The sequence below is a fragment of the Psychromonas saccharinae genome (genome assembly GCF_051201515.1).
GTDB lineage: Bacteria > Pseudomonadota > Gammaproteobacteria > Enterobacterales > Psychromonadaceae > Psychromonas.
On sequence record NZ_CP195153.1, the window covers coordinates 576715 to 1038087 of the forward strand.

409 protein-coding genes, 2 tRNA genes, 3 rRNA genes, 8 pseudogenes and 1 riboswitch (2 of these 423 cut by a window edge) are annotated in these 461373 nt (G+C 38.8%); of the genes and pseudogenes, 183 read left to right on the forward strand and 239 right to left on the reverse strand.

All coding sequences use genetic code 11. From position 1 onward, the window contains the following. From ACR30L_RS02565 to ACR30L_RS02580, 4 genes are all read left to right on the forward strand, one after another. A protein-coding gene (locus ACR30L_RS02565) for a PfkB family carbohydrate kinase (protein WP_435236483.1) crosses the window boundary here: on the forward strand, positions 1-403 show its final stretch. It extends 686 nt beyond the left edge of the window; the window shows 403 of its 1089 coding nt (coding positions 687-1089); its start codon lies off the left edge, out of view; its stop codon occupies positions 401-403. A gap of 9 nt (positions 404-412) precedes the next feature. Continuing rightward, entirely contained in the window at positions 413-1327 is a 915-nt protein-coding gene (locus ACR30L_RS02570; protein ID WP_435236484.1) for a pseudouridine-5'-phosphate glycosidase, read from the forward strand. 190 nt (positions 1328-1517) lie between these two features. After that, the gene (locus tag ACR30L_RS02575; RefSeq protein WP_435236485.1) at positions 1518-1841 is read left to right on the forward strand and encodes an ArsR/SmtB family transcription factor; all 324 of its coding nucleotides are present in this window, start codon (positions 1518-1520) and stop codon (positions 1839-1841) included. An 18-nt stretch (positions 1842-1859) separates the two neighbouring features. Next, positions 1860-2606, forward strand: a complete 747-nt coding sequence (locus ACR30L_RS02580; protein WP_435236486.1) for a sulfite exporter TauE/SafE family protein — start codon at positions 1860-1862, stop codon at positions 2604-2606. An 82-nt stretch (positions 2607-2688) separates the two neighbouring features. On the opposite strand, the gene ACR30L_RS02585 is transcribed toward ACR30L_RS02580, so the two are convergent. The 3 genes from ACR30L_RS02585 to ACR30L_RS02595 form a co-directional block, all read right to left on the reverse strand. Then, entirely contained in the window at positions 2689-4602 is a 1914-nt protein-coding gene (locus ACR30L_RS02585; protein ID WP_435236487.1) for an immunoglobulin-like domain-containing protein, read from the reverse strand. A 309-nt stretch (positions 4603-4911) separates the two neighbouring features. Continuing rightward, on the reverse strand, positions 4912-6807 hold the full coding sequence (locus ACR30L_RS02590) for a TRAP transporter permease (protein ID WP_435236488.1): 1896 nt from the start codon (positions 6805-6807) through the stop codon (positions 4912-4914). Between the two features lie 75 nt (positions 6808-6882). Continuing rightward, a complete protein-coding gene (locus tag ACR30L_RS02595; RefSeq protein WP_435236489.1) occupies positions 6883-7806 on the reverse strand; it encodes a TAXI family TRAP transporter solute-binding subunit in 924 nt (307 codons plus the stop codon). A gap of 389 nt (positions 7807-8195) precedes the next feature. Here ACR30L_RS02595 and ACR30L_RS02600 point away from each other — a divergent pair, with 389 nt between their 5' ends. Beyond that, positions 8196-9443, forward strand: a complete 1248-nt coding sequence (locus tag ACR30L_RS02600) for a hypothetical protein (protein WP_435236490.1) — start codon at positions 8196-8198, stop codon at positions 9441-9443. A gap of 55 nt (positions 9444-9498) precedes the next feature. Here ACR30L_RS02600 and ACR30L_RS02605 read toward each other — a convergent pair whose 3' ends face one another. Next, positions 9499-10113: a hypothetical protein gene (locus ACR30L_RS02605; RefSeq protein ID WP_435236491.1), complete on the reverse strand. Its 615-nt coding sequence runs from the start codon at positions 10111-10113 to the stop codon at positions 9499-9501. 538 nt (positions 10114-10651) lie between these two features. On the opposite strand from ACR30L_RS02605, the gene ACR30L_RS02610 reads away from it, so the two are divergent. Further along, positions 10652-10903 (forward strand): hypothetical protein, encoded by a 252-nt coding sequence (locus tag ACR30L_RS02610; RefSeq protein ID WP_435236492.1) that lies wholly within the window; start codon positions 10652-10654, stop codon positions 10901-10903. A 69-nt stretch (positions 10904-10972) separates the two neighbouring features. Here the strand turns inward: ACR30L_RS02610 and ACR30L_RS02615 are convergent, their stop codons facing one another. The 15 genes from ACR30L_RS02615 to ACR30L_RS02685 form a co-directional block, all read right to left on the reverse strand. Continuing rightward, entirely contained in the window at positions 10973-11290 is a 318-nt protein-coding gene (locus ACR30L_RS02615) for a hypothetical protein (RefSeq protein ID WP_435236493.1), read from the reverse strand. Between the two features lie 7 nt (positions 11291-11297). Beyond that, complete coding sequence (locus ACR30L_RS02620) at positions 11298-11837, reverse strand: AAA family ATPase (RefSeq protein ID WP_435236494.1); 540 nt, start codon at positions 11835-11837, stop codon at positions 11298-11300. Between the two features lie 36 nt (positions 11838-11873). Next, on the reverse strand, positions 11874-12224 hold the full coding sequence (locus tag ACR30L_RS02625; protein ID WP_435236495.1) for a DJ-1/PfpI family protein: 351 nt from the start codon (positions 12222-12224) through the stop codon (positions 11874-11876). Between the two features lie 5 nt (positions 12225-12229). Continuing rightward, positions 12230-13033, reverse strand: coding sequence for an ABC transporter permease (locus tag ACR30L_RS02630; protein WP_435236496.1), 804 nt, complete (start codon positions 13031-13033; stop codon positions 12230-12232). A 1-nt stretch (position 13034) separates the two neighbouring features. Continuing rightward, entirely contained in the window at positions 13035-13841 is an 807-nt protein-coding gene (locus tag ACR30L_RS02635; RefSeq protein ID WP_435236497.1) for an ABC transporter permease, read from the reverse strand. Further along, positions 13825-14808: an ABC transporter ATP-binding protein gene (locus ACR30L_RS02640; protein ID WP_435236498.1), complete on the reverse strand. Its 984-nt coding sequence runs from the start codon at positions 14806-14808 to the stop codon at positions 13825-13827. The genes ACR30L_RS02635 and ACR30L_RS02640 overlap by 17 nt, the downstream gene beginning before the upstream one ends. Before the next feature lie 170 nt (positions 14809-14978). Then, on the reverse strand, positions 14979-15524 hold the full coding sequence (locus ACR30L_RS02645; protein ID WP_435236499.1) for an elongation factor P hydroxylase: 546 nt from the start codon (positions 15522-15524) through the stop codon (positions 14979-14981). A 127-nt stretch (positions 15525-15651) separates the two neighbouring features. After that, positions 15652-16299, reverse strand: coding sequence for a glutathione S-transferase family protein (locus ACR30L_RS02650; RefSeq protein WP_435236500.1), 648 nt, complete (start codon positions 16297-16299; stop codon positions 15652-15654). A gap of 92 nt (positions 16300-16391) precedes the next feature. Continuing rightward, entirely contained in the window at positions 16392-16778 is a 387-nt protein-coding gene (locus ACR30L_RS02655; protein ID WP_435236501.1) for a hypothetical protein, read from the reverse strand. 527 nt (positions 16779-17305) lie between these two features. After that, positions 17306-18103 (reverse strand): ABC transporter ATP-binding protein, encoded by a 798-nt coding sequence (locus ACR30L_RS02660; protein WP_435236502.1) that lies wholly within the window; start codon positions 18101-18103, stop codon positions 17306-17308. Further along, positions 18100-18978 (reverse strand): ABC transporter ATP-binding protein, encoded by an 879-nt coding sequence (locus ACR30L_RS02665; RefSeq protein WP_435236503.1) that lies wholly within the window; start codon positions 18976-18978, stop codon positions 18100-18102. Before ACR30L_RS02665 ends, ACR30L_RS02660 begins: the two co-directional genes overlap by 4 nt. Next, positions 18978-19898 (reverse strand): ABC transporter permease, encoded by a 921-nt coding sequence (locus ACR30L_RS02670; protein ID WP_435236504.1) that lies wholly within the window; start codon positions 19896-19898, stop codon positions 18978-18980. The genes ACR30L_RS02665 and ACR30L_RS02670 overlap by 1 nt, the downstream gene beginning before the upstream one ends. 54 nt (positions 19899-19952) lie before the next feature. Further along, a complete protein-coding gene (locus tag ACR30L_RS02675; RefSeq protein WP_435236505.1) occupies positions 19953-21020 on the reverse strand; it encodes an ABC transporter permease in 1068 nt (355 codons plus the stop codon). Beyond that, a complete protein-coding gene (locus ACR30L_RS02680) occupies positions 21020-22624 on the reverse strand; it encodes an ABC transporter substrate-binding protein (protein ID WP_435236506.1) in 1605 nt (534 codons plus the stop codon). Before ACR30L_RS02680 ends, ACR30L_RS02675 begins: the two co-directional genes overlap by 1 nt. A 57-nt stretch (positions 22625-22681) precedes the next feature. Continuing rightward, the gene (locus ACR30L_RS02685) at positions 22682-23656 is read right to left on the reverse strand and encodes a dipeptidase (RefSeq protein ID WP_435236507.1); all 975 of its coding nucleotides are present in this window, start codon (positions 23654-23656) and stop codon (positions 22682-22684) included. 244 nt (positions 23657-23900) lie between these two features. Here ACR30L_RS02685 and ACR30L_RS02690 point away from each other — a divergent pair, with 244 nt between their 5' ends. After that, positions 23901-24530, forward strand: coding sequence for an alpha-ketoglutarate-dependent dioxygenase AlkB family protein (locus tag ACR30L_RS02690; protein ID WP_435236508.1), 630 nt, complete (start codon positions 23901-23903; stop codon positions 24528-24530). Between the two features lie 3 nt (positions 24531-24533). Here the strand turns inward: ACR30L_RS02690 and ykgO are convergent, their stop codons facing one another. The 3 genes from ykgO to ACR30L_RS02705 all read right to left on the reverse strand — a co-directional run bounded on the left by ykgO (position 24534) and on the right by ACR30L_RS02705 (position 26128). Then, complete coding sequence (gene ykgO, locus ACR30L_RS02695; protein ID WP_435236509.1) at positions 24534-24665, reverse strand: type B 50S ribosomal protein L36; 132 nt, start codon at positions 24663-24665, stop codon at positions 24534-24536. 11 nt (positions 24666-24676) lie between these two features. Next, complete coding sequence (locus ACR30L_RS02700) at positions 24677-24925, reverse strand: type B 50S ribosomal protein L31 (RefSeq protein WP_435236510.1); 249 nt, start codon at positions 24923-24925, stop codon at positions 24677-24679. A gap of 144 nt (positions 24926-25069) precedes the next feature. Next, complete coding sequence (locus ACR30L_RS02705; protein ID WP_435236511.1) at positions 25070-26128, reverse strand: sulfite exporter TauE/SafE family protein; 1059 nt, start codon at positions 26126-26128, stop codon at positions 25070-25072. Positions 26129-26286: 158 nt separating this feature from the next. Between ACR30L_RS02705 and ACR30L_RS02710 the strand changes: the two genes are divergently transcribed. Then, positions 26287-27279, forward strand: a complete 993-nt coding sequence (locus ACR30L_RS02710; RefSeq protein WP_435236512.1) for a sigma-54 interaction domain-containing protein — start codon at positions 26287-26289, stop codon at positions 27277-27279. A 456-nt stretch (positions 27280-27735) separates the two neighbouring features. Here the strand turns inward: ACR30L_RS02710 and ACR30L_RS02715 are convergent, their stop codons facing one another. Next, positions 27736-29526, reverse strand: coding sequence for an aminopeptidase P family protein (locus tag ACR30L_RS02715; RefSeq protein ID WP_435236513.1), 1791 nt, complete (start codon positions 29524-29526; stop codon positions 27736-27738). 357 nt (positions 29527-29883) lie between these two features. Here ACR30L_RS02715 and ACR30L_RS02720 point away from each other — a divergent pair, with 357 nt between their 5' ends. Beyond that, complete coding sequence (locus ACR30L_RS02720; protein ID WP_435236514.1) at positions 29884-31515, forward strand: methyl-accepting chemotaxis protein; 1632 nt, start codon at positions 29884-29886, stop codon at positions 31513-31515. 292 nt (positions 31516-31807) lie between these two features. On the opposite strand, the gene ACR30L_RS02725 is transcribed toward ACR30L_RS02720, so the two are convergent. The 6 genes from ACR30L_RS02725 to ACR30L_RS02750 all read right to left on the reverse strand — a co-directional run bounded on the left by ACR30L_RS02725 (position 31808) and on the right by ACR30L_RS02750 (position 35238). After that, positions 31808-32278, reverse strand: a complete 471-nt coding sequence (locus ACR30L_RS02725) for a DoxX family protein (protein WP_435236515.1) — start codon at positions 32276-32278, stop codon at positions 31808-31810. Positions 32279-32330: 52 nt separating this feature from the next. Continuing rightward, the gene (locus ACR30L_RS02730) at positions 32331-33074 is read right to left on the reverse strand and encodes an HvfC/BufC family peptide modification chaperone (protein WP_435236516.1); all 744 of its coding nucleotides are present in this window, start codon (positions 33072-33074) and stop codon (positions 32331-32333) included. Beyond that, entirely contained in the window at positions 33058-33981 is a 924-nt protein-coding gene (bufB, locus tag ACR30L_RS02735) for an MNIO family bufferin maturase (protein ID WP_435236517.1), read from the reverse strand. The genes ACR30L_RS02730 and bufB overlap by 17 nt, the downstream gene beginning before the upstream one ends. A 12-nt stretch (positions 33982-33993) precedes the next feature. Continuing rightward, positions 33994-34272: a BufA1 family periplasmic bufferin-type metallophore gene (locus ACR30L_RS02740; protein ID WP_435236518.1), complete on the reverse strand. Its 279-nt coding sequence runs from the start codon at positions 34270-34272 to the stop codon at positions 33994-33996. Positions 34273-34417: 145 nt separating this feature from the next. Beyond that, the gene (locus ACR30L_RS02745; RefSeq protein ID WP_435236519.1) at positions 34418-34609 is read right to left on the reverse strand and encodes a zf-HC2 domain-containing protein; all 192 of its coding nucleotides are present in this window, start codon (positions 34607-34609) and stop codon (positions 34418-34420) included. Further along, a complete protein-coding gene (locus ACR30L_RS02750) occupies positions 34606-35238 on the reverse strand; it encodes an RNA polymerase factor sigma-70 (protein ID WP_435236520.1) in 633 nt (210 codons plus the stop codon). The genes ACR30L_RS02745 and ACR30L_RS02750 overlap by 4 nt, the downstream gene beginning before the upstream one ends. A gap of 222 nt (positions 35239-35460) precedes the next feature. On the opposite strand from ACR30L_RS02750, the gene ACR30L_RS02755 reads away from it, so the two are divergent. After that, positions 35461-36774, forward strand: coding sequence for a CinA family nicotinamide mononucleotide deamidase-related protein (locus tag ACR30L_RS02755; protein ID WP_435236521.1), 1314 nt, complete (start codon positions 35461-35463; stop codon positions 36772-36774). 77 nt (positions 36775-36851) lie between these two features. Here the strand turns inward: ACR30L_RS02755 and ACR30L_RS02760 are convergent, their stop codons facing one another. After that, positions 36852-38216, reverse strand: a complete 1365-nt coding sequence (locus tag ACR30L_RS02760) for an alanine/glycine:cation symporter family protein (protein ID WP_435236522.1) — start codon at positions 38214-38216, stop codon at positions 36852-36854. A gap of 565 nt (positions 38217-38781) precedes the next feature. Between ACR30L_RS02760 and ACR30L_RS02765 the strand changes: the two genes are divergently transcribed. The 3 genes from ACR30L_RS02765 to ACR30L_RS02775 all read left to right on the forward strand — a co-directional run bounded on the left by ACR30L_RS02765 (position 38782) and on the right by ACR30L_RS02775 (position 41718). Continuing rightward, positions 38782-39903: an SPFH domain-containing protein gene (locus tag ACR30L_RS02765; protein WP_435236523.1), complete on the forward strand. Its 1122-nt coding sequence runs from the start codon at positions 38782-38784 to the stop codon at positions 39901-39903. A 3-nt stretch (positions 39904-39906) separates the two neighbouring features. After that, entirely contained in the window at positions 39907-40995 is a 1089-nt protein-coding gene (locus ACR30L_RS02770; protein ID WP_435236524.1) for a hypothetical protein, read from the forward strand. Between the two features lie 327 nt (positions 40996-41322). After that, positions 41323-41718, forward strand: coding sequence for an NUDIX domain-containing protein (locus tag ACR30L_RS02775; protein WP_435236525.1), 396 nt, complete (start codon positions 41323-41325; stop codon positions 41716-41718). A gap of 84 nt (positions 41719-41802) precedes the next feature. On the opposite strand, the gene ACR30L_RS02780 is transcribed toward ACR30L_RS02775, so the two are convergent. From ACR30L_RS02780 to ACR30L_RS02790, 3 genes are all read right to left on the reverse strand, one after another. After that, complete coding sequence (locus ACR30L_RS02780) at positions 41803-43050, reverse strand: DUF1566 domain-containing protein (RefSeq protein WP_435236526.1); 1248 nt, start codon at positions 43048-43050, stop codon at positions 41803-41805. 191 nt (positions 43051-43241) lie between these two features. After that, positions 43242-44543, reverse strand: coding sequence for a sensor histidine kinase (locus ACR30L_RS02785; protein WP_435236527.1), 1302 nt, complete (start codon positions 44541-44543; stop codon positions 43242-43244). Next, a complete protein-coding gene (locus tag ACR30L_RS02790; protein WP_435236528.1) occupies positions 44544-45215 on the reverse strand; it encodes a response regulator transcription factor in 672 nt (223 codons plus the stop codon). A 125-nt stretch (positions 45216-45340) separates the two neighbouring features. Between ACR30L_RS02790 and ACR30L_RS02795 the strand changes: the two genes are divergently transcribed. The 5 genes from ACR30L_RS02795 to ACR30L_RS02815 all read left to right on the forward strand — a co-directional run bounded on the left by ACR30L_RS02795 (position 45341) and on the right by ACR30L_RS02815 (position 49831). Then, on the forward strand, positions 45341-46360 hold the full coding sequence (locus ACR30L_RS02795; RefSeq protein ID WP_435236529.1) for a glycosyltransferase family 2 protein: 1020 nt from the start codon (positions 45341-45343) through the stop codon (positions 46358-46360). Next, entirely contained in the window at positions 46357-47778 is a 1422-nt protein-coding gene (locus ACR30L_RS02800; protein WP_435236530.1) for an ArnT family glycosyltransferase, read from the forward strand. Before ACR30L_RS02795 ends, ACR30L_RS02800 begins: the two co-directional genes overlap by 4 nt. After that, positions 47766-48209: a GtrA family protein gene (locus ACR30L_RS02805; protein ID WP_435236531.1), complete on the forward strand. Its 444-nt coding sequence runs from the start codon at positions 47766-47768 to the stop codon at positions 48207-48209. Before ACR30L_RS02800 ends, ACR30L_RS02805 begins: the two co-directional genes overlap by 13 nt. A 110-nt stretch (positions 48210-48319) precedes the next feature. Further along, the gene (locus tag ACR30L_RS02810) at positions 48320-49162 is read left to right on the forward strand and encodes an AraC family transcriptional regulator (RefSeq protein WP_435236532.1); all 843 of its coding nucleotides are present in this window, start codon (positions 48320-48322) and stop codon (positions 49160-49162) included. A 42-nt stretch (positions 49163-49204) separates the two neighbouring features. Next, positions 49205-49831, forward strand: a complete 627-nt coding sequence (locus ACR30L_RS02815) for a LysE family translocator (protein WP_435236533.1) — start codon at positions 49205-49207, stop codon at positions 49829-49831. 50 nt (positions 49832-49881) lie between these two features. On the opposite strand, the gene ACR30L_RS02820 is transcribed toward ACR30L_RS02815, so the two are convergent. The 3 genes from ACR30L_RS02820 to ACR30L_RS02830 all read right to left on the reverse strand — a co-directional run bounded on the left by ACR30L_RS02820 (position 49882) and on the right by ACR30L_RS02830 (position 52389). After that, positions 49882-50088: a double zinc ribbon domain-containing protein gene (locus ACR30L_RS02820; protein ID WP_435236534.1), complete on the reverse strand. Its 207-nt coding sequence runs from the start codon at positions 50086-50088 to the stop codon at positions 49882-49884. 125 nt (positions 50089-50213) lie between these two features. Next, complete coding sequence (locus ACR30L_RS02825) at positions 50214-51902, reverse strand: hypothetical protein (protein WP_435236535.1); 1689 nt, start codon at positions 51900-51902, stop codon at positions 50214-50216. Positions 51903-51969: 67 nt separating this feature from the next. Continuing rightward, positions 51970-52389 (reverse strand): methyltransferase family protein, encoded by a 420-nt coding sequence (locus tag ACR30L_RS02830; protein ID WP_435236536.1) that lies wholly within the window; start codon positions 52387-52389, stop codon positions 51970-51972. A 187-nt stretch (positions 52390-52576) separates the two neighbouring features. Between ACR30L_RS02830 and ACR30L_RS02835 the strand changes: the two genes are divergently transcribed. From ACR30L_RS02835 to ACR30L_RS02860, 6 genes are all read left to right on the forward strand, one after another. Continuing rightward, positions 52577-53686 (forward strand): DUF262 domain-containing protein, encoded by a 1110-nt coding sequence (locus ACR30L_RS02835; RefSeq protein WP_435236537.1) that lies wholly within the window; start codon positions 52577-52579, stop codon positions 53684-53686. Next, complete coding sequence (locus ACR30L_RS02840) at positions 53679-54722, forward strand: AAA family ATPase (protein ID WP_435236538.1); 1044 nt, start codon at positions 53679-53681, stop codon at positions 54720-54722. The genes ACR30L_RS02835 and ACR30L_RS02840 overlap by 8 nt, the downstream gene beginning before the upstream one ends. Before the next feature lie 10 nt (positions 54723-54732). Continuing rightward, positions 54733-55491, forward strand: a complete 759-nt coding sequence (locus ACR30L_RS02845) for a hypothetical protein (protein WP_435236539.1) — start codon at positions 54733-54735, stop codon at positions 55489-55491. Positions 55492-55756: 265 nt separating this feature from the next. Then, the gene (locus ACR30L_RS02850; RefSeq protein WP_435236540.1) at positions 55757-56362 is read left to right on the forward strand and encodes a hypothetical protein; all 606 of its coding nucleotides are present in this window, start codon (positions 55757-55759) and stop codon (positions 56360-56362) included. 186 nt (positions 56363-56548) lie between these two features. Continuing rightward, a complete protein-coding gene (locus ACR30L_RS02855; protein ID WP_435236541.1) occupies positions 56549-58318 on the forward strand; it encodes a diguanylate cyclase in 1770 nt (589 codons plus the stop codon). Positions 58319-58430: 112 nt separating this feature from the next. Next, positions 58431-59492, forward strand: a complete 1062-nt coding sequence (locus ACR30L_RS02860) for a 6-phosphofructokinase (protein ID WP_435236542.1) — start codon at positions 58431-58433, stop codon at positions 59490-59492. A 170-nt stretch (positions 59493-59662) separates the two neighbouring features. Here the strand turns inward: ACR30L_RS02860 and ACR30L_RS02865 are convergent, their stop codons facing one another. From ACR30L_RS02865 to rpsU, 13 genes and pseudogenes are all read right to left on the reverse strand, one after another. Continuing rightward, positions 59663-60220: a zf-TFIIB domain-containing protein gene (locus ACR30L_RS02865; protein WP_435236543.1), complete on the reverse strand. Its 558-nt coding sequence runs from the start codon at positions 60218-60220 to the stop codon at positions 59663-59665. Positions 60221-60293: 73 nt separating this feature from the next. Then, positions 60294-60632, reverse strand: coding sequence for a DUF7079 family protein (locus ACR30L_RS02870; RefSeq protein ID WP_435236544.1), 339 nt, complete (start codon positions 60630-60632; stop codon positions 60294-60296). Between the two features lie 522 nt (positions 60633-61154). Continuing rightward, positions 61155-61379, reverse strand: a complete 225-nt coding sequence (locus ACR30L_RS02875) for an Lrp/AsnC ligand binding domain-containing protein (protein ID WP_435236545.1) — start codon at positions 61377-61379, stop codon at positions 61155-61157. Positions 61380-61463: 84 nt separating this feature from the next. Further along, on the reverse strand, positions 61464-61592 hold the full coding sequence (locus ACR30L_RS02880; protein WP_435236546.1) for an AsnC family transcriptional regulator: 129 nt from the start codon (positions 61590-61592) through the stop codon (positions 61464-61466). 49 nt (positions 61593-61641) lie between these two features. Next, positions 61642-62862 (reverse strand): hypothetical protein, encoded by a 1221-nt coding sequence (locus tag ACR30L_RS02885; RefSeq protein WP_435236547.1) that lies wholly within the window; start codon positions 62860-62862, stop codon positions 61642-61644. A gap of 181 nt (positions 62863-63043) precedes the next feature. Beyond that, positions 63044-63175 (reverse strand): annotated as a pseudogene (locus ACR30L_RS02890) (DUF2787 family protein); the annotation flags it as partial. A 69-nt stretch (positions 63176-63244) separates the two neighbouring features. Continuing rightward, positions 63245-63393, reverse strand: a pseudogene (locus tag ACR30L_RS02895) (integrase); the annotation flags it as partial. Beyond that, the gene (locus ACR30L_RS02900; RefSeq protein ID WP_435236548.1) at positions 63348-63509 is read right to left on the reverse strand and encodes an integrase arm-type DNA-binding domain-containing protein; all 162 of its coding nucleotides are present in this window, start codon (positions 63507-63509) and stop codon (positions 63348-63350) included. The pseudogene ACR30L_RS02895 and the gene ACR30L_RS02900, both read right to left, overlap by 46 nt. 152 nt (positions 63510-63661) lie before the next feature. Continuing rightward, positions 63662-63738 (reverse strand) — tRNA-Ile (locus ACR30L_RS02905). 462 nt (positions 63739-64200) lie between these two features. Continuing rightward, the gene (gene rpoD, locus ACR30L_RS02910) at positions 64201-66057 is read right to left on the reverse strand and encodes an RNA polymerase sigma factor RpoD (protein ID WP_435236549.1); all 1857 of its coding nucleotides are present in this window, start codon (positions 66055-66057) and stop codon (positions 64201-64203) included. Between the two features lie 97 nt (positions 66058-66154). Further along, positions 66155-67906, reverse strand: coding sequence for a DNA primase (gene dnaG / locus ACR30L_RS02915; protein ID WP_435237864.1), 1752 nt, complete (start codon positions 67904-67906; stop codon positions 66155-66157). 403 nt (positions 67907-68309) lie between these two features. Next, entirely contained in the window at positions 68310-68753 is a 444-nt protein-coding gene (locus tag ACR30L_RS02920) for a GatB/YqeY domain-containing protein (RefSeq protein ID WP_435236550.1), read from the reverse strand. A 22-nt stretch (positions 68754-68775) separates the two neighbouring features. Next, positions 68776-68991 (reverse strand): 30S ribosomal protein S21, encoded by a 216-nt coding sequence (rpsU, locus tag ACR30L_RS02925; RefSeq protein WP_015464331.1) that lies wholly within the window; start codon positions 68989-68991, stop codon positions 68776-68778. Between the two features lie 268 nt (positions 68992-69259). Between rpsU and tsaD the strand changes: the two genes are divergently transcribed. Next, positions 69260-70285 carry a tRNA (adenosine(37)-N6)-threonylcarbamoyltransferase complex transferase subunit TsaD gene (tsaD, locus tag ACR30L_RS02930; protein WP_435236551.1) on the forward strand — a complete coding sequence of 342 codons (1026 nt, stop codon included), beginning with the start codon at positions 69260-69262 and terminating at the stop codon, positions 70283-70285. A 97-nt stretch (positions 70286-70382) separates the two neighbouring features. Here tsaD and metE read toward each other — a convergent pair whose 3' ends face one another. Then, the gene (gene metE, locus ACR30L_RS02935) at positions 70383-72686 is read right to left on the reverse strand and encodes a 5-methyltetrahydropteroyltriglutamate--homocysteine S-methyltransferase (RefSeq protein ID WP_435236552.1); all 2304 of its coding nucleotides are present in this window, start codon (positions 72684-72686) and stop codon (positions 70383-70385) included. Positions 72687-72789: 103 nt separating this feature from the next. Here metE and ACR30L_RS02940 point away from each other — a divergent pair, with 103 nt between their 5' ends. Continuing rightward, entirely contained in the window at positions 72790-73677 is an 888-nt protein-coding gene (locus tag ACR30L_RS02940) for a LysR substrate-binding domain-containing protein (RefSeq protein ID WP_435236553.1), read from the forward strand. On the opposite strand, the gene ACR30L_RS02945 is transcribed toward ACR30L_RS02940, so the two are convergent. Then, positions 73664-75931 (reverse strand): bifunctional diguanylate cyclase/phosphodiesterase, encoded by a 2268-nt coding sequence (locus ACR30L_RS02945; RefSeq protein WP_435236554.1) that lies wholly within the window; start codon positions 75929-75931, stop codon positions 73664-73666. The two genes, ACR30L_RS02940 and ACR30L_RS02945, sit on opposite strands and share 14 nt — an antisense overlap. Before the next feature lie 609 nt (positions 75932-76540). Here ACR30L_RS02945 and ACR30L_RS02950 point away from each other — a divergent pair. Both ACR30L_RS02950 and fbaA read left to right on the forward strand, forming a co-directional pair. Further along, a complete protein-coding gene (locus ACR30L_RS02950) occupies positions 76541-77713 on the forward strand; it encodes a phosphoglycerate kinase (protein ID WP_435236555.1) in 1173 nt (390 codons plus the stop codon). Between the two features lie 122 nt (positions 77714-77835). After that, a complete protein-coding gene (gene fbaA, locus ACR30L_RS02955) occupies positions 77836-78915 on the forward strand; it encodes a class II fructose-bisphosphate aldolase (RefSeq protein WP_435236556.1) in 1080 nt (359 codons plus the stop codon). Between the two features lie 501 nt (positions 78916-79416). On the opposite strand, the gene ACR30L_RS02960 is transcribed toward fbaA, so the two are convergent. The 7 genes from ACR30L_RS02960 to ACR30L_RS02990 all read right to left on the reverse strand — a co-directional run bounded on the left by ACR30L_RS02960 (position 79417) and on the right by ACR30L_RS02990 (position 86190). Then, the gene (locus ACR30L_RS02960) at positions 79417-80253 is read right to left on the reverse strand and encodes an S-adenosylmethionine decarboxylase (protein ID WP_435236557.1); all 837 of its coding nucleotides are present in this window, start codon (positions 80251-80253) and stop codon (positions 79417-79419) included. 103 nt (positions 80254-80356) lie between these two features. Beyond that, the gene (crp, locus tag ACR30L_RS02965; RefSeq protein WP_435236558.1) at positions 80357-80995 is read right to left on the reverse strand and encodes a cAMP-activated global transcriptional regulator CRP; all 639 of its coding nucleotides are present in this window, start codon (positions 80993-80995) and stop codon (positions 80357-80359) included. A gap of 251 nt (positions 80996-81246) precedes the next feature. Next, positions 81247-81480 carry a YheU family protein gene (locus ACR30L_RS02970; RefSeq protein WP_435236559.1) on the reverse strand — a complete coding sequence of 78 codons (234 nt, stop codon included), beginning with the start codon at positions 81478-81480 and terminating at the stop codon, positions 81247-81249. 80 nt (positions 81481-81560) lie between these two features. Next, the gene (gene menB / locus ACR30L_RS02975) at positions 81561-82403 is read right to left on the reverse strand and encodes a 1,4-dihydroxy-2-naphthoyl-CoA synthase (RefSeq protein ID WP_435236560.1); all 843 of its coding nucleotides are present in this window, start codon (positions 82401-82403) and stop codon (positions 81561-81563) included. 14 nt (positions 82404-82417) lie between these two features. Continuing rightward, positions 82418-83215, reverse strand: coding sequence for a 2-succinyl-6-hydroxy-2,4-cyclohexadiene-1-carboxylate synthase (gene menH, locus ACR30L_RS02980; RefSeq protein WP_435236561.1), 798 nt, complete (start codon positions 83213-83215; stop codon positions 82418-82420). Then, positions 83202-84926 carry a 2-succinyl-5-enolpyruvyl-6-hydroxy-3-cyclohexene-1-carboxylic-acid synthase gene (gene menD / locus ACR30L_RS02985; protein WP_435236562.1) on the reverse strand — a complete coding sequence of 575 codons (1725 nt, stop codon included), beginning with the start codon at positions 84924-84926 and terminating at the stop codon, positions 83202-83204. The genes menH and menD overlap by 14 nt, the downstream gene beginning before the upstream one ends. Then, positions 84919-86190 (reverse strand): isochorismate synthase, encoded by a 1272-nt coding sequence (locus tag ACR30L_RS02990; protein WP_435236563.1) that lies wholly within the window; start codon positions 86188-86190, stop codon positions 84919-84921. Before ACR30L_RS02990 ends, menD begins: the two co-directional genes overlap by 8 nt. Before the next feature lie 115 nt (positions 86191-86305). Here ACR30L_RS02990 and menA point away from each other — a divergent pair, with 115 nt between their 5' ends. The 3 genes from menA (at position 86306) to ACR30L_RS03005 (ending at position 91525) form a co-directional block, all read left to right on the forward strand. Further along, complete coding sequence (menA, locus tag ACR30L_RS02995) at positions 86306-87229, forward strand: 1,4-dihydroxy-2-naphthoate octaprenyltransferase (protein ID WP_435236564.1); 924 nt, start codon at positions 86306-86308, stop codon at positions 87227-87229. Positions 87230-87426: 197 nt separating this feature from the next. Beyond that, entirely contained in the window at positions 87427-89520 is a 2094-nt protein-coding gene (gene fusA / locus ACR30L_RS03000) for an elongation factor G (protein ID WP_435236565.1), read from the forward strand. Between the two features lie 691 nt (positions 89521-90211). Beyond that, the gene (locus ACR30L_RS03005) at positions 90212-91525 is read left to right on the forward strand and encodes an adenylosuccinate synthase (protein ID WP_435236566.1); all 1314 of its coding nucleotides are present in this window, start codon (positions 90212-90214) and stop codon (positions 91523-91525) included. A gap of 78 nt (positions 91526-91603) precedes the next feature. Here the strand turns inward: ACR30L_RS03005 and ACR30L_RS03010 are convergent, their stop codons facing one another. After that, a complete protein-coding gene (locus ACR30L_RS03010) occupies positions 91604-92176 on the reverse strand; it encodes a PEP-CTERM sorting domain-containing protein (RefSeq protein ID WP_435236567.1) in 573 nt (190 codons plus the stop codon). Between the two features lie 581 nt (positions 92177-92757). Here ACR30L_RS03010 and ACR30L_RS03015 point away from each other — a divergent pair. After that, the gene (locus ACR30L_RS03015; RefSeq protein ID WP_435236568.1) at positions 92758-93711 is read left to right on the forward strand and encodes a glucokinase; all 954 of its coding nucleotides are present in this window, start codon (positions 92758-92760) and stop codon (positions 93709-93711) included. A 53-nt stretch (positions 93712-93764) separates the two neighbouring features. Here the strand turns inward: ACR30L_RS03015 and ispB are convergent, their stop codons facing one another. Continuing rightward, positions 93765-94736, reverse strand: a complete 972-nt coding sequence (gene ispB / locus ACR30L_RS03020) for an octaprenyl diphosphate synthase (RefSeq protein ID WP_435236569.1) — start codon at positions 94734-94736, stop codon at positions 93765-93767. Between the two features lie 372 nt (positions 94737-95108). Here ispB and rplU point away from each other — a divergent pair, with 372 nt between their 5' ends. The 3 genes from rplU to cgtA all read left to right on the forward strand — a co-directional run bounded on the left by rplU (position 95109) and on the right by cgtA (position 97344). Then, positions 95109-95420 carry a 50S ribosomal protein L21 gene (gene rplU, locus ACR30L_RS03025; RefSeq protein ID WP_435236570.1) on the forward strand — a complete coding sequence of 104 codons (312 nt, stop codon included), beginning with the start codon at positions 95109-95111 and terminating at the stop codon, positions 95418-95420. A gap of 16 nt (positions 95421-95436) precedes the next feature. Further along, entirely contained in the window at positions 95437-95694 is a 258-nt protein-coding gene (gene rpmA, locus ACR30L_RS03030; protein WP_435236571.1) for a 50S ribosomal protein L27, read from the forward strand. Positions 95695-96171: 477 nt separating this feature from the next. Beyond that, positions 96172-97344 (forward strand): Obg family GTPase CgtA, encoded by a 1173-nt coding sequence (gene cgtA, locus ACR30L_RS03035; RefSeq protein ID WP_435236572.1) that lies wholly within the window; start codon positions 96172-96174, stop codon positions 97342-97344. Positions 97345-97516: 172 nt separating this feature from the next. On the opposite strand, the gene ACR30L_RS03040 is transcribed toward cgtA, so the two are convergent. Further along, positions 97517-97726, reverse strand: coding sequence for a YgaP family membrane protein (locus tag ACR30L_RS03040; protein WP_435236573.1), 210 nt, complete (start codon positions 97724-97726; stop codon positions 97517-97519). 356 nt (positions 97727-98082) lie between these two features. Between ACR30L_RS03040 and ACR30L_RS03045 the strand changes: the two genes are divergently transcribed. After that, positions 98083-99189 carry a mechanosensitive ion channel family protein gene (locus ACR30L_RS03045; protein WP_435236574.1) on the forward strand — a complete coding sequence of 369 codons (1107 nt, stop codon included), beginning with the start codon at positions 98083-98085 and terminating at the stop codon, positions 99187-99189. Between the two features lie 51 nt (positions 99190-99240). Here ACR30L_RS03045 and barA read toward each other — a convergent pair whose 3' ends face one another. Then, a complete protein-coding gene (barA, locus tag ACR30L_RS03050; RefSeq protein WP_435236575.1) occupies positions 99241-102030 on the reverse strand; it encodes a two-component sensor histidine kinase BarA in 2790 nt (929 codons plus the stop codon). Between the two features lie 268 nt (positions 102031-102298). Between barA and rlmD the strand changes: the two genes are divergently transcribed. After that, entirely contained in the window at positions 102299-103633 is a 1335-nt protein-coding gene (gene rlmD / locus ACR30L_RS03055) for a 23S rRNA (uracil(1939)-C(5))-methyltransferase RlmD (protein ID WP_435236576.1), read from the forward strand. An 83-nt stretch (positions 103634-103716) separates the two neighbouring features. Then, a complete protein-coding gene (relA, locus tag ACR30L_RS03060) occupies positions 103717-105933 on the forward strand; it encodes a GTP diphosphokinase (protein ID WP_435236577.1) in 2217 nt (738 codons plus the stop codon). 50 nt (positions 105934-105983) lie between these two features. Here the strand turns inward: relA and ACR30L_RS03065 are convergent, their stop codons facing one another. The 3 genes from ACR30L_RS03065 to ACR30L_RS03075 are packed head-to-tail and all read right to left on the reverse strand — an operon-like array spanning position 105984 to position 107239. After that, positions 105984-106469 (reverse strand): DUF6691 family protein, encoded by a 486-nt coding sequence (locus ACR30L_RS03065; protein WP_435236578.1) that lies wholly within the window; start codon positions 106467-106469, stop codon positions 105984-105986. After that, entirely contained in the window at positions 106470-106892 is a 423-nt protein-coding gene (locus tag ACR30L_RS03070; protein ID WP_435236579.1) for a YeeE/YedE family protein, read from the reverse strand. A 44-nt stretch (positions 106893-106936) separates the two neighbouring features. Continuing rightward, positions 106937-107239, reverse strand: a complete 303-nt coding sequence (locus ACR30L_RS03075) for an ArsR/SmtB family transcription factor (RefSeq protein ID WP_435236580.1) — start codon at positions 107237-107239, stop codon at positions 106937-106939. Positions 107240-107379: 140 nt separating this feature from the next. Here ACR30L_RS03075 and ACR30L_RS03080 point away from each other — a divergent pair, with 140 nt between their 5' ends. The 6 genes from ACR30L_RS03080 (at position 107380) to ACR30L_RS03105 (ending at position 114151) form a co-directional block, all read left to right on the forward strand. Further along, a complete protein-coding gene (locus ACR30L_RS03080) occupies positions 107380-107583 on the forward strand; it encodes a YgaP family membrane protein (RefSeq protein ID WP_435236581.1) in 204 nt (67 codons plus the stop codon). A gap of 119 nt (positions 107584-107702) precedes the next feature. After that, the gene (locus tag ACR30L_RS03085) at positions 107703-109409 is read left to right on the forward strand and encodes an FAD-dependent oxidoreductase (RefSeq protein ID WP_435236582.1); all 1707 of its coding nucleotides are present in this window, start codon (positions 107703-107705) and stop codon (positions 109407-109409) included. 321 nt (positions 109410-109730) lie between these two features. Then, positions 109731-110933 (forward strand): EAL and HDOD domain-containing protein, encoded by a 1203-nt coding sequence (locus ACR30L_RS03090; protein WP_435236583.1) that lies wholly within the window; start codon positions 109731-109733, stop codon positions 110931-110933. A 94-nt stretch (positions 110934-111027) separates the two neighbouring features. Then, positions 111028-111798 (forward strand): DeoR/GlpR family DNA-binding transcription regulator, encoded by a 771-nt coding sequence (locus tag ACR30L_RS03095; RefSeq protein ID WP_435236584.1) that lies wholly within the window; start codon positions 111028-111030, stop codon positions 111796-111798. Positions 111799-111820: 22 nt separating this feature from the next. After that, positions 111821-113653: a glutamine--fructose-6-phosphate transaminase (isomerizing) gene (gene glmS / locus ACR30L_RS03100; protein WP_435236585.1), complete on the forward strand. Its 1833-nt coding sequence runs from the start codon at positions 111821-111823 to the stop codon at positions 113651-113653. 147 nt (positions 113654-113800) lie between these two features. Beyond that, positions 113801-114151 carry a RidA family protein gene (locus ACR30L_RS03105; protein WP_435236586.1) on the forward strand — a complete coding sequence of 117 codons (351 nt, stop codon included), beginning with the start codon at positions 113801-113803 and terminating at the stop codon, positions 114149-114151. Between the two features lie 106 nt (positions 114152-114257). Here ACR30L_RS03105 and ACR30L_RS03110 read toward each other — a convergent pair whose 3' ends face one another. The 3 genes from ACR30L_RS03110 to ACR30L_RS03120 form a co-directional block, all read right to left on the reverse strand. Next, entirely contained in the window at positions 114258-114839 is a 582-nt protein-coding gene (locus ACR30L_RS03110) for an outer membrane beta-barrel protein (RefSeq protein ID WP_435236587.1), read from the reverse strand. A gap of 427 nt (positions 114840-115266) precedes the next feature. Then, a complete protein-coding gene (locus tag ACR30L_RS03115; RefSeq protein ID WP_435236588.1) occupies positions 115267-116511 on the reverse strand; it encodes a DUF1566 domain-containing protein in 1245 nt (414 codons plus the stop codon). A 689-nt stretch (positions 116512-117200) separates the two neighbouring features. Beyond that, positions 117201-119063 carry a PhoX family protein gene (locus tag ACR30L_RS03120; RefSeq protein WP_435236589.1) on the reverse strand — a complete coding sequence of 621 codons (1863 nt, stop codon included), beginning with the start codon at positions 119061-119063 and terminating at the stop codon, positions 117201-117203. Positions 119064-119341: 278 nt separating this feature from the next. Beyond that, a riboswitch (TPP riboswitch) is annotated at positions 119342-119443 on the forward strand. Between the two features lie 83 nt (positions 119444-119526). On the opposite strand from ACR30L_RS03120, the gene ACR30L_RS03125 reads away from it, so the two are divergent. Genes ACR30L_RS03125 through ACR30L_RS03140 form a run of 4 tightly spaced genes read left to right on the forward strand, consistent with a single transcriptional unit; the run spans position 119527 to position 122295 of the window. After that, entirely contained in the window at positions 119527-119823 is a 297-nt protein-coding gene (locus tag ACR30L_RS03125) for a thiamine-binding protein (protein WP_435236590.1), read from the forward strand. 25 nt (positions 119824-119848) lie between these two features. Beyond that, positions 119849-120556, forward strand: a complete 708-nt coding sequence (locus tag ACR30L_RS03130) for an ABC transporter permease (protein ID WP_435236591.1) — start codon at positions 119849-119851, stop codon at positions 120554-120556. A gap of 17 nt (positions 120557-120573) precedes the next feature. Next, positions 120574-121554, forward strand: a complete 981-nt coding sequence (locus ACR30L_RS03135) for an ABC transporter substrate-binding protein (RefSeq protein ID WP_435236592.1) — start codon at positions 120574-120576, stop codon at positions 121552-121554. A 3-nt stretch (positions 121555-121557) separates the two neighbouring features. Next, positions 121558-122295: an ABC transporter ATP-binding protein gene (locus ACR30L_RS03140; RefSeq protein ID WP_435236593.1), complete on the forward strand. Its 738-nt coding sequence runs from the start codon at positions 121558-121560 to the stop codon at positions 122293-122295. A 62-nt stretch (positions 122296-122357) separates the two neighbouring features. Here ACR30L_RS03140 and ACR30L_RS03145 read toward each other — a convergent pair whose 3' ends face one another. Beyond that, positions 122358-123725, reverse strand: coding sequence for a hypothetical protein (locus ACR30L_RS03145; protein WP_435236594.1), 1368 nt, complete (start codon positions 123723-123725; stop codon positions 122358-122360). A 147-nt stretch (positions 123726-123872) separates the two neighbouring features. Between ACR30L_RS03145 and ACR30L_RS03150 the strand changes: the two genes are divergently transcribed. The 4 genes from ACR30L_RS03150 (at position 123873) to ACR30L_RS03165 (ending at position 126667) form a co-directional block, all read left to right on the forward strand. Next, a complete protein-coding gene (locus tag ACR30L_RS03150; RefSeq protein WP_435236595.1) occupies positions 123873-124010 on the forward strand; it encodes a hypothetical protein in 138 nt (45 codons plus the stop codon). Between the two features lie 386 nt (positions 124011-124396). Further along, positions 124397-125320, forward strand: coding sequence for a glutaminase (locus ACR30L_RS03155; protein ID WP_435236596.1), 924 nt, complete (start codon positions 124397-124399; stop codon positions 125318-125320). Between the two features lie 14 nt (positions 125321-125334). Beyond that, a complete protein-coding gene (locus ACR30L_RS03160; protein WP_435236597.1) occupies positions 125335-125916 on the forward strand; it encodes an HD domain-containing protein in 582 nt (193 codons plus the stop codon). A 58-nt stretch (positions 125917-125974) separates the two neighbouring features. Further along, positions 125975-126667 carry an aspartate/glutamate racemase family protein gene (locus tag ACR30L_RS03165; protein ID WP_435236598.1) on the forward strand — a complete coding sequence of 231 codons (693 nt, stop codon included), beginning with the start codon at positions 125975-125977 and terminating at the stop codon, positions 126665-126667. Between the two features lie 55 nt (positions 126668-126722). Here ACR30L_RS03165 and ACR30L_RS03170 read toward each other — a convergent pair whose 3' ends face one another. Continuing rightward, positions 126723-127217, reverse strand: coding sequence for a hypothetical protein (locus ACR30L_RS03170; RefSeq protein ID WP_435236599.1), 495 nt, complete (start codon positions 127215-127217; stop codon positions 126723-126725). Positions 127218-127481: 264 nt separating this feature from the next. Here ACR30L_RS03170 and ACR30L_RS03175 point away from each other — a divergent pair, with 264 nt between their 5' ends. The 4 genes and pseudogenes from ACR30L_RS03175 (at position 127482) to ACR30L_RS03190 (ending at position 131425) form a co-directional block, all read left to right on the forward strand. Next, complete coding sequence (locus ACR30L_RS03175) at positions 127482-128555, forward strand: iron-containing alcohol dehydrogenase family protein (RefSeq protein ID WP_435236600.1); 1074 nt, start codon at positions 127482-127484, stop codon at positions 128553-128555. Between the two features lie 280 nt (positions 128556-128835). Then, positions 128836-129648: a transporter substrate-binding domain-containing protein gene (locus ACR30L_RS03180; RefSeq protein ID WP_435236601.1), complete on the forward strand. Its 813-nt coding sequence runs from the start codon at positions 128836-128838 to the stop codon at positions 129646-129648. Between the two features lie 295 nt (positions 129649-129943). Beyond that, a pseudogene (locus ACR30L_RS03185) lies at positions 129944-130552 on the forward strand (amino acid ABC transporter permease); the annotation flags it as partial. A gap of 84 nt (positions 130553-130636) precedes the next feature. Beyond that, positions 130637-131425 carry an amino acid ABC transporter ATP-binding protein gene (locus ACR30L_RS03190; RefSeq protein ID WP_435237865.1) on the forward strand — a complete coding sequence of 263 codons (789 nt, stop codon included), beginning with the start codon at positions 130637-130639 and terminating at the stop codon, positions 131423-131425. Positions 131426-131510: 85 nt separating this feature from the next. Here ACR30L_RS03190 and ACR30L_RS03195 read toward each other — a convergent pair whose 3' ends face one another. Next, entirely contained in the window at positions 131511-132308 is a 798-nt protein-coding gene (locus tag ACR30L_RS03195; protein WP_435236602.1) for a carbon-nitrogen hydrolase family protein, read from the reverse strand. A 9-nt stretch (positions 132309-132317) separates the two neighbouring features. Continuing rightward, complete coding sequence (locus ACR30L_RS03200; RefSeq protein ID WP_435236603.1) at positions 132318-133481, reverse strand: methionine aminotransferase; 1164 nt, start codon at positions 133479-133481, stop codon at positions 132318-132320. Positions 133482-133600: 119 nt separating this feature from the next. Here ACR30L_RS03200 and ACR30L_RS03205 point away from each other — a divergent pair, with 119 nt between their 5' ends. Then, positions 133601-134473 carry a LysR substrate-binding domain-containing protein gene (locus ACR30L_RS03205; RefSeq protein ID WP_435236604.1) on the forward strand — a complete coding sequence of 291 codons (873 nt, stop codon included), beginning with the start codon at positions 133601-133603 and terminating at the stop codon, positions 134471-134473. A gap of 48 nt (positions 134474-134521) precedes the next feature. Here the strand turns inward: ACR30L_RS03205 and ACR30L_RS03210 are convergent, their stop codons facing one another. Further along, positions 134522-134992: a hypothetical protein gene (locus tag ACR30L_RS03210; RefSeq protein ID WP_435236605.1), complete on the reverse strand. Its 471-nt coding sequence runs from the start codon at positions 134990-134992 to the stop codon at positions 134522-134524. After that, on the reverse strand, positions 134989-136074 hold the full coding sequence (gene kdgT, locus ACR30L_RS03215) for a 2-keto-3-deoxygluconate transporter (protein ID WP_435236606.1): 1086 nt from the start codon (positions 136072-136074) through the stop codon (positions 134989-134991). Before kdgT ends, ACR30L_RS03210 begins: the two co-directional genes overlap by 4 nt. An 863-nt stretch (positions 136075-136937) precedes the next feature. Between kdgT and ACR30L_RS03220 the strand changes: the two genes are divergently transcribed. Beyond that, on the forward strand, positions 136938-137645 hold the full coding sequence (locus ACR30L_RS03220) for a helix-turn-helix domain-containing protein (protein WP_435236607.1): 708 nt from the start codon (positions 136938-136940) through the stop codon (positions 137643-137645). Between the two features lie 100 nt (positions 137646-137745). Further along, complete coding sequence (locus ACR30L_RS03225; RefSeq protein ID WP_435237866.1) at positions 137746-138672, forward strand: DMT family transporter; 927 nt, start codon at positions 137746-137748, stop codon at positions 138670-138672. Between the two features lie 74 nt (positions 138673-138746). Here ACR30L_RS03225 and ACR30L_RS03230 read toward each other — a convergent pair whose 3' ends face one another. The 3 genes and pseudogenes from ACR30L_RS03230 to ACR30L_RS03240 all read right to left on the reverse strand — a co-directional run. Beyond that, positions 138747-139784: an alcohol dehydrogenase family protein gene (locus tag ACR30L_RS03230; protein ID WP_435236608.1), complete on the reverse strand. Its 1038-nt coding sequence runs from the start codon at positions 139782-139784 to the stop codon at positions 138747-138749. Next, positions 139784-140083, reverse strand: a complete 300-nt coding sequence (locus tag ACR30L_RS03235) for a hypothetical protein (protein WP_435236609.1) — start codon at positions 140081-140083, stop codon at positions 139784-139786. Before ACR30L_RS03235 ends, ACR30L_RS03230 begins: the two co-directional genes overlap by 1 nt. Further along, a pseudogene (locus ACR30L_RS03240) lies at positions 140084-140224 on the reverse strand (TetR/AcrR family transcriptional regulator); the annotation flags it as partial. A gap of 526 nt (positions 140225-140750) precedes the next feature. Between ACR30L_RS03240 and cra the strand changes: the two are divergent. Next, on the forward strand, positions 140751-141740 hold the full coding sequence (cra, locus tag ACR30L_RS03245) for a catabolite repressor/activator (RefSeq protein ID WP_435236610.1): 990 nt from the start codon (positions 140751-140753) through the stop codon (positions 141738-141740). A 385-nt stretch (positions 141741-142125) separates the two neighbouring features. Here cra and rpiB read toward each other — a convergent pair whose 3' ends face one another. The 5 genes from rpiB to ACR30L_RS03270 form a co-directional block, all read right to left on the reverse strand. Further along, positions 142126-142677: a ribose 5-phosphate isomerase B gene (rpiB, locus tag ACR30L_RS03250; protein WP_435236611.1), complete on the reverse strand. Its 552-nt coding sequence runs from the start codon at positions 142675-142677 to the stop codon at positions 142126-142128. A gap of 215 nt (positions 142678-142892) precedes the next feature. Then, positions 142893-144641, reverse strand: coding sequence for a PTS fructose transporter subunit IIBC (gene fruA, locus ACR30L_RS03255; protein WP_435236612.1), 1749 nt, complete (start codon positions 144639-144641; stop codon positions 142893-142895). Positions 144642-144653: 12 nt separating this feature from the next. Beyond that, positions 144654-145607, reverse strand: a complete 954-nt coding sequence (gene pfkB, locus ACR30L_RS03260) for a 1-phosphofructokinase (RefSeq protein ID WP_435236613.1) — start codon at positions 145605-145607, stop codon at positions 144654-144656. Further along, entirely contained in the window at positions 145604-146722 is a 1119-nt protein-coding gene (fruB, locus tag ACR30L_RS03265) for a fused PTS fructose transporter subunit IIA/HPr protein (protein WP_435236614.1), read from the reverse strand. The genes pfkB and fruB overlap by 4 nt, the downstream gene beginning before the upstream one ends. 486 nt (positions 146723-147208) lie before the next feature. Beyond that, complete coding sequence (locus tag ACR30L_RS03270; protein WP_435236615.1) at positions 147209-147679, reverse strand: hypothetical protein; 471 nt, start codon at positions 147677-147679, stop codon at positions 147209-147211. A gap of 258 nt (positions 147680-147937) precedes the next feature. Between ACR30L_RS03270 and ACR30L_RS03275 the strand changes: the two genes are divergently transcribed. Then, positions 147938-148420: a peptide-methionine (S)-S-oxide reductase gene (locus tag ACR30L_RS03275; RefSeq protein ID WP_435236616.1), complete on the forward strand. Its 483-nt coding sequence runs from the start codon at positions 147938-147940 to the stop codon at positions 148418-148420. 120 nt (positions 148421-148540) lie between these two features. On the opposite strand, the gene ACR30L_RS03280 is transcribed toward ACR30L_RS03275, so the two are convergent. From ACR30L_RS03280 to ACR30L_RS03290, 3 genes are all read right to left on the reverse strand, one after another. Further along, positions 148541-149776 (reverse strand): L-lactate MFS transporter, encoded by a 1236-nt coding sequence (locus ACR30L_RS03280; protein WP_435236617.1) that lies wholly within the window; start codon positions 149774-149776, stop codon positions 148541-148543. Between the two features lie 152 nt (positions 149777-149928). Beyond that, on the reverse strand, positions 149929-150654 hold the full coding sequence (locus tag ACR30L_RS03285; protein WP_435236618.1) for a LytR/AlgR family response regulator transcription factor: 726 nt from the start codon (positions 150652-150654) through the stop codon (positions 149929-149931). Next, positions 150648-152312 (reverse strand): LytS/YhcK type 5TM receptor domain-containing protein, encoded by a 1665-nt coding sequence (locus ACR30L_RS03290; RefSeq protein WP_435236619.1) that lies wholly within the window; start codon positions 152310-152312, stop codon positions 150648-150650. The genes ACR30L_RS03285 and ACR30L_RS03290 overlap by 7 nt, the downstream gene beginning before the upstream one ends. A 413-nt stretch (positions 152313-152725) precedes the next feature. On the opposite strand from ACR30L_RS03290, the gene ACR30L_RS03295 reads away from it, so the two are divergent. The 4 genes from ACR30L_RS03295 (at position 152726) to cysG (ending at position 158621) form a co-directional block, all read left to right on the forward strand. Then, entirely contained in the window at positions 152726-154543 is a 1818-nt protein-coding gene (locus ACR30L_RS03295) for an assimilatory sulfite reductase (NADPH) flavoprotein subunit (protein WP_435236620.1), read from the forward strand. Further along, on the forward strand, positions 154543-156255 hold the full coding sequence (gene cysI / locus ACR30L_RS03300) for an assimilatory sulfite reductase (NADPH) hemoprotein subunit (RefSeq protein ID WP_435236621.1): 1713 nt from the start codon (positions 154543-154545) through the stop codon (positions 156253-156255). The genes ACR30L_RS03295 and cysI overlap by 1 nt, the downstream gene beginning before the upstream one ends. Further along, entirely contained in the window at positions 156248-157003 is a 756-nt protein-coding gene (locus ACR30L_RS03305; protein ID WP_435236622.1) for a phosphoadenylyl-sulfate reductase, read from the forward strand. Before cysI ends, ACR30L_RS03305 begins: the two co-directional genes overlap by 8 nt. A gap of 235 nt (positions 157004-157238) precedes the next feature. Continuing rightward, positions 157239-158621 (forward strand): siroheme synthase CysG, encoded by a 1383-nt coding sequence (gene cysG, locus ACR30L_RS03310; RefSeq protein WP_435236623.1) that lies wholly within the window; start codon positions 157239-157241, stop codon positions 158619-158621. A 380-nt stretch (positions 158622-159001) separates the two neighbouring features. Here the strand turns inward: cysG and ACR30L_RS03315 are convergent, their stop codons facing one another. The 24 genes and pseudogenes from ACR30L_RS03315 to ACR30L_RS03430 all read right to left on the reverse strand — a co-directional run bounded on the left by ACR30L_RS03315 (position 159002) and on the right by ACR30L_RS03430 (position 195765). Beyond that, positions 159002-160489: an ABC transporter substrate-binding protein gene (locus ACR30L_RS03315; protein WP_435236624.1), complete on the reverse strand. Its 1488-nt coding sequence runs from the start codon at positions 160487-160489 to the stop codon at positions 159002-159004. Between the two features lie 43 nt (positions 160490-160532). Continuing rightward, positions 160533-162584, reverse strand: coding sequence for a methyl-accepting chemotaxis protein (locus ACR30L_RS03320; protein WP_435236625.1), 2052 nt, complete (start codon positions 162582-162584; stop codon positions 160533-160535). Between the two features lie 205 nt (positions 162585-162789). Continuing rightward, the gene (locus ACR30L_RS03325) at positions 162790-163323 is read right to left on the reverse strand and encodes an MltR family transcriptional regulator (protein WP_435236626.1); all 534 of its coding nucleotides are present in this window, start codon (positions 163321-163323) and stop codon (positions 162790-162792) included. A gap of 224 nt (positions 163324-163547) precedes the next feature. Then, positions 163548-164705, reverse strand: coding sequence for a mannitol-1-phosphate 5-dehydrogenase (locus ACR30L_RS03330; RefSeq protein ID WP_435236627.1), 1158 nt, complete (start codon positions 164703-164705; stop codon positions 163548-163550). A gap of 73 nt (positions 164706-164778) precedes the next feature. Further along, on the reverse strand, positions 164779-166680 hold the full coding sequence (locus tag ACR30L_RS03335) for a PTS mannitol transporter subunit IICBA (protein ID WP_435236628.1): 1902 nt from the start codon (positions 166678-166680) through the stop codon (positions 164779-164781). Positions 166681-168011: 1331 nt separating this feature from the next. Then, positions 168012-169418, reverse strand: coding sequence for a PTS mannitol transporter subunit IICBA (locus ACR30L_RS03340; RefSeq protein WP_435236629.1), 1407 nt, complete (start codon positions 169416-169418; stop codon positions 168012-168014). Between the two features lie 694 nt (positions 169419-170112). Next, the gene (locus ACR30L_RS03345) at positions 170113-171510 is read right to left on the reverse strand and encodes a PTS mannitol transporter subunit IICBA (RefSeq protein WP_435236630.1); all 1398 of its coding nucleotides are present in this window, start codon (positions 171508-171510) and stop codon (positions 170113-170115) included. Positions 171511-172188: 678 nt separating this feature from the next. Then, a complete protein-coding gene (priA, locus tag ACR30L_RS03350; RefSeq protein ID WP_435236631.1) occupies positions 172189-174420 on the reverse strand; it encodes a primosomal protein N' in 2232 nt (743 codons plus the stop codon). A gap of 171 nt (positions 174421-174591) precedes the next feature. Continuing rightward, positions 174592-175428 (reverse strand): 5'-nucleotidase, lipoprotein e(P4) family, encoded by an 837-nt coding sequence (locus ACR30L_RS03355; protein ID WP_435236632.1) that lies wholly within the window; start codon positions 175426-175428, stop codon positions 174592-174594. Positions 175429-175632: 204 nt separating this feature from the next. Continuing rightward, positions 175633-176394 carry a uridine phosphorylase gene (gene udp, locus ACR30L_RS03360; RefSeq protein ID WP_435236633.1) on the reverse strand — a complete coding sequence of 254 codons (762 nt, stop codon included), beginning with the start codon at positions 176392-176394 and terminating at the stop codon, positions 175633-175635. A gap of 31 nt (positions 176395-176425) precedes the next feature. After that, positions 176426-176827: a cytidine deaminase gene (gene cdd / locus ACR30L_RS03365; RefSeq protein ID WP_435236634.1), complete on the reverse strand. Its 402-nt coding sequence runs from the start codon at positions 176825-176827 to the stop codon at positions 176426-176428. 1 nt (position 176828) lies between these two features. Next, on the reverse strand, positions 176829-177452 hold the full coding sequence (locus ACR30L_RS03370; protein WP_435236635.1) for a GNAT family N-acetyltransferase: 624 nt from the start codon (positions 177450-177452) through the stop codon (positions 176829-176831). A 297-nt stretch (positions 177453-177749) separates the two neighbouring features. Beyond that, entirely contained in the window at positions 177750-179090 is a 1341-nt protein-coding gene (locus ACR30L_RS03375) for an endonuclease (RefSeq protein WP_435237867.1), read from the reverse strand. A 90-nt stretch (positions 179091-179180) separates the two neighbouring features. Beyond that, positions 179181-179720, reverse strand: a pseudogene (locus tag ACR30L_RS03380) (carbohydrate binding domain-containing protein); the annotation flags it as partial. A 72-nt stretch (positions 179721-179792) separates the two neighbouring features. Beyond that, positions 179793-182948: an ExeM/NucH family extracellular endonuclease gene (locus tag ACR30L_RS03385; RefSeq protein WP_435236636.1), complete on the reverse strand. Its 3156-nt coding sequence runs from the start codon at positions 182946-182948 to the stop codon at positions 179793-179795. Positions 182949-182986: 38 nt separating this feature from the next. Beyond that, the gene (locus ACR30L_RS03390; RefSeq protein ID WP_435236637.1) at positions 182987-184066 is read right to left on the reverse strand and encodes a porin; all 1080 of its coding nucleotides are present in this window, start codon (positions 184064-184066) and stop codon (positions 182987-182989) included. Between the two features lie 125 nt (positions 184067-184191). Then, a complete protein-coding gene (gene ushA, locus ACR30L_RS03395; protein ID WP_435236638.1) occupies positions 184192-185853 on the reverse strand; it encodes a bifunctional UDP-sugar hydrolase/5'-nucleotidase UshA in 1662 nt (553 codons plus the stop codon). A gap of 657 nt (positions 185854-186510) precedes the next feature. After that, positions 186511-187320: an outer membrane protein OmpK gene (locus tag ACR30L_RS03400; RefSeq protein ID WP_435236639.1), complete on the reverse strand. Its 810-nt coding sequence runs from the start codon at positions 187318-187320 to the stop codon at positions 186511-186513. Between the two features lie 372 nt (positions 187321-187692). Next, positions 187693-188403 (reverse strand): purine-nucleoside phosphorylase, encoded by a 711-nt coding sequence (deoD, locus tag ACR30L_RS03405; protein WP_435236640.1) that lies wholly within the window; start codon positions 188401-188403, stop codon positions 187693-187695. 51 nt (positions 188404-188454) lie between these two features. Continuing rightward, positions 188455-189705 (reverse strand): phosphopentomutase, encoded by a 1251-nt coding sequence (locus ACR30L_RS03410; protein WP_435236641.1) that lies wholly within the window; start codon positions 189703-189705, stop codon positions 188455-188457. Continuing rightward, positions 189705-190478, reverse strand: a complete 774-nt coding sequence (gene deoC / locus ACR30L_RS03415; protein ID WP_435236642.1) for a deoxyribose-phosphate aldolase — start codon at positions 190476-190478, stop codon at positions 189705-189707. The genes ACR30L_RS03410 and deoC (ACR30L_RS03415) overlap by 1 nt, the downstream gene beginning before the upstream one ends. Before the next feature lie 128 nt (positions 190479-190606). Continuing rightward, on the reverse strand, positions 190607-191872 hold the full coding sequence (locus tag ACR30L_RS03420) for a NupC/NupG family nucleoside CNT transporter (protein ID WP_435236643.1): 1266 nt from the start codon (positions 191870-191872) through the stop codon (positions 190607-190609). A 248-nt stretch (positions 191873-192120) separates the two neighbouring features. Continuing rightward, complete coding sequence (gene tal / locus ACR30L_RS03425) at positions 192121-193071, reverse strand: transaldolase (protein WP_435236644.1); 951 nt, start codon at positions 193069-193071, stop codon at positions 192121-192123. A 783-nt stretch (positions 193072-193854) separates the two neighbouring features. Further along, the gene (locus ACR30L_RS03430; RefSeq protein ID WP_435236645.1) at positions 193855-195765 is read right to left on the reverse strand and encodes a methyl-accepting chemotaxis protein; all 1911 of its coding nucleotides are present in this window, start codon (positions 195763-195765) and stop codon (positions 193855-193857) included. A 148-nt stretch (positions 195766-195913) separates the two neighbouring features. Here ACR30L_RS03430 and ACR30L_RS03435 point away from each other — a divergent pair, with 148 nt between their 5' ends. The 5 genes from ACR30L_RS03435 (at position 195914) to deoA (ending at position 201474) form a co-directional block, all read left to right on the forward strand. Continuing rightward, complete coding sequence (locus ACR30L_RS03435; protein WP_435236646.1) at positions 195914-197272, forward strand: hypothetical protein; 1359 nt, start codon at positions 195914-195916, stop codon at positions 197270-197272. A gap of 255 nt (positions 197273-197527) precedes the next feature. Further along, positions 197528-197740: a 50S ribosomal protein L31 gene (gene rpmE / locus ACR30L_RS03440; RefSeq protein WP_435236647.1), complete on the forward strand. Its 213-nt coding sequence runs from the start codon at positions 197528-197530 to the stop codon at positions 197738-197740. A 436-nt stretch (positions 197741-198176) separates the two neighbouring features. Next, a complete protein-coding gene (locus ACR30L_RS03445; protein ID WP_435236648.1) occupies positions 198177-199115 on the forward strand; it encodes a LysR family transcriptional regulator in 939 nt (312 codons plus the stop codon). A gap of 230 nt (positions 199116-199345) precedes the next feature. Then, positions 199346-200122, forward strand: a complete 777-nt coding sequence (gene deoC, locus ACR30L_RS03450) for a deoxyribose-phosphate aldolase (RefSeq protein ID WP_435236649.1) — start codon at positions 199346-199348, stop codon at positions 200120-200122. Positions 200123-200142: 20 nt separating this feature from the next. Further along, positions 200143-201474, forward strand: coding sequence for a thymidine phosphorylase (deoA, locus tag ACR30L_RS03455; RefSeq protein WP_435236650.1), 1332 nt, complete (start codon positions 200143-200145; stop codon positions 201472-201474). Between the two features lie 219 nt (positions 201475-201693). Here the strand turns inward: deoA and ACR30L_RS03460 are convergent, their stop codons facing one another. Continuing rightward, on the reverse strand, positions 201694-203439 hold the full coding sequence (locus ACR30L_RS03460; protein ID WP_435236651.1) for a cache domain-containing protein: 1746 nt from the start codon (positions 203437-203439) through the stop codon (positions 201694-201696). Between the two features lie 274 nt (positions 203440-203713). Between ACR30L_RS03460 and ACR30L_RS03465 the strand changes: the two genes are divergently transcribed. Beyond that, positions 203714-204460, forward strand: a complete 747-nt coding sequence (locus ACR30L_RS03465; protein ID WP_435236652.1) for a thermonuclease family protein — start codon at positions 203714-203716, stop codon at positions 204458-204460. A gap of 2 nt (positions 204461-204462) precedes the next feature. Here ACR30L_RS03465 and ACR30L_RS03470 read toward each other — a convergent pair whose 3' ends face one another. Then, positions 204463-204660 (reverse strand): DUF362 domain-containing protein, encoded by a 198-nt coding sequence (locus tag ACR30L_RS03470; RefSeq protein WP_435236653.1) that lies wholly within the window; start codon positions 204658-204660, stop codon positions 204463-204465. A 1-nt stretch (position 204661) separates the two neighbouring features. Continuing rightward, positions 204662-206140, reverse strand: coding sequence for a nitrogenase cofactor biosynthesis protein NifB (nifB, locus tag ACR30L_RS03475; RefSeq protein WP_435236654.1), 1479 nt, complete (start codon positions 206138-206140; stop codon positions 204662-204664). Positions 206141-206545: 405 nt separating this feature from the next. Between nifB and nifU the strand changes: the two genes are divergently transcribed. From nifU to nifM, 5 genes are all read left to right on the forward strand, one after another. Continuing rightward, positions 206546-207433, forward strand: a complete 888-nt coding sequence (nifU, locus tag ACR30L_RS03480; protein WP_435236655.1) for a Fe-S cluster assembly protein NifU — start codon at positions 206546-206548, stop codon at positions 207431-207433. A 40-nt stretch (positions 207434-207473) separates the two neighbouring features. Beyond that, positions 207474-208679, forward strand: a complete 1206-nt coding sequence (nifS, locus tag ACR30L_RS03485; protein WP_435236656.1) for a cysteine desulfurase NifS — start codon at positions 207474-207476, stop codon at positions 208677-208679. 18 nt (positions 208680-208697) lie between these two features. After that, positions 208698-209828 carry a homocitrate synthase gene (gene nifV / locus ACR30L_RS03490; RefSeq protein ID WP_435236657.1) on the forward strand — a complete coding sequence of 377 codons (1131 nt, stop codon included), beginning with the start codon at positions 208698-208700 and terminating at the stop codon, positions 209826-209828. Positions 209829-210019: 191 nt separating this feature from the next. Then, positions 210020-210502: a nitrogen fixation protein NifZ gene (locus tag ACR30L_RS03495; protein ID WP_435236658.1), complete on the forward strand. Its 483-nt coding sequence runs from the start codon at positions 210020-210022 to the stop codon at positions 210500-210502. Next, positions 210499-211368, forward strand: a complete 870-nt coding sequence (gene nifM / locus ACR30L_RS03500) for a nitrogen fixation protein NifM (protein WP_435236659.1) — start codon at positions 210499-210501, stop codon at positions 211366-211368. Before ACR30L_RS03495 ends, nifM begins: the two co-directional genes overlap by 4 nt. On the opposite strand, the gene ACR30L_RS03505 is transcribed toward nifM, so the two are convergent. From ACR30L_RS03505 to ACR30L_RS03535, 7 genes are all read right to left on the reverse strand, one after another. Then, the gene (locus ACR30L_RS03505) at positions 211342-212301 is read right to left on the reverse strand and encodes a glycosyl transferase (RefSeq protein ID WP_435236660.1); all 960 of its coding nucleotides are present in this window, start codon (positions 212299-212301) and stop codon (positions 211342-211344) included. The two genes, nifM and ACR30L_RS03505, sit on opposite strands and share 27 nt — an antisense overlap. 28 nt (positions 212302-212329) lie before the next feature. After that, positions 212330-213133, reverse strand: a complete 804-nt coding sequence (locus ACR30L_RS03510) for a hypothetical protein (protein ID WP_435236661.1) — start codon at positions 213131-213133, stop codon at positions 212330-212332. A 286-nt stretch (positions 213134-213419) separates the two neighbouring features. Beyond that, complete coding sequence (locus tag ACR30L_RS03515; protein ID WP_435236662.1) at positions 213420-214571, reverse strand: GGDEF domain-containing protein; 1152 nt, start codon at positions 214569-214571, stop codon at positions 213420-213422. 60 nt (positions 214572-214631) lie between these two features. Then, complete coding sequence (locus tag ACR30L_RS03520; RefSeq protein ID WP_435236663.1) at positions 214632-215126, reverse strand: GNAT family N-acetyltransferase; 495 nt, start codon at positions 215124-215126, stop codon at positions 214632-214634. A gap of 284 nt (positions 215127-215410) precedes the next feature. Then, a complete protein-coding gene (locus ACR30L_RS03525) occupies positions 215411-216001 on the reverse strand; it encodes a hypothetical protein (RefSeq protein ID WP_435236664.1) in 591 nt (196 codons plus the stop codon). Between the two features lie 295 nt (positions 216002-216296). After that, positions 216297-217727: a pyruvate kinase gene (pyk, locus tag ACR30L_RS03530; RefSeq protein WP_435236665.1), complete on the reverse strand. Its 1431-nt coding sequence runs from the start codon at positions 217725-217727 to the stop codon at positions 216297-216299. Positions 217728-217861: 134 nt separating this feature from the next. Then, positions 217862-218230, reverse strand: a complete 369-nt coding sequence (locus ACR30L_RS03535) for a 2Fe-2S iron-sulfur cluster-binding protein (protein ID WP_435236666.1) — start codon at positions 218228-218230, stop codon at positions 217862-217864. 720 nt (positions 218231-218950) lie between these two features. Between ACR30L_RS03535 and ACR30L_RS03540 the strand changes: the two genes are divergently transcribed. After that, positions 218951-219517, forward strand: a complete 567-nt coding sequence (locus ACR30L_RS03540) for a sigma-70 family RNA polymerase sigma factor (protein ID WP_435236667.1) — start codon at positions 218951-218953, stop codon at positions 219515-219517. After that, complete coding sequence (locus tag ACR30L_RS03545; protein WP_435236668.1) at positions 219510-220223, forward strand: DUF3379 family protein; 714 nt, start codon at positions 219510-219512, stop codon at positions 220221-220223. The genes ACR30L_RS03540 and ACR30L_RS03545 overlap by 8 nt, the downstream gene beginning before the upstream one ends. A gap of 73 nt (positions 220224-220296) precedes the next feature. Here the strand turns inward: ACR30L_RS03545 and ACR30L_RS03550 are convergent, their stop codons facing one another. The 12 genes from ACR30L_RS03550 to rsxA form a co-directional block, all read right to left on the reverse strand. After that, on the reverse strand, positions 220297-220863 hold the full coding sequence (locus tag ACR30L_RS03550) for a hypothetical protein (RefSeq protein WP_435236669.1): 567 nt from the start codon (positions 220861-220863) through the stop codon (positions 220297-220299). A 510-nt stretch (positions 220864-221373) separates the two neighbouring features. Then, positions 221374-221997, reverse strand: a complete 624-nt coding sequence (locus tag ACR30L_RS03555; protein WP_435236670.1) for a nitrogen fixation protein NifQ — start codon at positions 221995-221997, stop codon at positions 221374-221376. A 79-nt stretch (positions 221998-222076) separates the two neighbouring features. Beyond that, complete coding sequence (locus tag ACR30L_RS03560; protein WP_435236671.1) at positions 222077-222613, reverse strand: flavodoxin; 537 nt, start codon at positions 222611-222613, stop codon at positions 222077-222079. Between the two features lie 244 nt (positions 222614-222857). Then, positions 222858-223673 (reverse strand): 4Fe-4S dicluster domain-containing protein, encoded by an 816-nt coding sequence (locus ACR30L_RS03565; RefSeq protein ID WP_435236672.1) that lies wholly within the window; start codon positions 223671-223673, stop codon positions 222858-222860. 60 nt (positions 223674-223733) lie between these two features. Next, complete coding sequence (locus ACR30L_RS03570) at positions 223734-223985, reverse strand: ATP-binding protein (protein ID WP_435236673.1); 252 nt, start codon at positions 223983-223985, stop codon at positions 223734-223736. Positions 223986-223994: 9 nt separating this feature from the next. Continuing rightward, positions 223995-224261, reverse strand: a complete 267-nt coding sequence (locus ACR30L_RS03575) for an RnfH family protein (protein ID WP_435236674.1) — start codon at positions 224259-224261, stop codon at positions 223995-223997. A gap of 35 nt (positions 224262-224296) precedes the next feature. Further along, on the reverse strand, positions 224297-224977 hold the full coding sequence (locus tag ACR30L_RS03580; RefSeq protein WP_435236675.1) for an electron transport complex subunit E: 681 nt from the start codon (positions 224975-224977) through the stop codon (positions 224297-224299). Between the two features lie 8 nt (positions 224978-224985). After that, positions 224986-225612, reverse strand: coding sequence for an electron transport complex subunit RsxG (gene rsxG / locus ACR30L_RS03585; RefSeq protein WP_435236676.1), 627 nt, complete (start codon positions 225610-225612; stop codon positions 224986-224988). Continuing rightward, positions 225609-226586, reverse strand: coding sequence for an RnfABCDGE type electron transport complex subunit D (locus tag ACR30L_RS03590; RefSeq protein ID WP_435236677.1), 978 nt, complete (start codon positions 226584-226586; stop codon positions 225609-225611). Before ACR30L_RS03590 ends, rsxG begins: the two co-directional genes overlap by 4 nt. A 2-nt stretch (positions 226587-226588) precedes the next feature. After that, entirely contained in the window at positions 226589-228085 is a 1497-nt protein-coding gene (rsxC, locus tag ACR30L_RS03595) for an electron transport complex subunit RsxC (protein ID WP_435236678.1), read from the reverse strand. A 14-nt stretch (positions 228086-228099) separates the two neighbouring features. Continuing rightward, positions 228100-228630, reverse strand: coding sequence for an RnfABCDGE type electron transport complex subunit B (locus tag ACR30L_RS03600; protein ID WP_435236679.1), 531 nt, complete (start codon positions 228628-228630; stop codon positions 228100-228102). A 12-nt stretch (positions 228631-228642) separates the two neighbouring features. Next, positions 228643-229218 carry an electron transport complex subunit RsxA gene (rsxA, locus tag ACR30L_RS03605; protein ID WP_435236680.1) on the reverse strand — a complete coding sequence of 192 codons (576 nt, stop codon included), beginning with the start codon at positions 229216-229218 and terminating at the stop codon, positions 228643-228645. Positions 229219-229710: 492 nt separating this feature from the next. On the opposite strand from rsxA, the gene nifA reads away from it, so the two are divergent. Next, entirely contained in the window at positions 229711-231294 is a 1584-nt protein-coding gene (nifA, locus tag ACR30L_RS03610) for a nif-specific transcriptional activator NifA (protein WP_435236681.1), read from the forward strand. Positions 231295-231531: 237 nt separating this feature from the next. After that, positions 231532-232395 carry a hypothetical protein gene (locus ACR30L_RS03615; protein ID WP_435236682.1) on the forward strand — a complete coding sequence of 288 codons (864 nt, stop codon included), beginning with the start codon at positions 231532-231534 and terminating at the stop codon, positions 232393-232395. Positions 232396-232400: 5 nt separating this feature from the next. On the opposite strand, the gene ACR30L_RS03620 is transcribed toward ACR30L_RS03615, so the two are convergent. Genes ACR30L_RS03620 through ACR30L_RS03630 form a run of 3 tightly spaced genes read right to left on the reverse strand, consistent with a single transcriptional unit; the run spans position 232401 to position 233658 of the window. Continuing rightward, positions 232401-232916, reverse strand: coding sequence for an adenylate kinase (locus ACR30L_RS03620; RefSeq protein ID WP_435236683.1), 516 nt, complete (start codon positions 232914-232916; stop codon positions 232401-232403). Next, positions 232913-233311, reverse strand: a complete 399-nt coding sequence (locus ACR30L_RS03625) for a hypothetical protein (RefSeq protein WP_435236684.1) — start codon at positions 233309-233311, stop codon at positions 232913-232915. The genes ACR30L_RS03620 and ACR30L_RS03625 overlap by 4 nt, the downstream gene beginning before the upstream one ends. 17 nt (positions 233312-233328) lie before the next feature. Further along, positions 233329-233658 (reverse strand): hypothetical protein, encoded by a 330-nt coding sequence (locus ACR30L_RS03630; protein WP_435236685.1) that lies wholly within the window; start codon positions 233656-233658, stop codon positions 233329-233331. Positions 233659-234132: 474 nt separating this feature from the next. Here ACR30L_RS03630 and ACR30L_RS03635 point away from each other — a divergent pair, with 474 nt between their 5' ends. Further along, positions 234133-234477 carry a DUF3316 domain-containing protein gene (locus tag ACR30L_RS03635; protein WP_435236686.1) on the forward strand — a complete coding sequence of 115 codons (345 nt, stop codon included), beginning with the start codon at positions 234133-234135 and terminating at the stop codon, positions 234475-234477. Between the two features lie 163 nt (positions 234478-234640). Further along, positions 234641-234991: a DUF3316 domain-containing protein gene (locus tag ACR30L_RS03640; protein WP_435236687.1), complete on the forward strand. Its 351-nt coding sequence runs from the start codon at positions 234641-234643 to the stop codon at positions 234989-234991. A 63-nt stretch (positions 234992-235054) separates the two neighbouring features. Here ACR30L_RS03640 and ACR30L_RS03645 read toward each other — a convergent pair whose 3' ends face one another. From ACR30L_RS03645 to dfrA, 9 genes are all read right to left on the reverse strand, one after another. Next, complete coding sequence (locus tag ACR30L_RS03645; RefSeq protein WP_435236688.1) at positions 235055-235372, reverse strand: antibiotic biosynthesis monooxygenase family protein; 318 nt, start codon at positions 235370-235372, stop codon at positions 235055-235057. Between the two features lie 9 nt (positions 235373-235381). Further along, complete coding sequence (locus ACR30L_RS03650; RefSeq protein ID WP_435236689.1) at positions 235382-235921, reverse strand: RBBP9/YdeN family alpha/beta hydrolase; 540 nt, start codon at positions 235919-235921, stop codon at positions 235382-235384. Positions 235922-236272: 351 nt separating this feature from the next. Beyond that, the gene (locus ACR30L_RS03655; RefSeq protein ID WP_435236690.1) at positions 236273-237019 is read right to left on the reverse strand and encodes a spermidine synthase; all 747 of its coding nucleotides are present in this window, start codon (positions 237017-237019) and stop codon (positions 236273-236275) included. A 125-nt stretch (positions 237020-237144) separates the two neighbouring features. Next, positions 237145-237687 carry a TrmH family RNA methyltransferase gene (locus ACR30L_RS03660; protein WP_435236691.1) on the reverse strand — a complete coding sequence of 181 codons (543 nt, stop codon included), beginning with the start codon at positions 237685-237687 and terminating at the stop codon, positions 237145-237147. Positions 237688-237800: 113 nt separating this feature from the next. Continuing rightward, complete coding sequence (locus tag ACR30L_RS03665) at positions 237801-237998, reverse strand: hypothetical protein (protein WP_435236692.1); 198 nt, start codon at positions 237996-237998, stop codon at positions 237801-237803. A 423-nt stretch (positions 237999-238421) separates the two neighbouring features. After that, positions 238422-238826, reverse strand: a complete 405-nt coding sequence (locus ACR30L_RS03670) for a DNA/RNA non-specific endonuclease (RefSeq protein WP_435236693.1) — start codon at positions 238824-238826, stop codon at positions 238422-238424. 74 nt (positions 238827-238900) lie between these two features. After that, the gene (locus ACR30L_RS03675) at positions 238901-239233 is read right to left on the reverse strand and encodes a cupin domain-containing protein (protein WP_435236694.1); all 333 of its coding nucleotides are present in this window, start codon (positions 239231-239233) and stop codon (positions 238901-238903) included. A 241-nt stretch (positions 239234-239474) separates the two neighbouring features. Beyond that, on the reverse strand, positions 239475-240167 hold the full coding sequence (locus tag ACR30L_RS03680; protein WP_435236695.1) for a class I SAM-dependent methyltransferase: 693 nt from the start codon (positions 240165-240167) through the stop codon (positions 239475-239477). A gap of 206 nt (positions 240168-240373) precedes the next feature. Next, positions 240374-240850, reverse strand: a complete 477-nt coding sequence (gene dfrA / locus ACR30L_RS03685; protein ID WP_435236696.1) for a trimethoprim-resistant dihydrofolate reductase DfrA — start codon at positions 240848-240850, stop codon at positions 240374-240376. A gap of 484 nt (positions 240851-241334) precedes the next feature. On the opposite strand from dfrA, the gene ACR30L_RS03690 reads away from it, so the two are divergent. Both ACR30L_RS03690 and ACR30L_RS03695 read left to right on the forward strand, forming a co-directional pair. Continuing rightward, positions 241335-241556, forward strand: a complete 222-nt coding sequence (locus ACR30L_RS03690) for a hypothetical protein (protein WP_435236697.1) — start codon at positions 241335-241337, stop codon at positions 241554-241556. Positions 241557-241894: 338 nt separating this feature from the next. Continuing rightward, the gene (locus ACR30L_RS03695; protein WP_435236698.1) at positions 241895-242671 is read left to right on the forward strand and encodes a Crp/Fnr family transcriptional regulator; all 777 of its coding nucleotides are present in this window, start codon (positions 241895-241897) and stop codon (positions 242669-242671) included. A 72-nt stretch (positions 242672-242743) separates the two neighbouring features. Here the strand turns inward: ACR30L_RS03695 and znuA are convergent, their stop codons facing one another. Continuing rightward, positions 242744-243742 (reverse strand): zinc ABC transporter substrate-binding protein ZnuA, encoded by a 999-nt coding sequence (gene znuA / locus ACR30L_RS03700; RefSeq protein ID WP_435236699.1) that lies wholly within the window; start codon positions 243740-243742, stop codon positions 242744-242746. Between the two features lie 160 nt (positions 243743-243902). Between znuA and znuC the strand changes: the two genes are divergently transcribed. The 3 genes from znuC to ACR30L_RS03715 all read left to right on the forward strand — a co-directional run bounded on the left by znuC (position 243903) and on the right by ACR30L_RS03715 (position 246281). Next, entirely contained in the window at positions 243903-244658 is a 756-nt protein-coding gene (gene znuC, locus ACR30L_RS03705; RefSeq protein ID WP_435236700.1) for a zinc ABC transporter ATP-binding protein ZnuC, read from the forward strand. Beyond that, complete coding sequence (locus ACR30L_RS03710; protein ID WP_435236701.1) at positions 244651-245433, forward strand: metal ABC transporter permease; 783 nt, start codon at positions 244651-244653, stop codon at positions 245431-245433. Before znuC ends, ACR30L_RS03710 begins: the two co-directional genes overlap by 8 nt. A 95-nt stretch (positions 245434-245528) precedes the next feature. Further along, the gene (locus ACR30L_RS03715; protein ID WP_435236702.1) at positions 245529-246281 is read left to right on the forward strand and encodes an SdiA-regulated domain-containing protein; all 753 of its coding nucleotides are present in this window, start codon (positions 245529-245531) and stop codon (positions 246279-246281) included. Positions 246282-246347: 66 nt separating this feature from the next. Here ACR30L_RS03715 and ACR30L_RS03720 read toward each other — a convergent pair whose 3' ends face one another. Beyond that, positions 246348-246716: a hypothetical protein gene (locus ACR30L_RS03720; RefSeq protein WP_435236703.1), complete on the reverse strand. Its 369-nt coding sequence runs from the start codon at positions 246714-246716 to the stop codon at positions 246348-246350. Between the two features lie 597 nt (positions 246717-247313). Here ACR30L_RS03720 and ACR30L_RS03725 point away from each other — a divergent pair. After that, positions 247314-249206, forward strand: coding sequence for a methyl-accepting chemotaxis protein (locus ACR30L_RS03725; RefSeq protein ID WP_435236704.1), 1893 nt, complete (start codon positions 247314-247316; stop codon positions 249204-249206). Between the two features lie 205 nt (positions 249207-249411). Here ACR30L_RS03725 and ACR30L_RS03730 read toward each other — a convergent pair whose 3' ends face one another. Continuing rightward, complete coding sequence (locus tag ACR30L_RS03730; RefSeq protein WP_435236705.1) at positions 249412-250029, reverse strand: MarC family protein; 618 nt, start codon at positions 250027-250029, stop codon at positions 249412-249414. Between the two features lie 134 nt (positions 250030-250163). Between ACR30L_RS03730 and ACR30L_RS03735 the strand changes: the two genes are divergently transcribed. Together ACR30L_RS03735 and ACR30L_RS03740 are read left to right on the forward strand one after the other, a co-directional pair. Then, complete coding sequence (locus ACR30L_RS03735; protein WP_435236706.1) at positions 250164-250406, forward strand: type II toxin-antitoxin system ParD family antitoxin; 243 nt, start codon at positions 250164-250166, stop codon at positions 250404-250406. Then, complete coding sequence (locus ACR30L_RS03740) at positions 250403-250696, forward strand: type II toxin-antitoxin system RelE/ParE family toxin (protein WP_435236707.1); 294 nt, start codon at positions 250403-250405, stop codon at positions 250694-250696. Before ACR30L_RS03735 ends, ACR30L_RS03740 begins: the two co-directional genes overlap by 4 nt. An 87-nt stretch (positions 250697-250783) precedes the next feature. Here the strand turns inward: ACR30L_RS03740 and ACR30L_RS03745 are convergent, their stop codons facing one another. Together ACR30L_RS03745 and ACR30L_RS03750 are read right to left on the reverse strand one after the other, a co-directional pair. Beyond that, a complete protein-coding gene (locus ACR30L_RS03745) occupies positions 250784-251080 on the reverse strand; it encodes a type II toxin-antitoxin system death-on-curing family toxin (RefSeq protein WP_435236708.1) in 297 nt (98 codons plus the stop codon). Positions 251081-251190: 110 nt separating this feature from the next. Next, a complete protein-coding gene (locus ACR30L_RS03750) occupies positions 251191-251361 on the reverse strand; it encodes an acetyltransferase (RefSeq protein WP_435236709.1) in 171 nt (56 codons plus the stop codon). 310 nt (positions 251362-251671) lie between these two features. Between ACR30L_RS03750 and istA (ACR30L_RS03755) the strand changes: the two genes are divergently transcribed. Then, positions 251672-253216, forward strand: a complete 1545-nt coding sequence (istA, locus tag ACR30L_RS03755; protein ID WP_435236710.1) for an IS21 family transposase — start codon at positions 251672-251674, stop codon at positions 253214-253216. An 11-nt stretch (positions 253217-253227) separates the two neighbouring features. Then, the gene (gene istB / locus ACR30L_RS03760; protein ID WP_435236711.1) at positions 253228-253986 is read left to right on the forward strand and encodes an IS21-like element helper ATPase IstB; all 759 of its coding nucleotides are present in this window, start codon (positions 253228-253230) and stop codon (positions 253984-253986) included. Between the two features lie 559 nt (positions 253987-254545). On the opposite strand, the gene ACR30L_RS03765 is transcribed toward istB (ACR30L_RS03760), so the two are convergent. The 17 genes from ACR30L_RS03765 to nifH form a co-directional block, all read right to left on the reverse strand. Beyond that, positions 254546-255196: a hypothetical protein gene (locus ACR30L_RS03765; protein ID WP_435236712.1), complete on the reverse strand. Its 651-nt coding sequence runs from the start codon at positions 255194-255196 to the stop codon at positions 254546-254548. Between the two features lie 529 nt (positions 255197-255725). Beyond that, positions 255726-257636, reverse strand: a complete 1911-nt coding sequence (locus tag ACR30L_RS03770) for a hypothetical protein (protein ID WP_435236713.1) — start codon at positions 257634-257636, stop codon at positions 255726-255728. Then, a complete protein-coding gene (locus ACR30L_RS03775) occupies positions 257629-258123 on the reverse strand; it encodes an ABC-three component system middle component 5 (RefSeq protein WP_435236714.1) in 495 nt (164 codons plus the stop codon). Before ACR30L_RS03775 ends, ACR30L_RS03770 begins: the two co-directional genes overlap by 8 nt. Beyond that, positions 258123-258707, reverse strand: a complete 585-nt coding sequence (locus tag ACR30L_RS03780) for an ABC-three component system protein (RefSeq protein ID WP_435236715.1) — start codon at positions 258705-258707, stop codon at positions 258123-258125. The genes ACR30L_RS03775 and ACR30L_RS03780 overlap by 1 nt, the downstream gene beginning before the upstream one ends. Further along, entirely contained in the window at positions 258707-259063 is a 357-nt protein-coding gene (locus ACR30L_RS03785; protein ID WP_435236716.1) for a hypothetical protein, read from the reverse strand. The genes ACR30L_RS03780 and ACR30L_RS03785 overlap by 1 nt, the downstream gene beginning before the upstream one ends. A gap of 261 nt (positions 259064-259324) precedes the next feature. Then, a complete protein-coding gene (locus tag ACR30L_RS03790) occupies positions 259325-259780 on the reverse strand; it encodes a hypothetical protein (RefSeq protein ID WP_435236717.1) in 456 nt (151 codons plus the stop codon). Between the two features lie 235 nt (positions 259781-260015). After that, a complete protein-coding gene (locus ACR30L_RS03795; RefSeq protein WP_435236718.1) occupies positions 260016-260222 on the reverse strand; it encodes a CCE_0567 family metalloprotein in 207 nt (68 codons plus the stop codon). A 192-nt stretch (positions 260223-260414) separates the two neighbouring features. Continuing rightward, positions 260415-260702: a ferredoxin III, nif-specific gene (gene fdxB, locus ACR30L_RS03800; protein ID WP_435236719.1), complete on the reverse strand. Its 288-nt coding sequence runs from the start codon at positions 260700-260702 to the stop codon at positions 260415-260417. 239 nt (positions 260703-260941) lie between these two features. Further along, positions 260942-261376: a NifB/NifX family molybdenum-iron cluster-binding protein gene (locus ACR30L_RS03805; RefSeq protein WP_435236720.1), complete on the reverse strand. Its 435-nt coding sequence runs from the start codon at positions 261374-261376 to the stop codon at positions 260942-260944. A gap of 1 nt (position 261377) precedes the next feature. Further along, positions 261378-262769, reverse strand: coding sequence for a nitrogenase iron-molybdenum cofactor biosynthesis protein NifN (gene nifN / locus ACR30L_RS03810; RefSeq protein ID WP_435236721.1), 1392 nt, complete (start codon positions 262767-262769; stop codon positions 261378-261380). A gap of 43 nt (positions 262770-262812) precedes the next feature. Next, a complete protein-coding gene (gene nifE / locus ACR30L_RS03815) occupies positions 262813-264177 on the reverse strand; it encodes a nitrogenase iron-molybdenum cofactor biosynthesis protein NifE (protein ID WP_435236722.1) in 1365 nt (454 codons plus the stop codon). A 282-nt stretch (positions 264178-264459) separates the two neighbouring features. Continuing rightward, positions 264460-264597 (reverse strand): hypothetical protein, encoded by a 138-nt coding sequence (locus ACR30L_RS03820; RefSeq protein WP_435236723.1) that lies wholly within the window; start codon positions 264595-264597, stop codon positions 264460-264462. A gap of 203 nt (positions 264598-264800) precedes the next feature. Beyond that, positions 264801-265220, reverse strand: coding sequence for a NifB/NifX family molybdenum-iron cluster-binding protein (locus tag ACR30L_RS03825; RefSeq protein ID WP_435236724.1), 420 nt, complete (start codon positions 265218-265220; stop codon positions 264801-264803). Between the two features lie 429 nt (positions 265221-265649). Beyond that, positions 265650-265859, reverse strand: a complete 210-nt coding sequence (nifT, locus tag ACR30L_RS03830; RefSeq protein WP_435236725.1) for a putative nitrogen fixation protein NifT — start codon at positions 265857-265859, stop codon at positions 265650-265652. A gap of 97 nt (positions 265860-265956) precedes the next feature. After that, complete coding sequence (nifK, locus tag ACR30L_RS03835; protein WP_435236726.1) at positions 265957-267528, reverse strand: nitrogenase molybdenum-iron protein subunit beta; 1572 nt, start codon at positions 267526-267528, stop codon at positions 265957-265959. Positions 267529-267629: 101 nt separating this feature from the next. Then, positions 267630-269102: a nitrogenase molybdenum-iron protein alpha chain gene (gene nifD, locus ACR30L_RS03840; protein WP_435236727.1), complete on the reverse strand. Its 1473-nt coding sequence runs from the start codon at positions 269100-269102 to the stop codon at positions 267630-267632. A gap of 14 nt (positions 269103-269116) precedes the next feature. Then, a complete protein-coding gene (gene nifH / locus ACR30L_RS03845) occupies positions 269117-270004 on the reverse strand; it encodes a nitrogenase iron protein (RefSeq protein WP_435236728.1) in 888 nt (295 codons plus the stop codon). A gap of 1204 nt (positions 270005-271208) precedes the next feature. Between nifH and ACR30L_RS03850 the strand changes: the two genes are divergently transcribed. Beyond that, entirely contained in the window at positions 271209-275768 is a 4560-nt protein-coding gene (locus ACR30L_RS03850) for a biotin carboxylase N-terminal domain-containing protein (protein ID WP_435236729.1), read from the forward strand. Between the two features lie 70 nt (positions 275769-275838). Next, positions 275839-276600 carry a class I SAM-dependent methyltransferase gene (locus tag ACR30L_RS03855; RefSeq protein WP_435236730.1) on the forward strand — a complete coding sequence of 254 codons (762 nt, stop codon included), beginning with the start codon at positions 275839-275841 and terminating at the stop codon, positions 276598-276600. A 176-nt stretch (positions 276601-276776) separates the two neighbouring features. On the opposite strand, the pseudogene ACR30L_RS03860 reads toward ACR30L_RS03855, so the two are convergent. Next, a pseudogene (locus tag ACR30L_RS03860) lies at positions 276777-277681 on the reverse strand (ISAs1 family transposase); the annotation flags it as partial. A 128-nt stretch (positions 277682-277809) separates the two neighbouring features. On the opposite strand from ACR30L_RS03860, the gene ACR30L_RS03865 reads away from it, so the two are divergent. The 5 genes from ACR30L_RS03865 to ACR30L_RS03885 all read left to right on the forward strand — a co-directional run bounded on the left by ACR30L_RS03865 (position 277810) and on the right by ACR30L_RS03885 (position 285022). Then, positions 277810-278172, forward strand: a complete 363-nt coding sequence (locus ACR30L_RS03865; protein WP_435236731.1) for a hypothetical protein — start codon at positions 277810-277812, stop codon at positions 278170-278172. Between the two features lie 207 nt (positions 278173-278379). Next, the gene (locus tag ACR30L_RS03870; protein WP_435236732.1) at positions 278380-279678 is read left to right on the forward strand and encodes a TolC family protein; all 1299 of its coding nucleotides are present in this window, start codon (positions 278380-278382) and stop codon (positions 279676-279678) included. A 12-nt stretch (positions 279679-279690) separates the two neighbouring features. Next, positions 279691-281133, forward strand: a complete 1443-nt coding sequence (locus tag ACR30L_RS03875) for an efflux RND transporter periplasmic adaptor subunit (protein WP_435236733.1) — start codon at positions 279691-279693, stop codon at positions 281131-281133. Beyond that, positions 281130-284252, forward strand: a complete 3123-nt coding sequence (locus ACR30L_RS03880) for an efflux RND transporter permease subunit (RefSeq protein WP_435236734.1) — start codon at positions 281130-281132, stop codon at positions 284250-284252. Before ACR30L_RS03875 ends, ACR30L_RS03880 begins: the two co-directional genes overlap by 4 nt. A 104-nt stretch (positions 284253-284356) precedes the next feature. Beyond that, positions 284357-285022, forward strand: coding sequence for a hypothetical protein (locus ACR30L_RS03885; protein WP_435236735.1), 666 nt, complete (start codon positions 284357-284359; stop codon positions 285020-285022). Positions 285023-285149: 127 nt separating this feature from the next. Here ACR30L_RS03885 and ACR30L_RS03890 read toward each other — a convergent pair whose 3' ends face one another. The 5 genes from ACR30L_RS03890 to ACR30L_RS03910 all read right to left on the reverse strand — a co-directional run bounded on the left by ACR30L_RS03890 (position 285150) and on the right by ACR30L_RS03910 (position 289153). Continuing rightward, positions 285150-285488: a hypothetical protein gene (locus ACR30L_RS03890; RefSeq protein WP_435236736.1), complete on the reverse strand. Its 339-nt coding sequence runs from the start codon at positions 285486-285488 to the stop codon at positions 285150-285152. A gap of 21 nt (positions 285489-285509) precedes the next feature. Continuing rightward, complete coding sequence (locus tag ACR30L_RS03895; RefSeq protein ID WP_435236737.1) at positions 285510-286238, reverse strand: PD-(D/E)XK nuclease family protein; 729 nt, start codon at positions 286236-286238, stop codon at positions 285510-285512. 157 nt (positions 286239-286395) lie between these two features. Then, complete coding sequence (locus tag ACR30L_RS03900; RefSeq protein WP_435236738.1) at positions 286396-287034, reverse strand: hypothetical protein; 639 nt, start codon at positions 287032-287034, stop codon at positions 286396-286398. A gap of 260 nt (positions 287035-287294) precedes the next feature. Further along, entirely contained in the window at positions 287295-287714 is a 420-nt protein-coding gene (locus ACR30L_RS03905) for an NIF family HAD-type phosphatase (RefSeq protein ID WP_435236739.1), read from the reverse strand. A 278-nt stretch (positions 287715-287992) separates the two neighbouring features. Continuing rightward, a complete protein-coding gene (locus ACR30L_RS03910) occupies positions 287993-289153 on the reverse strand; it encodes a methionine aminotransferase (protein WP_435236740.1) in 1161 nt (386 codons plus the stop codon). Between the two features lie 127 nt (positions 289154-289280). Between ACR30L_RS03910 and ACR30L_RS03915 the strand changes: the two genes are divergently transcribed. From ACR30L_RS03915 to ACR30L_RS03930, 4 genes are all read left to right on the forward strand, one after another. Continuing rightward, complete coding sequence (locus ACR30L_RS03915) at positions 289281-289700, forward strand: LysR family transcriptional regulator (protein WP_435236741.1); 420 nt, start codon at positions 289281-289283, stop codon at positions 289698-289700. Next, positions 289681-290016: a hypothetical protein gene (locus tag ACR30L_RS03920; RefSeq protein WP_435236742.1), complete on the forward strand. Its 336-nt coding sequence runs from the start codon at positions 289681-289683 to the stop codon at positions 290014-290016. The genes ACR30L_RS03915 and ACR30L_RS03920 overlap by 20 nt, the downstream gene beginning before the upstream one ends. 515 nt (positions 290017-290531) lie before the next feature. Next, complete coding sequence (locus tag ACR30L_RS03925) at positions 290532-291509, forward strand: ornithine cyclodeaminase family protein (protein ID WP_435236743.1); 978 nt, start codon at positions 290532-290534, stop codon at positions 291507-291509. Between the two features lie 100 nt (positions 291510-291609). Further along, positions 291610-292728 (forward strand): aminotransferase, encoded by a 1119-nt coding sequence (locus ACR30L_RS03930; RefSeq protein WP_435236744.1) that lies wholly within the window; start codon positions 291610-291612, stop codon positions 292726-292728. Positions 292729-293561: 833 nt separating this feature from the next. Here ACR30L_RS03930 and ACR30L_RS03935 read toward each other — a convergent pair. The 7 genes from ACR30L_RS03935 to ACR30L_RS03965 form a co-directional block, all read right to left on the reverse strand. After that, a complete protein-coding gene (locus ACR30L_RS03935) occupies positions 293562-294488 on the reverse strand; it encodes an ROK family protein (protein ID WP_435236745.1) in 927 nt (308 codons plus the stop codon). A 220-nt stretch (positions 294489-294708) separates the two neighbouring features. Then, complete coding sequence (locus tag ACR30L_RS03940) at positions 294709-295581, reverse strand: SMP-30/gluconolactonase/LRE family protein (RefSeq protein WP_435236746.1); 873 nt, start codon at positions 295579-295581, stop codon at positions 294709-294711. 104 nt (positions 295582-295685) lie between these two features. Beyond that, entirely contained in the window at positions 295686-297188 is a 1503-nt protein-coding gene (gene xylB / locus ACR30L_RS03945; protein ID WP_435236747.1) for a xylulokinase, read from the reverse strand. A gap of 123 nt (positions 297189-297311) precedes the next feature. Beyond that, a complete protein-coding gene (locus ACR30L_RS03950; RefSeq protein WP_435236748.1) occupies positions 297312-298730 on the reverse strand; it encodes a glycoside hydrolase family 1 protein in 1419 nt (472 codons plus the stop codon). A gap of 167 nt (positions 298731-298897) precedes the next feature. Next, positions 298898-299257, reverse strand: a complete 360-nt coding sequence (locus tag ACR30L_RS03955) for a PTS lactose/cellobiose transporter subunit IIA (RefSeq protein ID WP_435236749.1) — start codon at positions 299255-299257, stop codon at positions 298898-298900. Positions 299258-299337: 80 nt separating this feature from the next. After that, positions 299338-300660: a PTS sugar transporter subunit IIC gene (locus tag ACR30L_RS03960; protein ID WP_435236750.1), complete on the reverse strand. Its 1323-nt coding sequence runs from the start codon at positions 300658-300660 to the stop codon at positions 299338-299340. Positions 300661-300675: 15 nt separating this feature from the next. Then, positions 300676-300981, reverse strand: a complete 306-nt coding sequence (locus ACR30L_RS03965; RefSeq protein WP_435236751.1) for a PTS sugar transporter subunit IIB — start codon at positions 300979-300981, stop codon at positions 300676-300678. A 384-nt stretch (positions 300982-301365) separates the two neighbouring features. On the opposite strand from ACR30L_RS03965, the gene istA (ACR30L_RS03970) reads away from it, so the two are divergent. Together istA (ACR30L_RS03970) and istB (ACR30L_RS03975) are read left to right on the forward strand one after the other, a co-directional pair. Continuing rightward, the gene (gene istA, locus ACR30L_RS03970) at positions 301366-302910 is read left to right on the forward strand and encodes an IS21 family transposase (protein ID WP_435234393.1); all 1545 of its coding nucleotides are present in this window, start codon (positions 301366-301368) and stop codon (positions 302908-302910) included. 9 nt (positions 302911-302919) lie between these two features. Further along, positions 302920-303672, forward strand: coding sequence for an IS21-like element helper ATPase IstB (istB, locus tag ACR30L_RS03975; protein WP_435234394.1), 753 nt, complete (start codon positions 302920-302922; stop codon positions 303670-303672). Positions 303673-304045: 373 nt separating this feature from the next. On the opposite strand, the gene ACR30L_RS03980 is transcribed toward istB (ACR30L_RS03975), so the two are convergent. The 3 genes from ACR30L_RS03980 to ACR30L_RS03990 all read right to left on the reverse strand — a co-directional run bounded on the left by ACR30L_RS03980 (position 304046) and on the right by ACR30L_RS03990 (position 306830). After that, positions 304046-305074: a LacI family DNA-binding transcriptional regulator gene (locus tag ACR30L_RS03980; protein WP_435236752.1), complete on the reverse strand. Its 1029-nt coding sequence runs from the start codon at positions 305072-305074 to the stop codon at positions 304046-304048. Between the two features lie 990 nt (positions 305075-306064). Continuing rightward, positions 306065-306511: a hypothetical protein gene (locus tag ACR30L_RS03985; RefSeq protein WP_435236753.1), complete on the reverse strand. Its 447-nt coding sequence runs from the start codon at positions 306509-306511 to the stop codon at positions 306065-306067. After that, on the reverse strand, positions 306498-306830 hold the full coding sequence (locus tag ACR30L_RS03990) for a hypothetical protein (RefSeq protein WP_435236754.1): 333 nt from the start codon (positions 306828-306830) through the stop codon (positions 306498-306500). Before ACR30L_RS03990 ends, ACR30L_RS03985 begins: the two co-directional genes overlap by 14 nt. 1679 nt (positions 306831-308509) lie before the next feature. Between ACR30L_RS03990 and ACR30L_RS03995 the strand changes: the two genes are divergently transcribed. The 7 genes and pseudogenes from ACR30L_RS03995 (at position 308510) to ACR30L_RS04025 (ending at position 322912) form a co-directional block, all read left to right on the forward strand. Beyond that, positions 308510-315964, forward strand: coding sequence for a tandem-95 repeat protein (locus ACR30L_RS03995; protein WP_435236755.1), 7455 nt, complete (start codon positions 308510-308512; stop codon positions 315962-315964). Between the two features lie 801 nt (positions 315965-316765). After that, on the forward strand, positions 316766-317842 hold the full coding sequence (locus ACR30L_RS04000; RefSeq protein WP_435236756.1) for a glycoside hydrolase family 19 protein: 1077 nt from the start codon (positions 316766-316768) through the stop codon (positions 317840-317842). Positions 317843-317899: 57 nt separating this feature from the next. Beyond that, the gene (locus ACR30L_RS04005; RefSeq protein WP_435236757.1) at positions 317900-318607 is read left to right on the forward strand and encodes a hypothetical protein; all 708 of its coding nucleotides are present in this window, start codon (positions 317900-317902) and stop codon (positions 318605-318607) included. An 806-nt stretch (positions 318608-319413) separates the two neighbouring features. Continuing rightward, positions 319414-320385, forward strand: a complete 972-nt coding sequence (locus tag ACR30L_RS04010; RefSeq protein ID WP_435236758.1) for a DUF3187 family protein — start codon at positions 319414-319416, stop codon at positions 320383-320385. A 242-nt stretch (positions 320386-320627) separates the two neighbouring features. Beyond that, a complete protein-coding gene (locus ACR30L_RS04015) occupies positions 320628-321275 on the forward strand; it encodes a peroxiredoxin-like family protein (protein ID WP_435236759.1) in 648 nt (215 codons plus the stop codon). Positions 321276-321298: 23 nt separating this feature from the next. Continuing rightward, a pseudogene (locus tag ACR30L_RS04020) lies at positions 321299-321721 on the forward strand (GNAT family N-acetyltransferase). A gap of 75 nt (positions 321722-321796) precedes the next feature. Then, positions 321797-322912 (forward strand): NAD(P)/FAD-dependent oxidoreductase, encoded by a 1116-nt coding sequence (locus ACR30L_RS04025; protein WP_435236760.1) that lies wholly within the window; start codon positions 321797-321799, stop codon positions 322910-322912. 117 nt (positions 322913-323029) lie between these two features. Here the strand turns inward: ACR30L_RS04025 and ACR30L_RS04030 are convergent, their stop codons facing one another. Further along, a complete protein-coding gene (locus ACR30L_RS04030) occupies positions 323030-323656 on the reverse strand; it encodes a pseudouridine synthase (protein ID WP_435236761.1) in 627 nt (208 codons plus the stop codon). 125 nt (positions 323657-323781) lie between these two features. Between ACR30L_RS04030 and ACR30L_RS04035 the strand changes: the two genes are divergently transcribed. After that, a complete protein-coding gene (locus tag ACR30L_RS04035) occupies positions 323782-324057 on the forward strand; it encodes a hypothetical protein (RefSeq protein ID WP_435236762.1) in 276 nt (91 codons plus the stop codon). Positions 324058-324287: 230 nt separating this feature from the next. Here ACR30L_RS04035 and ACR30L_RS04040 read toward each other — a convergent pair whose 3' ends face one another. Then, the gene (locus ACR30L_RS04040) at positions 324288-325223 is read right to left on the reverse strand and encodes a LysR family transcriptional regulator (protein WP_435236763.1); all 936 of its coding nucleotides are present in this window, start codon (positions 325221-325223) and stop codon (positions 324288-324290) included. 166 nt (positions 325224-325389) lie between these two features. Here ACR30L_RS04040 and ACR30L_RS04045 point away from each other — a divergent pair, with 166 nt between their 5' ends. Next, positions 325390-326859: an NAD-dependent succinate-semialdehyde dehydrogenase gene (locus tag ACR30L_RS04045; RefSeq protein WP_435236764.1), complete on the forward strand. Its 1470-nt coding sequence runs from the start codon at positions 325390-325392 to the stop codon at positions 326857-326859. A 143-nt stretch (positions 326860-327002) separates the two neighbouring features. Beyond that, positions 327003-328283 (forward strand): 4-aminobutyrate--2-oxoglutarate transaminase, encoded by a 1281-nt coding sequence (gene gabT / locus ACR30L_RS04050; RefSeq protein WP_435236765.1) that lies wholly within the window; start codon positions 327003-327005, stop codon positions 328281-328283. A gap of 185 nt (positions 328284-328468) precedes the next feature. Here the strand turns inward: gabT and ACR30L_RS04055 are convergent, their stop codons facing one another. Further along, entirely contained in the window at positions 328469-330091 is a 1623-nt protein-coding gene (locus ACR30L_RS04055) for a methyl-accepting chemotaxis protein (protein WP_435236766.1), read from the reverse strand. A 407-nt stretch (positions 330092-330498) separates the two neighbouring features. Here ACR30L_RS04055 and ACR30L_RS04060 point away from each other — a divergent pair, with 407 nt between their 5' ends. The 3 genes from ACR30L_RS04060 to ACR30L_RS04070 all read left to right on the forward strand — a co-directional run bounded on the left by ACR30L_RS04060 (position 330499) and on the right by ACR30L_RS04070 (position 332762). Next, positions 330499-331257, forward strand: coding sequence for a DUF2971 domain-containing protein (locus ACR30L_RS04060; protein ID WP_435236767.1), 759 nt, complete (start codon positions 330499-330501; stop codon positions 331255-331257). Positions 331258-331390: 133 nt separating this feature from the next. Next, a complete protein-coding gene (locus tag ACR30L_RS04065; protein WP_435236768.1) occupies positions 331391-331777 on the forward strand; it encodes a hypothetical protein in 387 nt (128 codons plus the stop codon). A gap of 247 nt (positions 331778-332024) precedes the next feature. After that, positions 332025-332762, forward strand: coding sequence for a type II toxin-antitoxin system death-on-curing family toxin (locus ACR30L_RS04070; RefSeq protein ID WP_435236769.1), 738 nt, complete (start codon positions 332025-332027; stop codon positions 332760-332762). A gap of 233 nt (positions 332763-332995) precedes the next feature. On the opposite strand, the gene ACR30L_RS04075 is transcribed toward ACR30L_RS04070, so the two are convergent. Next, a protein-coding gene (locus ACR30L_RS04075) for an IS630 family transposase (RefSeq protein WP_435234330.1) occupies positions 332996-334019 on the reverse strand; the annotation gives its coding sequence in 2 pieces (ribosomal slippage) (positions 332996-333566 and positions 333565-334019; 1026 coding nt in all). A 42-nt stretch (positions 334020-334061) separates the two neighbouring features. On the opposite strand from ACR30L_RS04075, the gene ACR30L_RS04080 reads away from it, so the two are divergent. The 3 genes from ACR30L_RS04080 to ACR30L_RS04090 all read left to right on the forward strand — a co-directional run bounded on the left by ACR30L_RS04080 (position 334062) and on the right by ACR30L_RS04090 (position 337105). Beyond that, on the forward strand, positions 334062-334217 hold the full coding sequence (locus ACR30L_RS04080; RefSeq protein ID WP_435236770.1) for a hypothetical protein: 156 nt from the start codon (positions 334062-334064) through the stop codon (positions 334215-334217). Between the two features lie 524 nt (positions 334218-334741). Next, entirely contained in the window at positions 334742-336280 is a 1539-nt protein-coding gene (locus ACR30L_RS04085; protein WP_435236771.1) for a glucan biosynthesis protein, read from the forward strand. Positions 336281-336478: 198 nt separating this feature from the next. Further along, positions 336479-337105, forward strand: a complete 627-nt coding sequence (locus ACR30L_RS04090; protein WP_435236772.1) for a LysE family translocator — start codon at positions 336479-336481, stop codon at positions 337103-337105. Between the two features lie 76 nt (positions 337106-337181). Here ACR30L_RS04090 and ACR30L_RS04095 read toward each other — a convergent pair whose 3' ends face one another. Next, on the reverse strand, positions 337182-338396 hold the full coding sequence (locus tag ACR30L_RS04095; protein WP_435236773.1) for a right-handed parallel beta-helix repeat-containing protein: 1215 nt from the start codon (positions 338394-338396) through the stop codon (positions 337182-337184). Positions 338397-338728: 332 nt separating this feature from the next. On the opposite strand from ACR30L_RS04095, the gene ACR30L_RS04100 reads away from it, so the two are divergent. The 7 genes from ACR30L_RS04100 (at position 338729) to ACR30L_RS04130 (ending at position 345307) form a co-directional block, all read left to right on the forward strand. Then, a complete protein-coding gene (locus ACR30L_RS04100; protein WP_435236774.1) occupies positions 338729-340183 on the forward strand; it encodes a phospholipase D-like domain-containing protein in 1455 nt (484 codons plus the stop codon). Positions 340184-340210: 27 nt separating this feature from the next. Beyond that, positions 340211-340969 (forward strand): endonuclease/exonuclease/phosphatase family protein, encoded by a 759-nt coding sequence (locus ACR30L_RS04105; RefSeq protein ID WP_435236775.1) that lies wholly within the window; start codon positions 340211-340213, stop codon positions 340967-340969. A gap of 347 nt (positions 340970-341316) precedes the next feature. Further along, positions 341317-341670 carry a DUF805 domain-containing protein gene (locus ACR30L_RS04110; protein ID WP_435236776.1) on the forward strand — a complete coding sequence of 118 codons (354 nt, stop codon included), beginning with the start codon at positions 341317-341319 and terminating at the stop codon, positions 341668-341670. Between the two features lie 297 nt (positions 341671-341967). Then, positions 341968-342420 (forward strand): GNAT family N-acetyltransferase, encoded by a 453-nt coding sequence (locus ACR30L_RS04115; protein ID WP_435236777.1) that lies wholly within the window; start codon positions 341968-341970, stop codon positions 342418-342420. Between the two features lie 113 nt (positions 342421-342533). Further along, on the forward strand, positions 342534-343073 hold the full coding sequence (locus ACR30L_RS04120; protein ID WP_435236778.1) for an NUDIX domain-containing protein: 540 nt from the start codon (positions 342534-342536) through the stop codon (positions 343071-343073). 297 nt (positions 343074-343370) lie between these two features. Further along, entirely contained in the window at positions 343371-344258 is an 888-nt protein-coding gene (locus tag ACR30L_RS04125) for a site-specific integrase (protein ID WP_435236779.1), read from the forward strand. Further along, on the forward strand, positions 344255-345307 hold the full coding sequence (locus tag ACR30L_RS04130; protein WP_435236780.1) for an IS91 family transposase: 1053 nt from the start codon (positions 344255-344257) through the stop codon (positions 345305-345307). Before ACR30L_RS04125 ends, ACR30L_RS04130 begins: the two co-directional genes overlap by 4 nt. Before the next feature lie 432 nt (positions 345308-345739). Here the strand turns inward: ACR30L_RS04130 and ACR30L_RS04135 are convergent, their stop codons facing one another. Beyond that, on the reverse strand, positions 345740-348487 hold the full coding sequence (locus ACR30L_RS04135; RefSeq protein WP_435236781.1) for a sulfide/dihydroorotate dehydrogenase-like FAD/NAD-binding protein: 2748 nt from the start codon (positions 348485-348487) through the stop codon (positions 345740-345742). Continuing rightward, a complete protein-coding gene (locus ACR30L_RS04140) occupies positions 348487-353493 on the reverse strand; it encodes a 2-oxoacid:acceptor oxidoreductase family protein (RefSeq protein ID WP_435236782.1) in 5007 nt (1668 codons plus the stop codon). The genes ACR30L_RS04135 and ACR30L_RS04140 overlap by 1 nt, the downstream gene beginning before the upstream one ends. A gap of 524 nt (positions 353494-354017) precedes the next feature. On the opposite strand from ACR30L_RS04140, the gene ACR30L_RS04145 reads away from it, so the two are divergent. The 5 genes from ACR30L_RS04145 to astE are packed head-to-tail and all read left to right on the forward strand — an operon-like array spanning position 354018 to position 360212. Next, positions 354018-355232, forward strand: a complete 1215-nt coding sequence (locus ACR30L_RS04145; protein ID WP_435236783.1) for a bifunctional succinylornithine transaminase/acetylornithine transaminase — start codon at positions 354018-354020, stop codon at positions 355230-355232. A gap of 16 nt (positions 355233-355248) precedes the next feature. Beyond that, on the forward strand, positions 355249-356340 hold the full coding sequence (gene astA / locus ACR30L_RS04150) for an arginine N-succinyltransferase (protein ID WP_435236784.1): 1092 nt from the start codon (positions 355249-355251) through the stop codon (positions 356338-356340). Next, on the forward strand, positions 356327-357796 hold the full coding sequence (astD, locus tag ACR30L_RS04155) for a succinylglutamate-semialdehyde dehydrogenase (RefSeq protein ID WP_435236785.1): 1470 nt from the start codon (positions 356327-356329) through the stop codon (positions 357794-357796). Before astA ends, astD begins: the two co-directional genes overlap by 14 nt. 9 nt (positions 357797-357805) lie before the next feature. Further along, positions 357806-359146 carry an N-succinylarginine dihydrolase gene (gene astB, locus ACR30L_RS04160; protein ID WP_435236786.1) on the forward strand — a complete coding sequence of 447 codons (1341 nt, stop codon included), beginning with the start codon at positions 357806-357808 and terminating at the stop codon, positions 359144-359146. A 16-nt stretch (positions 359147-359162) separates the two neighbouring features. Next, complete coding sequence (gene astE, locus ACR30L_RS04165) at positions 359163-360212, forward strand: succinylglutamate desuccinylase (RefSeq protein WP_435236787.1); 1050 nt, start codon at positions 359163-359165, stop codon at positions 360210-360212. Between the two features lie 295 nt (positions 360213-360507). Here astE and ACR30L_RS04170 read toward each other — a convergent pair whose 3' ends face one another. After that, the gene (locus ACR30L_RS04170) at positions 360508-361710 is read right to left on the reverse strand and encodes a bifunctional alpha/beta hydrolase/OsmC family protein (RefSeq protein WP_435236788.1); all 1203 of its coding nucleotides are present in this window, start codon (positions 361708-361710) and stop codon (positions 360508-360510) included. 126 nt (positions 361711-361836) lie between these two features. Next, positions 361837-362265, reverse strand: a complete 429-nt coding sequence (locus ACR30L_RS04175; protein WP_435236789.1) for a hypothetical protein — start codon at positions 362263-362265, stop codon at positions 361837-361839. Between the two features lie 342 nt (positions 362266-362607). On the opposite strand from ACR30L_RS04175, the gene fepB reads away from it, so the two are divergent. Genes fepB through ACR30L_RS04195 form a run of 4 tightly spaced genes read left to right on the forward strand, consistent with a single transcriptional unit; the run spans position 362608 to position 366377 of the window. Beyond that, a complete protein-coding gene (gene fepB, locus ACR30L_RS04180; RefSeq protein ID WP_435236790.1) occupies positions 362608-363612 on the forward strand; it encodes a Fe2+-enterobactin ABC transporter substrate-binding protein in 1005 nt (334 codons plus the stop codon). Beyond that, positions 363602-364594 carry a Fe(3+)-siderophore ABC transporter permease gene (gene fepD, locus ACR30L_RS04185; RefSeq protein WP_435236791.1) on the forward strand — a complete coding sequence of 331 codons (993 nt, stop codon included), beginning with the start codon at positions 363602-363604 and terminating at the stop codon, positions 364592-364594. The genes fepB and fepD overlap by 11 nt, the downstream gene beginning before the upstream one ends. Beyond that, positions 364591-365592 carry a FecCD family ABC transporter permease gene (locus ACR30L_RS04190; RefSeq protein ID WP_435236792.1) on the forward strand — a complete coding sequence of 334 codons (1002 nt, stop codon included), beginning with the start codon at positions 364591-364593 and terminating at the stop codon, positions 365590-365592. Before fepD ends, ACR30L_RS04190 begins: the two co-directional genes overlap by 4 nt. Continuing rightward, entirely contained in the window at positions 365589-366377 is a 789-nt protein-coding gene (locus ACR30L_RS04195; RefSeq protein ID WP_435236793.1) for an ABC transporter ATP-binding protein, read from the forward strand. The genes ACR30L_RS04190 and ACR30L_RS04195 overlap by 4 nt, the downstream gene beginning before the upstream one ends. On the opposite strand, the gene fes is transcribed toward ACR30L_RS04195, so the two are convergent. Next, positions 366374-367690 carry an enterochelin esterase gene (gene fes, locus ACR30L_RS04200; RefSeq protein WP_435236794.1) on the reverse strand — a complete coding sequence of 439 codons (1317 nt, stop codon included), beginning with the start codon at positions 367688-367690 and terminating at the stop codon, positions 366374-366376. The two genes, ACR30L_RS04195 and fes, sit on opposite strands and share 4 nt — an antisense overlap. Positions 367691-367801: 111 nt before the next feature. On the opposite strand from fes, the gene ACR30L_RS04205 reads away from it, so the two are divergent. Next, positions 367802-369862, forward strand: a complete 2061-nt coding sequence (locus ACR30L_RS04205) for a TonB-dependent receptor (RefSeq protein WP_435236795.1) — start codon at positions 367802-367804, stop codon at positions 369860-369862. 109 nt (positions 369863-369971) lie between these two features. Here ACR30L_RS04205 and ACR30L_RS04210 read toward each other — a convergent pair whose 3' ends face one another. After that, positions 369972-370415, reverse strand: a complete 444-nt coding sequence (locus ACR30L_RS04210; protein WP_435236796.1) for an Lrp/AsnC family transcriptional regulator — start codon at positions 370413-370415, stop codon at positions 369972-369974. A gap of 107 nt (positions 370416-370522) precedes the next feature. Between ACR30L_RS04210 and ACR30L_RS04215 the strand changes: the two genes are divergently transcribed. After that, positions 370523-371116 (forward strand): LysE family translocator, encoded by a 594-nt coding sequence (locus tag ACR30L_RS04215; protein ID WP_435236797.1) that lies wholly within the window; start codon positions 370523-370525, stop codon positions 371114-371116. 90 nt (positions 371117-371206) lie between these two features. On the opposite strand, the gene ACR30L_RS04220 is transcribed toward ACR30L_RS04215, so the two are convergent. From ACR30L_RS04220 to ACR30L_RS04230, 3 genes are all read right to left on the reverse strand, one after another. Further along, the gene (locus ACR30L_RS04220; RefSeq protein WP_435236798.1) at positions 371207-372202 is read right to left on the reverse strand and encodes a branched-chain amino acid aminotransferase; all 996 of its coding nucleotides are present in this window, start codon (positions 372200-372202) and stop codon (positions 371207-371209) included. Positions 372203-372655: 453 nt separating this feature from the next. After that, entirely contained in the window at positions 372656-373312 is a 657-nt protein-coding gene (locus ACR30L_RS04225) for a nitroreductase family protein (RefSeq protein ID WP_435236799.1), read from the reverse strand. Positions 373313-373495: 183 nt separating this feature from the next. Continuing rightward, positions 373496-374221 (reverse strand): siderophore-interacting protein, encoded by a 726-nt coding sequence (locus ACR30L_RS04230; RefSeq protein WP_435236800.1) that lies wholly within the window; start codon positions 374219-374221, stop codon positions 373496-373498. 96 nt (positions 374222-374317) lie between these two features. On the opposite strand from ACR30L_RS04230, the gene ACR30L_RS04235 reads away from it, so the two are divergent. After that, positions 374318-374743 carry a MarR family winged helix-turn-helix transcriptional regulator gene (locus tag ACR30L_RS04235; RefSeq protein WP_435236801.1) on the forward strand — a complete coding sequence of 142 codons (426 nt, stop codon included), beginning with the start codon at positions 374318-374320 and terminating at the stop codon, positions 374741-374743. A gap of 92 nt (positions 374744-374835) precedes the next feature. Here the strand turns inward: ACR30L_RS04235 and ACR30L_RS04240 are convergent, their stop codons facing one another. Both ACR30L_RS04240 and ACR30L_RS04245 read right to left on the reverse strand, forming a co-directional pair. Then, a complete protein-coding gene (locus tag ACR30L_RS04240; protein ID WP_435236802.1) occupies positions 374836-375645 on the reverse strand; it encodes an SDR family NAD(P)-dependent oxidoreductase in 810 nt (269 codons plus the stop codon). Positions 375646-375795: 150 nt separating this feature from the next. Further along, positions 375796-376980, reverse strand: coding sequence for an amino acid aminotransferase (locus tag ACR30L_RS04245; protein WP_435236803.1), 1185 nt, complete (start codon positions 376978-376980; stop codon positions 375796-375798). A gap of 251 nt (positions 376981-377231) precedes the next feature. Between ACR30L_RS04245 and ACR30L_RS04250 the strand changes: the two genes are divergently transcribed. The 10 genes from ACR30L_RS04250 (at position 377232) to ACR30L_RS04295 (ending at position 387750) form a co-directional block, all read left to right on the forward strand. Further along, a complete protein-coding gene (locus tag ACR30L_RS04250; protein ID WP_435236804.1) occupies positions 377232-378149 on the forward strand; it encodes a manganese-dependent inorganic pyrophosphatase in 918 nt (305 codons plus the stop codon). 127 nt (positions 378150-378276) lie between these two features. Next, a complete protein-coding gene (gene mpl / locus ACR30L_RS04255) occupies positions 378277-379629 on the forward strand; it encodes a UDP-N-acetylmuramate:L-alanyl-gamma-D-glutamyl-meso-diaminopimelate ligase (RefSeq protein ID WP_435236805.1) in 1353 nt (450 codons plus the stop codon). A 2-nt stretch (positions 379630-379631) separates the two neighbouring features. Beyond that, positions 379632-380252, forward strand: coding sequence for a flavin prenyltransferase UbiX (locus ACR30L_RS04260; protein ID WP_435236806.1), 621 nt, complete (start codon positions 379632-379634; stop codon positions 380250-380252). 462 nt (positions 380253-380714) lie between these two features. Beyond that, positions 380715-382257, forward strand: a 16S ribosomal RNA gene (locus tag ACR30L_RS04265). Between the two features lie 68 nt (positions 382258-382325). Further along, positions 382326-382401 (forward strand) — tRNA-Glu (locus tag ACR30L_RS04270). Between the two features lie 398 nt (positions 382402-382799). Then, a 23S ribosomal RNA gene (locus ACR30L_RS04275) occupies positions 382800-385687 on the forward strand. 128 nt (positions 385688-385815) lie between these two features. Continuing rightward, positions 385816-385931: ribosomal RNA gene (rrf, locus tag ACR30L_RS04280) — 5S ribosomal RNA — on the forward strand. The 16S, 23S and 5S rRNA genes sit together here with 1 tRNA gene alongside, the layout of an rRNA operon. A gap of 200 nt (positions 385932-386131) precedes the next feature. Further along, positions 386132-386530 (forward strand): DNA polymerase III subunit psi, encoded by a 399-nt coding sequence (locus tag ACR30L_RS04285; protein ID WP_435236807.1) that lies wholly within the window; start codon positions 386132-386134, stop codon positions 386528-386530. Next, positions 386511-386972, forward strand: coding sequence for a ribosomal protein S18-alanine N-acetyltransferase (gene rimI, locus ACR30L_RS04290; protein WP_435236808.1), 462 nt, complete (start codon positions 386511-386513; stop codon positions 386970-386972). Before ACR30L_RS04285 ends, rimI begins: the two co-directional genes overlap by 20 nt. Positions 386973-387006: 34 nt before the next feature. Continuing rightward, positions 387007-387750 (forward strand): TrmH family RNA methyltransferase, encoded by a 744-nt coding sequence (locus tag ACR30L_RS04295; RefSeq protein WP_435236809.1) that lies wholly within the window; start codon positions 387007-387009, stop codon positions 387748-387750. A gap of 8 nt (positions 387751-387758) precedes the next feature. On the opposite strand, the gene ACR30L_RS04300 is transcribed toward ACR30L_RS04295, so the two are convergent. Then, the gene (locus ACR30L_RS04300) at positions 387759-388247 is read right to left on the reverse strand and encodes a SprT family zinc-dependent metalloprotease (RefSeq protein ID WP_435236810.1); all 489 of its coding nucleotides are present in this window, start codon (positions 388245-388247) and stop codon (positions 387759-387761) included. Positions 388248-388251: 4 nt separating this feature from the next. Continuing rightward, a complete protein-coding gene (gene metK / locus ACR30L_RS04305) occupies positions 388252-389400 on the reverse strand; it encodes a methionine adenosyltransferase (protein WP_435236811.1) in 1149 nt (382 codons plus the stop codon). Positions 389401-389549: 149 nt separating this feature from the next. On the opposite strand from metK, the gene mepM reads away from it, so the two are divergent. Then, on the forward strand, positions 389550-390980 hold the full coding sequence (gene mepM / locus ACR30L_RS04310; RefSeq protein WP_435236812.1) for a murein DD-endopeptidase MepM: 1431 nt from the start codon (positions 389550-389552) through the stop codon (positions 390978-390980). Positions 390981-391017: 37 nt separating this feature from the next. After that, on the forward strand, positions 391018-391365 hold the full coding sequence (locus ACR30L_RS04315) for a DUF3802 family protein (RefSeq protein ID WP_435236813.1): 348 nt from the start codon (positions 391018-391020) through the stop codon (positions 391363-391365). A 39-nt stretch (positions 391366-391404) separates the two neighbouring features. On the opposite strand, the gene rsd is transcribed toward ACR30L_RS04315, so the two are convergent. Then, positions 391405-391878: a sigma D regulator gene (rsd, locus tag ACR30L_RS04320; RefSeq protein ID WP_435236814.1), complete on the reverse strand. Its 474-nt coding sequence runs from the start codon at positions 391876-391878 to the stop codon at positions 391405-391407. A 153-nt stretch (positions 391879-392031) separates the two neighbouring features. Between rsd and nudC the strand changes: the two genes are divergently transcribed. The 5 genes from nudC (at position 392032) to ACR30L_RS04345 (ending at position 397857) form a co-directional block, all read left to right on the forward strand. Further along, positions 392032-392871 carry an NAD(+) diphosphatase gene (gene nudC, locus ACR30L_RS04325; protein WP_435236815.1) on the forward strand — a complete coding sequence of 280 codons (840 nt, stop codon included), beginning with the start codon at positions 392032-392034 and terminating at the stop codon, positions 392869-392871. A gap of 7 nt (positions 392872-392878) precedes the next feature. Next, positions 392879-393943: a uroporphyrinogen decarboxylase gene (hemE, locus tag ACR30L_RS04330; protein WP_435236816.1), complete on the forward strand. Its 1065-nt coding sequence runs from the start codon at positions 392879-392881 to the stop codon at positions 393941-393943. A gap of 259 nt (positions 393944-394202) precedes the next feature. Beyond that, positions 394203-395795 carry a bifunctional phosphoribosylaminoimidazolecarboxamide formyltransferase/IMP cyclohydrolase gene (gene purH / locus ACR30L_RS04335; RefSeq protein WP_435236817.1) on the forward strand — a complete coding sequence of 531 codons (1593 nt, stop codon included), beginning with the start codon at positions 394203-394205 and terminating at the stop codon, positions 395793-395795. A 174-nt stretch (positions 395796-395969) separates the two neighbouring features. Next, positions 395970-397259, forward strand: a complete 1290-nt coding sequence (gene purD, locus ACR30L_RS04340) for a phosphoribosylamine--glycine ligase (protein WP_435236818.1) — start codon at positions 395970-395972, stop codon at positions 397257-397259. Positions 397260-397350: 91 nt separating this feature from the next. Beyond that, positions 397351-397857 (forward strand): GNAT family N-acetyltransferase, encoded by a 507-nt coding sequence (locus tag ACR30L_RS04345; protein ID WP_435236819.1) that lies wholly within the window; start codon positions 397351-397353, stop codon positions 397855-397857. A 124-nt stretch (positions 397858-397981) separates the two neighbouring features. On the opposite strand, the gene ACR30L_RS04350 is transcribed toward ACR30L_RS04345, so the two are convergent. The 11 genes from ACR30L_RS04350 to aroQ all read right to left on the reverse strand — a co-directional run bounded on the left by ACR30L_RS04350 (position 397982) and on the right by aroQ (position 411134). Further along, a complete protein-coding gene (locus ACR30L_RS04350; RefSeq protein ID WP_435236820.1) occupies positions 397982-399670 on the reverse strand; it encodes a methyl-accepting chemotaxis protein in 1689 nt (562 codons plus the stop codon). A gap of 416 nt (positions 399671-400086) precedes the next feature. Next, positions 400087-401757 carry a methyl-accepting chemotaxis protein gene (locus ACR30L_RS04355; RefSeq protein ID WP_435236821.1) on the reverse strand — a complete coding sequence of 557 codons (1671 nt, stop codon included), beginning with the start codon at positions 401755-401757 and terminating at the stop codon, positions 400087-400089. A 288-nt stretch (positions 401758-402045) separates the two neighbouring features. Then, positions 402046-403656: an IS1634 family transposase gene (locus ACR30L_RS04360; protein ID WP_435235549.1), complete on the reverse strand. Its 1611-nt coding sequence runs from the start codon at positions 403654-403656 to the stop codon at positions 402046-402048. Positions 403657-403826: 170 nt separating this feature from the next. Next, positions 403827-404846: a 2Fe-2S iron-sulfur cluster-binding protein gene (locus tag ACR30L_RS04365; protein ID WP_435236822.1), complete on the reverse strand. Its 1020-nt coding sequence runs from the start codon at positions 404844-404846 to the stop codon at positions 403827-403829. A gap of 61 nt (positions 404847-404907) precedes the next feature. Continuing rightward, a complete protein-coding gene (gene hcp / locus ACR30L_RS04370; RefSeq protein ID WP_435236823.1) occupies positions 404908-406569 on the reverse strand; it encodes a hydroxylamine reductase in 1662 nt (553 codons plus the stop codon). Between the two features lie 507 nt (positions 406570-407076). Next, on the reverse strand, positions 407077-407352 hold the full coding sequence (locus ACR30L_RS04375) for an HU family DNA-binding protein (RefSeq protein WP_435236824.1): 276 nt from the start codon (positions 407350-407352) through the stop codon (positions 407077-407079). A gap of 128 nt (positions 407353-407480) precedes the next feature. Further along, positions 407481-408065 (reverse strand): YjaG family protein, encoded by a 585-nt coding sequence (locus ACR30L_RS04380; RefSeq protein ID WP_435236825.1) that lies wholly within the window; start codon positions 408063-408065, stop codon positions 407481-407483. Positions 408066-408277: 212 nt separating this feature from the next. Beyond that, positions 408278-408577, reverse strand: a complete 300-nt coding sequence (gene fis, locus ACR30L_RS04385; protein WP_019616283.1) for a DNA-binding transcriptional regulator Fis — start codon at positions 408575-408577, stop codon at positions 408278-408280. A gap of 20 nt (positions 408578-408597) precedes the next feature. Continuing rightward, positions 408598-409557 (reverse strand): tRNA dihydrouridine synthase DusB, encoded by a 960-nt coding sequence (dusB, locus tag ACR30L_RS04390; protein WP_435236826.1) that lies wholly within the window; start codon positions 409555-409557, stop codon positions 408598-408600. A 131-nt stretch (positions 409558-409688) separates the two neighbouring features. Continuing rightward, the gene (gene prmA, locus ACR30L_RS04395; RefSeq protein WP_435236827.1) at positions 409689-410573 is read right to left on the reverse strand and encodes a 50S ribosomal protein L11 methyltransferase; all 885 of its coding nucleotides are present in this window, start codon (positions 410571-410573) and stop codon (positions 409689-409691) included. A 114-nt stretch (positions 410574-410687) separates the two neighbouring features. Continuing rightward, on the reverse strand, positions 410688-411134 hold the full coding sequence (gene aroQ, locus ACR30L_RS04400) for a type II 3-dehydroquinate dehydratase (protein WP_435236828.1): 447 nt from the start codon (positions 411132-411134) through the stop codon (positions 410688-410690). A 298-nt stretch (positions 411135-411432) separates the two neighbouring features. On the opposite strand from aroQ, the gene ACR30L_RS04405 reads away from it, so the two are divergent. Together ACR30L_RS04405 and ACR30L_RS04410 are read left to right on the forward strand one after the other, a co-directional pair. Further along, positions 411433-412785 carry a hypothetical protein gene (locus tag ACR30L_RS04405; RefSeq protein WP_435236829.1) on the forward strand — a complete coding sequence of 451 codons (1353 nt, stop codon included), beginning with the start codon at positions 411433-411435 and terminating at the stop codon, positions 412783-412785. Next, positions 412782-413468: a type IV pilus modification PilV family protein gene (locus ACR30L_RS04410; protein WP_435236830.1), complete on the forward strand. Its 687-nt coding sequence runs from the start codon at positions 412782-412784 to the stop codon at positions 413466-413468. Before ACR30L_RS04405 ends, ACR30L_RS04410 begins: the two co-directional genes overlap by 4 nt. Before the next feature lie 8 nt (positions 413469-413476). Here the strand turns inward: ACR30L_RS04410 and ACR30L_RS04415 are convergent, their stop codons facing one another. Further along, entirely contained in the window at positions 413477-413686 is a 210-nt protein-coding gene (locus tag ACR30L_RS04415; RefSeq protein WP_435236831.1) for a SlyX family protein, read from the reverse strand. Positions 413687-413700: 14 nt separating this feature from the next. Next, on the reverse strand, positions 413701-414690 hold the full coding sequence (locus ACR30L_RS04420; protein WP_435236832.1) for a WD40 repeat domain-containing protein: 990 nt from the start codon (positions 414688-414690) through the stop codon (positions 413701-413703). Between the two features lie 136 nt (positions 414691-414826). Between ACR30L_RS04420 and fkpA the strand changes: the two genes are divergently transcribed. From fkpA to ACR30L_RS04445, 5 genes and pseudogenes are all read left to right on the forward strand, one after another. Continuing rightward, a complete protein-coding gene (fkpA, locus tag ACR30L_RS04425; protein WP_435236833.1) occupies positions 414827-415645 on the forward strand; it encodes an FKBP-type peptidyl-prolyl cis-trans isomerase in 819 nt (272 codons plus the stop codon). A gap of 268 nt (positions 415646-415913) precedes the next feature. Further along, entirely contained in the window at positions 415914-417116 is a 1203-nt protein-coding gene (locus ACR30L_RS04430; protein ID WP_435236834.1) for an NAD(P)/FAD-dependent oxidoreductase, read from the forward strand. 240 nt (positions 417117-417356) lie between these two features. After that, positions 417357-417767, forward strand: a pseudogene (locus ACR30L_RS04435) (transposase); the annotation flags it as partial. Between the two features lie 207 nt (positions 417768-417974). Beyond that, the gene (locus tag ACR30L_RS04440; protein ID WP_435236835.1) at positions 417975-418547 is read left to right on the forward strand and encodes a hypothetical protein; all 573 of its coding nucleotides are present in this window, start codon (positions 417975-417977) and stop codon (positions 418545-418547) included. A gap of 254 nt (positions 418548-418801) precedes the next feature. Then, entirely contained in the window at positions 418802-419224 is a 423-nt protein-coding gene (locus ACR30L_RS04445; RefSeq protein WP_435236836.1) for a GNAT family N-acetyltransferase, read from the forward strand. Positions 419225-419492: 268 nt separating this feature from the next. On the opposite strand, the gene ACR30L_RS04450 is transcribed toward ACR30L_RS04445, so the two are convergent. Further along, positions 419493-420545 carry an IS91 family transposase gene (locus ACR30L_RS04450; RefSeq protein WP_435236837.1) on the reverse strand — a complete coding sequence of 351 codons (1053 nt, stop codon included), beginning with the start codon at positions 420543-420545 and terminating at the stop codon, positions 419493-419495. Further along, positions 420542-421429 carry a site-specific integrase gene (locus ACR30L_RS04455; RefSeq protein ID WP_435236838.1) on the reverse strand — a complete coding sequence of 296 codons (888 nt, stop codon included), beginning with the start codon at positions 421427-421429 and terminating at the stop codon, positions 420542-420544. The genes ACR30L_RS04450 and ACR30L_RS04455 overlap by 4 nt, the downstream gene beginning before the upstream one ends. Positions 421430-421643: 214 nt before the next feature. On the opposite strand from ACR30L_RS04455, the gene ACR30L_RS04460 reads away from it, so the two are divergent. Next, positions 421644-421964: a hypothetical protein gene (locus ACR30L_RS04460; RefSeq protein ID WP_435236839.1), complete on the forward strand. Its 321-nt coding sequence runs from the start codon at positions 421644-421646 to the stop codon at positions 421962-421964. A gap of 392 nt (positions 421965-422356) precedes the next feature. Further along, entirely contained in the window at positions 422357-422761 is a 405-nt protein-coding gene (locus ACR30L_RS04465) for a hypothetical protein (RefSeq protein ID WP_435236840.1), read from the forward strand. Between the two features lie 85 nt (positions 422762-422846). Here the strand turns inward: ACR30L_RS04465 and ACR30L_RS04470 are convergent, their stop codons facing one another. After that, the gene (locus ACR30L_RS04470; RefSeq protein WP_435236841.1) at positions 422847-423155 is read right to left on the reverse strand and encodes a type II toxin-antitoxin system RelE/ParE family toxin; all 309 of its coding nucleotides are present in this window, start codon (positions 423153-423155) and stop codon (positions 422847-422849) included. Next, positions 423148-423369, reverse strand: coding sequence for a TA system antitoxin ParD family protein (locus tag ACR30L_RS04475; RefSeq protein WP_435236842.1), 222 nt, complete (start codon positions 423367-423369; stop codon positions 423148-423150). Before ACR30L_RS04475 ends, ACR30L_RS04470 begins: the two co-directional genes overlap by 8 nt. A 204-nt stretch (positions 423370-423573) precedes the next feature. Here ACR30L_RS04475 and ACR30L_RS04480 point away from each other — a divergent pair, with 204 nt between their 5' ends. Then, positions 423574-424461, forward strand: coding sequence for a DMT family transporter (locus ACR30L_RS04480; protein ID WP_435236843.1), 888 nt, complete (start codon positions 423574-423576; stop codon positions 424459-424461). A 305-nt stretch (positions 424462-424766) separates the two neighbouring features. Here the strand turns inward: ACR30L_RS04480 and ACR30L_RS04485 are convergent, their stop codons facing one another. After that, positions 424767-425360 (reverse strand): hypothetical protein, encoded by a 594-nt coding sequence (locus ACR30L_RS04485; RefSeq protein WP_435236844.1) that lies wholly within the window; start codon positions 425358-425360, stop codon positions 424767-424769. Between the two features lie 109 nt (positions 425361-425469). Then, a complete protein-coding gene (locus ACR30L_RS04490) occupies positions 425470-426357 on the reverse strand; it encodes an EamA family transporter (RefSeq protein ID WP_435236845.1) in 888 nt (295 codons plus the stop codon). Between the two features lie 106 nt (positions 426358-426463). Between ACR30L_RS04490 and ACR30L_RS04495 the strand changes: the two genes are divergently transcribed. After that, entirely contained in the window at positions 426464-427867 is a 1404-nt protein-coding gene (locus tag ACR30L_RS04495; RefSeq protein ID WP_435236846.1) for a PLP-dependent aminotransferase family protein, read from the forward strand. 22 nt (positions 427868-427889) lie between these two features. Here the strand turns inward: ACR30L_RS04495 and ACR30L_RS04500 are convergent, their stop codons facing one another. Beyond that, positions 427890-428054: a hypothetical protein gene (locus ACR30L_RS04500; RefSeq protein WP_435236847.1), complete on the reverse strand. Its 165-nt coding sequence runs from the start codon at positions 428052-428054 to the stop codon at positions 427890-427892. A gap of 170 nt (positions 428055-428224) precedes the next feature. Beyond that, entirely contained in the window at positions 428225-428608 is a 384-nt protein-coding gene (locus ACR30L_RS04505; RefSeq protein WP_435236848.1) for a hypothetical protein, read from the reverse strand. Between the two features lie 476 nt (positions 428609-429084). On the opposite strand from ACR30L_RS04505, the gene ACR30L_RS04510 reads away from it, so the two are divergent. Beyond that, complete coding sequence (locus ACR30L_RS04510) at positions 429085-429984, forward strand: PfkB family carbohydrate kinase (protein WP_435236849.1); 900 nt, start codon at positions 429085-429087, stop codon at positions 429982-429984. Between the two features lie 102 nt (positions 429985-430086). Here the strand turns inward: ACR30L_RS04510 and ACR30L_RS04515 are convergent, their stop codons facing one another. Beyond that, on the reverse strand, positions 430087-431049 hold the full coding sequence (locus ACR30L_RS04515) for a LysR family transcriptional regulator (protein WP_435236850.1): 963 nt from the start codon (positions 431047-431049) through the stop codon (positions 430087-430089). A gap of 167 nt (positions 431050-431216) precedes the next feature. Between ACR30L_RS04515 and ACR30L_RS04520 the strand changes: the two genes are divergently transcribed. The 3 genes from ACR30L_RS04520 (at position 431217) to ACR30L_RS04530 (ending at position 435855) form a co-directional block, all read left to right on the forward strand. Further along, the gene (locus tag ACR30L_RS04520) at positions 431217-432632 is read left to right on the forward strand and encodes an acetyl-CoA carboxylase biotin carboxylase subunit (protein ID WP_435236851.1); all 1416 of its coding nucleotides are present in this window, start codon (positions 431217-431219) and stop codon (positions 432630-432632) included. Between the two features lie 61 nt (positions 432633-432693). Next, on the forward strand, positions 432694-434484 hold the full coding sequence (gene oadA / locus ACR30L_RS04525) for a sodium-extruding oxaloacetate decarboxylase subunit alpha (RefSeq protein ID WP_435236852.1): 1791 nt from the start codon (positions 432694-432696) through the stop codon (positions 434482-434484). Between the two features lie 399 nt (positions 434485-434883). After that, positions 434884-435855, forward strand: coding sequence for an IS30 family transposase (locus ACR30L_RS04530; protein WP_435236853.1), 972 nt, complete (start codon positions 434884-434886; stop codon positions 435853-435855). A gap of 92 nt (positions 435856-435947) precedes the next feature. On the opposite strand, the gene ACR30L_RS04535 is transcribed toward ACR30L_RS04530, so the two are convergent. Both ACR30L_RS04535 and ACR30L_RS04540 read right to left on the reverse strand, forming a co-directional pair. Then, the gene (locus ACR30L_RS04535) at positions 435948-436310 is read right to left on the reverse strand and encodes a hypothetical protein (RefSeq protein ID WP_435236854.1); all 363 of its coding nucleotides are present in this window, start codon (positions 436308-436310) and stop codon (positions 435948-435950) included. 9 nt (positions 436311-436319) lie between these two features. Beyond that, positions 436320-437387, reverse strand: a complete 1068-nt coding sequence (locus ACR30L_RS04540; protein ID WP_435236855.1) for a hypothetical protein — start codon at positions 437385-437387, stop codon at positions 436320-436322. Positions 437388-437590: 203 nt separating this feature from the next. On the opposite strand from ACR30L_RS04540, the gene ACR30L_RS04545 reads away from it, so the two are divergent. From ACR30L_RS04545 to ACR30L_RS04560, 4 genes are all read left to right on the forward strand, one after another. After that, positions 437591-438454: a CPBP family intramembrane glutamic endopeptidase gene (locus ACR30L_RS04545; RefSeq protein WP_435236856.1), complete on the forward strand. Its 864-nt coding sequence runs from the start codon at positions 437591-437593 to the stop codon at positions 438452-438454. Between the two features lie 17 nt (positions 438455-438471). Continuing rightward, complete coding sequence (locus tag ACR30L_RS04550) at positions 438472-438963, forward strand: ATP-binding protein (RefSeq protein WP_435236857.1); 492 nt, start codon at positions 438472-438474, stop codon at positions 438961-438963. Between the two features lie 174 nt (positions 438964-439137). After that, positions 439138-440457 carry a DUF2314 domain-containing protein gene (locus ACR30L_RS04555; protein ID WP_435236858.1) on the forward strand — a complete coding sequence of 440 codons (1320 nt, stop codon included), beginning with the start codon at positions 439138-439140 and terminating at the stop codon, positions 440455-440457. A gap of 138 nt (positions 440458-440595) precedes the next feature. Further along, complete coding sequence (locus ACR30L_RS04560; RefSeq protein ID WP_435236859.1) at positions 440596-440928, forward strand: YnfA family protein; 333 nt, start codon at positions 440596-440598, stop codon at positions 440926-440928. Positions 440929-440940: 12 nt separating this feature from the next. On the opposite strand, the gene ACR30L_RS04565 is transcribed toward ACR30L_RS04560, so the two are convergent. Continuing rightward, the gene (locus tag ACR30L_RS04565; RefSeq protein ID WP_435236860.1) at positions 440941-441948 is read right to left on the reverse strand and encodes a hypothetical protein; all 1008 of its coding nucleotides are present in this window, start codon (positions 441946-441948) and stop codon (positions 440941-440943) included. 277 nt (positions 441949-442225) lie between these two features. Here ACR30L_RS04565 and ACR30L_RS04570 point away from each other — a divergent pair, with 277 nt between their 5' ends. Beyond that, positions 442226-442723, forward strand: coding sequence for a GNAT family N-acetyltransferase (locus ACR30L_RS04570; protein WP_435236861.1), 498 nt, complete (start codon positions 442226-442228; stop codon positions 442721-442723). A 55-nt stretch (positions 442724-442778) separates the two neighbouring features. On the opposite strand, the gene ACR30L_RS04575 is transcribed toward ACR30L_RS04570, so the two are convergent. The 10 genes from ACR30L_RS04575 to ACR30L_RS04620 form a co-directional block, all read right to left on the reverse strand. After that, positions 442779-445031 (reverse strand): heparinase II/III domain-containing protein, encoded by a 2253-nt coding sequence (locus ACR30L_RS04575; RefSeq protein ID WP_435236862.1) that lies wholly within the window; start codon positions 445029-445031, stop codon positions 442779-442781. Continuing rightward, positions 445024-445584 carry an acyltransferase gene (locus ACR30L_RS04580; RefSeq protein WP_435236863.1) on the reverse strand — a complete coding sequence of 187 codons (561 nt, stop codon included), beginning with the start codon at positions 445582-445584 and terminating at the stop codon, positions 445024-445026. The genes ACR30L_RS04575 and ACR30L_RS04580 overlap by 8 nt, the downstream gene beginning before the upstream one ends. 76 nt (positions 445585-445660) lie before the next feature. Beyond that, the gene (locus ACR30L_RS04585) at positions 445661-447523 is read right to left on the reverse strand and encodes an ABC transporter substrate-binding protein (protein ID WP_435236864.1); all 1863 of its coding nucleotides are present in this window, start codon (positions 447521-447523) and stop codon (positions 445661-445663) included. Further along, positions 447520-448563, reverse strand: a complete 1044-nt coding sequence (locus tag ACR30L_RS04590) for an ABC transporter ATP-binding protein (protein ID WP_435236865.1) — start codon at positions 448561-448563, stop codon at positions 447520-447522. The genes ACR30L_RS04585 and ACR30L_RS04590 overlap by 4 nt, the downstream gene beginning before the upstream one ends. A gap of 3 nt (positions 448564-448566) precedes the next feature. Continuing rightward, the gene (locus tag ACR30L_RS04595) at positions 448567-449535 is read right to left on the reverse strand and encodes an ABC transporter ATP-binding protein (protein ID WP_435236866.1); all 969 of its coding nucleotides are present in this window, start codon (positions 449533-449535) and stop codon (positions 448567-448569) included. 164 nt (positions 449536-449699) lie between these two features. Then, on the reverse strand, positions 449700-450257 hold the full coding sequence (locus tag ACR30L_RS04600) for an ABC transporter permease (protein ID WP_435236867.1): 558 nt from the start codon (positions 450255-450257) through the stop codon (positions 449700-449702). Between the two features lie 90 nt (positions 450258-450347). Next, the gene (locus ACR30L_RS04605; RefSeq protein WP_435236868.1) at positions 450348-450689 is read right to left on the reverse strand and encodes a hypothetical protein; all 342 of its coding nucleotides are present in this window, start codon (positions 450687-450689) and stop codon (positions 450348-450350) included. 9 nt (positions 450690-450698) lie between these two features. Next, positions 450699-451046 (reverse strand): ABC transporter permease subunit, encoded by a 348-nt coding sequence (locus tag ACR30L_RS04610; RefSeq protein WP_435236869.1) that lies wholly within the window; start codon positions 451044-451046, stop codon positions 450699-450701. Positions 451047-451055: 9 nt separating this feature from the next. Next, the gene (locus tag ACR30L_RS04615) at positions 451056-451688 is read right to left on the reverse strand and encodes an ABC transporter permease (RefSeq protein WP_435236870.1); all 633 of its coding nucleotides are present in this window, start codon (positions 451686-451688) and stop codon (positions 451056-451058) included. A 590-nt stretch (positions 451689-452278) separates the two neighbouring features. After that, positions 452279-452884, reverse strand: a complete 606-nt coding sequence (locus tag ACR30L_RS04620) for a LysE family translocator (RefSeq protein ID WP_435236871.1) — start codon at positions 452882-452884, stop codon at positions 452279-452281. 102 nt (positions 452885-452986) lie between these two features. On the opposite strand from ACR30L_RS04620, the gene ACR30L_RS04625 reads away from it, so the two are divergent. From ACR30L_RS04625 to ACR30L_RS04635, 3 genes are all read left to right on the forward strand, one after another. Next, positions 452987-454381 (forward strand): PLP-dependent aminotransferase family protein, encoded by a 1395-nt coding sequence (locus ACR30L_RS04625; RefSeq protein WP_435236872.1) that lies wholly within the window; start codon positions 452987-452989, stop codon positions 454379-454381. 80 nt (positions 454382-454461) lie between these two features. Further along, on the forward strand, positions 454462-455100 hold the full coding sequence (locus tag ACR30L_RS04630; protein ID WP_435236873.1) for a LysE family translocator: 639 nt from the start codon (positions 454462-454464) through the stop codon (positions 455098-455100). Positions 455101-455220: 120 nt separating this feature from the next. Beyond that, positions 455221-455706 (forward strand): C-GCAxxG-C-C family protein, encoded by a 486-nt coding sequence (locus ACR30L_RS04635; RefSeq protein WP_435236874.1) that lies wholly within the window; start codon positions 455221-455223, stop codon positions 455704-455706. On the opposite strand, the gene ACR30L_RS04640 is transcribed toward ACR30L_RS04635, so the two are convergent. After that, positions 455699-456535, reverse strand: a complete 837-nt coding sequence (locus tag ACR30L_RS04640) for a DUF5718 family protein (protein WP_435236875.1) — start codon at positions 456533-456535, stop codon at positions 455699-455701. The two genes, ACR30L_RS04635 and ACR30L_RS04640, sit on opposite strands and share 8 nt — an antisense overlap. A 197-nt stretch (positions 456536-456732) precedes the next feature. Beyond that, complete coding sequence (locus ACR30L_RS04645; protein ID WP_435236876.1) at positions 456733-457680, reverse strand: hypothetical protein; 948 nt, start codon at positions 457678-457680, stop codon at positions 456733-456735. Positions 457681-458148: 468 nt separating this feature from the next. Between ACR30L_RS04645 and ACR30L_RS04650 the strand changes: the two genes are divergently transcribed. The 3 genes from ACR30L_RS04650 to ACR30L_RS04660 all read left to right on the forward strand — a co-directional run bounded on the left by ACR30L_RS04650 (position 458149) and on the right by ACR30L_RS04660 (position 460371). Continuing rightward, the gene (locus tag ACR30L_RS04650; protein ID WP_435236877.1) at positions 458149-458499 is read left to right on the forward strand and encodes a hypothetical protein; all 351 of its coding nucleotides are present in this window, start codon (positions 458149-458151) and stop codon (positions 458497-458499) included. 45 nt (positions 458500-458544) lie between these two features. Beyond that, entirely contained in the window at positions 458545-458883 is a 339-nt protein-coding gene (locus ACR30L_RS04655; protein ID WP_435236878.1) for a DUF6677 family protein, read from the forward strand. A gap of 222 nt (positions 458884-459105) precedes the next feature. Next, complete coding sequence (locus ACR30L_RS04660; protein WP_435236879.1) at positions 459106-460371, forward strand: diguanylate cyclase; 1266 nt, start codon at positions 459106-459108, stop codon at positions 460369-460371. A gap of 205 nt (positions 460372-460576) precedes the next feature. On the opposite strand, the gene ACR30L_RS04665 is transcribed toward ACR30L_RS04660, so the two are convergent. Then, a complete protein-coding gene (locus tag ACR30L_RS04665; protein WP_435236880.1) occupies positions 460577-461248 on the reverse strand; it encodes a glutathione S-transferase in 672 nt (223 codons plus the stop codon). 67 nt (positions 461249-461315) lie between these two features. After that, positions 461316-461373, reverse strand: partial view of a methyl-accepting chemotaxis protein gene (locus ACR30L_RS04670; protein ID WP_435236881.1) — the 3' end only. Its footprint extends 1445 nt past the window's final position; the window shows 58 of its 1503 coding nt (coding positions 1446-1503); its start codon lies beyond the right edge, outside the window; the stop codon is at positions 461316-461318.

The following is a 461373-nucleotide window of genomic DNA, read 5'->3' on the forward strand; positions in this document are numbered from 1 at the left end:
TGTTTTAAATAAGTTCTATGCAGCAAAAGTCAATAAAACCGAGGCAGAGGCGTTGACTGGGCTTTCTTTAAATAACCAAGAAATGATTGCGGAAGCGGGACGTCAACTGGTCAATTCAGGCATACAACGTGTTTTTATTACCCTAGGCAGTGGTGGTGTTTATTATCAGGATAATCATCAGGGATTTTTCAGAAAGGCGATTAAAACAAAGGTCATTAATGCAACGGGAGCCGGTGATGCTTTTACCGCTGCAATGATTTATGGATTTTGTGAAAATTTAAATAACGAAGATCTGGTCGATTTTTGTATTGGCGCGAGTACGATTACGCTTGCTGATCAAGAAACAATCGCTTCAGATCTAACAATCGATAACGTTAATACTATTATCAATAACAACCAGTAGAGGATTATTATGTTAAATCAATATGTTGTTCTTAGTGATGAAGTCAAAAATGCTTTGACCAATAACCAACCCGTCGTTGCCCTTGAATCGACTATTATTTCCCATGGCATGCCTTATCCTCAAAATGTTGAGACGGCGCTTAATGTTGAGCAAGTTGTACGAGATAATGGTGCAGTGCCTGCGACGATTGCCATTATCGGTGGCAAATTAAAAGTCGGTTTATCACGAGAAGAAGTTGAATACCTCGGTAAAAAAGGCCTAGATGTTGTTAAATGTAGTCGTCGAGATCTGCCGATTGTTGTTGCTAAAGGTTTAGATGGTGCGACAACCGTAGCGACAACGATGATTATTGCGAATATGGCGGGCGTTAATGTATTTGCTACAGGTGGTATCGGTGGTGTGCATCGCGGTGCCAGTGAAACCTTTGATATCTCTGCTGATTTGACTGAATTGGCTCGAACAGAAGTAACGGTTGTGTGTGCGGGTATTAAGTCTATTTTGGATATTGGTTTGACCCTTGAATACTTAGAAACACAGGGCGTTACGGTACTGGGTTACGGTGCGGATAATTTACCGGCTTTTTATCTTCGCGATAGTGGTTTTGGTGTTGATGCTCGTGTTGATAGTGGTAAAGAAGTTGCTGATATGATGAAGGCAAAATGGAGTATGAATCTAAAAGGTGGCTTTGTTGTAGGTAACCCTGTTCCTATCGAGTATGAAGAAAACAAAGAGCAAATCACCAGTGCGATTGAACAAGCATTACGTGAGCTCAAAGAACAAGGCATCAAAGGCAAAGACTCGACACCTTTCCTATTAGCAAGAGTGAAAGACTTAACGGGTGGAGATAGCCTAGAGACTAATATCCAACTTGTGTATAACAATGCAAAAGTCGCTGCTGGTATTGCTGTCGAATATTGCAAATAAAAAAACGCCTAATCAAGTATGAAAGTCTCGCTTAGTTAGCGTTAGCCTTTCATACTGTTTCCCCTACATTCGAGCCTCCCCCTTAGTGACAATCTGTCTAAAAAATTAAATAGTTATCGCATCTTATTATTTCATTTTATTATTTGGTTAAATTACCATATAACCAAATAATAAAGAAAGAGATATTGAAATGCTAAATGATAAACATAAAGCACTGATCGAAGCTAAAGCGAATATTTTAAAGTCATTGGGTCATCCAACGCGCTTATGGATGGTCGAGCAATTAAGCGAAGGTGAAAAATGCGTGTGTGACCTTGCTGAATTTATTGATGCAGATTTTTCAACGATTTCCAAACATCTTTCGGTGTTAAAGCAGGCGGGAGTGGTGCTTGATGAGAAACGAGGAAAAATGGTGTATTACCGCTTAAGAGTCCCCTGTGTGATGCAGGATCTTTCCTGTGTAGAAAAAATTATCCAAGCCAAGATAGATGATCAGGTTGAGTTGCTAAAATAAACATTAGAGGTAAAAGTTGTGGATATAACATTATTAATTATCTTTGTGGTCGCCTTTGTGCTGAGTTTTATATTTGCACTTGGCGGGATTGGTTCTGCATTAGTACTTATTCCATCTCTGTCTGCGTTGGGTTTACCCTTTTCCGAGGCAAGGGCGGTCGGATTATTTTGTAATGGGATTAGTATGGTTGGCGCTACCTATTCAAATATCCGCAATAAACGATTAGATTTTCGTTTGGGTTTACCTATCATTATTTCTTCTATTCTGCTTGCACCGATTGGCGCATGGACTGGACATTTAATAGCTGCACGTAGCTTATTAATTATATTTATTTTATTCCTTACTTTTTCAGGAATAATGATGTTGTTTTTTAAAAGCTCAAAATATAAGGATCAATATCGTCAAGACCAACCTTTTATCGGTCCATTATTAACCGGTGTTGTTGCTGGTTTTCTTTCCGGTTTATTAGGTGTCGGTGGTGGTGGTGTGATTGCACCATTGATGATTATGCAGGGATTTAATCCTAAAAAAGTAGTGACGATCACCGCATTAGCCGTTCCTTTTTCTTCGTTTTCTGCATTCTTGACCTATGCATTAATGGGCTCTGTACCATGGGGAATGTTATTCGTGGTCGCTGTTGCAGCATGGGCTGGTGGCTATCTTGGTACGATTGTTATGCATAAAAAAATGCATCCTCTGGTGGTTAAAAAATTCTTAGGTGGCGTTATTTTAGTACTTGCAGTGCGATTAATGTTTACGCTTTAAGATGATATAGGTAATTAAAAAGGCCATATACTGATGATATATGGCCTCTGAAAAATATTATTTTATATAAAAACGCTATTATTTATTTTACGTAGTATTTTGATTCAATCATCTCTTTGAGTATTGCTGGATTGTTTTTGATAACAGGTAAGCTTCGAGATCTTGCTTCAATATCTGAACTATAAGCGCCGACTTCATCGCTATATTCAATATCACTTTCTTCATCCCAGTTACCATTACCATGGCAATATGTACTATCTTCCCAGGTACCGACGGTTTCAACGGTAACAGCGCCAGAGTCGTCAACGACGAAGTCAAATACCGCCCAACAGGTTGTTGCGGTTCCTTCCGGTGCTGAGAATACTTGTTTTTCATCATTATAATCTAGCTCGACACGGGCTGGTGATGCTGCGATATCACTTGAACCGTAGAAATGGTTAACCGCGTAGCTGTATCTTCCTGGGTAAGGAAATGAACTAATGGTTGTTATTTCGGGACCATAACTAGTGACGTCATCTACATCTAACCAGATACTGCTATTGTCTATCGTTACTGTTGGGTTAGAGTAGTACATTAAGAAGTTAGTGTCGCCTTCTTCTGAGTTTGGACCAAAAAACTGAGTATCTAAATCGGAAGGGTTTTCTCCCCATGTAAGTGTAACCACGGCAGCACTGGCTTCTAAGGTTATACATTCACTTTGGATCACATCTTCATCGCCAGTTGTAATAGTTGTAGTTCGACTTAAACCTCCTTGATTAGTGGCAGATAAGTAGACCGTTGAGTTAGGTTTTGCTGATACGCTGAAATTCCCTTCAGAATCGGAAGTACTCCAAGCTTGTCCTAAATAATCTACACCTTGCGTGGTTATTTCAGCTAAATAAGCTGGCGTACCATTACTATTCTCAATACAGCCGGTTATTTGGATCGATTCGTAAAGATAATCAGCATTCCAAGTCGAAAAGTGAGATACAGTTCCTTCATAATATGAATTATCGATGAGTGTTGCTGAACCCTCTTCATTCCAATAACCTGTTTCTTCATCAAAGTGATAAAGAGGAATAGTTTCCGGTGCAGAAGTCGTATCTGACGCCAATGGAATTCTAATGGTTGCTGTTTCGCCATCGGCAAGGTTATAACGGTTTCCTTCAGCATCGTCGAAGGTCACATTGATAGCACCAAAACTTTCAATTTGTTCTACTTCACCGGTTGTACTATCGATCGTTTCATAATTACCTGGCATTAAGCTTGGATCAACACCTGGATCAATGATTGTAATTTCAGCCGTTAATGTTTCTGTCGGTGTGTTACCATTTTCATCAACAAGCGCATTAGCCGGTAAACTAACTACATCTATTTCTGAAACAGTAAGTGTAGATTCTTCACTAGGCGTAAATTCAATCTCTCCATTCGCAGGCTGTAAAAACAAATCTACAACTTGATCAACCGTTGTGGTTATTTCACTGTATTCACCATATCCATCGGAATCGCCACTAATAATGATTCTTTCTGCATCATCCGCGACAGGAATTGATACTTCGCCATCAGCATCTGTTACACCTGTGCGTGTCACACTTGTTCCATCTTCAGTTGTTGATACACTGATTGAGCTGCCTTCAATCGCATCACCAGTGAAATAATCATTTGATTGAATATTTAAAATGACACTAGGTAAAACAGTGATGGTTCTTCCGATTGATGTTGAGTTACCAGACGAGTCGGAAGCGCTATATGTTAATGTGTAGGTTCCTGCCGTTGTGGTATCAATGTTGTTTTCTGTTTGAACGACGAGTGTATTATTTGAAGAGTCTACAGCGGTTGCACCCGGATCTGTGAAAGATTCTCCAGCTAATAGTTCAAGCGAAGAACTTCCCGATAGTGTGATGCTTACGGCAGTTGGATCATTGCTTGCTTCATCATCGTTACTATCAAAACATCCTGAAAGTGCAATTGAGCAAGTCATGAAAGTGGCTAGTTTTAAAGAATTGTGTTTCAACATAGAAAGTCCTTTTCTGTTAAATAGTTTAGGTTTGTTATTTTTGATGATTAATTAAATGTAATGTTATTCATTTATATTTCATTTTTATTGCTATTTTTATGCATTATTTATGCTGGATGGTGATTCTATCTTGAAATTAAATTGATTACATTTTTTTTTGATAAAAAATGGCTTTATTTGTTATTTTATCGATGATTTATCGTTATGAAGTTATGTTTTATAGAATAGGGGAAAGGACTCAATACATAGAGGTAATCGGTAAGCATTCAATAATGAATAAATTGAATGCTTACCTCAACACCAAAATAATTATTTACTTCGCATTTGAATTACGAGTAAACCAATCATAACGAAGATACCTACAAAGCCTAAATTTAATGGATTTAGCAATATTAGAGGGACAGTTAAGAAAGCTATTCCACGTTCCATTACATTCATTTTATGAATAAAGTACCCTTCAATTGAAACTGCAATGGCGACAATAACGGCTAAGGTTTGAATAATTGACAACCCTAAACTTAAAAAGCCTGTTTCTGGAGAGACTAAATGAGTATATGCCATCATAATTGGAATAATGAACAATCCACCCGCTAATTTAAAGGCTTCGACCGATGATTTCATGGGGTTAGCATTGGCCACTCCGGCACCAGCAAAAGCAGCTAATGCAATAGGAGGGGTTACATTTGAGGTTTGTGATAACCAAAATATAATTAAATGGGCGGTTAATAGCGGTAGTCCAAAATCACCTAACATGGGTACGGCCATCACGGCTAATACAATATAAGCCGCTGTGACTGGTAGTCCCATGCCAAGCACTAAAGCGACGATACAGATTAATCCTAATGCAATGAGCATATGCCCGCCGGAGAAATCCATCACAAATTGCGTAAACTGCAAACCCACACCGGTCTGGCCAACGACGCCAACTATAATGCCCGCTGCACCACAGGCTGCGGAAATGGGGAGCGCCATCAACGCACCGTTTTTCATGCCTTTTATAAAAAGTGGTAATCCGATGCGGCTGTGTTTACGTAGCGCTGCAGCGACTAAAATTGCCCCACAACCCGCAACACCAACCAATAATGGAGAATAGGCCATCATTAATAATGTGGTGATAAAGATAAGTGGAATTAAATGGTGTGCTCCGTCTTTCATTACTGTAATGACAGCTTCTGTTTTACTGACTGCTTTTAAGTTTAGTTTGCAGGCCATTAAATGGACATAAAAGAGGGTGCAGAAGAAGTATAAAATAGCAGGTGCGATGGACGCTAACATGATTTCGCTATAGGGAACGCCAGTAAATTGGGCCATTACAAATGCGCCAGCCCCCATAATCGGTGGCATAATTTGCCCACCCGTGGATGCGGCTGCTTCAATACCAGCGGCTTGTTCGGGTTTATAGCCTAGCTTTTTCATCATTGGGATGGTAATCGAACCTGTCGTAACGGTATTGGCAATTGCAGAGCCCGAGATGGAGCCTAAACCCGCAGACGCTAATACCGCTGCTTTTGCTGGTCCTCCTCGATATTTACCGGCAATCGAAAAGGCTAAATCAATAAAGAATTTACCCGCGCCCGTGACTTCTAAAAAAGCACCAAATAAAACAAAAATAAATACCGTTGTAGCCGCGATACCGAGTGCGGATCCAAAGACACCATTGGATGAGAATATTTGAAATTGAATAATTTCCTGTAATGAATAAGCTTTAATTGCTAAGTCACTGGGTAACATATCGCCAAAACCACTATAAGCTAAAAATAACATAGCGATAAATACCATCACCCATCCGACGGTGCGGCGGCAGCCTTCCATGAGTAATAATATAATTGATACTCCAGCAATAATATCGGGGAGTTGTAACCCAAATAGCATGTGATTGATATCATTATAATCAAACACAAATAGTCGATATCCGGCAAAGATAATTAATCCACAGAATGAAAGATCAATCACCTTACCAATTAAAAATAATGGATTTTTAGGATTCGATATTAATGGATGATGTAGAAATACAAGAATTAATATCCACGTTAAGTGAATCGGGCGAAAATAGGTGGCTGAAATCGTTGAGCTTATACCTTGCCAAATTTGAAATACAGATAAGCAAACAGCAATAACCAGTGTTAAATAGCCAAAGAAGGTGACCATTTTTTCGTAGACTAATTGATTTTCTGGCCCTTGTTCTTCATTAACTGCTGTATCCATATTAGCCTCCTAAATTTATATTAAAAAACAGATGGAACGAAGGGGAAATAATATTCCCCTATTTAAAATCGAGTGTCACTTGATCGAATCAAGGTATTTTTGTGCGCCAGGATGAATCGGAACACCTTGTAAACGATTTGCATTATCTGGTGTTGTCATCTCTGCCATTTTAACGACTTTGCGAACATCGCTAATATTTTCATAGGCTGCTTTAGTTAGATTGTATGCCATGTCATCACTCATTTTTTCACTGACAACTAACACGTTCCAAACACTAAGGGTTGATACTGCCCCTACATTATTATAGACGCCTGCGGGTAATTCGTAGGTGCTATAAGCAGGATATTTTTTCATAAAGGCCGCGCTGTCTTCCATTGTGATAGGAAGAATTTTAATTTTATGAGTTAATGCAATTTGTGTTACTGCTCCAACACCTTGACCACCGACAATAAAGCCTGCATCAATTTGACCATTTGCTAATGCATTGGTGGTTTCTGAATAGTTTAAGTAAACCGCATCAATATCTTTTTTCACATCAATGCCCATTGATTCCAGTAATGATGCCGAGGTCACCGCTGTACCACTTGCAGGGGCACCGAGAGAAATACGTTTACCTTTTAATTGTGATAACGAGGTAATACCTGAGTTATCGAGTGTTAATGCGTGAATTAAGTTTGGATAGAGAGCGAATAAGGTACGAACGGGCATTTTAGAAGGGAATTTTCCTTCGCCATCATAGGCATCAAGCACTACATTTCCCATTGCAATACCTGCAATCATGTCGCCTCTAACGACTTTAATGGTATTTTCGACGGAGGCTGCTGTCACTTCTGCTGTGACATTAACATCGGGGACATGTTCAGACCAAACTTTGGCTAATGCACCACCAAAGGGATAATAAATACCACTTTGTCCACCGGTACCGATGGAATAATTTGCGGCGCTTACAATGGTTGGGAATATAAAAAATAAAGCCAATATTAAAGTACGTTTAAACATAACAACTCCTTAATTTATTTAGCGTGCTTAGATTTTTATCTGTCATTCTATTGATAAAAATGAATCAACAAGTGCTCACATTACGTACAGTAAAATTAAAGTCAATTAGGAATAAGTGTAAATGTGAGCAGAATGTTAAACAAAATGTGTTTGTTAAATGAATGTGATGGAGAGGAAAAGTGATTCCCTTTTTATTGTTAGTGTATTCAACTTTATGGTTAATATCTAGTCTGTTGATGATTGCAAACGCTAGAATAGGGAGGCTGATTGAACGTTTTTCCATCTGAAATCGAGCTTAACAATATGACATTAATTATCCTATCGAAATATTAATGTCACAATAACCTTATAGAATGCGATTCTTTAAAAAATTACCCTAGGGATGAGCGATGAATAAGTATGTTGTACATAGTGTGTTATTAGCCGCAATAATATCGTTACCGACTTTTGCAATGAATAAAGTTAGTGATGAAGCGAGTTTAAGAAAAGCAATCACGGCGGCAAATTCAGATAAAAATATTAGTCAAATAACCTTTAAAAAAGAGGCAAAAATCCAGCTTACATCTCCTATTATTTATACTGGTCAGCAAGCACTATTAATCGAGGGGAATGATGCTGAAATTAATGGGGAAAAGGCGGGGAAATCAGAAAGCTTTTACGATGATGTAGAAAAAATGACAACGGTTCGCACTCAGGATGGTAGCTTAATGTTTAATACCGCTGCGAACATTAGTCTTCATAATTTATCCGTTGTAAAAAGTCATACTCGTGGCATTGTGGTGACGATTCCCGTTGAAGCAAAGGGCAATGATGCCATGCTTACTTTGAATAATGTCAGTGTATTAGACTCGCGATTATATGGCCTTCATATTGATGATAATAGCAATGAACTCGATGATGGTGACATCGGTGCTGATATTGGTGTTCACTTACAAATTAGTCATTCTAAATTTATTAATAACGGAACTGGGGCAATCGATTTTGATGGTATTCGTGTCGATGAGCGAGGTAATGGTGATATTACCGCCGATATCGTTGATACAGATATTTCACATAATGGTGGTGATGGTATTGAGCTTGATGAAGGCGGTAATGGCGGTGTTCAAGCAAATATGATTAACGTTGTACTCAACGAGAATGGTTTTTATAACGAATCTGATTTAGATGATGCTTTTGATATTGATGAAGCAGGACCTGGAGAAATCGATGTAAAATTGATTAATGTGATGCTGACTAATAATAATGATCAAGGACTTGATTTTGATGAAGAAGGCGCGGGTGATGCGAATGTTTTACTTTATAACGTTGTTGCTACTAATACCTTAAAAGAAGCGATTAAAATAGATGAAGAAGATGCAGGAAACATTAACGCCAATTTATTTAAAGTAAAGGTTACTAAGGGCGCTGATGATGGTATTCAATTAACGGAACTTGGTGCGGGCAAAATAACCGCGCTATTGAATGACGTACAAGCAACCGATAATAAAAAGTATGGAATGAATATTCAGCAATGGATGGTGGAAGATGAAAAATTACAGGTTGAATCTTTAGGCCTAGTGAAATTGCAAAATATTATGCAGAGTGGTAATAAAAAAGATGATCAAATAAAGAGCCATGCTGTTGTTTTTGAACAGTAAATTCAGTCATAAAATATCCACTCCGGAACTAGGAGTGGATAAATTGATGTTTGTATTATGATTTTCTTTGTTTCAGTATACCGAAGGTCAGTAAGGCAAAGAGAAAAAATCCGAAAGTAGCTGGCTCTGGAACGCTAACGGAGCCATTCGATGTGGTTGAGTAAGTAATATTATCGAAAGCTTGGAAATAGCTGAATTGCGTATAATTAATCGATGAAAAAGTTGTTCCATCATCCGTGGCGATACCGAAAAAGGAGCCATTTGGATTAACACCGCTATTTAAACCGTTTAGACCAACCTGTGCTGTCGAAGTATAATAGGGGTTACTATAATCTAAGCCAAAAGCAGTCACAGCGAGGTTAAGGTTAAATTCACCAGAAGAATAGGTCCAAACCCAATCGTTGCCATAGCTTACAAACGGATTGTTTACACCATACCCATTACATCCCCAACTATTAACGCAAGCATAATCAGACATTGTCCAACTATAGTCTGAATTACTTAGATCTGAATAACTATTACCATATGCAGTGTTTAAAGTATCAACCGTATAAGTATTAACATAATTTTCATAAGCCGTTCTGTCATCAAAAGTAATAATACTGGCAAAAGCGCCCATTGAAATAACAGACAATGTAAGCAGTGATAACAATTTAGATGTTATTCCCATATTTTAAAATCCTATTCATGTTAGTGGTTATTTTGACGTTTATAACCCACTTAGCAAGTTATGTTCCAATTATAAGATTAGTAGGCTCTTAGAGGAAAGCAATTGAGCTTCAACGTTAATTGGAATGGAAGGTTATATCGCGAATTAATAAGGGGGACGGATACTAAGAAGTAAAATACATAAATAATCAAAAAATAATAAATTAACGGTTGATTAATACAGTTAACTCGTTAATATACCTATGTACTCAGTTTTGATAATAAACTGACAACGAGTTACACCCCATTTACGTTTTTACTGCTAAGAATCCAAGGAGGCAACATGAACAATTTACATCTGAAAAACATGCTGTGTTCTTATGTTCTGATTTCTTCAACCGCCAATTTAACCGGTCGATTAAACCATCATAAGCAATAAATTCGTATCCTAAGTTTTACTTTTAGGTCACGGATAAAAGTGACTTAACAAGTGAAAATCTATCTTTAAAGCCCTACTTTTATCCAAGACCTTCTTTTTATAATTAAAAAGGAGAGGCGTTATGCGTCAATCAATTTATTTAGTACTTGCAACCACACTTATCAAAGCTGATATTAATAATGAGCTGCGTAAAAAACAGAAAAAATACCGAGCTGAAAAAGTGGCATTTTTATATCTTAGCCAGCATTTAATGCAAGATATTGGTATCCAAAGTGATGGTTTTGTTGTTGGAGAAAGATTTCCTGCTGCAATTCAAGCACAACGTACCGTTCGTTATCTTAGATATTTAGAACTTGCGAAGGTCAAAACGTAATCCCTGCGCGGTGCTTAGATTTGCAGCTAGGTACCGCGCCTGTTTATCCTACCCACTAAAGTCTTGTCATTAGGCCTTTTTGTTTGCAGTGGCCCATTTTCTTTGGTTGTCGGCCTTAAAGAATTTTGCGTCGACCGCACTTTCTAAGTCAACTTCAAATCCAGAAGCGAGTGCAGATAATAAGACAAATGCATCGGCAATCTCATTAGCAATTCGTTCTTTAGAAAAGGGGGGATAGTTATCGGACCATAGACGTTTTAACTCCGCAGATATTTCTCCAACTTCTTCTGTTAGTAATATTTGTAACTTTAATGGATCGGTAACAAAGTCTCTGTCTTTACGCGTATTAACGATTTTTTCTTGTAGATCTCGTAATGCAATCATCATACATTCCTTAATGTGTGTTGTGTCCTTGGCTAATATATTTTTTGGCCATCCTTGGGTTGGTTATCCGCACAAAGTGGATATGTTTATAAGTGGGATCCTTAAGTAACGCTTGGTATCTAATTTTATTTTTTTTGTAGGTTGTTAAGGTCCACCAAATAATCGATTTTTTACTGAAAAAAGATTTTCTAAAGGTTTCGATATTTCCAGTCCCTTCCCAAAATTCTTGTTTGGTTATTGATCGAATTAATGCACGTTTAATGGCTTGAAACACTGTTCTAACAAAGGAGTAATCTATCCAAATGATCGTATCAACATCAGCCCATTTAATAGATGCTGTTTTGTTATAGTTACCATCTAAGACCCAGCTAGGTTGAGAAATTTGATTGGTTAGGGTAGTGAAAAACTCTTGATCAGATGCTTCTACCCAGTTTGGTTTCCAAAACATTTTATCCATTTCTAGATAGGGATAATTTAGCTTTTCAGAGAGTTTACGGCTAAAAGTGCTTTTTCCACTACCACTCGTGCCAATCACATTAATACGTTTCATTGGAGAATATTGCTCTTAATTATCAGTGAAATAATATTAGATATGCTTATCAGAAAAGCCCATCCCTTTCTTAACTTGTTTTAAATTAGCCAACGAAGTTAGTTTTTCTACAAGCATAAAAGCGACATTTAACCCAGCAGAAGGGCTTGTTGATGTGATTACATTATTATCAACAACCACAGGATTATGAATAATATTAACGCCCATTTCTTGCATCTGATACAGCCGTTTATGGTCTAAATGATAAGTTGTGCTTTTACGGTCATTAAGAATGCCAATTTTAGCGATAGATGATGCATCGACACTGGCTTCGTAAGTTACTATACCTTGGCAAAGAAATAGAATAACCTTTGGTCCCTTGCCTTCTGGCATTGATTTAGTACTCATCTGGTTTAATTACCGGTGCTTTTATAAAACTTTAAGCTGTATATCCAGTAACAGTATGCTAATGCATACAAAACAAAGCCGACAAGTGGTGCGATATAGATATACATAATAGGAAAATCAGCTAGATCACTTTTTCTTAATAAATATTGTGCTGGGAAATAATTAACAAATGCAAAGGGGACAATATAAATTAGTAAAAACTTGATTGAACCGTGAAAAATACTGATAGGGTATCCTGCAAACTTTCTCGTATTCCAGTAAAGCATTTGCCTAAGATTAGATATTTTAATCAATGTAAAACTTAAGGATGCTAAAAATAAAAAGAGTGCACCTTGAATTAACACACCGCTAATAATCGCGAAAGTACAGTAGGTAATAGTCAGGTAATTCCATTCTATATTGATATTATTTGCTGAATATATAAATAACATCCATCCTAACGTGCCATGGCCTATTGCTGCAAACCAATCAACTTTGCATGCAATTATTTGAAAAATTAACCCTCGAGGCCTTAATAAAAAACGGTCAAATGTTCCTTTGTTGACTAATCCTTCAAAGTCGCGAAGACCGGTAAAAAATAGGATGAAAAGACCGTAAGTAAAAAAGATAAAACTAAACAGAAAAAGAAGCTCATTAACATTCCAACCATTAATGGTTTCAAATTTAAGTAGCATAAAATAGATAATAATAATGCTTGATGCTTCACGCAGAAATACGGCAAGGGAGCGCAAAATTGCATCGACTTTATATTGGAACCATGACTTCATGGTGATAGCCGAATAATGTAAAAAAAGTGCTAGCGTATTCATATTACCCTCCTTGGATGACTATTTGCTGCTTGCCTTTAGCCCACATGATACTGCTGATCACATACATAATAATGATCCATAGGATCTGTTGTGCGAAATAGGCCCCTGATTCGTCGATACTTATATCACCCAAATAAATCCGAATTGGAATAAAATAAATAGCGCTAAATGGCGTGTAATCAACCCACTTTACAATGGTTTCTGGCATAAACCAAAGTGGTATTACTGCCCCAGATAAGACCCTTATTAGCGCGTTTTTTATCGTCGATAAACTCCAAACACTTAGGATCCAAAAGGAAGAATATTGGACAATGGAGCTGATCATCCAGAGCACCATAAACCCGAGGGTAATACTGCAGAGAAACATGAGGAACGCGATCAGATCCTTGGGGGGTAAAATATCAACGGCGAGGCTGAATATGATTAATGCTGGCAGGAAGTTGGATATAATTCGAAACAGTATTTCTCCCAATGTTTCGGCAAATATTTGTGCACGAAAGCTAATCGGCATGAGTAATGTGTAAGCAATTGATCCGTCCCTTACCTTGGCTGAAACGAGTTGATCATTAATGCTATAGGCATTTGATAAACCTTGGCTAATAATGATGGTGGTGACAACCATTGAAAAGCTAATGCCATCGATGACCTCATTGTTGCCATATAATGTTTTCCAAATAAGGCAGGCGATAAAGAGTTGAATACAGGTATTAAGCATGCCGATTAAATAATCGAAACGATAAACCATTTTGTTTAAAAAAGCCGTTTTTGTGAAAGCAAAGTAAACGCTGAAATCAAACACCTTTTTCATAAATATCCCTTACAATTTCCTCGATATCAGGTTCACTGATGGTTAAATCTTGGACATGATAGTTTTCAAAGATATGTTGAATAAGCGATTTGATCGGGACATCTTTACTTTTAAATAAAAATTCTTTGCTTATCGCATTATTGTGTTTTATTTGAACATTAGGGATTTCTGCTATTTGATGTTCCTCTGAAAACTGAACAATGAGTTTTCTTTCACTACCAAAATGGTTTTTAATTCCATTCACAGTGCCATCGTAGATCTTTTTCCCCTTATCAATAATGATTAATTTATCGCACGTTTTTTCGATATCTTGCATATCATGGGTGGTAAAGATAATTGTCACGCCAAGTTCTTTATTCATATAACGAATAAATGCCCGGATCCGTTCTTTAGCAACTACATCTAAGCCAATGGTGGGTTCGTCGAAGAACACTAATTCCGGTGAATGTAAAAGTGAAGCGGCAATATCTGCGCGCATACGTTGACCTAGAGAGAGTTGTCGTACTGGTTGCTCAATAAAGCTTTGCATATCGAGAATTTTTGTAAATTGAGCAAGATTTTTCTGAAATTTATCCTCTGGGATACGGTATATTTTTTGTAATAAATGAAAGCTGTCAATAATTGGTAAATCCCAAGCTAATTGAGATTTTTGTCCAAATACTGCCCCTATTTGGGCAACATATTGTTTTCTTTGTTTATGAGGACTGACATTAAGCGCAGTAACGCTGCCTTCTGTTGGTGATAGGATTCCGCTCAGTATTTTGATCGTCGTTGATTTACCCGCACCATTTGCGCCAATAAACCCAACGGCATCGCCTTTTTTTATGGTTAGATTGATGTTATCAATAGCATGTTTATAAGTATATTGAGGATAAAATAAGTTGGCGATATGACCGAACAATCCCTTGGCTCTTTTGCTTATTTTGTAAACTTTTTTAATGCCCTTTGCATCGATGACTGTTTCCATTTCCTTCCCAAAAAATACTGAGTGATATTGTAAAAATAAATGAAGGATTACAACAAAATCACTTGTATTTTAAAAGGACATTAAGTGTAAATCTAATGCTGGGTCACTATAATATCAAAAATAAAGCTTATTAAAGGTTAGGGAATCTGTTTTTAGTTGGGTTTTGATGTTTAATCATTATGCTCGGGAAATACGTAATCAAATTGCGCGGCAGTTAATGGCCAAGGTGTTTTATAGAATTCGCTTAATGCCTTCAATAATTTTTCAGTACGTTGATTAACACCCTGCTCAAGATAGGTTAAAACCTGCGCATGTACACGCGCTTGAAAGGCAAATCGATCCGTTTGTTCACCATTCAAATTATCCACGGAAACATTAAATTTAAACCCCGCTGCAACACATAGCATCCATTCTATTGCTTGAGGCTTGATTTCTACCTTTTCAAATTCCATTTGTTTTTGTAGATCGCGCCCATCGGGACAATACCAATAGCCGAAATCTTCTAACTTACGGCGTGCTTCTCCGGCAATTAGCCAGTGAGAGCACTCGTGTAACCCACTAGAAAAATACCCATGTGCAAATATGATTTGATGGAAAGGCGTTTTCGTATCAGCAGGAAGATAGATAGGTTCGTCATCACCTTTGATTAAACGGGTATTATAATCTTGAAAAAATACCCGTTCAAAAATAGCAATAAGGTCGTTTATTTGGTGCATAGTTGTATAAAACTCTTTAAAAAATATAAATTATGGGTTTTAAAAAATGAGCCAAATTGTACGAGTATTTAAGCGTAAAGTAAAAAGCCTTAGTAAGGTTAGGGATTAAGGCTTCGATACCTGTTTATTACACTTCTACACCTGCTTCATCTTCTTGCACAATTGCAGTTTCAGTAAGCGCTTGTGTAATCCACGTTTGTAGTACGGGGCATTTTAAAACATGTTCACAATAGGCTTGAGCTGCTGCAGATAAGTTAATTTGATAGGTTTTGAAGCGTAAGACAATGGGGGCATACATCGCATCGGCAATGCTAAATTCACCAAACAACCAAGCATTGGGAAACTCAGATTGCTGTTGAGAAAATATTTCATCAATACGTGCAATATCTTTTAATGCCGTTGCTGAAAGATCGACATGGCGTGTTGCGCGGATATTCATTGGCATTTCACTGCGCACACCCATAAATCCTGCATGCATTTCGGCACTTAATGCCCGAGCTTTAGCGCGTTGCTTAAGATCTTTGGGTAGTGCTGAGCCTGATAGATAGGCGTCATTAATATACTCATTGATTGCTAATGAATCCCATACTGCCAAATCACCATCGATAATGGCTGGCACCTTTTGGACGCTAAAATGCTTTTCTAATTCATCATAGAAATCGGTGGTGTCGAGAGCCAACAATGTTTCATCAAATTTTACGTCAAATTTACTCATTAAATACCATGCCCGCAGAGACCAGCTCGAATAGTTTTTGTTACCGATAAATAACTGCATTATTACTCCTTTGGATTAGTTTAGAGTCTCAACATAGCTTATTTAATAATCAAACTCTACCTTTGATTTGCACCTTAGGTTAGTGAAGTCGATTAACATTTAATGCGATCAAATCCATGCTGTATAACGACGGCATTAGTAACTTCCGTGAGTCGAGATTTTATGGTGTGTTCTATGTTGTGGGGATTTTTTACTAAATCTGCAATGGTGATATAAGCGTTAGTTGTTAACTTATCACTATTATATAAAAATGCGTACCCGGGACCTATAGTCCAATGGTTGGCTAGTGATACTTGAGGTTTCTCTTCTAGTTGTCTAATTAAGGTAAAGTGAAAGGCTAAAATGGATTCTTCATTTTCATACCAATTAGCTTTTAAAGCTTGAAAATTTAGCCACATTTCAAGTTTATGTAATAACGGCGTTAGTGCATTTGAAAATTGGCCCTCTGAGGTGATGGTAATTGGAAGTTTATCTTGCATATTGACCCTTTGGTGAGCGGTTTGTATTTCAATTGTCATTTATACCGATGTATTTTACCTAGCTAATGTTTTCTTCGCATTAATTTAAGCACACCCGTCATGGATTGCATGATAATTTATATATACCCGTTACCAATCAAGATGCGTTTATCAGTCACTAGCTCGGATACCAAGGCGTAACATGATGACAATGGCTAGTCCTTATCGAATGTTATAACGCAGTATTGGTGTTCGAGCTAGTGACCCGCAGGGCAAGACGAGAGGCAAACATCTTCGTTGTTATAAAGTCTCGATTTAACCCGTTAGATCTTCACCTTTATGCCTAGAATCTGCTCACCTCTCGTCTTGCTGATTTCTGCATCTTGAATGGTAACGGGTATAAATAGAGATAACAGTTCAGTACTGTAGGTTGTCGGAGGGGCAGGTGTCGTTTATGCTCGCTTAATATTACCTGAATTATCGATATAATCAGGTTGTGATTGATTATATCGATGTAAATGAAATAGAAATAATTTACTTATTAATCGTTAGTCATGGTCAATAAATTGTTCAATAACAGCGCGATCGTAACCCTTTGAGGCTAAATTAAGTTGTAAAGTATACGGATCTTTAGCGTCAGTTTTCCCTTGTTGATCGACCTGCAACAGTTCAACTAATTTACCATGTTGCATTACGGCAATTTGCTCACACATATAAGAAACAACCGCTAAATCATGACTGACTAATAGGTAAGTTAACGATAATTCTTTACGTAATTGATTCAATAAATTGAGAATTTCCGCCTGTATGGAAACATCGAGCGCAGAGGTCGGTTCATCCAGTAATAAAATCTTCGGTTCTAAAATTAAGGCCCTGGCAATGGCGACGCGTTGACGTTGCCCACCTGATAATTGATGTGGATAACGAAATCGGAATTTATTCGGTAGGGCAACTTGATCCATGACCTTGGCGATACGTTGTTCGGTATCTTTAAATCCATGAATGGCAAGCGGTTCCGCGAGTATTTTATCGATGGTATGCCGAGGGTGAAGAGATGCATAGGGGTCTTGGAAGACCATCTGTACTTTTTTATAAAAGGCTTTATTACGTTTACTTTGTAATGCTTCACCTTCAAGTAACATTTGCCCATTACAATGCGTATTTAACCCTGCAAGTGCACGTAAAATGGTTGATTTACCCGAGCCAGACTCGCCGACCAAGCCAAAGGATTGTTGAGCTGGTACATCAAAGGAAACATGATTAACGGCTTTGACTAATTCTTCTCCGCTACCAAAGTGAATAGATAAGTCATTGATTGCAATTGCAGGTGTTTGTTGGTCGTTCATAGTAATTTACCCTGTGCATTTAAGGTCCCATTTAGCCAACTATCTTGACGTTGTAATGTTGCTAAGGGTTGTCCTTTAATCGCGTTATTGGGTAAGCAGGAAAGCAACCCTTTGGTATAAGGATGTTGCGCTTGATCTAACTTACTGGCTTCTAGCTCTTCGACAATTCTTCCGGCATACATCACTAAGATGCGATCGCAGAAACTCGCGACTAAGGGCAAATCATGGGAAATTAAAATAAGTCCCATTCCACGCTCTTTGACGAGATCATCCATAATCGCTAGTACTTGTAATTGCACGGTTACATCTAATGCTGAGGTCGGCTCATCGGCAATTAATAGGTCTGGGCTCGACAGTAACATCATTGCAATCATAATGCGTTGTCCCATGCCGCCTGAAACTTCATGGGGATGGGCATTAAAAACCCGTTGCGGATGTCGAATACGAACGGCTTCAAGCATTTCAATACAACGAGATATCGCTTGTTTTTTAGAAACCTTCATTTGAATTTGGCAGGCTTCGATCATTTGTTTACCGATAGTCATAACGGGATTAAGTGAGTATTTAGGATCTTGCATTACCATTGAAATACGTTTTCCACGGATCTCGCGATAATCTCGGGTGGATAATCCTTGCAAATCGACACCATCAAAAATGAGTTTTTCTGCGCTGACATTCCCTGGGCTTAGTCCTAATATCGCGCGACCAGTTTGTGATTTCCCCGAACCTGATTCACCTACAATGGCTATTTTCTCATGACCCATTTTGAAAGAGATATCACGAACGGCATGAACAGCACCATGCACCGACGGAAATTCCACATTGAGATTTTTTACTTCCAGTAAATGATCCTGATTATCATCGATATAAGTCATTAATGCTGGCCTCCTGATTTAGGATCTAATACATCACGCAGACCATCACCAAGGAGGTTAAAGCCAAGTGCGACGGTAAAAATTGCAATACCAGGAAAGGTCGCTAACCACCAGTAACTGAGAATATAGTCGCGTCCTTCTGCAATCATTGCGCCCCATTCTGGTGTTGGAGGCTGTGCCCCTAAACCTAGGAAGCCTAACCCCGCTGCAGTCAAAATAATGCCCGCCATATCTAAGGTCACACGAACAATTAGTGAGGATAAACAAAGTGGCATGATATGGCCTGAAATTAATCGCCAATGACCAGCGCCCTGTAGTTTTGCCGCTGCTAAATAATCGGTATTACGAATGGTTAATGTTTCGGCTCTAGCGAGTCGTGCGTAGGCAGGCCAAGACGTGATTGCAATTGCGAAAATAGCGGATTCTAAGCCACGACCTAATGCCGCAGCTAGTGCTAATGCGAGTACTAATTTAGGAAAAGCGAGAAATACATCGGTAATGCGCATTAACAATATATCGACCCAACCACCAAAGTAACCGGAAACCGTACCGATAATAAAACCTAATACAGGGGCGGTGAAAATAACGATCGCAACAATAAATAAGGTAATACGACTACCGATAATAATGCGACTAAACACATCGTTAGCCTGACCATCGGTTCCAAACCAATGTTCAGCAGAAGGGGGAAGAAAGCGCCCATTTTTAAGGGCGTCACCCGTGAGTCCACTGGTCACATCTTCAGGGGCAATATAAGGGGCAAAGATTGCCATTAATAGCAACGCAAGGACAATCACAAAACCAATCATTGCAAGTGGATTATGATAGAAACGTAGCCAACCTAAGTAGCCACGTCCAAATGCTGCCTGTGTTCTTGAATCTGGGTTTTCGGCTAACAGCCAACCTTTTAACTCAGTCATTTTGAAAAACCTTGTTAGCACTTCTTGATGAGAAATGTTTAATAATATGCATGCTTATTTTGCTCTCGGATCGAAGATTTTATAGAGCAAATCAGAGGTTAAGTTTAAGAGTATAAACACTAAACCGACCACAATCGTGCCGCCAAGTACTGCATTCATGTCTGCTGCAAGTAGGGCATCGGTAATGTAACGACCTAATCCTGGCCAAGAAAATACAATTTCTGTTAACACCGAACCTTCTAAGAGAGAAGCGTAGGTAAGGGCAATAACGGTGATCAAAGGCACCCAAGCATTACCGAGTGCGTGTTTCCAGATAATCGCGGTTTCAGAAACACCCTTTACTCGTGCCGTAATAATATATTCTTGATTGAGTTGATCGAGCATAAATGAACGCGTCATACGACTGAGGTAGGCAATACTGTAATAGGAAAGTAAAGACGCGGGTAAAATAATATGGGCAAAGGCATCTTTAAATGCATCCCAATCTCGCGCTAATAGAGTATCCACCAATACCATATTGGTTACCTTCGGTAGCGTATATTCATACATGACACTGAGTCTTCCTTCTGGAGCAGCGACCCAATCTAAATGTTGATAAAAAATGACAATCGCAATCATCGCTAACCAAAATATTGGTGCGCTATGGCCAATTAGCCCAAAAATTCGAACTATATTATCTTGCCATTTATTCTGATTGACGGCTGCCAATACACCCATCGGAATGCCAATTAACATACCAAAAATAGTTGCAAGGGTGGCGAGTTCTAAGGTGGCAGGAAAATAGTTAAGGATATCATCAGATACTAAATTGGCGGTCCGAACAGAGGTACCTAAATCGCCGTGTAATATCCCATCGAGATAGTAGAAAAACTGGGTAATAATGGGTTTATCTAATCCCATTTCAAGATAGGTTGCTTGATATAGTGCTTCCGTTGCTTTATCGCCAATAACAGCAATAACGGGATCCGTTGGCATCATTCGACCAATGACAAAGGTGAGTAATAGCAAGCCGAAAAAAGTCATCGCCAACATACTGAAAAAGTGTACGAATGGCTTTGCTTTTTTAGCATAAAAAGAAGAAAAGGCGGCTAAAGAACCGCCCTTTGATAATGAACTTCCCATTATTTTTTCACAACATCTTTGTAAGAGTTACTATCGAAGGATGGGCCTAATACAAATCCATCGATATTCTCACGCACGCCAGCCACTTCTTGTTCTTGCATAACAAAGGCGAAAGGTGCGGTTTGTTGATGTTCTTTTTGAATGGCTAAATACATTGCTGCACGTTTATCTGCATCGCGTTCCACTAACGCAGCAAGGGTATCTTTAGTCATTTGCTCTGGTGCGTAAGCGTTACGCCATGCGACGGGTTTAGATTTAGCATCATCACTATTGTCTAAGTTTTTAGCAAAGGTATCTGCATTTGTATGAGGGTCTTGGTAATCAGGCCCCCAAGTACCAAAGAATAATTGGTGTTTACGAGCACGGTATACGGTTAACACTTGCTTGCCATCCATCGGGATTAATTTAACGTTGATGCCGACCTTAGCGAAGGTTGTTTGAATTGATTTTGCCGTATCAACACGAATAGGGCTGTTTCTAACGATTAACTCAACATCGAAACCATCGGGGTAACCCGCTTCAGCTAATAATCCTTTTGCTTTTTCAATATCCAATGAGAAAGGTTGGTCTTCCAATGCACCGAGAAAACCTTTAGGTAGGAATGCCTGTTGTATTTGACCACGACCATCCCAAACTGTATCTGCTAACCCTTTGTAATCGATCAGGTATTTAAGCGCTTGCTGTACTTTAGGCTTAGCTAGGATAGGATCTTTCATATTCATTGAAAGGTAATAAAGTGTACCTTTACCTTTCTTGATTAATTTAATATCTTTGCTTTCTGCGACACTTTTTAATTGTTCCGTTTCGAGATTACGAGCAATATCAATATCACCTTTCTCAAGTAGTAATTGTTGAACAGAAGATTCACCGATATGACGAATAAACACATTTTTCATGGCAGGAACGCCATCCCAATAATTTTGATTGGCACTTAATACAACAATTTCAGAAGGTTTCCACTGTTCTACTTTAAAAGGACCAGAGCCTGCGTAATGAGTACGTAACCAAGCCAGTCCCATATCACCATCGACTTCATGTTTCATTACTTCTTCTTTATCCACAACCGATGCAATGGTTGCCGTTAAACAGTATAAAACAAAAGTTGGAGCGTAAGCTTTATCGGTTTCAAAGACGAGCGTATTCGCATCAATGGCTTTAACTTTGTCTTTTACATTGGTTTCATCAAGACCGAATTGAGTCAATATAAAACCTGGTGCTTTATTTAAGATAACCGCACGCTGTAATGAAAATGCAGCATCTTCAGCTGTCATTTCATTACCCGAAGCGAATTTAATTCCCTTACGAATTTTAAAGGTAAATGTTTTACCATCTTCACTGATTGTCCAACTTTCTGCTGCTTGGCCAAATATTTTTGATACATCATTTGGATCATAACTAATTAAACGGTCGTAAGTATTACCGATAACTTCAGAACCTGAAAATTCAAAAGCCTCCGCACTATCTAAGGTGATAATGTCATCGAATTGCCAACCGACAACTAATGAATCTTTAGGCGTTGCTGCAGATACTGTCCCCGTAGAGAGTGCAAGGGCTAAGCCTGTGACTCCCGCTAGGTGACGTGCTTTTTTAAAAATTGTCTTCATATTGTTATCTCCATATTTCCTGAGCGTAGAGCCAAGGGATTTATTTCCAATGCGTTGTTAACACCAAATTTTTTGCGCTAGGGTGTTCATATTGCTTCCATAGATAGCGGCGATATCCGATTGTTTGTAACCGCGTTTTTCAAGTAGTACTGACATTTCTAAAAAACGTTCTGGTGGGGCGAATAATAGATTTAAAAATCCATCATTTGATTTTCCGTAACCATGTTCGGGGGGCCACCAAAGATTGGTATCTAAACCTTCAGGGCCATCATCTAAATGATTGTCATAGACATAATCTAAACCAACGCCAACATGGGTTGGTCCAATTAATTGAACGAGATAATCAATGGCTTCGACCATGCTTTCTGCGCTGGCTTGTGCGGAGTTTAAGAATCGTGCGACACCATTAATGCACACCACGCCACCGGTTGCAGCACAGGCTTGCAGTTGGTCATCGCGATAATTTCGACCGTGATCCTTTAATGCACGTGGATTACCATGACTAATAATCACCGGTTTATTTGAATATTCGAAAATTTCCATACTGGTGCGATATCCGGTATGGGAAACATCCATGAATAATTTATTGGCATTGATTGCATCAACGATATCTCGGCCTTTCTGTGTCAGGCCAAGGTCTTGATCATGACAACCGCCTGCAAGGGAGTTACTGCGGTTGTAGGCTAAGTGTATTTGTCGTACCCCAAGTTTGGCAAGTAATCCGACCATTGCAGGGCTTTCATGCAAGGGAACGCCGCCTTCTAAATCAAAGGAAATGGCCAATTTACCTTCGCGTTGAGCACGTTCAACATCCGCAAAACTTTCTACTTGGATTAAAAAATCGAGTTCGCTGATACGCTTTCTAAATCCTGCTATGATCTGGATGATATCGCTTAACGGATTAAAATCCATGCCGATATTGATTGATATATAATAGGCACCACAGTCGATATGGCGTTGTAGCGAGGCTAGATCATATTCAGGAAATAAAGGAACACAGGTATGTGCATCCCAAGCGGGTGTTAGTGACAAGGCGTACTCCTTTATAAGCTGTAAAAATCAGGTGATTATAATTTCATCAGGTAAAATGTGTTTTCATCATCAGAGTGCAAGTGCGTCTTATTATTGTGCAAGCAGAACGATGAATACTTAATAAATAGAGATTTATCTCTTAATTTAATCTAACTATGGAATAAACGTGCCAACTTATTGTTATCGTTAAAATTATGATAGTTAAACAGGTGGTTGGAGAGATAAATGACAGAAGGTAATCTAATTGCAAAACAGAGACTTATTCGCTGAGATTGAAGAAACGCCAATTAAAGTGGTTGATTATGATGGTGTGGTTGAATACCACGGTATCTTGATTCCCTTTGAACAGGCGAATCGGTATTTTGATGCGTTATTCAATAAAATAAAATGGCAAAGCGACCAGGCTAATATTTTTGGAAAGCAGATTCTGACTAAGCGAAAAGTAGCTTGGTATGGCGATAAGCCCTTCAGTTATACCTATTCAAATAGTACTAAACATGCTTTGCCTTGGATTGAAGAGCTGGTGGAGCTAAAAAAAATTATTGAAGAAAAAAGTGGGCATTGTTTTAACGCTTGCTTACTCAATTTATATCATACTGGCGATGAAGGAATGGCTTGGCATAGTGATGGCGAGAAAGATCTTCTTAAAAATGGGGCGATAGGATCTTTGAGTTTAGGTGCAGAACGTAAGTTCTCCTTCAAACATAAGGTTAACCAACAAACTTTATCCGTATTTTTACAACATGGCAGTTTATTGGTGATGAAAGGTGAAACCCAGAGTCATTGGTTGCATCGACTTCCTCCCACTAAAAAAGTCGATACGCCTCGAATTAATTTAACCTTTAGGACTATCGATGAACGCTCCAAATACTAGTGTTTATCCTTTGCCCTGCGTCGCTTTAAATCTTGGATTGGATTTACAGATAACAAATAAACGTCCCTTTCTTTTTACGATTTGACAGTCTGGGTGACGTTGCTTTGCCCCTTTTAGCGAATTTAATACTTTCATTAACCTATTCCTTATTTACTGCTTAGTTTGAAACGACGTTTGAATTGCGCAACGCGCCCCTCACCGTCATGGATCCTTTGTTCACCCGTATAGAAAGAATGAGAAGCACTAGATACATCCAAGCTCATATAGGGATATTCGACACCATCGCGGACAACGGTTTTGTTTGTTTCAACCGTTGAGCCGATTAGGAAATACTGATCAACACGTGTGTCATGAAAAGCGACGGTACGATAATTGGGGTGGATATTATCTCGCATTATTTACCTCTGTATTTAAATTATGTTATAACATAGCATTTTATATCGTTTATAAAACAAATTGCAAATAGAATTTATTCTCATTTAGAAAAAATTGGACGCTGTTTTATTGCGAGGTCGAAACTTTTTGTGAATAAGTATTGATTAAAAAAGAGAGGGGATTAATTTCCATAAACAAAGGATTGCAAGTATACAACAGTACAAAGGTACGAGTTTTTTCCACATTTTTTCTGGGAAAACACGGATAGCATAGGGAGCGGCAATAACAGCAAAAATGCTACCTAGGATCATTGAAGGTAATAAAATAAAGTTAATAACAACTCCATGGTTTAGTAAACAGAACCAAGTAATAATTGATGCAATACAAACGGTGCCTTCTGCAAATGCGGTGATAGCCATCATTGTTTTTGCAGGTACGCCAGAGAAAAGTCCGCCAATGGTGACAACAGGGCCATATCCACCGCCGCCTATCCCTTTGTTAAAACCTGCAAGTGCACCAAAGAAAAACATACGTTTGGGATGATAAGTGGGCACTTTTTTCGCATTAATAAGGGAAATAATTCCCATTGCTAATAAAAGAACAACCACATAAAGTTTGATCCATACTTGAGCTACATGCAATAAACCATAAACAGACGTGATTGAAAATACGCCTGCCAATATCCCCATGCTTGCAATAATTAGCCATAATTTAACGGTTTCTGATATAGGGTGAATATGCCATTCAACATTGCCATATTCCTTATGAATATAGGCACTGGTTAACCCTGCACTGGCTTGTTGAATCATGATAGCCGGGATAATTTGTAAAGGTTCGTATCCGAATATCAATAATAGTGGGGTAAAGGCTGTTCCATATCCCATTCCAGCGGCTGAATCTAAGAACTCAAAAATCATAGCAAGCAGTGTGACTGACCAGATAATGTTCCATTGATTGCTTACAATACCCGGTGTGCTATTGAATGGTGTGGTTGCTAACCAACAGCTTAGTCCAAACACAATGGATAAAACGGCAAGTGCCCACAAAGATGCTTTGAGTTCTTTTGCTTTGAAACGCATGCGATGTTTTATCGATTGTTGTTCTTGGTATTGGGCAATTTCCCAGCCCATTTTTTTATTGAATACTTTGTTTTCGGTTATGTTATTGAGATGTTCATGAGAAAGTAATTGTTTCTTAGGAATATATTGATTTGTATTGTGCATTATTTTTCTCCTTATTCTGTAGCGGTTATACCGAGCAGAGAAGAGCATTGTTTATGCCATTTCTTAACTTATTGATTAATAGTTTAATTTTTAATTTAATATTTATTTCCATTTGTTTTGTATGGATATTCCGTTAAATAAAGAGGATTATTAGTTTTATGACACAGACAGCAAATATAATCGGAGAAACGTCGGGACTTGCTAGCGTGATGGCGCGAGTCAATATTGTTGCGCCTAAAGATCTTCCTGTCTTGTTACATGGCGAGACGGGGAGTGGTAAAGAAGTGGTTGCCCAGCTTATCCATGAACGCTCGCCTCGTTATAATCAAGTTTTTAACCGAGTTAACTGTGGGGCGCTTTCTCCTGAGTTGATTGATTCTGAATTATTTGGGCACGAAAAAGGGTCTTTTACTGGGACGACAGGTACCCATCGAGGATGGTTTGAGCGCGCCGATAAAGGTACGCTTTTTCTGGATGAAGTAGGGGAATTATCCCTTGGTGCACAGGTACGGTTATTGCGTGTGTTACAAGATGGAACGTTCACTCGAGTCGGAGGAGAGAAGGTACAACAAACGGATGTACGCATTGTTGCAGCGACTCATAAAGATTTATTAGAGATGATTGCCCATAAGCAATTCAGGGAAGATTTATATTATCGTTTATCAGCTTTTCCTTTAGTGATCCCACCATTGCGCGATAGAAAACAAGATATTGACAGTTTTGCTCGGTATTTTGTGGATCAAGCGACACAACGTTTCGGCATAAGGCCAATGAAAATTGAATTATCAGAGATAGAACAACTGCGGCGTTATTCATGGCCGGGTAATATTCGTGAATTCGCATCAGTTATTAATCGTGCCGTTTTACTAGGGGAGTCGACGGGCGTGTTGCAGATTGAACAAGCGATTGGTCATTATCCATCTTCATCCTCGTTGTCTTGTAATGTTGAAAGTGGTGAAATTAATACACAGCCCGAAAATGAAACACTCGATGCAGTGATTATTGCACATATTAACAAAGTCCTCGTGGCGTGTTACGGGCGTATTGAAGGACCATTTGGTGCGGCGAAAAAACTCGGGCTTAATCCCAGCACATTACGTTCAAAAATGCGTAAATTAAATATTACTGCTCTACCAAAGTCTACTCAATGAGCGCAATTGAATTACGTCGTTTTATACCCGTTACTAATCAAGATGCGTTTATCAGTCACTAGCTCGGATACCAAGGCAAGGCGTAACATGATGACCTTTCGAGCGATTAACTGCGTTAATCCTCTATTGGTAGATGTAAAAACAAGACTTTACATCTTTAATGGCTAGTCCTTATCGAATGTTATAACGCAGTATTGCCATGATTTATAAGAAACGAGCTAGTGACCCGCAGGGCAAGACGAGAGGCAAACATCTTCGTTGTTATAAAGTCTCGATTTAACCCGTTAGATCTTCCCCTTTATGCCTAGAATCTGCTCACCTCTCGTCTTGCTGATTTCTGCATCTTGAATGGTAACGGGTATATATTGAAGATAAATGTTACTTATTAATTGGCTCGGAATGTATTTTTTATGTTATTCCGAGCCAGAATGTTACTTATCGCTTGGGGAAGGATTGTTAGATATGTCGAGTTGCTTGTTCTAACCAAGCTAAATCTGCTCCCGTTAATAGTGGTGATATTTTTTGTTTTACTTCTGCATGATAATTATTGATCCAGTTAACTTCATTTTTAGTTAATAAAGATGTATCGATCAAATTCAAATCAAAGGGTACTAGCGTTAAGGTCTCAAATTGATAGAATTTTTTACCGTCATGCGCGAGCCCTTTATCGGCAACATAAACTAAGTTTTCACAGCGGATTCCATAACCATCTTGTTTGTAGTATCCCGGCTCATTGGAAACAACCATACCTGGTTGTAAGGCAACGCCATTTGAGTTTTTAGCAATGCGATGAGGGCCTTCGTGTACATTCAAGAAACAACCGACCCCATGGCCTGTTCCGTGATCGTAATCATAGCCCTGTTGCCATAGGAATTGACGTGCAAGCACATCGAGTTGGCTACCGTTAGTGCCGACGGGGAATTTTACCTGCGCAAGTGCAATGTGACCCTTTAATACCAGCGTAAACATTTTTTTATGTTCATCGGACGGTGTGCCAATCGCCACAGTACGGGTAATATCCGTTGTACCATCGAGGTATTGCGCACCTGAATCAACCAGATAAATACTATTCATGGGGAGTGTGGCCGGTTTTCCGTTTAAATGGTTGTAGTGGCACATTGCAGCATTTGAACCGGCTGCTGAAATGGTATCAAAACTCAATTCTACGTACAGATCGTTACTGGCTCTAAACGTCGTTAATTTATCAGACAGGAAGCCTTCATCGTATAATTTCCCCTGTGCAACTTCATTTTCTAACCAACATAAAAAACGTACTTCCGAAGCACCATCGCGAATATGAGCCTGTTGCATACCGTTTAATTCTGTGCTGTTTTTACATGCTTTAGGTGTGGCAACGGGATCGAGTCCTGCAATTAATGTTGCACCTGCTTTTTCTGCCGTTAATAGGCTAAATGCATTCGATGTTTCAGGATCGGCTAAGATAGTTAATTTTTGTTGACCGAGTGATTGATACGTTGCCGTCGCTTGTGATTCTGCAAGTACGGTAACACCTTCACCAACATGCTCTGCAAAACCGGCAGGGATCTTGGCAAGATCAGTGAAAAAGGTCATTGAGCCATCTTGCATTAATACGGCACTCCCTAAGATGACACAAAAACAATGGATATCTTTACCGCGAATATTGAGTAACCAGGCAATTGAATCGAGCGCACTGATAAAGCTTGCATTGGCGCCTTGCTTGGCAATTTCAGCCCCAATTTGTTGACGCTTTGCTAAACTTGAAAGGCCGGTATATTTCTGATCTAACAATAACCCCATATGTTGCGTTGGTGTTGGTCTGTCAGTCCAACTAAGATCAATGGGATTTTGTGTAACAGCGACAAGGTTAATCTGTTTTTCTGAAAGCGTGCGAACACTTGTTTTATACCAATTTAAGTTATGCACCTTTGAATCAAAGCCAACCGTTGCACCTGCAGGCAATTGCTCACTTAGCCATCCCACATGTGGGGTGTCGACTAGATGGTAGAACTCGAAAAAGTCGGCATTGACTTGTTGTCTAACTTGGATGGTATAACGGCCATCGGTAAAAATAGCAGCACGATCTTTTAAAATAATGACCGTTCCCGCAGAACCGGTAAAGTCACTACACCAATGTAGTCGTTGGTTATGCTCGGGAACGTATTCCCCTAAATATTCATCTGCACGAGGGACAATGAAGGCGTCTAGGTGTTGGTCAGCCATATGTTGGCGGATAGCACGTAGTTTTTGTTCGATGCTTTGAGTCATAGTTGAGTCCGTAAATAGTATGAAGAGCAAAGAGGCAGGTCATGTAACTTTGTTCTTTTTGAAATAACAATCAGAAACATTACCCTGTTAAGTCTCTAATATGCAAGCACAATAATAACCATCATGTGTTTTTATTTTGATCGCCTATACTTTGTCAATCGCAGTAATTTAAGACTTTTGATTGGAAATATTTTGGATACCAAGGTGATATCAATAGATTGTTATATTTAAATAATCCAAGTGTTTTTTGGTGAAATTAGATTACTGTAATAAGAGCCATATGTTAAACGTCTAATGGAAAAATAAGCGAAGACGCAAATGTAGACGTCATATTTAAAATGATTTAGGGGATAGTTTATGCTGGATTTTGCAACAATTCGAGGTCGTTTAACGGCGAGTTATTTAGTGTTGTTGGTATTTTTACTTGTTGTTATCGGGCTATCTACCACTCGCTTTCAATCGTTATCAGATAACATTCGCGGTATTGTTGATGAAAATGCAGCGTTGGTTGAATTAACCGGAGACCTGAATGTCAATGCTGAAAGTTTGGCTAGCCGTCTTTTATTATTGTTTGTGTTAGAGGAACGAGATGCACGGGTTGCGATTTACAAAGAAATTGATCAACGTAATCGCAATATGGATGAATCGCTTGAAACCATGACTAGTTTAGTGACATCGGAAAAAAATAAAGCAACGGTCGAAGCATTAAAAGTGCAGCGTGGCGTCTATCAAGCAGCCTTACAATCAACCGTCGAAGCATTGGAGTTTGGTGAGTTGCAGGATGCGAAAGCACAAATGGCTGGCCCAACACAAAATGAATTACAAAATTTTTTGAATCAAACTAAAGCATTGGCCGAAAGTGAACGAGGCATGATGCAAGAACGTCAAGAACAAATATTCTCTGAATCTGAAGGTGCTATTTATACCATTATGGGCGTCGGTATTCTTGCGTTAGTGATTGGTACGATAATGGCCTTACTGATTACGCGCAGTATTGTTAACCCGCTTCGCCAAGTTGCTGAGTTATTAGATCGGATGGCAAATGGGGATTTATCGCAAAATGTGGTTATTAAATCAAAAGGTGAAATAGGTCAATTAGTATCGAGCTTGAAAAGTATGCGTATCAGCTTAATTGGTGTGGTTGAAAAAATAGATTTAAGTGCACAAACGGTTGTTGATGCAGTGGGTAATATTCGACACAGTGTTACCGATGTACAAAATGGTTCAGAACAACAGGAGTCAATGGCTAATGATATTCAAGCATCGGTGAAAGAGTTGTCTAGTGGTGTAACTAATATGGCGGAGCATGTTGCAATATCGCGAAATCAAGCTGAAGCTGCTCATGACTTAGCGAAACACGGTAAAGATATTATTCATACTGCAGCCACTGATATTACGGCGATTGCAACCTATGTGGAAGAGACAACCCATTCAGTTGCTAAGTTAAAAGAAAGTGCAACGACGGTATCTGAATTTGTGACTAATATTCGTAATATTGCCGATCAAACTAATTTACTTGCATTAAACGCATCCATCGAAGCGGCTAGAGCTGGTGAAAGTGGCCGAGGATTTGCTGTTGTTGCCGATGAAGTAAGAAATCTCGCAAGTAATACGGCAGTAGTCACTGAATCCATTGATAAAGTCATTACGACGATGACGAACTTATCGGTACAGGTATCAAATGAAATGGAGCAAGGTCAAGAACGGATGCGCCATGGTGTTGTACAAATTGAAAATGTAGTCACGCCATTAACGCAATTAGAAAAAGATTCAGAAGTTTCATTACAAAGCTTAGATGGTCTGTCAGATCTTGCGCAACAGCAGTCATTAGAAGCCAATGATATTGCATTAAGGATTACGCAAATCGTGGACGTAACCGTTAACAATAGCCAAACATCGCTACGCTTAACTTCATTGACCAATGCCTTATCGGGTGCAGCAGAACAAACCAAGCAAGCTACCTCGACATTTACTCTACCGAATAGCTAAGTGTGATCTTGTGGATGATAGTTTAAGTTAATATTTTGTGCTGATGATGTTCAGCTTATCCAGAATTGAGATTATCTAGGTCAATGTATTTTGGGGAGCGTCATCTTCACCAGACTTGTCGTGTATTACATAATGCTTTATACAAATAGGAGTGACTGATAAACGCATCTTGATTGGTAACGGGTATAAATGACTAATTTCGAGGCTAAGGTTTTTAATTGTTTAATCTTCCCTGATACTTCAAAAGATAAGCCTGTTATGTTTTAAAGTATCAGGGAAATAAGGTAATGGGTTAGCGTTTTGCTATCCAGTTATCTAATGAGAAACTACCCGCGCCGCGATACATTAATAACAATGCAATCGCTAACCAACTTGCATGAGTTGGGTAGGCATCCGGATAAACAAAAATCTGTATTGTTAATGCCATCATCGCAATCCCAAACCCTGCTAAACGTGTAAATAAGCCTGTCAGTAATAGAATGGGTAAAACATGTTCAGCGACGGTTGCAAGAATAGCTGCAATGAGTGGTGGAATAAAAGGCAGATTATATTCGTATTCAAATAAAAAAGCAGTCGACTCGGCGAGTCGCGGTAAGCCAAGTTCGGCTTTCATTGCAATAATATCGAGAGAAAATCCCTCTATTTTAGTTTGTCCAGACCGCCAAAAAATAGCTGCAATGGCGAAACGTGCTAAGAATAAAATAGCTGATTCCGGTATTTTACTGAATATTTTTTCGCTCGTGTTATTAATAAAAGACAACATAATAGTCATTTCCTTATTGATTTAGGTATTTTTTATAGAACCGAAGGTTTGATTATTCAATATCGGTGAGTATTTGCCATTCAATTAATTTAGCTAAGGTTTCACTTAAATTGAATGAATCTGAATCTGGTACTGCTTCCTGTAGTGGCTTATGTTGAATGAGGTTTTTAATAAAAATTGCCTCATCTTTTTGCAATATATGCAGTTGAGCATAAAGATGTGATTTAACTAATAATAGATATTCATTTTTACTGAGATCGACATTTTTTAGATGTTCGCTGCCTTCATGGTAATAGACGTTATATAGCGTGCCGATAGCAAAAGGTGCGGCTAAAATTTGTGTTGTGGGCGGTATCGTGAGTATTAAGTTGCTTGGATCGTCAACCGACGCAAAAGCATCGGCTACGGCTTGATGTGTAAGGGTATTGAATTCTTCACTATTGGTCAGTGTTAGCATTGCATGTTCTAATGCGGCTAAGTCGGCTAAAAAAGGAAGACTATTAGCAGGCTCAAAGGTGCGTATAAAATCGGAAAATCCAACACCGTATTCACTGATAATGGGAGATGTTGGTTGCTGCTCTAGTAGATATACACGTGCCATGGCGCGAAAGAATTCTTCACCGACCGCTTCCTGTGTAACAAGAAAAATATCTGCCAACGCATCGATTAAGGACACCACAATATTATTGCGATATACATTTAATCTCGCTGTTTGCTCCTGTGGATTCGATGCTTTGATTTCTTTATAAAAATCGTTATCTTCGGTCAGTAGGGCGGCTTTAAATGATAAGTTCACGACGACTCTCCAATTGGTTAATAGATTGTCGTATACCATTGGCTTTATCGGCTTCTGCTAATAATTCAGCCAAAGGTGGGATATTGCCGTCACGCTCAATTAAGGTTGGGCAATCGCCCGTTAACGTTAATGTATGCTGATAAAGAGACCAAACATCGGCTGAAACAGGTTCGTCGTGACTATCAACTTTTAAAGGCACTACGGCATTATCATCGGTGGTGTGCCCGGCTAAATGTATTTGCCCGACTTGGTTGACAGGGAATGCATTCAAGTAATCGTAAGGATTTTGTTGATGGTTAAAACAAGAGACTTCCACATTATTAACGTCAAGTAATAATCCACACCCCGTGCGTTTACTCATTTCAGTCAGAAAGGTTATTTCACTCATTTCACTACGATTGAATTCAAAATAGGTCGATGGGTTTTCGATCAATATGGTACGTTTAAGACGAGATTGGATCTGATCAATATGTTCACATACGCGTGATAATGTTGTTTGATCATAAGCGACTGGTAATAAGTCATTTAAAAAACTGTTATCGTGAGAAGACCAAGCAAGGTGTTCAGAAAAAACTTGTGGTTGTACTTCGTTAACTAACTGCGCGACGCGTTCAAGATGGTCATTATTGATAGGGGATTCACCACCGATAGATAACCCAACACCATGCACTGTTAACGGATAATGCTGTCGAATTTGTTGTAAATAATAGCGTGCTGGGCCGCCTTTACTTAAATAATTTTCTGCGTGAATTTCGAAGAATCCTAGTTCAGGGCGCTCTAATAAAATATGTTGGTAATAACTGGGTTTGAGACTAATACCTGAAAGGGTGAGAAAACGCGTCGCAAAACGCGAAGAATAGGGAGTATCTTCGGTTTGCGTCGACGTTTGTTTTAAAACAGAAGACATATATGAGTCGTCTTAGAATGCTTTTAGTTGGCCAAAGCCAGTTGGAGATGTTTTAGATACTGTTTCACCACAAGAGCCAGCTGGAACAAGTTTCCATGCGTTTGCTTGATAATCTGTTTTCGAAGTACCAGCGCAAGAAGTACCAGGGCCCGCTGCACAATCATTTTGGCCAGCTAGTGATACGCCGTAACATTTTTCTTTACTTGCAGCTTGAGCTGGCGCAGTAACGGCAGCAGAGATTGCAACGGCAGCACCAAGTGCTAGAGCGATAGATGATTTTGTATTTTTCATGGTAAATCCTTATTTCTGTTAATTAGAGTTATTTACGACTAATGGCACAGATGCCAGTGTTGTGTTGAAAGTGTTAACTTTCCTATTACATGCTTGTTACACATCTTTGACGTAAGTCTAGTTCAATTTCTTACACAAAAATAAATTATTTTTTATTATTCTGGTTTTCTTTCATATAAAGCTTTGAAATGTCTCGTAAATCTTCCATTTGTCCAGAGAACTTTCGGCAACAACCACAAAGTGTTGTATGAAGAAAAAGCGCCATTTTTTCTTTTTTACTTAATTCTCTATCAAGTTTTTCAGACAATAATCGTGTTGCTTGTTTACAATTTATCATTTGTTTTCCTTTGCTTGATACCAGTTGTCTTCTAAACACTCCCGTAAGCGTAAACGAGCGCGATATAAGGTGACATTAAGGTTACTCTCGGTCAGACTTTCATTTTGACAAATTTCTGAAGTCTCCAATTCTAAAAATTCACGCATCATAAATAATCGCCCATATTTGCCCGGTAATGCATTTAAACAAGCATCAAAAACTTGCCAAAAATGCTTATTCTCAACACCATGCTCGGGACGGTCCCATTTTTCTGGTCGCTCATGTTTTTGCCAATGGCCATTTTTTTGAAACAATGTCTCGATTAATGCATCGCCATTTAACTTCGTTCCATCTTCTAATTGACTGGCTGCCGTATGGCGCTTTTCTTTTCGAAGAAGGTCAATAAGTTTATTTTTTAAAATAGAAAACACCCAGGTTTTCAATGCAGACTGACGGCCAAATTTATCAATGTTTTGATATGCTGAGATAATCGCTTCTTGAACCGCATCTTCCGCAAGTTGGTTATCTCTAACCTGTAGTGTTGCAAACTTAAGCATCTGAGTACGCAGATCTTCCATAAAAATGGGATCATGGAATATATCTGTTGCGGCGGTATTTTTGTTATCTTCTGATCGTATTGCATTGCTCATTTAAGCACTAGCCTCATTGTTCATTAAGACGGAATAGAATAAAGAATTATTACACAAGTTTAATAATTTACATCTTAGTCATTGTACAAAGGTTTCATTAATGCATAGTGGGTTGCAGAAAGTTCCGTAAAGTAGGGTGTTAAAGTCCTTTATTAGGTATTAAACTAATTGGCTATTCAAACATCTTTATCCATCTCCTAGAAAATAGATAACGAGACATTAATGAAACTAGAAATGATATGTACAGGCGAAGAAGTACTAGCGGGTCAAATTGTTGATACCAATGCCGCATGGTTAGGCAATCAATTAATGGATAATGGACTAGAAATGCAGCGACGCACCACCGTGGGGGATCGGCTTGAAGATTTAGTCGATGTTTTTGTCGAGCGCAGTACCTATGCTGATATTATTTTGGTGAATGGTGGATTAGGGCCGACAGCCGATGATCTTTCAACCAAAGCGATGGCCGATGCCATGGGCGTTGAATTAGAAGAAAATAGCGAATGGCGAAATACATTAGTTACCTGGGCGAAAGATCGAAATATTGAGTTAAAACCCAGTAATTTAAAACAAGCACTGTTGCCGAAGGGAGCTATTCTGGTGGATAACCCAGTTGGTACGGCCTGTGGATTTAGAGTCAAACTTAATCGCTGCTGGTTTTTCTTCACACCCGGTGTACCCCATGAATATAAAAAAATGGTACTTGAGCAATTTATCCCCTTCGTGAAAGCGCAAATCAGTACTCAAGTTAACGTGGAAGTAACCAAGCTATTGACCCTTGGTATTGGTGAGTCGGACATGGCTGAGAGACTTGAAAAATTAGATTGGCCGGCGGGTATAACGCTTGGGTATCGATCATATATGCCCTATGTCGAGTTAAAACTGATTGCGCGTAATGTTGCTAAAGCGGCGCAAGAGGTTGCCATTGCCCAAGCGATTAAAATATTAGGTGATGGTGTTGTGGCGCGTCATAGGGAAACATTAGCAGCGGAAATTCATGCGCTTTTATCGCAAAGAGACAATACATTGAGTATTGCTGAGTCATTAACCGGTGGCGATCTTTGTAGTCAATTAGTAAATTTTGCTGGCAGTTCTCACTATTTAAAGCAAGGCGTCGTGAGTTATTGCAATGAGGCTAAAATGTCGTTGTTAGATGTGCAGCAACAAACCATTGTAGATCATTCTGAAGTCTCCCTTGAGTGCGTAGGTCAAATGGCGGCGGGTGTTGCGCTTGCGAATACAAAACTAGCGGAATCGGATTATGCTATTGCAACTAGTGGCATTGCCGGACCTAGCGGCGGCACCGATGAAAAACCCGTTGGAACGGTGGTTATCGCGGTAAAAGCAATGGACAAAATAGTATGTCAGCAACTGAGTTTATCGAGTAAACGCAATCGTAATCACATTCGAGATCTGACGGCTGCGGTTGCCTTTGATATGCTACGTCGTGCGATTCTTGGCTTAGCACCTATTGCGGAGTATACCTATATTAAATGTGTTGATTCAGTGGTTTATGATATGGAAATGTATCGATAGTCGTGATTTAGTAAGAGAAAAAAAGCCCATCCTTAATTAATAAGCATGGGCTTTTTTATTGATTAATACGGCGCCAATTAAGCTGCGCTTTCCTCTAATGCCGCATCATCTTCTCTAAAGTAGCTTTTGGTTAATGCGAAAACGACAGGACTTAATACGGCTAATGCAATTAAGTTTGGTATCGCCATCATGGCATTTAGCGTATCGCCAAGTAGCCAAACAAAATTTAAGTCCATCACTGCTCCCACGGGTAATGCAAGAATGAATATTATTCTGAAGGGTAAAACCGCCTTTGCACCGAGTAGGTATTGTGCACAACGTTCACCGTAAACAGACCAACCGACAATAGTAGTAAAGGCGAATACCGCTAGACTAATTGCGACTAAGTAACCGCCCATGCCTGGTAACGCCATATCAAATGCTGAAGAGGTCAGTGCTGCACCTGAGATCCCCTCTGTCCATGCCCCAGAAATAACAATTACTAAACCGGTAATAGTACAGATCACTAACGTATCTAAGAATGTGCCTAGCATTGCGACTAATCCTTGGCAGACTGGATCGTTGGTTTGTGCACTCGCATGCGCAATTGGTGCAGAGCCTAACCCAGCTTCATTTGAAAATACACCACGGGCAACACCAAATCGCATTGCCATCCAAATCGTTGCACCCGCAAATCCACCTTGCGCTGAGGCTGGCGTGAAGGCATGTTCGATAATTGTTGCAAACGCTGGTAAGATTTCATTAGTGTGCATTAATAAAATAGAGACCCCTGCAATAATATAAGCACTCGCCATAATCGGTACCAATGTACCTGCAAATTTCCCCACACGTTTCAAGCCGCCAAGAATAACACCGCCTGCAAGCACCATTACAATTAACCCAACCACAATCGGTGAGTAAGAAAAATTCGATTCAAGTACCTGTGCGATTGAGTTGGATTGCACTGCATTTCCAATTCCAAAACAAGCTACTGCACCAAATCCTGCAAACAAGGTTCCTAACCAAGCCCATTTTTTACCCATCCCATTTTTGATGTAATACATAGGCCCGCCGACATAACTGCCATCGTGACTTTTTTCTCTGTATTTTACGGCAAGCACAGCTTCCGCATATTTTGTTGCCATACCTAGTAAGGCTGTTATCCACATCCAGAAAAGTGCACCTGGACCACCGATAAATACTGCTGTCGCGACACCTGCAATATTACCAGTACCTACCGTTGCAGACATGGCCGTCATTAATGCTTGGAAAGGGGTAATTTCACCCTTGCCACCTGATTCTCGTCCATTCCACATTAATTTAAAGGCGTCGACGATATTTAATATCGGCATAAATTTCAATCCGATGGTTAGGTAAATGCCGACTCCTAAAATAAGTATTAACATTGGCACTCCCCAAACAATGCCATTTATTTGGCCAATAAATTCGGAAATAAATTCCATATTCTGTTTCTCCACTCTGTGTAGTTAAATTGAGTCATATTATGCTTTCAAGCAATATCCGAGCCATTGACTGTGTAATTGCTGCTTTTGAAGTTTTTTAAGCTGGTTATATTGAGTTTTGCAGTTGTATAGGTTGTATATTGCACGGGGCTTGAAGCGATAAACTGTCCTTGTTTTGTAGGTTGTTGATTAGTTTAACTTTTCTTAAGATTGCATTTTTAAATGCAGGTCTACTTTTAGAAAAAACATGTAAATTCGCACCAAGATGAGGCATGTTTAGAGTTGTTTATTTACGCAGAGTGCATTGTTTGTTGCAAAATAGTGCAAAGTTAATATACCCGTTACCATTCAAGATGCAGAAATCAGCAAGACGAGAGGTGAGCAGATTCTAGGCATAAAGGTGAAGATCTAACGGGTTAAATCGAGACTTTATAACAATGGGATTTCAATAACATGGTACTATTTGATATAGTTTTTTAAATGATTTGAAAATCTATTCGACTTGTTTGGTAGGAATGAAAATCGATTGATTCTAGCCTGTTATTAGGTTTAAACGGAGTGATTTATGGCATTTTGGGATAAAATTACCGGCGAGTTTATTGATATCGTCGAATGGATTGATGACAGTAATGACACCTTAGTTTGGCGCTTTGATCGTTATCAAAACGAAATAAAGAATGGTGCTCAATTAGTGGTTCGCCAAAGCCAGGTAGCTATTTTTGTTAATGAAGGTCAAGTTGCTGATATCTTTATGCCGGGAATGCATGAACTTAAAACAGAAAATTTACCGATTTTAAGTACACTTCGTGGTTGGAAATATGGTTTCAATTCTCCTTTCAAAGCTGAAATCTACTTCATTAATTTACGCACTTTTACCGATATAAAATGGGGCACTAAAAATCCAGTACAAATGCGAGATGCCGATCTAGGTGTTGTGCGGATCCGTGCCTATGGTAATTTCAGTATTAAGGTGAACGATGCACCGACATTACTTAAAGAGATTGTTGGTACCGATGGACACTTTACGTTAGATGAGATTCAATCACAGTTAAAAAGCCTGACCGTATCGCGTTTCTCCGATGCGCTAGGTGAAAGTAAAATTCCGGTGTTTGATTTAGCCGCTAACTATGATGAGCTTTCTGCTTTAATGAAAGTGAAAATGAACGAAGACTTTTTGCAATATGGTTTAGACCTGCAAAACTTCCTCGTCGAAAATATTTCGTTACCAGAAGAAGTCGAAGCCGCGATCGACAAACGCTCTTCGATGGGGGTGTTGGGAGACTTAAATCGTTACACGCAATTCCAAGCCGCAAATGCGATGGAAGCCGCAGCTAAAAACCCCGGTGGTGATGCGAGTGCGGGCATTGGTATGGGAATGGGCTTCGCCATGGCAAATCAGATGGGGCAGGTCTTTAATACCAATCAAGGCGGACAACAAACGGCAGCACAAACAACGGGGGCAATGCCTCCGCCTCTTCCTACTGCTAAGCGTTACTTTGTTGCCGTTGATGGGCAACAGACCGGCCCATTTAATATGACCGAATTAAAAACGCAGAGTATGAGTAAACAATTTACCCGTGAAAATTTAGTTTGGGCCGAAGGTATGGCCGGATGGGTTAAAGCAAAAGAAGTTGACGAACTCGCTTCCTTATTTGCATTGGTACCACCACCTTTACCTGGAATGTAAATTGTGTCGCTCAATGTAAAGTGCACCTCCTGTGGTGCAAATGTCGCTTATGAGCCTGGAACGGCTCATTTAACCTGTCAATATTGTCATCACACTATTGATATTCGGTCTGCTAATCTAGCCGAACATGCCAATCAAGAGCTAGATCTTAATCAGTATCTTCACGATGTTGAACATGCTGCGCCTAAAGTAGAACGGAATGTTGTGAGTTGTAGTGGTTGTGGTGCAACAACCGAATTAAAGGCAAATGCCGTTTCTGGGATTTGTCCATTTTGTGAAACGCCGTTGGTTATTGAACAATCAAGTTTGCAATCACTCATTAAACCGGCTGGATTGTTGCCCTTTGCTATTGATAAAAAAGTTGCCACAGACAATTTTAAAACTTGGGTATCATCGCTGTGGTTTGCACCTAATGAATTAAAGAAAAAGTCAGCGTCATTAGACCACTTCAAAGGAATTTACCTGCCTTTTTGGACCTACGACTCTAATACGGATAGTCATTACAATGGTCAGCGGGGCACTTATTACTATGTCGATGTCAGCTATCGAGATAAAGAGGGGAATAGCAAAACGCGCCGAGAAAGACGCACAAGTTGGACTTCCGTTTCTGGATTTGTTTCGCAAAGTTTCGACGACGTATTAATTCCCGCAACAAGTTCAGTACCAGAAGATAAACTGAATGCCTTGCAACCCTGGGATTTAGGTGATCTTGTTGATTATAAAGATGAATATATTAGTGGCTATTTGTGTGAGTCTTACAGTACCGATTTAAAAATGGGCTATCAGCAAGCGAAAGTGATTATGGATGCTCAAATTCGTGATGCAATTCGTTCAGATATTGGTGGTGATGAACAACGCATCTCCTCGGTTTCGACTCAATATCATCAAGTGACCTTTAAACATTTATTATTACCCACTTGGGTTTCAGCCTATCGTTATAAGCGGAAAGTATTTCAAGTATTAGTTAATGCGCGTACCGGTGAAGTACAGGGAGAACGTCCTTGGAGTTGGGTCAAGATCTCTGCGGCGGCATTCAGTGTTGCCTTGGTGGTTGGCGGGCTAGCTTATTGGTACCAAGTTACGCATTATTAATATATTTTCGTCTATTTGTTACAGTAAATTGTTATTTAACGATTCGTATAAAAAGAATTGATTTCGTTATTATTTGAAAGTAGAAAATACGTAGGGCGTCGACTTAGGGTTTACAGGACAGAATATTTTTATTTCAATTGTGCGTTTCTAAAATCGGATCTGCCAATGATACGTTGTGTGAGTATCCAAAAATGGCTACGTCAGATCGGCTAAAGCCGATGCCCCAATTTCAATTAATGTAATTTTCTGATCGCTAAAAGATTTATTAGTAATTGTTTTATCTAATGGGGTAAATGGAAAATTGTTTATGATAGGTAAATAATCATCATGCTTAAAAATGTTGTTCAAATTATTTTCGTTTCAAAGTCTAAGGTATTGCTTGGTTTTCGCCAAAACACTGAGGCTTTAGATCAGTTGTGGGGATTTCCCTCTGGTAGAATTGAAGAAGGGGAGCTGCCTCTGCAAGCGGCTAAGCGCGAAGCGTTAGAAGAGCTGGCCGTTGACGTGAATGATTTAATGTTTTTATGTGAGAGACCGGATCCTAAACTGGATCTTGTGCATTATTTTTATATTTGTGAAAGTTGGTCTGGTGAATTAATTAATGCAGAACCGCATCTATGCCGTGAAATTTGTTGGTTTGATATTGAGTCATTACCTAAAGGTTGTACACCAATAACATATTTGATTTTGCCCAAGGTTAAAAAATACATAAACAGGAACTGAAATTAATATTCAATGGTAGTGAAGAGCCTGCCTCTGAGTTTGAATAGCAGGTTGTATTAAGAACAACCTGCTATATTTATATCGTTAATTGATTGATCTTACGGCTCGTACGTAATTGAAAACACGTTCGGCATCTTCACCTGTCGGGCCATTTTTCGCTTTAGAATCGTATCGAATAGCACCTGCACCATGCGAGTCTTTTCCATCAGGTCCAACGGCATAACCGAAAGCAACGTACCATGCCCAATATTTCATATTTTGAATCTTATTCCCTCGTTTGGAAAAGTAAGCGGATGTGCTTGACCAAAAGTAGGCATCTTTATCTGTTATTTTAAAATAATCCGGATTGATTGCAGGATAAACACCGGAGTAATCGACAATACTTTGTAATTCTTTTACATTCGGTAGTTTCCAATCATTGTGGCCTGCAAATTCAAGATTCTCAGCATAGGATAAAGCATGTTCCCAATCGAGGCCTTTTCCTGAATCGTTTTTAAGCCACATTAACCCCGTGCCTAAATCGGAAATCGTGCCATCACCATTATCAACAAATTGATTTTCGCCATAGGACGGACCGTAAACACAACGCACAAGTTTTAATGCAGGATTCCCCATTGGCGGCTGACCGCCTTCACCACCTGGAGGGGGAGGTGGCATATTACCCATTTTATTATCTTCACCGGGTACGTTTTGTACGCCGACGGGTCTTCCATTTTGTGGCATTGCTCCCATTGGATGCTCGCCATCACCCGTTGGATAACCTTTGATATGACCCGTTCCATAATTTAGGCCAAAGGCTGTTTCAGCACCGTTATGGGTTGTGCCAACATGATAAAAATTACTAGACCAATACTGAAGTTGTTTACCAATTGATTGATTACCAAGGCTGAAAATAGTTTGATCAATATATGGCCACCCATCGGAGAAGTCTTCAATGGATAAGAGCTCTTTTAATGACGGTAAACGCCAATCATCATGTTCAGTTAAGACTAAATTTTCGCAATATTTACCGGCATCTCCCCAAGAGAATTTCTTATCGATCGGCACGCGTTGCCAAGTCACGCCAGTGTTTAAGTCCTTGACCGTTGCTTTATCTGCCGAAATACTAAACGAAAATGGCGTGCCCACATAATCTGCATCTTGCCCAAAAAAGGGCTGTCCTTTTATTGGTTCGATAGCTAAACCATCGCTGCCGTAATCAACACTTTGACCCGTATCGACAACGAGATTATGCGTTTTTGTTTGTGTGTCTGCGGCAGCATAATTGCTAAAAGAAATTAACATGCTTAATAACAGTGTTGAATATGTTGTGGAAGCTGCTTTTTGTCTCATAATATCTCCTTGATAACGCGCTATTGACCCTTAATTAATCCGGTTAGAATAACAGTTTATTTCAAGGGTATTTCACTGCAAATGAGGAACTAAATAGCAACTAAACCTTCACCGTTCATGTTATCTAGAATTAATGATGGTATTTCATCTTAAAATGAAGGATGAAGTTCAGAACGGCTGGGTTAATAAAGCTAAACGTTATCACCATCGGGATTAAAGGTAATTTGCGCTTGGCAACCGATTGTAGGACGGTTAGTTAATTTGAACGACCACTGATAACGTTGGCATAGCTCATCAACAATTAATAAGCCTAGGCCGTGTCCGGAGGATGGGGTCAAAAGTGTTTGGGGAGCGTTGTTTTTATTTTCAAGGCCTTGACCATTATCTAAGATCGTCAGAGAACCTTCGTCCATTAATACCTTAATTTTACCTTGATTGGTTGCGTTAATTGCATTGCGAATCAAATTACCAATAATCATATTCATAATAGCAGGTGTGGCTTGAATAACGACCGCATGCTTCACCTCAACCTCAATAGTAATAGGTTTATTAGCGGTATACTGATGGTTGTTGTTAATTATTTTGTGAAGTTCATGTTCATCGAAGGTTCTTGTGTCAATTTCCTCATGGTTTTTTTCATAACGGACTAAGCTCAGTAGCGCATCGACCATGGATGTCATCTGAAAAGTGGCATCCTCAATACGCTGTAATTGTCGTTGTTGAAACTCTGTTTTATCGCCTCTTTGTAATAGTTTATTCGCACCTTGAACAATGGTTAGTGGTGTTCTGAGCTCATGGCTTGCGTATCGGGCAAAGGCTTGTTCGCGTTTGATTAAGGTATTAATTTCATTGCGGTAGTGGTTAAGGTGATTAGCAAAGGTGTGAAATTCAACTGCTGCATTGGGGGGAATTACAAAAGGTGATTCCGTTTTTCTGGAGTTTTGTTCAAGTTGTTCAGATAAGGCATTCATTGGAGAAATTAGAGTTTGTGATAAACGCGAAAGCACAACCCCAAAAATAACTAAAAGTAGAGTGACGATAGCAACCACAATAGATATGACTACCCAGAATTCTTCCCCACTTAATTCAATTTTATCAATATTACTGAGTAGAATAATGGTTTTCATTTGGCCATTAATTTTATGCTGACCAATATAAACCATGCGCGATTGGTTATTTTCTTCTATTTCCCCTAAAAAGTCAGATCTGCCTCTAACTAATGCTTGTAATTCATGAGGAATAAGCGAGATTTCATCATAGGCAGTGGTTAATTTATTTAATTGAAGGGAGCCCGTTTCACCGTTATTGTAGCGAACAACCGCATCGTCCTTATCAATCGATATTAACCTTTTGCCAACCTTATCTTCGGACCAAGTTAATGAATAGGAAAGGATCCCTGAAGTTACCAAGCCAATGACTAAGGATAAAATAACAAAAAATAATGCGAGGCGTCCGGTTATACTGTGTGCACTCGCAAATTTAGTGTGGTCCATTTACTTCTCCAACCTAAAGCCGACCTTCGGGACAGTAATCAACATAGAAACTGGAAAGGGTTTATCGAGTTGATTGCGTAATTGATAAATATGACTGCGAAGTACATCTTGATTTGGTTCATCTTCTTCCCAAAGCTTATGTGCTATCTCATTTTTACTAACGACCTCGGGTGCATGCTGACAAAGCATTTCTAAAATCGTATAGGTGGTTGGATTCAGGGCAAGTAGATGGTCTTGTCGATAGGCTTTACGGGTTTTTTGGTTTATTGTTAGTTCTCCGAATCTGAGTTCGGAAACAGCAACATCGCCCCGATAGCGTTTTACTAATGCATTGATGCGTGCTTCTAGGATATCAAGATCAAAGGGTTTCGTGAGGTAATCATCGGCGCCATGGGCAAATCCTTTTAACATATCTTCACGGTTATCAAGTGCAGTCAACATTAAAACCGGGGTGTTATTACCACTATCCCTTAATTTATTGCACACGGTTAGACCATCCATACGGGGAAGCATTAAATCCAATAATATAATATCGAATTGACCTTCCATTGCTAGCTGAAAGCCTAATTCTCCATTATCGGCATAGTCGAGTTCCATCGCCAAGCTTTCAAAGTAATCAAATAAAATTCCAGCAATCTCGCGATTGTCTTCAATCAATAATATGCGTTTCATTATCCACTCTTTTGTGTGTTCAACTAGCCATGATCATCCTTAACTAGCGTGAAAAAAATGTGAATAACAAAATTTTCACCCTCTATTCGACATACTACCGAAAACTCACTACGGGCACATGTATTATGTTAGATAAAATAACTCCTAAGCACTCGTTGCAACCAACTGTTTCACCTTCTGTCACTGTTTCGGTGATCGTTCCTGTTTATAACGAACAAGCCGTTTTGCCCAGTTTTCATGGGCGTCTTGTTCAGGTCTTAGATAATTTAAATGAGCGCTGTGAAATTATCTATATTGATGATGGTAGTAGTGATAATAGCCGAAACATTATCACGGCTTTTCCAGTAACAAGTAGTGTCGTCCAATATATTGCTCTGAGTCGTAATTTTGGTAAGGAAGCAGCAATGAGTGCAGGACTTCAGCACGCGAAGGGAATCGCAGTGGTCGTGATTGATGCAGATTTACAAGATCCGCCTGAGCTGATTCCATTAATGGTAAAACGTTGGCGAGCAGGGGCTGATGTGGTCAATATGAAACGTAACTCACGTGCTGGAGAAAGTATGTTGAAACGTTTTTCAGCTGCTTGTTTTTATCGTTTATTAAATTGGATGTCGGATATTAATATTGAAGAGAATGTTGGTGACTTTCGTTTGTTGAGTCGTGAGGTGGTCGATCATATCAACGAGTTGCCAGAGCGTAATCGCTATATGAAAGGCATTTTTGCTTGGCCGGGATACAAGCAAGTGGTTGTTCCTTTTAACCGTGATCCGCGTTTTAGTGGTGAAACAAAATGGAATTACTTCAAATTGATAGGCTTAGCGATGGATGGGATAAGCTCATTTTCGATTAAGCCCTTAAGAATTGCAACCGTGTTAGGTGTGTTGATTGCACTGAGTGCGTTTGGCTATGGCAGTATTGTGATTGCAAAGACATTGCTGTTTGGTGAAGTAGTTCAAGGCTATCCTTCAATTATGGTTGTATTGCTTGGATTAGGTGGTGTGCAACTAATTAGTATTGGGTTATTGGGTGAATATATTGGACGAATTTTTATCGAATCTAAACAACGGCCGTTATATTTAATTCAAGAAGTCGTCGAAAAAAGCGCAATTCAAACTCAAAAAAGTCCATTAGGGGAAGTTGCATGACGCTTTCCTCTCGTTCTTTTTGGTTATTATTGAGTGTTGCAATTCTGATCCGTTTGTTGTCATTGGCAGGCTATCCGTTAATGGATACGACTGAAGCTCGTTATGGTGAAATGGCTCGGTTAATGGTTGAAACTAGTAATTGGTTAACCCCTCAAATTGATTACAATATCCCTTTTTGGGGGAAACCGCCCCTGTTTACATGGGTAAGTGCGCTGGGAATTGAGCTTTTTGGACGCACAGAGTTTGCCGTTCGTTTTCCTCATTGGTTAGCGGGGATAGCGACCTTGGCAGTCATTGGCTATTTTGCAAAGAAAATACAAGTAAATATTTATGCTGCAATATTGGTATTAGCAACCTGCGGTATTTTCGCCATTGCTTCTGGTGCAGTGATGACAGATATGTTGCTTACTTTATCAATTGCTTTGACCATGGCGGCTATTTATTTAAGTTGGCAATGCTATGAGCGAGCACAAGGTGTTACTCGAAAAGGCTATCTTTGGGGCTACTTAGGATTTGTCGGGCTTGGAGTGGGGCTATTGGCAAAGGGGCCTTTAGCGATTGTATTGGTCGGACTGGCTGTTTTCCCTTGGTTGCTAATTCAACATGGCATTAAAGGCGCTTTTGTTGCTCTGTGGCAGCGTTTCCCTATTATCAGTGGTAGCTTTTGGATGTTAGCGATAGCACTTCCTTGGTATCTTGCAGCAGAGCATGCAACGCCTGGTTTTCTAGATTACTTTATTGTTGGTGAGCATTTTAAACGCTTTATTGTAAGTGGATGGGAGGGAGATCTTTATGGTAGTGCACATAATCAGGTACGAGGAACAATTTGGGTATATTGGTTAACATCGTCGGCCCCCTGGTCATTTATTTTTCCCATATTATTATGGAAAAGAAAAACGGATATTAAAACGGTTAATACAAATCACCGAGGATTATTTAGTTTTCTTTTTCTCTGGATGTTGGCGCCGTTGGTTTTGTTTACTTTTGCAGGGAATATTCTGCCGGCTTATGTGTTACCTGGTATTCCTGCATTAGCTTTATTGGTTGCTGTATTACTAAAGGAAGGAGATGAAAAGTGGTTTAAGGGAGTGGCTTTGATTATACCTGTTGTTCTGATTGTTGCGCTTATTTATCTGAATTTAGGTAAGGCAGAGTCACGTAGCGATAAATATTTGCTTAGCGATATGGATATATCACTTTCTATTTTTTACATTGATAAACGGCCTTTTTCTGGGCAGTTTTATAGCAATGGCAGAGCTAAGTTATATCAAGGTAAAGAGTCACTTAAAGGTCTTACAAGTATGTACTTAATCGGTAAAAAAGAGAAAGTTTCAGCTGTTATTGCAGAGGATGGATTGCATTGCGATCTGCAAATAAGTGCTAAATCTAAACGGAATCGATATCTATGTACACGTTAATACACAAAGGTTGGCATGTTAATCTACTTGATAAAATACGTCATTCAACATTGTTACGCTTTGCCTGTGTGGGGGGGAGCGGTTTTGTGGTTGATAGTTGTGTATTTCTTTTTGCATTGTCTCTTTGTTCGATACCGGTTTTTCCAGCCAGAATAATTGCCTTTATTTGTAGTGCAACGACAACCTGGCTAGGCAATAGAAAATTTACTTTTAACCAACAGCAGGGCAGTGTATTTAAGCAGTGGCGAAATTTCTTTATGAGTGCCTGTATCTCTGCAATCCCAAATTTTATAGTCTTTAGTTTGATGCTTTATCTATTTGGAAATGCAGGTTATATGCCTTTTATAGCGCTAGTTTTCGGTGTTTTAGCTGGGATGTTTTCAAATTATTTTCTTTGTACTAAATGGGTGTTTGCTAGCGGGAAGGAGTAACTTATGAGGCAGGTTTTAATGAGCATAAATAATGAACAGGTAAACGATTGTTGCACAATACAATATAATCAAATACGATAAATCAATATGTTATATAGGGAGTTAATGTTTTGTCTAACACTGTGCGTCATATTAACCAACAATTTTGGAGTAGTAAATATATTCCCATGTTGTCGGTTCGTTCAACATATAACAGTGTTCAAAATTATAAAACGCATGAGCATGCAGAGCTTTCAATTGGATTAATTAAAGATGGGGAAACGTGTTTATCTATCAATAATAAACATATTATCCTAAAAAAAGGCGATATTATTTTTATTGAGCCTAATAAATTCCATGCTTGTAATACTATCACTGATGCCCCTCGAAGTTATCATATGCTCTATATCGATAATACATGGGTTTGTGAAATATTATCTACTTTATATAGGCATAAGGTTACCCAAGTGAGTTGTGATAGGGGGCAGTATTCATGTGGGAAAGGAGGGTATTTAATCAGTCTTATTGAAGCGATGATTGACAATGAATCTAGCGAAACTGCTGCCAAAATAGAGGCCGAAATAACACATTTAATAGGGCATCACTGCTTTCCGTCGGCCGCTTTTGACTCTCAAAAGTTGGCAAATAAAGTAAAAAAACGTTTATTAGAGAATACTGTAAATCCCCCATCACTTAATGTTATGTCTCTGGAATTCGGGCGGTCTAAAGAGTCGATAATTCGTAATTTTAAGCGCTGTTTTGGAATAACACCGAAATCATTTTTAAATAATTACCGTGTAGAAAGGGCTAAAATTTTATTAAGGGATGGTATGAATATTATGGATGTGGCGCTTGAAGTTGGTTTTTCTGACCAAAGCCAGTTACATCGATCTTTCGTTAATTACACCGCTTCGACACCACGTCAATATCAACAAATAACGTCAATTTTCGACAATAATTTCGAGTCTGAATAACCTATAGTTTGACAATTATTTAATCATTATAGGTAATTTCAGATGTTGGTTTCTACTTTATTCCCTGTTGCCTTTCCGGCTTTAGTCATTGCTCATTTCGTTGCCTTATTAAGTCCAGGGCAAGATTTTTTCTTAATTATTGGTTATTCAATTCGACATAAATTACCTGGAAGTCGATTTATTTGTCTTGGTGTTGCATTAGGAAATGCCATTTATATTGCTGTTGCTATTATTGGATGGACTCAGATTCGAGATAATCCGATTATTTTTTCTGTTGTTGAAATATTAGGTGCAATTTATTTATTTTGGATTGGCTTAAAGTTACTTAAAACTAAAAAAGTTGCAATCTTGCTTGATACAGAAAAAGACCCGCTTCCTTCCATCATGAAGCAATTGTTACTTGGCTTAAATTCAGCACTACTCAATCCTAAGAATGCGATATTTTATATGAGTTTAATGACAGTCATATTAGGCAGTCAGGTGACATTAGTTCAACAAATTACATGTGGGGTTTGGATGTTTCTTGCTGTTCTGCTTTGGGACTTTTTGGTTGCCGCTGTTATAGGTAAGCCTTATATACAAAAGCATCTAAAAAACTGCGTACATTTAGTCGAAAGAGCAGCAGGCATCGTGCTTATTTGTTTTAGCCTTGTGTTATTTATTAAATAATCTCAATTCTGGGCAATGGGCTCTTTGTATTCAGAGCCCATTATTTATTTTTATTTATGTGTTCCACAACTTGGGCAGAATTTAGAACTTACCTGTGTTTCAAAGCCACAGTTGGCGCAGGGTTCTGTTTCTTGGACTTGTTCTGCACCACAGCTAAAACAGGTTTTAGCAATTTTTGGTAATACCTGTTGGCATTCTGGACAAGTGGTTATTTGATCGTTTGCGCGTGCTTGATGTTGTGTTTGATTCTCTTTCATAACATACCCTTCATATTTGTTATTAGATTGTCGGTACTAATGCCCCGAGAAAGCATCTTGAGATAGCATGATGATATTATAAACATATCTATTTCACGTGTTTATTGATTTTTATGCCTAATTTATTAAATACTTAATGCTAATTTTCCTTCTCGATACAATTTATTACGTATTTGTTTTATTCGTAAATCAATATCGATGGGCAGGATATTAAATCGCTTACCAAAGTGTATTAGCAGTTGGCGTTCTTTTGTCGACACTTGTCCATCAATTAAACACATCTCAATCATTTTAGTTAGCCAGGCTGAAGCATCGAGTATTTCCTCGGGTGCTAACATCGTCAATTCCCCTGATTTTTGTGCAAGCAATATATCGTTTAATATATGTTGGGGAATTCTGCGTTGTTTAATAAAGTCGTTTAGTAGCGCCAGTTCCTTCGGATCGACTTTCCCATCTGCAAATAAAATAAGCACCAGTCCTGATAATAGAGAAATTGGATCGAATATTTTTTCGGTTATTTTTTCTGGCGCGGGCGCAATTTCGAATTGATTGCCCTGAATATTCATAATGTGATTGATACGTGGTGTGAAATCTTTTAATACCCAGTTTAAATCACCGTGATTGAAGGGCGTGAAACAGTATTCACAGCTGGCTTTATCGGAGTCTGATTGAGGGGCACCACAACTGAAGCAATGTAATGAATGTAAACCTTTTTTAATATCGCTAGTAATGCCTGTTTTTCTTATTAGGGTGAGGTAATGAGCATAATAGCCCGTGACGGGTTGTTTATTTTCGCTTAGAAAAATCTTCGTGCCTTTCCATTTTACCAGTATTAGTAGGTGATCAAATTCGTCACCAAATTCAACTTTGTTTACTTCGCATAGTCCTAATTCAATATTATCGAAGTAGTAATGTGATAGTTCTTTTTGAGTAAAGTGATTAATATAGTCTGGGTGTGCAACTGATTGTATTGCATCGGTATTTTGGGCTAGCCATGCTTGTTGCAATCGCCAAAAGATAACGCTAACTCGATCTTCAATAATGGGTAAATTAAACATCGGATCAACAACTTGGTATTCTGCCACCCCTTTAACTTGCCGTTTTGCATTTTGAAAACGCCATTCCTCCTCTTGGGTTATTTTCGCTAATATCCAATCATATTCTCCCGATGTGACTAATGACATGCATTGTTGGCATTGTTCAAATTTATTCAACATTAAGGTTGCCCCGCAATTAGGACAAATACCTTCGATTAATCCTGGCTTTGAACGTGTTTTTACGCCGGGTAAGCGAATATAAGTCCAATACTCCGTTTTGTTGGTAAAAGGGATTAGAGACTGTGCTGGCGTATTGGTTTGCGTATTCTCAATATGATGTTTGGCTCTGCTTGATATTTTGAAGTGCATGGTTTCAAAGTGCTTATCGGCTTCAATCCCAACCAGTTCTGTATGGTGTATTAATAGGTTGTCTAATCGATGGTGTCGTCGCTGGGCATCTTGAATATTAAATTGAATAGCATAACGCTGATAAATACCATCGCTAATAAAGGCGCGTGCAGCGGTCATATCGTGCTCAGACCAACCTTGTTTAATGATATAAAAGGCTTGTTCAATACGTGCAGTGATTGTTGGAATATGAAAATAAGGATCGTGTTTTTTTATCTTATCGTATTGGATGCTTTGTTTATTTTCGTTTTGTTTTTTGATACCACGGACAATCGTGCTCGCCATTTTTCGTCGGACGATGATATTGTTGGTTTGATAGACTCCATATAGAAAAAACAGAAAAGCTATCAGTACTTCTAAATACAGCATAAAATTCTTTTTATGATGAGATTAAATTGCGGGGCAAAGTATAGTACGCTGCTGCTATTGATAGTCGTTACCATACCCATGGAATAAAGGCTTTATTAGTTTTTTGGTAGGAGGCGTATTGATCGTAATGTTCGCATAATGCTTTTTCTTCAAATCGAGCCTTGAGTGCTAGAACAACAATAAGTAGTAACCACGCGATTAATTTCAGCAGACTAAATTGACAAAAAACAATACCTAAACCGCCAAAGAAAAGCGAACTATACATGGGATGACGGATTAATTTATAGGGGCCATGAACAATAAGCGATGCATTAGGTTTAGGGTGAGGGCGAACATTAAAATTACCGGGACGATTAGTGATTAAGGCAGACAAGGCAATGATCCCCGATAATGCGATTAAAAGTAAACCTATTATCGATAGTTGTAAGTTAGCGATGGGCCAAATAATGATAAGAAGCAATATAAATTGTGCAATAACATATCCCATGGAACCCTCCTTTTGTTTTTACTCATATAGCCAATCAAGGTTGTTGTTTTGATAGTATAAAGTAAATTAGGAATAGATTGCGAGATCAATTCAACTATAAAACGCAAGCAAGAGTATGATAAATACCGTAAAATTGTTGATGTATAAAAACTTTTTGTAAAATGTGAGATAGAGTAAGGCTTTACCCATGATCAATACGGATGACGATAAGATGGAAATTGAAGCGCAAGATGAACTTGAGTTAACCGGACCTCCTTACCCTGAAGTGACCGATATGCAAGTTAGGATTGCGAAAGAACAGTCCAGTGTTGATGCGTTTTTGCGTAAAGAGCGCCGTGGAGAGTTGGTACTTGCTCCTGATTTTCAACGCAAAGATGTATGGGATAAAAAGCATCAGTCTGAATTGATTGAATCTATTTTACTGGGAATCCCTATTCCACTTATTTACCTTTTTGAAAACGAGCAAGGTGAGCGACAAATTATCGATGGTAAACAGCGAGTAACGACGCTAAAGCTTTTTATGAACAACGAGTTGACGTTAACTTCATTGTTTATGCTACCGACATTAAAAGGCGCTAGATTCGATGATATACCTCCTTTACTACAGGCCAAACTAGAAGATTACCTGTTACATTATTATGTTATTCAGCCACCGACGCCCGAGCATGTAAAATTCAATATTTTTGAGCGGATTAATCGTGGAGGTGTAAGCCTCAACAAGCAAGAGATGCGTCATGCGCTTTATCAGGGTAAGGCAACCTCTTTGATTCAAGAGCTTGCCGAGAGTGAGGCGTTTAAAAATGCAACGGGCAATGGGGTAAAGGCAAATCGAATGCGTGATCGTTATTTGATTTTACGTTTTATTGCCTTTTCTCTTTATCACACTGAGCAGTTGCCCGGTATTGAATATCACTCCGATGTCGATTCATTTTTAGCGGCAACCATGAAATATATTAATACAGCTTCTTCTGAATTTATTGAGTTAATCAAAGAGCGTTGTCTGTCAGGTCTGACGGTTATTTATAAAACGTTAGGCGCTGAAGCATTCCGGTTTGAAGCCAAAGAAACGAGCCCCAAAAGGCCTATTAATATGGGACTGTTTGAGATGTTGTTATTTGTTTTTAGTCAGCTCGATTCCGATGATATCGATAAGCAGAAAATTCGGCTATGTATTGAACAGTATAAGTCAGCAATCGATGCCGAAGGGATCTTTGCGGGTGGCATTGATAGTACAGCGTCGGTCGAAATACGGTTTAATTGGGCGAATAAAATTATCCAAGGATTGAAGCATGCTTAAACAGTTATGTATTAAAAACTTTAAAAGTATTGATGATGCAACACTAAAGATGACACCGTTAACTATTTTAACCGGTGCTAATTCATCGGGAAAATCTAGCACGATCCAAACGTTGTTGTTATTAATGAAACATAGCGGTTCGACAAATCCCTACAGCATGGATGAATTATTACGTTATTTAGATAGTTTTAGTGCGATTCGAAATAAAAAGAATAATGCAAAAAGAGTTCAGATAAATGCGACGGACAGTGACGATCTGACGCATTGTTTAGCGATTACCTTAGAGGGGAGCGAAGTCGAGTCGAGCCTGCCTTATATTTATGAAGCAAGAGGTGATGAGCCTGAGTTACTTTACCTTAATGCCAATCGGTTGGGAGCACAGGATCTTATTCCACTTTCGCAACGTAAAGTAGGATTTGTTGGTGAGTATCTGTTTTCTTATTTCCATAAAATTAAAAATAATATTTTGGTTGATGAGTTAGTCAAGTTTGATAACTCACCAATGATGGGGTACCAATTAAGTCAATGGTTGACCTTGATCACTGGCACTGCAACGGAATTAGTGACCGAACAAGTTGGTGAGCAGGTAAAAGTGGAATTTAATGTCGGTGATATAGAAGGTAATGTTTCGCCCTTTAATCTTGGTGCTGGGATAAGTTATATCGCTAAGGTGTTAATTATCTGTTTAATGGCGAGAAAAGGTGACATTGTGTTACTTGAAAATCCGGAAGTGCAACTTCATCCCGAATCTCAATCACGATTAGGGGAGTTTCTTGCTTTTGTGGCGAGTAAAGGCATTCAACTTGTAGTTGAAACTCACAGTGAGCATTTAATTAACCGTATTCGCTTAGAAGTTAGTGAAGAGCATATTGATTGTGATGATGTTGTTATTCATTACAAGGGCTCTGCGAGTGATCCATTTCAAACCCTGCTATTGGATATTGATGGGCATTTTGTCGATCAACATGAAAATAGACAAAGCTTTCCAAAGGGATTTTTCGATGCCAGCGTACTTGCGTTATTGAGTTTACGATAGGAATACAAGGATGAACCGAGGTTATAAAGTTGTTCTTTCTGATAAGTTATATAGCATCTATAAACGCGCATCGCTTTCATGCACTTTAAGTGCAAAGGAAAGAAGAGCTTATGAGTTATTAATCGGAAATATCGAATTAAATGTGTTGACCAATGCAGCGCAAGTCCAACGTTGCAAAGAGAGTCATAAGTTACCCGATGTTATTTATGATGACCTTTATCCAGTGTTATTAACCGTTGAAGATCAAAAGGATTTATCCCTAGAAGCATTATCCAAAAAAACGTTATTTAAATTAATTCTTACCCAGTCGCAAGGCGATGTTGCTCCACCTTATTTTAATCTCAAAACACCGAATATAAACCGTAATTATACTATTACACGGATGCACACCGAAAATCGTCAAACCTTAAAAGATTACTTAAAAAATCTGCTGCAAGACGCCAACGATATTCTTATCTACGATAAATATTTTTCTAAAAAAGAAAGTAATAAACAACTTTTCAGTCTATTACCCAATCAGCCGATTACCATTAAATATATTGAAAATGGCGATGGTGATAATGGACGCTTTATTCAACGGGGTTGTCGTGGTAATGCGCAGTGGCAGGCTGAAAAGTGTGATACAAGAAAAGTTGAATTTAATCGATTTGCGCGCTCACACGATCGCTATTTAATTATTAATAATAAAGTGGAAGTGACCATCACTAGTGGTTTTTTATATATTTGGGATAAAGCCAAAGAAATCACCTGTGTTATCCGTGAAATTTAGCATTAAAATATGAGGGGATCTTTATCCTTTGGTCTTCACACGTCCAAAATTTTTTAATTTCTTGTTATTAAAATATGAAGGAGACGGTAAATAAAGGTTAAATATATCTAATTTCATGCCGAAAGAGGAAGTTATAAGCTATCTTCAAGTAACACTAGTTCATGTTACTTCACATTTAGGCGGTATTTAAATAATGCATTTTCGTCGTTATTTCTTAATCCTTTTTTTCATAAACTTATTCAGCATTCCCGTGCATAGTAAGTCTTTGAATATTGGTATCAGAAGTGATGCTTATGATCCGCTTATGTTAAAAGCCGCTGAGTACGTTAAAAAAGCCGCACAAATCATTAATTATGATATTTCCTATATTCATTTACCCGCCAAACGAAGTCTGATGCTTGCTGCAAATGGCATTTTGGACGGTGAATTTTATCGCCATCGTCTTATCGAAGCATTGAACCCTAGCTTAGTAAGAGTCGACGTTCCTCTAGGGCAATTTGATTATTATATTTGGGTACTAGAAGGACAGGAGTGTGTAAGAGATGTGCAGGCTTTAAAGCAGATGAAACCTGTCGGTGTCAGAGGTGTTATTTTTTTTGATACACTGGTTTACCCGTTGTCCGACGTGAGTCATGCAGAAGTAAATACAATGCCACAAGTGTTACAAATTTTAAACCGTAGGCGGGCTGATTATACGGTTCATAACCATATGGTGATGCATCGATATGCTCAGTTATCTGGGATTCATATTAAACGTTGTCTAGATGAGCCATTATTTTCAATGCCGTTTTATTTGTATTTACATGAGTCTAAGCGTGATTTAATTCCTTCTTTAGAACAAGCGATGAGCGCACAAAAGACGCAACCGTAATATTTTATTTGAAAAAAATTGGGCATTAATGCATTCAATGATTATCTTTAATTAGAAGGCTATTATATTGTTGCGCTTAGTGGATTTTTTTAAAGAGATCGATTTCCAAGTTATATTTAATTTTAAAATAATTTCGATGATGTTTTATTGCATTGAAATGACCTAAGTAAAGAGAGAAATATAGAAGTGAAATCTATTCCCCTACGTTGGTTAATTATTACCCCATTCGTGTTGCTTGCATGTATTTCAGGTGTGGTCATGTATTTTGTGTCCACCATAACCATTTCTAATATTTCTAAAGAGGTCGGCGAGCAATATATTAAAGAGGTGGAAAATCGTATAGACGATAGAGTACGAGATATCACTGCCCCCTTAAGCTATATTCTAGAGATTAATCGTGACGCCTTTTCATATAATCCAGATTCTCTTAATAACTTAGTGCCGATTGCTACGCGTTTTTACGAACAAGCAATACCCTATGAGCAAATGACATTTATTTCCATTGCGACAACTGATGGCCGTTATATTGCCTCGTCACGCGATCCGATTGGTAAAGTCAAGCATGAGATAGCTGCAAACTTTGTTAATACACCTTTGACGATGGAAGGATTTAAATACGATCCTACATCTCATATCGGAGCAAAAATAGAATCGGCTCCTACTTTTAGTTATGACCCAAGGGGAAGACCTTTTTACTTAGATGCCAAAAAAGCGGCCACAATAACCTGGAGTGATATTCACCCCTACTATGGTCAGCCAACGCTTGGGGTTGGGCTTTCTGTTCCTATTTATGATAAACAAGGCGTTTTCTTAGGCGTGACAGCGACGAGTGTTGCTTTGATCGAGTTGGATGATTATTTAAAATCCTTAGCACTAGTCGATAACGCCTATGTGTTTTTAGCTGAGCAAAATGGGGCGCTTATTGCAACGTCAGGAGAATATGCACTGTACGATAATAAAGAGGGGGTCTATACCCGAGCTAACCTTCAGAATCATCCTAATGCGTTATTTAAAATGGCGGGGCAGCACTTAAAAGCAGGTTCATATCAACTTAGCATAGAAGGTGAAAATTATTTGTATCATGTGACGTCGGCTAGACTTAAATATGGAAAAACATGGCTAATTGGTATTCTTATTCCCTCTTCTTACCATGAGGGAGTGTTAGCTAAATACACGCAAACAACAATTCTGATTACGTTAGCTTTATTTGCATGTATTGGAATCATAGGTTCAGCCATTGCTTGGTATATTGGCAAACCGATACAACGGCTTAATCAAGCGGCTAATGATAAAAAAATTGAAAGCATTCTTTTATTGCCTCAGCCTATGAGTCGAATCAGTGAAATTAGTTCACTCAGTCAAGGGTTGCATGCGATGGCTGAAAATCTTGTGGATATATTGAAGCATCTTGAGCAAAAAGTATCGGAGAGAACGTCCTATTTGCAGGATGAAAATGAGAGTTTACTGGAGAGTTCACTCACCGATGAGCTGACTCAATTATATAACCGACGTGGCTTTAACTTAGTCTTCGATAAAGCATTCAAGTCAGCTCAAGGCAAAGACCATAAACTGGCATTGGTTATTGCTGATATTGACCACTTTAAACGTATTAACGATAACTTTGGGCATACTGCTGGCGATAATGCATTAGTGTCTGTCGCGGCGAGTCTTCAAAAGCATACCCGTTTAGGGAAGGATATTGTTGCGCGTTATGGCGGTGAAGAATTTGCTTTAGTGTTTATTAATATGGAATCAGAGCAGGTTATCGAACGACTCAATCAAATCCAAAAAGACTTTGTGGCACACCCTGTTTTTGAGCGTCAGCACATTACAATGAGTTTTGGTGTTATTAATGTTGATGAACATCCTTTTACTTCAACCGATGAGATGATTGAGCAGGCAGACAAGCGATTGTATCAAGCGAAAAATAGCGGTAGAAACAAAATTGTTAACTAACGCATAGGTGATCGTTAAAAGTTGGATTATTTATAGACCTATGACGATGCAAAATGTACTTTGTTTGATATTACCGTCATGATTAATGATTACACAAGAAAAGGATCCATATATGGAGTCAGTTACAAAAAGAATTGGAGTCTTAACTGCTGGTGGCGACGCTCCCGGGCTTAATGCGGCTTTACGAGGGCTTGCAAAGGCAGCCCAAGATAATTATGGCATTGAAATAGTCGGTTTTTTTGATGGTTATAAAGGCTTGGTTAATAATAATGCAAGGTTAATGGAGCATGCTGATTTCTCCGGTATTCTTCATGAAGGGGGCTCTTTTTTAAGAAACTCTAGAGAACGGCCCTTTAAAGACGAAGCAAAAGTGCAAAAAATGATAGCCAATTACCACGAATGGAATCTTGATTGTTTAGTTGTCTTAGGTGGTGGTGGCACGAATAAAAGAGGGTTTTGGCTAACCGAGAGAGGATTAAATGTTATTGGTTTACCGAAAACAATTGATAACGACATTTTTGGTACAGATATTACTTTTGGATTTCATTCCGCGTTAGAATTTTGTACAGATGCTGTGGATCGACTTCATACAACAGCAGCGTCACACCAACGTGTTATTTTAGCTGAAATTATGGGGAATAAAGCCGGGTGGCTTGCCTTATATGCTGGGATTGCAGGCGGTGCAGACGCAATTATTCTGCCTGAAATGCCCTATGATATTCAAAAATTAAAAGCACATATCGATAACAGAATGAAAAACTCCCATTCACAATTTTGTGTTATTGTCGTGGCTGAGGGCGCAAAGACACCCGAAGAAGCAGAATTAACCAAAAAAGAACTTAAAAATAAACGCAAAGAAGAGAAAATAAGTGCAGCTTATCGCGTTTCTCGTGAATTAAATGCAATCTCCAATTATGAATCTAGAGTCTCTGTGCTCGGTTATTTACAACGAGGAGGAAGTCCAACGGGGTATGATCGTGTTTTAGCGACACAATTCGGTGCAAAAGCCGCCGAGCTGCTTTATCGTGGAGAGTATAATCAATTAGTTGCGGCAAAGGGATTAGAAGTGACTTCTGTACCTTTAGCTGAGGTTGCAGGGAAAACCAAATTTGTTCCCAAAAATCATATAGCGGTTCAATCAGCAAAACAAACCGGTATTTGTTTTGCTGATTAAAAACCTCAGAGATATGTAGGCTCCTGATTTCTTCAATATTTATATAGGTAGAAAGGCGGAGCTGTTGAGCTCTTTCATTTTCAGCTATTTCAAGCGGTTTTTTAATATCAGGCCAAGTGTATCAATACTTGGCCATTAAAGTCCTTGCTCAACTTTAATCGAAATTGAATTTATCTATCCGCTGAATAGGGATCTTCTGCCAGTATGTAAGCACGTAAATCAGCTTTTTGATCTTGGCTGTTTAACCACTGACGAAACTCCTTTGCCTTCTGGTAATTCTCTTCACCAAACTTTTCTAAATAGATATCAGAAAAATGGCTAGTAGCTGTATTTTGTTTAATCTTCGCTTGCCAAAAATTGGTGAGCATCGCATTTAATGAGCCGGCTAAGCCTTCATTTTTTAATAGTTCCCATTCACCTTTATCAAGCCAAACACCACCTACTTTCGTACTATAATCAATACGATGTTCATTGGTTGCTGAAATTCTAAATTTACGCATTATGATGCCTGAAGATGGGCAGATTAATGCTTTTTTAGTATCGGAAACTTCAAGTTCTTCAAAGCTAATATTTTCAGAAAAAACATAATTAGGATTTCTTTCTTTCCATGCAACATAGTCTTCGATTAAGATCCAGTTTCCGCCACAGGAGGTGCAATAATGTGCTCTAAACTCACCTTCTAAAAATGTTGGCTTTAACTCGCCATTATGACAACTTGTACAATTCATACGCTTCCTTTTTATATAATTAATTTAATCGCTAACCATGTCACTGGGATTAAGCGTATTTTACCATAACATCTTATCTTCTCGATGATAGTTCCGAGATAATTGTCCAATGTTGTTGTATTTGCTTAACAATAATAGGTTTAGCATGGGGAGCATTTGTTTTATCTGAGTTTGATAAATTTTCTAATAACCATGAATCAGGCCATCCATCCCAAACGCCAGTAATACAATTAAGATTGATTTTAAGGACAGGACAAACTTCACGCCAAAGTATTTTTTCTGCTTCGACTAAAGAACAGTTGTTTTCCGATAAAGTTCGAAGGATATAATGATAAGTTACATTATCAATCTCTGTATCTAGAAACAGCTCTGATAATGCTCTCCAGATATTTAATTTTTTTATATCGTCCAATATAGCTCCAGTATTGATTGCATTATATACCCGTTACCATTCAAGATGCAGAAATCAGCAAGACGAGAGGTGAGCAGATTCTAGGCATAAAGGTGAAGATCTAACGGGTTAAATCGAGACTTTATAACAACGAAGATGTTTGCCTCTCGTCTTGCCCTGCGGGTCACTAGCTCGTTTCTTATAAACCATGGCAATACTGCGTTATAACATTCGATAAGGGCTAGCCATTAAAGATGTAAAGTCTTGTTTTTACATCTACCGATAGAGGATTAACGCAGTTAATCGCTCGAAAGGTCATCATGTTACGCCTTGCCTTGGTATCCGAGCTAGTGACTGATAAACGCATCTTGATTGGTAACGGGTATATGTAAGATAATAATTAAAGGAACAGACAATTAATATTAGGGGCTTATATGGCCCCACCGAGTGTTAAAAAGAAATTACAAACAAAGTTAGATGCTTAATGTAAACCCAAGCGGCTCAGGGAATAAAATGTTATATAATCATTTTTATTACCGCTAGTTAAAATGCCAAACCAAGCAGAAGATTTGCCTCTGTCTGAACAATCCCTTCCACCGAGCGAATTTTCCCCAGTAGTGCCCCAAGCAATGATAGGTTTTCCGCCTGTATCTCCGCAATAAGATCCCAATGACCATTGGTATGATAAACCGAGAGTATCTCTGGAAAGGCCTGTAGATCATGCAACACATGTTCTTCATCCTTAGCCTCAACTAATATACTCATCATTACCTTAACAACCTCTTTTTCAGCCTCTTGCTTGAGCTTGAGTGTGTAACCGAGAATTATCCCTTTTCGCTCAAGTTTATTAATTCAGTTTTGTACTGTCGCAGAAGATACCTTTAGTTCTTTTGCCAGGTTGACCACGGGCATGCGTGCATTTTTTCTAAAAAGAGTGAGAAGTTGTCTGTCGGTGTTATCCATCGTGTCTATTGTATGCATTAGATAAAAGTCAATGGCTGTCCAACTCTTTCAATTTTTTTAGAAAGTCTTATGGGGTTTCACCAACCAAGTAAGCGCCTTCAGGTCTTTCATATTCTACATAATCTTCTTTCGGGCTCTGGGTCATTCTATCGTTAATTTCCACCATTATTTCCATTTCATCTGTTGGCATGTAACCCCTTTTTTGAGTTGTAGACCAAGTGATCGCCGCGCCAGCATCAGTAATAGTGCGGGTAAAACGATAGGCTTGCTCTACCTCAAAAACAAGGTCCGCGCTTGAACCGCTCCATGAGTCTCTAATTGGAAACCATGCATGTTTAAGAGCATAGCTACTACTGTCATAAGTATCCCAGGGCGTTGCCACCATATCTGGAATCGTATACTCCTCATAAGCCCAAGAATTAGGTGGGGCGCCCTGACCTAAGGGGGTGACATGACCACTGGTGAAGTCCGTATATTCATTATTTACAGCATGTTTTACTATTTTATAATCAGTTTCATCGTCATCATCTAGCCCATCGGTATCAACATAAAGGTAATTACCATCGTCATCGGTAAAATATGTTTTATTCTTATTAACGGCAATTGCCAGTGTTGAATCGACACTGCGTAGCATGGCAATAAAATCTGATAAATCTCCGGGTAATTTACTGACATTGTCTAACCAATAACCATCGACTAATCCATCAAAACGCTCTGCATAGCCTAATACTAAATTACGCCAAGCAGCTCCTTCGTCACCATCCCATTCTGAGTTATAGTAGGTTTCCCATGCTTCTTGAATCTCTGAGTCACCACGTTCAGAGGCCATTGAAGGGCCTGCTGCATTTAAGTACAGAATGACCTTGATACCGGCCTCTCGGTAGATATCAATAACATCAAAAATTATTTGTTCATTTGCAAGTGTTGGCACCATATCGGGATGAATCGCAGCAACGTCAACATTGTTGTTATCTCGCAAGGTAAACAGGTAAGCATGGGCTGGGTGGGTGAAAGAAGTGATCACATGCCCAACTGAGGGGATGTTTGCAACAATCTCATTTGCACCCGCTACCCAATCGGAATTATCTGCAGAGGCATCTAATTTATAACCGCCATCTACTCTCTGGGTCACACCCCAAGAGCCAGCTAACCAATTGGCGTTATATTGGCTATATGTAGAAGCTTCAGTAGTAGAGGTCGACTCACTCGATTCGCTACCACAGCCCCAAAGACTAGCCGTCGTCATAAATAGCAGTACGGTCAATTTTATTTTATTTTGTATCATCATAGAGTGCTTATTCAGGTATATGTCTGGCCAATCTTTCTCGATAAAATTAATGATAACAATGTTACCTTTAATTTCATAATAGCCGCTGCTATTTAAAAATGTATATTTAACGCTGGACAAATATTGGAGTCACTTCTGGAGCAGATAACGGCTTGTTTACACAACCAATCATGAAAAGCGGCTACAAACTGAAATTTAATCCAGAACTTAATTCCGGATAGAGGGATCCGTAGAAAGCAAAGTCAGTGATATACAACAACTCCCAGTTATCAGTTGACTGTTCTTTCTGCATGGAAATCTCAACGAGGTGATAGCTTCCTTTATTTTTATTTGCTTATCTAACTACTTAAGCAATTTAGTTGAAATTTTTAGCGAGCGATTTGTAAGCTCTTCTAATTTCATTTTTATCAACGTGTGCTAATGCAGTTTTAATAACATCTGTATCAAAGCCTTCTTCATTAATAACGTAGTGCTTGTTAGTGCTCTTAAACCGTATGAAACAAGCTGTCCTTCAAAGCCCATAGTTGAGAGCCATTTGTCCTTACTTGCAGTTGTAATCCGTCACCATCAGATAATGTGTATTCTTTTTCTTTAGGCTTAGCTTGTTTTACTTGAGTATTATTTAAAGGAGTTACTGTTTTTGCCATAATGTACCACCAAAAAATAAGATAATTTGCCGTTGGTACATTAAAACGTGGTTGTTGCAATACTTGCTCGAATTATAGAGACACCGAACTACTGCTTAAGCGTTGATATTACTGGATTGGTGGACTTCTGTGGACGTTACTGGAAGAAAAAGTGGTGGCCCCTCCCAGACTTGAACTGGGGACCTAACGATTATGAGTCGTGTGCTCTAACCAACTGAGCTAAGGGGCCAAATTTTGTATTTCTGCCGAGCTTGCTCTAACCATCTATTATCAGGCTAGGCTAAGGGGCCAAATTTTGTATTTCTTTCGAGCTTACTCTAACCATCTATTATCAGGCTAGGCTAAGGGCCGAATTTGTGGAGCGATTATATAAGCTTCAAATTTCCCTGTCTAGTCAATGTGGTGTGTTTGCCTATTAATTCAGCATTGTTTTGACTGGAATTGCATATATTGATAGTTAGGTATTAATTTTAGGCTTAAAAAATCCCGACGAGGCAGAATTTAGTAGCAAATATTACTTATTTGTCTAGGAAGCTGCGTAGTTGTTTACTGCGATTTGGTTGACGTAATTTATGGTATGCCTTTACTTAATTGTATCGTTACGGCTTTTATGAGTTACAGAGCGAATTGTTTTAGGCATAAAAAATCCCGCCGAAGCAGGATTTAGTTTTTCATTGTTAAGCAATAATACTTATTCGTCTAGGAAGCTACGTAGTTGTTCACTGCGGCTTGGGTGACGTAGTTTACGCAGTGCTTTGGCTTCAATTTGACGAATACGTTCACGCGTTACATCGAATTGTTTGCCCACTTCTTCAAGTGTGTGATCGGTGTTCATATCGATACCGAAACGCATGCGTAGTACTTTCGCTTCACGTGCAGTTAAGCCTTCTAATACATCGTTTGTTGCATTTTTAAGGCTGTCACTTGTCGCACAATCAACGGGTAGTGAAATAGTGGTATCTTCAATGAAATCACCTAGATGTGAATCTTCATCATCACCAATTGGGGTTTCCATTGAAATAGGTTCTTTCGCTATTTTCAATACTTTACGGATTTTATCTTCCGGCATCATCATTCGCTCAGCAAGTTCTTCTGGCTGAGGTTCACGACCCATTTCCTGTAACATTTGACGAGAGATACGGTTAAGTTTATTAATCGTTTCAATCATATGCACTGGAATACGAATTGTACGTGCTTGGTCAGCGATTGAACGTGTGATTGCCTGACGGATCCACCACGTTGCGTAAGTTGAGAATTTGTAACCACGACGATATTCAAATTTATCAACGGCTTTCATTAGACCGATGTTACCTTCTTGAATTAAATCTAAGAATTGTAATCCACGGTTGGTGTATTTTTTAGCAATCGAGATAACTAGACGTAAGTTTGCTTCTACCATTTCTTTTTTCGCGCGACGTGCTTTTGCTTCGCCGATGCTCATATTGCGCGAAATTTCTTTTAGATTTGAAATAGTGAGGGCACTTAGTTCTTCAACGGCTGCCATTTTTCGAATACAACGTTCAAGATCTTCAGTAAACATCTCGATACGTTTTGAGTAGTCGGTATCACTTGCTAGGATGGCATCTAACCATGCTCGGTTAGTTTCATTGCCTTTGAAAAGGGCAATAAATGCTTTCTTAGGCATTTTGTTTTGTTCAACACAGATTTTTAACGCTAAACGCTCTTGAACGCGTACGGCATTCATTGATTCACGTATAGACGTTACCATACGGTCAAATTGTTTAGGGATCAGTTTGAACTGTTGGAAGAATTCAGCTTGTTCTGCAATGGCTTTGCGTGTTTTAGCATGACCACGGCCATTTTTTTCAATTGAATCTTCAACAACTTTATTTAATTTGCGTAATTCGGTAAATTTTTCTTTTGCTTCTTCAGGACAAGGACCTTTTTGTTCTTCGTCTTCATCCTCATCATCGCTTTCATCTTCATCGTCGTCATCTGAACTATCTGCATCTTTTAATTGTGCAGGTGTTAATTCTGAACCGATGTGTGTAGCGCTCACTGCTTGAGTTATTTCATCGTTAGGATCGACAAAGCCACTGATTAAATCAGTAAGTTTCATTTCTTCAGCTTCGTAGCTATCCCAGTTATCAAGTAAGCCAGTAATTGTCGCAGGGTATTCAGAAACTGAGTTCTGAACTTCTTTGATACCTTCTTCGATACGTTTAGCGATAACTATTTCGCCTTCACGTGTTAGCAGTTCAACTGTCCCCATTTCTCGCATGTACATACGAACAGGATCAGTCGTACGACCAATTTCGGATTCAACGGTTGCTAATACCTGTGCTGCGGCTTCAACTGCATCTTCATCCGGGGTTTCATTACCAGCCAATAATAATTCATCAGCGTCTGGCGCAGTTTCTACAACACGGATACCCATGTCGTTAATCATTTGAATGATATCTTCAACTTGCTCTGACTCAACAATATCCTGAGGCAGATGGTCGTTGACTTCTGAGTAGGTTAAAAAGCCTTTTTCTTTACCCTTGATAATGAGCTCTTTGAGCTGTGATTGAGGTGTTTGAGCCATAGATACCGTCCAAAATAGATTGCGAATTATAAATGTTGTTGAAAAAAAAATTCGAGCGCTGGATTATACACTGAAAATGAAAATTTTTCCAGTTACATTAATTTTGTTTTTGTTCAATAAGTAGTGAGATCAGTTGTTTTCTTTCTTCGTTAGTTAATCCTATCCCTGACCGCTCTTTTTGTTTTAACTGTTCAATTTTATTGTTGATATGCATATTTAAGAAACTTTCGAGTGTGTCAAAAAAATAATCTTCATATTTGTTATCAGCAATATTATTTTGCCATATGGCTAATTTATTGAGTTGCTTGTATTCTGGCTTTTCGCGCCAATGCTCAAGTAATTGACCTGTAGTAATAGTGGGGCTTATTCTGCAAATATCAAGTAATGAATTTAATAAACTCAATCCTGGCAATTTCATTTCTTTGAATTCTGGGAATTCTGGAATGCCATAGGCTACGTTAGGATGCTGCAATAGGATTGAAATAGCTAATCGCATAGGTGTTGCTTTTTGCTTTTTCTCGTTATTGTTTGTTTTTTGCGGATCAGGTAATAGTTTTTTTAATCCATCTTCATCCACGCCTAGTAGTACGATAAGTCGTTCTTTCATCATTTGCCTAAAGACGCTTTCAGGCATTTTGCTGATTAATGGAATTGCAAGCTGTGCAAGTTTAGCTTTGCTGTCGCGGTTACCCATATCCACTTGGGTCAATAGGTGTTGAAATAGAAACTCCGAAAGCGGTAGTGCTTGCTCGATCAAGGCTTCAAAGGCTTGTTTGCCTTCTTTTTGTATAAAACTATCGGGATCTTCGCCATCGGCAAGGAACATAAAGCGCAATGTGCGACCGTCTTGTATATAGGGAAGGGCATTTTCTAATGCACGCCAAGCGGCTTCACGACCGGCTTTATCCCCATCGAAACAGCAAACAACTTCGCTGGTCTGACGGAAAAGTATATTAATATGATCCGGAGTTGTGCTGGTACCGAGTGATGCGACGGCGTAATCAATGCCAAATTGCCCTAGTGCAACAACATCCATATAGCCTTCAACAACTAAAATGCGTTGTATATCTTTGTGGGCTTGTTTTACCTGATATAAGCCATAGAGTTCTTTTCCTTTATGGAAAATAGGTGTTTCTGGTGAGTTAAGGTATTTAGGTTCTTCATTATCTAATACGCGGCCACCAAAGCCGATAACACGTCCACGTCGATCATGGATAGGAAACATTAAACGATCACGGAACCGATCGTAGCTACCGCCTTTGTCTTTGGCGATTAACATACCGGCGTCAATCAATTGTTGTTCACGTTCTTTGGAAAGTGCAAAACGTTTACGAACTTCGTCCCAGCCATCGGGGGCATAGCCAATTTTAAAATATTTAGCCGTTTGACCTGATAAACCACGATTTTTAAGGTAGCTAATAACGTCCTGACTTTTAGGATGCTGACGTAACTGTTGCTGATAAAAAACGGTGATATCAGCCATTAATTGATAAAGATCTTTTCGGTCGACGTAGGGTTTAGCTGGTGTGTTTCCGGTGCCGGTTTCTTCGTACTCTATATCAATAGATTGCAGTTCAGCTAATGTTTCAATGGCATCGACAAACTCAACGCCATCGTATTCCATGATAAATGTAACGACATTACCACTGGCCCCACAGTTGAAGCAATGGTAGAACTGATTGTTACCACTAACTGAAAATGATGTTTTGTTATTACCATTATGAAATGGGCAGGAAGCGCGGTAATTAGTGCCTTGTTTTTTGAGTTTTAAACGGCTATCAATAATATCAACAATATCAGTACGTGCGATTAAGTCATCGATAAAGTTTTTTGAAATACGTCCTGCCATTTTCTTAATACCTTGATCTTGTCCACTTTCTGGTGGCAAATTGATACATTATACCAATTGTATTAAATATATGATCTAAATTTTGTTCAGTAAATATGATTTAGTTCGAGGTGAAAGTTGATGTAAATTGTGTCTCATTTACGACGTTTCAACAAAGAAATAAACTACCAGTAAAATAGATCAGTTAATTATTCCGATTGGTATGAATGCTTAAAGCAATACCCATTTAAGTAAATAACTCATTTATCTCAATTTTAAATTAAAGGGAGATCAGTGGTTAATTTTGTGATGATAGATATTTACTTAGATTGATATGACTGTGTTTATTTTAATTAGTTCAGTATACAAAAAAGCCCCAGACTTACGGATAAGTATGGGGCTGTATTGCTTACGAGAGATTGGTTTAAGCTAAAGCGGCTCTTACAAGCGCACTCACTTCTCCCATATCTGCTCGACCTTGAATATCTTTTTTGAGTAATCCCATCACTTTCCCCATATCTTGCATGCTGCTAGCACCCGAAGTGCTGACGGCTTGTTCGATTAAAGTTTTCACTTCATCTGAGGTTAGTGGTTGTGGGAGAAACTCTTGCAATATCGCAAGTTCTGCCTTTTCCGTGTCTGCAAGATCGATTCGATTCGCTTTTTCAAATTGAGAAATAGAATCCTTTCGTTGTTTAACTGCTTTGATAACCACAGCCGTAACTTGGTCATCATTGAGTTCAACGCGATCATCAATTTCAATTTGTTTTATTGCTGCCAACAACATACGGATAGTCCCTAAACGAGATTTATCCTTCGCACGCATTGCGAGTATTTGTTGTTCTTTTAATCTTGCTTTTAATGACATTTCTAAGACCCTTTTCTAGTAATTAGTAAAGGCGAACTCGACGTGCATTTTCACGAGAAAGTTTTTTCAGGTGACGTTTAACTGCTGCTGCTTTAGCACGTTTACGTACTGTAGTTGGTTTCTCAAAGTACTCACGTTTACGAGTTTCTGCTAAGATTCCTGCTTTTTCACAAGAGCGTTTAAAACGACGAAGTGCAACGTCAAATGGTTCGTTTTCACGAAGTTTAATTACTGGCATGTGCCTATTACCTTTATTGGTTACGGTCATCAAGTGACCAGTTCATTTAAAATGGTGCGAGATTTTAATCCTATTTAGGGGGAAAAGTAAAGGATTTGTGTATTAAATATCGTGAAATATATTAAAAGATCTACAAGATCTTTGTTCGAGGGTGTTGTTAGTAAAGGTTTCATAGGATCTTTACGAAAAAATACCCTGTTAATATTCATTTTACGTTAAACTGGCGCCAATTATTTTTATTTACTCTCGATATAGGAACATTTGTCATATGCGTATTTTAGGCATTGAAACTTCATGTGATGAAACTGGCATCGCTATTTACGATGATCAATTAGGGCTGTTATCGCATCAATTATACAGTCAGGTTGCTTTGCATGCCGATTATGGTGGTGTGGTACCTGAACTTGCTTCACGCGATCATGTACGAAAGACAATCCCTTTAATTAAAGAAGCGATGGCTGAAGCAAATTGCAGCAAAGATGATATTGATGGTATTGCATTTACAGCAGGACCGGGATTAGTTGGTGCGTTATTAGTGGGCGCCTGTATTGGTCGCAGCTTAGCATTAGCTTGGGATAAACCTGCAATTGCTGTTCATCATATGGAAGGGCATTTATTGGCTCCGATGCTTGAAGAAAATCAACCTGAGTTTCCTTTTTTAGCCTTATTGGTTTCCGGTGGTCATACCTTGATGGTACAGGTTGATGATATTGGCGAATACAAGGTACTAGGAGAGAGTATTGACGATGCGGCAGGGGAAGCTTTCGATAAGACGGCTAAATTGTTAGGGCTTGATTATCCTGGTGGACCACGTTTATCTAAAATGGCTGAGGATGGTGTCCCCGGGCGTTTTGTGTTCCCAAGACCGATGACTAATAAACCGGGGTTAGACTTTAGCTTCAGTGGGTTAAAAACATCGGCTGCGATTACGATTCAACAGGAAGGGAATGATCCGCAAACCCAAGCAGATATCGCCTTAGCATTTCAAGATGCGGTGATCGATACGGTTGCAATTAAATGTAAACGTGCATTAAAACAAACGGGGATGAAGCGCTTAGTGGTTGCGGGTGGTGTGAGTGCGAATAAATCGTTACGTGAGCAGTTAGCTCGATTGATGAAATCATTGGGTGGTGAAGTGTTTTATCCACGTAATGAGTTTTGTACTGACAATGGCGCGATGATCGCTTATGCGGGAATGCAACGCTTGAAAGCAGGGCATTTTCAAGATTTAAGTATTGGCGCAAAACCACGTTGGCCACTTGAAGAGTTAGTCAGTGTGAAAGCCTCACTCTAGATTGCTTATTTCTGCATCTTGAATGGTAACGGGTATATAAAAAAGGAGCGAGATGATCGCTCCTTTTTGTTTTAAGCTGTTAATACCATTGGCATCATTAACTGGCACGTAATTGTTTTGCCGCTTCTACCATGTTTGTCAAAGCGGGACGGACTTCCTGCCATTGTCTTGTTTTAAGTCCACAATCGGGGTTAACCCACAACTGTTCAGTTGAAATTCGTAGGGCTGCTTTTTCCATTAAGGTGATCATTTCTGTGCTGGTTGGAATATTTGGTGAATGAATATCATAAACTCCTGGTCCAATTGCATTGGGATAATTAAATTCTTCAAACACATCAAGTAGTTCCATATCTGAACGAGAAGTCTCAATGGTAATCACATCGGCATCCATATCTGCGATTGATGCGATGATGTCATTAAATTCCGAGTAGCACATATGAGTGTGGATCTGGGTTTTATCATTCACACCATTGGCGGTAATTCGGAAAGCTTGAATTGCCCAGTCGAGGTACTCTTTCCATTTTGAACGATGCAGCGGTAATTTTTCACGTAGGGCTGCTTCGTCAATTTGGATAATATCAATCCCCGCTTTCTCAAGATCTAAAACTTCATCTCGGATCGCTAGCGCAATTTGATTACAAATGGTTTGAAGGGGTAAATCATCACGTACAAATGACCAATTTAAAATAGTCACCGGACCGGTTAGCATCCCTTTTACTTTTTTGTCCGTTAATGATTGTGCATATTGTGCCCATTCAACGGTCATTGGTTGTGGTCGAGAGACATCCCCAAATAGTACAGGGGGTTTGACACAACGAGAGCCGTAGGACTGCACCCAACCAAATTGAGTGAAGGCAAAGCCATCGAGTAATTCTCCAAAATATTCAACCATGTCATTACGTTCTGCTTCGCCATGAACTAATACATCAAGGCCAATGTTTTTTTGTTCTTCAATACATTGAGCAATCGAATTTTGCATGCTTTCTTTGTATTGTGCCTCGGTGATTTGACCCAAACGTTTTGCTTTGCGTGTTTCACGAATATCGCTAGTTTGTGGAAATGAACCTATCGTGGTGGTTGGGTAACTCGGTAAGTTTAAATATTGGTGCTGAATGGCAGCTCGTTCGCGGTACGGTTTTTTACGTTGGCCTAGACCCGGGGTGATTTGTTCAACGCGGGTTTGAACAGAAGGATTGTTTACGCGAAGACTGTTATGTCGATTTTGAAGCGCAATACGGTTGTCGTTTAATACGTCGCTGATTACCTCAATACCTTGATTTAAAGCGATCCCTAGTAGACTTAATTCTTGTAGTTTTTGAGTTGCGAAAGCGAGCCAAGATTTAATTTCATGATCCAGTTTTTGTTCACTTTCTAAATCAACGGGAACATGTAATAGGGACGATGTGGGGGCAATCCAAAGGCGATTTTGTAATTGTTGATGAATCGGCGTTAACCAAGATAACGTTTCGTTAAGATCTGTTTTCCAGATATTAGTACCGCTAATCACCCCTAATGATAATACTTTATCTTTGTTTAGGAAGTTGATAGCTGGTGCGATTTCATGCTGTGCTTTGATTGCGTCAAGATGTAAACCTGCAACGGGCAATTCACAGGCAAGTTGTAAATTATTTTTTAGCTCACCAAAGTAGGTGGTTAATAATAATTTTATATCAATCGGTTGTAGTGCTTGATAGGCCGTTTGTAACGCTTTTTGCCATGGTTCATCGATTTCTAATACAAGGATAGGTTCATCAATTTGTACCCATTCAATACCTTTTTCTTTGAGTAGGGTAAGCAGTTTTGTATAAACCACAAGTAGAGCGGGTAATAAATCTAATTTATTGCTGTCATCCTTTTCTTTACCGAGCCATAGGTATGTCACTGGGCCAATAATAACCGGTTTAACATTCACGTTGATCGATTGTAATTCTTCAATTTGTTTAATTAAATTTTCAGGGTGCAAGGAAAAAGTCGTGTTGCTATCAAATTCAGGCACGATGTAATGGTAGTTGGTATTGAACCATTTGGTCATTTCACCGGCTTGTGTTTCGCCACTATGGTTATGTACAGCAGAGCAACAACTTTGTACTTGGGAGCGGCCACGTGCAACTCGGAAATAGTTATCTAGGGAATTGTCATCTTCACTTTGTTTTGCACGTTCTGGAATATTGCCGACTAAGAAGCTGGTATCAAGCACTTGATCATACAGAGAAAAGTCACCTGCGGTATGCAAATTCAATGAAAGTTTTTGTTGGTCTAACCAATTATGTCGACGTAATTCACTTGCTGTCGTTTGTAATTGTTGTTCTGTCATTTCACCTGCCCAGAATTTTTCTTGGGCAAATTTTAACTGGCGTTTGTCGCCAATGCGTGGAAATCCTAAGTGGTGTAATTGTGTCATGTGTTGTTTCTCATCTTTGTTATTGAAGTCGATGGACATTGTATTTACAATCTAACATGAAGAATAATGATGAATTTGCGCAAATCTATGAGGATTTTTCATAATGATTGAATCAGCACATCTTAAAATCATGATTGCATTACAGGAAAAGGGAACCTTAACCCAAGCAGCAGATGCGTTGTGCCTTACTCAATCAGCCTTATCTCACCAGATACGTTATCTTGAGAAAAAGTTAAATGTGAAATTATGGCAACGTTGCGGACGACGATTACGATTAACACCCGCAGGCGAATTGTTATTGCAAGCTGCACTCCAAGTGGTGCCTTTGTTAAATCAAACGGAGCAATCCTTAAAAGCGTTCGGAGAAGGATTGCAGGGCGTGTTGCGTATTGGTGTTGAATGTTACCCTTGCCATGAATGGTTAACTCAAGTGGTCGGAGATTTTTTACAACTGGCCCCCAATATTGATATTGATATTATTCGTCAGTTCCAATTTTCAGGACGAGAAGGGCTGTTAAATCATCATGTTGATTTGCTTATTACACCGGATATTAGTGAGCATGGGTTATTACAACATATCTCATTGTTCGACTATGAATTGGTTTTATTGATTTCAGAAAAACATAGCCTGGCAGCACAAGATAAAATAACGGCCAAACAACTTGAAAAAGAAGTGTTGTTTACTTTCCCTGTTGAACAACAACGCCTAGAAGTTTTTAGAAGTTTTTTATGGCCAGAAAAAGCACAACTAAAATCACATAAGCAAATAGAGTCTTTAGCCATTATGTTACAGATGGTAGAGCATCAACGAGGCGTTTGTGTGCTCCCACAGTGGTTAGCGGATAGTTACAGTGAGCAATATAAAGTTAAGCGTTTACGTTTAGGTGAAAAAGGTGTTTTCAGTACGCTTTATGCCTGTATCAAAACAGAAGATAAAGCGGTGCCTTATATTAATGAGTTTATTAAACTTGGGAAGGTTAGTCCGCTTTAGTTGCGTGATGTTTTATGGCAAAGGCGGTGAGATCATCAATCGATAATGGCTTAGCATAATAGTAGCCTTGATACAGGTCGCAATTTGCTTCTTGTAAAATATTAACCTGTTCGATAGTTTCAACTCCTTCGGCTAATACCGACATACCTAAGTTTTTACCCATTGATATGATGCTTTTTAACATCTCTTTTTCTGTTTGTTGTTCGGTAATATGGTCGACGAAACTTTTATCAATTTTTAACTCATCAAAGGGGACTTTTTTAAGCATACTTAAGGATGAATAACCGGTACCAAAATCATCTAAGGATAATTGTATTCCGTGCTCTTTCATTTGATTAAAGATAGGTAGTAATTGAGCGAGGTTTTCAATGAATAAATTTTCGGTGATTTCAATGGTAATCGAATTTTTATCTATTGCGTGGTAAATACAAGCCTGCAGTAATTTTTTCATAAAACTACTTTGCATAAATTGTTTTACGGATACATTAATAGATAGTTTAAAGTCTAACTTTTGTGTTGTTTTTAGCGCTGAAATTTCGAGCATGGCTTTATGCATGATATATAAGCCTAATTCAGGCATTAGTCCTGAATTTTCAGCAATTTTTATAAACCTATCGGGCGGGACAAAGCCAAGTTTTTTATTGTTCCAACGGACTAATGCTTCTACACCAAATAAACGTTGTTGATTGTCTAGTTGAGGTTGATAGACAAGACTAATTTCATTATTTGCAATGGCACTATGTAATTCTTGTTCAATTTCGGTGTTATACATTAATTGATCATGTTTTTCTTTCGAATAAAAATGGTAATTATTTTTACCTTGTTTTGCGATAAACATGCTGTTGTCTGCATAACTTAATAAATTTTCAATATCTTTTGCATCATAGGGAAAACGTGCAATACCAATGGAACAAGTAATTTGAAATATATTGTTTGCGATGTAGTAGGGCAAACTAATTATTTTTAGTAAGTATTGTGAATATTCTTCAATTAAGTCTTTATTATTATTTTGAATTAAGATGATAAATTCATCGCCACTATAACGTGTTGCGATACCAGTACTTATCGCAATATTATTTTTTAAACGCTCTGCTACTTCGATAAGAATTTTATCACCGTAACTATGCCCAAAAGTATCATTAATATTCTTAAAGTTATCTAAATCTATATATAACAAGACCAATGGTGTTTCGGTATTTTTTTGTTGCTCATGAAAATATTTTTTGAGAAGCAGGTGGTTCGGTAATCCCGTTAATGAATCATGTTCAGTTTGATGAGTTAGTGCATTTATTTTCGATTTTTCAACATTATTTATCCACCGGAAAAAGAGGTAAATAGAGATGATGATTAATAAAAAAATCAAGCTTGAATAGATGACATAATTTTTGAATGGCGATAAGGCCGTTGTATAGGGTATTTTTGCTGACACCCAAAGCTGATAATGACTATTGTAACTAATGGTATACAGCCAGGTTGTAGACGATAAGTTACGTGTACCTTGAATAAAAGGCTCCTCATTAAAGGTCTTTTTATTAGCTTCAAGTTGCGCCTTTAACATGGTCATTTCATGTTGGAATAATTTATCTTCAGTAAGTGGTAAATTATAATACGGATTATTTTTTGAAGGTGGCGACTGAGTTTGTAGAATGGGATACAAGCCATTATTAAGTGTGACGTTAATGATATTTTCTGATGTATTAATATCGTTTAATTTTTGATATAAATTGTCAAAATTGATTCCCGTAGAAATGACTGCGACAGTTTCTCCCTGTTGATTAGTAACTTTTTTGCTAATTGGTAAAATCCATTTTTCTAAACTTTTTTGTACGTATGCACGACCGATGACGATGCGATTGGTTGTCATGACTTGTTCAAACCATTGTTTTGTATTTGTATCGGATTTTAAATTTTCAAAGTTGATGTTTGCGAGTGTTGAAAATTCCAACTGTCCCTGCGGGGAAAAGATCCAAATATCAATCAGCATAGGATTGATTTTGAGTACCGTTTTAAAGGTATTTAAATTTAACTTCTTATTTTGTAGGTATTCTTTGCCAATCAGCACATCTAATGTTTCATGTTCATTGAATAATGCATTAAGGGTCTGTTGGTATTGGTTAATCAGATAAATTTGTTCTGTTTTAGTTTCATTTAGTACGGTGGCATATTTTTGATTGAGGGTACTACCAAATACCACGCTTAGTACAAAAACAATAAAATAAAATAAGAGCCAAATATCTTTTTTGAATTTTTTCACAATGCTCTATTACCTTTATTTATTTGTTTTATCTGTATTTTTGCCATGCGAGGTATATGCCCATTAGATTTGCCTCGTCATTACAAGTATTTGGTTGCTTTAATTTGTTGTTTGTTAAATCGTAATCGGTAAATATTATAAAATGTGTGAAATATAATAAATTAAATATAAATGATAGTCGCTATTTTGTCGTACCTTGTCAGTTTATCTGCATTTTCTTCATGCTGAAACACTATTTAGAGTGTCTGTAATTTCTTTTCCTATAGATGTGTGTTATTAATTTCTTATTCTGTGACTGCTGTTGGATTTCTGTATTAACATGAGACAAAACTTTTTTCTTTTATTTTTATTTTTATTGTTTCTTTTTCAATCATTTATAAAAATATAGATAGAAAATGATATAAATCAAGCCTATCCCCCCTTGGAAAAAGGTAAATTACCCACCATTATGATCGAAGTGAGAAACTTTTTCGTCTATAATGCTGCCCATAGAATTAAGTGCAACAGAAAGTGTGTACGTAAATAAGTCAGCGTGATAGTTAAGCTTAAATGCTCAAGTAATAAATTCAAAAATATACAAGTTTTTAAATTAAAATATGAGGACACATCATGTCAGTAAAAAAAATGGTTGATCTAGATTTAGCCGGCAAACGCGTATTTATCCGTCAAGATCTTAACGTTCCTATTAAAGATGGAAAAGTAACTTCAGATGCACGTATCCGTGCTTCTATTCCTACAATCAAACTAGCGTTAGAAAAAGGCGCTAAATTGATGATTACTTCTCACCTAGGTCGTCCAACTGAAGGCGCTTCTGCTGAAGAAAATGCTGCTTTCTCTCTACAACCTGTTGTTGATTACTTAAATGAAGCACTTGATGTACCTGTACGTCTTGCAACTGATTACTTAAATGGCCTTGAAATCAATGAAGGCGAAGTTGTTGTACTTGAAAACGTTCGCTTTAATAAAGGTGAAAAGAAAAACGACGAAACATTATCTAAACAACTTGCTGCATTATGTGATGTTTACGTAATGGACGCATTTGGTACTGCTCACCGTGCACAATCTTCTACAAATGGTGCTGGTGTTTATGCTCCAATCGCATGTGCGGGTCCACTACTAGCTGCTGAACTTGAAGCACTAGGTAAAGCAATGGATAACCCAGCACGCCCATTAGTTGCAATCGTTGGTGGTTCTAAAGTTTCTACTAAATTAACTGTACTTGAGTCTCTTTCTAAAGTGGCAGACCAACTGGTTGTTGGTGGTGGTATTGCTAATACATTTATCGCAGCTGAAGGTCATAATGTTGGTAAATCATTATATGAAGCAGATTTAGTTGAAACGGCTAAAAAATTAATGAATGAATGTGCTATTCCAGTTGCGACTGACGTTGCATGTGCAAAAGCGTTTGATGAAAATGCAGAAGCAGAAATCAAAAATGTTGCAGACGTTCAAGACGATGACATGATCTTCGATCTAGGTCCAGATAGCACAGCGGTACTTGCTGATATCATTAAAAATGCTAAAACAGTACTTTGGAATGGCCCTGTTGGTGTATTCGAATTCAAAAACTTTGAAGCAGGTACTGCGGGTATTTCTAAAGCAATTGCTGAATCTGAAGCCTTCTCTGTTGCAGGTGGCGGTGATACATTAGCGGCAATCGACAAATTCAATATCGCTGCAGATGTTTCTTACATCTCTACTGGTGGCGGTGCATTCCTTGAGTTTGTTGAAGGTAAAAAATTACCTGCTGTTGCAATGTTAGAAGCACGTGCTAACGACTAATTAAATATTGAAAAAGCGAGATATTATCTCGCTTTTTTTTGCGTGTTTTTCATTACTTAATTGTGTAAAATGCGCTACAGAATTTTAACAAATTTAATTTAACTAAAAATAGGAAATACATTATGTCTAAGATTTTTGATTTCGTAAAACCAGGAGTTATCTCTGGTGATGACGTACAAAAAGTATTTGCAGTAGCAAAAGAAAATAGCTTTGCGCTTCCTGCTGTTAACTGTATCGGTAGTGATTCAGTAAATGCAGTATTAGAAGCTGCTGCGAAAGTTAAATCTCCAGTAATCATTCAATTCTCTAACGGCGGCGCTGCTTTTTACGCTGGTAAAGGCGTTAAAGTTGAAGGCGCACAAGGTGCTGCTATTTTAGGTGGTGTTGCAGGCGCTAAACATGTGCACGCTGTAGCTGAAGCTTACGGTGTACCCGTTATTCTTCATACTGACCACGCTGCTAAAAAATTACTTCCTTGGATTGACGGATTACTAGATGCTGGTGAAGCATTCTTCGCAGAAACTGGTAAACCACTATTCTCTTCTCACATGTTAGATCTTTCTGAAGAAACGCTAGAAGAAAATGTTGAAACATGTGCTAAATACCTAGGCCGTATGGCTAAAATGAACATGACAATCGAAATTGAATTAGGTTGTACTGGTGGTGAAGAAGATGGCGTAGATAACTCTGATATGGATGAGTCTGATCTTTACACTTCTCCTGAAGATGTTGCTTACGCATACGAAAAACTATCTGCTGTTAGCCCTCGTTTCACTATTGCTGCTTCTTTCGGTAACGTGCACGGTGTTTACAAACCAGGTAATGTTAAATTGACTCCAACTATCCTACGTGATTCACAAGCTTATTGTTCAGAAAAATTCAACCTACCTACAAATTCAATTAACTTTGTATTCCACGGTGGTTCTGGTTCTACTGAAGCTGAAATTAAAGAATCAATTGGTTACGGTGTTGTTAAAATGAACATCGATACTGATACTCAATGGGCATGTTGGGATGGCGTTCGTACATACGAATCTGCTAACCATGATTTCCTACAAGGTCAAATTGGTAACCCAACGGGTGATGAAGCGCCAAATAAAAAATACTACGATCCTCGTGTATGGTTACGTGCTGGCCAAACATCTATGGTTACTCGTCTTGAAAAAGCGTTTGCTGACCTTAATTCAATCGACGTACTATAATTTAAAATGTGAAGCCTGTAAGGGGCAATACATTTAAAATTAGAGCCAGCTTCATTGCTGGCTTTTTTTCGTTTTAAATTTGAGTTTGCTATTTCGTTATTATATTCAATATGTGAACTGAATTTTGCGTAGGGAAAATGACTTATACCCGTTACCATTCAAGATGCAGAAATCAGCAAGACGAGAGGTGAGCAGATTCTAGGCATAAAGGTGAAGCTCTAACGGGTTAAATCGAGACTTTATAACAACGAAGATGTTTGCCTCTCGTCTTGCCCTGCGGGTCACGAGCTCGTTCCTTATAAACCATGGCAATACTGCGTTATAACATTCGATAAGGACTAGCCATTGTCATCATGTTACGCCTTGCCTTGGTATCCGAGCTAGTGACTGATAAACGCATCTTGATTGGTAACGGGTATAGTGAGAAGAAGTTAATATAAATGGTTGTTGCCTTTATGATTTTCCAATAAATAAGCGATTTTAACCGGTAAAATAGGGCTGCTAATTATTACAACGGGTATTAGTCTTTGTTACTGATATCTCTATGCCTTGATCATGGCTGTTAGAGAAACCCATCAATTGACTTTTAAAAGGAGTAAATAAACGCATTAGATGATTAATAAAAGGTTGAATGCGTTCTAATGAGAAACTGGTTTCTAGACTAAAATAGGAACTTAATTGCTCTGGTGTAATATGAATGGTGAGATAGTCATGCTCGCTAATTGCATTGAGTGAATAGCCCTTCGGTGTAAAGATAAATTGATCAATTAACATTTGCGAGAAAAAGTGTGTAAGCGATAAACTCGATTCAATATCTTCAGTTGATGCTTTTCCTGTATATAATAACTCAGCAAAAGGGCCAGATAATCCATGCATCATGACTATTTGTTTGTTATTTAAATCCTGTTGTTTCAATTTCCCGAAGAAAAATAGATCGCCTTGGTATTCTTCTGTCCAGTGTCTTTGTATCCCCTGTAATGCCAAATTTAATTGTAATGAATCCTGCTTAAAATTGCTTTTTTGTAAGTGAGGTTGAATCGCTTGATGACGTTGAAAGAGCAAAGCTTGGATATTATCTTGAGAATAATGATGTTGAAAAAACAGCGCGGCTTTAACGAGATGAGTATTACCACAGGTAATTAAAATAAACCGGTCTTGCCAAACAAATAAACTCGATTCTGATAATAAATACGCACAGACATGGGAGTTGTTAATTTTCGATAGAATAAAAGCGCCGGCTTGAGCGACGAGCTCATGCCAAAAATTTTCGGGAAAGGAGAGTAGGTTGTTTTGTTTTACGATGATCTCTAACCGTTTTTCACTGCCTTCGTAAAACATTGAGTGCCTGCCATATCAATAGAAAATCCCGCTGTATTCTAGCGTTATTACAGACATAAAAAAACCGCTATAAAGCGGTTTTCTACGGTATTTTATGGTTTATTTAGCGAGTACCAAATACCACAATGGTTTTACCGTGTGCAGAAATTAATCCCTGCTCTTCTAGCATTTTAAGAATACGACCTACCGTTTCGCGTGAACAACCTACGATTTGGCCTATTTCTTGTCGTGTAATCTTAATTTGCATTCCGTCAGGGTGAGTCATTGCATCTGGTTGTTTTGCAAGATCAAGTAACGTATTTGCGATACGACCTGTTACATCTAAAAATGCTAAGTTACCTACTTTTTGGCTTGTAATTTGTAGACGGTTAGCCATTTGACGAGAAAGACGCATTAAAATATCAGGGTTAACCGTAATTAACTGATTGAATTTTTTATAAGATATTTCAGCAACTTCACATGAGGTTTTAGCTTTGATAGAGGCACTACGAATTGGGTTTTCTTCTTTTTCAAATAAGCCTAATTCGCCCATAAAATCGCCTTGATTCAGGTAAGATAAAATCATCTCTTTACCTTCTTCATCTTTAATCACAACTGCAACGGAACCTTTTACGATAAAGTAAAGTGTGTCAGCTTTTTCACCAGCATGAATAAGCATACTTTTTGCTGGGTATTTGTGAGTATGACAGTGTGATAGAAACCATTCTAATGTAGGGTCAGCTTGAGGTTTTGTTATAATCATAAATTTCCCTTAGTTTGATACTGAATAGCTTATTTGCTATCTCTCGTTGTTTTGATCTTTTCAACATGAGTTTTTGTTAGAAGTTCAATTGTATCTCTTTTTTCGTGTGGCTAATAACATTTATAATGTAATGTTTAGAAAGAAAGTAGATCTACGTCATAAAGTATAGTTCTTTTATATTTTTCTGATTTTGAATAGTTATAAATAAACATATTATTTTGACTGCTAGTGATTGTTTGCTTGTTTATTGATCAGTTCGTGTTTAATTGTTGTTCTATTTGGTGCTTGTGGATTAATGTAACACTTTCCGAAAGTTGTGAATATTGGATAACAACACTTCCTTCTTTTAATTGTTGCAGTACATTTTCAGTTTTTTCTGATAAAGAAAATTCCATTTCGCCATAATCGGTTCCCTCTCTTAAAATAAATGACTCGATTAAGTTATTGAGTGTATCGGGTTGTAAATCTTTGTAGGAAATGAGCATATTAAGTCCTATTAAAAATAGCTGTCAGGGGCAGTTTCGAGCTACGAAGTTAATAGCTCGAAACGCGTGACCGAAACAAACTACGGATTTCTGCCAAATTTTGAAAAGTCTGGCTTACGTTTTTCGTTAAATGCGTTGCGACCTTCCTGGCCTTCTTCGCTCATATAAAACAGCATAGTGGCATTGCCGGCAAGTTCCTGTAAACCGGCTTGACCATCACAGTCTGCATTGAGTGCCGCTTTAAGGCAGCGTAATGCCATTGGGCTATTTTGGAGGATTTCACGACACCATTTTACGGTTTCTTTTTCTAGGTCAGTGAGCGGAACGACGGTATTAACTAATCCCATCTCTACCGCTTCTTGCGCATCATACATACGGCATAGGAACCAGATTTCACGGGCTTTTTTCTGGCCAACGATACGGGCCATGTAACTCGCTCCCCAGCCGCCATCAAATGAGCCAACTTTAGGACCGGTTTGCCCAAATTGTGCATTCTCTGCCGCAATGGTGAGGTCACACATCATATGCAACACGTGTCCGCCACCCACTGCATAGCCTGCGACCATTGCAATCACAGGTTTAGGGCAAGTGCGAATTTGGCGTTGAAAGTCTAATACGTTGAGGTGATGTCCGCCGGTTTCATCTTTATAGCCAGAGTCGCCACGGATACTCTGATCGCCGCCAGAACAAAAGGCTAAGTCTCCCGCACCCGTTAGAATAATAACGCCAATTTTATCATCGTAGCGTGCATCATGAAGTGCCTGTAGCATCTCATCGACGGTTTTAGGGCGAAATGCGTTACGTACTTGGGGACGGTTAATGGTTATTTTCGCGATACCTTCGGCTTTATGATAAATAATATCAGTAAAGTGCTGGGAATTATCTTGCCAAGTAATTGGAGCGTAAAAATCTGATTCAGTCATGCGTATCTCTTTTGTTATTTTTTAAAAATCTCTTTTATTATTTGTGCGTATTGTTGTGGTACTTGTTGATGAATATTATGTCCGGAATCTTTGAATTTAATCACTTTGATGCTTGTTTGCGCTGAGAGTGTTTCAGCAAGTTGGCTAAATTTTGTATCTTTTTCACCAAAGCAATAATAAATGGGTAAGGGGTTTTCTAACAGTTTATTTTTTTGTAAATACGGCAAGGCATCGGTTTGTTTAGATAAACTCGTTAGTAATAAAATACTTGCTAAATAAACACCATAATTCTTACTGCGTTTCTCAATCATTCTTTCTTTTTCTTGAACATTTAATGAGCTGAAAACCGGTTGGTCATACCATTCAAATAAAGTATCAATCATGCTCTGCGTTGCAAAGCGTTGTGCCCAACCGAGATCATGTTGATAACGAAGTTCTTTTTCTTTTTCGTTAATTAATCCAGTATGACAAGACTCTAAAATAAGTCGTTTCAGACGCGGATCATCTTGAGTGCGTGCATAATCTAATGCAAGTCGACCACCCAATGAGTAAGCAACAAAAGTAAATTGGGTGATGTTTAACTCATTTAATGCATTACAAATTAAATGATGACAGTATTCAAACCCTTCATCTTGAGAGGGATAGATGCTGACCGAGTGACCATGGCCAGGAAGATCGATGCTGACACAGTAATAATCATCCTTAAGAAAGTTAATGGTTTCGGACCAATCATTAACATTACCTAAAAAGCCATGTAAAAAAACAAGCGTAGGGTGCTTGGGATTACCTTGTACTCGACTAAAAAGTGGCATTTTTAATTTGCTCTATAAGTTGCGCAAGTTGATCTTTAGTTTGATTGGGTTTGGTACAAACTTCAATAAGAGATAATTTTTTTTTAGTCGCTGTTTGGTAATTTGCTTTAAATTCATTGAGTTGATTTGGACAATAATAATCGATATCGAATTGTTTGCAGGTATGCACAAAGTTTAGCCCGTGTGGTAGTTGATAAAATTCACGCTTTTGTTGTTCTGGGACGGGTAATAAATTGAAGATCGATCCTCCGTCGTTATTGATAAGAATGATAATAAAGGCACGATTTAGTTGTTTTAGTAATGTTAAAGAATTTAAGTCGTAAAGAAAGGAAGTATCACCGATGATCAGTGTCATTGGTTCTTGTTTCCCTTTTGATACGCCGATGGCAGTGGCGAGTAATCCATCAATACCACTCGCTCCTCGATTTGTGTAAATAGTTGCATTATTTTTATTGATGAACATATCACAGAGCCGAATTGGCATGCTGTTACCAATAAACAACGCTGTATTTTGGGCGAGCTGAGCCAGACTATTAATTACATTAATTTCTGTTAATAGGTTATTGGCGATAAAGGGGGTAATGAATTTTTGTTCTATAAGTTGATTATAGGTCGTTAGTGACGTTAGCCATGAGCTATCGATTGCGGTTATATGTTGAGTGTTAATCCATTGTGTTGCTTGGCAAATAAAGCGTCGTGTTAAGTTTCTGCTTGGATCAATACATTGTTCGCCCGATTCAACTAACCAATATTCACCATCAAATTGGCCAATAAATTTCGTTAAGCGTTTGGATATTAACTTGTCACCAAATTGAAGAATAACATTAGCCTGTGATAGTGCCGTTTCAAAATGTGGATAAGCTAATAACAAGTCGTAATAATTAAGGTGATTCGCTTTATGGGGAAGCGATGCTTGAATATCGCTAACAACAGGGAAATTATTATCGCGAGCAAATTGTGCAATAGCTTGCACTTCACTGTTTGTTGTTAATCTCCCAATGATAATGATGATCTTTTTACCGATAAGTTGCTGATTGGTCTCACCGCACCATTGCTCCGGAGTACGTTGGTATTGAGTAAAGGGAATATTGCTCGTTAACCATTGTTTTAATGGGCTGAGATATTCTCGGTAATCAATTATGTCATTACCTGGGTATAAGGGCTCTGGGAATGAAATATTAAAATGGATTGGCGCTGGGGTATGTGTTTGTTTATTCAATCCGTGGTTAATCGTTGTTAGAAGGTAATTGGGGGGAACTTGTTTATTGGGGCTCGGTATTTGTTGAAAGAAAATGGGATAGTTAGCAAAAATACCATGCTGATTAATCGCTTGATTCGCGCCGCAATCAATTAACTCTGGTGGGCGATCTGCCGACAGGATAATTAAAGGTATATGGCTTTGCTTTGCTTCTATAATTGCGGGATAAAGGTTTGCAACCGCTGAGCCTGAAGTCGTAATAAGCACAACCGGCTTTTTTTTAGCAAGGGCAATACCGAGTGCTAAAAAGCCAAGTCCCCGTTCATCGAAATGAACATGTGTATGGATATCAGCTCTGCTTGCAACAGTTAGTGTTAATGGTGTTGATCGTGACCCCGGCGCAATACAGAAATCGGTAATGCCATTGCGGACGAGTTCTTCAATAAACAGAGATGACCATAGTAGATTGATATTTGCAGCCGTTTGATTGAAATGGGCGGTTCCATTATCCATGATTTATTACCTCTAAAATCGTTTCTATCTTATTGTCTAACTCTTGCCATTCCTGTGATGCTATTGAACCGGTGACAATACCGGCGCCTGCAAATAATTTGATTTTATTCTCGGATATTAATGCGCTACGAATAGCGACAGTAAAATCACTTTTATTTTTTCTTAAGTAACCTACCGTGCCCGCATACCAACCTCGACGGTACGGTTCATTATCGTTAATAAACTGCAAAGCGGGCTGTTTAGGACTACCACCAACGGCTGGTGTTGGGTGCAAGCGGTACAATAATTGAGAGTCTGTCGTGTTTTCTTTTACGATGGCATTAATGGGGACACATAGATGCTGGACATGCTGTAATTGCATAACGTAAGGCTCTTTATGGGTTACCTGTGCTTTTAACTGTTTAAGATTAGAGATAATAAATTCTTGTACTAAATAATTTTCTCTATCTATTTTCTTATCGGTTAGTAGGCTTTGTAATAAAAGGTGATCTTCTCGTTCATTACGCCCTCGGCTAATTGTGCCGGCTAGGGCTTCCGTTGTGAGCTGTTGTTTTTCTCGTTGAAATAAACGTTCTGGCGAACAGCCAACAAACGCATGTTTTTCAGAGAATTGAAAACTGAAATGAAAGCTGCTTGGATTTGCCTTTTGCCATAGGTTTAGTAAATCAATATGATTTATTTTATGGGTACAGTCGAGTTCGGTTTGACGAGACAACACTACCTTGGGAATAAGTGCTTTATATTCAATGGCCAGTTCCACTAATTCAGCCCATTGTTTTTTAGTTGGGGAATCAGTTCGTGTCATGATTTTGCTTTTAATTTTCGACAGTTCGCTGACATGCTGTAATTGCTCAACATATAAAAGTGTTTTGTCGATTTGATGTTTGCCATTAAAATGGCAGGTGAGGGTCATCGTTTGATTTTCTAATATAAATTCTAAAGCGGGACGAATAAATTTAATCGCTGGGAAATCATCCCATTGTTGACCATGTTGTTGAAAAGCAAGTCCACCAAAATAACTCGCTTGTTGTGTTGGTGAAGGAATATTGTGATGGGATTCTATTTGTCCTAAACAGACGATGGTTTGTTGTTGTTTTTTGTCTTGCCAATATATCGCTGGATAAATAGGACATGGTGCTGCAGTTTGTCCCTTTAAAAAAGAGAGTAAATTAAATGATTGCAGCGGGATAACTAAATTAATAGCGGGTTTATCACCCTGTAGTTTTGCAAATTCTTGCAGTTGTTCGCGAATATAATTAATCATGAGGTGATATCTTGCTTCTATCATCGTTTGCTATTGGTGATTCAGATTTGGTAATGTATCGCGATTAAGGCTTTATTCCTAGTTTGGAAAGGCGCATTTAGGGAAATATATAGAGATGAACAAGTTTTCGGTTTGGATTAGCGAATTAAGGTTAAGGACCTTACCACTTGCTGCTGCTTCTATTATTTTAGCGGCAGGTATTGCGATTCACACTAATGTTTTTAACGGTGTTATTTTTAGTTTATCACTCACCACTGCATTATTATTGCAAATATTATCCAACTTAGCGAATGACTATGGTGATGCTATTTCAGGTGTGGATAATAAAAAGCGGGTCGGACCTAAGCGAGCGATGCAGAGTGGACTAATAACTTCTTCTAGCATGAAAAAAGCCATTATTATTACAACAACACTATGTACTATATCTGGGGTGAGTTTATTAAGTGTTGCCTTAGGTGGTGACCTTTATAGTTGGTTAGTATTTGGTTTACTTGGCTTATTATCTATCGCAGCGGCTATATCTTATACCATGGGTAAACTTTCCTACGGTTACCGTGCCTTGGGAGATATTTCAGTTTTTCTTTTTTTCGGGTTGTTAGGTGTCATTGGGAGTTATTATCTGTACGGGTTAAGCTTTAATGCCTCATTATTTCTCCCCGCTTGCAGCATAGGTTTGTTGTCAGTAGCGGTATTAAATATTAATAATATGCGTGATATGTACACGGATCGAGCTGCTAATAAAACCTCGCTTGTTGTATTAGTTGGGCGCAAGAATGCCTTTATATATCACTTGTTTCTGGTCTTTAGTGCACCTATTCTCGGTGTGTGTTATTTGATGACGCGAGAAAATGCGGAGTCTTGGCAAGCGATTATTTTAATTATTCTGATCCCCCTCATTAAAAGTAGTTTGTTACTGCATAAATTAATTTTAAATGATGAACGTAAAGGTGACCTTTTTAATGAGCAATTAAAAAATATTGCGTTAACGACATTTTCATTTTCTGTTCTTTTTTCTGTGATGTTAATTACGGCCAATTGACCCTATTTAAAAATAACGCCAGAAAATACCGCTATTTTTTGTGATTTTGTACTGTTTTTAAAAAATCAATCAAAATAATGGCGAAAAAAACAACATATTTTCTATTTTTTGTGAATTCTGTATTCTGTTTAAGTGTAAAGCTTGTATAATGCGCCGGGAATATTGATTTCAATTTTTTACATTACAGAGTATAAAAAATGACAGATTTAAGTAAATACAGAAATATTGGTATTTTCGCGCACGTTGATGCGGGGAAAACCACTACTACAGAGCGTATCCTGAAACTTACCGGTCAAATCCACAAAACTGGTGAAGTACATGATGGCGAATCAACAACTGACTTCATGGAACAGGAAGCTGAGCGCGGTATTACTATCCAGTCTGCTGCTGTAACTTGTTTTTGGAAAGATCACCGTTTTAACGTTATCGACACCCCTGGACACGTTGACTTCACTGTTGAAGTTTACCGTTCACTTAAAGTATTAGACGGTGGTATCGGTGTATTCTGTGGTTCTGGTGGTGTTGAACCTCAATCAGAAACTAACTGGCGTTACGCGAATGATTCAGAAGTTGCACGTATTATTTTCGTAAACAAACTAGACCGTATGGGTGCTGACTTCTACCGTGTTGTTAAACAAACTCAAGACGTATTAGCTGCTAACCCACTAGTAATGGTTCTACCTATCGGTATCGAAGATGATTTCGTTGGTGTTGTTGATCTACTTACTCGTAAAGCATACATCTGGGATGAAACTGGTCTTCCAGAAAACTACACTGTTGAAGATGTGCCTGCGGACATGGTTGACAAAGTTGAAGAATACCGTGAAATGCTACTTGATACTGCACTTGAGCAAGATGACGATCTTCTTGAAGCGTACATGGAAGGTGAAGAGCCATCTATGGAAGACATTAAACGTTGTATCCGTGAAGGTACACGTACTATGGCTTTCTTCCCTACATACTGTGGTTCTGCATTCAAAAACAAAGGTATCCAGTTAATTCTTGATGCTGTTGTTGATTACCTACCTTCACCAACTGAAGTTGATCCACAACCTCTTACTGATGAAGAAGGTGAACCAACGGGTCGTGTAGCAACTGTTGATGCAAATGAATCTCTAAAAGCATTAGCATTTAAAATCACTGATGACCGTTTTGGTGCCCTTACTTTCGTTCGTATCTACTCTGGTACGCTTAAGAAAGGTGATACGATCATGAACGCTGCAACAGGTAAAACTGAGCGTATCGGTCGTATGTGTGAAATGCAAGCGGATGATCGTAACGAGTTAACTAGCGCACAAGCCGGTGATATCATCGCGATCGTGGGTATGAAAACTAACGTTCAAACTGGTCACACACTATGTGATCCAAAAGATCCAATCATCCTAGAAGCAATGGTATTCCCAGAACCAGTAATCTCTATCTCTGTTAAACCTAAAGATAAAGGTTCAACTGAGAAAATGGGTATTGCTATCGGTAAAATGGTTGCAGAAGATCCGACTTTCCGTGTTGAAACTGATGAAGATTCAGGTGAAACAATCCTATCTGGTATGGGTGAGCTTCACTTAGATATTAAAGTAGATATCCTAAAACGTACTTACGGTGTTGACCTAGTTGTAGGTGAACCTCAAGTTGCTTACCGTGAAACAATCACACAAGCAGTTGAAGATAGCTACACACATAAGAAACAGTCTGGTGGTTCTGGTCAATTCGGTAAAATTGATTACCGTATCAAGCCTGGTGAACCTGGTTCTGGCTTCGTATTCACTTCAACGGTTGTTGGTGGTAACGTACCGAAAGAATTCTTCCCTGCTATCGAGAAAGGTTTCGAAGGCATGATGGATACTGGTGTACTAGCTGGCTTCCCTGTACTTGACGTTGAAATTGAACTTTACGATGGTGGCTTCCACGCCGTGGATTCATCTGCAGTTGCGTTTGAATTAGCAGCGCGTGGTGCATTCCGTCAGTCTATCCCTAAAGCAGGTGCACAACTTCTTGAGCCTATCATGGCTGTAGACGTGTTCACGCCTGATGATCACGTTGGTGATGTAATCGGTGACCTTAACCGTCGTCGTGGTATGATCGCTGGTCAAGAAGCGGGTGCTACTGGTGTTCGTATTAAAGCTGACGTACCACTTTCAGAAATGTTTGGTTACATTGGTTCTCTACGTACAATGACTTCAGGTCGTGGTCAGTTCTCTATGGAGTTCAAAAACTACATGCCTTGTCCAAACAGCGTATCAGAAGCAGTAATTGAAAAAGTTAAAGCTGAAAAAGAAGCTGCTAAGAAATAATCTTTCTTAATTAGCTTTGAAGTTATAGGCCCTCGTAGCGTAAGTTACGAGGGCTTTTTTGTTTATAGGGTTTAGCTGCGAGCTTTGCGTCGAGAGCTGGGATGTTCGTCATTAGGAGCTGGTGACTAGCTGCTTTTTCTTATATGCGGCTTGTACCTTTTTTGTTTATAAAGTTTAGCTGCGAGCTTCAAGTCGAGAGCTGGGATGTTGGTCGCTAGAAGTTTATGATTTTTTACTTTTTCTTATTATGCGTTTTGTTCTTTTTTGTTTATAGAGTTTAGCTGTGAGCTTCGCGTCGAGAGCTGGGATGTTGGTCGCTAGAAGTTTATGATTTTTTACTTTTTCTTATTATGCGTTTTGTTCTTTTTTGTTTATAGAGTTTAGATGCGAGCTTCGAGTCGAGAGCTGGGATGTTGGTCGCTAGGAGCTCGTGACTCGCTGCTTTTACCTACGCACCTTGCTTCTTTTTCACGCCTTATTTTTGATTTATTAATCAATTAAATTGCATATTTATGCTAGTTGGGCTTGTCCTGCTATTTTATTGAGGAGTTGAAAGGTCGCTTGTTCCTTGATTTTATTAGGAATATATTTTTTACAGCCCACTTTTTTAACTTAACGCATAAAGAGATTGATATGAGCGATTATTATTTGCTAAAATCTTCGTTCAATTCGCTAGAGATATGTGATACTGATGGGAAATAATGTAGTAATTCTTGGCACTCAATGGGGTGACGAAGGTAAAGGTAAAGTAGTAGATCTTTTAACAGATAAAGCACAGTGGGTTGTTCGCTATCAAGGTGGACATAACGCTGGTCATACATTAGTTATTGACGGTGAAAAAACCGTTCTGCATCTAATTCCATCTGGAATTTTGCGTGAAAATGTAAAATGTGTGATTGCTAATGGTGTTGTATTATCACCAGAAGCATTACTAACAGAAATGAAACACCTTGAAGAGCGTGGCGTACCAGTGAAAGAACGCCTTTCTATCAGTGAAGGTTGTCCACTAATTCTTCCTTATCATATTGCACTTGATGTAGCGCGCGAAAAAGCACTTGGTAAAAAAGCGATTGGTACAACTGGTCGTGGTATCGGTCCGGCCTATGAAGATAAAGTAGCACGCCGTGGTTTACGTGTGGATGATCTCTTTAATATGGATACATTTGCAACTAAGCTTAAGGATGTTATTGAATACCATAACTTCCAATTAGTTAACTACTATAAAGTTGAAGCAGTAAATTTTGAAGAAGTATTAAAACAAGTAACGGAAGTTGCTGATCTTCTTAAAAGTATGGTCATTGATGTTACTGATGAGTTAGATAAAGCCCGTATTAGAGGTGAACGTATCTTATTTGAAGGTGCACAAGGTACATTACTTGATATCGACCATGGTACTTACCCATTTGTAACGTCTTCAAATACGACTGCAGGTGGTGTTGCGACGGGAAGTGGTTTTGGTCCAACGCATATTGATTATGTCTTAGGTATCGTTAAAGCTTACACTACACGTGTTGGTTCTGGTCCTTTCCCTACAGAATTATATGATGGTATTGATAAACTCGATCCTGCTGGTAAACACTTAGGTGAAAAAGGCCATGAATTTGGTGCCACAACAGGTCGTTTACGTCGTACTGGTTGGTTCGATGCCGTAGCCATTAAACGTGCAGTACAACTGAATAGTATTACGGGATTCTGCCTAACTAAATTAGATGTTTTAGATGGTTTAAAAGAAATCAAAATTTGTACTGGTTATCAAATGCCAGATGGTAAAGTTGTTGATGTACCACCGATGGCTGCTGATGGTTATTATGCGGCAACACCAATTTATGAAACTGTACCAGGTTGGGATGAAAGCACATTTGGTGCAACCTCATTCGATGCTTTAAATACAAATGCACAGGCATATATAAAACGGTTAGAAGAAATTACAGGTGTACCAATGGATATTATTTCTACTGGTCCTGACCGTAATGAAACAATGATTCAGGTTAATCCTTTTAACTAATCTATTCTAACGGTTCTAAATCTACAGAGGCCCTTATCGTGAATGCGTTAAGGGCTTTTTTGTTTTAGCTTATTTTTGCTAAACTTTGCGGCGACGTGAAAAAGCAAATCCAAATAAAGCTAAGCTTAACAGGGTAAGGCTTGCAGGTGCCGGAACGGAAACATTATCAACGTAAAGGTATGAATTCACAGAATCATCACCAATGTTAGATACACCAAAAGAGATTAAGCCTGAACCTGTTTCAGCAAAAGTATATACATAGGTTTGCCAGTCCGTTGCTCCATAATCTCCTACGGAAGAAACATCTGCTAACGTAATATCATCAATAATATTACCAAGTACATCAGTAATTTTTAAAAAGGAGTAATCATTAAAAGGCATATAATCTGTAGTATTAAAGTTCCAATCGAAAGATAATTGTTCGCCTTCATCCCATATTTGAGAGTTTAAAATTAATCCATCAGAGGTTATTTTTGCGAAATAACTACCGTCGGTTGCAGTATAACCAGCATCCATTGTTGTTACTGTTGCATTACTATTAGCCCAAGTTGCTAAATCACCTGTTTCAAAACTTCCATTTGTAATCGTAAGTGCAGAAGCCGATGTACTTGCTAATAAACCGAGTAGTCCCGCATATATAAATTTTTTCATAAAATATCCCTTAATTTATGGTTAATATTAATTGTGAATCTTTCATATACGTTCATTTAACATTTAGTTATTGTACGCTTATGAGAGCATTTCATCTAATAAGCTTCATTTTTCTTGCTTATTTGTTACATAAAGCATAATTTGAGCCATTTTGTAATATATTGATTTGTATGGGTATTTTTTAAATGTTTTAAGAATGTGTAAATAACCCCTATTTTCATGTGTCTAATGATGTTTTTTTTACTTTATATGTAATGTCGGCATTTAATTTGCTTAATACTTTTTCTAATGGGGTGAGGATATTTCTGTTGAGTGGATAAAATGATTCTTCTCAACATATTGAAATTTAATATAATAACTTCTGTATTTATATGGTCGGCCTGATTTTTTATAGATTTTATTGTCTATAAATTCTCATTATATTGTGGTGTAAACTTTATCGACATTTTATTGTTGGTATGACTTTTTTAAGACTTAAAATCTGCTTTTAGTAAATTATATTTATGTATTACAATTACTTATGAATACGGTTTTCTAATCTGTTGTTTAAAAGTAATAATTAAAATTGTTTGAGGTAAGAAATGTTATCAGTGGTGGTTGATTTAGGTGGGACTAATATTCGTTTAGCGGTGTGTGAACCGATAACAGGTGAATTAACTCAATTAGAAACATTTCTTTGCGCTGATTTTTCATCAATAGACGAGGCATTAATACAATACTTTGAAGGTTTAGAGCATGGCGTTGATCATTTATGTATTGGTATTGCGTCGGCCTTTGATGGTGATTATGTGGCAATGTTGAATCTAAATTGGGCATTTTCAATTCGAGCATTAAAGAAGAAATTACACTTAACTTCACTTTATGTCATTAATGATTACACGGCTACTTCATTGGCGCTTCCTTTTTTATCATCTTCGGAAAAAGTACAAATAGGCAGCGGTGAAGCACAACAAAATGGGGTGACTGCAGTATTGGGCCCTGGGACGGGTCTCGGTGTTTCGCATATTGTTAAGTTTGCTGAACAATGGATCAGTTTAGATGGGGAAGGTGGGCATGTGAGTTTTAGCGCAAATACTCAAGAACAAGCGGAACTTCTGACTTCCTTACAAGCAAAATTTGGACATGTATCGGTTGAGCGAGTTTTATCTGGGCAAGGATTAGTCAACATATATCAAAGTTTATCACTGCGTGCAGGGCTTGAAATAAAGTTTACTTTACCTAAGGATATCTCTCGGGCAGGACTTGATGGCACATGTTGTATCGCACGTAAAAGCTTAGATATATTTTGCCAAGTACTAGGGGGGGTTGCTGGTAATATTGCGTTAAATTTAAATTGTACTGGCGGTGTTTATATTGCAGGTGGCATTGTGCCTCGTTTTATTCCATTTTTAGAACAAAGTGAATTTAGGCATTTTTTTGAAGAAAAAGGGCGAGTAAAAGGAATACTTAATAAAATCCCCACCTTTGTCATTACGAAGGATAATCCAGGATTGTTGGGGGCGAGTGTCTACCTACGTCAGCAATTAAGTAAATAAAACCCCAGCATTGAGCTAGGGCATAATAGGAATAATTTAGTCAGAAAAATGTGTTAAGACTTGCGATCAGCAGCAAGATGAGCAAGGCTTATCAGTGCTTCTTTGTATTTACTTTCATGAATAATATCTAATGCATTAATGGCTTTGTCTGCTTCTGCTGCTGCACGTTGTTTTGTATACTTTAAGGCCTTAGTTTCATGCAGGGCAAGCATTATCTCATCGAAGTGACGCATTCCATCACCTTTAATGATTGCATTTCTAATAAGCGCTATTTGTCTTTCTGAGCCATGCTGCATTGCATAAAGTAAAGGTAACGTTGGCTTTCCTTCAGCAAGGTCATCACCTGTATTTTTTCCCATTTCGCTTGATTTACTATCGTAATCCATTACGTCATCGGTAAGTTGGAATGCCGTCCCTAAATATTTGCCATAATTTAATAGCGCATTTTCAATTTCTTCTGATTGTTCACCTAATATAGCAACAAGCTGGGTCGCAGCTTCAAATAGCTTGGCTGTTTTCGAGTAAATGACATTCATGTAACTCTTTTCAGTTGTATCAGGGTCATTACAATTCATTAATTGTAAGACTTCACCTTCGGCAATGATATTCGTCGCCGAAGATAATACTTCTATTAACCTTAAATTTTGCAACTCTCCCATCATTTGAAAAGATCGTGTGTGCAAAAAGTCACCAACTAATACACTGGCCGCATTGCCAAATAATGCATTTGCCGTTTGTTGGCCTCTGCGCATATCTGACTCATCAACAACATCATCGTGTAATAATGTTGCGGTGTGAATGAATTCAATAATTGTTGCGAGCTTAGTTATTTTAGGGTCATGAACATTCAGTGCCTTTGCAGCCAAAACTGTTATTAATGGGCGAATGCGTTTGCCACCACCATTAATGATATAAAAGCCAAGTTGTTTAATTAGAGCGACATCAGAGGTGAGCTTGGTGGAGATCAATTCATTAACAAGTTGCATTTCAGAAATTGAAAGTTGCTGAATTTCTTTTATATTCATGGCTTATAAAGTTCCGTGGTCTAGCACTGAAAGTTTGAGTTGCTATATATGGGTTCAATACTGAAAGAAAAATTCAGTGACTTGAGTATATATATTAACGTTGTTACAACAAATTTGTACAACTAATTTCCGATTGTTGATGATATTTACACTATTTTGGAAAATATTGCTAAGCTGTTGATGATCTTGCTTGTTTTTGCATCACTTATGAGCTCATTTTCTTCAGCAATAAATTTGCCAAGTTTTTACTAAATATTATTGCCAAGACAATCTATTTGCCGTAGAATCCGCCACCAATATGATTAATTAGTGTGCTCTCTGTGCAAAATTTTATACAAAAATAGCACGAGACGCCTGAACGGAGTAAGAAACATGTACGCTGTTATCCAAAGTGGTGGCAAGCAACACCGTGTTGCTGTTGAACAAACTCTTCGTTTGGAAAAACTTGATGCTGAAGCTGGTGCAACTATTGAATTTGATAAAGTTCTTTTAGTAGCAGACGCTGAAGACGTTAAAGTTGGTGTTCCATACGTTGAAGGAAGTAAAGTAACTGCTGAAGTAGTTACACACGGTCGTGGTAAGAAAGTAACAATTGTTAAGTTCCGCCGTCGTAAACATTCACGTAAGCAAGCTGGCCACCGTCAGTGGTTTACTGAAGTTAAAATTACTGCAATTAACGCTTAATTAGGAGTTATTAAAAATGGCACATAAAAAAGCTGGTGGTAGTACTAATAACGGTCGCGATTCAGAAAGTAAACGCCTAGGTGTTAAACGTTTTGGTGGCGAATCAGTTCTAGCTGGTAATATCCTTGTTCGCCAACGTGGTACTAAATTCCACGCTGGTTCTAATGTTGGTATCGGTAAAGACCATACTCTTTTCGCTAAAGCTACTGGTGTAGTTAAATTCGAACAGAAAGGTAAACAAAACCGTAAATTCATTAGTATCGTAGCTGAATAAATCAGTTTCGATTAAAGAATTCGAAAAAGCCTCGCTGATGCGGGGCTTTTTTTTTATCTACTGATCTCTATTTGTCATTATACCAATTGTATTAAATATGTGATCTAAATTTTGCGCTGGAAAAATGGTTTAGTTTGAGGCGAAAGTTGATGTAAATGGTTGTTCCCTTAACGAAACTTTCAACAAAGAAATAAACTATTTTAACCAGCAAAATAGATCAGCTAATTATTACGATTGGTATTGCTTGTTGGGAAAATAACAAATGATGGTCAATAGAAATAAGTATCAGAATAAAAGCACAAATGGTTTAAGTAGCGTAAAATACGCATTAAACTTACCCCGTATTTCAACTAAAAAACAAACGCGTTGAAATTCTGGGGGATTTTAGAAGGTAGATAGCTTTAACTGTCTGATTCTAATGGTGTTGTTGTTAAGTTTACCTCGTCGAGGTGGGCATGTTTTTTCTTGGAGGTTGTAATGAAGTTTGTTGATGAAGCAAAAATAAAGGTTGATGCTGGTGATGGTGGCAACGGCGTTATTGGCTTCCGTACAGAAAAATATATCCCTCGCGGTGGTCCTAATGGTGGCGACGGTGGTGACGGTGGTGATGTTTATTTACAGGCTGACGAAAACCTTAATACCTTAATTGATTTCCGTTTTGTGCGTTTCTACAATGCTGAACGTGGTGAAAACGGTCAAACACGTGATTGTACCGGTTCTCGTGGTGCAGATAAAATCATAAAAGTCCCTGTTGGTACACGTTGTCGTGATGATGATACCGGTGAGATCCTAGGTGATCTAACCAAAGATGGTCAAAAGTTGATGGTGGCTAAAGGTGGGTTTCATGGGCTAGGTAATGCGCGTTTTAAAACCAGTACGAACCGAGCTCCTCGCCAAAAAACAGATGGCACACCAGGCGAAGTACGTAACCTATTATTAGAGTTATTATTATTGGCCGATGTTGGCATGCTAGGGTTACCTAATGCGGGTAAATCAACCTTTATTCGTAGTGTTTCTGCCGCACGGCCTAAAGTTGCCGACTATCCATTTACGACTTTAATTCCTAACTTAGGAGTGGTCAGCATGGGGGCAGGTCGCAGTTTCGTTATTGCTGATATTCCAGGGCTTATCGAAGGGGCTTCCGATGGTGCAGGTTTAGGTACTCGATTCCTGCGTCATTTAGAACGTTGTCGTGTCTTGCTGCATATGGTTGATCTTTTACCTGCAGATGGTTCGGATCCGGCTGAAAATGCCGTTGTAATTATTGATGAACTAAGAAAGCATAGTCCTAAACTTGCTTCTAAGCAGCGTTGGTTGATTTTTAATAAAACTGACTTGTTACTTGAAGAAGAAGCTGAAGAAGTGATGGCACGTGTTATTGATGCGCTAGAATGGGATGGCCCCGTTTATAAAATTGCTGCTATTTCTAAAACGGGTACGCAGGAAGTTTGTCAAAATGTAGTTGACTACCTTGAAGATTTACCGCCTGAGTTTACTGCTGAAGAGCAACGTGAGCAGGTCGAATTCCAATGGGATGATTACCATGAATCAGCAATGGATGACGTTAATGAAAATTATGATGATTTAGATGACGAAGACGATGATGACGAGTGGGACGATCACCCGAATGTTGTTTACGTAAAAGAATAATTCATACTGTTTTATTGAATCTAATTGTTCAATTGAAGAGGGAGCTTATTATTAAATATCTCCCTCTTTTTATTGGCTAGTTTTGCTATATTATTAATCTGATAGTTATATCAATTTAATATAATAAACCAAGCTGTTGATAATTGTCTGTTCTGTTTCTTTATCTTGTTAATTAGTGATGATGAAGTTGATGCTCCGTATGGGTATGGCGCGTTGATATGCCAAAAGGTAAATAAAGTGGACACCAACTTAGCAGGCCTGTAAATAGTATTACTAACCCTACAATTCCCCACCAGCTCAAAAACACTGCGCCGATAACAACAAGTACTACGCCGACAATAATACGTAAAGTACGATCAAGACCACCTACATTTTGTTTCATCATAGACTCCTATTTGTCTGTGTTACTATCAAATACACTATAGATCTGACTGTTTCGTTTTTCAGGAAAAATTATTAAAAACATCAAATATTAATTAAAAATATGATCTGTGTTTCATAATTTCAATGTTTAAATACAGCTTTATATACTGAATTAATAACCACAACATAAGGAGATGCTATCTTCAGAAATTATGACAAAATTCATGGTAAATGGTTTGGGGTTATAAATTGATTTTGTTACTATTTATTAGTTGGTGGTTGACGTGTACAGGTTTTCCGGAGGAGAGGTAAGTGGAAATTCATACATCGTATTAAAGAAGTTGCTAAAATTTTGCTTATGAAAAAGGAACATAAATGATTAGTAAAGTAGAACATTACTTACAGGGCTTGCTCGTTTCATTGAATATTGGAAATTGGGTTGTGAATTTCGCTGTGGTTTTAGGGATCACTTTATTATTACAACTAGTGTGGCGTGTGTTTAGTCGAAAAACGGAGAAATTGATTAGTCGGACAGAAAATCATTGGGATGATATTGTTTGGTTTGCTGTAGTGAAACCAGTGAATTGGTTAATTATCTTAATGGGTGGCTCAATGGCGCTGCGCGTTGTTGCTGAAAGTGAAGAGCTTTTAATTTCAAATTACCTTCCACTCGTTCAGAAAATTTCTATTTTATTATTAGTTGGTTGGGTATTTTGGCGCCTTATTTATAAAGCAGAAGAAACTTTTATTGCACTTGACGATAAAGACACGACAACTGTTATGGCAGTGTCTAAATTAGCAAAACTCTCATTACTTATTATTATTTCTTTATCGGTTATTCAAACATTAGGTGTTAGCGTTTCTGGTGTGCTTGCCTTTGGTGGTATGGGGGGGCTTATTGTTGGTATGGCAGCCAAGGATTTACTTTCAAATCTGTTTGGTGCTTTGATGGTTTATATGGACAAACCTTTTAAAGTCGGTGATTGGATACGCAGTCCGGATAAATCAATTGAAGGTACTGTTGAGGAAATTGGCTGGCGACTTACCCGTATTCGTACCTTTGATAAACGTCCATTATATGTACCAAATAGTTTGTTTACTCAAATCGTGGTAGAAAATCCGTCGCGTATGAGTAACCGTCGAATTAAAGAGAATTTTGGTTTACGTTATTGTGATATTAATAAGATAGATGCGATTATTCATGATGTGAGGGATATGCTGGAACATCATCCCGATATCGATCAACGACAAACTATTATTGTGAATTTCAATTTGTTTAATAATAGTTCGTTAGATTTCTTTATCTATACATTTACTAAAACAACGGATTGGATCTTGTTCCATAAAATCAAGCAAAATGTGCTATTAAAAGTGGCTGAAATTGTGACCAAGCATGAGGCTGAATTTGCTTTCCCAACACGACAATTGCATATTAGTTCTTCGATTGAATCACAGATACCAAATACAAACCCGAGTGAGTAATGTATTAAACAGGCTATGAGAATTTTTCTATGGCCTGTTTTTATACTTGAATTATTTCAAATATTCCTGTGTTTCCCGTTGTACATTTTCGATTTCATCTAATAATTCTAATAACTCTGGCTCTAACAGTTCAGGGCTTATCCCTTGTTTTAATTCTTTTTCGATAATACCCGTGACTTTACAAAGTTTAGGAACCCCACAGTAAACACAACCTCCATGGAATTTATGGATGACCTGTGCGAAATGAACATTATCAATATCAGCAGTAATGGCTTTATTCACTTGTTCAATCAAGTCTGGAAATTCATTGGTTAGCATTCTTAACATCTCTTTCGCGAGATCTTCTTTACCGGCTGCCTGTTGTAGGGCGAGTTGGCTATTGAAAGAAGCGTTTTCAGATGCCGTATTAGCTGCTATTGATGGCGTGCTTGAGACTTCCTGACTTTCATTTTTACTCTCTATTATCGGCTTATCTTTTGTCCATTTATCGATAATTAATTGCAGCGCAACTTCGTCGATGGGTTTTGCTAAACAATCATCCATACCTTGCTCTAAAAAGAGTACTTTTTCACTTGGTAATACATGGGCGGTTACCGCAATAATAGGCGTATTTTTGTTTTTTGAGTTGTTTTTGATTTCCATACAGGCACTGATACCATCAAGCACTGGCATTTGGATATCCATAAAGATCAGATCGAAAGGTTGTATTTGTGCTTGATTCACGGCTTGCTGTCCATCATTACAAGTCGTGACATGGTTTACGCGGTTACTTAACATCGCTGAAATTAATTTTAAATTAGCCGGATTATCATCAACCGCCATTACATTAATATCTTTTCTAACATGGGGCAGTAACAGTGGTAATTCGGCTGCAATCGGTTTATTGGAGATTAGCGTGTTTGCTAGGTTTTTATGATTGACTGGTTTGCTTAAACAGTGGTTTGCACCCGCAGAAATAAGTGTTTCAAAAATACTGGGATCACTCGAGTTAAGTAATAAAATAATATTGTTCGTGTATTGTCGCGCCTGTTTAATTTTCTTGAGTAGAGGCTCTAGGTTTTCGCAATTACTGTAGCCAATAACAATACTGTCATATTGAGTCTGTAATAGTCCGTCCCATTGTTGTTGGGTTTGTGCATAGGAAAGATCAAACTCCCATTTCTTGAGAAGTTGAGTACAAGCGCGGCCTGCATATTCATTTTTTTCATAGACCAAGATTGATTGTTCTGGCATTTTCAACGGTGCTGAACAACCCGTGCTGTGAGATTTTGTTTCCATCTCAACGGTAAACCAGAATGTCGAACCTTGATTCGGTGCAGAGACTAAATCAATGGTACCGTGCATTTGTTTCACGAGTTTCTGGGTGATAACGAGGCCGAGCCCTGTTCCGCCGTAACGACGGGTGATACTAGTATCAGCCTGAGCAAATGCTTCGAATAATTGCGCCTGTTGTTGTTCCGAAATCCCAATACCAGTATCAGAAATCATCATTTTGAGAGTGACTTTATTATCGTCATCCAAGGCCGCATCAATACGTTGAATTTGAATTTCAATATGTCCTTTACGGGTAAACTTAATCGCATTACCAATAAGGTTCATAAGTATTTGTTGTAAGCGCATTGCATCGCCAATGACCTCTGAAGGCACATTGCTATCGATCATCATACTTAACTCAAGATTTTTCTCATGGACGCTCGGGGCAAGTAAATTTAGTGTTTCATTAATACAGTCACATAGCTCAAAGGGGAGGTGTTCAAGGGTAAATTTATCGGCTTCTAGTTTTGAAAAGTCGAGAATGTCATTGATAATATTAAGCAGATTACCTGCAGAACGTTCAATGGTTTGTAGGTAATCAATTTGTGTATTGGTAAGTTGTGTTTTGAGCAATTGACGGGCAAAACCTATTACACCATTTAATGGGGTACGTAATTCATGGCTCATATTGGCCAGGAATTCCGATTTCACCTGCGCAGCTTGTTGTGCTTCTTTACGTGTTATATCAAGTTCAATATTTTGCATTTCCATTTGATCAAGGGTTTCACGTAACTCACTGGTTGCTTGATCGATACTATTTTGCATTTCTTCATGGTGTTGTGAAATAGCCACGGCCATTTCGTTGATACCTTCCTGCAGTAGACCAATCTCGCCAGAGTAATCCCCTTCAACACGAGAGTTAAGACGGCCTAAACTGATTTTTTCAACGACCGATGCCATTTGTGAAATTGGTGCAGTAATTAGCTTTGCTTGTTTAAACGCTAAATATAAGCTGCCTAAAATCCCTAATAGAACAACAAAAAATGACAACACAGCATCTCGGTACAATAATAACTCTATTTCATCGCGGCTTATTTCAAGGGCGACGTAACCAATAATTTTACGCGGTTGTTCAAAGGTCAATTGATATTCTAAAAAGTTTGTTTCATCGATAATTGGGGTGCGGACAATAATACTGTTTTGGCTATAGCTAAGTTGTGTGATTTCAGGGATTTTTTCACCTTCCTTAAGCCGTAATGCATTAAAGTTACGATGATAATTACTGGTGACAAAAAGTTTGTTATTGACATCAAAAATGGCAATACTTTTGATCATCTGGCTATTTTTACGATGTGTTGCGCTAGTGAGTCGTCTTAAAATTGTGCGAGTTTCATCGAGAATTCCATATTCACTTGCAATGGCGAGGGGTTCGCTAATATTAATTGCGCGTGTGATAAGGTAATCATTCGCCTGTTGATAGCGGTGAAATGAGAAATAGCTTGCCAGTAACCCACCAATCAAAATTGTCGGTAAAATAGTATAAGCAATAACCTGAACACGAAGTCCGTATTTTGTTAGAGATAACATAGATAATCTTTCTAAAAGTGAATGTATTCTGAGTAATTACTCAGCTATCAAGAATGCTTTTTTTAATACGCACAAACTACCGCAACTAATCTAAATCAGCAAGGTTTGAAGTCACTATTGTTATTGAAAATTAAGGCGTTCACCATGCCAAATTGATGAATGTTTGAGCCCTCTGTCTGCCGAGGTTTGCATCTTCAAATAGTTTGGGTATATTGTGGTGCAATAGTAAGGCTATGATGGCATAGCTTGTCTCACCTGTGAAATATTTATGGCTCAATTCTTTAAAGCAACACCGACAAAAAGTGTCAAAAACCGAATTTTAAAAAATGTACAGGTTGAAAAACTTGATCATCAAGGTCGAGGTATTGCTTATTTCCAGAAAAAACCGTTGTTTATTGATGGTGCCTTACCGGGTGAAAAACTAGATATACAAATTCTTGAAAGTAAAAAGCGATATAGCAAAGGTGCGATTAAAAAAATCAATCAAGCGAGCGATTTACGCATTGAATCAAGTTGCCCACATTACAGTGAGTGCGGTGGTTGTCATTTACAGCATTTGAGCCATCAGTCTCAGTTAGAGGTGAAGGCAAATGGATTAGTGTCATTATTTAAGCGTTTTGCAAAGCAAGCGCCCGAACAACTCGAACCTGCGATTGTTGATCAGCCTTGGGGTTATCGACGAACCGCTCGCTTTGGGCTTCAATTTGATAGAAAGACCAAGCAGTTACGAATGGGATTTCGTCGCGCATTAAGTAATGATCTTATTGAACAGACAGTTTGTCCGGTTTTACTGCCGCAATTAGAGACATTAATTGTGCCTTTAAAAACATTATGGGGTGGATTAGAAAGTAAAGCTGACCTAGGGCATGTTGAACTTATTTCTGCAGATCAAGGCGCTGTGGTTTTACTGCGTCATCTTAAGGCTTTATCCAACGCTGATATCAATGCATTGTTAGCTTTTTCCAACGAACATCAGGTACAGTTTTATACTCAAGATAGTCATCATCAATTAACCTGTTTGAATAATAATGAACAATTGAGTTACCAACTAACTGAGTGGAAGTGTACGCTTAACTTTAATGCGACTGATTTTTTACAGGTCAACAGTAACGTTAATCAACAGATGGTTGCACAGGCGCTTAACTGGTTATCCTTGAACAAACGGGATGTCGTATTAGACTTATTCTGTGGACTTGGTAATTTCACGTTACCTATTGCCAAACAAGTTAATAAGGTTATTGGTATCGAAGGTATTCAAAAAATGGTGGATCGGGCTACCGATAATGCAGCTCTTAATCAAATTGATAATGCCGTTTTTCACCAAGCAGATTTAAGTGCCAGTGATGTAGAGAAACAAGCTTGGGCCAAGGAAGAATTTAATAAGGTGTTGTTAGATCCTGCGCGTGCTGGTGCTTTTGAATGTATGCCATTTATTATTAAACTAAGACCCTCACATATTGTCTATGTTTCCTGTGATCCGTTAACATTAGCAAGAGATAGTCAGTTATTACTCGATGGCGGTTATAAATTAGAAAAGCTCGGATTGCTTGATATGTTTCCACAGACTATGCATATGGAGTCGATGGCGCTTTTTGTTAGATAGGATAAAGAGATTAATCGTTAACGAGTAAAGTTAGCGACGCATTTAAAATACCTCGGTTGTCCGTTTTTATTTTGGAGATTTTTATGGTTTCAGTAAGAGATACGCATTTTTACCAGACAGCACAAAAGGATCCGAAAAAGTGGGTGACAACATTAGGCTTAAATAACCAAGATCAAACGTCACTGCTATCTAATTACAAAAAAACAATTAGTTTATGTAAAACACCAGAACAATTACCGTTACTTGAATTAGGTACCGAAATGGTCGAGATTCTAGTGACGTTAAATATGGATATGGATACCTTAAACGCCGCATTAGTGTTCCCGTTATTAGATAATAATATCATTGACCAAGAGCAAGTGAATGAAGAATGGCCGAACCGCATTGCCAAATTGGTAAAAGGGGCGGTGGATATGGAAGGTATTCGTGCGCTGCAAAATCAAGGTGGCACGAAAATTAGTGCCTCTCAGGTCGATAATCTACGTCATATGTTATTGGCTATGGTTGAAGATGTCCGTGCCGTGGTGATAAAACTTGCGGAACGTATTTGCTGTTTACGTCAAGTAAAAGGGGCTGATGAAGAACATAAGGTACTGCTTGCTCAAGAAATTTCTGATATTTATGCGCCACTCGCCAACCGTTTAGGGATTGGACAATTAAAATGGGAACTAGAAGATCTCGCATTTCGATACCTTGAACCAACTATCTACAAAAAAATTGCCAAACAACTCGATGAAAAACGAATTGATCGCGAAAACTATATCCAAGACTTTGTGTCTCGAGTCAAAGATTCTCTAGAAGAAATGCAAATACAAGGCACTGCTTATGGGCGTCCTAAGCATATCTATAGCATCTATCGAAAAATGCAGAAAAAGAACCTTAAATTTGAAGAGTTGTTTGATGTTCGAGCAGTCCGTGTTGTGGTTGAAAAACTGCAGGATTGCTATGCCGCATTAGGGGCTATTCACACCCAATGGCGACATATTCCGAGTGAGTTCGACGATTATGTTGCTAATCCTAAACCTAACGGTTATCAATCAATTCACACGATTGTATTGGGTGATCAAGGCAAAGCCATTGAAGTACAGATCCGTACTCAAAAAATGCACGACGATGCAGAGTTAGGGGTGGCAGCCCATTGGAAATACAAAGAAGGTAGTGCTGGCGGCAAAGCAGCTGGTGGGTATGAAGAGAAAATTGCTTGGTTGCGTAAGTTACTCGCTTGGCAAGAAGATATTTCCGACACCGACAATCTTGTGGATGAAGTACGCAGTCAAGTTTTCGATGACCGTGTGTATGTATTTACGCCGAAAGGTGAGGTCATGGATTTACCGGCGGGCTCAACACCACTTGATTTTGCATATTATGTGCATAGTCAAATCGGTCATCGTTGTATTGGTGCCAAAATTGGCAATAATATCGTGCCGTTTACTTATAAATTAAAAACCGGTGACCAAGTTGAAATATTGACTCAAAAAGAGCCCAACCCAAGTCGTGATTGGTTAAATCCTAATCTAGGTTATATTCACGCCCCACGAGCTCGACATAAAGTGGCCACATGGTTCCGTAAACAGGATCGTGATAAAAACGAGCAAGCGGGTAAAGAATTACTTGAAGCTGAACTGGTGAAAATAAAATTAAAATTGGGTGATGTTACACCGGCTATCGAGCGGTTTAATGTTAGTAACGTGGAAGATGTTTATGCTGGAATTGGTAACGGTGACCTGCGTATTAATCAAATTGTTCATTTTTTAGATGACCACTACCATAAACAAACGCTAGAAGAGCAAGATATTGCTGCGCTTGAAGCACTTGAAAAACGTAAAAATAATTTCACTCCTAAAAAATCAGAAGGGAATAGTATTATTATCGATGGTGTTGGTAATTTAATGCATAGCATTGCACGATGTTGTCAGCCCATTCCCGGAGAGGAAATTGAAGGTTACATTACTCAAGGTCGTGGTATTTCAGTGCATCGTAAACAGTGCGAACAGTTGGCTGATTTACGTGAAGCACATCCTGAACGTATTATTGAAGCAACCTGGGCGGAAACTTATTCTTCTGGTTATTCACTTACATTGCGTGTTGAAGCCTTAGACCGAAATGGGCTGTTAAAAGATGTTACAACTCTATTGTCCAATGAAAAAGTTAATGTGCTTGCAGTACACACCCAAACGAATACTAAAAAACAATCTGCCACACTGGATATCAGTATGGAAATTCATAATAGTGAAGAAAGTGATCGGATTATTGGTAAGCTGCAACAATTAAAAGAGGTTTTGGAAGTTAGACGGTTATAGCAGTTAATAGTGAGTTCCGAATGTGTATTTTATCGTTCGGAACTCATGGATTATTTCGTAATAGGGCAGACGTTTTTCCGGTAACCGACGAATGGTAGCGGAAAGCGACCGAGCAAATATTGTTTCGCATGTACCATTCCAACTAACATACTGAGTATAAAAGCGAGAATAATATTAGTGCCGCTGCCCAGGCTGGTAATCGCTGGGCCAGGACAAAAACCCGCTAATCCCCAACCTGCACCAAAGATAATGGCACCCCAAATTAACGTAGAATCAATTTGAGTATTGCTTGTCCAACTAAACGTATCGCCATTAATTGCCGTATTGCGCTTTTTAATAACCAAATGATAAATAGGCGTGAATACAGCCAGTGCACCGCCCATAACAAAGGCAAGACTCGGGTCCCAGTTGCCGGTGATATCTAAAAATCCTATTACTTTAGTGGGATTTACCATGTCAGAAATAATCATTCCAAGACCAAATAAGGTACCGGCAATCATACTGACAAGAATTTTTAAAAAATCTTTTTTAGACATTTAAAGCACTCCAAGTTGATTACGAATGAAAACAATAAACATAGCGGATGCCATAAATGCAAGGGTTGCAACAATAGAACGTTTTGAAAAGCGACCCATTCCGATAATACCGTGACCACTTGTACAGCCATTACCTAAACGCGTTCCAAAGCCAACTAATAAACCGGCAATTGAAACAACAATAATTGAAGCGCTAGTGGTGTCCGGGAAGCTAAAACCAAAGGGATCAAGGAGTAAAAAGCTTAGGATCATGCCAGTTAAAAAGGCCGCTCGCCAGCTTGCTTCATGTTTTTGCGGATTTAACAAACCACCAATAATACCGCTGATACCGGCTATTTTTCCAGTAAATAACATAAGTAAAGCAGCCGAAAGCCCCAATAATGCACCACCAGCTAAGGCCGACCAAGGCGTAAAATTTTCCATGAATGATTCTCTAGAAAGTAATTAATATTTATTTAAGGTTCTTTTTAAGGGCAAAAGGCTTCTTGTAATGCTTTTAGAATAATACTGACACGGCCATCTGCTAATGAATAGAAAACCTGTTGCGACTCTTTACGAATCTTAACGAGTTCATTTTTTCGAAGAACAGCCAAATGCTGCGAAAATGCAGATTGACTAAGTTGAGTGAATTCTCGTAATTCTGACACGCCCATTTCACCCTGTGCTAAAAGACATAACACAACCATTCTGTCTTTATGTGCCATTAATTTTATTAATTCACTTACCTGTTCAGCATTGTTATGAATTAGTGTTAATTTTTCGTTCATCATTTATCCCCATTTGAATATTAGCAATATTACATTAGTTATTAGCTTTCGCAATCTAAATTAGATAATTATTAATTAGACAAATCTAATTTACTTGTTTAATATACATTTCATCCTATCGCTACGTGGTGTTGAGGTTAAGAATGACAATTGAAAATGGAATTAAAGTATTTGCTGGAATCATGGTGTTAATTTCCGTGTTATTAACACAATTCGTTCACCCAGGATTCATTTGGTTTACCGTCTTTATCGGTTTTAACTTAATTCAAAGTGCATTTACTGGTATTTGTCCCGCTAGTTTTTTATTAAAAATACTCGGTTGCAAATCAGGTGATTGCTGTAAATAAAGTATTGAAACTGTACTCAGTTCAATAAATAAAAATCAGTGAAGGTTTATTCTTTTGCTGATTTTTTTATTTTCAATTTTTATTTAAATTTTTATATTTCAAAATATTGGGGAAATAGTATGTCTAAAAAAATAGTAATCATAGGTGGTGTTGCTGGTGGGGCATCGGCGGCGGCAAGAGCACGTCGTTTAGATGAATCAGCTGAAATTATTATGTTTGAACGTGGGTGTTTTGTTTCATTTGCAAACTGCGGATTACCTTATCATATTGCTGGTGATATCAAAGAGCGCAGTGATTTACTGCTACAAACGCCAGAAAGCTTCCTAGCGCGTTTTAATGTTGATGTACGGACAATGAGCGAAGTGATCTCGATTGATCGCGCTGCTAAAACCGTTACCGTGAAAAAAGTATTAGAAAACACAGAATATACTGAATCCTATGACTTTTTATTATTAAGCCCCGGCGCGGGTCCAATTGTGCCGCCAATTCCAGGTATTAAAAATCCGATCACCCATAGTCTTCGTAATATTCCCGATATGGATAAGATCATTAAAACAATTGAAATGAATCGCCCTGAACATGCAACGGTTGTTGGTGGTGGTTTTATTGGCTTAGAAGTGATGGAAGCATTACATCAACGTGGTATTAAAACAACGTTACTTGAGCTAGCTGATCAAGTCATGGCACCCGTTGATCGTGAAATGGCTGGTTTTGCACATGCAGAAATCGAAGCGCATGGTATCGATTTACGTTTAGGCGTGGCGCTTGAGTCCGTTGAGTATGTTAAGCACGCACATGTACCCAATTTAGAAATCGGTGAAGAATCACCTAATATTCACCTTGAAGGGCACTTAAATCTGCAATTAAGCGATGGTAATAACATCGAAACACAATTACTTGTAATGGCAATTGGTGTTAAACCTGAAACAACCCTAGCACAGGAAGCCGGATTAAAAATTGGTGAGCGAGGTGGCATTTGGACTACAACGGGGCTACAAACAAGTGATCCGTATATTTATGCGGTAGGTGATGCGATTGAAGAAGCTGATTTTGTAACCGGTAAGCAAACCTTAGTACCGCTTGCAGGGCCTGCAAACCGTCAAGGACGCATGGCTGCGGATAATATGTTTGGTCGTGAAGAAAAATACCAAGCCACACAGGGCACTGCTATTTGTAAAATTTTTGATATCGCCGTTGCTGCGACGGGGAAAAATGAAAAGTCTTTAAAACGCGAAGGTATTCCGTTTAAAAAAGTTTACGTACATACAGCAAGTCATGCGAGTTATTACCCTGGTGCAGAAATTATTTCATTTAAAGTATTGTATTGCCCTGATACATTGAAAATTTTAGGTGCACAGGCTGCAGGTAAAGATGGTATTGATAAACGCATCGATATTATGGCGGTGGCTCAGCGTGCTGGTATGACAATGGATCAGCTACAACATCTAGAGTTAACCTATGCGCCACCATATGGCAGTGCTAAAGATGTTATTAACCAAGCCGCTTTTGTTGCAAGTAATATTGAGAATGGCGATATCGCCCCAATTCAGTTTAACGAATTAGCTGATTTAACCGGTGATGAAATTTTCTTAGATGTGCGTGAACCGAATGAAATTGAAACTAACGGTGGTATAGAAGGCGCGATTAATATCCCTGTGGATCAACTTCGTACACGTATGGAAGAATTACCGAAAGATAAAGAAATAATTGTGTTCTGTGCTGTTGGTCTACGCGGCAATGTAGCTACTCGTCAATTGACCCATCGTGGTTATAAAGCACGTAATTTAATCGGTGGTTATAGAACGTTAGTATTTTCTAAAAAATAATCATTAAACTGCGAGTAATAAATAATAAAAGAGAAGCGCTAGCTTCTCTTTTTTTAAAAAAAGAAAATATAATTGCATGAATTGATTATTTTTTTAATAAAAACTACGCATGGTTAATCACACTTTACTATCCTATCAAGTAAATTATTTTAATAGTTGTTTTATTTTAAAAAAGAATCTGGCATTGTAATTTGATAATAACCATACAAACAGTTGGTTATTATCAAATGCATGTGGAAATAGATAAAATAAAGGCAGTCTCTTATTTAAAGGGAAGTGTCCTGTAACATTAGTGTTATGCGTTATTTAATTAGGAGAAATATGTTTTCTTATGTGGCTCGACAACCCATTGTTGATAGAAATAAAAAAACCGTTGCTTTTGAATTGCTTTATCGTGATGGTAATGACAATTCATTTCCTAATGTAAGTCCAGATTTCGCGACTAAAAGTATTTTGATGAATCAATTCCTATTTCATCAAAAGCGAATACTTGATGGAAAAATTGGCTACGTTAACTTTGGTTATGAAAGTCTGATTGAACGACTGCCATTTGACTTTCCTAATCGATCTTACACTATTGAAATATTAGAAGATTGTCCTCCGACCGATGCGCTTTTTAAAATTGTTGTCGAGTTGAAGAAAAAAGGATACACCGTTGCCTTGGACGATTTTGTACCGAGTAAAGAGTGGAGCCGTTTTTATAAATATATCGATATTATTAAATTTGATATCTTAAATTACCCTCTTTCTAAAGCAGCGCAAGATCTTACTTTTTTATCTCAATATGATATTAAATTTTTAGCTGAAAAAGTTGAAGATTATGCGCAATTTAATGAAGCGAAAGCCTGTGGCTTTCATTATTTTCAAGGTTACTTTTTCAGCAAACCGGAAGTGCTTCATACTAAAGCTATCGATCCGTCACTAAATGCAAAAATACAATTATCGGCTGCTATTTCAAAGGAAACATTAGATATCGATGAAATAGAGAAGATAGTGGCGAGTAATCCCGGATTATCCTTCAAACTGCTTAATTTTGTGAATGAATCCTCGCAAATAAAATCCCCTATTAAATCGCTTCAACAAGCACTGGTTTATCTGGGCGAAGACCGTATTCGTAAGTTTGTTACCTATGTTGTGATTAAAACTTTAAACCCCAACAAGCCCGGTATATTGTTTAATATGTCATTGCAACGGGCTAAATTCTTTGAATTGATTCTCGAATCAATGGGATTAAAAAAGCAAAAATCATTGGGGTATCTCTGCGGTATGTTAACGCTTATTGATGCTTTATTAGATGTTGAAATGGTATCGGTGATCTCCCCATTAAACTTAAATAGTGACATAAAATTAGCTTTATTAGAGCAAAAAGGCGTTTTAGGAAACATTATGAAGTTACTAAATGTTGTTGAAGTATCGAATTGGCAACATGCCGATGAGTTACTGGAACAACTTAATATCGATGAGACCGTTATTATTAATGCCTACGCCGAATCTATTATTTGGGCTGATAGCGTAATGGGATAATTCCTCCAAAACTAAAATAAATTTTTTCATTCCTTGCGTTTTTGTTTCGTATTGCTATTATCTTTTAATAAATCGAAACAAAAGCGAAACTTTAATGCAAAAGCGAAACAGTCGACAACGCCGTAATACCATTCTTAGCTTATTGAATAAGCAAGGAGAGGTCAGTGTTGATCAATTGTCTGTTCGTTTCGAAACCTCTGAAGTTACGATTCGCAAAGATCTCACCGAATTAGAAAAAAATGGCTTATTGCTTCGCCGTCATGGTGGTGCAATTCCTATTCCCGAAGAATTAATCGAAACACCCGTTGATCAAATATCCGAAAATAAAAAAAACATTGCGCATGCTGCGGCTAAATTATTGCGTGATCATAATCGAATCATTATTGATAGCGGCAGTACAACATCGGGGATTATCGAAGAGCTAAACGACAAACGTGGCATTTTAGTGATGACCAACTCACTGCAATTAGCTAATGCGATTCGAGAATTGGAAAATGAGCCTATATTATTGATGACCGGCGGCACATGGGATCCGCATTCAGAATCATTTCAAGGGCAAGTGGCAGAACAAGTATTACGTTCCTACGATTTTGATCAACTTTTTATTGGCGCAGATGGCATAGACCTCGAACGCGGAACGACGACTTTTAATGAATTAACCGGCTTAAGTAAAGTGATGGCCGAAGTCGCGCGTGAAGTGATTGTGATGGTCGATTCCGAAAAAATTGGACGACGTATTCCCAATTTAGAATTGCCCTGGAAACAAATTTCAGTATTAGTCACTGATGACCGACTGTCGGATAGTGATGTGAAACAAATAACGGAGCAAGGTGTGGAGGTTATTCTCGCGCCTTATTCAAACTAATTTAACTTATATAGGTATTACTATGTGTGGAATCGTTGGCGCTGTAGCGCAAAGAGATGTTGCTGAAATTTTAGTAGAAGGCTTACGCCGCCTAGAATATCGCGGATATGACTCAGCGGGTGTTGCCGTTGTAGACAGCGAAAAAAATCTAACTCGGGTACGTCGTTTAGGTAAAGTGCAAGAGCTTGCAGATGCAGTTGCACAACAGCATGTTGCAGGTGGTACGGGGATTGCGCATACACGTTGGGCAACTCACGGAGAACCTTCAGAAATCAATGCGCATCCACATGTGTCTGGTGCTATCTCTGTGGTTCATAACGGTATTATTGAAAACTACGTGGCACTTCGTACCCTGTTACAGGAACGTGGTTATGAGTTCGTATCGCAAACCGATACCGAAGTGATCGCACACCTGGTTGAATGGGAGCGTCGTACATCTTCAACTCTCGTTGAAGCACTACAAAAAACAGCGCTTCAACTTGAAGGTGCTTACGGAACAGTTGTTGTTGATAGTCGTGACCCTGAACGTATCGTGGTGGCACGTTCTGGTAGTCCAATCGTTATCGGTTTAGGTATTGGCGAAAACTTCCTTGCCTCTGACCAACTTGCATTATTAAGTGTAACGCGTCGTTTTATGTACCTTGAAGAAGGCGATGTTGCTGAAATTACTCGCCGTGACGTACATGTCTTTGATCAATCTGGTGCTGCAGTTGAACGAGAAGTGGTTGAGTCTACTGTTGAACATGATGCTGGTGATAAAGGTAAATACCGTCACTTTATGCAAAAAGAAATTTTTGAACAACCAAGTGCATTAATCAGTGTCATGGAAGGGCGCATTAGTAATGAACATGTGCTTGTTGAAGGTATGGGGAATGGCGCAAAAGACATTTTAAGCAAAGTTGAACACGTACAAATCATCGCCTGTGGTACATCATATAACTCTGGTATGGCTGCGCGTTATTGGTTCGAAGCGCTTGCGGGGGTAAGTTGTGATGTCGAAATCGCCTCCGAATTCCGTTACCGTGACTTTATGGTGCGTCCAAACAGTTTACTACTTACCTTATCTCAATCGGGTGAAACTGCGGATACATTAGCGGCATTGCGTTTAGCAAAACAAAAAGGTTACATGTCGGCAATGACCATTTGTAACGTATCGGGTTCATCGCTTGTGCGTGAATCTGACCTTGCCTTTATGACCCGAGCTGGAACTGAAATTGGTGTTGCATCAACCAAAGCATTCACTACACAACTGGCCGCAATGTTAATGATGGTAACCGCAATCGGTAAAGAAAAAGGCACAATCGATAGCCAAAAAGAAACTGAAATTGTTAAATCTTTACATTCTTTACCCGCTGAAATCGAAAAAGCGTTGGCCTTTGATGAACCCATTAAAGAACTTGCCGTTGATTTCGCTGATAAACACCACACCTTATTCCTAGGCCGTGGCGAGTACTACCCAATCGCAATGGAAGCCGCACTGAAAGTAAAAGAAATTTCATATATTCACGCAGAAGCTTATGCCGCAGGTGAGCTTAAACATGGTCCATTAGCGCTAATTGATGCCGATATGCCAGTGGTTGTGGTTGCACCGACCAATGACCTACTTGAGAAATTAAAATCTAATATCGAAGAAGTACGTGCGCGTGATGGTTTATTGTATGTATTTGCCGATGAAACAGCGGGCTTTGAAGCAAGCGAAAACATGAAAATTATCACTATGCCGCATGTTGATGAAATTATTGCACCAATTTACTACACCGTGCCAATGCAATTACTGGCTTACCATATCGCCCTAATTAAAGGAACCGATGTTGACCAACCACGTAACTTAGCAAAAGCCGTGACTGTAGAATAAAAATCATTTAAAACAATGGGTTAATTTATTTTTCTGTTGTTATTTAAATTAAAAAAGGCGATGATATTTACGTATCATCGCCTTTTTATTTTATGGTAGGATACCAATATCTACAAGCTAGTAGACTACTTAACTAAAGGATTAAGCATGATAGAAAGACAGCAGACTAAGCAACGCATGAGTCGTATCGTAAAGCATAACGGCACCATTTACCTGTGCGGGCAAGTGTGTGCCGATGCCACAAAAAATATCACCGAACAAACTCAAACTATGCTTGATAAAGTGGATGAATTACTGTTAGAGGCGAGTAGCGATCGTAAGCATATTCTTTCTGCTACTATCTATGTTAAAAGTATGGCTGAACACTTTGCTCCAATGAATGCCGTGTGGGATGCTTGGATACCAGAAGGTTATGCCCCTGCCAGAGCCTGTGTTGAAGCAAGCATGGCCAGAGAGGCATTATTAGTTGAGATCTCCGTCGTTGCGGCTGAGAAATAGTGATTAACATTTTACAATCTAGCGTATTTAACATTTGTAAATATCGCGATAGAAAGGCAAATCGACAATGATTTGCCTTATGCTCTTAATCTTGGACTAATACGCTTTAAAATTTATACACAACCCCGACTGATGCATACTTCATATCCGTTGAAAAATCAGCATTATCAATATCATCGCTGGCACTATCTACATCTAAATCATTGTCATAGAGTGTATAATCTACTTTTACTGCCCAGTTTTTATCGATATGATAGCTTGCGCCTACTCCTGCAAATAATCCGGTATCATCTTCACTCTCATCAATACCTAGCACAGAATAATCGGTTTCATACCATAATTGACCGCCTCGAACATAAACATCGATGCTATTCGTTACGGGGAATCCTAACTTTAATCCCAATGTGTACCCATCTGTTTCGGCATTTGCCAAGTCATTTCCGTAAGTACCAAAATCGACATAACTACCTTCAACAGCGACATATTTATTGACCGCATAACCCGCGAATATCTGATATGCATCTTTATCATCATCAAACTCTTCATCGCCATCTACGCGCAAATAACCATAGTCACCACCGACATAAATACCTGCAGCATCGGTCTCGGGATCATAGGATTCTGCTTGTACTGCTGAGCTTAAAAAACCAGTTGAAATGACTACACACGCTAATATTGTCTTTTTCATTATATGCTCCATAAGTTAGTTAATATTTATACCCGTTACCAATCAAGCTGCTGATTTCTGAATCTTGAATGGTAACGGATATATACTGAATTGTGCCTCAGATAATGAGTAACATTACAAATTTCATGCCAGTAGATAGCCCATTGAAAGTGCTGGTTTTGGTCTAAAATCGTACAATTTTTTGTTGTTATATGAAGTTTTTATAATTAACTATGAAAAAATTACACAGCGTTAGGGGGGCGATTTTTAATCAAGAGTCGTGTTGATTAAATGGAATATGTTTTAGGTATTTTTAGCCGTAAATGAAGAAAAGTGAAGAAGTCGTAAAATAGTTAGAACATCTTATCTAACGGAGTAAAATATCTGTGTTGATGTAACAGTGGGCACAAAGGCCAAGCTGTTACATCAAGGTTAAGCTTAAAGTGCCTTATTCGACATCATGAACACAACGTACATAATTATAGCCACGTTCTTCATCACAGGCATAATCAGAGCATCCTGTTCCATCGTTTATATCGTCAGGATCCTTAGGATCACTACGTTGAGCACCCGCACCATGGTAATCATAGTAAGTGGTATCATCGCTATCCATATTGGAATAAGAGTAAGCTCGACCGAAGGCGAAATAGCTGCCATTCATAGGAAAGTCGCCAATTGTTGTACTAGACCAGAACCATCCATAATCACCGCCATCACCGTATACATCATCAATATCATAGCTTTCGTTAAAGGTGATATCAAAGTAGTCGGTATCGATAGCCGGAACCTCTGTTGTGCCGTAATTGACAATGCTTTGAAGCTCTTTATTGTCTGGCAAGCGCCACTCGGTATATCCCTCAAGTTCCAACGCTTCACAATACTCTAAAGCCTCGGGCCAGCTGTATGTTTCTCCACCATCACTTTGTTCCCACATAAGGTCCGTTGCATTGTCGGTAACGATGGTGCCTTCGTCATTCAGAGAAAAATCGTTATTACCGTATTCATCACCCCTTACACAGCGAACATATAGCCCACTAGGACTGGAGTCTTCAGAATAGGATTTGATATGACCATCTGCGAAATTAAAGCCTAGAGCTGCCCAGTAACCCGCATTGTCATCATCTTCATCGTTAGAGCCTGCAACCCTATTTATCAAATATTCTGTGCTTGACCAAAATTGAGTCGCAAAGGGTTGATTCGTATCATATTCGAAACCGAAATAGTCTTCATCGATATAAGGAACGCTATCGACATCTTCATCCGTAGACATCGCACCATTATAATCAGCAATAGAGTACAATTCCTTTATTGACGGAAGGCGCCAATCATCATAATCACCGGTCGTTTGCGCTTCACAATAGGCAACGGCTTCATCGTAATCATATTGGTCATCCGCTTGATTGTATTCCCACATTAGCCCCGTGTTATTGTCGGTTACCACCGTAGAATCATCACTTGTATAGTCTGCTAAGGTTGTTTCATATTCTGCATCTTGACCCGTGTATTCAGAGCCGCAGGTGATCGTCTCTCCATCAACATCATAACAATCACTCTGCATGGTATCTACGACAACATACGAGGAATTTACCTCTGTTGTCGTTTCAGTTGTGTCTGAATCTTCTGAGTCACAACCTGCCAAGATGAGAGGGAAAAGAACAAAGCCTACCTGCTTTACCATTGAGTTAAATATCATTTTAGATCTCTTTTTGAAATTTCGACAATTAGAGCAAATTAAGGTGTAAAGGATGTGTAAAAAATATGAATAATGCTTGAAGCCAATTGCCGAATAAACATTTTTCTATCGATTAAAATAGGGCGTAAATTATTTTTCATTTTATGATAAATATTGCTATCTATTGTTAATGCTTAAGAACATAATCTCACCGTTACCAGATGGAGTAATACCTCTGAGTAACCTTTGTCATAGGGTTAGTAGTTGTTTATCTTAAAAAGGAAAAGCATCGTGAGTAAAGGCCAAGACAGCAAGAAAAACGGTATGAAAAAACCGCTTTTGACTGCAAAAGAGAAAAAAGCAGTAAAAATAGCAAAAAAATCAAAAGTTGGATTTTTCGCTAAATAAAGATTAAATGAAAGGTCATCAATTTTGCGGTGACCTTTTTAGTTTTATACAAACTACAACTACAAACTTTCTTCTAAAATAAGATGCTGAATAAAATATTGGACCCGTGCATTTGGGGCAGCGACTTTAGTCGCTCATATTTGAAAAGAATATTATGCTTTGTGTCATAGACAGTCCAAAACCGACACATCAAAAGGGGCAATGTGTAGGTTCTAGACTTATTAACATAGAATAATTATTTATCAGACTAATGTCCTGATTCCAAATAAATATTAGAATCGGAACTTCAGTTTTGAACGTGCTTAACTTCCTATCACACCACCATCTTCCTTGGTGATCATCACAATTGTCGAGCGTGGTTTATTCTCTCCGCCTGCTGGGAAGTGCGCCGTTGGATGTTGTATACCGACGAACATGGTTTTTTGGTCTTCAGAGAAGGTTAACCCTGTTACTTCACAGCCAATTGGGCCGGTTAAGAAACGGCGTACTTCCCCTGTATTGGGATCGCCGCATAACATTTGGTTATTGCCTTGCCCGGCAAAGTCACCTTCGTTCGAGAAGTTACCATCGGTTTGAATCCATAAACGACCTGCTTTATCAAAGCCGATTCCATCTGGGCTATTAAACATATTGTCTTTATTAATATTGTCACTGCCACCGTATAAATTATCTGGGTGAACAACGGGGTTACCGGCGATCAGGTATAAATCCCATTTAAATGCATCGCTTGTGTGGTCATTATTGGTTGGTAACCAGCGAAGGATTTGCCCGTAGTGGTTTTCTGCACGTGGGTTGGGGCCGCCCACATCTTGTCCTGATTTTACGCCACGGTTTTTGTTATTGGTGAGTGTACAAAATACGTGCTTTTTGTCAGGGTGAATGGCTACCCATTCCGGTCTGTCCATGGTCGTTGCGCCAACCTGCGTTGCGGCTCGACGTGCAAAAATCATCACTTCAGCTTGGCTGTTAAAGCCATTTTCCTTGGTTAGGCCATTTTTACCGTAAGTGAGTTCTAACCATTGGCCATTACCTTCTAGTTTGTCGGCATGCATACCAAACTGAGCAACATAAAGTGTACCTTCTTCAAGTAAACGACGGTTTGCACTGTCATTACCTTGTTGATATTTATTTTTTGATACAAATTTATAAAGATGTTCACCACGCTCATCATCACCTAAGTAAACAATAGCATGGCCATCATCGGCAAGAACAAATGCAGCATTCTCATGTTTGAAACGACCTAATGCACTACGTTTTAATGGCGTTGATGTAGGATCCATGGGATCAATTTCAACGACCCAACCAAAACGGTTTGGTTCATTGGGATTTTTAGCTAAGTCAAAACGTTCATCAAAGTTATGCCATTGATATTTACTTTGTTTAGCTTCGATACCATAGCGGTCGTAGTCGTTGTTAAGTTCTACGTCTTTTTCTGCGCCAAAGAAGCCATTGAAGTTTTCTTCACAGGTTAGGTAAGTGCCCCATGGGGTTTGTCCGTTTGAACAATTATTAATGGTACCGAGTATTTTTGTACCGGTTGGATCAGCTTTTGTCTTTAATAGCTCATGACCTGTCGCTGGCCCTGTCATTAACATTTCTGTATTTGCAGTGATACGGCGATTTAGTTTGCCGTTTTTATCCATAACCCATTGTCCATTTTGTTTACCTATTTCGACAATTGTGACACCTAATGCAGCTTGTGCTTTTTTTACATCGTCGGCTGTCATTGATTTACCTTGATGTGGAAAAAGAAATTTATAATTAGTGTATTCATTATTAACAGCCAGTAGAGCTCGGTCTTTGGACATTGGAAATAAGCTCATACCATCGGTATTATCACCAAATTGCATTGCCTGTGCCGTTGAGTTTTGTTGGCCATCGGCATTAAACGCAGGAGCATTGGCAAAAATAGGGTCACCCCAAGACATTAAATTACGCGTGGTATAACCTGCTGGTACGGTTATTGTGTCAGCCGTTGAAGTTGGAATTGCCGTGAAATTTAATAATGGGCTATTTATGCTTCCTGCAATTGCTTTTGCCACTGGGTTCAAGGCTAAAAATGTCCCCGCGCCGATGGCTGCTGAACCGAATAAAAAACCACGTCGAGATAAACGTGCATTCACCATCTTGCTAAAATCAGTGTCTTTATCTAATGAGTTTGTCATGGGATTACCTAGTTAATATTTAGAAGTCGGGTATTTATACCAATCGTAATAATTAGCTGATCTATTTTCCTGCGCAAAATTTAGATCACATATTTAATACAATTGGTTTTAGAATGACTGCTAGGCTAGCACCGTAATGTGACAGGTTTGTTACGGATTTATATTTTTATTAAACATTTAATCATGTCGATATTGTCATCAGCTTTATGCTTCCTTTTTTGGAAGTGATTTTATCGTGACCTTTCTATTGACAATAAAATCAAGGTTATCTATTCTGATTTTGGAATCGGGGGGGCCTAGCGGCTGAGAGAACTCATAGAGTTTGACCCTTATTACCTGATCCGGGTTATGCCGGCGTAGGGAGATTATACTGAGAATTCAGGCCCTACTATTATTGTTAATAGTGGGGCTTTTTTTTGCTTTATATTCTTTCATTGTTAATTTTTACGAAAGGATTAAACCGATGGAAGCAAGTGTTGCCATTCAAATATTACCAGAAACCGTCGATAAAGATGAAATCATCCGCGTGGTTGATAACGTTATCGATTATATAAAAAGCACTGGGTTAAGTTATTACGTTGGCCCCTGTGAAACCTCTATTGAAGGTGATTTTGACCAATTATTTGATGTATTAAAAGAATGCCACAAAATTGCAATTAATGCTGGCACACCGGGCGTTGCATCTTATATCAAAGTGACTTACCACCCGGAAGGTGACGTATTATCTATTGATAAAAAGGTCACTAAACATCATCAATAAATGCATCCCTATTGGCACACTGCTTTTGCTTATTGGGATATGGGCGTTTATTTGTGCAGAAAATATTGTGCCTGCTTTTATGCTGCCATCTCCTCTTGATGTTGCCCACGCCTTTATCCGTGATTTTTCACTTTTAATGCAACATACAAGTGTCACCCTAGTGGAAGCTTTTTGGGGATTGAGCTTAGGAATTATTGTTGGTTTTATCGTTGCTGTTTTAATGGATGAATTCAACTTTGCCTATCGCAGTTTTTACCCATTAGTTGTGCTTACTCAAACCATTCCAACCATTGCTATTGCACCGCTGTTAGTACTGTGGATGGGGTATGGCATGGCGCCTAAAATGGTATTGGTTGCGTTAACCACCTTTTTTCCTATCACAATAGGGTTACTCGATGGTTTTAAATCAGCAGATAAAGATATGGTTGATTTAATGCGAGCAATGGGGGCGGGAAAGCTGCAAATATTTCGATATATAAAGCTGCCGGGGTCGATGACTCATTTCTTTTCGAGTCTCAAAATCTCTGTTACTTACTCTATTGTCGCTGCCGTTATTTCTGAATGGCTTGGCGGGTTTGAAGGGTTAGGCGTCTATATGATTCGAGTCAAAAAATCCTATGCATTCGATGAAATGTTTGCGGTTATATTCCTGATTTCGATCTTAAGTTTAGTGCTGATGAAATTAATAGATTTATTAAAATATACTGCCCTTAAATGGGAAAGAGCAAAATAATTAAGGAAGATAAATAGATGAAAAACTTACTTTATATCGTTATGTCGATATGTATCAGCTGTAACGTTATGGCTGCGGACGAAAATAATACATTAGTACCTATTACGTTTTTGTTAGATTGGACGCCCAATACAAATCATACCGGAGTTTATGTCGCACAGGAAAAGGGGTATTACGAAGCAGAAGGGCTTAAAGTGGATATTGCTCAGCCAAGTGATGGTGATGCTGCGATGTTAATTGCGAGTGGGCGCGCCCAATTTGGTGTGAGTTTTCAAGACTCTTTAGTGCCGGCCTTTACTCGAAGAAATAAGGTGCCAGTGACTGCTATTGCTGCGTTAATTCAACATAATACATCGGGCCTTGTTACATTAGCGTCTTCTGGAATTACACGACCTAAAGCATTAGCTGGACATAAATACGCAACTTGGGATATGGCCATTGAAAAAGCGATGATGAAGGAGTTAATCGAGTCCGATGGTGGCGATTATTCAAAACTAACATTAATTCCAAGTACCGTGGCCGATGCTATTTCAGCCATTCAAACCAATGTCGATAGTGTTTGGGTTTACTATGCGTGGGATAAAATTAGAGCTGATATTGCCGGAGTAGAGACTAACTTCATGGCGTTTAAAGATTATGCACCTGAACTTGACTATTATAATCCGATTTTAATTGCAGGCGATGAGTACCTTAAAGCGAATCCTGAACAAGCAAAAGCATTTTTACGTGCGACCGAAAAAGGCTATCAATTTGCGATGGCTCATCCCAATCAAGCGGCTAAAATTTTAACCAAACTTGTGCCCGAGTTAGATGAAAAATTAGTGATGAAAAGCCAACAATGGCTAGCGGATCAATATCAAGCCGAAGCTGCACATTGGGGAGAGTTTGACCCTAAAAGATGGAATGCATTTTACGATTGGTTATACCAAGTTAAGGTGTTGAAAACGCCAATTCCCGCAGGCACTGGATTCACTAATGACTATTTACCTTTAGATTAAGCGATGCCGATTTTTCAAGCAAAAAACATAGCCCAATCCTATGAAGGGCAAGCGGTTATTGATGATATATCCATTCAATTGGAAAAAAATGAAATCGCCTGTCTGATAGGTACAAGTGGTGTGGGTAAAACGACTTTGTTTCAAATTTTATCGGGTTTGCATCAACCGACAATGGGGCATGTGTTACTTGATGGTCATGATATTACCGGGCAAGCGGGTAAGGTGAGTTATATGTTACAAAAAGACATGTTACTCCCTTATCGTACCATTGAAGATAATATTGCCTTGCCGCTTATTATTAAGGGTATGTCTAAGAAAAAGGCTCGGATCAAGGTTAATAGCTATTTTGATCAATTTGGATTGTCTGGCACACAAAAAAAATATCCTTCGCAATTAAGTGGTGGCATGCGTCAGCGAGCGGCACTGTTACGGACGTATCTTTTTTCTAATAAAGTTGCCTTATTGGACGAACCTTTTTCTGCATTAGATGCATTGACCAAACACGAAATGCATCAGTGGTATTTGTCTATCATGCAAAAAATAGAGCTTGCTACACTCTTTGTTTCCCATGATATTGACGAGGCTATTTATTTATCCGATAAGGTGTATGTCATGGCGGGTAGCCCTGGCAGAATTGTGAAAGAAATACCGATAATAAGGGCATTACAAGATCGCGATGCATTTAGTCTGTCACCGCAATTTTTAATGTATAAAAAGCAGCTATTGAGTTATTTACAATAGTTGGTTAAGGGCAGAATTATTCAATTTTCACTGTTATCATAAATATTGAATTGTTAACTTTTCTATTGTACAGCATCGGCTATCTTTTCTTTATCTTGCTGGATTTCAGCGATCATTTCTTCAGTATTATCACTTTCTTTTGCGATGTCTTGAATCAGGTTTACAATTAGGTCACAGGTAACTTTTGCCTCTGAAAGTCTGCCCATATCGAGTAACAGTTTTGTACGATGTTGGTATCCTTTAACAATGTAATTTAAACCTGTATAAATATTATTTTTGTTGTAATACATCAAAGCTTCTAAGATTGCAGTGGCTTCATACTTTTCGCCCTTTCGTTGTAATAATATTGCTTTTCCAACATAAGCCATAGGTATCAACTCATAAGTTATATCGTGATCATCTATGGAACTAAAATCATCAATAAGCCTATCGTAAATGTCAATTGCTAAATTATTTTGCTCCATATGCTCTAATATAATGGCTTTGCCAGTATAAGCTCGAGTAATTTCTTTTATCGTTTGTGACTCACTTGACTCTGCAAAATGTTCGATCATTATATTGTAATATGCGATAGCATCTTTACAGCGTTCAGATTTTGCTAGCACATCTGCATAGGGGATAAGTATTGGCTTGATATCTACTTCGGGAAAGTCTTCGTAGCGAGTTATTAAATTATTGAAATTGGTAAGTGCTTCATCAATATGGTCGAGTTTATTAAGTAATTTGTTTTTATTGACCATTGCGGTGATGAGCGTTGTAATATCTTCAAGTTGATACTGATTATATCGATTAAATTTTTGTTCTATATTGTCATAGACTGCTATGGCATTATCGGCTTCTTGGAGCTCGTTAAATTCATTGCCTTTTTTTAGCATCCCCTCCAAAACATAATTAATGACGAAAGGTTCATCATCATCGTCAAAATATTTAATCATGACATCAATATTAGCAATACGATCCATGGGCTCACCAAGAATCGTTAAATGGCCTCCTTTACATAATATCGCCATTAGTACTGTTCTTTTTAAATCCTTATCGGTATGTCCAATGAATCTATTTATGACATCATCACAGCTAGCTATAGCTTCAGAGCTTGGACCTAATGGTCCTAAATCGTGAAAATATTCGGACTGTACCAGCGTGGGGTAACTTGGTATAACTAAATCATCTTTTGTTGTTAAGTTTGCCGCAGCTAAACGGGCTAAACAGTCTATTTTAAGTAACATAGCTGTGGCGACTACATGTTCTTCCTGAGGTGTTACTTTTAGGGCTATCATTTTATCAATTTCATGGATAGCCATAGCATCTTGACCTCGACTCGTAAAATATATGGCTCTATTGCATAGTTTATCTACAGATACTGTTTTTGTTTTTTTTCTCAAATAATAAATCACAATAAGTGTCGCGATGATGAGGCTAGGGATTAACATTTTTTCAACTCCATTTGTAAATTAAAAGTAACTCTAACATCAAAATTAATTGATTGAAAAATGCATCAATAATTTTTAATTATTTATACTGATTGTTAATGGATATTTATTCGCTTAGCTTTTACATTAATTCATCGAACCATATTTTTGTCGATCGTATTTTATGTTAAAACGCATAGTGATATTAACTGGAATGGTGATCTTTCAATGCTTAAAGATTATGTCATTGGGACAACCTTAGGTTGGAGTTATGGTGAAGCGTTTGATCAAATAAAAAGTGCATGACAGATTTTCCCTGTTAACGATATTTGTACTAATTTTAAGAAGTTAATGGTAGGGCGCGTTGATATGGTACCTACAACATACCGTAATGGATTAGCATGTATCGAAGCGTTTAACTTACAGAATAAAGTAGTAATGCTCTCTCCAGACATTCAGGATATTAATGGTTACATTGGATTTTCAAAACAACCAAAATTATCTAACTTTAAACGGCTTTTCATGCACGCCTTAAACAAATGATCGACAATGGCACTGTGTCTCTGATTAATAATAAATATCAGTTACAATATTAACATTGCTTACGTTCCTAATATCATTTTACAGTAGCGAGTTATGTTTTGCATGGTAAGCTTTCCGCATTGTAATCACTTAATTAACAGATTTTATTTATGAAAGACATTAATTTCAACACTATCTTTAACGATATTTTTATTGAGCTACAGCCGATGGAAAATCCCGGAGTAGCTGCTTCTTATATTCCTGAATTGGCAAAAATTGACCCGGATAAATTTGGTATACATTTAAGTCATGTCGATAAGGGCGATTTTTACCAAGGTGATAGTAATGAACGCTTTTCTATCCAGAGTATTTCCAAAGTGTTTTCATTAACCTTAGCAATGCGTTTAATCGGTGGCAACCTATGGTCTCGAGTGGGGGTTGAGCCTTCAGGTACGGCATTTAACTCTTTAGTCCAACTTGAAGTTGAGAATGGTATTCCGCGTAATCCCTTTATTAATGCAGGGGCGATTGTTGTTTGCGATGTGTTAATGACATATTTAGATAATCCTAAAGTCGAATTATTGGATTTTATTCGCACTATCGCCAATAACCCAAGTTTAGAATATAACCAACGCGTGGCAGAGTCGGAAAAAAACACCAGTGATAGAAACAAAGCACTTATTTATTTGATGCGTGATTTTGGCAATATTCATAATGATGTTGATGAGGTATTAGATCTGTATTTTTACCTTTGTTCCATCGAAATGAATTGTTGTGAATTAGCCCATTCATTTATGTTTTTAGTGACGGCGGGGATGGATGAAGCCAGTGGTGAAATGATTATTAGTCCAAGCCAAGCTAAACGTATTAATGCAATCATGCAATTGTGTGGGTTTTATGACGAAGCGGGAGAGTTTGCATTTAAAGTCGGTTTACCGGGAAAAAGTGGTGTCGGTGGTGGTATTGTTGCGGTACACCCTGGTAAATATGCGATTGCCGTATGGAGCCCGCGTTTAAACCGTAAGGGAAATTCTTACATGGGGATGAAAGCGTTGGAGTTATTTACCACTAAAACAGAAGATTCCATATTTTAAAAAGGGAAGGTGTTGTGAATCAGATCGATCAAGTCCTAAATTTTATTGTTGAGATTGAAAAACTAAAAGCAGTACTGCGTAAAACACGTCCTGTAGGACTCGATCGTTATGAAAATTCTGCAGAGCATAGCTGGCATGTGTGTTTATCGGCCTTGATGTTAAAGGATTATGCCAATGAGACTATCGATATTAATCGTGTAATAAAAATGCTATTAATTCATGATCTGGGTGAAATTGATGCAGGCGATACTATTATTTATGCGAGCGAAGCAAAGGAGCTTAAAGAGAAAGAAGCGGCTGGTTTACGTCGCGTATTAGGTTTTTTATCGCCGGAAACAGTCGATGAATATATGGCACTTTGGTATGAATTTGAATTAGGAGAAACACCCGATGCAAGTTATGCAAAGGCGATAGATCGTGTACCACCACTCTTACATAATCTTCACGGCGATGGACACAGTTGGAAAGATAATCATGTCCCTAAAGAAAAAGTATTATCTTTAAATAGTCGTATTGCAAAAGGTAGCGAAGCATTATGGGCGAACCTAGAAGAAAAATTACAAGCAGCCAGTGAAGCTGATTTTTTTGATACATAGGTTCCTCTCTATTTGGTTCTGTTTTGATTGTAAATAATGGTGTTATGGGGGAGAAGAGATGAAAACCGTAGGTTTATTGGGCGGCATGAGTTGGGAAAGTACCGTGGGTTATTATCAGGCCATTAATAAAGGTGTGAAGCAATCTCTAGGTGGGTTACATTCAGCGAAGATTGTTCTGTATAGCGTTGATTTTGACCCGATTGAAAAGCTACAACATCAAGGGGATTGGGAAGGAACCGCTGAGATATTATCGCAAGCCGCAGCGAATATCGAACGTGCCGGCGCTGATTTCTTACTGATTTGTACAAATACCATGCATAAAGTCGCGCCTCAAATAGAGCAAAACATCAACATTCCCTTGATTCATATTGCCGATGCTACAGCTGAAAATTTAGTTAAAAAGGGAATTAAAACCGTTGGATTACTCGGAACAGCTTTTACCATGGAGCAGGATTTTTATAAGGGACGATTAACAGAAAAATATGGATTAACCGTTATTGTGCCCGAAAAATCTGACCGAGAAATTATCCATCATGTTATTTACAAAGAGCTTTGCTTGGGAAATGCGCTGCCTGCTTCCAAGGTCGAGTATTTACGTATTATCGATTGGTTGGCAAGCCAAGGAGCTGAAGCGGTTATTCTTGGTTGTACTGAAATTGGTATGTTAGTTGAGCAATCGGATACTGAGATCCCGCTCTTAGATACAACCTATATTCATGCGCAAAAAGCCGTGGAATGTGCAATAGAATGAATGCTAGTTCTATTCATTAATTGCTCGCTTATTTTTGACGATAAAAGCGTTAATGCTACCCGAATTTTTTCGCTGCACATTTACAAATTCCATTAGAGAGTGCTGGGCATCCACCGCAGGGACGAGACTTTAATGGAACGCGCAGGATTTTTTGTAATTTTTTCTTTTTTGCTTGCCTACGTGGATGCGAATTCACATTCATAATTGGAATAATGTTTTGCTGAGTCGTTCTACCGTATTTATTTTCGTTCGTTATCGCGTTGCTTGATGTTGATATTTCGCTGACCGCTTTCAGTGTATGTTTAAACGTGGGCGCCGTACTCATATCAATGCGTTTTTTTAATTGTTTACGCGTTTTGTCTTGTTGTTTTTTATGATGCTTCTTTAGTTTTTTGAGCGCTTTAGATTGTTGTTTCTTCTGTTGTTTTTTTAACTTTTTCAATACGCTCGATTGTACTTTCTTCTGATGCTTTTTTAGTTTCTTTAGCGTCGTTTTTTGAAGTTTATCCTGATGCTGTTTTAGTTTTTTTAACGCTTTCTTCGTATTCACTAACAGATTCTCAACTTGAGGTTAAATACACTTTTAGGTTAACTGAAAAGAGCTCATAGCTAACCTGAACGATTTTTCAGTGTATCACTATTTTACTTAATGTAAATGATAATCAATGTTGTTTGTTAGGCGTGTATATTTATTCAATCAAAATTATTTACTATCAGTTTTTGTCATGACGGCCATGACAATATTTAGATTAAAAAACAGGGCAATTATTGCTATCTTCTTAGTAACAAAATACCCAATGTTATAGGAGTTTACATGTCACAATCGATATCACTACCTCATCAGATCCTGCGCGGTGCTGACGCGATACATAAAATTGAAACTAATATTGATAAAGCAATTCAGCGGGTGTTAGTGATTGGTGGAAAACATGCGCTAAAAGCTTGCCAAGCAGCCCTATCGGGGCAATTTGAATGTCGTGAACGCATTCAATTTGCTTGGTATGGTGGTGAAGTTTCTGAGTCGAATTGTGAGGTGTTAATTAAGCAAGCAAGTGAACAGAATGCACAATTAATTATTGCTGCTGGTGGCGGAAAAGCAATTGATATGGGCAAGTGGGTGGCAGAAGTCCTTGGTTTGCCTGTGGTGACTATTCCTACGATTGCAGCAACCTGCTCAGCGGTATCGACGGTTTCCATTAAGTACGATGATCGTGGGCACTATATCGATGTGGTAAAGCTTAAAAAAGCGCCGAGCTTGGTTGTGCTTGATCCATCGATTATCGTACAGGCACCAGTACGTTGGTTAGCGGCTGGTTTAGGCGATACATTAGCAAAATTATATGAATTTAGATCCATACAGGAGAACCTTTCTGAGGGGAGCTTTAATGATTCGGCCTATGCAAATGGTCAGTTATGTTTTGATTTAATTAAAAAATATGGTCCTGATGCGATTAAAGCGGTTGAAAATAAGTGTGAGGATAAAGCGCTTGTATCTGTGATGGATGCCATTTTTATCTTTGCTGGGTTTACTTCTATTATGGGCGTTGGCGATCATGTAGGTGCTGCCCATGGGTTATTCGATGGATTTACAATTAATGAAAAAACCCGGTTGTTTGGGCATGGCCTATTAGTTGGTTTTGGTAATTTAGTCTTGTTAGATTTAGAGGGAAGATCTGAAGATCAGTTGATAGAAGCTATATTACTGGCGCGTGCTTGTGCTATTCCTGTTGCGCTTAATGAAATTAATTCGTTAACTGACGATGAATTGTTTGCCATTGCTGAATTTGCTGCGGCAACGCCGGATATGAAAAATATGCCTTTTACTGTTACTGCGTTGGATCTTGTCACTTCGATGAAGAAAATATCTGCTTTATCTGAGGCTTGTTGATTTTTTATCGCCTAATCTGCCGTTGCCCTTAGCAATAATGGCGGCGAAAGATAAACGGGTGCTAATCATTGTTGAAGTTAAATGGTCGGGAGAAAAACATAAATTTTGGTTTGGTTATTGGGGGCGTAATGGTTAATGACTTGAAAGTAGATGCTTTTATTATAGATATGAGAAATTCTCATGACTAATATGACCACAATTCGCTACTCTCGATTTTATTATTCATCTTAAATAACCATTGTTACATTTTACTTAACTTAAAATCACCAGGGGAATACATATGGAATTGTCTAAATCTCGTTTTCTACAGACAGTAAGCGGTGTTACTTTTGCCGGTTTAGCTTTGTTAGGACAGTCTACGGCACATGCTGAAGATGCACTTGCAGATGGGAAATTAACAGTTGGAATGGAGATCGCTTATCCGCCTTTTGAATCTTACGATGGCGACAAGGTGGTTGGTTTTGATCCTGAATTAGCGACGTTGTTAAGTAATAAACTGAATGTTGAAGCCGAATTTATTGATGCCAAATTTACTAACTTAATTTTAGGTATTAAAAGTCAGAAATTTGATGCCGTTATTTCTGGTATGTACGTAACACCCGAGCGTATTCTTGTGACGGAAGCAATTCCCTATGCTCGAACAGGGGCGTTCATTTTGACGTTGAAAGATGCAGAAATAAAGCCCATTGATGAAAATGGACTTTGTGGTTTAAAAGTGGGGTTACAACAGGGAACAAGTTGGGTTAAAGACTTAACTGCGTTATCTGATGGTTACTGTGCAGAAAATAATAAAGGGTCTATTACGATTCAAGAGTTTCCAACCGCGCCGGAAGTTTCCCAAGCATTGATCTCGCATAATGTTGATGCTCAGGTCGAAATTGCAGGGGCTGCTCGCATGTTTGTTGAGCGTAGTCGAGGCCGAATTGAAATTAGTTCACCTGAGTTAATTTATCCGCAAACCATGGGATTATTTTTGAAAAAAGGTGATATGGCATTAAAAAACAAAGTTGAAGATGCGATGGCACAAATTAAAGCAGATGGTTCTTATCAAATGCTGATTGATAAATACGAACTAACGGCTGTTTCTGAATAAATAACTACGCCTTGCCTTGGTATCCGAGCTAGTGACTGATAAACGCATCTTGATTGGTAACGGGTATATATTCTAGGGATAGGATAAAGGTTTTACGTTTTAAATCAGATTTTTACGGTATGAAACTTTAGTTGTGTGATTAACCTAAGTTTCATATCTTCTGAATGTTTGGTTGACCGAAGAGATTAAAACCGCGAATGAAAACTTTCCTGTTAAATCAATTGAATCGATATAATCATCAATAAAAGGGTTATTTATGGGCTTTGAATGGGAATATTTTTTCTCTTTATTTACGATGTCTCAATTTTGGGATGCTTCGGTAACCGTTATTACGATTAGCAGTTTATCTTGGGGCATTTCACTTGTTCTCGGATTTATTGTTGCTTCTGCAAAAATGTCTGTCTCACCTGTTTTCTCGGTACCCGCTCGGATCTATATTTGGTTTTTCCGTAGTGTCCCCTTACTCGTTGTATTGGTTTTTGTGTATAACCTCCCTCAATTATTTCCAATGGCCCAGCCTGTACTTGGCGTGCCATTTTTATCTGGATTAGTCAGTTTGGTGATAACTGAAGCGGCGTATATGGCTGAAATTCATCGTAGTGGCTTATTATCCGTGGATAAAGGGCAGAAAGAAGCTGGGCATGCATTAAATATTGGCTTTTTAGGTGTGCAGCGGCTGATTATTATTCCTCAAGCATTTCGTATTTCATTACCAACACTGGTTAATGAATATGTCACTATTATAAAATTAAGTTCGTTAGTATCGGTTATCTCGCTGCCTGAGTTATTGCAAACGGGGCAACGTTTATATTCTCAAAACTTTTTAGTGTTGGAAACCTTAGCCGGCGTTGCTGTTTATTATGTCATTATCGTCACGATATTTGGTGCTTTATTTCAATGGATAGAAAGTAAATTAAACCTTGCGGCTCGGAATCCACAAACACTCACTGAATCACAAACCGATATATTAAGGTCGCAATTAACGCCAATAAAAAAAGCTAAAGCCTCATCAACTAAAGGTTTACCCCCTGCGCTTCAGTTGAAAAATATATCTAAATCCTATGGTCATCATCAAGTCTTAAAGGATATCAGTCTTAATGTGAAAATAGGCGAAGTGATGAGTATTATCGGTCCCTCAGGTTCAGGAAAAACGACTTTAATACGAACGATTAACACCCTTGAAACATTGAATAGTGGCGAAATTATTTTGTTTGGTGAAAATTATGTCACGGATCGTGAAACAATAAAAAATAAGGTCGTTCGCGAAGGAATGTTACGGATTGGGATGGTTTTCCAAAGTTTTAATTTATTTCCTCATAAAACAATATTGGAAAATATTATGCTTGCCCCACAATATCATCGCATTTCAGAGGAAGATGTTTGTCATCAGCGAGCGTTATATTTATTAGATCGGGTTGGCTTACTAGCACATGCAGATAAGTATCCTCATCAAATGTCTGGTGGACAACAGCAACGTGTTGCTATCGCACGAACCTTAGCGCTTTCGCCTGATATTATTCTGTTTGATGAGCCGACATCAGCGCTAGATCCTGAAATGGTGGCCGAGGTGTTAGGGGTGATTCAAGACTTAGCTCAGGAAGGGATGTCATTAATTATCGTTACTCATGAAATGGATTTTGCACTTTCGGTGTCGGATCGCGTTGTTATGATGGAGCATGGTGTGATTCAAGTAGATTCATCACCAGATGATATTAAAAACAATAATATACAAACAGAAAGCTACCAGCGTTTACGTGAGTTTATGGGCATCGCTTAATCAAGAGGATTGCTAAAGTAAAAAGCACTTTACGGATTAATTGTAAAGCTAGCTTTTTACTTTAATCGAACAAGAAAATGATTGTTTAGCTAAAAATACGATTGTTTAAGGCTGGTAATTGGGTACGGATCTTGTCTAATTCATCCATCTCAATCTCTGCCAAAATAACACCTTGTTGCTCCTCTAAGCTGCTTAAAATACGTCCCCAGGGATCAATAATCATACTGTGTCCAAAAGTCCGACTGCCATTTTCATGTTGACCCGTTTGCGCTGCTGCTATTAGGTAGCATTGATTTTCAATTGCACGTGTTCTTAGCAATAATTCCCAATGATCTTTACCCGTTGTATAGGTAAAAGCGGCGGGAACGGTGATTAATTGATAGCCGAATTGCTGGCGATAAAACTCTGGAAAACGCAGGTCATAACATATCGAAGGGCGAATACGTAGATCGCCGACGGTGAAATCAACAATGCTATCACCGGCCATCATGGTATCTGATTCGCGATAGGATTCTGCTTCATTACCAAAGGCAAACAGATGTACTTTGTCGTAACGCCCTTGACAAATACCTTCAGGGTTAAAGAGTAGTTGAGTGTTATAGAACTTCTCTGGTTGAGCACTGGAAATAGGCACACTACCTGCGATTAGCCATATATTATGTTGCTTTGCCGTTTGAGCGAGAAAATCCTGTATGGGCCCCTTCAAATAAGGTTCTGCGAGAGCAACACGATCGGTATCACTTTGCCCCATACAGTAAAAATATTCAGGTAACAGTACTAATTCTGCCCCAGATTGAACGGCATCGTGGATTAACTTTGTCGCCGTTTCTAGATTTGCTGACAATGCCATTTTACTGGACATTTGAATAGCAGCTATTTTCATATTAGCTCCTTATCCGGAGAATTTGTTTAGTGCATTGACGCCGTCAATAATAGTTTGATCGTGTTTTGAATAAGATAAGCGGATAATTCGATTATCTGTACCATCACTATAAAAAGAGGACAGAGGAACCGTTGAAACGCCAAAGTCTTTAATCAATGTTTGTACGACATCGCTATCGGGTTTATTGGTGATATGACCATATTTTATCAACATAAAGAATGAGCCATTGCTAGGCAGAACTTCAAAGGGACCCTTTGCTAGTTCTTGTTTCATTAAATCTCGTTTACCTTGATAAAATTCCGCTAGGTCAGTATATCGGCTCGGCACATCTAGATAATGGTTAAAGGCATATTGCATTGGTGTATCCGCCGCATACATCATAAATTGGTGAACTTTGACTAATTCATCCATGAGTTTTTGGGGCGCGACACAGCATCCAACGCGCCAGCCTGTGACATGAAATGTTTTACCAAAGGAAGTGATTACAACGCTTTTTGCTGCAAGTTCTTGGTTAGATGACATGCCTAGATGCGGTCTATTGTCATATACCATATGCTCATAAACTTCGTCGGAAAGAATAATAATATTGCTGTTACGGGTGACTTCTGCGAGTTGAATAAGATCATCCGCACTAAGTACTGATCCCGTTGGATTGTGGGGCGTATTAATAATAATCATACGTGTTTTTGAGGTGATGGTTGCTTTAACCCGTTCCCAATCAATAGAAAAATCAGGCTGAGCTAATTTGATGCCAATGGGGTTAGCGCCTTGAAGACGAACAATTGGGGCGTAACTATCAAAGGAAGGTTCAAAATAGATAACTTCATCACCAGGGTTAACCAACGCAGCAATACTGGTAAATAAAGCTTGGCTTGCACTGGCCGTAATGAGTACTTCACTGTCCGGATTATAGGTACATTGGTATAAGTTTTGTATTTTGCTTGCTACTTTTTCTTTAAGGCTAGCTAAGCCAGTCAGCGGTGCGTATTGGTTATGCTGTTGTTGCATGGCATCTTCAACCTGAGCAATTAATACCGGATCGCTCTCGAAGTTAGGGGCACCTTGCGCTAAATTTATCGCATTATGCTGCTCTGATAGTTGTGCTATCACACTGAATATAGTGGTACCAATATCATCTAATTTAGAATCTATAGTAATCGGTGAGTTAAGCATTGGTTATCCTTATTGAAAAATATCTATGCTAATTAGAAAAAATATTCGTTGTTTATACCAGCGAATTGTTATCATAATAGGTATGAGAAAATCACATACCTTTTACAGAGATAGTATTTATGGCTCATGGGATAGCACCTTTTAACGCACTTTATACTTTTGTTATTACCGCTAAGCATCTTAATTTAACCAATGCTGCCAAGGAGTTATTTGTGACGCAAGGTGCGGTCAGTCGTCAGATAGCAACATTGGAATCTTATTTGGGATTTAAAGTCTTTACACGTCATGCGCGAGGCTTGTATTTAACACCGAAGGGCGAGGCATTATTGCCCGATATAGAAAAAGCTTTTGGGCAAATTAAATTAACCACTGAAAAAGCGATGAAACCCACAGGAGAGATTCGATTTAAAGCGCCGAGTTGTCCCATGCGCTGGTTAGTTCCTAAATTATTAGCTTTTCAGAAAGCCTATCCAGATATCCATGTAGCCTTAACGACGACCCATGATCATGGGATTAATTTTGCAAATGAAGATTTTGATATCGGGTTGGTTTACGATAAAAATCGAATTGAAAATGATTATTCAATCAAGTTATACGATGAATTCATCTCGCCGGTGATTGCTGCGGATAAAGTTGAATCGGGTGTTCTGCCTGATCTCTCCAAACATACATTGGTGCATCCGACAAAGGATCATACCGATTGGAATATTTGGTTAAATGCAAAGGGGATTGCGGAGTTTGATTTTGTGAATAATCAATATTTCGATACCATGGAAATGGCAATTAGTGCCGCTATACAGGGATTCGGTATTGCTATTGCAGATGTAAACCTTGTGCAAGAAGATCTGAAGGCGAATCGATTAGTACAACCATTTCCGTTAAAGGTGAAAACCGGCGCAAGTTATTATTTAGTCCTTAATGATAAATTAGATAAGTTCGAAGTGCAGTCAAGATTAGTTAATTGGCTGAGTTCAGAAGCTTTGGTATTGTAAAAGGAAAGGAAATAGCTTGATGGTCTAGTTGACCACCAAGCGGATTGATTATCTGAACGCTTTTTTAGGCGTTTCAATTTTATCAATTTGGTATTCTGCGATAGTAAGCTGTTCAAATGCAAGTGCAACCCAGCTGCTGATTAGCATGTCGTAATAAGGTTCGACACCGCTACAACCCACAACGATATTGCCGTAAACAAACGAACCGAAATATAAAATATCACCTTCGCGTAATGAAGCAGGGTGCATAGTTTGATGATTGATGTTAGCAACACCATCACGCCATGCTTGTTGTGCTTTTTTACGTGCTAACTCATCGAAAGGTGCTGTCCATTGTGCAGGCGTACCCGTCGTATCTTCGACTAAAATCGCATCTTCAAATTTAGCTTCCCATGGCTTAATGGTTGGATCCATGATAACGATGTGAAGTTCTTTTCGGCATGTGCGTTCAAAAAGATTCATGATTGCTGGTTTAACAAGTTCAATCGCATCTAATGCAATGTCTTTTTGGTTTCTCATTGTGTTACTCCCTGTGTTACTTCGTCATTTTCAAATTCATTTAAAACAGGTTTATTTTTCTTCGCTTTTTTAGAGTAAAAAGCCGTTAAAATAGGTACTGCAACGGATGTTATAATGACACAAGTTGCCACCATAGATGTTGCCATCGGTGCGATTTCTTGGAATTCTGGCGCCATTTGAGCGATTAACATCGGCGTTGCAACAGCTGCTCCTGCTGTACTTGAAGCTGCAAGACCTGCGGTACCATCTCCTTTACAAATAAATTTATCGGCAATAATTAATGGAATACTTGTCATTACAATAACTAATAAACCAAGCATGATGCCTGCAAGGCCTGTATCAATAATAACACCTAAATTAATACCACTACCCAGTGCAAAACCAAAAAATGGGATCATTAAGTGCGCACCAGGAGTAAAGAATTTACGTAAATCAGGATCTAAATTCCCGAGTGCGAAACCAATGGCAAAGGGAAGAATTGCGCCTACTAACAGTTGTGGTTCAAAGGTTGCGATTCCCGTTGAGCCAAGAATAATCATGGTCATTAATGGACCAGATTCAACGGACATCAGAATAAACGCGCCGGCTTCTTCTTTTGTTCCATATTGCTGCATTAGCGATGCATATAAACCACCATTGGTCATATCCATTGCCGCAACCAGTGTTAATGCAGAAAATCCTGCAAACAGTCCCGTTGTGATGCCACCTTCTGGTAATAGGTAGCTAGCAAAAAATGCAACAACCCATGCCGTGAGTAGTTTTACAACAACAAGTACACCAGATTTTTTTAGAACAGTACCCGTTGAGTTAAATGAAATTGATGCGCCAATACAAAAAAACCAAACCGATAAAATTGGTACAACACCTGTAATTAAACCATTTGTGAATGATCCAAAATAAGCACCAGTACCCGGGGCGAATGTGTGAAGTATCGCACCTAATAGTAACGGGACTAACATCATTCCACCGGGTATTTTTTCCATACTTTTCTTTATTTGCACGTTTAATTCCTTAATTTTATAGATTTTTGTTTTTGCATTTAAGCAATCGAATAAATTTTTATGTAAAGGTTGTTGCATCATAAATTTGCTTGAATCCTTATTTAACGGGGTTAAACAAATTTTTTAGATTTATTTTCTTGTAGACAGCAATAAATCAACACTGCTAAAATATTATTATTTAATTAATAATACAATACTACGATACTACTATAGTAAGCGTTTGGAGATGGTAACTCTATTTTATTGTGTGTGAATTGATCTTGATTAAAATTGAGGTTTAGATCACGGAAATATAGTAAATAAATACGACATTTTGATCATCCAATTGTTATTTTTGGTAAACCAATATGTTTTTTTATTAAATTATCGATTTTAATTTAGAGGTTGTTCGGTAATAAATGAGTGCCAGAATCGATACGGGGACTTTACGCTTTTATAGGAGGAGGGCCGTTAACATATTAATCCAAAAGACACTGACTGATATAGATAGTTAAGATTGAAAATCAATCTTTGGTTTTGGGGAGGTAATAGCTCCACAAAGCAATCTGGGTTTTAGTTGTTTACGCTTTATAGTGGCATCGAGTGAGTGACTAATAAAAATGCATTTTGATTGATAATCGAGATAACCCATAGATCACTACATCATACTGACGAGAAAATGCAGTATGAAAGTATGAAAGTATGAAAGTATGAAAGTATGAAAGTATGAAAGTATGAAAGTATGAAAGTATGAAATATTAATTTAACCTGTTTTAATGTAAAAATAACTCAGTTTTGCCAGAAACTAGCAAGGCATGTTTTAATCTCTGACAGACTTCTGGTGGGCAGGTTAATATAGAAGTTGATAGGGTCTAGAAGCAATGATATTAATTTAAGAGCGCGTTCCCTTTCAACACACTATTATTCAACTTTATTATTTTAAATAAAGGCATAGGGTTACTATTATGAATAATTTACTTTCCATTCGCTCTTATAGTACAAAGCCAGTGAGTCATTCTCATCCATTCAATCAATTGGTATTGCCTTTACGTGGTGTGATTAACATACAAGTTGGTCGTTTTAATGGCAAGGTTGCACCGGGTGAATGTGTCGTTGTTAAGTGTAACGAAGAACACTTATTCACAGCAAACATAGAGGCTCGGTTTGTGGTTGCTGATATGGCGTTCCTTCCTGACAATATTTTATCTTCTCAACATATTGTTTTTGCAACTAATGATCCTCTAAAGCATTACCTCACATTTGTAGAAAAGCAATTAGAAAATAACGTTAATACTAAATTGGAGCTGGCGATGTTCGATATGTTTGCTTCATTACTTGCAGAGCAACCGTTATTAGCCAAAGTAGATCATCGTATTGCAAGCGTTATATCCTTTATCCAACAAAATATTGCCGAAAATATACAAATAAAAGACTTGGCTGCTTCTGTTTTCCTTAGTGAAACACAATTTAAAAAGGTATTTAAACAGCAAACTGGGCTCGCTGTGATGAAGTATGTAGCAAAACAGCGAATGGAAAAAGCCCAAGCCTTACTAACACATACCGATTATCCGTTACAGATAATTGGTGAAAAGGTTGGCTATAAAGATCTATCATCCTTTAGTCGCATCTTTTCGCAATACTTTGGCCTTTCCCCCACTAAGTTCAAAAAATAGATTGAGACTAAATGGCTAACAATTGCGTCTGAATGGTTAAAAATTTAATTGAAAATAAAGATACAATTGTGTGCATCATTTATTAGTCGCAGGTTGTATTATGGAAAGGGAAGGCAACGGTTTAAAAGGCGCGATAGCGATTATTGTTGCTAGCTTATTGTGGGGAACAACGGGCACTGCCGCAAGTTATTCACCTGATGTCAGTGCGTTAGCAATTGGCGCATTTTCTATGGGCATTGGTGGTTTGTTACTGGTTATTACTGCTAGAAAAAAACTCGTTGTCGATTATTACCAACTGCTGGAAAAACCTAGTTTATTGCTCTTAGGTGCGTTTTCTATCGCAATTTACCCATTAACATTTTATAGCGCAATGCGTTTATCTGGCGTTGCACTTGGTACGGTTGTTTCTATTGCAACGGCTCCTTTGTTTGCCGTTATTTTAGAGCGTCTAATTAGCAAAAAATCTATTTCACGACAATGGTGTGTAAGTTTTATTATTGGGGCGACAGGGATTGTTTTATTAGCGCTAGGTAGAGAAGCGACTACCCATGGTTCGCACGGTCATTTATTGACAACTGTTGGTATTTTATTGGGGGGTATTGCAGGATTAACTTATGCGACTTATTCATGGGTTACAAGGCGTTTAATTGAAAGTGGTGTGCATTCACAATCTGCAATGTCAGGACTATTTGGTTGTGCTGCACTATTATTATTGCCCTCATTATATTTTACAGGTGATAATTTGTTTGCAAGCCCAACCAATACTTTGGTATCACTATATATGGCTGTTATTCCTATGTTTTTAGGTTACTTGTTATTTTCCTTTGGCTTAAACTTTATTGATGCGAGTAAAGCAACATTAATCACGCTGATTGAACCATTGATGGCAACTCTTTTAGCCGTTTTAATCATTGGAGAAAGGTTTAAAGCTATGGGGTGGCTAGGTGTCGTACTGATATCACTCAGTCTATTTCTGCAAACATTAAAGCATCAATATCCAGAAAAAATAATCACAATATCAAGCTAACAATACAACTTTCTTGTTTCTAGAGACAAGAAAGTTTTTTAGCAATATATCTCTGAGAGCAGTCTTTATTGTCGTTATTCCTGGGGGATTGTTAGTACTATTTTACCGACATGTTTCTTTTTCAAAAAAATGCTCTGCGCTGTATTGATTTCTTCCAATGCAAAGGTCTGAGCGACGATTGGTTTTATTTTACCTTGCTCGATACACTTAACTAGATTTTGGAATACTTCGGGCTCAAGCAATGTACAGCCGAAAAAGCTTAAATCTTTTAAATAAAGTGTTCTGATATCTAATTCAACCAAAGCGCCGCCAATCGCACCTGATACTGCGTATCGACCTTTTGGTTTTAATAATTCTAAAAATGTTGGCCATTGTTTACCAGCCACTAAGTCGATCACTACATCAATGCAGTTTTCACCTAATATTTCAATTAAATTGGTATCTCGTGATACGACCTGATCTGCTCCTAAACTTAACAGCTGTTGATTTTTACTTGTACTGGTAATTGCAATAACATAGGCTCCACGCGCTTTAGCAAGTTGTACTGCTGCTGAGCCAACACCACCAGAGGCACCTGATATTAAGACTCTGTCACGTGATGTGACATTTGCTCGTGTTAACATATTTTCAGCGGTTGAGTAAGAGCAAGGAAATGAAGCCAATTCGATATCGGATAAGGTACTATTAATAACATAGGCATGCTTGGCTGCGACCACGGTAAATTGTGCAAAACCTCCATCACATTCTGAACCATAGTAGCCATTTTCGTCACTAAAACAAGGTTCGATTAACACGCGCTCCCCGATGCGTTTCTTACTAATATTATTACCTACTGCGACTATTATTCCACAGACATCTGCGCCTTGAATACGAGGAAAAACTAATGGCTCACCAGACCAACTTGCATCTGAGCTATTACTATCGTTTTTTGAGTACCAAGCGATTCGGGTATTAATATCGGTATTGTTTACTGCCGCTGCAGAAACGCGGATGATTACTTGATCTTCAGATGGGGAAGGTACTGGAATATCATCACGGTATTGAAGCATTTCAGGACCACCATGGCCTATTAGTTGAATGGCTTTCATCATATTCGGAATAGTCGTAGGCATTATTTATTTTCCTTTAAAAGTATTAAGAGTGCGGTCGCCAGATCTTCTCTCTGACTTTGCTGGCCTAATAAATGACAAATTTTTTGTTTGTGCTCTTTCACTGATTTACTGATAAAGGAATTATCTGGAAAGGCGGCAATAGCGTTCATCGACATGCATCCATGAGGTGCGAACTCTTCCATCCATTGTTCAAGTTTATTAAAAATATGAAAAATAGATTCAATACCTGGAGCGGGGGATTCCTTAAGTAAAAACGTGAGGTATCGTTGATGACGGTATTCAAGCGCAGCAACTATCATTCTCTCCTTAGAGGGATAGTGTTTATATAACGTTCGTAGACTGACATTGCATGCCGTTTTTAACTGAGCAACGCTAGGTTCCGCAAAACCATATTGACTGAAAGCTTTTTCAAGACTGATTGCGATTTTTTCTTTAATAATAGCCTCTCTGTAAGTAGAGTGTTTGTTCTACCTGTGTGGTAAAGTGTTCGCTCTACCTTTGTCAATGTGTTGTGATAGATGATTGAGAGGAGTTGCTTAATTAGTTGTTAATATTGCGTTGTCGACTTTAGTTTTACCTAAAGAAGAAAATTAATTCAGTCATATATCTTATCTTGGTAGCGTGACTCTTTTTTACAAGGTTTCCGAGGCTTATCATTTGTCATTATTTTTGTGCTTACGCTTTGAAAGGAAAAGGGGGCTATGCTAATTGGCTTTGTTAAGGAATATTTTTAATAAACATTTTATATCAGTACGTTACCGAAGCTATAATCATTGATTGCGATTCTATTATAGACGTATACTATTTATTTATATTACAACTAAACTAACTTATTTATATTACAAATAAGTTAGTTTAGTTGTAAAACTGAATCGATTCAGTCAATATTGTATTATCTTATTTAAATGTTGTGACTGAAATCATAATAGTATTTCGGTTAATCAAGCGATTGTTGCGAGCTATATAATGAAAATGAAATTAGAAGAGATTGCTAAATTAGCCGGCGTTTCTCGCACGACTGCCAGTTATGTGATTAATGGGAAGTCTGCTCAATATCGCATTAGTGAAAAAACCCAGAAAAAAGTGTTAGCGGTAGTGGATAAATATAATTACACGCCGAACTATGCTGCTAGCGCGTTAAGGGCAGGTAATAGCCATACGATGGGATTGCTTATTCCTGATTTAGAAAACTATAGTTATGCAAAGTTGGCTAAATTACTGGAACGAGATGCGAGAAAAGCAGGTTTTCAACTCATTATTTCATGTTCCGATGATGACCCTGAAACCGAAATGAATGTTGCGACAAGTCTTATTAGTCGCAGTATTGATGTACTGTTAGTGGCTAGCTCCTTACCTGCAGATAATGATTTTTATCGTTCGATTCAACGAAAAGGTGTGCCCGTTGTGGCGATTGACCGTTATTTGGATGACGAAATATTTGTGAGTGTAGTGAGTGAAGATCTTGATGGGGCCTTTGAATTAAGCGAATCATTGTTAGAAAAAAAAGTCGAGAGTATTGGCTTGATTGGTGCTGTTCCAGAACTGAGTATTTCTAAAGAACGCGAACAGGGTTTTAAAACTGCATTGGAAAAGCAGGCATATTCACCTAAGGTTATCTACGCCTATGGTGAGCATTTTAGTGCAGTTCAAGGTCAATACTTAACCCAACAATGGATTGATCAAGATTGTTTTCCAGATGCTATTTTAGTGACTTCTTATGCGTTATTCGAAGGTGTTCTCGATTGTTTATTAACCCATCCTGAATTACTCCAGAAAGTGGATTTAGCAACCTTTGGTGATAATCGTTTGCTCGATTTCTTACCGGTTAAAATCCAGTCCTTGGCTCAGCAACTTGAAATCATTGCAGAAAAAGCACTGCAACTTGCTTTGGCTGCTGCTAAAGGAAATTATAATCCTTGTATTGAGGTTATTTCTCGTCGATTAGTTAAAAGATAGGAAAGGGCTAAATCAAGATATTGATATCTTAAACAGCCCAATATATACCCGTTACCATTCAAGATGCAGAAATCAGCAAGACGAGAGGTGAGCAGATTCTAGGCATAAAGGTGAAGATTTAACGGGTTAAATCGAGACTTTATAACAACGAAGATGTTTGCCTCTCGTCTTGCCCTGCGGGTCACTAGCTCGTTTCTTATAAACCATGGCAATACTGCGTTATAACATTCGATAAGGACTAGCCATTAAAGATGTAAAGTCTTGTTTTTACATCTACCGATAGAGGATTAACGCAGTTAATCGCTCGAAAGGTCATCATGTTACGCCTTGCCTTGGTATCCGAGCTAGTGACTGATAAACGCATCTTGATTGGTAACGGGTATAGTTAACTAACAATGCTTATATTGCGTGGTTTATTTTTCAAGTTAGCGATAATGCTATTAATATGTTTTTCCTGCTTATCGATTTCACAACGAAATAACGGTTTAAGGTGTGCTTCGGATATTTCAATCACTCTATCAACTCGTTTTTTGTATTTATCTTCATGACCCAGAAATTCGGTCGTTATCCATGTTTTGACAATCTCTTCTGCAATGGCTGTTCCGATTATTTTTGCGCCGATACACAGAATATTCGTGTTGGAGTGTGAGCGTGCTAATTGTGCACAGAAGGGATCTTGGCATACTGCGGCATATAAACCTGATATTTTATTGGCGATTAATGCACTACCATATCCGACGCCATCAATAAAGATGCCTCGATCTGCTTTATTTTGTGCAACAGCGAGGGCTGCTGGGTAGATATAATCGGGCAGGTCGCATGATGCTTCGCTGTCGGTGCCAAAGTCGATTACCTGATGCCCCATCTTTTCTAGTAATATTTTTACTTCTTCTTTTAAACTAAAACCCGCGTGATCACAGGCAATTGCAATTTTCATAATATATACCTCTTTAATTCACTAGGGTACGAAAGATAAGCAGACCCTAAATACTTGAAATTTAAATTGATAAATAGATCTATCTTTAGTTGTGACTCACCCTGTACATTTTTAATTATGTATTTATTCAGTGCGATTATGATTTTTCAGTAATTAACACTTCGTTGGATAAACAAACTCCGATTAACATCAGAGTTTGTTTGCATTGAGGAAAGTTAAGCTGTAGTACTTGCTTGTTGTTGTGCTTTTTCTACTTGATTTTCATTTTTCTTAAGAAATGCATAACTGAATCCGGTCACTGCTGTACCTGCCGCAATGGCGACTAAGTACATTAATACCGGTGTAATTGCACCAGGAATAAGGAGAACAAAAAGACCGCCATGTGGCGCCATTAGTTGTGCGCCGAATAACATGGAAAGGGCACCGGTTAATGCGCCACCTGCCATACAAGCAGGAATCACACGCATTGGATCTTTAGCAGCAAATGGAATTGCGCCTTCAGAGATAAAGCAAAGACCTAATACAAAGGAGGCTTTACCGGCTTCTTTTTCGCTTGGAATAAATTTAGATTTAGCTAAAAATGTCGCGAGACCCATACCAAGTGCAGGTACCATACCCGCCGCCATAATTGCCGCCATTGGCGCGTAGGTTTGTGAGGCTAATAGACCGACGCCAAAGGTGTAGGCTGTTTTATTAACAGGGCCGCCTAAGTCGAAACACATCATTGCACCAAGAAGAATACCAAGCAATATTGCATTGGCAGAGCCCATGCTGCTAAGGAATTCTGTTAATGCCGTCATAATTGCAGAAACAGGGCCTCCGACGATGTAAATCATCACTAAGCCGGTTACTAAACTTGCTATCAATGGAATAATTAGTATTGGTTTAAGTGCTGCCATTGAGTCGGGTAGTTTGACTTTATCGGCAATAAATTTAGCGGCATAACCTGCAACAAAACCAGCAATAATACCACCTAGAAAGCCAGCCCCCGTAGAACTTGCTAACATGCCGCCAATTAAACCAGGGGCAAGGCCAGGGCGATCTGCAATTGAAAAGGCAATAAATCCTGCTAATACGGGCACCATAAGTGCAAAGGCTGAGCCGCCACCGATAGTCATTAATGCAGCGGCCAGTGTACCTTCTTCTTTAAATGCTTCGATACCGAATACAAAGGAAAGGGCAATCAATAAACCACCTGCAACAACAAGTGGTAGCATATGAGAGACACCTGTCATTAGATGCTTATAAATACCTGATTTTTCATTTTCAGTGGTGCTGTTAGTATTGTTGTTACCACCTTGATTTTGGTAAATCGTTGCCTGTGAAAAGGCGTTATTAATTTCCTGTTCTGTTTTCTTGAGTGCGAGACCTGTACTAGTTTTGTACAGTTTTTTACCATCAAAACGAGCTAAATCAACCTCAATATCAGCAGCAATAATTACCATATCGGCAGCATTAATGTCTTCTGCTGTTAATTGATTTTTTGCACCAACGGAGCCGCGTGTTTCAACTTTTACCTCATAACCAAGACGTTTACCTTCTTCTTCTAATGCTGCGGCTGCCATAAATGTATGGGCAACACCGGTTGGGCAAGCGGTAATCGCGACAATTTTTTTCATTTGTACAGAAGGGGAAGTGACTTGTGTAACCTGAGTGAGTATCTGGGCTTTTTCAACTGCATTTTGCAGGTAGCCTTTTACATCATTCAGACATTCTGCAATATCCGATTGGTATACTTTTTTGCCTTTAAAACGGCTGTTATCAACGTTAGTACTCGCAGCAATGATGATGCAGTCTGCTGCTTCAATCTGTGCTTGAGTTAATGTATCAACGGGACTAATACTGGATTGGCATTCAATATTCGCCTCCCAGTTTAACTCATCTGCTGCTTTTTTCATTAAGCCTGCAGCAATAACGCTGTTGGCTACGCCACTTGGGCATGCTGTCAATATAGCTATTTTCATTGTTGAGTCCTCTTATACATGGGTCAATTGAGTGGTTACTTGTATGGTTTGCTGCATTGCTTTTACTTTATTTATATCGTTAACACCGACACCGATTTGTGTTACTGCAAATGCTGCCAATGCAGTGGCGAAGCTTAAGCTCTGTGATTTGTCCCACTGGTTTAATTCTGACCAGCAAAGTCCTGCGACTAAGGTATCACCTGCTCCAACGGTACTTACGACATCCATTTTTTGTGGTATCGATTGCATCCAACCTGTTTTATCAAGCCAAAGCACGCCTTTGTCGCCTAGCGATATCACCACATTTTCACAGCCTTGCTGGTGTAACTTTTCGGCTGCGGCAGTGATATCAAAGGTACTGTTCAGTGTTTGACCGATAATTGCACTTAGCTCTTCATCGTTAGGTTTAATTAGGTATGGACTGGCTTTAATACCTGCTAGTAGTGCTTGATTACTACTATCAAAAAATACTTTTTTACCGAGCCTTTGTAAGGCTTCAATCCAGTCTGTTAACTGTTGGGTTGAAATGCCCTTTGGTAAGCTGCCTGCAATAACAAAAATGTCATGTGATTTAGCAAGTTCAAATAGAGTTTGTTCGAAGTCCTCTATTTCGGCGCTGTTGATGACGACGCCCGGAAAGTTAAGATCGCTTACTTGACCCGATTGTTCTACGATTTTTACATTGATGCGACTGGCACCGTCGACACGGATAAATTGATCCGTGATATTGAGTGACTCAAATAACTGTACAAAGGATTCTTGATTATCTGCACCAAGCAATCCAGTTACGGTCACTTCGGCACCAAGTTCAGCAAGAACCTTCGCAACATTAATCCCTTTACCAGCGGGATGAAGGCTGCCACTATCGAGGAGGTTTACAGTGCCTTTGTTCAGTACATCAAGTGTACCGGTTAGGTCTAATGCAGGATTTAATGTCACCGTGACAACCTTTAGAGTTGGATTCATGCTATTTTCTCCCCTAGACCTTCATTAATCGCTTTACCGATTGCAGCGAGTGCTTCATCTGCATCTTCACCTTGTGCTGTGAACTGTATTTTATGGCCAAATTTTATGCCCTGTGTCATGACTTTCATTAGGCTTTTCGCATTTTCCGTTTTTCCTGACCCATCTAGATTTGTCATTAGGATCTTGGACTTAAATTTTTTCGTTGTATTGACTAACATTGCACCAGGGCGGGCATGTAAACCATGTGGGTTTTTAATGGTAAAGGTTTGTTGGCTGCCTTCTATTTGTTCTTGAGTCAGCAAAGCGATGACCTCTTTTTCTGAACTACCTAATAATTGTTCGATTTTATTTTTATAGATAATATCAATCAGAAAATTTAAGTTTTTAAGATGCAATTCATTATTGCTGGCAATACAAAGTAAGCCTTTTACGGGGGTATTCTGATGTTGCAAAGAGTCAGCGTTGGTGACAAAGGATAGGGCTGTTTTTGTTACCCCTTGCTGACTACTGATTAACCAAAGGCCTTGACCTAAATGACTTGGATTACGGATGACGTCATCAACAAACTCATTATTTGCTGCACCTTGATTTTTTATTAAGCCAGCAGCGGTTGCGCTAAGTTGCATTAGTTGATTGGCAGGGAATTTAAGTTGGATTAAATCCGTATTAAATAATGTTTCGGTTTGTACTTTACCCGCCAGTAATTCAACGATGGTTTCAGCTTTATCAGCTTGTTTGAGTAGCTCTTCCACTCCTTCATTGGATAGGACTTTGGTGAGCTGTGTTAGGATCTTTAGATGTTCATCGGATTTAGCCGCGATGCCAATTGCGAGGTAAACCGTATTGCCATTTCCCCAATCAACACCTGCTGGAAAGTGATGTAGTACAACGCCGGTTTTATTAACCATTCCACGTGTATCTGTTGTGCCATGAGGGATTGCAATACCACTGCCTAAGAATGTTGAATTTTGTGTTTCACGAGCCAGCATGCCACCGCAGTAATCGGCTTCGACGTAGCCTTTTTTAGTCAGACTATTAGCGACAGATTTTATCGCTTGTGTTTTTTCTTCGGCGACTTGAGAAAGAAAAATATCACTGGTGTTAATTGTTAACATGGCTTATTCACCTCATCTTGCTAAGCTGAAGCGATTCAGCTTAAAAGTAAAAAAATATTCAGACAAATAAAGTTATTCTTTTTTTGCTACTGAATCGTTTCAGCTTTTATGTTGAAACGATTCAGCATAAATTGCAACTATTACAACTCATTTTTGTTTATTGGTTGTTCATAGCGCGATTTGGATCTCATATTTCTTTTTAGATCGTGCTTAACCACATAAAAAATACACGTTATGAAGCACACTTTTTAGCCGCACATTTACAACCTTTTTCAGAAAGTACAGCGCATTTTTTGTGGGGAAGGAGATGTTTTTGCTGAATCAAAGGCGAACGTTAAACAGCAATGATGAATAAGATAAACAGCAGTGATGAATAAATTGATGAGCAATAAAATAGAAATGAATAATGAAATTTGAATGCAAGAATTGGAAAGTCGTGGCTTGATAGTTATACCAATTGTATTCAGTTACTATCAAGCCAAAGTGTTATCTAAATGCTTTTTTAGGTGTTTCAATTTTATCTATTTGATATTCAGCGATAGTGAGTTGTTCAAAGGCCAGTGCAACCCAGCTACTAATTAGCATATCGTAATAAGGTTCAACACCACTACAACCAACCACGATATTACCGTAAACAAACGAACCAAAATATAAAATATCACCTTCGCGTAATGAAGCGGGATGTTGGGTTTGATGATTAATATTCGCTACACCGTCACGCCATGCCTGTTGTGCTTTTTTACGTGCTAATTCATCGAAAGGTGCCGTCCACTCTGCTGGAGTCCCAGTGGTATCTTCGACTAAAATCGCATCTTCAAATTTAGCTTCCCATGGTTTAATGGTCGGATCCATTACAACGATATGAAGTTCTTTTCGACATGTGCGCTCGAATAGGTTCATGATTGCAGGTTTAACAAGTTCAATCGCATCTAATGCAATGTCTTTTTGGTTTCTCATTGTGTCACTCCATCACTGACTCGTTTATTTATAACGGGCTTATTTTACTTTATTTAGGTTTACAGTGCCGCCAACATAAGCACGATAACTAATATTATAATAACACAAGTGTAAATATTGAAAGTTGCCACAGATACAATTTTTGAAACTAAACTGATGTTTCAAAGATTTATGCTCATGGTGATATTCTGAATTTTATTTTCATCTTTGCGGTTAATTTTGTTACAGTTTTCGCCTTATTTTTAATGGATAACGTTGATGATTATAAAAGAGATTTATTTTGCAGGTGGTTGTTTATGGGGCGTGCAGGAGTTTATGCGTCATTTACCCGGTGTGATAAGTACCGAAGCAGGACGAGCAAATGGCGCTTCTTCAACAACAAAATCGGATTATGATGGGTATGCTGAATGTGTTCGGATTGAATTTGACACAGAAGCGGTGTCAATTGTTGAATTAATGGGGTATTTCTTTGAGATTATTGATCCCTATAGTGTCAATCGTCAGGGAGAAGATGTGGGTGAAAAATACCGGACGGGTGTTTATAGTGAAAGTACAGCTGACCTTGATATTGTTAGGCAATATATTACTAAACGCGATGATGCCGACAAAGTAGTCGTGGAAATAAAACCACTTTCCAATTATGTGAAAAGTGATGATGAACATCAGGATCGTTTAACTTTACGACCAGATGATTATTGCCATATTCCGATGGATTTATTACATAAATACCGCAATAAGTAATAAGTTCCGTGGGTTAACGTTGGGGAAGTTTTTCTTCGTTGTGGTGGTTAGTATGATCACCTTAACTGCTTTAAGTTAAGGTGAACGCTGAGGTGGTTTGTGGTCTTTTTCGATTGCTCTTTATTGCATAGCAACTTGAAGATTCGCAATTTCAGGTGCTTGATATCCTGGTTTTTTGATAATTAATGTTAATAACAATGAGATAACGAGAAGTGTCATAATCATGTAGAAAGTGGGAATAAATCCACCAAATATTGATGCGACAATAGACCCTGCAATACTACCGATACCAAATCCAAGATAAATCACACCGTAGTTTTTCGTTAAGTTGTCTAAGCCAAAGAAATCGCTGATAAGTGATGGGTAAACGGTAATCGTGCCACCAAAGCTAAATGCAATACAGGCAACTGAAAAGTAAAATGTGGTGTTATTGGGTGCGCCAAAGACAAGTGCTGCTACACCAATAAAGGCAATTAAGATAGCAAGTCCGATCACTTTCATTCGATCTATTTTGTCCGATAACACACCTAGAACAAGTCGACCACCAAGATTCGCAACGGCGATAACAGCAACAGAACTGGCTGCAGAAGCAACGGATAAGTGGATGTAGTTTTCACCGATGTCTTTTGCCACACCGATAACATATAGCCCACTCATGCAAATAGTGAGGAAAATAGTGGCGAGCATCCAAAACTGACTCGTTTTGATGGTTTCAGCTAATGTAAATTCACCGGCCATCGCTGCTTCTTTTAATGGTGTTGATACATTTGAAGTAATCATTTTTTTTGGCGCATCTGCCATTAATAAACCGCCAATGATCACGATCACCATGGCAATGATTCCCCAATATTGAAAAGCTTGTTCAAGGTTGAAATGATTGAGCAGATACATATTAATGTATTTAAAACCTAAGCTACCTAAGCCGTAGGCACCAATTGCACAGGCTGAAGCGAGGCCTTTGTTTTTTGGAAAGAATTTAACGCAGTTCGATAGTGTCATTAGGTAACCCGTGCCATCGGCAAAGCCAACCAGCAACCCTGCACAAATATAAATCATCGCTAGGTTGGTTGCATGTGCCGAAAGTAATAAGCTTGCACCAAGTAGAAGGCCTGCGCCAATGGTTACTTTTCTGACCCCGAAGCGATCCTGTAGTTTTCCTGAAATCGATGATGCAAAGGCAAGGGCTAAACTTAAAATACCAAATGAGAATGCAACTTGGCTAATTGGTTCATCGAGTTTTTCTGCGATAGGTGAATTAAATAAACTCCAGGTATAAACAGAACCAAGGGCGAATTGAGCCATCACGGTGCCAACTAATGTAAACCATTTTTTTTGATTGGATTGGGATGTTTTCATTGTCTTATCTCCTCAACATTTAAGTTTAAAAAGCGGTCTAAACCACCTCAGTTGAGATCAAATTACAACAAAAAATAGACATTACAATATGTAGGGGAAAGTATAAAATGAAATGCAATTCAGTGGCATGAATTGCATTATTTGAGCATGAATTACAAGTTCATTAATTCTCTAAATTGTTTGATGTTGCCTCGGCTAACGGGCACTTTTTCTTTTTCATTGTGTAATTTTAGAAGATAAGTACTGTTTGCCCAGGGGATAATTTCTTCAATACGCTTGAGGTTGACACAATAGGAGCGGTGACTTCGGAAGAACACTTTACTGGGTAATTTATTCATTAATTCGCTGATTGTGTAATTGGCGATATACGTACCACTCTCGGTATGTACTTCGGTTATTTTTTCATTTGCTTCTGCATAAATGATATTGTCAATGGGCATAATGCGAATACGATTATCACGCGACAAATTTATGCTAGTTGCCGTTTCGGGGCCTTCTTCTGTTGGCAACAGCGCGTTAGCATGATCTTCTAGTTTAGTTAATAATCGCTGCACGCGTTTTTCGTCTAGGGGCTTTAATAGGTAATCAAAGGCTTCTAGGTCAAAGGCTTCTAATGCATGCTCTTTATAGGCGGTAGTGAATACTATTTGTGGACGCTGCGCAAACTGATGAATATTACGGGCGAGCATCATGCCGTCGATTGACGGGATATTAATATCCAGAAAAACAATATCAACGGTATTTGTTTGTAAGTATTTAAATGCTTCAAGTCCATCGTCAAAGTCACTGACGATTTTAATCTCGCTGTAAGTCTTGATTAGATAATTAAGTTCTTCTCTGGCGAGGTATTCATCTTCGACAATAATTGCTGTTAGCATGTTTCCTCCTGCATATCGGTTACATTAAAGGACACTTCTGTTCCGTGCTCTCGACGTTGAATATCAAGTCCTTCGCCATATAATAAGCTGACGCGTTGATGCACATTTGCCATGCCAATGTGTTTACTGCCAAGTGAGCCTTGGTAAATACGTGGAATCACGTCGGGGTCGATACCAACGCCCGTATCGGCAATTGTTATTTTGACTTTTGCTCCTTGTTTTTTTACTGAAATGGTCACTATACCGGGGCTACGGGCGGGCACAATGCCATGTTGTATTGCATTTTCAACAAGTGGTTGAATAAGTAAAGAGGGGATTTTTGTGTGGACGCCATCGATATCAAATTTGACCGTGAGCTTATCACCGAATCGTGCTTGTTCAATAGCAACATAATCTTGTACTTGGGTGATTTCTTCTTGTATATCAATTAATTCATCGCCTTTCTCTAAGTTAAATCTTAAAAAGCTGGCGAGATTGGCGATCAATTGCCGTGCTTGATCGGGTTTTATCCGTACTAAGGTTGAAATCGCATTTAAGGAATTAAATAAGAAGTGTGGATTAATTTTATTTTGGAGGGCTGAAAATTCGGCTTTACTAGCCATGGTTTTCAATTGCTCCATTTTAGATACTTCAAGCTGTGTTGAGATGAGGTGCGATAAACCGATTGCCATTTCTCGTAGCGCATGACGAATGCGGTGCGGTTGACTATAGAAAATTTTCAAGGTGCCTGTGACTTGGCCATTTTCCCAGAGTGGAATGATTAACAGTGAATGAAAATGATGGACATTCAGGTTGTTACTGATGATCTGTTGCCCTAAATTCACGGCTTGTTGCGTCATGTAACTGATTTTATGGTGGGAATCGAGGAAGTTTTCTTCCCCCATGCCGACGTAGGCTTTTACTGCACTAGTGTCGGTGATAGCGACGGCATCGGCATCGGTTTCTCGACGAATAATTGCACAAACTTTTACTAATGAATCTCGGTCATTTTTTCGAAAATGCGGGAGTGTCATATTGGCAATTTTTAGTGCTTGTTTCGCTTGCATTGCGGCGAGCTTGTCTTTTTCATCGTCAAGATCTTGAACAAGAATAATAATTAATCCAATACAGACGGTGCCAGTGATCATCGGTATTGAAATTTGTTCAACAATGGATAAGGCTAATTCGGAACTATTATTGAGTAGCAGAATAAGAATCATGGTCAAGCCTTCACAGAACATACCCGCTGCAATACCGTATTTCGCATAGTTCTTCTTATCACTGCGTAGATGGATCCAAGTAGCCAATACACCCGCTAATGTACTGGTTATTAAACAAGCCATCGAGGTTGGACCTGCAATATCGATCCAATAACGATGGATGCCGGAAATCACCCCCGCTGAAATACCTACCCAAGGGCCAAACAGAATACCGCCACAGATAATCGCAATAATACGAACATTGACGACTGAACCATAAACATCAATCCCTGTGTAGGTACTGAATACGGCAAAGAAAACAAATAACACTAAAATCAATGCCGTTTCTCTGGGGGTACGGTGATGTTTGATAACGATTTGTTGAAAAAGTTGTGTTCGGGTTAGCAGAAAAAGTGCCATTAACATTAAAGCGGCACGTTCAAATACGGCCAATAACATAGTGAATTGTTCTAAATACAAGGGAGCCTCACTGAGGTATGTGATACCAATCAGCTTAATTATTTATGATGGGTAAATCTTCACAATATTAATTAAGTGAAAGTAGTGAAAAAGAATAGAGTGAAGTGTAACGAAAAAGTGGGACAAAATTAATGAGAAAAATCAAATTGCTTGTCGGCATTTTTTTGAACACCGATGTGATGTGGTTTGTATTGCACCGTTATTTGTCATTATTAAGACGAAGTCGCTTCGTTAATAGGATGCATATTTCTGCTAATAAGTACGCTAATTATTTAGTTAATGTCTTGTTTAAAAGTCTTTTCTCCGCTCTATATTCCTATTTCTTATAAAAAAGACGGTTTTGTTATTTATTATTGATCGACTAAATCATTACTATGCTATCCATGCAACGTCTTAATAAGGATCGAATAGTCATGTCATCGAATGAATCGTTAACCGTCATCAGTCCGCTGAATGATACGCAAATGCAGGGGCTGCAACAGGCAGCATCCGGGCTATCTTCTCAGCAATCGGCTTGGGTGAGTGGTTATTTCTGGGGATTAAGCCAGAACCAAAGCAATGGAGCTATTCCAAATGCTGCCCCACAAATTGTAGCGACTGCCGCCACTGAAACACCTAAAAAACTAACCATTATCTACGCATCTCAAACGGGTAATGCGAAAGGGCTTGCGGGTAATTTACAGGAGAAAGCTGCTGTACAGGGGATTTCTGCTGAGGTGGTTGCTGCTGGTGATTACAAAGGTAAGAACCTAGCCAAAGAAACGCATGTTGTATTTGTTGCGTCGACCAATGGTGAAGGTGAAGCACCCGATGATGCGATTGATTTACATGATTTTTTACAATCGAAAAAAGCACCGAAACTCGCAGATCTTAAGTATGCGGTTTTAGCTTTAGGCGATTCTAGCTATGAATTCTTTTGTCAAACCGGTAAAGATTTCGATGCATTCCTTAGTCAATTAGGCGCAACGCCGATCGTCGAACGAGTCGATTGTGATGTTGATTATGAAGAGTCTGCAAGTCAATGGATCGATTTATTATTAAGTAAAATTAAAGAAAGTTTTGCACAGCAAGCGACAACTACGAGTGTTGTTACTGCTGCGGAGACTGCTACTGCTTCACAGTACAATAAGCAAAATCCTTTTAGTGCAGAGTTATTAACTAGTCAAAAAATTACTGGGCGTGATTCAAGCAAAGATGTTCATCATATTGAGATTGACCTTGATGAATCTGGCTTAACTTACCAACCCGGTGACGCACTCGGTGTATGGTATGAAAATGATGCACAACTGGTTGATGGGATTTTAGCAAAAGTTGGCTTAAGCGGCGATGAATCCGTTGATGTTGATGGCGAGTCTACCACCATTAAACAAGCATTAATCAGTCACTATGAAATTACAGCGGCTAATCCGCAATTAGTGAACAAATATGCTGAGTTATCTGGCAGTAAGCGTTTAGCTAAGCTAGTTGAAGATAAAGATAAGCTACGTGAATATGCGGGCAATACACAGTTCATCGATTTATTAGCAGAGAAGAAAACGGCATTAACAGCCGAACAACTTCAAGGTTTATTACGTCGTTTAACGCCACGTTTATATTCAATCGCTTCAAGCCAAGCGGAAGTCGATGAAGAAGTTCATTTAACGGTCGGTGTTGTGGAATATCAACAGGGCGATGAAAAACGTTCGGGCGGTGCTTCTAGTTATTTAGCAAAACGCTTAGAAGAAGGCGATAAAGTGAAGGTGTTTGTTGAACCAAATAATCACTTTAAATTACCTGAAGACGATGATGCACCTGTGATTATGATTGGTCCAGGAACGGGGATTGCACCTTTCAGATCCTTTGTACAAGAGCGTGATAATCGTGATGCAGAGGGTGATAACTGGTTATTCTTTGGTGACCGTTCATTTACGCAGGATTTCCTATACCAAGTTGAATGGCAAAAATACTTAAAATCAGGTCTTGTTTCACGTATTGATTTAGCTTTTAGCCGAGATCAAAAAGAAAAAATTTATGTTCAAGATCGTCTTCTAGAACAAGCTGAGCAAGTGTGGGATTGGATTCAGTCGGGTGCTTATATTTATGTGTGTGGCGACGCAACTCACATGGCAAAAGATGTTAACCAAGCATTGCTGACTATTATTGAAAAGCAAGGCGGCAAAAACACTGAACAAGCTGAGCAATACCTTAATGAATTGCGTAAAGCGAAACGTTATCAAAAGGATGTCTACTAATGAGTAATGAAAAACTATTGAATGAAGATTTAGGTCCTCTTTCTGATAATGAGCGTCTTAAGGGCGAAAGTAACTTTTTACGCGGCACCATTGCAGAAGATTTACAAGATACGATGACCGGTGGGTTTAGCGCGGATAACTTTCAGTTAATTCGTTTCCACGGTATGTATCAACAGGATGATCGCGATATCCGTGCTGAACGCTCAAAACAAAAGCTAGAGCCTTTGCATAATGTAATGTTACGTGCTCGTATGCCAGGTGGTGTTATCACGCCTAAACAGTGGTTAGATATTGATAAATTTGCTTCTGAACATACGATGTATGGCAGTATTCGTTTAACAACTCGCCAGACTTTTCAGTTTCATGGCGTGTTAAAACCAAATATTAAACATATGCATCAAATGCTGGACAAAACCGGGATTGATTCCATTGCGACTGCGGGTGATGTAAATCGTAATGTGTTATGTACCTCTAATCCTATTGAATCTGAATTACATCAAGAAGCCTATGAATGGGCGACTAAAATCAGTGAACATTTACTACCGAAAACACGTGCCTATGCTGAAATTTGGCTAGACGGTGAAAAAGTTGAAGGTGGTGATCAAGAACCGATTTTAGGCAGTAACTATTTACCGCGTAAATTTAAAACAACGGTTGTTATTCCGCCACAAAATGATGTGGATATTCATGCGAATGACCTTAACTTTATTGCGATCGCAAACGAAGGCAAGTTAGTTGGCTTTAACGTATTAGTGGGTGGTGGACTTGCCATGACCCATGGTGATAAGTCGACTTACCCTCGACGTGCCGATGACTTTGGGTTTATTTCCGTTGAAGATACGTTGAAAATAGCTGAAGCGGTGGTAACGACCCAGCGTGATTGGGGAAATCGTTCAAACCGTAAAAATGCGAAAACAAAATATACATTAGATCGTGTTGGTATTGACGTCTTTAAGCAAGAAGTTGAAAACCGTGCTGGGATTACCTTTGAGCCTAGTCGTCCCTACGAATTCACTGCACGCGGTGATCGTATCGGTTGGGTTGAAGGTTTTGATGGTAAGCATCATTTAGCGTTATTTATCGAAAATGGTCGTCTGCTGGACTACCCTGGCAAACCACTCAAAACTGGTGTGGCAGAAATTGCGAAGATCCATAAAGGCGATCTGCGTATGACGGCGAATCAGAATTTGATTATTGCCGGTGTTGCAACGAAAGATAAAACTAAAATCGATAAGATTGCTCGTCAACATGGGTTGATTGATGATGGTGTTACTGAGCAACGTAAAAACTCAATGGCATGTGTTGCTTTCCCTACCTGTCCGTTGGCGATGGCGGAAGCTGAGCGATTTTTACCGAGCTTTGTTACCCAAGTTGAAGGTCTGTTAGAAAAAAATAACGTAGCCGACGAACATATTATTCTGCGCGTTACTGGTTGTCCAAACGGTTGTGGGCGAGCGATGCTAGCTGAAGTTGGTCTAATTGGTAAAGGTCCTGGTCGTTATAATTTATACCTAGGGGGTAATACAAACGGTACGCGTATTCCTAAAATGTATAAAGAGAACATCACTGATACGCAGATTCTTGAAGAACTCGATAATTTAATTGCGCTTTGGGCTGCTGAACGCGATGACGGTGAAGGTTTCGGCGATTTCGTTATTCGTAAAAAAATCGTTGATGAAGTGATTATTTCAAAAAGGGATTTTCATGACTAATTGGCAATTATCAGAGTTAACTGCACTTTCTAAAAGCGAACAAACTAGTTTATTGGCTGAGACCAATACAATGCTAGAAAGTTTGACCGCGCAAGAACGTGTGGCATGGGCACTGGAACACCTAGAAGGTGAGTTCGTACTCAGTTCGAGTTTTGGCATCCAAGCCGCTGTCATGTTGCATTTACTGACTCAGATAAAGCCAGATATACCTGTAATTTTGACGGACACTGGGTACTTGTTTAAAGAGACGTATCAGTTTATTGATCAATTAACTGAACGATTAAACCTTAATTTACAGGTTTTCCAAGCAAAGCAATCGCCGAAATGGCAGGAAGCACGCTATGGTAAGTTGTGGGAACAAGGCATAGAAGGCATTGAAAAGTATAATAAACTCAATAAAGTTAAGCCAATGAAAGACGCTTTTCAGTCTCTGAATGCAGGCACTTGGTTTTCAGGTTTAAGACGAGAGCAGTCTGAATCACGTTCTCATCTCCCCATTTTAGCGATTCAAAATGGTGTTTTTAAATTTTTACCGGTCATTGATTGGACCAATAAAGATGTTCATTATTACCTGCAAGAACACGAATTGCCATATCATCCCTTGCGAGATGAAGGATATCTTTCTATGGGCGATACTCATACTACACGTAAATGGGAAGAAGGAATGCGTGAGGAAGATACGCGCTTCTTTGGTCTTAAACGTGAATGTGGATTGCATGAGGCAGAATCCGACGGTTCCGGTATTTAAATCCGTAATAAACTTGTTTTAACGCATTTTTTTATGAAGTCTTACTCTTAGAGTAAGACTTTTTTCGTTTTAGGCTTTATTATCCTCCCTTTTTATTAATTCAATCGTTGTGTGACTATTTCCGTTAGGGTAAATACGCTTACAATTATTTGGAATAAAAAAGACGATTTTATAATTTCTAAAGCAAATTAAACGTATTTATACTACGCCTATTCATCGTATTGAGGATTAAATAATGGATTACCTGCCACTGTATGCAGATTTAAATAATAGACCTTGTTTAGTGGTTGGTGGTGGCGATATTGCATTTCGTAAAGCCCGCATGCTATTAAAAGCTGGCGCAAATGTTCATGTAGTATCACCAGAATTAAATAGTAGTTTTCAGGCGCTACTTGCCAACGGCGATATTAATCATACGGATTCTATCTTTTCAGCATCACAACTTGATGGTGTTTTTTTAGCGATAGCAGCAACTGATAATAAAGCCGTTAATGCATCGATTTATGAGTGTGCGAATCAACGTCAAATACTCGTGAATGTGGTTGATGATACCCAAAAGTGTAGTTTTATTTTACCTTCTATTATTGATCGCTCACCACTGATTGTTGCTGTCTCTTCATCGGGTAAATCGCCGGTTTTAGCGCGTCTTATTAGAGAAAAGCTTGAAGGTGTGTTACCGCAACATCTTGGTAAAATGGCACAGATTTCCGGTGATTTCCGAGAGCGATTAAAAGCGACAGTACATTCAATGACGGCGCGACGTCGTTTCTGGGAACGCGCTTTTAATGGACGTTTTTCAGATCTGATTGCTGCGGGTAAAGAAGAAGATGCTAAAGCAGAACTTGAATCGACAATGATTGAAGTTAATAACGATGAAAAAGCCAAAGGTGAAGTGTTTCTGATTGGTGCTGGACCAGGCGACCCCGGTTTATTAACGCTGCGTGCATTGCAATTGATGCAGGAAGCCGATGTTGTTTTATATGATTACCTTGTATCGCCAGAAGTGTTGGATTTAGTTCGTCGTGATGCAGATTTAGTGTGTGTCGGTAAAAAAGCGGGTCACCATAGTGTGCCGCAGGAAGAAACGAATCAGTTACTGGTTAAATATGCCCAGGAAGGTAAACGGGTTGCGCGTCTAAAAGGGGGCGATCCCTTTATGTTTGGGCGTGGTGGTGAAGAGTTAGAAGTGTTATTTTCTGCGGGTATTCCATTTCAAGTGGTGCCCGGTATTACCGCTGCAGCAGGGGCAACGGCCTATGCTGGTATTCCATTAACTCATCGGGATTATGCGCAAAGTGCGACGTTTATTACTGGTCATTTAAAAGCAGATACGGAAAAAATGGATTGGTCTGTGTTAGCGCGCAGTAAACAGACCTTAGTTATCTATATGGGATTGATGAAAGCGAGCCATATACAAACGCAATTGATTGCAAATAATCGCGCTAGTGATACACCGGTCGCAATTATTGAACGTGGTACACAAAAGGTCCAAAAAGTATTAAAAGGGGAGTTAAGTCAGTTGGCTGAACTTGCTGAAAATGCTGCATCCCCTTCATTGATTGTTGTTGGTGAAGTGGTGCAATTATCTGAAAAATTAGATTGGTTTGGCCAAAAGTAAATCTGTTTACGCAAAAGAAATAAATACTTATGCGCTTAACTCAGGTAAAGCAGCCAAACAATTAAAATCATTAAAAATGCACCACAGAGGACACTGAGTTAAAAGAGAAAAGAACAAAATAAGCAATAACTTATCACATATTGTTTTAGTCTTTTCTCCGTGTAGCGCCTTTAAGCTTTTTACAAAACAGCTCGAGTAATCTACGAAGGATGTATATACCCGTTACCAATCAAGATGCTGATTTCTGCATCTTGAATGGTAACAGGTATAAATATTATAACCTGCACAATAGATTCACTCATTATTATGATTGATATAAGCCGCCCCATCTAACCTTTATGTTAAATGGGGCGGGATTATTTAGGGATGGAGCAGTTTAATTATTCAACAGGAGCCTCGGTGCTAATTACACTTTCCTCTACTGTTTCTACTACATTGCCAGTACTTACTTCAATATTAGCCTCTTCAACAGATTCATTATTGCTAGTTTGTGGTGCGGTGATTGTATCTGCCGTATGTTGGATAACAGGATTTTGGGTATTATCGACACACTGTAATTCAATGTATTTTCCGCGTAGCATTTGTCGATAAACAATTTTTTGTGAAATCATTAAGCCACGTTCAATACTCGTTTTACCTGATAATATTGATGATATTTGTTTTCCTACCTTTGAGGCAAAAGATTGAAAACGCGGTATCGCAACAAATTGAATCCCAGTATAGGGATTTTCTTGTAGTGTCGAGTCCGTTGGATCGGCGCTATTAATTTCTGCTAGCGTTACTGCGGCGAAGGGGGCCTGTTCCATATATTCTGGATTAGCGTAGGTTGATTTACGTGTTCCCGGTGGGGTGCTAATAACACCGTATTTTTCTGCCACTAAGGCTAAGTAGGCTTTCGATGTTGCCCAAGTTGTAAAGGTTTTAGCAGCTTCCTTTGCATCGGAAGTAACAGGGACCGCTAATGCCCATGACCATAGCCACGATGATCCTTTACTCGTCACTTGGTGTGGGGCAGAAGTAAAGCCGACTTTATCGACAATGTTGCTTTGCTCTTTATCCATTACAAAACTACCAGCAACGGTTGCATCCACCCAAAAACCACAGTGACCTTTATTCATTAATGATAAGTTTTCATTAAAACCATTATTATAAGGTGCTGGTGGGCCGTAATTGGTTAATATATTAAGGTATTGATTTAATGCATTTTTCCATTCATCGCTTTCAAATTGCGGTTGCCATTGCATATCAAACCAGCGACCACCATAGGCATTGATCATTGTGGTTAACAGGGCCATATTTTCACCCCAACCGGCTTTGCCACGTAAACAGGCTCCATAGATACCATTATCGGGATCGTGAATTTTGGCTGCGGCCTCGGCCATAAAATCCCATGTGGGAGAGTCCGGCATAGTGAGTCCCGCTTTTTCAAACAGATCTTTTCTGTACATGGTCATGGAACTTTCACCGTAAAAGGGAAGGGCGTAGAGTTTGTCCTGATAGGAAAGACCTTGTCTTACTGAGTTGAATATATCGTCGACATCATAACTTGCCGGTAAATTATCCATCGGGACTAACCAATTATTTTTACCCCAAATGGGTGTTTCGTACATGCCGATAGTAATAACATCGAATTTACCGGATTCAGCGGCAATATCCTTGGTTATTTGGCCTCGTAATACGGCTTCATCTAAGACTACCCATTCTAATTTAATGTCTGGATGTTGTTTTTCAAACACAGAAGAAAGTGATTGCATACGTTTCATATCACCGTTATTAACCGTACCAATGGAGATTGTTTCTGCATTCACTAAATTTGAAAGCATTAATATAAAAGGGGCAAATATGTATTTAGGCTGTGAAATTATCATTGTTTAAACTCCTGAAGGCTGCCTAGCAAATAAATTAAGTAAATTATTTTGTAATTTTAAAGAGTGAGATCATTTCATCTAAGTCATCGGATACATTGGTAATTAAGGATATATTTTTAGTTACGTCGTTGACTTCATTGCGGGTATCATTTGCCGCCATCGAGATAGCGTTAACCTGTTGGTTAATTTCTTCAGCCGTTTTACTTTGATCTAATGAGATATGTGAAATATGCTCACTTGATGCACTGAGTTTCTCTATCGATGTATTTAGTTCGGTGAAAATGTTTGCCAAGGTTATAAACTCTTGATCACTTTCATTGGCCATCTCAGCACTTTCCTCGATAACATGTACAGTTTTGTCAACGGCTTCATTGAGCTCTGAAATAATAGTGTGGATCTCACCGGTTGATAATTGAGTACGATTTGCGAGTCCTCTAACTTCATCGGCAACAACAGCAAATCCACGGCCATGCTCACCTGCTCTAGCTGCTTCTATAGCTGCATTGAGTGCAAGTAAATTGGTTTGCTCGGCAATGGAGCGGATTACCGTTAGGATTTGCTCAATACGACTAACCGCCTCGGTCATTTCACCGGTGACAGAAACGGCTGAGTTTAAATGTCCACGTAGTTGAGAAATGCTACGTTGGCTGTTATTCATGCCACTATCTGCTTTTTCTGAAAGCGTAATGATGGTCACGACTTCTTCCGTTGCAAGGCTTGCGGAGTTTGATACTTCCGTGACGGTATAGGTCATTTCTTGCATTGAGGCTGCAACGGACGTTAATTCATTGGCTTGTTTTTCAACTTGTAATAATGCTTGATCCGTTCGTTTTTCCGTTGAGCTGGTTAATTCATTTAAAGATTGTGATTTGCTGTGAATATTACCTACCATACTCTTTAGTTGGGTATTAACTTTTTCAGCGGCCATCGACAGATCACCAAATTCGTCATTATTATGCTGTTTGAAGATAAAACGAAGGTCTCCTTTAGATAATAGAGATAATGCTTCTATGACTTCTTTTAGCGGGTTACGTATCGTGCGTAATAGCAGTATGGAAATAATGACACTCGCAAGAATTGCAATAACTGCGGTGAAAAGTAAAATATTAATACCCGATAAGATATTACTCTGCATATTATTCGTTAGGTTTCCAGCGTAACTATTGGCCTCTTTGTTGAGTGTTTCCACCGACGCTAACGTATTGCTAATCACATTTTCAATTTGATTAAGATTCTCTTTTGCAGTGGTTTTTAGTTGTATATCTTGGCTATAAAGATTAACTAAGCCTTGATCCTCATTTTCAGTACCTAGAATAATATTATCTAAATTTTCAGTGAGCCCAGTTAGATATTTATTGGCTTCTTTAAAGTCAGGATAATCAATAATCAAGGAAGTCATTTCTAAAAAGTAATCGAGGTGCAGTGCTTGCCATTCTTTATATTTGGCAGTGGTTAATTGTAAATCTTCAATCGTTGTCACTTTTTGAAAATCTTTAATAACGTTTAGTCCACTTAAAAAAGAGGAATAGAATTCATTTAATACCAGTAATGTTTGATCATCATTTGCATCCCAAAACAGATTTTCAAAGTATGGGGTGATAGTGGTTTCAATATGAGATATTTGTTCATTCAATGCCTCTATATCAGATTCAATAAGTAATTGCTGTAAACGATTTTTAGTCGATAAATCAATTAAACGCCACATTTGATCAACGTTGTTGCTCAGTGCATCGACATCATTAATAAATGACATATTAGACTCATTCATTTGTGAAATAGAATGTAATGTCTCTTGTATTTCTTTATGTTGTGACTGGCTTTGCGAGAGTATATTTTCAATTTCGCTATTGGTGTCTTTTTCTGAAATACGTTTAAAGTCTGCGACGGCTGTCAGTAAGGTTGTTTGGACTTTATTGGTTTTAGTTAAAATACCCTCGGATATAGTAATGAGACTACTCAGTGTTTTAGAGGTGTCTCGGTAGTTATTGAGAGATTGATAAGTAATAAAGATGAGCATGAGCAATATACAAAAAAAACCAAGCGATAATTTCGTCGCCACTCCAAAACGTGGTTTCGCGTTTTTATTGTTATTCATTGTATGTAGACCCTTTAATGTTGTATTTGATATCTTAGTTAAGATAATAGCGAATATTTTAAATTTGCATGAATGTATAGCAACGAGTTTTAAATAATTCAAGTTATCGGAAGTGAGGTAAGTCGGTAAAATAGGCTATATTTAGGCGTTAAAAAGTAGGGAATAGGGAAAGTGATACCGTACCTGTTCACTTTCTTTGTGTAGATTAAAGTAGCGGGTTATCTTGATTTAATTCTGAGCACATACTGGTAATTGCTAAACCAAAGGCGGAGCGAATAACTTGTTCTTGGCGCGCTACATACATATTATAAAAATTAATATCTTCATCTTTATCTGGAAAAGGTGCTTCTAACTGCGGTATTTTCATTTTTTCAATTGCGTGTAGTTTTTTAATTGGTCCTAATGTTTCTGGCGAAGTAAAAGTAAACTCTCGCCCGTCATTATTGAGTTGATCGCGTAATTTGATTAAGCATTCCATATCTTGGTAGATATCTTGTGTAATGATGCCAAGAGCATAAAGCAGTTTCAGGCGCACTAGTAAATTGCCCAACGGGCCCGCAGTATTGAGTAAGGGTTCAACTGCGTATTTAACGGCATGATCATCTTTACGGAAAACGCGTTGTACGAGATTATTTAAGGTGGTTTCAAATATATCGACAGCTGCAAGTACTGCTCCGCGAACGGATGATGCAGAGTTTAGTTGCTCAATAATATCAATGTCAGTTTTAGGTTTATTCATAACGGTTACTATATCAGATTTTCGTTTTTATTTTATTAGTAGCATCATATAGCAATTCAATAACTTATCTGCAGTACAGTAGGTTGTCTACATATAAGTATTTTAATATTGAACTATGTTTTATTTTTAGCAAAAAATATGAGTAGTAGCGGTATTTATGATTGAAATGAAGCGCAAAAATATAGCGTTATGAATTATCTATAACGCTATATTATTTGAAATGCTTATTGAGCTGCTTTCAATGTGTCATACATTGCTTCAACACGTGCAATTTCATCGCAATTAATGTCTAAGCCACTGTAATGCGCTAATGTTGCTTTTAAGCCTTCTTTTGCAAACATTGCTTGAAGCTCAACTGCTTGAGGATCTTCATCACATTTAAATAGGAATGCAGCAGCGATACCTTTAATAAGATGATCGTTAGGTAGGTTGTATTCTAATGTACCGTTTAATGGTTTGATTAGACGATCGTTTGCACTTAATTTACGGATTGGTTGACGACCAACGCGTTCAACTTCATCACGTAGGTAAGGGTTTGCAAAGCGACCTAGGATTTTCTCGATGTAAGCAGCATGTGCAGCTGGATCAAAGTCATAACGGCTAATAAGTACAGCGCCACTTTCTTGCATTGCAGCTTTAACATCTGCACGAATAGCATCATCTTCGATAGAATCTTTAATCGTTTCATGACCAGCAAGCACACCTAAGTAAGCAGTGATTAAGTGACCTGTGTTTAGTGTGAACAGTTTACGTTCAACAAATGCCATTAGATTATCTGTTTTTTCCATACCTGGAATTGCTGGAATATCACCTTTGAATTGAGTTTCATCAACAATCCATTCGCTGAATGTTTCAACGGTTACTGCAAGTGGATCTGTTTCACCTGCTTCTACTGGTGGTACGATACGGTCAACGGCAGAATCAACAAAACCAACTTTTTCTTCTACTTCTGCTTTGATAGATTCATCAAGATGTTTAAAGACAGCTTCTTTGAACTGGCTAGTACCACGTACCATGTTTTCACATGCAATAATGTTTAGTGGTGCTGCGTTACCATTTTTCAAACGAAGTACAATTCCATCGGCAACGGTTTTAGAGATAATGTTTAAAACTGTAGGACCTACAGCGGTTGTTAATAGGTCTGTTTCAGCGATAAGTTTAACAACTTCAGGGCTGGTAGAATTAATAGCAGTCACGTTCGATACTTTTTCAGTAACACTTTCCGCGCCGACTACTTTTACATTGTACTCTTTACGTTCAATAAGTGCGTTAACAACGGTTTCGTTAACATCTGCAAAGGTAACACTGATGCCCGCATCGGCTAATAATTTGCCAATAAAACCGCGACCAATATTACCCGCCCCAAAATGTAAAGCTTTCATAATTATGATTTCCTAAAGTAAAAATTTTAGTTGAAATGAATACGCCCCTATTACAGGGGCGTATATCGAGAAATTACATGCCTAGAATCCGAAGAACATCTTTGGGATCCGTTGTTGTTTTTAAGCATTCAATTGCATCTTCATCATCAAGTGCATTGGTGATTGCGGTGATAACATTAATATGTTCGTCACCTTGTGCTGCAATCCCGATAACAAGTTTAGCAACATCATCTTCGTCTTCACCCCATTGAATACCTTCTGGGTACTGACAGAAAGAGATACCTGTTTTTAGCACGTGTTTTTTCGCGTCAACAGTACCGTGAGGAACCGCAATAGCTTCTCCAAGATAAGTTGATACTAGTTCTTCACGAGCAAACATACCTGGGATATATTCAGCAGAAACATAGTTATGTTTAACAAGTTGTTCGCCAGCTAGTTGAATAGCTTCTTCTTTTGTTTTTGCTTTCAGGCCAAGAATGATATTACTTTCAGAAAGTTTCAGTTTGTTATCTGCTACTTCTACAACTTCAGGTGCAGCTTCTACAACTGGCTCTTCTGATACAACAGGCGCTGTTTTTGCAGCAACTAAATCTTTAACGAGACCATCGTACAGCGCACTATCTAAGAAGTTAGTAAGTGATAAATGCTGTGCATTTGGTGCGTGTGTAACTGCACGGTCTGTTAAGTCTTTATGTGTAATGACGATATTTACATCACCAGGTAGATCGTTGATTGCAGTATTTGTTACTGAAATATCTAGATTTGCAGCTTGTACTTTTTTGCGTAATAGACCTGCGCCCATTGCACTAGAACCCATACCTGCGTCACATGCAACGATGATTTTATTAACCGTTGCTAGGTCAACAGTTGCACTCGCTTCTTGTGCACCACCTGATTTAGAAGCCGCTTTCATATTGCTTACTGCTTCGCTTGCTTTTTCTAGTGCGTCTTCATCTTCATCTGTATCACCCTGTGTTTTCAATAGGATTGAAGCAACAAAGAATGAAACAGCTGAAGCTGCTGCTACTGAACAAAGCACACCGATAACTGAATTTTCAGGCGTCATTAATAATACTGCAATGATTGAACCTGGAGAAGCAGGCGCAATAAGACCAGCATCAAAGATAGTTAATGTGAATACACCTGTCATACCACCTGCGATTACAGCAAGGATTAAACGAGGATTCATTAATACATATGGGAAGTAAATTTCATGGATACCACCAAAGAAGTGGATGATTGCAGCACCTGGTGCAGACTGTTTTGCTGAGCCTTTACCGAAGAACATGTACGCAAGTAAAATACCTAAACCAGGACCAGGGTTAGCTTCGATTAAGAATACGATAGATTTACCGAATTCACCTGTTTGCTGAATACCAAGAGGTGTAAAGATACCGTGGTTAATTGCGTTATTTAAGAATAAGATTTTTGCAGGTTCAACAAAAATAGAAGTAAGAGGTAGCATTCCTGCATTAACTAAGAAGTTAACACCGCCAGCTAGTGCAGTTGAAAGTGCATCTACTAGTGGACCAACTAACCAGAATGCGATCATCGCACAAATCATACCGATGATACCGGCAGAGAAGTTATTCACTAACATCTCGAAACCACTTTTCACTTTACCGTGAATCGCTTCATCGAACTTTTTGATTGCCCAGCCACCAAAAGGGCCAACCATCATTGCGCCCATAAACATTGGAATGTCTGTACCAACGATAACACCCGTTGTTGCAACAGCACCCACTACAGCACCACGGTCGCCACCAACTAATTTACCACCCGTAAAACCAATTAAAATTGGTAATAAGTAAGTGATCATCGGGCCAACCATTTTGGCAAGTTCTTCGTTTGGTAACCATCCTGTTGGAATAAATAGCGCGGTTAGAAAACCCCACGCGATAAAGGCGCCGATATTGGGCATGACCATGTTGGATAAGAATCGTCCAAAATTTTGGACAAACATTTTAGTGCTCATAGTTAACTCCGAGTGTCGCGTCGTAACGCAGTTGGTGGATTGTTTTGATTTAGTTGAAACCGTAAATAATAGATTAAAATTAGCATATAACACTGTTCACAGCGTTGGATAGCATGCATTTATTGGGGCTCATCACAAAATTGATTTGATGATCAAAAAAGATCAAGACCCAGCTCACAAAATAAGTGTGTAAATTTATTACAAATGACGTTTAATTGCGCATTTCACGCATTTATTGTGATGCGTGTCTCATTTTGTGGTTTGTTGTCGATCTCTTAAGTGTGACTAGTATCTCATAAGGATATCTGTTATCTAGATTTTAAAATAAAAAATGAGATTTAGATCACTTGTTGGTTGCAGTTTAAAATAAAGAGGGGAATTTATAAGCAAGAATTGGGTGATTTTTGTAATTAACTTACAGCGTTAATATTGTTCTGCTATCAGCGATAATTTATTTATTAACAAAATGACAACGGAAAAATTACTTTTTTACCATTGCTTTAATTGTAGTCAAATTTTAAGTTATTGTGATGTTCTGGTCATTATTCTTTGTATTATTTCTAATCCGATGTTTTAGCTATTCAAAATGCTCACCTATTTTGGATCACTCTCATTGTCCTGAACGGAGGTTGTGTTCTGTATTAATAAGTGCCAATGAAGAAGTTAACAAAGTCATAGCACTTTAGCTTCATAAGGATAAATTCGAATAATATACTCGTTACCAATCAAGATGCGTTTATCAGTCACTAGTTCGGATACCAAGGCAAGGCGTAACATGATGACCTTTCGAGCGATTAACTGCGTTAATCCTCTATCGGTAGATGTAAAAACAAGACTTTACATCTTTAATGGCTAGTCCTTGTCGAATGTTATAACGCAGTATTGGTATTCGAACTAGTGACCCGCAGGGCAAGACGAGAGGCAAACATCTTCGTTGTTATAAAGTCTCGATTTAACCCGTTAGATCTTCACCTTTATGCCTAGAATCTGCTCACCTCTCGTCTTGCTGATGTCTGCATTTTGAATGGTAACGGGTATACATGCCGTATTATTCTCGTGAAATATGACACGGTCGTATTGGTGATTATTATTGTTAGAAAGAGGGTATTGATATTATTTGCAAAGGATAAACAAAATTTATTTATCAACAATTCGGTAACAAGTTTTGAGAAGCGGAGAAAGTATATCTGTTGTTTGGATTATTTTATTGTGAGATAAAAAAAGACTCCCGATAAATTTATATTTATTTGGGGAGTCTTTATGTAGAGTTTTGTTTAATTATCAAGAGGTGTAGCGCCCCACACCTTCATTTTTTCTAGTTATTATTATTTTTAAGATTTAGCTTCTTTAAGGTTAGCAACTAGTGATGAATATAGTTTGCTGTCTAAGAAGTTAGTTAGTGAAATATGATGTGCGTTTGGCGCATGGTTTTTAGCGCGATCTGTTAGATCTTTATGCGTTACGACGATATCAACATCACCTGGTAAGTCATTGATTGCAACATTCGTTACTGAAATATCAAGACCTTCTTTTTCTACTAGTTTGCGCAGCATACCTGCACCCATTGCACTAGAGCCCATTCCTGCGTCACAGGCAACAATGATTTTATTTACTGTTGCTAGATCAAGTTCTTTAGCAACTGCTGGTTGACCTTTACCTTTAGAAGATGCTTTCATTTCGCTCATTGTTTCGCTTGCTTTTGCTAGTGCATCTTCGTCTTCATCTGTATCTGCTTGCGTTTTCATTAGAATTGACGCTACGAAGAATGAAACACCCGTTGCAGCAGCGACAGAACAAAGTACACCAATTACTGAAGTTTCAGGTGTCATTAACAATACAGCAATGATTGAACCTGGAGATGCTGGAGCAATAAGGCCTGCATCAAAGATAGTAAGTGTGAATACACCAGTCATACCACCTGCGATTACAGCAAGGATTAGACGAGGGTTCATTAACACGTATGGGAAGTAAATTTCATGGATACCACCGAAGAAGTGGATGATCGCAGCACCTGGAGCAGATTGTTTTGCTGAGCCTTTACCGAAGAACATGTACGCAAGTAAGATACCCATACCTGGACCAGGGTTAGCTTCGATTAGGAATACGATAGATTTACCGAATTCTTCTGCTTGTTGTACACCTAGTGGCGTGAAGATACCGTGGTTGATTGCGTTATTTAAGAATAGGATTTTCGCAGGTTCAACAAAGATAGAAGTTAGAGGAAGTAGACCCGCGTTAACAAGTAAATCAACGCCGCCAGCTAGTGCAGTAGAGATACCTTTAACGAATGGACCAATTAACCAGAATGCAAGCATCGCACAAAGCATACCGATGATACCAGCAGAGAAGTTATTAACGAGCATTTCGAAACCACTTTTCACTTTACCGTGAATTGCTTCATCGAATTTTTTGATAACATAGCCACCAAAAGGACCAATCATCATTGCGCCCATGAACATTGGAATGTCTGTACCAACGATAACCCCCATTGTTGCAACAGAACCTACAACAGCACCACGGTCGCCAGCGACTAATTTACCACCAGTAAAACCGATTAGGACAGGTAGTAAGTAAGTGATCATCGGACCAACCATGCTGGATAGTTCAGCATTTGGCATCCACCCAGTTGGAATGAATAGTGCGGTTAAGAAACCCCACGCGATAAATGCGCCGATATTCGGCATTACCATGTTGGACAGGAAACGTCCAAAATTTTGGACAAACATTTTAGTGCTCATAGTTAACTCCTTGTAATGCGAAGCTTTGGATCTTCGCATAATTTTATTGATGGCTGTAACACCACTGCTGAATAATTTCATAGTGAAGTTAGCATATAAATCGCTTTGTTGTTTTTCAAAAGAGCCTTTCATGAAGATCATCACAAATTTGCCCTAGAGGGCGACACTGCTGGGATTCTTATCACAAAAAAAGAACGTAATTTTGTTACAAATCGTTTTATATGGATTTTTCAAGCGTTAAATAACGCTTTGTGTCACATTTTAAAATTTAGCGTCTAACTTGCTAAGTGATTTGTATCACGAAACTTGTTGTAATGATGAATGGTTGTTACTTAAAGTGGGACTTGCTTCACGTTGTTATTGAGATGTAAATAAAATAGGCATAAAAAAGCGTTGTTAAATGATTTCTGTAATTTTATTACATTTTGAATTTAAGGTGATTAATACCATTTTATATTTAGAGAGAGAATGCAAATATTGAAGAGTTTTTAACGCCCAAAACGTAGATTGCCATGAGAATTAATGATTCGAGAGATGGAGTTATAGACGCAGGTAACATTGCTGCTAGTGCTATTAAATAGAGGGATTGATTAATATAAATAAAAAAGGATCCCATAATAGGACCCTTCTAATAATGCGTAACAATCAATCATAATATTTAGTGAGTTAAACTGCTATTTATGATGCTGCTATATTATTTTTTAGCCTCTTTAATATTGTCAACTAACGATGTGTACAATTTATTATTTAAAAAATTTGTTAACGAAATATGATGAGCATTAGGTGCATAGGTTTTGGCTCTATCGGTTAAATCGGTATGGGTAATGACAATATCGACATCTTCTGGTAAGTCATTAATTGCAAGGTTAGTAACTTCGATATCAAGTCCTTCTTTTTTAACTTGTTTCTCTAACATACCTGCACCGATTGCACTGGAACCCATCCCTGCATCACAGGCAACGATAATTTTCTTAACGAGGGCAAGGTCAAATGGCTTTTCTTCTATTTTTTGGCCTTTCGCTGTTGCTTTCATTGCACTCATTGCTGAACTTGCTTTAGATAATGCATCATCTTCATCGGTACTTGCTTGTGTTTTCATTAGTACAGAAGCAACAAAGAATGAAACGGCAGCAGCGGCAGAGATAGACAGTAATACGCCAATGACAGAGGATTCGGGGGTCATTAATAATACTGCAATAATGGAGCCTGGAGAGGCTGGTGCAACAAGGCCTGCATCAAATAGTGTTAAGGTAAATACACCGGTCATACCCCCTGCAATAACAGCAAGTACTAAGCGTGGATTCATTAATACGTAAGGGAAGTATATCTCATGGATACCACCGAAAAAGTGAATAATCGATGCGCCTGCTGCAGATTGTTTTGCAGAGCCTTTACCAAAAAACATGTACGCAAGTAAGATACCCATACCTGGTCCTGGATTTGCTTCGATTAAGAAGACAATTGATTTTCCAAATTGATCCGCTTGTTGGACACCTAATGGGGTAAAGATACCGTGATTAATTGCGTTATTAAGGAATAGAATTTTTGCAGGCTCTACAAAAATAGAAGTCAGTGGTAATAAACCGGCTTTTACAAGAAAGTTAACACCGCCTGCTAGCGCGGTTGAAAGAGCATCAACCAAGGGACCGACTAACCAGAAGGCAAGCATCGCACAGAGCATACCGATAATCCCAGCCGAGAAGTTATTCACTAACATCTCGAAACCACTTTTTACCTTGCCGTGTACTGCTTCATCGAATTTTTTGATTGCCCAGCCACCAAAAGGACCAATCATCATTGCACCCATAAACATAGGAATATCGGTACCGACAATAACCCCCATTGTTGCGACTGAACCTACCACAGCACCACGTTCACCACCGACTAATTTACCACCCGTGAAGCCTATTAGTACGGGAAGTAAATAAGTGATCATTGGACCAACCATACTCGATAACTGTTCGTTTGGTAGCCAGCCCGTCGGAATGAAAAGTGCGGTTAAAAACCCCCATGCGATAAATGCGCCGATATTGGGCATAACCATATTGGACAGAAAACGCCCAAAGTTTTGGATAAACATTTTAGTGCTCATAATAATCTCCGTATACGTATAATTGTGCGATGACGCATTTTGTAAAGGTAGGTTTCAGGGTCTGTTGAACGTTGTTATTTACGTCTGTAGAGGCTACTTTTCAATAAGACGGAGGTGATTAAGTTGTGGTTGTTGCTATTAATAACAGACAATCATATAGAGTGATAAATAATGTTATATTTTCGATGTATTCTGAAAAATATTCATTATTTTATTACTCATCAACCAGTTATAACATTTAAATTTATTCCGACTTGATTTGAACAGTAAGCTTTCAGAGTAAACAGAAGCAAATTCTCAATAACAAAAGACCATTATAAGTTAGCATATTATTATGTTATCAGTATGACAGGGCACGGTTTCATTGAAGATCATCACATATTCCACGGATTTGCCTAAATTAAGGGGATATGTCGCAAAATTAGACGATAAATTGATGATTAATTATAAACAAGATATAAATGTAATCGATAACATATCTACAATTTGTCAATTTGGGTTTGTTTGGGTGAAAATAAGGGATATTAAGGGGCTAATTCTTTACCCGAGTTGCTTTTATAATTGCTCAATTTAAGAGCTCGATCACATGTGTATTTTGACCGAAAATGATTTTAGCGAATGAAAAGACTAATTTTGTTATTTTACGCCCAAGGTATTGTATTATAATAGTATTTTAATTTAGGTGAAATCAATAGGATCAACATCAATTGACCATTTTAATTTGCGTCCTTCGGGTAATTGTTCACATTTAGTCAATCCCTGTTGTAGGGTCTGAGTGATTAAAGAACGGGTGCTACTTTGTAATAGTAATTGAAATCGATATTTTCCAGCTCGCCTTTCCATATTTGCTGGAATCGGACCTAAAATAAGCACCTGTTTATCAGTGCCATTACTCACGGTAATTTGTGAAAATATTTGACGGCATAAGCCTAAGAAGTTCTCTGCTAATGTCGGCACGCTAGCTTCTGCTCGCAATAATGCTTGATAAGTGCTTGGTGGTAATTGTGCAATCACTCGTTCTTGTAGTGCGTTTCTAGAAAATTCCTGGTAACCATTATTAATTAAATCTTGTAATAAGCTGTGTTCAGGATGATGTGTTTGCAAAACCACTTGTCCCTTTTTCTCTTCACGTCCGGCTCGACCTGCAACCTGTGTGAAAAGTTGAGCTAGCCGTTCACTCGCACGAAAATCATTAGAAAATAGGGCGCCGTCAACATCAATTAAGGCGACTAAAGTCACATCGGAGAAATGGTGCCCTTTGGCAAGCATCTGCGTGCCCAATAATATTTTATATTTGCCGCTATTAATATCGTTAAGGTATTGGTTAAAACTTTCTTTTTTTCGGGTATTATCGCGATCAATACGTACCGTCGGATAATCTGGAAATTCAGCTTTTAACGTTTCTTCTAATTGCTCTGTACCAACACCCGTTGCAATTAACTGTGTTGAACCACAATCATGGCATTGATGAGGTACGGGCAAGGTCGAGCTGCAGTGGTGGCAATGTAAATAATTTGCCGATTTATGATAGGTGTAAAATGCATCACATCGCGAACATTTTACTAGCCAACCACATTCGTGGCACATTAAGACTGGTGCATATCCTCTGCGATTTAGAAATAAAATTACCTGATTATTCCTCGCTAAATGTTGATGCATTAATTCAATTAATTGAGGTGATAGCCCTGATTTTAAATGTAATCCAGCTAAATTGATTAAACTACTGCTCGGTGGTTTAGCCTTTCCTGCACGTTGGGTTAGATATAGATGTTTATATTTTCCTTGTAATGCATTGTGAAGGGTTTCTAATGAAGGTGTTGCAGACCCTAAAATGATAGGTATATTTTCTTTATGAGCACGTTTAATGGCAAAATCACGTGCATGATAACGAAAACCTTCCTGTTGTTTAAAGGATGCATCGTGCTCTTCATCAATAATTATTAACCCTAAATTTTTACAATCGCTAAATATTGCACTGCGTGTGCCAATAATGATAGCGGCGCTTCCCTGTTGAGCATGTAACCAAGTATCGAGTTGTTGTCTGGCATTTAAGCCCGAATGTTTGATATGAATTGGCACATTAAAACGTGCTTTAAAACGTTGAACCGTTTGAGGGGTTAAGCCTATTTCTGGCACAATAACTAATGCTTGTTTTCCCTTGGCTAAAATAGGTTTTAATATATTAAGATAAACTTCGGTTTTACCGCTTCCAGTAATACCTTCTAATAAATAACACTTAAACTGCTCCATATATTGCGTCACGCTGGTGATCGCAATCGCTTGTTCGGTAGTTAATGTTGGTTTTTGGGCTGTTTCAGAAAAATGGTTAGCCCAATTAAGGTCACTTTCGGGTTGTAATTCAAGAGACGTAATTAATTCTTTTTCTTTTAAGGTATTAAGCGTCTGTCGTGTTACTCCCTGTTCTTTTAATTGTTGATAGGATAATTTTGACGCTTGTAATAATAAAAGCGCTTGTCGTTGCTTTTTAGCATTTTTAAAGTCATCGATCTTAATGTCAGAATCAGAGACTTGCCAATATTCTTCCCCCTTAAAAATCGCTTCTTTACCCTGCCGTAGATGGGTGGGAATTGCCTGTTGAAAAACATCGCCAAGGGGGTGTTGGTAATAAAAAGCGGCCCAGCGTAATAATGACCAAAGTGATTTATCTAATAATGGTGCGGTATCAATTAATTGAGTCACTTTTTTTAATTTATCAATTGCGTAATCGCATTCAGGGTTGACGTCACAAATAACGCCTATCATTTGTCTTTTACCACCAAAGGGGACGCGCACACGGCGGCCAACCAAAGTATCTACCTCTGTTGTTAGTAAATAATCTGGTAATACATAATCAAATTGTTTATGCAGTGGTATCGCCAATGCGACGCGGCAAATAATAGGGGAAGTCATACACTCAGTCGGTTAATTATAAAGGCATTATTGTAACGCGTTTTAATTAGCGTGCAGTAAATTAATTTACAGAGATTGTGATTTGTTGTTGATAGAAAGAGAAGCGAGGAGAGTTAAAACAAAAACACCTCATTACGAGGTGTTTTAAGTTCAGTTCAATTTGAGCTGTATTTATTTTTTAGAGAATTCGAATTTTCTTAGTGTTTCGATTCTTAGTTTAGAGCGCTCTTCAGAGGTTTTCTTATACCATTTACCACCACCGTAAACCGCGCCTTCCCAATTACCGTAAACTGGGTTTGGTAACATAATGAATTTATCACCAAAGCTAGATTTATTATTTTCTACCGCTGTTGCACGTGCAGACATAGTATCACCGTCAAAGGCAACATCGAAATCAGCTAGGTTATCACCCATTAATAGCACAGTTCTGTAACCCATTGCCGTGATGCTATCGCGACGAGGTTGTTTTTTAGAGGTATCGGTTCTTAACATCATGTGTTTGTCGTCGATTTGAGGGAAACCTAATGCGGTTAAGTTTTCCATTGTCGCCGCTTTTAAATCCATTTTTTTCTCAGGCATTGATTTTCTGTTAGTGACATAGAAAACATCACCACCAGTTTCAACTACATAGTTTAAGAACTCTACAGCACCCGGTAATGCTGTTGCGCTACGATCTTCAGCCCATTCTTGCCAAACGTTATCATTGTAACCGTAATGTTTACCAATTAAACCGCCATTAAAAGGACTGTTATCAATAATTGTTTCATCAACATCAACAACAATTGCACGTTTACCACCGGCTTTATCCATATCCCAACGTAATTTGGCTATGTTAAATGCTTGGTAAGAAAGAGCCTTGAATTCAGCTGAATTTTGAATCCAAGATAGCGCTAAAATTGCTTCATCATTTAAGTCTTTTGTTGTGTATTTGCTTTCTGCAGCAAAAGAAGTTGATGTTAACGCGACAATAATTGCGAGTCCTGAAAGACTCTTTGAAATACTTTTCATTTGTTCTCCAATATAGTTAGTGTGATAAAAATGTACTGATAATGGGTGCATACCCCTCTAGACGGTATTAACCTTTTATTATCTATTGAAATAAAAGGTTAATACCCATGCTACTTCAAGAAATGCATAAAATATAGAATAATTATGCAGTTTCATTATTATTTGTGCAATATTTTAAATTAAACAACAAGTTAGCGTTTAAATCTAAGACATTAATAATGTTTTTGCTGCTGAAACAACGATTGAAATAGCGTTTGTTTCAGTTTTTTTCATGGTTGCTTCGTCAGGGATTTCCTGTTGTGTTCGATTGACTATCACCCCTGCAACACATGCTGCGCGCCAGCCTTGGGAAGCACACATAGTAAATAATGTTGATGATTCCATTTCATAATTGAGAACGCCTAGTTCTTGCCATTGTTTCATTGAACCTTTGAACTGACGAGTGACTCGGCCTGATACCGTGTCGTAGCGTTCTTGACCTGGATAAAACGTATCCGATGATGCCGTAATCCCGACATGAGGTTCAATCCCGGCATCGCGACAAGCGGAGACCATGGCCGTTGTACAAGTGAAGTCTGCAACGGCGGGATATTCCATCGGTGCAAAATGCAAGCTAGCACCATCAAGGCGAACCGCTGCTTGGGTTACAATGACATCGCCAACATTAACTTGCGGCTGAATGGCGCCAGTTGTACCAACACGTAAAAAAGTCGTTACACCTAACTGTGCTAATTCTTCTACTGCAATGGAAACGGAAGGCCCACCAATACCGGTTGAACAAATAACCACGGCTTTACCATCAAGGTAAGCGAGATAACTAGTGTATTCGCGATGGCTTGCTAAAAAGGTTGCACCTTCCATTAATTCTGCAATGCGTTTAACGCGTGCCGGATCGCCTGGGACAATGGCTAAGCTTGCGCCATCTAGCATACTTTTCGTTAAACCTAAGTGAAATACATCTGACATAAAAACTCCAATATTAAATTCTGTGTAATGTTTATAGCTCTGCGCCTAAAAATGCATGAGGCAGTAATTCTGCAATTGTAAATTGTTCAATATCCGTTTCCGATGCATAACAAAAAATGTGTGCGTCATTTGCTGATTGTTCTGCGATTACTTGGCGACATGAACCACAGGGGTAGGCTTTGACTAATAATTTTTGTGCGTTACGCCCAAGGACATGGACCTCTTTAATATCACCGAGTTTTGCACCTTCGGTCACGGCAGTTTGAAGCGCGTTACGTTCAGCACAGTTAGTCGTTGGGTAAGCGGCAGACTCAACATTCACACCTTTAAATACTTTATTGTCTTTGGTGACAACAATCGAAGCGACATTAAAACCCGAGTAGGGGGCTGATGACATATCGAGTAATGCGTTTAATTCTTTAAAGTAGTTCATGTTATAACCTCTTGATATAAGTTTGTGTTGTGCCATCGCTGTGTTTTTCAAAGCCCATTTTTTCAAGATAAAATCGATGTTTAGGCACTTCAGATATAGTTTTTAAGGTATGAATACCTTTCTCTTTCATAAATTCCGGATGGAGGTTATAAAAATATCCTCCGAGTTTAAAGTCTCGATACCTCGGTAAAACATAGTCGAGCATAATAGTAAAAACACCATCTTTATCGAGCACGCCAGAAAGTACGCCTGCGACATTATTATCACGTAACATATAAAAGCTTGTATTTGCTTTTTCTAGATCCGCTATAGCAACTTGTTCTTCCACTTCTTTTTGATTGATGCTCAAAAAATGTTGAAAATACTCTGAATCTTTTGGTGCTGTAATAATAATGAACTGTTCTTTGTTGTAATACATTTGCCAAAGAAAATACGCATTGATTAATGCAATGCAAATATTCATAAGCATGGTGGGGACTGAATCAATAAAATAAGCAAAGGTTGCAAACAGCAAACAACCTATTAGGTTAATTACCCTCAATTTAATAATCGAAGACATGGTTAATGAAATTAACACTACCATGGAGGCAAGATAACCAAACCATTCTACCCAATCTAACTGCATAACTTTCCTTTTAGTTTACTATTGTCCGACGACCCATTGCCGTTGACGTTGAATAACTGCGGAAAGTTTATTGATTAAGTTGCTTATATAATGCGATCTGGATCCCTATAATTCTTTAATATTATCTACCTTAGTAAGCATTTACAAAATATGTTGTTAATGGTTTGTTACGTCTGTTTTATTTATTTTATCGGCGAAGGATGAACAATAAATTGGAGAAAACAGTGCTTTTTATCGGCAATGTTTTCTCCTTTATCTTCTCGCTGATGTTAGCGTTTGACCTTATCGAGCAATATTTTAATTTGCCCAGATTTGATTAATGTATTCGGGATGATCGACAAATGGATTTCTATTACCTTGGAATTCATAGGCCGCTTCATTGCGATCTAATTCTTCCTGACTAACTTCATCGAGCTCGTTCCATTCTTTAAGCATAGTAATAACCCAATCTTCAAAAACATAATCGGCACTACCATCTAAGACGGCATCGGCATTATCGGAATTACTTTCCCAAGTTGAAATAACATCTTGGTAACGCGTTGCCATATAAAAGTATGCGCGTGCTAAATCGCCTTTAAATTCATCAATTGGTTCAAATACAGTACCAGTGTAACCAAGGGCGGTTGATCCTGCGCCTAATTCACTACCATTGTCCGAAACATAGGTAGGTGTTGAAACTTCACCGTAGGGATAGTTGCTGCGTTTGCCATTAACATACCCATCGCTTGCAAATATATGGTGGATATCGGTGTACATCGGGGACTCATCGTCAAACCAACTTTTTGGGAAAGAGTGCTCCCGATTATAACAGCTACCTTCACCACTATAATTGCCACACTGATCAGTCACCGCCGTGTAATTGTAAGTATCAGATGATGATGGATTTTCTGAATAGATATCGAGAATAGAACCATCATTTTCATAGTAGTTATCTAATGAACTTTCGCTCATAAAGTCCCATAAATTTGAGTATGTTTTGGTGGTGTGATCTTTGATTATATTATAAAGCGCCGTTTTTAATTCAAGACCAGTCAGGCCATCTGCGCTCGCATAATAGGCTGTGGTATCTGTTGTTGTGTTACTTACAAGGGAAAAGTTATCAATATAAACAACTTCTTCACCATCAAAGTTATCCTGATCATAAAAACGAAGACCAATTTCTACTGTGCCACTTTCCGTTGGTGTGTATTCATAGCTAATTTCTTGCCATTGATTGGTCAGACTTGGATCGGAATAGTTAAGGTAACCACCAATATATAAACGCGCACTTACACCGCCTTCCGTATGGTAAACCCAAGCTGAAAAAGAATAGGTTGTATCTGCGATGACGTCTACAGATTGACGGATATCAGTAGCCCCTTGATCACCTGTCAATACGTTTATTGCAGCGGCGCTTGAGCCTGATGCATAAATATCGGTATTTTGTGTTACTGCTATCCCCGTATCAATGGTTGTCCAATCATCGGGGAGAGAGGCTGTCCAGTTTTCAAAGTCACCATTTAGTAGTAAATCCGCTTCTGTTTCATTCGTTGTATCGGATTCATTTTCTTCTGTTGAGGTTTCTTCGCTTTCTGAGCTCGAGTCACTCTCTTCACTTTCATCGGTATTGGTTGTGTCCGTTGCTGAGTTAGTGGTCAATGAAATGTTATCGACATAAACGATTTCTTGGTCATCAAAACCCGTTAAATCATAAAATCTTAAGCCGACTTCAATACTTTTACTTTCAGTTGCTGAATAACTATAAGTGACTTCTTGCCATTGGTTAATTAAATCTGGATCTGAATAAATTTGACTAAATCCATCAACATATAAAGTCGCTCGAATATATCCTTCAGTATGGTAAAACCATGCCGAAAATGTATACGTAGTTCCCTCAATAACATCAATGTATTGACGGAAATCGGTATCACCTTGTGTTGCTGTTGTGACGGTTATTTCAGCGGAAGAGGAATCGGAATACGCTATTTCAGTACTTTCAGAGACGGTAATTCCGTCTTCTATTGTTGTCCATCCATCGGGAATATTATCAGTCCAACTTGCGAAATTACCATTAGTCAATGAATTAGTCGTGACGTCAGTGGATTCACTACTATCACTGTCTTCAACAAGTATTTCTTCTTCAGTCTCGGTTGTTTCTGTCTCGCTCGTTGTGTCAGTTGGCGTTACATAACCATTACTACTAATTGTATTGCTGTCATCGTTACTATTACAGGCAGACAGTAATGCTAAAGAGAGTAAAACTATCCCTGTTTTTAATTTATTATCCATGTGTTTCTCACTTAAAAATTATTTTAAAAATATGCCGCTATCAATATTATCGATAGCGGCATATTTAATCTGCTATTTCGCTTTTTGAGTACGGCGTAGGAACCCTAAGCCGAGTAAAGATAAAAGTGAAAATAGACCAAATGAACCGCCGCCTGAACCATCATATTCTTCAGCGGGAGCGACACTTGCAGTGGTTGAATCTTTGCTGGCTGCAGTAAACTTCATTGTTTCTGTAAATTCAGATTGGACTTCACCGTCGCGGGTTAAGATCATCGTTGCTGTGTAAGTACCTTCTTCAATACCATAGAGTTCAATTTCTGCCAGTAATTGGTTATCTTCTGTGATCTCCATATTATTGGGTACAATCAATTCGCTCATATCGCTGCTTGATGATAATGAAATTTCAATCGCATCGCCTGCTATCGCACCTTCAGGCAATACATAAGGAACAGTGACTGCACTGCTGCTAATTGTTAAATGAACGGATTCACCAGAATCTGTTTCTCCATATTGGTAGCTAAGCGCCATAATGGCAGAGTCATGGTCCGATGAGCGATAAGCATCATCGACATAAAAGTTTTCAACATCATCGCCTTTATATTCTTCGTTGTAATCGTATAAAGAAGATTCTGCTGAATTGATATGCCAATCAACGGCATCGAGTAAACGAGTTTCTAACGATGGGCTGATTAAGATATGATCAAGTGAACCAATTTCATCATCGTATGAATAACTCCAGCTTGATTCGCCTCTTTCTTCATCTTTTAGGTTCACTGCACTGATGTAACCATAACTTTCAGTGATTGTTTCTGCTGAACCACTTAAGTTAAATTGGGGTTTATCATCAATATAACTGTCGCGTGCAGAGGTAATTTTTTTGCCCGTTGTATTTTCAGTTAAAACTAATAGTGGATCTTCTTGTCCGTAAGAGTTCAAGTCGCCAACAATAACGATATCGTCACTCATATCATCAAGTTCTTCGGCAAGTTGAACGGCAGCTGATACACGTAAGTTTTCACAGGATCCCTGTGAATCCGCATCGGGTGCATCGTCAGACCAAATATCGGTTACTGCACCATCGTCATCGATAAAGTCAACGCCATCCCAATCTTCAGCACAGGTTGAACCTTTAGATTTAAAGTGGTTAACCGCAACGGTTAATGTTTTACCTGTATTATTGACTTTAAAGGTGGCGGTTAACGTATCACGTTGGTAGTTATCACCGCTTTCAAGTGTTGCGCCATCGCCATCTTTCATCACAGCATTATTCGCATTAACAACCGGATCGGCATGCTGTTCTGGCATTGCAATCACTGCCATACTTTCAATACTGACTTTTGATGGGCGGTATAATAATCCAGTGCTGATTGCATCGGAGCCTAATGAGTCTTCGCTATCTAATACCAGGTCGCCATTAGCATCATAGCCAACAAATACATATTGGTTACTAGTTGAGTAATCACTGTCGACATCATCGGGATCTTCGTCGTAATATTCTTCATTAATGGCATCAACTAATGCTTGAATGGCACTGTCTGTGCCAAAACCATTGTTTTCAATTTCCATTAAACCAACTATGTCCGCATTCAATCCAGTAATTGCTGATACGAGTTTTGCTAGTTGTTTTTCGTATTCTTCATCACTGTCAGCACCACGGTTTTCACCGTAGGAATTGCTATCACCACCGAAAGGGGAATTAAACAAATTTAATAGATTTTGTGTTCCTACTTTTATAACAAAGTGATCGTCTTCAGTGCTTGTATCTAAATCAGGTGAGCTAGTTCGGTCGTCATTATGAACAAAGTTACTGCTATTTAACTCATTAGTCACCACTAAATTAAAGTTTGAATAACCATAGGAAATAACGCCTTCCATTCCAACGACACTGTCGTTAATGCGGACATAATTATCTTCAGGATATAGGTTAAAATTAGGGTAGTAAGGAATATCGCCATCATCAGCAGATTCACTACTTTCTATAATTAAACGGTGATCATCGTTTTCTAATTCAGTCGCAGTGGCTTCATCGCTTCCTGCTATATTATCCTGCGTCGGATTCATATTGGGCGTTTCATAGGCTAGGATCATGTCGTTACGATAACTGTCATAGTTGAAACCAAAGGCTTTAGTCACGCGCATGGTTTGTTCGTCGTCGCTATTAGGATCAATATCGTCAGGCAAATTAACTAACATACCTTCGTAACGCTCTAGGGTTGCGTTAAATGAGCCGTTATCGTCGGCAATCATTTCAATATCCGTTGCAGCAGGAACCGAACTGGTATCGTCAACAATATCCCATTCGTCGGTTTCAAGTTGTGTTAATGTGTAATATTCGCTGACCGTACTGTTAACACAAATAGTATTGCCAATCATGTCGTCGGTTGCATTGGATGTTTTTACAAAAATACCATCGGAAGTGGTTTCATCACCATCGGGAGAAACATCTTGCATATAAAAGCCTGCAACGGGTTTACTGGTGACCATGGTGACAATACCAGTGATATCGTAGGCTTCATCGGTTTCATAATAACTTTCGATTAATGGTGATGCCGTGCCTGAGCCCTGTGCTTCTGCAATTGTGGTTTGTGTATCAAGAACACAAACTGAAGTCTCGGCTGCTGATTCTTGGTATTCAGAATAAGTAGATGTGCCTAAATCTTCGAAGCTATCGGTATCGAACTCTTCCCAGTCCGAGGCATTATAGGTTGATGATTGAGTAGGTGTTGCATTACCTTCTTCAAGTCTACGTCGAACAGTGACATCTGATCCCCAATAGGTGCCATCGATGCCTATTGTGTCGTAAGTGGTATCGTCATCAACATCTACGATGGCAACGTGTTCATCGCCGTTATAATTTAATGAGCTATATCCAACCTCATCCCAGGTTCCCGTCGCGACTTTATCACCGACAATACTATTAACTAGTTCATCTTCCGCTGCGCCGTTGTAGATGACTAATGTTGAACCTGCTGCAATTGTTTGTCCGGCGAGTACATTTTCTGCACTCGCATTTTGAACTTGATTGGTATAAGAGCTGTATTGAAGCTCAATAGCATCTGTGAAAGTGTAATCATCTGAGCCGGTATTGGTTAATTCAATGGCTTTGTTGTTAGCGCTGCCTTCTACATATTCACTAATAATAATGTCGGTGATGGCTGCATGTGCGCTAGTTGATAAAATGCTTCCAATGGCAATGGCTAATACTGTCTTGTTTATATGCTTGTTCATGGATTCTTCCTTTAATTCTTTATTAATATTTATTCCGATTAAAAATAAACGCGAGAGTAAGCGTATGCATCTTGTGCTGCTTCGCCGAAGTTTAATTCAAGCGCGAAAAGTACAGAATTAGTTGGGTTAAAGTTCACCCCTAACGTGCTCCAAGTACGTTCTTTACCCCATGAATATTCATCATCGGGTGAAACGCCATAGGGACTACTGATATCCCATGCTTCATATTCTTCATAATTTAAAGAGCCAGTAAGTTGGATTTTAGGGGTGGCTTGATAACGGGCTGAAATTAATGCACCTTTGTTTTCAAGTGTTTGGTAGTCATTGTAAGAGTAGGTATATTCATCGTCACTGCTGATATCTATTGTTGTACTAGTTTGGGCAATATCTTCATTTTCAATATAACCGTTCAAACCAATCGCAAGATCGTCACGTAGATAAGCGCGTAGTCCAAGGGTATAAAGTGTTTGTTCGCCGTATTTCGACTCGCCTTCAGATCCAGTACGGGTTTCTGCGCCCACAACCACATCAACGTATTCGCTGAAGTAACCGATATAACCATTAATAACATCACCTAAGGCAGAGCCAGATGAGCTTTCACCATTGTAAGAGTAAGAAATACCTGCTTTGAAATCAGAAAATCTGCCCTCATATTTTAGCGTGTTTTCTTGGTCTCCCGCTTCACCGGTTTCGACCGTGGTATCAAGCGTAAAGTCACCAAATTTGTCATAATCGTCGAGTGCCGTATCGGTTAAACCAAATTCAATTGCATGATTTGGCGTGATCTTATATCCGATAAAAATTTTATCGATAGCCAGTGCCATATCACCGGAGCCATAGGCCCAATTTTCGCGTTCATAATCGAGCTCAAGACGATAGTAAGTTGACTGATAATTACCTTTTACTCCCAATGTGGCAAAGCTATCGTCGATATAGGTTTCATCATCCGTATAAAATTCACCGTATTCGTAATCGGCACCAATATGGCCACCGACTCCGACTTCACCATATACTGATAAGGTATCTCCCTGGTCATTATCATACACAGTTCTTGCCTGCGTATTTGCAGTGACAAATAACGCAGATAATGCGATACAAAGTGCTGTTCTTTTAAACATATTACTATCCTTAATTAAATGTTAATTGCACAGTACTGTGCGCTATTTTTGTTTCTGAAGTGAATGCTCACTTTTTCTTTGTGTAAAGCCATCTACAAAAGTAAATGGCAGTGTCTTTTAAATAATTATTGGTAGGTTATTTCGTTGTTAGGGGCAAAGTCAGCGATATTAATCGGAGAGTTTTTCTGGATAAAAGCTTTCAGCACATTGGCGTCGACATAACCGGTATTAACGTAACTCGGGTTAGCACGAATATCAGGGTAACCGTCACCGCCTGCGGCATTAAATGAAGGAACGGTGAAGCGGTAGGTCTTCGCTAGATCGATAGGGGATCCAGCGATTGTTACATTGCTTACTTGGCCGTTATTGACACTTAAGGAAATGCCTGCAAATTGTGCATAGGCACCAGAATCTTTGCTTTTTGTTGCAACTTGATTGAGGTAATCAATAATATCTGCGCCATTCATTTCCACATAAGTGAGCATATTGCCAAAGGGTTGTACCGTGAGTACGTCTTTATATGAAATATTACCCGTTTCAATTGAAGCACGTACGCCGCCTGAATTCATAATGCCAAAATCGGCCTGTGCATGCTGCATATGTGCGGTTGCAATCAAGCGGCCTAGGTTGGTTTGATTATTACGCACTACGTCACGCTCACCCTGTAATAAACCATTGGTTTGGCCAATGACAATATTTAACGCTTCTTGGCCTTTTTCTTGATAAGGTTGAAGTGTACTTTTTACGTTTGCATCTTGAATAATTTCATCGCCAACGAATACACGCACTTTTTCACCGTCAGCATTTTCAACCTTTTTCTTCAAGTTAATAGGGATTAGTCGGTAAGACTCAAGAGTGAAGTCTCCATTTTTAAAGGTGTAATCAGCACGACCAACGTACTTACCCCATTCATAGGCTTGTACAATATCAGTACCATTTTGTACATCTGGCTTACAATCATCACCGGGTTTAAAATCGGCATATTGATTTGGAGCTTCCATGCAAAGAGGCTCTTGAGAATGACCACCGACGATCATATCTAAATCACCTTCTTCTAAGTAGCGTGCCAGTTGTACATCACCCGGTGCATTTGAACCATGATTACCATCTAAATAATGCCCCATATGGGTTGCAGCAATAATCACATCGGGTTGATATTTCGCTTTCAACTCAGCGATTACTAATTTTGCTTCTTGCTTCGGATCGGTAAACGTCACCTGTTGAATAAATTCAGGGTTACCGATTTTGGCTGTATCTTCCGTAGTAAGCCCAATAACGGCAACTTTGATACCGTTTTTAGTGAATATTTTATATGGGGCAAACATGCGTTTACCGTCTTTGTAGATATTGGCTGCAAGGAAAGGGAAGTTTGCCCAGTCAGCTTGTTTGGCAAGTACGTCAAGCGGGTTATCGAATTCGTGGTTACCGACGGCCATTGCGTCATAGCCAATCATGTTCATGCCAATAAAGTCTGGCTCTGCATCTTGTAAATCTGATTCAGGGACACCGGTATTGATATCACCGCCAGAAAGAGTGAGTACTGAGCCGCCTGCATTTTCAACTTCAGTTCGGATCTCATTGATCAAAGTTGCACGAGCAGCCATGCCCAACTCACCGTATTTGTTATGCCAAAAATGACCATGGTTATCGTTAGTATGAAGAATGGTGAGATGATACTCTTGATCTTGGTGCCAAGCATGTGATGATATTTCTGGCGTCGGAGATACAGCGCAACCAGTTGCAAAGAGGAGTGTTAACGTAGCAAGCGTAAAGTGTTTCTTATTCATAAATTCCATTTCCTAAATCTAATATATTCCGTTATTTCAATCGGTCTGATTCATAATTGATGCGAATTCTATCCACCTTGTGTTTCAAATTTATTACTATTAAAAACGCTGTTTTTTTATTGATCCATATCAGTCTATTTTTTCAAAAAATAATAAAGTGTGATGCGTGTCACACTTTTGGTTTAATTGTAGATTGTGATTTAAAGCTATAACAAAATCTGTTGCTACCTTGGTTTTTGTTTGATAATTGAACGATTTAATCAAGAATGATAAGTATTTATTTTTGCTGAAAATATCGATTTATCTCATTTTTTAGTTTAACTTATTGTTTATATTTAAGATTTTCAAAACTCTTATATATTGTTATTTATAGTTGAATATAACGTTAGCTAAAAAAAAGATCAGTAGGTGGTTAAGCTCTGTTCGTTTTTTGAGAAATTTAAACGATTTTTTAATCATCAATGCAACTATAAGAAAACTTTTTAAGTGGAATTATTATGCTTTTTTCTTGCATTTTTATTCGTTAATCGGAGTTAATTGAAATTTTGGTGAAAATAGTTCAGTCGTATTTTTGATGTTTTGGGAAGTGGATATTGAGGTGAAAAAAATTACTTGCTAAGGCTAGCAAGTAATTATCAATGAATGACTAAGATACATCTAGAATTTGTATGTTGCAGCAAAGTAATGGCTGAAACCAGTTGTTTCTAAACCAAAAACTCCGTCTTCAAGACCATATACATCTTTGTATGCTTTTAGACCATAACCGACAGAATAACGATCAGAGTGCCAATAGATACCATTAAACATAGCGCCACCGCTACCTGAATCTAATTCAATATCTTTATCCATACCAAATTGGTAATCGATGTAACCTTGGTAAGAAATAAATGAACCATTTTCAAAGAAGTAGAAAGGTTTAAACCAGTTGGTTGAAATTTGGAAACCATTCCACTCTTTATCACCAATCTCATAATGAGCATAAAGATTTAATCCAACTTTACCTAGCCAAGGGACCATGACATCAGAACCAAGACCGATATTGGCATTATCAACACCATCGTTACCACCCCAGTTGAATAAAGTCGCAACATAGACTTCTTGTACTGGACCAAAAGATAAATCATTACCTGTAACTGCATCAAGTGATACACGTGGAGCAAACTTCATAAACATTTTTTCAGTATCAGTACCGTTTGCTTTTTTCTGGTCTTCATCTTGTGTTAAGTTAAAAACATCAACGTAACCATAAAGATCAAAAATTCCAGAACGACCACCAAATTCCATTTCTAGGTAATCATGATCTTCATTTCCATCACCACCATATGGTTTTTCACCAACAGAATACATTATGTTGAATTGTGCCCATTTATAGTCATTCTTGTGGATGTCGCCATCGGTATAATCGGCTGCAAATGCAGTAGAAGAAGTTGCTGCTAGCACGCCAAGCGCTAAAAGTGATTTTTTCATTAATGTTTCCTTATTAATTAGATTCCCTTACAAAAGTAATAATAAATATCATCTATTACTTAACATTAATTAGCTTACCCTCTTTTTTTGCTATTTGTTAGACCAATTGGTCAATTTTTGTGTCGATTTTATGTTATATTAGAGTATTTTGTTGTTTTTATTAGGTTTTATATTTGTCTAAATATTATAAATTCACGGGTTTTTGATGAATTTTGTATGACAATTTTGAGGGGGAATAAAATATTGTCTTATTTTCTCGCATTCGCTTCGACAAAATTTTAGGGGAAGGAAAATTAATAATCTACACCTTGAAAATGAATAAAATTGACAAGGTGTAGTGGTAATACTACTGCGCTAAATTAGCCATCTGTATTATTCAGCAACAACTGAATCAAGTGCGATAATCAACATTTCATTAAAGCTGCTTTGACGCTCATCAGAAGTTGTTTTCTCACCGGTACGGATATGATCAGAAACCGTTAAAATACATAGTGCATTCGCACCTTCTTCAGCTGCAACACCGTATAAACCTGCGGCTTCCATTTCAACACCTAAAATACCGTATTTTTCCATGCTATCGAACATTTCTGGTTCAGGCGTGTAAAAAAGATCAGCAGAAAAAATATTACCAACACGTGCTTTAATTCCATGTTGCTTTGCGGAATTAACGGCTTTTTCAAGCAATCCATAATCTGCAATCGCAGCAAAATCATGACCGCTAAAGCGTGAACGATTTACTTTAGAATCCGTTGATGCACCCATGCCGATAATGACATCACGTACTTTAATATCAGTGCTAACTGCACCACAACTACCAACACGAATCAGGTTTTTAACACCGTATTCACGAATTAATTCAGTTGCGTAAATTGAGCATGACGGGATCCCCATGCCACTACCCATTACTGAGATGCGTTTACCTTTATAGGTACCGGTAAAACCAAGCATGTTTCGAACGTCTGTGACTTGTACTGCGTCTTCTAAAAAGTTTTCTGCAATATATTTAGCGCGTAACGGATCGCCAGGCATAAGTACTGTTTCTGCAAACGCACCGTCTGCTGCATTAATATGAGGTGTAGCCATTGTTTATTCTCCAGTTTGTTGTGTGTTTTATTCCATTAAAAATATAATTGTTTATACGGCAAAAATATTTTGACCATATGGTAGTTTAGGTAAATGGTGGTAATCGGCGATGGTTTGACCAATATCAGCAAAGGTTTCTCTGCCACCGATATAACCGGGAGTGATTGATTTTCCGTAGAATAGTACCGGAATGTGCTCACGTGTATGATCCGTACCTGACCAAGTGGGATCACAGCCATGGTCTGCAGTGAGTACAAGTACATCCTCCTCGCCAAGTGCTTCAAGCATCTCGGGTAAGCGCTTATCGAAATATTCTAATCCCGCAGCATAACCTGAGACATTACGACGATGGCCAAAGTCGGCATCGAAGTTAACAAAGTTAGTGAAGATAATTGTTTGATCGCCAGCTTGTTTTAATTCATCAAGACTCGCATCAAAGAGGGCTTCTAATCCCGTTGCTTTGGTGGCTTTAGTAATACCCTGTTCAGCGTAAATGTCAGAAATTTTACCGATACTCACAACTTGGCCACCCGATGTTTTCATTTCATCAAGTAGCGTTGGAGAAGGGGGAACAACGGAGTAATCGTGGCGATTACCGGTACGTGCAAAGTTACTGCTATCGGTACCACTAAATGGGCGAGCAATAACTCGACCAATGTTGTATTTATCCACTAATTCACGCGCCAATTCACAGAGTTTGTAAAGACGCTCTAGACCAAATGATTCTTCATGACAGGCGATTTGGAAAACGCTATCCGCTGACGTATAAAAAATAGGTTTCCCGGTTTTTAGGTGTTCTTCACCAAGTTCATCAAGAATTACCGTACCCGAGGAATGACAGTTTCCTAAGTAACCGGGTAAATCCGCGCGTTCAACTAATTCATCGAGCAGTTCCTGTGGGAAGCTATCTTGTTTTTTAGTGAAATAACCCCAATCAAATAAGACCGGCACACCTGCAATTTCCCAGTGCCCGCTCGAGGTATCTTTTGCTGTAGAAATTTCTTTTGCATAACCATAGGCGCCAATCGGTTCAACGGTATTATCTAGTCCGATAGGAAAGTGACCCGAGCTTTTTTCGCTGGCAAGACCTAACCCTAATTTGTTCATATTAGGAATATGTAATGGGCCTTCTCGTCCTTCATTCGCTTCGCCTTTAGCGCAAAGTTCTGCAATATGGCCAAGCGTGTGTGAGCCAACATCGTTAAAGGTGCTACCATCGGGATTTGTACCAATGAATTTATCAGCATCTGCTGCTGCACCGATTCCGAAAGAATCAAGTAATAGAATAACGGTTCTTTTCATTAGTATGCTCCTGACTGTGCTTTTTTGTCTGTTAAATTTAATGTGTTTAATAAGCTAACTAATAAGCTTGATGCACCAAAGCGGAAATGTTGGGCATTAACCCAATCTTCACCCATAATATTTCGTGCAAGTTGAAGGTAATCAAAGGTTGTTTGAGCGTCTTTTACGCCACCCGCTGCTTTAAAACCGACATCACGTCCGGATGTTTTGATTGTTTTCAACATAATTTCTGCTGCTTCTAATGTCGCATTAACGGCGACTTTTCCCGTTGATGTTTTAATAAAGTCGGCACCCGCATCAATACTAATTTGGCTTGCTTGTTGAATTAATGCTTCGCTTTGCAATACACCCGACTCAATAATCACCTTCAGTGTTACTTGATCGCCACAAATTGCACGACAACCGGCAATCATCTGGCTACCAATGTCGCTATTACCGGCCATTAATGCGCGATATGGAAAGACCACATCAACTTCATCCGCACCATAGGCAACAGCTGCGCGTGTTTCTGCAAGCGCAATTTCAAGGTCATCGTTACCATGTGGGAAATTGGTGACCGTTGCTATTTTTATATCAGGGGTATTTTGTGCTCGTAATGTTTTACGTGCAATCGGAATAAAGCGGGGGTAAATACATACGGCTGCTGTATTGCCTGCAGCAGATTGAGCATCGTTACATAATTGAATGACTTTTTGATTGGTATCGTCGTCGTTTAATGTGGTGAGATCCATTAATTGGATCCCTTGACGAGATGCCTGTTGTAAATCGCTCATAATTTAAATCCTTCGATTATTTTAAGAAAATAGTCAAATTATTTAGCGTCTGTTTCTAGACGGTGGAAAAAAAGACCCATCACCAGTGTTGGTAATCGGTCTCATTTACACATGCCTCTATAATGAAGCTAAAGTACACTTAAAGCAAAGAAAATACCGACTAAAGCTGCACTCATAAAGTTAGAGAGTGTACCAGCAAGTACTGCTTTCAATCCCATTCTTGCAATATCAGGTCGGCGTGAAGGCGATAATACACCCAATCCGCCGAGTAATATTGCCATCGATGATAAGTTAGCAAAGCCACATAAAGCCACCGTAATAATAACCTGTGTGTTAGCACTTAGTGTTTCTTTGATGCCCACAAAATCGATATAAGCAACAAATTCATTGACCACTAATTTTTGCCCTAATAAGCTACCGGCTTGCATGGCTTCAGACCAAGGCACACCAATTAAAAATGCGATAGGAGCAAATAAATAGCCTAGAATTTGTTGCAGTGTTAATGCTTCTAGTCCAAATACACCACCAACGGCAGCTAACATGCCATTGATTAAAGCAATTAATGCGATAAAAGCAATCAACATTGCGCCAACATTTAACGCTAAATGTAAACCTGAAGACGCACCTGATGCCGCTGCATCGATAACATTTACGGGTTGATCTTCTTGTTCAGCTAAGGCTTCTTCTTTACTTAATACAGGGTCATTATCTGTTTGTTTTTCCGTTTCAGGTTCTAATAATTTTGCCATTAATAGACCACCCGGTGCTGCCATAAAAGAAGCGGCAATCAGGTAGTCAAGACTAACCCCTAATGATGCGTAACCGGCTAGTACTGAACCAGCCACGGACGCTAAACCACCAGCCATTACCGCAAATAATTCAGAACGTGTCATGGATTTAATATACGGTTTAACGACTAATGGCGCTTCGGTTTGACCAACAAATACGTTAGCAGCGGCAGAAAGGGATTCAGTGCGGCTTGTACCTAATAGTTTTTGCAGTGCACCACCGAATACTTTAACAATAAACTGCATCACACCTAAGTAATAAAGTACCGCCATTAATGAAGCGAAGAAGATAATGATTGGTAGCACTTTAAAGGCAAAAACAAAACCGCCACCACCAAAGACTTCAAACATTTTTCCAGACACTAATCCGCCGAAGAGAAAGCTAACGCCAGCATTTGCACTGTCGATCACCGTTTGTACTGCCGATGACATACCGCCAAGAATAGCTGCGCCTGAATCAGTAAAAATAACGATTGCAGGTATTAGGGCTTGTAGAGCAAATGCGCCGCCTACGGTACGTAAGTTGATGGCTTTACGATTACTCGAAAAAAGCACTGCGATGACGATCAGGGAAGCAATCCCGATTAAGCCCATAATTATTTGCATGTTGACGCTCCATTTTGAAATATGAAGGCTGATAAGGAGTTATCAGCTTTTATACCAAAGGAAATAAAAAGGTGATCATTCTTGCTGGTTAAAATCAACCTTAACTACGTTGTGAGTGTTGAAGTGAGAACAACTATCTCCTGCAACTCACGCCTTGTTAGCGCTTATTTTTCCTGCGCAAGACTTGAACACTTACTTAATTTCTTTGGTATTATTTTATTTATGTGTATTGCATGGTTAAACCTGGATTAAAGACGTTTTTCTATCATTTTTTCTAATTTATCTTGGTCAATAGCAAAGTTTCGAATGCCCTCGGCAAGCTTTTCGATAGCCATTGGATCTTGGTTGTGATCCCAGAGGAATTGCGCCTCAGTAAGGGGGACTGGAGGTACTTGAATATTCTTATTAGGGACTAATTTACGTACTACTTCACCTTGCTCATCTGCTAGTTGTTGAAGCAATTCAGGGCTAATGGTTAATCGATCACACCCTGCAATCTCTAATATTTCGCCTGTATTTCGAAAACTTGCACCCATCACTACGGTTTTGTAACCGTAGTTTTTGTAATAGTTGTAGATATCTGAAACCGATTTAACACCGGGATCATTCTCTGGCGTAAAATCATGACCTTCACTTTTTTTATACCAATCCATAATGCGACCAACAAAAGGAGAGATAAGGAACACGCGTGCTTCAGCACAGGCGCGAGCTTGGGCAAAGGAAAAGAGTAGGGTAAGGTTACAGTTAATCCCTTCTTGTTCTAAAATTTCTGCCGCGCGAATGCCTTGCCAAGTGGCAGCAAGTTTAATCAAAATGCGGTCATTACTGATACCCGCATCGTTGTACATTTGAATAAGCTGGCGTGCTTTCGCTAAACTTGCATTTGTGTCATAGGAAAGGCGGGCATCAACTTCTGTCGAGATACGGCCAGGAATGATATTTAAAATTTCTTTACCAATATTAACGGCCAACATATCGCAGGCAGCTTGAACTTGTTGGGTTTTATCATCACTTTGTTTTTTTGCGTAGCTAATTGCATCTTCAATTAATGCATCATAAGCAGGTAGTTGTGCTGCTTTTAAAATAAGAGAAGGGTTCGTTGTGGCATCTTCAGGTTGATATTTTTGCATTGCTTCAATATCACCTGTATCGGCAACAACGGTCGTGAACGTACGTAGTTGATCTAATTTATTCGCCATAAAATTTCTCTTTTAAAATATTTAATCGTTAACGGAATGTGCATACACAATAGCAAGCTAGCCATGCCATTTCGCTCTTTTGATGGAAGGAAGTTTATTGAGTAACGGATCTTTAAAGTGTGATCTAGCCCCATAGAATACTATTTTTCGATATTATTATTGTGCTTATTAACAAAATGTGTTGTTTTTGTATGGGGTTAATTAAATCTTTAAATTTTAATGAGTTACAATTAATATTTGTTAAATTTACTGATATTAATATTAATCTTTAAAAATTAAGCAAATATTTATTTAAGATTAAATGAGAGGGGGGAATTGGAGAAAAAGAGGGCGAAATTATTACAAGAAAGTGGCGGGAACGGAAACAAGTGACAACTTAAAATTAAGTGAATAAATCATCCTGTTTATTTATTAAGTCGAATGGTAAACATCAATAATTATTCATGCTTATTCACTTAATTCAGGTAGAGCAGACAAAGAATTAAAATTATTAGAAATGCACCACAGAGGACACCGAGTTAAAAGAGAAAAGCACAAAATAAGCAGTAATTAGTTTATCACCTCTTGTTTTAGTCTTTTTTCCGTGTAGCGCACTGCACCTCTGTTAATGAATGCCAACCGAAACGCAGTGTCGCAGTCACATGAATTGTGCGTGGTAGTGCTTTTAAGCTTTTTACAAAAACAGCCTGAGTAATCTACAGAAGCATGTCATTATTTTGTTGAATACAATCTAAAAGCGTTTTATTAAGCACACTTTTAGATTGTGTATTAAGTGAGTGAGTATTAAAACTTAAACTGTTTGACTAAACTATCGAGTCGAGTTGACATATTTGTAAGTGCTTCACTCGACGCTGCCATTTTGGTCGAATTTTGCGTACTACTTTCCGTACAATCACAAATAGTATGGACGTGAATATCAATTTCATTTACCACGGCTGCTTGTTCTTCCGTTGCCGTTGCTACTTGTGCATTCAAATCTGAAATAGCTTGAATATTTTGAACAACTTGATCGAGTGCTTCGGTGGTTTTCTGTGCATCGATAACACTTACGTCTGCGGTTTCTTTACTTTCCTTTACGCCTTTGACTGCTTGCTTAGATTCCGATTGCAACAGGCTGATCATTTGATTAATTTCATCGGTTGAGTCGCTTGTACGTTTAGCAAGTCCACGTACTTCATCGGCAACCACGGAGAATCCTCGACCATGTTCGCCCGCTCTGGCTGCTTCGATGGCTGCATTTAATGCAAGTAAGTTGGTTTGATCTGAAATACTGCTAATCACATCCAGTACTGCACTGATCGCATCACTTTTCTCTGCTAAGGATTCGATAATGGTTGAGACTGCATCCATTTTTAATGACATTTGATGAATGTTCTCAGTGGAAAGCTGTACAACTTGTTGCGCATTTTTCGCTTGGCCGATAGCTTCATTCGTTGAATCTGAAGAATTGACGGCATTTGATGCAATTTCTGAAATTGTTGATCCCATTTCACTGATGGCCGTTGCAACCTGTGTTGCAATATCAAGTTGTTGATGGGCATCTTGTTGAGATTGCTGTGCGTATTCAGATACTTCAATTGATGTTTGATGGACATCTTTAGAGGTTGAAGAAACATCATTAACGGTTGAATATATTTTGCTAATAAAAGCATTAAATCCTTTTGCTAATTGGGCAATTTCATCTCCGCCAGATTCATCAAGTCGATAACTGAGGTTGCCGTCACCTTCGCCAAGTTCTTTAAATACATCGGTTAAGTTGTGAATCGGTTTGGTTAAGCTTTTTGCTAAAATAATACTGACCAAGGAAAAAGCGACAATAATAATAACAAGCCACATAAAAATATAGTTTCGAGATTCATCTAGCCCAGCATAAAGTTCTGCCTTTGGTACTTGTGCCACAACATACCAATCGAGAGCTGGAATATAGCTAGTCGCTATAATTAAATCAGTGGTTTCTTGGAAGGAAAACCCTTGCTTAGATAACAACGGCTTTACATCAATATTTTGATAGATATCTGCGATATTTGTCTTTTCGTTTTTGTCTGTTTCTTTGTGAATTTTTACTAGGCCTGCGTTATCGACCAAAAACACAAAGCCGGTTTGTTCAATATTAAAGCTATTTAAATAATCTACCATGGCATTAAATGATTTGGATAAACCTGCAATCCCACGCCCATTTAATTGTTGATAATTGATATAAATATTGGTGTCACCATTTTGCTCTGTGTACATACTTGCAAGTTCAGCATTGCCACTATTTTTAAAGTCAAAAAACCAACTATCGTATTGGTCATTTTGAAGCACGCGTAAAAAACCATCTTGATTCCAATATTTAGCGGTCGTGCGGTCGGCAAAAGAAGCACCACTTAAATTATTGTCCGATGCAATTTTTCCTAGCATTTTAATGACATTAGGCTCATCTTCTGGTGTTGCGCCGGCTTCGACCCAGTCTAATAAAAAGGGATTAGTCGCAATGGTTTTTGCCAATGCTTTCATTTCTGAAATCTCACCACCAATGGAATTGCGCACGCCATATAATAAATTCGGTAGGTCTGACTGCTGAAGTCGAGAGACAAGTAGTTCTTTTGCTTTTGAATGTCCGACATACCCAACGATTGCCGTTGAAATTATCACTGCCATTAGCATTGCAATCACTAATTTAGAGCGAATAGAAAGTGTGTTTAAAAATTTCATTTAGTCATTCCTATAATTTGTTAGCCGGATATTATAGGTCTAAATATAGATTTAAATTCGAATTTTAATAAATATAAAGAAAATTGTATTTATGATTTATTATTATTTAATAAAATAGATTATTGGTATTCTGAAATTGGAACTGTAAATGGCCGTGTTTAGGAAAAATTTTAATTGTTGTAAAACCGTTTCATGTAAAAATTTTGGTGTTATTGAAAGTGATGATTATGTCTATAAAAGTGAGCGTTTAGGTTATTGGGCAACCGAATGTAGGGCCTGTGGTAGTCATCCACCCTGGATAAAAAATACAGTTGTGAATGCGGTTTTTGATGAGAAATTTGCTTATCAATTTGGTCGAAAGTTAACAGGGTGTCCTCAATGCAATGATTGTTTTTTTCTTACTGAAGAAACACAAGCAAAACTAAATGGTTTTACATCTGCGGGAACACAACGAAAAAAATGTATTCAATGTCAGCATGTATTTACCGTTGCAAAAATTAAAAATAAAGAAGCGCTTAACCATGTGCTTAATGCAGTGCTTGCTAAAACAGAGTTAAATGAATCGATAAAAAATACTGGGTTATCTGCGCGCTTATATTATTTTTATCTCGATAAATTAGCGTTGATTTTTTCGAATTTTAGCCGTTTAAATGAAGAGAAATCATTGCATAAACAAAAAATGGCAATGACAACCCAAGGTAAGTTATTACATTTTTCACATCAACGCGGCATTTATCATTTGATTACAGCAGAGGTAGAAAGCGGCTATATTTTATTACAAACGAATAATCTGACGAAGCAAAAGATCAGTGACTATTATAGCTACGATGAAAAAGAAAATACCATTATCACTAGCATTGACTCTGATAATTTAGAGAATGTTATTATTGAACGTTATCAACAGCATATGAAACGTAATCATTTTGAGCAGTTGTTAGTGGGGGAGTTAAAACCCGTCAGTAAATGCCGTTTAATTTATCCTGATAAGTTAACGTATGTCCATTTTCAGTTACTTAATGTATTTGTAGAACATGTTGATACCTATATTCACTATATCGAACATGAAAGTTGTTTTCGGTCTGCGGCATTGATGGCTGCCTACCCGGATATCAAAGCAGGTAGTGCAAATGTTTGTTTCTTTATTCCATTTAAAAATGCGAATGATTTTTCTCAAGGAAAAGAAATGGGGTGGTGGAAAGATAAATGGTTTAGCGATAATTCTGGTGGTTATTCTCCCATTGTTAATCAACAAAATATAAGTGAAGACATTAAGCGCCCGCTGGGGGATAGTGTTGATTTATTCGCTGATTATTTACAACAACGCCTATACCAAGGGGTTAATAGTATGGCGGTTATTGATAATTTATCGGAAATTCACCGTACTATATTTAATTATTGTGAATTAAGTAGCCATGCAACTACCGCTAATAAATTGGCTATTACCGATAGGGTTTATACGCCGGAAACGTTGTTAGATGAGGCCTTACAGTTAATAATGAATCGGTAGTCATCGTTTGCTATAATAAAAATACCAAGTTTAATTGAATAATAAAAATTGTAACCATATGATTTTAAATTGTATTTTTGATATATCTTGGCTAGCTTAATTTAAGTTAATTAATAGATTAAAAAAGTTATCTTTTTTTTAATCATTGCTATATAATTCGCGCCTTAGATTTTATGATAAATACGTGTGGTACTTTGCTAAGTAAAATGATTTATTTATGCAGAGCAGCGACACGGCCCAAAAGAGGTTTTCCCTATGAAAAATGGTATCCATCCAGAATACGCACAAATCACAGCGACTTGTTCATGTGGTAACGTTGTTAAAGTTGGCTCAACAGCTGGCAAAGACATCACACTAGATATTTGTGGTGCATGTCACCCATTCTACACTGGTACTCAACGTGTTGTTGATACTGGTGGTCGTATTGATAAATTCAAAAAACGTTTCGGTTCACTTTCTTCTAAATAAGCTTAATTTTTTTAGAAAGATAGAACGATTCGAAAGGTTCCTACGGGAGCCTTTTTTTATGTCTGATGCTTAGCGTTTTAGATGAATGTTAGCGATAAACAGCGAGATTTTAACTTCGAACTTCGAGTTTCGAGCTCCGAGTTGGGCTTTGTACTTTGGTTTTATTCGTGGCTATTAGCTCGCAACTCGGCGCTAGTTTTTTTAGTTCCGAGCTCCGAGTTGGGCTTCGTACTTTGGTTTTACTAGCAGCTATTAGCTCGCAACTCGCCGCTAGTTTTTTTAGTTCCGAGCTCCGAGTTGGGCTACGTACTTTGGTTTTATTCGCGGCTATTAGCTCGCAACTCGCCACTCGTCATTTTAGCTTGACGAATCATCGCTTTGACGTAGGTAGTTTCTGTTTGTAAGATAAAGCGTGTTTACCTTAGCTTGGATTACTATGCAAAATCGTGCTCATCAGATGTATATCATACATATTTTAAAAATAACCGGCAGTTTCACGAAGGCTGCCGAGAGGTTAGGGGTATCGGTTTCCTATGTCAGTAAGCAATTAAGTAAATTGGAGGCAGAACTAAATGTCCAATTAGTGCAAAGGACGACGCGAAACTTGACGCTGACCAGTGCCGGTATCCAATTTTCAGAATATTGTGGGCAGGTATACTCGGCGGTACAAAATGCAGAAGCGTCGATGATGGATGAACGGGAGCAGATGTCAGGTACAATTCGCTTAGCAATACCCTGTTCTTTTGGCGCATTGCATGTTATTCCTGTTCTGGATAAATTACAGGAAAAGTTTCCCGAAATTAATTTCGAAATAAGCTTGTGTGATCATAAAGTAGATATGTTGAATGAAGATATTCACCTGTGGATCACAACTCATTCGAATATTAGTGAAGGTTATATTGCCCAACGTATTGCAGACAGTAATTTTATTCTTTCCGCTTCGCCGGCTTATCTGGCACAACATCCAGCACCAGCACATCCCGAAGATTTAGTTAATTATAATTGTGTCACCTATCACAGTAGTGCGCGCAGTTATAATCACTGGCCCTTTATTAAGGGGAATGAAAAATTTAATATCCATGTCTCGGGAAATTATCGAGTTGATCTTTCTGAGGCGGTGAGAGATGCGGTTATTGCTGGTCACGGTATTGGTTATATCGCTACTTATTTATTATCCGATGAATTTTCAACGGGAAAATTGGTTCAATTATTACCAGATTGGAAGGCAAACCTAGAAATGCCTGTGTATGCTGTTTACCCTCGGAAAAAACACTTACCAGAAAGATTAAGTGCTGTTATTTCTTTTTTGAAGGGAAAAATTGGATGCCCCCCATACTGGGATGTTCGTTTAGCTGCTTTTATCAAAGATAAATAACACACACCATTAAATGTGAATTACCCCTTGAATATCTTTTATTCTTTCCATAGGTAAAAAGTCTTTTAACTAATACCCGATATATCAACTATTTAATTGGGTATATAGTTTTATTATTAATTAGGCTATTGTGACCAAACTACTATTATCGATTAACATGTTTATTTTCAATGTTTTTTAGTGGACTGCAATTGTCTTGTTGTTACTAATCATAAAACTGGAGATAAATAATGTCTGATATAAAAGCAGCAGCTTTACGTGCACTTAAATTAATGGATTTAACTACATTAAATGACGATGATACTGATCAAAAAGTGATTGAGCTTTGTCATAATGCTAAAACTTCCGTTGGAAATACCGCCGCTGTTTGTATCTATCCTCGTTTTATTCCTATCGCTAAAAAAACACTTAAACAACAAGGTACGCCAGAAATCCGTATTGCAACGGTCACTAATTTTCCACATGGTAATGATGATATTGATATTGCAGTTGCTGAAACAAAAGCGGCGATTGCCTACGGTGCAGACGAGGTGGATGTTGTTTTTCCTTATCGTACGCTTATCGCTGGTGATGAAACAACGGGTTTCGAATTGGTCAAACAATGCAAGCAAGCCTGCGGTGATACTTTGCTGAAAGTGATTATTGAAACCGGTGAATTAAAACAACCCGCCTTGATTAAACGTGCTGCTGAAATCGCAATTAATGCAGGTGCTAACTTTATTAAAACATCAACGGGTAAAGTGCCAGTGAATGCAACGCCTGAGTCGGCAGAAATTATGCTAAAAGTTATTCGTGATATGGGTGTAGCTGAATCTGTTGGTTTTAAACCTGCTGGTGGCGTAAAAACAGCCGAAGATGCGGCACAATATCTAGCGATGGCCGATGATATTTTAGGGGCTGATTGGGTTGATAATATGCATTATCGTTTTGGCGCATCAAGTTTACTCACTAATTTGTTGAATACGCTTGATGTTAGTGATGAAACAGCTGATGTGAGCGCGTACTAACGTTAAAACAGGAGGCGCCAATGTTTTTACCGCAAGAAATTATTCGTAAAAAGCGTGATGGAGAAGTATTAACTACCGCAGAAATTGAGTTTTTTATTAAAGGTGTTGCAGACGATAGCATTTCCGATAGTCAAATTGGCGCTTTTGCTATGACTATTTTCTTTAATGAAATGACCATGCCCGAACGCATTGCGTTGACCTGTGCAATGCGTGACTCTGGAATGGTGATGAATTGGGAGCATATGGATTTTTCTGGTCCAATTGTTGATAAACATTCAACCGGTGGGGTTGGAGATGTTACGTCATTAATTTTAGGCCCTTTAGTGGCCGCCTGTGGAGGTTTTGTGCCCATGATCTCTGGGCGAGGTTTGGGACATACGGGAGGTACATTAGATAAGCTTGAATCTATTCCTGGTTATAATATTACTCCAAATAATGCCGTTTTTGGTCAAGTGACTAAGGATGCTGGCGTTGCGATTATTGGTCAAACTGGGGATTTAGCGCCGGCAGATAAACGTGTTTATGCGGTGCGAGATATTACTGCGACAGTTGATAATATTAGTTTAATTACGGCGTCGATTTTATCTAAAAAACTGGCCGCAGGACTTGATTCATTAGTGATGGATGTGAAAGTGGGCTCTGGTGCATTTATGCCTACTTATGAAGATTCTGAAGCCTTGGCTAAATCAATTGTGGCGGTCGCAAATGGTGCGGGCACGAAAACCACGGCGATTTTAACTGATATGAACCAAGTGCTTGCTTCTTCGGCGGGAAATGCATTAGAAGTGCGTGAGTCGGTGCGATTTTTGACCGGTGAATATCAAAATCCTCGTTTATATGAAATTACCATGACCCTTTGTGCAGAAATGCTTGTACTTGGTGGATTAGCTGAAAGTAGTGAGCAAGCACGCCAAAAGTTGCAAGCAGTATTAGATGACGGCCGTGCAGCGCAGTGCTTTGCTAAAATGGTAACAGGTTTAGGTGGGCCTAAAGATTTTGTCGAAAATTATGACCATTACCTAGAAAAAGCCGATATTATCAAGCCGGTATTTGCAGCGCAATCAGGTACCGTTTATGCAATGGATACGCGTGCAATCGGCATGGCAGTGGTCAGTATGGGCGGAGGACGGCGAGTGTCGACTGATACTATTGATTATGCCGTTGGCTTTGATGATTTTATTCGTTTAGGTGATATCGCGGATCAAGAAACTCCTCTTGCTGTGATTCATGCTCGTAACGAATCGCAGTGGCAAGAGGCGGCTGAAGCATTACGTAAAGCGATTAAAGTTGGCTGTGAAGCATACCAATCAACACCCGATGTGTATGGTCAAATAAGAGCAGAAGATCTTTAGTAACTACTCCGCACCCATTAAAATTTCATGAATTTTGTCATAAATAGAGTGTAAATACTCAGGGATAAGCCATTTATGCTTAGTTCAAGGCGAAAAAGCGCAGTTTAGTGGTTTAAATGAGCATTTTTCAACGATGAAATAAGCTTAAAGGGCGACGGCCTGAGTAGTTACGATCTTTAATATCACACCTAGCTAGTTGCTCGGCTCAATGTCGGTAACTTAACCAACGATTTGATTGCGGCCATTGTTTTTGGCTTGATATAATTTATCGTCAGCTTGTTTAATCATTTCATCGGCCGTTATTTTATGGCTGGTGACAATGCCGCCGCTAATTGTAATTATTTTGTCTACTTGCGCAAAGTTATGCGCCTCGATTTTCTTCCGTATCCGTTGTGCGATTTCGAAGGTAGTGGCGTTTTCTGTATTCGGTAGGATAACCACCATTTCTTCTCCACCATAACGGCCAACATAGTCATTATCTCTTACTGTACTTTGAATTATTTCAGCGATTTTTATTAGTACAACATCACCGGTTTGATGACCGTATTGATCATTTACTTCTTTGAATAGATCAATATCAAACATAATTAATGAGATATTTTGTTTACTTTCCATTGCCTGTGAGACTAATGAAGAAAAGGTTTTATTAATATAGCGACGGTTAAATAAGCCGGTTAATTCATCCTTGTAGAGCAGGGTATTGATTCTGTGAGTCATTTGATTGGAGACAACGGCTAAATTTTTAAAGTCATTGTATTCAACGGTTTCAACATCTATCATGCTTAAATTATGTGATGATTTTTCCATATTTTTAACAAATAAGGTGATGTTTTTATTGATCGAAGAAACAGCGAGTTTGGCCATTAATAAGCTAATAATAAAAATAAATGCCAAGAGTAAAATGATTTTAGTAATTTCTGCTCGCACGTAATGCTGTAATTCTAGTTTTTTATTCGCAACGAGATTTTCTAAAAATTGCATATCAATACCTGAACCAACGACCCAATTCCAATCTGGTATTGAAGTCACATAGGTTAGTTTCTTCATCGAGCCTTTATTATTGGGCTTAGGCCAGTAGTGGGTTAAAAACCCGCCATGTTGTGGCGATTGAGAAATTTTAAGCTGTTCTTGAAAGACTTTAACGCCGTTTAGATCTTCTAAATCGTAATTATTTTGGCCGATCATCTCGGGGAATAATCCATTTGCGAGTTCAATCCCTTCAGTATCATGAATAAATATATATTGTTGATTAAAGTGACCGTAGTTTAGTTGGTTAACATAAGCTTTGATTTCATTTTGAATTTGTGACGAGACATTATCAACATATTCTCCGGTACCAATATACCAATTATAGGGAGGGAAGGCTCTGACATAGGTGATTTTCTTAAAGTCACTGTGTGAAACTCCTGGCTTTCTCCAGTAGCCATTTAAATAACCAGCGCCTTGTTTTTTAACTAATTCTATTTCTTCTCGAAGTGCATAATTACCGCGATCATCCTGTAAATCTATCAGGTTTTTACCTTCATTATTTGGAATGGTCGGATAAAGGATGACTTCTCCTTTTAAGGTATCAATAAAGTAATAACCACGACCATCATTGAAACGAATATCACGAAGTGTGGCGATAATTTGGGATTTTATTTCACTGGGAGGCAACTTACCTTTATTTTTTTCATAGATTCCTTGGATGATTGAATAAGCATTATCAACGCGTTCATGCAGGTCTTTTTTAAGGATATCTTCGGTGGTTTGCTTTCTGTATTCGATAAATTGCACTAGCGAGTCGACACTATTTTTGATTTCTGTTTTCATATTAAGAATATGAATATCTCGAATTTGAGAGGATTCCGCTTTAAACCGTTCTTGAACTGCATGAATCCAAAGAGATCCGGTAATCAACAAAGTGATTGCAGCAAGCAAACAAATACTTATAAAAATAGTTATGGTGAGGTTTTGCCTTTTCACTAAGCATTCCTTGGTGTGAAATTTAATCATTCTTGATCTAGTTTAATGCCAGTCATTGGCTTTACCCATTGCGCTTCAATATGTATTTTGATTGGTAATAGGGATATATATTGCGCATCATTCTAGCAACAAGCCTAGCTTACAACAATTTTTAAATCATTAAATATCACGAACAAATCATTATTAAATTTAATCGCAATTTTTGCCTGAATTTTCCCCCTTTTGATAAAGGCTCATCTACAGTAAAGAGATGAGATACTTTCTAGGACAAAATTTGCCATTATTATTGCTTTTATTGATAGGTTTTTCATCATTTGCTTATTCAGTGACTTGTCCCTACACACCTTGGGATAAGACCGCCGTTATGCAGCAAATTAATGATGGCGATACGATAACGCTAAGTGGCGGCCAACGCGTTCGATTTATTGGTATTAATACGCCTGAGATAAATTACCGGCACTTACATAAATCGGCACCCTATGCATTACAAGCGAAAGCATTAATTGAGAAGTATGTACGTATTGGCGATCCTGTTCATTTGGTGTTTGATAATACTAAACGCGATAAATACGGCAGACTATTAGCTTATGTTTATAGTAAAACGGGTCGTAATTTGTCTATTTTACAATTACAAAGCGGATTCGCTAAACAATGGGTGATAGGCGACAATGATCGTTTTTGGCAATGTCAGAAGCAGGCAGAGAAACAAGCGCGTTTGGCCAACAAAGGAATTTGGTCTGAGTTTGAGCCTTTACTTGCAGCAAAGTTAACAAAAAAAGATAAAGGTTATCGGTATATTCGAGGTGAAATTAGCGCAGTTAAGTTGAATCAAAAAGGGCTGCGATTAACACTCGGAAATCGATTAACTATATGGATCAGTGTCCATCATCTAAGTCGATTTTCAGCACTGAAGATGACATTTAATCAAGGGGATAAGTTATTGGTCACGGGAAAGGTGTTCCTCTCTCGTGAGCAATTGAAAATGAATATTTATCATCCCGTTCAGGTACTGAGCGAATAATATCAAGGTGTAATTAATGGTGTTATCACGCCTTCCTCTGGGCAAATTGCGACACAACGCGGTGATTCATTATCACTGCATTCGTTGCAACGTGTTGGATTGATCACAAAGGTATTATTTTCAATACTGATTGCCTGCGTCGGACACACGGTGTCACAGGCGTAGCAGACAATGCAGTCTTTCCCTATTTGTAGTGCCATATTAAACCCTTTCTAGGACTTGGCGTTTTGACCATTTTGCTTCGGCAACTTTTACATACTGAGCAAAAATATCAGCGAGTGCAGAATGTACACTATGGTAGGCATAATCGGTGACCGGTTTAATATTTTCAGCCTCTAATGCTTCCGTTGGTGGTGTACCAATACGGCTACATAAAACGAGATCGACACCATGTAATGCTTTGATTGTACTTTGTAAATTATTGTCATGACTCGTTGGCATATCATTACAATCATCTGCCCCATTGCAATAGCGGGTTATTCTTCGTTCACCAATAAAATGCTGTTCATGGCGAGTGACAAGGTAGACTTTAAAACAATCTGCGTGACCAAAATGAAGATCAATTTGCGCATTATTTTTAGTGGCAACGGCGACCACTAAGGAAGACTGTGTTTCTGATATACCTTTGCTCACCACTGCAGATTGAAAGCGACAGCGATCTTGCATCGTTTGTTTGTAATCATCTGCGATAGGTTTGAGTGCTTCAATATTAAATTCGCTACTGCGATCTTCTTCTAGCATACCAATCGCATCGGCACGACATTGCTGGCAATGCTTCATTTGGCTTACATTTAACCCCGCCAGTTCGCGAACTTGATTAAGCTCCGATTCAAGTGGTTCTCTTTGCCCCGTTAATCCGAAATGCGTACCGTGTTCGGGTTTACTGATAAGCGGCATAATATTGTGTAGGAAAACATCATTACGTCGTAGTTCTTCACTTAAGTTGGGTAAGTTATCGTCATTGATGCCTGGAATTAATACCGAGTTAATTTTAGTCAGTATGCCAGCTTTTGCTAATGCAATAACGCCTTGTATTTGTCGATCAATCAGGATCCTTGCACCTTCGACTCCCTTATAACGTTTGCCATCAAGGTAAATCCATTTATAGATTTGTGCACCAATGACTTCATCGAGTGTATTGATGGTTACCGTGACATGATCCACGCCGTATTTAAGTAAATCATCAATATGCTCAATTAATGTTAACCCATTGGTTGATAGGCAAAGCTTAATATCGGGCATCGCTTCTCGAATTAACTCTAACGTTCTAAAAGTGCGTACGGGGTTTGCGAGGGGATCGCCAGGTCCTGCAATACCAATAACAGAGAGTTGTGGAATGGCTTTTGCGACGGCTTGTGCCTTCAGTAATGCTTGCTCTGGTGAGAGTAATTCAGAAACGACACCAGGACGAGATTCATTTGAGCAATCATATTTTCGATTACAGTAATTACATTGAATATTACAAGCTGGCGCAACGGGAAGATGCATACGTGCATACTTATGATGTGCATCATTGGAATAGCATGGGTGGTTTGCTACTTTTTGTAGTTGCGATTCGCCAAAGGTAGAAGCTGAATTTTTTATCCCTGGAGTTAACAGATCGCTTTCACATTTTGATTTGCAGCTAGGTCGCGTTGCTTTTTCTACAACTGCATTTGTGCTGGTATTGTTATGATTCATAAGTCTCTACCTGATAAAGAATGATTACGTGCTTGTAACGTAGCAACCTTTGTACCAGTGAGATTTTAAAACTTAATAGATTGAAAAATATAGATTTATTAATTTTCAATTATGAATGTCTATTATTTTTTGAAGTATAAATTGGTGGTATAGAAGACAATTGTCGCAAAATTTACATCCCCACATAAGCATCATTATTTCGTTTTTAGCCAATGTATCATATCCGACAAACATAACATTGCTTCCTACACCGTTCTGTATTTACCGTTGTTATTTTTTTTAACCATATGAAAAATAATGTTTTATTTGTTTGGTCTAAGTTTTGCAGCAGTGCCTCTAACGGATTCAAACGTATTGCAAATGTAAAATTCATACAATAGATAGCAAATATATGACGAGGTGTTTATGTGGAACTATTCAGAAACAGTAAAAGATCATTTTTTTAATCCAAGAAACGCAAAGGCGTTGGACGATGCCAATGCAACCGGTGATGTTGGTTCTATCAGTTGTGGTGATGCATTACGCCTTACATTAAAAGTGAATGATGACACCGAGATTATTGAAGAGGCTGGATTTCAAACCTTTGGTTGTGGAAGTGCAATTGCTTCTTCATCGGCATTAACGGAATTAATTATCGGTAAAACAATTGCTGAAGCGGAGCAGGTGACTAATCAAGAAATCGTTGATTATCTTGGGGGCTTACCCGCAGAAAAAATGCACTGTTCGGTAATGGGTCAGGAAGCCTTAGAGGCGGCGATTGCAAATTATCGTGGCATTGAGCTAGTCGATGATGATCATGCAGAAGGTAAATTAATCTGTCGTTGTTTTGCTGTCGATGAAGGAAAAATTACGCGTGCAGTTCAAAAGCATGGTTTAACCACCATCGAAGATGTTATCAACTACACCAAAGCGGGTGGGGCTTGTACAAGTTGCCATGAAAAAATAGAAATGGTGATTGATACGGTGATGGCTGCGAAGCAAACGCCTGAAGTGAATGCTTCTGAAAGTATTCCCGTTAAAACGGTCACTTCTTTACCTCCAACGAGCGGGTTTACTCAAAAAATCTTAGAAGTCATTGGCGATCTACGTCCTTATTTACAAGCTGATGGTGGTGATGTGACGTTAGTGAAAGCGAGTGAAAATCTTATCGTGGTCAGTTTATCGGGTGCCTGTACAGGGTGCATGATGACGGACATGACATTGGGATGGTTACAACAGCAAATCAGTGAAGCACTCGGTTGGGCAATTCCCGTGGTTAATCATCAACCAGTACATACCGAAGTAATCGCATAATCGTGATGTTATTCAAAGAATTAAGTAGGAGTAAACAATAATGATTAAACCAATTTATTTAGATAATAATGCCACCACGAAAGTCGATTCAATGGCCGTTGAAGCAATGATGCCTTTGTTTACCCAACAATTTGGGAATCCTTCTTCTATTCATAGCTTTGGTGATCAAGTCGGCGCTAAATTAAAAGTAGCCCGTAAACAAGTTGCAGATTTAATTGGTGCTTTGCATGATAGTGAAGTGATTTTTACATCCTGTGCGACGGAATCAACAACCACTGCTATCTATTCTGCATTGAAGGTGAGTCCGAATAAAAAAGAAATTATAACAACCACGGTTGAGCATCCCGCGACTCTCGATGTCTGTGAACAACTCGAGCGCGAAGGTTATACAATTCATCGTTTGCCGGTGAATAAAAAAGGACAGTTAGACCTTGAGCAATATGCTAGCTTATTAACTGACAATGTCGCGTTAGTTACGGTTATGTGGGCTAACAATGAAACAGGCACGATTTTCCCCGTACCAGAAATGGCTAAATTAGCGAAACAGAAAGGTATCCTGTTTCATACCGATGCTGTACAAGTGATTGGGAAAATGGAAATTGATGTGCAGGATACGGATATCGATATGCTGTCTTTTTCTGGACATAAATTACATGCACCGAAGGGTATTGGCGCATTGTATGTGCGACGTGGTGTACGTTATCGACCGCTATTGCGTGGTGGGCATCAAGAACGTGGCCGTCGTGCTGGGACTGAAAATAGCGCAAGTATCGTTGCATTCGGTGTGGCGGCAGAGCAAGCTGAATTACATTTAAGTACTATTAATACGAAAATAAAAGCGTTACGCGATAAGCTTGAAGAAGGGATCCTCTCACAGGTACCGCATACTTTTGTGACGGGAGATCCTGATAATCGTGTTGCAACAACCTGTAATATAGCCTTTGAATATGTTGAGGGTGAAGCTATTTTAATGTTGTTAAATCAACATGGTATTGCGGCATCAAGTGGTAGTGCATGTACTTCTGGCTCACTTGAACCCTCCCACGTTATGCAGGCAATGCAAATTCCCTTCACAGCAGCACATGGCACTATTCGTTTTTCACTTTCCCGTTACACGCGAGAAAGAGAAATTAATAAAGTCATTGAAGTGGTGCCAGAAATTATTGCTAAATTACGTGATTTCTCTCCCTATTGGAAAGATGGTCAACCGCTTGATATTGAAGCCTTTGAACCTGCTGTCGCTTAATCAAATTCAGGTGTTGTTATGGTTACGATTAATGATACAACCCTCCGAGATGGAGAGCAAACCGCCGGCGTTGCATTTAACCGTCAGGAAAAAATAGCCCTTGCGACGATGTTAGTTAATGCAGGGGTTGAGCATCTTGAGGTTGGGATTCCTGTGATGGGAAAAGAGGAATGTTTAACCATTGCCGCGATCCGTCAGGCGTTACCAAATAGCACCTTGATGGCTTGGTGTCGGGCTAAAAAGTCTGAAATTAAAATGACCGCCGCATTGAAGGTAGATTGGGTCGATATTTCAATTCCAAGTTCTCAACAGATGATTGAACATAAATTAAAGTCGACTAAAAAACAGTTATTGGCGGATATGCAAAAATGTATTCGTTATGCGGTTGCTAAAGGCTTGAAAGTTTGTATCGGCTGTGAAGATGCATCTCGTGCGGAACCGGATTTCCTGGTGAAAATCGCAACTTTAGGAGCGATGGCAGGTGCAATGCGTTTACGCTACGCAGATACCCTTGGCATATTAGAGCCTTTTACTGCCTACGATAACATTAAATATTTAGTTAAACAGCAGCCTTTACCCATTGAGATTCATTGCCATGATGATTTGGGAATGGCAACTGCAAACACATTGGCTGCAATTAAGGCTGGGGCACAATTTGCTAATACCACAGTGATAGGTTTAGGCGAGCGGGCAGGTAATGCGCCATTAGAAGAGGTGGTGATTGCCTTAGAACAATGTTATCAGCAGTCTACTGGGATCCATATTGATCACTTTCCGGCTTTATGTGATGCCGTTTCAAAGGCGTCAGGGCGTCTTGTTCCCGGTCAAAAAAGTTTAGTGGGTGCACAGGTGTTTACCCATGAGTCGGGGATTCATGTTGATGGTTTAGTCAAAGATGTGCGCAATTATCAAGGTGTTGATCCGCATTTATTAGGCCGTCATCATACCCTCGTATTAGGAAAACATTCCGGACTAGGTGCTGTTCAAGCTGTTTTTTCTCGTATTGGTATTTCCCTAGATAAGGTACAAACCGATAAATTATTACACGCTGTTCAAACCTTTGCAGAGCAATGTAAGCGTAACCCCTCCGATGAAGAATTGCTGGGAATGAGAAATCAAATGTGCTCGAACACCAATACTGCGTTATAACATTCGATAAGGACTAGTCATTAAAGATGTAAAGTCTTGTTTTTACATCTACCGATAGAGGATTAACGCAGTTAATCGCTCGAAAGGTCATCATGTTACGCCTTGCCTTGGTATCCGAACTAGTGACTGATAAACGCATCTTGATTGGTAACGGGTATAGATCCCAAATTAAGTATATAAGGAAAATGAAAATGGATGAGACCTTTGATTACGGTGAAAAAGTGCGAGTTATTCGAAATATAAGAAATGATGGGACATTTATGGGGGCGGATCGTGGCACCTTATTGGTACGGCGTGGGAGTATTGGTTTTATAAAAAGCATGGGGAAATTTTTGCAAGATCAGGTTATCTACCAAGTACAATTTCTTGAACAGGGATTTACCATTGGATGTCGAGATACTGAAGTGGCCGGAATAGACGAGCCTTGGATTGAACGTTTATTTGAAAGAGGCGACAAAGTAAGTGTTCAGAGGTCTTTGGCTAGTGGTGGGGAAGTGGTTGTTAGTAATGGGGATATTGGGACAATATTGGGTATTGAAAATAAAGAGCAACCATTAACTTACCGTGTTTCTTTCGATCGCAGTGAAGGTGTTGATTCAAATTCCTGGGTTATCCCCGAGAGCGTGCTAAAGCTGGATACCGCTGCTCCTGCACTATTAGGGAGATATTCATGAGTAAATTACTTTCACCCGAATACACTATCAATAAACAGTATCAATTGATCAAGTTGGCGTGGAATCATTATCAAAGCGCCCCTGAAAATCTCGATAATGAAGTCCTTGCTGCATTGCATAAACAAGTCGATGTTGTGCTTCGTTTAATGGTCGCTGTATTAGCCAGTGATGAAGCAAAAACTGAGCAAGTTAAGCCGCAGGAAGTTGAGTTTATTATTGAACAGTTAAAGCAACAGTTTGATAATCCAGAAAGCTTTGATTTATCACTAGAGCAACAAGAATTGACCAAGGAAGCGTTAAATTTAGCGATTTATCAAGATCTTCTTTGTGAAAAAACCATTGAATCACAAAGCCAACATTATCCACGAGCAACATATCAAGAAGCGAAGGCTTACTATGATAAAAATAAAGCGCGTTTTCACCATCCAGAACGTCGAAAAGTGAGTCACTTGTTAATTACAATCAACGATGAATTTGCTGAAAATAAAAGGGCACTGGCAGAAAAGAGAATAATCGGTATTAAAAAACAGTTAGATAATGACATCAGTCAGTTTGCAGAACTGGCCGCGAAATATTCGGAATGTCCAACGTCTTTAAATCAAGGATTAGTTGGTTTAGTTTCTCGTGGTCAACTTTATCCTGAATTAGAGTTAGTTTTATTTACGATGGAACCACAAACCATTAGCTCAGTAGTAGAAAGTGAAATTGGGTTGCATTTGTTACTTTGCCATGAAGTTTATCCAGCAGGAAATACACCTGAAGCCGATGCCATTGAAGCTGTGCTCAAACAACTTAATGAGCATCGGAAGAAAAAGGCTGAAAAAAAGTGGGTGAGTAGTTTATTGACAGTGGGCATAAGCCGTTGAAATTGAATATGCGTTATTCCATGTTGTTAATAATTGGTATTTATTAACAACACGTTCTAGTTGTTCATCGTTTAAATCTTTAGCGACATTCATGGTGTTAAGTCCAATATCTTGATGTTCGGGAAGCACAAATAAACGATTTGATAGAGACCTGCTATCATCGACTTTTTTGCAAAGAGTATTATTGATCATGGCCATTGCCTTTAACCATACATCATCTGCTAAGCGGCAAATATCCATAAAAACTTCTTCATTAAAAACTTCCCTGTTAAAGCAACCTGATGGATATAAAACGCCTCCAACACCAGTTAAAAAAATATTGTGCGATGGGGAACAATTGGATGTGTTTTTGTTCCAATTATTATATTTTTGCAGCGTTCCCTTTTTAGTTAAAGTTATTTCATGAGCGCGATGACCAATGATAATACCCGGATAATTTTGACTGTCCTTTAACAAGATTTCCAACATGTCATAGGGATAGATGATGTCATCATCTATTGTTATGATATTTGATGTAGGGCATTCAAGCAGTGTTGGGATTATTTTGGTATAAGATTTCAAATTACGGCAATATTTAATTTCTAATCCGCGTTTATTTTGTCGTAATAAAATAGAGGGAAGCATGTCGGTTGAGAATTCATTTTCATCTAACCATAAAATAATACGACTTGGCTTTATGGATTGCTGTGCAATTGATTCTATTGCTAAATGAACATCATGGATTCGTTTAGAATGGGTGGTTAAACTCACTACTAAGTTATTGTTATGATTAGATGAATCGATCATTTTCTGGGTACTATTTATCGCTATTGATTGCAGTTCATTACACCTAAGAACTCTTTTTGTTATGTTTTCAAGTCGACGCATATTTCGTAAACTTTGATTTTTATTCTTTATATTTTTTTTGAATCGTCTAAAAATTGCTGGGAACATATATTATCTCTTATGCAAATATCAAAATTTATTTTTTGACTAAAAAATTGATTAAATCGGTATAGCCTAGTTGCTGAACTAGTTCATCATCCAATCGCTCCAAAATTAATTCGATATCAGATAACGTATAACGGTTCATATATTGATGGTCTTGATAGCTACTTTTATTGAATGATTGTGTGGACTCATATTCTTCTAGAATCACAAATTTGTGATTGTCCTTCATTCGCTTTACTTGTTTAGTTGGAAATTTAAGTGGGCCTTTTTTCTTCACAATGTTTATTTGTTTTGCAATTTGATTGATATATGTTTCTGGATTTTCAAGTAAAGCTTCATAACTAATATGGGTGAAATTAGGGCTTGAAAGGTAGTTCCAATTCATCATATTCCAAAGTTCAATTGGGCTAGAAAATCGAAGTGATGGTGAGTTTATTTGTCCTGAATCGCGGATTATTATCTTGCTTGCAATAAATTGAGAAAACTCTTTTTCAGCCTGAATATTCTTGTCCACCGATTCAAAGTAGTTAAAAAGAGAAACCAGAAAAGAGAAAGGATTTTTAGTTACAAATACACCCGCATCAAAGGAAACAGTATGATCTAGTGACGAGCCCTTTGTTATGATAGGGATAAAACCATGCTTCCAACCAAACAGATCATTTTTAACTTGGCAATGAAAATTTGTTTCTAATAATGTTTTGGTGTAATTAGTACCACTTCTAAAGCAACCTGCGATTGCAATTCGTTTTTGATGTTTTACCGACAGCATATTTAATGTGTACTGTTTTATCTTTTTGAATTTTAATTTTGTTTTTTGAAGCTTGCCGTTACACATTTATTTTCCAATTAAATAGACTTTATTGGGCTCCTATTTGATACAAATGATCTGTGGTGAGTTGATGATTATTACGCACAAATATTTATCATAAGTTAGCCTCTTACTGATTTTTGCACATAATAGCTTGCTCGTTGATGTATGTCTTAGAGCTATAAACGTTTACTTTTTTATTACTTATTAATCGCTTGATCATGCCTTAATATGCACTGATTAATATGTCTTTTACGATGTTTTCTAGGTTGCTAGGGGATATAAAGATGAAGGAAAGTGTGTGGGAGGGGAGTTACTTTTCGAATAGGGTCTGATTTCGGCCATTATTTTTCGCTTGATATAGTGCTTTATCTGCGATTGAGTAGAGTTCGTCAATACTTGTAAGATTGTTGCTCGTGACGGCTAAGCCAATGCTGATGGTTATATTTATTGTATTGCCGTTAAATAAGTAATGTTGTTCACTGATTTTTTGTCGGAATTTATCCATTGTTTTTAAAGCTTCATTGGTTGATGATTGCGGTAGTAAAATGGCAAACTCTTCACCACCAATTCGACCGTAGATATCTGACTCTCTAAAGAATTGTTTATATTCCTTCGCAAGGCGTTTTAGTACTTCATCTCCCGTAGGGTGTCCAAAACTATCATTGATATTTTTAAAATTATCGATATCAATAATTGCCATAGCTAACACTGTGTTATATCGCTGACTTTGAGTGAGCATCTCCTTGGCTTTAGATAAAAAGTAGCGTCGATTAAATAATCCAGTTAAATCATCGCGATTGGCTAATTTATTGAGCTGTTCTTCTAATTGAGTGCGTCTGTTTACCTCTTCACTTAAACGCTCTCTTTCTGTTTCTAGTTTATATCTTTGTTTTCGAACGGTTTCAATATAACGGCTGCGTGAGTATTCAAGCCAAGAAGTAATACTGAGTACGGTAAGGTAAATAATACAAAAACGGACTTCAAACTCAAAGTGCTGATTAATTTGTATTGTAGTATTAAATTGTAAACTGGTTATTACTGCGACTAAGAGAAATAAACTCCATTTAACGCCGATTCGGTGACCGAATAAGAAAATACTCAGTAGTGGATAAACATAACACCATAAGATTTGCCCTTCTGGGATATTACCGTAATTTGAAACTAGCAGTAGCATCGCCATAAAAACACAATTATTGGTATGGTAAATTACATTTAATGATTTAACTTTTGGAATAATAAATAGGCAAGAAAAAATAAAGACTAAAAAACACGCAACGGTGATAGCAATATTGTAGTGTTCGAGCAGAATGTTTTTGGTGATGAAAATAAAGCTTAACGGAATAGCTATAATCGATAGCCAGATATAATGATTTAAACGCAGTATATCATTACAATCTTGGCAATTGCTTTTAGTGACAATCTGGTCAACAAATCGTTGGATTCTTTCTAAACTAAAATGCATAAATCCCCATTAACAATGACTCATTTTTTAAATAGTTATCCTGTTTTCTTTGCTTTACCTTTACAGTTGATATTGAGCCATGATGACAATATCTTGATAGTTGCCTGAATAAAAACGGGCATGTTTTTTTACCCCTTCAATACTGAACCCACATTTTTTATATAGTGCAATGGCTGACTGATTATCCGAAAACACTTCTAATTCTAAACGTGTTAATGATTGGCTAAATGCATGGTCGATGGTTTTTTGCAGTAATTGCAAGCCAATTCCTTTACTGCGGAATTGATTTAAGACACCCATACCAAGGTGACCAACATGCGTCATGGTGTTACGCTCTAATGGGACAATATCTGCCCAGCCTATAATTTTATTGTTATATAGAGCAACATACTGAGCATTATTGTTTGCGACGTTATTTTTAACAAAATTTTCCATCTTTTCATAAGGTGGTGGTGTAGTGGTTAATAAATAAACGCCTTCACTGGCAACGGAACAAAGCGCATCATAAAACCCACTGGCATCATTATTCTGTATTTTTCTGATTTCAATATCCATGTCGACAACTTTACGTTAAACAATAAGGTACGTTATACCTTAGTTTTAATTAATACAATGAGTTATCTATCATAACATGGAAATAATTGGTTGCGCATTGTCCTGGGGGAGCTTGATATCTGTATTTATGGAGGAGGTGGGAAAAGGTATGAGCAATGAGCAAGCCGTGAGGCAACTATTTTGTTGCTATAAAGTCTTGATATCATCAGTTAGATCGTTAATGAGAATCCATTCATTTCAGGACTTGCTAATTTTATGTTTTAAATGGTAATGGGATATACATCTTAATGAGTAACTTTTTTCTTTTTAAGTATTGTTAAACCGAACAATCCAAAAGCAAGAAATGCAAAAGGTGCTGGTGCAGGTACGCTAGTAGAAGCGGAGTTATAGGTGAAGTCATCCAAAACATACCAGAAAGCGTCACTTGTAAAAGTTAAGTATGAAACATTATCAAAAATACCCGCAACCCAAGAGTATTCTTGATTAACAGCAACTTGTCCGGTTGTGCCAATCATTTGATCGTATTGATCAAAGGCTGAAATAGAAACCCATTTAGCAACATTGGTTAATGATGGCGTAGCTATCCAAACACCATCAAAGTCAAAGGGAGTATTTGCGCTAATCGTTAAGTTTTTGTCTGCTCGGAAATTTGAAAGGTATTGGCTACCTGATAGTGCTGCATCGGCATAATTATTATTGCTAACATTACCCACTGCCCAATTATGCTCCCAAGTAAAACCGGCGTATTCATTTTGATCAATCGACGCTAAAGTTACATATGGAGTATCAAGTTTAATATCTTCGAAATTTAATACCGTTGCGTTGATATTCATAGTAAACAATAGACCTATCAGAATATTAATTGTTTTTATCATTTTATTATTCCTTAAGCGATTATTAGAAGATGGATTGTGCAAGAAGGTTATATAAATATAGCATAAATGTTAAGAATTTTCATTCCCGTTTGTTGATGCTTTGTATTTATTTTGTGTTTTTTATTTTCATTGTTTGCACCTGTTTTTTGTGTAAAGAATGCCTAAATGATAATTCGCTGATACATTCCATTGAATACGTTATTTTCTTTGCTAAAAATAGCCTGTTTGAATAAGCAAAATACTGGGTTTACTACTGAGTATATATGACATAGTAAACCCACTGTAATAAGGGGAGTTATACGGTAACTATTTTACAAGTGTCGGTAGAACCTGCTTGCATATTGTGACCATGGGTTAATAGTACTAAGTCACCCGTTATTAAATAACCGGCGTCTTTTAAGGTATCGAGTGCTTCACGAATGTATTCATGGCTATTGTTTGTCGGTGATTTAAAGTAAACCGGTGTGACACCTCGGTATAGAGCGCAATAACGTCGAGTTTGGGCTGAATTTGAAAGCGAGTAGATAGGTAAGCCAGAACTCAAGCGTGATATCAATAATGGTGTGGTACCGGACTCTGTTATTGTCACAATCGCTTTAACGCCTTTGGTGTGATTTGCTGCAAACATAGTAGTCATTGCAATCGCTTCACCTAGATCATCGAAGGTACATGCCATTCGGTTGTTAGACACATTAATACTCGGATGTTTCTCTGCGCCCAGACACACTTCGCCCATTGCTTTCACTGTTTCAACGGGGAAGTCTCCCGCAGCGGTTTCACCCGAAAGCATTACTGCATCGGTGCCATCGAGTACTGCATTGGCAACATCCATGACCTCGGCACGAGTCGGCATGGGGGCGCTGATCATCGATTCCATCATTTGTGTTGCAGTAATAACAACACGATTTAAACGGCGCGTTGTCCGGATCATGTTCTTTTGCACTCCGACCAAACGGGCATCGCCAATTTCAACCCCTAAATCGCCACGTGCAACCATCACTACATCGGAAGCGAGAATAATATCTTCCAGTGCTTCTTGGGTTTCAACGGCTTCTGCACGTTCAACTTTTGCTACAATTTTGGCGTCGCAACCTGCTTCAATGGCGAGTTTTCTTGCATAGTGGAGATCATTACCATTCCGGGGGAAGGAAACGGCTAAGTAATCGCAACCGATAGTGGCGGCAGTGATAATATCTTTTTTATCTTTTGCCGTTAACGCGGGAGCAGACAAACCGCCGCCTTGTTTGTTAATCCCTTTATTATTAGAAAGTGGGCCGCCAATTGTTACCATCGTTTCTACTTTATTACCGATTACGGCAGTAACTTTTAGCTGAACGCGTCCGTCGTCAAGTAGTAAAATATCATCCTTATCAACTTCTTGTGGCAAAGTCTTATAATCTAAGCCAACAGCTTGTTGTGTTCCTTGACCTTTTTCGATATCACTATCTAAGGTAAATTTATCACCGACCGCTAACTTAATTTTATTGTTTTTAAAGGTCGATATTCTAATTTTGGGGCCTTGAAGATCGCCCATAATAGCGACTTCTTTTCCTAGGCGTGCTGCAATTTCACGAACTTGCTCTGCGCGTTTTATATGATCAACCGCTTCACCATGAGAAAAGTTCATGCGTACCATATTAGCACCAGCGGCAATGATTTTTTCTAGGTTATTGTCTCTATCTGTTGCTGGGCCTAGCGTGGTTACAATTTTAGTACGTCTGGTCATTCTATACTCCTGTATAAATTAGGGTCTGTCTTAAGCTTAAAATATTCATCTCGTATACCCGTTATCAATCGTCATGAAGTCGTTAATCTCTTGTTTTCTGATTTTCATACATTGAGAGATAACGGGAATATTAGTTAAGCACCGCCAGGTTCACCGGTGAATTCAACGAGTACGTCTTCGTCTGTAATAATGGCTTGGCAAGCAAGACGATATTTAGGGGGTAAATCATTGACTGAAGCGCGCTCTGCATCTTTGACGGATAGTTTGCCAATATTTTTAAGTCCTTCACGTTCTTTATCAGTTAACATTGCACCACGTATATTTTCGCCATCAAGGTGTGTCACTTCAACTAAACAAGAACCGCAACGACCATCGCGGCATTCATGGGGAATATTCACTCCATTTTTTTCTGCGATGCCTAAGATAGCGTCACGCGTCCCAACGACAGGGGTTACTTTTTTATTTTTACGCATAATTGGCGATGAAAAATAGATAGTAGCCATATAACTTCTCCTTTTTTGAATGGATAGGTATTAAATGCGTTATGGGAGGGAAGTGTTTTGAATAAAACGGTTATAAACTGCTGTCGCGCATATATTTCAATCACCATCCTTCTCACATTTAATACATTTTTACCAATAAATAAGTGAATTGGTGTTGAAGTTATTGCAATTCATACGCCATAAGAAAGGAGGGGATTGTATAATAATGAGGTTATTCAAAAATAGAATAGGGTAATGGAATATTAATTAAATACCTTTTAAAACAAGTTGTTATATTTTATTTTAGCGGTGGTTAATTCTTTTTATAAAAAATAATCGTAAATTTCATAGAGGATTTAGTCGACTTCAAAAATCAGTTAATAATACGTTATCGTAAAGGTGACAAAAGGAGGTAACTATTACAATATTGTATGTGTTTAAGTACCAATTTAATTACACCTTCCATATGTATTTTAAATATAATTTATATATTTATTTAATATTGTTTTAAAGCGACAAAACTTGTTTTTATTGAACAATCATTCAAAATGGTGATTATACTATAATGTAATGGTTAGTCTTATATTAGCGTGAATTATTTTCAAAAAAATAAATAAAATAATTAAATAACTTTATATTTTAATTTTATTTGTACAATCTTTATTTTTCAGGGGATTAGCAACAATTTCATGATAATAAAAAGAACAAAAATAGTGACAGAATTTTGTGGGATAAAAAAGAATGAATATATTTGCTCGAAAGCGAAATAAAAGTGCTGAGTCCTCGGTCTTTAAAGATATGAATAAAAAACAGAAACGATATGAAGCGCTTGTCAATGTTTATAGCCCAGATCTTTACCGATATGCCTATTGGATCTGCCGTGATCCGGACATTGCACAAGACTTAGTACAAGAAACTTGTCTTCGAGCTTGGAAGAGTTTGGACAGTCTATTAGATGATAAATCAGCTAAGGGGTGGTTGTTTATAATACTGCGCCGTGAAAATGCACGTCGATTTGAACGCAAGCAATTACAGATAGTTGATATTGAAGATCATGCTGTCGCTGACGAATATGATTCCTCTGCCGAAATGGAGAGTGAGTTGTTACGACGAAAAATTTTGACTTTGCCCGACGATTATAAAGATCCATTATTGCTGCAATTGGTTGCTGGATTTAGTACAGAAGAAATTGCGACGCAATTAGAGCTCAATAAAAATACCGTACTAACGCGATTATTCAGAGCAAAGAACCTATTAAAATCATCATTAACCACAGTAAGTAAAGAAAATGAGGCAGCACATGGATGATATTTTATTCCGTCATACCGCAATTGCGACACCGTGTGACAAAAGCAAAGAATTCCTAGACAGTGTCGAAACAAATGAACAAAACAAAGCATTAGTAAAAGAAGCAAAAGCATTTGATGCGCAACTTGAATCAATGTTAAAGGTACCTGTACCAGATAATTTAGCAGATAAAATTTTGTTAGAGCAAAGCTTTGCCATTGAAAATGATAAAAAATCCAGTAATCGTTGGCATATTGCCATTGCGGCATCGATTGCTTTTATTATTGGGATTAGCTTGCCATCGTTGAGCTCATTCACCCAATCGCCTTTAGATATGGGAACAGTGGCGATGGAGCATGTGATACATGAGTATTATATGACCTCTAAGATTGACGAAAAGGCGACTCTACCGATGATCAATGCAAAATTGGCCAGTTATGGTGGAGAGGTTAAATCAGAATTAGGTGAAGTGACCTTTGTTAATTTTTGTGACTTTAAAGGGACGCGAGCTTTACATATGGTGATGAAGGGGGAGATGGGACCTGTTACTGTCTTTGTCGTACCGGGTGATGCTGGGTTTGCTGAAAAAGCAGAATTTCATGATCAACATTTGAAAGGAATGACTGAAAAAATGGGTAAAGCCGATGTGGTGATTGTCGGTGAAATGGATGAGCCGCTTAATAAAGTTCAGCAAAAACTAAAAGAAAATATTGTTTGGAATATTTAGCTAATTAAACGATTTCCTTCTAGCCCCTTTGACTTAAAAATACCTAAGTGAAAGGGGCTTTTTTTTGGCTATTTTATTTTGTAAAAAAACCTTTCATCCATGCGCCTAAACCAATGCCTGCTTCGGCTGCACTGGCTGCATTATCTGCTTTCAATTCAGCTTTATTAGTCGGAATGGTGCGCACGAGTATTCCTGGCTCTTCGGGTTCAAAGATAAACCCATCTTGGGTTGTTTCCTGTTCTTCATAGCGCTCAATTAATAGGTCTAACAGTCTCATTAAGAAAGTATTACCCTGGTTAGTACCGCTATTATCAAAAACAGCGCCTTCTCCTAGGCCAATTTTTTTATACAGAGAACGAATCTGTTTTTTACGTTCACTCAGCTCGCGCCAGGTTAAATGGTTAACGTCTGTTTCAACGGCGGGGCCATTAATCCAGTAAATACCATCACGTCCGAAAATTATACCTCGGTGAAATTTTTTAAATGATGTACGCATGGCGGCCATCACATATTCATTATCAGGAATATCCATTGCAGCACGAGCATAGTGCTCCATTTCTTCTGGGACATTTGGATTGGCAATAATCACTTCGCCCTGATAGATCGTTAAGATCCTGACTACTTCTTGCAACATATCCATGCTGTTTTATTTCTCCTTAGTCTCATTTAAGTGATTATCTTACTTAGCTTTGCAGAGTATAGGAAGAATAGTTTGTATTATTAAAGGATGATTTAATGGGGAAGTTGAATGCATCTCTCAATCTGAGACATTAAGGTCGTTAAAATTTAGTGTGATATTAACAATATTTCAGCTTTCGTTTATACGTTAAAAGGTGTGCTTCATTATTGTTATACCCGTTACCAATCAAGATGCGTTTATCAGTCACTAGCTCGGATACCAAGGCAAGGCGTAACATGATGACCTTTCGAGCGATTAACTGCGTTAATCCTCTATCGGTAGATGTAAAAACAAGACTTTACATCTTTAATGGCTAGTCCTTATCGAATGTTAGTATATAACCTGAACGTATCCATAAAATAAATGGGTTTGGTTACGGATAAAGTGCTAACTATCATGGCCAACTTTTCATGTTGCTGCCGTTTTTTAGCCAAATATTTACGCTACTTTTTATTGTCCTTTTTATTTTTCTTAGGAAACAAAACATTCTCGATAAGATTGGCATTCTTGGCAACTTGGGGCGCGGCAAATATAGTCGCCACCTTGTTCGCATAATTGACGATAAAAGAAACGTTTCCAACGCATATTATCGGTATTAAGTGCGAATAATTCAGGAAAGTTATGATTAATTAGACTGCCCAAGTCTTTTCTTTCTTTTAAACCAAGACTTTCCCAGAGATGAAATTTGGTTAAACTTGCCGTTGCAATAATAACGGCCATTAATTGTGAAGAGGGATCTTGTTGATTTTGATATTGCGACAATAAATTGATTAGTTCATATCGTTCATCTGCTTTCATCGCAAATAGTTCACCACAAAATGCAGCGCGTTCACGAATAAATGTTGAATCTTGCTGATGCCATGCCTGTTCTAAGTTGAAAATTTGTTGGTCATTAATGGCTTTCTGTAGTGCTAAATATGTTTGATTATCTAGTCCAAGTCCATGGGGAAGGACAATTAAACCAGATAATTGAGCGCGCATTATTTGCTTGCAAAAACCAAGGTTTAAAGATGAATAGTGGATTGGTAATATTAAATTTTTAGACGAGTTTTCAGTCTGATCATCAATCCTATGATGGTGAAGTCCTTGTTCCATATTCATCTCCTTGAAAAGCGAGGGATGTCCTTAGGTTGCCTTGGTTTAGCGTATAATACCAATTTGACGACCAAATAGATTACAAACCGAGTTCCGGTTTAATGATATCTAACCAAGCAGTAAGTCGTTCATCAACTAAGCCTGATTGATTGTCTAAATCTAATACCAATCCGACAAATTCATCGCCATCTAATGCTGCCGAGTTATTAAATTCATAGCCGTTATTTGGCCAACGTCCAATCATGGTCGCGCCTGCAGCAGAGAAAATATCATAAAGTTCACCGAGAGCATCAACAAATTCATCGGGGTAACCTTCCTGATCACCTAGACCATAAAGCGCGATTGTTTTTCCACTGAAATCGGCTTCTTCAAGTGCATCTGCAATTTCTTCCCAGCTTTCGCTTTCACAGTCGACAGACAAACCTGGTAATTCACCTTCGCCAAGTGTTGGGGTGCCGATAATTAAGTTATCAAATGCAAGCAATTCATCAATTGAGCAACGATTGATATTAACCGGTTTCGCAACATCTTCACTGTCGAGCATTTTAAAGATTTGCTTTGCAATTTTACGTGTTTTACCTGTATCCGTTCCAAAAATGATGCCTGTTTTAGCCATGATCCTGCTCCTGTAGAAAATATGTGCTTATTGTTCATAACATATTGCAGGAATTATGCCTGCAATCTAGAGAGTGCATTTTTCATTTAACAATTTGTTTTTTATGGTTTTTATTTGTTTTTGTAGATAATTGTAATATTTGTGAATTGTGATGTTTGGTACAAGAAAGACAATTTTAATTAAATAATCAGCAGATTTGTACGAGATGGAACAATAGTACCAACGAGCCTCCGAAATAGGAGGCCTATGAAATCACAATGCCTTTACTGTTCAAGGTGATAGTCTCAATCGGTAGGATACATTTAGCTTGATGCATGGCTGTTTGAACGAGTTTTGTTAATCCGCCGCAACAGGGGACCTCCATTCTTAATACCGTGATGCTCTTTAATTTTCCATAACGAATCATTAAAGTGAGTTTTTCAATGTAAGTATCCTGATTTGTATCGAGTTTTGGGCAAGCAATGGCTAATTTCTTACCCGCTAAATACGTTTGATGGAAATCACCTGCAGCGAAGGCACTGCAATCCGACGCAAGCAGTAGGTCTGCTTGAGTGAAGTGAGGACTCGCTGGATTAATTAAGTGTAATTGAATCGGCCAATGGCTCAATTCGCTGTTGATATTGCCTGTGTTTTTTGGGGCGTTATCTAAGTTTTCATGCTTGTTACTAGGGCAGGATTGTTGCGGTTGGCTATTTTTTTTCCTGTTGTAAGTAGGAACGGGAATATTTTGCTCGATAAGAACCTGAATTGCAGTATTGAAATAATCGAGTTCATCGTGGTCAATCATATGTTGAAGATGCGCCTGAATAACATTTTCACCACCTTTAATAATATTCACCATGACTAGGCGTTCATCATAGGCAACGGCTTCTCGTTGTACAACTTGCATCGCACCCGTTGGGCATTCGCCAAGACAAGCGCCTAAACCATCACACATTAAGTCACTGATGAGACGGGCTTTATTGTCGATAATTTGCAACGCACCCTCGTGGCAGGCTGGAACACAATCGCCACATCCGGTACAAAGTTGTTCATCTATTTCAATAATATCTCGCTGCATTTATCCATCCTTTTAAATTGGGTGATTTAATTAAGAGATGACGGATATATATAGCGTTAGTTACACTAAGATAAGTGAGTCACTCTTAATCATGATCAATTGGTGATGAGAGGGTATTTCTTTACGTTGAACCATTTGTATTGCATTGGTTGGACAGTTTGTTACGCAGTTTCCGAAACCGATACAAATAAGATCGTTTACTAAATGTGCTTTACCGTTAATAAGTTGTAAGCCACCTTCGGTGCATTTTTCTAGGCAACCGCCACATCCGTCACAAAGATCGTTATTTATATTAATTAAATTGCGTAGCATTTTTCATCCTTAGTCATCATCATCATCATCGTCGTCGTCATCAATGACAACGCGAGTGGGTTCGTAAACCTCAACCCGATCACCTTCTTCGAGGGGTTGAGTATTCTTACAAACTTTCCCAAAAATACCAATTTTTAGTTTTTTTATGTCTAAATCTGGGAACTCGCTCAATAATTTTGAATGATGTATGGCTTGCTCAGCGGTAACGGGTGCCGCTAATTCGAATGCTTGACGAAAACTTTTACTACCAGCTGCATAGGCGACGCTTAATTTCATAATATTAATTCCTGTTTCTAATATCTATATTGAGATTATGGTTCAACATGACAGCCAGGTTGCTCTTTAGTTGGACGGTCTAAATATGTATCGAGTAAACGTTTTCCGGATAGAAGAATGCCTAACATAATAAATCCGCCGGAGGGGAGAATGACTAACAACATGCCGTCGTAGCCTGGAATAATCGTTAATTCCATAAATGAAAAACTATCGCCCAATAATAAACTGGCATTGGCAAACAACGTTCCACTCCCGACTATTTCTCGAAAACCGCCTAGCATGACAAGGGCAAAGGTAAAACCAACCCCTGTTGCGACACCATCAACCACGGCAGGAAACCAAGGATTTTTTGATGCATAGGATTCGGCTCGACCAAAAATGGCACAGTTAGTGACAATTAAAGGAATAAACAGACCCAATACTTTATGCAATTCGTGCAGCCATGCGTTCATCGCTAAATCGGCAATGGTAACTAAGGTTGCAATCAGTAAAATAAAGATAGGAATACGTACCTGTGGTGTTAACAATGGGCGTACTAATGACACTAATAGGCTTGAGAAAAGCATCACGCCAGTGGTAATTAGCCCTAATCCTAAGCCATTGGTTGCGCCACTGGTAACGGCTAATAACGGACAAAGCGCTAACATTTGCGCAAAGACTACATTGTTGGTCCATAGGTTACTGGTGATGACTTCTTTATAGTTGTACTTTTCCATGTTCACCTCTATTCACTGATACTTTTTTCTAAGAAAAAATCTTGGTTGGCTTTAAATAATTGCAAGGTTTCATGTACACCTTTTACAACGGCTCTAGGTGTAATTGTGGCCCCCGTGAAAGCATCAAATTGACCGCCATCTTTTTTGACCGCCCAACCGGTTTGATTTGGATTGGTCAAAGATAAATGCGCAAAGCTTAAGATCCAATCGGATTTGGCCAACTCTATTTTATCGCCTAAACCAGGGGTTTCCGTATGGCTGAGCACACGTACGCCGCCCAATGAACCATCCGCTTTGATGGCGACCAGTAGGGCGATATCACCGGAATAACCCACGGTGTGAGTAAATAAGATCACAGCACTCACATGACCGTTCAATCGCGCGCGGTAAAATGCGTAATCTTGTCCATCAATGACTTTGTTATATTTTTGATCCAAGGGGTGATTATCGTAAACATCGGCCTCTAACACTTGATTAAGCTGTTCGGTTAATGCTTCACGTTGTCTATCTGCAATCGGCTGCTCGGTGATATTGTTCGTGATTAACAATAAGCTACACACCAATAATGACACTGCGCCCATTAATATCGCGGGATAGGCAATTGTCTGTTTTATCTTATCGGGAACTAAGCTCATTTACCTTCTCCATATGTATGCTGTTTACAGGTACTTTCAATTAACGGACTAACTGCATTCATTAATAAAATGGCAAAGGCAACGCCCTCTGGATAAGAACCGTAAACACGAATAATAAAGATTAATAAACCACAACCTAAACCATATACCACGCGACCCTTAGGCGTTGTTGGGCCAGTGACCGGATCAGTAGCAATAAAGAAAGCCGCAAGGAGTAAGCCTCCGCTCGACAGTTGTGCCAGTGGTGCAAGGACAACATCGGGAGAAAAGAACCATGCGATGCTCGCGGGAATAATACAACCGAGGATAACGCTTACTGAAATACGCCAATCAATCACATCTTTATAGATCATCCATAACCCTCCCAAAGTTAATAAAATGGGAGACTCCCCTAAGCTACCTGGGCTAATGCCAAATAGCATGGGTAATAAATTAAGCGTGACTAAACTACTGCCCGTTTCCATAACCGAACCCAATGTAGTTGCGCCGGTAAAGGCATCGGCAATATCGTTAAATCCAGGGAAGGGTGGCAAGACTAAATCAGGTGCTGGCCAATCGGTCATTTCTACGGGGAATGAAATCAGTAAAACAACCCGTGCTAACATGGCAGGATTAAATAAATTTTGGCCTAATCCACCATAAACTTGTTTACCTAGGGTGACTGCGATAGCCGCACCGAGTGCGCCCAAATACCAAGGAAAATGAGGCGGTAAACTCATCACCAATAACAGAACGGTGACAATGGTGCTGCAATCGCCTAGGCTACCCATTGGTTTCGCTTGGCATTTTTGGCAAAGCCATTCGGTGAGTAATCCCGCAATTAACGAGGCAACAACTAACATTAATGCCTGTTCACCAAAGAGATATAAACCGACTAATAGTGCTGGAAATAAACCGATGATCACCTGACGCATCAGTCGGTTGACGGTCATGCCGGAATGAATATGCGGTGCGCTTAATAATATTGTTGGCATGTTTAGACCTCCTGTGTCGTTTTGCTTGTATTTCGTGTCGATTTACGGGGTTCACGTTTTCTTGAACCTGATGCTCTTGCTGCTTTCTTAGCGGCTTTGGCTGCGGCTTTTTGTTCCGCTTCTTTTTCTAATCGAGCGGTGCGTTGGATATTTAATTCGCGTGCTAACTGGGCTTTATTTTCCATTTTTTTCTGGCGATTTAACTCGCCGTTTGCATAGGAAAAGTATTGAGTTAACGGTAATGAAGCGGGACAAATAAAGGCACATGAGCCACACATTAAACAGCTTTTTAAGCCTTGATCTAGTGCACCTTCCAGGTCATCATTTTCAATTAATTGAGACATGGCATTGGGTAATAATCCCATTGGACAAGCTGCAACACAGCGTCCACAACTGACACACGGACTGTTTGCCGTTTGCGGTAATTCATTCTCTTCTAAAAATAAGATCCCGCTGGTGCCTTTCATTATGGGGGAATGGATATTGGTAATGGTATGGCCCATCATTGGTCCACCGACAATAATGCGTGCGGCAGATGTTTTTAAGCCTCCGCAGTTGGCCAGTAGCTCTGAAATTAAAGTCCCAATTGGCGCTTCTACATTCATCGGTTTTTCTAACGCGCCACCACTCAATGTGACGACTCGATGTGTCATCGGATGACCATAACGGACTGCAGAATAGATAGCGGCACAGGTAGCAACATTTTGTACAAAGACACCGGCATCGGTTGAACGTTTGCCCTTGGGCACTTCAATCTGACAGAGTGCTTGAATAAATTGTTTTGCGGAGCCCATCGGATAATGGGTAGGTAGTTTTCTGACTTCGATATTATCATCTTCGCTGGTGGCATCGGTCAGGATTTGAAATGCATCTGGCTTATTATCTTCGATGCCGATAATAGCGCGCTTAGCACCACTTGCTTCGATCAGATAGCGAATGCCTCCGACAACTTGGACACATTTTTCCTGCATCACAAGGTCATCACAGGTTAAATAGGGTTCACATTCACAGCCATTAATAAGGAGATTGTCGATTTGTTTATTGAGTGTCGATCGTAACTTTGTTGCTGCGGGAAATACCGCTCCGCCCATGCCAACAATACCCGCATCGCCAATAATATCGATTAATTCAGCGCGAGAGCTGTAGCTCGTGTTAATTTTAATCTCATCGAGGTGTGGGCCGGTATCGCAAATAAGATGGATCATTTCCTGTTGAGCACCGCCGGGAATCGCTGCGTTGTGCAAGGCTATTTTTTCTATTGTTCCTGATTGTGGTGCATGAATGTTTGCGCTCCCCCCTTGGCCACTTGCTAACAATTGACCGGCATGCACGGTTTCTCCGGCTTTAACTATGGGTTTCGCCGGTGAGCCGGAATGTTGTTTAAGGGCGATAAAGAGTCTTTTGGGGGCGGGAATACTCAAAATATCACTGTTGTTACTCAGTTGCTTTTGCCCAACAGGGTGAACACCGCCCTTAATTAACTTTTTAGAAAAAATCATTTGGCTTACCTCTTTTAGCTTATTACGGGTTTAGGCCATGCCCAATCATCGTTAAAAATAGGGTCGGTTTTATAGCTAAACGCATCCTGCGGGCAAACCGAAACGCACATGCCACAACCAGTACACACATCCGTCAATACACCATGTAATTGTTTATTGGCCCCGACAATGGCATCAAAGGGACATTTTTTAGCGCAACGCGTACAGCCATCGCAAATTTCAGGATCGATTTCGACCACTTGAGGGAGTTCTTTTTCATCTGAGCTTGCCGTCAGTGGTACATTTAATAATGTTGATAATTTGAGTGCCAGTGCTTGTCCACCCGGTGGGCAGCAATCTGGTCCTAACTTTCCTTCACTCATTGCAATTGCAGCCTGGGCACAACCGGGAAAACCACATTGTCCACATTGACCATTAGGGAGAAGATCACTGATCTTATCGACAATCGGATCCTTTTCGACTGCAAGGAAACGCGATGCAAAACTAAGCGCTAATCCCATTAGTGTTGCAAGCAGTGGTAAGCTTAATAAATTAATAATATCCATGTGTTACTGCTCCTAAGCGAGTCCGGCAAAACCGGAGAATGCCATGGCAAGAATGCCGGCGGTAATAAATCCAATCGGTGCGCCTTCCATCATGGCGGGAATGCGACACAACGCCATTCGTTCTCTTAAGCCAGCAAAAATAACGATAACCAAGGTAAACCCCATGGCCGAACCAAAGCCATATATTAATGCCCCTAAAAAATCTAATTCTTCACGAATGGTTAATAATGCCACCCCAAGAACCGCACAATTGGTTGTAATAAGTGGAAGGAAAATACCTAATACACGATGTAACTCTGGGCTTTGATAAGCGACCATCATTTCGGTGAGCTGTACGAGAACGGCAATCACCAAAATAAAACTTAATAAGCGTAAAAAGCCCAAGTTTAAAGGGATAAGTAAGTAATGCTCTAATATCCAAGCCGCTGCACAGGAAAGCGTGAGTACAAAGGTGGTGGCTAATCCCATTCCAAAGGCGGCGCCGACTTTATTGGATACCCCCATAAATGGACACAGTCCTAAAAACTGTGCAAGTACAACGTTATTTACCAAACTCGTGGTCAATAAAATTAAAAGGTATTGACTCATTTTTATGCTCCTTTAAAGCGACGGCTGTGATTTCTCTCGGGTCTACTTACACATTAAATAAGCTATTTATGAGAGGTTGATTAATGGGTATTGCGATAAATATGCCAATAATTGGTTTTTAATTTGATGCACTAACATGACGCTTTTTGGCGAAAGTTGCACTATAAAGACGCGCGGAAAGTAAGGATAAATGACCGTTAAAGTGTGATAAAGAGCACATTGTTTGTCTTAGATCATATATTGTATTATTTATAATTATTAATAAAGCCATGATGTTTTTTTGGTACATAAGTTGCCTGATTTTAATTGTAATAGTTATTTTTCAAGCAGATGAAGTAGATAAGACAAATTGTTTCATTTATGACAACACAACAACTTCACTAGCAATAGCTATGTAACCTTCTCTACTAAATCGATTTTTAACCAGTAGTAAGGTTATTGATCAAGTGGACGAATAATAAAAACCTCGGATGGTTTTAAGTGGGAATGTTTATGACAGAATCAGATAATTACTCTCGACAAAGTTTTGATGCAGAGCAACAACTAAAGGCCTTACATCAAATTAGCGTAATTCTCAGCCAAACATTAAATATGGAAGAAACATTACAACAGATGTTAGGTTGTCTGCATGAATTAGCTGGATTGCAATATGGCATGGTCACTTTATACAACGAAGATAAACAGGGCATGTTAATTCAAGCATTATATGGCGCTGCGCCTGAAGTGATTCATGATGCCTCAAAAATTAAATACCGAATTAATGAAGGGATCCTTGGAAATGTGCAAGCGAAAGGGACCACGCAGGTTATTATCAAAGTCTCGGAAGATCCGCGTTTTTTAGACAGACTAAGTTTGTATGATTATGATTTACCTTTGATTTGTGTTCCCTTGGGGAGAAATTCAGAGCACTCTGGTGTTATTGTTGCCCAGCCAATGAGTGCCGATTTAAGTGAATTAGCGGCGCGAACACGATTTTTAGAAATGGTCGCAAACCTTATTTTACAAACATTGCGTTTGTCTAATTCGGTGCAAAAGGAAAAACAAGAATTACAAAACAAAAATGACCACCTTCAATTAAAAGCAAATCAACAACATAACTACGGTTCAATTGTTGGTAACACCGCCGCAATGCGACAAATATTTGAAATGATCCATCAGGTGGCGAAATTTGATACCACGGTATTAGTCCGTGGTGAAAGCGGGACGGGTAAAGAGCTTATTGCTGGGGCGATTGCCTATAACTCACCACGGGTGAATGCGCCTTTTATTAAGTTAAATTGTGCTGCGTTACCGGATAATTTATTAGAAAGTGAGCTTTTTGGCCATGAAAAAGGCGCCTTTACGGGGGCGGTGAAAATGCGAAAAGGGCGTTTTGAATTAGCCGATGGCGGGACATTATTTCTCGACGAAATAGGTGAAATCAGTGCAAGCTTTCAAGCTAAATTATTGCGAGTACTTCAGGAAGGTGAATTTGAGCGGGTAGGGGGGCATGAAACTATTCGTGTCGATGTACGCATTATTGCTGCGACTAATCGGCCCCTAGAGCAAGAAGTGCAAAATGGAAACTTCCGTCAGGATTTGTATTACCGCTTAAATGTCATGCCGATTCATTTACCACCATTACGTGAGAAGTTGGAAGATCTGCCCGATTTAGCGAAATTCCTAGTGAAAAAACTGGCTAAGCATCAGGGGCGTACACTAAAAATAAGTGATGGCGCAATACGATTATTAATGGGGCATAACTGGCCTGGGAATATTCGAGAACTTGAAAACTGTTTAGAACGTGCATCGGTTATGAGTGAATCGGGATTAATTGACCGCGATGTCGTGATGATTAATCAAGGTTCAATGATGTCATCGAGTCAGGTCTATCAACAGGAAGCCAGTCCGAGCATGATTCAAACTACCACGTCCTTGGCGAATGACAATGCCGATTTAGATGAACGCCAACGGGTGATTAACGCACTTGAACAATCGGGATGGGTACAAGCGAAAGCCGCGCGACTTCTTGGTATGAGCCCAAGGCAAATCGCATATCGTATTCAAACCATGAATATTCACGTTCGTCGAATTTAATCAGTCTTAATTGCTTATGACCCGTGAGTAAGGCGGAGGCAATTATTTTTGTTGGTGTGACTTCTTGATATTATCCGTGAGATCTTTAACTTTATGTCAAGATCTCACGGATTTTTCATTTTTGTAGATAAAATGGTATATCTAACAAATCATTAACTGAGATCAACATCTTCTGTTCAAATTCATATTAACTTGCACGCGTTTTAATCTTTTATTATTCCTAAATGGAACAAGTACATGAAAATAGTATGCCAGACGGTATTATTAGTGCTGACATTATTTCCCGGATACTTGTTCGCTACTGATCATATTCGTTTTGAAAAAGGTCAGTCCTCGATAGATATTCGCAATTCTTATAAAGAATCACTGATCAAATTAGCGTTAGATGTAACGGTGGCTGATTTCGGCCCGTATTTATTTAGCACCGACGCGCCTATCATGAACGCACTTCAGGCGCGTAAGCAATTAAAAAACGGCGGACACCTAGTTAATGTTTTTATTGCCGTGACCAATCATGATTGGGAAAGTGAAACCATTGCGATAAAAATTCCAGTGCGTAAAGGGTTATTGAATTACCGTTTATTATTAATTCATAATGAAAGTGCGCCATTATTTGCTCCTATTCAAACGATTGAGCAATTAAAAGCGTTCAATGCGGGATTATTGTTTGGTTGGTCAATCACCTCGGTGATGGAAGAAATAGGGTTTAAAGTTAAAAGAGGTAGCGATTATAATGGGCTGTTTCGTATGCTAGATGTACGACGGTTTGATTTTCTACTGCGTGGCGTGAATGAAATATTTGGTGAATTGGCGCAACGAAAAGATATTCTCAAACATGTCATAATTGAACCGCATCTTGCGCTTTATATTCCCGGTGCTAGTTATATTTTTGTATCACCTAAGTATCCGCGTATCGCTGAACGTTTGCGGGTTGGCCTTGAGAGACTTATTGCCGATGGGCGGTTTGATACTTTGTTTCATCAGTACTTTGATGATGCAATTGAACGGGCGAAGTTAAACGAAAGGCATATTATAAAACTGGACATGTATTCTTCACAGGTGACGCTACCAAGTGGTGATGATCTTTGGTTTACACCTTGAATTCATTAAGGGCATTTATCAAGGTAATCGTTAACCTGGCTTTGTCCCTTTAGTTCAATAATATTAAGGTGTTGATGATTAAGTAATTCGGCATATTCAGTTTGTTTTTTATGGTAGGTTTTCAATACCCACAAGATGATTGAATCTCGGCTGAGAAATGTTTTTTGAAAAGACTCAACGTTATCGGAGAACAGTTTTTTTCGCGTGATAATTCTGGATATGGAGCGTGTGATTGCCCGATATAAAACGACATGAAAGGGATGATTTAACCAGATTATTTGTGTTGCTCTAGGCCAAGTAATATCTCGTACCTTCGAATAGTTTCCATCCATAACCCAAGTATCTGCTAAGGTCGCTTGATCAACTAATTGTATAAATTCTTGGTCAGATCGCTCCTGCCAATTCGGTAGCCAATGGAATTGATCTAATTCGATATACTTAATCTTATATTTTTCAGCTAACTGTTGTGAAAATGTTGACTTGCCACTGCAGCTTGACCCGATAACGATAATGCGTGTCATTGTTTAAATGCGAGTTTTTCAACTTGCTTATCAAATAAGGGGGTGTATTTATCTGAATAAGATTTAGCAATATTTATCCACTGAAGGCCGGTTTCATCATGATGGGAAAATTGAATTTGTAAGGCAAATTTAGCACAACGAAATAGAGAGAAAATAAACCCTAGTATACTGAGTATGAATGCTAATATAATAAATAGGGGCGGTACGGAACCAACAATATTAATGGCTAGCCATGTTGGACCAGAAAAGATAAAAAGCCAAAAAATAATTTGGCCTATATTATTCGTGAGTGTTAGCTTTTGGAGCCTCGCATTCTTAATTTTAGATAATGGGTATTTATCTTTTTTCACATAAAAGTAACCATTCTTAATATTGAAATCACTTTCTTTAAACATGCTTTTTCTCTTATTTATTATCCAAGGAGTGCGAAACCAAGCGCACCTGCAAGTAGTACGAAACCAAATTGTACGGCAATACTGATTAGCGCGAGCACAAAGCCTGTCAGTGTACTGGTTTTAAATAACCAGCCAAAGAAAGCCCCGGTGAGAATCAGTGCAACAATACTTGCAATTAAACCTTCTCCAAGAAAAGCTCCCGCAATACCATTAGCAACAATCGAAAGAATCACCGCAATAAAACAGGTTCCGATAGTTGCGCCATCTATTTTCATTAGATTCGCCGCAACCTTTATCGAGCCAACGGTAAATATGAAAAGAACTAAAAGAAAAATAATAATACCCATGAGATACCTATTGCCTATCAAGATGCATTTTCAGTCACTCTTTTAGATGCCAATACAAGGCATAACATTTTATCTGGAGAGACTAACTGGATTAATCCACGATTGGTCGATATAAAAATATGTACTGATTTAACCCTTAGATCTTCAACATTATACCTAGCACCTGTTTAACTCTCAGGTTACTGGTTAGGTACACATTTCTATGTATTAATAGGCTAAATCACGTGTATTAGTCAGTATCCCATAAACTAAATACTTATCAAGTAATTATCATTAAAATGAGAAGGGGAATAGGAGATTAGCAATAGAGCTGAAATGATGCTCTTCAATCTATTTTTACAGAATGACAAAAGTGTCATGTTTTTGTTGGTTTTAGGTCATTAGTGTTCGCGTATTCTATATCCATAGCAAAGAGGCTTGATTGAAAAAAGTTTCTAACGCAATTATTAACTAATTTATTAAAGGATACATATTATGAACTTCACTAAAACAGCCGTTATCGCTTCTGCAATGTTAGCACTAAGCACGCAAGTATTTGCAAACAACATGGATACCATGCATGCAACGAAAGTATTACAAACAAAAGATGTGGCAACTAAAGTAGCGGCTTACGATTTAGCTTTTGACCAATTAGAAACGTTACAAGCAGATTCGCCTTCTCAGCTAAATCGAGCGCTTGGACATATGGCACCTGATTCTCGTAGCCTTTCATTAGAAGACGGAAGCTATATTACCGTTGCGGAAAAAATGAATGCAAATGGCAATACAAGTTACACCGGTTTAGTGAATGTTAATTATTCTTACCAAGTAAACGATTAATACACACTATTTTGAAAAGTAACGGGTATATATGACAAAAGTGTCATGTTGTTGTTGGTATTAGGTCATTAGCATTCGCGTATTCTAATACCATAGCAAAGAGGCTTAATAGAAATAAGTCACTGACTAAATAATGAAATGAACGATCAAAAGGGGATATATTATGAACTTCACAAAAGCAGCCGTTATCGCATCAACAATGTTAGCGCTAAGCTCACAGGCATTTGCAAACAGTACTTCGACTGACACAATGCATTCAACTAAAGTGTTAGAAACAGAAAATGTAGCGACTAAAGCCGTGGCTTACGATTTAGCTTTTGACCAATTAGAAGCCCTACGAGCTGACTCTGCTGCTCAGTTAAATAGAGATCTTGGCCATATTGCGCCTGATTCTCGTAGCCTTACACTAGAAGATGGTAGCTATATTACGGTTGCAGAAAGAATGAATGCAAATGGTGATACAAGCTACACAGGGTTAGTGAATGTTAAATTTAGCTACGATATGCAAGATTAGTGTTTGTGCTTCACGTTTAATAGATGATGATTAAAAAGTAACGCTTGTCGTTACTTTTTTATTTTATATCCCGTAATCTTTTTCCACCTTTGTAATACGTACCTTAAACGATGAATACCAAGTGTGATGGCCTTTTTGCTGCGCCTCTAAATGCTCACTGTTCATTTTCCAATGTTTAATCGCATCTAAGCTGTCCCAATAAGAAACCGTAATGCCCACTTCTTCGCGCGCTGATTCCATGCCTAAAAATCCAGGCTGCTTTATTGCGAGTTCAACCATTCGCTCTGCCATTTTATTATAACTCGGATCGGTTTTTGTTCGTATTGAAGTGAATATTACGGCGTAGTAGGGCGGCTTAGGTGTATTCGCGATATTGGCCATTTCATAATCCTAATGAGTTAACGAATCAATAAATTGAGTAAGCTGTTTTTTACCTTCCGGCCAATCGCCGATTTTAGAGCTAATATTAATATGCCCTAGATCTCCCATATTGATGATGTCACTTCCCCAATGTGCAGCAAAATATTCTGCACGTTCAAAGGTAGAGTAGGGATCGTTGGTGCTGGATAACATTCTACTTGGGAAAGGCAGTTTTGCTAAAGGTGGCTGTTGATAACCAGAAATTGCAGTGGGAAAATGTGGGTCATTCACATCGGGAACTGCAACAATTAATGCGCCTATTATATTAGCGGAATATTGTTTTGCCCACTCAATGACAGTACTACCGCCTAAGCTATGTGTGATAAATAAAATAGGGCCTGAAATCGATTGTACCAATGTATTGAGTGTGTCAACCCAGTCTTCACGATTTGGACTATCCCAATTATCTTGCTCAACCCAATGACTGCCAATTAATTGTTTATGCCATAGATCTTGCCAATGTCCATCGGTTGAATTTCCATAACCAGAAACAAAAATGGTCGTAAACATATAATCCTCTCTTTTGGTTTTTACTATTTGTGGGGCTGGTGGTTCTATTTATCCTGCCGCTCAGGGTGATAAAATGACTTAAGATTTAAAATAATCTGAATCGATTAAAGATTGCGTTTTTGAGTCGCAGGGTAAAATTGATCCCCAACCTTTGGTGATTTGATTGCACAACGTGGTAATCGAAAACAATAAATACAGACATGGTTAAGACGCTTAATCATCATAATTTATAAAATATAAAGTAATACGCGTATTTTATCTATTTTTATCTTATTCAATAGAAAGTGGCATTTGGGAATTTATACCGCTTATCAATCAAAATACTGATTTTTTCATCTTGAATGGCAATCGCTATATTAACAATTTAGCATAGCGTCCTACTGGAACATTAATCTTCTCTTGTAGGGATGTAACACGCGTTAATAGCGCTTCCTGCGTTATATTCGGAATCGTATTTTTGAATGCAAAGACAATGGTATTACCGCCTTCAATCGTAAAACGGTGGAGTTGATTGTTAAATACGCGAGCAAGTAACACATCAAATTCTTGTTTTAATTGTGATTCGGTATGACAGATATTAAGTACTAATACGCCCTGTTCATTGAGTGCTGCTTTGCAATGTTGTAAATAAGCGGCTTGTATTTGTTTGGTTTCCATTCCCTCTGCACTGTATAAGTCCGAGAAAATGATATCGCTTTTTGTTTTGGTGCTTTTAATATAATTGACAGCATCATCAATATGAATGGTCAGACGATGTGTTTCAGGGAGTTCGAAATATTGTTTAGCAAAGGTTGCAACAGCAGCTCGGTATTCAATGGCATGAAGGGTTAAATCAGTAAAATGCTTAAGTAATGTTTTTGCGAGAGAACCCGCGCCTAATCCCATGATCGTCGCTGTTTTGAGGTGTGGGGTAAAAATTAGCCCCATTATCATTGCTTGTGTATAACCCAGATTTAGCCCATTGATATTATTGAGCTTCATGCAACTTTGGTATATTTTTCCATCAAAGCTAAGGACACGGCTATTTTTGGTTTGATAAACATAAATGGGGCCATGTTCATCGGTAGTTGATGCAATACAAGTGCCTTGGATATCCATGGTATTTCATACCTTTTGATAATAATTAAGGTATTGTACCTGATACCTGTCGTAATAATTAGCGGATGCCAACAGATAGTTACTGAACATACCGAGTGCCAATATTAACTATTAACTATTCGATATTACGATTGACGACGAAGTTGATTTGCACATTGTGCGAGTACAATTGCACCTGCCGTTGAAACATTCAGAGAATTACCCATACCAAACATAGGAATATGAATGTGATAATCACTTAATGCTAATGCCGCTTCACTAACGCCTTTACGTTCATTACCAAGCACCAACACACAGGGCGATTGATAACTGACTTCATTGTAATCTAAGGAATCATGGCATAGCTCGACGCTGTAAATAGTGTAATTGTCATCTTTTAATTGTTGCAAGCTGTCCGTGGTGCTATCACTGTATTCAACCTTTACCCATTTTGCTTCATTGCGAGAAGCTTTTTTCAACTTCTTGTCCGAAATAGTCAATTCACCACAGGCGATAATTTTTTCAATGGCAAAGGCATCGGCTAAGCGAATAAATGCACCGACGTTGTAACTATTCGTGACATGATCTAATACCAATACTAACGGTGTTTTCGGCTGAGTGAGATATTCGTTTCGAGTGGGTTTATGGGTGCGGAATTCTTCTTTACTAAGTTGAATTTTCTGTGGCATGAATCGTTATCTTATTATTTTTCATTGCAATTAGGATGGCTAACGATTCTATCATTTTGTGGATAGGATAACCGCTTCGATTATCCGATTTCTTCTTTTAACCACATAATTTGTTAAACATCACGAACTCGACTGGCAAATTCCAAGAACTCATCGTGTGGAATAATACGGCGACGCGCCTTAAATTTGTCCGATTGTGCATCTTCTCGATTGAATACAACACCTTGCTCGAGGCTTTCTTCATCACTATTAACTGGTGCTGCAAAACCTTCTGGCCCTTCATTGATGCCTTCGCGTGGATAAAAATACAAGGGATTACTATTAAATAATGCCTCATCGAATTCAAGCCCCGTTAACTGTTCAATTTCAGTGATCGTGACCTGATAATTTTTAATATCAATGGTATTTTGTCCGCGTTTATCAAGCAGAAATTGCGCGTCTTGATAAAGAATATATACCCGTTACCATTCAAGATGCGTTTATCAGTCACTAGCTCGGACACCAAGGCAAGGCGTAACATGATGACCTTTCGAGCGATTAACTGCGTTAATCCTCTATCGGTAGATGTAAAAACAAGACTTTACATCTTTAATGGCTAGTCCTTATCGAATGTTATAACGCAGTATTGGTGTTCGAGCTAATGACCCGTAGGGCAAGACGAGAGGCAAACATCTTCGTTGTTATAAAGTCTCGATTTAACCCGTTAGATCTTCACCTTTATGCCTAGAATCTGCTCACCTCTCGTCTTGCTGATTTCTGCATCTTGAATGGTAACGGGTATAAGTACTTCCCCAAGTAACGGCACTGCGTCGTGTTAAATGTCCGCGATCCCAAGGGTTATGTTTGTAAGCCGCTGGACCAACTTGATTTTCTAGGCCGATCCGAGGATCAACAAACCAATTTCGGCCGGAAACCTGTTGATAGTCTTTCTGGTCTAAATTTGCTGCCGACACTAATGCCTGATTATTAAACTTACTCATAATCACTGAAAAATGGATGTAATCAATAATATGTCCCGTGTCCTTATTGTCAGAGACATAGAGAATATCATCTTCGATTTCTAGGCTTGCTTTGGGAATCGCAATAGCTATATCTTCTCCTAAAAAGTTAGGATCATAACCTGTTCTTAGATCTGTCATTGTTGATTTTCCTTACCACGTTAATAAGTGAAGTCTGAATCATGGGGAAATACAGAATGAACTTTTTTACTCTTTTACAAAAAATCTTTGCGGTATGGTGTAAAGGTATCAAATAAGATACCCGCTTTAAGGCATTTACAACCATGTTTCAGATTAGGTTGTTTATAGTGCGAGTCTCCTGCTTTCATAATGCGTATTTCACCATCGATATTAAATTCGAATTCACCCGAAATAACATAGGTAATCTGTTCGTTAGTATGGCTATGAACCGGACTGACTGCGCCTGTTTCGAAGTGGTTTTCAACACTCATTAAGTTTTCGTTGTATGCTGTGACTTTTCTGACAATGCCGTTACCGAGGTCAACTGATTTAATCTCATCACCGACAAAGTAGTTTTGAATACTCATGATCAAAATCCTTCTGTTATGAATGTGCAATCTAGGAGAGTTTATTATTGCTCTGAACTAGGCGATAAAAAGGGCTGTTAGACAGTTTACTTTTTATTTGTAGGGTTATTTTACGCCTGTTTTTTGTGCAATCATAATGAAAGTGGTTTATTGGTTGTGTATTGATACCAATTGTCATCATCAGCTGATCTATTTGTTGAAAGCGTTGGCAAGGGGGCAACCATTTCAGGGAGAGCTTATATTATTCGGTTTTTTTACACTTACGCCCAGAGTAAACAGCAAAACTATAATTTTTATACCAACAATTTACTGCGGAAAATTTTGCCTTTTTTAACCAAATTAATTGATCCGATAAAGTCGACATTTTATCTTCTTTCATTCTGTCTAGGGCAAGGTTTAAAGATGTCTGTGATACGCCTTTTTCTTTAACCTGTTTTAACCACATATTTCTATATGTCTGTTCAATTAATGTGCTTTCCCCGAGAACTTGATCCGCATTTATAAATAGACCATTGTCATTTAAACTGGAATATATTTTACTAAAAAGAGTTTCTTTTTCTTGGTGGGTCAAATGGTGTATAGATAGCGCAGAAATAATAAGATCATATTTACCTGTAATTGGCTCTATCGAGTAGTTTTTAGTGATAAAGCGGATGTTGATGTCGGAGTCTGAAAACCTATCCTTAGCTTCATTTAGCATTGCACTCGATAAATCACAAAGAACGAATTCTGCTTTAGGGTATTTTTGGTAAATAAGCAAGGAAAATAATCCCGTTCCCGCACCTAAATCTAATACCTTAATCTCTTGTTTATCTTGAAATTCCGCTAAATTTGTCGCTGTTCCATAGAATTCATCGAAGCAGGGGATTAATTGTCGCCGAGCAGAATCATAATCCTTTGCACCTTTGTCAAAACCTGCCTTAATATTCATCATTATTTCCTTAAATTAAGTCCTAAGTGACTTGCGTTAGTTGCCTAATAACACGTTAATTGTCTACTTTTGAATGAAATGCCCATCACACCGCTCATTGAACCCTCGCGCCATTGGAATGGTGTTCAATGCTTGTTTCCAGATCTTCAGGTGCAAAGGTTAGCTAGCTAAAATTATTAATAAATATCTATGTATTCATCGTTTCTTTGTTATTTGATCTTTTTCCATATGCGATATGTATAATCAATACTGGAGCTAAAATCTTGCTCAAATACTTTTTGGTAACCTTTTGGAATCGAAGGAAAATAAACATCTCCATCGATTTCTTTATGGATTGTAGAGATATGTAACGTGTCAGCTTTGTTAATTAAACTTTTGTATATTTCACCACCCCCAGAAACAAAAGCATGATCTGTTAGCGTTGCTAATTTAGATAAAGCTTCATCTGTAGAAGTGAAATATAAAATATCTTTATTATTTGAAGTAAGCTGTGAGCGAGTAATGACGGCATACTTTCGATTAGGCAGTGCACCCATCGACTCAAATGTTTTTCTGCCCACAATTAGCCAATGATTAAATGTCATTGCTTTAAAAATTTGTTGTTCACCTTTAACTGACCAAGGAATATCTAAGCCAGAACCGATTATTCCATTTTCAGATATTGCTGATATTAATGATAATTTCATATAACTCCTTGATAAGTTAATGGTGTGATGAAAGCGATTTTTATCTCTCAGTAATCGCATTGCTAATTCGCTAGGTCTGTAAACATAATCGGATTTTCACTTTTATCTAAAAATCGCTGGTTTTATTTAAATTTGATGTAACGATACCAACTTTAAACAGTTAATCAATCAGATAAAAAACACTGTAAAAACTACATCATGTGAAAAAGGGGAAATCTAGCCTATCAGCTAGGCTGCACCGCACAGTGTGGAGGCTCAAAAAAGTAATGTGTGATACCGCACCGACGAGGTATTTTTCTTACGATATAGTTTGGCCATTAGAGATATCTTGGCCTGTGGGATGCTGCATTAATATGACATTCCCTAGAATGTGTTAAGTCTTCCGCTTTGAGTATTTAAGAAATCGGCTAGCAGGAAAAGATAATCTAATAACGAACGTATTTTTTACTATTTGAGTTCAACCTCAATTATTGGAGAAAATCTGATGGAAATGAATATTTCAAATCAAAATAAACTGGGTCCAGCTAACTTTATGCCACTGGAAGTGAATATAGAAAAAGGCAATGTATCTTCGGTCAAAAAATTATTGTCAAACCTCTCTATGCGTGAACCTGAAAAAAATTATCTTATTGATATCGCTAAGTTACATAAACAAGAATCTATTATTCCGTTACTCAAAGATGTTCCTGTTATAAACATAATGTAAGGAATAGAGATCGTTACCTCATGTTGTGCCTTGCCCCAATATTTGAGATTGTGCTGGGCAACGCACCTTGAGGTATTAATTTTTTTGTTATTTTTGCCAATCTGAATAACGTAGCAATGCTAAGCATCGTTAATTAAACATTCTTCCGATTTTTATTCTCTTTTCAATAAAGTTAATCTTCACAATAATACATTCTTTGTCATAGCCTTTGGGGCGGTTACTGTATCGTTTAGTTTATCCAGAATTGAGGTTACGTAGGTAAAAGAGTATGTTTAGTCCCTCGTTTTAGTAAGGTTAATACGCTTTACTGATATTGATACAAGAGGCTTTATCGTACTATGTCAATCAGATTAGACACCAATATCTCACCTTTAAAAAATCATCTGTTATCTGCCTTACCTATCACGGTATACGATCGGCTATCACCCTTTGTTGAATTAGTGAAATTAGCATTAGATGATGTCATTTATGAAGCGGGGGATAAACTTATACACGTATACTTTCCAGTCGATACCATTATCGCTTTATCCTATGTTATGGAATGTGGCTCATCCGCAGAAATATCAGTGGTAGGAAACGAAGGGATTGTTGGTATTGCATTGTTTATGGGAGGGGAAAGCACGGCGAGTCGAGCCGTCGTTAAAAGTGCTGGGTATGCTTACCGTATTAAAGGGCATTACTTTATGGAAGAATTTAATCGCCATGGTGAGTTGTTAACATTGATGCTGCGTTATACACAATCGCTTATGACTCAAATGTCACAAACGGCCGTGTGCAATCGCTACCATACCATTGACCAGCAATTATGCCGTCTACTTTTATTGTCGCTTGATCGTCTACCCGATAACAATATTGAAATGACCCAAGAGCTTATTGCAAATATGTTAGGGGTTCGCAGAGAAGGCGTCACGGAAGCCGCTGGAAAACTACAGAAGCAGGGCGTGATTAGCTATCATCGGGGGCATATTACTATTTTAGATAGGCAGAAACTCGAAGCATTGAGTTGTGAGTGTTATCGCGTTGTAAAGGAAGAAACCAAACGTTTATTACCTGATGTAAGCAAAGACCATAAGCGCGCAACCCTATCAGTATATCCCGATGGAAGGTGTACCTAATGACATCTTTCACGACATCATTAGGTACGGGGTCAGCAGCATAAAATAATAAAGTAAGGCGGGTAATTTATTTTATTGCAGACCTAATACCAAATCATTTGCCAAATTATTCATTAGTACGAAGTATGCATCTGGTCCAGCAGGTATAGACGAACCAAGTGGGTCTAATGTTCCTGTTTTTGCATCAGTACCTTCAATAATTGTTTGAACTAAACTCGACTCAAACTGTGGTTCACTGAATACACACGCAACCCCAAGACGAGCAACTTTATTACGAATTTCACTGATTCCTTTTGCGCCAGATTTTCTTTCAGGATCAATAGTGACTGAACCTACTGCATTTAAATCATAATCGTTTTCAAAGTATTGATAAGCTGCATGAAACACAATATAAGGTTTATCTTTCACAGGTGCTAATTTGGTTTTTAGCGTGCTATCCAGCGCCACTAATTTTGTAAGCAATTTCTCTGAATTAGATTGGTATTGCGCTGCATGTGCAGGGTCGAGCTTCACAAGTGCTTTGGTTGTTTCGATGGTAATTTTTTTAGCCATTGTAGGTGAAAGCCAGATATGGAAGTCCATTGACGCTTCTTCATGGTCATGGGATTCATGTGCAGCATGGTCATCGTGATCGGCTTCTTCATGGTCATGAGATTCATGTGCAGCATGGTCATCATGACTGGCTTCTTTATGATCGCCATGACTGTGTTTCGCCCATTCACCACCTTCACGTTTAGTTAATAGTGATGATTGTAACGTTTCAGAGAGGGTTAATTTTTGTGATTGCTTAGCTAACGTATTTAACGGTTTTTCAAGAAAGCTTTCTAAATCATGTCCAACCCAAACAACCAAATCTGCATTTTCTAATACTTTGGCTTCCGAAGGACGCAACGTATAACCATGTGGCGATCCTTTTTTGATGATTAAGTCGGGTGTTGCAACACCTTCCATCACCGCACTAACAAGAGAGTGTATCGGCTTAATACTAACGACCACGTTCGGCGTTTCAGCTGCTATCGCTGTATTAATGGGTAAAATAATAAATAAGAGTAATGATAATAATTTTTTCATGTGATTAATCTCTATGTGTATTGAAGATTTAAATGTTATGTTATAACATATTCAAAAGTCAAATGAATATTTTCATGTAGGGCGTTTTGATTAAGCAATTTATTCAAGAAAAATACATGATAAGATCCTACTTCTAGCCATCGATTCAAAGAGATACATCATGAGTAATAATCTACTCGAATTACAATCAATTAGTTTAAAAGTCGGCGAACGTCAGTTATTAGACTCGATTGATCTAACACTTCATGCCGGTGAAATAATGACCGTTGTCGGCCCAAATGGCGCTGGGAAAACAACCTTACTCCGTGTTGCTCTCGGACTACAAAAACCAACTTCGGGACAAGTCAAACTCGCCTCAAATGTCATGGTTGGCTACGTACCACAAAAACTGCATATTGATCCTACGTTTCCTATTACAGTGCGACGTTTCTTAGCCTTAGCAAAGGTCCAAAATAAGGTGGATTTTAACGCCTTATTATCCGATGTAGGGGCTGAGCATGTTATTGATTCGCCACTACAAAATTTATCAGGGGGAGAGTTACAACGGGTGTTAATGGCAAGAGCCTTAATGAGAGAGCCTAATATTCTTGTTTTAGATGAACCTGTTCAAGGTGTTGATGTACATGGACAAGTAGAGCTATATGATTTAATCAGTCGGGTTAGAACAGAGCGTGGTTGCGCTATTTTAATGGTGTCTCATGACCTGCATTTAGTGATGTCTTCCACGGATAGAGTACTTTGTTTAAATCAGCATATCTGTTGTAGTGGCACACCTGAAGTAGTGGTCAGTGATCCGGCTTACGCTGCACTATTTGGGCCCCATGCCGCTAATCATTTGGCTGTTTACATACATGAAAAAGACCATAAACATGAGCATGATTGCCATGCTACACAGGACATAAATAACAATGGATAACTTTCTTATTAGAGCACTGATTGGCGGACTGGGTGTGGCGTTAGTTGCAGGGCCTTTTGGCTCCTTTGTGGTGTGGCGACGGTTGGCCTATTTTGGAGATACGCTTGCCCATTCAGCATTATTGGGGGTTGCCCTTGGTTTTATATTACATGTTAACTTAACCCTCGGTATTCTTATCATCTGTCAGATTTTGGCTATTTTACTGTTTGTCAGTCAATATCAACGTCAGTTAGCAAGCGATACATTATTAGGTATCTTCTCCCATGGTGCCTTATCGCTCGGACTGGTTGCGTTAGCTTTTATGGACGATATCCGTATTGACCTCGTGGGTTACTTATTTGGGGATATCCTTGCAATTGGTTACAGTGATCTTATATGGATATATGGTGCTGGTGGGATTGCGCTGGGTGGCCTAATTTGGATTTGGAAACCGCTCTTATCCATCACTATTCATGAAGATTTAGCCCGTGTAGAAGGGTTACCCGTTGATCGTATCAATTGGTTTTTCTTAAGCTTAATTGCTCTGACCGTGGCGATTATGATGAAAGTGGTCGGCATGCTATTAGTGACGGCTTTACTGATTATCCCAGCAGCAACGGCCCGACGCTTTGCAAACACGCCGGAGTCAATGGCGCTCATTGCTATTATCATTGGTTGTTTTTCTGTTATGTTAGGCTTATTGGGATCTTACTATTACGATACGCCTTCTGGTCCATCGATAGTGGTTGCAGGCTGTATCCTGTTTATTATTAGTATTATTATGCCAAGAAGGTAAGCGTTACTGGCTAAAAATATTGTAACGACTCAGGCCGTCGCCCTTTAAGCTTATTGCTTCCCCGAAACAGCATGATTGAATAAGGTAGCGCTATAATGTTGAATAAAATACTAATGGGAATCACCTTAATGATATTGATACCAAACCTTGAAGCCAACGAAAGTGTGATAGCGGAAATACCTGAAGCCTCGGGAATAAGCTATTCAGAGATATCAGATACCTTGTTTGTGGTTAATGACGAAGGGGCTGTTTATGAACTATCAAAACAAGGAAAAATACTAAGGGAAAAGAAAGTCGGTGATTATGATTTTGAAGGGATTGTTGTCGATGATGCCAATAACCTATTGCTAATAGCCGTTGAAGGTCAAGATGATATTTTTGTATTGTCAAAAGCAGATATGACGATTCAAAAAGAAATCAGTATAAAAAGAACATTTGATGGTGTGAAAGTACTCAAGAAGGGCGCCGATGGACTAGAAGGGCTTGCTCTCTATAAAAACGAGCTTTATGCGTCAAACCAGTCGAATAAGCGCTATCCAAAATCAGACGCATCGGTGATTGTTGTGATTGATTATGATTTATCGAAAACGAAGCAAACCATTAAAAGAATCATAGACCACGGATTTAATGATATTGCGGGGCTAACGTTTTATAAAGATACGCTTGTGATGGTGAGTGATGAAGATGCCATGTTAATTCAATATGATATTAAAAATAACAAAACCATCAACAAAGTTAAGCTATCGAAAAAATATGCACAGGAAGGCATTGCCTTTGATAACAAAGGTAATTTGTTTATCGCCGATGATATGGGCCACGTATTGAAAATTAACCGTATTGTTGAATAAGTATTTATTACAGTCTCATCATTTATAAAATACTTAGACGGCTCTGCGCGGAGCCTCATACGTATACTAGGCATTTACCCACCTAACTCGTGAGCTTAATGTTATCTGTAGCTGTTCTGATAAAGTAACCTTATGATTTTGGGATTCATTATAAAGTTGCTCCTCTATTTTTTTGATACTAAGCTTATTCGCCAATCCATTGCTAATAATTGCATAAGCCCAACTTGAAAATTCCGAATTTAATTTAGTGAACCTAGCGCTCTTAGCAAACTCTTTCAATGTAGATGAACCTCCACCAAATCCATGTCCCCAACCTTCACTTTCACATATAGGTGACTCTGGGCAACCGATCTCCCATTCAATTAATTTGGGATATTGGCCATCATGACGACTTACCCAAGTACCCGTTTCTATTTTTAGTAATATATAACTCATATAACACCTAACCAGGCTGTATAATTTCTCATTTCCAGTCTTTTTATTTTAAATAAGAACTACGATAGTTCACATGTCTTTGATATTCAATCGATTATTTTATTTTCAATAACAGATTGGATAAATTGGGTTATAAATAACTTTGCAGGGCTAAGGTAATAGAAGTTTCCTGATATCAGGACTCTGTCACGCGGTTAATGTAAGTTATTTCCTAACTGTCGAGCTAGATCCTTAGATTTACAGCGACATGAATAACTTAACTACAGTTAGAGTCGTGAAGGAAAAAGGCAGGATCTGACTTATTATCTTGATGAATATTCCTCCTTTTTATTGTAGGGGAGCCTTTGGTGGAAAAGAGTTTGATGAACTAAACGTGCTGCAAATTACAACGTAGCGAAAATAAGCATTGTATTCGGCTAATTAAGTGACCTAAATGCCTGCAGGATATAGGAATGTATATTAAAATATATATTCAATGTTCTAGGTGTGAGTGCCATCATGATATTCTCTATTAATAATATTTCTATTCGCAGTAAGCTTTTTGGTCTTACCCTTTTCCCCTTAATCGGTTTCATCTGTTTTGCAAGCTACAATTATATGCAAACTTATCAAGAAAAAAACACATTAGAAAAAATGTTGATCTTGACCGATTCCGCCTCAGTCAGTTCATTACTCGTGCATGAATTGCAAAAAGAACGGGGAGCGTCCGCAGGTTACCTATCTTCAAAGGGTGAAAAGTTCCAACAAGCAATTAAAACACATCGCCAGACTACAGATCAAAAACGTCAAATACTTGAGGATTTTATTAATACTGCGACTTTAACGCCTCAGTTAACTTCTCTATTCTCACAAATTAATCAACAGCTAGATAAGCTCGCAGATATGCGTCAAAGGGTCGATAGTTTGTCTGTTAGTGTTAATGAAGAAGTTGCTTTTTATACTCAGCTTAATGCGCTACTGCTTTCCATTATCGACAATACGGCCAATCAAAATGAGAATACTGAATTAGCAATGTCAGCCGTTGCAATTGGTAGTTTTTTACAGCATAAAGAGCGTGCAGGTATTGAGCGAGCGGTGCTTAGTAATGTCTTTGCAAAAGATAAGTTTACGCCAGCTTTGCTAGAAAAATTTATTCGTTTACTCGCCGAGCAGGAAGCCTACCTCGATAAATTCAGCGCTCATGCAACTCCTACGCAATTAAGTATTTATAAAAATAGCCTTACAGAAGACGTAAAACAGGAAGTACAAGACTACCGAAAATTGGCACTGAGCAACATGGTAACAGGTGGCTTTAATACCGATCCTACTGTTTGGTTTAATACGATCACCAAAAAAATCAACCAATTAAAATCTGTCGAAGTCGCACTTTTAACGCAGTTACACGATCAAAATCTAGCGTTTATTGCAGATATAAAGAACCTTTTAGTCTACCTTGCAATTATCATTTTATTACCACTCGGTTTGGTTTTAGTGCTTTCTTTTTATATAGCAACACAATTACATAAAGGGATAAATGAAATAACCAGCAAACTAATTAACATTACGAGCAGTAACGATTTAACCCTGCGAGTCTCCGTAAACAGTACCGATGAGTTGGGCGAAATAAGCAGTACCATCAACAAGTTAGTTAAACATTTACAGGGGCTAGTAGAAAAAATACAAAGTACAGCCGTGATGTTAAAAAGTAATGCCGCAGAAAATATTGAAAATAACCATCTTATTGAAAGTAATATTGTTAATGGCTCGGATCAGGTTACTCAAGTCGTTACTGCAACCACGGAAATGAGCAGTACAGTTGCTGATATTGCACGAAATGCAATCCAAGCCTCATCTGAAACAGAGAAAGCTAATAATGAAACTCAGCTTGGGAATCAGGGCGTTGAAGAAACCATTAGCAATATTAATAACCTATCCCTAGAGCTAAATAATGCCTCTGCTGTAATTGATAACTTAAACGGGGCAACGCTTAATATTGGTAAGTTTTTAAATGTAATTAATGATATATCTGAGAAAACTAATTTATTAGCATTAAATGCAGCAATTGAAGCGGCACGTGCGGGCGAATATGGAAGAGGTTTTGCGGTGGTTGCAGATGAAGTGCGCAGTCTTGCCTTGCAGACTAAAGAATCAACCAGTGAAATTGAGGCAATGGTTAGTGACCTCCAGTCTAGCTCAAAAGCCGCTCAAAACGCGATGAAGAATGGTATAGTTATGGTTGATAAAAGCGTCACGGATGCACAACAAACGGGGAAAGATATTTCTTATATCACCACTTGTATTCAACAAATTACACAAATGAATGAGCAAGTGGCCACCGCAGCCGAGCAACAAAGTAGCGTTACCGAAGAAATAAACCGCAATATGGTTCATATTCAAGATGGCTACTTAGAAATGCGAGAAAGTTACCAAAGCATTGATAAATGCAGTCAATTAGTTGATTCGCTAGCAAGTGAATTAGATAACACGGTGAAACAGTTTAAGATTTCTTGATAGAAAAGCATTTAAAGACAAGCCATTTTTTCCTAGTTAAATGACTATTTATTAAGGTTATCGGAACTAACTAATGGGTGGTATCCATATCCGTTGTCGAATAAGTATCTAAATGGAAAAGTCATCATTTATAAAATACTTGGACGGCTCTGTGCGGAGCTAAATGCAGAGTGGTGGTTGGAGGTTAGATGCCTCCGGCTACCCATTAGCTCATGGCTTTGACAACAGCGGTGACGCCAATAATCACCATTTGCGTTCCGATGACAGCAAGAATTAATCCCATTAGCCGAGTGATAATACTAAGGCCACTTTTACCTATTACGGCCAGAATATTTGAGCTAAAAATAAAACAGATGAAAGTGATAAAACATAAAACTGCAAACACCGATATAGTGACTAATATGCCCGTTATTTCTCCTGACGAAGAATAATTCATTGCAGTGGCAATAGTGCCAGGACCTGCAAGAAGAGGTACAGCTAGAGGCGATACGGCTATATCAGCACTTTCATTTTCTTCAGCAGAATGTAACTTAGAACCATGTCCATTAAGCATATGATATCCCACAAGAAACACCAAAATGCCGCCGGTTATTCTTAAAGCAGAAATGGTTATACCAAATAAGTGAAAAATTGCCTTTCCAAGTAAAGAAAAAGATAAAATCACTACAAATGTAATAATCAAAGCTTTCGCTGCAATTTGTATTTGCTCCGCTTTGCTTTTATCTCCGACCAGCCCTGCAAAAGCTGCAGTATTTGCGATAGGATTCATGATCGCAAAAAAACCTAAAAAGACCGTAATCACTTGTGTATATAGATCATTCATTGGGTTGTTATTCCTCTTGTCGAGCTAACGCCGTAATAAACTGTGACAGTCGTTATGTGGCCGATTGAATTGCCTTGTTCTTTTTTTATACCATAATTTAATAGTTATTGGTATTAACTGAACAAGGGGGAATTATGGCTAAAAATACAAGTGTTACTTTAGGTGATCATTTTGATCAATTTATAAATCAACAACTTCTTTCAGGTCGTTACGGTTCGGCAAGTGAAGTGCTTAGAGCAGGCTTGCGAGCATTAGAAAATGAAGAGACTAAACTACAGAACTTACGTAATATGCTCGTTCAAGGTGAACAAAGTGGCACAGTTGAATATAGTTATGATTCATTAATTGCTGAACTTGATAAAGAAAATAACGGATGAATAAATTCGCGTTATCAGTTAAAGCAAAATCAGATTTAATAAAAAGAGCAAAATACACCCAGATTACATGGGGCCAAGCACAACGAAATAGTTATTTAAAAATACTTGATCGCTCATTTCAATTATTAGCAGATGATCCCGAAATCGGAATTAACTGCGATTATATTAGAGAAGGTTATCGTAAATACCCTCAGGCTAACGATGTAATTTATTACAAAGCACAGAAAGAAAATACGATACTTATTGTCCGCATCTTACACAAAAGTGTGGATGTGAACCGCGCTCTATAAGAAAAACATCACGGCGCCATAAATGGCTCGAAATATTATCAAGCCTCGAAAATACAGGGCTGGGGGTAGATACCTCTGGCTACCCGATTATGTTTTTGTATCAATGGGGTTTTCTTGAACATATTGAGCATATAATACGTCAGCAAAATCACTTTCGTTAATTTTTCCTATTACTAAATCTTTGACAGCATCGGCCATTAAATCATTATCACTAGTTAATTCGTATTCATTTAATGACAAATATTCAAGCCCAACAACTAATCCTGTTCGTTTGTTTGCGTCAGGTAATGCATGAGCTATTGCTATACTTGCTGTGTATTTAGCCGCTATCTCGAATATATCATTTAAACCATCGTAAATAATCGCATTATCTATTCTACCCAAAGCACCTTGTCATTTTGGTACGTCTATAACGCCTTCCATACTAGGTTCACGCTCTAAAATAAAAGTATTAATTTCAACAACTCTCTCAAATGGAAAGCAAATCACTTCCATCACATGTGAGCCAATTTAGATAATGTTTTCCTATGTGTTCTTAAAGCTAATTTAGTTTCAGATTTCACAATTTGCTTACCAGATTCACCAGTTAAGTCCAAGCTCTTAGTTGCTTTAATTTTCGGCCTATTTACAGCTAAAACACCATAAGCCTCTACTTTTTTATTCATGAGTGCCACCTTTTTATAACATATTATCCTTAGTATAAACCTATACTGCGATAGAAAGTATAATGCTTTGCTCACTGGTGCATATTCCGGCTCAAGGTGAACAGCTATTCCGGCCCAACGTGAACACTAATTCTGGTTTAATGTGAACATTGATTCCGGTTTCAACATGAACACTTTTATCCAAATTTCCGGAATCAGTGTTCACCATGCCGGAATCACCGTTCACCATCAACCAGAATCATTTTCAACGCATTGATTTTTAAACCCTTTAACTGACATATTGGTTCTTTTTTTACTAAAGGGAACCGGTATGGCTGCAAAGAGGATCACAATGCGTAAAATCAGAGAAGTTTTAAGGCTGCGTTATGAGGCAAAACTCAGCGTCCGCCAAATCAATACCAGTACCAAAATAAGTGTTGGTGCTATTCAAAAATTACTTACAAAAGCTAAAGAATTAAAGTTATCCTGGCCGCTATCGGCTGAGCTGGATGATGTCGAGTTAGCCAAGTTGTTTTACCCCAAAGCCGATACTCGCAAAGCAAGCCGTTTTCAAATACCAGATTGGCCTGCGATACATAAAGAGCTCAAAGCAAAGGGAGTGACTAAGTTACTGTTATGGGAGGAGTACTGCCAGCAATATCCAAATCGTTGTTTAAGTTATTCCCAGTTCTGCGATCGCTATTTAAATTGGGCGAAAAAGCAAAAGCGCTCTATGCGCCAGACACATAAAGCGGGTGATAAATTATTCGTTGATTATGCAGGACAAACTATGTCGGTTGTTTCACCGACAACTGGAGAGGTAAGATCCGCTCAGATCTTCGTTGCCGTCCTTGGTGCATCAAACTACACCTACGCTGAAGCGACATGGAGCCAAAGCCTGCCAGACTGGCTAGCCAGTCATGTACGTACCTTCGAGTTTATCGGTGGTACACCCGTCATGATCGTGCCCGATAATCTGCGCAGTGGTGTCAGTAAGGCATGCCGTTATGAGCCTGAGTTAAATCCCAGCTACCAGCAACTTGCCGAGCATTATGGTGTCGCGGTTGTACCTGCTAGGCCCTATAAACCTAAGGATAAGTCAAAAGCTGAAGTCGGTGTGCAAATAATTGAACGTTGGATCTTAGCGCGATTACGCCACCACACCTTCTTCTCCTTAGCAGAGCTTAATCAGTGTATCGCCTCATTATTAACGGAAGTTAATTTAAAGCCATTTAAGCAGTTACCGGGCAACCGCCTGCAATGGTTTGAGCAGCTCGACAAGCCCTTGCTTAATGCTCTACCGGCTCATCCTTATCAATACGTCGATATTAAAATGGCTAAGATTAACATCGATTATCATATTCAATACGATCAGCACCTGTACTCCGTACCACATCATCTGGTCGGTGAAAAAGTCGAGTTGCATGCCGGCGATAAACTGGTGCAAATCTATTTCAAAACACACCTGCTTGCCAGCCATGTCAGAAAACATTATCCCGGCACAACAACTGAGCCAGGGCATATGCCGAAGAGGCATGCTAAGCACCAGCAATGGACGCCTGGCCGCCTTAAAAATTGGGCAAAGGATATTGGACCGGAGGTGTTACTTTGGGTATCTGAGCAACTTGAAAGTAGAGAACATCCTGAGCTGGCATACCGAGTGTGTTTAGGTCTGCTTAATTTAACACGCACCTACCCAGCAGATCGTCTGAATAAAGCCTGTGCCATCGCTAATCAGAAGACGCTTGTGAAGCTTAAAAACATCAAGAGCATCCTCACCAGCAATCAAGACAAGCTGCCACTTGATAAAACAGAGGCAACTATAACGCTACCGCAGGAACATGAGAATGTTCGTGGTCCTAAATGCTTTCACTAATAAGGAATATTATGATGATCGACCAGACTTTATTACAACTTCGTCAACTGAAACTCAGCGGCATGGCACAGGCATTACAAACTCAATCCGAACAGCCTGGTACCTATGAAGGACTCTCCTTTAACGAACGGATCCACCTATTGATTGAGGGTGAAAAGCTAGAGCGGGACAACCGTAAACAGCAACGACTCCTTCGTGCAGCAAAATTCAAACTTACGGCCAATCTAAGAGATATTGACTACCAACATCCACGGGGAATTCAACAGTCTCAAATCGCTGCATTAGCACAGTGTGACTGGCTGAGAAAAGCACAAAACCTGTTGTTCACCGGACCATGCGGTAGTGGAAAAACGTACCTTGCTTGTGCGTTAGGGCATTCGGCTTGTATGAGCGGCTTCAGTGCTCGCTATTACCGGATCTCCCGTTTGATGCTGGAGTTAACGCAATCGAAAGCAGATGGGACTTATAGCAAGCTATTAAGAACCTTAGCAAAGACAGAGCTGTTGATATTAGATGACTGGGGATTAGAGCCGTTGAAAGCAGCACAGCGTAATGATCTGATGGAAATAATGGATGATCGACACGGCTCTTCGTCAACGGTCATTATCAGCCAGTTACCGACAGAGCAGTGGTATGAAATGATAGGAGACAATACGCTGGCAGATGCCATTTTAGATCGGATCATGCACAACTCACATCGCTTAAAATTGAGAGGAGAATCAATGCGTAAAAAACTAAACAACTTGACCCATGGTGAACACTTAGGGTAAAAAAGAGCTCGGGCAATGCGCTGAAAGATCAGGTGTTCACGTTGAACCGGAATCAGTGTTCACCTTCACCGGAATACGCAACTGGGAAATTGGGAGCGTAACGAGCAATTTTCCGCGTGGAGCAACTTGTGTACGCCCAGTATGGGCAGGAACTTATGAGATGAAAGTCCTCTGTAGGAAGATTACCGTTTAATAAATATTTATTATTAAACGCTAACAACTAGCGAATGGCAAGGGCTTGTCCGTGATGATTGGTTTGGAGGGCGTAAGTGGAATATCGAAAGCATGCTTTCGCCACTGAACTGGATCAAAGTATTTTGACTGATCCTGTATGCCGCTAGCAAAGAGCCTTGTAGAAGTTTAAAAACGAAAGGGATCCTGATTGTAATAAATAATGCAATCAGTAATGCGTTTTTAGTGCGACAAGGTTTGCTGTCATCAAGGGAAACGTGGATCAATATTCACTATTCATGAAGGAAGATGAACCGCCCTGTGCGGAGCCGCATGCAGGGGGGGGGTGGGGGCTGGAGGTTAGATACCTCCGGCTACCCGATTATAACTAAAATTGCTCAGCAGCCTTTTCTTCTGACTTTGCACTCTCCAAACCAGCTAACTTAACACTAGAGTACTCAACAGAATGATTGATTTGATAGTTGTCGCCATTAATACTTAACCAAACTTCTGTATCTGAAACCTTCCAATTGGAAAACTTAGATAAGTGGCCGACAGCTAAAGCCATTCCCCAATCTTGATAGTCATCTTTATATAAATCATTCTTCCAATAAGTTTTATCGTCAGAAGGATCGCCATACTTCTTGGTCAATATTTTTTGAATTGAGGAATAATCACTTATGTAATCAGTTTTATTTGAGTGCTTCTCTGTAAAAATGTATTTGGCACGTACTAGTTTATTATCAACAAAAATATAAGCAATTAAAGTTTCTAGGCCAGCGACGTTTCCTTCATAAGCCAACACATCATCATCTCTTAATATTTTTCCTGCTTCTGTCCCTTTAACTTCAGATTTTGACATTCCCCAGTTAGTTTTTCGAAAAGAGAAAGCACTAGTTTTTTCTACTTTTTTATTGAACTCCCACTTACCATCTTCATGCAACAAAACCGATTTTCCATCCGTAGTTGTTGCTTCAATATCCTTTGCATTTACTTGCAAACAACAAATACTCAGAAAAATAATAATTCCATACTTCATTTGAAACTCCATAGCTTGACTTTAGTTATAAGGCTCTAATAACCCGTGCAAAAAAGCGGAGTGTTTTGCGTCGGATTTAATTAGTTTTGTGTACGCCCAGTATAGTATGGGCATGAACTGATGAGGTGAAAGTCCTCTGCAGGAAGATCACCGTTTAATAAATATTTATTATTAAACGCTAACAACTAGCGAATGGCAAGGGCTTGCCCGTGATGATTGGTCTGGAGGGCGTAAGTGGAATATCGAAAGCATGCTTTCGCCACTGAAGCGGGTCAAAGTATTTTGACTGACCTTGTATGCCGCTAGCAAAGAATCTTGTAGAAGTTCAAAAACGAAAGGGCTCCTGATTATAATAAATAAAGCGATCAGCAATGCGTTTTTAGCGCGACAAGGTTTGCTGTCATCAAGGGAAACGTGGATAAACATTCACTATTCATAAGAAAGATTAACCGCCCTGTGCGAAGCCGCATGCAGGGGGGTGTGGGGACTGGAGGTTAGATACCTCCGGCTACCTGATTATGTGCCAATGTTAAATATTAATTACATTACCAACATAATAGGGTCCTACGCCATATTCATCATTATTTAAATCATCTAAAGCCATTGAAGTACAAAGTATTATTTGAAAGTCTTTTTTATCTTTGAACATTTCTACGATAGAACGTTGGAAATTGTGACTTCTAAAAGCTTTCATACCACCATTTTCAATGGCATCTAGCATTAAAAATCTTGGTAGTCTGTAAAGTGGGTCTGATAACGACTCGAGTAAAACTGCAAGATAAAAAGCATTCTTTTTTATATAGTTAGAGCTACCTGAAAATTTCACCCTTCCATCTATTAGTGTTCTATCTCTTGAAAAATCAATTTCAATATCATTACTCTCCGCAGCCCCAAAAACTTCTTCATAAGGCTTTCCATTATCTCGTAAATCGGAGTGAAGAATGGGTAACATATTTTCACAGATTTCTAGGTTAACCTTATCTCTTCTGTTTTTGCTAGAGGCGGCAGCAGCTACAATTTTTTCACGGAGATCTGTAATTGTGCTATTTAGCTCGGATTTCCTAGATTTATATTTATCTAAATCGCTGATTATTTTGATTTTTTTTTCAATATTTTTAATTTCAGACTCTAAATACCCAATCTTCTTTGATCTTTTAATCAACCCCTGAGTTTCTATATCTACAGTTTTTGAACTTGACTGTAACTCACTTTGAGAATTCTTTAGGTGAGAGTCTGCAATTATAAGTGCAGATTTCAGGCCTTCTAAATGGCTTTTGTAATCACCTAAAACTTTAGCATTGCTTTTAATTTGAAAATCAAGCTCTGTCAAAATTTGCATATAATTATTCGAATGATTAGACGTTTTATTTGGGGCATTACATAAATGGCAAGTATCCTCATTAGAAGAATTAATCTCTTCCAAGCAGGAAGGGCAGTGCGTGTACTTCATTGCACCTATGCAATCAAAAGCAGATTTTGATTCTAGCAATGATTTTTTTCTAAAATCAAGTGAGTCTCCAAATAGTTCACAATCAACTATTTCACCAGTTGTTGCTTGTATTTCAATATTTAAAGACTGAAGTTGTCGGCTAAATAGGTCGACTTTCTTTTCTAGATCCTTGTAATTAGATGCAGAATCGACTTCAATTTCAGTAGTTGCTTTTAAGTCAACGTCCTTATCCTGTAAAGATACAATCTCATCAGAAATATTTATTACTTGTGAATTTAAAACATCAAGAGTTAAACCTGAATCACTTCCTAATACTTTATACATTGCATTTAAATCAGCAGCTATCTTATCAAATTCTCTTTCTGCCAAAATAAGTTGTTGTCTCAATTTATGCGTGTCAAGATTATCTAAGCCCAATAAAAATTCAGCAATTGCAGTTCGTATACCTTCACTATCACCACGAGGATTATCTTCTGCACGAAAAATTTTTGTAGATCCAGTTTCTTGATCTACATATAGGAATCTAAGAATTTGATGCATTGTCAAATTGGCATAATCATCAGACTTATGATTATCCCAGCCTAACAAATCAAAAAATTGTTGTGAAAAAGAAACTCGTTCACCAGATTCACTTCTTCTAGGGCCAAATTTTTTCCAACCTAGATTATCTAAACTTGTAACATCATAAGAACCATCTTGGATTCGTATTGGGGGAATTTTACCCTTTTCAATATCTCTTTTTATTGTAAAGGAAGTTCCATTAATATTAATCTGACAATATATTTCATCACAGTGATCTGCAGGATAGAGCCATTGATTATCTTTAATTTCTCCGCCTAGAACATAAAATAAAAGTTCTAATATTGTTGTTTTTCCAACAGAGTGATCACCCCTAATTACATTTATTCCTTGGTGAAACTTTTCATCATAAACACTACTTCTTGACTTTATGATTACTAGGCGCTCTACAAAAAAATTTGACCTAATCATATTTATATTCCATTAATCCACTTTTAGCCTTAAGTCCATTATCACCATCCAATTTAACTTTAGGCAAACACTCAACAAGGATTTTAAAAAGATCACTCTTTGTAAATTTATCTTTTTTAAATTCCTTAATTAGTTCATTTGGAAGGTTTTGTTTTTCGAGAGTTACAATATTGCGTTCAATATTAATTAAAGATCTCTGATACAAAGAAAAAATTGCCGCTTCGTGTGTTGAATTCATTTCAAAAAACAGACTACTTGGGTTTGGTGTTAACTCAAATGAATCACTTATATTACTAATTTTTTTTGCTTGATAGTTTAATGGTCTTGGAAAGCTTTCCATGCGTTTTAATAGATGAGGGTACACATAATAAAAACTAACAATTTTTAGCATGTCACAATGTACTTTATTATTATTCGCCCCATATAAGATATTCAATATCCGATAAGAACAATGATTTACATCGTGAGCTGGATGATAAATAATCATTATACCCACTCCACATGACACTTTTCTGTAAGGAAATACAACATCCCTTCAATTAACTCACTAGTAATATAGCCGCCAGCTAAGCTTACCTCTTGATTTAAGGGCTCAACAATAACGGTATTAATCATCGTTTTAATAGTTAAATCGTCTACATCATCTTTAATCAAAGGGACTATATTTGAGCGAAACCTTGTTATAATAAGGCTTAAAACATGATTGAATATAATTTGATATGACTTTATGTTCTGAAACCTTAAAATCATTTTTGAAGCTTTCTGGCTAGATATAAGGGCCTCATCAAGAAAAGCAGCTTTATTTGCTTTGATTAATTTGTTCTCTAGTCCAATTACTTGCCTAGACTTGCTATCTGTAATTTTACTTTGGAGCTCTTCAAGAACATAAAGATAAATAGGGTTTTCTTCTTTTAATTTTTCATGTTCATTTATTAATACCTTAAGAGACTCAGCTCCTACTGAAATGTTGTATGAGGGCAGTTTAACCACCGTACTACCAATATTTAAGTCTCCACCGATATCATTATCTTTAATTTCATTATTAGAAATATTTTGGTCTTGTATACTCATTATTTACTACCAATACTTATAGAACCTTTTACCCTGTTTTTAGAAATTTTGTTGTCGACAATAATTGTATCTACACTACCAACTGATAAATCATTACCTACTTTATTATCACAAATTTCATTCTTTTCTAGCTTCTTATCTGTTGGTTCTATCTTATTTTTCTCATTACTACTACGTATCCATAACCACCCCATAATTACGCAAAAAGAAAATATGATAATAAGAAGCGTAAAATTTAAATACATATTCGTTTTGAAAATTTCAGAAGTAGATAAATAGCTTTTAATCAGTTCAACAAAAATCCATGCAGCAATCGCTGATGGTCCTGCGACTTTGAGGGCACTCTTCCAATCCATAATTCAGTTATCCTTAAATAATTAAAGTTGACTTAATACTTTGCCAGAAGCCATATGGAATATAACGAGGCTGTAGAATTTCTCGATTTTTAGAAAAAACAGCCTCTATTAAAAATTTAATTTCCAATTAAAACAACAAGTTAAAAGTATAAAGTTTTCATGATTTGGTGAATAACGAGTTATTCTACAGCCACAACGCCGGGCTAAGCGGAATAAAATAGTGGGTTATAATGTGTAGTGAATCCTAACCCACTGTTTTAGTTATGTTTTAATCGCCTTATAGGTTTTCAGTCTGAGAACTAAAAAAGTCTTCATTAATTTTACATATTCAGAGTGTCGTTGTTCGATTTCACTTTTATCCGCAGATGATAGTTCATGTAAATATCCATTTCTAAGCTGTCTAGCACTCTTAGTTCCACGCTTTCCTGAGCCCCCTTTATAAATTAAAAGTAGAGACTCTGAATTAAAGTGCAAATTGAAATATTCAAGTGACTTCGAGAGACTTTGCGTATTCAACTTAGTCTGCGATGGTTGCTTATCTGTTTGGTAATAGTGCTGTAATTTTGTAGCAAAAACTTCACAACGAAGGTATAAACCAATAAATTCACCTACCATTCCTTGGCACGAAAAACCTGGATCATTTTTAGATACACTATCTAACCCTAGATTTCTTCGATTAATCAAGGCTAACTCTTGTTTGGAACTTCGTTTGATCATAACTACCTATTTAGAAAAGCCTAACAGTATCACTAACCCGAATGATTCCATATTTCCGGTAGAAATACTGACACTGTTAATTTATTAATAATTGAGATAACAATACCAATTTTAAACATTTAATCAATCAGATAAAAAGTATTATAAAACCTATATCATGTAGAAAGCCTACTCTCAGACGTATTTACGGCGGAAATACGACTGTTTGGTCGGTGATTGAGCCATCGACGTTCTACTACTGAAGGAACGTGTGTTTTGCTTTAAATTCAGTGACGTCTTTCATCGCTACTTCTATATCGTTGCTAAGTCCGGCTAATTTATCGTAATCGACCCAGATAGTGTCTTCCACAATATCGTGCATGGTGCCTGCCAGCTCCATTACTTTGCGTTTGTATTTAGCGAATTCTTTTTTAATTTGTTTTTGTTCTTCGGTTAAAGCCATGGTTATCTCCTTATTATCCATATTTGATATTGTAAATGGCGATTGAGTGCGTGCTCTTAGGGTTTATTCGGTAGTATTTAATGAAGGTGCCGGCTAACACGCTGCCGGAATGAGAGGGCGATTGGTTATTAACGCTAACGTCGCAGTGCGCTTTATTTGATTTATTAAAGCGCACTGCGATTATCAATAATCCTAAGCTTCCATGGTTGCGAGTTCAAAGCAGCCCTTAGAACAAGCCTGTGCACAGGCACCACACCCAATACAGTTATCGGCGTCAGCAATACTCATGACCATGCGTACATCATCATCGTAATCACCTTCGTCATCTTCATCGACTTCAATTTCTTCCGGTGCAAATACATCGCGTGTACACACGTTGTAACAACGGCCACAACCAATACAGCTCGCTTGGTCTAATGCTTCAATAAAAGTTGGGGTCCAGCTTTCACCTGATTTAGTGAGTCCCGTTACCTGTGCCATGTTGTTTCTCCTTTATTTTATGTAGTAAAGCATTCAGCATAAGGGGCTCCTCATGTACTAAATCCTTTGATTTTTGGTTTATACCAAACGCATCAAATAAGTGTTCAGCCTTGCTGGTTAAAATTACCCCTACCTGCGTGATGAGTTTTGAAAGGAGAACAACGACTTCCTGCAACTCATGCTTTGCTAGTGTTAATTTTTCTGCGCAATGCAAGATCATATCTTTAATGCATTTGGTATTAGCTTTCTATATCCCACTCGCTATCCGCCAAACTAGCAAAATAGTGAGCGTCTTCTTTTTTATTGGCTTGTTGTTGCTGACGAAGGGCGATTTTCCCTGGCCAATTCCGTTGAATGTGAGTGATTAAATCGTCGATGGGTTCGTCCTTTGGATGTACAACAACACGTACGCCATTGGCTAGTAGTTGTTGGCGAACTGGGTTCCCACAGGCCAGACAATATACTGCGAAGCAATTTTGTAAGGCCTGTAGTCGATCATTAATTTTCTGTTGGTTGTGGCCATCTTGGGCAATAAACTCAACACTTTTTAGATGCTCGCTGTCGGCGGTCGACAAACTATAAATGCTGAATTGTTCACAACTGCCAAAATGTTGGTTTAAGTCTGTTTGATTATTAGTTGCAAAGGCGATATTGAGTCGTTCCTGTGTTTGCATGCTACGCCTCCATTTTTAGCGGACTTAAATCTTCAGGTGTAATCTCATTTAAGTCTTGTTTTAAAGGGGAGTGATAAACCGGAATACTGTGTACTTCGTGACGTAATAAGTTTGCTAACTCAAACAGGGTGTTACGTATGCCGTGATAGCCGATATAACTTTTTGCAAAGCAGCCAAACTCATCGTGAATCGGAATGCCAACGCGCATAAGGGGAATTCCCATCATGTTCGCAATGCGGTTTGCATGACAGTTGGCCAGCAGAATATCGACGCCTTCGTGGATCGCTTGTTCTTGTAAATCTTGTAAATCACCAATGTGGACTTTATCGACATTTAAAGTCGCTAATTGCGGTTGATTTGAAGGGGCAATTAACACCGCTGGTTTAACATTAATGGTGTCGAATAGAGCGGTGAAGGCGGTTAAATGGTCCGCTTCCATGGCAAGTCCGGCTTTTTTTCCACCCAGTTGAGGGTGGGTATCGATTAACGCATCGCAGAGTTGCCCGCGCGCCCGTTCTATGGATGCTGGGATTTTACGCCCACTGAGTTGTTTTAATAACATGATCAGACGATCAGATTCTTCCAGTGTGTGTAAATGTGGAAAGGTTTCGGTCTGAATATGAGTACGTTGCGCGAGCATGTTAGCGCAGCGCTCTAGGGAACGACCGACCACGATTGTTGCAAGTGCTTGTCCAGCGGTTTTTATTTGATCAACCGTTGTGCCGCCCTGTGAAAGAGAGGTGAAGTCATGCTCAGCAAGGTGTCCATCGAGGGAAAGGCTTAAATCGGGAATAACGATGGGGGTTAATCCAAAGGCTTCTACATAACTTTTTAGCTGCTCGACATCACCGGGTGTAAGCATATGACTGACAACGATATTGATGCGTTTACGACGAACCGTGCTCGGGGCTTTATCTGGAACGAGTTGATCGATCATTGCTTCAACGGCGGCGGTGTAGCCATTTTCCAATGAACCATAAAAGTCAGGTGTATTCACGGTAATGATGGTGGTGTTTTTGTATTTCGGCATTTCCTTTTGAAAGGTTTTTACCGAATGAACAATATTCGCCCCCTGTGCTTCGGTCAATCCAGAGGTTAATAATCCAATCAATTTAGGATGATTTTGCTGGCAGATATGGGTGAAGGCTTGACGTAGATTTTCATCGGATCCCATTACCGTTGAGATTGGATCCATGGCCGTAGATTGAATTGGGATCGGCTCATGAAAATGCTGAATGAGGAATACCTTGGCAAATGCACTACATCCTTGTGCGGCATGCATTAACGGGATAGCGCGCTCTGTTCCTAAGAAAGCCAAGGTCGCACCCAGCGGTTGGCCGACTTTTAAGGGTTGCTCTGCCAATGGTTTTTTATTCGGTATTATTTGTGCCATAGTGTGTTCCTTGCTGTCCTTTCAAAGACAAAATAAGTGCGGTTTATAACCAAGGTGCTGCTTTACTGGTTTGCTGCCAAACGGGATTTTCAAGTGTAAGGCAAAGTTGCTCGGCAAGGGTTACCATGCCTTCGAATCCAGCAAATGCATGCTCACGTTCTTGGTTGACTTCAACAAAGGGCATACGCGCTTTATAGGCGGTGTACATATTTCGACCACCCGCAATCATCACATCGGCTTTATATTGGTAAGCGACATCAAGTAGATTACGTGGGCTGGTTTCATCGAGTAATAGGGCATTTTCACCCATTAATTCACGGATTCTGGCTTTGTCTTCTTCGGTACTTTTACGCGTTCCGCTGGCGATCACTTCCATGCCGAGGTCTTGTAATGCCGAGACAATCGACCAGGACTTAACCCCACCGGTATATAGCAGTGCTTTTTTACCCTTGAGTTTTTCACGGTAGGGGGCAAGCGTTTCATGGAGTTGTGCAACTTCTTCTTCAATAAGGTTTTCAGTACGATGTGTGAGATCGGGATCGTTGATTAATCGGGCGAACTCACGCAGTGCTGTGCAGATATCGCGAATACCGTAAAAGCTGCCTTCAAACCAAGGGATTTGATATTTTTCTTCTAATCTGCGGGTGACATTTACCTGTGCACGCGAGCACACCAACATAACGACTTCAGCATGGTGCATGGTTTGTAGTTCTTTGAAACGACAGTCGCCCGATAGGTTGGCAAGGACGCGTAACCCTAATTTATCGAGGAGTGGAAGAATATGCCATAACTCACCTGCAATGTTGTATTCACCCACAAGTGCAATGTCATGAACAACACCATCGGCAAAATAGGGCTTCGGTGCAGGATTAGCTGTGCCGATAACTTTATCTACCATCATTTGCCCGGCGATACGGTTACCGAGGTTTTTATTACCATAGAATCCTGCTGCGTCGATAGCAATAACGGGCACATCGACCTTGAGTTGTGCCATGCGACAAACGGCTTCAATATCGTCACCTTCCATGGCCGGCACACAGGTATTGTAGATAAATACGGCACTGGGATAATGTTTTTTCACAACCTGTAATATTGAATGATAGAGACGTTTTTCACCGCGACCCATAATCACATCTTGTTCGTTAAGATCGGTCGTAAAGCCTAATCGATATAGGGCAGGGCCAGAGCTTTGTGAGCCACGTTTGTCCCAGGAGCTGCCGGCACAGCTGACGGGGCCGTGCACAATATGGGCGACGTCGGTAATTGGTAGGAGTGTGATTTGTGCTCCATCAAAGCAGCAACCTCCGGCCGTTGCACCGGGTTTCGCTGGAGTACAACCAGATTTTGATTTCTTATTATGACTGCAGGCAGGTTCGTCCTGTAGCTCTTTTATCTGTGATTGACGCATAGTTACTCCAATTAGTCATACTGTTTAATGGTTGGTTGCAACTGTTGTGCCTGCTTTAAGTTGTTGATATTAAATGATTGCTAAGTGTTGTCTTTGTAACAATGGTTGAGATACAACACAACAAAGGCGTTTTTAATAGCTATCAGTTTTAAGCGGTCAGTTTAGGAGCTTCGGGTTTCGAGCTACGAGGTTTGGTTTTTAACGCATTTAAGTATGTTGGTTATGTTTATTGGGGCGTCGACTTTAGTCGATATGGTTTGCTTTTTAATACATTCAATATTATTAACGGAAGATGTTGGTTTTGTTTTTGGCTTCGGATTTGTGTTGTTGGCTATGTAAGGTTTGGTGTAGTTCGGCTAAAGCCGAAGCCCCAGTGTTTCGTTCGTTAGGGAGTTGTTGTTTATCGAAAGCGGTGCGCATAGCACACCCTACGTGTATTTATTGGGGCATCGACTTTAGTCGATATGGTTTTGTTTTTAATACATTTAAGCATGTTGGTGTTGTGTTTATTGGGGCGTCGACTTTAGTCGATATAGTGAGGTGATTTCATTCTGCTTTGGCGTTTCCCGCAAGCAATGCGGGAATGATTATTTAATGTGGGTGGTATGTTACTTATGACCGTATTATAAGGTTTCAAAGCGGCCACTAAGTTGATCCGGTTGTCCTGTTAATTTGGCTAACCAAGGTGGAAGTTGTTTGCTTTGCATGCGTTCTTTAAGTAATTCGAGTTGCTCTGTCATCGTAGGAAATGTTTCACCAACGGGTTTACATTTCATTGGGTGGATATTGTTACGAATAACGCGTGCAGCAGCGGGGCCGCCAATGGAGGCGCAAAACATTAACTGGCAATCATTAATTAATTCAGCGCGAAATTCATTTTTATCGGTGCCTCTTCCTGCTTCTGCCTTGCGAACGTCGATTCTTTCATACTCTTCGCTATCAATACGATAAATGTAAAATTGCTCGCAGGAGCCGAAGTGTCCATCAACGGTGATGCCATCGGTGGTGGCAAATGCGACTTGTAATTGAGGTAATGTTGTCATGCCTTTCTCCTTGCTAATTTAATATAGTGCGTTGTACCAATTGTAATTAGTAGCTGCTCTATTTTACTGGTTGAAATAGCTTATTTATGGTTTAAAAATGTTGCCAAGGGCAATAATACCAATCGTAATAATTAGCTGATCTATTTTGCTGGCTAAAATAGTTTATTTCTTTGTTGAAAGTTTCGTTAAGGGAACAACCATTAAAGAATTAATGTCTTTATATTAATTCTCACGTTAGAGGATTCACTTGTTAATCTCTCGGTAGTGGCAACTTTCGCCTCAAACTAAACCCTTTTTCCAGCGCAAAATTTAGATCACATATTTAATACAATTGGTATAACCTCGACAGCAATTTTGATTTCAAAGTAATCCTTTTTTCCTGGTGAAAATTTAACCTGCATATTTTATACAATTGGCCTAAATGGTCACTTAACCACGACGCATTCTAATGGTGATAGGAAGTTCTGGTTGTTCCGACATTGGGTCGAAGTAAAAGCTCATGCCATTACTTAATTCCATTTTACCACCCCAGTTATCGGGCTCTGTAAATTCAAGTGATGTGATTTCCGCTTCTAGATCCTTTTTTGCAATATACCCGGTAAGGATCCCATCTTGTTCTCTTATCATAATATTTGGCATAAATGCTCCCTTTTAAATCTAGAAATAGCGAAACATCCTGGTTCTTCAAGCAGGATGTTTCACTTAATCATTGCAATTAATTAATCACAATTTGTATTTATCTAACTAAGTCGTAACCAAAGTCAGTTTTACCATATTCACCCGTTTCTTCGTCTAGTTTCGCTAATACTTCATTAACTAATGTTGTTAATATTTGCATTGCGCCTTCATAGCCCCAAGTTGTTTGACGGTGCATATGATGACGGTCTGTGATTGGGAAACCGATGCGAATAAGTGGTACTTTGTGCTCTGGACCTTTTGCTAGTGTGTCACGTTCGATAAATTTACCGTGTGAGTTTCCAATCATAAAGTCAGGTTTGTTAGTGAACATTAATGAACGGAAGTGCCATAGATCTTTACCGATGTGTATTTCACAGCCTGCACCATAAGGGCTTGAATCAAGCAGTTTTTGCATTGCTTTACCCCATTTTTTGGTACCGTTATGACATAGAATCGTCGTTGGTTCACAACCCAATTCTAATAGAAAGCTCACCATGCCTAGTAGGTAATCTGGGTCGCCGTAAATACCGAACTGTTTACCGTGTAACCAAGTGTGGCTATCGGTCATCATGTCAACTAAACGACCACGTTCTTTAGTTAGTGAATCAGCAATTGGTGTACCGGTTAATTCGCTTAATTTCATTAGGAATTCATCGGTGCCTTCTAAGCCCATTGGGATTTTGATTGCACTTGCAGGTTGTTTCCAAAGGTTTTTAACCGTTTTCTTGGTTTTGATTAAGCTCCAAGGTTGTAGTAAAAGTGTATCAATTGCATTCGGTGCATCTTTCATTTCTTCCTGGGTTGTACCACCATCGTACATGCGGTATTTACCGTCTGCAGGCGTATCAAGTACTTCTGAAGGATCAGATAATAAGCTATATGGAATACCCATTTCTTTCATCATGCGGTGCATAACGCGGTAGTTACCAAGGTAGGTTTCAAAACCAGTGACAAGGTTGATTTTTTTATTACTGCCAACCACTTTGTCTTCCATGCTTTGACGTGTGAAGTTATTACAGAATCCATCGAACATGCCATCCCACCCCGTAATGTGGCTACCCACGAAACTTGGCGTATGTGCGAAGGGGGTTGGTACTTCTTCTGGTAAATGACCTTCTTTTTTAGCATTACCAATGAATGCACTTAAGTCATCACCAATAACTTCGGCCATACAGGTTGTTGAGACTGCTACGATTTCTGGTTTATATAATGCGTAGGCGTTGGCTAAACCCGCATCCATATTTTTATTACCACCGAATACTGCTGCATCTTCCGTCATTGAGTCAGATACACAAGCAATAGGCTCTTTAAAGTGACGGTTAAAGTAACTACGGAAGTAGGCAACACAACCCTGTGAACCATGTACGTAAGGTAATGCTTTATCAAAACCGAGTGCACAAAGTACAGCACCTAATGGTTGACATGCTTTTGCAGGGTTAACGGTGAGTGCTTTACGCGCAAAGTTTAATTCTTTGTATTCTTCAGTGGTTGTCCATTGAAAAACTTCTTCAACTTTTTCATCGCTATGTGCAGATTCAGAGACAGCACGTTTGTTTGCCATCATCTCCTGATATTCCGGTTGCGTAAATAACGGATATCCAGGTTTGATTTTATCTATTGTTTGACTCATATCTTTTCTCCTCCTGTATCCGCTCTTTGTGAACAGTCAGGTAATGATCATGTTTGGTTGTGATAACAAGGGCGTTGCTATCACATAATTATTAACTTGGCTTATGCTGTTTTTTTGAGTTCTTCATCATCTTCAGGTTTTACTAACCAAGGTGGTGTAGTGCTCTTCCAACAAGGATTGTTCAATGTCATATCCATATCACGGGCAAAGATGCTAAAGCCATCGTAACCGTGGTAAGGACCTGAATAATCCCAGCTATGCATTTGACGGAATGGAATACCCATTTTTTGGAATATGTATTTTTCCTTAATACCAGAACCTACTAGGTCAGGTTTAAGTGCTTTTACAAATTCTTCAAACTCGTAACCCGTCACATCGTCATAAAGGAGTGTTGAGTCTTTTACATCTGGTAATGTACGATCATAATCATCGTTATGACCAAATTCGTAACCAGTACCGACAACTTCCATACCTAAATCTTCATAGGCACCAATGACATGACGAGGGCGAAGACCACCGACGTAAAGCATGACGCGTTTACCTTCTAGGCGTGGTTTGTATTTATCAACAACGGCTTGCCATTGTGCTTTGTATCCAGCAATTACTGTTTTTGCTTTTTCTTGAATCGTTTCATCGAATTTCGATGCGATTTCAGTCAAAGAGGCTTCAATTTTTGTTGGACCAAAGAAGTTAAACTCTAACCATGGAATCTTGTATTTTTCTTCCATATGACGTGCGATGTAGTTAACGCTACGGTAACAATGTACTAGGTTAAGTTTCGCCTTTGAGTTCAATTCCATTTCAGCAAAAGTACCGTCACCAGACCATTGTGAAATAACACGAAGACCAATTTCTTCAAGTAATAAACGTGTTGACCATGCATCACCACCTATATTGTAATCACCGATTAATGCGACATCGTAAGGCGTGCCTTCGAAGGTATCGTCGTTTTCAAGGTTATCAATTAGCTTGTCACGGATTGCATCGTTCGCAATATGGTGACCGAGTGATTGAGAAACACCACGGAAACCTTCACAACGTACTGGTACAACTGGTTTGCCGATTTTTGCTTGGGTTTCCTTGGCAACGGCTTCAATATCATCACCAATTAAGCCAACCGGACATTCCGATTGAATTGAAATACCTTTATTAAGTGGGAAAAGTACTTCAAGCTCTTCCATAATGATGGATAATTTTTTGTCACCACCAAAGACAATGTCTTTTTCTTGGAAATCAGAGGTAAAGTTAATATTCGAGAACGAATCTACCCCTGTTTTACCGGTGTAATAGTTACGACGACCACCCGTTGAATATTGACCACAACCTACAGGACCATGGCTAACATGGATTGCATCTTTGATTGGACCAAAAACAACCCCTTTAGAGCCAGCGTACGCACAGCCACGGGCAGTCATAACACCTGGTTGAGATTTACGGTTTGAGGTGATGCAGCTACTACAGCTACTTGCGTCACTTGTACCTAAATGTTTAGCACGCTCAGCTTTTGTTGTAGCGGGATAAACCTCAAGCACGTCCTCTATTAATTTTTCATTTTGCTCTTTAATGTTAGTCATAAGAGGCCCCTTAGTTATGCAACTTCGTCTTTAAGTTCTTGTGCCGTTTTACCGATGATTGTTTCGTCTTCTTCATCCATTAGACCAAAGTTCATAAGAAGATCTTCAAGTTCATCCATTGTTACTGGCGTAGGAACAACAAATAGTTCGTTGTTGATGATTTTGTTTGCAAGTGCACGGTATTCATCAGCTTGTGTACAAGTTGGGTCATACTCGATAACTGTCATACGACGAATTTCAGCACGTTGTACAATGTTGTCACGTGGTACGAAGTGAATCATTTGTGTACCAAGCTGTGATGCAAGTTCCATGATTAATTCATCTTCACGAGCAGTGTTACGAGAGTTACAGATAAGACCAGCTAAACGTACTGAACCTGATTTAGCATATTTACAAATACCTTTAGAGATATTGTTTGCTGCGTACATCGCCATCATTTCACCAGAACATACGATGTAGATTTCTTGTGCTTTGTTTTCACGTATAGGCATCGCGAAACCACCACATACAACGTCACCAAGTACGTCGTAGAATACGAAGTCTAAATCTTCTTCGTATGCGCCTTCTTCTTCTAGGAAGTTGATTGCTGTGATTACACCACGACCGGCACAACCAACACCTGGCTCTGGACCACCTGATTCAACACATTTCACATCGCCGTAACCAGTTAGTAGTACATCTTCTAATTCGATGTCTTCAACCGTACCTGCTTCAGCAGCCATTTCCATGATTGTGTTTTGCATTTTTGTATGAAGGATTAAACGTGTTGAATCCGCTTTAGGGTCACAACCGATAATCATTACTTTTTTACCAGCTTCAGCAAGAGCTGCCACTAGATTTTGTGTAGTTGTGGATTTACCGATACCACCTTTACCGTAAATTGCACATTGACGAATAGCCATAATTTCTTCTCCTGCTTGTGTTTGATATAAATTGATTAAGTTGTTGTTACGATTTAGTAGTTGCAGTACTTGTACCAAGATCACATTTTTAACTAACATATTGAATTAATTGGTTAATATTGTATTTTTGTTGTGTAGGGTGTTTTGTAGGTCGCCTTTAAGCACACAAAAATGAGGTGTTTTGTAATAAGTAAGACAAAGGAAAGAGGGGAGCTTTCACTTATAAGCTATTTAGGTGCTATAAAGTGGCGAGCTTCGAGTGTTGAGCTACGAAGGGCGTAAATAGTTGTTGGTAAAGGTAGTGAGCTTTGAGTATTGCGCTGCTAAGAGTGGGGGATTTGTAGGTAAGAGCTGCGAGCTTCGGGTCTTGCGCTACGAAGGGGGGCGATATTTGTCGGTAAAGGTTGCGAGCTTTGAGTATTGCGCTGCTAAGAGTGGGTGATTTGTAGGTAAGAGCTGCGAGCTTCGGATCTTGAGCTACGAAGAGCATCGATAGTTGCCGGTAAAGGCAGTGAGCTTCGAGTGTTGAGCTACGAAGGGCGTCGATAGTTGTCGCTAAAGGCAGTTAGTTTCGAGTGTTGAGCTGCTAAGAGTGGGGGGAGTTGTAGGTTAGGGGCGTACATTGTTATAATGTGCTTCGCTGCTATTTATGGGGGACTTGACGCTTTGTCCTGATTCTATACGCCAATAAATTAAAGTAGCGCGCTGCTTTCTTCTACTCTTTGAGAATAGATCCCAATTAATACTGTAAATTAGTACAAAATTTGACTATTATCGCACACTGATTTTTTTATGGCCTTTATTTCAATGTTATTTAGATGCCGGATCTAGGCTAATTGGGGCTTAATTCGCACTCGTATACAAAACAGAGTAAAATCTGCATTGAAAATTTTCAGATGGTAGTACCGACATGTTTTACGGCGGTAATAAATTGTCACTGAAAGGTTATTACATACATTAGCATTATCTGAAAAAGACCTCGGGTAATTCGGTTATATAGCAAAGCGATATTGATTTAGGGAAATATGAACTAAAAACTGTCGCTTTGTTTGATATTTGCACAAAATACAGTGCAAATCTCGCAGAATACAAGTTATTACATTATGATCTGTTTACACCTTATTAATGATTAGTGGAATCATAGGTTAATAAGTTGTAAATTATGTCATTTATTTTTTTTAACACTTATTTTTAAGGGTATTGTATGCCAGGAAAACCTATTTCTCCGTTTGAGGCTAATAATATTGCTGATCCTTTATTTCTTCATGCAGAGCATATCGCAAAAGATTTTTCTCTATTTCCGGATGATTCATTACCGTCAACGACTGATCATTTAGAAGGTCTGATTGATAGTCAACAAATTCAATCAAATTTAGCAACGATCAAAAAATTAGATGTCGATGCTTACATTGCGCGAACGGTACAACCGGCTGAAGATAATAAACGTCCCGGTGCGAAAGCTATTATTGCTGGCTTCAATGGCAAAATCATTACTGAAAAATTGAATGGTGCTTTCTATAGTGTTGAGATGGAACTCGATTTTGGAGATTACACTCGTCGCGTAGGTATTATTGCGCAGGAGCGTAGTTCAAATAACGGCGCGTGGATGCCAGAACATCATTTAGAGGCGAGTAAAGCGATTCGTAAGTTTGCTGATTTGTCATTACCTATCGTGTTCTTAATTGACACCCCTGGGGCAGATGCGGGCGAAGAAGCGAATAGCCAAAACCAAGCTCATAGTATTTCACAAATGATCACTGAAAGTGCCAATGTCGATGTACCGACCGTTGGTATTGTTGTTGGTGTTGGTTACTCGGGGGGGGCTATTCCGCTTGCAACGGCGAATATTTTATTATCAGTGCGTGATGGTATCTTTAACACTATCCAACCTAAAGGTTTACAAAGCATTGCGCGTAAATACAACCTGTCATGGCAGGAATGTGCGCAATCGGTTGGTGTTTCACCTGAAGAATTGTACGAATCAGGCTGTATCGATGGTATCGTTGATTATTCACCAGTTGACCAAGATGAGCGTCAACACAATCTTCAAAAAGCGATTATCTCGAGTATCCTTTCAATTGAAGAGAAATCTGTTGAGTTTGTTCATAATACCCCTGATATTATGGAACATTACAACCGCAGCTTAGCGCGTTACTTAGAGCCATCTAGAAAACTTCAAGCGATTGAAAATGCATCTGAAAATGCATTGCTCTTGGCTAAAAACCCAACCGTGCATAATAATGCTTTTGGTTTAACATACCGTTACATGCGTTACCTAACGCTACGTTCACGTATCAAGGCGATTTACTCTGGTGAGTACGGCCGTTTATCTAAACTGACTGTGCCAGAAGGTGATTTAAAAGCGCGTATTGAAGAAGATCGTAAACAGGTATTTATTAACTGGTTAAATAATCCAGACAAACTTATCTATGATGATAAGTTAAATAAAAACTGGAAATCATTCCTAGCTAAACGCGAAGATAAAAGCGTTGAGCGTAATATGTTTACTAAATTAATTCTTGGTGAGCCGGAAGAAAACTATAATAACGCTCGTAGCGAGTTAATGATTAACTTAACGTGGTCGTTATATAACCGTTGGAAAACCAGCGCTGAAAATAACTTCCGAGCATTAATTGAACATCTTGAAGATGACATTAATCTGCCTATCACGGATACATTCCCTGAGTTGACCGATTTAACAATTATCGATGTGGTTAGTCATCAAGATACACGTGAATGTTTCCTACTTCATTGTCGTCATATGTTGGTATTTAATACGCTATATGACAATACAATGGGTAACTTGGCGTCTATTGCAAAAGAGGCAATGACAGCGAAAGAATTATCACGTGAATCTGTTTCTTCACTTGTACGTAGTTCATTAAAAGGTGCATTAAGTAAAGTCAGCGATGATGATTACGAGCAATTACGACAAAGCTTTAACGCTTGGTTACATCACTTTACGAGTCAAAGTGACCGTGGTGATATCCTAGCGAAAGTAGAAGAGTGGAAAAGTATTGGTGCGCCACAAATGAATGCGAGTTTATTCGTTATTCTGACTCACCTTTTCGAAAAAATTATTCCTTCTTACTACAACAGTAGTGAAGATGCATCTCAATATAATGGTGCGATTAACCCTGCGCGTATCGGTCGTCGTAAAGACTTCTGGAACCGTTTAACCATGGGTTATCAAGATCTGTTGATTCAAGGTGTGTTGCGCGCAGAGAAAAACAAACGTAACAATGACTACCAAGCTATCTTAAGTAAATTCTTTACTAATTTTAAAGAATCTAGAGCCGACTTGATGACCGCTAACCTATTGGAATTCCCTGGTTTCCGTTTATCTGTTGAAGATGCATTGGATAAAAAAATCAAGCCTTGTGGTTTAGTGACAGGTATTGGTGAATTTAAATTAGAAAATGGTGAAGAACAACGCGTTGGTGTTGCTGTCTCTAATTTATCCTTCCAAGCCGGTGCATTTGATATGGCCAGTGCAGAAAAATTCTGTGCGCTACTTGTTAAATGTGCAAAACAACATTTACCGGTTGTTGCATTTATTAGTTCAGGCGGTATGCAAACTAAAGAAGGTGCTGCTGCATTATTCTCAATGGCTGTGGTTAATGATCGTATTACACGTTTTATTCGTGATAATGACTTACCTGTATTAATGTTTGGTTACGGTGACTGTACGGGTGGTGCACAAGCGAGTTTTGTTACTCACCCATTAGCACAAACTTACTATTTCTCTGGTACGAACATGCCGTTCGCTGGACAAATGGTTGTACCTGCATACTTACCATCAACGTCGACATTATCGAACTACTTATCTCGCGTACCAAACGCAATGGACGGATTGGTTATTAACCCATTCTCCGATGATATTAACGATAAACTACGTGATATCGATGAAAATATGCCAATGCCAACAATGACCGTTGAGCAAACTATTCAACGTGCATTAGATGGTTTTGTACCTGTTTGTGATATTGATGGTGAAGAATATTCTCAAGCGGATCCGCGTGAGTTAATGACGCCAGTTAAGAAAGTCTTAGTGCATGCACGTGGCTGTACGGCGGTTAAATTGATTCGTAAAGCACAGGATAACAATATCAATGTCGTATTAGTGGCTTCTGACCCAGATATGACCTCTGTTCCTGCAGATATGCTAGGCAAAGGCGATAAATTGGTTTGTTTAGGGGGTAACACCTCTGACGAAAGTTACTTGAATGCAAGTTCGGTATTAAAAGTTGCAGAATACGAAGAGGTCGATGCGCTACATCCGGGGATTGGTTTCTTATCTGAAAGCCCGAACTTTGCCGATTTATGTGTTAGCCATAACATCAACTTTGTTGGTCCAAGTATGACCAGTATGTTGACTATGGGTAATAAGTCTAACGCAATCAAAACTGCACAAGATAATGGCGTGCCAGTGGTACCAGGCAGCCACGGTATTTTAAGTGGTGCGGAACAAGCGCTGGATATCGCAAATGAAATTGGCTACCCAGTACTGCTTAAAGCGGTAAATGGTGGTGGCGGTAAAGGTATCTTAGTTATCGAAAAAGCGGAAGATATGTTCGCCGGCTTTAACCAAGTTTCTGCGGAAGCGCGTGGTGCATTCGGTAACGGCGATTTATACCTAGAGAAATACATCACATCATTACGTCATATTGAAGTGCAATTATTACGTGATAAACATTGTAATACCAAAGTGTTGGGTATTCGTGATTGTTCTGTACAACGTAATAATCAAAAAGTAGTCGAAGAGTCTGCATCAACGATGTTACCTGCTGAACTAGAAGCATTAGCATTGAAACATACAGAAGCATTGGCTGATGCTGTGGATTACATGGGCGCAGGTACCGTTGAGTTTATTTATGACCTAGATGAAAACGCAATCTACTTTATGGAAATGAACACACGTCTACAGGTAGAGCATCCTGTTACCGAAGCAACGTCATGCATCGATATCGTAAGTGCACAATACAAAATCGCTTCAGGTGAAAGTATTGCGGATTACGAGCCGAAGAAAAAAGGTTATGCGATTGAAGTTCGTGTGACGGCTGAAAAAGCGGCACTTGATAACCACGGTGTAATGCAGCTTGTACCTTACCCAGGTAAAGTGGTTGAGTGTGTGATTCCAGAGCAAGATAACGTTGAAGTTATGTCAATGATTGCCGAAGGAAAAGAAGTATCACCTTACTACGATAGCTTGGTTGCACAGTTTATTTGCCATGGTGAAGATCGTAATGACACCGTCGCTAAATTGTTAGACTTCTTAGATAACGTCGTCATTAAAGGAATCGCAACTAATATTCCACTATTGAAACGTATCTTAAAAGATGACACATTCTTAGGTGGTAATTACGATACAACTTATCTACCTAAGTTTATGGCTAAACTTGATCAGCAAGCGATGATCGATGAAATGGAAGCATCTGCCTCTGCTGGTAGTAGTAATGTTTCAATTCAAGTTGACGGTAGTAACGAACTGAAAGTACTTGCTCAAAGTGCTGGTATTTTCTATCGTGCTTCTTCTCCTTCTGAACCTGATTTCGTTCACGAAGGTGATATTGTTAATGTTGAGCAAACCGTTGGTCTGATGGAAGCAATGAAAATGTTCTCACCGATTACATTATCAAGCTTCAACCGACAAGATGCCGTATTGTACGATCCAGAAACGAAATTCCGTGTTGAACGTATTATTCATACGAATGGTCAACAGGTATCAAGTGGTGATCTACTTTATATCGTTACGCCTCTATAATTGATTTTAGATGTATGATAAAAAGCCGGTCATTGACTGGCTTTTTTGTTTTTAGCGGAGAACAAACTGGATGGATATACCTTTAATTTGTAATGACAGTGTATTGCGTGAAAAAGCAAACCGTTTACGTGAAAAATGGGGATTCGTCGGCACTCATAGTGATACTTTTCAATTGCGATTATTACCTGAATACCTTGCGTTAGAACAGGTTGATGACCCACAGCAAGGATTAGTGTTTGTCGATTTTGCTTCGGGCGCCGTCGCACATCGCCGTAAATTCGGTGGTGGTAAAGGTCAATCTATTGCCAAAGCAGTTGGATTAAAACCAGGGAGTATCCAGATCGATGTTATTGATGCGACAGCAGGGCTCGGTAGAGATGCTTTTGTGCTAGCATCACTAGGTTGTAACGTGACATTAGTCGAACGCTCTCCTGTTGCTGCAGCATTGCTTGAAGATGGGCTAGAGCGCGCTTATATGGATTTTGAAATCGGGGAGTGGATGCAGCAACGCATGAAATTCCAATTTGGCAGCGGTTATGAGTTTTTAAAAAATAATGAAACCGATGTCGTTTATTTAGATCCAATGTTTCCACACAAAAAGAAATCGGCATTAGTTAAAAAAGAAATGCGTGTTTTTCAAGGCGTTGTTGGTGCCGATCTTGACGCCGATGATTTATTAGATGTTGCCTTAAAGGCCGCACGTTATCGTGTGGTGGTTAAGCGCCCAGACTATGCGCCATTTCTCAATGATAAAAAACCAACCATGAGCATTAAGACAAAGAAAAACAGATTTGATGTTTATGTGCGCCAAGCAATTCCTCAGAAGGAGTAGGGGGGATTTATTAATATAAATTTATAAGTGTTGCTGCAACCATACTTTGTCATAATGCAATCATACATTGACAAATTTAAAGTGTAGTGTGACATAAAATTGTATTTTGTTTTTTTATTACAAAGTCTAGTGTCGCTACAACCATAAGTTGACATAATACAATTATAAGTTCACGGTTAGCATATTTTAACCCCTGACTCCAAAAGGGGTGAACGATAGTCGTCATCCAGTGTAGCCATCTTTTTTTACGGGCCATACTTGCCGTTTTACTTATATCTTGTTTAAGCAGTGCCCTTGCAATTTTTCTCCTCACGTTAAAAGCTAATGGTCCCTGTTTTTTACGTATACGATATTCATCTTCTCTGAATGTCATATCAAGTATCCAGTGCATACTTTCTACCTGCCAGTGGCTACGAACTGCATTAAGAGCTTGCTCTGCATTCAAATCTAATGATGTGATATACCAACGGGTCTCACTCGTATCCACAACTGTTGATTTTTCGTGAACCTCAGAGGTAACTTTGATAATGCTGTTTAAGCCAGACCAAGTATACTCTTTATCTAACCAGCTTTTATCAAGTAACAATTGCTTGCAAGTTATTGTTTCTATTCGACCATGCCCATCGTTTGTTTCAATATATTCAGAGTAGTTTTATTTTGATACTCCTTCTCTTTGAACCTTATGCCACCAGGCTTCAAATTCAGCTTGCATACCAGAGTGTTTACCTTTTAAAGCAAGGATATAATCCGCATTTTGTTTGATAATTTGCTCTGCTATTTTTTGCTGGCTGCTCATGGCATCTAGCGTAATAATGTTTTTTTCAATATCCTGTATCGCTAATAGTTCTGGAATTGCTGTTTTTCCATCAATTACTATGACATCACAACTCGTTGTTTTAATAAGAGAGGATATCCAAGATTGAAATGCAGACTCAATCTCTTGTGCTTTTAACCTGCAAATGACATGAGCAATCGTATCATGCTTAGGTATACCTGACTCAAAGGGACGATATTTACGCAGCCAATCAAGTTTTAGATGGCTAAAGTCCTCAACCCCAGATATAACAGCACTTATTGCTAGTTGAGAAAAAAGTTCAATTTATAATGATCTTGCCGTGTGTGCACAACCATAAAAAGAGATTAAAAACTTGACCTTCCCCCTAGGGGATAGTCTATTATTTAGCTATTAATTCACTTATCGGTTTAAATATGAAGCGACTTATCACCTTAATATTGATGCTAACAATACTGATTACTTTCATTCAGAAAGTGTCGGCATTTGCTCCTGTATTAAATGATGACATAGTTTCTATGGTGAATTGCCCAATGCCAATGATGAAACATAGCACACATAAAGGCATGAATAAGACCGAATGTACGAATGATGGCATGTCAGAAGGTATGGACTGCCCAAATAATTGCGACATGATGACCGTAGTCTCTGTCCTTCACTTTATTGAGCATACGCATTCAGTTAATCAATCTATGTTGCTGCTCAGTTATCAGCGTGGAACTTCTGGCGCCCCTTATTACTTCCCCGAATCCTTATATCGACCTCCTTTTCTAAGTTAATTTTCTGTATACCGCTAGTTATAGCAATGCTGATTTGCAGCTTTGTTACTAACAAGTAAGAAGTAAGCAAAAAAATTAATTTATTAATCTCTAACTTCTGTATTTACAAGCAATGTTGCGCTTTCGATAAGCACAATTGCCTAAGGATTAGCTGCAAAATTATTTTGTAACGATTCCTAAACAGAAGTGTGAATAAAGGAAGTGGTTATGAAAATCACCCGATCTTTTTTATCCGTTAAGCATCCTCGCGGTATATGTGGACTGCTTGGCTTAACACTTTTATTTAGTTTCAAACTACAGGCTGAAACTATCAGCCTTAATGATGCCGAGCAGATTGCTGTCAAGCAGGATCCGGCTCAGCAGGTATACCAGTCACAACAGGAGGCTCTTATGGCTCAAGGGGTCGCATCGGCCACGCTTGCCGATCCGATGATCAAGCTGGGGGCGGCTAATATGCCGACGGATAGTTTTAAGTTTGATGAAGATCCAATGACTCAATTATCTGTTGGTTTATCGCAACAGTTCAGTCGAGGGGATACTCGCGGACTCAGTCAAAAAGGCTTCAATGAGAGATCACAGCTTGCTGTATTTAAAGGTTTAGATCGACAGTTAATCGTCAAAAGAAGTGTTCGTCAGTTGTGGTTGAATATTCTCTTTGTGGAAAAATCATTAAATATCGTCAAAGAAAATAAGCAGTTATTTTCCAGTTTTTATCGTGATTTGGAAGCACAATTTTCACTTGGGATGGTTGAGAATGAAGATCTTCTGGCAGCTGAAATAGAGCTCAATAAATTCGATGACAAAATTGCCGGATTAATGCAGATGTCAGCTAATCAGCGCAGCCTATTAAGCGAATGGATTGGTCAATATGCCTATGACGATTTGCCGGATGATATACCACAATGGCAGGAAACACGCAACTTGATAGATGTGTCCGCAGAGCACGCTAACTATTACGCCCTACTTAGTCAGCATCCAAAAGCCAAGCTGTTAGCACAAAACATTGTGGTGGCAGATAACGGAATCGATCTTGCCAAGCAGAGTTATAAACCCAGTTTTAAGGTCGAGGTTGGTTACGGATATCGCTTTCGTGACTCAGATACGGGCCAGTCGAGGGCGAATTTGTTGAGTGGCTTTATTACCATGGATATTCCTCTTTTTACCGATAAACGTCAGGACCAAAGGCTGATATCAGCCCAGCAGACCAAAGGACAGAAACAAGCAGAGCATCGTTTGTTACTGCGTCAGCTTAATGCCCAACTGGCGACTGAAATTGTTAATTATCGACAAATTAAAGCCCGCCAGGCGCGTTATCAGAGTAGTTTACTTAAACAGGCAAAACTGCATGCGGAGTTGTTAGAGCAAAGCTACCAGTCGAATACACGTACGTTTAAAGAGGTTATTGAGGCTTACATTCATCAGCAGAACCTCATTTTAGAATATCAGCAGTTATATTTCGACGGTCTTAAAAGCCTTTCTAAAATCCGTTATTTTCAAGCACTCTAATAGGAAATAATTATGCGTTATTTATTAGTTTTAATCCTTGGTTTAGTGGTTGGTTTTATTGCCGCAAACAGCCAACAAATCAGTCATTTTATATCTCCGGAAACGGCTTCATCGGAGCCTGAAATCTTATATTGGGTCGCGCCAATGGATGCCAATTACCGACGCGATAAGCCGGGCAAATCACCGATGGGCATGGATCTTGTACCGGTCTACGCCGAAGACAAACAAACGGAGCCCGAAATTCTCTATTGGGTTGCGCCGATGGATGCCAACTACCGCCGTGATAAACCGGGTAAATCACCAATGGGTATGGATCTGGTCCCTGTGTATGACGAAGCTGGCGGCGAGTCTGAAGCGGGGTTAGTGAAAATTTCAGCGGCAGTTGAAAATAACCTCGGGGTGCGTACCGGGACGGTCGTCAACAAAGATTTTAAAATGGAGATTAATAGCTTAGGAACGGTGCAGGCCAACGACAATGCGACTTGGCAGATCAATAGCCGGGTATCGGGGTGGATTGAAAAACTCTATGTAAAATCCGTCGGTATCGAGGTTAAACAAGGCGATCCTTTGTTTGAGCTTTATTCACCGGAATTGGTGAAGGCACAGGAGTCGCTGTTTAATGCTATCAAGCTGGGGCGCCGTGCATTGATTAGCTCGTCAAAGGAGCGTCTGCGGGCATTAGGCGTTAATAAAAATCAGATTGAAAATATAATAAAGCGTAACAAGGTGCAGCAGAGGATCACCATTTTTGCACCGCAAAAGGGGACTATTTCAGCACTTACGCTTAATGAAGGCGCATTTATTTCACCGGCAACCGTAGTGGTTAAAGCGGTCGATCTAGATACTGTCTGGGTCGATGTAGAGGTGTTTGCCGCGCAGGTATCCCTGGTTAAACTTGGCGATCCGGCCGTTATGCACTTAGATTATTTTCCCGGACAGCAATGGCATGGACAAGTTGATTTTATCTACCCTGAGATGAATATGAATAATCGCACCCTGCGGGTTCGTCTGCAATTTGATAACCCAAGTGCACAACTTAAACCAAATATGTTTGCCCGGGTCAGTTTAACTCCGGAAATGGCTAAAAACAGACTACAGATCCCGCGTGAAGCTGTGATCTATGCCGGCAATATGAATCGTGTCGTGTTGGCGTTAGGTAACGGTCAGTTTAAATCTGTTGTGGTAAATTTGGGATTAGAAAATAAAGATTCAGTAGAAGTATTATCAGGTCTAAGCGAGGGGCAAAAAATCGTAACTTCCGCGCAGTTCTTAATTGATTCAGAGTCTAGCATCAGTGCTGACTTTGAACGTATGTTAGGTAGCGATGCGGATAACTCGATGACACCGGAGATAAAGGAAGACAATCTTGATTGGTTAGATTTAGGCGCCGTAACAACGAAACCGTTAAGCAGTCGCTTGCCGCTAGCAATCGCTACTCGTGAGGTGTTCCTATGATTAGCAAAATAGTTGATTGGTCCATTAATAATCGGATCATGGTTTTATTGCTGACCGCCGTGATTGTTGCTTACGGACTCTTTGTCCTACAAAAAACGCCGATAGATGCAATCCCCGACCTGAGTGATGTTCAGGTTATTGTTAAAACTAGTTATCCCGGACAGGCACCACAGGTGGTTGAAGACCAGGTCACCTACCCGTTAACGACGGCCATGCTGTCGGTGCCCGGTGCAAAAACGGTGCGTGGTTATTCGTTTTTTGGTGATTCATATGTGTATATCATTTTTGATGATAATACCGATATGTACTGGGCGCGTTCGCGTGTCCTGGAGTATCTCTCGCAGGTTGCGCCGGATCTTCCCAAAGAGGCTCGCTCCGCTTTAGGGCCTGACGCAACCGGTGTTGGTTGGATCTTCAGTTATGCGTTGGTTGATAAAAGTGGCAAACATGATCTCAGTGAGCTACGCAGTTTGCAGGACTGGTTTTTAAAGTTTGAACTGCAAACCGTTGCCGGCGTATCAGAAGTGGCTACCGTTGGCGGCATGGTTAAGCAATATCAGGTGCGTGTCGACCCTAATAAGCTGCGCGCCTATAACGTGCCACTTAATGAAATTAGCAAAGCCATTGAAAATGCCAATCAAGAACGAGGTGCTAGTGTACTTGAGATGGGCGAAGCCGAGTATATGGTCCGTACCTCGGGTTATATTTCCTCGATTGATGATCTTAAAGCGATTCCGCTACATGTGAATGAACAGGGGACACCGCTGCTATTAGGTGACGTGGCCGAAATCAATTTGGGACCGCAGATGCGGCGCGGCATTACTGAGCTTAATGGCGAAGGCGAGGTGGTCAGTGGAGTCGTCGTGATGCGCTTCGGCGAAAATGCCAAAGGGGTCATTACTGCCGTTAAAGATAAACTTAATAGTCTGCAAAAGAGCTTGCCTGATGGGGTGGAGATTGTACCTACCTACGATCGCTCTGAGCTGATCAATAGCGCCGTGGAAAATCTTTATCATAAATTGATTGAAGAATTTATTGTGGTGATCTTGGTCTGTGCGGCTTTTTTGTTTCATTTCCGTTCATCGCTGGTGGTGTTGCTCAGTCTTCCTGTCGGTATTTTTGTTGCCTTTATTATCATGTCATGGCAGGGAATTAATGCCAATATTATGTCGCTTGGTGGTATTGCCATTGCTATCGGTGCGATGGTGGATGGTGCGATTGTAATGATTGAAAATGTCCATAAACATATGGAGAGAACCGAACTAACAGATGAAAACCGATGGCAGGTAATCAGTAAAGCCACCAATGAAGTAGGACCTGCTCTGTTTTTCTCATTGCTGATTATCACCTTTAGTTTTTTACCGGTTTTTGCTCTAGAAGGACAGTCGGGTAAGATGTTCTCTCCTTTAGCATTTACTAAAACCTATGCAATGGCTGCCTCTGCGGGGCTGGCTATTACCCTGATTCCGGTACTAATGGGCTACTTTATTCGCGGCAAGGTTTTACCTGAGCATAAAAACCCACTCAATCGCTTTCTGGTGAGCCTGTATCAACCAGTATTAGATTTAAGTCTACGTTTTCCCAAATTGGTGATCAGCCTGGCATTAGTCGCTTTAGTGGTTGGTTTCTATCCGGTAAGTAAAATCGGCAGTGAATTTATTCCGCCGCTTGATGAAGGTGATCTGATGTATATGCCGACCACCTATCCCGGGATCTCTATCGGTAAAGCGCGAGAGTTATTACAGCAAACCAATAAATTGATTAAAACAGTGCCCGAGGTGAAAAGTGTATGGGGCAAGATAGGGCGCGCTGAAACAGCGACCGATCCCGCACCTCTGACTATGATTGAAACCACGATTCAATTTAAAGCACAGGATCAGTGGCGGGCTGGTATAACCAAAAAAATGTTGATTGATGAATTAGATAGTCTGATCCAATTTCCAGGACTTACTAATGCCTGGGTGATGCCGATTAAAACACGCATCGATATGTTAGCAACGGGTATTAAAACCCCGATAGGTATCAAGATAGCTGGTGCTGATTTAGCTGAAATTGAAAAAATTGGTAAGCAGATCGAGTCGATCTTACAAAATGTTGAGGGGACAGCTTCGGTATACGCTGAGCGGGTAACCGGCGGCCGTTATGTCAAAGTTGATATAGACCGTGAAAAAGCGGGGCGTTACGGGCTTAATATTGCGGAAATACAGGGACTAGTGGCGGTAGCTATTGGTGGTAAAAATATCACTGAAACCATTGAAGGTTTGGAGCGTTATCCGGTGAACCTGCGTTATCCGAATGATTATCGTGATTCGGTGACGGCACTTAAAGCGCTGCCAATTGTAACGCCTGCGAAAATGAATATCAGCTTAGGTGATGTGGCTAATGTTTATATTGAAGCGGGTGCACCGATGATAAAAACAGAAAATGCTCGTCTCAATGGTTGGATTTTTGTGGATATCGAAAACCGTGATTTAGGCTCCTATGTGAAAGATGCACAGCAGCTTGTTAATGAGCAATTGATTTTACCAGGTGGCTATTCACTGGTTTGGTCCGGTCAATATGAATACATGGAAAAAGCCAATGCGCGTTTGGCAAAGGTGATCCCGGTAACGCTGGCAATCATTGTTATTCTGCTCTATTTAGCCTTCCGCCGAGTTGGGGAAGTGTTGCTGATTTTATCCACCCTACCTTTTGCGTTAATGGGGGGAATCTGGTTGATGTTCCTGCTGAACTTTAATTTTTCTGTTGCCGTCGGGGTAGGTTTTATCGCCTTGGCAGGTGTCTCGATAGAGATTGGAGTCATTATGCTGTTGTACTTAAACCAGTCATTGGAAGCGAAAAAAATGCAACGTCTTGGCGACTTCAATCTTAATGATTTAAGGGAAGCTGTTGTGGAAGGGGCCGGGTTACGTGTGCGGCCTGTGATGATGACGGTGGCAACGGTGGTGATCGGGTTAGTGCCGATTATGTACGGTGATGGCACGGGATCATCAGTGATGCAGCGCATCGCGACACCGATGATCGGTGGCATGGTCAGTGCGGTTATTTTAACTTTACTGATTTTGCCGGCAGTCTACTTCCAATGGAAAAAATTGTCATGCGCAGTCAGTTCAAATTAAGAACTCAATAAGACAGGTGCGCGCGGTTTAGCAATTACGGGCGCCTATTTTTCGACACATAATCGTATTTTATAATAATGACTTAACTATAAAAGGATAACAAAATGAACAAGACAAAAATGGCATTAGTATTGAGTGGTTTACTGTTTTTATCCGCACCAATAACAAGTTTGTTCGCTGATCAAGAGCATGCCCAGATGAAAACAATGCAAGCAAGTAAAACCATCACGATGAAGTCCATCGAAAGGGAGTTGCGCGGCTATGTAAAAGCATTCAAAGCAGATGACTTTCAAATGATGCAACAGCACATTGACAAATTATTACTGCTCGATGAAAAAGCCTCTGAGGAGATCCCTGCTAAAATATATGCTATGAATAGTGGTGAGATGGTTCATTCACAAATGGATCACAGTAAAATGGCTATGATGGATATAGAGGATTCGCAAATGGACATGACCGATATTAACCATACTCAGATGGAGCATAATAAAATGGATATGATCGATATGGACCCTTCACAGATGGATCATAGCAAAATGGATATGGTTAATATGGACCACTCCCAAATAAGCCATGGTGATATGTCAGCGATGTCGAGTATGGAGGGAATGACCTCTGCGCAGCATCACCAATATATGATGTACATGCACGGCATAGAAAAACTACATACATCACTTGAAAAGCTTGCTGACACTCAAGATAAAACAGAAATAAAAGCAATTCTCACAGAGATAAAAATGAATATTAAAAATAATCAATTGTTTCGTTAAATCAGCATTTTTTGATAGCGAGTTCACTCGCTATCAAAATGAAAACTTGTGTGTTGTGACACAGCGAAATATCAGAGGGCGTTCAAAGCGGCTTGAAAAATGTCATATTTCCCTCTTACATAGACTACTAATTTTTCTTACAACAGAAATTATCCAATAATTTTAGCTTTTTATATAATTCATCCACTACATTGTCGTAAGAATCAAATTTACTTTGATATGCACGATATTTACCTTCCATCCAAGGAGCATCGGAACAATCTATCAATAGAGCATTATCTGCATTTTTCAAAACATCTTCATCTTTGGAGGGTAATAACGCATAACACAAAATAGTGTGCTCATTATTGTTACCCGAAAGAAATAAAACAACATCATTACCATTATCAATCCAATTTTCATATGAAAATCTCAACGCGGGTAAACCATCCCAATGGTGGATAGTTATTTTTATATCAGTATCCATTCTACTTTCTAGTTGTGCCCGTTATGATTCATGCCATTGTTTTATCGATAATGTTTTTAAATCTTGTAATTCTTTAATAGAAATTATGTTTTTAAGGACGAATTCAATATTTTCATCTTCAACTGTATTTGATTTACTCATCAATAATCCCTCAAGGTGTAAAATAAATTCACGTAATAAAACAACCCATTTATTCAATGGATGATTTATGAAATGTTCTGATAAATGTTGTTTAATTTTCTCAATTAAACATTCATAACTTATACCTTTCCATTTATCGCTTGCTCCTGTCACCATTCCATCTGGAGAAAGCACCACAAAAATGGCTTCTTTATCGTTAAAAAATCGACGCGTACCTTGCATCACAAATTCTTCATACTCAGTAAAAGGGTTATTTTGAACATGAAAAATTTTGTTTTCTAATACGATAACCCAACGTTCACTTTCTAATAATAAATCTATTCTTTTGCCCGACGGGGTGCGAACCTCTCGCTCAGGTGGCTTATTTAATGAGAAGTCCAAATTGTGATATTTAGTGTGTAAACATTGAATTAGCGATTTAAGAACTAAGTCACCTAATTCATGAGCAGCATTGTTATCACAAAAAAAGGCTAATATTTCTGTAGTTGGGTTTTCCCAATGTCTACGACCACCGATACTAAATATTGATTTTTCAGGTTCTACGATCTCAGGAAGCATTTTTGCTTTTCTAAGCAATTCCTGCATATCTTTTAACTGTGAATTTGCCATTAATATTCCTATTATATTTTGAAAATAATCAAAAGAAGTACTTCATGCATTTAAGTAGAAAAATACCTAATCAAGGGCTTATTTATCTATTACTAAAACATATATTTAACGGGCACTCGCTTTTCCTATTTAGCTATAGATTTATGACTTAGCGCCATTAAGTATTTTTATTCTTCTTTAAAAATGGAGGTATAGATGCGGGGTCAATACCTCTTTCTACTAGCTCTCCATCCGTATATGAAACCCTTTTAGGGATCGGTTTCAATGCAAATTGAGTATTAAGCGTTATATCTTCTACATGATTTATAAAACAACCGTTTGGCATTGTTAGGTCAGCAAAGTCACGACAAATAGCAACATACAAGCTCCAATCTTTTAAAACATTAAAATTAGCAATGGTCGTCATAAAAATCCCATGTATTTCATAACCATTATTTTTATACTCTAATCTTTTTTCTTCCATTGCTTGCCAGAAATCATATGCTAACTCTTTTCCTTTCCCCCTGACTTCAATTTCTCTATAAATATCACCTGAATTAAGCCATACAGCCACTTCACCATCATCTATGCAAGCAGGCGCATAACCACATAGCAAATGCATATATGTTCTGATTACTGACCTAGTGCTTTCTATATCTTGATAGAGTTCGATATTTATATAGAAGTCAGCCCCCTTATTTGGCTGGTCTATTTGTTGGCAATATCCATGAGGCCATTTTCCAATTAAGTCTGATATTAGTTTTTTTATTTCATTACTTTCTGAGTGAAATAGCTTTAATACTTTACCTTCATTCATGGTTTCTCCAAATCGTTAATTTTAAGTGGATAATGTCTAAAATACTCGTTAATTAATGTATAAGGGGGTTAACACCTGGGTGTGGGGCGGTTCACTTTTAAAATAGTTTTATAAATATGAATTTGATAATAAATAGGCTGTTTCTTACGCATTTAATTCATAATTAAATAACTCTTATCTGAATATTTTAGGGCGCTTTGTGCCGCTTTGCGCCATACAAAACTACGAATCTATGGTTAATTTGACTAAGCCACAAAAGTTTACATTGACATTAATCTACTCAAAATAATCTTTAGTTCACTATCATTATCGGGGTACGGATGATCAAATTGGGCGATTTCAACCCACCGACACTCTTGGCCTTTGTGGATATATTTATGAAAGTCATCTACTAAAACAGAAGAACTCATCTCATTATTGGGTATCAGTCGAAGATCCTTAGTTTTTCCCTTCCAGTTTACATACTCAATTGTAGAAAACCATTTTGGAGCAGTTCCCTCTGATACTAGAAGACCTGCTATATTTCTAAAGATAGCCTCTTTTACAGTGGTATATATTACTACACGATCTGTTATTGATTTGCATCCCTCAAGAAAGGCATATAGCCCCGGTCTAGGTATTTGGCTCATCGCATTTGAGATGAGCGTACCTTCTAGATCTAAAGCGATAACTTTTAACATTCCTTGATTCTCCATTGTAGTGAACAGTTATGGTTAAATGGTTTTGGCCACTAATTTAGGTTTAATTTCTCATCTTTACTGAGGCTGTTTGTGCCCATTTCGCCTCTGAAAGCTAAGGCGCAAACGCCCCCAAAGTGCCTTAGAAACATAAAAATCTGTACTCACGATTATGCATGCTTTCGGGAATTAACATGCATTATAAAATATGAACCATTACTGGAATTCATGCACGATCACCTCTAATCAGGTAGCCGAATTCACCGTACTATTACTTTCCGTTATCTAAAATTATTTAACGCTCTGACACCATCAATAATGGTTTGATCACTCTTCGAAAATGATAAGCGGATCAGCTTATGATCGGTACTGTCGCTATAGAATGCAGACAGCGGAATTGTCGCGACACCGTGCTTGCGGATCAATTGCTTTACGACTTCTGAGTCGCACGCCTGAGTTAGATGACCATAACTAATCAACATAAAAAATGAACCATAACTGGGCAGTACTTCAAAGGGACCCGATTTTAATTCTTGAATCATCAGATCTCGTTTACTCTGATAGAAGTCAGCTAAATATTGATAATTGGCAGGCGTTTTCATATGTTCACAGAACGCATATTGCATAGGCGTATCTGCTGAAAACATCATAAATTGATGGACTTTTACAATTTCACTCATTATGGAGGCGGGAGCAACACAACACCCGACACGCCAACCGGTTACATGAAAAGTCTTACCGAAAGATGTCACCACGACACTGCGCGTAGCAAGTTCAGCATGGCTCGACATACTGAGATGTTCTTGACCATCAAAGACCATATGCTCGTACACTTCATCGGAAAGAATGACAATACCTGTATCCCTAGTCAATTCTGCAAGCGTATTCAAATCATTTTGACTCATCACACTTCCCGATGGATTATGCGGTGAATTTAAGATGATCATTTTTGTTTTTGAATTTAATACGTTTTTGACTAAATCCCAATCTATTTTAAACTCAGGAACAGTCAGCTTTATGCCTACCGCCTTTGCTCCTTGTAATCTTACAATCGGGGCATAACTATCAAAGCTAGGCTCGAAATAGATAACTTCATCACCGGGATGTACTAGTGCTGAAATAGCAGCATACAAGGCTTGACTTGCACTTGCGGTAATTAGTATTTCTTTTTCTACATCATAAACTCGTTGGTAGAGCTTATTAATCTTTAATGAAACCTGCTCCTTTAACATCGGCAGACCGGTCATTGGTGCATATTGATTGTGATTCGCCTGCATGGCTAATTCAACTTGTTGACGCAGATCAGCTGAGCAGGGAAAATCAGGAGCACCTTGAGATAGATTTATCGCGTTGAATTCATTAGCTAACTGGCCAATAACACTAAATATTGTTGTGCCAACATTACTCAATTTTGATGTCGGGTTCACGGGTGAAATAATCATAAGAGTTCCTAAAGTGAGTGCAAGATTCTACCCCGCCATTAAATGAAATATTAATTGTGACAACTAGCGAAATCTTGTCATAATAGCTATGAGTAAAACACATGACTGAATTTATGGAGCTTATTTTATGGCACACGGTACCCCTCCTTTTAATGCCTTGTATGCTTTTATCGTTACCGCAAAACATCTCAATCTAACCCATGCGGCAAAAGAGTTATTTGTTACTCAAGGAGCTGTCAGTCGTCAGATTGCTTCTCTAGAGTCTTACTTGGGATTCAAGGTGTTTTTTCGCCATGCCAGAGGGCTAACTCTAACAACGAAAGGGGCTGAAATCTTGCCAGATATTAAGACTGCTTTCCAACAGGTTTTAAGCACAACAAAACGAGCAATGAAATCCAGCGGTGAAATCAAGCTAAAAGCACCGACTTGTTTGATGCGTTGGCTGGTGCCGCATTTAGTCAAACTCCAGGATGATTACCCCGAATTGCACGTCGCTTTGACCTCCACCACAGAGCACGATATTGACTTTGCTGCAGAAGAATTTTGATGCTGCAATAATCTACTCTAAGGACGCAACAAGCAGTGCAGAGAGTGCAATAGCTGCAAGTGAATTAACAATAAAACTATTTGATGAAGTACTTGTCCCGGTTTTGGCTCCGAGCCTGATTAAAAGTAACGAGCAGTTTGACATTAGTCGTTATACTTTTTTACATCCAACAAAAGATCAAAAAGACTGGCGACTGTGGATAGAAAAAACCGAACAGCATAAAATGACCATGAAGAAAAACCAGTACTTCGAAACAATGGACTGGGGCTGCTATTCAAGGTTTTGGTATTACAGTTGCCGATTTCAATCTCGTTAAAGAAGATATCCGCATGCATCGACTACAGCAAGCAATGAGTTATAGCGTGCCGACAGGAGCGAGTTATTACCTAAAATTAAAATCCTCCAAAATAACAAATCCAGCTATTGAAACATTTATCAAGGTACTAACCAGCAACACCCAATCAAATTAATATGTGAAGCTTAATTAAAACTAAAATAGCCATGCAGCTTTTAATTGTAGATGAAAATCCCCCCTTTATTAACTCAGTACTGCTCTGCCTGTAAAGAAACTAAAGCCATGACTTTAGCTCATGCCTGATATGCGGCAAAATCGCTAGTATCGAATACTTATTTAATTTTTAATAACCCTATTCTAGAAGCGATACGATGAAGATGGTTATCAATGATAAATTGTGGACTATATTGCGAGCATCAGTGGCTATGTTGTGACGGATGAAAAAAAACTTCACCAATGTTTATCTAGAAACCATGATAAAAGCGCTTGAAAGTATACGAACCAAATACCGTTGCTCATAAATATAAGAGGAAAATATGGAAAGTAATACGAAGGATTTAATGGCTCATAACACTGAGCCATTGATATTGAAAAATAAAGACATTAATGAGCTACTCCCTAAATTAAATGTTCAAGAAATAATGAAATCTTTATTTCTAGCGCTCAGTGAAGATAAAGCTGTACAGCCCCCCCAATCTTTAACTTTATTTCCTGAAGATAAAGGTGATTTTATTGCTTACTTGGGTGCAATGAGTCAACAAGAAGTATTTGGTACTAAACTTTCCCCTTACCTTGTCACCACCGACAAGCCAGTTATTACAGCTTGGACCAGTTTGATGTCAATGAGAACAGGACAACCACTATTATGGTGTGATTCAGGCCAGTTAACGATAGAAAGAACCGCAGGAACAACAGCATTAGCTGTTAACTATTTAGCACCTAAAAATAGCCGGCATTTAGCAATAATTGGAACCGGCAGTGTTGGCCAGTCTCACCTTCGCCATGTTAAAGGACTGAGGGATTGGCAAACGATCACTGTATTCTCCCCCGAATTAGCTAATGATAAGCAATTACAATCAGAATTAATTGCAATGGGCTCTCGTATCAGTATCTCTGACTCGACAACAAATTGTGTAAAAAATGCAGACGTCATTATGCTTTGCACCTCTTCTGCAACACCGGTTATCTCATTAGATGATATAAAATCTTCTGCCGTTGTTACCTCTATCAGCACTAATGCACTCAACGCACATGAAGTGCCACCAGAGCTTCTTCATAAAGCAGATGTTTATTGTGATTACAAACTTACTACACCGAGTAGTGCCGGCGAAATGTGCATTGCAACCTCTGATCTCGGTTGGGATCCATCATTAATCAAAGGGGATTTAACAGAGTTAGTTGCGCAGAGTTGTAGTTTGCCAAAATATGATAAACCAGTGTTTTTCAGATCAATAGGGCTTGGACTGGAAGATGTTGCCATGGCTTATGGAATTTGGCAGTTAGCCAATCAGTAACCTTAATAAATATAGTCAATAAACTCTCGTTGAATTAAGCACCTGAGAGTGATTGGCATATCTAGCTAATTTTATAAAATACGAAAGATAAGAGGAAATTATGGATATTAAAGAGTTTGGTGTTGAAATTTGGATGAATGATTATGAAACGACATGCCTTTATAATCTGGCTGAAACATGTGTTGAGTCATTAACTGTTGAGCAGTTATTAACTATGGCTGGAAAGCGTGATGTTGTTATGGATGAACTATTACCGATGCAATTGACTTATGGTGCAATAGAAGGATCCGACAGATTACGTGACAGTGTTACTTCTCTTTATCGCAAACAAGCTCGTGAAAATATATTGATCACACACGGCGCTATCGGTGCAAATGCACTTGTTCACGAAACATTGGTTTCACCAGGGGATAGGATCATCACCATTATTCCAACCTATCAACAACATTACTCAATACCAGAAAGTTATGGAGCTGATGTTCAGGTTCTTAAGCTTGAAGAAAAGAATCAATTTTTACCTGATTTAGACAAGCTTAAAACACTTGCGACTAACAATACGAAATTGATTGTCATTAATAATCCGAACAACCCGACCGGTGCCTTAATGGATGAAGCCTTTCTACAGCAGGTTGTTGAAATTGCTCGTGCATGTGGTGCTTATTTACTTTGTGATGAAGTCTACCGAGGAACAGATGAAGAAGGTGATGGTTATACAGCTTCCGTGGCCGATCTTTATGAAAAAGGGATCAGCACCAGCAGTATGTCAAAATCTTTTTCTTTAGCAGGTTTAAGACTCGGTTGGATAGCCGGACCATTAGAAATTATTCATGCAGTTGCTATCCATCGCGATTACAATACGATTAGTGTTGGAATGATTGATGACTACTTTGCGAGTATTGCTTTAGAATGTCGCGATAAAATCATTGCCAGAAGCCGTGATATTTGTAAAACCAACCGGGAAATATTAGATAAATGGATTGCAAATGAACCTCTGATTTCTTATATCAAGCCTAAATCAGCTACTATTGCGCTATTAAAATATGACATCGATATGCCTTCTCGTGAGTTTTGTGTGAAATTATTAGAATCAAAAGGCGTAATGTTTACTCCCGGCAGTGTATTGGAAATGGAGGGTTATCTCCGAATTGGTTATGCGAATAATCGTAGCATTCTCGAAGAAGGTTTGGCCAAAGTCTCTGAATTTCTTACTGAATTATAAATAATAATAGCTCCTTCCACATATAGTTTCAGCTTATGTGGGGAGAGCCTATTCATTACTTTGTTTTACTTTTCGTAACCTCTGGCATAAGCGATGACGTTCATACGGCGTTTAGCTTCTTATTAGTTTTCGCATAATTATGCAACCACTCGATTTTAAGTAGAAAAACCAATTTTGCTCATTATTGGGAGAAAACGAGCGCAAATAAAGTAGTTTCAACAGATAAATAGAGTAAAAAATCTAAGTCGGTTTGTGCCCCAAAGCGCCACCGAAAACTATAAATATATGACCAATATTTAAAATATTATCACCGTCCGCTTTGAGCTTTGAGGATAGGTTGACCTCACTTCAAATTCCGTACTCTTGCTTATTGATTGTTATCTATAGCATATAAGTGGAGATTAATTACGACGACTTACAAATGCTTTTGATACCAAAGGTTATTTTTTTGAGTGGCAAACCAAACGTTATTTAGTGGTAAGAATATATGCTATTTGATGTCTGCCTTGGAAGATCTTTATTAGCAATTCTGATGTGATTTGGTGGTACGACAACTGACATAAAAATTAATAATGTAATTTAATTACACTAGGGGCTAATATGGACTTCGACCTTATGTCAAAAAGGAATTACAAGCAAAGTTAGATGCTTGCTTCTATACAGCTTTTAGTGAAAGAGCAACTTTCTTGCCTATGATGTTTGCGCCCCTACTACCTTTTGAGATAATAGTCTTAATTACTTTCACTGTGTCTCCAAAGGATCTCGGAAAACTAACTCATCAACGTGCCGTTTTAAACCAATAAAAGAGTTAATGAACTGGATATAACGGTTCATTATTTATGCATTTGCAAAAAGTGATAAAGTGCACCTACTAGCCCAGATTCATTTTTAAAGTGCGTACTTTCGATACAGACTAAATCTTTAACAGAAAAGCCTTTAAGGTCTGGATGCTCTGCAATGATGCTTTGAAATTCTTTATTAATTGCAGAAAATATTTCAGTTCGGTTACTTATTGCACCACCAATTAATATTTTTTCAGGGTTTAGAATGAAGGTTAAATTATATAACCCAACTGCAATACTTTGATAAAATTCATTAATGACTTTGCTTGCTATAAGATCACCTTTATCTGCAAGTTGATAGATATCGATACCTGATAGTTTCTTTTTATTTACTTTTTTTTGTTCACAATAATTAGAGATTAGGCCTTGTTTAACAGAGCCGGTGGCACTTAAAGTACAAGTACTTTTGTTTTTACCACTACTAAATATATTATGAGTTAGCATATAACCAAATTCACCAGCCATATAACTATGGCCTCGAGATATTTGCCCGTTTAAACATAAAGCTCCTCCGATACCAGTACCAATTGTCACGCAAATAAAATTATCACAATCTTTTGCATTACCATGCCACTTTTCAGAAAATGCAACACAATTTACGTCATTCTCTAACTCTACTGGTAAGCCTAATCTTTCCTGCATAATTTCTTTAAAATTAATGCCATAAAAATCAGGTATTGAGCCTCCCGTTTTTAGATATCCTGTTTCAATGTTAACAAAGCCTGGCATAGAGAATGCCACGCCCTGTAAGCTATATCTGGATGCAAGTCTATTCTTCACCGTGACAATATCGTTGATAATCTGTTCACCATTATCTACTGTATCTATCTTACTTTTTTCAATTATGTTGCCTTTTTCAGTAAGTATGCCAAATTTTATCTGAGTACCGCCAATGTCGAATGATAAATAATATTTCATCTCTTTATACCTGTTTGTGTTGTAAGTTAATGCGTACTATTTTTTTGCCGTAAACTTTGATTAAAATATTGCGAGCATTAATAGCTCAAAGAATGGACTATGCCGACAAGAAATCGGAAAACGATCTTGAATCGTTTTATGATAACTTTTGAAGCTAGCCTTAAAGATTACGTTTACAAACCACTGTTACAAAAATTGTTGTCAGAGTCTCTCGCTATCATTATATTTCTATAAAATTGGGCTTAATCATCCCCGGCACTTTTGTTCTAATGGCAAATAAACTGCCAGACAATGGGTTTTTAGCAAGTTCAATTTCGTCCATGTTTTGACGTGTAGTTGTTATATAAAGTGTTTTCATATCTTGACCGCCAAAACATACCATTGTAGGACAGCGAACAGGCAGGAGGTGCTCTTCTAGGACTTCTCCTTCTGGGCTAATACGCAAAATTCGATAACCGTCAAACATTGCAGTCCAATAGCAACCTTCAATATCAACAGCGGCACCATCTGGGCGACCGTTGTTGATAGGAAATTTCTTAAATGTTTCGCGTAGACCTAATTCACTATTTTCGTTTATTGGTGTTCTATAAATTACATGATTAGGAGTATCTGAGGTGTACATCCACTGTTTATCTGGGCTAAATGCTAAACCATTAGCACCTAAAATATCGCATTGGACAACATTTGCTTTAAGATCAGAATCAACACGTACAAGTAAAGCTGCATTATATGTTTTTGGAGCCCAATAAGTACCGGCGAAAAAGCGTCCTTGAGGATCAACACCACCATCATTAAAGCGTGCTAAAGGTGGATTGTTTGGATTTTGACAAACTTGAGATTCAATTTCCCCTTGTTTGTTACTTAAAAATATTCCTGTGCGCATGGCTAAAATGAATCCGCCTTTTTCTCTTAGTGCAAAGCAACCAACTTCTTCATTAAAAGAAAGTACTGAATGACTCTTTGTTTGAGGTGAAAAACGATGAATTTCTTGCTCGGTAATATCTGTCCATAATAGAGTGTTTGTATTGTCATCCCATGTGGGGCATTCTGGTAAGTTACCAATATAATTAAATACAACTTCGGGTTTATTCATAGTCTGAAACTTTTATTTTTATGTATATCAATAAATTAGCGTGGCTATAAGCCAGAAATAAAAGAGCTAACGACTATTGTTAGCTCTTAAGGTAATAGTATGAATTATAATGCTTTATATACATCCGCTAGATTTAAATAGACTTGATCAAAAATATCTTTTAATGGTTTGTAGGTAGCGACATTCTCTTCTATAGGGTGATAGGTTTCGTGTAATTCAATAAACTTATTTACTGCATTAAAGTCTTTATATATCCCGGCGCCGATGCCGGCAACCACGGCAGCGCCTACGGCGGATGCTGAGCGACTATTAGCAACGGTATTAACCGGTACGTCAAACATATCCGATAAAATTTGTTGCTGTAGCTGGTTAACACCACCACCAATTAAATTAACCTTTTTCACATCGATGTGCGTTTTAAACACATCAAATATCAGACTAAGATTAAAGGTTATTCCTTCTAATATAGCGCGCAACATGTCACCGGTGGTGTGATTTGACGTAAGACCAAAAAATACCCCGCGCGCTGCTGGGTCCCATCTTGGGCTTCTTTCTCCATGTAGATAGGGTAAGAAAATTAATTTATTTGCGCCGACGCTAGATTTTCTCATTTCTTCTTCAACAAGATAATGAATAGAAACGCCAGTAGATTCGGCTTTTAGTTTTTCTACTTTGGCAAATAAATCTACGCCCCATTGGTAGGCAACACCCGATGAAGACATGGGGCCGATAGGAATGAGTTTCCCTGGAATAACATGGGCAAGGTTCATGGCTGTTCCCTGTTTATCAATGACAGGGCGATTGTTAGTTATTGCAACCCAGGCGGATGTTCCCATACAACAGTATGCTTCACCATCATTGATAGAACCTGCACCTACTGTGCCACAGGCACCATCACCACCGCCACAAACAACGGGAATGCCAGCAATTAAGCCACATGCTTTAGCCGCTGATTCGGTAACATAACCGCCAATATCTATCGATTCATGAAGCTCTGGAAAGATGTCTACAGGCACATTGGCTGCTGCTAAAATCTCCGTTGACCAACAACGCTCATTGATATCAAGGGCGTGAGTACCCGATGCATCGGAATAATCTGTGACTAAAGCACCGGTTAGTTTGTAGGTGATATAGTCTTTGGTGTTAAGCACTTTATGGATCTTGTTATAGATCTCAGGTTGGTTATCGCGCATCCACATCAGCTTTTCTAATGTGTAAACCGGGCTCATACGATTACCGGTGATTTGGTAAACTCTTTCCTCCGAAATATTGGCTTTTAACGCTTCCATTTGGGGGGCAGAGCGTTGATCCATCCAGATCAGTGAATTGTGTAATAGTGCTCCTTGTTTATCTAAACAGACCATACCTTGCATATGACCACTACAGGAGATAACGGCAATATCTTCGACCTTGATCCCTTTTACTAAGCGCTTCGTCGATTCAATAACAGAATGCCACCAGTCATCAGGGTTCTGCTCCACATTGACTTCACCATGATAAATCGTTTCATAGGTCGCAACCTCTGACTTGACAATTTTCCCTTCTGTGGTGAAAAGGGTTGCTTTATTACCGGATGTGCCCAAGTCATGCACAAGTATATATTTCATTATAAACTCCACCTTATTAATCAGATGATCTGCTTTTATTGAGTGCGAGGGTTTGCACCTTCAGCTGGTTTGGTATGGCAGGCGTTACCAGGCTTTAAATAAGACTGGTAACTTTGCGGTAAACTACAAATTTTCACCGTTTGAGGCGATAACATCTTTATACCAAAAGAAAGAATCTTTTCGGTAACGATCAAGGGTTTTCAGATCAAACTCTTCACGATCGACATAGATAAAGCCATAGCGTTTAACCGCGCCTTCATGGGTAGAGATCAGGTCAATGGCTGACCATGGGCAATATCCCATCATTTCAACACCGTCAGTAATGGCTAACTGAATCTGTTCAATATGTTTGCGAAGATACTCAATCCGGTAAGCATCATGAATTTTTCCATCTTCAGTTAGGGTGTCATAGGCACCTAAACCATTTTCAGTCACAATTAATGGTAATCTGTAACGTGAATAGATTTCTCTTACTGTTGCTCTAAATCCTACTGGGTCGATTTCCCATCCGAATTCTGTTGTTCCTAAATTAGGATTACGGAATGATTTGAAGAATCCTTTTTCACCACTCTGATTTTGTTGATCTGATTTGCCCGATTGTATTTCTTTATCCAGCAATGAATAATCTTCAACGGTTGATGTGTTGTAATAGTTAAAGCCGATAAAATCAGGATTGCCATTTTTTAGGGCTTCATCATCGCCCGGTGCAAATGTAGGGGTCGCATCGTTTTCTTCAAGATAAGCCCATACCAAATTGTTATAAACACCATAGACAGACATATCTAAATAAAGCCAGCTTTTAATGGCGTTTGCATTTTGTGAGGCAATTACATCTTCTGGTTTACATGTCGCTGGGTATACTAATGAGATATTTGGCGCGGGACCAATTTTTCCATCCTCGACCATTTCATGACATAAAACCATTGCTTTTGCTTGAGCCACTAACATGTGATGGTTTTGTTGGTAAATTTCTTTGATCTCGTTGGTACAACCTTCTGGAATATGTAATGTGCCAATAACCGGTCCAACAAGCGTTAGCATATTTTGTTCATTGATAGTTAGCCAATATTTAACGCGATCTCCATAGCTTTCGTACATTAATTTGGCGAACTCTACAAACCAATCAACTGAATCTGGATTGGACCAAGATCCACGTTCGTCTAGTGCTGCTGGCATATCAAAGTGGAACATGGTGACTAATGGAATAATATCGTATTTTAAGCATTCATCGATCAAGTTATTATAGAAATCAATGCCTTCTTGATTGACGCGACCCGTTCCATCGGGCAATAAACGCGACCAAGAAATTGAAAAACGATAGACTTTAAATCCCATCTCAGCCATTAAGGCAACATCTTCTTTATAATGATGGTAATGGTCTGCACAAACCTCTAACCCACTGGTACCTTCTGGTATTTCTTTAACATCTTGACATGAGGGACCTTTACCGTGGGTTAAACTTGCACCTTCAACTTGATATGCAGATGTTGATGCTCCCCAAAGAAAGTCTTTAGGAAATGGGGTTAGTTTTTTATGGTACATGTATTACACCTTTTAATTTTTTTAAATCTTAATTCACCACTCTTCTAAACCTGCAATTGCACTAACAGCGATTATTTTGTTTATATGGCGGCCATTACTGAACTGGACTTTTGTTAATTCAATCGATTGCATAATGGTTAAGAGTGTTACTAATAAATTATTGAATTTTAATCCTGTGCCTGAAGTTTTCGATGGACTTCGATCAGTTCTTCGATTAATTCACGTGCTAGCATAGAGGTCATAATATGATCCTGTGCATGTACCATAATTAGATTAACCGGTACTTTACCCGTCCCCTGATCCATACCAATCAATGAGGTTTGCACGGTATGAGCACGTTTTGATGCTGCGGTTGATTCTGCTAATAATCCATCCACTTCATCCCAGTTACCTGCTTTTGCTGCATAGAGTGCTTGCATCGCACAACTACGAGATTCACCAGCATTGATAATCAGCTCCATTACGGTTTCTTCCATATCCTGGATAGGGGATTCTGCTTCTAGTTTATTTTCTTGGGTGGTCATCATTTTTCTCCAATAATGATTGCGTCATATAGTGAATGGGAACTCGACGCTTTGCCAAGTCCTATTATTCCAATATGGTTTAATTAAGCGGGTTGTAAATCGCCGCTATCAGTACTATTTGCTTCAGTCGCGTCAGCTTCTTCTTGTTTTAATAACTCTTTTTCATAGATTTTGAAGAAGGGATAGTAGAGAACTAAATCAAGCGCGATTAAACCCAGAACCAGTGCACCATTACTCATCTGCCAACCAGCGCCCCAAGCCGCTCCAATTGGAGCCGGTGCAGTCCAAGGGACTAATGATATGACTTTACCAATAATGCCAGTTTGAACTGCTACATAGGCAATCGTGGCATTGATCATTGGAATCCCTACAAAGGGGAAAAACAAGATAGGGTTCATGACAATTGGGCTACCGAAAATAACCGGCTCGTTAATATTAAAGACTGAAGGTACGATACATAATTTACCAATTGATCTTAGGTGAACTGATTTACTACGTAGATATAGTAAGACAAGTGCAAAGGTTGCCCCTGAGCCCCCTAGTGTAATAAAGAAACTCCAAAAAGGTTCAATAAAAGTGGCTGGTAGTGTAGTACCCGCTTCCAACGCCTCTTGGTTTAAGCCCAAGTTAACTAACCAGAACGGTGCCATAATACCGCCAACAATTGCAGCACCATGAATACCGGCAAACCATAGCGCATGTGCTACGAAGACTGCCAATAGAATAGCGGGTAATGAATCTGATGCTGAAATCAGAGGCGCAAATAATGACATAATTGCAGCAGGTAAAATCATGTCGAACTGTCCTTGTAGGAACAGATTCAGTGGATAGATAGTGACAATCACGATCATGGCTGGAATTAACAGATCGAAAGACTGACGGATCTTTTGTGGTACTTGCTCTGGCAGTTTAATTCCAATGTTGCGTACTTTTAGGAAACGTGTCAGTTCAGTAACATAGATAGCGACGATAATAGTCGTAAAGATACCGGTTCCACCTAAGAATGAAGCGGAAAGTTGACCATTTTCCATCGGTGCAGAAATCATTAAAAAGGTCATTAGTGATAACAGACCGGTAGGGAGCGCATCTAATTTGTAATGCTGCGCCAGATTATAGGCAATACCGACACTGATATAACAGGACATGATGCCCATGGTCATATTGAAGGGGGTCATGATGACGTCAAAATACTCTTTGGACATCCCTAACCACCATTGCCCGAATGCAAAAGTGGTATCCGCTGAAAAAGGAGGAAAAGCAAACACGAGTAAAAATGAACCTACAATCATAAAGGGCATGCCACCAATAAAACCGTCTCGTATCGCACTGATATGACGTTGAGAAGCGAATGCTCCTGCAATTGGCGCTATTTTATTTTCAATGAAATCAAAAAAAACGTTAGACATAATTATTCTCCGTTATCAACCAATCATCGCCAATGCTTCATTAAGAATTTTTTCGCCTTTCATCATGCCGTAATCCATGGCATTGATAACTGCAACGGGTTTGCCTAGTACTTCACCCTTAGCTTTAAATTCAGCGAATTTATATTTAATTTGTGGACCTAAAAGACAGCAATCATAATCAGGTAAGGTAGCTTCAAACTCATCCATACCTACAGCGATAACTTTCACATCTATGCCTTTTTCTGTGGCTGCTTTTTCCATTTTTGAAACGACCATGCTAGTTGACATGCCTGCTGCGCAACAAAGAAATATTTTTTTCATGTTAAAACTCCTGTTTACGTAAGATAAATTTATTTTTTTGGGTAATTTGTTATTTCAATAACAGGAGTATATCGGATAATTTTTACAATTTATGCAACCGCTTGCACGATTTGTTTTTATGTGTGATTTGCTTCAACATACGAGTGGTATTTTTAATTATTAGTGAGATATTGTGCATATTTTCATCCATGGAGATCAGCTAATAACATCCATCGAGATCACCTAATAACATCAACTTAGATCAGCAAATAACATTCATGGAGATCAGTTTTGAGCCAAAATGTTATTTAGCGATCTTCATCGATGTTATTGATTTGCTCACTTTCTAGTCAATAGGTGTGTTTAACCGTTACTCTGTCATTTTTTAATGTGATGAGAGTAACCATGTCAACAGTACCTATAACGATGAAAAAATTAAAAGATATACTCCGCCTCAAATACGGACAAAAACTAAGCCATAGGCAAATAGCGAAGAGCCTATCTATTTCCCCCTCCGTTGTCTCTCGCTATTGCGCTCGAGCCGCAAAAATGGGGATCATGGATTGGCCGCTAGACGATACCTGGGATGACGTTACTCTCAAAAACACCTTTCTAAAAACCAAAGCGCCACTGAAAAAACACAGCTTACCAAACTGGCAAGTCGTGCAAGATGAGCTTAAAACACGTAAGTATATGACCTTGCAACTTTTGTGGGAGGAATATGCTGATAGCAATCCGGCTGGCTATTACAGTTATAACCATTACTGTCGCATGTACCGACAGTGGTGCTCAACGCTACGCTTATCAATGCGACAAACGCATCATGCGGGTGAAAAGCTGTTTGTCGATTACTGCGGTCCTACGATTGCTATCGTTAACCCTGATACAGGTGAGTATCGAAATGCCCAAGTCTTTGTCGCGGTTATGGGGGCGAGCAACTATACCTATGCAGAAGCAACTTGGTCTCAAAAGTTGGAAGACTGGATAATGAGTCACGTACGTTGCTTTGAATTTCTTGGTGGCGTCCCTGAAATGGTTATCCCTGATAACCTTAAAAGTGGTGTTCATAAAAGCTGTCGCTATGAACCAGATTTGAACCCTACTTACCATCAGCTATCCGCACATTATGATACGGCTATCATCCCCGCAAGACCTTATAAACCGAAGGATAAATCAAAGGCTGAAGTAGGCGTACTGATTGTTGAGCGTTGGATAATGGCCAGGGTTCGTAAAGAGACCTTCTTCAGTCTAAAGCAACTCAATCAGCGCATAGCCGAGTTGCTCAGTTGGATGAACAATAAAGTGATGAAGCAATATAATGAATCCCGTATATCGTTGTTTCAACGTATCGATAAACCCGCGCTAAAGCCTTTACCGGACTCAGTTTATCAGTTCACCTATGTTAAAAATGTTCGCGTTAATATCGATTACCACGTTGAAATCGAAAAACACTATTACTCAGTACCTTATAACCTTGTTAAAAAGCAGCTTGAAGCCCTGGTAACAGGCCAGCTTATCACCTTAAAGTTTGAGGGGAATACGGTTGCAACTCATCCTCGCTCGTATCAAGCCGGAAGGCATACCACACAAGATGTGCATATGCCTCAAGCTCATCAAAAACAGCAATGGTCACCAGCACGGTTTGAAAGCTGGGCTAAGAGTATTGGCCCAAATACACTCGCGCTAGTACAAACGCATCTAGCAAGCCGAAAGCACCCAGAGCAAGCTTATCGTTCATGTTTAGGGCTACTTAATTTATCGTCGAAATACAGCAAAACTCGGTTAGAAAAGGCTTGTGAACGCGGTCTTATTACGGGGGCTAATCGGCTTAGAAATATAATTAATATACTGCAAAAAGGATTGGATAAAACACCAATATTAGAGCAACAGCCTGATTTATTATCCGAGATCGAACATCAAAATATACGTGGCAATGATTACTATCACTAGGGAAAGACTATGCAAGAAATTACACAACAACTTAATCAATTAAAACTGACAGGCATGCGTGATGCTCTTGAACAACAACTTATGCAAGCAAATACCTATGCTGAATTAAGCTTTACTGAGCGTTTGCAGGTACTTCTGGCTCAAGAGCTTACACAACGTCAACAACGACGTATTGAGAGGCTTACCCGGCAAGCTAAGTTCAGGCAAAGAGCTGCGCTTGGTGATATCCAATACAAAGCTAGCCGTAACCTAGATAAAGCCCAGATAAGGACGTTAAGCCAAAGTGAATGGTTGAATCATGCGCATAACTTAGTCATCACTGGTGCAACGGGATGCGGTAAAACCTATATTGCCTGCGCACTTGGAGTCGAGCACTGTAGGCAAGGTAAAACAGTATTCTACTTCCGGCTAAAAGAGTTGCTCGAGCAGATGTACCTTGGGCAGGCAGAAGGCAGTTACCGAAAGCTTATCGGTAAACTTATTAAAGCAGATTTACTGATCATTGATGACTGGGGTCTAGAGCCATTAAATGCGAATCAACGTAGTGACTTACTTGAGCTTATTGATGGTCGCTACGACCATCACGCCACATTAATAATCAGTCAATTACCGATATCGAATTGGTATGAAATGATAGGTGAATCGACACATGCCGATGCAATACTCGATCGATTAGTACACCGGTCAATTAAAATAGAATTAGAAGGAGAATCGATGAGAAAAATGATAAAACCATTGACTCATGGAGATCAAAAAAAGTAGATTAAACGAGGTCCTGTTGATTAGAGAGTTAGCGATCTCCATGGATGGTAATCAGTGATCTTCTTCATGTTAATACGCAATATTGTTCACAAAATATACTGGATTATGGGTGAGATAGTCCTAAAACTCTTACTTTGAGATAAGAATATTGACTATTAGGGCGGTAGATTTTTTAATCTAACAGGTTTTTATGAATTATAATTATCAGGAATAAATAATTGCTATAGGTTGGTGGTTGATTACCTATTTCTATTTTAGTGGGATTAATAAAAGAAGTGGCCGAGTTTTAAGATAGTCCAAAAGCTTTAAAAGCTAATATCAGATACTCTCTGTTAAAATAGCTTTTATATTTATTAGCTTTTACGTCTGAATATTATAGGGCTCGAACTGAATTTCTTAGCTTTAATTCACCGAAAAAACAGTTGTCTACACTATTAGCTAACTGTAAATCATTGAGATGAGCCATTAATAATTCAACGGCACGAATTACAGATTTATGGGTTGGTTGAGATACTGAAGAAATGCTTGGTTCAATAAACTCTAAAATATCTTCGTTATCTAATCCAAATAATGAAATATCCTCTGGTATTGATAGACCATTTTCATGCAATGCCTTAACAGCACCAATTGCCATCTGATCATTGAAACAACAAATAGCGGTAAAATCAGTCGTGCGATGCAGTAATTGTTTGCATGCGTGATAACCTCCCTGAAATCCTCGTTCTGCTTCAACCAATAATACTGGGTCTGGCTCTATATTATATTTATTGAGTGCCTGCTCGTAACCATCCAAACGCGATTTGGCGGTATATTGATGTAACGGTCCGGCAATATAGGCAATCCTTTTGTGTCCTTTTTGTAATAAATACTCAACAGGTAAGGAAGCGCTTTTTTTATTATCTAACCAGACACAGTGGTTCGGGTGTTTAGATAAATGGCTATTTAATACGACTAATGGCACGCTTATTTTATCAATAAGAGCACTTAATATATCTTCTGTTATGTTGTTTTGCTCAAAGAAGGAAGTATGACAGTACAAAACTGCATCACATCGACGATCAACGAGGGCAAGAATAGAACGAATTGCGCCATCGGGCTGATCATCTGCTTGAGATATTAATAAAAATTTGCCATTTTTATCCGCTATTTTCTGACACTCTTCAATCAATTGAGATAAATATTGAGAGTTCTTTACGCCACGTGGAATAACTAACCCAATAGTATTCGTTTGTTGTTTTGAAAGCGATTGCGCTAAAACATTTGGCCGGTAATTAAGTTCTTCGACTGCTTTGAAAACTGCATCACGTGTAGCTTGAGATATTTTGGCTGTGCCATTGAGTACTCGAGATACAGTTGAGACAGCAACGCCGGCTTTACGTGAAACATCTAGCATAGTGGCCATAAATAATCTCAATTTTTGAAAGGGGAAAAGAAATCATGCTTGAATTATTAATGTTAAAACTAAACAAACAATTAAAAAATGGTAAAAGAAAATAATATAACAATTTATAGAAAGTTGTCTAATTAAAACGAAACTGACTCTATTAATTTAAAATGAGAATGGACTTAAATAATACGATGAGCTTGCAGGAGTCATACGCTCTAAACCTAATTGAGCAATACAGTGGCAGGCCTCCAAGTGACCAAAGTGGTTGTTGAAATTTTGCGAGCAATGCTTTATCAACTCAAGACGATTCCCTATTTTTAATATATAAGAACCAATGAGATCTAGTCTTTCGTTTTGATTCTTAAGTGATTCCGTTTTGTTTCATTCCCGTCAGTGATGGATTCATCGCATTTTCTAAATAAATAAGAAAATGCGATAACTTCTTACGTTTGATATTGGGATTTGTGGAGCTTGGTTGTTACGCTCAGATTAGAGGAAATGTGAGTGAATTAGTTCACTAAAAAGCCTTAATTCGACAGTTTTTCGACAATTTACCAAACATGCATTTTAAAATATGATAAAAGCATGAATATGAACAACCAAAATAAACTAGTAATCCAGATAAGGATTTTTTGACCTTTAGCTGGCGACTCATTGATGTATAACACAACAACATAACAAACTACTGGAAAAAGTTCATAAAGCTTTCCCATATTTGGATTATTTAGAGCAAGAAAAGGGGGGACATAGAAATAAATCACACCATAAGCACAAATAAATACAGTTGCTGCTATACGCCTGATGTTAAATGGCTCACACCCTTCGGTTACATAAGGAAAAAATGCTAATGCACAAACAACTAATACCAAAAATATCAAAACGACGCCTCAACGGATACTCGTAACGGTGTAACAAACGGCACACAGATTGATGCCTTTTTGCTATTTATGATTTTAAAACGTTAACAGCCGTTATGAGAACGATTTAATTATTTTGTAAACTCTTTTATTCTATAGATTCAAAAAAGTCGAGAATATTCATTTCTAAACTTTTATCTTTAGAAGCTTCAATTATCACATCTCTCTGCTCTTTTTTAATACTTAAAAAAGAAACTTCTTTTTTAAGTAATGAAATGGATAAGTAATGGTCTTCAAGCGATTGATAGTTTATTTTGTTTTTATCCTCTCTAAGTGTTCGAGTTAATGAATCTAGCTCCTCACGATAAGAGCAATCTACAATACGTTTTTCTTTCAAATAGGGGATTACTTCTAGCAATGAATTCTTAGAAATACCTTTTAAGTCCATAGTTTGCAGGGGAGCTTTATTCTTTTCCATTTGGATACAGAGAGATACTTTTGATGTATATGTATCATAATGTTTAGGGTAGTTACTTTCTGCGAAACTGTATGTAGATATTAATGATGCAAAAAGTAAAGTACTAACGAGTTTCATTATAAAAACACCTCCAAAACGTTTTTTCCTTGAAACTCAAAGAGCTACTATTAAATAGCATGATTTTTGAAGCTTCTTCATTAACTTTTCGTTTTAGAATTGGGTTAGTAGACGACATAGAGTTTGCCATTAATTTAAAGTCGGTTGTTTTTATGTTATACGAAACAGCTACAGGTCCATTTCTGAAAAAAATATTATTAAGTACAGAACCAGCAAGTGCAATACTTAACCAGTTGGCAGTCTTCGTCAACCGGCGGATTTCATCTAGCGACTTTTGGCTTTGTTTACCAAAAGTAAGTCCATTAATAGGGCAATCCATATTATCTCCGTATGTGATGATTATAATTTAACAGCTTTATATATCTGACTATGCATTAAAAGAGATACCATTGATCTCATTTAAAATAAGTTGTCACAATATTATCTTTTACATGTGAAATCAATATATCAAATAATATTTAAATACTATTGAAGTCTTTTATTTTGCATGTCAAAGGCAATAATAGAAGTTAAAAATGACATTGTTGTACGCTTTTGGGATTTAGCGAATGAAAAGACTTAAAATAGCGAAAGTGCTTTGTGCCCCTTTCCGAGATAGAACTGAAAATTAATAAGGACCGCTGGAAACCTTAAAGAAACGCTGACCTCACTTCAAATTCCGTACTCTTGCTTATTGATTGTTATCTATGGCATATAAGTGAAGATTAATTACGACGACTTGCAAATGCCTTTAATATGCAAGGGGGGCTTTATTGAGTGGCAAACCAAATGTTATGTATTAGTAAAAATATATGCTATTTAATGGCAGTATCGGAATATTTTTATTGGCAATTTTGATGTGATTTGGTGGTACGACAACTGATGTAATTATCCAATTATGGTGTATTTAAAAGTCTTTTTAAAGCTCACTTTTTCTAAATTATCTATTTGTAATTTAATTACATTTAAGAGGTTTTTAAATATTGATGTTATTATATTTGTCATCTTATGGTTTTATTTTATGTCAGCTTATGGTTGTATATTTTAGGTAAATAATTGTTTTCTTTAACCTGCCTATGTCAGGTTATGTTGCAGCAACAGCATTGATTGCTGCAACATAAGTGTGGGGTTGTGACCTGCCGAGTAGGCAGTTGAGCATAAAAAAAACAATTGTTATGATGTTTATGTTCATAGAGTCCTGCCGTACGGGCAGTAATGAAAGCACCTTTTTATATTATGTGAAAAGGTGCTTTTTTGTATATTTACTTTGAGATTCTATTGCTGAAAAACTTTTAGGAGCAGTGCAACCTAATTGTATTTAACTGAGTCAGCTTAGCCACCATAGCTGTCATTGGGTTTTTAAAATAGTACCCGGATATAGATTTTTTAACGATCTATTTTTGACAAAAAACAAGTTTTACCTGTTCAATTGAATTAGAACATCGTTCATCTAAATTAACGGTGGAATTTGATTGCTCTTCAGCTTTTTGAAAGCTATAACCTTGCTCAGTTACTAATGTTAGCGCCTCTTTTTTAAATTCACTTGTGTGTGTAAGTCTTTTACTGACGTTTTGTACTCATGTTCACCTCGACAGTGGATAGTATTATCCAAAATAAAAGTGTTTAGTTCAATTAGACAGAATAATTTAATGACCTATTCTTAGTTAATTAGATTCAAATAAAAACGCATTATTTGGATGGATAAAAAGCATAATAAGGAAAGAAAATGCAAAAAGTAGATTTCATCTCAGGCTTACCGCGATCGGGTTCCTCCTTATTGTCTGAAATACTGATGCAAAATTTGCATATGCAGGCGTCTATAAGCAGCCCAATCTTAGGTTTAATAAGGTACCCAGAAAATTAATGTATCTCGTAGCAACGGACCTAAATGGTATTTATCATGATTAAGTTTTTAATACCGTGTTGCCATATTTCCAGTTGTTCGGATGAACGTAAAATTTATTATGATAATCCACAAAACTTGTCAGCTTTGATTTCAAATAGTTACTAAGGAATGTTATGAGTATCAAAAAGAGTCAAATAGAAAATTTTTTATCCATCAACATTTATTTCGAAGGCTTCCCCCCTAAATTCAAAAAAAGCTATTCAGGAAGTATACTATTAACTCTATTGTCGGTACTCACTTTTTCGTTGCCTTCCACTATGGTAAGAGCAGATGTTTCATTTGTGGAAACAATATTGGATGCTGCATCATCAGCTAATCTCCAACAAGCTACTGATACGGTTGTTAGCCCAGATGGAAAATTTGTTTATGTGATTTCTTGGGGGAGCAGCTCCTTATCTGTCTTTTCAAGGGATTCATCGAGCGGTTTATTGACCTTTGTCGAAGAATTAAAGGATGGTGTAAATGGAATTAATGGGCTAAACACATTATTTGGCATAGATGTTAGCCTGGATGGAAATAATATATACACTATTGCAGGAGGAGGCTCTGACCAAACAATTTCTAGCTTTAAGCGAGACTCCATTACAGGTAAGTTAACGCTGGTGGCTGAATATACTGAAGGTGGAAATGATGGAAAGGGTAACACCGTTACAGGTTTAAGCTGTGCTTTAGATCTTGTTGTGAGTCCAGACGGAAAAAATGTTTATGGTCTTGGTACTGGCTCTTCTTCTTTAGTCGTCTTTAATCGAAATGGAACTACGGGAGAGTTAACTTATTCTACTACCTTCACGGACGGGGTCGATGGGATTGATGGGTTGAGTACAAGCTGTAGTCCAGATGCTGGTCCGATCAATAGTATCGCTATTTCACCAGATGGTGCATACCTTTACAATGCCGCATCGGGAGATAATTCAATTACTACTTGGCAACGTGATGTGACGACAGGGGCTTTAACCTATGGAAATTCACTTATTGATGGTATTGACGGATCTGATGGCTTGCAAGGAATAACCTCTCTTATCATCTCTCCCGATGGAAGTACTATTTATACATCGGGTCAAGCAGAGAATAAACTCGGTGTATTTAATCGGAGCGAAGTCACTGGTAACGTAACATTTATTGAAGTACAGACTGACGGAAGTAACGGTGTTAATAATATCGCTGGTGTGCGAAGTTTAGCGATATCGCAAGACGGAAAATTTGTCTTTGCCAGTGCCATTACAGATAATGCAATCACCATGTTTGACCGAGATAATGCCACTGGTGCTTTAACTTTCAATGATGATGTCACTGACAGCGATCCTGGTGTCGATGGGTTAGGTGGCGTATCGGGAATGGTTGTTTCTCCTGAAAACACCCATATATACGCAGCTGCTCAATCTGATGCGGCCATTACAGTATTTTCTTTGCCTCGCCCTGGTATCACTTTATCGGTCAGCAACGCTGTGTTTAATAAACATGATACGGCTTTAATCCTAGATAGTGCATTAGTCCTTTTTGATACCAACAGTATTAACCTCAGCAGTGGCGAAGTACGCATCTCATCAGGTTTCATCACCGGAGATATTCTCGCTGCTACAGGTATAGGTTCAATTACGACATCGTATGATGCCAATACAGGAGTATTAACCCTAAGTGGTATAGACACACTTGAGAACTATCAAAAAGTACTGCGTTCGGTTACTTTTATTCATGAAGGTAATAATCCCACACAGGACAATACCGTAGTTTCCAGAACTATCATTTTCCAAATTATCGATGATACTGATTTATCTAGTGTGCCCAAAGTATTTTCATTGGTGGTTAATGATGCAACGGTACCCGCTGCACCTGTTGTTACTACTCCTACGAATGCAGAAATTACCTCAAAGAACCCATATAGTATTTCAGGTACCCATAGTGAAGATGGTGTGACGGTATACTTATATGCAGATAGTAACAATGATGGCGTTGCAGATAATTCTACATCATTAGCAAGTTCGATTGTGAGTAGCAATGCATGGTCATTCTCCGTTACTTTGACTAGTGATGCAGCGAATAACTTTGTCATAAAAGCAGGAAATAATGTCGATAATTTTTCTAAGGATGTGGCGCTACCAACAATTACGCATTCTTCTAATAATGCGCCTGTTATTTCAGAAGGGACAAGTATAACGGTTACCATGAGCGAAGATAACGCTCCAATCCCCTTTGCTTTAACCTTAAATGCTACTGATGCGAATGGAGGTGACACGCTAACATGGTCGATTAAGAGTCCGGCATCAACTGGTAGCGTAGCTGTTTCTGGTGTTGACACGGGTAGTAGCCAAGTAATTCATTACACAACCAACACGAATTTTTTTGGTAGTGATAGCTTTATAGTAGGAGTTAGTGATGGAACGGTTAGTGATACCATTACAGTTAACGTGACAATTGTATCAGTCAATGACATCCCAACTATTGTCATAGGCAATACGTTAAGCACCGATGAAGATAACAATCAAACGTTAAACTTCACCTTTGATGATGTTGATGGTGATACCGTTAGCGCGACTGTTAGCACACAAGCGACCAATGGTACCGCGAGTGTTTCTGGTACGACGGTTAGTTATGTCCCCAATGAGAATTTCTTTGGCACGGATAGCTTTACGCTGACCTTAATGGATAACGCTGGGTTTACTACAACCCAAGTTATCAGTGTCACGGTCAACTCGGTAAATGATGAGCCAACTATTACTATTGATAGCACTCTAAGTACCAATGAAGATAACAATCAAACGTTAAACTTCACCTTTGATGATGTTGATGGTGATACCGTTAGCGCGACTGTTAGCACACAAGCGACCAATGGTACCGCGAGTGTTTCTGGTACGACGGTTAGTTATGTCCCCAATGAGAATTTCTTTGGCACGGATAGCTTTACGCTGACCTTAATGGATAACGCTGGGTTTACTACAACCCAAGTTATCAGTGTCACGGTCAACTCGGTAAATGATGAGCCAACTATTACTATTGATAGCACTCTAAGTACCAATGAAGATAACAATCAAACGTTAAGCTTCACCTTTGATGATGTTGATGGTGATACCGTTAGCGCGACTGTTAGCACACAAGCGACCAATGGTACCGCGAGTGTTTCTGGTACGACGGTTAGTTATGTCCCCAATGAGAATTTCTTTGGCACGGATAGCTTTACGCTGACCTTAATGGATAACGCTGGGTTTACTACAACCCAAGTTATCAGTGTCACGGTCAACTCGGTAAATGATGAGCCAACTATTACTATTGATAGCACTCTAAGTACCAATGAAGATAACAATCAAACGTTAAGCTTCACCTTTGATGATGTTGATGGTGATACCGTTAGCGCGACTGTTAGCACACAAGCGACCAATGGTACCGCGAGTGTTTCTGGTACGACGGTTAGTTATGTCCCCAATGAGAATTTCTTTGGCACGGATAGCTTTACGCTGACCTTAATGGATAACGCTGGGTTTACTACAACCCAAGTTATCAGTGTCACGGTCAACTCGGTAAATGATGAGCCAACTATTACTATTGATAGCACTCTAAGTACCAATGAAGATAACAATCAAACGTTAAGCTTCACCTTTGATGATGTTGATGGTGATACCGTTAGCGCGACTGTTAGCACACAAGCGACCAATGGTACCGCGAGTGTTTCTGGTACGACGGTTAGTTATGTCCCCAATGAGAATTTCTTTGGCACGGATAGCTTTACGCTGACCTTAATGGATAACGCTGGGTTTACTACAACCCAAGTTATCAGTGTCACGGTCAACTCGGTAAATGATGAGCCAACTATTACTATTGATAGCACTCTAAGTACCAATGAAGATAACAATCAAACGTTAAGCTTCACCTTTGATGATGTTGATGGTGATACCGTTAGCGCGACTGTTAGCACACAAGCGACCAATGGTACCGCGAGTGTTTCTGGTACGACGGTTAGTTATGTCCCCAATGAGAATTTCTTTGGCACGGATAGCTTTACGCTGACCTTAATGGATAACGCTGGGTTTACTACAACCCAAGTTATCAGTGTCACGGTCAACTCGGTAAATGATGAGCCAACTATTACTATTGATAGCACTCTAAGTACCAATGAAGATAACAATCAAACGTTAAGCTTCACCTTTGATGATGTTGATGGTGATACCGTTAGCGCGACTGTTAGCACACAAGCGACCAATGGTACCGCGAGTGTTTCTGGTACGACGGTTAGTTATGTCCCCAATGAGAATTTCTTTGGCACGGATAGCTTTACGCTGACCTTAATGGATAACGCTGGGTTTACTACAACCCAAGTTATCAGTGTCACGGTCAACTCGGTAAATGATGAGCCAACTATTACTATTGATAGCACTCTAAGTACCAATGAAGATAACAATCAAACGTTAAACTTCACCTTTGATGATGTTGATGGTGATACCGTTAGCGCGACTGTTAGCACACAAGCGACCAATGGTACCGCGAGTGTTTCTGGTACGACGGTTAGTTATGTCCCCAATGAGAATTTCTTTGGCACGGATAGCTTTACGCTGACCTTAATGGATAACGCAGGGTTTACTACAACCCAAGTTATCAGTGTCACGGTCAACTCGGTAAATGATGAGCCAACTATTACTATTGATAGCACTCTAAGTACCAATGAAGATAACAATCAAACGTTAAACTTCACCTTTGATGATGTTGATGGTGATACCGTGTCTGCAAGTGTTATTAATCAAGCCAGTAATGGTGTGGCAAGTGTAACGGGGACAACGGTTAGTTATGTGCCTAATGATAACTTTAATGGCAGTGATAGTTTTACATTATTGTTAACGGATAGTGCTGGCTTTGAAACAATTCAAACCATTAATGTAACGGTTGATGCTGTTAATGATATGCCTATTGCAGTGAATGACAATTATACAATGACAGTGGCAAGCGATGGTACTTACACTCTGAACGTATTACAAAATGATATAGATATCGATAACGATCCCCTCACTATTGAATGGGTGAGTAGTGATTTAGGCACTGTATCGATAGTTGATAATGAGGTTGTACTAAAAACGGATACAATTGGAACGATTAACTTAAGCTATGGAATGAGTGATGGTGTGGATAGCAGTGTTGGTTTAGTAACCTTAATTACCGAAATAGCTGTCTCTGAATGGGTCGATATTACGGCACCGGCTGACATTGAAATTAATGCGAGTGGACTCTTTACTAAGGTCAATATCGGCAGTGCAATCGCTGTTGATAGTAACGGTGAGGCATTAGCCGTTTCTTTGGATAGGGATTCTGTTTATTTTGCTCCAGGCTTGCATACCATTTATTGGAGTTCAGAAGATAGCAAAGGTCATAAAGCACAAGTCAGCCAAAAAGTGACCGTGCATCCGATGATTAATATCAGTAAAGATGCTCAAACCATTGAAGGTGCAGAACACCATATTGGTGTTTACCTTAATGGTGCAGCGCCAAGCTATCCTGTGACGATTGCTTACACTGTCAGCGGTAGCAGTGATAGTGAAGATCATGACTTAGTGGATGGTTTTATTACTATTGAAAGTGGCACTGAAGGGGTGATTGAATTATCGACCTATAAAGATGAAAACACTGAAGGTCAGGAAACACTCATTGTTTTCTTATCAAACACCTTAAATTTAGGAAGCCATGCTAGTTACGAACTCACTATTGACGAAGCTAATATAGCTCCTGATGTCCACATTACAGTGTCTCAGGACAATGAGGAGCGTTCTACCGTTCAAAATAATAATGATTTAGTCACGGTTACTGCTAACGTCGTCGATGCAAATGTAGAAGATACTCACAGTTATCATTGGATTAATGACAATATTGATCTAACCAATGTAAGTAACAGTGATGACGTATTTGAGTTCTCCGCACAAGAGTTAACCGTTGGCTATTATCAACTTCAATTAGAAGTAACTGATAGCAGCGATGCGATTGTTACAACTAATGTCTATATTGAGGTGGTTGAAGATCTAGCTGTACTTGGTAGTCAAGATAGTGATGGTGACTTGATCCCTGATGATTACGAAGGTTATGGGGATAGTGATGGTGATGGTATAGCTGATTACGAAGATGCGATCAGCGAATGCAATATTATTCAGGAAGAAGCCTTAGTGTCAGAAAGTTATTTAGTTGAAGGTGAGTCTAGTGCTTGTTTACGCAAAGGTGTATCTGTTGCCAATAACAACTCAGGAGGTACCTTACTAAGGAACTATGAATTAAGTTCAGACTATAATGCTAAAAATATTGGTGGTGTGTTTGACTTTGTTATTTACGACTTGCCAACTGCAGGGCAGACCTATCTACTCGTAGTCCCACAACGTTTACCGATACCTTCTGATGCGGTGTACCGCAAATATAAGGGTGATGGTGTTTGGGGGGATTTCCAAGAAAATGGCAAGAACTATCTTTCTTCAGCGAGAGGGGCTAAAGGCTACTGTCCACCACCTGGTGACAGCGACTGGCTAGTTGGACTACATGAAGGAGACTGGTGTGTTCAAATTGCAATTGAGGATGGTGGTGTTAACGATGCTGATGGGCTAGTCAATAGTGTTATTGTTGATCCTGGTGGCGTATCCTCATACTCAAATAACACATTACCTGAAGCCGTTGATGATAGCGCCAGTATTATCACTGGTAATACCATAAATATAGATGTTTTAATCAATGATAGTGATGTGGATAACGATACTTTGAGTATTACCAGTGCGAGTGCTCAATTTGGTAGTGTCACCATTGAACGTGAATTACTACGTTACACTTCGCTAGATGATTTCATTGGTACTGATGTCATTAGCTATGGAATCAGTGATGGTAATGGTGGATCTGCTAGTGCAGAGGTTACTGTAACAGTTAAGGCTGATACATCAGAGGTAGTGAGAAATAGTACTGGAGGAAGCATGGGAGGTTTACTCATATTGATATTAGGATCATTTGTTCTGATTCGATATCAAGGGCGAATAATAACGGGTGGATTATTAATATTGATTAGTTCTAATAGCCAAGCAAACTGGTTTATAGAGACAGAACTAGGAATTAGTCTAGCTGATAGCGAGTGGTCAGTTGATGAGAGCTATGTGCAAGATAGTGATCGAACTGATCTTGCTTGGGCAATCGGAGTAGGTTATTACTTAACTCCAGATTGGGCACTAACCGCTCGCTACCTAGACTTAGGGCAAGGTAGCGCAACATTAAGTACAGACAACAGTATGGATCCTGATAAATACCATGAGGTGGTTGCCAAGAACTCTCCTGCATTGGTAGAGGGAGTTGCTGTTGAGGTTGATTACTCATTGTTAAAAAATGAGAAAGTGAACTTACAGGCTACGCTAGGGCTATTGTCATGGGGTGTTGATTTTAATAGTGAGTATCAAGATACGCATATTAGCAGTAGTGAAAATGGTATTGATCCTTACATCGGTATTGGCGTAGATTACAAATTGTCCAAAAAGTGGATTGCTGGTCTCGCAGTGAATCAATACTTTATTGATCTGAACAATGTTACAACTTTCTCTCTGAAACTTTCTTATTTGTTTAATAGTAATTAACTTTTTGTATTGTTTAATCCAAGCGATTTAATACAGGCTAAGTTGCCACTTATACGTCAGTATTTTTATATACTGACGTGTTTATAAAATATCATTTCGCTTCCATATCAGTGTTCGCAGAGTGAGCTAGAAACTTATAAATGAGTAACCTAAATTACTTAGATAATTTTTGTTGCTCCGTACGAAATCTAATTTATTAAATTGGAGCAGGCGCATCAATTGAGTAACTTTCTTTTTCAAATTCATAAATTAATGTAACTAGAGCTTCTAAGATGTCAGCCTCTGGTGAGTTTCAAAGTACCTTTAAAAAAGCTAAAGCCTTTACATTGTATTTAACGGTTTTAATTTGCATAAGATGATTATCTGCGAAGTAGTGTAATGATTATAGTTGACCACGTCAAAGCTATGTATTAAGCCGCTAACTAGTTACTTAAGTATGATAGCCGTTTAAATATAATTTTTTATCCAGAACTCAGGTTAAAATAAGTATTTTTGTTAGGTGTTATCGCCCCGAAACTAGTTGGAATATCAATTCACTTTCAGTCCAAACAAATATAATAAACTTCAATTATATTGAACTAAAAAACTGCTCAATCACCTCAATCACTACACAATTTCAATAATTGTCTGGCTCTGAAATTCAGGAAGATATTTCTACTTGTATTCAACTTGTGTGTGATCCCTGGTTATTTAATTAATATTTGACAATTTTTATATAAGCACATTAGAATGCATTTTGTTTGTTATGTATTGAAATAAAAACATGGAATATATCTAAGCTATCAAAAAGGATTTTAGTCAATGCAAAAAATTGAAATTGTACATTCTGTTGGAAGTAATGGTAAAAATAAGGCTATTGATGTAGCCCTTATTCAAGTGCTTTTAAAAAATTACTTCAATAAAAGCTGTATCGTAAATAGTTATAACGAATGTTTATCATTTTCCTCAAATTACAATATGAATGTATTTAGTGAAGCTAATTCGTGTCCTTCTTTGATAGCTGTATCGGAAATTGAAAAACTCACCGATAAATATGATACTAAACGATTTGCTCGTTTACAGGTCAATGGTAGTCAGTCACCTTTATTAATTAGTGCAATCAAAAAATTTCAACTTGATGTACTTAAAGTAAAGAAAGCCGATGGTAGAGTAGATCCTAAAGGGGCTACATTTAATAAACTACTAGCTGAGCAAATAGTTAAACCAACAGATTTACGTAAAGCACTTTTTGGTCCTGAGCTTATTCCAAAAGAGGGGTTTAGTACTATTACTGATGCTACTTTTAAACAATTTTTTAGACAATACCTTGGTTTAACTATTACAAAGGGCGAGGATTTCTCTGGTTTCTTTAGCATGCTTAAAGCAGATGCTGAAATCACGGATCTTCGCTGGGCTGCTTATATAATGGCTACGGCTTACCATGAGACGTTATTTTCATTTATTCCTCGTCGAGAGGCAGGTAAAGGGAAAGGCGAACCTTATGCTAAAGAATACGAAGTGACCGACAATAATGGTATACGTGGTACTAAAAATAAAAAATATACTAATGTTTATTATGGTCGGGGTTATGTTCAACTTACGTGGGAATATAATTATAAAGGTATAGGTAAAGAATTAGGCTACGATAATAAATTATATATTAATCCTGATTTAGCACTTGAAAAAGACATCGCTTATGAAATTACCTCTTACGGTATGCGAAAAGGTACTTTCACTAATAAAAAATTAACTGATTACATTAATATAAGTAAAACTGATTATGCTGGGGCTCGTCGTATTATTAATGGCGAAGATAGAAAAGACGATATTGCTGAATATGCAAATAAGATTGAAATTTTATTGCGATTAGCAGCAAAACCATTAAGCGCCAGTATGTAATAAACGGAATTAAATCATTACTGCTAATTTAATTCCCGAAAATCACAAGGAAAATTAATGTTAAATAAACATATTTCAAATGTGCTTTTAGTTAGCCCAATATTACTATTACTTTCGTCTTGTTATGCAGCCACCGTTAAACAACCGTCAGAGAAATCGTTAAAAGAAAGATCTAGTGTAATAACTAAAACGGTAAAGAAACCTGAAACTCGTAATGATTGGAAGGCGGTATTAAATTGGCCTGAATTGTGTGATGAAGGGGTTAGTCATATATCATCTTTCTTTGTAGGTGTTGATGTATATCCATGGTTTGAAGAACGCCAATTAGTTTCAGTAGTTTGCACAACAGGGGCATATAATCGAGGACTAATGTTTTTTTTAGAAACAGAAAAAAATTCAGGTCAGTATAGCTTATTATCTTTCCCTCAATTTATTGCTGCTGATGATGCTTCTGGTAATGTTGAGACGACAATATCTGGTGATTTGACTAAGGCGCCATTTTATCAATTTGATCAGCCATTATTATGGGGGAGTTTGCGTAGTGATATGTCAAACTTTACTATAACCAATAATAATCGATATCGTGGCCTTGGTGGTTGTGGGGTATTAACCTCATACCAAATTACTGATAATAAAGTACAAGTTTCAGCATTAAAAATTAAGAAAGACTGTGATGAAACTAATCTTCCATTCTCTGAATGGCCGAAAATAGCTGAGTCGGTATTTTCCACTTGGCCGAAAGTGATACTTAAAGAACGGGGCTAGGCCGTTTAAGCTAATAGTCAAAACTCCTATTTAAGACGCATCCTGTATAAGTAAATAGTATTAGTCCCTATTTATATAACCAAAGATAAATAAACTACAAAAATTGTAGTTTATTTTAATCCCTATGATCAGAAACCATATTGAATGGGTATCGTGAACCTAACCAATATTTAGTGTTTTACTGTCGCCTGCTTTGAGGAGACGTTGACCTCACTTCAAATTCCGTACTCTTATCGATTGTTATCTATGGCATATAAGTGAAGATTAATTACGACGACTTGCAAATGCCTTTAATATGCAAGGGGGGCTTTATTGAGTGGCAAACCAAATGTTATGTATTGGTAAGAATATATGCTATTCAATGGCTGTATCGGAATATTTTTATTGGCAATTTTGATGTGATTGGGTGATATAACTGATGATTGATGTAATTATCCAATTACTGTGTCTTGACGTGGTCGAATCAATTAAGCCATGTCAGTACGTTGATTGACTATTTTTTTCACTGCTGGTTTTGGAGTTACAAACGCTCTTGTATCTTTCACCATTTAATTTCAGTATATCCAGACTATCTCCCCTTATTTAGACTTTTTTCGATCTAATTTGAGTTATTTAACGTAATAAATATAGCAAGTTTCCAGTGTAGATTATTACGATAATACCTAATGTTTTTTTGTTAGATTTTGATTTAATAATTATTGTAACTCATTGATTTTAATTATTAGGTATGCCATAAATGGGGCGAAGGTCTGATAACGTGTATTTTATTGATAACAAATTTCTTAAAATTATTAGTGGATGATGTCATGAAAATAAAATATTTTAAAATGACGATTGGTTTGTTTCCATTACTGACAATGGGAAGTTATAGTTACGCCGAATCCGAGGGTGAATCTTCGGGGTTTGGTCCATTAATGGTGCGTTCTCAAGCGCCTTTGCAATCGAGCGGTGTTAATACACGGTTGCGTGATGCAAGTGATTTTGTGGATAGTGAGCTATTTTTGTCTGCTTCAGCGGCGAGTGTATGGGCTGAAAGTGAAGATTACACCCTCGATTACTACCAAAACGATATATTTGTTGGTTTTCAAATGCCGATTAATAAAACCTTGAAAGCCGAACTTTCCTACACATTTCGTTATGCTGCAAATAATCATTTAGATTCTCTGACTATTTCGTTTCATGACATGATTGGTATGTCGCAAAATGGGCGTGAAGATGTCGATAATAACCGTTTTTATATTAGTAGCGATGATTACACTAACGAAGACTTTGAAAATGAAATACTAGGTAGTTCTTGGGAGTTGTATCTCGAGCAATTGTTGTTTGATAACGAATCCCATAGTCTCTCTCTCGGTGGTACCTTATATTACAATTATTTGCCTTCAGGTCCCTTCGAAAATACCGCTTTTGAACAGGCTTTACAGCTTAATTACACGGGGAGATTTGGTCAGTATCATACGGTCTATATGATGGGCAGTGTGACGCATCGTACACCCGATAGTTTTTCTGGTATTTCATTAAAAGAATGGGCAATAAACGGTGGTATTGGTTATCAGTATCGTCCCTCTTTTCGCCATGCATATCTTTTTGAGTATCGTCGATACGAAGGGGAAGCTGAAGAGATTAGCGATTTGAGCGAACCCGTTAATGAAATCACCCTTGGTTACCGTTTACATTTTGGATTGAGTGCCGTGGAGCTTGCCGTTGTTGAAAATATTATCAACATGGATAATAGTGCAGATATTGCACTTACCTTGTCCTTTCGTCATCGAATTTAGTTTGATGGTTGGTGATTTATCCTTGCTGGCGTTGCAGACTCAAGTTGTATAGAGATAAGGATATCGAAGAAACGTTTTTGTCTTCGGCTCTGTCTATCATTTCACCTCTTCTTATTTTATTTTTTTCTCTAAATAAAGAATCTTTAAATAGCATAAATGATTGATAAAAAGTGTTATTCCAGTAATGTAATTGCTAGTTTTACATTGTCGTTAATACAAACAAATATTGCCTAGGGGAATAGATGAAAAGTTTAAAAGCACAAACAGAAGCAAAAGTTGAAGCGGGGCGACAGGCTAACCCGGATTTTATGAAAACAATTGATGAAGTGATTGCGCAGGCTAAAGCGTTCCAAGAGGGCAATAATGCACTGCCTCTTGGTGAAAAAGCCCCTGATTTTTGTTTACCTAATCCCGATGGACAATCTGTTTTCTTAGGCGATTTACTCAATGAAGGTCCCGTCGTTGTGACCTTTTATCGTGGTAGCTGGTGTCCCTATTGTAATTTGCAACTGAGAGCATTGAATGCGCGGCTACCTGAAATCAATGCATTAGGTGCTCAATTAGTTGCTATTAGTCCCCAAGTGCCCGATGGCTCGATGACAAAAGATGAAATTAGCAATATGGATTTTAATGTCTTATCGGACCAAGATGCAAAAGTGGCAGAGGAATATGGTGTCGCATGGAACGTCCCTGAGTTTATGGCTGAGCATATGCGTGTTGATCGTAATTTAGACCTTGATGTGATTAATAATGGCGACGGTAATATTTTACCGATTCCTGCGACCTTTGTATTGAGTCAAGATGGTCAGGTTATATGGCGTTATGTTGATGTAGATTACCGTACCCGTTCTGAGCCCGATGATATTATTGATGCATTGAAATCATTGTAACCTGTTAGGAGTCGTAGTCAGTGATGGATAAATTTACGGTGTCATCGGATCCTAAGGATCTCGATTTTGAAATGATATATGGCTTTATTTCACAAAGTTATTGGGCGAAAGGTATCCCAAGAGAAACGCTGCAAAAAGCGATAGATAATTCATTGGTTTTTGGTGTTTATACTTAAGTTGGCTCTCAAATTGGTTTTGCGCGATTATCGACGGACAAAGCAACCTTTGCTTATCTTGCCGATGTTTTTATTCTTGAACCCTATCGAGGACGTGGATTAAGTAAATTATTGGTGAGCAATATTATTAATCACCCTGATTTACAGGGGCTTAGGCGAATGATGTTAGCAACGCGGGATGCGCATGGTTTATATGCTGATTTTGGATTTAAACCGATTGAAAATCCGGACATGTTGATGCAGATATGGAATCCAACGGTCTATCAATAAGTATTATATGTCCGATATCTGAGCTTCAGCTAATATAAAAATGATATTTAACGTAATGTAATAAAAGGAAATAGTATGAAAAGTCTTGTATTAATTGGAGGAGGTCATGCGCATATGATCACTCTTAGCAAATTGGCATCATTTATTTCCAAGGGGTATCAAGTTACGGTTATTCAACCCTCTGATTATCATTACTATAGTGGTATGGGGCCCGGTATGCTCGGTGGGACTTATCAACCCGATGATATTCGTTTTGCGACTAAAAAATTAGTAGAAAGCCAAGGTGGTCGCTTCGTTAAGGCGCATGCCAGTCATATCGACCCCGAGGCTAACCTTGTTCATTTACTCGAAACCGACGAGACTATTCATTACGATGTTCTTTCCTGTAATGCCGGATCCTTTGTCCCCAAGGATATTGTTGAAGGTGAGCGTGATAATGTGTTTACCTCAAAGCCTATCGAAGAACTTAATCGTGCCAGACAGACCATACTTGAACAGGCTAACAAAGGGGCAACTTCAATTGCGGTGCTTGGCGGAGGGCCGGCTGCGGTCGAGTTGGCTGGAAATATTCATCAGTTATGCAAAAATAATGTTGCTAATAAACCAACCATTCAATTATTTTGTGGGCGTAGTTTAATGTCTGGCGCACCAGCTCGTGTACAGAAACTAGTGCGTAAATTGCTGACCCGTAAAGGCATCGAAATTATTGAAAAGGGGTATATTAAAAAAGTTGCCGATGGTCAGGTTGTGATTGAAAATAATGAAGCCTATACCGCTGATATTATTTTTCCTGCCATTGGGGTTAAGCCCTCAAAAATATTTGCAAATTCAGGGCTTGATATCGGACCCGATGGCGGCTTGAAGGTAAATGCTTTTTTGCAATCGACTAGTCATCGTAATATTTTTGGTGGTGGAGATTGTATCTATTATGCAGATCAACCTCTGGATAAAGTTGGGGTATATGCAGTGCGTCAAAATGCGGTGTTATACAATAATTTAATGGCGTCATTGGAAGATAAACCCCTAGAAAAATTTTCACCAGCAGGGGATTACTTACTCATTTATAACCTAGGTGATGGTGAAGGCGTTTTTTCTAAATGGTCGCTTACTTTTTCCGGTAAATTAGCGTTTATTATCAAAGACTATATTGATACCAAGTTCATTAAGTTATTTCAACAATTTGAAGCGTAGGTTTATCTTCGTCTTTAATTGTTTGTTGAGAAATAAAAACAGCTACTTCGTTAGGTTAAATATTTTGGTACGCACCAATGCTAATGGCTATTCTCTACATATTGATAAGCAGGCGCTTTACTGCAAAGCCGCATCAAGGTTGGCTAATGGAATAACATCACCAGCAAGCATCTTTTCAATATGAATATGACCAATCCGAACTCTGACTAATCGTAAGGTAGGAAATCCTACTGCCGCCGTCATTTTTCGTATTTGACGGTTTTTTCCTTCGCATAGGGTAATTGATACCCAGCTTGTTGGACCATGGCGAGGATCGCGGATTTTACGGCCACGTGTTGGTAGCGTTGGTTCTCTGTTTAGTTTTACGGCTTTACAGGGAAGGGTAAGGTATTGCGAGCCATTCACACTAATTTCGACACCCTGCTGCAGCAATGTCATCGCCTCGTCGGTGAGCGCGCCATCAACTTGCACGTAGTACTCTTTTTCAATGCCTTTACTTCTGACGTTATAGCTCATCATGCCATCGGTCGTTAATAACAATAAGCCTTCCGAGTCATGATCTAAGCGACCAATTGCCATGGTTTTCTCGGGGAAATCAGCAAGTTCGCTCAGTAAGTGCTTCTTTTTGCGTGGCTCGGGGACAAACTGACTCAAAAAACCATAGGGTTTAAATATTTTGAAATGATGGTGAGTTGTTGCGTCTTCAGGTGGCTCTGATAAAAAGGTTGAGGGCGTGTTTGGCATTGAATTAACCTTAATTGAATGAGTTTTAAAAGTCATCTCATAAATCACTGATTTTTGCATCTTGAAGGGTAATATTATACTGTAAATATGTTGAGTATATTGAATATTTTTAACTGGGATAGGTTATGAAAATTATTATTATGTTTATGCTATCAGTTACATTAACAGGCTGTGCTTCCATTGCAGAATATCAACAGGAACAGCATTTGAAATTACTTGAATCCGCCAAGTCTTCGTGTCTAGAGTATGGCTTTAAAGAATCAACGGATGGTTTGGCATCTTGTATTCAAACTGAAGTCAATGAAATAAAAAACAGAGCCGCCATTGAATCAGTTAATACCAACATGCATATGAAAAGAGGATTGTTATTGCGTCATAAACCGAGACCTAAACCTGAATAAACATTAAGAGTAATAACAGTGAAGGTGTTTACCTTGTTTTACGGACAGTTTGGTGGATTTAAGAGATCCTCGCCCATTTTTAAAGTGACTTATAATAAGTATCCGAGTGAATGACTTGCCATCTCAATCTTCCTTTTCCGATAAGTTGATTGTCCTTTCAGACTGCATAAATTATCTCCCGCACGCTATTTATTAAACACTTTAACGCGCGTGTCTAAAAGCCATTCTTTTTAATTTACCTTATCTAAATCAAAGCTGCGATGAAATGCATTGAGTAACAGATCCACCTTAGCGGTTTCCCTCGGATTCTTTTTATTCACTAGGGATAAATCGAATTGATAGGTCAGGGTGCTGGGTTGAATAATGCGTAGCTCGCCGCGATTTAGTTCTTCTTGAATATAACTTTGTGGCATATAACCTAAATATCGGCCGGATAATATCATCGTTTTACGCATATCAAACTGATAAGCCTTGGCATTTAAATTCAATTTTTTTAATTGTTCACGGCCTTCTGCTTGAATGTCTATGCCGGGATGAATCGTCGACGCAGTCGCGAGATCTTCCACTGTAATTTGTGTGTCTACCTTATTAAAAAAAGGATGATTTTTACTACAACAAAGATAAATCGGTTCACTTGAAAGGGGCGTGTAATTAAGCCCTTCTATTGGCTGATAACCGGGAAAAATTCCAATATGTGCCTTGTCCTTTAAAAGCAGTTTTTCAATATTAGAAATAGCGTCTCCATCTAAGGTTATATGTAAATTAGGTGAACGGATCTGTATGATTTCAATGGTCTTAGCTAATTTTATTTGTTTTTTTCTATCGAGTTGATCCGCGCACAAAATAACTAACTCACCGCTTAACTCTTTTCCTAAGGTACCGACTAATAGCGAAAAATCATTTAACGAATCAAATAAACTAATGACCGCACGATACACGGCTTGCCCATCTTCGGTTAATGAAAAACCACCGCGCCCACGTAAACACAATTTTAATTTCATGCGTGTTTCTAGATTCGACATATGGACGCTAATGGTTGAACGTGTAATGCCTAACGCTTTTTCTGCGGCAGAAAATCCGCCGTGCTCAACCACGGACACAAAAATACGTAGCAACCGTAAATCATATTCGGCGATTGGTCTGGGGATGATTGAAGGTGGATGCATAAAAAACCTTTAATGTTTGGTTTGGATAAAACTTAAGATAGATAGTTTGGTATTTAACCTGAGTTGGAATTATTATTCAATAGATATACCCGTTACCATTCAAGATGCTGATAAACGCATCTTGAATGGTAACGGGTATATACATCAAATGCAGAGGTGAATGATAATGAAAGCAGATAAATTTGGTTTACACGATCCCCAACTTATGAAAAATTTCTCCTATATCAACGGGAGTTGGCATAGCAGTGAATCACAGATTGCAGTGACCAACCCCGCTAATGGTGAAGTGATTGCTGAAGTCAGTAATGCGAGTATTGCTGAAACTCAGCTTGCCGTTAAAGCTGCTAAATATGCGTTAACTATGTGGTCAGCTAAATCTGCCAATGAACGTGCCGGTTTGATGAAAAAGTGGTTTGATTTAATGATCGCACATCAAGATGATCTCGGATTAATTTTAACCTTAGAGCAGGGTAAACCATTAGCCGAAGCAAAGGGCGAAATTGCCTACGGTGCCGCTTATATCGAATGGTTTGCAGAGGAAGGTAAACGCGTTTATGGCGACACCATCCCAGCGCCATCGGGTGATAAACGCATTATTGTGATTAAACAACCAGTGGGCGTCGTCGCGTCAATTACCCCTTGGAATTTCCCCAATGCGATGATTGCTCGTAAAGCTGCTGCGGCACTTGCTGCCGGTTGCACCTTTGTTGTTCGCCCTGCTACACAAACACCACTTTCTGCATTGGCCATGGCCGAACTGGCTGAGCGAGCGGGCATTCCTGCTGGTGTATTTAATGTGGTTGTTGGTGACGATGCGCGTGGAATGGGTAAAGTATTAACCCAACATCCGGATGTCTCTAAATTTACTTTTACCGGGTCGACTGCCGTTGGCCAAACTTTAATTAGCCAGTGTGCAACCACGGTGAAAAAAGTATCCATGGAATTAGGGGGAAACGCGCCCTTTATCGTATTCGACGATGCCGATATAGATGCCGCTGTCCAAGGGGCTATTGTGTCAAAATATCGCAATGCGGGACAAACCTGTGTTTGCACTAATCGAATTTTTGTCCAAAAAGATGTGATCGATGAATTTACCGAAAAATTTACAGCAGCGGTTTCAGCTTTAACGATCGGTGATGGGTTAACAGAAGGCGTTAATATTGGGCCGATGATCACCACGGAGGCCGTGGATAACGTGGATAAATTAGTCAAAGATTCGATTGCAGCTGGTGCGACACTGGCTTTAGGAGGGCAACGCGATGCTGCTGGCGATACCTTTTATCAACCGACTATTTTAACTAATGTTAGTCATGATATGCCGATTGCTAATAACGAAATATTTGGGCCAGTGTCACCGATTATTAGTTTCGATAACGAAGAGCAAGTCATTGCCATGGCAAACGATACTGAATATGGTTTAGCGGCGTACTTTTATTCTCGCGATATTGGTCGTGTTTGGCGTGTTGCTGAAGGTTTGGAATATGGAATTGTTGGCATTAATGAAGGTGCCGTTTCAAATGCATCTGCGCCTTTTGGTGGCGTGAAACAATCGGGTAGCGGACGGGAAGGCTCAAAATACGGTTTAGATGATTATTTAGAAATCAAATACCTGTGTATGGGTGGTTTAACTAAATAACCTCCATTCTGGATAAGCTAAACGAGACAGTACCGTATGATATCTTTTTAAGTTATTGATACTTATATTTTTTTCGTTTTCATTATTCAGAACTGAGGTTAACTAATATTGTAAATGTTAATAAAAAATACGAGGTGGATAGGATGAGCAATGTAGATTTACAAACAAGAAAAGAAAAAGTTATTGCACGTGGTGAAGGCAGTATTTACCCCGTGTTTGTGGACCATGCAAAAAATGCCGAAATTTGTGATGTTGAGGGGAATCGCTATATCGACTTCGGCGCCGGAATTGCTGTGTGTAACACGGGTCATAGTCATCCTAAAATAATTGAGGCTGTTAAAGCGCAAATTGATAAATTTAGCCACACCTGTTTTACTGTGAATCCCTATGAGTCGGCAGTTGAATTAGCAGAAAAACTGACGGTACTTGCACCGGGGGAATCTGATAAAAAAGCGATATTTGTTACCACGGGTGCCGAAGCGGTAGAAAATTGTGTGAAGATTGCGCGTGCGCATACTGGTCGTCGTGGTGTTATTGCATTTAATGGGGCTTTCCATGGCCGCACAAATTTAACCATGGCATTGACGGGTAAAATGATGCCTTACAAATATCAATTCGGTCCCTTTGCTGGCGATATTTACCATGCGCCATTTCCAATAGAATGCCACGGCATTTCGGTTAAAGATTCGCTTAACGCGATTACAAATCTGTTTAAGGTCGATATTGCACCGACTGATGTTGCTGCCATTATTATTGAACCGATTCAGGGAGAAGGGGGATTTTATTCTGCACCGACGGCGTTTTTAGTTGCACTGCGTGCGCTATGTGATGAACATGGTATTGTTTTAATTGTCGATGAAATTCAAACCGGATTTGGTCGTACAGGAAAAATGTTTAATATCGAATATGCGAATGTGGAACCTGATTTAATGACCATGGCAAAAGGTATTGCTGGTGGTTATCCATTGTCTGCCGTTGTCGGTAAAAGCGAAATTATGGATGCGCCCATTCCCGGTGGATTAGGCGGCACTTATGGAGGTTCTCCGGTTGCCTGTGCATCGGCGTTAACGGTATTAGAGATTATTGAAGCAGAAAACCTAGTCCAAAGAGCGAATGATATCGGTGATTTATTTAATGCCGGTTTAAGTGCACTACAACGCCAATATCCTGCACTGATTTTAGATGTCAGGAATAAAGGTGCTATGATTGCGATAGAGCTAATCTCGAATGGCGATCCCGACCAACCGAATGTTGCATTAACACAATCGATTATCGCAAACGCTGCGAAACACGGTTTAATCTTATTATCCTGTGGTTTTTACAGTAATGTTGTGCGTTTTTTACCTGCACTTACAATGACCGATGACATTGCGAAGGAAGGGGTAGCGAAGTTCATTGAGTTGTTTGAATCATTGGCGAAATAAAAATGTGATGTTATTAAGCGATGAAGATTGGTTTTGAAGCATTAATGACAAAGCTTCAAACCAATCTTATTTATCCATTGATCGATTTTATTTATATTAACTGACACTGTACAAAAGCTATTATTTTCATCACCTTTGCTAACAAAAATTCGCTTTCTTACTATCCAACGCCAAAAGAGCAATATTTATTTAATAGTAAAGAATGATAGGATTTCTTTTTGCTTCATTGACTCTTCTGATAACTCCACACTGGCATTTAAAGTTTCACTAATACCAATAACATTCTGGTTTACCATATCAACGGTTGAGGTGATACTTTGCGATATTTCATCTGTAACGCTGGACTGTTCTGTTGAGGCTGTCGCAACCAGCGAGTTCATTTCTGATATGGTGGCTACAGATTGAGAAATACCCGAGAATGCTTCCCTAACTTTTTCTGCTATTTGTTGTGATTCCACGATCAATTCAGAATTGGACTTCATATATTGATCGGCTTTTTCTGCTTGGCTTTGTAGTTTGGTAATAATATCTTGAATATCTATGGTTGATTGTTGGGTTTTAGCAGCTAAAGAACGAACTTCGTCTGCTACCACTGCAAATCCACGTCCTTGTTCTCCAGCTCGTGCAGCTTCGATTGCTGCATTCAGAGCGAGTAGGTTTGTTTGTTCTGATATACCATTAATTACATCGATAACCGTTCCAATTTCTGTTGAGTAATTTTTTAGTTCATTAACAATTTCAGCAGATTCATTAACTGAGTTACTGATCTTTTCTGATATTGAGTCTGATTGTGCGAGAGAATGATGACCATTTTCAACATTTTGACTGGCTTCACTTGTAGATAATTCTGCATCAGTCGCATTTTTACTTATTTCCACTGCTGTGCTAGACATTTCATTGGCTGCTGTAGCAACTTGCTCAACTTGAATTAAAACCTGTTGTGAATTGCTTTCTCCTTGGCTTGTTGTTGAAGCTAATGATTCAGAAGAAGAAGCCACATTGTTAGCAACTAATATTAACTGTTGAGTTATTTCCGATATTCGCTCTGCCGTTTTATTAAAGCCCTGCGACAGCATTCCTAATTCATTAGTACCTTGATCCGCAATGCGTATGGTTAGATCGCCTTCAGACAGTTTTGCCATTGCATTTTGTACGGTGGTAATTGAACTTATTAGGCTACGAGCAATAAATATTGCGAAGATAATAATAGCAATGGATACCGCAACAACCGTTACAATCATAACCATAATAGAGCGATCGTAAATAATGTCGCCATATTCACTGGCTTGTTTTGCACCATTTTCATTAAGTGCAGAGAGTTTTAATAATACTGCTGAATACTCGTTATAAGCACTTAATGATTTACCTAAAAATAGATCCTTAGCTTCGATATTCTTATTTTGTTCCGATAAAGCCAATAACTGTTTTTGAATATTTATATATTCTCCGTATTCTTTTTTAAAAGAATCAACAAGTTGTTGTTCTTCTTGGCTGTTTACTAACTTTGAATAGGCATTGACGGTATTATCTACTTCTTGTTTTATTTTATTAATATCGGTCGTGGCTTTTTGAATTGTTTGTGAATCTGTTGAGATAATATGCACTGCTTCATTATTTCTTAGATCTGCGGTTTGGGTGTTGATTCTTTCTACTAACTGTACCGATGGTAACCAGTTATCTGAAATAATTGTTGATTGCTGATTGATCGTATTCATTTCAGACATTGATAGAAATAAAAAACCAATAATCGCGAGTGTAGGAATCGAAAACCCAATTGCAAGTAATTTACTAATGTTAATATTTTTCATGTAATTCCTTAGAGGAGTAGCCAGTTAGTTACAAACTTATATCAGCGCTCAATAAAATTATAAAATTCAAGCTTATATAGTCTAGTACGTTATCGACAGTGCGGATTATATTTTGAATTTTTTTGTTAAATTTTTAAATCTGAAGAATATCTTCGAATGTTGAGGAACGTTTAATTATTGGGATCGACTTACATGGCGATTTTAAAACAGAAGGGAAACTCTCAACCATGAAAACCTCATGAGAAGCCTTATAAATTTGCTTATGATTCAATTTAATCAGACGGTTATTGAAAAGTGAATAATCTATTGAATCTCAAATAGTTGTGAATTATTGTGGTGTTTATTAAAAGTTATCCGGTTGAAAATGAGAAATTCTACAGTTTCGTTATACAAACAAGGAGGGATTATTGAAACTTTATAAATATGTACCATTTAATGATAAATCAGTAGATATTTTATCTAGTAATACGATGAAATTTTCCAAAGCTAATGAGTTTAATGATCCTTTTGATTGTGTTGTAAATTATGACGTTGAACGTTCGATAAAGCATATAAAAAAAGACAGAAAAGATCTTTTATTAGATAGCGACTTATATCCTGGTTTATCCGCTGCAAAAAGAATTCAAATGAGAGGACAGAGGCTTCATAAGATTAAACTTGCGATGGAAAATGGAACAATACAGTCCGATATTGTGAATACATGGGGAATTTGTTCTTTATCAAAAAATCCACTTAGTATATTGATGTGGTCTCATTATGCAGAAAACCATAGAGGGTTTGTTGCTGAATTCGATTCTTCGCTTACGCACTCTGCTGATTATCCAGAGAAAACACTTGCTTCATGGAAAATAGATTATTCCTCGAAAATGCCAAAAACTCATATGGGAGTAAGTAATTTCAATGATCTAAAAAGAATGTTCTTAGTAAAAGCATTAGAGTGGGATTATGAACAAGAATATAGGTGTTTAGCTCATAATTCTGGTCCAGGAATTCATAAATTTAAACCTGAGATACTTACTAAGATAATAGCTGGGGCTAAAATGGATCCTGAGCACTATAGGAAACTTGAATTGTTAGTTTCTCAATATAACCATCAGCATACATTGGCAGTGGAACTTTGCCGAGTTGAACTATCTAAAGCATCATACGAGTTAAAGTTTGTATAACAAGATAATTGGACTCCCATACACCTTGATGTAAATTTATGGCTGTCTAGTCTTTTTTATTACGTCAAAGAATAAAGAATACCATGGCAATGGAAATAGATGTTAAGAGATTAATATGGAGCTCTGAAATTTTATGGAAAGATTAAGAAATTGGTCCAAACTTTTATTGATAATCTTAATAACTATTTTAGTTAGCGCTTGTTCAAATATTTATTGGGGAGTCATTAAAAATAATACGAATGAAATTATTAAGGTAAAGCTTACATTAATAAATGAACATGGTACTCAGATTTTGGAGCTTCTACCTATAAAACCTAATGATAGTAGTATATGGGAATATGAACAATCGTCATTTGTAATAACCAAGATCGATAATGATTTATCTAAGGTTGAGGCAACAAACAAGGATGGGTGCACTATTATTTTTAACCGTGAGGCGATAGATAATAATGTTGAACAACATAAACAGCAAATAGTAATTGAAGCTCAAGATTTTATCGATGCTTGCAGTAATAAATAAAAATTTATGAAATGAACTTCTATTGAAGGTTAATGTTGTTTACTCAGTTAAAAGTATTTTGCACTAGCATTCCTTATTTAATTCTAACTGTTACCGTTAGATTACGAACCATTTCTGTTAGCATTTTGATTTATGAATAATAAAAAGATTGTTATCAAGGAGGTGTAACTTATTGGCTGTCCAGTTCTTTTGGGGAATACGGAGTTAATCGACTTAGTTACACTATTATATTTTTAAGGGAAAACTATTGAACATTTTACAGGTTAAATTTATTCATGAGTACCTAGTTGATTATTTTAAAGATAAAGAAGATCCCGTTTCCCCTCCTGGCATTAAAAATGAGGGGATTTTAGAGTCTTCTGTTCAAAGGCCATTTATGTCGGTTGGAGGGCGTGATGCATACACTGGTGTTTTTAATAAAGGTGCAGCATTGTTCCATTCGTTAATAAATAATCATTGCTTTCACAATGGAAATAAACGAGCAGCATTGTTATCAACTATCGTTTACCTTGGAGAGCATGGTTATTGGGTAACCGTTCCTAGTGATGAAGATATGTTCGAGTTCACTAGAATGTCAGCAGCACATGAATTGTGTGAAAAAAGAAGTGATGAATTGGACATCATTTCAGAATGGTTTAAATCAAACTCTAGGCGTAGAACAAATGGTGAGCACATGTTAAAGCTCCATGAATTGCGAGAAATATTGTCTGGCTTTGGCTTTGATTTTGGAGACCATAATAGTAATGGTAGAGCTATTGAAATCATAAAAGACGGTAAGGTTGTTACTAAAATTTTGAAAAAGGGGGCTAAAGGCAAAGAAGATTACGATAAACAATATATTCAACGACTACGTAAAAAACTTAAATTAACTTCTGCATATGGCATTGATAGCTACACTTTTTATGGAGAAAGAGGCTTTAGCGAAACGCTAGGTAAATTTATGAAAATGCGCCATCAAGTTATGCGCGAACTTGCTAAAATATAATCGGGTAGCCGTAGGTATCTAACCTCCAATCTTCAAGCTACCTTGCATGCAGTTTCGCTCGGGCTGTTTATCTTCTTTATGAATAGTGAATGTTGAGCAAATCTTTTCTTAATGATAACAAACATTGTTGTTCTAAAAAATCATTACTGATTGTTATATTAATCCCTTTCATTTTGAACTTCTAAAAGGTCCTTTGTTAGTTATACGACAACTGATTATACCAATTCCATTAATTAACTGGTCAAATTAATCCACGATCTTAAGCATAGTGAAATGACTCTATTAATATCACTTCTAAAGTTATTCCAAGCAATAGTGCACTTCTCTTCAATATCTTCATAATCACTAAAAACACGATTGGCAATTTCATTTTGCCTCATCCATGACCATACTTGCTCGATTGGATTTAATTCAGGAGAATAAGGTGGGATGTGAATAATGCTTAGATTAGCAAATGCTTGATCTAAGTATTCCTGATGCCAGCTGGCACCATCCATTATCACTACTGCATGGCGACCCGCTTCCGTTGCTTTGGAAATAAGCGATAGATGTTCTTTCATGATTTCCATATTACTAAAAGGAGCAATGATAGCTTCTGTTTTACCATTTGCTGGGCAAACAGCACCAAATAGATAAGCGTAAGTGTATTGTTGTTGCTGTACTACGCGTGGTCTCGTTCCTTTTTCAGCCCATATTCTAGTGGTCGTATTTTGTTGTCCAAAACGCGCCTCATCTTGAAACCAGATATCAACCCGATCTAACGCAACATGACCAGGGATCTTAAGGATCGTTTTTATTTTGAATTTTTTTAAAATCTTCCTGACGTTCAATTGACTGCTTGGGATGCTTTGAACGTGTCGTTATCCAACTAAGATTTAATTCGTGTAATAGGTTGTAAATATTGGATTTTTTATACTCAATACCAAACTCAACTAAAATATACTGCTGGACATCTTTTCCTTGGAGTCTGCCACCATCTGCCTTTACAGCCGAAGAAACAACAAACTCTTTCAGTTGAGACAGTTGCTTTTCGCTTAGGCCTTTTGGGCGCCCCGTATGTTTTTTCTCTTTTAACCCTGAAATTCCCTGTGTTAAATAGGTTTGTATCCAACTATTTGCACTCGTTCGACTTACTTTTAAGTATTCAGATATTTGAGTTCTATTTTTACCATCAAGAAAGTGAGATACCGCTAATAAACGAAGTTTTAATCTCGCATCTGAGGTTGAGCTAATCATTTTCGATAATTCTTGAGTCATATTCAGCACCTTTAATGAGTGCTTTATTAGATCATAAAATTAATGGAATTGGTATTACAAGACGTTCTTTGGATTAACGATTTTATTTTAGTGCGTGGTTTTCGCTATTGTAGTCGTTTTATTCGTATGAGAAAAGCATCGACAATCGACGCTGGATCTAATGGTTTAGATCGACAGTCAATTGATAGGTATTGGTAATGAGAAAATAATTCATCATCCCTATATAAATAGGTTGTTGAGTTTGCCTCTGAAAAAGTAGTAGTCCTATTACTTATACTGTTAAAATGCACGTGGAAATAGACCGTAATGGAAAGTGTATTGTTTAATCCATAACTTCGAAAAACTAAGGAATAGCCTACATTAAAACGGGAGAGAAATTGTCAACCATGAAAACCTCATGATAAGCCTTATAAATTTGCCTATGACCCCATTTAATCAGTCAGTTATTGAAAGTGAATAATCTATTGAATCTCAAATAGTTGTGAATTATTGTGATGCTTATTTAAAATAGACAAAAGAATTAAATACTAAAAAGAACTTTTAACAAAATAGCTGTCCAAGGAAGATTGAAAGTTATATTGAAACAGAAAGGGCTGTTCGTGAGACGACACTTAAGTATACTCGCATTCAGCTCTAGCCGTTCGGTTTAGCCTTGTTGGCGGATTAATCGTAATCCGTACCGTGCTCTTTTTATCAAACTCAATTTATTGGTGATTATCTTAATGAAATTAACGTTATTTATTGCAATTATTTTTTCTACCTCGATGTCGTCTTATGCGGCAGAAGCATCAGATAAAACGGCGTTTACATTCGAAGATTTAAAAGCCCTTGCAAAAGCGTCCGCAGGTAATCCCTATTCACCCGCAGTGGTGCCTAATCCCGAATTAATTGAGAAAATTACCTACGATCAACATTGGAAAATACGCTTTAAAGAAGATGAAACGTTATATCCAAGTGGAAAAAATGCGCCAGTACAGTTTTTTTACCCTGGTCGGTATTTTCAAGAGCCCGTCAATATTTATATCAGAGACAGTAAAAATCGGATCCAAGAGGTGACTTTTAGTAATGAGCTGTTTGATATGCCGTCGGATAGTCCCGCACATGATCTTCCAGAAGGATTCGGATTTGCTGGTTTTAGAATCATGCGTCCGGATATGCAACCAGATTGGATATCGTTTCTTGGTGCATCTTATTTTCGTACCGATGGGCCTGAAGGGCAATATGGGTTATCCGCACGAGGCATTGCGATTAATACCGGTATGAATCAACCGGAAGAATTTCCTCGTTTTTCTGCTTTTTGGCTTGGCCCAGCAGAACACAAAGGAGAAAGTTTATCGGTTTGGGCATTGCTTGATGGCCCGTCTATTACCGGTGCCTACCGTTTTGGCTTAACCAAAGACAATAAAAAAGCCAAAGGGCATATAACATCAGTGACTGCTCATTTGTATATGCGTGAAGATGTTGAACGATTAGGCATTGCGCCGTTAACCAGCATGTATTGGTATTCAGAAAAAGATAAAACCATTGCTAAAGACTGGCGACCAGAAATTCATGATAGCGATGGTGTTGCTATTCACACGGGCGCTGGCCAACATATTTGGCGTCCCCTCAATAATCCACAATCCGTGTCGACGAATAGTTTTATGGATAATAACCCACAGGGGTTTGGGTTAATTCAAAGAGATCGGGATTTCAATAATTACCAAGACGACGGTGTGTTTTACAATAAACGTTCATCGGCTTGGATCAAACCCATTGGCGATTGGGGAAAAGGTGCCGTGCAGTTAGTCGAAATCCCAACTATTGATGAAACATTCGATAATATTGTTGCCTATTGGGTGCCCGAAAAACCAGCTCGTAAAGGCGATGAGTTTACCTTTTCCTATGATATCGAATGGCGGCCACTTGATCCAAAATCAGACGCGTTAGCCAGTGTTGTGAATACGCGTCAAGGTTTGGGGGGAATACCTGGCCAACCGATTCCTGAAGGCGTCAATAAAATGGTCATTGACTTTGAAGGACCTGTATTGAAAGGGCTCGATAGAGATAGTGGCATTAAACCTATTATTGAAGCTAGCAACGGTGAAATTGTCGAGCCAATTGGAGTCTATCCGATTGTCGGCACAAACCAATGGCGATTAGCCTTTGACTACAAACAAATTAATAAAAATCCAGTCAGTATCCGCGCGTATTTAGTTGATAAAAAAGACGCGGTTATAAGTGAAACATGGGTAAGTGACGCCACTGTAAATATTAAATAAACGAGAAGATAAAAATGGGCAGATCTTTTAATTTACATTGTTCGTTGATGAATTACAGCCACAATGCGGTTTACTATTGAATTATGTATTTTAAAATATCGGCCTTAACACGCTTGTCTCGTCATCGAATTTTTATTACCTGCATATAATATTACCGACGACTGCTATCTACAGCATGAAATACAAAGGAAAATGAATATGGATATTGAAACCTGGTTAGCATTTGTTGCTGCATCGTTAGTGCTTACCATGACGCCTGGCCCTAGTATTTTATTAGGCGTTGTACATGCGATGAAATATGGCCCAAGTAAAACGGTTATTACCGCTTTGGGGGATATTTCAGCGAATTTTTTACAAATGATGCTTGTTGCGATTGGTTTAGGTGCTGTTATTGCAAGCTCTGAGTCTGCTTTTTTAGCGATTAAATGGTTTGGTATTGCGACTTTGATCTATATGGGAATAAAGATGCTACTTGGCAAGCCACCTGAAATTAATAATGTCAGTGAAGCAGCGCCTGTACCCAAGCATAAACTTTTTCTAAGTGGTTTTTTTGTTGCAGCCGGAAATCCAAAGGCGATTGTCTTTTTTACTGCTTTCTTTCCTCAATTTATAGACCCAAGCCAACCTTTATTTCAGCAAATGGCAATCATGTGTCCAACCATGGCGACCTTAGATTTCACATGGGTGATGATTTACGCGCTATCAACCAAAAAATTCCTCGGGTTTATGAATACGCATCCAATGGTTTTAAATCGCGTAGGGGGCTCTGCACTTATTAGTGCTTCGGTTTTCTTAATGTTTAGTAGTCGGGCTTCTCAGGCTTGAATATCAGCAAAATAGATCAGCTAATGTTATTTCTGTTATTAATCATGCCGCACAAAAGCGGCATGATTCGAAAAATCTAACGTTCAGTTAATTTTCCAACATACATTTTATTACTATCGACAGGAGTGCGAATATTGCTTGATACGACATTCGTTGCGTTTGAATCTTTAACATTGTTTTTGACAACCCAATGAGTGCGGAACAGAGATTTAGTGGATTCTTTGCTTTGCGGTTTGCCCTTTGAACCCAGTGCTATGGTCAAGGTTTCTGGCTCTTTAGTGGCACGGTAATATTCATCGTTAAATGTTAAGACATTATCGTGAATATTATTATGGTAACCCCAACCTTCTGATTTCTCATTTATTTCAAAGGCATTATCAAAATATTTATTACCATTTTGATTACCAGTATTGTAGGCCGCTTCAGTATAATTTCCTTTAAAATCAATATAACTTAAGCCACCGTTAAGAATATCAATCATGCCTGCTGCATTGAACGTATTACCAATAATATAGGAGTATGAAGATCCTTCTTTGACATCAATGTGTTCTGCCGTCACGTTTGGCCCAAGGGTATTGGTTAGAATTTGATTATAATTAACAGCAGGATCATAAGTTCTTGAACTTTTACCTGTGCCGTCCCACTTGGTGTAATCGGATCCGATATAAACGGCCTCACCGTATTTAACATTATAAAGGCCAGTATTATAGACGGTGGAGTTTTTTACGATGTTATAGGAGCTGCCATCGCGCAGATGAATACCTGCTTGGCCGACTTCGTGTACGGTGACGTTATCAATGGTGACATAATCAGCTTGATCTAATGCAATGCCCGTGCGGCCATTCATAACTTCAATATCTTGAATATAGATATAGCTAATGCCTTCCTCTGGTTTATTAGAGGTACCATTGATAGACAAGACGATTTTATTGTTATAGTCATCGCCATTGAGAATAGGCATATTTTTGGAGTCTTCACCAACAATCCAGATTGGACGTTCCTGCGAGCCTCCTTTTGTTAATTTAAAAAATCCCGTGTAAGTGCCTGCTGCAATAACGATTTTATCGCCAGCTTTTGCGTTGGATAATGCTTTTTTAAGTTCACTTGCGGAATTAACTTTAACAACATGCCAGTCAATATTTGCAAAATCCATGGTCATTTCGTTTCCGGTCACCGTATAGTTGCTTGCATAACCGGTTGTGTCATTAATGCCATCTTGAGCAAATACAGATGAAGCAAGTCCAAGGGATAACATTGCAATTATTATTTTATTGTGGCTAAAGCCTTTCATATTTACATTCCTTTCATCTAGATTGTTATTAAGTAATACAATATGCCTCAATTGAATCGTTAAATCGATAATGTAAAGTGAGGAGGGAGGGGGTAAGTCACATTTTAAATATTTAAAAGCAAAAATAATGTTAATGTCTGCCGTTCATTTAAATCATTTCATGTTGAGATTAGGTACAACATTTTTTAACCTTATAAATTCATCGGCGACTCAAGTGAATGAGTCTGTATGCTTTAATGGGTATATTTGTTTTATGCTTTATTATTTATTCGAGATTGGTTTAACCACTTAGTTGTATAATGTTTTTTATCTCTTTGGTTTAGGTTGGTTTTATGCAGATATTTAAGGAATTAATTGAATTTATTACCCTACACTGGGTTTCTATCATTGTTCTTTTTCACCTCAGTTTATCTATTCTGACATCCATTCATGTACTGCTATTCAAAGAAAATGAGCGAACATCATTGGCTTGGATTGGCCTTGTTATTCTGTCGCCCGTTATCGGCAGTTTATGTTATTGGTTATTTGGGATAAATCGTATTAAACGATTAGCTAAAAAATCCCACCCCTCGGATCTGAAACCTGACTTTCAATATCAAGATAAAAAAATTAAACGCGACCATCTGCCACCACACTGGCAATCTGCAATTATCTCTGGGTATACGATACATCCGGTTAATCATGTTGTTGGCAACCACATTACTCCGTTGATTAATGGCGATGTAGCCTATCCAACAATGATTCAATCAATCAACGAGGCGCAGCACCATATTGTTTTATCTAGTTATATCTTTGATTATGATTCACTGGGAAAGCAATTTGTTAATGCCTTGTCTTGTGCTCATCAGCGAGGTGTTATTGTTCACGTGCTCTTAGACGGTATCGGCATTGGGTATAGCTGGCATAAATCCGACCGTGCTTTAAAAAAATTGGGGATTAAAACGGCGCGTTTTTTACCTGCTATTTCACTGACTAGTATTCGCTTTATTAACCTAAGAAATCACCGGAAAATATTGTGTGTGGATGGCAATGTTGCCTATGTTGGTGGGATGAATATTAGTAAAGATAATGTTGTCGAAACGGCGGAACATCCCATTGATGATGTCCACTTTAAAGTTACAGGCCCAGTTATTGATCAGATTAGTAAAGTGTTTATAGAGGATTGGTTTTTTGCGACTAGAGAGGTCATTGACTTCCCGCAATACAAATTGGACACATTGAACTTAGTCAATGAGCAAGGCGTGATTGCTCGAGTGCTTCAAGATGGGCCAGATGAAGACCATAATAAAATTTCATGGATATTAATTAATGCATTAGTGGCCGCACAAACCAGCGTTAAAATCATGACCCCTTATTTTATTCCGGATGAAAAATTAATGACGTCTCTGCATGCTGCGGCATTACGTGGCATATTGATTGAAATTATTGTTCCCAGACACAGTAATATTTTTACCGTGGACTGGGTAATGGAAGCGAATTTTGCGCGTATCACTAAGCATGGAATAAAAATATATAAGAACAATCGTCCCTTTGACCACAGCAAAATCGTCTTAATCGATGATAATTGGTCATTTATTGGTTCAGCCAATTGGGATGCTCGTAGCCTTGAGTTTAATTTTGAAATTAACCTAGAATGTTTTGATAAACATTTAAATGCCGAATTAACTGATTTATTTAATGCTAAAAAACAAAATGCGACCCAAGTTATCGCGGAAGATATTAATAATCTGCCGTTCTATAAAAAGGTGCGTAATAACCTATGCCGTTTATCTTCTCCCTATTTATAATCATTGTTGTTAAAGGTTTATATTCATATGATTAAACATCGCTATTGTGCAATTGAGTCTTTGAAAACGATGGGATGTGCCTCGACGCAAGCATTCGGGTCTACCATTAATATATTAATGTGGAATATTTTTAAATGTAAACGACAAGGATGGCAGGATGATTTTATAAACCTGATGAATAACAAAGATTTAGTGTTGCTACAGGAAGCTATTCGAAATACCCCCTTTGATGATTACTTTAAAAATTCAATTCAATATCAATGGATTATGGCAAGTAGTTTTAAAAACCTAAAAACAAATATTGAAACGGGCGTTAAGACTGGCGCAAATGTGCAATCAATAAATGCCTATTGTTTAGCATCGGAGCCTAGCGAGCCGATTTCTAAAACTAAGAAAATGTTGATTGCGACGTTATACCCATTATCAACATCGAGTGAACCTTTGTTAGTGATAAATGCACATCTTATTAACTTTGTTTCTTTTCAAAAATTTAGGGTCCACCTTGATCAAGTATTTAACACCTTAGCGGAACATAAAGGCCCGATTGTATTAGCTGGAGATTTCAACACATGGAATGCGAAAAGGTTACAATATTTTAATAAACGTGCAATTTCTTTTGGTTTAGATGAAGTTGAAATGGATCGTCAGGCGAGATTTAACCACTTATATCAACACCTTGACCATATTTATTATCGCGGATTAACCGTAGTTAAAGCACATGTTCATAGTGATATTCATTCCTCGGATCATTATCCCATTAGTTTATCTTTGCAGGTGACGCCGTAACCCATTTTAATGGCCGTCACTAATACGTGATGTATTGATTTTTATCTCTTCTGAAAAGGCCTGATGAAAATCGTTATTTTTCTTATGATTAAGCATTGATGAAAATTGTTATCTTATTGATAAATTGTTCAATTTTGATATTGTCCCATCAAATTTAAATGAAAAAATAAAGTCTGTTTGCTGCTTGTTAAGACGAGGCGTTTTTTAGACTTTATATGGTCTCCTATGATGTCCTTTGTGTTTTAGGGAGATGGTATAATTTTTTAGATGAATTTATCAAAAAATCAATATGTTGAACGGCTTATATTGTTAAGTCGATATTTATGAAAATTAAAAGGAAATTAAAAATGGAATGGTATGTAGCTGTTTTAAAAAAGTATACGGTTTTTTCTGGAAGAGCAAGACGTAAAGAATATTGGATGTTCTGTTTATTCAGCTTCATTATTACATTGGCCTTAGGATTTATTGAAGGACTATTCGGCGGGCCTGGTTTAATTAGCATGGTTTATAGTTTGTTTGTCTTTATTCCTAGTCTAGCCGTAACCATTAGAAGACTCCACGATACTGGTCGATCTGGTTGGTGGTTTCTCATTATCTTTATTCCTTTAATCGGTGCAATCGCATTACTTGTCTTTATGGTTTTAGACAGTCAAGCTGAACATAATGACTTTGGTGAAAATCCAAAATTAGTTGCTGCTTAACTTCAGAGCATCAATCATTATTTATATCAATAGTATTAACTATGAGATCTAAATTTTGCCTAGGAAAAATGATTTAGTTAGAGGCTAAATTTTATGTAAGTGGTTGTTCCATTTGCTAAAGTTTTAACAAAGAAATAAACAATTTTAATTAGTAAAATAGATCACCTCATTATTACGATTGGTATTAATTTATGCCTACTTGGAAAGTCTTTTGTAGATATTATTTCATGTAGGCATTTTTGTTTATATTCAATTGTTTTCCAAACGAACAGTAGGCCTAATAATTAATGGATAAATATGGAAATTAGAGAAGCAAAGCAACTTGATTTAGAGTCGTTATCATTGTTATTTCATGCTTACCGTCATTTATCGGTAAGTTTACCTATTGCGAGCACGATTCAGGATTCTAAGGACTGGTTAATAGAAAGATTTAACAGTAAAGAGGCAATATTTCTTATTGCCATTGATGATGGTAATTTATTAGGCTTTGCGACTTTATATCAAGGTTTTAGTTCTATTTCTTTAAGAAAGTATTGGGCCCTAAATGATTTGTATGTACGAGATAAAGCGCGAGGGAAAGGTATCGGTTCAAAATTATTGGATGCCGTTGATCGTTATGCGATTACAACCAACGCAAAAGGTGTTGAATTGGAAGTCTCAATAGGTAATAAATCGGCACAACACTTATATGAACAGTTTGGTTACGAAGAAAATACTCAATATAAACGTTATTTTAAAACGAATAAATGAAATGAGATTTGCTCACCCTAGAGTCATTAACCTTAAATTGGTGTGGAACTAATCGCTTGTTGATTTTTGCATCTTGAATGACAATGGGGATCACCATTATTATTGGATTTTTTATGATAAAAACAATTTCATCTACCGAGAAATATACAAATAAATGGATCACCGTTCATGAAGATATTATTGAACGTCCAAGTGGGGCGACGGGACTTTATGGTGTGGTTGAAAAAGTTGATTTTGCCGCAATATTAGCGATTGAAGACGGCTGTATACATTTAGTTGAGCAGTATCGATATCCAGTCAAGCAAAGGAGTTTGGAGCTGCCAATGGGGTCTTGGGCTGAGCAACCTGATGCTGACCCAATGGAACTTGCACTTCGTGAGTTACAAGAAGAAACAGGATATGCGGCAGGGCGGATAGAAAAAATTGGTTTTCATCATGTTGATAATGGTACATCGACACAGGGATGCCATGTTTTTATTGCGACGGATTTAACTTTTGTAGGTAAAAATCTGGATGCAGAGGAAGAAGATTTAACCTCCACTAAGTTGTCTTTACTTGAATTTGAAAAAAGGATTATCGACGGTACCATTCTTGATGCTTGTACGATTGCTTGTTATGGCCTTGCAAAACTAAAGGGCATGATAACGGTTTGATCTAAACACATATGATAACGTTCTAATCGTTACAAAGTTTTATTAAATTACTTACATCGACCTGTTTATGGTCTTTAAAAAAGCGGCTAAAGCCGCTGCCCCAAGCCCCCTTGCTTTACCTTAAAAAAGGAATTTGGACGTCGATTTTAGTCGATTTGTTTATGGTATATGACAGGTTCCTGGCTTAAGTTATTGTTGAACGAAGCCGCTGCGCGGCAGAAAAAAACATAAAATCTCCAGACTGTTACTGTGTTCAGTAACACGTCCAGTTCGGGCGTGCCTACTGGAGCTCTCATCATGAATGCTATCGAACAACAACGCTTTGATTTTCTTTATGAACAACATCTTATCAATTTAAAACTACAAGGTAAAAGACCTGCGACCATTGATGCCTATTCCCGTGCCATACGTCGTATTGCGACCTACTTCAATCGTACACCAGATACGCTGACCACACAGGATCTAAAACAATATTTTAATGGTTTAATTCAAACACATTCTTGGAGCACCATTAAACTCGACCGCAATGGTTTACAGTTTTTTTACCGCTACACACTCAATAAACAATGGGAATGGCTCGATATTGTCAAACCCCCACAGGTGAAACGACTCCCTGATATTTTAACACCTAAGCAAGTAAGTGACTTACTGACCAACACGAAACAACAACGTTACCGTGTGTTTTTTCTTACCCTGTATACGCTCGGATTGCGACTGAGTGAAGGACTTAATCTCACCGTTAATGATATTGATAGCGCAGCCATGCAAGTCCATGTCCGCGAAGGTAAAGGTGGAAAAGACCGACTATTACCATTGCCCAAACGCACACTAATGGCACTTCGCGTTTATTGGAAAACGCACCGTCACCCGATATTACTATTTCCGAGTAAATTTACCGACTCCGATGTCCCGATGGATAAAGGTAGTGTGCAAAAAGCCATGAAACAGGTCATTGATGACTGCCGTATTAATAAACGTATCAGTCCACACTCACTCAGGCATTGTTATGCCACACATCTATTAGAGCAAGGATTAGACTTACGTTCACTGCAAATATTACTGGGCCATAACAGTTTGAATACAACAGCGCGTTATACCCAACTGACACAGGTAAAACAAAAGGAAACTATCAAGATAATAAACCGACTTGCTAATAACCTAAAGGGTATTGAGGCAGTTTTATGAGTACATTTATCTCACTACTTCGCCAACATCAACAGGCATTTGAGCAGCAGTATGACAATAAGCTTAACCATGATATGCGCAGTGCCATTCACGCTATGTTAAGTTGTCAAACACAGCAACAGCAGCAGGTAAAATGGTGTTGCTCACAGTGTAAACACAGTGAACAACACCCCATATCCTGTGGACATCGACACTGCCCACAATGCCAACACCAAACCACATCCGACTGGCTAATGCGACAGCAACAAAAATTGTTACCAACCCATTATTTTATGGTGACGCTGACGATACCTTATCAGCTTAGGGCATTAGCACTGTATCAGTCAAAAGCCTTTTATAAAATCCTCTTTAATGTTGCCCAATCCACACTGAAAGATTTTTCAAAACGTCAGAATAAAGGGGAAATGGGGTTTACGATGGTGTTGCATACCCATAATAGAAAGCGCGATTTACATCCTCACTTACACGTTATTATTCCTGCGGGGCGCTATGACAAAGTTAAGCAAGTATGGCATAAAGGCGATAAGCACTATCTGTTTAATGAATTTGCCTTAGCAAAGGTATGGCGCGCACGCTTACTTGATGCAATTAATCACCACGATAGATTAGCATTACCGCAACAACTGCCCCGTAAATGGATAGTTGATTGTCGCCATATTGGTTATGGTGAGCATGCGCTGCAATACCTATCTTGCTATTTATACAGAGGTGTATTACCCGACAGAGATATTATCAAGGTAACCTCAAACAGTGTGACCTTCCGCTATCGCGACGGTCAAACCAATCAATGGAAAATCAGAGTATTGCCACCATTACAATTTATTTGGCTGATTTTACAACATGTCTTACCCAAAGGATTTCAACGTGTGCGTGATTATGGATTCCTGCGCGGGAATGCTAAAACCGTTCGTTTACGCATTCAACAGTTATTAATGACAGTAACAAAATGGATTGCACCTATACAAGAGACCATTAGAGGGAAAGCAAAACGAAGGTGTCCTTGTTGCCAGTATGAAATGCAATATGCAGGAATAATACGACAGAGTTAGCCGAAAGGCAGAATATAATAAGGATAATGGCTGCCACGTAAATAAAAGGACAACACAATAAGATAAACGACAGGAAATAAATCCACAACCTATTGATAACGTTACACTTCATGCGTTATCTCAGCCAAACTCGTCTTGCGAAAAGACACAAGACAACATCAATCTAGATATCAATTTCACAATTTACTATAAATAAGCTGCTCGGGCTTGTTCAACACCCAGATAAGGTGTCGGCTGCGCGACACCTATCCTTATTTGTTATATTAATCTCCGTGTTATCACTTTATAAAATGACTTTGGGGCGTCGACTTTAGTCGATTCATTTTTTGTTTAAAGCAGTGGCTGCAATTATATGGGAAAACAAGGAAAGCTCGATATTTGCCTCTACCCTCTAATGGGCAGAGGTAAATATGCAAGCATTATCACCAAATATTATTCATTAATAAAATGATGCTCTATTTGGCTTTGGTGCTCTTGGGGTTTAAATTGATTAAATCGTGGTAGGAATTTGTCCCAGTCAATACAATGGCTGTCCATTTCTGGGCCGTCGATACAAGCATGTTTACGTACCAGCTTACCATTTTCCATGATCGGTACCATGCAGGCGCCACACATGCCTGTGCCATCGACCATTATCGAATTAAGACTAGCAACACAATTGACTTCGTATCCAAGGGTTAGATCACTGACTGCGCGCATCATTAATGGTGGGCCAATGGTAATCACTTCTGCAATGGTATTGATTGTATTTGCTTGATTTGCGATCAGCATATCCTCAAGTGGGGTAGTCACAAATCCTTTTATGACAAAGGAACCATCATTACTGGTATAAATTATCTCAAGCTGTTCTGGATATTGTTGTGATAACTGTGCGAGACGTCCACCTTGCTCGGTCCAGAAACACAGGTCTAGATTCCTAAAACCAGTGATTAATGTGACTTGATTTCCAAGATCAAGATTTGCACGCATAATGGGATAAACAGCCGGTAGGCCAACACCACCAGCGGTAAAAATAACACGTTGATTGTTCGGTTGTTGGGTCACTTTGCTAGGGTTACCCAGTGGGCCGGCAATGGCGGTAAAGCAATCACCCACCTTCATTTGGTTAATTAATTTGGAACTACTACCAAGCCCCTGAACTACTAAGGTAATGGTGCCGGCTTTGCTATCCCAGTCTGCCAACGTCATAGGGACTAATTCGCCTTTTTCATCTGCTAAAACACGAATAAATTGTCCTGCTTTGGCCGCCTTTGCAATTAACGGGGCTTTAATAGTCAGTTCGACAATATCATTGGCTAAGTCGATGCGGTTAATGATTTCAGTGTCGGTTTGTCCCAGGTCGGTATAATGACTCGCTTTGCTGACTAAAGTACGTATTTGTTCAGGTGATAAGGTAAAGCCTTGCATGATTTCTTTAGCCGCCGCTTGGCCATCACCGGCCGCTTTGATTGCCGTCGAACCGCCACGCGTTGCATCACCACCACTGTAAATACCGGTCAGCGATGTTTGCTGTGAGTCTTGATTAAGCTGTACCGTGCCCCATTGCGTCGTTTGTAGATCTTTTTCTGCATCTTTTACAATCGGATTTGGATTGTTTCCCAATGCCATAATCGCGAGATCAACGCTAAACATTTCAGTTTCGCCCGTTGCTTTAGGGCGTCTGCGACCAGACTGATCCGGTTCTCCCAATGCCATTAGGTCAAGCTTACAGCTGGTGAGACGGTGGTTTTTATCTCCGATAAATTCAATCGGAGAGCGTAACTCTTTGAGTTTGATACCTTCCTCAAGGGCATGATGAAGTTCTTCAACTCTGGCCGGCATTTCCTGTTGCGTACGACGATACACAATCGTGACATCTCCACCCAATCGGCAGGCTGTACGTGCGGCGTCCATGGCCGTATTCCCACCGCCAATAATCATGATTTTTTTGCCTTGTACTTCTGGGAGTGGGGTTTCATAGTCCGCTTGATTGGCATGCATTAAATTAACCCGAGTTAAAAACTCATTCGCGGACATGATATTTAATAGGTGTTCGCCGGGTATATTCATAAAGCGAGGTAATCCGGCGCCGGTGCCAACAAATATTCGGGTAAATCCAGCTGCTTTTAAATCCGCTAGGGTAGCCGTTTTGCCGACGACATAATTAACCACAAAGCGGCCACCTAATGCTTTAATTTTGGCAACCACATCATCGATTAATTGATTTGGTAAACGAAATTCAGGAATACCATACCGTAATACGCCACCCAACGCGTGAAATGCTTCAAATACGGTGACTGGGTAACCTGCTTTTGCTAAAAGGTAAGCATTAATAAGTCCCGATGGTCCGGATCCAACAATGGCGACCGGTGGTTTTGTTGCAATCGCCCACGGGTTACATTTCACTAATTGTTCAACTTTACCCTCATCTAATAACCGTTGTCGTTGCGGTAGGAACCATTCAATTTGCCCTATTTCAATGGGTTTTTCTTTCAAGGTACATTGACCTTGGCATTGTAACTCTTGCGGGCAAACACGACCGGTGACATTCGGGAGGGGATTGGCATCGCAAATAAGCTCAAAAGCGGCTTTTAGTTTCCCTTCACCGACTAAATTTAATGCTTGAGGAATATGAATTTTGACTGGGCAGCCGCCTTCATTTTCACCTGTAACCTCACCTTGTTTATTGCAATGCGGTGTGCCGAGTTCACAGGGACTATCTTTGCATTGTTTATCACGCAAAACTTCGAGCCAAACAAATAGCTCAACTTCGCGCATGCTGTAGCCTAATCCCATATAGCCAAGATAACCTTGGTTAACCAGATCAAAGTCCGTGCGACGTTCGCTTGCGGGACGTACATAGGGCGGAATATTATTTTTGTTTGGCCAGTCTTCTGATAACCCCTTAAACATGGGATAACGGTCAGATAAATGCTGATCAATAGCCCGGATAAATACCCGTTTCTGTTTAAGAGGGATATGCCATAGATAACGTTGCAGTGTCGTACTGAATGCATTATTGGCTAATAATAGTTTCCATAATGTTTGAGTAAATGGAGCCGTGAGCGATGGTTGCTTAAACATCTGTTGAATCGCCCGTTGGCTATCTGCAATGATCATTTGCTGGAATCGTTGTGGATCCTGCTCGATGCTCTGCATTAATAATTCACGTTGTGGTTGTGATAGTTTAGTTTCCATCATTAACCCTCCACGACAACGGGTGCGTTAAACTCGATAATTTCTGCACTACATTCATCGGCAACACGCGCAGCGCGACGGATCAGATCATCTGTTATTTCAATGTTATCGAGTGCACCAGGAATAACCCGACTGACGACTTTGGCTTGGCCATTATCAACAATCGTGGTTTTTTCAAATAATTCACCTAACTCTTGATAACAGGTTTTACAGTTAGTGCATTTGTGTTGATTTGCTTCATTAATGACCACCAAGGGTTTATTGGCCGTATCCGTTAAATTTGGTGTCGTTGTTGGCTCTACCTGTGCGATCGGAATAGAAGGGGCTGCGGATAAGCTCCCTGTGGTTAGGGCGAGTTCCGCTAAGCCATCGGCAATGGTATCAATAGCTTGTTCTTTTTCATCAACAGCTTGTTGATAACGCGCTTGCCATTGTGTTATTTGCGCTTGGTGGGCTTGTTCGATTTTAACCATGTGTTGACCGCTGATATATTGCAGCATTCGCCAATTACGTAAACGTTCTTCACAAAGGGCAATAATCGTTTCGGATACGGTTAATTGGATTAAATGATGTTGTTTATCCGTTGCCCAAATAAAGGGCACTTTGCCGACTCTATCTGCTGGTGCTAAGGCGATATAATCAGCCACGGCGAAACCTGATTCGGTATTCGTTAATGGTTGGAATTGTTTTTTAAAGCGTCCTTCCTGGAAAGCAAAATCAGCAGGAGTAAATGGCAATTGTTTTAATTCAGTCATTCCATCAACATCGGTGTAGGTGATGGTTTGGGTTGCCCAATCCTGAGTGAGTTCAGGGTTGCCTTCGAGTGAAAAACGTTCGATAAAGGTATCGCCTTTACGTGGATCGTGAACAAATACCGGGCTCATACGACTTTCAACGGCTAATCGTGCATGGCGAGTGCTAGCATCATCGGCAATGCCCTGTTCTCCCATGCAAGGTGTGTAAACATCAAGCAGTGCAGGGGAGTCTTGATAGTTGATATACTCTATCAAGTTTGACATAAAGTGACCTTGTAATCCGGTTGAAGTTTGTACAACCATGACTTTTGGGTGGAAGCTTGCAATAATGCCGAGCTCTTTGCGGGATTCTTGTTTACCACTATGGGCGCTTCCAACACGACTTAAATCTGAGTCCTGTGCCATAAAGCTAGAGGTCGAAGTTTGTCCGCCAGTATTTGAATATCCACCACTATTAAGTACTACGACTTTAATTGGGGTCGATGTTGTTAATAAACGAGAAAGTGCGCCAAAACCGATATCATAGGTGGCACCATCGCCGCCGATACTAAATACCGTAGGTAATAAAGCAAGTTCCTGTTCGGTAAAGTTTGCCCATTCTAGATAACGCAGCTGTTTATCATGAATATCGGGATCATAATTGTCATTAATCTCTAATTGCGCACAACGAAGCGCTTTAATTTGAGAAAGTTGATTTGCGACTTCTCCTTCAAAAATCCCTTTTGCGAGTGCCGGAGCGTCTTGGAATAAACTGTTTACCCAAGGATCGTTATACGGATTAGATGGAAAGGTTGATGCGTATACACTACTACAACCCGTTGCATTAGCGATCAGTGCATTAGCGGGACCTTTACCCGTTGGCCCATTTTCAAAGTAGAATAACCGTTGTTCTAATGTTTTCATTGTGTCTTGAATGCGCGTAGCGCGATGGCTATCTTTTTCGTCTAGGGTCAGTGTGGTTAGTTTGTCTTGTAATTGTTCAATTAGACTTTCTAAGGTATTAATATGCATTTGGTAACGTTGTTGTTGCAGTGCATGATTGACCGAAGTGACTAATCGTAACGTGGTTACTTCTCCACAGCCTCGACAAGCACCATGACCTGAACTCATTGCATAGTAACTTTCTTTATTCAGTAATAAACGTTTCGGTTGACCGCCGGGTTGACTGGCTTGCTCAATAAATCGACTTGGGGTGTTTGGCATGGCCGCTAAGGTATCAAAACGATGATGCAATTTTGCATTGATGGCAGAGGTCTGGCGCACTTTTTCAAGCGCATTGCCACTACAGACTTCGACACATTCCATACAGCCACTGCATTTATTCGGGTCGATGGTGACGCTAAATAATCCACCAGATCCGGGCATCGATTTTTCCATGGCATCGAAAAAAGGTCTGGTACGACTAAAGGGCATATCTTCAAGTAGATCACTGGCATTGATAAGCTGTTGTTTGATGGTTTGGTTATCAAAGCTCATGTTATTGAGCACATTTTTCATTAGTAGATGTAATGGTGCTTCTTCGCCTTTTGCAGTATTGCGATATTGCTGACGTATTGCATCACATACGCTGGGTACTACCGCTTGGATAAGTTGATGTTGCATTGGCGGCAATGTCAGTTTGTTAATAACCGTATTTAAAATATCATGCAGTTCATGGACCGCATTAGGAATTGCACCATCGGGACAGGCGACCGTACAATCCATACAACCGGTACAATTTTCAGGATGATACAAAGGCACATTTAAACGAAATAACCCTTTATTTTTAGTGATGGCACTGGCTGGCGGTAAAAACATACCTGAGCCGGGAATAACCGGTGCTTCGCTAATGCTGTCATTGGCATATTTTTTACCGGCAATATTATCGAAGTATGCTTGGTCGAAGAGACTACAACTGGCATTATTTCCCTGTGTTGATTGGGCGGCAATGACGGTTTCTTCATCCACTTGAATATCACTAAAGTCTTCGTAGTTAACCGCCTGTGTGGCAAGTACACCATCGCGAATAACTGACATATTACTGGCAACGACTTTTTCTCCCTTCGCACTAAATTTTTTATTAATTTGTTGCTCTATAAGGGCTAACATTTGCTCTCTTTCAACACCTTCTCGGACTTGTTTTGCATGTCCACATAGTGCGCCAATAAAGGCGATGCCCATCATACGTATTTCTAAACTCGCAACCGGTGCATGTTCTCGTGCGACTTTAAAGGCATCAACAATATAAAAGTTAATGTGTTTAGCGCGAATATACTCACGCGCACTTTGTGGAATTTCTTGCCATACCTGTTCGGGAGTATGCTCAGATTGAAGAATAAAAGTCCCATTGTCAGTCAAACCACTTAGTGGATTGGTATGCATAAAGACCTTGTGATCCGGTGACAGGGCGATTTCAATTTGTTGTAGTTCAGCATTGGTTATTTTTATTGGCTCGGGTGATAACGTAATAAAGAAATTCGTTGGTGCACCACTTTTTTCTGAGCCGTACTTAGGCATCGATTTAGAATGCAAATTAAGTGCACCGGCAAGAATACCCGTGAGTAATTTACCCGTTGCAATCGTGCCGTAGCCACCCACGGAATGAAAACGAATACGCATGGCGCTGGCAGGTAAAATATTAGGGTTTTCACCAATTTCGAGTGCCATTAATTCCGTATCAGGGTAAGCATCGTGGAGACGTTGTTGGGCTGCACTTAATTCCCCCGATGCTTGATAATTAAAGAACTGACTGCCTAGGTAAAAGAAGGGTTTTGTATTTTCAGCAAACATATTTTCAAAGGCTGCAATGAGGTGACTCGGTTGTAGATCATGACCTCCTAATCCAAATATACCGGTATTAACCTGTGGTGGATTAGTGATTGGCATTATGCCTTTATGACGAAGAGTGATGGCATTTTCAACCGCTTTAAATAAAGCGCCGGTTACCCGTTCGGTGAGGCGTGTTTCATCACAGCGTTCAAGCACGGTAACGGATTTTTTGCCTGCGAGTTTTTCAACTAATTGGGCTTCAGGGAAGGGATTGAGTTGTTTGATTGAAAGCACGCCAACTTTATGGCCTTGAGTTCGCAAGTAACTGGCAACCGCTTCAGCATCGTCGGTAACGGAACCAAGTCCGAGTAATACATAGTCAGCGTCATTGCACATAAAATCCATGACAGGTTGATATTGACGGCCTGTTAATTGTGCATATTCGTCCATTGCTTGGGTGACAAATTTTGCTACGTCACTTCTAAAGTGGGTGTGATGATCGACAATACCTGCTTGAAAGTCTGGTTGGTTTTGCACGCCACCGGTTAACCCTGGATTATGCGTGTCAACTAATGCAGGAACACGTTGACGGGTATCTTTCTGATAAGCGTTTAACCATGTTCTTCGCCATTTTTTCTGCAGTGATTCTGGCACAAACTGATTTGTATCTTCAACATACTCGCCATTTCTATCTAGCTCTAAGCGTGCGCTATGTTGATCGATATAATGCTGTAATGTTTCACGTTGTTCTGGCCAAAAGTCTTGTTGGTATTTAGCAATGAACTGTGTGAGTTGCCAGACTCGCCCCTTCGCACCATACAACATCCGCTGTGCTTCGGTTGGCGCAATAATTCGATCGCTAGGATCGCCAAGGAATTGTTTAAGCATTTCTGGTTCAGGAAGGTCGACTTCACTTTGGATATGGCTGGTGGCAAAACCATCCATTGTATTAGCAACGGGAATAAGAGAAAGTGAGCTAATGCGATAGGCGATAGCTGCTAAGTCAGCTGCCTGTTGGGCATTACTGGCAAATAGCGTGGTATAACCTGCGGAAAGTAGTGCGTAAACATCATCGTGGCCCGCCATGACATTAAGTGAATGACGTGATACCGAACGTGCAGCAACATGAAGGACAAAGCCGGCAGCTTTTTTACCGACGGTCACATAATGTGATTCTAATCCGTACAGAATACCTTGGCTAGAAGAGGCGTTGGAGATATATTTCCCACCCGTTAATGCAGCCCCTAGTGCACCACTTTGTGCCGAATGTTCCCCTTCAGGTTCAAAGAAAAAAGGATGTTTTCCCCAGACGTTACAACCACCCTGAGCGCGGAAGGCTTCATATAATTCTGAAATTTCAGTGGAAGGCGTAATCGGGTAACCAATAACCCCACCACAGACATGATCAATTACGTATGCGACGGCGCCATTACCATGAATAACGGTTTGTGTGCCTGGATAGGGAGGCTTTTTTTGCTGTTGCTCTGTTTGCGGATTTAAAGACATAACCAACTACTCCTCATTGTTGAAAGGCGGTGCTGTTGGTCGATGTTAAAGGCCAAAAGAAACTAAACACGGCATGCGTGATTGTTCCAGCATTACACCTTAAATATTAATCACATAAAAAAAACAGGGTTTAAATACTAAACCAATCATAAAGATAAAAAGTGTTCGTATTCACAAAAAATATATTTTTAATTTATGTTGTTGAGTGATATTAATTGGATTGTTTTACTGTTTAAAAATGAATTCAGAATTAAATTCGATTTTATCTTTTTCTTTGCACTAAAAAGGTGTTTTGTGGTGCTTTTTAGTGCAAATACACTCTATTGCTAGGGGGATTTGTTCTAGGTTTTTAGTTGTATTTATAATTGTCCGAATTATATTTGGTTGTTCTAATTTTTTATAAATAAAATTCTAATTTTAAGGTTTTTAACTAATATAATTTTTTATCTATTTATCAATGACTTTGGCATTCTCATTGCAGTCTTTCCTTATATCTACCTGAGTGTTGCAAGGAAAATGAAATAATGAGCGAGTTTAGTGAAGTACGAAGTGATTTTGATGAATATATTATTCCAACCTATTCGCCAGCGCCATTTATCCCCGTAAGAGGAGTGGGCTCCACCATTTTTGATCAGCAGGGGAAAGAGTATATTGATTTTGCGGGTGGTATTGCTGTGAATGCCCTAGGACACGGCCATCCTGCTATTAAAGAAACATTGATTGCACAGTCCGACAAGCTTTGTCATATGGGCAATGGGTACACCAATGAACCGGTACTTGCACTGGCTAAAAAATTAGTTAAACACACCTTTGCTGACAAAGTTTTTTTCTGTAATTCCGGTGCCGAGGCCAATGAAGCGGCATTGAAATTAGCGCGTAAATACGCGCTCGATAATTATGGTAGTCAAAAAAATGAAGTCATCGCTTTTAAAAGTGCCTTTCATGGTCGTACTTTATTTACCGTTACTGCGGGTGGGCAACCTAAGTATTCACAGGATTTTGCGCCGCTGCCGAGTGGGATTTCGCACGTTGAATTTAATGATCTCACCGCCGTTGCCAATGTGATTAATGATAATACTTGCGCGGTGATTGTGGAGCCGATTCAAGGTGAAGGCGGTGTTATTCCTGCTTCTGTTGCATTTCTAACAGGCCTGCGCGCGCTCTGCGATAAACATAATGCGATGTTGATTTTCGATGAAGTACAAACCGGTGTTGGCCGAACGGGGTTTCTGTACGCCTATATGCAATATGGTGTCGTACCCGATGTTCTTTCAACGGCCAAAGCCTTAGGCGGTGGTTTTCCGATTGGCGGCATCTTAACAACGGACAAATTTGCTGGGACGTTCTCACCGGGTACACATGGCACAACCTACGGCGGTAATCCATTAGCAACAGCGGTTGCTGGCACTGTCTTTTCTATTATTGCTGACCCACTATTTCTTGCTGAAGTGACTAAAAAGCATGATTACTATATTCAAGCTCTTAATCGATTAAATACCGATTACGGATTATTTAAGGTGATTCGTAGTGCTGGGTTATTAATTGGTTGTGAGTTAGCTGACGAGCATCAAGGTAATGCTAAAACAATAACTAATCTCGCTGCTGAAGAAGGCTTAATTGCATTGATTGCAGGGCCGAATGTTATACGTTTTGCACCTGCATTGAATATTTCTCAAGCAGAGATGGATTTAGGCTTACACCGTTTTGAAGCAGCGATTAAACGCTACCTTGAGGCTTAATAAAAGGATAAGCAATATGATGATTATAAGACCAGTAACACGAGATGATAAAGACGCGCTTTATGAGCTTGCTGGAAAAGCGGGTATTGGCTTTACTTCATTGCCACAAAATGCAGATCTAATTTCGCAGCGAATAGAACGGATGCTAACAACCTGGGAAGGAACTGCCACCAAAGCTGAGAAAGGGTACCTCTTTGTTTTAGAAGATACGGCTCTTGAAAAAGTGGTGGGGGTTTGTGGTATTGAGTCAGCGCTTGGACTGGATGAACCTTGGTATAATTATCATGTTGGTACCCTCGCACATGCCTCTAAAGCATTAGATATTTATACCCAGATGGAAACCTTAACCCTTAGTAATAATCATACTGGATACAGTGAGCTGTGTACGTTGTTTTTAGATCCTGAATACCGTCATAGTAAAAATGGGCATTTATTATCTAAGGCGCGTTTATTGTTTATTGCACAATTTCAACAGCACTTTTCAGAAAAAATCATTGCTGAAATGCGTGGAGTATCGGACGAGCAGGGGTACTCCCCGTTTTGGGAAAGTTTGGGGCGACACTTTTTTACCATTGATTTTTCTCATGCGGATTATTTGACCGGCATTGGTCAAAAATCTTTTATCGCGGAGCTAATGCCTAAGCATCCTCTTTACGTTAATTTTTTAACACCCGAAGCGCAGGAGGTCATTGCACAGGTGCATAAAAATACGTTACCTGCGCGTAAAATTTTAGAAAGTGAAGGAATGCGCTATGGCGGGTATATCGATATTTTCGATGCGGGTCCAACCCTCGAGGCGTATACCAGTGATTTACGCGTCGTTAAAGAAATGGCGACTTGGCCGGTCAAAATTACAACCGATGCCGATGTTAATCATTCGCTTAATGAACAGTTAACGCCTTATATGGTGTCTAATCAATGCTATCAAGGATTTCGTGCCATTATGGTTACTCCACAATTTTCAGGTTCACATATTATTTTAAGTCAATCTCAGGCGAAGGCCTTAAATATATCAGCGGGCGAGCATATTTGCGTTGCGCCTCTTTTTTCTGCATTAAAAAATAAGTTAACCCATCATATAAAGGACATTCATCATGTTGCAGCCTAGTTTATATATTTCTGGTCAATGGCGTATGGCGTCGGGTGTTTTATTTAATAAGGTTAATCCCGCTACCAATGAGCAAATTTGGTCTGCCCAAGAAGCAACAGATAATGACGTTAATCAAGCCGTGATTGCGGCTCGAGGTGCTTTTTCTGAGTGGGCTAAAACGCCATTGGAAAAACGTATTACTTACCTTGAAAAATTTAGCGCTAAATTGGCCGAGTCTAAAACAGAGTTAGCGACCACGATTGGGCAAGAAACCGGTAAACCGATGTGGGAAGCGTTGACTGAAGTACAAGCTATGATCAATAAAGTCGCGATTTCCATTACTGCTTATGATGAACGTACCGGAGAAAAAGTAACACCATTGCCCGATGGGCAAGCGGTACTGCGACACCGTCCTCATGGTGTACTAGCGGTATTCGGTCCTTATAATTTTCCAGGTCACTTACCCAATGGGCATATCGTTCCCGCCTTACTTGCCGGTAATTGTGTTGTGTTTAAACCAAGTGAATTAACGCCATTTACAGCGCAAAAAACCGTTGAAATTTGGGATGCTGCCGGATTGCCAAAGGGCGTTTTAAATTTAGTGCAAGGTGGAAAATCGACGGGCATTGCATTGTCATCACATAAAGATCTTGATGGGTTATTGTTTACTGGTAGTGCAAATACGGGCTATCACCTACACCGTCAGTTGGCTGGACAGCCGGAGAAAATATTAGCACTTGAGATGGGCGGAAATAATGCGTTGATCATTGAGTCCATGGATGATATCGATGCTGCGGTAAATTTAACAATACAATCTGCTTTTATTACGGCAGGACAACGTTGTACTTGTGCGCGTCGATTATTAGTTAAATCCGGCCCCCTTGGCGATCAGTTTCTAGCGCGTTTAGTGACTGTTTCTAAACAGATAAAAGTAGGGCAATTCGATCAACAGCCAGCTCCTTTTATGGGGGCGGTTATATCTAACCAAGCTGCACAATTATTGCTGGATGCCCAGTCGCAAATGCAATCCGATGGCGCAACAGTATTACTCGAAATGCAACGCCAGGAAGAAGACACTGCACTATTAACGCCGGGTATTATCGAAGTGGAAGACCTGAGCACACTGCCCGATGAAGAATATTTTGGTCCATTGTTGATTGTTACGCGTTATGGCGATTTAGACGAGGGAATTAGAATTGCTAACCAAACCCGCTATGGCTTGTCACTCGGACTTATTTCTCAAAGTCGAGATGATTATGAACAGGTATTGCTGGAAGGGCGTGCGGGCATCGTTAACTGGAACAAGTCATTAACCGGTGCATCGAGTAATGCTCCCTTTGGTGGTATTGGCGCTTCGGGCAATCACAGACCAAGTGCCTATTATGCAGCGGATTATTGCTCTTGGCCGATGGCATCTCTCGAAGCAGAGTCTATTGCTATGCCTGAATCGTTATCGCCTGGTTTACAATTTTAAGGATCTAACATGTCTTCATACGAAGTAAATTTTGATGGTTTAGTCGGACTCACGCACCATTATGCAGGGTTATCCTTTGGCAATGTAGCCTCGACCAATAATAAAAATCAGTTAGCTAATCCTAAATCGGCGGCATTGCAGGGATTGTGGAAAATGAAAACCTTGGCAGATATGGGCTTTAAACAGGGCGTTTTGCCACCACAGGAAAGACCTTGTATTACCACGTTACGTACTCTTGGTTTTACGGGTAGCGATGCGCAAGTGATTGCTCAAGTGGCTAAACGTTCTCCGAAGTTGTTATCTGCAGTCAGTTCTGCATCGTCAATGTGGGTCGCGAATGCTGCAACGGTTTCTCCTTCGTCAGATACCTTAGATGGGAAAGTGCATTTTACCGTGGCGAATCTAAATAATAAATTTCATCGTAGTATTGAAGCCGATACGACTGGGCGTGCGCTACAAGCTATTTTTAATCAAAGCACGCATTTTAGTCATCATAACGCTTTACCTCAGCAAGCGGTATTTGGCGATGAAGGGGCGGCTAATCACAATCGTTTATGTAGCGATTATGGTGGCGCGGGTGTGGAATTATTTGTTTACGGGCGTAAGGCCTTTGGTGGTGATATTGAACCGCAAAAATATCCTGCTAGACAAACCTTTGAAGCCAGTGATGCGGTGGCTCGATTACATCAGCTTGATCCTGGAAATCGAGTGTTTATACAACAAAATCCCGACGTCATTGACCAAGGTGTCTTTCATAATGATGTCATTTCCGTGAGCAATGGTCCGGTATTGTTTTACCATGAATTAGCGTTTTTAAATCAACAAACCGCCTTTGCGGAATTAACCGAAAAGTTGGCCTTACAGGGGACTCAATTTGTGCCTATCTGTGTACCGCTTGCTAAGGTATCTCTTGCCGATGCGGTCAGCACTTACTTGTTTAATAGTCAGTTATTAACGAAAGCCGACGGTACGATGGTTATTATTGTGCCGCAGGAGGTTGAAAATAACTCACGTACTTGGGCATATTTGAATGAATTAATTAATAGCGGTTGCCCGATTAATGAGGTGAAGGTTTTTGATTTGCGTGAAAGTATGCGCAATGGTGGTGGACCGGCTTGTTTACGTTTGCGTGTTGCCCTGAAAGAACAAGAGTTAGCGGCGTGTAATCAGGGCGTATTAATGAACGATAATCTTTATAACTCCCTAACAGATTGGGTGGAACGTCATTATCGTGACCGATTAAGTGAACAGGATCTCGCGGATCCTCAATTGCTGATAGAAAATCGCAGTGCATTAGATGCATTAACGAAAATATTGGATTTAGGCTCAATTTATCCTTTCCAGCTTTAACGTTAATGAGGTGACTATGAATCAAATTTTAACGCTCAGCGGTTGTGAAGATTACCCACGTAGTTTAACGGGGGACAATCAATATGTGCACTGGCAATGGCTAGAGGAAGGGATTGTAAAAATAGTACCTCGGGATAAGTCCTTGGCGTCTGATACGAAGCAAATATTGCTTTCTACTGGTATTCATGGGAATGAAACGGCACCGATTGAAATGGTAGCGCAGCTAGTCGCTCAATTACTTAATGGAGAATTGCCTCTAGCGGTTAATCTGTTAGTGCTATTTGGTAATATCCGCGCCATTGAACAAGGTCAACGTTATCTCGATGTGGATCTTAATCGCTTATTTAATGGTCGCCATCAACAGTATCCTGACACCGTTGAAAGTGAACGTGCCATTGTTATTGAACAACATGTTATGCGTTTTTTTAATTCAGCAGATTCAAAACAATGCTTTCACTTTGATATGCATACTGCTATCAGAGGATCTCATTATCAAAAATTTGCGGTTATTCCTCAACGTTTAGGGACACAGCAAACTTGTTATTTAGACTGGTTGATTACGATGGGATTACAGGCATTAGTCATTAACTCAACCCCAAGTGGCACATTTAGTTCTTTTACCCATTGTTCATGTAACGTGGTCAGTAGTACTTTAGAGTTGGGTAAAGCTAAACCTTTTGGGAATAATGATTTAGCCAGTTTTAGCGATATAAACCGTACATTGATTGAATTAATGAGTGATGTGCCAATAGGTGGTAAAGGTAAGGCGCCTGAGATTTTTGTTGTTGGGAAGGAACTGACCAAACTCAGTGACCAATTCACCTTTATTGCAGTGGACGATAATGTCGAAAATTTTACCTCTTATCCAAGTGGTACGCTTATCGCAACCGATGGAGAGGTAAGTTATCGTGTAAATCAACAAACGGAATGGATATTATTTCCCAACCCATTGGTTAAAAAAGGTCTGCGAGCGGGTATTTTGCTTGCCAAAGGTGGCATGGAAGATTTATACCCGTTACCAATCAATATGCAGAAATCAGCAAGACGAGAGGTGAGCAGATTCTAGGCATAAAGGTGAAGATCTAACGGGTTAAATCGAGACTTTATAACAACGAAGATGTTTGCCTCTCGTCTTGCCCTGCGGGTCACTAGCTCGAACACCAATACTGCGTTATAACATTCGATAAGGACTAGCCATTAAAGATGTAAAGTCTTGTTTTTACATCTACCGATAGAGGATTAACGCAGTTAATAGCTCGAAAGGTCATCATGTTACGCCTTGCCTTGGTATCCGAGCTAGCGACTGATAAACGCATCTTGATTGGTAACGGGTATATATGACCGCTCACATGTCTTTGTTATTAATCGACCAGTTTACTCACCACGGTGACATGATTGTGTAATGTTTTATGTACGGGACATTTATCGGCTATTTCTAAGAAGCGTTGTTGTTGCGCTTCATCTAAGTCACCTTCAAAACTAATATTGCGAACAATGGCTTCTATGCCACTTTGCTGTTCACAATGATTACAATCCTCTTGGTAATTGCGGGTATGTGAAAGGGACACTTTAATGTGCTGAACCGGTAGTTTCTTACGTTCAGCGTATATTCTTAATGTCATTGCCGTACATGCGCCTAATCCGGCCAATAAATGCTCATAGGGATCGGGGCCGGTATTATTTCCACCTACTTTGGTTGGTTCATCGGCTAACCAATAATGGCTTGCGGTACTAATGTGCTGAGCAAATTTATGGTCTTTTTCTTCAACTAATACATGGCCTTGTTCAACATGTGGTCGATCGCTTTTAATATTACTGATGACGTAACGCGTTGCCCAAGCGGCGATAATTTCTGCTGCATATTCAGAATCTTGTTTATTAGTTAGTAAATGATCTGCGGTGTCTAAACTGACAAAGCTTTTTGGATGTCGGGCAGATTGATAGATTTTTTCAGCTTCTTTGATATTAACCGTTTTGTCGATAGGAGAGTGCATCACTAATAATGCTTTTCGTAATGAACCTATATGTTGAGTACCATAATTATTAATATCATCTAGAAATTGTTTTTGAATTTTAAATTTACGTCCAGCTAAATTAACTTGCGCTTCGCCTTTTTCTTCAATTTCTGAAATATGAACGGAAAAATTATGGGCAACATGTGCTGCATCGGAAGGGGCGCCAATTGTCACAATGGCTTTTGATTCTGGTATGTTCTTAGCAACACCGAGCACAGCCGCACCACCTAAACTATGGCCAATTAAAAGTTCCGGTGCTTGGTATTGTTCACGTAAAAAATCCGCAGCAGCAATTAAGTCTTGAATATTAGAAGAAAAATTAGTGTTGGCGAAATCACCATCACTGTTACCTAAACCGGTAAAATCGAATCGTAATACTGCAATACCTTTTGCCGTTAGAGCACGGCTAATACGCGATGCAGCAGCGATATCTTTATTGCAAGTAAAGCAGTGCGCAAATAACGCATAAAACTTAATATCGGTTTCCGGTGTTTCTAAGAGACCGCTGAGAGTATGAGATCCGCTGGTAAATTCTACTTTTTGACGCATGGGGTAATCCTTTCTCAGTGAATAGATGACAATAAATACAATGTAAAATAGCGCTACATTAATACTGGGTGCCTATTAGTATTCACTACTCTATTACAAATAACCTGAATTCACCATGTCGAACAATCAATGATTTATTTTATGGCAATTCTCAAGAATTGATAACTGAGACTTGAGTTGCGGTATGCTGATATCATCGGTCGAGTTTTTTTCTGTAAATTGAATTAGGGGAACTAAGGTATCTTTCATCGCCTTCATTGCGATAAGTTTCTGTTCTTGATCACCATTATTATGCTCGGATATGTATTGCATGGATTGATGTGGAATAAGCAAACATTTCAGCGCCATTTCTGAGTCACCCTGATGTTGATAGATAAGGGCTAATTCATGATAGCTAGCAATCCAATAATATAAGGTGCTTATGCATTTAGGTTGTTCGCGTAACTTTTGTTCATAATGATAAATAATTCCCTTATAAAAAAGCTCGCTATCACAACCGTTTTTCTGATGTTTAGACATTAAATCCCCTGACTTTATATTATTAAAAACAGGCATAAAGAACTCCCATAATTGATATTGATAACTATTATCATTTGTGTTTGTTGTTTTGTAAACTATTTATCGCGTATTTTTAATAAAAAGTACGTAAACATTATTAGAGATCAAATTTGCAGCAAAATTGTTTCGTAGTTTAAATTGGCTAAATAGTATTAACGAAACGTCTTTACTAGTGACTTTTCTGATTGGTTAATTAAAAAGGATCTTTGATTCCTTTTGAGGAAAGTAGCGGGATTCATATCCATTAAATAGTAATGATTATCATTTCTTTTAAAAGAAGTTTTTTAACGATATAATCCAATTATTCTATTTCTGGTATTTGTTCTATTTGGTTATTTTATGCGTGTTTTCATTATTTTTGTTGTTAGTTTTGTCTTAGTCAGCTGTGATGCCTCGGATGCTACCTCCTCCTCATTATCAATAAACCAAGTCGAAAAGTCGGCTTCGGGATGGCCTCGCAGTATCATGACTTCAAAGGGATTGTTGACCTTGGAGAAGCCACCTCAACGAATTGTTTCTACTAGCGTTACACTGTCCGGTACGTTACTTGCGATTGATGCGCCATTAATTGCTTCTGGTGCAACAATGCCTAATACGTCAGTCGCAGGCGAACAAGGTTTTATGCGTCAATGGGAGCCGATTGCGATACAACGTGGTGTTGTTCCGTTATATCAAACCGAGCCAAATGCAGAAGCGATTATCAACGCGAATCCCAATTTAATCATTATTTCCGCGACAAGTGGTGACTCAGCGATGAATTTATATGAGCAGCTGAAGGATATTGCGCCGACCCTGGTGATTGGATATGACGACAAGAGTTGGATCCAATTAGCTCAAATATTTGGTGATTTATTTGGCTTAGAAACAAAGGCTAAAAAAGTGATTGATGATTTTCAGCTGAAATTACATAAAACAAAAGAACACATAACGCTGCCACCTCAGCCGACGACTGCGATGGTGTATTATCAAGATGGTAGTGGTGCAAATATTTGGACGGAAGCCTCTGCGCAAGGCCGATTATTAATTGAGCTAGGGTTTACACTGGCGATGGTGCCTGAGTCGATAAAAGGCAATATCAGTATGGGAAAACGTAATGATATTGTGATTGCAACGGGTGAACGATTTCCCGATGGATTAACGGGTGAATCTATTTTGCTTTTTTCTGCCTCACCGAAAAGAGTAAAACAATTGAATGAAAATAGTTACTTAGCCTCTGTTAAAGCGGTTCAGAATAAGCAAGTTTACGCCGTGGGCAATGATACTTTCCGTTTAGATTACTACAGTGCAACCAATTTACTTTCTCGCTTAAACATCTTATTCGGACCCTCTAATCATGAAGAGTAAGCGCTACGGTTGGTTGCTCACTTGCTTGATGTTGTTGCTGATTATTATGGTGCTGAGTTTATGTATCGGTGCAAAGCCATTATCAATCGACACACTTTGGAATGTGTTGATAGGGCACCAACATGGACTTGCTAATATCATTATTTTTGAAGGCCGATTGCCAAGAACATTAAACGGTTTGTTAGTTGGTATGGCATTAGGGACTTCCGGTGCGTTAATTCAAGCAATAACTCGGAACCCACTGGCAGACCCTGGGATTTTAGGGATTAACCTTGGCGCTAGTTTTGCGATTGTGATTTCCATTGTATTTTTGGGGGCAACGCAATTTAGTGACTTTTTTGTCTATGCCTCAATGGGCGCCTTATTAACGGGATTATTAGTCTATTTTGTTGGCACGATGGGCGTAGGAAACGTCGATCCATTAAAAATAACCCTTGCAGGTGTTGCGATTGGTGCTGTTTTTGGTGGATTAAGTTCAGCGTTAACATTATTTAATCCTATGGCCTTTGATCAGGTTCGGTTTTGGTCCGTCGGTAGCTTAGATGTTCGCACACTATCCATCCCATTCTTTATTGCCCCCGTGGTTATTTTAGGCAGTCTTTTAGCACTTTCAATTACACCGGCGTTAAATGCATTTGGTTTGGGTGATGCCTTAGCAACCAGCTTGGGAAGTAATCCGATTCGTATTCAATTGCTTGCTTTGATTGCGATTACGATATTATGTGGTGCGGCAACCGCAGCAGCGGGTCCGATTGGTTTTGTTAGTTTAATGATGCCACATATCGCGCGGTGGATGGTGGGGCCAGATCAACGATGGATCGTACCTTTCAGTCTTATTTTAACCCCTTGCCTATTATTGACTGCAGATATTATTGGACGTGTGTTAATTGCGGGGGAATTGCGCGTTTCTATTGTTACTGCTTTTATAGGCGCACCTATTTTGATTTATCTTGTACGTAGTAAAGATGCGAGCAGCTTATGATGAGTGGGAAAGATCGTTCTTATTGGTTGAGTCGAACACAATTAATGGTGTTGGTATTCAGTTTAGTGTTAATGATTGCGACATTATTTATTGGTGAACATGTTGCTGCCAGTCTACAAGAACTCTGCCAATTACTAACGGGAAATGGCGATAAATATCAATCTATTGTGGTGTGGCAGTGGCGTGCTTCTCGGTTATTTTCAGCGTTAATTATTGGTGCAGGACTCGGTGTGAGTGGTGCCGTATTTCAATCTTTAGTGCGAAATCCATTAGGTAGTCCAGATATAACGGGGTTTAATGTTGGTGCATTTACGGGCGTGTTGATCTCGATTGCACTATTTGGTGATATTTATTGGATAAGTGTTCTCGGTGCTCTTGCTGGTGGACTTTTGGCCGCGCTATTAGTGTATTTTTTTGCCTATCGCGATGGGCATTCAGGCTTTCGACTTATTATCGTTGGTATTGCAATTAGTGCGACGCTCACCGCATTTAACCAATGGTTGTCGTTGACTGTGTCATTAGAGACTGCGATGACTGCCTCATTGTGGAGTGCTGGCACCTTAAATGGAATGACTTGGTTTCGTATTTTACCGGCGTCTGTTTTGATTCTCGTTTTTTTAGTGTGTGCTTTTATATTGAATACACGTATGAAATTATTAGAAATGGGCGATGATACGGCGGCGGCATTGGGGGGCTCGGTTAATAAAACCCGTCTTATTTTAATGTTTGTTGGGGTCGCCTTGACTGCTATTGCAACTGCCATCACTGGCCCTATCTCTTTTATTTCACTTGCTGCCCCGCAAATAGCACGACGTTTATCGAAGCAGAAACATGTCACGCTGACCTCCTCTGCGATTGTCGGGGCAATACTGCTAATGACTGCTGACTTTATTGCACAACATAGTTGGGAAGGTGCGACGTTGCCGGTGGGGTTAGTCACTATCAGTTTAGGTGGTGTTTATTTAGTTTATTTAATCATCAGAGAAGGAAAGAAATGACATATCCATTATCGGTTCAATCGGTTACTTTGGGCTACGAGCAACATGTTATCGCAAAGCATTTATCCGTTGATATTCCCGATGGAAAATTTAGTGTGATTGTCGGCCCAAATGGCTGTGGAAAGTCGACATTATTGCGTTCCATGAGTCGATTACTGCCCCCACAATCAGGAAAAGTCTTTCTACAACAGCAAGATATTCATGAGCAGCCTCCGCGTGAGGTTGCGAAAAAATTAGGCTTGTTGCCACAAAGTGCAATAGCGCCAGATGGCATAAAGGTAATCGATTTGGTTGCACGCGGGCGTTTTCCACATCAGAAGTGGTTTCAACCTTGGTCAGATAAAGATCAAAAAGCCGTTGAATTGGCGATGGAAGCCACTGGTGTGATGGATTTTTCACAACAAAGTGTTGATCAATTATCCGGGGGACAACGACAACGGGTTTGGGTTGCCATGGCGTTAGCACAGGAGACACCGTTGTTACTGTTAGATGAGCCAACGACTTATTTAGATATTGCCCATCAAATCGAACTGATGGATTTATTTCAAGATTTAAATCGTTTGCAGGGACATACACTCGTTGCTGTTTTGCATGATCTTAATCATGCCTGTCGTTATGCTGATCATCTTATTGTTATGAAATCAGGACAAATTATTGCAACCGGCGATCCCAATAAAATCGTCACTGAACAGCTGATTAACGACGTATTTGGGTTGCCTTGCTTGATTCTTGAAGATCCCATTTCAAATACGCCTTTAATCATTCCTAGAGGGAGGGGAAGTTAATATAAGCTTGGTAATAACTTTTCAAGCCCATTTATAAGGCATGATCGCCATGAAAGCCAATCATGCCCACCTGAGACTTTTTCGTAATAGACATTGCCTCCCTTTTGTTGGATTGCTTTCATGGTTAGGTCATTATATAGGCACATATCTTGTTCTCCGAGCCCAACGGTTTGATACACTTCAAGGCTCTCTACAGTAACCCGCTCATCGAGTATTTGTGCTGCTAAACTGTTCTCAGGTACCGTATATAATCTGCTTTCATCTGATTCATTAAGTGAGATCTTTTTTTTCATTCGATCAACTTCTGGCCACCAAAACGAACCCGATAATGTAATGACTTTAGAAAAATAATCAGAAAAATGAATACCAGCATATAAAGCGGATAATCCCCCTAAACTTTGCCCTGCTACTAAATAATCTGACACAGTGTTATAGGATTTTGCTAACTGTATTTTAACTTCTGGTAATAATGTGCACACCAAAGAAAACCAAAACGGGTAGTGACAACTGAGCTCTTTCCAACGTGTTTTATTATCTAAAGAAGGAATGAGTAAATAATGTGCGGGGGCTATTTTTTTCGTTTTAGTTAAATGTTTTAATACCGATAATGTGCCACTTGCTTCTCCCCATTTTTGGCCATCCAGTAATACGACTAAGGGTGCATCGCCCAAGGCCGTTGAAAATATAAAGCATTCTCGTCGATTACCGAGTTCGGCGGATATCCATTGGATAGGGTAAATCACATGTTTTGATACTTCTGGGACAATCCCTTTATCCCATTCATTCCAACCTAATTCTGCGGGTGCATCAGGGAGATGTAAGGCTGAACTTGAACCCCAACCAGATATTAATGAGGGCAATGGGTTTAATGGATCGTTGCGTTGATTGTTGACTACATCTAGCCACCATTGTCGTTGAGCTTCGATTGAACCATTACTTTTTTTTCTTGCTATTTCAGGTAGTTGCTCAGCCATAATGGGGATAAAGGAATAACTTCCTCGCCATTTTATATTAACAATTAATTCGCCAAGCCAAACATCGGTGCCACTGATCCGTGTTAAGCAAGCGGGCGTCCAACTGTGGTGATCGGTTAAAGAATTAACATTAAGTAATACGTTCTCTGTGTCAGATTGAATCTCATCTCCCTGTGGATCTTGCCATATAAATATTACTCGACAAGTTTGTTGATCTTGTTTTTGAATAAATGGGGTGCCCATTTTTTTTATGCTTTTCCACCACAGTGTTGAACCTATTACTTTGTCAGCAAGGATAGGATGACCCAGAAGCGGGTTTAATGTCAGCGTGTGATTCAAATTATTACCCTTTTTACAGAAGTTTGTGATATTGATTATCATTTGCTAATGATAATCAATTGTATTAGTATTCGCAAATTCTATTATTATCAGTACCATAAAAGGACAATTATGTACCCGTCAGCTAATGCATCATCGACTATTCACCCAACTAAAAACCTACGTAAAAGTATATTATTCATAAGTATTAACGCCGCACTTTTATCTACCAATGTCTATGCCGAAGAGTCTACACACGTAGAAACCTTGATTGTTACCGGTGAAAAAATGGATAAGGATATTCAAGATACCACCACAGCCGTAACGGTTATCAATGGTGAAGATATTGCAAAAACCGGAGCTAAAACGGTGAATGATGTGATTACCCAATCACCAAATGTGGTGTCTTCTGGTTTTGGTAGTGTCAATATTCGTGGTATTAACGGAAGTGGTGCTGCAACTGGTTTCTACGCTATCAGAAGTGGTGCTCGTCAACGTGTTGATACTTCCGTTGATGGTGTTTCCGACGCATTCACTGGTTATAACTTTAGCGGTTCGGGTGTTTGGGATCTTGAGCAAGTCGAAGTATTACGAGGCCCACAGTCAACGACTCAGGGAGAAAATTCAATCGGTGGGGCGGTGTCTGTTCGTACCAATAATCCTACTTTTGCTTCTGAATATGCAATTCGAGGGGGCGCTGAAGTTTATGAAAACGGTAATGTGATGAAAAATGTTGCATTAATGGCCTCGGGTCCGATTAATGATGAGTTGGCCTATCGCTTTGCCTTTGATGGAACCGATGGTCAAAGCTATATCAGTTATGATGGCGATACAGACACTGTGCCAGTTGATCCTGAAGATTCACGTAATTTAAATTTTCGAGGAAAGCTACTTTGGAAACCAGCATTTAATGAAGATCTCTCAATAAAATTAACCACCAATTATCGTAAAGCAGATGGTAATTATTTAAATTGGGCTAATTGGGATGATGGAACAGGTTACGAAGATGAAACCTTTACACTAAGTACGACGGATAAAACTAATACGCGTATTCAAGACTCGGATGTTTATAATATTTCGACAGAGATTAATTATACATTCAATAATGAAATCACCAGTAAAACACAACTGTCATACAATGATCAGACCAATATTTTTGACCAGTATCCAACGGAACAAACCTATGAATTTAAAGATAAAACCTATAAATTAGAGAGTCAATTAACCTTAAAACCACAGGATTCTCAATTTAATGGTTTTGTTGGGATCATGGCAGCGGATCGCAATAATACCGTCTCGAGTGAAAGTTATTCGACGGAAGGGGAAACGAAAGAAACGCGTTTAGGATTATTCGGTGAAATGAATTATTTCATGAATGATCAATTGACGCTGACAACAGGGGCACGCCTACAATATGAAAAACAGGATCGTTTCTTTAGTGCAACCTATGCAAGTACAGAATTAAATGAAGATATTAATGATGTTTTTGTTTTGCCTAAATTGGCATTAACTTATGCACTCGAGAACAATACCACACTCGGATTATCGGTACGTAAAGGTTATAACTCTGGTGGAATGGGATATTATAATTACGGCGGTGCGTCGGAAGTGTACGACTATGATAGTGAATCTGTTTATGCCTATGAGTTTAGTTCGAAAACGGCATTAAATAATGGTACGACCATCAATACTGCCGTTTTTTATAATGACTACAAGGGTTATCAGGGGATTTCGGATTATAAAATTACCAATGTTGGCGAAGCGCATACCATGGGCTTAGAGGTTGAATTATCACATTGGTTAACGAATAGTACGGTCATTAATCCTTCAATTGGTTTACTGAAATCTAAGGTTGATAACGACGATAGCTTCCAAGGTAATGAGCTTTCAAACGCACCGGATCTCAATGCTTCAATTGGATTAACGCAATACATCGGCGATAACTTAACGTTAGGTGCGGATGTGACCTATGTCAGTGAGTATTATTCTGATCTTGATAATACTGAAGATTATAAAGCCGGTGATTATACGATTGTTGATACTAGCATCGATTATACTGTTGGTGATTTGTTGATTAGTGGCTATGTTACGAATTTAACCGATGAGGACGTGGTTTATTTAATTAATGGTGGATATCGAGCATCCGTTGGTCAAAGTCGTACCGTTGGTGTGAACTTAACCTATCGCATGTAGTTGTAAAAATAATGACTATACCCGTTACTAATCAGGATGCTGATTTCTGCATCTTGAATGGTAACGGGTATATAAGCCTCAGTGATTGCTGAGGCTTATTTGATTAAAACTATTGCCGTTGGTCTTTTGGGGAATCCATTACCACCATGGTACTAATTGATTTAACCGCTAAACACTCTCCTAGCACATCGGAATGAAAGCGTTTATAAGCTCCTAGATCTTTTGTTTCAACCCTTAATAGATATTCATTAACGCCAGTTATGTTGTGGCATTCCACTACTTCTTTGGCAAAGCGTATATGTTCTTCAAAGCTAAGTTGGCCTGCCTTTGTATGGCTGTTTAAGCCAATTGATACGTAAGCAATAAAACCAATCTCGAGCTGGGTTTTATCTAATACAGCACGATATCCTTTAATGATATTTGTTCGTTCTAAATCCTGTACTCGTCGTAGGGTTGCTGAGGGTGATAAACCAATGCGTTCTGCCAATTCTACATTTGATAAGCGACCCTGGATTTGAAGCTCTTGCAATATTCTGTCGTCAAATCTATCCATACTATCTCTTTATTGTTAATTATTGTTTTTAAGCACAAATATAAACACAATATTGCGGGTAAATACCATTATTATTTTCTTATCTAATATAAATAAGAGAGAAAATCATGGATTACACACAATTAGGCTCGCTCGCCGTTTTTGCATTTGTGACTACATTTACGCCTGGACCCAATAATATTATGTTAATGACATCGGGCGCTAATGTTAGGTTTGTGCGCACCATTCCCCATATGCTTGGTATTGTGATAGGTTTTAGTCTGATGCTATTACTTGTGGGAGTCGGGGTTACTGAGTTGTTCCAACACTACCCTATTCTGCATCAGTCGTTACAAATAATATGCATGGCTTATTTGATTTATTTAGCATGTAAAATTGCATTAAGTCATTCTTCGAATAGCAACAGTCAATATCAACCCATGTCGTTTCTAAGTGCCGTTCTTTTTCAGTGGGTTAATCCGAAAGGGTGGTCAATGGCATTAACAGCGATTAGTTTATTTAATCAATATGCAAGCTGGCTACAATTAACGCTGATTGCTTTGGTATTTGCTTTGATGAATGTCCCGTCGGTGAGCGTTTGGACTGCTGCAGGTAAGCAGTTAAGTTTTTGGATGAATCATCCGAGATATATCCGTTGGTTTAATGCAGGGATGGCTATTTTATTATTGGCGTCTGTATTACCTATGTTGATTGGGAATTAGTTATGTGTAAACCTGAAGAGGAGTCAAAATAGAAGAAATCGCTACTGATAAAAAAGTTTATCAGTAGCTTGGTCTCGCCATTATTCATCATTAAACGTTTGTTAACCAACCATGAGTATCTTCTACTTTACCCCATTGGATATCATTTAATGCTTGGCGTAGTTTACAGGTTGTAGGGCCTTCTGAGCCGCTACCCACTTGATATTCTTTACCATTGTGAATGAATGTCCCTACCGGAGCTAATACCGCAGCAGTCCCTGATAATGCAGCTTCTGTTCCTGGTTTAGCGGCACGTTCCAATAATTCTGTAACTGACAGTTCACGTTCAGAAACCGTCATGCCCATCTCGCGTGCAAGGGTAAGAATTGAGTCACGTGTAATACCATGTAAGAAGGTACTATCCAGTGCTTTAGTGATAATTTCATTACCATCAATTAGGATGAAATTAGCTGCGCCAGTTTCTTGAACATCGCCATTTGGACAGAATAAAACTTGGTCAGCCTGTACGCTTTGTTGTGCGGCTTTCATGTGTGGAAGTGCACTCGCGTAGTTACCACCACTTTTTACAACACCCATATGTGGCGCACAGCGCATGCCTTCTTCATCGAGCAATATACGTAAAGCATTCGATTTTCCCTCGAAGTAATCACCAACCGGAGAAAGCAAAATATAAAGCATCGATGAAAGTGAAGGTGATGCAGCTTTACCAATCGCGGGCTCGGTACCAATATGGGTAGGGCGAATGTACATTGAACCTGGAGGTTGTGGCACATCGGAAGCAAAGCGACTGACAATATCAATGATCATTTGTTTAACTTGCACTTTATCAACCGTTGGCATACAAAGTAATTCACTGCTTTGTGCTAAACGTGCAATATTTGCATCCATACGGAAGATTTTGACTGAGCCATCTTCATGTTTAAAGGCTTTTAATCCTTCAAAACAAGTACTTGAATAATGCAATACATGTGCACCGGGATGAAGTTTGATACTGTCTGCTTTTACTATTTCTGCGGGTTTCCAAGCTGAACCGTCATTTTCAGTAATTGACATTTCAGGCATGAAAACGGTACCGAATGCGCTCATAACATTTTCCTATCGCTGTATAATTAAGCAAGCACAATTACTTGCAGGGGAATATCTGGTTGGTACTTTATATGCTTTGCTAACGCTGTTTTATCAATATATGAATTAACCCAGGGAGAGACAACTATGAATCACCAGATGAGCCGCCTAGATTACAATAAACTAGCGGCACTGTGAATATTTAGGTTAAATTATTTTGAAAATAAATTGTACTGATTTACTGGGCTAATAGTGGGGATATAAAAGAAAGTGTAATATGCTGCATAGAAGAGTGTATGCAGCATTAATATGTCCATTTCCATTCAAGTTGAGATTGGTAATGGGTATATATGCTAATTATTGCTTATTTTGTGCTTTTCTCTTTTAACTCGGTGTCCTCTGTAGTGTATTTTTAATGTGTCTGCTTTACCTGAGTTAAGTGCATAAGCATGTTTCATTATTTAATGAATAGATTTAAAGTACGGTTACTAATTCTTCTAATGCTAAACGCGCTTTAGGCTTACCGAAGTTGTAATCTTCTGCTTCATCGGAGTAACCCATTGCGAGTGCAACTTCACAAACATGACCGTCTAGCTCGTCAGCAAAAATTTCACCGATAAGATCTTTATCGACTCCTTCCATTGGTGTTGAAGCAATTCCCATTCGAGCTAGAACATGCATAATGTTACCCAGCGCTAGGTATACTTGTGCCTTCGTCCAGTTACCGTTGAAGCCTTGTTCATCTGTATGCATATCAGCAAAAGCATAGGCTCCCATAAATGACTCTGCCATATCTGCAGGAAGGTGACCCGAACTTACTTCTGCATCAACACGCTTCGCAAATTTCTCTTTAGTGAATTTCGGATCGTAAGCAAACAAAATTGTATGAGAAGCTTGTTTCGCATGCGGTTGATTAAACTGAAAGTTATTGGCGAAAGTATCGTGTAGGCGTTGTTTTGCTTGATCGCTTTCAATAACAATAAACTTCCAAGGCTGGGAGTTAATTGAAGAAGGCGATAAACGAAGTGCTTCTTTAATAATTGCCATATCTTCTGCGGAGATACGTTTAGTTTGATCATATTTTTTTACAGTGTAACGACTATGCAAATCTTTAATTATTTGTTCTGACACGTGATTCTCCAAAATAGTTAATGTTAGTGTGACTTATTAATTGAATGACAGTTTATTCTTTTAATTCTTTTTGATAACCCATTACGTAATTGAAACACTTTATCTTTTTTATTGATAATCGATAGCCATTACGAATCAAAATGCATTTTTGCATATTGAATGACAATGAGGATATTTTCTGTTTTATAATGGACTAGCTTTTTTCTGTAAATTAAACTGATCAGCATCAACGCCTTTTTTCCAATAACCGACAGCTGAAATATTTAAACGATCAAACCCTAATTTCTTCTGTAAAATTGGACGCAATTTGCGAATATTACTTGCTTCTAGTCCCATAAAGACAATTGTGTCTTTTGCCATTTGTTTAGCGACAGTCGCAACACAAATATCTAGGTCTTCATTCTCTTCATCCTCAACATACCAATGAGTAAGAATCGAATCATCGTAAGACAAGGCAATTATATCGTCCTTAGTTGGCACCGAAATAATCACTCGAATATCTGCTTGGGGATTAAAGCGCATAACATAACCATTAACGGCATTGACCGACGTGATATCGCCAATTAACAGATAACTTTGTTGATCAAAGCGCGTTATTTTTAATGGACCGGGTCCTGCAATACCAACTGAGTCGCCGATTTTTGCATTTTTAGCCCAATTTGTTGCAGGTCCTTGATGACGGTTTACTACAAAATCGAGTGCTAATTCTAATTTTTCAGGGTCAAAGTAACGGATCGTGTAAGAGCGTTTTTTGGGTTCCTCATCACTCGGTAAAAACACTTTTACATGTGCGCCTTCTTTTCCCGTTGGAAAGTTTTGTAATGCATTACCTGTTACCACGATGCGGCGTAAGTGTGGAGATAGATCAATTACTTTTGCTACCTGCGTCATTCTAAGATTGGGTTTCATTATTTGTCCTCTTCACTTGCCAATGGTTAATTATGTTGATAAAGTCAACTATATTGTAATTAGGTTGACTTTGTCAATTAAAATGTAAGGTTGTTTATGAATACTAAACCCATCGCTGAGATTATTTTTGACCTCGTACTTGAGTATAAGTTTTCTATCCGTTCTTGTTTAAAGGCAAATGAATTAGGTATTAATGGGATGCATGTAAAGTGCTTGTCATTTTTACGTGAGAATGATGTTTGTACACCCAATGATATTGCTGTTTATTTTTCGAGAGATAAAGCCCAAGTTGCTCGCCTAATTAAGGAAATGATTGACCATAAGTGGGTAGTAAAAACACCTAATCCGAATGATAAGCGCAGCAATTTTTTGAGCTTAACCAATAATGGCATTGAATTAGCCAATGTTGTTGATCAAGCACAAAGTGAGTTACGAATAAAAATGGAAGGTAATTTAACTGAACAAGAACTCGAAGAGTTTAAGCGTATTGCGATTATTCTTCAGGATAACCTCAAGCAATAAGCTCTCCCTGTTTTAAGAGAATAAATGCATATTGCGTTGGTTTGTTCCTACCATATTTTTTGTCGGAGGCATTTGTGTAAGCGGCAATAAACTTATACTTTTGTAGATAAAATCTGATCAATCGTCTCAACTAATCGTTTATTTTTTGCTGGATTGAGTGCATCGGAATGTGGTGCTGAAAATTGCCCCGAGTCATTATCGAAATACTGTCCCGAAGCGTTGGCAAATTCTTCAGATAAAGCTGCGCGACAAAGGATATCAGCACCGATTTTTAGGTCGTTACCATCAATACCATAGGCTTCCTTCACTAATTTACTACCAAGAAAAGAAGCTGGATTAACTGCAACAATAACCAATCCTTTATCTTTTAGTAAATCCGCCAGATAAAATGACCACATGGTAATTGCCAATTTACTTTGCGCATATATCTGGCCGTCTGCAACATGTTCATTTGGACGTATTAATGCTGTGAAATCAACGGTGGATTGTGCTGCCGAAGATAAATTTACCACACGCCCCGATTTATCTAAAAAAGGCAATAAACGTTGAGTGAGTAGATAAGGAGATAGGGTATTAACAACAAATCGTGTATCCAAATTATCAACAGAGGTGATTTGAGAGACACCACTTACGCCGGCATTATTAATTAACACATCGATTTTTTTATGTTTTGCGATAACTGCGTCGGAAAATAATTCAACATCTGACAATACAGACAGATCTGCAACATAACTTTCTACGTTATTTGCACTCGATAATTCAATAAGTAATTGTTTAACATTGGAAAGTTTGGTGGAATTGCGTCCATGAATAAGTAAATGATGTCCTTGCGCTGCTAACATTTTTGCTGTTTCTAGTCCAATGCCATCGGTTGCACCTGTGATTAGAATTGTCTTTTTCATCTCTTACTCCATACGTGTTTAGTTTAAAAAGATAATAACAGGGTGAGAAAAGAATAAATATTAGGCAGATAGCAGAAACAGTTTATAAAAATTATTGATAAAGTGGGTAGGTTGCATGTCCATGACTAATGAACATGCAATATTGAGATGTTACTCGGTAATATTCGCGATGGCATTCGCTACATAAGGAATTTGTTGCTCTGCTAATCCAGCAATATTAATGCGGCCATCTTCTACACCATAAATGGCATATTCTTCACGAAGTCTAATCATTTGTTCTGCCGAAAATCCAATTAAGGTAAACATGCCTTTGTGTGCTTGAATAAAATCGAAATGATTTGATTTCAGAGTCGTACGTAACTCAGTACATAACGATGTTCTGATGCGTTGCATACGTTGTTGCATTTCTATCAACTCTTGTTTCCATATTTTGGTGAGTTGATCATTTGTTAGAATCGTTCTGACGATGGCTGCACCATGATCCGGTGGCATAGTATAAGTAGAGCGTGCAAGTTGTAGTAATTTTCCCTTAGCGTTATTTGCTTCGGTATTATTTTTTGCCATTACCATTGCTGCACCGGTTCTTTCTCGGTACAAACCAAAGTTTTTTGAGCAAGAAGCGCTAATTAACATTTCCTCGACATTTTCAGCCATATAGCGAACGCCCAATGCATCTTCAATTAAGCCATCGCCAAATCCTTGGTAGGCAATATCAACAAATGGTGTAAATCCATTTTTTTGAGCCAAAGCTGTAATCGCTTGCCATGCGTTAAAATCAATATCGGCACCGGTTGGATTATGGCAACAGCCATGGACTAATACCACATCTTTACTACCCGCCGTGGCGAGATCTCTTAGCATTTTATCAACATCAACTTGTTTTGTTGTCGGAGAGAAGTAGCTGTAATATTTAACGTTTAAACCTGCTGCTTCCATAACAGGTTTGTGGTTTACATAACTAGGATTACTTAACCAAATAGTCGTTCCCGGTTGTGCAACATTCATGAGATCGCCAAGCATCCGTAATGCACCGCTTCCTCCTGGGGTTTGAATGGCAGAAACACGATCTAATACAGGGCTCTCACCTAATACTAGGTCAACCATGCATTGATTAAATTCTTCACATCCTGCTAAACCAACGTAAACTTTTGTTTGTTGCTCTTCAGCCAGTTGCATTTGTGCTGTTTTTACCGCCTGCATTATTGGTGTTTGACCTTGATTATTACGATAAACACCAATACCTAAATCGACTTTATCTTGACGATTATCGGCGCGATATAAGGTTGAAAGCGAAAGTATGGAATCGGTTTGAGGTGTCGGTAGTTGAGAAAACATGGGATCACAATCCTTTGATATTTAATGAATGACTTACGTTATCACTAGAAAATAAAAAGCCCAAGCAGTTTTAACTTTAATCGTTTCGATTGCGATAAATAATAATGATTATGGTTGATTTTATTATCATTTTTGAACCCATTAAAAATAAGCAAAAAGCAAAAGTGAATTTTTTATGTTTTTACGCTTAATTATTTCACTCAAATCAGTTATTCTTATTACAATTAATTAACACTAAATTGGAAATCAAAATGATTGTATTAGGACACCAAAATCCAGATTGTGACAGCTTATGTTCAGCGATTGGCCTTGCAGGTTTATTTAATAAATTAGGTAAAGAAGCAACACCTGTATTACAAGGTGAGCCTAATCCTGAAGCACAATTTTTGCTTGAGCAATCTGGTTTACCACAACCAGAGATTCGCACATCTGTTGCTGGTGAAGAAATTTTTATTGTTGACTATTCTGACTGGAATCAAGGTACAGCGGATATGAAACAAGCAAAAATTCGCGGTATTGTTGATCATCATAAATTAGGTGATATTACAACTTCTGAACCCCTTGAGTGTTGGATTTGGCCTGTAGGTTGTAGCGCGACGATCGTTTACAACATGTACAAGTTTTATAATCAAAAACCAGAAACTGCAGTTGCTAAAATGATGATGGGGGCAATTATTTCTGATACGGTTAACTTCCAAGGTCCAACGACAACTGATATTGATAAAGTTGCAGCTAAAGAATTGGCTGAAATTGCTGGTGTAGCTGATCTTGAAGCTTTTGCGAATGCTCAGTTTGATGCTAAATCCGATATTAAACTTGTTCCTGCGGCTGAATTGATTCTACGTGATCAAAAAGTATTTGAAATGAATGGTGAACAATTGGCAATTGGTCAATTAGAATTAACCTCATTAGAAACTGCATTTAATAAAAAAGCAGATATGTTAGCCGAAATGGAAAAAGTCCAAGCTGCAAAAGGTTACCATTCTACGATCGTATTACTGACCGATATTAATAAGCTAGATACAACTGCATTAATCGTTAGTAAAGATGCGGACAAAGTAGCGGGGGCTTTAAACAGTTCAGTCGCAGAAAGTGCTTTTGAATTACCAGGCGTTGTTAGCCGTAAAAAACAAATTATTCCTTTTCTACAGGAAGCATTTGACGCTTAATAGTTTAAAAAATAAACTAAATTGTAAATACAAGGCGAACCTTTTAAAAGGGGTCGCCTTTTTTATTGGCGATAATAAATGAATCGGGTATAACAGGTATTCATCATTTTTTGTTTCGAGGTTTTCTATGCATATTCATATTCTTGGCATCTGCGGTACTTTTATGGGCGGGATTGCTATTCTTGCAAAATCATTAGGTTATAAAGTAACCGGCAGCGATCAAAACGTTTATCCTCCGATGAGTACGCAATTAGAAGAGCAAGGGATTGAATTAATACAGGGATTTGATCCAAGCCAATTAGACAGTAAACCGGATCTCGTTGTGATTGGTAATGCAATGAGTCGAGGTAATCCTTGTGTTGAAGTCGTATTAGATAAACAAATCCCTTATATATCCGGTCCTCAGTGGTTACTTGAACATGTGTTAAAAGATCGTTGGGTACTTGCTGTTGCCGGAACGCATGGTAAAACGTCTACATCAAGCATGCTCGCTTGGATTCTAGAATATGCCAATATGGCTCCGGGATTTTTAATTGGCGGTGTGCCTGAAAATTTTGGTTTATCCGCAAGATTAGGTGAAACACCTTTCTTTGTTATTGAAGCTGATGAATATGACAGCGCCTTCTTTGATAAACGTTCTAAATTTGTGCATTACCATCCGCGTACTTTGATTATGAATAATCTAGAATTTGATCACGCTGATATTTTTGAAAATCTTGATGCGATTAAAAAACAGTTTCATCATTTGGTTAGAACAGTACCATCGACAGGCCGCATTATTTTACCTAATCAAGATGAAGCATTAATGGCTGTTAAACATATGGGGTGTTGGAGCGAAGTAGAATACCTTGGTGAAAACTGGTCATTCAATAAAGTAAAAGAAGACGGTACATTATTCGAAGTCTTTTTGAATAAAGAGAAGAAGGGACAGGTTAATTGGTCATTAATGGGCGACCATAATGTTAATAATGCATTAGCTGCAATAGCGGCTGCTCGGCATGTTGGTGTGACACCGGAAGTTTCTATTGCTGCACTTGCTGAATTTAAAAGCATCAAGCGACGTATGGAAGTCAGAGGTAAAGTCAATAATATTACGGTTTACGATGATTTTGCCCATCATCCAACAGCGATAAAAACTACGATCGCAGGGTTACGCGCTAAAATTGGAACTGAAAGAATTATTGCAGTGTTAGAGCCTCGTTCAAATACAATGAAGTTAGGTATACATAAAGAAGCATTAGTTAACTCTTTAAATCAAGCAGATAAAGTGTATTGCTTTGAAGATAAAAGCATCCAATGGTCGATGAAGCATCTTTTTGATGAGCAAGGTAAAAACGTGGATATTTCACATGAGATTGATGTACTAGTTAATAAACTCGTTGATACTGCACAACCTGGCGATCATATTTTAATTATGAGTAATGGTGGTTTTGGTGGGATTCATCAAAAACTATTAGATACATTGAGTCAGAAAGGATGAGCATGTTAAAAAAGTCACAATTTAAAGAACAGATAACATTAGCTGTCACCGGTGCTTCAGGAAGTGGGTATTTTTTAAAAGTACTACAATCATTGGTCGAGTCTGATATTCAAATTTATTTGTTATTATCCGATGCAGCCAAAATAGTCTTAAAAACAGAAGAAGACGAGCACTGGCCCGATGACGTTGAAATACTGAATTCATTTTTACAAACGCGTTTTAAAAGTAAACCTGAACAAATAATTGCTTTGACAGCGAAAGATTGGTTTTCGCCTGTTGCTTCTGGTTCATCTGCGCCAGGTAAAATGATTGTTTGTCCATGTAGTTGCGGCACCCTTGCATCTATCGCCAACGGTTTATCAAATAATTTAATTGAACGATCGGCTGATGTTGTCCTAAAAGAACGTGGGCAATTGATTGTGATGCCAAGAGAAACACCTTTCTCAACAATACATTTACGTAATATGCTGACATTATCAGAATTAGGCGTAACAGTAATGCCATTAGCACCAGGCTTTTATCATAAACCACAAACGATTTCTGATTTGCAGGATTTTATGGTTTCAAGACTCTTAGATCATTTGAAAATCCAACATAAACTATCAAAAAGATGGTGTGAGTAGCGAGTAGGTCGCAAAATAAACTGAAATTGTTGGTTTTGTAAACGTAAATATAAGCATTTAAATTAAATGCAAATTATTGCAAATAAACGCTTGCCAATGTGATTCGGATCTCTATAATGCGCATCCACGGAAACGGGAACGACGCAAGTTAAACCGGTTACCGAGAGCATCACAAACGCATAAGCGCTTCAAATTTCGATTTGAAATTAAGTTTAAATAAGACGTTGACATTGTTCGAAAGGCGCGTAATATACGCCGCCTAGCCGAAAGGCTTGCTCTTTAACAATTTAATCAAACAATCTGTGTGCGCATTGATAGTCGATTTCAAAATAGTCCTTCGGGACAAAAATCAATATCAGTGACACACGAATTAATTCATTAATTCAGAATAACAAAAGAACGTAAGTTCTTTAGTTTTAGTCAGTAATATTGAGTCGCAGCGAAAGCTGCAAATTAAACTTTAAATTGAAGAGTTTGATCATGGCTCAGATTGAACGCTGGCGGCAGGCTTAACACATGCAAGTCGAACGGTAACATAACTAGCTTGCTAGTTGATGACGAGTGGCGGACGGGTGAGTAATGCTTGGGTATATGCCAATAGGTGGGGGACAACAGTTGGAAACGACTGCTAATACCGCATAATCTCTTCGGAGCAAAGTAGGGGACCTTCGGGCCTTACGCCTATTGATTAGCCCAAGTGGGATTAGCTAGTTGGTAAGGTAATGGCTTACCAAGGCGACGATCCCTAGCTGGTCTTAGAGGATGACCAGCCACACTGGAACTGAGACACGGTCCAGACTCCTACGGGAGGCAGCAGTGGGGAATATTGCACAATGGGGGAAACCCTGATGCAGCCATGCCGCGTGTGTGAAGAAGGCTTTCGGGTTGTAAAGCACTTTCAGCGAGGAGGAAAGGGATGTAGTTAATAACTGCATTCTGTGACGTTACTCGCAGAAGAAGCACCGGCTAACTCCGTGCCAGCAGCCGCGGTAATACGGAGGGTGCGAGCGTTAATCGGAATTACTGGGCGTAAAGCGCGTGTAGGTGGTTAATTAAGTCAGATGTGAAAGCCCAGGGCTCAACCCTGGAACTGCATTTGAAACTGGTTAACTAGAGTTTTGTAGAGGGTGGTAGAATTTCAGGTGTAGCGGTGAAATGCGTAGAGATCTGAAGGAATACCAGTGGCGAAGGCGGCCACCTGGACAGTAACTGACACTGAGACGCGAAGGCGTGGGGAGCAAACGGGATTAGATACCCCGGTAGTCCACGCAGTAAACGATGTCTATTAGAAGTTTGTGGCTATATGCCGTGGGTTTCAAAGCTAACGCATTAAATAGACCGCCTGGGGAGTACGGCCGCAAGGTTAAAACTCAAATGAATTGACGGGGGCCCGCACAAGCGGTGGAGCATGTGGTTTAATTCGATGCAACGCGAAGAACCTTACCATCCCTTGACATCCAGAGAATCTGTTAGAGATAGTAGAGTGCCTTCGGGAACTCTGAGACAGGTGCTGCATGGCTGTCGTCAGCTCGTGTTGTGAAATGTTGGGTTAAGTCCCGCAACGAGCGCAACCCTTATCCTTAGTTGCCAGCACGTAATGGTGGGAACTCTAGGGAGACTGCCGGTGATAAACCGGAGGAAGGTGGGGACGACGTCAAGTCATCATGGCCCTTACGGGATGGGCTACACACGTGCTACAATGGCAAATACAAAGGGTTGCTAACCTGCGAGGGTATGCGAATCTCATAAAGTTTGTCGTAGTCCGGATCGGAGTCTGCAACTCGACTCCGTGAAGTTGGAATCGCTAGTAATCGTGGATCAGAATGCCACGGTGAATACGTTCCCGGGCCTTGTACACACCGCCCGTCACACCATGGGAGTGGGCTGCACCAGAAGTCATTAGCTTAACCTTTCGGGGATGGCGATGACCACGGTGTGGTTCATGACTGGGGTGAAGTCGTAACAAGGTAGCCCTAGGGGAACCTGGGGCTGGATCACCTCCTTACGTAACGAAACGACTATTAGTGCTCACACAGATTGTTTGATTAGAATGATAAAGTGCAAAAGTTCCGGGTCCCCATCGTCTAGAGGCCTAGGACACCGCCCTTTCACGGCGGTAACAGGGGTTCAAATCCCCTTGGGGATACCACTACCATACGAAAAGATACTTAATCTTTTCTTATATTCTTTGTAAACCCAATGAAAAGTACTTTATAAGTAACAATACTTATAAAGTGTTTTTTAACACTGCTCTTTAACAATTAGGAAAGCTGATAAAGTTCTTATTTATCAACCACATTACAATTTATTGTGATGTATAGATAAATATAAACGAAATTGTTCTCAATTATTAAAACTTAGGTTTTAGTAATTGTAATCAAGCAAAAATAAATGTTATTCAAACTGATACTTTGAGTAACGTACGTATCTACGAGTTAATTTAATTAACTCTAGGTGCACGAAAAACGCAAATGCGTTTTTCATATGTAAAATATGAGAAATCGCAAGCGTCTTGGAAACAACATACAATGTCTTTAGATATTGTATGGTTAAGTGAATAAGCGTGCACGGTGGATGCCTAGGCAATTAGAGGCGATGAAGGACGTGGTAATCTGCGATAAGTCCAGGGGAGTTGATAACAAACGTTATATCCTGGAATCTCCGAATGGGGCAACCCGGCACTTCGGTGTCATCGCTTAGTGAATACATAGCTAAGCGAAGCGAACGAGGGGAACTGAAACATCTAAGTACCCTTAGGAAAAGAAATCAACCGAGATCCCGAAAGTAGCGGCGAGCGAAATTGGGTCAGCCCTTAAGCTTAGTAAAAGTTAGTGGAATGCTCTGGAAAGTGCAACGGTACAAGGTGATAGTCCTGTACACCAAAACTTCTTCTAAGTGAAATCGAGTAGGTCGGAGCACGAGAAATTCTGACTGAATATGGGGGGACCATCCTCCAAGGCTAAATACTCCTAATTGACCGATAGTGAACCAGTACCGTGAGGGAAAGGCGAAAAGAACCCCTGTGAGGGGAGTGAAATAGAACCTGAAACCGTGTACGTACAAGCAGTAGGAGCGGATTTATTCCGTGACTGCGTACCTTTTGTATAATGGGTCAACGACTTAATTTCAGTAGCAAGGTTAACCATCTAGGGTAGCCGTAGGGAAACCGAGTCTTAACTGGGCGATTAGTTGCTGGGATTAGACCCGAAACTTGGTGATCTAGCCATGAGCAGGTTGAAGGTTGAGTAACATCAACTGGAGGACCGAACCCACTAATGTTGAAAAATTAGGGGATGACTTGTGGCTGGGGGTGAAAGGCCAATCAAACCAAGAGATAGCTGGTTCTCCTCGAAAGCTATTTAGGTAGCGCCTCGTGTATCACTGTTGGGGGTAGAGCACTGTTTGGGCTAGGGGGTCATCCCGACTTACCAACCCCATGCAAACTCCGAATACCAACAAGTGCAATCACGGGAGACACACGGCGGGTGCTAACGTCCGTCGTGGAAAGGGAAACAACCCAGACCGCCAGCTAAGGTCCCAAAGTATATGTTAAGTGGGAAACGATGTGGAAAGGCTCAGACAGCCAGGAGGTTGGCTTAGAAGCAGCCATCCTTTAAAGAAAGCGTAATAGCTCACTGGTCGAGTCGGTCTGCGCGGAAGATTTAACGGGGCTAAACATATCACCGAAGCTGCGGACGCATATTTATATGCGTGGTAGAGGAGCGTTCTGTAAGCCGTCGAAGGGAAAGGTGTAAACCATCCTGGAGGTATCAGAAGTGCGAATGTTGACATGAGTAACGATAAGGGGGGTGAAAAACCTCCCCGCCGGAAGACCAAGGGTTCCTGTCCAACGTTAATCGGGGCAGGGTGAGTCGACCCCTAAGGCGAGGCCGAAAGGCGTAGTCGATGGGAAACGGGTTAATATTCCCGTACCCTTATATTTTGCGATGGGAGGACGGAGAAGGCTAGGTGGGCCTGGCGATGGTTGTCCAGGTTCAAGTGCGTAGGCAGGTGTTTTAGGTAAATCCGGAACACTATATGCTGAGACACGATGTCGAGTCACTACGGTGATGAAGTCATTGATGCCATACTTCCAGGAAAAGTCTCTAAGCTTCAGAAATATAAGGATCGTACCCCAAACCGACACAGGTGGTCAGGTAGAGAATACCAAGGCGCTTGAGAGAACTCGGGTGAAGGAACTAGGCAAAATGGTACCGTAACTTCGGGAGAAGGTACGCCGATGGAGGTGATGAGATTTACTCTCTAAGCCCCTGTCGGCCGAAGATACCAGATGGCTGCAACTGTTTATTAAAAACACAGCACTGTGCAAAATCGCAAGATGACGTATACGGTGTGACGCCTGCCCGGTGCCGGAAGGTTAATTGATGGGGTTAGACTTAGGTCGAAGCTCTTGATCGAAGCCCCGGTAAACGGCGGCCGTAACTATAACGGTCCTAAGGTAGCGAAATTCCTTGTCGGGTAAGTTCCGACCTGCACGAATGGCGTAATGATGGCCATGCTGTCTCCACCCGAGACTCAGTGAAGTTGAAATCGCTGTGAAGATGCAGTGTACCCGCGGCTAGACGGAAAGACCCCGTGAACCTTTACTACAGCTTAGCAGTGAACTTAGAGCCTACATGTGTAGGATAGGTGGGAGGCTTTGAAACGTTGTCGCCAGATGACGTGGAGCCAACCTTGAAATACCACCCTTGTATGTTTTGAGTTCTAACCATGGCCCCTGAATCGGGGTTTGGGACACTGTTTGGTGGGTAGTTTGACTGGGGCGGTCTCCTCCCAAAGAGTAACGGAGGAGTACGAAGGTTGGCTAATCACGGTCGGACATCGTGAGGTTAGTACAATGGTATAAGCCAGCTTAACTGCGAGACAGACACGTCGAGCAGGTACGAAAGTAGGTCATAGTGATCCGGTGGTTCTGAATGGAAGGGCCATCGCTCAACGGATAAAAGGTACTCCGGGGATAACAGGCTGATACCGCCCAAGAGTTCATATCGACGGCGGTGTTTGGCACCTCGATGTCGGCTCATCACATCCTGGGGCTGAAGTCGGTCCCAAGGGTATGGCTGTTCGCCATTTAAAGTGGTACGCGAGCTGGGTTTAGAACGTCGTGAGACAGTTCGGTCCCTATCTGCCGTGGGCGTTTGAGAATTGAGAGGAGCTGCTCCTAGTACGAGAGGACCGGAGTGGACGAACCGCTGGTGTTTGGGTTGTCATGCCAATGGCATTGCCCAGTAGCTACGTTCGGAATCGATAACCGCTGAAAGCATCTAAGCGGGAAGCGAGCCTCAAGATGAGTTCTCACTGGAGATTTAATCTCCCTAAAGGGCCGTTGAAGACTACAACGTTGATAGGCAAGGTGTGTAAGTACGGTAACGTATTGAGCTAACTTGTACTAATTACCCGTGAGGCTTAACCATACAATGTCTAAGTACATTGGTTGGACCAAGTCAACTTAAGAAATAAGCTTGCGAAGCGTATTTTACGAATGCAAAGATTAGATAAATAAAGAACAAGAATCAAACAGCTTTTCTAATTACTTTTTATGCTTGGCGACACTAGCGCTGTGGTCCCACCTGACTCCATGCCGAACTCAGAAGTGAAACGCAGTTGCGCCGATGGTAGTGTGGGGTTTCCCCATGTGAGAGTAGGGCATCGCCAAGCGCCTAATAAACGATAAATCCCTGTTGACTGACGTCAGCAGGGATTTTTTCGTTTGAGCGTTTAAGGATATTGAACAAGTCGCTTTATCGATGCTCGAATTATATATATCAAGTTCATTTCGGTTGTTATACTACTGTTCCATTAATTTAATCTAGTTTTTAATTAATTTATATTATCGGACAGATATAAACAGGTTATATATGAAGCATCAACAAACGGTTTATTTACAAGAAATAGGAATCACTCGATGGATTGTAAGGAAACCCGCGTTATTTAACCGTGAGTCGCATGATGAGTTGGTTGATTTAAGTCGATTCGATTTGCTTGTTATTTGTAGCTATAAAGATTTTAACCATCCGCTAGTTGCTAATATATTGAAAGCTTTTAAATTTACGGCTGACCAAGTTTGTCATTGTAGTTTAACTGAATTTGAAAATTATCAGGGGCAATTACCGGAATATATTTGGTCTACTGTCGGCAATATTGATCCTGTATTTGGACATAAATTTATGCGTTCTGTTAGTATCCCTGAACTTGATAGCAATCCTAAAGAGAAACGTACTTTATGGGAGCAGTTTTGTGCCTTCAATAAACAATAACCCATATCAAATATTGCCAATGGGACTTGCTGATATGGACGCTATCTATCGGTTAGAATGCCTTTGTCATAGTCATCCATGGTCTAAAAAATTATTTCTGAGTAATTTTGGTAAACGTTATTTTAACCATGTGATATTAGATAATAATGAGGTCGTTGGTTACTTTGTAGCTAGCTCAGTTGCAGGTGAAGTTACTTTGATGAATATTGCGATTGGCCCGGATAAACAAGGTCAAGGATTAGGCTGTCAACTTCTTCAATTTCTTATTGATTTAAGTCGAGAAAAACAGGAACAAGAAATTTGGTTAGAGGTAAGAGCATCGAATGCCTCAGCGCTTGCTCTCTATGAAAAATTAGACTTCATTGAAGTTGATCGGCGTAAAGACTATTATCCCTGCGAGAGTGGACGTGAAGACGCGGTTATAATGTGTTGTTATCTTTAACTAAAAATATATTAATATAATCTGGAACTAAATAATGATATCGAAAAATCAGTTAAAACTTATTCATTCTCTTGAGCAAAAAAAACAGCGTAAAAAGACCGGGTTGTTTTTAGTACAAGGTGAAAAGAATGTTGCTGAGCTATTTAACTCTGATTTTGTGATTAAACATATTTTTGCTACTGCTGCTTACATTAATAAAAATAGCACATTGCTTCGTGATAAAGGCGTTATTAATTTGATTATTGAAGCCACGGATGATGAGCTGAAAAAAGCAGGTACACTTGTTTCTAATAATAGCGTATTAGCGATTGTTGAATGTAAAACAACAGAGCTTCCTGTGATTCGTGGTAATGAATTAATATTAGTATTAGATCAAGTTGGCGATCCTGGGAATTTAGGTACGATTATTCGTGTTGCTGATTGGTATGGTATTGAACACATTGTTTGCAGTCCAGATTGTGCTGACTTTTATAATCCTAAGGTCATTGCTGCTAGTATGGGATCATTCGCCCGTGTCAATATAAGCCATGCAGATTTAACCGCGTATTTATCGATGCAGACTAAACCTATTTATGGCGCGTTTTTAGCGGGGCAAGATATTCATCAAGCAGAGCTTGCCAATAGTGCTTTTATTGTGATGGGGAGTGAGTCGCATGGTATTTCGGCTAACGTTGAAAAGTTGATAACAGATAAAATAACAATCCCAAGCTTCGGTCAAGCTGAATCATTAAATGTTGCGATGGCAACGGGGATTATTTTAGATAACTTTAAACGATAAATATTCAGCTATTTTGTAGTTTGATATAACACTTCGCCACATTTTTTGCAGATATATTTTGTACCTTTTAATATATTATTATGGCGGCGTATTGTTAACAAATGTGTGTCACATAAGCATTGATAACGATATTGTTTACCCATTACGTCTTTAATGTCTAATGTATGTGTGGTGGTCGCTGGGCGATGAAACACATGCTTCATAATATGTTGCCATTCTTTCCCATGTGGTTTTACCTTCCCGTATTGCTGATAGGCAATAATATGTGCAACTTCATGTGGTACAACTTGGTCTATAAATTCTTGTTTGTTTTGTGTAAATAAAATTGGATTAAATTTAATTAAATTGCGTTGAAGGTGAGCGGTACCTGCACTTTTACCACGTTGATTAAATAAGTATTCAGGGCGAGAAAAAGCATGATCAAAAAAGCACTCGGCTAAAATGAAATAATCTTCACTTTTAACTTGGAGTGCTTTTTTATCATTTACATCGAGCATTTTTTTAGAAAGCAGCTGCTTTTAATACTTCAACTTTATCTAAAGATTCCCAAGGGAACTGTTCACGACCGAAGTGACCGTAAGCGGCTGTTTCTTGGTAAATAGGTTTAATAAGATCTAGCATTTCAATTAAGCCATATGGACGAAGATCGAAGTGTTCTCTTACCAAGTGAACGATAAGATCTTTTTTCACTTTTTCAGTACCAAATGTCTCAACACTGATTGATGTTGGTTCCGCAACACCAATTGCATAGGATACTTGGATTTCACAACGATCTGCTAAACCTGCAGCAACAATATTCTTAGCAACATAACGCGCTGCATAAGCTGCACTACGGTCTACTTTTGATGGATCTTTACCAGAGAATGCACCACCACCATGTCGTGCTGTACCACCGTAAGTATCTACAATGATTTTACGACCGGTTAAGCCACAATCGCCAACTGGACCACCGATAACAAAACGGCCCGTTGGATTAATGAAGTATTTAGTTCTTTCTGTTAATAATTCAGCAGGCAATACTGGTTTGATAATCTCTTCCATAACAGCTTCGATTAAATCTGCTTGTTTAATATCTTCTGAGTGCTGAGTTGAAAGCACAACCGCATCAATGCCTACTATTTTACCTTCATCATAGGCAAAGGTTACTTGGCTTTTTGCATCGGGGCGAAGCCATGGCAATGTCTTATCTTTACGTACTTCTGATTGACGTTTCACTAAGCGATGTGCATAGGTAATAGGAGCAGGCATAAATACTTCAGTTTCATTGGTTGCATAACCAAACATCAAACCTTGGTCACCCGCACCTTGTTCACTAGGATCGCTACGGTCAACACCTTGGTTAATATCTGGAGATTGTTTACCAATTGTATTTAACACTGCACATGAATCTGCATCAAAGCCCATATCTGAACTTGTATAACCGATATTACGTACGGTTTCACGTGTAATTTCTTCAATATCAACCCATGCATCGGTAGTGATTTCTCCACCGACCATTACCATGCCCGTTTTTACATAGGTTTCACAAGCAACACGTGCTTTTTTATCTTGTTTTAAAATAGCATCAAGAACAGCATCAGAAATTTGATCTGCAATTTTATCTGGATGGCCTTCGGAAACCGATTCAGAAGTAAATAAGTCACGTGACATGTGATCTCCTAAAATAAATTAGTGTAATTGATTTAGATGTTTTTACATCTAGACGTCTATAATACATATTTTTGTGATGGAAAACACCTTATTATTTTAATTGATGCATATAAATGTATTTTTTATATAAGCAAATAGCGGAATAGGTGATGCCACTAATAATTTCATATATACTGCTTTTTATTTTTGTTGCCCGTATTCTTGTCGAGTTGATTATGATGTTTTTTAATCGTTTAAAGGCGTTTTTTAAAACGCTTGCCGTGTTTATAAATAACCTTCCACGTAAACATTTTTTTGCTTTAATTATATTATTCGTATTTTTATTAATTATTTCTTTTATGCCTTCACAGGTACATACACAGAAAAATATTAAACGCCAATTAGTGCTGCCGAATCAAGTGACTTCCTCACAGGTCATCGCGCCAAATGGATCAAAAAAAACGGTGAAAAATAGTATCGAGCCAATTGATTCAGATACTTCTCTGCAAAATGATATTTCAGCTACTTATGCAGGAAATAGAGAAGTGGAGTTTGATATTAAAGCGGGTGATACCGTGAGTGAGATATTTCAACAGGAAGGCATTTCTGCTGCTTTATTACAAGAACTTCTTGAAGCTGACCTTCAATATGTTCGTTTAGCTAATTTGTTACCAGGCCAAAAGCTAAAGTTACTTATCTCTCCTGAGAAACAACTGTTGTCACTGACTATTATCGTCGATTTAGCCAATACATTAACCTATACGCTAAAAGATGGTGAATACGTTTCTAACCTAGAAGTTAAGCAAGGTGAGTGGCACAACAGTGTTTATCGTGGAGAGATTAACGGTAGTTTTTATATTAATGCCAAAGCAGCGGGGTTATCTGCAAGCCAAATTCAACAAATATCGCGCGCACTGAGTGACAAAATTGATTTTAATCGACAGCTTCGGGTTGGTGATAAATTTGATGTGTTGGTCGCGAAACAGTATATCGATGGTGAATATACCAATGACAGCGAAGTGCTAGCGGTTGTATTGGAATCTCAACGACAAATTTATACTGCCTTTATGAATGAAGATGGACGTTATTACGATAAAGATGGACTAGGGTTAAGCAAAGCATACCGACGTTATCCTTTTAATGGTCATTACCGTATTAGCTCACCTTTTAATTTGAAACGTAGACATCCAATAACGAAAAGAATTAGTCCACATAATGGGACTGACTTTGCACTTCCAGTCGGCACTAACGTTTATTCAATTGGTGATGGTGTTGTTTCACTTGTTGGTAACCATCCGGCAGCAGGGCGTTATATTGTCATTAAACATAGTCGTAAATACACCACGCGTTATTTACATTTGAGTAAAGCATTAGTGCATAAAGGGCAAAGCATCAAAATGGGTCAGTTAATTGCTAAGTCAGGTAATACTGGTCGTTCAACCGGTGCGCATTTGCATTTTGAATTCCAAATTAATGGTCGTGCTGTAGACGCAATGAAAGTTAATTTACCGCTGTCTAAAGAAGTTCCTCAAAAGCAAAAAGCAGAATTTGTTAAACGCAGAGATCTATACTTGAAAGAGATGGGTAAAGAGTTAACATAATATATCAATGTTATTATTAATGGCTCAGGGGCATTAAATGTTATTAAAAAGTGATGCGTACGATGCTTGCATTAGTTATTTTTCTGAAAATTTAGATATTTTTGAAGGCAAAAATAACACTAATGAAGGGCAATTAATTTCTGATATTGTGTCGGACCAAGTTGTTGATATGTTGCTTGCTTTTTGTCAGCAACAACCTCAGTTAACCAGTGAAGTACGATTAGCTGTCATCGCTGATGGTGATAAGTTAGTTGATGATCTTGAACAAATGTTAGGGCGTTTCTGGAATAAATCCGCGAGCCCCGAACAAATTGAATTTATTGAAGAATACTTTTTATTGCTGAAAAACAGCTTAGACTCTCAAGTACCTGGATTACCTGCTTGAGGAATACGCCAATCTAACCAATAGATTGGCGATAACATTTTAACTCAGTGTATGATGTAAGTGCACAACCGCTAATAAATGATCTTCCCTTGCAAAGCGATTTTCCATTATTTCACCCAATTCAGATAAGTCTTTATCGAAATCTAACAATGTAGTATCACTTGCGTCTTCTGCATATTTATCATTAAAGTTAAGTGCAGTTTCCGTCGTTGTGGTAATTTGAGAATATAGCTCCTGGGCTAACTTAAGATTTTTTTCATTGTCTAATTTACATTTTAGAATGATTTGCTCATAAATTTCAAAATGTCCTTTTGACGCGTAATCTAATAATTTTTGACAAAATTTTGTAATTTTATCCTGCGCTGGTAAAGCGCGAACATCTCGCTGGTAAGGTGGTAACCCTGCCAGTTCACAGTATAAAACAATAATAGACTGTCTTGCTTCTAGCCAATTATCGATGATAGAAAGCGTGCCACCCCATTCTTCTTTAGCGTGTGCTAACTCATTTAACATGTCTCGCCCTCTGATTAAATAAATGTACAATTATTGTAACAAAAAAATAAAGAAAATTACTATAGCCGTCAACTTGAATTTGAATATCATGTCTATATTCCTGTATAACTGTGAGCTCTGCTTTATATGATTAAAAGAGCTTAAGGAATTACCATGAAGTCAACCGGTTTAAATATTAATTTTCAAGAAAATGCTTGGTGGTTTATCATAGCGAATGATCAAATCCTATTGCAACCTCAAGGGGATTTTATTCCCTATGGTAACCTTGATGATTTACCTTTATCGGCTGAATTAGTGATCAATAAAATAAAACTAGGCGTATACCAATCAAGTCCTTGTTACCTCGTTACCTTACCAGAACAACATGACCTTGGATTTGGTGAGTATGATGATTTACGTTTTTTATTAGGCCGCGTCGACGACTTATTGTTTGAGATGGCTGGGCGTGCTTTTCAAATTAAGTTGTTTTATCAAACGCATCAATATTGCGGGCAATGTGGTGAGAAAATGCATCCTATCAATTGGGAAATTGCAATGAAATGCTATCATTGTGAGCATCGTTGTTACCCGCGTATTTCACCCTGTATTATTGTCGGAATTCGAAAAGAAAATAAAATTTTATTAGCTTTACATAGACGTCATCAAAAGAGTAATAATCCAATTTATACGGTACTTGCTGGGTTTGTTGAAGCGGGTGAAACTCTTGAGACATGTATACATCGAGAAGTGTATGAAGAAGCACATATTCGAGTGAAGAATATTGAATATGTTGCCAGCCAACCTTGGCCATTTCCACATTCATTAATGATGGGGTATATCGCAGAATATGATTCTGGTGATATAAAAATCGATCAGAAAGAGCTATGTTCTGCCGATTGGTATGAGATGAATAATTTACCTAATGTGCCTAATCATGGCACCTTAGCAAGACAGTTAATTAATAAGTTAGTTAATCAGAGTGGCCAGCAAACTGCTCCTTTATCGATGGAATAAATTAAATATGACCGAGTTAAAAAATGATCGTTACCTGCGCGCATTATTAAAACAGCCTGTAGATAAAACACCTGTGTGGATGATGCGTCAAGCAGGGCGTTATTTACCTGAATATAAAGCAACACGCGCTCAAGCGGGTGACTTTATGTCATTGTGTCGCAATGCAGAGCTTGCTTGTGAAGTAACTTTGCAACCATTGCGTCGATTCGAATTAGATGCTGCTATTTTGTTTTCTGATATTTTAACGATTCCCGATGCAATGGGACTTGGACTTTATTTCGAAGAGGGCGAGGGGCCTAAATTCAAGTCCCCTATCACCTGTAAAAAGGATGTGGACAATCTTATCATGCCCGATCCTGAAGGTGAATTGCAGTACGTTATGAATGCGATTCGCACTATTCGCAAGGAGCTAAAAGGCGAAGTTCCTTTGATCGGTTTTTCGGGCAGCCCATGGACACTCGCAACTTACATGATTGAAGGTGGTAGTTCAAAGGCATTTACTAAAATAAAGAAAATGGCCTTTGCAGATTCGCAGATATTGCATGCGTTACTCGATAAATTAGCTGATTCAGTCATTGATTATTTGAATGCGCAAATAGCAGCTGGTGCGCAATCTGTAATGGTCTTTGATACTTGGGGAGGCGTGCTTTCTCCTCGTGATTATAACGAATTTTCCCTACAGTACATGGCTAAAATTGTCGATGGATTACAACGTAGTTATGCGGGGCAAAAAATTCCTGTGACATTATTTACTAAAAATGGTGGCCAATGGATAGAATCAATTGCAGATACTGGCTGTGATGCGATTGGTTTAGATTGGACTATTGACATGGCAACGGCAAAAAAACGTGTTGGTTCACGCGTTGCCTTACAGGGAAATATGGATCCATCGATGTTATATGCTTCTTCCGAACGTATTCGTGAAGAAGTCGCAATCATTTTAGAAAGCTTTGGAAAAGGTGATGGCCATGTGTTTAATCTTGGTCATGGCATTCATCTTGATGTGCCGCCAGAAAATGCCAAGGTATTTGTTGATGCCGTACACGAATTAAGTGTGCCATATCACCAATAAGTGACTTTACTAACTCTGCTTATACTGTCTTTTAGATAAGCAGAGTTCACCTGTTCTATTTCCTTCTGAAAAAAATCAATAATACCGCCCAAAAGAGTGCTGTTTTCGGGTAGAATACCCGCCCGAGTTCAACTACATTTATATTTATACCTAACTCATTGAAAGTATAGAGATCTGTTCTTTTCATGGATGGCGTATAAAAGTGAAAACTAATAATTGATTTATATATCGATTCATTAACCGAGGAATGTGAAAGAAAATGGAAAATAGCCGACCAATTAAGCGTGCATTAATAAGTGTTTCAGATAAAACTGGGATTGTTGAATTTGCAAGAGAATTAGCCGATAAGGGGGTTGAAATCCTGTCGACTGGTGGGACTTGTAAATTGCTTGCTGATAACAACATAAAAGTGACAGAAGTGTCTGATTACACTGGTTTCCCTGAAATGATGGATGGTCGTGTTAAAACACTACACCCTAAAGTTCACGGTGGTATTTTAGCGCGTCGTGGTATCGATGAAGCGGTAATGGCAGACAACGGTATCGAAGCGATCGATATGGTAGTGGTTAATCTTTATCCTTTTGCAGAAACAGTCGCTCGACCAGATTGTTCATTAGAAGACGCTATTGAAAATATCGATATTGGTGGTCCGACAATGGTTCGCGCTGCAGCTAAAAACCATAAAGATGTTGCAATTGTGGTTAATGCAAGCGACTACTCCCGTATTCTTGACGAAATGAATCAAAACAATGGCAGTTTAGTGTACAAAACACGATTTGATTTAGCCATTGCTGCTTACGAACATACAGCTCAATATGACGGCATGATTGCCAACTACTTCGGTACAATGGTACCAAGCTACGGCGAAAATAAAGAAGGCGATGAAGCCTCTAAATTTCCTCGTACTGTCAATATGCAATTCCAGAAAAAACAAGATATGCGTTACGGTGAAAACAGCCATCAAGCGGCTGCTTTTTATGTTGAAAATGATATTCAGGAAGCATCTGTTTCTACGGCAACGCAGTTGCAGGGTAAAGCACTGTCTTATAATAATATTGCTGACACCGACTCTGCATTAGAATGTGTGAAAGAATTTGCTGAACCAGCATGTGTGATTGTGAAGCATGCAAACCCATGTGGTGTTGCGGTTGCAGGTAGTATTCTAGATGCCTACGAAGGTGCTTATAAAACCGACCCAACGTCAGCATTTGGTGGCATTATCGCATTTAACCGTGAACTTGATGCGGTAACGGCAGAAGCAATTACTTCTCGTCAATTTGTTGAAGTTATTATTGCACCATCAGTCAGTAAAGAAGCAGCTGAAATCGTTGCAACTAAAAAGAATCTGCGTTTATTAGAATGTGGTGAATGGACAACTAAAACGACTGAGTTTGAAATCAAACGTGTCAATGGTGGTTTGTTGGTTCAGGATCGCGACCAAGGTATGGTAACCCTAGATGATTTAAAAGTGGTTTCTAAACGTCAACCAACAGAATCAGAAATGAACGATTTATTATTTAGCTGGAAAGTCGCTAAATTTGTTAAATCAAATGCGATTGTTTACGTTAAAAATAATGAAACAGTGGGTGTTGGTGCAGGTCAAATGAGCCGAGTCTACAGTGCTAAAATTGCAGGTATTAAAGCCGCTGATGAAAATCTGGTTGTGGAAGGTTCCGTGATGGCCTCCGATGCATTTTTCCCATTCCGTGATGGTATCGATGCTGCAGCTGAAGCTGGAATTAGTTGTGTTATTCAACCGGGGGGTTCAATGCGTGATGATGAAGTGATTGCAGCTGCCGACGAGCATGGCATGGCAATGGTCTTCACTGGGATGCGCCATTTCCGCCATTAATCTTATTGTTGTGCTTTAATTCGCACTCAATGCTGAACGCGTTCACTTGCTCGATCAAGTTGTCCATTTTCATCTTGATTGCGAATTAAATTATTTAGCAAAAATAAGGTTGTGAATTTATTATTACTGAGTGCTTTCGCCATAATGGTGAGGTTAGTTTATTAAGGTTTTTTTATGAATGTTTTAATTATTGGTAGCGGTGGCCGTGAACATGCACTTGCATGGAAAGTTGCACAAAATAAACAAGTAGAAAATATATTTGTTGCACCTGGTAATGCTGGTAGTGCATTAGAAAATAAAGTGATTAATGTTGATATCGCTGTCGAAGATATTGGTGCATTAGTCGCTTTTGCTAAGGCAAACAATATTGAACTTACAATTGTCGGCCCTGAAGCACCTTTAGTTATTGGTGTGGTTGATGCGTTCCAAAAAGCAGATCTTGCTTGTTTTGGTCCGACTCAAGGTGCAGCGCAATTAGAAGGCTCTAAAGCTTTCACAAAAGATTTCTTAGCACGTCATGATATCCCAACAGCTTGGTATCAAAATTTTACTGAAATTGAACCTGCACTTGCTTTTGTTCGTGAAAAAGGTGCCCCCATTGTTATTAAAGCAGATGGTCTTGCTGCGGGTAAAGGCGTTATTGTTGCATTAACGTTGCAGGAAGCTGAAGACGCAGTTCAAGATATGCTCGCTGGCAATGCCTTTGGTGAAGCCGGTCATCGTGTTGTTATTGAAGAATTTCTGGATGGGGAAGAAGCCTCATTTATCGTGATGGTTGATGGTAAAAATATTGTGCCAATGGCAACCAGTCAAGATCATAAGCGCGTTGGCGATGGTGACACTGGATTAAATACTGGTGGAATGGGGGCATATTCACCTGCTCCGGTTGTAACACCTGAAATGCATGATCGTATTATGGATCTAGTTATTAAACCGACCGTACAAGGTATGGCTGAAGAGGGGAATACTTATACTGGTTTCCTTTATGCTGGACTGATGATTATGGCCGACGGTACGCCAAAAGTGATTGAATATAACTGTCGATTTGGTGATCCAGAAACACAGCCGATTATGTTACGTATGAAGTCTGATCTTGTCACATTATGCTTAGCGGGTGTCAATGGTGAACTTGCAGAGATGAGTGCTGAGTTTGATCCACGCGCTGCTGTCGGTGTCGTTTTAGCCGCAGGTGGTTACCCTGGTGATTATGAAAAAGGTTTAGAGATTACCGGTTTACCAAATAAAGATGCTGAAGGCACGAAAGTGTTCCACGCAGGTACGAAAGAAGTTGATGGTAAAGTTGTTACTGCAGGTGGGCGCGTGCTATGTGCGACTGCATTAGGTAAGACGGTTACAGAAGCACAGCAAAAAGCGTATCAGCTAGCTAAAAAAATTAGTTGGGATGGTATGTTTTTCCGTAATGATATTGCTTACCGTGCTATTGCACGTGAACAGGACAAATAAGCGCATATAAAAAATTGTGCGAATGTTTTAAAAAAGCCGATGCCATCAACATCGGTTTTTTTATATCAAAAATTAACATTGTGGTGTGACGATGATTGAAATTAAAACGAAAAGATTATTACTACGTCCTTTTCAAGACTGTGATTTTGGTCGTGCTTATCAATTATTAAGTGATCCAGAGGTGATGCGTTATTCACTTAATGGACCTTATTCAAAACAGAAAAGTCAGTCATTTATCGATCAATGTATTTTAAAATCGAAAAAAAATGAACCTACGCTATTTGCTGTTATTGATAAGAAAAGTATGCTGTTTATTGGATTTTGTGGTTTTTTCTCTCAGAAAATACAAGGGAAAGAGGAACTGGAATTAGGGTATCGTTTATTAAAAGATTATTGGGGGAAGGGCCTGGCAACCGAAGCGGTAATGGCGGTGAAAAATTATGCCTTTAGTGAGCTTGGGGTAACCCGTTTAATTTCATTAATAGAAACAAGTAATATCGCTTCTTTACGTGTTTCCCAAAAGAACGGTTTTAAGGTCGAAAAGCAGTTGTTATACGATGGTCGACTTTCCGTTGAATTATGTGTGGCTCATATATAAAAAAGATATGGCTGAATAACTATTCGCTCTCAGTTATGTTCCATATTTAAACCACTTCAAGATCAAGGTGCATATTTTATGGATCCCCGTCAGTTGAAGTGGCTTGGATATTTATTAACTAACCCTATTTTTCATCTTTTAATTTGAAATAACTGACTGAATTTAACAGTTGTTTGCTGAGCTCAGAAAGTGAAGATGCCGATGACATTGAAACCTGTGCGCGTGTCGTATTTTCTTCGCTGACTTTATTAATATCATTCACATTGGTTTGAATTTCATCCAAAGTATTGCTTTGTAGTGATGATGCAGAGGAGGTTTCTTTAACGATATCTTTGATTTGATTAACCGAAAGGTTAATTTCATCTATTACATGGCCGGCGTTCGACACCTGCTCTACGCTTTGTAATGATTTAGTGTGGCTACTATTGATTGTTGAAACTGCATCTACCGTGCTGTTTTTGAGGGTTTCGAGTGTCACTTGAATTTCAGTGGTCGAATCTTGCGTCCGTTTGGCTAAGCTGCGGACTTCATCGGCTACAACAGCAAAACCTCGGCCTTGTTCTCCTGCTCTTGCTGCTTCAATTGCCGCATTCAATGCGAGTAGATTAGTTTGCTCTGCTATGCCCTTAATAACCAATAGAATGCTCATAATATTATCGGCTTGGGTATCAAGTTGTTGAATGGCTGAAACTGAATGCTCAATCTCTCCAGCTAATCCTTCTATTGATTCAATCGTTTCATGAACAATTTGCTTACCTTTTTCAGCAGATTCACTGGCATTGTCGGCCATTGAAAGTGCATTATCCGCATTATCTAATACCTGAGTTGAAACCGAATAGAGTGCATTAATGGAGCCGGACAGTTCGCCCATTTGCGATTGTTGAAATTGCGCATCGTCGATTCTCTGCTTGTTATCATTCAATAAGCCGTCCGTTGCTGAATTTAAATTATTTGCTAATGACGTAACTGAGTTGAAAATTTTATTGAGGTGCGTGGTCATGCTAAATACAGATCTTTTTATCTCACTGATTTCATCCAGATTATCACTGGTGTCAATGGTTCGGCTGAGATCTCCTTTAGCCAGGCCATGGGTAACTGACACAATTGACTGTAAATCGCCCTTTAATCGGCGCAGCATCAGTAATGAAATAATAATAACAATAAAGAAAATACTTAAGGCTAATGCAATGGATTGAGTCACAATATTGTTTTGTGTTGTGATGATCCGATCGGAGCGAATACTAACCAATTCATCATGCATGTTGTCAATGGCTTCAATCGTTTCAATAATCGGAGGAAAAGCGAGCTTGGCGGCTTTCTCAGCTTTTTTACGTGTCACAAAGGTTGCTTGAGTTAACCAGACATTAGTTAATGTTGATAATGAGGTATTTAGTGTTTCTGCTTGTGCAATGAGTTTATCGCGAGCATTGAATATACCTTGTTCTTGATTAAGTTCTAAAACGGAATTCCATTCTTGTTCAAAATCAGGACTAGCCGTAGAAAGGCTCGCAATAAAGTCTTTAATCAGCGTATCGACCAGATCAGTGGCTTCTTCTAATTGTGATTGTTCTACACCTTTTGCAGAAAACATCATGCCCATTTCTTCAGAAACCGTATAGGCTTTAAGGATGTCTTTCCATTTGTTATTCATATTCGAATAAAATTGTCTAATTTCTGAATCAAGGACAATATTTTCAACGACAGCTTGGCTATTCACTACAAGCTTGATGGACATAAACAGTAATGAGCATAACAGTAATATAACAAGACCTGATATTTTAAAGGAAAGGGTGGCATTTTTAAGTAAATTCAAGATGGATACCTGCTTTGATAATAAATGTTCAAATGAGATGTGATAGGCTGAAATAGCTTATTGTTTTGAAAATAATCATTCACACCACATTAAAAACTTTTGTTAGTTTAAAATAGAGTAATGTAGAAGAGTTAAAGCAAATAGCGAACCAACACTATAAAGGTTATATATATCAGTTGTTTATTTGTTTTGTTTGGTGTGTAAAAGGGGATTTTGCACTTTTGTAGTGCGTTCTTTTTCTGTTTTAAAATGAACAACGGGCAGGGGCTAAAATGAATAGTATTCTATGATAATACTTTGATATTATTGCGAATAAAAGAAAACGAGGGAGACGATGAACTCATGCGCAACGTCGCTACCTCGTTAAATTATTTGGGATAAAATTACCTGTTATTTTATTATCTTATAATCGATTTTTAAACTGTAAACTTATTGGTTATTTTTGTGATTAATTGGGATTGATTTTCAATGCTTTCGAATTGAGTACGGGCATCGGTAGAGCCACTGCCTATTTCTTCAGCCAGTGATGCAATACCATTGATTCGCTCGGCAATTTCGGTTGATACTGTAGATTGTTGGCTAGCCGCTGTTGCAACTTGTACATTCATTTCTGACAGTTGTTGAATAGCATGATTCGTATTGCCAATAATATCACTGATACGAACCATTGCTTCGGTGACGACTTTTCTTTGTTCTCCTGAACGGGCCATTTCTTGAATGGTTTTTTCACTACTATCTTGTAATTTATCAAGTATTTCTTTAATTTCAACCGTACTCGCTTGACTGCGTTTTGCGAGGTTTCCGACCTCATCTGCGACGACGGCAAAGCCTCGACCCTGTTCTCCTGCTCTCGCTGCTTCAATTGAAGCATTTAATGCAAGTAGGTTGGTTTGTTCTGAAATACTTTGGATAACGCTTAATACGGAATGAATTAATGTTACATTGCTTCCTAACTCGTTGATTGAGCCCTCAACACCTTTCATCAATCCATTTAAATCATCTAATTGCTCATTGGATAGTTCAACTTGTTGTAATACTTCCTGTATCTCTTTCTCAACAGAGCCCGCTGACTCACGAGTATGCTCAGCAGTATTAGCTATTTCATTTGAAGTGGATGACATTTCATCAATAGCGGCTGCAACTTGTACCGTTTCTTCTTTCTGTTGATTCGATAGGGCTTCTAAACGAATTTGTTGATCACTAGAACGACTTGCAATGTTATTTAGTTCATCAGTAGTGCCTTTCAAATCTCTAATATCACCGGCCATTGCCGTAAGAAATGTATTAAAGTTAGCTGCTATTTTATCGAGTAATGAAATACGACTTGGGGGAAGTGTCGCTGTTAAATCTCCTTCTCCATCGGCTAACCCCTCGACGGATGTACTTAGACTATTAAGTGGAAGATAGAGTCGATTAATGGCAATAAAGACGAAGATCCCTACAATAATAAATACAATTATAAAAAATAGTAAATCATCGGTAATGGCTTTATTTGTTACCTCAGTAAGTGCATCATCAATTTCTTGTTGTGCGTGTTCTATATCATCAACATAAAACCCTGTTGAGATAATGACATTCCATTTTGGAATAAGAAGAGAGTAGGAATATTTAGGTGATGGTTCTGTCTCACCGGTTTTAGTAAAGTAATAAGTGGTATAACCGGTTCTATCCTTTGCTGCAGCAATAATATTTTTTGTAATATAGTTGCCAAGCTTATCTTGGTTATTCATAAAGTTCTTACCAATACCTTTGCCAGAACCACTTTGTAAACGGTTCCCTTGAAGATCATAGGTAAAAAGATAACCCGCTCCATCGTCGTAACGAATTTCATTTATTAATGCTAACCCTGCTTTTAAGCCTGTATCTCCGGGTTGTTCAATATAAGATTTTAATAATGCGTTTGCTGAATCTATTACTGTCATTAATCGCTTTTTTTCTATTTTAATAATGTTGTCACGCGTCATTTCAGAGACTTTCATTTGAACGGTACGTGTACTGTTTATCTGACTATATAGACCCAGAGCAGCAATAATAATTAATGGAACAAAAACTAAAAGGTATATTTGAACTTTCAACGAACGTAGCATAAAAAGGATCCATTATTATTGATAGCAATTGGAGTAATTAAGGAAGTTAATAATTAGTCGCATTGGTATTTATTAAATTGAGTGGTTTAAGGTTGTTAATTTGATGTTAATTAGCATATGCATAAACATAGAATTTTGCGAATTATTGGCAAATAGATTTTTAATTTAGGGTATAAATGTAAGTGTGTTTGGAACGATAAGGTGGGGAAGTAAGCTTTATTTACAGATAAAAATGAATAGAGAGGATAGATAGAGGCGGTTTGCTCTATCTGATATTCCGCACCGGTTTTAAGAATAAATTTGCCTGTATCTATCCCCCAGGCAATCAACAATAACTTGTTGCCGTTCTTGCCAATTTACTACCATAGGCGACTGGCTTTCCAGGTAGATTATCGTAACTCCTTGGAAGCATTGAAATACCCAGCGAGCGGTTGGATTCTGGGAAGGCTTTTTCTTTTGATCCGGGAAGTAAAGGTCTTTTTCCTTTAGCTTTTTGCGGATCAGATGCTCTAAGGAAGCGTATACCATCAAACAGGAAGTCATTACCATTAACAGCGCTTCTATTCGCTCTGGCTTTTTGATGAAAATTGAGCTTGTTAAGAAATCCGGACTTTTTAAAAAACGGAACCCTTTTTCAACTGATTGCTGCTCTTTATAAGTTTTAAGCACCTTATCCATTGTCAGGCTTTCATCAAGATCATTTGTTGCAATAATAAAGAAACCTAATTGTTTAAGTGCATTATCCCTTCTATCAAGAGGAGTAAATAAATTCCCTGTTATTTTGTATTCAACTCGCTCGGGAGCTTGCCCTTTTTTAGGTTGTCCTTTCTTGCCATAGATAGGGATCTCAACGGTTTCATCAATAACATCACAGTAAACTTGTTTCTTTCTCCACAACTCAACGGCTTGCTCTGCATCATGTTGACAGGCAAACCTTTGTTGTGAGAGTTTTTTAAAGGTCTTACGCTCCGCATCTGCTTTCTTCAGCATGCGTTTTGTTAAACTATGTGTTTCACGCTTTCTCGCTTGTTCACTGCGGATCAATAGCCACCTCTGCTTTATATCGCTGTAAGTCGATTGGTGCCAAGCTCCTGAGTAACCATTCCCCATATTTTTAAAATCAAGTTCAGAAGCCTGATTAATAAGGACTTTAGCTTCCCTCAATTTATGTGGGACACGCGTGATAAATAACTGATTTAGTTCATCCAACTCAGTAATGGTATCTTGCACATATAAGGCTGCATCTGCCACTAAATAACGGCAGGACTGCGCGGCTTTTAGACTTTTTATATGGGATTTGACTATCTCCTTGAATCCTTCCATATCATTAATGTTGCCACTGGCTGGCTTCATATAAACTGGGATCCCGGATTGGTTCTCACAAATCAGGTTGAGTACGACCTGATTAAGTTCAGGACGATGATCACGTGAATAGCCTTTGGTAATTTGAATAGGGTTAAGATCATCTTCATCATCGGATAACTTTTCCATACCATCGTAGTGAAAGCTTGTTGAGTCGAGATGAACAGAGTTGCATGGTAGCCCTAAGTGTTTAATAACAGCTTCACCTATATCTTGGTATAGTGATGAAACACCATGTTCGTATAGTGCATCAAGGCAACGACCTAACGCATCATCATTGATGTATTCAGCTTTTACTTCAGGGGCAATCAGACGGTCTAATGGTTTATCAGAAAAATACTCGCGATACATATGCAGTGTTCTGCCGGTAAATCCCAACCCATTGATTATCATAGCAATGAATAAGTTACCGAAACTTATTTTCCGCTGTTCACTTGTGCCAAGTGCTTGATCGATGATATTGGCAAGCTTGATTTCCTTACAAAATCCAGCAACTAATCCATGGTGTTCAAGTGATTTCGTGTATGGGTAAGTCATGATTTATCTCTTTGAAAAGAAAGTAATAGATCAAAATTGAGGATCCCGGTCAACAATTTTTTGAAATATCTGGATGTTTCGCTAGCCAGATCACGATTTCATAGCCATTTCATAGCCAATAGTAATAAAAATTCAGGTGCGGAATAACAGCTCTATCTATTAGAGCGTGTTTAAATTTCTATTACAACATCCGATTTCACCTTTGAACTACAGGCAAGCACATACCCTTGTTCAATTTCTTTATCGGTTAACGTTGCTTGACTCGTCGATTCAGTCTTACCCGTGACTTTACATTTGCAGGAGCCACACATACCAGAGCGGCAGGCTGCAATAATAGGCAGACCTTCATTTTCTAATGCATCAAGCAAGGTTTGATTTTCTCCTATTACAAAGTTTTTCGCGTATTGTGGAGAGATGGCTTGGTAGTGAACCGTTGACTCTTGCGTGTCGCTTTCGGCGGTTGTCGGAGAAAAACTTTCCTTATGAAAAAGCGCCATATCCGCGCCTGCTTCAGATGCAATTGATTCAACCATATCCATATAGCCTTCAGGGCCACAAACAAAGAACGTTTTTCCAGTGATATTAGGTATTAAACCTGCAAACATTTCAGCATTTAACTTTCCTGGAATATCGCGTTTATTATTGGTGTGTTTAATAATACGTGTTAACTGAAAATTATCGTGTTGCGTATTTAGCAGATCCAGTTGCTCGGCCATGATGACATCCATTTCACTACGTGCCGTATGTATAAAATGAATTTGTACCTGCTGTTGGGTATCTAATAACCAACGTGCAATTGAGATACAAGGTGTAATGCCGCATCCTGCACTGATTAATACTATATCAGGTGTCACTTGATTATCTTCAATGGTAAATTCGCCAGCAGGAGCCATTGCGGGAATAGCAAAGCCAGTTTGAAGATGATCTAATAAGTAGTTAGATACTTTGCCATGTTCGACTCGTTTAATTGTTACCGTGGCTGATTTTGGTTGAGAAGGAGTTGAAGATAGCGAATAAGCTCGGTATTCAAGTTCACCGGCGACGTCTACCTCGAATGTTAAAAATTGGCCTGCTTTATAATCGAATAAACCCTCATCAAGTTTTTTAAATTCAAAAGTGGCGCTATCGGCAGTTTCATTAATCCGATTGATACAGACTAATGGTTCAAATAAGTTTGGTTCGGTTTGCATAACGGTCTCTGTACCTAGGGTTATCTGAGTATTCAAATATACTCAGATAACCTATTAAAAGTTATTTAGCTAACATTTTTTGTAAATCTGACTCTACGTTATCAATTAAAGTCAGTCCAAACTGTTCATTAAGCACATTGATTAAGTTATCAGTTAAAAATGCAGGTTTAGTTGGTCCAACATTAATATTCTTAATACCCAGAGATAATAGCGTGAGCAGTACAGCAATTGCTTTTTGCTCAAACCAGCTAATAACGAGACTTAACGGTAGCTCATTAACACCACAATCAAACTCTTTCGCGAGTGCTAACGCTAATTGAATGGCAGAATATGAATCATTACATTGGCCGATATCTAATAGGCGTGGAATGCCGTTGATATCACCAAAGCTGAGTTTATTAAATTTAAATTTGCCACAGGCTAAAGTTAAGATCACACAGTCATCGGGTACCGCTTTTGCAAAATCGGTGTAGTAACTACGCTCTGCTTTGTCACCATCACAACCACCAACAAGGAAGAAGTGACGTATATTACCTGCTTTAACCTGTTCAATAACGGCTGGTGCCGCATTTAATAATGCATTACGACCAAAACCGACGGTGATTTCATGTGGAATCTCTGAATATTTAAAGCCATCCATTTCCTGTGCACACTTGATGACTTCACTAAAATCATCACCTTCAATATGTGCAACACCAGGCCAGCCAACAATGCTTCGGGTAAAGATTCGGTCTGCATAATCACCGACATTTGGGTCGATAAGGCAGTTTGATGTCATTACAATAGGACCTGGGAAAGAAGAAAATTCTTTTTGTTGGTGTTGCCATGCACTGCCGTAGTTAGCAATAAGATGCGGATATTTTTTTAATCCGGGGTAACCATGAGCAGGCAACATCTCGCCATTGGTATAAACATTAATACCCGTACCTTCAGTTTGTTTAAGGATCATTTCTAGATCACAAAGATCGTGACCCGAGACTAAGATAGCTTTACCGGCAACTGATTTTACATTCACTTGGGTTGGCTGAGGATGACCAAATTTAGTGGTTTCACCTAGATCTAAAATAGTCATGACTTTGTAGTTCAAAGAACCAATCGCCATGCTAGCTTCAAGTAATTTACCGAGATCATCCGGATCTGTTGCTAGCCAAGCAAAAATGTGGTGGAACTCTGCATTGATAGCTTCATCACTTTGCCCAAGGATATGTGCATGTTCCATATAGGCTGCTGCGCCCTTTAGGCCATACAAGCATAATAGGCGAAGACCCATAATATCTTCATTGACTAACTCTTTACCACGATTAACCGCGACAGCTTCTGCTTGAGCAAGTAAACCTGCGCTATCTTCTGCTAATTCAAATTGAGCAGCTGCACTTGGTTCAGCAGGAGTTTGACCTGCTAGTAGACATGCAGTTTCATACTTTGCTTTTAATTGTTCACGATAAACCTGTGCTAAACGGGCGTAATCTATAATACGGTCCGCTTCAAAATTTACATTGGTTAAAGTTGCGAAAAAGGCTTTAGGGACAAAGGCATCAATTTCATCAATAATGATATCGAATTCACGCGCTTTTTCCGCATAAAAAGAGGTGCCCTGTAATGCGTAAATTAATACATCTTGAAGGTCCGATACTTCTGCTGTTTTACCACACATACCTTGAGAGTATGAACACCCGTCAGCAATTGGTGTTCTAATTGTTTGTTCACATTGAATACAAAACATGGTTAACCCTTTCGTTTAAATGAATGACAATAACGACTATGTTAAGTGGTTATTGGATTGTTAATTCGGATAAAGGAAAAATACCATAGTGATTTAGTCAACTATTGATCTGGGATAGTTTTTTAGCAGGTTTAGTAAACAATGTTCTTAGGTTTTGAGTTAACCCATTAAATCTTAAGCTTTATATCTAGGAGTGGTTCATTTGTTGACTTATTTATATTTAGATTTGAATGGTAGTAAGGATTTTCATTTTTATAACGAAATGATGAATATTGCTTGCTTGGTTTATAAGTTTTAAGGTGAATGTGAGTAAGGTTTTATGGAAATATAAAGAAAATAAAATAGGGTTTAGGTTGGGTTCGTTAACTTATCGTATCTTTGTATTTTATATCGGACTGGCGTGATAAAAAGAACGAGATATTTTAATTAAAAAGAGGTGGTGTTAGATTTAAAAAGGAGATAAAAGTCAAAACCAAACCCCTCGATTAAGAGGCTTGGCAAGAACAATTATTTATTAACTGATTCTTTTAATGCTTTACCAGCAACAAAAGCAGGTACGTTTGCTGCTTTAATTTGAATATCTGCACCAGTCTGTGGGTTACGACCTGTACGTGCTGCACGATGATTAACTTTAAAAGTACCGAAACCAATTAATTGTACAGGTTCGCCGTCTTTAAGGCTGTCTGTTACGCTAGCAAGAATTTGCTCTAGAGCCGCTTTAGCTTGCACTTTAGTTAAGTCAGCATTTTCTGCGATTTCAGCAATCAGTTGAGTCTTGTTCATGTGTATATTCCTATTGTTATAGTTAGAATCCGAAGTTATATAGAAGCAATGAATGTATTGCAAGTGACAGAGCCAAGTAAAGGGTAATATTTATGTATTACCCTTAAATGTGTCAAAAATCACAAAAATTAATCATTCAAAGCGATACCAAGATTAGTTGTACCATAATCCACTACAAACTTGCGAATAGATTTTATTAATTCAGGGCTACGTTCATTATTTAATTTTTCCAATAGATCTGCTTGAAATTGCAGCTCATTTTGAAAGAGTGGATCTGTTTTTAGATCACTTTCATCAATTTCACTATCATTTTGTAATTCAATAAAACTGGCGATAGTAGCAAAAGATGTTTGGCTCGCATTGAGCGCTTCTTCGTCGGATTTTATTAAAAAACTATTAAAGGCACAACTCATAATCACACAATATTCTACGGCAGGATAAACCCCATAAAAGTCATGGTCACGAATATCTGGGATAATCTCTTCGAAATTTTCCTGTTGAATGGTGAAATTTATTTTTGCACCCTTAACGGTCATCTTCTCCCAGAACAATTGATTAATATTATCAATTGTTTTTCCGTCTTCATCCTTGGATGTCGCTTCGCAAAATAAGTGGAAATGTAACAGGGTATGTTCGGCCAAGGCCATGCAAAAAACACTTTGTTGCCATGACTGTAAATTGGTTAATTGTTCATTAAACGGTAATTGAATCATGCCTTTCCTGATGCGCTGATAGTGGGAAAGCTCAAGCTTATAGTAACTTAAAGGAAAGTGCTGCTATTTTTTTGATAGGCATAAAAAAAGCGACTGTTTTGTCGCTTTTTATTAAAAAATAGGTTGGAAATTAATCTAAAGCCTACTTTAAATGTATATTGAATAGAGGTTGGGGTTGTTTAACCTTGGTATCAATTCAATAGATGTCTGTATCAGCCCATGCCGTATTTTTTTAATTTTTTGCGTAGCGTACCACGGTTAATACCTAGCATTGTTGCTGCACGAGTTTGATTACCACGTGTGTACTGCATAATAATATCTAATAATGGTGCTTCAACTTCAGATAAAACAAGTTCATATAACTCGGTTGTATCTTGACCATTAAGTTGTGCAACATAACCAGATACCGCCTGACGAACGGAGTCACGAAGTGGTCGTTGAGTTATTTGCCCTGTAGCAGGAATGCTGGTCGTCGTTGTAAGTGCTTCTGAAGAAATATTTTGTTCAAACATGGGTGTTAACTCTTTAATAACTAATGATTTAAATAAGTTTCTAATGTATTCAATTGCTCAACTGCGCAATCAATTGCATTAAATTGTCGTTTAAAGTAACCAGACTGATCTTGCTGTTTTAAATACCATCCAACATGTTTCCTCGCTATACGAGGCCCCATTACTTCTCCGTAGAACGCATGCAAAGCTTGCACATGGCCTAACAGAATTGAAGACAAATCCATTTTATTCTGAGGAGCAAGTTGCTCTCCAGTCTTCAGATAGTGATTAATTTCATTGAATATCCAAGGTGCACCTTGCGCGCCTCTTCCAATCATAACGGCATCGGCTCCCGTATAATCAAGCACAAACTTGGCTTTTTCAACGGAAGTAACATCACCATTAGCAATCACGGGAATCGTTACATTATTTTTAATTGTTTTTATTGTGTCGTATTCGGCAAATCCGTTATACATACATTGTCTTGTACGACCGTGCACTGCAAGTGCTTGGATACCAGACTGTTCCGCAATTTGTGCGATTTCAAGACCGTTTCTATTTTCAGGATCCCAGCCCGTGCGAATTTTGAGCGTAACAGGGACATCTACGGCATCAACTACACTTTCTAAAATTGCTTTCACAAGTTCAGGGTGAGCTAATAAAGCAGAGCCTGCTTTTTTCTTATTCACTTTTTTGGCGGGACAACCCATATTAATATCAACAATCTGAGCGCCTTGCTGCACAGTTAACTTTGCAGCAGCTGCCATTGCAATAGGCTCGGAGCCTGCAATTTGCACGGATCTAATGCCGGATTCATCATGGTAGTCCATTCTTAATTTAGATTTTCTACTATTCCATACACGCGGATTGGATGACAACATCTCAGAGACGGCAAGTCCAGCACCCAAGGATCGGCAAAGTTCGCGAAAAGGGCGATCAGTGACGCCAGCCATCGGTGCTAAAATAATATTGTTGTCTAATTGATACTGCCCAATTTGCATATAAAACGTACAATTTTTCTAATTCAAGGTGGCGTAGTGTACGCATTTTTTTACCGAGAATAAAGGCTATTTATTAACCATTTTAAAATTATTTCGCTTGCAAATTAGGCAATTTTCAGAATTAGGTTAATTTATTGTGTTTTTACACCAGAAAGTCGCGCCCACTCTTCTTTTATTTCTGCTTTGTCCATTTTGAACCACTGACCATAAACACCGATAAGTTCTTCGGTTTGTTGTTCTAAAATACCAGACAATGCTAATGCGCCTGTATTTTTGACTAATGCTTCGATATTTGTGGATAGCTCTCGGAGTGGACCCGCTAGGATATTTGCCACTAATACATCGGCATAAACCCCTTCAGGTAAATCGGCGGGTAAATATAATTCAAGTTGGTCTGACACATTATTACGTTCTGCATTGTCGCGACTTGCGGTGATTGCTTGCGGGTCGATATCGATACCAATAACGCGTTTTGCACCTAGTTTAAGTGCTGCAATTGCTAATATGCCCGAGCCACACCCAAAGTCGATAACCACTTTATCCTGCAGATCTTGTCCATCTAACCAAGCTAAACACAATGCAGTAGTTGGGTGAGTACCCGTACCAAAAGCAAGCCCAGGATCGAGCATGACGTTGACTGCCGTTTCATCGGGAACTGGCTTCCAACTAGGGCAAATCCATAAACGCTCCCCAAATTTCATTGGGTGAAAATTAACCATCCACTCGCGTTCCCAATCTTTATCTTCGAGTTGCTCAACCTTATAAGCAAAATCATCGGCTAATAATGGGCTTTGTTGGAGGATGTTAATAACCGCTGCCATATCGGTATCGGCTTCATAAAGACCGGTAATATCTGTATCGCCCCAAAGACGTGTTTCGCCAGGCATGGGTTCAAAGATTGGGGTGTCGTGGGCATCGGTAAAGGTTGCCGAAAGGGCGCTGTTATCCATTAGCAATTCGCCGATTTGCTCCGCATTTGCAGCCGTTGCGTTAAGTTTTAGTTGTATCCAAGGCATATTTTTCACTCGTAGTCAGTTTAATGGCGCAAGAATAACATCGCTTAGCAAGTCCTGCGCAGTTTAATTTAGCGAAAGGGACACAGGATTGCATCCCAGAAATGATTTTGATTCCTATGATTTCATTTTTTCAATCACGCTTTGTAGCGCAAAAGAATAGCCTTGAGCACCAAAGCCACAAATCACACCCTGCGCAATATCTGAAAGATAAGAGTGATGACGAAATGCTTCACGCGCATGCACATTTGAAAGGTGAACTTCGATAAATGGAATATTCACTCCGAGCAACGCATCGCGAAGTGCAACGCTAGTATGGGTAAATGCAGCGGGATTAATAATAATGTAATCAATGTTGTTAAAAGACGCGTGAATTTTTTCAATTAGTTCATATTCACGGTTAGATTGTAAATGTGTTAATTCTATATTTGCTTGTTGCGCTTGCTTTTCTAATCCATTCACAATACCAGCAAGTGTTTGTTTACCATAAACTTCTGGTTCACGTTGTCCTAATAAGTTGAGATTAGGTCCATTTAATACCAATACTTTTATTTTTTTTGACATGGATTCTTCCTAAGAATATTTATTTTAGAATATGATTTTTAATACTATCAATCTACTGGAAGAAGGGGCGATCAGCAAGCAGTACCATTTTACTCGGTTATCTCTTTTCAGTGTGATAGTCGCGCTTAATTTGAATACCTATATTTTAAAATATTTTTGATTATTTATCTTAATAAAAACAAATATATGTCAGTAAATCTCATGTTTTGGTTAAAAAACGACCTTTATCTTTGCATTATCTTTTCTAAACTTGATTGACCATTGGTTGTTTTTTGTTCGAATTGTCATGGAGAAGTTTGTGTATTCTATTCAACAAAATAAAGGATTTGCGATTTTAACGTCGGCATTACTACTCAGTGTTGCCGGCATTACATTTACTGTGAATATTGTGTTGACGCAACTGGTCGATAATCAAGTCGTTGCGAATTATTACCGTAATAATGAAGCTTTTGCGAATGCAGAATCGGGCATGAATGTGATGCTGAGCAAAATAGAAAAGTCAAAAACTGTTCTTGATGCGCTACCTATTCATTATCAACCGGAGGGCAGTCACTACACCGTCAGCGTCGAGCAGTTCAACAAAAATACACTACAGATTAATTCCTTAGGTACTTCAAAAGACGGTATTGCTACACGGCAAATACAAGTGCAAATTTATTACGATCTTTCCTATAATATTCCACCCTCTGCGTTAGCGGTGAATGGTAAATTAAACCTTGATGAAAGAGCTACGGTGAATGATGGCTGCGAAGGGATCAGTAGTGAATCCTGTCAATCACCAGGAAATATAGCTGAATATCATTTAGTGAGTCACCCTAAAAATGAAACCTTAGTCACGGCGTGTACCGGAGATGTCCTCGGTGAGAATGTGATAGAGCAAGATGCGCTGTACACCGCACATGATGAAAATAATTTTTTACTGATTGGTGAGTCGGCTGTGGTACTTGCAGAGCATGAAATAAGCTTAACTGAAACAGTGGATTGGCCTAATAATCATCCTGAAAACACAGAGTTTCATGGTATTGAAGCAGGTAGTAATACCTCGCCAGCTAGTCTGTTCGAAAGCACCTTCGGCATAACTCAAGACGTTGCAAATAGTGTCTTACAAAGTGCTCCCGATGTCGTTACCATCGATATGACCTTATCGAGCGGTATGAGTTGTTCACATCAACTTAATGCCATCGACGAACAAGTTACCACTATTTATATAAAAGGTGATTGTAATATCGAACATGCAGATACAACCACCAGCCACACATCAAGTAATGACCATTTTACGATTGGTAATATTGAACATCCTAAAGCTATTTTTATCGAAGGCGGGACGTTTACCACGCCAATTAATACCGAAGTAGCGGTGACTGGTATGCTGTATTTTCTTCCTAATACTGAGTCTATTATTGACGAACATGGCAATGAGCAATTAGTTGAATCACCAAGCGTTAACCTTGCTGGTGTGCAAGTAAATGGAGCATTGTTAAGTGACTACAGTTGTTCACATAATCAAACTATAGAAAGTGTTGCTGGGAATCCGAGTTTATCTGTTCGGTACGATAAAGCTGTATTAAACACCCTGTATAAAAATCGAGGCAGCATTGCCATTAATTCAACTTATAGCTTAGTTGATGGATCCTGGAAGGACTTCCAATGAATAGCATAAAAATCATGCGCGGTTTTTCACTAATTGAAATTTTAGTCTCATTATTAGTGGTTTCATTAGCTTCATTTAGTATTGTCGGGTTACAAAAAATGGTTGGACATCAAAGTCGAGATAACTTTGTACATGGGACGGTGTTAAAACTGTCGATTGAAAAAATGGACAATGTTTTACAGTTTCAATCTTTATTAGATATTGAGGCATTAGAAGGCACAGTTGAAACTATTACCGAGCCTGAAACACAGACTAATTTTAATATAGAGTGGCATGTTACGGAACCTGACCTGATGTATGCTGCGGGTGACAATGTCCGTGATATTGAAATAAAAATAAGCTGGGAGGATTCCTACGGTAAATATCAAGGTTACACCTATCGCGAACAAATTAATTTGCGTCATTTAATGACCTTAACGGCGGGCGATAACAGTGCTCCAATTATTGAATCTGTACTTGAATCGACGGAGCATCTTTTCTTCGATGAAAAAGAGGCTTATCACGTGGGGGCGTTCGTTATTTATAATAGTGAATTATTCGAAGCAACCTCGGCCCACTTTGCAGGGGAAACGGTACCACGTGATATGGCGGATCCGAGTGTGGTCTCTGAAGGTTGGAAAAGTTACGGGGTGGTTAGCAATCCGGCATTAGCAAGTAATCCGGATTTAGTCGCATTATTTTAATATTTACTTTAATAATGAGGTGGTGGCACTTCCTCTTCTTCCGAAGCAAGTTGATTGGGCTCAGCTTCCTTTAGCTTTTTCACCAATAGTGTAATTTGTTCTGCTAATGCTTGCATTTTACGTTGTTGGTCAAACATCTCATTATTTAATGTGTCGATGTTATCTTCCTGAAAAGCAACCTTCATTTCCAATTGCTCGATGCGTTCATCTTGGTTCATTCTATTCTCTATGATTATTGTTTTGCGATTGGCCAGACTTCCAATAACCCAGCGGAGGTTTCACTGGCAATCTTATCGGTATCCCACATAGTGGCCGAGTATACTACAGCTGTTTTAGGACGTGTGTGTTTTCTTGCGGTTACCTTCCACTTTTGTAACGCTAAGCCGGTCTTAACATCCCACAAAGTTAAGATATTTGCACCGCTGCCTGTCAGTAATTGTTTACCATCATTAACAAAACGTACCGATGAAAAAATAGACTGACGGGCGCGATAAATTAGCGTACTTTCTAATTTCCCGGTGGTTAGGTTCCAAATTTGCGATGCCTTTTGATTATCTGCTACAAATGCATAGCGCCCCTGATCCTCAAATTTCACCATAGAAACACGGTTATCAAAATCAAACTCTTGAATAATTTGCGCGGTTTGAGTATTCCACAGAAAAGCACGATGATCATTTCCACCAGAGATCGCATAAAAACCATTCGCGGATAAATCAATACTATTAATTTTTTCAGTATGAATCGGCATCTCAAGGCGACGACCGGTTTGTAAATCAATATGAACTAGTTTGCCATTTACTTGTCCATACAAAACGTAACGGCCATTTGCCGATATTTGAATATCGCGGATAGGGGATTCACTGACTTGATAAAAGCCAACGGATTGACCTGTCTTAATATCCCAAATAGCAAATTCGTTGCGGCTTGCTGATAACGCATAGGTGTTGTTTGCTGAAATACGCACAATGAAAATATCATTATCTGCAATATCGTGGTGTTGCCATTGATATAAAAGTTGATTTCTCCGGTTATCCCAAAAGCGTAAACCGTGACTAATCGAAGAGATAAATGAATAATCGCCATTTTGTGAAATTTCGGCAGCAAAAGTGCCTTCAACGGCATGTTCATATTGCTGTAAAGGTTCATCTGAGCGGCTACATGAGACAACAAAAATAAGGCTCAATACCAAAATAAGTGATTTAAAAGAAATGTTTAGTCGCATTTGATTAATTAACTTTGGTGAAAATAAGTTTTAAGGTTAGTATAAGCAAAGATTTTATGATACCTCAATTTCTTCTTTTTTAGATGAAAGTAGCAGAGTATATTTCGCAAATAAAAAGCACACTCATGGAGTAATAATGAAAAAAGTATTTAAAGTTTCTTTATTAGCAGCTGCAGTTGTATTGACAGCTGCTTGTAATGGAAAAACTGAAGCAGAGACTAATGCTGCTGAACCCGTTGCAGACAAAGCTATTGAATTCAAAGATGTTCAAGAAAAAGCAGCATACGCAATTGGTAGTTCTTTCTCTGGCCAGTTCAATGTCATGCTTGAAAAACAAGCTGAAATTGGTATGCCATTAAATAAAGAACTTGTTCTTAAAGGTATCACTGACACATTAAATGGTAGCGGCCAATTAACGGATGAAGAAATTCAATCAACATTAACGGCTTACGGTGAACAAGTTCAAGCTGCTGCTGAAAAACAGCTAAAAGAAGAAGCGGCGAAAGTGGCTGAAGAAGGTAAAAAATTCTTAGAAGAAAATGCTAAGAAAGAAGGCGTAACGGTTACTGATACTGGTCTTCAATATTCAGTTATCACTAAAGCAGATGGTCCTAAGCCAACGGCTGAAGACACCGTAACAGTACATTACGTTGGTACACTTATCGACGGTACTGAATTCGATAGTTCAGTTAAACGTGGTCAACCAGCAACCTTCCCACTTAACCAAGTCATTCCTGGTTGGACTGAAGGTCTACAACTAATGAGTGTGGGCGAGAAATATAAATTTGTTATCCCCGCTGACCTTGCATACGGTGACCAAGGCGCAGGTACAATTCCTGCAGGTTCAACATTATTATTTGATGTTGAATTATTAAGCATCAAAGCGCCTGAAGCAGACACTCCTGCTGAAATGCCTGCAGAGCAAGAGCATACTGAAGCTGCAACTGCAGAATAATACTAACGTATTAAATGAACTAATAGGGTCGCCATGTGCGACCTTTTTTTTACCTTCTTTTTGGTTTAAATCACCACTATCAAATCCGATAATTATCGCACCATATAATGAATGCCAGTTACGTGGTTGACCTTAGCATGAAAACAACTTATTACTGCAATTTAGACTGTGTTTTCTTCTCTTTTGTTTACGCCCAAATAAATCATTTAATTAGCGGAATTGGTAGTTATTCGTGTATCCTTAGCGCCATTAATTTAAGAGGTGAAATATGTGGGATGTCATAATTGTTGGTGCTGGCGCATCGGGGTTAATGTGTGCAATCGAAGCCGGTAAACGTGGCCGAAAAGTCTTGGTGCTTGACCATGCAAAGCGCGCCGGCCAAAAAATTATTATGAGCGGTGGTGGACGTTGTAATTTTACTAATCTGTACGTCGAACCCAATAACTTTCTTTGTGAAAATCCTCACTTTGTTAAATCTGCACTAAGTCGTTTTACCCAATGGGATTTTATTGCTCTGGTGGACAAACACAATATCAGTTGGCATGAACGTGATCACGGGCAACTGTTCTGTGACGATAGCGCCAAACAAATCGTTAAATTATTAATGGATGAAGCACAGGCTGTTGGTGTGAAAGTGCAACTACAATGTGAGATTTTTTCTCATACAAAATTGCAAGATAATCACTTTTCAGTGCAAACAAAACTGGGTGATTTCGAATGTGAATCATTCGTTGTGGCGACGGGCGGATTGTCATTACCTAAAATGGGCGCGACACCTTTCGCCTATAAAGTAGCAGAGCAGTATCAATTACCCGTTAAACCAACACGGGCAGGATTAGTTCCTTTTACATTACATCAAGCACAAAAGGAAAGTCTTGCTAGCTTATCGGGCATTAGCTTCCCAGCAACGGCAAGTTGCCAAATAAAAGCAGGTAAAAAAGATAAAACCATAAGTTTTAACGAAGCACTTTTATTTACGCATCGCGGCTTAAGCGGACCGGTTATTTTACAAATATCTAACTACTGGCAAGCGGGTGAGCCTTTATTCCTTGATTTAATGCCCAATATCGATTTATTGCAATTATTACACGATAACCAACAGACACATCCCGAGCAAGCATTAAAAACATTACTCTCACAACAATTACCTAAACGTGTAATTGAATGTTTATTGAGTGTTGCAGAAATCGAAAGCGTACCTTTGAAGCAATATCATGAGAAACAACTTAAACAAATAGCCGCACTGTTTCACCAATGGCAACCACAAATAAATGGTACCGAGGGGTATCGGACAGCAGAAGTCACTCTTGGTGGTATCGATACCGATGCGATCTCGTCTAAAACCATGGAATGCAAAAATATCCCTGGCTTATATTTTGTAGGAGAAGCCTTAGATGTCACCGGTTGGTTGGGAGGATTTAATTTTTGTTGGGCATGGAGTTCAGGCTGGGCAGCTGGGCAGGCTGTTTAGTTGTATTCATGGAATTAAAACGAAGACGTTTTGAATAAAACGAAGACAATCTTTTTTTATTTTTAAGGTAACTATCTGTATTTAAAGGAAATAGATTGTCTTCGGTTTTTATATTCTTAATTATTTTACAAAATTCAAATACTACTGCTCTTGACTATGCCTGTGGCTATCCCATCTTCCGTTATGTCCTGCTGGTCTAGAACGAAATTTAACAGGAGTTGTGTACCAAACAAACAATAATGCCATTGTCCAGCAGGTAAAGCGATGTGGCTTAGTGTTAAAAACATTGAAACAGCAGGTCGACAGTATGTACGTTTCTCAGGTTACTTAAAAGATTGTCGTGTTTGCTCATTACAAAAGCAATGTATGCGCAAAGCCCCCACTAAACAAGGTCGACAAGTTCAGTTTGAAACAAACAGCAAAGGTAAAACTATCTCGTATACCGATAAAATGCGGGTAAAAATAGACAGCCGTGTAGGACGGCGGCAATACAGTAAACGACTCGGCGCCATTGAATCAGTATTCGGTAATATTACGGTCAATAAAGGCATGAATAAATTTACGCTGCGCGGGCAAGAAAAAGTAAATACGCAATGGCAGATGTATTGCCTTGTTCATAACATTGAGAAGTTAAGGAATAGTTTACATTAACCCAAGGGTTAAGCCCTTAAACCGCAATAATCCAGCCTAATTAACCTTATAAACACCTCTACAACTCAATTTAATCAGTCATTTATTGAAAAGTGAATAATCTATTTGAATCTCAAGTAAATGTGAATTAATGTAGTTTTTATTTTAAATAATCAGGCTGAAAATGAGAAATTCTACAGCCTCGTTAGGTGAACATTGGAGTGAGTTGTGTTTAAGCGAATTAAAGAACGTTGGGCTCTCTCTAGAGCTGATGCCCTATTTAATGAAGTTAATGATTTGATGGTAAGAGTTAACTCTTTAGATGAAGATATTCAGAGAAACGTGATAATTCATCTGTTGTTTGCATATAAACATGTTATTAAAGAAACGCATAATGTAAATAATATTTCAGTTCAAGGTAAAAAAGAAATAGCTAAGGAGCTTTTAAAACTAGCCCAAGAGTCTTTTGATTTGGATATGGCGAAAGGGTTTGGTGTTTTTTTATGCTCCTCATATTTTGAAGCTCTCACATTACCTGGTTCAAAAGCTAAAATGATTAGTAATATTATTGATGGTCTTATTGAATCAGAGTGTAAAAATACATCTTCATCAAAAAGAGCATTGGATGACCCAATTTCTCATGAAGAGTCTGTTGTTTTAAAAGCAGTGGTTATTGGTTTGGATTTAGGAGCAACTTCGGCTAGAGAAGTTGCGGAAATAACCATGGGTAGGAATCTGACTGATCTAGAGTGGGAGCAATATAAACAACCTTGGGAAAATGGCTGGAATAAAATCACCTAACAAGAGTTTTCAAGCCGGAAAACTTACTGTTGGCCATCGCTTAGCGATTATAGCCAACGTTAATTTTCCGCTTAAAACAGTGTTGTGGCTGTAGAATAACTCGTTATTCACCAAATTATGAAAACTTTCTATTTTTAACTTGTTGTTTTAATTGAAAATTAAAATTTTAATAGAGGCTGTTTTTTCTGAAAATGGAGAAATTCTACAGCCTCGTTATGTGTTTTTACGGAAATGATAGGTTTAATGGATTAATTATGGTTTTAATTCAAACGGTTGAAAGTAACTCAACGTATTTAACTGAATTGTATCAATGGTTTAAAAGTGAGTGGGATGACGTTGAACCACTGGCAACAACAAAGAATGGAAAAGTAATTCCAAATCCTATCATTGCCTTAGAAAATGGTGAATTAATTGGTGGTTTAGTTTTTACTCGTTTTCTATCTCCAATTACTCAAGAGCAGGCTGTTTGGGTTAATGCTGTCTTTATTAAACCTGAAAATCGTAAGCAAAGAATTAGCTCACAATTGATTAATCATGCTGAAAAAATGGTTAGTGAAATGGCTGAACCAGAGTTGCTGGTTTTTACTCATATTCCTGCATTGTATTCAAATCTAAAATGGACAGTAATTGAAACGGTCGATGATCATTTCGTGCTTAAAAGTTCATTGGTTCAATAAGAACACACATAACAAATAAGGATAGGTGTCGCGCAGCCGACACCTTATCTGGGTGTTGAACAAGCCCGAGCAGCTTATTTATAGTAAATTGTGAAGTTGATATCTAAGTTGATGTTGTCTTGTGGCTTTTCGCAAGACGAGTTTGGCTGGGATAACGTATGAAGTGTAACGTTATCAATAGGTTGTGGTTTATGTCTTATCGTTTATCTTATTGTGTTGTCCTTTTATTGCGTGGCGGCCATTATCCTTATTATATTGTGCCTTTCGGCTAACTCAGTCGTATTATTCCTGCATATTGCATGTCGTGTTGGCAACAAGGACACCTTCGTTTTGCTTTCCCTCTAATGGGCTCTTGTATAGGTGCAATCCATTTTGTTACTGTCATTAATAACTGTTGAATGCGTAAACGTACGGTTTTGGCATTACCGCGTAGGAATCCATAATCACGCACACGTTGAAATCCTTTGGGTAGAGCATGTTGTAAAATCAGCCAAATAAATTGTAACGGTGGCAATACTCTGATTTTCCATTGATTGGTTTGACCGTCGCGATAGCGGAAGGTCACACTGTTTGAAGTTACCTTGAGAATATCTCTGTCGGGTAATACACCACGATAAAGGTAGCGAGAGAGATATTGCAGCGCATGCTCACCATAACCAATATGGCGACAATCAACTATCCATTTTCGGGGGAGTTGTTGCGGTAATACTAACGTATCGTGGTGATTAATTGCATCGAGTAAACGTGCGCGCCATACCTTTGCTAAGGCAAATTCATTAAACAGATAGTGCTTATCGCCTTTATGCCATACTTGTTTAACGTTGTCATAACGACCCGCAGGAATAATAACGTGCAAATGAGGATGCAAATCGCGCTTTCTATTATGCGTATGCAGCACCATCGTAAATCCCATTTCCCCTTTGTTTTGACGTTTGGCAAAATCTTTCAGTGTGGATTGCGCAACCCCAAAGAGGATTTTATAAAAGGCTTTTGACTGATATCGAGCTAATGCCCTAAGCTGATAAGGTATTGTCAGCGTCACCATAAAATAATGGGTTGGTAACAATTTTTGTTGCTGTCGCATTAGCCAGTCGGATGTGGTTTGGTGTTGGCATTGTGGGCAGTGTCGATGTCCGCAGGATATCGGGTGCTGCTCACTATGTTCGCACTCAGTGCAGCGCCATTTTACCTGCTGCTGTTGCTGTGTTTGACAACTTAACATAGCGTGAATGGCACTGCGCATATCATGGTTAAGCTTATTGTCATACTGCTGCTCAAATGCCTGTTGGTGTTGGCGAAGTAGTGAGATAAATGTACTCATAAAACTGCCTCAATACCCTTTAGGTTATTAGCAAGTCGGTTTATTATCTTGATAGTTTCCTTTTGTTTTACCTGTGTCAGTTGGGTATAACGCGCTGTTGTATTCAAACTGTTATGGCCCAGTAATATTTGCAGTGAACGTAAGTCTAATCCTTGCTCTAATAGATGTGTGGCATAACAATGCCTGAGTGAGTGTGGACTGATACGTTTATTAATACGGCAGTCATCAATGACCTGTTTCATGGCTTTTTGCACACTACCTTTATCCATCGGGACATCGGAGTCGGTAAATTTACTCGGAAATAGTAATATCGGGTGACGGTGCGTTTTCCAATAAACGCGAAGTGCCATTAGTGTGCGTTTGGGCAATGGTAATAGTCGGTCTTTTCCACCTTTACCTTCGCGGACATGGACTTGCATGGCTGCGCTATCAATATCATTAACGGTGAGATTAAGTCCTTCACTCAGTCGCAATCCGAGCGTATACAGGGTAAGAAAAAACACACGGTAACGTTGTTGTTTCGTGTTGGTCAGTAAGTCACTTACTTGCTTAGGTGTTAAAATATCAGGGAGTCGTTTCACCTGTGGGGGTTTGACAATATCGAGCCATTCCCATTGTTTATTGAGTGTGTAGCGGTAAAAAAACTGTAAACCATTGCGGTCGAGTTTAATGGTGCTCCAAGAATGTGTTTGAATTAAACCATTAAAATATTGTTTTAGATCCTGTGTGGTCAGCGTATCTGGTGTACGATTGAAGTAGGTCGTAATACGACGTATGGCACGGGAATAGGCATCAATGGTCGCAGGTCTTTTACCTTGTAGTTTTAAATTGATAAGATGTTGTTCATAAAGAAAATCAAAGCGTTGTTGTTCGATAGCATTCATGATGAGAGCTCCAGTAGGCACGCCCGAACTGGACGTGTTACTGAACACAGTAACAGTCTGGAGATTTTATGTTTTTTTCTGCCGTGCAGCGGCTTTGTTCAACAATAGTTTTAAACGGAACTAAAGCAGTTGACTACGTTCCGCTTTGCTCCACAATTTTAGCCAACTTTTTTAGTACGCTTAAGCTGGCGTTATCAGCCAATGAGGATTTAATATGTCATCTGTACCAGAGAAAGATTGGAAATTGTTTCGGAAGCTACAAGAAGAATTAACTGCGAAAGCTTGTGAGTTGGTATTTAATAAAGTGGAAAATATAACCAATGATCGAGTTGATAAAGAACATCAATCGTATTTGGACTTGTATAGTTTGATTGAAAGTGAAGATGCCAAAATAGCTGAAATGTTCAATAACCCAACTCGTAACAGTGTGTTGTTGAAAATAGCTTATTTAAAAAAATATGGTGTTTTGAGTAATGAGCAACTTCAACTCTTTAGTGAAGAAACGCAAGAATTTGTGAATCGTATGCTTGACTGAGTAAACTGCTAACAAGTAGTTCAACGTAGACACGTAAACGACTGCCATCATTTTTGCAAAAAAAAACGCAAAAATACCATCAAGTGAACTCCAATCAATACTCAACACTGCTGATGGTCAAGACCATTTCTTAATGGCAGGCAGCAAAAGATAATGGAATGACACTTGGTTCTGGATAGTGCTACGACTTTAAAGTTAGCCCGTCTCTGGGGGGAAATGGGTATAGACAACCTGAATATAATGTCTTTTAAAGTTTCATTACACTTTGGCGGCCAGATAAACAAGCAAGTCAAAGATTTGCCTATTGGTACTAAAATAAGTGAGGTTAAGCTTAAGGGCACATAATAAAACGTGTCAGTCGGACAGTTTGTTCTGTGGCTATGGAGAATAATATGCAACATGTTATTAATGCATTGGAGCCTATATTTCTAAAATATGGGCGCACGATTAAGCCAGCTTCTGATATATCATTGAGGTCATTTGAATTAAAAGCCAGTGCTATTGGTGTTCCTGAAGACGTTATTGATCAATTAGTCTCCCTCTATTCATTAGTCGACGAAGTACCTTGCTTAGACTCACTTGTTCTACATAGTTGCAATGATAGTATCATATTCGAATGGTGGGAAAATGCAGAGCTTTGGCTAGGTTCTAGAGATTATTATATTTTACGCTGGTCAGCTGAGAAAGTTAGGTTTTGTGTTGGCGATGCAAGTGACGCTAGTTTTGGCGAAAATGTAGAGTTTAAATATATCGCAGATGCCGTTGTTTATTTAGCTAATGTGTATTCAGATTATTAAATTTTGGACGCCACATAACAAGTCAATTTAACAAGGACTAAAAACATCGGACTTACTCGCTTAGCTCGATTTTAGCCCACAATTTTTAGTGGGTAAGACCAAACTCAAAAGAGGTGTTTGACGTTTCGGTAAAAATTTTCATGTGAGCCAGGGCTATTAATTCAAAAACAATTACACCATATTCATAGCTATAGCCTAAAAGTGTTAATTGTTTCACCATTTTAAATTTATAAACTCTCATAAACGCAAGTTCACCTTTCTTTTGTTCACAGAGTTTTGGCTCTTCCATTATTAGTTTTACCGCTTTATCTAAATCTTGTTTTTGGTTTTTATGGAGCTTTTTGACGGCTTTTTTAAAACTTGGGGTTTGTAGTACTTGGTTTACCTTAGCCAAAGTCGTAAGCCTCTAATTTTCCAGCTTCTTTTTCTGCCTTGGCGATAATTGCCTGTTTAACAAATTCGTAAGGTAAGTCTGGGGTATCCTCCATCATTTCACCAATTTTAGCCCAGTGTTCAATTTGCTTAGGTGTCGTTCTATTTAGTGCTTTTGCCATGATCGATGCTTTTTCTACTAAGTCTTTATCTAATCTAATACTTGCAGTTGCCATAACAATTCTCCTTTGATTACTTAGAATTGATTGTAGCGCACTGCTACAATTGTGGTAATGAATTGTAAGAAGCTGTTCAAACTGGACAAAAAATAGTTTGCTTTTTTGTCCCTCTGTTCCTGTTAGATCTTTTTTTAAAAGCATCAAAAAAGTGGTATGTTGTCGGTTAAACTCTCCCGTATTAATGCTAATTGGATCAAATACATGACTCGCCACTATACGCCTACTGTTAAAGACTGGCTTTCTTTGCTGTTGCTCATTCTGCTGTGGGGAACATCATTTATGTTTACCGCTGTCTCACTGCAAAGCTTTTCCCCAGTAGGGATAGTTTCTCTTAGAGTGTTAATTGCAGCGATTATCCTAACTTTCTTTATGTATGCCAAGGGTTGGCGTTTGCCTGTTACGCCACTGGCTTGGGCTATATTTTTGTTGCTCGGTATTATGGGGAACTTGTTACCCTTTCTTTTGATCTCCACTGGTCAGAAGGATATTAGCTCGGGCATTGCAGGGTTGTTGATGGCATTTATGCCGCTGGCGACAATGATTTTGGCACATTATTTTGTGTTAGGGGAAAGTCTCAATCGCTTTAAAATATTCGGGTTTGCGCTAGGTATTACTGGCGTGGTGATTGTGCTTTGGCCTTCGTTAGTAGGAGCCCACAGTAATTTACTGAGTGGTTTACTGATTTTACTCGCCACTTTTAGTTATGCAATAAATACCATTTTGGTGAGACGGTTGCCATCCTATAACCCTGTTGTAACGGCGGCTGGTGTGATGATTGTTTCCAGCATCGCTATCGTGCCATTGTGGTTGTGGCAAGATTTACCGTGGCAACAAAGTTATTCTTTAAACGCTACGTTATCCGTATTGTGGTTAGGTATTGGCCCGACTGCGTTTGCCACCATTCTTTTGTTTGCAGTTATCGGCACGGCAGGGCCTACGTTTCTTTCGTATATTAATTACGTGATTCCTATCGTGGCATATTTTACTGGCGCGCTTCTTTTGGGCGAAGCGATTGAATGGCAAAGTCTAGCGGCAATGTTATTAATCATTTTAGGGATAGCACTATCGCGCAAACGGGTTGCTGCTTGAATAAGGTGTTTGTTAGCGGTACTTAAACTTTGTTTATGGTGTTGAAGCTGTCGATTAAATCACTTTCAGTAAATAGTTAAGTAAGCATGGATGCTTTTGAGCCTAAATATGTCATGGATTGACAAAATCTCGTTGACCGCTTCAAGCTCAAAGCAGACGGTGGTAATAGTTAATATTGGTCACATATTTGTAGTTTCCTATGGCGCTTTGAGGCACAAAGCGCCTTGGTGATTTTAAGTTTTTACGTTCGCTTTCTCCCAAAAACGAGCGAAGCGAGATAGTCAGCCGTATTTTGTCCTTGTTGATTAATTTGCAAGCTCTTGGCTTGATGAAATGGCACGTGACTTTTTAAGTCCATAGACTACAAAATACAATGAAACTAATTGTTGCGCCATTAGTATCGGCTTATCTTGTAGTAGCATCAATGTAGCCATACTTAAATTCATCAGCATAAAGAAGAACCAGCCCACAGGATTATTCTTCGCTATGGAGTAGCTACCTAGCAAAAAGCCGAGCATTACACCTACCTCTAAAACTTGTGAAATAGAGCCTATTCCGCCGTGATGGATAACGCTAAAAACAAGTCCAAATGCTAGTGATGAATAAGTACACAAAGTGACAAACTTATTAAACCATTTATTCTCTTTTTGATTATTATGATAAGTATTATATAGACCCAATAACATAGCGGGAATTCCTCCTGCTTCAATAGATGCTGCAATCCAATCTTGATGGCTAATCAATATAGTTACCCAAGCGGGTACGCCGAGAAGATAAATAGCCCAACCTTTAATCTTAAAGTCTTTTTTTATATTCTCAGGCTTACCTTCAGAAAGCGCAAACAGTATTTTATTGGCAAGGTAAAATAAGCCTCCCCAAATTTGAAATATTAAATCCATGTATATACTCCTTTCCGTTTGCGATCATGACCAAGTGAAACTTCTACGCTTAAATTCTTCTTTACGGCGTTTTTCAATACAATTGTCACTTACTAAGTGATTATTTAATTTAAGAAAAAAGTCGCGACTTAAATATTTTAAATTTTGGAATGTTAATAAAACCTATCAAAACACCACTTATCACGCATAAACTCGCAATAAATTTTATTACGCCAACCTCTTCTTGATAAAATATGACGCCCCCCATCAGTCCAAAAATAGGTACTAACAGAGTTAATGGTGCAACTGTGGTTAAGGGATAAGTCAATAATAATCGATTCCAAATCCAATAACCTAATAACGTTACAGGATAGGCTTGGAATAATACTGAGAAAATTACTCTGCCGTTAAGTTGTTCCGGTATTTGCATAAAAGCATCACTCCCAGACTGTAAATAAACGATTAAAAATAATGGGATTGGAGCAAATGCCATCGCCCACAAGCTAAAAGCAAAAACTTGTTTGGTACCTGCTTTTTTAATAGTGATACTTGCTAAGCTCCATGATAATGCTGCACATAAAATGAGTAGTAACCCTACTTGTGTGACAGAGCCATCAGTAACAGTTAAACTCAGAAATAAACCGCCTAGTGCTACGCCACTACCAATTAGTTTGTTTAGAGAAATCGTCTCTTTTAATAAAAAGTGACCTAAAAACAAACCAAAGACGATATTTACTTGTAATAGAACAGATGCCATGCCGGCACTTAAACCTGCTTCGATTGACCAAGTTGCCATTCCCCAGACTCCAATAGCAAAGATCCACCCATATGCAATCAAATACCACCATGAGACTTTTGGTTTTTTCACAAAAAAAATGGCGGGTAGAGTGGCTAAGCTAAATCTGAATGCCGTTAACAGTAACGAATCTATTTCATTAACACCTAATTTGATTACTGAGAAATTTAACCCCCATATAATCATTACCAAAACACCTAAGATTAAATCACTCTTTTTCATTGTTTAATTCCTATTACTGATGACTATTACTGACCTAGTAGTTATTATCCAGTAAACTTACAAAGAGAACAGATACAAAAATAAACTTTTAAAAGGGTACAGTTTTATGCTCTATATTGAATTAGCTAGACAGTGTGTGCAACAGATTGAATCGGGTCAATTAGTCTTACATAGTAAAATGCCCTCATTACGTAAGTTCCGGTTACAGCACAATGTTAGTATGACAACAGCGTTAAATTGTTATCAGCATTTAGAGTCTTTAGGTTGGTTAATAGCAAAACCCCAATCGGGTTATTATGTAGCACAAAAATCACAGCTAACTGATAAACCTGAACTACCTACTTTAGTTTCATTTCAAAGCTCAGCAACTAAACCAAAGGCACCTAAGCTGCATAACCCATTTAGTAACCCAAGCCCATTAGGTATTGCATGCTACGACCCGGAATTAATTCCAATAAATAAATTACAACTGAGCTTTCGTCGAGCAATGAAACAACAAGGCACTCAACTGAGCGATTATCCTGAACCTCAAGGAGAGAAAATATTACGAGAGAGTCTCAGCAAGCATTTTAAAAATATTGATTTTCATTTTTCAGATACGCAATGTGTGATCACCAATGGATGTTTAGATGCGATCTGTCATGCTATTGAAGTTACAACTATTGTAGGTGATGCTGTCGCAATTAGTTCGCCATGTTACAGTGGGTTATTAGACTTATTAGGGGGAATGAATCGCCGTGTTGTTGAGATCCCATCTGTTGAACACGGTATTGACCTTGAGCAGTTAGAAAAACAGATGCAACTTGGGACGATAAAAGCAGGGTTGTTCTGCACTTCTCATATGAATCCACAGGGAATTTCAATGTGTGCATTACAAAAGAAGAAGTTAGTTGATCTCGCAACACAATATAAAATACCGATTATTGAAGATGACGTTTATCTTGAATTAGGCTATCAAGGTGTGATCCCTTTGCCAGCAAAGCATTGGGACAGGAAGGGATATATTTTATGGTGCGGTTCAATTTCTAAAACGATTGCAGCTGGATATCGATTAGGGTGGTGTTTACCAGGGCGTTATTTTAATGCGTATTTGCAAAAACGTTTACTGGCAAATCAAGGGGGAAGCACTCCCATGCAATTAGCTATTGCAGACTTTATTAGACGGGGTGATTATATCCGTCACCTGAAAAAGATACGCTTACACATACAACAACAAAGTCTGCTGTTTACTGCTTATTTACAAAAAAATTTACCCATTAAGAGTAAGGTAAGTCAGCCTACTGGTGGTTTTGTGCTGTGGGTTGAAGTCCCACTCTTAAATACTCGGAAGTTGAGAAAGCTTGCGTTAATAAACAAGCTCGATGTGCTTATTGGAGAGAACTTTACGACATTAGATTTATACCCTCATTGTTTTCGTTTGAATATTGGTTTTAGTATTACTAACAAAGAGGTTGAGTTACAGTTAAATATTTTAGTTAAATTAATTATAGAGTGCTCAACAGAAAAGTAATGAGTTGTATTTTGACTTTTAGTTAACCACTGTTATTGGCTTGTTTTAATCCATAGCGATTCAGATAGTGTAAATTTGAGTAGCCATGACGTTCGCTTTTCCCCATTGCGAGCTTCGTAGTGGCAAAGTTAATTGAGTAACTTATTTTTAGTTTGTAAGGCGCTATGGGGGCGATAGCGCCTTGCACTAAATATACCTATTTTTTAAAAGCTCAATGACCGCTTTGGTGGCTTTTGAGACTTTCAGGATAAAGATAAGTCAGCATATTGTGTACGCTGTAATCAGCCTGAGAAGCTAGTAATACTAATGTCCGCTTTATCGGAATTATCGGAATTTGGTAAATATAGCCATAGCCTCTTATTCTGACTGACGTTTTAGCCATTCAATTGCAGTAGGCACATCTTCAAATATTTTTATATTTTGTTTTTTTATCGCTGGAATTAATCGATTGTCGATATCTAACGTTACTGTAGATTTAGCGACCCTAGCTTTGGCTATCATGTTCTGATCGTTTAACCATTCATTATATTTATTAATCTCTTTGTATCCTTCAGGGGTCATTCCTTCAAGCTCTAAATCCTCAACAATGATCGAAAATTTTGCACTCTTGAAACTTTTTATTTTAGCTTTGATTGAGTCTATAAGAGCTCTCGCACCGAACTCATTAAAACTTCCTTTCATGGTTATGATTATTATATTTGTATCAACAGTAACGGTGAAAATTCCATGTTCAAGGTTCATTCTGTCTCCAAATTTTTATTATCTACTGCTGTTAACCGCACAAGATGAAGATTATGGTAAATTGTCATTTTCATCGTGAAAATAACGGTTTCATTATAAAACAACCACAAGACTCTTAAAATAAACAGTAAACGGCCTAAAATTAGTGTTAAAAGCACAAGCTTAAAATTATCACTGTAAAGTGATTAATATGTTATTTATATCATATTCACACTTCGCTTATTTTCCAAGGAAAAATCTATAAATACGCTTATTGCCTTAATGATGGATTTTATTCTATGGGCAATAAATAGAGAAGGAACTAATTCGTTGTCGGTTAATAATCCATAACACCATTGCTCATTTTTATAAAAGCAGTATGTAGACGATACAACGGGTTAGATAACTTAAGCGCGATTTCCGGTTGAAATATGAAGAAACAAGTGAGTAAATACGATCCATTTAATTTTGTTAGTCCTTCGATATCGGGAGATCAAATGAATAAAACACTCATCATCGGTTCTACAGCCTTAGATATTATTTTGGAAGTGGACCGATTACCCAGCACGGCACAGGACTGTCATATAAATCATCAGTCCATGGCCATAGGCGGATGCGCCTATAATGTGCAAAATATTATTCAGCATTTCAACGTGCCGCATCTTTTCTGTACGCCTGTTGGTACTGGTATTTACGGTGAGTACGTAGAAAAGCAGCTTCTTTCAAAAGGCGTAACCTCTTATATAAAAGTGAGCAATCAAGACAATGGTTGTTGCTATTGCTATGTAGAACCCCATGGCGAAAGGACTTTTCTCTCTTATCATGGTGCTGAATACACGTTCTCAAAAGAATGGTTAGATGCAGTTCCCATCGATGAATATAATAAAGTCTATGTGTGTGGGTTGGAAGTAGAAGAACCGACTGGGGATGCGATCATAGAGTATCTAGAGGAACACCAGCATTTAGAGGTCTTCTTTGCTCCGGGTCCACGTATCAATTCAATTGGTCAGTCGAAGATTAACCGTATCTTTAAACGTTCACCCGTTCTACATCTGAATCGAGATGAAATCATCGCTTACACGGGGAAAGCGGATTTATACGAGGCTGCGAAAGCGCTTTTCCTCCATACAAAAAATACTATCTTAATCACTGATGGTGGTGACGGATCGTATATGTATGATGGAAGCTCATTTATCCACATCGACCCCATTCCTACCCAAGTCGTCGATACAATTGGAGCTGGTGACGCCCATATCGGGGCGGTTATTGCCTGCCGTCAACGCGGATACAGTTTTGAAAAAAGCCTCCGTATTGCCAATGCAATCTCATCTGTTGTCGTCGGTTCAAAAGGTGGGACACTGTCAACGAATGAATTTGACTCACTAAATATTTTATAACTGGATTTAGATTTTTTTGGGGGCCTATTTTTCACGGGGTAGTCAAATAGTGGCAAAAAGAAAAATTTGCTCTCATTGTTTGTTTTTAAATAAACCTAAAACTTACAATATATTTTCTTTACCCATTACTTCCTTAAATAACGTCTCAATGTTAATAATATTATTTTGTACATAGTCAATAAAAGCGCGCATGGCTGGTATTGGGTGTTTACCTTGAGGGTAGACTAAACTCCATGAACGACGAAGGGGAAATCCGGGAAGAGGGAGTATTTTTAACGAACCATTTTGTAATTCAGCGAGTACACTTAGGCGGGGTAATACACATACGCCGAGCCCAGCCATTACTGCATGTTTTAACCCTTCATTTGAGTCAATTTCAAAATAAGGATCGAGTTTTTCGCGTATTTGTTGACAGTGTTGTTCGAGTGCAAGTCGGTTACCCGAGCCTGTCTCACGTAGCATTAATCGGCTACTTAAAAATTCGGTTACAGTAACTTGCTCTTGTTGTAATAATGGATGATCCGGTGGGACAAGCGGAAGTAATTCATTATCAAGAAATGGCAGTGCGGCAAATGGCTTTCCCTTTGGCACCATCCCCATAATAACTAAATGGTCGACGTTATCAGTTAAACGTTGAATACCCTTTGTGCGGTCCACCGATTTTACATTAACAATAACCTTTGGGTGTTGTTCCATAAAGCCTTTTAGTAAATAGGGTAAAACACACTGTGCTGTATTGACTGCGGCGATGTTTAGTTCACCGGAAACCTGTCCTTTCATCTCGCAAATATCAGCTTGTAGCGATTGCAGTTGATTAAAAATAACGTCAGTGGTTTTAAATAGTCGGTCTCCCGCAGCGGTGGTGTAAAGTTTGCGACCTATATATTCAAACAAAGGTTGGGCTAATGCTTGTTCTATCTGGCGTATTTGACTGCTCACGGCGGGTTGCGTTAAGCCCAATTCGAAACCTGCCTGACTATAGCTTTTCAGTGAATAAACAGCTTTAAATACCTGAAGCTGACGAAATGATAAGCGATTAGCCAATTTTTGTACGCTGATAGTCATCGGTTTGTTTTCCTTAATTTATCTATAAGGTATAGCTTATAGGCGACTAAAGAAATATCAATTGTCCAGTTTAAAAAAATTCGGTTAATGTAGAAATTAACAGCGAGAACATACATTTATATTTTTATCTTGTTCTGGTTATATCAATTTTCAAGGAGCCGATAAGTATGCTGAAGAAAGTTCTGATTGCTAACCGTGGTGAAATTGCAGTCCGTATTGTACGCGCTTGTGCCGAAATGGGTATTCGCTCGGTTGCCATTTACACTGAACCCGATCGTTATGCCTTGCATTTAAAACGGGCTGATGAATCCTATTCATTAGGTGAAGATCCACTTGCGGGATATTTAGATCCGTTACGATTAGTTAATCTTGCTTTAGAAACTGGTTGTGATGCGATTCACCCCGGCTATGGCTTTCTATCTGAAAATGAAGATTTTGCGCGCTATTGTGAAGAAGCAGGTATCGTCTTTATTGGCCCGAAATCATCGGTTATTCATGCGATGGGAGACAAAACACAAGCTCGGGATAGTATGCGGGCTGCTGGTGTGCCCATTACGCCAGGTTCCGATGGTAATCTTGATAATGTCGAACAAGCACTTGTATTGGCTGAAGAATTTGGTTATCCGATCATGATTAAAGCGACCTCGGGTGGCGGTGGTCGTGGTATTCGTCGTTGTGATTCAGCACAGGAATTACGTCAGCAATATCCGCGTGTTATTTCTGAAGCAACCAAAGCCTTTGGTTCAGCCGATGTGTTCCTTGAAAAATGTATTGTTAATCCTCGTCATATAGAAGTACAGGTACTAGCAGATAGCCAGGGTAATGTGATTCATTTATACGAACGTGATTGCTCAATTCAACGTCGTAATCAAAAATTAATCGAAATAGCACCAAGCCCACAATTGACACCCGACCAACGTGAATATATTGGTAGTTTAGCGGTACGCGCTGCGGCTGCGGTAGGCTACGAGAATGCGGGAACCGTCGAGTTTTTGCTCACGGGGAATAAAGTTTATTTTATGGAAATGAATACTCGCGTTCAGGTTGAGCATACTATCACAGAGCAAATTACCGGCGTTGATATTGTTCGTGAACAGCTACGTATCGCATCGGGACTGCCGCTCAGTTATCGTCAGCAGGATATTAGTTATCGCGGTTTTGCGATTCAATTTAGAATTAATGCAGAAGATCCTAAAAACGATTTCTTACCTAGTTTTGGACGAATTTCCCATTATTATGCGCCGGGCGGCCCCGGGGTGCGTGTGGATACGGCTATTTATACGGGGTATGAAATTCCACCTTATTACGATTCTATGTGTATGAAGCTTATTTGTTGGGCGCTAACGTGGGATGAAGTGATTGCCCGAGGTAAACGTGGGCTTGATGATATGCGTTTACGTGGCGTAAAAACGACCGAAACTTATTATCAGCAGATTTTAAACCATCCCGATTTTGCCAAAGGTGTGTTCGATACCAGTTTTGTACCCAATCATCCGGAACTACTGAACTATTCAGAAAAAGGCATTCCGAAAGAGATTGCATTGGCACTCGCGGCGGCAATTACAGCGCATTGCGGATTGTAAATAAAACGCATATAAAATTTAGGCCCATCACAGGGATTAACAAAACTTTGGAGTGAAACCAATGAGCAAAATACAGATTACCGACGTTACACTGCGCGATGCACACCAATCACTAATTGCGACGCGATTACGTACGGAAGATATGCTACCTATTTGTGAAAAACTGGACCAAGCTGGATTTTGGTCATTAGAGGTTTGGGGTGGGGCGACTTTTGATGCCTGTGTTCGTTTTTTAAAGGAAGATCCTTGGGAACGCCTACGTACATTACGTAAAGCGCTACCTAATAGTCGTTTACAAATGTTATTACGCGGTCAAAATTTACTGGGTTACCGTCATTATGCCGATGATGTCGTCGAGGCTTTTGTTCATAAAGCCGCTGAAAACGGTATCGATGTATTTCGTGTATTTGATGCTCTTAACGATTTACGTAATATTGAGACGGCAATGAAAGCTGTTAAACAAGCGGGTAAACATGCGCAGGGGACGATTTGTTACACAACCAGTCCAGTGCATACGGAAGCTTTGTTTGTACAACAGGCGAAAGATCTCGTCGATATGGGCGCCGACTCCATTGTGTTAAAAGATATGGCAGGGTTACTGACTCCTTATGGAACTTATGATCTAGTCAATGCATTAAAATCATCGGTAACCGTGCCGATTATTATTCATAGTCATAGTACTGCGGGTCTGGCGCCATTATGCCAGCTTAAGGCGATTGAAGCCGGAGCAGATGGAATCGATACTGCTATTTCTTCTTTTTCTGGTGGCACTAGTCACCCCGCCTGTGAATCACAGGTCGCTGCTTTGAAAGGGACTGAATATGATACGGGGTTAGACTTAAATAAACTGAGTGATATTGCCGATTACTTTCGTGATGTACGTAAAAAATATCATCAGTTTGAATCAGAATTTACCCGTGAAGATGTCTCGGTACAAATTAACCAAGTACCCGGTGGTATGATGTCGAACCTTGCCAATCAATTAAAGGATCAACATGCGTTAGATAAAATTGATGATGTATTTGCTGAGATACCGCGTGTTCGTGCAGACTTAGGCTTTCCGCCATTAGTCACGCCAACTTCCCAAATTGTAGGTACACAAGCCGTTTATAATGTACTTTCTGGTGAACGTTATAAAACCATTACCAATGAAGTGAAACGTTATTTACAGGGCGGATATGGTAAAGCCCCTGCAGCAGTAGATCGCGATCTTCAGAAAAAAGCAATTGGCAATGAAACCGTAATGGAAGGGCGTCCTGCCGATTTGCTTAAACCAGAAATGTTGCGTTTAAAAGAAGAGATTGGCGATCTTGCTTTGACCGATGAAGACGTACTGACATTTGCAATGTTCCCTGATCTTGGTCGTGATTTCCTAACACAACGAGGAGAAGGTTCATTAGTAGCGGAAGCTCTTATTCCCATGGATAATGCTCAAGCTGATATGGGAGTTGCCAGTGAATTTAAGATTAATGTGTCTGGTGAAAGTTATGATATTGCCGTGACCGGTATTGGTGATTTTGGGGCCGGTAAACGTAAAATATATATGTCGATGGACGGTGTGCCAAGGGAAGTGATTTTTGAATCGCTTAATGAATTTGTTGATGATGGACAACAAAAAAGTCGAAAACGTGCCACAGAGGCGGGTCATGTTACTGCAGCGATGCCAGGTAATGTCGTTGAAGTATTAGTGAAAGAGGGCGAAACCGTCGTTGCAGGTCAAGCTGTGCTGGTGGCTGAAGCAATGAAAATGGAAACGGAGGTTCATGCCAGCATTGCAGGTAAGGTCAAAGCCGTTCATGTTACCAAGGGAGATCGTGTCACACCGGGAGAGATTTTGGTTGAGATTGGCTAATATACCCATTACCAATCAAGATGCATTTATCAGTCACTCGCTCGGATGCCAAGACAAGGCGTAACATGATGTCAAGGACGGGTCCTTATCAAATGTTACAACGCAGTATTGGTATTTGAGCGAGGGACCCGTAGGGCAAGCCATGAGGCAAACATCTTCGTCGTTATAAAGTCTTGATTTAACCCGTTAGATCTTCAACTTTATGCCTAGAATCTGCTCACCTCATGGCTTGCTGATTTTTGCATCTTGAATGGCAATGGGTATATAACTTTCGCTCTTTTATAAAACCTTTAAATCAAGATCACTTAGATTCAAATAGTAAGTGCATAACTTGAATAGGTAGAAAAAGTGGTCAGCTGAATATATGCTAATCGCTTTTCTCCGGCAAGAGATGCAACAATGAAAACATATAATCAACTGACCTATGAGCTAAGATGCCAGATTTATGCATTAAAAAAAATAGGAATAAGCCAAAATAAAATTGCACAGCAATTAAAAGTGAGTCAATCAACTATCAGTCGAGAGCTTTCTCGTAATACAGGAAAGCGAGGTTATCGCATTAAGCAAGCCCAGTCCCTTGCTCAGGGGCGCCGCTTACATTCACGTAAGGCCATTAAAATGACGAGTAACCTCATTGCATTAATTGATTCAAAGATTTATATGAAATGGAGTCCTGAGCAAATATCAGGCTGGTTAAAAGAAGTACACCGCATTCTAATTAGCCATGAAACAATTTATCTACATGTTTGGGCTGATAAGAAACGTGGTGGTCAATTATTTCAACATCTGCGTAGAAAAGGCAAGGCTTACCAATCCCGTAGTAAGGATAAACAGGCAGGTCGCGGCTTTATCAAAAACCGAGTCAGCATTGATGAACGCCCAACGGTTATTGATAATAAAAGCAGAATTGGGGATTGGGAAATAGATTTAGTCATCGGTAAAGGCCACAGTGGTGCATTAGTGACTATCGTTGAACGGAAAACTAGCTTTACAGTCTCTATTCGTGTTGACGACAAATCAGCTAAATCAGTCACCGCTGCGACGATTGCTTTATTACAACCTTATAAAAAAGCCGTACATACGATCACAGCAGATAATGGTAAAGAGTTTGCTTACCATGAAATGATGAGTGAATACTTAGACTGTGGTGTTTATTTTGCAGATCCTTATTGTTCGTGGCAACGAGGTTTGAATGAAAACACGAATGGGTTATTACGGCAATACTGGCCAAAAGCAACAGACTTTAAAAAAGTATCGCAATCAGAAGTTGAAGATGTAATAGTGCAACTGAATGATAGACCAAGGAAAAAGCTAAATTACAAACTACCAGCCAAATTAATGGCTGAACACATGGCAGCTATAGCTGCTTAGTGGTTATGCACTTCAGAGTTGAATCTGCGTCATGAAACTTCAATTGTTTTCTAAGATTACTTTTAAGTTTCATGGTTGCTAATTTATCTATGCTATTCTTGGAGTTTATCTTTAAAGAAAAATACAGTCATAAAGCATAGAGTGAAGAATGCAATACTTGTTATATGTAAAAACCATGCGAGGTACCAGTCAATTTTTCTGGCGTGATCTAAAACAGCTTGTTCATCAAATAAAGTAACCTTGTTCACTTTTTTACGGGTAATAATTCTTGCGTACATAACAACTCTTGTGCCAATTCCTTTATCCCATTCCGGTGCACCTCCTCCACTTTTAGTCATCTCTCGTTCAATATGACGGATTGAAATACGGCCAAAAGTTAAAATTGCAATAGCCCAGAGAATTAAAATTGGAAAACCAATTATAAAGTACCAAACATCAAAGGGGAGGTTTAACATATAAAGTTCCTAATTAGATAATAAGTAATTGCTAGCATTGTACCCACTGGTTGCTAATCCTCGTCCAACAGTATCACCTGCGACAGCCCCCGTGTATCCAGCTGCAAGTCCTGCTCCAATAAGGATTACCCAACCGATAGGAGTTGCGGCGACAGTAAGTCCTAAAGCCCAGCTTACTGCATAGCTACCTAATATTATACCTCCTGCACTGGCTGTTCCAAAAGCAGCTGTTTCTATAGCTGCAGATTTTTGCCAGTTACCCCCTGTCTGGTATTTATCATAAACGTTGGCTGCTCGAAATCCAGCGTCAACACCTAAGCCTATAATACCTGTTCCTTTTGCTATTTTTGTATAACCTTTAAGTAGCTTAAAGTTATAGTGACTTGATAAATCAATTTGACTGCGAAGACGACCTGTTCTAGCTTGATTAATACCACGTGTTGCGTTATTCCAAGCAGACCCCCTTTTCCCTGCCTTGTTAAAGTATTTAGTGATCTCAGTGGTAAATTTTGTGTTTAAAGTTTTATTTAAGTTAGTTGCCCTTTGCTCTAATTTTATAATTTCAGATTTTGGGGCTTTATTTATTGAAGCGATGCGTATACTTTCTAATGTTTTTTGATATTCAGTTACTATTTTTCCGAAGGCCGTTAATCTATTTTCAGCAATACCTACCAAAGCCGCTCCATACCCGTTAAGATTAGAGGGTTGTTGAGGGTCAAACTTCTCTGCTATTTTTAGTGGTGCAAGTTCTGTTTCATAAAATTCTGACGCAGCTATTAGCATATTTGAACTATGCTGAGATAACATTGTAGCTATATTAATGCGTTGTTCATAGGGTAATAAAAGTAGTTCCCTAAATTTAGCGGCTAGTTCAGGGTGTAACTGCTGCCATTTATTTTCTTTGTTATCTATTTTTGAGTAGTCTCTTAGAACGAATGGAACTCCATAAGGAATAAAATTTGCGATTATATGCTTGTTATCTTTCCGAAATAATTGTATTTCCTCATTACTAGAAACTTCAGGTGGGAATTGGGTGTTTCCTTGTTTATTAAAATAGATTTCGATAGTATTTTGCATATATTATTCCTTTAATAATACTCATTAATTAATAAAAAATATTATCAAGCAGTCATTAACTTATCAATGGGGAAATAATATTTTATGATGTGTTTATTTGGTTGTTTTATCCTTATCTATTTTACTTGTTGTGTGTGGTTTAAGGATTCGCGGTATTATCTTTCTACATTCTCAATAACCCAACAATGAGCAATAGAAAATAAATGACTTTCTATCTATTAGCACTGTCGATTTTTTGTGTTTTTCCATACTGTAAATTAACACTGATGCGCCAACCACTTTGGATCTATTTAATGGTGGTAAGTGTTATTAGTGCCTATTACGAAGCGCATATTAATGTATACGGCGTAGTGAGTCTTATTTTTTATGTCGCGTTGTATTTCTGTTTGTTAACCGTAAAAAAAATAATGTTAGGGAGAATAGTAAGCGTTGCTTTTGTTGCTGCGTCCCTAGCGTTGGCATTGCACTATATACCCGGTTTTAATAATTTGCCGATTGTTGTTAATGAAGCGATTAGCACAGATGCGATTGCTTATACCTTATATGCTAACTTTGATAAAGGGATAGCTGGGTTATTATTGGCAGCTTACTTTTTTTCAAGCAATACTGGTACAGTAAAAATAGCCACTGCAAACAATCTTAAAATTCCCCTGTTGATTATCGGTGCAACTATTTTATCGACGCTTATGATGGCTTTAGTACTGGGGTTGGTTCATTTTGATTTTAAAGTGCCTGACTTTTGGTTCGCGTTTATTGCTATTAATCTATTCTTTACCTGTGTTGCTGAAGAAGCTTTATTCCGAGGTATATTGCAACATAAACTTGCTCAGGTTATTACCTCTCCCCGTTTAGCCTTGTTGGCACCGATTATTGTGGCTTGTATTTTTGGTTTAGCACATTTTGTTGGCGGGATTTCTTATATCTTCGTTGCTGCAGTCGCTGGGTTGGGATATGGGACTATTTATTATAAAACGCAGCGCTTAGAGTGGGCTATTTTATGCCATTGGTTGGTGGATGTTTGTCATTTCTTTTTCTTCACCTATCCGATGCTTAACGTGCAAACTTAATTTAAATTGAGAGTACTATGACAAATCAATCTTCCTATGGAAAAGTCATACTGTTAGTCGGGAAAGTGGCTTGTGGTAAAACAACCTACGCAAGAAAAATGGAAGAGCAGTCCGGTGTTATTTTTCTTTCACTTGACGAATTACAGCTTGCTGTTTTTGGACAAACCCCTACAAGAGAGCAACTTGACGATACCTATACGGGGTGTTGTGAATATCAAAAGCATTTGGCGCTTAAATTGGTGAAAAGTGGGCTCGATATTTATTTAGATTGGGGATTTTGGCAGCAGTCTGCTCGACAGGAGGTTCGCTGTTTTTTTGAAAAGGCAGGTTGTGACGTTGTTCAATATTACTTCGATATCCCTGAAGATGTTCGATATGCAAGAAATCGTAAAAGAAACCTCGCGGATGATACTCATTCTTTTAAGATAGAAGAAAAAGATATCACGTTTTTTGATGGTTTTTTTGAAGCACCTGAACTCAGTGAAAACGATAAAGTTTTTACGGTTTAATAAAAGATGTCTTAATATTAGTGAATTTTTACGTCTGTTCACCTTATGATGCGTTAAAAATAAATGACGTCTTGAATATCAAGTAAATGTAAATTATTGTGTGCGTGTCATTTGAATGTAACCGGATAAAAGCGATGTTATCGCTTCGTCATCGTTAATTGAGCATAATGGAATATGAAATTAAATATTAGAAACACGGCTGTTATCTTGGCCTTTTTTTTATCAATAGTACAAGTGTGTCAGGCTGCAGGGGATAATTACGATATTCGATTTAGGACTGTTTTTTATTTTTATCCGGGAAGTGAAGATATTAATCTTTCTCAGGTAAAAAATAGCTTTTCTAGCTTCGAATTTGTCGATCAACTTCCGGAAGTCTCACTTAAACCAGTCGCTTCGTTATCCGTTATTAAAGATGTTAAAAATGCTTATCCAGTACCGGGGTTAGATTATTTAGCGTATTTTGGAAGAGGAGTTGATAAACAGCAAGCCACTCAAATTCAAGCATCAAGTTTAGCGTTAGTTATTGATGTTGCTTATCCGTTGGAAAGTTCCCTATCCTCTTTGAAAAAAGTGACTCAGTCAGTATTTAGTTATGCGGATTCCGTGGGGGCTTTAATTTGGGACTCTGAAACCAGGGAGTTGTTTACTGCGGCAGCTTGGCAGTCTAAAAGACTAAATGCTTGGCGTGGTCTGGTACCCAATATTGATGAGCAAACGGTGATTCATGCTTATCAACATAATGAAGGAATACGCGCGATTACATTGGGGATGGCGAAATTTGGTTTACCCGATATTGTCGTGAATAATTTTTCTTGGTCGCAGAATCGTTCGATGGGGAATCTGATTAATTTTATGGGGCAGTCTTTGATTGAAGGCGTTCTTCCTAATGACAATGATATGCTTGAATTAAATATTAGTGAGCTTAGGGAGACTCGTTTTAAAAAAGAACTCGTTGCCGGTTTGAAAGAGAACGCTGTGTCTAATATTTCGATTCAAATAGGCGATGGCAAATGGGAAAAAGGCGATCCAGAAAATTATATTATAGAAGTTTTATTTAATAATATAGAAGGGACTTCCTTGAGTGAGCAACAAGATACACTGTTATCTAGTTTGTTTGGTTGGGAAGATGAAGTTTCATATGTTAAACATAATAAGTTGATTGAAGCAGCAAGCCAACAAGCAAAAAGTAAACTCAATCAATTAAGAGCTGATTTTAATAATGGACTAAATCCTGGTGAGTTTATTGGATTAAAAGCACCATTCACTACACCTGATGGTGGTGTTGAATGGATGTGGGTAGAAGTGCAGTCCTGGGAAGGGATGAAAATTAAAGGGTTGCTTAAAAACGAACCACTTTATATTCCTTCATTAAAAGGCGGTTCAGAGGTTGATATTAATCAGAATGATATTTTTGATTATATCAGACATTACCCTGACGGGACTTCAGAGGGGAATGAAACAGGGGCATTGATTAAGCAGTTTCAGGTCAATTAATTGTGTTGGGGTTAACCGTACGGTGATGATTACTGTGCTTGTTGTGTCTATACCCGTTACCATTCAAGATGCTGATTTCTGCATCTTGAATGGTAACGGGTATATTAGGTGTGTTGCTGTTTTTCGATAGGGCGTTTTATGCTGGAATTTAAAACTATTTTGTTGTTTGCGATAACTGCCGTTGCCGAGATTGTTGGCTGTTATTTACCGTATCTTTGGCTTAAGCAAGATAAAAGTATTTGGTTACTGGTTCCCGCTACGTTGAGCCTTTCATTATTTGCTTGGTTGTTGACCCTTCACCCCACCGCATCTGGACGCATTTACGCTGGCTATGGCGGTGTTTATATTTTTGTCGCGCTATTATGGTTATGGCTTGTGGATGGGATAAAACCGACCCTATGGGATATGTTCGGGGGATTTGTCGCACTAATTGGCATGGCGATTATTATGTTTTCACCGAGAAACATTTAATTAATGTAACCATTATTTATCTTGCCCAGACAAAGTATCATTAAGTGGCATGGAGATATATTGGCTTAGATCGATTTTTAGTATCGGTGATGGGGTACGTTCGGAGGTGATGTAAAGGTACTTTCCCGATGTATCGAAAGCAATGGCTTCTGCTTGTTTTAATGTTGGGAAGTCAATGCGTTTCGGTGTCTGCGAAAAAGCTGCTAACCAACTTTCATGACCATTTTTTAAATATAAATAAGCGCTTGAATAGGTTAATACGGCGGCCATTGAACCATCTGGTGAGATATCCATGGAGGTTGGCATATTCGAGTAATTAAACATATCAAAAATACCAAGTCGTAGTTTTAGCGGTGACGGGAAATCGGGAATGTCGCCTAGTGGTGTTGCCATCATTAGTTTGGTATTAGCTTGTTGTTTGATAGGCAATGTAAGTAATTGATGGGGTTGTTCTCGTTTGCTTAGGAGCATCACTTGTTGATGGATCGGATCGACTGCAACGGCTTCGATATCTCTTGGTTTATCTGGGTAAGTAAAGTTGACTGTCCATGCTGGTGTTGCGCTAAACTGTTGTTGTATCTGATCGCTTATATTTAAAATAGGCTCCTTGATAAAGTGTAGTTGATAGTTGGTACCTTCGGCGTCATTGTCGCCCGTATCTGCGATAACAATGTAATTAACACCTTGAACCGTCACCGTCGATAAATCTTCCCAATCATGATTTTCTGCATTTAAAATTGTGAGGGTAGCGAGGTGCTTACCTTGTTCATTAACGGCATAAAGTATTGCTTCACTGCCACTGTCATTATTAATCCAAAATATCCCTGCATGAGTACGATAGGCAACAATACCACTGGTTTCATCAATTTGATCGCTAGTAATGTAGCCAGTTAAAAACGGACTAGAGGCAACGGCTTTAGCATTCATCATTGTACATGATGTGATCCATCCGATGGGTAATAGCGCCATAAGCGAAATAATAAGTAGCTTGTTTTTCAGAAAACGTTCCTTAGTTATCATTAATTTAAACCGGTTGATCAGTCTATCCGAAAGCGCGACCACCAACAATATGACTCGCAGTTATGCGATTTGTTTCCATTATTTGAATGTAACTACTCAGGCCGTCGCCCTTTAAGCTTTATTTCATCGTTGAAAAATGCTCTTTTAAACCACTAAACTGCGCTTTTTCGCCTTGAGCTAAATCCCTGAGTAGTTACATTTGAATAACTATTTATGATTCGTCTTGAGACGGGTAAGCTACCTTGATGAATGGCAATAGACAGATGGAGAAACAGCAATGCCAGCATGTACAACCTATTACTTAGCAATGAATGATAAATCGTTACTGTTAGAAAAGACTGAATCGCAAGGGCTGGTGATTGTAGAAGCAGAAATAGATGAATATCGATTCAATCAATTTCTTTATCGATTAGTCGGCAGCGCATGGCAGTGGATTGATAAACTGAGCGTGCCGGACAGTGAATGGAAAGCCTATGTTGAATCACCTTTAGTGAAAACTTGGGTTGGTTATTATAAAGGCGCGGTGGCCGGATATTTTGAGTTAGTTATTCGTGGTGAGGGGAATACTGAAATTGAGTATTTTGGTCTTGCTGAAGCATTTATTGGAAAGGGATTTGGTGGTTATTTTTTGTCACAGGCAATTAAGAAAGCGTGGGCAATACCAGACACAAAACGTGTGGTTGTGCATACTTGTTCACTGGATCATCCCGCTGCACTTAATAATTACAAACGCCGAGGTTTTACCGTTTATAAAACTGAAACAACATCGAGTTAATATTATCGAGAGTGATGGTTAAAGCGAATAATAGAGCACTTTAACCGTGTGTTTTTTAGTCCTGTATCGGTGTAATAGAAATAAGCTGATCTTGTACGGTCAATTCAATAATAGTTTCCTGTTTTTCTTTATCGTGCAAATAACGAACAGTAGGAAAATCCATTGTTTCTTTAATACAGCAACCAACGAGATGATGTTGACGACGCTCTGGTAATGACCAATCGATATGGACGACGTCTTTGCTGGCATCGGATTCAATCGCTCTTTCTGGAATATTAAGTTCACCTTCATAACCATGTACTAACGTTGGCAATATATCTGAGTGGCTGATGACATGACATTTGTATGGATCAATACCATTGGCCGGATCAGTTAGGGATATTGTGTTGTTATTCGTCCTTTGGCTCGCATTTAATGGGCTATGTAAACGCCAGTTCAATTTCTTGTCTTCATTTAATACAAGGTTATCAACGATGATCAAACCATAGCCATCGACTAATACCAAGCTTCTGAAGAAACGTTGTAGTGGTTTATCGTAAGACTCACTTAAATCGAAGGTGACAATATGGTAGTTCGATTCACTACGGATCTGCACCATATGCGCAGTGGCACTTTGATCATCGAGTTTTTGTCCTTGCCCGTCAATTAAGGGCAGGTTATGAGCAATAGTTTGACGCGTCCATTGGCTATGATGTTTGCTGCCAAAGCGATAGCCGTAGCTACCGGTGGGAACAAGTATACCTATATTTTTATCAAAAAAGCCGATATTACCTTGATCGCCATGACGGTGAGAACTATTGCCAAATACACTTGCCCGATAATACAGCGCCATTTGCTGCTGAGTTAATTTACCTAAACCGGCATGAGCGTAAAAATGACTGAGCACGCGTTGTTCTGCTTGCTTTGTTTCGTCTGGTATTTTACTTTTAACGGCGGTATTAAATTCGATTTGTTTAACCGTTGGTACAACATCGAGTAAATGTAAGCGATAGTCGCTGATTTTGTCTTCGAGTGCTTGTGATTGTTGAAAATCTGCATGATTCCCAAATCGTCCCGCATAAATTCTTAGTGGATTTTGAGCGAAAAATCCTGGCCATTCTTTGCCATCTGTACGACACCAAAAACCATCCCCAAAAGGGTGAGTTTGTTGATCAGGGGCAATAAAGTCTTGGGCAAAATGGAGGAAGTTTTTATAAAAAGGGTGTTGATAAAACGAGAAGCCAGATAACCGTTCAGTGGCTAAAAAGAACGGGTGGTACCATTTGCTATAGGTTGATGCGTAAAAGGATCCTTCAACCCAGCTTCCATCGACACCACCGTAAAAGGGGAAGATCCCTCGGAATATAGTGAGTGCTTCTGTTAACCAAGACTGGCATTCTTCACGATCATGTTCTCGATACAGTGTTAATGCCGCTAGGCCTAAATAACCCGGCAAACGGGATGTATGTGAATGACCTGGATATTGTTTAAAGTTATCTTCATTCAGCCGTTCTATCATTTGTCGAGCAATGCGGACTAACATCGGGCGGATAAACAAGGATTTTTCGTCTGCTGTCAATAGTGGACTTAACCAATGGTAAGCAAGAAATAGGTTACGTGCCAATGAGCAACCGACTTCATCTCCCCAAGTACAAGGCCGTAATAATGAGGCGGGACCTTCTGGACTCCATTCTGCTAGTTTTAATAATCGGTTGATCGCTTCGGCGCCATGTACTTCTTCTCCCCATATTTTATAGAGCAGTGTATGAACCATTAAATCTCGGTCAATCCAGAGTCTGGCATTGGCAATTGCTTCTCGTTTTCCTTCTTCTTGACCTCGTTGATAATGATTCGGATAAGTGATGCCGGTAATGGGAAGTGAGAGTGAAGCGGTCTGTTTTAGTTTTGCGTAAATATCCGTGGAATAGTGTTTGATCGTGTCGATATCTTCATCGAAATACATTAGCCATTGTTCGCGGTCATCACAGAGGTCGAACAGTTGTTGTGCCGTTGGTGCTAAATAGTTATCTAATTGTGCGGTGATTTGAAAGTCAATCCATTCAGACGCTTGGTCTCGCTTGTTGGCTTCGTGTGTAATTAACCGCCATTGATAATCGCCAAGTGGTAAGGTGTGATCAAGTTGCATTGGCGAGTTTACTTGTTCCCAAGTCCATTGCTCATTGCTTGAAATATTTTTTAGTTCGAGTCGATATTGTTGAGCGTCAATGTTTTCGGGCCAATTAAAACTAGGTGGATTGACTGCGGCAGGGTAACTTGGACTCGGTGACAAATGGACTTGAAAGTCATGGGTTCTGGAAAATTTAATCATTGTTTTTCCCTTTGTTAAACCAGTGGTATTCGCCCGTTTTGGGATCGATACTGCCTATCACGTTAGCGGGGGTGCCAGCGGCGATGGCATAGGCTGGAATGTCTTTTGTGACCACTGAATTTGCACAGATAAGTGCGCATTTTCCGATATGGCAACCGGGTGTGACTGTTACGCCGCCGGTTAGCCAAACACCGTCTTCGATAATGACTTTGCCAGAAACTTCATCGGTTCTTGCGCTGAAAAAATCGTCTGCTGGATTGAATAGATGGTTTGAACCGACAATATTGGCATGGGGACCGATTAATACATTTTCGCCAATTTGAATATCACCATTTACATAGCTGTACAAACCGATATAGGATTTTTTCCCTATTTGATTGTCTTTAATACGAACGATAGCCCCAGGGGAAATCCTAACATCTTCGCCATGTTGGCCAAGTATTTGTGCGCGTTTGGTATCGTCATGGTAGTTATTACTTTGATTACAATAGAGCGTGAATTTTCGGAATTCTTCATCACTTAACTCACCACCATGTTGTTTTTGTACGGACATAAGTTGGCTCCATTACTGAATTTTTTGAACAGACAGGGGCTCAGTGTTGAGCCCCTGAGGTTGTTATATTTCGGGGTTACTCTGAAATATAGTATTGTTCTTTCAAATGATAGAAAGGACTTTTGTACACTGAGTAAAGTTTTTTAGGTACATTGTGCATACGGTTACTCACAACAGCTGGAGAAGGAGTGTAACGTAGCAGACCAATCGCCCATAGGTTCTCAGCGTGAAGTTTCATTACTTCGTCTACTTTAGCAGCGAAGGCTTTTTTATCCGCTTCTTTCAATAACGCTTCGTAATCATCAGCTAACTCTTGCATTTCAGGTGTTAGTTTTCTACCACTTTCACCTTTAGACAGATAATAAGCCGATTGTTTAGGCGCATAGTTATTTTCAGACATAACAGGGAAGTAGTTATTCGCACCAAATAATGGATTTAAACCAGAGGTATTGTTATGTAATACCATTTGATAATCACCACCACGACGAATTTGCTCAAAGTAACTTTTCTCATCAGAACGCATGATAAAGCGTAAACCGAGTTTATCCATATCAGCTTTCATTAGGATTGCACCTTCTTCTGATATTTTACGGCCCGCTTGGAAATGCACTAAGAAGGTTAAATTTTTACCGTCTTTACCTAAGCGATATTTTTCAGAATCTCGCTCAGTTAAACCAAGTGCGTCTAACATTTTATTGGCTTTAACACGATCCATTTTAGTGTAAGCTTCACTTGTTTCAAGACTACCACCGGGTGATGTTGGTAAAAGAACAGATTGCGCTGGCGTAGAAAGACCGACACCTAAAATCTGATTTTGTGTATCACGGTCCATGCCTAAAGAAAGCGCCTGACGGAAACTTTTATCACGCATTAAGCGTTGAACTTCTTTATCTTCACCGGTGTAATCTTGGTTTGGATAAAGTACTAACATATTAGCGTGATCATCGAGTTCCATCATACGCGTCTTGTAATTACCCTGCGCTTCACCTTTTTTCAATGCGGTGAAATCACTGGTTAACTTAGAGATTCGATCCATATCAACTTCACCCGCAAGTGCTTTTAGGATCCTAACCTGTGGTTCTGCCGTTAATGGCCAAGACATTCCGTCGATATAAGGTAATTGGTTACCTGCTGTATCAACTTTCCAGTAATACGGGTTACGTATTGCCTGCTGCTGAAGTTCTTGAGGATCGGTATTGTAAACCCAAGTATAAAGAACGGGTAAATCCGGATTAGTATTTGCACGTGTATTCCAACGGTTGTGGAATAGTTGGCGCCAATCGGTCATACCTGCATCTTCAATTTTCTTCGCAAGTTCATCTTTGTCTGCAAACTTGGGAAGATAATTTTTTAAGTAATGCATGGGGGTTTGAGGGAGACGAAACTCCATGGTAGAACGTTGGTGCATTTCAATAAAGTTTGGGTTAGACGCTTTGTAAGTTAATTGAAAAGTTTGTGCATCAATAATTTTTAGCTTAGCAGTCTCACCGGCGGATTTAAATAGAGATTTAACACTTGGATTTAGATCTTTATTTAGCTCAACCTCATTGTACCAAAAGGCAACATCAGCGGTTGTGAATGGCATACCGTCTGACCACTTCATTCCTTTACGTAAAGTGAAAGTATAAGTACGCTTATCGTCAGACAGTTCAAAAGATTCCGCTAAGTTAGGGACATATTCTTGATTATCATCAAGTGAAACAAGAGGTTCATTACTCCATTCATGAAATTGATAGTTTGGTTCAATACGACGCCAAACACCACCGTATTTACCCACTTCGTCGATTGGGGTTATTACCATTGGGTTATCTGGAAGACGTTTATCTACAGAAGGAAGTTCGCCTTTATCAACCAGCGCTGTTAATGATGGTGCTTCTTGGTAAGCCCACGCATTCAATGAGCCTAACAGTAGCCCCATTGTTATAAGTTTACGTTTCATACAATTTCCTCATCATGTTTGTAATATATATCTTCAACAAAGTGGCAAGCACTCTCTCTCAATATCTCTTTACCATTGAACGTGTCGGTGAATTCCCGTAATGCTGGTACTTCAGTCCTACACTTATCGGTCGCGTATTTACAACGATTATGGAAAGCACACCCTGGTGGGGGATTAGCTGCATCAGGAATTTCTCCCGCCAGAATATCGCTGCGAATTTGTCGTTCGTTAATGTCAGGAATTGCATACATTAACGCTTCGGTATAAGGGTGTAACGGTCTGTGAAATAGCGCATCGGTTTCAGCTACTTCTACAATTCTGCCTAGGTACATCACGCCAACACGGTCACAGATGTATTTAATGACGCTTAAGTCATGTGAGATAAACAGATAGGAAAGATTCATTTTATCTTTAAGTTCGGCGAGAATTTCGAGGATTTGCGCTTGAACAGAGACATCTAATGCACTCACCGCTTCATCGGCTACGATAAAGCGTGGATGGGTTATTAGTGAGCGGGCAATACCAATTCGCTGACGTTGTCCACCGGAAAATGCATGGGGGTAACGCATTAAGTGCGAGCTTCTTAGGTCAACTTGTTCAATCATATGTTTAGCTTGTTCAAACAGATACTCTTTATCCGTATGGCCTGCTAACCTGAGTGGTTCTTCCAGAATTTCTTGAATCGTCATTCTTGGGGAAAGCGAAGAATAAGGGTCTTGAAATATCATTTGTACTTCTTGACGGTAAGGGCGAAGTTCATCACTTGTCATTGGAACAAGATTGATTTTTTTACCGCTTTTGCTGTCGAAAATGACTTTACCGCCAGTGGGCTCAATCGCCTTTAACACAGCGCGACCAACGGTTGTTTTACCACAGCCGGACTCCCCAACTAAACCAAATGTTTCATTGGGAAAGACCTTAAAACTGACGCCATCAACCGCTTTGATTACGCCTGCTCGACGGCTAAATGCACCGCCTTTCATACTGAAGTGCATTTGTAGCCCTTCAACTTCTACTAGTGGGGTCGTGTTATAATCCATAATTTATGCCTCGAAACATCTGACCTTGTGGTCATTTTCATGTGTAACAAAAGGAGGTACTTCTTTGCGACATTTTGCGGTTGCTTTGTCACAGCGCATCCAAAATGGGCATCCCGTAATTTTACTGTAAGGATCCGGTATACTGCCTTTAATGGGCTTAAGTGGCTCGTTGGTATGAAGTGTCGGAATTGAGTCTATCAATGCTTTGGTATAAGGATGTTTGGGGTCTTTTAAAACTTGATCCGTTGTGCCTTGTTCAACAATATAGCCAAGATAAAATACCGCTATTTCATCAACCATATTGGCAACAACGGCCAAATCATGGGTGATAAGCACTAATGCCATATTCTCTTCTCGTTGAATATCTTTGATAAGGCCAAGGATTTGCGCCTGAATCGTTACATCCAATGCGGTTGTTGGTTCATCTGCAAATAGCAGGCGTACGCCCATTGCAATCATGACACGTTGTCGCATACCGCCGGATAATTGGAATGTGTAGTCATCATAAACTTCACGAGCACGGGGAACTCGCGCACGTTCCAACATACTAATGGCATGCTCTTTAGCTTCTTTTTTGGTCATTGACGTGTGTTGCCTGATTAATTCACTCATCTGGCTACCCACTGTATGGATTGGACTCAGGCTACTCATTGGCTTTTGAAAAATCATCGAAATTTCTTTACCACGGATTTTGTTAATTTCTTTTCCGTTTTGTTTTGTTTTTAGTACATGAAACGGTGTGTCATTGCGATGATAAATCACATCACCCTTGGTGACGGTAAACATCGGTTCGGGTAATAAGCGAATAGGTAAACGTGCGGTAACACTTTTACCACAGCCAGATTCGCCAACAATCCCGAGGCTCATGCCTTCATAAATAGTCAGGTCTATATCATTAAGTGTGTTTGTTTTTCCCTCAATGGTATGAAACTGACCGGCAACATTTTTATATTCAAGTAGTTTTTTACGCATAATTTAAGCTCTATTCATGTAAGGGTCAGCGGCGTCACGTAGACCGTCACCAAGGAAGTTGAAAAACAGTACAATTGCAATCACGAATAATGCGGGATAAAGCACCCAAGGGTTGTTAGCAATAACGGTGATACTCTGCGCTTCCTGTAGTAATACGCCCCAACTTACAACGGGGGGCGTAGTCCTATGCCTAAAAAGCTTAAAGAGGTTTCCGCAATGATCATCGCTGGGATACTTAAGGTTGCCTGTGCGATAATGAAGCTCGTTGCACCTGGTATTAAATGTTTACGAATAATGTATGAATTGCTTGCCCCCGAGAGTATTGCTGCTTCGGTATATTTTTCTTCTTTCAAACGCATCACAATACCGCGTACGACACGGCCTATACCTGTCCAGCCAATCAATGATAAAATTAATGTAATCATGAAGTAGACAACTAATGGAGACCATGAGGGTGGTAGTGATGCCGCCAGTGCCATCCATAATGGAATAGATGGGAATGACATCAGTACTTCAATTAACCGTTGAATTAATGTGTCTGTTCGACCCCCATAAAAACCGGAAATACCGCCTAATATGGTGCCAAATATTAAGCTTAGAAATACCCCAACTAAGCCGATTGACAGTGAAATTCTGGCGCCATGTAATACTTTACTGTAGATATCTCTTCCGAGTTTATCTGAGCCCATTAAGAATAAAGGCGCTCGTTCATCAACCCCCATTAGATGAAGATCCGTTTTAATTATTCCGAGGAATGTGTATTCATAGCTGCGGAAAAAGAATTGAATCGGGTAGGCTTCGTCACCTGTGGATTATTCATACTCCAGCGTCTCCATATTTATTTTACGTGTAATATTGTTCACATAGGGACGCGTGAAATTGCCTTCTTTATCAAACCAGTGAATTTCAGTCGGTGCTACGTAGGAATACTTTGCACTGAATGTATTGATATCTTGCACACTAAAAAAGTGAGCAAAAATGGCGACGAAGTAAAATATGGCGATCATTATTGCGCTGAATAGGGCAACCTTGTGTTGTTTAAATCTAAGCCACATCAAACGTTTCTTAGATGCATAGGCAACTTCACTGGTTGTATCTAGCTCTTCTAAATTTTCAGCTAAGCTATCCGGCTCATTATAGGTTTTAGATGTCATGGTAATTCCTTAAGAAAGACGAATACGTGGATCTAGCAACGCAAGAATAATGTCTGATAGCAACGTACCGATTATCGTGAGTACAGCTAACATCATCAGGAAAGTCCCTGCTAAATACATATATTGACCTTGGAGCGCCTGTAATAAATAAGGACCTGTTGTTGGTAAGCTAAGTACAATTGCGACAATCGCACTGCCAGAGACTAAATTAGGCAGTTGCCACCCAATGGTCGATGCAAGGGGCGTTACCGCATGTCGAACAGGGTATTTAAGAATAACTTTGTAGGTCGGCAACCCTTTTGAACGTGCTGTATCGACGTAAGGTTTATGCAATTCATCCATCATGGTTGCGCGCATAATACGGATTTAACTGGCTGTACCCGCTGTTCCCACCACAATGACTGGGATCCAGATGTGGCTAAGCGCATCGTATAATTTGTCCATATCCCAGGCAGCATTGATGTATTCGGGGGAGAATAATCCAGAGAAAGGTTGTCCGAACCATTCGAGAGAAAAGTACATGAGCAATAATGCGAGTAGGAAGTTTGGTACTGCTAAGCCGAGGAATCCAAAAAAGCTTACTACATAGTCAAATACGGTATACGGCCTCATTGCCGAGATGATTCCAGTAAAAAATGTCGTGACCAAGGTGAATATAAGCGTGACGAATGTAATTAAAAAAGTCAGTCCTAATTTACCCCAGATAAGGTCACTAACGGGTTTTTGATGTTGGAATGAATAACCAAAATCCCCATGTGGAAAACCACTTATCCATTGAAAGTAATTCACAATCATACTGTCACTAATACCTAACTCTGCTTGGATACTTGCACGAAGTGCATCAACATCGGTAATTGATCCATCAATGATCATTCGTTCTGAAATGTAGGCATCAACAAAGTCGCCAGGTGGTAGCTGGATAAGAATAAATGAAACGATTGATATGATTATCAGTGTTGGTATGGATACCAGAAAACGTCGCAATATATATTGCAGCATGGAACCTCCTTAATGAATCTTTGTAAAAAGTGCAGTGTTACCTGCCAAGTGTTTTGCGACTTATCTCTTTTTTTAGATACAAGTTAGCGTATAAAAAAACATTTTTCGGATAATTGTTTTGTATAAATATTGCTCATTTAATTGTCTGATTTGATCACTATCTGATAGTTAGTATTAGTGTTGGGCTATAAAAATGTATATGCGACTCATTAAGTATTTTGAGCTAAGTCGTAGTTTTGAAGTGAGGTTTCTAATTATTTGTGGGCTAGGTAGATGAAAAAATAGTTACTGGTAACATATTTATTTGTAATATTTTAATAAAATAGGCTTAATCATGGTGTGGATATTACTTTTAGTTACTCATTTTTATACTTACTTACGGAGCTAACTAGGGGGTCGTTTTATCACAATTTTAAGCTGTACAATAATGACTGAATAGGTTTATTTTCTGCTTCGTCATCATAAAATAACGATGAATATATGTTATAGCCTATCTTAAATTTATTATCTTGATGAAAACAGTGATAAAACGAAATCTTATTGAGTTGCACGTTCGTATTTATTTCAATGTGTCGCGAAATGAAAGTTATTTACGAGAGTAAGATCATAGGAATGGTTGAAAGTAATAATGTTCCCATAATAAGGTTAAAATAACGATGAAAATTAGGATCTTGTAGTTTTTTGGCAACTAATTTACCAATGGTTAACCACATGAATGTACCTGGTAAAGTTGCTAGGTTGAACATCAATAGACCTAATATTGCCGAAGGCCAAAATAAATCACCAGACAAGGTAAATGCGGAGCTGATCGTAATGAGGCTTGCCCATGATTTAGGGTTGATAATCTGAAATGATGCTGCCTGTAACACGTTCATTGGTTTTAATACTGTGCTGCCCTGACGAGGTTTGGCAAAGGCTATCTTTGCTGACATATACAGAATATAGGTCGCTGCTGTATAGGTAAAAACGAGATGCAAATAAGGCCAATGTTTAAATAATTCTCCTAATCCAAGTAAAATAGTTATATGTAGTAAAGTCATACCAATACGAATTCCTAACACATGTGGCAATGTTTTCTTGATGCCAAAATTAGCGGCGGAATGAGTGAGTAAAATATTATTAGGTCCCGGCGTGAATGTCGTTATTAAACAAAAAAGTACAATAGCAGGGGCTATTTCTAATAGAGCATGATTCATTGCAATTCTCCAAAAATTAATTATTGTATTGATACAATTTAGGTTGTATTGTATGTATTTAGATTCTCACATAAAATTTAAATGGGCAATTTATATATTGTTATGAATACAATTTTAAATATTAATAAAAACGATTTTGATTTGGCATGTTCTAAACAACCAAAATACAAAGCAGTTGCAGAATTAATTGAGCAAGCGATTCTATCTGGGGAATTATCCGATCAACAAAAGCTGCCAGCACAACGATGGTTAGCGGATGAACTTGGTGTTACTCACGGCACTGTAACAAGGGGCTACGATTTACTTGAGAAAATGAACTTGGTCACTGCAAAGCTTGGGGCGGGGACCTACGTCAATTTGCCAAGCGCAGCAGTAAAACCATTTTCTATCAAGGAGTATGATTTTGCTTCAAGTATGCAACCCATGTTTGGCCAACAAAATTTAGTAAAGCAGGCATTAGGTGAATTGTCTGAAGATATAGAAGCCGTTGAACAATTAATGACATATGCGCCGCAGGGAGTACAAAAACATAAACAAGTCTTTGTTGATTGGTTGGCTAATAAAAAAATTAATATTAAGTGCGATGATATTATATTTACTCAAGGGGCACAGCAGGGGATTTATACGTGCTTGCAAATACTGACGAACGAACATGATTATGTAATGCATGAAGCAATGGCTTATCCCGGTTTTTTTCGTGCGGTGGATGCGACTAAACTCAATCCATTGTCGGTACCCATTACATCGGAAGGCTTAGATTTAACGGTATTGGAAGGTTATTGTCAGCAGTTTAAGCCTAAGGCCTTGTATATCACCCCTAATATGCAAAATCCAACCAATGTACAATATTCAAAACAAATGTTGGCGGCGCTGATCCAATTAAGTCATCAATATGATTTTTATATTATCGAAGATGATGTTAATTACTGTCTGCCAGAACATTGGCGAGTTCCATTACAGCAGCAAGCACCGGATCGTATTTTTTATCTGTCTAGTTTGTCTAAGTATGTAGCAGGTGGATTGCGCGTTGCCTATGCTTTTACGCCCAAGCAATATCAACACGCCTTTAATTTAAGTATTCACAGTCAATGTTGGATGGTTTCAACAATGACCATTGAAGTGGCTTGTCGTTTTCTAACCAAAGAGAATTTTAAATATAATCAAACACTTTTGGCTAATGAAATGCGCTATAGGCAAAATGCATTTAGTCATTTTGCTGAAAAATATGGGCTTGAAATTAGGAACGGTGGTTTGAATGTTTGGTTGGTTTTGCCGCCTGAAATTAATATGAATCAGTTCAGTGGTTTTTGCGCCTCTCACAATATTAAAGTAAGAACAGCGGATTTGTTCTGTCATTTATCTTCATCACAACAGGTGGTTAATGGCTTACGGGTATCATTAGGCGGTTTTAATACTCGGTCTGAATTTGATGCGGGATTAGGTAAGTTAGAGGAGGCTTTTGCCAATTTTAATAATCAGCAGGATATCGTTATTTAATATTTTGTGATTTTTATTTTATATTAACGATCATTCTAGTAATCTGGAGAGATTAATTATCTGTCATCAAGGATTGTATTGTGAATAGTGAAACTTGGATATTATTTTTTATTGCGTATTTGCTCATCACGTTATCTCCTGGTCCAAATGTTTTATTGGTCATTAAAAATGCGATTAAATATGGTTATCGTGCTGCAGCGATGACCATATTATGTAACCTTATTTGTCAGCTAATTATTATTTTTCTCGTTGCTTGGGGTGCTGGCGGAGTATTAGCAAAGTCTCCCGTTTTGTTTTTAGTGTTAAAATTAATTGGTGGCGCCTACCTGATTTATCTAGGTATAACGGGGTTACTTAAAAAAGATAGCGTTGAGCATAGCCGTGTTGAATATCGTGGTGCGATAGATTCATTTTCATATTCTCAAGTTGCTAAAGAAGCTTTTTTAGTCTCTGCTAGTAACCCTAAAACAGTGATTTTTCTGTCTGCGTTTTTACCACAGTTTTTATCGACGACGTCTCCTGTGGGGGAACAATTCACCGTGATGTTTTTCACTATTTGTTTGATCGTGACGTTAGTGCATTTACTTTATTCATACATTGCCAAGAATATAAATAAGAAATGTTCGGGGTTAAAAACGAAGCAAATTTTTTCTAAAGTCTCTAATAGTGCTTTTATTGCCTTTGGATGCGGCGTGTTATTAAGCAATCGTAGTGTATAAAAAGGTTATAATTTAAAGGAAAAATACATTTTGAATGGTATAAATGTCAGACTGGCATGGTGGAGGTGTTAGTGACAAATTCTAAACTATGGGGCGGGGTAAATAACGTGTTGCATTCAAATGAGTAATAATCTTGGCATTAAACCCGAACAGATTATTGAAGCCAAAATGTTAGCTGAAACGGCTTTTTCATCGGGACTTCTTTGTGCCGAGAGTGTGGTCATCGCACTCGCAAAAGTGCAGGGGATTGAAAGCGATCTTTTACCTAAAGCGGCCACTGCATTTTGTAGTGGAATGTCTCGTACATGTGGAACTTGCGGGGCGTTAACTGGGGCTATGATGGGGATCAGTTTAGGGTTAGGACGTTTAGATCGTTATGATTCAGTTGAAAACTGTTATGCAGCGACACAGGAACTTATTAATCGGTTTGAGTTGCAATTTGGTTCGCGAGATTGTCAGGTTTTATTAGGTTGTGATATCAGTACGTCGGCAGGGAAATTGCAATTTATAGAGCATAAACTTGCCCTGCGTTGTACGGAATTTACAGGTAAGGCTGCGGAGATAGCAACCGAGATCCTGTTTAAAAATAATACGGAAATTAAATAATATTTTGTGCTAATACACTCATATTTTCATTATCGTATTGTTTAGCTTGTAATTTTTCAGTAACAGCATCGATTGAATAATGATTTCTGTCGTAAAGTACCACGAGGATTTCATCCTTTGGTTGTAAGAATGTTGTTTCACCGTATTCCGTATAACGTGTTGCACCAATGCTGATAATCGCTTCCTGTGGGTTCCCACAAGCGTTAATATAGGTATTAACAGGCTCTAGTGGGCCAATATCTTTCTGTGTTAATACTTGATTTAACATCCAATCAGTTAATTTATTATAAAAATAGCTGTAACCATTTAATTCAACATCTTCGCCGTAAGCGCTAATATCGCCATCACGTCGAAGGAAACTACAAATAGAATAACTATCCATAATCCCCCCCTGTTCGAATTTATCAATGTCGATTAAAGTACTTGAGAAGCCTTTTGATTCAGCCCCCCAGTTTTTCTTGTCACTGATTTTTTTTGCACCAGCAACACGAATTGAACAGTCATTGTAGGCACCAAAATGTGTAGGCGTAATTTTGGATAGTTTGCCATCACTATATTCTAGTGCGCAAATAAGCCCAACTTCAGGTTCTGCTTGTACGTTTACGGCTTTTTTTGGGAGTCGAATCGTATCTGAAGAAAGCGGATAAGTACTGAGAATTTCTTTAGCTTGAGTGGTGGAGGAGGGAAGATAAAAGGGGAATAGGCCTTTAGGTGCAGATTCATCGTCGGTGATGATATCTTTAAATTCTTCTAGTTCACCTGCCTGTGATAAATGAAGTGCAAAATTACCTGCAATACCTAGCCCTACAACATTTTTATACTTAGACATTATTTATCCCTATCCTGTGATTATATTTGAGTGCTTCAATTAGCATTCACCTTTGTGTGAATTAACATATATTACATTTTGATTAATTTCAATAACATCGATATTACAATTTGGGGTAATTCTTGATGTTGTAACGTCTATGTCCAATCTTTTTATCTTATTGATTATGCTCGCGGCGAAATTAAGTTGACGATGAATTACTGATATTGACTGACATCGATTTTTAATATTGGTGCCGGTGTTTTTTCTGAGGTGATATACAGATATTTACCTTGAGGGCTAAATCCAATGGCTTCGCCTTGTGTTAAAGTCGGAAAATCGATACGTTTAGGTTTGATATTAAAGGCGTGTAACCAACTTTCACTGGGCTTTTTGGAATATAAATAGGCACTTGAATAGGTCAAAATCACGGCCATCCTATCATCGGAAGTCATATCCATCGCCGTTGGCATATTGGAATAATTCATTATATCAATAATCCCTAGACGAGATTTTAGTGGGGCTGGAAAATCTGATATTTCACCAAGGTGATCGGCAATGATTGTTGATTGTGTCTTTTCTGGTACTAAAGGTAAGGCGTAAAGTTGGTGCGGAAAGTCTCTTTTAGTGAGTAATAATATTTGCTTATTAACCGTATCAATAGCGACAGATTCAACATCTTTAGGTTTATCTGGATAGGAAAAGGTTATGCTCCATTGTGGTTTGACGGTCAAGGTTTCGATGGTATTTGATTGTGTGTTTATTTTAGGTTCTTTAATTATATGTAATCGATAATCTTTCCTTTCTAAAAAATTATCACCCGTATCTGCAATGAGTAAATAGTTATTTCCTTGATAATTAAAGTTCGCTAAATCTTCCCAATCGTAATTAATCACCCCTGAAATTTTTAGAGTTGCAATATGTTTTCCTTGATCATTTACGGCATAAAGCGATGCGGTATTACCACTATCATTGTTAATCCAAATGATACTTGGATTGGTCTGTGATACAGCAATGCCACTGGCTTCGCTGATTTCATTACTGGTAATAAAACCTGTCGTTAATTTACTTGAAGTAAGAGCTTGTTCGTCCAGAATAGTGCATGACGCGACCCACGTAAGGGGTAATAATGTTAAAAATGCGCTTATCAAAAGCTTATGTTTCATAAATAACCTCAATTCTGGATAAGCTAAACGATACAGTACTGTTCTTTACTTTTTTATAGGGGGAGCAACTATAATAATTGTTAAGTGTGTAACTTTAATGCTGCAAAAACAATATTTTATACTCTTTTTCTTTTGTTTTACCTGTATTATTCTCATTGTTATACCAGCTCCCGTTAATTAAATGTTTTATTTAGGCGTAGGGAAAATAGATGCGCAAGGCGTTGATTGCAGTAACTATTTGTTATAATTGCAAAATTAATAGCGAAGTTAGCATCTATTTTAATAAGTATAAATAACCTCAACTCTGGATAAGCTAAACGATACAGTACTGTATGATATATTTTTAAGTGATTAATACTTAGTTTTATTTCGCTTCTGTTATCCAGAACAGAGGTTAAGTAAGTCGGTAATTAGCGGAATTGGTATTATCTAATATAACTAAATAAATTAAACGTCAGGGAGAAAATGGTGTCTATTATTCGAAGTATTTTAACCGTGTTATTTGCTGTTTTTGCCGTGGTTGGTGTGGTGACTTTCTTACAGGGGAGTGCTCCTGCAAGTGCGTTGATATTTTCAATTGCCTATGTGTTGACTGCATTGGCTCTTGCTCAAAAAGGTGGCGCATTGGCTAAATATGTGGCTTATTTTACGGGATTTATTTTATGTCTTGGTTTTTTGATCGCTTTATACGCAATGATCCAACCAATGTCCGATGGTAAATTTGAGCCTGTTTTATTTGGCGCCGGGTTATTTATGGGATTAATTGGTATTGAAACGATTCAACAATTAAGAAACATAAAAAAATTGGAACAAAAGTAAACTAAGAATGTGTAAATTACATTATGTTATTTTTTAGGAATGGCTATGAATAAAGCAATTAAAGCCGCCTTATTATCTGCATTTGTCTGTCCTGGTGCGGGGCATTTTTTTCTTAAAAAAAGCAAGACTGCTGCATTATTTTTTGCGGCTTTTTGTTTTTCTTTTTATTTTATTATTAAAGCGGTTCTTGTTAAAGCACAACAAATTGTAGATCAAATGGTGTCCGGACAGATCCCCTTGGATGTGACCTCTGTAAGTCAGAATATTTCGGGAGTGATGGCGAACAGTGTGCATTCACTAAATGTTCAAATGTCTCTATTATTGGTTATATGGGCTCTATCAATTATTGATTCATACCGACTTGGCAAAATTGCCCTATCTTAGCAATATCGTTTTCTGATAGTAAATATTCAGGTGAATGCTATACGCTAGTACGATACTTTTATAAGTATGATTCCGTTATTGTACTAAAATAGCGGTTACCACAATCAGTTTGATGACGGGGGAAAAGTACATTCTCGTTATTGGGCCGCTCAGCGTTTTGGATTGACGAGGCTAAGTAAAAATAGTGGCATAGAATAATCGCTCTTACCTAAAGGTTAAGTAATGGAACAAAAATCAGATAAATATATTTTGGTTGTAGAAGACAGCCAGATGTTTAGTCGTATCTTAAAACGCAGTATTGAAAGCGTTGAGCATTTTAAAGTCGTAATTGCTGAAAGTTTTGCCGAATTAAAAGCCATTCTGAGTGAAAATAAGTATCAGTTTTTTGCTGGTCTATTAGATGTTAATTTACCCGATGCGCCTAATGGAGAAGTGATTGATTATGTGCTTGAACATGATATTACATCGGTTGTTTTTACTGGGAAGCTCGATGAAAACTTCCGTAAAAAAATTTATAAGCGCGGCATTGTTGATTACGTTTTAAAAGAGGGGCCGAGTAATGTTGAATATATGGTGTCTTTATTAAAGCAACTAGATAGAAATCAAAACCTTAATGTTTTAGTTGTAGATGACTCATCAAGCGCTCGTTCATATATTAAACACCTCCTGCTTATTTATCAGTTCAATGTGTATGAAGCGAGTGATGGGATAGAAGCTTTATCTGTGTTGGAAGCCAATAATATTCACTTAGTTTTAACTGATTTTTATATGCCTAATATGGACGGCTTAGAGTTAACTAAAAAGATTCGTACCACTTATAGCAGTCAAGAGGTTGCAATTATTGGTATGTCTGTTTTTGGTAATAATAAACTGTCAGCACATTTCCTAAAACTAGGTGGAAGTGATTTTATTACTAAACCTTTTTTAGAAGAGGAATTTTTCTGTCGTATTAATCAGAATATGGAACTGCTTGAGCACATTAGAGAGTTAAAGTACTTAGCGACCAAGGACCATTTAACTGGGTTATACAACCGTCGATATTTGTTCGAACAGGGGAAAGCGTTGATTGATGCGAGCCATGAAAAAGAAACAAGTGTCGCTGTTGCATTACTCGATGTGGATTTTTTCAAGCATGTCAATGATGAGCATGGCCATGATATTGGGGATAAGGTACTGTTTAAGCTTGGATCTATTTTACTGAATCAGTTTCACGCACCACATATTGTTTCGCGGTATGGTGGTGAGGAGTTTTGCCTTGTTTTATCTGATATTACAGAACAGGAATCCTTTGATTTATTAGATGGGTTACGTGAATTAATCGCAGAGCATTGTTTCACGCTAGATAATGGTGACATATTACAAATGACCGTGAGTATTGGTGTTCACACCAGTCGTATTGATAATTTAAAAGATGCCTTGAAAAGGGCTGACCAAGGTTTATACCAAGCTAAACATGAGGGACGCAATCAAGTAGTCTTAATAAAATAAGAATGCTCTTTGGATATTTATCTAGTATCAATTAAGAGATATAGAGCCCTTAGCGCTTGAATTCTATATGCTAAGAATAGATATTTATTAAGTATTGCCTTATTTATAATGTCACCGGTTAAGTTGATTTAACGATTTTATTTCAGAGTCATTTGTGGTGGGGGCTAAGATTCTGTTTGTTCGCATTTTATTGAAATTAATGTTTTTAGGTAAAAATGAATGCGGATTGAGTTTTTTCCCAGAAGGGTGGGTTAACCATTACTTTAGTGAATTCAGCGCTTTGTAAATAACGATTAAGCCAAGCTCTAAGTTTTGGATACGGAGATTGTAAATACCATTGTCGTTCGACCTTGGCGATCTGGCGAATAAAAGGGAAAAGGGCAATGTCGGCTAAACTTTCCTGATCAGATATTAAAAAATGGTGTTGATTTAACCTCCTTTCAAGTATTGCTAAGTACACCTCGCAATCCTGTCTTTTTTGTTCAATGTTCTCTTCTCGGTAACGACTTGCACATTTATATTGCGTTAAGCATTTAATAAATTCATCATCAAATCGGCTGATTAATTGAAACATCTGTAATAATAAATGCGGGGATTCAATTTGTAATAAATTATTAGGATCCTGTTGTGCTAATACCCAAAGCATTATCTCTAAACTTTCTTCAATTATTAATTCAGGTGATATAACGAGAACTGGTACGGTTCCTTTAGGGGAAACTGTGAGCATCTCTGGTGGTTTATTAGACAAGGTAATATTGCGAAGAATAACAGGGGTATCTGATTTTAAAATGGCCAATCGAGCACGCATCGCATAGGGGCAACGCCTTAATGAATATAAGTTAGGAATAGATGAATTTTGATTGTGCGTCATAGTCATACAATGTCTAAACCTAGCTTGAGCGATTAAGGGAGGAATTTTTTATATTTAAGCCTTAATTCAGTATTTAAATTTTGAATAAGTTTGCTTTTGTCTCATATTCTTTAGTGACATTATGAATGTTT

Coding starts and splice junctions, on each gene's coding strand:
- ACR30L_RS02570 (WP_435236484.1), top strand. CDS start 413: ATGTTAAATCAATATGTTGTTCTTAGTGATGAAGTCAAAAATGCTTTG.
- ACR30L_RS02575 (WP_435236485.1), top strand. CDS start 1,518: ATGCTAAATGATAAACATAAAGCACTGATCGAAGCTAAAGCGAATATT.
- ACR30L_RS02585 (WP_435236487.1), bottom strand. CDS start 4,602: ATGTTGAAACACAATTCTTTAAAACTAGCCACTTTCATGACTTGCTCA.
- ACR30L_RS02590 (WP_435236488.1), bottom strand. CDS start 6,807: ATGGATACAGCAGTTAATGAAGAACAAGGGCCAGAAAATCAATTAGTC.
- ACR30L_RS02595 (WP_435236489.1), bottom strand. CDS start 7,806: ATGTTTAAACGTACTTTAATATTGGCTTTATTTTTTATATTCCCAACC.
- ACR30L_RS02600 (WP_435236490.1), top strand. CDS start 8,196: ATGAATAAGTATGTTGTACATAGTGTGTTATTAGCCGCAATAATATCG.
- ACR30L_RS02605 (WP_435236491.1), bottom strand. CDS start 10,113: ATGGGAATAACATCTAAATTGTTATCACTGCTTACATTGTCTGTTATT.
- ACR30L_RS02610 (WP_435236492.1), top strand. CDS start 10,652: ATGCGTCAATCAATTTATTTAGTACTTGCAACCACACTTATCAAAGCT.
- ACR30L_RS02615 (WP_435236493.1), bottom strand. CDS start 11,290: ATGATGATTGCATTACGAGATCTACAAGAAAAAATCGTTAATACGCGT.
- ACR30L_RS02620 (WP_435236494.1), bottom strand. CDS start 11,837: ATGAAACGTATTAATGTGATTGGCACGAGTGGTAGTGGAAAAAGCACT.
- ACR30L_RS02625 (WP_435236495.1), bottom strand. CDS start 12,224: ATGAGTACTAAATCAATGCCAGAAGGCAAGGGACCAAAGGTTATTCTA.
- ACR30L_RS02630 (WP_435236496.1), bottom strand. CDS start 13,033: ATGAATACGCTAGCACTTTTTTTACATTATTCGGCTATCACCATGAAG.
- ACR30L_RS02635 (WP_435236497.1), bottom strand. CDS start 13,841: ATGAAAAAGGTGTTTGATTTCAGCGTTTACTTTGCTTTCACAAAAACG.
- ACR30L_RS02640 (WP_435236498.1), bottom strand. CDS start 14,808: ATGGAAACAGTCATCGATGCAAAGGGCATTAAAAAAGTTTACAAAATA.
- ACR30L_RS02645 (WP_435236499.1), bottom strand. CDS start 15,524: ATGCACCAAATAAACGACCTTATTGCTATTTTTGAACGGGTATTTTTT.
- ACR30L_RS02650 (WP_435236500.1), bottom strand. CDS start 16,299: ATGCAGTTATTTATCGGTAACAAAAACTATTCGAGCTGGTCTCTGCGG.
- ACR30L_RS02655 (WP_435236501.1), bottom strand. CDS start 16,778: ATGCAAGATAAACTTCCAATTACCATCACCTCAGAGGGCCAATTTTCA.
- ACR30L_RS02660 (WP_435236502.1), bottom strand. CDS start 18,103: ATGAACGACCAACAAACACCTGCAATTGCAATCAATGACTTATCTATT.
- ACR30L_RS02665 (WP_435236503.1), bottom strand. CDS start 18,978: ATGACTTATATCGATGATAATCAGGATCATTTACTGGAAGTAAAAAAT.
- ACR30L_RS02670 (WP_435236504.1), bottom strand. CDS start 19,898: ATGACTGAGTTAAAAGGTTGGCTGTTAGCCGAAAACCCAGATTCAAGA.
- ACR30L_RS02675 (WP_435236505.1), bottom strand. CDS start 21,020: ATGGGAAGTTCATTATCAAAGGGCGGTTCTTTAGCCGCCTTTTCTTCT.
- ACR30L_RS02680 (WP_435236506.1), bottom strand. CDS start 22,624: ATGAAGACAATTTTTAAAAAAGCACGTCACCTAGCGGGAGTCACAGGC.
- ykgO (WP_435236509.1), bottom strand. CDS start 24,665: ATGAAAGTATTAAATTCGCTAAAAGGGGCAAAGCAACGTCACCCAGAC.
- ACR30L_RS02700 (WP_435236510.1), bottom strand. CDS start 24,925: ATGCGAGATAATATCCACCCCAATTATCGTACCGTCGCTTTTCATGAC.
- ACR30L_RS02705 (WP_435236511.1), bottom strand. CDS start 26,128: ATGCACAATACAAATCAATATATTCCTAAGAAACAATTACTTTCTCAT.
- ACR30L_RS02710 (WP_435236512.1), top strand. CDS start 26,287: ATGACACAGACAGCAAATATAATCGGAGAAACGTCGGGACTTGCTAGC.
- ACR30L_RS02715 (WP_435236513.1), bottom strand. CDS start 29,526: ATGACTCAAAGCATCGAACAAAAACTACGTGCTATCCGCCAACATATG.
- ACR30L_RS02720 (WP_435236514.1), top strand. CDS start 29,884: ATGCTGGATTTTGCAACAATTCGAGGTCGTTTAACGGCGAGTTATTTA.
- ACR30L_RS02725 (WP_435236515.1), bottom strand. CDS start 32,278: ATGTTGTCTTTTATTAATAACACGAGCGAAAAAATATTCAGTAAAATA.
- bufB (WP_435236517.1), bottom strand. CDS start 33,981: ATGTCTTCTGTTTTAAAACAAACGTCGACGCAAACCGAAGATACTCCC.
- ACR30L_RS02740 (WP_435236518.1), bottom strand. CDS start 34,272: ATGAAAAATACAAAATCATCTATCGCTCTAGCACTTGGTGCTGCCGTT.
- ACR30L_RS02745 (WP_435236519.1), bottom strand. CDS start 34,609: ATGATAAATTGTAAACAAGCAACACGATTATTGTCTGAAAAACTTGAT.
- ACR30L_RS02750 (WP_435236520.1), bottom strand. CDS start 35,238: ATGAGCAATGCAATACGATCAGAAGATAACAAAAATACCGCCGCAACA.
- ACR30L_RS02755 (WP_435236521.1), top strand. CDS start 35,461: ATGAAACTAGAAATGATATGTACAGGCGAAGAAGTACTAGCGGGTCAA.
- ACR30L_RS02760 (WP_435236522.1), bottom strand. CDS start 38,216: ATGGAATTTATTTCCGAATTTATTGGCCAAATAAATGGCATTGTTTGG.
- ACR30L_RS02765 (WP_435236523.1), top strand. CDS start 38,782: ATGGCATTTTGGGATAAAATTACCGGCGAGTTTATTGATATCGTCGAA.
- ACR30L_RS02775 (WP_435236525.1), top strand. CDS start 41,323: ATGCTTAAAAATGTTGTTCAAATTATTTTCGTTTCAAAGTCTAAGGTA.
- ACR30L_RS02780 (WP_435236526.1), bottom strand. CDS start 43,050: ATGAGACAAAAAGCAGCTTCCACAACATATTCAACACTGTTATTAAGC.
- ACR30L_RS02785 (WP_435236527.1), bottom strand. CDS start 44,543: ATGGACCACACTAAATTTGCGAGTGCACACAGTATAACCGGACGCCTC.
- ACR30L_RS02790 (WP_435236528.1), bottom strand. CDS start 45,215: ATGAAACGCATATTATTGATTGAAGACAATCGCGAGATTGCTGGAATT.
- ACR30L_RS02795 (WP_435236529.1), top strand. CDS start 45,341: ATGTTAGATAAAATAACTCCTAAGCACTCGTTGCAACCAACTGTTTCA.
- ACR30L_RS02800 (WP_435236530.1), top strand. CDS start 46,357: ATGACGCTTTCCTCTCGTTCTTTTTGGTTATTATTGAGTGTTGCAATT.
- ACR30L_RS02805 (WP_435236531.1), top strand. CDS start 47,766: ATGTACACGTTAATACACAAAGGTTGGCATGTTAATCTACTTGATAAA.
- ACR30L_RS02815 (WP_435236533.1), top strand. CDS start 49,205: ATGTTGGTTTCTACTTTATTCCCTGTTGCCTTTCCGGCTTTAGTCATT.
- ACR30L_RS02820 (WP_435236534.1), bottom strand. CDS start 50,088: ATGAAAGAGAATCAAACACAACATCAAGCACGCGCAAACGATCAAATA.
- ACR30L_RS02825 (WP_435236535.1), bottom strand. CDS start 51,902: ATGCTGTATTTAGAAGTACTGATAGCTTTTCTGTTTTTTCTATATGGA.
- ACR30L_RS02830 (WP_435236536.1), bottom strand. CDS start 52,389: ATGGGATATGTTATTGCACAATTTATATTGCTTCTTATCATTATTTGG.
- ACR30L_RS02835 (WP_435236537.1), top strand. CDS start 52,577: ATGATCAATACGGATGACGATAAGATGGAAATTGAAGCGCAAGATGAA.
- ACR30L_RS02840 (WP_435236538.1), top strand. CDS start 53,679: ATGCTTAAACAGTTATGTATTAAAAACTTTAAAAGTATTGATGATGCA.
- ACR30L_RS02845 (WP_435236539.1), top strand. CDS start 54,733: ATGAACCGAGGTTATAAAGTTGTTCTTTCTGATAAGTTATATAGCATC.
- ACR30L_RS02860 (WP_435236542.1), top strand. CDS start 58,431: ATGGAGTCAGTTACAAAAAGAATTGGAGTCTTAACTGCTGGTGGCGAC.
- ACR30L_RS02865 (WP_435236543.1), bottom strand. CDS start 60,220: ATGAATTGTACAAGTTGTCATAATGGCGAGTTAAAGCCAACATTTTTA.
- ACR30L_RS02875 (WP_435236545.1), bottom strand. CDS start 61,379: ATGATGAGTATATTAGTTGAGGCTAAGGATGAAGAACATGTGTTGCAT.
- ACR30L_RS02880 (WP_435236546.1), bottom strand. CDS start 61,592: ATGCATACAATAGACACGATGGATAACACCGACAGACAACTTCTCACT.
- ACR30L_RS02885 (WP_435236547.1), bottom strand. CDS start 62,862: ATGATGATACAAAATAAAATAAAATTGACCGTACTGCTATTTATGACG.
- ACR30L_RS02900 (WP_435236548.1), bottom strand. CDS start 63,509: ATGGCAAAAACAGTAACTCCTTTAAATAATACTCAAGTAAAACAAGCT.
- rpoD (WP_435236549.1), bottom strand. CDS start 66,057: ATGGCTCAAACACCTCAATCACAGCTCAAAGAGCTCATTATCAAGGGT.
- dnaG (WP_435237864.1), bottom strand. CDS start 67,906: ATGGCAGGACGTATTTCAAAAAACTTTATCGATGACTTAATCGCACGT.
- ACR30L_RS02920 (WP_435236550.1), bottom strand. CDS start 68,753: ATGTCATTAAAAGCAAGATTAAAAGAACAACAAATACTCGCAATGCGT.
- rpsU (WP_015464331.1), bottom strand. CDS start 68,991: ATGCCAGTAATTAAACTTCGTGAAAACGAACCATTTGACGTTGCACTT.
- tsaD (WP_435236551.1), top strand. CDS start 69,260: ATGCGTATTTTAGGCATTGAAACTTCATGTGATGAAACTGGCATCGCT.
- metE (WP_435236552.1), bottom strand. CDS start 72,686: ATGACACAATTACACCACTTAGGATTTCCACGCATTGGCGACAAACGC.
- ACR30L_RS02940 (WP_435236553.1), top strand. CDS start 72,790: ATGATTGAATCAGCACATCTTAAAATCATGATTGCATTACAGGAAAAG.
- ACR30L_RS02950 (WP_435236555.1), top strand. CDS start 76,541: ATGTCAGTAAAAAAAATGGTTGATCTAGATTTAGCCGGCAAACGCGTA.
- fbaA (WP_435236556.1), top strand. CDS start 77,836: ATGTCTAAGATTTTTGATTTCGTAAAACCAGGAGTTATCTCTGGTGAT.
- ACR30L_RS02960 (WP_435236557.1), bottom strand. CDS start 80,253: ATGTTTTACGAAGGCAGTGAAAAACGGTTAGAGATCATCGTAAAACAA.
- crp (WP_435236558.1), bottom strand. CDS start 80,995: ATGATTATAACAAAACCTCAAGCTGACCCTACATTAGAATGGTTTCTA.
- ACR30L_RS02970 (WP_435236559.1), bottom strand. CDS start 81,480: ATGCTCATTTCCTACAAAGATTTACAACCCGATACACTCAATAACTTA.
- menB (WP_435236560.1), bottom strand. CDS start 82,403: ATGACTGAATCAGATTTTTACGCTCCAATTACTTGGCAAGATAATTCC.
- menH (WP_435236561.1), bottom strand. CDS start 83,215: ATGCCACTTTTTAGTCGAGTACAAGGTAATCCCAAGCACCCTACGCTT.
- menD (WP_435236562.1), bottom strand. CDS start 84,926: ATGGATAATGGAACCGCCCATTTCAATCAAACGGCTGCAAATATCAAT.
- ACR30L_RS02990 (WP_435236563.1), bottom strand. CDS start 86,190: ATGATTAATTATATTCGCGAACAACTGCAAGAATTTGCAAAACTACAG.
- menA (WP_435236564.1), top strand. CDS start 86,306: ATGAACAAGTTTTCGGTTTGGATTAGCGAATTAAGGTTAAGGACCTTA.
- fusA (WP_435236565.1), top strand. CDS start 87,427: ATGACAGATTTAAGTAAATACAGAAATATTGGTATTTTCGCGCACGTT.
- ACR30L_RS03005 (WP_435236566.1), top strand. CDS start 90,212: ATGGGAAATAATGTAGTAATTCTTGGCACTCAATGGGGTGACGAAGGT.
- ACR30L_RS03010 (WP_435236567.1), bottom strand. CDS start 92,176: ATGAAAAAATTTATATATGCGGGACTACTCGGTTTATTAGCAAGTACA.
- ACR30L_RS03015 (WP_435236568.1), top strand. CDS start 92,758: ATGTTATCAGTGGTGGTTGATTTAGGTGGGACTAATATTCGTTTAGCG.
- ispB (WP_435236569.1), bottom strand. CDS start 94,736: ATGAATATAAAAGAAATTCAGCAACTTTCAATTTCTGAAATGCAACTT.
- rplU (WP_435236570.1), top strand. CDS start 95,109: ATGTACGCTGTTATCCAAAGTGGTGGCAAGCAACACCGTGTTGCTGTT.
- rpmA (WP_435236571.1), top strand. CDS start 95,437: ATGGCACATAAAAAAGCTGGTGGTAGTACTAATAACGGTCGCGATTCA.
- cgtA (WP_435236572.1), top strand. CDS start 96,172: ATGAAGTTTGTTGATGAAGCAAAAATAAAGGTTGATGCTGGTGATGGT.
- ACR30L_RS03040 (WP_435236573.1), bottom strand. CDS start 97,726: ATGAAACAAAATGTAGGTGGTCTTGATCGTACTTTACGTATTATTGTC.
- ACR30L_RS03045 (WP_435236574.1), top strand. CDS start 98,083: ATGATTAGTAAAGTAGAACATTACTTACAGGGCTTGCTCGTTTCATTG.
- barA (WP_435236575.1), bottom strand. CDS start 102,030: ATGTTATCTCTAACAAAATACGGACTTCGTGTTCAGGTTATTGCTTAT.
- rlmD (WP_435236576.1), top strand. CDS start 102,299: ATGGCTCAATTCTTTAAAGCAACACCGACAAAAAGTGTCAAAAACCGA.
- relA (WP_435236577.1), top strand. CDS start 103,717: ATGGTTTCAGTAAGAGATACGCATTTTTACCAGACAGCACAAAAGGAT.
- ACR30L_RS03065 (WP_435236578.1), bottom strand. CDS start 106,469: ATGTCTAAAAAAGATTTTTTAAAAATTCTTGTCAGTATGATTGCCGGT.
- ACR30L_RS03070 (WP_435236579.1), bottom strand. CDS start 106,892: ATGGAAAATTTTACGCCTTGGTCGGCCTTAGCTGGTGGTGCATTATTG.
- ACR30L_RS03075 (WP_435236580.1), bottom strand. CDS start 107,239: ATGATGAACGAAAAATTAACACTAATTCATAACAATGCTGAACAGGTA.
- ACR30L_RS03080 (WP_435236581.1), top strand. CDS start 107,380: ATGACAATTGAAAATGGAATTAAAGTATTTGCTGGAATCATGGTGTTA.
- ACR30L_RS03085 (WP_435236582.1), top strand. CDS start 107,703: ATGTCTAAAAAAATAGTAATCATAGGTGGTGTTGCTGGTGGGGCATCG.
- ACR30L_RS03090 (WP_435236583.1), top strand. CDS start 109,731: ATGTTTTCTTATGTGGCTCGACAACCCATTGTTGATAGAAATAAAAAA.
- ACR30L_RS03095 (WP_435236584.1), top strand. CDS start 111,028: ATGCAAAAGCGAAACAGTCGACAACGCCGTAATACCATTCTTAGCTTA.
- glmS (WP_435236585.1), top strand. CDS start 111,821: ATGTGTGGAATCGTTGGCGCTGTAGCGCAAAGAGATGTTGCTGAAATT.
- ACR30L_RS03105 (WP_435236586.1), top strand. CDS start 113,801: ATGATAGAAAGACAGCAGACTAAGCAACGCATGAGTCGTATCGTAAAG.
- ACR30L_RS03110 (WP_435236587.1), bottom strand. CDS start 114,839: ATGAAAAAGACAATATTAGCGTGTGTAGTCATTTCAACTGGTTTTTTA.
- ACR30L_RS03115 (WP_435236588.1), bottom strand. CDS start 116,511: ATGATATTTAACTCAATGGTAAAGCAGGTAGGCTTTGTTCTTTTCCCT.
- ACR30L_RS03120 (WP_435236589.1), bottom strand. CDS start 119,063: ATGACAAACTCATTAGATAAAGACACTGATTTTAGCAAGATGGTGAAT.
- ACR30L_RS03125 (WP_435236590.1), top strand. CDS start 119,527: ATGGAAGCAAGTGTTGCCATTCAAATATTACCAGAAACCGTCGATAAA.
- ACR30L_RS03135 (WP_435236592.1), top strand. CDS start 120,574: ATGAAAAACTTACTTTATATCGTTATGTCGATATGTATCAGCTGTAAC.
- ACR30L_RS03140 (WP_435236593.1), top strand. CDS start 121,558: ATGCCGATTTTTCAAGCAAAAAACATAGCCCAATCCTATGAAGGGCAA.
- ACR30L_RS03145 (WP_435236594.1), bottom strand. CDS start 123,725: ATGTTAATCCCTAGCCTCATCATCGCGACACTTATTGTGATTTATTAT.
- ACR30L_RS03155 (WP_435236596.1), top strand. CDS start 124,397: ATGAAAGACATTAATTTCAACACTATCTTTAACGATATTTTTATTGAG.
- ACR30L_RS03165 (WP_435236598.1), top strand. CDS start 125,975: ATGAAAACCGTAGGTTTATTGGGCGGCATGAGTTGGGAAAGTACCGTG.
- ACR30L_RS03175 (WP_435236600.1), top strand. CDS start 127,482: ATGTCACAATCGATATCACTACCTCATCAGATCCTGCGCGGTGCTGAC.
- ACR30L_RS03180 (WP_435236601.1), top strand. CDS start 128,836: ATGGAATTGTCTAAATCTCGTTTTCTACAGACAGTAAGCGGTGTTACT.
- ACR30L_RS03195 (WP_435236602.1), bottom strand. CDS start 132,308: ATGAAAATAGCTGCTATTCAAATGTCCAGTAAAATGGCATTGTCAGCA.
- ACR30L_RS03200 (WP_435236603.1), bottom strand. CDS start 133,481: ATGCTTAACTCACCGATTACTATAGATTCTAAATTAGATGATATTGGT.
- ACR30L_RS03205 (WP_435236604.1), top strand. CDS start 133,601: ATGGCTCATGGGATAGCACCTTTTAACGCACTTTATACTTTTGTTATT.
- ACR30L_RS03210 (WP_435236605.1), bottom strand. CDS start 134,992: ATGAGAAACCAAAAAGACATTGCATTAGATGCGATTGAACTTGTTAAA.
- kdgT (WP_435236606.1), bottom strand. CDS start 136,074: ATGATGCAACAACCTTTACATAAAAATTTATTCGATTGCTTAAATGCA.
- ACR30L_RS03220 (WP_435236607.1), top strand. CDS start 136,938: ATGAATAATTTACTTTCCATTCGCTCTTATAGTACAAAGCCAGTGAGT.
- ACR30L_RS03225 (WP_435237866.1), top strand. CDS start 137,746: ATGGAAAGGGAAGGCAACGGTTTAAAAGGCGCGATAGCGATTATTGTT.
- ACR30L_RS03230 (WP_435236608.1), bottom strand. CDS start 139,784: ATGCCTACGACTATTCCGAATATGATGAAAGCCATTCAACTAATAGGC.
- ACR30L_RS03235 (WP_435236609.1), bottom strand. CDS start 140,083: ATGATAGTTGCTGCGCTTGAATACCGTCATCAACGATACCTCACGTTT.
- cra (WP_435236610.1), top strand. CDS start 140,751: ATGAAAATGAAATTAGAAGAGATTGCTAAATTAGCCGGCGTTTCTCGC.
- rpiB (WP_435236611.1), bottom strand. CDS start 142,677: ATGAAAATTGCAATTGCCTGTGATCACGCGGGTTTTAGTTTAAAAGAA.
- fruA (WP_435236612.1), bottom strand. CDS start 144,641: ATGAAAATAGCTATATTGACAGCATGCCCAAGTGGCGTAGCCAACAGC.
- pfkB (WP_435236613.1), bottom strand. CDS start 145,607: ATGAATCCAACTCTAAAGGTTGTCACGGTGACATTAAATCCTGCATTA.
- fruB (WP_435236614.1), bottom strand. CDS start 146,722: ATGTTAACAATTAACACCAGTGATATTTTTCTTTCTCAAGTCGCCGAA.
- ACR30L_RS03270 (WP_435236615.1), bottom strand. CDS start 147,679: ATGAGAAACCAAAAAGACATTGCATTAGATGCGATTGAACTTGTTAAA.
- ACR30L_RS03275 (WP_435236616.1), top strand. CDS start 147,938: ATGATTATAAAAGAGATTTATTTTGCAGGTGGTTGTTTATGGGGCGTG.
- ACR30L_RS03280 (WP_435236617.1), bottom strand. CDS start 149,776: ATGAAAACATCCCAATCCAATCAAAAAAAATGGTTTACATTAGTTGGC.
- ACR30L_RS03285 (WP_435236618.1), bottom strand. CDS start 150,654: ATGCTAACAGCAATTATTGTCGAAGATGAATACCTCGCCAGAGAAGAA.
- ACR30L_RS03295 (WP_435236620.1), top strand. CDS start 152,726: ATGTCATCGAATGAATCGTTAACCGTCATCAGTCCGCTGAATGATACG.
- cysI (WP_435236621.1), top strand. CDS start 154,543: ATGAGTAATGAAAAACTATTGAATGAAGATTTAGGTCCTCTTTCTGAT.
- ACR30L_RS03305 (WP_435236622.1), top strand. CDS start 156,248: ATGACTAATTGGCAATTATCAGAGTTAACTGCACTTTCTAAAAGCGAA.
- cysG (WP_435236623.1), top strand. CDS start 157,239: ATGGATTACCTGCCACTGTATGCAGATTTAAATAATAGACCTTGTTTA.
- ACR30L_RS03315 (WP_435236624.1), bottom strand. CDS start 160,489: ATGATAATTTCACAGCCTAAATACATATTTGCCCCTTTTATATTAATG.
- ACR30L_RS03320 (WP_435236625.1), bottom strand. CDS start 162,584: ATGAATAACAATAAAAACGCGAAACCACGTTTTGGAGTGGCGACGAAA.
- ACR30L_RS03325 (WP_435236626.1), bottom strand. CDS start 163,323: ATGAATAAACCTAAAACTGACATTGATATTATTGAGCAACTAAACTCT.
- ACR30L_RS03330 (WP_435236627.1), bottom strand. CDS start 164,705: ATGAAAGCTTTACATTTTGGGGCGGGTAATATTGGTCGCGGTTTTATT.
- ACR30L_RS03335 (WP_435236628.1), bottom strand. CDS start 166,680: ATGAGCACTAAAATGTTTGTCCAAAATTTTGGACGATTCTTATCCAAC.
- ACR30L_RS03340 (WP_435236629.1), bottom strand. CDS start 169,418: ATGAGCACTAAAATGTTTGTCCAAAATTTTGGACGTTTCCTGTCCAAC.
- ACR30L_RS03345 (WP_435236630.1), bottom strand. CDS start 171,510: ATGAGCACTAAAATGTTTATCCAAAACTTTGGGCGTTTTCTGTCCAAT.
- priA (WP_435236631.1), bottom strand. CDS start 174,420: ATGACTTCCCCTATTATTTGCCGCGTCGCATTGGCGATACCACTGCAT.
- ACR30L_RS03355 (WP_435236632.1), bottom strand. CDS start 175,428: ATGAAAAGTATTTCAAAGAGTCTTTCAGGACTCGCAATTATTGTCGCG.
- udp (WP_435236633.1), bottom strand. CDS start 176,394: ATGTCAGATGTATTTCACTTAGGTTTAACGAAAAGTATGCTAGATGGC.
- cdd (WP_435236634.1), bottom strand. CDS start 176,827: ATGAACTACTTTAAAGAATTAAACGCATTACTCGATATGTCATCAGCC.
- ACR30L_RS03370 (WP_435236635.1), bottom strand. CDS start 177,452: ATGCAGTTAGATTGGGTAGAATGGTTTGGTTATCTTGCCTCCATGGTA.
- ACR30L_RS03385 (WP_435236636.1), bottom strand. CDS start 182,948: ATGAACAAGCATATAAACAAGACAGTATTAGCCATTGCCATTGGAAGC.
- ACR30L_RS03390 (WP_435236637.1), bottom strand. CDS start 184,066: ATGTTTAAAAGAACAGCACTTTGTATCGCATTATCTGCGTTATTTGTC.
- ushA (WP_435236638.1), bottom strand. CDS start 185,853: ATGAATAAGAAACACTTTACGCTTGCTACGTTAACACTCCTCTTTGCA.
- ACR30L_RS03400 (WP_435236639.1), bottom strand. CDS start 187,320: ATGAAAAAATCACTTTTAGCGCTTGGCGTGCTAGCAGCAACTTCTTCT.
- deoD (WP_435236640.1), bottom strand. CDS start 188,403: ATGGCTACACCTCATATTAATGCAGCAGACGGTGCGTTTGCAGAAACA.
- ACR30L_RS03410 (WP_435236641.1), bottom strand. CDS start 189,705: ATGAAAAGAACCGTTATTCTATTACTTGATTCTTTCGGAATCGGTGCA.
- deoC (WP_435236642.1), bottom strand. CDS start 190,478: ATGAGCGATTTACAACAGGCATCTCGTCAAGGGATCCAATTAATGGAT.
- ACR30L_RS03420 (WP_435236643.1), bottom strand. CDS start 191,872: ATGCAAATAATTATGGGCTTAATCGGGATTGCTTCCCTGATCGTCATC.
- tal (WP_435236644.1), bottom strand. CDS start 193,071: ATGGCGAATAAATTAGATCAACTACGTACGTTCACGACCGTTGTTGCC.
- ACR30L_RS03430 (WP_435236645.1), bottom strand. CDS start 195,765: ATGAAATTTTTAAACACACTTTCTATTCGCTCTAAATTAGTGATTGCA.
- ACR30L_RS03435 (WP_435236646.1), top strand. CDS start 195,914: ATGGCCGTGTTTAGGAAAAATTTTAATTGTTGTAAAACCGTTTCATGT.
- rpmE (WP_435236647.1), top strand. CDS start 197,528: ATGAAAAATGGTATCCATCCAGAATACGCACAAATCACAGCGACTTGT.
- ACR30L_RS03445 (WP_435236648.1), top strand. CDS start 198,177: ATGCAAAATCGTGCTCATCAGATGTATATCATACATATTTTAAAAATA.
- deoC (WP_435236649.1), top strand. CDS start 199,346: ATGTCTGATATAAAAGCAGCAGCTTTACGTGCACTTAAATTAATGGAT.
- deoA (WP_435236650.1), top strand. CDS start 200,143: ATGTTTTTACCGCAAGAAATTATTCGTAAAAAGCGTGATGGAGAAGTA.
- ACR30L_RS03470 (WP_435236653.1), bottom strand. CDS start 204,660: ATGGCACTACAAATAGGGAAAGACTGCATTGTCTGCTACGCCTGTGAC.
- nifB (WP_435236654.1), bottom strand. CDS start 206,140: ATGAATCATAACAATACCAGCACAAATGCAGTTGTAGAAAAAGCAACG.
- nifU (WP_435236655.1), top strand. CDS start 206,546: ATGTGGAACTATTCAGAAACAGTAAAAGATCATTTTTTTAATCCAAGA.
- nifS (WP_435236656.1), top strand. CDS start 207,474: ATGATTAAACCAATTTATTTAGATAATAATGCCACCACGAAAGTCGAT.
- nifV (WP_435236657.1), top strand. CDS start 208,698: ATGGTTACGATTAATGATACAACCCTCCGAGATGGAGAGCAAACCGCC.
- ACR30L_RS03495 (WP_435236658.1), top strand. CDS start 210,020: ATGGATGAGACCTTTGATTACGGTGAAAAAGTGCGAGTTATTCGAAAT.
- nifM (WP_435236659.1), top strand. CDS start 210,499: ATGAGTAAATTACTTTCACCCGAATACACTATCAATAAACAGTATCAA.
- ACR30L_RS03505 (WP_435236660.1), bottom strand. CDS start 212,301: ATGTTCCCAGCAATTTTTAGACGATTCAAAAAAAATATAAAGAATAAA.
- ACR30L_RS03510 (WP_435236661.1), bottom strand. CDS start 213,133: ATGTGTAACGGCAAGCTTCAAAAAACAAAATTAAAATTCAAAAAGATA.
- ACR30L_RS03515 (WP_435236662.1), bottom strand. CDS start 214,571: ATGCATTTTAGTTTAGAAAGAATCCAACGATTTGTTGACCAGATTGTC.
- ACR30L_RS03520 (WP_435236663.1), bottom strand. CDS start 215,126: ATGGATATTGAAATCAGAAAAATACAGAATAATGATGCCAGTGGGTTT.
- ACR30L_RS03525 (WP_435236664.1), bottom strand. CDS start 216,001: ATGATAAAAACAATTAATATTCTGATAGGTCTATTGTTTACTATGAAT.
- pyk (WP_435236665.1), bottom strand. CDS start 217,727: ATGACCAGACGTACTAAAATTGTAACCACGCTAGGCCCAGCAACAGAT.
- ACR30L_RS03535 (WP_435236666.1), bottom strand. CDS start 218,230: ATGGCTACTATCTATTTTTCATCGCCAATTATGCGTAAAAATAAAAAA.
- ACR30L_RS03540 (WP_435236667.1), top strand. CDS start 218,951: ATGAATATATTTGCTCGAAAGCGAAATAAAAGTGCTGAGTCCTCGGTC.
- ACR30L_RS03545 (WP_435236668.1), top strand. CDS start 219,510: ATGGATGATATTTTATTCCGTCATACCGCAATTGCGACACCGTGTGAC.
- ACR30L_RS03550 (WP_435236669.1), bottom strand. CDS start 220,863: ATGGATATGTTGCAAGAAGTAGTCAGGATCTTAACGATCTATCAGGGC.
- ACR30L_RS03555 (WP_435236670.1), bottom strand. CDS start 221,997: ATGGAACAAGGACTTCACCATCATAGGATTGATGATCAGACTGAAAAC.
- ACR30L_RS03560 (WP_435236671.1), bottom strand. CDS start 222,613: ATGGCTAAAACAGGCATCATTTTTGGAACGGATACAGGTAAAACACGT.
- ACR30L_RS03565 (WP_435236672.1), bottom strand. CDS start 223,673: ATGCAGCGAGATATTATTGAAATAGATGAACAACTTTGTACCGGATGT.
- ACR30L_RS03570 (WP_435236673.1), bottom strand. CDS start 223,985: ATGCTACGCAATTTAATTAATATAAATAACGATCTTTGTGACGGATGT.
- ACR30L_RS03575 (WP_435236674.1), bottom strand. CDS start 224,261: ATGAAATTAAGCGTCGCCTATGCAGCTGGTAGTAAAAGTTTTCGTCAA.
- ACR30L_RS03580 (WP_435236675.1), bottom strand. CDS start 224,977: ATGGAAAAGTACAACTATAAAGAAGTCATCACCAGTAACCTATGGACC.
- rsxG (WP_435236676.1), bottom strand. CDS start 225,612: ATGAGCTTAGTTCCCGATAAGATAAAACAGACAATTGCCTATCCCGCG.
- ACR30L_RS03590 (WP_435236677.1), bottom strand. CDS start 226,586: ATGCCAACAATATTATTAAGCGCACCGCATATTCATTCCGGCATGACC.
- rsxC (WP_435236678.1), bottom strand. CDS start 228,085: ATGATTTTTTCTAAAAAGTTAATTAAGGGCGGTGTTCACCCTGTTGGG.
- ACR30L_RS03600 (WP_435236679.1), bottom strand. CDS start 228,630: ATGGATATTATTAATTTATTAAGCTTACCACTGCTTGCAACACTAATG.
- rsxA (WP_435236680.1), bottom strand. CDS start 229,218: ATGAGTCAATACCTTTTAATTTTATTGACCACGAGTTTGGTAAATAAC.
- nifA (WP_435236681.1), top strand. CDS start 229,711: ATGACAGAATCAGATAATTACTCTCGACAAAGTTTTGATGCAGAGCAA.
- ACR30L_RS03615 (WP_435236682.1), top strand. CDS start 231,532: ATGAAAATAGTATGCCAGACGGTATTATTAGTGCTGACATTATTTCCC.
- ACR30L_RS03620 (WP_435236683.1), bottom strand. CDS start 232,916: ATGACACGCATTATCGTTATCGGGTCAAGCTGCAGTGGCAAGTCAACA.
- ACR30L_RS03625 (WP_435236684.1), bottom strand. CDS start 233,311: ATGTTTAAAGAAAGTGATTTCAATATTAAGAATGGTTACTTTTATGTG.
- ACR30L_RS03630 (WP_435236685.1), bottom strand. CDS start 233,658: ATGGGTATTATTATTTTTCTTTTAGTTCTTTTCATATTTACCGTTGGC.
- ACR30L_RS03635 (WP_435236686.1), top strand. CDS start 234,133: ATGAACTTCACTAAAACAGCCGTTATCGCTTCTGCAATGTTAGCACTA.
- ACR30L_RS03640 (WP_435236687.1), top strand. CDS start 234,641: ATGAACTTCACAAAAGCAGCCGTTATCGCATCAACAATGTTAGCGCTA.
- ACR30L_RS03645 (WP_435236688.1), bottom strand. CDS start 235,372: ATGGCCAATATCGCGAATACACCTAAGCCGCCCTACTACGCCGTAATA.
- ACR30L_RS03650 (WP_435236689.1), bottom strand. CDS start 235,921: ATGTTTACGACCATTTTTGTTTCTGGTTATGGAAATTCAACCGATGGA.
- ACR30L_RS03655 (WP_435236690.1), bottom strand. CDS start 237,019: ATGGATATCCAAGGCACTTGTATTGCATCAACTACCGATGAACATGGC.
- ACR30L_RS03660 (WP_435236691.1), bottom strand. CDS start 237,687: ATGCCACAGAAAATTCAACTTAGTAAAGAAGAATTCCGCACCCATAAA.
- ACR30L_RS03670 (WP_435236693.1), bottom strand. CDS start 238,826: ATGACAGATCTAAGAACAGGTTATGATCCTAACTTTTTAGGAGAAGAT.
- ACR30L_RS03675 (WP_435236694.1), bottom strand. CDS start 239,233: ATGAGTATTCAAAACTACTTTGTCGGTGATGAGATTAAATCAGTTGAC.
- ACR30L_RS03680 (WP_435236695.1), bottom strand. CDS start 240,167: ATGATGAATATTAAGGCAGGTTTTGACAAAGGTGCAAAGGATTATGAT.
- dfrA (WP_435236696.1), bottom strand. CDS start 240,850: ATGAAATTATCATTAATATCAGCAATATCTGAAAATGGAATAATCGGT.
- ACR30L_RS03690 (WP_435236697.1), top strand. CDS start 241,335: ATGGAAATGAATATTTCAAATCAAAATAAACTGGGTCCAGCTAACTTT.
- ACR30L_RS03695 (WP_435236698.1), top strand. CDS start 241,895: ATGTCAATCAGATTAGACACCAATATCTCACCTTTAAAAAATCATCTG.
- znuA (WP_435236699.1), bottom strand. CDS start 243,742: ATGAAAAAATTATTATCATTACTCTTATTTATTATTTTACCCATTAAT.
- znuC (WP_435236700.1), top strand. CDS start 243,903: ATGAGTAATAATCTACTCGAATTACAATCAATTAGTTTAAAAGTCGGC.
- ACR30L_RS03710 (WP_435236701.1), top strand. CDS start 244,651: ATGGATAACTTTCTTATTAGAGCACTGATTGGCGGACTGGGTGTGGCG.
- ACR30L_RS03715 (WP_435236702.1), top strand. CDS start 245,529: ATGTTGAATAAAATACTAATGGGAATCACCTTAATGATATTGATACCA.
- ACR30L_RS03720 (WP_435236703.1), bottom strand. CDS start 246,716: ATGAGTTATATATTACTAAAAATAGAAACGGGTACTTGGGTAAGTCGT.
- ACR30L_RS03725 (WP_435236704.1), top strand. CDS start 247,314: ATGCAAACTTATCAAGAAAAAAACACATTAGAAAAAATGTTGATCTTG.
- ACR30L_RS03730 (WP_435236705.1), bottom strand. CDS start 250,029: ATGAATGATCTATATACACAAGTGATTACGGTCTTTTTAGGTTTTTTT.
- ACR30L_RS03735 (WP_435236706.1), top strand. CDS start 250,164: ATGGCTAAAAATACAAGTGTTACTTTAGGTGATCATTTTGATCAATTT.
- ACR30L_RS03740 (WP_435236707.1), top strand. CDS start 250,403: ATGAATAAATTCGCGTTATCAGTTAAAGCAAAATCAGATTTAATAAAA.
- ACR30L_RS03750 (WP_435236709.1), bottom strand. CDS start 251,361: ATGAATAAAAAAGTAGAGGCTTATGGTGTTTTAGCTGTAAATAGGCCG.
- istA (WP_435236710.1), top strand. CDS start 251,672: ATGGCTGCAAAGAGGATCACAATGCGTAAAATCAGAGAAGTTTTAAGG.
- istB (WP_435236711.1), top strand. CDS start 253,228: ATGATGATCGACCAGACTTTATTACAACTTCGTCAACTGAAACTCAGC.
- ACR30L_RS03765 (WP_435236712.1), bottom strand. CDS start 255,196: ATGAAGTATGGAATTATTATTTTTCTGAGTATTTGTTGTTTGCAAGTA.
- ACR30L_RS03770 (WP_435236713.1), bottom strand. CDS start 257,636: ATGATTAGGTCAAATTTTTTTGTAGAGCGCCTAGTAATCATAAAGTCA.
- ACR30L_RS03775 (WP_435236714.1), bottom strand. CDS start 258,123: ATGATTATTTATCATCCAGCTCACGATGTAAATCATTGTTCTTATCGG.
- ACR30L_RS03780 (WP_435236715.1), bottom strand. CDS start 258,707: ATGAGTATACAAGACCAAAATATTTCTAATAATGAAATTAAAGATAAT.
- ACR30L_RS03785 (WP_435236716.1), bottom strand. CDS start 259,063: ATGGATTGGAAGAGTGCCCTCAAAGTCGCAGGACCATCAGCGATTGCT.
- ACR30L_RS03790 (WP_435236717.1), bottom strand. CDS start 259,780: ATGATCAAACGAAGTTCCAAACAAGAGTTAGCCTTGATTAATCGAAGA.
- ACR30L_RS03795 (WP_435236718.1), bottom strand. CDS start 260,222: ATGGCTTTAACCGAAGAACAAAAACAAATTAAAAAAGAATTCGCTAAA.
- fdxB (WP_435236719.1), bottom strand. CDS start 260,702: ATGGCACAGGTAACGGGACTCACTAAATCAGGTGAAAGCTGGACCCCA.
- ACR30L_RS03805 (WP_435236720.1), bottom strand. CDS start 261,376: ATGCAAACACAGGAACGACTCAATATCGCCTTTGCAACTAATAATCAA.
- nifN (WP_435236721.1), bottom strand. CDS start 262,769: ATGGCACAAATAATACCGAATAAAAAACCATTGGCAGAGCAACCCTTA.
- nifE (WP_435236722.1), bottom strand. CDS start 264,177: ATGCGTCAATCACAGATAAAAGAGCTACAGGACGAACCTGCCTGCAGT.
- ACR30L_RS03820 (WP_435236723.1), bottom strand. CDS start 264,597: ATGCGCACCGCTTTCGATAAACAACAACTCCCTAACGAACGAAACACT.
- ACR30L_RS03825 (WP_435236724.1), bottom strand. CDS start 265,220: ATGACAACATTACCTCAATTACAAGTCGCATTTGCCACCACCGATGGC.
- nifT (WP_435236725.1), bottom strand. CDS start 265,859: ATGCCAAATATTATGATAAGAGAACAAGATGGGATCCTTACCGGGTAT.
- nifK (WP_435236726.1), bottom strand. CDS start 267,528: ATGAGTCAAACAATAGATAAAATCAAACCTGGATATCCGTTATTTACG.
- nifD (WP_435236727.1), bottom strand. CDS start 269,102: ATGACTAACATTAAAGAGCAAAATGAAAAATTAATAGAGGACGTGCTT.
- nifH (WP_435236728.1), bottom strand. CDS start 270,004: ATGGCTATTCGTCAATGTGCAATTTACGGTAAAGGTGGTATCGGTAAA.
- ACR30L_RS03850 (WP_435236729.1), top strand. CDS start 271,209: ATGCCAGGAAAACCTATTTCTCCGTTTGAGGCTAATAATATTGCTGAT.
- ACR30L_RS03855 (WP_435236730.1), top strand. CDS start 275,839: ATGGATATACCTTTAATTTGTAATGACAGTGTATTGCGTGAAAAAGCA.
- ACR30L_RS03865 (WP_435236731.1), top strand. CDS start 277,810: ATGAAGCGACTTATCACCTTAATATTGATGCTAACAATACTGATTACT.
- ACR30L_RS03870 (WP_435236732.1), top strand. CDS start 278,380: ATGAAAATCACCCGATCTTTTTTATCCGTTAAGCATCCTCGCGGTATA.
- ACR30L_RS03875 (WP_435236733.1), top strand. CDS start 279,691: ATGCGTTATTTATTAGTTTTAATCCTTGGTTTAGTGGTTGGTTTTATT.
- ACR30L_RS03880 (WP_435236734.1), top strand. CDS start 281,130: ATGATTAGCAAAATAGTTGATTGGTCCATTAATAATCGGATCATGGTT.
- ACR30L_RS03885 (WP_435236735.1), top strand. CDS start 284,357: ATGAACAAGACAAAAATGGCATTAGTATTGAGTGGTTTACTGTTTTTA.
- ACR30L_RS03890 (WP_435236736.1), bottom strand. CDS start 285,488: ATGGATACTGATATAAAAATAACTATCCACCATTGGGATGGTTTACCC.
- ACR30L_RS03895 (WP_435236737.1), bottom strand. CDS start 286,238: ATGGCAAATTCACAGTTAAAAGATATGCAGGAATTGCTTAGAAAAGCA.
- ACR30L_RS03900 (WP_435236738.1), bottom strand. CDS start 287,034: ATGAATGAAGGTAAAGTATTAAAGCTATTTCACTCAGAAAGTAATGAA.
- ACR30L_RS03905 (WP_435236739.1), bottom strand. CDS start 287,714: ATGTTAAAAGTTATCGCTTTAGATCTAGAAGGTACGCTCATCTCAAAT.
- ACR30L_RS03910 (WP_435236740.1), bottom strand. CDS start 289,153: ATGATTATTTCACCCGTGAACCCGACATCAAAATTGAGTAATGTTGGC.
- ACR30L_RS03915 (WP_435236741.1), top strand. CDS start 289,281: ATGGCACACGGTACCCCTCCTTTTAATGCCTTGTATGCTTTTATCGTT.
- ACR30L_RS03925 (WP_435236743.1), top strand. CDS start 290,532: ATGGAAAGTAATACGAAGGATTTAATGGCTCATAACACTGAGCCATTG.
- ACR30L_RS03930 (WP_435236744.1), top strand. CDS start 291,610: ATGGATATTAAAGAGTTTGGTGTTGAAATTTGGATGAATGATTATGAA.
- ACR30L_RS03935 (WP_435236745.1), bottom strand. CDS start 294,488: ATGAAATATTATTTATCATTCGACATTGGCGGTACTCAGATAAAATTT.
- ACR30L_RS03940 (WP_435236746.1), bottom strand. CDS start 295,581: ATGAATAAACCCGAAGTTGTATTTAATTATATTGGTAACTTACCAGAA.
- xylB (WP_435236747.1), bottom strand. CDS start 297,188: ATGAAATATATACTTGTGCATGACTTGGGCACATCCGGTAATAAAGCA.
- ACR30L_RS03950 (WP_435236748.1), bottom strand. CDS start 298,730: ATGTACCATAAAAAACTAACCCCATTTCCTAAAGACTTTCTTTGGGGA.
- ACR30L_RS03955 (WP_435236749.1), bottom strand. CDS start 299,257: ATGATGACCACCCAAGAAAATAAACTAGAAGCAGAATCCCCTATCCAG.
- ACR30L_RS03960 (WP_435236750.1), bottom strand. CDS start 300,660: ATGTCTAACGTTTTTTTTGATTTCATTGAAAATAAAATAGCGCCAATT.
- ACR30L_RS03965 (WP_435236751.1), bottom strand. CDS start 300,981: ATGAAAAAAATATTTCTTTGTTGCGCAGCAGGCATGTCAACTAGCATG.
- istA (WP_435234393.1), top strand. CDS start 301,366: ATGTCAACAGTACCTATAACGATGAAAAAATTAAAAGATATACTCCGC.
- istB (WP_435234394.1), top strand. CDS start 302,920: ATGCAAGAAATTACACAACAACTTAATCAATTAAAACTGACAGGCATG.
- ACR30L_RS03980 (WP_435236752.1), bottom strand. CDS start 305,074: ATGGCCACTATGCTAGATGTTTCACGTAAAGCCGGCGTTGCTGTCTCA.
- ACR30L_RS03985 (WP_435236753.1), bottom strand. CDS start 306,511: ATGAAACTCGTTAGTACTTTACTTTTTGCATCATTAATATCTACATAC.
- ACR30L_RS03990 (WP_435236754.1), bottom strand. CDS start 306,830: ATGGATTGCCCTATTAATGGACTTACTTTTGGTAAACAAAGCCAAAAG.
- ACR30L_RS03995 (WP_435236755.1), top strand. CDS start 308,510: ATGAGTATCAAAAAGAGTCAAATAGAAAATTTTTTATCCATCAACATT.
- ACR30L_RS04000 (WP_435236756.1), top strand. CDS start 316,766: ATGCAAAAAATTGAAATTGTACATTCTGTTGGAAGTAATGGTAAAAAT.
- ACR30L_RS04005 (WP_435236757.1), top strand. CDS start 317,900: ATGTTAAATAAACATATTTCAAATGTGCTTTTAGTTAGCCCAATATTA.
- ACR30L_RS04010 (WP_435236758.1), top strand. CDS start 319,414: ATGAAAATAAAATATTTTAAAATGACGATTGGTTTGTTTCCATTACTG.
- ACR30L_RS04015 (WP_435236759.1), top strand. CDS start 320,628: ATGAAAAGTTTAAAAGCACAAACAGAAGCAAAAGTTGAAGCGGGGCGA.
- ACR30L_RS04025 (WP_435236760.1), top strand. CDS start 321,797: ATGAAAAGTCTTGTATTAATTGGAGGAGGTCATGCGCATATGATCACT.
- ACR30L_RS04030 (WP_435236761.1), bottom strand. CDS start 323,656: ATGCCAAACACGCCCTCAACCTTTTTATCAGAGCCACCTGAAGACGCA.
- ACR30L_RS04035 (WP_435236762.1), top strand. CDS start 323,782: ATGAAAATTATTATTATGTTTATGCTATCAGTTACATTAACAGGCTGT.
- ACR30L_RS04040 (WP_435236763.1), bottom strand. CDS start 325,223: ATGCATCCACCTTCAATCATCCCCAGACCAATCGCCGAATATGATTTA.
- ACR30L_RS04045 (WP_435236764.1), top strand. CDS start 325,390: ATGAAAGCAGATAAATTTGGTTTACACGATCCCCAACTTATGAAAAAT.
- gabT (WP_435236765.1), top strand. CDS start 327,003: ATGAGCAATGTAGATTTACAAACAAGAAAAGAAAAAGTTATTGCACGT.
- ACR30L_RS04055 (WP_435236766.1), bottom strand. CDS start 330,091: ATGAAAAATATTAACATTAGTAAATTACTTGCAATTGGGTTTTCGATT.
- ACR30L_RS04065 (WP_435236768.1), top strand. CDS start 331,391: ATGGAAAGATTAAGAAATTGGTCCAAACTTTTATTGATAATCTTAATA.
- ACR30L_RS04080 (WP_435236770.1), top strand. CDS start 334,062: ATGGAATTGGTATTACAAGACGTTCTTTGGATTAACGATTTTATTTTA.
- ACR30L_RS04085 (WP_435236771.1), top strand. CDS start 334,742: ATGAAATTAACGTTATTTATTGCAATTATTTTTTCTACCTCGATGTCG.
- ACR30L_RS04090 (WP_435236772.1), top strand. CDS start 336,479: ATGGATATTGAAACCTGGTTAGCATTTGTTGCTGCATCGTTAGTGCTT.
- ACR30L_RS04095 (WP_435236773.1), bottom strand. CDS start 338,396: ATGAAAGGCTTTAGCCACAATAAAATAATAATTGCAATGTTATCCCTT.
- ACR30L_RS04100 (WP_435236774.1), top strand. CDS start 338,729: ATGCAGATATTTAAGGAATTAATTGAATTTATTACCCTACACTGGGTT.
- ACR30L_RS04105 (WP_435236775.1), top strand. CDS start 340,211: ATGATTAAACATCGCTATTGTGCAATTGAGTCTTTGAAAACGATGGGA.
- ACR30L_RS04110 (WP_435236776.1), top strand. CDS start 341,317: ATGGAATGGTATGTAGCTGTTTTAAAAAAGTATACGGTTTTTTCTGGA.
- ACR30L_RS04115 (WP_435236777.1), top strand. CDS start 341,968: ATGGAAATTAGAGAAGCAAAGCAACTTGATTTAGAGTCGTTATCATTG.
- ACR30L_RS04120 (WP_435236778.1), top strand. CDS start 342,534: ATGATAAAAACAATTTCATCTACCGAGAAATATACAAATAAATGGATC.
- ACR30L_RS04125 (WP_435236779.1), top strand. CDS start 343,371: ATGAATGCTATCGAACAACAACGCTTTGATTTTCTTTATGAACAACAT.
- ACR30L_RS04130 (WP_435236780.1), top strand. CDS start 344,255: ATGAGTACATTTATCTCACTACTTCGCCAACATCAACAGGCATTTGAG.
- ACR30L_RS04135 (WP_435236781.1), bottom strand. CDS start 348,487: ATGATGGAAACTAAACTATCACAACCACAACGTGAATTATTAATGCAG.
- ACR30L_RS04140 (WP_435236782.1), bottom strand. CDS start 353,493: ATGTCTTTAAATCCGCAAACAGAGCAACAGCAAAAAAAGCCTCCCTAT.
- ACR30L_RS04145 (WP_435236783.1), top strand. CDS start 354,018: ATGAGCGAGTTTAGTGAAGTACGAAGTGATTTTGATGAATATATTATT.
- astA (WP_435236784.1), top strand. CDS start 355,249: ATGATGATTATAAGACCAGTAACACGAGATGATAAAGACGCGCTTTAT.
- astD (WP_435236785.1), top strand. CDS start 356,327: ATGTTGCAGCCTAGTTTATATATTTCTGGTCAATGGCGTATGGCGTCG.
- astB (WP_435236786.1), top strand. CDS start 357,806: ATGTCTTCATACGAAGTAAATTTTGATGGTTTAGTCGGACTCACGCAC.
- astE (WP_435236787.1), top strand. CDS start 359,163: ATGAATCAAATTTTAACGCTCAGCGGTTGTGAAGATTACCCACGTAGT.
- ACR30L_RS04170 (WP_435236788.1), bottom strand. CDS start 361,710: ATGCGTCAAAAAGTAGAATTTACCAGCGGATCTCATACTCTCAGCGGT.
- ACR30L_RS04175 (WP_435236789.1), bottom strand. CDS start 362,265: ATGCCTGTTTTTAATAATATAAAGTCAGGGGATTTAATGTCTAAACAT.
- fepB (WP_435236790.1), top strand. CDS start 362,608: ATGCGTGTTTTCATTATTTTTGTTGTTAGTTTTGTCTTAGTCAGCTGT.
- fepD (WP_435236791.1), top strand. CDS start 363,602: ATGAAGAGTAAGCGCTACGGTTGGTTGCTCACTTGCTTGATGTTGTTG.
- ACR30L_RS04190 (WP_435236792.1), top strand. CDS start 364,591: ATGATGAGTGGGAAAGATCGTTCTTATTGGTTGAGTCGAACACAATTA.
- ACR30L_RS04195 (WP_435236793.1), top strand. CDS start 365,589: ATGACATATCCATTATCGGTTCAATCGGTTACTTTGGGCTACGAGCAA.
- ACR30L_RS04205 (WP_435236795.1), top strand. CDS start 367,802: ATGTACCCGTCAGCTAATGCATCATCGACTATTCACCCAACTAAAAAC.
- ACR30L_RS04210 (WP_435236796.1), bottom strand. CDS start 370,415: ATGGATAGATTTGACGACAGAATATTGCAAGAGCTTCAAATCCAGGGT.
- ACR30L_RS04215 (WP_435236797.1), top strand. CDS start 370,523: ATGGATTACACACAATTAGGCTCGCTCGCCGTTTTTGCATTTGTGACT.
- ACR30L_RS04220 (WP_435236798.1), bottom strand. CDS start 372,202: ATGAGCGCATTCGGTACCGTTTTCATGCCTGAAATGTCAATTACTGAA.
- ACR30L_RS04230 (WP_435236800.1), bottom strand. CDS start 374,221: ATGAAACCCAATCTTAGAATGACGCAGGTAGCAAAAGTAATTGATCTA.
- ACR30L_RS04235 (WP_435236801.1), top strand. CDS start 374,318: ATGAATACTAAACCCATCGCTGAGATTATTTTTGACCTCGTACTTGAG.
- ACR30L_RS04240 (WP_435236802.1), bottom strand. CDS start 375,645: ATGAAAAAGACAATTCTAATCACAGGTGCAACCGATGGCATTGGACTA.
- ACR30L_RS04245 (WP_435236803.1), bottom strand. CDS start 376,980: ATGTTTTCTCAACTACCGACACCTCAAACCGATTCCATACTTTCGCTT.
- ACR30L_RS04250 (WP_435236804.1), top strand. CDS start 377,232: ATGATTGTATTAGGACACCAAAATCCAGATTGTGACAGCTTATGTTCA.
- mpl (WP_435236805.1), top strand. CDS start 378,277: ATGCATATTCATATTCTTGGCATCTGCGGTACTTTTATGGGCGGGATT.
- ACR30L_RS04260 (WP_435236806.1), top strand. CDS start 379,632: ATGTTAAAAAAGTCACAATTTAAAGAACAGATAACATTAGCTGTCACC.
- ACR30L_RS04285 (WP_435236807.1), top strand. CDS start 386,132: ATGAAGCATCAACAAACGGTTTATTTACAAGAAATAGGAATCACTCGA.
- ACR30L_RS04295 (WP_435236809.1), top strand. CDS start 387,007: ATGATATCGAAAAATCAGTTAAAACTTATTCATTCTCTTGAGCAAAAA.
- ACR30L_RS04300 (WP_435236810.1), bottom strand. CDS start 388,247: ATGCTCGATGTAAATGATAAAAAAGCACTCCAAGTTAAAAGTGAAGAT.
- metK (WP_435236811.1), bottom strand. CDS start 389,400: ATGTCACGTGACTTATTTACTTCTGAATCGGTTTCCGAAGGCCATCCA.
- mepM (WP_435236812.1), top strand. CDS start 389,550: ATGCCACTAATAATTTCATATATACTGCTTTTTATTTTTGTTGCCCGT.
- ACR30L_RS04315 (WP_435236813.1), top strand. CDS start 391,018: ATGTTATTAAAAAGTGATGCGTACGATGCTTGCATTAGTTATTTTTCT.
- rsd (WP_435236814.1), bottom strand. CDS start 391,878: ATGTTAAATGAGTTAGCACACGCTAAAGAAGAATGGGGTGGCACGCTT.
- nudC (WP_435236815.1), top strand. CDS start 392,032: ATGAAGTCAACCGGTTTAAATATTAATTTTCAAGAAAATGCTTGGTGG.
- hemE (WP_435236816.1), top strand. CDS start 392,879: ATGACCGAGTTAAAAAATGATCGTTACCTGCGCGCATTATTAAAACAG.
- purH (WP_435236817.1), top strand. CDS start 394,203: ATGGAAAATAGCCGACCAATTAAGCGTGCATTAATAAGTGTTTCAGAT.
- purD (WP_435236818.1), top strand. CDS start 395,970: ATGAATGTTTTAATTATTGGTAGCGGTGGCCGTGAACATGCACTTGCA.
- ACR30L_RS04345 (WP_435236819.1), top strand. CDS start 397,351: ATGATTGAAATTAAAACGAAAAGATTATTACTACGTCCTTTTCAAGAC.
- ACR30L_RS04355 (WP_435236821.1), bottom strand. CDS start 401,757: ATGCTACGTTCGTTGAAAGTTCAAATATACCTTTTAGTTTTTGTTCCA.
- ACR30L_RS04360 (WP_435235549.1), bottom strand. CDS start 403,656: ATGACTTACCCATACACGAAATCACTTGAACACCATGGATTAGTTGCT.
- ACR30L_RS04365 (WP_435236822.1), bottom strand. CDS start 404,846: ATGCAAACCGAACCAAACTTATTTGAACCATTAGTCTGTATCAATCGG.
- hcp (WP_435236823.1), bottom strand. CDS start 406,569: ATGTTTTGTATTCAATGTGAACAAACAATTAGAACACCAATTGCTGAC.
- ACR30L_RS04375 (WP_435236824.1), bottom strand. CDS start 407,352: ATGAACAAGACTCAACTGATTGCTGAAATCGCAGAAAATGCTGACTTA.
- ACR30L_RS04380 (WP_435236825.1), bottom strand. CDS start 408,065: ATGATTCAATTACCGTTTAATGAACAATTAACCAATTTACAGTCATGG.
- fis (WP_019616283.1), bottom strand. CDS start 408,577: ATGTTTGAACAAAATATTTCTTCAGAAGCACTTACAACGACGACCAGC.
- dusB (WP_435236826.1), bottom strand. CDS start 409,557: ATGCAAATTGGGCAGTATCAATTAGACAACAATATTATTTTAGCACCG.
- prmA (WP_435236827.1), bottom strand. CDS start 410,573: ATGCCTTGGATACAACTAAAACTTAACGCAACGGCTGCAAATGCGGAG.
- aroQ (WP_435236828.1), bottom strand. CDS start 411,134: ATGTCAAAAAAAATAAAAGTATTGGTATTAAATGGACCTAATCTCAAC.
- ACR30L_RS04410 (WP_435236830.1), top strand. CDS start 412,782: ATGAATAGCATAAAAATCATGCGCGGTTTTTCACTAATTGAAATTTTA.
- ACR30L_RS04415 (WP_435236831.1), bottom strand. CDS start 413,686: ATGAACCAAGATGAACGCATCGAGCAATTGGAAATGAAGGTTGCTTTT.
- ACR30L_RS04420 (WP_435236832.1), bottom strand. CDS start 414,690: ATGCGACTAAACATTTCTTTTAAATCACTTATTTTGGTATTGAGCCTT.
- fkpA (WP_435236833.1), top strand. CDS start 414,827: ATGAAAAAAGTATTTAAAGTTTCTTTATTAGCAGCTGCAGTTGTATTG.
- ACR30L_RS04430 (WP_435236834.1), top strand. CDS start 415,914: ATGTGGGATGTCATAATTGTTGGTGCTGGCGCATCGGGGTTAATGTGT.
- ACR30L_RS04445 (WP_435236836.1), top strand. CDS start 418,802: ATGGTTTTAATTCAAACGGTTGAAAGTAACTCAACGTATTTAACTGAA.
- ACR30L_RS04450 (WP_435236837.1), bottom strand. CDS start 420,545: ATGAGTACATTTATCTCACTACTTCGCCAACACCAACAGGCATTTGAG.
- ACR30L_RS04455 (WP_435236838.1), bottom strand. CDS start 421,429: ATGAATGCTATCGAACAACAACGCTTTGATTTTCTTTATGAACAACAT.
- ACR30L_RS04460 (WP_435236839.1), top strand. CDS start 421,644: ATGTCATCTGTACCAGAGAAAGATTGGAAATTGTTTCGGAAGCTACAA.
- ACR30L_RS04465 (WP_435236840.1), top strand. CDS start 422,357: ATGCAACATGTTATTAATGCATTGGAGCCTATATTTCTAAAATATGGG.
- ACR30L_RS04475 (WP_435236842.1), bottom strand. CDS start 423,369: ATGGCAACTGCAAGTATTAGATTAGATAAAGACTTAGTAGAAAAAGCA.
- ACR30L_RS04480 (WP_435236843.1), top strand. CDS start 423,574: ATGACTCGCCACTATACGCCTACTGTTAAAGACTGGCTTTCTTTGCTG.
- ACR30L_RS04485 (WP_435236844.1), bottom strand. CDS start 425,360: ATGGATTTAATATTTCAAATTTGGGGAGGCTTATTTTACCTTGCCAAT.
- ACR30L_RS04490 (WP_435236845.1), bottom strand. CDS start 426,357: ATGAAAAAGAGTGATTTAATCTTAGGTGTTTTGGTAATGATTATATGG.
- ACR30L_RS04495 (WP_435236846.1), top strand. CDS start 426,464: ATGCTCTATATTGAATTAGCTAGACAGTGTGTGCAACAGATTGAATCG.
- ACR30L_RS04505 (WP_435236848.1), bottom strand. CDS start 428,608: ATGAACCTTGAACATGGAATTTTCACCGTTACTGTTGATACAAATATA.
- ACR30L_RS04510 (WP_435236849.1), top strand. CDS start 429,085: ATGAATAAAACACTCATCATCGGTTCTACAGCCTTAGATATTATTTTG.
- ACR30L_RS04515 (WP_435236850.1), bottom strand. CDS start 431,049: ATGACTATCAGCGTACAAAAATTGGCTAATCGCTTATCATTTCGTCAG.
- ACR30L_RS04520 (WP_435236851.1), top strand. CDS start 431,217: ATGCTGAAGAAAGTTCTGATTGCTAACCGTGGTGAAATTGCAGTCCGT.
- oadA (WP_435236852.1), top strand. CDS start 432,694: ATGAGCAAAATACAGATTACCGACGTTACACTGCGCGATGCACACCAA.
- ACR30L_RS04530 (WP_435236853.1), top strand. CDS start 434,884: ATGAAAACATATAATCAACTGACCTATGAGCTAAGATGCCAGATTTAT.
- ACR30L_RS04535 (WP_435236854.1), bottom strand. CDS start 436,310: ATGTTAAACCTCCCCTTTGATGTTTGGTACTTTATAATTGGTTTTCCA.
- ACR30L_RS04540 (WP_435236855.1), bottom strand. CDS start 437,387: ATGCAAAATACTATCGAAATCTATTTTAATAAACAAGGAAACACCCAA.
- ACR30L_RS04545 (WP_435236856.1), top strand. CDS start 437,591: ATGACTTTCTATCTATTAGCACTGTCGATTTTTTGTGTTTTTCCATAC.
- ACR30L_RS04550 (WP_435236857.1), top strand. CDS start 438,472: ATGACAAATCAATCTTCCTATGGAAAAGTCATACTGTTAGTCGGGAAA.
- ACR30L_RS04555 (WP_435236858.1), top strand. CDS start 439,138: ATGAAATTAAATATTAGAAACACGGCTGTTATCTTGGCCTTTTTTTTA.
- ACR30L_RS04560 (WP_435236859.1), top strand. CDS start 440,596: ATGCTGGAATTTAAAACTATTTTGTTGTTTGCGATAACTGCCGTTGCC.
- ACR30L_RS04565 (WP_435236860.1), bottom strand. CDS start 441,948: ATGATAACTAAGGAACGTTTTCTGAAAAACAAGCTACTTATTATTTCG.
- ACR30L_RS04570 (WP_435236861.1), top strand. CDS start 442,226: ATGCCAGCATGTACAACCTATTACTTAGCAATGAATGATAAATCGTTA.
- ACR30L_RS04575 (WP_435236862.1), bottom strand. CDS start 445,031: ATGATTAAATTTTCCAGAACCCATGACTTTCAAGTCCATTTGTCACCG.
- ACR30L_RS04580 (WP_435236863.1), bottom strand. CDS start 445,584: ATGTCCGTACAAAAACAACATGGTGGTGAGTTAAGTGATGAAGAATTC.
- ACR30L_RS04585 (WP_435236864.1), bottom strand. CDS start 447,523: ATGAAACGTAAACTTATAACAATGGGGCTACTGTTAGGCTCATTGAAT.
- ACR30L_RS04590 (WP_435236865.1), bottom strand. CDS start 448,563: ATGGATTATAACACGACCCCACTAGTAGAAGTTGAAGGGCTACAAATG.
- ACR30L_RS04595 (WP_435236866.1), bottom strand. CDS start 449,535: ATGCGTAAAAAACTACTTGAATATAAAAATGTTGCCGGTCAGTTTCAT.
- ACR30L_RS04600 (WP_435236867.1), bottom strand. CDS start 450,257: ATGGGGGTTGATGAACGAGCGCCTTTATTCTTAATGGGCTCAGATAAA.
- ACR30L_RS04605 (WP_435236868.1), bottom strand. CDS start 450,689: ATGACATCTAAAACCTATAATGAGCCGGATAGCTTAGCTGAAAATTTA.
- ACR30L_RS04610 (WP_435236869.1), bottom strand. CDS start 451,046: ATGCGCGCAACCATGATGGATGAATTGCATAAACCTTACGTCGATACA.
- ACR30L_RS04615 (WP_435236870.1), bottom strand. CDS start 451,688: ATGCTGCAATATATATTGCGACGTTTTCTGGTATCCATACCAACACTG.
- ACR30L_RS04620 (WP_435236871.1), bottom strand. CDS start 452,884: ATGAATCATGCTCTATTAGAAATAGCCCCTGCTATTGTACTTTTTTGT.
- ACR30L_RS04625 (WP_435236872.1), top strand. CDS start 452,987: ATGAATACAATTTTAAATATTAATAAAAACGATTTTGATTTGGCATGT.
- ACR30L_RS04635 (WP_435236874.1), top strand. CDS start 455,221: ATGAGTAATAATCTTGGCATTAAACCCGAACAGATTATTGAAGCCAAA.
- ACR30L_RS04640 (WP_435236875.1), bottom strand. CDS start 456,535: ATGTCTAAGTATAAAAATGTTGTAGGGCTAGGTATTGCAGGTAATTTT.
- ACR30L_RS04645 (WP_435236876.1), bottom strand. CDS start 457,680: ATGAAACATAAGCTTTTGATAAGCGCATTTTTAACATTATTACCCCTT.
- ACR30L_RS04655 (WP_435236878.1), top strand. CDS start 458,545: ATGAATAAAGCAATTAAAGCCGCCTTATTATCTGCATTTGTCTGTCCT.
- ACR30L_RS04660 (WP_435236879.1), top strand. CDS start 459,106: ATGGAACAAAAATCAGATAAATATATTTTGGTTGTAGAAGACAGCCAG.
- ACR30L_RS04665 (WP_435236880.1), bottom strand. CDS start 461,248: ATGACTATGACGCACAATCAAAATTCATCTATTCCTAACTTATATTCA.